Here is a 393,332-nt window from a genome sequence, read left to right as displayed (position 1 = left end):
CATTCCGAACCCGGAAGCTAAGCCTGCCAGCGCCGATGGTACTGCACTCGACAGGGTGTGGGAGAGTAGGACACCGCCGGAACATCCTTTCACGATAGGGGACCCAGAATCTGGGTCCCCTATCGTCGTTTGAGCACCTGGTGGAGCTCCGGCGAATCGCCGTGACCGCGCCCCACCGCAGGTGCGTGATTCAATTTGTGGCGAATACCGACTTTTCGCGGAACAAAGAAAGGGAGCACCGTGCCGGAACAAAACGACGATCGGAAGCCCTTCCGGCGCGGCGCTCCCGATCCCGGGTCCGGCCGGCGAGGCGACAACCAGGGCGCGGACCGCCGCGGTGGGGGATTCAACCGTCGCGGTGAGTCCGGGGAACGCGGCGGCTACAACCGCCGCGGCGAATCGGGCGGTTACGGCGCGCGGGAAGGCTCGTCCGACCGGGGGAATTTCCAGCGCCGCGATAATTCCGGTGGTTTCGATCGTCGCGGAGACAGCGGCGGCGCCGACAAGCGCGGTGGATTCGGACGCCGGGACTCCGGCGACCGGACCAGCGACACCGGTGGCTTCCGCCGGGGAGGCGACGCACCCAAGCGCGGTGGTTTCCAGCGTCGGGACGAGTCGGCAGGCCGTGGTGGGCCGGGCGAGCGCGGCGGCTTCAGACGGTACGACGATTCCGGCGACCGTGGTGGCTTCAACCGCCGCGGCGATTCCGAAGAGCGGCGCGATGAGTCACGCGGTGGTTTCCGTTCGGGCGGTGATTCCGGCGCTCGCGGTGGTTTCCGTTCGGGCGGTGACTCCGGCACACGCGGTGGTTTCCGCTCAGGCGGTGACTCGGGTTCTCGCAGCGGATTCCGCTCGGGCGGTGACTCCGGCACTCGTGGCGGTTCCCGCTCCGGCGATGCCTCCGGCACTCGTGGCGGGTTCCGTCGTGGTGACTCCCCCCGTGGTGAGTCCCCCCGGGGCGGGTTCGACCGTCGCCGTGACGATTCCGGTGACCGGGGTGAAGCACGCCGCGGTGAGGCGGGCGAGCGCGGTGGATTCAAGCGTCGTGGCGACTTCGATGATCGCGGTGACGCCGGGCGGCGCGGTGAGTCCGGCTTCCAGCGCCGCGATGACGATCGCCGTCGCCAGGGATCGGAGCGTGAGGGTCGGCGCGACGCGGACCGTGAGAGTTCGGCACCGCGTGGCGAGACGCCGCAGGATCGACGCAGGGGCGGTGAAGGAGCCCGTGTGGGCGCCGGCCGTTCCCTCGACCGCCGCCCGCCGCGGCCGGAGGAACCCGATCTGCCGGACGAGGTGCAGGCGGCCGATCTCGACTCCGCCGTGCGGCGCGATCTGCTCAGCTTGGACAAAGGCAACGCGGAGACGGTCGCCAGGCACCTGGTGATGGCGGTGCGCCTGCTCGACGACGATCCCGGGCTCGCTCTCGCGCATGCCAGAGCCGCACGGCAGCGTGCCGGGCGGATCGCGGTCGTGCGTGAGACTGCCGGAGTCGTCGCCTACCACGCCGGTGAATGGGCGGAGGCCTTGTCGGAGCTGCGGACCGCGCGCCGGATGTCCGGTGGTTCCGGATTGCTGGCCGTCATGGCCGACTGCGAGCGCGGCCTCGGCCGTCCCGAACGCGCGATCGAGCTCGGCCGCAGTGACGAGGCGCGCGCCTTGCGCGGCGATGAAGCCGCCGAACTGCGCATCGTCGTGGCGGGCGCGCGCATGGACCTCGGTCAGTACGACCAAGCCGTCGTCACTCTGCAGACCTCGGATCTCGACCCGTCCCGCACCGGATCGGCCGCGGCTCGCCTCTTCTACGCCTACGCCGATGCCCTCGTGGCGGCGGGACGCACCGACGAAGGCCTCACCTGGTTCCTCAACGCCGCCTCCGCCGACCTGGACGGAGAGACGGACGCCGAGGAACGCGCCGCCGAACTCACCGGCGACAGCGACATCTGATTCTTCTGTGACCGGGCGCAGTCGCCGATGCCCTATGGCGTCGGCGGCCTAGACCGGAAAGTCTTCGGTGACGGGTAGTTCCGGGACCATACGTCGATGCCCTTGTGGCGGCGGGGCGCACTCACGAAGACCCCACCCTGGTTTCAAGGCCGCTTCTGCCGACTTGGACGGGGAGACGGACGCCCGGGAGCGTGCCGCCGAACTCACCGGGGACAGCGGCATCTGATACGTCCGTCGACGCGGCCGCGGTCCACCTGCCGCCGCGACGGCGGTTATAGAAGTCAGGTGACGCACGTGGTGTTCGCGGCGGTTGAAGGTGACGGCCGACCCGCGAGGCGGTGCAACAGCGAATATCGGGCTGACGATGTGGCCCTTGTTCAGGTGCTTCTGTCCGGAACACGACAACGGGACGTGGGTTCGTCGGCTTGCCATACCTTGATGACATCCTGGATGGCGAGCGTGTGGAGAGTGGCTGACGCCATGTCTTTTCGGTCCGCTCGCTGGCGTAGTGTCGATGTCCCGGACTCGGCGGGTCCGGTGGTGATGAGTCGGCACGGCGCCGATCGGTGACACGGAGTGAGAGTGGTGTGACGCGACTACGAGATCGCTACCGAGCCCTGCTGCTGGATCTGGACGGAACGCTGTATCGCGGTCACGAGGTGATCGAGGGGGCGCCGGAAGCGCTGGTCGCGGACGGGCAGGCGGGCCAGCGGCTGGTGTATGTCACCAACAACGCCAGCCGCGGGCCGCAGGTGGTGTCCGCCCATCTGTCCGAGCTCGGCTTTCCCGCGTCCGGCGACGACGTGGTGACCAGTGCGCAGGCGGCGGCGCGGCTGCTGGCCGAGCGGCTCGACCCGGGCGCGCCGGTGCTGGTGGTCGGCACCGACGACCTGGCCGCCGAGGTGGAAGGTGTCGGGCTGCGGCCGATCCGGCGCTTCGACGGTGCCGCGCCCGCCGCTGTGGTGCAAGGACATTCGCCGCACACCGCTTGGCCGGACCTCGCCGAAGCCGCCTACGCTCTGCGTGCGGACGCGCTGTGGGTCGCGGCGAACACCGACCGGACACTGCCGAACGAACGCGGCCTCGCGCCGGGCAACGGTGCGATGGTCGCCGCGCTGCGCGCCGCCTCCGATCGGGAGCCGATCGTGGCGGGCAAACCCTATGCCCCGCTGCTGGAGGACGCGCTCGTGCGGGCCGGTTCCCGCGCCGCGTTGGTGGTGGGCGACCGTCTCGACACCGATATCGAGGGCGCCAACCGCATCGGTCTCGACTCGTTGCTCGTGCTCACCGGTGTCAGCACGCTGGACGAATTGCGCAAGGCCCCGGACGGGCAACTCCCGACGTTCGTCGCCGACTCCCTCGACGCTCTCAATCACGCCGCCGTAGCCGCCGAGCCGGAAGCCGATCTCGGCGAATCGCTGCAGCGCCATCCGGGACGAGCTGTGACGGTGCGCGCGTCCGATTCGGAAATCCGATAGCGTTGACGCCACGATGACTACTGCTACGCCTCGTCCGAACGGCCCCGGTACGGCCGCCGGTGCGCCGGGCCCCCGTCCTGGGGTCCCACTGCCCGGCCGGCACCTGCCGGGTGCGCAAGGACACCAGGAGCCTGCCGACCCGGATCGCGTCCGCGGTGAGGTCGACAGCCTGCTCGCCGAACTCGACTTTCCCGGCCGAACCGGGGTGGCGACCGACAGCGCCGAGGCCGGAGTCGACATCACCCGTCGCGCTCGCATCCTGGAGCAGGCACATGACGTGCTGGTACAGGCCTTGGCCACGGTGGACAAGATCTGAGGTGGCCAGACGCGCGCGGGTGGACGCGGAACTGGTTCGCCGCGGGTTGGCGAGATCGCGGGAACACGCGGTCGAGCTGATCGGCGCGGGCCGCGTCCTGATAGCTGGAACGGTAGCGGTGAAGCCGGCGACCGCGGTCGAGGCGGGCACGCCGCTGGTGGTCCGGGAGGAGCCGGACGAGGTGTCGTGGGCCTCGCGCGGTGCGCACAAACTGCTCGGAGCGCTGGAGCGGTTCGAGCCGGAAGGGCTGTCCGTAGCGGGTCAGCGCTGCCTGGACGCGGGGGCATCGACCGGAGGTTTCACCGACGTGCTGCTGGCACGCGAAGCGCGGGAGGTCGTCGCGGTCGACGTCGGCTACGGCCAGCTCGTCTGGCGTCTGCGCAACGACGAGCGGGTCCGGGTGTTCGACCGGACCAACGTGCGCAACCTGACGCCCGAGATCATCGGCGGCACGGTCGAGGTGGTGGTTGGTGATCTGTCGTTCATTTCGCTGAGCCTGGTGCTGCCCGCGCTGGCCGCGTGCGCCGCGCCGGGCGCCGACCTGCTGCCCATGGTGAAACCGCAGTTCGAGGTCGGTAAGGAGCGGGTCGGCTCGGGCGGTGTCGTGCGGGATCCGGCGTTGCGCGCCGAAGCGGTGCGCGCGGTGGCGGCGGCGGCCGCACAGCTGGGCCTGCGCACCGCCGGTGTCGTGGCGAGCCCGCTGCCGGGCCCGTCGGGCAACGTCGAATACTTCTTGTGGCTGCGCAATGATGGGCCGTTCGAGTACGACGGCGAGCAGGTCGCCGCGTTGGTGGAGCGGGCGGTCGAGGAGGGTCCACAGTGAACGCGCTGGCCCAGCCCTGCGGCCGGGAGATCCTGCTGGTGTCGCATCCGGGTCGCGCGGAGATCATCGAGACCGCGCACCGGGTGGCGAAGATCTTCGCGGAGGCGGGGATCTGCTTGCGCGTGCTCGCCGATGAAGCGGACAGCACGCGGTTCGAGGAGCAGCCGGGCGGTTTTCCGGTGCGCGTGGTCGAGCACAGCCCGCAGGCCGCCGTCGGCTGCGAGATGGTGCTGGTGCTCGGTGGCGACGGGACGTTCCTGCGTGCCGCCGAGCTGGCGCGCCCGGCCGGAGTGCCGGTGCTCGGCATCAACCTCGGTCGCATCGGATTCCTCACCGAGGCCGAGGCGGAGCACTTGGACGAGGCGCTCGCCCAGGTGGTGCGGCGCGACTACACGATCGAGCACCGGATGACCATCGACGTCACGGTGCGGGTCGAGGACGAGGTCGTCGAGAGCGGATGGGCGCTGAACGAGGCGAGCATCGAGAACGCTTCCCGCATGGGCGTTCTGGAAGTGGTGCTCGAGGTCGACGGCCGCCCGGTGTCCTCGTTCGGCTGCGACGGCATCCTCATCTCCACACCGACCGGGTCGACCGCCTACGCCTTCTCCGCGGGCGGGCCGGTGGTGTGGCCGGAACTCGAAGCGTTGCTGGTGATTCCGAGCAATGCCCATGCCCTGTTCGCGCGACCGCTGGTGACCAGCCCGGATTCGCGGATCGCGGTCGAGTCGGTGGCGACCGGACACGATGCGATAGTTTTCCTGGACGGCAGGCGCACGCTCGCACTGCCCAGCGGTGGACGGGTCGAGGCGGTTCGCGGCGCTCGACCGGTGCGCTGGGTGCGGCTGGACTCCGCACCGTTCGCCGACCGGATGGTGCGCAAGTTCCAGTTGCCCGTGACAGGCTGGCGTGGCCGACGGCGAACGGAGAGCACAAGTGCTGACAGAGATCAGGATTGACGGGCTTGGCGTCATTTCCACGGCGACCGCGCAGTTCCACGCGGGCCTGACCTGCCTGACCGGCGAGACCGGCGCGGGCAAGACCATGGTGGTGACCAGCCTGCATCTGCTCAGCGGTGCGCGCGCGGACGCGGGCCGGGTCCGTCTCGGCGCCTCCCGTGCCGTGGTCGAGGGCCGGTTCACCATCGACGATGTCAACGATGCCGCGCGCGCCGAGGTCGCGCAGGTGCTGGAGGCGGCCGCGGCCGAGCAGGACGACGACGGCAGCGTCATCGCGATCCGCACGGTCGGCAGCGACGGACGCTCGCGTGCGCATCTGGGCGGGCGCGGCGTGCCCGCCTCGGTGCTGGCCGATTTCACCGCACCCTTGCTGACCGTGCACGGTCAGAACGATCAGCTGCGTTTGCAGCGCCCCGACCAGCAGCTGTCGGCACTGGACCGGTTCGCCGGCGACACGGTGGGCGCGCTGCTGCGGAAATACCAGGTGCTGCGCCGATCGTGGCTCGACGCCCGTACCGAATTACTCGAACGGACCGCGCGCAGCCGGGAATTGGCGCTCGAGGCCGAACGGCTCGAGCACTCGTTGCGCGAAATCGACGCCATCGCGCCGGAACCCGGCGAGGACGTGCGCATCGTCGACGAGGTGCGCAGGCTCAGCGATCTGGACTCGCTGCGGGAAGCGGCGGCCACCGCGCACGACGCGCTGGCCGGGCCCGCCGACGCGCCGGAAGACGGTTCCGGCGCGCTGGAAGCGCTCGGCGCCGCGCGCGCCCGCATCGAAGCCGCCGACGATCCGGCGCTGGTCGCGCTCGCGCCGCGCCTGGCCGACGCCATCGCCGTTGTGGTCGACGTGACCACCGAGCTGAGCGGGTATCTGTCGGATCTGCCTTCGGATCCGGGTGCGCTGGACTCGCTGCTCACCCGCCAGGCCGAACTGAAGACGCTGACCCGCAAATACGCACCCGACATCGACGGCGTACTGGTCTGGGCGCAGGAGGCCCGCGCTCGGCTCGGCTCGCTGGACGTCTCGGAGGAGGCGCTGGCGAAGCTGGCCGCCGAGGTGGACACCGCCGCCGAGCGGGTGCGGGAGGCGGCGAAGAAGCTGAGCGCCGCGCGGGCCAAGGCGGCGGGCAAGCTGGCGGCCGCGGTGAGCGCCGAACTCGGTGGTCTGGCGATGGGCAAGGCGCGTCTGGAGGTGGAGGTGCGGCCGGTGCCCGCGGGCGCGCAGGACTCGGCGCCGCTCACCGTCGACGGCACGGAACTGCACGCCGGGCCCACGGGTATCGATGAGGTCGAGTTCCGGCTGGCGGCGCATTCGGGCGCGCAGTCGTTGCCGTTGAGCAAAAGCGCCTCCGGCGGTGAGCTGTCCCGAGTGATGCTGGCGCTGGAGGTGGTGCTCGCCGGGTCCGAGCACGGCGCGACCATGGTGTTCGACGAGGTCGACGCGGGCGTCGGCGGGCGAGCCGCGGTGGAGATCGGTCGCAGGCTGGCGCGGCTGGCGCGCACGCATCAGGTGATCGTGGTGACCCATCTGCCGCAGGTGGCGGCGTTCGCCGACACTCACCTGGTGGTCGACAAATCCGACGACGGCAAGGGCACTGTCAACAGCGGCGTCCGCGCGCTCACCAACGACGAGCGGGTGGTCGAGCTGGCGCGGATGCTGGCCGGTCTCGACGACACCGAGACCGGCCGGGCGCACGCGGAGGAACTGCTGGCGACGGCACGCGCGGAGAAAGCGGGCGCCGAGGTGGCCGCGCGCTGAGCGCGCCGGTCAGCGCACCGCCTTCTGCGCGCCCTTGATGAACACGCCGATCAGGTTCTTCAAACCGAACTCGAGCACCTTGGCGGGCACCGGAAGCGACGGGTCGGACTCCATCGTGTAGGAGACCCGGGTGCCGTTGTCGGCGTCGGCGAAGGTGACGATGCCGACGTGCCGCTTCACCGGCGCTCCCTTGACGATCTTGTACTCCATCCGCTCACCGGGCACCAGCTTGGTGATCTCTTCCGTCACACCGACCGGGCCGAGGCCGATCAGGTGCTGCGCGCCGACGCCCTCCCGCTCGGTCAGGCCGGGCTTGACCAGCTTGACCTGGGCGGGAATGTACGGGCTGATGCTCTCGCGGTCGGCGAAGAGCCGGTAGACGACCTCGCGCGGGGCGGCGATGACGGCGTCGACGGTGGTGCTGGCCATGAATTCTCCTCTTCCAGTTACGTGTGACCGGCAGCATATAGGTACACCGGTCGCGGCTCGGTGATCGTGTCGTTCGCATCACACTCGGGGGCGAGCCGTCCGGGTTGCCCGGCTACCGCGCGGGCACGCAGTGTCGTAGTTCCGCCGGGTGTGAGGCGCACGATCGGACAATCTACTGAGGATACTCGTGGAAAAGTCCGTTTCGGGCACTGCTGGCCGTCGCAGGCCGGGGCTCTCATGGGCAGTTCGCTGTGACAAAGCTCAGAGCGATCAACGGCTTTCGTACTCGATGCTCAACTCTTGGCCAACTTGTGCCCGTAATGTCCGATTCATCATCTACTATTGAACTCAGTAGATGAACGGCGGGTGAATTCCGCCGGACAGCGGGAAGCGCCGAGGCGAAGGGGCCATCATGCGCAGTGTTCTTCCGATGACGATCGAGGCGGGCGGAGCGCGCTTTCGCGGCTCGGCGACGGGAGGGAGCGGGGGACGGTCGAAGAAGGGCGCGTTCGCGCTGTTCATCGCCGGTCTCGCCGCGGGAACGGTTGCCGCGGCGGGTGGTGCCGCGGCGGAGTCGCTGTCTCGTGGCGACCACTCGGGACGCTCGGGTTCGCACGGCGACTCGACGGGGTGGCACAAGATCGATCCGTTCGGATATCAGCACTCCGATCCGAATCCGCTGCGGCAGAACGAGCATCAGCATGCGCTGCGGGAATACCACCGGCAGAGCAAGCCGCGGCCGGATGAGAGTGGTGCGGGCAACGAGGCGGGGGAGTCGGCATGGACGCGCACCGAACGTCCGGACGGCAGTGGCTGGACCGTGTGCCGTCCGCAGGCGAAGTGGTGCTGAGGATCCGATTCGATCGAACCGTACGGCGAGTGCTCGAGCCGCTTCACCTGGCGGATCGGTTCTCGTACATGTAGCTGGCAATTCGCCGTCGGCTTGGGGGTGGGTGCGGACCTGGCATTGCTGGAACTCGAAGCGGGATTCGCGACTTGATTGCTGGTGGCGAAGCATGTGCTCGTTGCGTCGAGCTGGCCCTCGGTCGAAGCGGTCGGAATCGCCGCACGAGGACGCAAGAGCTGGAGCTGGAGCGTGGATCGAGGGCGGTGATCGTAGCTGAGGTGAGATTGCCGCCTTATAGCGAGAGGTCGGATCGAGCCAGGAGATAACGGCGCGCCTCCACCAATGGTTGAGAGTTAGCGGTCATCATCGCTTCATGAGGATGCCGGCGCTGTTGTCGCGAAACACCGAAACGCTTCCTGGTCTGATCGGGACGGCCCGGGTGGATCGCAACACCCGGCGGCTGCTCGGACGGATCGGGCCGGGGGACATCGTCGTCCTCGACGAGATGGACCTCGACCGGATGACCGCCGACCGGCTGGTCGAGGCGCGCGTCGGCGCGGTGATCAACACCTCGCCGTCCATCTCCGGCCGCTACCCGAACCTGGGGCCCGAGGCGCTGGTGTCCCACGGCATCCTGCTGCTGGACACGGTGAGTTCGGATGCGTTCAAGAAGATCAAGGACGGCGTCAAGGTCCGTGTCGACGGCGGCGTGGTCTACGCCGACCGGCTGATCAAGAAGGACCCCGAGGTGCTCGTCGAAGGCATCGAACTCACCGAGGCCGCCATCGCGGAGCGGATGATCGAAGCGCGCAACGGCCTCGCCGATCACCTCGAGGCCTTCGCGGGCAACACCATCGAGTTCATCCGGACCGAGAGCGCGCTGCTCATCGACGGGTTCGGCGTCCCGGAACTGGATCTGGTGATGAGGCAACGGCATGTGGTGGTCGTCGCCGACGGCCCGGAGCACGCCGAGGACCTGCAGCGGCTCAAGCCGTTCATCAAGGAGTACGCCCCCATCCTGATCGGCGTCGGCCGAGGCGCGGACACCCTGCGCAGGCGTGGGTACCGGCCCGACGTCATCGTGGGCGACCCGGAGGAGATCACCACCGCGACGATGAAGTGCGGCGCCGAGGTGATCCTGCCCGCCGACACCGACGGCCACGCCAAGGGGCTCGAACGCATCCAGGACCTCGGCATCGGCGCGACGACCTTCCCTTCTTCCGGCTCGCCCGCCGATCTGGCGCTGCTGCTGGCCGACCATCACGGCGCCGCGCTGATCGTCACCGCCGGAGCGCCCGCCTCGCTCGACGACTTCTTCGACCGGGGACGCCGCGACAGCAACCCGGCCACCTTCCTGACCCGGCTCAAGGTGGGCACGAAGCTGATGGACGCCAAGGCGGTGGCCACCCTGTACCGCACCCGCGTGTCCGGGGTCGCCGTCGCGCTGGTGGTGCTCGCCGCGCTGGTGGCGGTGATCGTCGTGCTGCTGGCCTCCAACAGCGGCGGTGACGCCCTGGACTGGGGTGTGGACACCTGGAACCGCCTCGCGCGGTGGGCGCAGGGGCAAGTCGCCGCTCGTCAACTCTGAAGGAGAACGATGATTTCGATGCGCCAGCACGCCATCTCGATCGTCGCGATCTTTCTCGCGCTCGCGATCGGTGTGGTGCTCGGATCCCAGACACTCGCGGCCGATCTGCTGTCGGGATTGCGCGCGGACAAGGCCGATCTGCGCCAACAGGCGGACGCTCTGACCGAGCGGAACCGGCTGCTCGACGACCAGACCGCGGCCGCCGACCGTTTCATCGCCGGTTCGTCGGGCCGCATTCTCGGCGGTACGCTCGCCGACCGCGGTGTCGTCGTGTTCACGACCCCCGACGCCGACCCGGGAGACGTCGACGCGGTGAGCGCAGCGCTCGCGGCGGCGGGCGCGACAGTCACCGGCCGGATCGCGCTCACCGAGGCGTTCGCCGACGGCAGCGAGGGCGATCGGATGCGCACGGCCCTGACGAACGTCATCCCGGCCGGTGCGCAGCTGCGGACCGGCGCGGTGGATCAGGGCAGTATGGCCGGCGATCTGCTCGGCCTGGTGCTGCTGCTCGATCCGGCCAGCGGGCAAACTCGGAGCACCCCGGAGGAACTCGGGCTGGTCCTGGAGACCATGCGCGGCGGCGGTTTCCTCGCCTACGGTGACACGCCGGTGCGGCCCGCGCAGCTCGCGGTCGTGATCACCGGCGACGGCGCCGCCGCGGCCGAGGACGGCGCAGGCCCGAACATCGCGCGCTTCGCGGGCGCCCTGCGCGGCCGCGGCGCGGGCGTGGTGCTCGCCGGTCGCGCTGGCGCCGCCGACGGGCAGGGGCCGATCGCCGTGGTCCGTGCCGACGCCGCGCTCGCGGCCCAGGTGAGCACCGTCGACAACGTCGAGCGCGAACTCGGCCGGGTCACGACCGCGCTGGCGCTGGGCGAACAGCTCAACGGGGGCGCCGGGCGCTACGGCACCGGCGCGAAAGCGGCCTCGCTCACCCTGGCCGTCGTGCCGGGCTGACCGGTCGCCGACAGCATCGCGGCCGCCGGTCGACCAAGGGGTTGTCAGCTCCGGGCCTCGATCGAACGCTGTCACGGCACCGACTCCCGCCGGACACCGGCGGCCCGGGAGAGACCCGCCCCACACTCCGGACGCGCGGGCTCTCATCGACCTCCCGCGATCGGCGGGCAAACGCGCGTGGCAGTCGAACGGACGGGCGGATCCGTGTTACCGTGAAGACCCGTGGGTCAAACACGGATTCAGGCGCGAACAGACACGAAGCACATCTTCGTCAGCGGTGGTGTCGCCTCCTCATTGGGTAAAGGTCTTACCGCCTCCAGCCTCGGTCAGCTGCTGACGGCGCGTGGGCTGCGCGTCACGATGCAGAAACTCGACCCGTACTTGAACGTCGATCCCGGCACGATGAACCCCTTCCAGCACGGCGAGGTGTTCGTGACGGAGGACGGCGCGGAGACCGACCTCGACGTCGGCCACTACGAGCGTTTTCTCGACCGGGACCTGTCCCGCGACGCGAACGTGACCACCGGACAGATCTATTCGTCGGTCATCGCCAAGGAGCGCCGCGGCGAGTATCTCGGCGACACGGTGCAGGTGATCCCGCACATCACCGACGAGATCAAGCACCGGATCCTCGCGATGCGCGGCCCCGATCTGCAGGGCCAGACCCCGGACGTGGTGATCACCGAGATCGGCGGCACCGTCGGCGACATCGAGTCGCAGCCGTTCCTGGAGGCCGCCCGCCAGATCCGCCACGACGTCGGCCGCGACAACGTCTTCTTCCTGCACGTCTCGCTGGTGCCCTACCTGGCGCCCTCCGGTGAGTTGAAGACCAAGCCGACCCAGCACTCGGTGGCGGCGCTGCGCAATATCGGCATCCAGCCCGACGCGCTGATCCTGCGCTGCGACCGCGAGGTCCCGCAGTCGCTGAAGAGCAAGATCGCGCTGATGTGCGACGTCGAGGTCGACGCCTGCATCTCCACCCCCGACGCGCGGTCGATCTACGACATCCCGCGCGTGCTGCACCGGGAGGGCCTGGACGCCTACGTGGTGCGCAGGCTGGGCCTGCCGTTCCGCGACGTGGACTGGACGGTGTGGGGCGACCTGCTCGACCGGGTGCACTCGCCGCGCGAGACCGTCGAGGTCGCGCTGGTCGGCAAGTACGTCGATCTGCCCGACGCCTACCTCTCGGTCACCGAAGCGCTGCGCGCGGGCGGGTTCGCCTCGCGGGCCAAGGTGAACATCCGGTGGGTGCCCTCCGACGAGTGCGAGACGCCCGCGGGCGCGCAGCACGCGCTGCGCGACGTGGACGCGGTGCTGATCCCCGGCGGCTTCGGCATCCGCGGCATCGAGGGCAAGGTCGGCGCGATCGGCTACGCGCGCACCCGCGGCATTCCGCTGCTCGGCCTGTGCCTCGGTTTGCAGTGCGTGGTGATCGAGGCGGCGCGCAGGGTGGGGCTGGTGGAGGCCAACTCGGCCGAATTCGAACCGGACACCCCGCACCCGGTCATCTCCACCATGGCCGACCAGGAGCAGGCCGTGGCCGGGGAGGCCGATCTCGGCGGCACCATGCGGCTCGGCGCCTACCCGGCGACCCTGGAGAAGGGCTCGGTCGTCGCCCAGGCCTACGGCAGCGAGCACGTCTCCGAGCGTCATCGCCACCGGTACGAGGTGAACAACGCCTACCGCGACAAGATCGCCGAGAGCGGCCTGAGGTTCAGCGGCACCTCGCCGGACGGCCACCTGGTCGAGTTCGTCGAGCTGCCCGCCGACGTGCACCCGTTCTTCGTCGCCACCCAGGCGCACCCGGAGTTGAAGAGCAGGCCGACCCGCCCGCATCCGCTGTTCGCGGCGCTCATCTCGGCGGCGCTGAAATACAAAGCGGCCGAACGGCTTCCGGTGGACATTCCCGGCGAAGAACTGGCGGGTGCGGCGGAGCAGGCGTAGCGGCATGAGCAACGGGGGCGCTGCCGAGCCGGGCAGCCACGATTTCGAGATCGCATCCAGCAAGACGGTCTACACCGGCGCGATTCTCGCGTTGCGGCTCGACCAGGTGCGCATGCCGGGCGGCAAGGTCGTGGAACGCGAGGTGATCGAGCACCACGGCGCGGTCGCCGTCGCCGCGATCGACGACGACGGCAATGTGGTGCTGATCAACCAGTACCGCCACCCGATCGGCAGACGGCTGCTCGAACTGCCCGCCGGGTTGCTCGACGTGCCCGGCGAGGACCCGCTGGTCGCCGCGCGCCGTGAGCTGGCCGAGGAGACCGGGCTGGCCGCCAGGGACTGGGCGGTGCTGGTGGACGTGGCGCTCTCGCCGGGGTTCACCGACGAAGCGCTGCGGGTCTACCTGGCCCGCGGGCTGTACGAAACCGAGCGCCCCGACCCGGAATTCGAGGAGGCGGACCTGGAAGTGGTCCGCATGCCGGTCGACGCGGCGGTCCGCGCGGCGCTGAGCGGGGAGATCGTCAACGCGACCGCGGTCGCCGGCGTGCTCGCCTTGGCGGCGGCGCGGGCGGCGGGCATCGAACCGCGGCCGCCGGACGCGCCGTGGGACGGGCAGCCGACGACCTTCCTCCGCCGCAAGGCGGCCGAGAAGTCCGAAGACTGACCGCAGGTGCTCGGTCGCGAGCTCGACACCTATCTCGACCACCTCGCCGTCGAGCGCGGCGTCGCGCCCAACACCCTGGGCGCCTACCGACGTGACCTCGGCCGGTATCTGGACTTCCTGACCGGCCGCGGCATCGAATCGCTCGACCGGGTCGACGAGTCCGACGTCGCGGAGTTCACCATGGCGCTGCGCTCGGGCGGTCCGGGACGCCCGCCGCTGGCGGCGAGTTCGGTGGCCCGCGCGCTGATCGCGGTGCGCGGGTGGCATCGCTTCGCCGCCGCGGAGGGACTCACCGACACCGATGTGGCGCACGCGGTGAAACCGCCGGCGTCGGGGCGCAGGTTGCCCAAGGCGCTGCCCTATGACCAGGTGCTGAAACTGCTGGAGGCGGCCGGAGGTGGTCAGGGCGACCCCGCCGCGGGCGTGGACGGCGGGCCGCGCGGCCTGCGCGACCGAGCGCTGCTGGAATTGCTGTACTCCACCGGCGCGCGGATCTCGGAAACGGTCGGGCTGGACGTCGACGATCTCGACATCGACCAGCGGGCGGTCGTCCTGCGCGGCAAGGGCGGCAAACAGCGTCTGGTACCGATCGGGCGGCCCGCGCTCGCCGCCGTGGACGCCTACCTGGTGCGCGGGCGGCCCGTGCTCGCCGCGCGCGGAAAAGGCAACGCCGGAGCCCTGTTCCTGAATGTCCGCGGCGCGCGGCTGTCCCGGCAGAGCGCCTGGCAGGTCCTGCACACCGCCGCCGAACGCGCGGGCATCGCGGCGGCGGTGTCGCCGCACACGCTGCGCCATTCCTTCGCCACCCATCTGCTCGACGGGGGCGCCGACGTCCGGGTGGTACAGGAACTACTCGGCCACGCCTCGGTGACCACGACGCAGATCTACACCCTGGTCACGGTCAACACCCTGCGCGAGGTGTGGGCCACCGCGCATCCCCGCGCGCGGTAACCGTTGCCCCGCCGCGAGCTTCACGCATGGGTAAGGCGCGGAACAAAGTGGACTGCAGTCCGGTTGTGCTGGTCTGCCGGGTGCGCGGCGTGCCGCCGACGGTCCGGTTCCCGACCACAACGCGAGGTGAAGTGCATGGCAAAGTCTTTCATCGTCCACGAGGCCGATGTCGAAACGATTCCGCTGCCCGGCGGCGGTTCCTTCCGGCTACTGGAGGACAGCGAGAACTCCGAAGGGCTCTTCGGCGCCAACCGGCTGACCCTGGCCGCGGGTGCGGACGGCACCCGGCCACACCACCACACGAAGTCGACCGAGATCTTCCATGTGCTCGGCGGCACAATGGATTTCCTCGTGGACGGCACCCGCAGCGCCGTCCGCGCAGGTGGCCTGGTGGTGGTCGCGCCGGGCACGGTGCACGCCTTCGGAGCCGCCGCCGACGGCCCCGCCGAGTTTCTGGCTGTGCTCACACCCGGTATCGTCCGCTTCGAATACTTCCGGCAACTCGGCCGGATCGCGCGCGGGGAGGCGGACTGGGACAGTATGAACGAGTTGCACGACCGGTTCGACGTTCATTTCGATGGCGGACCGCAATGGCGCTGACCAGCGCGGCACGAACACGCCGCGCCGAGGCGCGGCACTCGAGTGCCGTCAAGCGGTAGCGTCTATCGAGAGCTGGACCGCACGAAAGCGAGGTCGGCCCATGATCGGCCTCGCTACGCTCGGCGAGGCAACGGGCAGGAACGTATAAGGAGCAGCGGATCGTGACGACAGCCGGCGCGGCAGAGCCGCCGATGGGTGCTGGGGCGGAGCCGCTTACGGGCTCGCGACCGGGTCCGTACTCGGACGCCGCGGCGGAAACGCTGTGGGGCCACGGAGTGGAGCCGGTCCCGGAGGACGCGACGCTCGGCCCGACCGGACGGCCGTTGCGGCTGGTGCCGGACCCGCCGCCGGTCGGCCAGCACGGGGACGCGCTCATCGTGGCCATGTGCAACCAGAAGGGCGGCGTCGGCAAGACCACCTCCACCATCAATCTCGGTGCGGCACTGGCCGAATACGGCCGTCGCGTCCTGCTCGTCGATCTGGACCCGCAGGGCGCGCTGTCGGCCGGGCTCGGTGTCGCCCACCACGATCTCGACTCGACCGTGCACGACCTGCTCATCGGTTCCAAGGTGTCGATCGACGACGTGCTGATGCAGACCCGGGTACCGAACATGGATCTGCTGCCCAGCAACATCGACCTCTCCGCCGCCGAGATCCAGCTGGTCAACGAGGTGGGCCGGGAACAGTCGCTCGGCCGCGCGCTGGAGCCGATCCGCAACCGCTACGACTACATCCTCATCGACTGCCAGCCGTCGCTCGGCCTGCTCACGGTCAACGCCTTGGCCTGCTCGGACGGCGTGATCATCCCGATGGAATGCGAGTACTTCTCGCTGCGCGGGCTGGCGCTGCTCAACGACACCGTGGAGAAGGTGCGGGACCGGCTGAACCCGCGGCTGAGCCTGTACGGAATAGTGGTCACCATGTTCGACTCGCGACTGCTGCATTCCCGCCAGGTGATGGCGCGCGTGGTCGAGGTGTTCGGTGATCTGGTCTACGACACCGCCATCGCGCGCACCGTCCGTTTCCCGGACGCCAGCGTCGCGGGCGAGCCGATCACCACGTGGGCGCCGAAATCCAGTGGCGCCGAGGCGTATCGGTCGATGGCTCGGGAAGTCATCCACCGATCCGGCCGGTGACCGGCCGCTCCGACCCCTCGTCTGCGTCCCACCACGACCCGTCCGGCCAGGGGTCTTCCGCGGCCGGACCGACTCCAACGCGGGACGATCAGGCACCCGAGGCCGGTGAGCGGCCCGAATCCAGGCAGGCCGCGCCCGCGCTCGGAAACGCGGCGGCGGCGTTCATCGCCGCGGGCCGCGACGCCGCCCCCCGTCGCCCGAGCCCGGCCATCGCCGGAGGTTCCACCGGACGAACCGCGCCGGAGACGGCGGCGGACGCCCCGCTCGCGTGGGACCGTAGGGACGAAACCGTCCCGAAACCACCCCCGCGGCCTGGCGAGACGATCGTCCCGGAGAGACCGGACGATCAGTCCGTCGACGCACCTGATGTCCCTGTCGTGGGTCACGATGCGCCGGAGGAGCCCGGCTCCTCGCCCGACCCGCTAAAAGCACCGGCCCTCTCGCAGGACGCGCCCGGCGCACCGGAGGCCGGAGCGGCAACGTCGCCCGAGCCGCAGGCGACCGGGTTCCGTCTGCGCCTGAGCAACTTCGAGGGACCGTTCGATCTGCTGCTCACCCTGATCAGCTCGCGCAAGCTGGACGTCACCGAGGTGGCGCTGCACAAGGTCACCGACGAGTTCATCGCCTACACCAAGGCGCTGACGGCGAACATGGCGCGGCAGAACACCTTGCGCGCGGACAAGATCCTGGACCAGACCACGGAATTCCTGGTCGTCGCCGCCACGTTGCTGGATCTGAAGGCGGCGCGGCTGCTGCCCTCCGGCGAGATGACCGACGCCGAGGACCTGGAGTTGCTCGAGGCCCGCGACCTGCTGTTCGCGCGGCTGCTGCAGTACCGCGCGTTCAAGCAGGTCGCCGAACTGCTCGGCGAGCTGGAGGCGGCCGCGCTGCGCCGCTATCCGCGTGCGGTCGGCCTGGAGGAGCGTTACGCCGGACTGCTGCCCGAGGTTAGGCTGGGTGTCGGGGCGGCCGAGTTCGCCGCGATCGCCGCGGCGGCCTTCCGGCCCCGTCCGGTGCCCAAGGTCGGGCTCGACCACTTGCACACGCACGCGATCTCGGTGGCCGAGCAGGCGGCGCTGGTGCTGGAGCGGCTCAAACAGCGTGGTGCGGGCGCGTGGACCTCCTTCGGCGAGCTGGTCGCCGATTGCGAGGTTCCGGTCCAGATCGTCGCCCGCTTCCTCGCGCTGCTCGAGCTGTATCGCGGCAAGACGATCGAGTTCGACCAGCCCGATCCGCTCGGTCCCTTGTCGGTGAGCTGGATCGGCGACGACGCCGCGCAACAGGTGGAGACCGTGACGATCGAGGAGGACTACGGGTGAGCGAGCACAGCGCGAGGGCGCGGAGGCGCGATCGTGAGTGAGGCAGTGGTGGAACTCACCCCCGAACCGCTCGCCGACGCCGATCTCCGTTCGGCGCTCGAGGCCATGCTGCTGGTCGTCGACTCGCCCGCACCGGTTGACCAGCTCGCGGCCGCTCTCGGCGAGAGCGCCGAGCGGGTCGAGCGGACCCTGCGCGAGATGTCGGCCGAACTGTCGGCGCGGTCCAGCGGGATAGATCTGCGTTTCGTCGGTGACGGTTGGCGCTTCTATACTCGCAGCGAGTACGCGCCGTATGTGGAGCGGATGCTGCTCGACGGCTCCCGATCGAAATTGACCCGGGCGGCCTTGGAGACGCTGGCGGTGGTGGCATACCGTCAGCCGGTGACCAGGACCAGGGTCAGCGCCGTGCGCGGCGTGAACGTCGACGGGGTGATGCGCACGCTGCTGGCCAGGGGCCTGATCGCCGAGGCAGGCGTCGACCCGGAGACCAACGGAACGCTGTACTGCACGACCGAGCTGTTCCTGGAACGGATCGGACTGGCTTCGCTGAGCGATCTGCCGCCGCTGGCGCCCCTGCTTCCGGGCGTCGACCTGATCGATGAGATCAACGAGAGCCTGGAGACGGACCCCCGCTACACCAGGTCGAGGAAACCCGCCGAGGCCGATTTGGACCTCGGCACCGAAGAGTGACAGGACAACATGAATACGCCCGCTCGCCGAGATGGCACACCGGATCGTAGGAAACGCGGCGCACAGCCCGAACGCGGCGGCGCGAGCCGCGGCTCGAGTTCACGCGACGCCCGTTCGGCCCAACGGGGGATCACCGCCCGTGGCGCCCAGCAAGGCGGCGCAGGCCGGACGGCACAGCGCGGATCCGCCGCCGCTCCCAGCCCGCAGCGGCACACCGCCGCGGCGAGCAAGAAGAAGCCCAAACCGCAGCGGCAGGTCGCACCGCCGCCGCTGCTGAGCAACGCCAAGCCCGCGCGCCACCAGAACGTGGAGCCCGCCCCGTCCGGCGGCCACACCAAGCTCCCGTGGGGCGAGGGCGAGCGGTTGCAGAAGGTGCTCGCCAAGGCGGGCGTGGCCTCGCGCAGGGCCGCCGAGGAGATGATCGCGCAGGGCCGCGTCGAGGTCGACGGCATGATCGTGCGCGAGCAAGGCCTGCGCATCGACCCGCAGCACGCGGTGGTGCGCGTCGACGGCACCCGCGTGGTGGTGCGCGAGGAACTGGTGCACGTCGCGCTGAACAAGCCCAAGGGCTGGCAGTCGACCATGTCCGACGATCTGGGACGCCCGTGCGTCGGCGACATCGTGGCCGAGCGGATCGCCGCGGGCCAGCGGCTGTTCCATGTCGGAAGGCTCGATGCCGACACCGAGGGCCTGCTGCTGCTCACCAACGACGGCGATCTGGCCCACCGGCTGATGCACCCGTCCTACGAGGTCTCCAAGACCTATCTGGCGACGGTGCAAGGCGAGGTCAACAATCGCGCGGTCGGCAAGCGGCTCAGAGAAGGCGTCGAGCTGGAGGACGGTCCCGCCAAGGTCGACCGTTTCCAGGTGCTGGAACTGGGGGAGGGACGTTCCTTGGTGAAGGTGGTGTTGCACGAAGGGCGCAAGCACATCGTGCGCCGTCTGCTGGACGCGGTGGGCCATCCGGTCGTCCGGCTGGTCCGCACCCATATCGGTCCGGTCGCGCTGGGCGACCAACGGCCCGGCACGCTGCGTGTGCTCGGCCGCGATGAAATCGGCAAACTCTACGAGGCGGTGTCGTTGTGAACGGTGTGGAGATCCCGGTGCAGGCGCCGGCGCGGATGGCCGGTACGAGCCCACTGGTGGTCGCCATGGACGGGCCTTCTGGTACCGGGAAGTCGAGCGTGTCACGGCGCCTGGCCACCAGGCTCGGCGCCCGCTACCTCGACACCGGCGCGATGTACCGGGTGGCGACGCTGCGCGTGCTGCGCGCAGGCATCGAACTGACCGACACCGCGGCCATCGCCGCCGCGGTCAAGGAGCTGCCGCTGTCCATCGGCACCGATCCCAGCCGCGAGGTGATCGAGCTGGACGGCGAGGACGTGCGATCGGAGATTCGCGGCGACGCCGTCACCAAGGCGGTCTCCGCAGTCTCCGCGGTGCCGGAGGTGCGTGAACTGCTGGTCGCCATGCAACGCGAGATCACGGCGGCGGCGGGCCGCATCGTGGTCGAGGGCCGCGACATCGGCACCGTCGTGCTGCCGGCCGCGGACGCCAAGATCTACCTGACCGCTTCCGCCGAGGCGCGGGCGCACCGGCGCAATCAGCAGAACATCGCCGAGGGCCGGGGCGACGACTACGCGGGCGTGCTCGCCGACGTGCAGCGCCGCGACACGCTCGACTCGACCCGCAAGGTGTCCCCGCTGCGTCCCGCCGAGGACGCGGTACCGGTCGACACCAGCGAACTGTCCATGGACGAGGTGATCGACGAGCTGTACGGCGTGGTCGCGCAGCAGGTCGCCGCATACGGAGCCGGAGGGGACCGATGAACGGGGACGTGCTGGCCGGCGACGGCGTCTGGAGCGACGAAGCCGACTGGGAACTGACCGATCTCGAGGGTGAGTTCGAGGACTCCGCGCATGTCGCGATGCCGACGCTGGCCGTGGTCGGACGCCCGAACGTGGGCAAGTCGACCCTGGTCAACCGCATCCTCGGCCGCAGGGAAGCGGTCGTGGAGGACATCCCGGGAGTAACCCGCGACCGCGTGTCCTACGAGGCGAACTGGGCCGGTCGCCGGTTCCTGGTGCAGGACACCGGCGGCTGGGAGCCCGACGCGAAGGGATTGCAGCAATCGGTGGCCCGCCAGGCCGAGCTGGCCATGCAGACCGCCGACGCGATCCTGCTCGTGGTCGACGCCGTGGTCGGCGCCACCGCCACCGACGAGGCGGCGGTGAAGAAGCTGCGCCGCTCCTCGGTGCCGGTGATCCTGGTCGCCAACAAGGTCGACGACCAGCGGGTGGAAGCGGAAGCGGCGGCGCTGTGGTCGCTGGGACTCGGCGAGCCACGCATGGTCAGCGCCGCGCACGGCCGCGGCACCGGTGACCTGCTCGACGACGTGCTCGCGGTGCTCCCGGAGACCCCGCGCGAGGGGACCGGGGGTGCCGGTCCGCGTCGGGTGGCGCTGGTCGGCAAGCCGAACGTCGGCAAGTCCAGCCTGCTCAACAAGCTGGCCAACGACGAGCGTTCCGTGGTGCACGATGTCGCGGGCACCACGGTCGACCCGGTCGACTCCCTCGTCGAACTGGGCGGCAAGGTGTGGAAGTTCATCGACACCGCCGGGCTGCGCCGCAAGGTGGCCAATGCCAGCGGCACCGAGTTCTACGCCTCGCTGCGCACCAAGTCCGCGCTGGAGGCATCGGAGGTGGCGATCATGCTGATCGACGCCTCCCAGCCGATCACCGAACAGGACCTGCGGGTGATCAGCATGGTCGCCGATTCCGGGCGGGCGCTGGTGCTGGCGTTCAACAAGTGGGACCTGGTCGACGAGGACCGCCGCCTGCAACTGGAACGCGAGGTCGACCGCGAACTGGTTCGGGTGCCGTGGGCGCAGCGGGTGAACATCTCCGCCCACACCGGCCGCGCGGTGCAGAAGCTGGTGCCCGCGATGGAGACCGCGCTGGAATCGTGGGACAAGCGCATCCCGACGGGCAGGCTCAACACGTGGCTGAAGGACGTGATCGCCGCGACGCCGCCGCCGATGCGCGGCGGCAGGCTGCCCCGCGTGCTGTTCGCCACCCAGGCGACCACGCGGCCGCCCACGTTCGTGCTGTTCACCACCGGCTTCCTCGAGGCGGGCTACCGGCGTTTCCTGGAGCGCAGGTTGCGCGAGGAATTCGGTTTCGACGGCTCGCCGGTCCGTATCTCGGTGCGGGTGCGCGAGAAGCGGGATCGCTCGAAGAAGTAGGCGACGACGGCGAGGCCTCTGGCATGTCCCGGCCTCGCCGCCCGCACTCTGGCTACCTATTGGCGAGTCGCTTTTCTCCGCTGCTGATTCGGGCAAAATGCCTAATGGGAGCCGATATTCTCTCGTATGCGTGACGATATGGCCAGTACGCTTCGCGATGGCGGCAAACACCTGGCATCATCCGGGCATGGTCATTCCCAGCGTCCTGCCGGAACCACCGGCCGTCCTGACTCCGTTCGAGACGGGATGGCCCGTGCGCCTCGCCGACACCGATCGCGAGCAGCGCCTGCGCTTGGACGGTGTCGCGCGCTACCTGCAGGATGTCGGCTACGACCACCTCGACGTCCTGGAGGACGGCGATATCCATCGCCTGTGGGTGATCCGCAGGACGGTGATCGACGCGCTCAAGCCGCTCGGCTTCGGCGAGCGGGCGACGTTGCGGCGGTGGCCTTCGGCGACGTCCACCCGGTGGTGCGCGATGCGGGTCCAGATCGGCGGCAGCGCGGGCGGGCTGGTGGAGACCGAGAGTTTCCTGATCCATTTCGGCACCGAATCCGGCGTGCCGACTCGGATGAGCGACCGGTTCCTCGCGCCCATGCTGGCCTGCACGACCGAGCACCGGCTGCGCTGGAAGGCCGAACTCACCGATCCCATGCCCGCGGCGGACGAGCCCGGCGTGCAGATCCGGCCCTTCCCTCTCCGGGTCACCGACATCGACCTGCTCGACCATATGAACAACGCGGTCTACCTCACCGCGCTGGAAGAAGTGCTCGCTGATCACGCCGAACTGAAATCGGGCCCGCACCGCGTGGTGGTCGAGTACGGGAAACCGGTGCGGTCCGGCGAGGACGTCGAACTGGTCGCCCGCCGCACCGACTCGAGCTTGGACGTGTGGTTCGCCGTCGGCACGGACTGCCGGGCGGTCGCCCGGGTCACCTCGCGCTAACCGGCCAACTGTTCGACGGTGGCGCGCGCTCCTCGGGTGCGCAGGCTCTCCAGAGCCGCCAGATACGCGGCCACGAACCGGGGATGATCGCCCAGGTCGCCGAACAGCGAGCGCTCGCCCAGGAAAGCGGTCGGCTGCTGCCGTTGCCGCCGGGCCAGGGGAACCAGCCGATCGCGGAGCTGGTCGACGACCTCGATCGGCTGACCCTGCTCGTCCACGCCCTCGGCATAGCGGGCCCAGCTCGCGACGACCGCCGCCGCACAGTCGATCGGGCCGCCGGCGGCCAGCTGTGCCCGCACCACCGGCAGCAGCCACTTCGGGATCCGGTCGGAGGATTCCGCGCACAACCGGGCGATGGTGTCGCCGATCGCGGGGTTCGCGAACCGGTCGAGCAGCGTCCGCTTGTAGTCGCCCAGGTCTACGCCGGGTACCGCGCGCAGCGTCGGCGTCGCCTCGGCGTCCATGTAGCGCGTCAGGAACCGCCGGAAGGCCGGATCCTGGGCGGCTTCGTGCACCAGCCGGTATCCGCTGAGGTACCCGAAGTAGCACAGCGCCTGGTGGCTCGCGTTCAGCAACCGCAGTTTCATCAGTTCGTACGGGGTGACGTCGGCGACGACCTGCACGCCGACCTCCTCGAGGGCCGGGAGGCCGAGAGCGAAGGAATCCTCCAGCACCCACTGGGCGAACGGCTCGGTCACCACCGGCCAGCGGTCGGTGAGCCCGTAGCGCCGCTCGATCTCGCCGGTCGCCCCCGGCGGGGTCACCGGGGTTATCCGGTCCACCATCGAATTGGGGAAGCGCACCTGCTCGGCCACGAAGGCTCCGAGCCCGGGATCGCGCAGCCCGGCGAACGCGCCGAACATCCGGCGCGCGACGTTCCCGTTACCCTCGATGTTGTCGCAGGACAGCACGGTGAACGGCGCGACACCGCGGGATCGGCGGCGGGCCAGCGCTTCGGTGACGAGGCCGAAGACGGTACACGGCGGCGCGTTCCCGGCCAGGTCGGCGCGGATTCCGGGGTCGTCCGGGTCGAATTCCCCGGTAGCGGCGTCGATGTGGTAGCCGCCTTCGGTGATGGTCAGCGAGACGATGCGGGTGGCCGGATCGGTGAGCTTCGTCACCACGGCCTCGGGATCGTCCGGCGCGTAGCGGTATTCGACCAGCGAGCCGATCGTGCGCGTGGTCCACGTGCCGTCCGGCGCGACCGTCGACAGCGTGTACAAGCCGTCCTGCGCCCGCAGCACGTCGCGCATGCGCCGATCGCCGGGGAGCACGCCGACTCCGCAGATGCCCCACTCGTCGCCGAGGCCGCGTTCGAGCAAGCGGTCGACGTACATCGCCTGGTGAGCCCGATGAAATCCGCCGACACCGAAATGCACTATGCCCGTGCTGATCCGAGATCGGTCGTAGCCCGGTGTCGAGACACGATCGGCGAAGCCGGTCATCGTCGCCGCCCGCAAGGGCGTGGCCGTGGGTTCCGGCATCCCGCACCTCCCGTGTCGTGTGGATCACACCATAGTGCAGCGGCGGCCCGTAAACCCTCGTCACGCGGCCCGCATGGGCGGTTGATCGGGCCGGGGCGATTACCCCGTTTCGCCCGGTGGGGTCGGCCACCGGGAGGTTTATCGCCGTGGAGCTGGGTAGACCGTCCGTGACCCGATCGACGGCAGAAAGGCTGAATGCGATGTCTCAACCCATCACCAGCACGCTGGACCCGGAGCAGCAGCGCATCGCGGGCGAAACGCTCCAGGCAACCGTGGTCGACCTGATCGACCTGTCGCTGATCGCGAAGCAGGCGCACTGGAACGTGGTCGGCTCCAACTTCCGCTCGGTGCACTTGGCGCTGGACGAATTGGTGACCGTGGCACGGGAGTTCACCGACTCCGCCGCGGAACGCGCCACCGCCGTCGGCGTGAGCCCGGACGGGCGCGCGGCGAGCGTGGCCAAGAGTTCCGGCGCGATCGGCATCGGCGAGGGTTGGCAACAGGACACCGACGTCATCGACGCGATAGTCGGCAACCTCGCCGCCGTCATCAAGCGGCTGCGTGAGCGCATCGCGGCGACCGAGAAGGCCGATCCGGTGACCCAGGATCTGTTCCTGGCGATCGCGGCGCGGCTGGAACAGTTGCACTGGATGTGGCAAGCGCAGCTCGCCACGGCCTGATGCGGGTGATCACGTGCGCGTTCGGCGCGCCTGCCACCGAGACCGCGGTCGCGGTGCGGATCCCCGCCGAAGCGCGACAGCTCGCCCTGATCCGCGCGATGACCGACACCGTGTGCCTGGTGGCCGAACTGCCCCTCGACGCGGCGTCGGACATCCGCTTGGCGATCAACGAGGCGGCCACGATGCTGCTGGGGGACGCCATGCCCGGCTCGATGCTCGGCTGCGCGTTCACCTACGGCGCGGGCCGGATGAGCGTGCGCGTCGACGCCGTGGCCGCGTTCGATGACGACGTGCACGGCGATCCGCTGAGCTGGGAATTGGTCCGCATGCTCACCCGTTCCCTCTCGATTTCTCGTGACCCTTTTGATTCCGAACTCGGCGGGTACCCGACCGTTATCGAATTCAGTTGGGAACGAGGACCATTTGATGACACGTGAGTTCACGACCGACGGAAATGACGCGGCAGGCCGCGCCCGTGGCGGCGACAGCTACGACAACATCGAGCCGTGGTTCGAGAAGCTGGCCGCGATGGACGAGGGTGATCCGCATCGCGCGGCGCTGCGCGAGGAGGTGACCCGGCGGTGTCTTCCGCTGGCCGAGCACATCGCCAGGAAGTTCTCCGGCCGCGGTGAGTCCTATGAGGATCTGCTGCAGATCGCCCGGGTCGGGCTGGTGCTCGCGGTGGACCGGTTCGACGTCTCGCGCGGCAGTTCCTTCCTGGGATTCGCGGTCCCCACCATCATGGGCGAGGTACGCAGGCACTTCCGCGACCACACGTGGTCGCTGCGAGTGCCGCGCCGCCTCAAGGAGATTCAGCTGCGCATCGGCCCGGCCACGGAGACGTTGTCGCACCGCCTCGGGCGGATGCCGACGGCGAGGGAGATCGCCGAGGAACTGGACGTCGACCTCGGTGAGGTCACTCAAGCGCTCATCGCGGGCAACGCCTACCAGGCCAACTCGCTGGACGCGGCCGGGCGGGAGGACGGCGACGGCGCGCCGCAGTCGCTGGCCGACACGCTGGGCGCCGAGGAACCCTGCTACGACCTGCTGGAGCAGGCGATGGCCGTGCGTCCGCTGATCGCGGAGTTGCCGCCGCGCGATCGGCAGGTGCTGATCATGCGTTTCTACGAGTCGCGGACCCAGAGTCAGATCGCCGAAGAACTGGGCGTTTCGCAGATGCAGGTCTCGCGCATCCTCGCCAGGATTCTCAAGGACCTGCGCGAACGAGCGCTCGGCCCGGAAGAACAACTCGTGTCGAGCGCGGCGTGATCCATCACGTGCTCGGACGGACGACCGAGCCGGTCATCGGCGTCGCGGACACCTCACCGGTCCAGCCGCAGGGTAAGGCGCAGCTGGCGATGACTTTGGTCTCCAGGTCGCCGTTGTCGTAGCGCACCGTGGTGGTCTCCGCGTAAGCGGGATATCCGCACGCTCGGCATTTGCCGAAGAAGTCGAGGATCTCCTCGGCGCGGGAGTGCGCGATTCGTCGTGCGGGCTTGTCGTCCATAACCTCTCCAGCCAGCGTGCGGTCCTGCCGAGCAGGCGTCTGCGACGTTAGGATCGGCGCCCGGCGCCCGGCGGGAGTTTCGGTGATCATTGGGCTGATTCACAGGTGCCGCGCGGGTGATTTGGGCCGGTTCCCAGGCGCAGGTGAATGCTGGGCAATCGCAGCGTATTCCCTGCGTATCGCTGGTAGTGGGGACGGCGCCCCGGCTACTTGACCTCGCCTGTGACTGACGTTACAAAGGAGCTACCCGCCGACCCGAAGTTCTTCGAACCGGCCGACGAGAAGTGCACAAGTTGGTTACCGATGTCATCGACGTAGTCGCCGAATTCGCGATCGCCCGCAAGACCATCTGGGATCTGCTGCTCGAACCGCAGACGTATCCGCGTATGTTCACCGGTATCGGCGCGTGCGAGCAGATCCAGTCCGCCGACGGCAATGTGGTCTGGCAGATGCGCGTCGGCACCTACGCGTCGGGCATTCGCACCCACCAGATCCGGGTGAGCGTGGGCCGGTGGTACGAGAGCTTCGAGATGCAGTACGCCGCTTTAGGCAGTTTCGCGTCGGTGCGGCTGCACGGCGACGAGGAGCGCACCAAGATCACGGTCACCTATTTCGCGCCGAGCCGGGTGCACCCGCGGGTGGCCGAGCTGTCCAACGTGGCGATCGCGGAGTGGACCAAGAGCGGACTGAAGCGGGTGGCCGACGTCGCCAAGGGCGCGCGGACCTCCCTGGTCGTCAACGGCGAGGATTCGCCGATCCGGCGCAACGCGGGCGTGGCGCGGCAGATGGTGGCCACCGGCGTCGTGCTGCCGGTTCGCCTGGATCGGAGTCTCAAACAGCTTCGCTCCCTGGCGAAGTGGGGTTTCAACCTGGCGGGCGGGTACGCGGCGGGCGCGGCGTACGCCCCGGATCGGACCGCGATCATCGACGACCGCGGCACCCGGTCCTTCGCCGACATGCACGAGCGCACCAACGCGCTGGCCGGCGCGATGGCCGCGCACGGCCTCGGTCCTGGCGACGCCGTCGGACTGCTGGCGCGCAACCACGCGGCCATGGTCGAATGCATGGTCGCCGCAGGTAAATTGGGCGTGGACGTGGCCCTGCTGAACGCCGGGCTGGCCGGGCGAACCATCGAGGAGATCGTCCAGCGCGATCGCCTCTCGGCGCTGTTCGTCGATGGCGACCTGGAGGAATTGGTGCGCTATCTGCACGCCGACATCCCGCGGTACAACACCGACGAGCGTCCTCCCGCGCCGGACCGGACGACCGTGAACCAGCTCGTGGCCGAGGGGCACACGACGTTCCGCACGCCTGCCCAGCCGGGACGGCTGATCGTGCTCACCTCCGGGACCAGCGGGACGCCGAAGGGCGCGCGCAGGCCGCATCCGAAGGGCTTCGGGTCCATCGCGGCACTGCTGTCGCGCATCCCGATGCAGATGAACGAGACCATGCTGATCCCCGCGCCGCTGTTCCACACCTGGGGGCTGGCCGGCCTGCAACTGAGCACCGCGCTGCGCGCGACCGTGGTGCTGGCCGAGCGGTTCGACGCGGAGGACTGCCTGCGCCGCATCGCCGAGCACCGGGTCAACACGGTGATCGTGGTGCCGACCATGGTGCAGCGCATCCTCGACCTGCCCGCGCACGTGCGCGCTCGCTACGACACCTCCAGCCTGCGGCACATGATCAGCTGCGGTGCGCCGCTGGCCGGTGCGACCGTCGAGCGATTCATGGAGACCTACGGCGACGTCCTCTACAACGTCTACGGCTCCACCGAGGTCTCCTGGGCGACGATCGCCACGCCCGAGGACCTGCACACCTCGCCGACCACGGCGGGGCGGCCGCCGCTCGGCACGAAGGTCGCCGTGCTCGGACCCGACCACCGCAGGCTGCCGATCGGCGCGACCGGGCACATCTTCGTCGGCAACCACATGCTGTTCGACGGCTACGTCAACTCGGCGCCGCCGGACGAGGCGCACGGCATGCTCGACACCGGCGACCTCGGCTACCTCGACGCCGCGGGCCGGCTGTTCATCGCCGGAAGGGACGACGAGATGATCATCTCCGGCGGCGAGAACGTCTTCCCCCGCCCGGTCGAGGAGGCGCTCGCGCACCTGCCGCAGGTCAGCGACGTCGCCGTAGTGGGTGTGCCGGACCGCGAATTCGGTCAGCGACTGGCGGCGTTCGTGGTGAAACGCGAAGGCTCCGGCCTCGATTCGGATATGGTGCGCACCTACATCCGCAACCGCTTGAGCCGCTTCTCGGTGCCGCGCGATGTCACCTTCCTCTCGGCGCTGCCGCGTGGCGACACCGGCAAGATCCTCAAGCGCTTGCTCGCCGGTCCCGGCGCGACCGAGCCGGAGCTGCCGCCGTCGATCAACGGTCTCGGCACCGCCGGATCGCCCTGACCTGTCCGGCGGCGCTCCCGCCTGCCGGGCCCGGCAGGTCTCAGTAGACGGTGTCCTCCAAGTCGGTCAGCGCGGTCTCCAGGTGATCGAGCAGCCTGGCCACGTCCGGCACGCCGCGACGGCAGGCGACGATGCCGATGTCCAGGCTGTCGGCATTGCTGGTGAGGGTGATGTTCACCGCCTGCCCGTCGAGCGGGATCGACAGCGGATAGCTGGCCGCGACGCGCGCGCCGTTCCAGTACTGCGGTTCGCGCGGCCCGGGGATGTTGGAGATGACGATGTTGAACGGCGGGCTGGTCAGCGCGGCCGTGGCGGGAAGCAGCAGCGACAGGGCGAGCGGACTGAGCGTCAGCGCCGACAGCGAGACGGCCTGGACGGGGGACAGCGCGCGGTAGATCTCTTTGCTGCGATGCATCGAGGAGCTGATCGCCGCCAGCCGCGCGGCCGGATCGGGCAGGTCGGTGGCCAGATTGCACAGCAGCGCGGCCACCGCGTTGCCCCCGCCGTCACCGTCGTCGGATTCGGGACGCAGCGAGACCGGCACCATGGCGATCAGCGGCTTGTCCGGCAGGGCGAGGTGTTCGAGCAGATAGGCGCGCAGCGCGCCGGCCGACATGGCCAGTACCACGTCGTTGAGCGTGGTGCCGGTCATCTTCTTGACCTGCCGGATCCGGTCCAGCGGCCAGGAGCGGGCTGCGCAGCGGCGGGCCCCGCCGATCGGGACGTTGAACATGGTGCGCGGTGCGGCGAAGGGCAGCGTCAACTGCTGCTCCAGCAGCGCGGTACGGGCCAGGCGCAAAGCCGATGGCGCCGAGCCCGCGGCGGCGAGCAGTGCGCGCGCCCGGCCGGTGAGGGTCTGCCGCTCCCGCGGTGCGTGCGCGCTGCGGCCGGTCGAGGGCGGAAGATGCCAGGGCACCAGCGCTTCGCCGGATTCCGGGTCGGTGGTGAGCGTTCGCTGCAACAGCCGTTGGGCGCCGACGCCGTCGATGAGTGCGTGGTGCATCTTCGCGTACAAGCCGACCCGGTCGCCGGCGAGCCCTTCGATCAGATGCGCCTCCCACAGCGGCCGGTGCCGGTCGAGCAGCCTGCTGTGCAGTCCCGCGGCCACCTCGGTCACGGCGTCCAGGCCACCCGGTTCCGGCAGCGCCCATCGCTGCACGTGGTAGTCGAGTTCGACGGCGCTGTCCACGGTCCAGGCCAGCTGCGGGGTCCCGAACAGGCGAGCCGGGCGCTTGCGGAACGTGGGGTGGAAGTTCTGGTCGGCCGCCAGCGTGGCGTACGCGCGCCTGGCGAATTCGGGTCCGGTGCCATCGACCGGGTCGAAGATCGACAGCGAACCGACGTGCATCGGATGCTCGCGTGATTCCGCGATGAGGAACAGGGCGTCCACCGGCGAGATGAATTCCATGGGCAGTTCCCTCCTGGCGACGCCGCGGCTGCGCCACGGTTCGGTTGCGCCACGGTTCGGTTGCGGACGTGGAAGGTCGCCGGACTGCCCACGGCGCGGGAGAGCTGTGCCGGTCGGCCGACGATCCATCACCGATTGATTCGGTGCCGAATCCGGACCGGCTGGGCGGTTCGTCGCGGAATTGTGCGGGCCTGCCTCAGGACAGGCGGCTGACCGGCCAGTCCTGCGGCAGTTCGAGACGTTCGCTGATCATGCTGATCGCGGTGTGCAGCGCCTGGATCTCGTCGACGCCGCTGGCCAGCGACGCGCCCTGCCTGCTGATGTGGAATCGGCACAGGTGCTCGCGCCGGTCGGCCGCCAGATACGGCCTGCCGATGATGATCGACAACGAGCTGTCGGCATCGTGCAGGGTGCGCGCGGCGATGAGCGCCTGCGGCTCGCTGGTCACCGTCGTGGCGGCGCGCGAGGGCCGGGTGGGGGCGGCGGGGAAGCCGGGATCGGAGGGATCGGTCACCGGGAAATGCGCGCCGTGGCTGTTCGCTTGCCGCAGCTCGTGCGCGATCTCCTGGAACGCGCGGTAGAGCGCGGCGATGGAATCGACGCCGTGCGCCCATCGTTCGCCGATGCCCTGGATGCGGAAACCGCACACCACACCGGTGTCACCCGGCGCCATCTGCGGTTTGCCCACCTCGATGGAGACTTCTCGCGTGGCATCGGAGACGGTGCGGGTGGCGATCACCTCTCTGATCCGCCGCCACTTCATGCTCGCGATCGCACCGCTGTGCTCGGATTCGCGCACTGCGGACGTGGTCGTGTCACCAGTGACCCGCGCCGATATCGCTCTCATGCAATGTGGAGTACCCAAGTTCGCCCCGGGTTTATCCTGCGGTTGCAGGTGACCTTGACCGCAGCGCGGAGACACGCCGTATCGGCAAAAGGGCTACCGAACGGTTAACACGCCCCGCGTTTGGCAGGCTGTCGCCGAGGGTGTGTTGGTGGGGCCGCGACGATGAGGAGGGGCGGACGAAGTGGTAACGATTGCGCAGTTGCGAGCGGTTCTGTCGATCTTGCGCGTCGACCCGGACGAGGTCGGCGCACGCGTGGGCGACACGGGTCTGCACGGTCCTGACGCCGAACGTGTCCTACTGATCGGTTTGCTACACCGGATCGCGAGCAGCGAACTGCGCCACGTGGTCACCACGACGATGGACGAGGAGGAGGCGGCACGGGCCGCCGCGGTCAGCACCCTGCCGGTGAACGGCGAGAACCCCACGGAGCAGGTGCGTTTCGACGCGCACTGGCTGCACGACCGCATCGGCGCGCTGGCGGCGGGCACCACCGTGGATCCGGTGCCGGTCCTGCTGGACGCCGCCGCGCGGTCGACGGACGCGGCCGAGGCGCTGCTGCTGCTGAGCCGCAATCCGCGCGGCCGGGACGCGGACACCAGATGGGAGCGTGCGCTCGACGATCTGGGGCGCGCCTATCACCTGATCAACGACGAGCGGGTGGGCCGCTCGAACACGACGACCGCGCCGCTGTAGCGGCGCGGTCGGTCGGAGGTCTCGCCCGGCGGCATGCGGCGCGCCGCCGGGATCGAGCTACTTGGCGGGTTGGGCCGGAGCGGACTGGACCGGCTTGTCGGCGAAGCGAGTGGTGCCGTCGGCCGCCTGCAGCGTGGTGAGCAGATCGACGCCGGCCACGACGAGCGTGGGTCCGCCGACCGCGATGGTTCCCAGGATGCCGCCGAGGCTCGCGCCGGTCAGCAGACCGGCCACGCAACCGACGGCGATGGTCACCAGGCAGCCGATCGTGGCGCCGATGGCGGTGCCGACGAAACCGCCGATGGCGGTGGCGAGTCCGAACTGGCTGGCGAATTCGTCCCTCGCGCGCTGGTTCTCGGTCATGGAGGCGACCGGCTTGGCCACCAGCGGCTCGGTGATCGCGATGCCGTCGGGCCTGGTCGGCTTCAGCTCGAGCACCGTGCTGTCCTTCTTCAGCTCCGGGCGGACCGGGATGACGGTGCCCGCGATCCGGAAGTCGAGCGGCAGCGTCATCGCGACGTGGCCGTCGCGGTCGCGGACGTCGACCACGTCGATCACTTGCGCGATGTCGGCCGGGGCGCCGGTGTGATCGACGAGCACCCCGTCGCGCTCGGTTAGTCGAGCGTTCTCGTCGCCCGCGGGCTGATCGCGCAGCGCCTTGGACAATTCGAAGGTTCCGCCCCTGAGCGCGGCGACCACCGTCTGATCGATGAGCTTGGCCGAGTAGGTGATGTCGGGGGCGGGCTCGGCGTGCGCGACGCCCGCGCCGACGGTCAGCGAGCCGATGGCGAGTATCGCTGCCGCAGTGATGCCGCGGAGTTGCATGTTTCGTCCATTCCTTCATCGGGTTCACACCTGCGTCCAGCACGGCCGGACCCGCGCACTCCGGCGGCGCAAGAGCAGTCGTCTAGGGTCGCTGAGCAGCCTAGCAGCGCCCACAGCAACCTATGAGCGTTCCGGCTCGACCGGTCGGAGATAGCGAAAAATTCTCCGACCGGCCGTGATTCGGATCCTCCGGCTCAGCGGGCAGCGGCGAGTTCGCTTGCCCGCTCGGCGCGCAGGATCGTCGCGCTGGTGCCGGGCGGCCATTCGAGTCCCGTGTCGAGCCGGTCGAGGACATCGGCATCCGGCCGTGGATTGCGGGACCGCTCGATCTCGCTGATCACCTTGGCCGGCGGGCCGCCGTTGCCCGCCACGTCCGCCTGGGTCCATTTCATCTCTCGCCGCCGCGCACGCACGCGCGTGGCCAGCGCGTCGAGATCGAACGCGACGGCCGTCTCGGCTGCCTCATCCCGCGCCGGCCGCGCCGGTGCGACCGTCTCCTCCTCGCGGTGCTTCTCCCGCAGCATTCCGCTGGTGATCAGCCTGGACCGCTTCCGCCTACCCATTTTCGCCACACGCTCTCCCATCCTCGGTCGAGTCGATCGATTGCGTCGCACTGCTCCGGCGGGCGGGCGGCGCCCACCGCGCCGGGAACGCTGAACATCATGGGGGAGCGCGGGTGCGGACCTCGCTCGACGCGCCGGGTCAGTCCGAGCTGTCCTCCGGTTGCAGAATCAGCACCGGTATCTCGCGCTCGGTCCAGGATTGGTAGGTGTCGAAGTCCGCGTAGAGGTCTACGAGCAAGGGCCACAAGCGATTCTTTTCCTCCGGGCTCGCCACCCTGGCGCGGACGCGACGGTGCTCGGCACCGATCTGCACCCGGGTCGTGGGGTGTGCCAGGAGGTTGAAGTACCACTGCGGATGATCGGGCAACCCGCCTTGGGAGGCGACCACCACCAGGTCGGGGCCGTCGACGAGGTACAGCAGCGGGGCGGTGAACAGCTTGCCCGATTTGCGGCCCCGATGCTCGAGCAACAAGGTCGGTACCGGCTTACGGAAACCGGCGCCGATCCGCCATCGACCGCCGACGCGCCCTCCGGTCCGGCGGTATGCCCAGGTCTGCGCCCTGGACATGTATTTGATGACGGTCGTGACCAGCGGCGAATCGAGGTTGCGCGGTCGGTTCGGCATCAGCGCTCACCCCCTTCGGGCCGGAGTGCGGCGGTGGCATCGGGGGCGGTGTCGAATGATTGATCCATACCTTTGTCCGTAGTATCGTCCAGACAGTTGTCCGGTTACTATTCCATAGACGTGCCGGGCGCGTCGCAGGGGTCACGGCAACCGGCGGAGAGCACGGTGGAGGAAACATGGATCGGGTCAGTGGCAAAGTCGTCCTGGTGACCGGTGCCGGACGCGGGCAGGGCCGCAGCCACGCGCTGGCCCTGGCCGAAGAGGGCGCCGACATCATCGCCTTCGACATCTGCGCCGATATCGCCAGCAACGAATACCCGCTGGCGACCGAAGCGGATCTCGCCGAGACCGAGGATCTGGTCGCCGAGACCGGTCGTAGGGTGGTGGCCAGGAAGGTGGACGTGCGGGATCGGACCGCGGTGCAGGAGGCGATCGCGCAGGCGGTGGCCGAACTCGGGCGCTTGGACGTGGTCGTGGCGAACGCCGGGATCTGCCCGCTGGGGCACCACGTGCCGTTGCAAGGCTTCGTCGACGTCTTCGACGTCAACTTCGTCGGCGCGGTGAACACCGTGCACGCCGCGCTGCCACATCTGGGCGCGGGCGCGTCGATCATCGTGACCGGCTCGGTCGCGGGCCTGGTGCCGCAGACCGGATTCAACGGCCAGCAGGCGCTGCAAGGTCCCGGCGGCGACGGCTACGGCTTGTCGAAGAAGATGATCCGTTCCTACACGCAGACTTTGGCATTGACGCTCGGGCCGAGTTCGATCCGCATCAACGCGGTGCACCCGACGAACGTCGACACCGACATGCTGCACAACCCCGGGATGTACCAGATCTTCCGTCCGGACGTGCGGAATCCGACGCGGGAGGACGCCGAGGTGACCTTTCCGTTCATGCAGGCCATGCCGATTCCCTTCGTCGAATCCTCGGACATCTCGCATGCGGTCACGTTCCTGGCTTCCGACGAATCGCGCTATGTGACGGGCTTGCAGATGTTCGTCGACGGCGGGGCGTCGCTGAAACTGGGTCTCGCCGGGCAGTGACGCGAAAAGCGCTGTCACTTCAGAATGAGCATCGCGGACCGCTCGAGGCGGTCCGCGATGTCGGCATAGGATTCATAACCCATACCGGCGTGTACCAGCGCCCCCGCATAGAGTAATTCGAGCGATTTCACGATGTCCGGGTCCGGATTTCCGGACAACGCATGCGCGATCCGCTCGCGAATTTCCAGGCCGATGCGGGCCCGCAAATGTTCCACGTCGGGATCGCGGCCGAGCAGCGCGCTGGTGACCGCGCCGGACAATGCGGGTTCGTCGGCGACGAGCAGCGCGATGCCGCGGAGTTCGGCGATCACGCGCACGGTGGCGTCCCGGTCCTCGCTCACCGGCGACGGCGCCGCGCGCAGCCTGCGCCAGAAGATCTCCGCGACCAAATGCTCCTTGGAGGAGAAATAGGTGTAGGCGGTGGCGGTGCCGACTTTGGCGTTGGCGGCCACCATTCGGATGGTCATGCCCGCGAAGCCCTCGCGGGAAAGCACTTCCATCGCCGATCTGGTGAGCTTCTCGACGGTGTCGGCCTGCTTTCCGGACAGGCGCCGCCGCGTTGCCTCCACGGTTCTGGAATACTTTTCGGACATGTGTCTAGATGGTAGTGTCGCGATGTCGTTCCAGCAACTTCCACGCTGCGGAAATCGATCGCCGTCTGGGACCGTCGGCGCTACGCCTGATGTGCCGCGCCGAGCGGCAGGCCGAGGCCGGTGAGTTTGCCGGACAACCGCTCGAGGTAGGCGAGCGCCGCGGGCTCGTCCTTGTCCGGCAGTCCGTACACGACGTCGGTGACGCCGGCGCGGTCCCACTCGGCCAGGCGTCGCGCGTCCGGCTTGTAATCGAGGGCCACCACGCGCGGACGTCCCGGCCGCCCGGCCTGCCGCCAGATCTCGTGCAATGACGCGAGACGATCGGAGATCTGTGTTTCCCCCGGCGTGGTGATCCAGCCGTCGGCGGACTCGGCTATCCAGCGGAACGTGCGTTCGGTGCCGGCCGCGCCGATCAGCACCGGAACCGAACGCCGCACCGGTTTCGGCCATGCCCAGCTCGGGCCGAAGCTGACGTACTCGCCGTCGAAACCGGCCTCGTCCCGGCTCCACAGCGCCCGCATCGCCGCCAGATATTCGCGCAGCACCGTGCGCCGCTTGTGCGCGGGCACGCCGTGGTCGGCGAGTTCGTCGGTGTTCCAGCCGAATCCGGCCCCGAGCACGACCCGGCCGCCGGAGAGGTGGTCCAGGGAGGCGATCGTCTTGGCCAGGGTGATCGGGTCGTGCTCCACCGGGAGCGCGACGGCGGTGGCCAGCTCGATGCGCTCGGTGACGGCCGCCGCCATGGACAGCGCGACCCATGGGTCGAGCGTGCGCAGGTAGCGGTCGTCCGGGAGCGAAGCGTCACCGGTCTGCGGGTGCGCCGCGTTGCGCGCCACCGGGATGTGGGTGTGTTCGGGGACGTAGAAGGAGGCGAAGCCCGCTTCCTCGGCGGCTCCGGCCGCCGCGGCGGGGGTGATGCCGCGATCGCTGGTGAACAGGACGATGCCGAAGCGCATGGGGATCCTCGCCTTGTCTGGTCGTTCGACGAACTGTCGTGGCGGTGAGGCGCACGGCGACACGCCGTGTCTGGACACCTGTGTGGAATATAGTCCGAATGGCGATACGCCTACAAGAACGTGTTCTTGATTTTCCTGCGAGTCGGCCTGGTGGCGCCGCGGCGACTTTCTTCTCGCGAGTTCTCGCTTTCGGGATTGTCCTGAAAAACTGTCAGTGGTACCGTCCAGACACATGTCCAGCTATGTGTCTCTTCGGCGGGTCGTGCGGACGATCATCGTTGAGAACTTGTTATCGAATTCGGAGGGTGGGCGATGACGGCTGAGGTGGACCCGCTGGTGTTCGGCCCGTACGACGACTCGCATCCGGCGTATCGGCGGCCGCCGGAAGAAGCTGCGCGGTATGCCGACCCTGACCTCGGACTCCGGGCGTTGTCGCGGCACGGACACCCGACGCGCCGCCCACCCGGGCGGCTCCGCGAATCACTGTGCGAACCCGTGCGGAGCCGGTCGTGAGAATCCGCGCCGACCTGGATCTGTGCCAAGGGCACGCGGTCTGCCAAGCCGAGGCTCCCGAGGTGTTCACGGTGCCCAGACGCGGCCAGGTCGAAATCCTGCGCGACGTGCCGGACGCCGGACTGCGGGCCGCCGTGGCGGACGCGATCCGCTACTGCCCGACCCAAGCCCTGTCGATCGCCGACGAAGACGCGACCGACTCCTCTCCGAAAGGTACCGACTGATGCCAGGTTTCGACCGCGCCGAGCTCGACGAGATGATCCAGCGCTGGATCACGGAGAACCAGCGCTGCGAGGAAAAGGGCGACTGGAAGCCCCTCGCGCAGATGTACACCGAGGACGCCACCTACGGCTGGAACTACGGCCCGACGCAGGAGTTCATGGCCGTCGGACGCGACGAGATCCGCGACCTCGCCCTCGGCCAGGAGATGGCCGGGCTGGAGGGCTGGACCTACCCGTACCAGGAATTCGTCGTCGACGACCGCACCGGCACCGTCATCGGGTTCTGGAAGCAGATCAGCGAGGCCAAGCGGCCCGATGGGCGCAACTATTCGCCCGAGGGCATCGGCGGCAGCTGGTTCCGCTACGGCGGCGACTTCCAATGGTCCTGGCAGCGCGACTTCTTCGACTTCGGCAACGTCTCGGCGCTGTTTCTGGAGATGATCACGAACAAGGCCATCACCCCTGGCATGCAGAAGCGCATCGAGCGCTCGGTGTCGGGGCAGCCGCTGCCGGGCTGGTATCGCATCGGCGAATCGCCCGTCGCGCTGTGGTGACCGACATGACCGGATCACCGAGCCGATTCGCCTGCCTCGACCGCGCGACGCTGGCCGCGCTGCTGCCCGAACTGCTCCTGTGCGGGCACCTCATCGATCGCTCCGGCATGGCGCACTCGATCGCCGCGTTCGGCCGCGAAGGCATGACCGCGATCGCCATCGAGGAGTGGCAGGTGGCCAGCCCGGTCTACACCCGGCGCATGCAGCGCGCGCTCGGCTTCACCGGCGACGGCGTGGAGACCATCTTCAAGGGACTGCAATTGGACATCGGCGCGCCACCGCAGTTCATGGACTTCCGTTTCCGGGTCGACGACCACCACCACGGCGAGTTCTGGCTCGACCACTGCGGTGCGCTCGCCGACGTGGAACCGATGGGCGAGGACTTCGTCGTGTCGATGTGTCACGACATCGAGGATCCGACCTTCGACGCGACCGCGCTGGCCACCAATCCGCACGCCCAGGTCCGGCCGATCCACCGCCCGCCCCGCCGTCCCGCCGATCGGAAACCGGTGTGCGCGTGGACGGTCGTCATCGACCCGGCCCACGTGCCGCCGCCGGTGCCGCCCAACGCCGAGTTGGTCGCCGGGTCGGTGGCGGCCGGACTGGAGCTGGCCGCCATCGACCCCGCCGACGAAGGGCGGCCGGACTACTCGGGACCGTTGCTCAGCGATGTGCGCTTCGCGGACTTCTCCCGCTCCGCGCTGGTCCGCCTCGCCGACGAGGTCTGCCTGCAACATCACCTGCTCACCCTCGGTTTCCTGATCGCGGTGCGCGCCCGGGCCGACGCCGATGCCGCGCTGGAGATCGGGCGCAAGCAGTTCGCTGGTATCGCCGGCCTCACCAGTGAACGCCTGCGCGATTGCCTCGGCCTCGGCGACGACGCCGCCGCGCTGGCGACGGTGCTGCGGTTGCATCCGGCGCTGAATCCATTGCCCTACACCGGAATCGAGATCGCGCACACCGGCGACACGGTCACGGTGACGTTCCCGGCCGCCAGCGGCGCGCACACCGACGGCACGTGGGCGTCGATGCTCGACCCCGAGCACGTGCAGCCGCTGAATGCCCTGGTCCGCGGCGTGAATCCGCGTTTCTCCGCCGAGGTCGTCGCCGCGGGCGAGGACGGCTGGCGCGCCGCCGTCACGCTCGGTGACACACCGTTCCGGGAGGCGACGGAGGTCGCGCTGACCCGGTTCAGCACCGGCGCCGCCTTCACCTTCACCGACCGGGGGATACCCCTTCCGCTCACCGTCGTCTGACCGCACCCAGAGATGGAACGACATGGCCAACAACTTCGCCGACCTCTTCGAGCACTCCGTGGACGCCATGCCCGAGCGGGTGGCTCTCGTCCGGTCCGGCCGCCGCGTGACCTACCGTGAGCTCGACGTCCGCGCCAATCGGCTCGCGCACCATCTGGCGAGTATCGGCGTCGGCGCCGGGACGCACGTGGGTTTCCAGATGCACAACAGCGTCGAGACGATGGAGACGCTGATCGCGTGCTTCAAACTCGCCGCCGTGCCGATCAACATCAATTACCGGTACGGCGTCGCGGAACTGGCCTACGTCTACGACAACGCCGACCTCGAGGTGCTCGTGCACCACTGCTGTTACAGCGAAGCCGTCCAGGAGGCCCGGCAGCGCACGCCGGGGTTGCGGCACACGATCCGCGTCGCCGACGAGTTCACGCCGGAAGCGGACGATGCCGCGGCGACGCAGTACGAGTCGGCCCTCGCCGCCGCGGCGACAGACCGTCCGATCGTCGAACGCAGCGCCGACGACCTGTTCATGATGTACACCGGCGGGACGACCGGCATGCCGAAAGGCGTCATGTGGCGGCAAGAGGACATGTGGCGCGTGCTCGGCGGCGGCATCGACTTCTACACCGGCGAGCCGGTCGCCGACGAGTTCCAGCAGTCCCGCACCGGCGCTCAGGCGGATCCGAGCGCCTGGCTGGTGCTGCCGCCGCTGATCCACGCCGCCGCCATGATGCCGACCTTCACCGCGCTGTGGTCGGGCAACACGGTGATCTTCGAATCCCGCTTCGACGCCGCCCGCGTCTGGCGGACCGTCGCCGAGCAACGCCCGCAGGTCATGGTGATCACCGGCGACGCCATGGCCAGACCCTTGATCGAGGCGTACCGCAGCGAGCCGGTGGACGCCTCCTCGCTGCTGGCGATCGCCTCCGGCGCCGCGCTGCTGTCGCAGCCGGTGAAGAACACGCTGCTGGAGATGTTCTCGTGGGCGGTCGTCTCGGACTCCATCGGATCGTCGGAAACCGGGTTCGGCGGCATCGGTTTCGCCCAGAAGGACGATGATCCGGCACGCGGCCCCCGCGTGCAGACCGGTCGCGGCGCGGTCGTGGTGGACGACGACGGCCGCCCCGTCGCGCCCGGCTCGGAAGGCTGGCTGGCCAAGACCGGCAACGTGCCGATCGGCTACTACAAGGACCCCGGCAAGACCGAGCGGCTGTTCAAGACCGTCGACGGCGTGCGCATGGTCGTCACCGACGACCGGGCCCGCGCCGAGGCCGACGGGTCGATCACGCTGATCGGCCGCGGCAACATGGTGATCAACACCGGCGGCGAGAAGGTGTTCGTCGAAGAGGTCGAAAGCGTGGTGAAGGCCCACGACGCGATCTTCGACGCGGTGGTGATCGGCGTGCCGCACGAACGCTGGGGGCATCAGGTCGCGGCGGTGGTGTCGTTGTCCGGCCCCGGGCCGGTGGAGTTCACGGAACTGCAGGCGCACGTGCGCCGCTTCCTGGCCGGATACAAAGTGCCCAAACAGATCTGGGTCGCCGACGCCATCGTGCGGGCGCCCAGCGGCAAACCCGACTACCGGTGGGCCAAGCAGTACGTCGCCGCGCGCGGGCCCGACCACAAGGCGGACTGACATGATCCGGGTGATCCAATGGGCCACCGGCGGAGTCGGGCGGGCCGCCATCGAGGGCATTCTCGACCATCCGGAGCTGGAACTGGCCGGAGCCTGGGTGCACAGCGCGGACAAGGACGGCATGGACCTGGGCGAACTCGTCGGCCGCGCGCCGATCGGGGTGCGCGCGAGCACCGACGCCGACCGCTTGCTCGCCACGCAGGCCGACTGCGTGCTCTACAGCCCCTTCACGGCCGCCCCGGAGACGATGCGCGCGATTCTGCGGTCCGGCAAGAACGTCGTCACACCGCTGGGCTGGTTCCATCCGCGCCGCGCGGAGCGGCAACGCTACGACGAGCTGTGCCGTGCGGCCGGAGTCACCTTGCACGGTACCGGGATACATCCGGGCGGCATCACCGAGAAGATCCCGCTGGTGGTATCGGCGCTGTCGGGCTCGATCACCGCGGTGCGCGCCGAAGAGTTCTCCGATATCCGCGCCTACGGCGCGCCAGAGGTGGTCCGGGACTGGATGCTGTTCGGCGCCACGCCGGAACAGGCCGCGACCAGCGTCATGGCGAACGTGCTCGCAGGCGGCTACAGCCAGTCGGTGTGGATGATCGCCGAAGCGCTCGGCATCGCGCTCGACGAGCGGTTGCGGGTGACGCACGACATGGCGGTGGCCACCGCGCCGATCGATTCCCCCATCGGACCGATCGCGCCGGGGCGTGTCGCCGCGCAGCGCTTCCGCTGGGAAGGGACCGTTCGCGGCGCTCCGGTGATCACGGCCGCGGTGAATTGGTTCATGGGCACCGAGCACCTCGATCCACCGTGGACCTTCGGGCCGGCGGGGGAGCGATACGAGGTCGAGGTCGTGGGTGATCCCGGCGCGACGGTGACGTTCACCGGCATGCACGCGCACAGCGCCGCCGCCGGTCTGGTGCGCAACCTCGGCATCGTGGCCACGGCCATGCACTGCGTGAACTCGATCCCCTACGTGGTCGCCGCCGAGCCCGGCGTGCGGACCTATCTCGACCTGCCGCTCGTCGCCGGTCGCGCCGCCGCATGGCTGCGCGGAACCGGCGGCGACGCGGCCTGCGCTTCGCCCGCCGCGGCGGATACCGGCGTCGCGCGTCGTCCTTCGCGCTGACCGGCTCGCACGTTTTCATCCAGGAGGTAGCAATGGCAGCACCGGCATTACCCGTCGGATTCGATTTCACCGACCCGGCGCTGTGGGAGAACCGAAGTCCGGTACAGGAATTCGCGCAGCTGCGCCGCACCGCCCCGGTGTGGTGGAACGCGCAATCCGACGAGACCTCCGGTGGTTTCCGCGACGGCGGCTACTGGGTGGTCAGCAAGCTCGCCGACATCAAGGAGATCTCCAGACATCCCGAGCTGTTCTCCTCCGAGCGGAAAGGGGCCATCATCCGCCTGCCCGGCGACATCACCCCGGAGCAGATGGCGCTCACCGGCGCTCTGCTGGTGAACATGGACCCGCCCAAGCACTCCAAGATCCGGCGGATCATCGCCAAGGGGTTCACCCCGCGTGCGGTGGAGAGCCTGCGGGCGGCGCTGACCGAACGCGCCGCGCGGATCGTGCACGAGGCCAAGAAGTCCGGCGGCGGCGACTTCGTCGAGCAGGTCGCGTGCGAGCTGCCGTTGCAGGCCATCGCCGAGCTGATCGGGGTGCCGCAGGAGGATCGGCGCAAGTTGTTCGACTGGTCCAACCAGATGCTCAACTACGACGATCCCGAGTACGGCGATCCCGCGATGGCATCGGCCGAGATCCTCGGTTACGCCTGGAACATGGCCGAGCAGCGCCGCGCGTGCCCGGTGGGCGACATCGTCAGCGAGCTGGTGCACGCCGACGTCGACGGTGAGGCGCTCGGCTCCGACGAATTCGGCTTCTTCGTCATCCTGCTCGCCGTGGCGGGCAACGAGACCACTCGCAATGCCATCACCCACGGCATGAAGGCGTTCGTCGACCGGCCCGAGCAGTGGGAGCTCTACCGGCAGCAGCGTCCGCGCACCGCGCCCGACGAGATCGTGCGGTGGGCGACCCCGGTGACCGCCTTTCAGCGCACCGCGACGGAAGACCTGGAACTGGGCGGGCAGCGGATCCGGCAGGGACAGCGGCTCGGATTGTTCTACAGCTCGGCCAATTTCGACGAGGACGGGTTCGCGGATCCGTTCACCTTCGACGTGCTGCGCGACCCGAACCCGCACGTGGGTTTCGGCGGCACCGGCACGCATTATTGCGTCGGCGCGAACCTCGCCCGGCTGGAGATCGATCTGATGTTCAACGCCATCGCCGACGCGATGCCCGGCCTGCGCCAGGAATCCGAGCCGGTGCGGCTGCGGTCGGGGTGGATCAACGGCATCAAGAGCTGGCGGGTGCGCTACGAATAGCGCCGGGCGCGGGCTCCCCGTCACCCGACGGGGAGCCCGCCGCGTGTCCGGCCGGTCAGCTGTCGCCGTCCTTGCGGCGCCTGCGGTAACGGACGGTGCATGGCTGCGCGAGCTGCACGACCATCTTGGAGTGGTCGTTGCGGTAGCTGTCCGGCGGCTGGGTCATCTCGAATTCCCAGTCCCGCAGCAGCAGCGAGAAGATCGCCTTCAGCTGCATCAGCGCGAACGCCGCGCCGACGCAGCGGTGGCGGCCCGCGCCGAACGGAATCCAGGTCCAGCGGTTGACGAGGTCGGCCTGGTTGGGATCGATGTAGCGGCCGGGATCGAACGTGTCCGGATCGGGGAAGTCCTCCGGGATGCGGTTGGAGATGGCGGGAGTGGCAGCGACGTGATCGCCGGGTTCGATGCGATGACCGCAGACGTCGAATTCGCCGCGCGCCACCCGCATCAGGATGATCAGCGGCGGGTGCAGGCGCAGCGTCTCCTTGAGCACGGATTCCAGTACCGGGATCTGGCGCAGCGCGCCGAAGCTGATGTCCGAGCCGTCGGCGTAGAGTTCGTCGAGTTCGGCGACGACCCGGTCGAGCACCTCGGGGTGGCGCAGCAGTTCGATGATCGTCCAGGCCGCCGTGCCGGAGGTGGTGTGATGGCCGGCGAACATCATGGAGATGAAGATGCCGGTGATCTCGCTGGCGCTGAAGCGCGGTGCGCCGTCCTCGCCGGGGATCGAGATGAGCACGTCAAGCATGTCCCGGTCGTCCTTGCCGGTCGGCGGGTCGGCGGCCCGCCGATCCATGATCGCCTGCACCAGTTCGACGAGCTCGGCCCGCGCCTGGTCGCGGCGGCGGAAACTCTCGATGGGCGCGTAGGGGTCGACGTAGGCCAGCGCGTCGGTGCCGCGTTCCAGGTCGTGGTAGAGGTGGGCGAAGCGGTCGTCGAGGTCGTTGCGGAACTTCACGCCGATCAGGCACGCCGAGGAGGTGTAGATGGTCAGTTCGGCGAAGAAGTCGAGCAGGTCGATCTCGCCCTCCTCGCCCCAGCGCGCCAGCATCCGTTCCACCTCGCGGGCGATGGTGGCGGCGTGCCCGCGCATGTGCTCGGCGCGCAGCGCCTGGTTGTGCAGCATCTCCTTGCGGCGTTCCGGACTGGCGTCGAAGACGACGCCCTCGCCGAAGATCGGCTTCATGAAGGGGTAGGCGGCGGCCTGGTCCAGATCGTCGTCGCCTGCGCGGAAGAAGAATTCGTTGGCCTCCGCGCCCGACAGCAGGATGACCTGGCGCCCGGCCAGATCGAACGAGCCGACGTCACCGCATTCCGCGCGGACCCGGCGCATCAGCCCGATCGGATCGACGCGGAACTCCTCCAGATGACCGTGCTCGTGTTCGCCTCCGGATACCCGGCGTGGTTTCACCAGAGTCATTGGAAATCCTTCCCCAGATAAGTGTCCGAGTTTTATGATGGACACGTGTCTGGACAGTACTACGGTTAGCGAGCCTCCGGCAAGACGCCGACCGTGACCGTCGCCTGTGCGGCCACAGGTGTGCCGCCGTCTGCGCACAGCCCGCGACGAGAAGTGATCGGTGGTTTCGAGATGAGGTTCGGCAGCCGAGCCATGCTGGTGACATGGCGGTTACTGCGGTTGAAAATCGCCGGAGCGGCGTTGATCCTGCTCGTCGTCGCGGTGGTCGCGGTCGCCGCGGCGATGTACGCCGGGCGCTTCCGCTCGACGGTGGCCGTCACCGTGGAGACGCCCCGCTCCGGCCTGGTGCTCGACACCGATGCCAAGGTGCGGATGCGCGGCGTGGAACTCGGCACGGTGAGCGCCGTCGAGTTCCGCGGCGACCGGGCGCGTCTGCGCCTCGCGCTCGATCCCGAGCTGCTGCGGCTGGTGCCCGCCAACGCCACGGTGGATATCCGTTCGACCACCGTATTCGGCGCCAAATACGTGAATTTCGTGGTGCCGAGCGCTCCGTCGCCGACGCCGCTGCGCCCGGGCGCGACGATCCGGGCCGAATCCGTCACCGTCGAATACAACACGCTGTTCCAGCGTCTGAGCGAGGTGCTGGCGAAGGTCGAACCGGGTGAACTCAACGCCACGCTGGCCGCGTTGGACACCGCGCTGCGGGGACGTGGCGAGCGGTTGGGCGATCTGCTCGCTCGCGCCGACGACTACCTGCGGCAGATCAACCCGAGCCTGCCCGCGCTGCGGCGCGATCTGTCGTCCGCAGGGCGGGTCACCGGACTCTACGCCGACACCGCCCCCGACCTGCTGCGCACGGCCGCCGACGCCACCGCGACCAGTGGGACGCTCGCCCGCGGCGCGGACGATCTGGATGCCGTGCTGCTCAATCTCATCGGTTTGGCCGACACCACCCGGTCGGCGCTGACGGACAACGAGCAAGGACTCACCGCCGCGCTGGAGACCCTGCGACCAACGGGCTCGCTGCTCGATACCTATTCGCCCGTGCTGTTTTGCGTGGTCACCGGCATCGCGAAGGCTCTTCCCGCGGCGGAAGCCATTATCGGCGGGAACAAACCCGGGGCCATCTTCAACGCGAGTTTCATGTATGGCGCGCAGCCCTATGAATATCCCGGCGACCTGCCGAAGGTGAACGCGACCGGCGGGCCGCGCTGCGACGGGATTCTCGACCGGGTTCCCGATAGTCACGCCGATTATGTGGTCACCGACACCAACGAAGGCGCGCCGTTCACTCCGTCCATGACGGTCGTGCCCAACGCCCCCAAGGTGTTTCAAATCCTTTTCGCCGGCATGCCGGGAGTGCCGCGCTAGTCGACGGCCGCTGCTTCCGGTTCGGAAGTGTGCTCACGTAGGACGGTGTGCGGAGTGCCGTGATCGGCGACCCGGCCGTCTCGCAGCAGCAGGCAGTGGTCGGCGCGCAGGGCGTCTTCGCGCCGGTGTGTCGCGTGCACGACCGTCACCCCGTGGGCTCCGACCAGGCGGATGGCGTCGGAGATCTCCCGCTGCGCGGCCGCGTCCAAGCCGGTGGTGGGTTCGTCGAGCAGGAGCAGGTCGGACTCCTGGGCCAGTGCCTGGGCGAGCAGCGCGCGTTGGCGCTGGCCGCCGGAGAGGCTGTCGAGCCGGCGCTCCGCTAGGTCGGCGATGGCCATGCGGTCCAGGCACGCGCGCACGATGGCGCGATCCTGGCGGGTGAGACGCCGCCATGCGCCGCGCCGCGCCCAGCGCCCCATGGCGACCGTTTCGCCGACGGTGATCGGCAGGGTGGCGGGAACGGCGCTGTGCTGCACCACGAATGCCGGTCGCCGCAGATGTTCCCTGCGCACGGTTCCCGCGGTGGGTGCGATGACACCCGCCAAGACGCCGAGCAGGGTGGATTTGCCGGAGCCGTTGGGCCCGACGAGGGCGGTCACCTGGCCGCCCGGGATCGTGGCGGTGACCTCGCGCAGCACCGGATGTCCCCGGTAACCGGCCGTCACCGCGGCGACATGGACAGCTGACGGCATGAGACTCCGATCACTCATTGAAATGAAAACCGTTATCATTGTAGAGTGCTGCGTCATGGAGTGGTTGGCCCCGTTCGAGGTGTCGTTCGTGCAGCGGGCGCTGTGGGGCGGATTGCTCGTGTCGTGCCTGTGCGCGCTGGCGGGGACCTGGGTGGTGGTGCGCGGCATGGCGTTTCTCAGCGAGGCGATGGCGCACGGCATGCTGCCCGGCATCGCGATCGCCGCGCTGCTGGGCGGGAATCCGCTGCTCGGCGCGGCATTCAGCGCGGCGGCGATGGCCGTCGGCGTATCGGTGCTCGGCCGCAGCACGCGCTTCGCCGCGGACATCGGCATCGGGTTGCTGTTCGTCGGAATGCTGTCGGCGGGCGTGATCATCGTGTCGCGCTCGCCCTCGTTCGCGGTCGACCTCACCGGCTTCCTCTTCGGTGACGTGCTCGCCGTCGGCGAGCGTGACCTGTGGTATCTGGTCGCGGCCACGGTGCTCGCGGCGGTGCTCGCCGTGCTGGGCCACCGGGCGTTCGTGGCACTCACCTTCGATCCGCGCAAGGCGCACACCCTGGGTTTGCGGCCACGTCTGGCGAACGTGGCGCTGGTGGCTCTGGTGACTCTGGCGATCGTCGCGTCCTTCCATATCGTCGGAACCCTGCTGGTTTTCGGTCTGCTGATCGCGCCGCCCGCGGCGGCCGTCTACTGGACGCATCGCATTCCGTCGATCATGCTCACCGCCGCGGCGCTCGGCGCGGTGGCCACCTTCGCCGGGCTGCTGATCTCCTGGCACGCGCGCACCGCCGCTGGGGCGACCATCGCGGCGACGGCCGTCGCGCTGTTCTTCGTCTCGGCGTTGTCGTCCCGGTTGCGTGATCGGATTCGAGGCCGGCGCGTGCCGCCGCAACCGCTGGCCGTCCTGCTGGCCCTGTCCGCGATCACACCCCTGATCGGTTGCACGACAGAGGATTCCATCGATCCTGTGGAGACGACGCCGCACGGATACGTGGCCGGCGCGCAAGAGGCCGATGAGGCCCAGCCACGGCTGGTCGTGGCAGACGCGGCGACCGGCGCCGTGCGGGTGGTCGACCTCATCACCGAGGAGGTCGTCGACCTCGGGCGGGCGGAAGGCGCGGGCCGCCTGACCGCCGACGGGCGCTTCGCCTTCTTGCCCGCCCGCGACGGCGTGCGGATCGTGGACGCGGGCACGTGGACGGTCGACCACGGCGACCACGTGCACTACTACCGCGCACCGGTGCGCGATCTGGGCGCCGTCGCCGGCGGTCCGCTGTCGGCCGCGCACGCCGAGGGCGCGGTGACGGCACTGATCGCCGAAGCCGGTGGCACCACGCTGCTCAACCGGTCCGCGCTGGGCAGCGGCTCGCGGCAGGTGCACGGCGTGATCGCGGACGCGGCCGCGGTGCCGTACGCCGAGCGCCTGCTGGTGGCCGCGCCCACCGGTGACCGGATCGAAGTGCGCACCCGAGACAACGCGCCCGCAGGGGTTCTCGCGCAGCCGTGTCCACGCCCGCGCGGCTCCGCGGTGACCAGGCGCGGTGTCGTCTTCGGTTGCGCCGACGGCGCTTTGGTGGTGAGGGCCCGCGACGCGGTCTTCACCGGCGAGAAGATCCCCTATCCGCCCGGCAGCTCCGAAGACGATCGCGCGATCGAGTTCTTCCATCGTCCGGGCAGCGCGACGCTGGTGGCCGAGGCGGGCCGGCGCGGCGTGTGGGTGCTCGACGTGCGGCGCAAGACCTGGACCGCCGTGGACACCGGTCCGGTGGTGGCGGCGAACACGGCGGGGGAGGACGCGGCACTGCTGGTCCTCACCGCGGACGGTCTTCTGCACAGTTACGACGTCGGGTCCGGCCGGGAGTCCGCCGCGGCGCGACAGCTCACCGCGCCGGTGCGCGACGGCGCACCCGCGCCGGTGATCCTCGTCGACGAGCATCGCGCCTACGTCAACGATCCCGCGGCGCGGGTCATCCACGAGATCGACTACACCGACAACCTGCGCACCGCGCGCACCTTCCGCCTCGACATCGCGCCCACGACGATGGTGGAGACCGGCCGATGAGACGAGTCGCCCGGTGGTGCGCGCTGGTCGCCGTCGCCCTGCTCAGCCTGACCGCATGCTCGAATGCCGACGCCGATCGCGGCGGAATCGTGGTCACCACCAACATCCTCGGCGATCTCACCCGCGCCGTCGCGGGCGACGCGGTCGAGGTCACCGTGCTCATGCAGCCCAACGCGGACCCGCACTTGTTCGCCCTCTCCGCCCAGCAGGCGGCCCGGCTCGAACGCGCGAACCTGATCGTCTACAACGGTCTCGGCCTCGAGGAAAGCGTGCTGCGCAACGTCGAGGCGGCCGAGAAATCCGGGGTGGCGGCGGTGGCCGTCGGCGCGGCGATCGATCCGATCGACTACTCCGCGGACGAAGCGGACGGCGGGCCGGATCCACACTTCTGGACCGACCCGCGCCGGGTGCGCAAGGCGGTGGAAGTCATCCGGGACCGGATCGTCGAGCGGGTCGACGGCGTCGACGCCGCGGCCGTACGCGCCGGAGCCGACCGCTACCTGACCGAACTCGACGGGCTCGACCGTTGGATGACCGAGCGGTTCGCGACGATTCCCGTCGAGCGGAGGAAGCTGGTCACCAACCATCACGTCTTCGGTTATCTCGCAGAGCGATTCGGCTTCGAGGTGGTCGGCGCCGTGATCCCCGGCGGGACCACGCTCGCCTCACCGAGCCCGTCGGATCTGTCCGCCCTCGCCGGAGCCATCCGGGTCGCAGGAGTGAGCGCGATCTTCGCCGACTCCTCGCAACCCGACCGATTGGCCCGTGTGCTCGCCGAACAGGCGGGCGTGCACGTGCGGGTGATCTCCCTGTTTTCGGAATCGCTCACCGAACCCGGCGGCGGCGCGGGCACCTACCTGGAAATGATGCGGGCCAACACCGAGTCGATCGTGCGCGGCCTCGCCCCTTAGTACCCCGAACACCAGAACGAAAGACGGAGTAGCTCATGCCCGTTCGGTCAACCACGAAATCGACCGCCCTGATCGGTCTGCTGACCTTGGTGCTCGCCGGTTGCTGGGCCGGCACTACCGCCGAACGCGACGCCCCGCGAATCGCCGATCCCGTGGCGATCACCTACGACGGCGGCATCCACGTACTGGACGGCGCCACCCTCGAACTCGCGGGCACGGTCGAACTGGACGGCTTCAACCGGCTCAATCCCGCCGGCGACGACCGCCACCTGATCGTCTCGACGAACGCGGGTTTCCGCGTCTTCGACGCTCGCGCGGCGAAATTCACCGATGTGCAGTTCCCCGGCCCGCATCCAGGGCACGTGGTCCGGCACGCCGGACGGACCGTGCTGTTCAGCGACGGCACCGGCGAAGTCGTCGCGTTCGACTCGGCCGATCTCGCCGATGGCGCGCCCGAGACCGCGACCTATCGCGCGGCCGCCCCGCACCACGGCGTCGCGATCGAACTCGCCAACGGCGAACTCGTCGTCACGCTCGGCACCGAGGAGAAGCGGACCGGCATCGTGGTGCTCGACCGCGACCGCGCCGAGAAGGCGCGCAACGAGGACTGCCCCGGTGTGCACGGCGAGGCGACCGCCGCGGGCGAGGCCGTGGTGATCGGCTGCGAGAACGGTGTGCTCGTCTACCGCGACGGCGTGATCAGAAAAGTCACCAGCCCGACCGAGTACGGCCGCATCGGCAACCAGGCGGGCAGCGCAGAGTCGCCGGTCGTCCTCGGTGACTACAAGCAGGACAGGGACGCCGAACTGGAACGCCCGCAGCGGGTTTCGCTGATCGACACGGTCACCGGCACGTTGCGCCTGGTCGATCTGGGTACCAGCTACACCTTCCGCTCGCTGGCTCGCGGCCCGCGCGGCGAAGCCCTGGTGCTGGGCACCGACGGCCGCATTCACGTCATCGATCCCGTCGCGGGGGCCGTCGTGCGGACCATCCCCGTCACTGGTTCCTGGCAAGAGCCGCTGGAATGGCAGAAGCCGCGACCCGCGCTGTTCGTCCGCGGCGACATCGCCTACATCTCCGACCCCGGCGCGAAGCAGCTGCACCGCGTGGACCTGAACACCGGAGCGAAGACGGCGAGCGTCACGCTGCCGGACACGCCGAACGAAGTGAGCGGCGTGGCCGGGCACTGAGTGCGCGCCCAGCCGGACCTCGGCCGGCGTTCGCAGGCGCTGCCACGCGAACGCCGACGATATTCGTGCGAGGAATCGCGTCGCGACGGGTTAGGTTGACACGATGCCGCTGCGACACGAGCCGGACGTTTCGAAGGCCGAGTGGTTCACCAAGGGCGACGATCCGTGGACGCAACTGTGTTCGATCGGACCGAGTGGATTCGCCAGGTATGCCCGGCTGTTCCATCCGATCGCGCCCGAGGAGGATTCGTCCGATCCCGGCATCCTGCTCAACTACGAGGGCGACCTCGACGTCGAGACGCTGCGGCGACTGTGCGGCATCCTCGCCGGGCACACCGCGACGCCGGATGAGTGCTATTTCGGGCTCTGGGAGGGCTTCGGCGATATCTACGGCGGCTCGTCGGTCGCGGTGGCGTTCCGCGTGGACGGGGAAGCGGATCTCGCCTCCGCGCCCACCGTCGGACCGGCCTTCCCGCCAGAAGTGATCGATGGGCCGCGGGTGCGCATTCCCGCCCGGGACTATCTGCTGTTCCGTGGGCCGCTCGACGAGGCAGGACAGTGGGGGGCCGCGGACCTGGTTCCGGGCTGGTCGCGGACGATCAACAGCCCGAATCTCATCTGGCCCGCCGACCGGGCCTGGTTCGTGGCGACCGAGATCGATGTGCCCTGGACCGGCGTAGCGGGCAGCGCCGCGCTGATCGAGGCATTGCGCGACGATGCGGAACTGGACGTGGAGGAGGTCGTGCCGTCGGGCGAGCTGTCCTATTGGCGGAACGGCACGTGAACGCCTCGTAGTCGCCGAGGCGTGAATCCGCGGCCCGACCGCCGCTACGGTGGGATGGCATGGACACCGCTGTGCTCGTGCCGCCAGGGTCCGCGCGCGTCTCCCCGGCGTCGGCGTGGGGCCGGTTCTCCAGGATCGCGCAGCTGCGGCCGGTGGTCCTCGCGGCCGGGTGCCTGGTCGTGGTGCAGCTGGCGATCCGCTGCTGGGTGGCAGGCAGCGGGTTCTTCTACTGGGACGATTTCATACTGGTCGGCCGGGCGGCCCGCTACGGACCGTGGTCCACCGATCTGCTGCTGTACGACCACGACGGGCATTTCATGCCGCTGGCCTTCGTCACGGCGTGGGCGGTGAACGCGGTGGCGCCGCTGGTCTGGGCCGGTCCGGTGGTGGCGCTGCTGATCATGCAGCTCGCGGCGTCGGCCGCCGTGGTCCGTATGCTGCTGCTGTTGGCGGGCCCGCGCCTGCCCATCCTGATTCCGCTGGTGTTCTACCTGTTGTGCCCGTTGACCATCCCGGCGTTCGCCTGGTGGGCCGCCGCCTTGAACGCGCTGCCGCTGCAATTCGCCCTCGCGTGGGTGATCGGGGACGCGGTGCTGCTCGTGCGCACCGGTCGTCGCCGGTACGCGGTGTCGGGGATCGCGGTGCTGGTGGTGGCGCTGCTGTTCTTCGAGAAATCGGCGGTCGTGCCGTTCGTCGCCTTCGCCGCCGCCGCGCTGGCCCGCCACGTCGACGGCGACGCGGCCCCGATCGGTGCGGTGGCGCGGCGGGGTGCGGCGCTGTGGATCGGATCGGCCGCCGTGCTCGGCTTCTGGTCCATCGCGTATCTCGCGGTGGTCGACGGCCCGGGTCTGCCCGACGATTGGAACGAGTTGCGCGACCTGCTGCCCACCGCCGCTTCGCTGGGGATCGTGCCCGCGCTGTCCGGCGGGCCGTGGGTGTGGGAGCGGTGGCTGCCGTCGACGCCGTGGGCCGATCCCCCGGGCTGGGCGGTGGTCGCGGCTTGGCTGGCGCTCGCCGCGGCGGTGGCGCTGACCATGCGCGCCCGGCAGCGGATCGCAGCGGTGTGGCTGACGGCGGCGGCCTACGTCGTGATCGCACAGCTGGCCGTGGCGCTGGCTCGTGGCGGGCCGAACACCGCGGCGGAGGTGATGCAGTCGCTGCGCTACTTCGCCGACCTGGCGGTGGTCGCGGCGGCCGCGGGCGCGCTCATGCTGCGGGCTCGTCCCCGGCCGTCCCGCGGGCGGCCGCGCATGGCGCTTCCGGTCCGGCCGCTCGCGGTGGTGGTGACGGCGGTGTTCGTCGTGAGCAGCCTCTGGTCCACCTGGACGTTCGTGCGATCTTGGCGGGCAGGCCCGTCCGAGACGTACATCACGAACGTGAGGTCGGCGCTGCGCGCGTGGGACGGCGCGCCCCTGCTCGAGCAGGAAGTGCCGTGGAACGTCTTGAATCCGATGGCCTATCCCCAGAATCTGACCAGCAGCGTGCTGGCCTCCGTAGCCGCCCCCGGCACGTTCGCGGCTTCGACACCGCACCTGCGCATGATCACCGACGACGGTGCGATCGTCGACGCGGCCGTCTGGTGGAACCGGTCCATCCTGCCCGGACCGGAGCCCGGCTGCGGCTACCGCGTCGACGGAACCCGGTCGACGCTCCTGCGCCTCGACGGCCCCATGCTCGCGAACAAGTGGACCGCGCAACTCAACTACGTGGCCGGTCGTGACGGGGTGGTGAGCGTCGCCATGGAACACGGCGAACCAGTGTCGGCGCCGGTGCGGAAGGGGCTGAACACGGTGTTCGTGCGACTCATAGGTAGTGGGTCGGCACTGCGGATCTCCGCCGGTACCCCGGGGCTCGACCTGTGCGTCGGCGTCGGACCGGTCGGCGTCGCGTCGTACGACAACTGAGCCGCCGCCCCCCGGCAAGCCCGTGGGTCGATTCATTCGGGCTGACCGATCGGCTTGCGGACCGATCCGCCTGATTCCGAAGCGGTCCCGTGCGGAGCCGAGTCGAAGCCGCCTCGGCGCGGTTCGCCGCGTCGCCTCGACACGCAGCGTCAGATCGCGAACTTCTACTACGACACCGCGCTGAGCGGATCGGCCGCCGCGATGGCGAGCGTGCTCGCCGTCACCGCGCGCGAGCACATCGTCTTCGGCTCCGGCTGGCCCTTCAGCGCGCTCACCCTGCCGCAGACCGGCACCCACGGTCCTGCGCCGGGGCTCACGACATCTTCGACGCCGATCAGCGGATGGAGATCGAGCGGATCAGTCCGCTGCGGCAGCTGCTCCGGCTGGCCGCCGCGGTCGGCGCGTGAGCGCTCGCTCAGTTCAACGCGACGACGGTCTCGGCCGCGGCGCGGGCGCGCGACAGCGCCTCCGGCACCGGAATCCGGCCCAGATACATCTCGGCGAGGATCGGGTCGACGGCGCGCAGCGCGGCCGAAAAGCCGGGGCCGCCACCGGATGAGATCCGCGGGCCGCGCAGGACGTCGAAGAACGGGGAGACGTCCACTCCCTTCCCGGCCCAGTAATCGCGGTAGCGCTGCTGTTCGGAGACAACCGCCGGGATGGTGGCGCCGCCCTCGGCCAGGTGGCGATTGCCCGCGCCGCTGCCGAGCCAGGCCAGCACCCGGCGCACCGCCTCCGGATGCCGGGTGGCCGCGTTACCGGCGACGCCGATCGCGTTGTTCGTGCTCACCCGCCCCGCCGGGCCCGCGGGCAGCAGAGCGACGCCCCATTCGAAGCGGGCCTGTGCTGCGATCTGCGCGAGAGTGAACGTCCCGGACTGCAACAGCGCCAGTTTTCCTTGTAGGAAAGCATTTTTCGCGAAATCGGGATTGGCGTTGGTGTCCGCGGGCGATGGCGCGAGCCCATCGGCGATCAACCGCACCACATAGTCGAACGCGGTGACGCCCTGCGGGCTGTCGAAGACGAAGTGACCGTCGTCGTTCTGGAAGCGGGCTCCGTTCGAGCCCAGATACGGCAGCTCGATGGACTGGAAGTCGTGACCGGCGTTGTACGCGTACGGCGCGACCGCCGCCAGCCCGCGCAGCAACGGGCGCAAGGTGTCCTCGCCACTCGGACTCCACCGCGCCGTGTTCAGCTCGGTGGGATCGATGTGCGCGGCAGCGAGCAGGGCGCGGTTGTAGTACACCGCGGTGCCTGCATCGACGAATTGCGGGACGGCCCACAGCTTCCCGGCGCGGGTGTACTGCGCGACCGCCGAGGGGTCCCACGCTGTCGCGGCATCGGGACCCAGCGTCGCCCCGATGTCGAGCAACCGGCCCGCGTCGGCGTAGTCCTCGTACAGATTGGTCAAGAACAGATCGTCGGCGGTGCCACCGGCCACGTCCAAGCGCAATTTCTGCTGGTAGGACGACCACGGCACCACCGTGATCCGCACCGCGACGTCCGGATTCGCCCGTTCGAACTCCGCGAGCGAGGCGCGGTAGGCGGGCACGAGACTCTCGTCCCAGATCCGCAAACCCACCACGGTGCGGCCGGACCCGTCGACGTCGCGGCCGAGCCACAGGGCCGCCGCGACCAGCAGTGCCGAAGCGAGCGCGAGGGCGAGCGCCACGCGGGTCGAGGTCCTCATTTGACTCCCGTCCACGCGATCGAGCGCAGCACCTGCCGCTGGCAGATCACGAACAGCACCACCAGCGGCGCGATGGCCAGCGTCGTGGCCGCCATCACCAGGGTCCACTGCGCGTTGTAGCGGGTCTGCAGATTCGCCGTCGCCACCGTCAGCACCTGCCACGAGCGCCCGCTGCCGGCGACCAGCGGCCACATGAAGTTGTTCCACTGCGAGACGATCGTGATGAGCGTCAAGGTCGCCAGCACCGGCCTGCTCATCGGCACCATGACGTGCACGATGATGTCGAGGGTGTTCGCGCCGTCCAGGCGCGCCGCGCCGATCAGCTCCTGCGGAATCGCGCGAAAGTACTGGCGCAGCAGGAAGATCGCGTACGGCGATCCGAACACGAACGGCAGCACCAGCGCCCAGAACGTGTTCAGCAACTCCAGCCGCGCGAACATCAGATACAGCGGGATCAGGGTCACCATCGGCGGCACCATCATGGTGCCCAGATACACCCAGAACAGCGCGTCGCGGCCCGGGAATTCGGTGCGCGCGAAGGCGTACGCCGCCAGCACCGACGTGACCAATTGCCCCCCGGTGACGAACACCGTCATCAGCGCGGTCACCAGCACCGCACGCCCGAACCCGTAGTCGAGCACGGTCCGGAAATTGTCCGCGGTGACCGGATGGGGGAGGGCCAGCGGTGACCCGGTGGCGAACTGCCCGGGTGTCTTCACGGCGGTGAGCGCGCTGAGCAGCAGGGGCGCCACGGTCAGCAGCGCTCCGGCCGAGAGCACCGCGTAGGCCGCCGCCGAACGCAGCCGATCAGATCTCATACGTGGTCCGATCCCGGAAGTAGCGGTGCTGCGCCACGGTGATCGCGAACATCACCGCGAACACCACGAGCGCCATGACGGCGGCGCGACCGGGACGCGCGGCGTCGAACGCTTCGGTGAAGATCCGCATCGCGAGCACATCGGTGCGGTCGCCCGGTCCGCCTCTGGTCAGCGCGTACACGGTGTCGAAGGTCTGGAACGCGGTCAGCACACCGGTGACCAGTACGAAGAACATCGTCGGGCGCAGCAGCGGCAGGATCAGCCAGCGGATCCGTCGCCAGCCCGTGGCGCCGTCCAGCGCTCCGGCGTCGAGGATCTCGCTCGGAATCGCGCGGATCCCGGCCACGAAGAACAGCGCCACGTATCCGAAGTTCGCCCACACGCTCACCGCGGCCACCGACGGCAGCGCCAGCGCCGGGTCCGACAGCCATTCGACGCGCCTGCCGAGCGCGGCGTTCACGGCGCCGCCGGTGGGAGCGAACATCCACTGCCAGACCACGCCGACCGCCACCGGCGCGCACATCCACGGCAACGCGTACATGACCCGCAGGCTCGTCGCGCCGCGCCGCCGGGCCAGCAACGCCGCGACCGCGAAACCCAGCACCGTCTGCGCGGGCACCACGATCGCGGTCAACGCCAGCGTCACCAGCATGGCGTGGCCGAAGGCGGCATCGCCGAGCACCGACCGCCAGTTGCGCAGCCCGACGAACTCCATCGGTCCCAACAGGTTCCAGCTGTGCAGACTGAGCCAGGCCACCACCAGAATCGGCAGCACGAGGAACGCGCCGACGCCGATCAGGCTCGGCAGCAAGAGAACATAGCTCGTCACGCCGCGACGAGCCCCACGCCGGTTCATGTGCTGCGACGTTACCGCCCTCGCCCGCCCCGGCACGGCGGGCGGGGGCCGGTCGTCAGTTGGTCGGACCGCCCGCCACGTAGATCACCTGGCCGGAAACGAAACCGGCGCCCTCGCTCACCAGGAACGAGGCGGTGTGCGCGATGTCCTCCGGCGTGCCGACGCGCTGCACCGGGATCTGCGCGGCGGCGGCCTTCTGGAAATCCTCGAAGGAGACGCCGACGCGCTCGGCGGTGGCGGCGGTCATGTCGGTGACGATGAAGCCGGGCGCGATGGCGTTGGCCGTGACGCCGAACTTGCCCAGCTCGAACGCCAGCGTCTTGGTGAAGCCCTGCAAACCGGCCTTCGCCGCCGAATAGTTCACCTGGCCGCGATTGCCCAGCGCCGAGGTGCTGGACATGTTGACGATCCGTCCCCACTTCTGTTCGACCATGTGCTTCTGCACCGCGCGGGTGAGCAGGAAGGCGCCGCGCAGATGCACGTTCAGCACCGCGTCCCAGTCGTCGACGCTCATCTTGAACAGCAAGTTGTCGCGCAGGATGCCGGCGTTGTTGACCACGACGGTCGGGGCGCCCAGTTCGCTCTCCAACTGCGCGACGGCGGCGGCGACCGACTCCTCGTCCGACACGTCGGCGCCGAGCGCGACGGCCCGCCCGCCCGCCTCGGTGATCGCGCCGACCGTGTCGGCGCAGGCGGCCGCGTCGAGGTCGAGAACCCCGACCCGAAGCCCGTCCGCCGCCAAACGCTTGGCGATGGCCGCGCCGATCCCTCGCGCGGCGCCGGACACTACTGCAACTCGCTCGCCCATGAGCGCGTCCCTTCGTCGATCGGATGTCGGATCGGATCAGTCATACCGCACCGCCCCGCATGGCCGGGGGCGGACAGGTCGCCGAATCGCCGCCGGGGAATCAGCGCAGACCTCGAGCGGAAGGCTTGCCCTGCTCTCGACCCGGATGCTTCGATCGGCACGTGACCGATCAGAACGAGGTTCCCCGTATCGTCAGCGCCAGCCGTGAGATCAACGCGGGTCAGGCGGAGATCTTCGAACTCATCGCCGACCCCGCCGAGCAGCCGCGCTGGGACGGCAACGACAACTTGGCCGAGGCAGCGGCGGGGCAGCGGGTGCGGGAAGCCGGAGCGGTGTTCAGCACCACCTTGACCAACGGGGCCGTGCGCGACAATCACGTGGTGGAGTTCACCGAGGGCAGCCGTATCGCGTGGCGTCCGTCGGAACCGGGAAAACAGCCGCCCGGTCACCTCTGGCGCTGGGAGCTGGAGCCGGCGGCCGAAGGCCGCACCCGGGTCACCCACACCTACGACTGGACGTCGCTCACCGACGAGAAGCGTCAGGTCCGCGCACGCGCGACCACCGCGGACAAACTGTCGGCCTCCCTCGACCGGCTCGCCGAACTGGCCGAGCGGCAAGCGGTTTCGCCGCGGCAGTAGTCCCGCCAGCGGTGGGCAGGAACCGGGACGGTCGCCGAATATCGTGGTCTCGGAACACGCACGCCGGACCGCCGCGCGGTCCTGCCCATTCCGCAGGGAGGACGCTATGAAGGCTTCGAGGATTCTGCTCTGTGCCGCTTCGTTCGTGGCGGCATCGGTCATCTCGGCGGCCACCGCTGGCATCGCCGCCGCGCAGCCGGTGGTGGACGTCGTGGCGGGCAAGAAGTGGATCGTGGTCAGCGTGACGCCCCAAGGCGGGGATCGCCCGGAGTGGTGCCGAGTGGATCCCTATTTCGGCACGCCCGAGACCGTCAGCCTCGAAGTCGCGCCTTCCGGCAATCTCTTCGTCGACAACGTCGCCCCCGGCCCGCACCGGGTGTCGGTGTGGTGCCCGAACGGGGGCGCGAGCACGCACGACGTGGTGGTTCAGGGCTGAGAGGCACGGCCGCGCGGGTGACCCGGCGACAGGACACATCGCCGCCCGGTACACCTCAGCGCGGTGCGGCCCCTCGGGACAGCAGCAAGCCGATGAGACCGGCTTCCTGCCCCTGAGCGGTCATCATGTCGCGGACCAGCTGCTCGAACCATGCCGCCGTTCAGCAGGCTGTCCGCCGCCTGCGGGCCGGTCGGCGACAGTCCGGTAACCTTGCCCCAATGACCTCGCCACGCCGTGGGAACAGGGGGCCGAAGGCGGCGGCCGGCAATCGAGCGGCCTTGATCCAAGCGGCGCGAGAGGTCTTCGCCGACAGCGGGTTCGACGCGCCGTTCAGCTCCATCGCGCGGGCCGCCGGGGTGGGGCAGGGCGTGCTCTACCGGCACTTCCCGACGCGCGAGAGCATCGCGCTCGCGGTGTTCGAGGAGAACATCGATGGCATCGAGGCGCTGGCGGCCGATCCCGCGGTGACCGTCGACGATCTGCTGGCGATCATGGTCGATCAGATCACCACCTCGGCGGCGTTCATCGCGATGATCCATCCCACCAACACCGACGACATGCGCCTGTTCGAGGTGGCGCGCAGGCTGATCACCCTCATCGGGGAGAAGCTGGAGGATCCGCGCCAGCGCGGCACGGTGAGTGCCGACATCACCACCACGGACGTGGTGCTGGCGTTGGCGATGCTGGCGGCCGTGCTGTCGAAGACCGACGCGCAGTCGAAGAAGGAGACCGCCCGGCAGGCATGGGCGTTGCTCGACCGCGCGCTGCACGACTGACGGCGCGGACGGGCCTGTCGCGTTTCACGCCGCGCGATCGATCGACGCCAGTGCGTCGGCGACGCGCTCGAGCGAACGGATCACGTGCAGAAGTCCATTGCCGAATTCGCGCTGCGCGAAATCTATTCCGGTTTCCGCCGACCAGCGAGCGAGCAACCGGTGTACCGTGGCGTCGGCGCCGCTGGTATGCGATTTCACCGCGGCGGCGTGTGCGTGTCGTTGTGCCGGATCGTGCACGGCGGCAATGCCTTCGGCGGTATGTGCGGCGGAGTCACCGATGATGTCCACCAGTTCGACGAGTTCGTCGGCCAGCCCGATCAAGTCGTGGATCTGGGCGATCTCGGCGGCGATCGCCATGTGGTCGATGCAGCAGCGCAGCAGGACGGCGAGCCGGCGCAGGTGCCGGGGCAGCGGGCCGACCGGCGCGCCAGGGGGGATGAGGCCGGCCAGGCGATGCCGGATGCTGAACGGATCGACCGGGGGAGTGCGGAACTCGGCGAGGACGATGGCGCCCGCGCGCAGATCGAAGGCGGTCGCGGTGAGCGGGTCGTCCGGATCGGCCCGGCTCGTAGACGTTCGCATACCTCTCCTGGGATCGTCGCCGAGACGCCGACTTGCCCATGCCGCCCCCTCGGTCGCCGGTGGAATCGTCGCGTCGCACACTGCCGACAGGCTATTGCTGACAGATAGCTCATGACTGTATGCCGGACCTGTCGATGATCCGGATAGTGTTGTCCGGTAGGTGATCAGTCTGAACCATTCGCGCGATGTCGTCAAGCCGTCGGCGCGTCGTGTCTCATGGCCGATCTGGCTGCCCGCAGAGCGGTGGATCAGGATGCAAGGTTCGAAATTGGCTGGTGTATCGGGCCATTGGGCAATTCTTCCGACGTAACGCGGTCGGGCTTCACGCGGTGCCGACGGTGCGCGGCCGTTTGTGTCCCCCTTGTCTCGCGGCGAGGAAGGTGATGTCGGACGGTGGGGTGTCCGGATCGGTAGGTGAATCGACCAGTTTGGCCAGTTGGTTGCCAGATGGTGATGCAGGTCACAATTCGACTCGTTCGAAGCGGCGTCATCGAATCCGCGTCCGCCTTAGTGTGTGTGCGGCAGAACCTTCCGGCGAGGGCGCGGCGACCCACTTCCACCCGCCGTCTCCGCTCACCGGATCCTTCGCTGGTTCGGCACGCGGCCGCCCGACGGCGGCGCGACTCGCTGATCGCTCTGGCCGGCGCGATGGCTGGTACCCCATCGCAGTCGGTGTCCGCGGCCGGACCTGTCGGTACTTTCGTTGGTGCTACCGGGATGGGAACCATGGCTGTACGATCCGTCGATTACGTTGACCGAGGCGCCCCAGCATCGCGCTCCTTCACGCAATGGCGAGCCCAGGCTCGCCGGTGCCCACATCGGTACCGCCTGGCGGTGGTCGCCCCCGATATCGCGGACGTCGTGCGCTGGACCGGCGGGTGGCTGTTCGATCGAACCGTCGCGGGCTGGGAGGTCACCGTGCTCATGGCCGAGCGCGCGGATACCCGCCCGCTGCGCATCCTGGGGGCCGCGGTGCTCGACCTCGAGCAGTTCTCGGCCGCGCCGGTGCGGGAGACCTGGCCGCAGGCGGTCGCCGTCGCCGCCGAAGCGTATCGGTCCGACGGCAGGGTCCGGGACGGCGTGCTCGACTGTCTCGACCGCGGGCTCACCGAGGTGACGATGTGGGGAGAGGATCTTCCCGCCGAACTCGACCGTCGGGTCGGCACGGTGCAACACCGCGTCAGCTCGGCCGGCCGGGCGTTCAAGACGTGCGCGCTACGAGCCGCGGGGCTCGCCACCGACACGGCCGGCCCCATCGAGGTGTTCCGGACCGCGATGACAGCGCGGACACACCCCGGCTACGGCGTCGACCTCGTGCCCGCCGGGTGATCTGCTCGCGTGCCCGCTCGGCTGATCGTCACGTCGCCGTGCCGGACGTGTACCCACGTCAGGGGGCGCGGTAGGCCGCCGGGCAGTAGCGGCCGGTTGTCGAACCGTGGCCGTCCGACTTCTCGGGACCGGCGCGCGGAGGCCGGTCCCGCGTATGGCGACCTCAGACGCAGAAGCTGACGCTTACCGGACCCAGCGGAATGTTGAGGCAGACCGCGACCGACCCGAGGGCGTTCGTCGTCGGCGCGGGTGACGCCGGTGCGGCCGAGGCCGCCGGGGCGAAGAGGGCGCCGATGGTCAGCGTGAGAGCGGTGGCGGCGATCGCTTGCGTGGCTTTGGTGATCATCGTGATGTTCCTTGGCTGAGCGATTGGGCGATCCGAAACCCGACCCGGCGACGACGATCCGAGTCCGGGGTGACTCTGCTCAGATCATCCGCTTATGAGGTGGTGGGGACAAGTGCTCGCGCGACGACCGAACGGCGGGCGAGGTCACGACGGGAAGTGGATCACCTGGTTGGAGAACAGCGCGTCGGGGTTGGTGATGTGATTCGCCGCTGCGACGACTCCCACTCTGGTGTCCAGGTCCCCGGGGCCGTACACGTCCTCGCACAGCGTGCGCAGTGTGTCGCCCGCGATGGCGTGACGGCGGTTCAGGCCGGGCACGATGAGCACGTGCCCTGGATCCGGTTCGGCGCCCTCGGGCAGGTGGTTGGCCCGTTCGATCATCAGGGCGAGGTGCGCGTCGCCGTACCAGCGCTCGGCGAGGATCGCGAGGCTTTCGCCTTCGACCACCGTGTGGTGACCGACATCGGCCAGCTCCGGCATGTGCAACCACGCGCCGCGCTGGATCGCCCGTTGCGCCACACCGTTGACGACTTCCCAGATGAGCTGGGTGCCGGTGTCCTCGGTTCCGTAGTAGCGCTGGGTGATCTGCTTGCGCGCCGCGGTCGAGTCGGTGGTGGTGACGAGATGCCGCCGCGTGATGTAGGGGATCAGGAGTTGCTGTCCCACGTCGATCGCATTGGGATCGGCGAGATGGTTCTGGCGTGCGATCGCCGGGAACAGGCTGCTGTCTCCGTATTCCCGGTGCGCGATCGCGGAAAGGGTGTCGCCGGGTTGTACTTCGTACTTCTTCATCTCTTCGGCCTTTCTGGAAGTGCCGACGGCCGGCGGCGTGTACCTCGATTCCGATTGTCTCCACCGCGCGCCTGCCGTCCACGAACGGTTGTCGCGCTACCGAATGCTCGTCGCGTTCGGCGGCGGGATCGTGCGTAGACGACTACTCGTTTTCGGCGGCTCTCCCTTCCGCTGCGCCGGGCGGCGTGCCGGGTACCCGGATGCTCGCGCGGATACGCGGGCCGGGTCGCTCAGCCGGTGCGGGGCTCGGACGGCGGATCACGGCGTGTCCGTGCCGGGGAGCCAGCTGTGACCTGGGCGGGTCCATTGCCGGTCCTTGATCATGCGGCGGGCGGCTCGCTTGTTGCGTCCGATGAGGCGTTCGAGATAGAGCAGGCCGCCGAGATGATCGGTTTCGTGCTGAAGGCAGCGGGCGAGGTAGCCGGTGGCCTCTACGGTGACGGAGCGACCGGTCACGTCGACGCCGGTGACCTCGGCCCGGTGCGCTCGCCCGGTGGGGTACCACTCGCCCGGTACCGACAGGCATCCCTCCACGTCGTCGTCGGGGTCCGGCATCGTCTCCGGGATCGGGGATGTCCGCAGGACCGGATTGATCACGTGCCCGCGGTGCCGCCGGCCCCCGTCGACGAGGTCGTAGACGAACACCGCTCGTGGGTCTCCTACTTGGTTCGCGGCCAAGCCCGCGCCGTTGGCCGCGGTGTTGGTGTCGAACAGGTCGCCGATGAAGGCGGCGAGGTCGTCGTCGAAAACGGTGACGGGGACCGCGGGCGTGGTCAGTCGCGGATCGCCCGCGATGAGGATCGGTCGAACAGCCATAACCGGCAGGGTACTCAAATGCGAGTAGTCGTGTCAGACTAGATCGGTGAACGAGACCCGGTTGTTCGTCCTCGCCGCCCTCGCCAAACGCGGTCCGATGCACGGACATCAGCTGCGCCGCGATGCTCGCCTCGACCGTGCCGACCTGTGGTCACGGGTCAAGCCGGGGTCTCTCTACGGCGCCCTGCACCGGATGGCGGGCGAGGGATTGATCCGGCCGCTGCGCACCGAGCAGGACGGCGCGCTTCCCGCTCGCACCGTCTACGAGATCACCGCCGAAGGGCGCAGGGAACTGCGCGCCCTGCGTGACGAAGCCTTCACCGAAGTCGACATCCGGCCCGACCCGGTGGATCTCGCGTTGGCGGTCAGCGACGACCTCGACCGCGAACTGCTGCGCGGATACCTCGAAGACCGCCTCGCCGCACTGCGGGCGCGACGCTCCAGGATCGAGCATCAGCTCGACCGCCGCTGGCCCGACCAGACCATGGCCGACGACCTCATCGTGGAACATGCCACCATGCGGATGGAAGCCGAAATAGCCTGGCACGAACGGGTTCTCGGCGATATAGACAAGCTCGACGCACGTCGCTCCTGACGGTGGCGCACGTGGTCGCGCGTGGCGATGTTCGTGCGGCGAGAAGCGGTCGGCGACAGGTGTTCGCGTAAGCGGTGACCGGACAGTTCTTTTCGATCGTGTGAAGAAGCTCCGCGGCTGATTCGACGGCTGCGGGCCGGGTAGCACCAAGACGTGGCGCGAAGAGCCACAGTCGGTTTCATCCGCTACCGAAAGGAGCAAGTGATGGCAGACCAGAACAACCCGGGCCAGTTCGGCAACCGTTCCGACACCGAGGAACAGGCGCGTCGCGGCGGCCAGGCCAGCACCGGCAGCTTCGGCGATCGTCACTCCGCCGATCCGAGCGAGGCCGGCCGCAAGGGCGCCGAAGCGCAGCCCAACGAAGCGAAGGTGCGTGGCGGACAGCACAGCCACAGCGGTCGCTGACCGCGACCGAACACGGGCCGGGCGGTACAACCGCCCGGCCCGTTTCGTTGTGCCGGGAACTCTTCGGTCGCGCTGGGGGACAGCGCGGGCGCTGCTGCTGCTATGTGACTAGTAATTAGCAGAGAAAAGGTCGACCGATGGGCCCTGTTTTCCTGCCGTCTCGTCGGAGATCAGCCCGGAGCCGGCTTGCTGGACCTGCGTCCGACTGCATCGAACATGCTGATCATGCACGCGAACTGGGTGATCCGGCTGGTTGTGCGCCGTGGTGTGATCGGTACCGCGAAGTTGCGGAAAAGTAAGGACAACTGGCCGTGTTGCTTGCTAAGTTAATGACTGTTCTTATCGCTGCGACGGCGATGAACGAGTGTCGCCGGCCTTTCGTCGCATCATCACGGCGGCGCTCGGCTCAATGAGGAGTGGCGCAGACATGGATGGATTCAGCAGGCGCGACGCGTTGAAGGCCGGTGGGGTGCTCGGCGCGTTCGGCGCCCTGGCCATGGTGACCCCGGCACGCGCGGAGCCGTGGACGTGGTCGCCGCAGGGTTCGGTGGCGGGCTACGGCGAAGGAGCCGACCCGCTCACCGTCTGGGATCCGGAGGCGGATCAGTTGGTCGCCTCCGTGATCGACCGGGGGGAAGTGCCGAGGGTCAACGAGTTGTTGCGCACCTGGACCACGAACGGTCAGCCTCTGCCGGACGGGTTGCCGGCGGATCTGCGCGACTTCATGGAGTACGCGCGTCAGCTGCCGCAGTGGGCCGATCGCGGCAAGCTGGCCACCGCCGTCGATTTCAACAAGAAGCGCGGGCTGTACCTCGGCGTGCTCTACGGGCTGGCCAGCGGCATGATGAGCACGGTCATTCCCAAGGAGGCGCGGGCGGTCTACTACTCCAAGGGCGGTCACGACCTGAAGGACCGCATCTTGAAGACCGCCAAACTCGGTTACGACATCGGGACCGCGAATGCCTATGGTCCCGACGGCGAGATGGTCGTGACCTGTGTGAAGACCCGGCTGGTCCATGCCGCCGTGCGTCACCTGCTGCCGCAGTCGCCGCACTGGGTGTCCTCCGCCGAGGAGGACATTCCGATCAGTCAGAACGACATGATGGTCACCTGGCACAGCCTGCCGACCACCGTGATGAAGCATCTGACCGCGTGGCAGGTGCCGATCCCGCCCGCCGAGTCGGAGGCGTTCCTGCATTCCTGGCAGGTGGGCGCGCACATGCTCGGCATCAAGGATGAGTACATACCCAACTCGTGGGCGGAGGCGAACTCGCAGGCCGCGCAGGTGCTGGATCCGATCTTGGCGCCGACCCCGGAGGGCGCCAAACTGGCCGACCGGCTGCTGCGGCTCGGGGCCAACCTCGACTTCACCGTCCTCACCAAGCCGGTGCTCGGCGCCTTCACTCGCTTCCTGCTCGGCGACCGGATCGCCGACGGGCTTGCCATCGCCAGGGAGCCGGTCTGGGACCCGCTGCTGCGGGTGAGCTGGGGGCCGTTCATCGCCGTGCGCGAAGGCCTGCTGCCCGTGGTGCCGCTCGCGCCGGACGCCTACTGGCTGTTCGACGAATTCCTCCGCAGGGCGGCGCTGCTGTATCTGGCGGAACTGCGGATGCCGATCAGCATCGAGATCCCGACCATGAATCGAGACATGAGCCAGCCGCCGCGCTGAGTCGCCGGACGCCGATGCGCTCCCTCTGGAGTGCATCGGCAGTAGCTGGTAAGTTACTCGTTATTCTTTGTAGTACATTGCCGAGGTGGGTGACACCTCTCCGCAGGGGCCGGTCCCACGGCCGCCGATCGGGAAGTGAACAGCGCCTCCCACTCTAAGTTATGAGGAGTTCCGCAACGTGAGCCATAGGATGTCCGGTCCGGCGCATGGCTCGACCGCCTTGCGATCGATGTCCAAGGGTGGCGCGGAGCAGGCCGGACGGACAGTGCGGTCAGCATGACGAACCCGCAGCATATCCGACACATTCATATCGAATCCGGCGCGTTGGTCCTGGACTACCGGGCATGCGCGGAACAGGCCAGGAGCGTGGCCGCCGACTTGGCGCACAGCCACCCGGAGCTGATCGTCACGATCGATGACGACGTCCACGTCGAGTTGCCGGAGCTGCCCTGCGGCGGTCTGTGGCGGTGATCGGGTTCCCGGGAAGGTCGATCTCGCCGGCCGCGGTCGGCCGGAGTCGCTGCCTACGCGCATTCGCGTAGACGACGGCGATCGGCTGCGTCGGTTGTCGTAGCCGCTCGCGCATCCGGGGCGCGGCGCGGGAGCGCGCGAATGCCGTACGCTCACGGCATGGGTCAGCAGGCGGCGTCACGACGGCTGTCCGCCTGGTTGTCACGTCGGCCCGCCTGGTTCCCCGATGTCCTGCTGGCGCTGTTCGTCACCGTGATCCAGGTGCAGAGCGCCGCGATACCGGTGCCGCTGGAACCGGCCTACACGCCGGTGACGGGTTTCGGCTATGTGCTGCTGATCGCCAGCGGTCTGGCCGTCGCGGCGCGACGCCGGCAGCCGGTCGCGGTCTTCGCGGTCACGGCGGTGGCCAGCCTGATCTATTTCGGTCTCGGCTTCCCCGACCGGCTTTCATATCTCGGGCTCTTCGTCGCCTTGTACACCCTGGCCGCCTACGGCGACGGGCGGCGGTCGCTGATGGTCGCGGGCGCGGGCATCACGGTGCTGTCCGTCGGCTGGTTGATCGCCGCGGCGGATGTCGAGCCGCTCGTGGCCATCGGGTGGGTGTTCTTCCGGATCGGCGCCTCCGTGATCAGCACGATCCTCGGCGAATCCGTCCGATCCCGCCGGGTCATCGCCGCCGACGCGCAGGAACGCGCCGAACTCGCCGAGCGCTCCCGCGACGAGGAGGCCAGGGCGCGGGTCGACGCCGAACGGCTGCGGATCGCCCGCGAAGTGCACGACACCGTCGCCCACGCGATCGCCATCATCAACGTGCAATCCGGTGTCACCGCACACGTGCTCGACAAGCGACCGGAACAGGCCAGGGAAGCCTTGCGCACCATCGAGCAGACCAGCTCGCGGGCGCTGCGGGAGATGCGCGCGATCCTCGGTGTACTCCGCGACGGCGACGAGCGCGAACCGTACCCCGGGCTCGGCCAGATCGATGAACTCGTCGGCAAGGCCCGCGAAGCCGGGCTCGACATCGCTTTCCAGCAGACCGCCCCGGTGACGCCGCTGCCGAGCGCGGTGGGCAGCGCCGCGTACCGCATCGTGCAGGAATCGATCACCAACGTGATCCGGCATGTCGGCCCGACCAGGGTGACGGTGGCGCTCGAACCCGGCATCGACGCCGTGCGGATCCGTGTGGTCGACGAGGGCCGTCGCGACGCCGCCGGGGCACGGACCGACAGCGCGGGCACACCCGGACGCGGCATCGCCGGGATGCGCGAACGCTGCCGGTTGCTCGGCGGTGAACTCGACGCGACACCGCGTCCGGAGGGCGGGTTCGAGGTCACCGCCCGCCTGCCCCTGACACCGGTCGGAACGCGCTTGTGAACTCGACACCGCCGATCAAAGTCCTGCTCGCCGACGACGAACGCCTGGTCCGTTCCGGCTTCAAGGTGCTGCTCGACCTGGAAGACGACATCACGGTGGTCGGTGAGGCCACCACCGGTGCCGAGGCCGTCGAACTCGCCCGCGCCACCCGCCCCGACGTCGTCCTGATGGACATCCGCATGCCACGGCTGGACGGCATCCGCGCCACCGCGCAGATCGCCGAGGCCGGCGGGATGGAGCGTGTGAAGGTGCTCATCCTCACCACCTACGACACCGACGAGAACGTCTTCGACGCGTTGCAGGCGGGGGCGAGCGGGTTCTTGCTCAAGGACGCGGGCCCGGCCGAACTCTTGCACGCCATCCGGGTGATCGCCGCGGGTGACGCACTGCTCGCGCCCCGGATCACCCGGCGGCTCATCGGCCAGTTCACCGCGCGGCGGCGGGCGGCCAAGTCCGCCGAGGACCGGCTCGCCGTGCTGACCGACCGCGAGCGCGAAGTACTGGCGCTGGTGGGGGAGGGCATGAGCAACGACGAGATCGGCGCCGCGTTGTTCCTCAGTCCCGCCACCGCGCGCACCCATGTGAGCCGCGCGATGGTGAAACTGGGTGCGCGCGACCGCGCGCAGCTGGTCGTGATCGCCTACCAGACCGGTCTGGTGGGGTTCTCCTCGTAGTGATCGGGTCCGCGACGCCACGGGATCGCGGCATCCTGCGAATCCCGGTGCCGCACAATGCCGTAGACCTCCGTGATCGACTACGACGACCGGCGCAGCCGAGCGGCGTTCTCGTACGCGCGTTCACGTAGACGGTGACTCCTGTCGCCGGAAGCCGAGTGAGCCAGGACGGCGCGACCATCGACGCATGATTCTGGATCCCGAACTCGAGGCCGCTGTCTCGTTCTTCCCCCCTGCCGATCTGAGCGACCCCGCCATCGCCCGGAAGCATCTCGCCGAGTTGGCCGCCGCGATCCCGGTGCCGGACATCGCGGGCATGTCGGTCGAAAACCGCACGGTGCCGGGCGATGCCGAGGTGCCGATACGGATATACCGGCCGGCCAGGGCCGAGGGCGGCGCCCTCATCTGGCTGCACGGCGGCGGATTCGTCATGGGCGACCTGGACACCGAACATCCGTGGGCCACGCTGCTGGCGGACGACTCCGGCGTGACGGTGATCTCGGTCGGCTACCGCCTGGCTCCCGAGCATCCGTTCCCCGCCGCGCCCGACGACGTCTACGCCGTGCTGACCTGGACCGCCGAGCACGCGACCGAACTCGACATCGACCCGGCGCGGATCGCGATCGGCGGGCACAGCGCGGGCGCTGGGCTCGCGACCGCGGTCGCGCTGCGGGCCCGGGACGAGCAAGGGCCGCCGATCCGCTTCCAACTGCTCAACCAACCCGTCCTCGACGATCGTCAGCTGGCGTGGTCGGCGCGCAATTTCACCGATACCCCCTTCGTGACCCGGGCGAAAGTGGCCCAGATGTGGCAGCACTACCTGGCCGGCGCGCCCGCGACGCCGTATGCCGCACCGGCGCGCGCCACGGATCTGTCCGGCCTGCCGCCCGCCTACATCGCCACCGCCGAGTACTGCCCGAACCGCGACGAGGACATCGAGTACGCGCTGCGCCTGCTGCGAGCGGGCGTGCCGGTGGAGCTGCACCAGTGGCCCGGCACGTTCCACGGATCGCAGGCGATCCGGTCCGCCGACGTGTCCCGGCGCCAGAGCGCCGAATTCGCCGCCGTGCTCCGCCGCGCGCTGGTTCCGGCGCCCGGCTCGAAAACGGCGTAGGCGCAGAGCGATCGGTCGAGAGGAGAGCACGATGACCACCATCGAGATCGCCGAGGCGAGCAAGCAATCCACACCACCCTCGCCGGACGGCGATTCCCCGGCGGGCGGAGGTATGACCGCGCTGCTGCGCCCGTACCTGGGCGGATTCGCCGCGGTCGTCGTCCTGCAGATCGTCGGTGCCGTCGCCGGTCTGGCGCCGTTGCTCGCGGTCGTCGAATTGGGACGGACGCTGTTGTCGCCCGGCCCGGTCGATCACGGCCATGTCCGGATGATCGTCGTCGCGGGTGCGGCCGGGTTGTTCGTCCGGCTGCTGTTCACGGCCGCGTCGTCCGGAATCGGGCACCTGCTCGACAGCCGGGTGCAACTGGCCTTCCGCCGGGAACTCGCCGCGCGACTGGGGCGGGTGCCGATCGGCTGGTTCGCCCGGCGCGGCGCCGGCGAGCTGGCGAAGATCGTGGGCAAGGACGTCGGTACCGTGCACCCGCTCATCGCCCACACGCCCGGCGAACTCGTCGCCGCATTCGTCGTGCCGCTGGTGTCGCTGATCTATCTGTTCACCGTGGACTGGCGGCTCACGGTGATCACGCTGCTGCCGGTGGCGCTGGCAGTGGCGCTGGTGCCCTTGATGATGACCCCCGCCCGCCTGCGTGAGCAGAAGGAGTTCGACGCGGGAATGGCGCGCATCGCGAGCGCGACCGTCGAATTCGTGCAGGGTATCCGGGTGGTCAAGGCGTTCGGCTCCGGTGAGCGCGCGCACCGGAAATTCCGCACCGCGGCAGACGATTTCACGGACTCCTTTCTGCGTATGGTGCGCGGTCTGGCCGGACTCGGCGCGGCGATGCAGGTGGTGCTGTCGCCGCCGTTCGTGCTGCTGGTCGTGCTGACCGGTGGCGCGGTCCTGATCACGGGCGGCGCCATGGCCCCGCCGGACCTGCTGCCCTTCCTGCTGCTCGGCCTGGGGTTGACCGCTCCGGTGGCGGCGCTCGGCCACGGCTTCGACGATCTGCAAGCGGCCCGGCGCGCCGTCGGCCGGATCCGGGAAGTGCTCGCGGTGCCGTCGCTGCCGGAGCCTTCGCGTCCGATCGCGCCGCGGGGACATCGGGTGGAACTGCGGGACGTGCGGTTCGGCTACCACACCGAGCACGAGGTGCTGCGCGGCATCGACCTGGTGCTCGAGCCGGGGACGGTCACCGCGGTCGTCGGGCCGTCGGGCAGCGGGAAGTCCACGCTGGTTCAGCTGCTTCCCCGATTCTTCGACCCCACCCACGGCGCGGTCCTGCTGGGCGGTGTCGATCTGCGCGAACTCGGCAGCCGGGCGCTCTACCGGATGGTCTCCTTCGTCTTCCAGGACGTGCGGCTGCTGCGCGCGTCGGTCGCGGACAACATCGCGCTGGCGGTGCCGCACGCCGACTTCGGCGACGTGGTGCGCGCGGCCCGGCTGGCGAACATCCACGATCGGATCCTCGAACTGCCGCGCGGCTACGACACCGTGCTCGGTGCGGAAGCCGAGCTGTCGGGCGGTGAAGCGCAACGGCTTTCGATCGCACGCGCGCTGCTGGCCGACACTCCCGTGCTGGTGCTCGACGAGGCCACCGCCTTCGCCGATCCGCACACCGAGCAGGCGGTGCGCCGAGCCCTGGCGACGCTGGACGGCGATCGGACCATCCTGGTCATCGCCCACCGGCTGGAAACCATCGCCGACGCGGACACCGTCGTCGTGCTGGAGAACGGGTCGATCGTCGAGCGCGGCAAGCCGGGCGAACTGCTGGCCGGCAACGGTAGGTTCGCCGAATTCTGGCGTTCCCACCGGCCCCCGCTCACCGAGAAGACCGAAACCCTCGGCGCCATGCTGCGGCGTGAATTCGGGCCATGGAGCAAGCATGGTGTGCGCGCGCCGTCGTTCGCCGACCAGACACCGCGAGGAGATGAGCTGCGATGATCCGGATGTTGCTGCGCGTGCTCGGACACGAGTACGCCCCGGCCGTACGTCGCACCGTGGCCCTGATGACGGCGACCTCGGTGGCCGAAGGGCTGTCCTACGCTCTCCTGGTTCCGGTGCTGCGAGCCCTGCTCGGGAGCACGCCCGCCGACGCCTGGCCGTGGCTGATCGCCTTCGGGGCGGCGATCGCCTGCTACGCGGCCTTGCGCTATCGCAGCGATCTGTCCGGGTTCCTGGTGGGAACCACGTTGTTGCGCGGCGTCTATCACCGTTTCGGCGATCACCTGGCCCGGCTGCCGCTCGGCTGGTTCACCGCCGGTCGCGTCGGCGAGGTGTCGGTCCTCGCCAGCGAGGGTGTGCTGCAGGCGATGAGCGTGATCGCGCATCTGCTGGCGCCGATGATCTCCGCCTGCGTGACGCCGCTGACGATCGTCGCCGTGCTGCTCGCCTTCGACTGGCACATGGGGCTGGCCGCGCTGGTCGCCGTGCCGGTGGTGGCGGCCATCCAGATCTGGACCGGACGCGCGATGGCCGCCACCGACGCCGACCGCGTCGAGCGCGCCGAGGAGGCCACCGCGAGGGTCGTCGAATATCTCCAGGCACAGCCGGTGCTGCGCGCCGGTGGCCGCACGACCGAACGGTTCCGGCTGCTCGACGACGCGCTGTCGGGACTCGAGCGCGCCTCCCGCCGCGCCGTGCTGTCCGCGCTGCCCGGCATGGTCGGCCTGACGCTCACCGTCCAAGCGCTGTTCACCGTGCTGCTGGCCCTCGGCGCCTACCTCGCGCTCGGCGGTGACGCAGGCGCGGCGGAGATGCTGGCGCTGCTGGTGCTGGTCGCCCGCTGCGCGGATCCGCTGCTGTCGCTGTCGGAGATCGGTGGCAAGCTGCGCAGCGCGCGGACCGTGCTGAGCGGGCTCGACACCGTGCTGCGCGCCGAGCCGCTGCCCGAACCTCGCGAACCGGTTCGGCCGGCCGGCCACGACCTGGCGTTCGAGTCCGTCGTGTTCCGGCACGGCGACCGTACCGTGCTCGACGGCGTGTCGCTGTCGGTCCCGGAGGGGCAGCGGGTGGCCATCGTCGGGCCGTCCGGCGCGGGCAAGAGCACACTGCTGCAATTGCTCGCGCGGTTCTACGACGTGGACGGCGGCGCGGTGCGCGTCGGCGGTGTGGACGTGCGGGCGATCAGCACCGAAGCGCTGCGGGAACGGATCGCCGTGGTATTCCAGAACGTCTACCTGTTCGACGGCACGATCGAGGAGAACGTGCGTCTGGGCCGTCCCGGCGCCGCCGAAGCCGAAGTGCGGGCGGCGGCGACCGCGGCCGGGCTGGACGAAGTGATCGAGCGCCTGCCCGGCGGCTGGGCGACGAACGTCGGCGAGGGCGGCGCGCTGCTGTCGGGAGGTGAGCGCCAACGCGTCTCGATCGCGCGGGCGTTGCTGAAGAACGCGCCGATCGTGTTGTTGGACGAGGTGACCTCCGCGCTGGACCCGGTGAACGAGGCCGCCGTCCACGACGGCATCGAACGGCTCATGGCGGGCCGGACGGTGGTGCTGGTCGCGCACCGGCTGCGGACCGTCCGACGGGCCGACCGCATCGTCTTCCTGGACGACGGCCGAGTCGTGGAAGAGGGCACCCACGACGAGCTGTTGCGCCTCGGTGGCCGCTACGCCGGCTTCTGGGAGTCGTCCACGGTGGGCGCGGCTGCCGAATGAGCGCGGATGTCCGCACCCCGGCGCCACGGCCGCGGTGCGGACATCCCGGCTCGAACCGGACCGATCACGGGGTGCGCTCGTCGTCCTGCGCTGCCCCGCCGCGGGCCGCCCAGCGGCGCAATCCCGCCGGGCTGCGCAGCATCAGCACACCGATGGCGGCGACGGCGATGCCGCGGGGCGCCTCGTAGATGAAACCGGACAGCCCTTGGGTGGCGGGTATCGGCAGGAAGAAGCCGACCATGCCGAGCAGCGTGAGCACGGCGATCCAGCGGGGAATCGCGTTGTGGCGCAGCAGGCTCGCGCCCAGCAGGCCCATACCGGCCAGCATCACCACGCCGCCGATCGAGTTGAACAGCGCGAACGCGGTCGTGTCGATCATGTTGTCGTTGCCCGCGATCAGGTGCGCGGTCCGCGGATCGGACGCGAACGGGTAGGCGACGAACAGTTCGACGGTGAGATGACCGGTCGCGGTGACGATATTGCCGAGCAGATAGGCGACCGTGCCGGCGAATCCGGCCGGGCCGAGTCGCGGTCGCAGCCAGGCGTACATGCCCGGCAGGCCGAGCACGAGCAGGACGGTGCCGATACCGAGCAGCGTCTGCGCGATCGGCGTGCCGGGACTGGTGAGCGCCTCGACCGAATGGCCCTTGCCCGCGACGATCGGGTGCAGTGTGCCGCCCGCCATGCACAGGGCCCCGCCGATGGTCAGCGCGGCGCCGCACATCCGCAGTACAGTCTCGCGAGAGGGGCGGCCGGCCACGGTCCGCTCGTCGCCGGTGGTCGGGGTTGGCAGGAGTGCTTGCGTGTGTGTCATGAGCCAAGGGTCGGCGAGGGCGCTGGTGTGACGCTGGTGCGCGGCGGGTCCGGCGCCGACGCACCCGCCATCGCGGTGCTCGGCCCCTTGGAGGTGCGCGGGCCGGACGGCGCCCGCCGCACCATCCCGGCGCGCAAGCACGCCGACCTGCTGGTGATCCTCGCCGCCGAGCGCACCTCCCGCAGCGCGGATCATCTGTGCGAACTTCTGTGGCGGGGCAACCCGCCCGACAGCGCCCTGGTCACCCTGCAGGGCTACGTGTCGCGGTTGCGGCGGGCGCTGCGGCCGCTGCCCGAAGTCCGGATCGAGACCAGCTCGAACGGCTACGTGCTGCGCTGCGGCGGATCGGGCACCGACCTCGATCTGCTCGACGTGCTGTCCAGGGACGCCAGAGCCGCGTACGCCGACGGTGACGTGGCCGGCGCGGTCGACCTCCTCGAACGGGCGTTACGGCTGTGGCGCGGCGAGGCGCTGGCCGATGTCGGCGACGTCGCCGAACTCGCTCCCGAACGGGCGCGTCTGGACGAGTTGCGCTGTGAACTGGTGGAAATGTGCGCCGAGGGCTTGCTGGTGCTCGGCCGGGCGCGGCACGCGGTCACGCTGCTCACCGACGAACGCGCCCGGCATCCGCATCGCGAGGGCACGGCCCGTCTGCTGGCGTTGGCGCTGCGCGACTGCGGGCGGATCGCGGAGGCGCTGGATGTCCTCGCGCGGTTGCGGCGCACGCTGCGGGACGATCTCGGGCTCGATCCCGCGCCCGACACCGCGCGGGTGGAGAACGAGATCCGTAATCCGGCCGCACCGTCGACGACTCCGGCGGCGGGACGATCCGCCCTCGTCGGACGGGAGGACGTCGCCGCGGTGCTCGACCGCGCCAGGCAACGGTCGCGGCGCGGGCTGACCGTCGTGACGGTGCGCGGCGCGCCCGGCATCGGCAAGACGGCCGTCGTCGAGGACGCCGTGCGACGCCACGGCGACTCGGCCTTCTTCACCGCGGGCAGCAGCGGCGTCGGCGCTGCGGCGCAGGCGACGCTCACGCCGTGGCTGGATCAGGCCGCCCTGGCCGGGCGCGCGGTCCCGGACGTCCCGACACCGCGTGCGCTCGCGGCCTTGTTCGCGGACGTCGCCCGGGAGACCGGCCGCGTGGTCGCGGTCATCGACGACGTGCAATGGGCGGACCCCGACTCGGTGCGGACGATCGCGGCGGCGATGCGGGTGCTGCGCGCCCATCCCGTCCTTCTGTTGCTCACCGTCCGGCCCGAGCCGCTTCCGGCCGAGGTGGAGGCGGCCGTGCGCTTGCTGTGCCGCGCGGGCGCCCATGTCGCGATCGATCTTTCGCCGCTGCCCGACGCGGCGATGGACGAGCTGGTGCGCGCAGGCGCGGGTGCGGCCGGCCTGCGGGTGCGCGCCCAGATCGTCGAGTTGAGCGGCGGCAGCCCTTTCGTGGCGGCGCAACTGTGCGATCTGGTGCGGGCGGGGCGTTCGCTGGACGCCGGGGGCGCCGCCACCGAGATCACGGCGGCGAAACTCGGCGCGGTGTCACTGTCGGCGCGAGCGCTCGCCGAGGTGCTGGCCGTCATCGGCCCGCGGGCCCCGATCGGACTGGCCGCCGCCGCCGACGGCGCGCCCCGCTTCGACGACCGGATCGCCGAACTCGTCGCCGCGCGAGTCGTCACAGTGCGCGACGACGCCGTCGTCTTCGGACACGAACTCGTGCGCGCCGCCGTGCTCGCCACGCTCGGCCGCATGCGAAAGGCGCTGCTGCACAAGCGCATCGCGGAAGCACTTGCCGACCTGCGACCCGGCGCGCTCACCGCGCAGGCGTTGCATCGCAGCGCCGCCGCGCTCGATGCGCCGGACGCCACGGCGGCGCGCGCCTGCGCCGCCGCCGCGCGGGAGGCGTTGTCGCGGGACGCGGCCACCGAGTGCGCCGAGCTCGCCGCCCGTGGCATGCGCCACGCCGATCCCGGCGACGCGGGGTCGGTGATCGAGTTGAATCGGCTGGCGGGACAAGCGCACAACCGCCTCGGCCACTACGACGAGGCCGCCGCGTGCTTCGACCGGGCCGGGCGGCGATGTGGTGAGCGCCGCGACTGGTCTGGGCTGGCGCGCACCGCCCTGCTGGCCGCGCCGCGCGGGGTGGCCGGGTACTTCTCCGGATACGGTGTGGTGCAGGCGGGTTCGTCGGGACTGCGGGCGCAGGCGCTGGCTCATCGCCTCGACCTCGACGCCGATCTGGTCGCGGAGGTGGAGGCGATCGAGGCCGCCGATCGCGCGATTCACGGACTCCCTGGCGATCTCGACGCCCTGGCCGAGGCGCGGGCGCGCAGCGCACCGGGCAGCCGGTCGTGGCCGCAGGTGCTGCTGGCGGAGTTCGTGTGCAATTGGGATCCGGTCACCGTGGCCGACCGGCGCAAGATCGCCGAGGAACTCGAGGAACTCGCGGGTCACGACCGTGCGGTCCGGGCGACAGCGGTTCATCTGCGGCGGATCTGCGCGTTGGAGGCGGGTGACATGCGGCTGGTCCGCCGGTTGTCGGCGGAGTTCGCGCGCTTGGCCGCCGACGGCGGCACCGACCTCGCGGCCACCCAGTTGTGGTGGCAGGTGATGCTCGCGGTGCTGCGCGGCGACTACGGCCGGTCCCAGGAGTTGATGGCGCGCTTCGCCGCCGACCTCGGGACGGTCGACGATCGGGCCCGCCTGCTCGCCGAGGCCTCGGTGCTGACGAGCAGTTCGATCGAGTTGTGGCACCGCGGACGCCTCGGCGAAGCACTGGCCGAGGCCGATCGCATGGCCGAGGATTTCGACGAGGACTTCGCGCTCGTGGTCGCGATGGCCGCGGCGGAACTGGGTGACCACGAGCGGGCGATGGCGTCGATCGAATCGATCGTCGCCCTGCCGGGAAGGTGGCACGGTCCGCGTGTCGTCGTGCGGGTGCCGCTGCTGATCGAAGCGTTGCTCACGGTGGGTCAGCGCGCGCCAGGGCAGCGCGACCGGGTGGTCGAGCTCACCGCCGGACTGGAACCGCTCACCCAGGGGTGGGGCGAGACGCTGCTGGTGCAGTGGCCGGGACTGGTGTGTCTCGGTCCGTCCGGGCTCTACCGCGGAACCGCGCGCGGAATCCTCGGTCTCCCCGGCGCGCGCGACGAAGTACTCGCGGCACGCGACCGCGCGCGGGCACTCGGCGCGCGACCGTACGAGTCACGCGCCGACGACCGCCTGACCCGATGGCCGTTCGCCTGAGAACTTCGTTCAGTGCTGCTTCTCCAGCCAATCCCGGTAGTGCGTCGGGGCCAGACGCGCGCCGGGGCCGGCGGTGAGAACGTCGCCGGAGACGGCGGCGAACATGCCCGCGGTGTCGTCGGTGACGACGGTCCTGCTGTCGCGCCGGGCGGCCAGGGTGAGCCTGCCCAGGTCGTCGAGACGGAAGACCTCCGGACCGGCGACATCGCGGACTCCGCCCAGCGGCGCGCCGGTGGCGACCTCCACGACCGCGTCGACCACGTCCGCGGCGGCCATCGGCTGGATCGGGGTGGCGGGCAGCCGGACGGTGTCGTCGTCGGAGGTCCAGGACAGCACCGCGTCCATGAACTCGAAGAACTGGGTGGCGCGCACGATGGAGTACGGCGTCGGGCCCAGCCGCACCAGGTCCTCCTGCAAGGTCTTGGCCCGGTAGTAGTCCAGCTCGGGCACCCGGTCGACGCCCACGATCGACAGCACGACCTGATGTCCGACACCGGCCTTCTCGCCGGCATCGAGCAGGTTGCGCATGGAGATGCGGAAGAAATCCACCGACGCCTCGTCGAAGGTCGGGGAGTTCGCCAGGTCGATGACGACGTCGGCTCCCTCCAGCGCCCGGTCCAGGCCCTCTCCCGTGATCAGGTCGACACCGGTGGACGGCGCCGCAGGCACGGCCTCGTGCCCGGCCGCGGCCAGCTTCCCGACCACCTGCGAGCCGATCCGTCCGGTGCCGCCGATGACTGTCAGTTTCATGGTTGTCGCCTTTCCCGGCGCGGCAGGCACGCGAGCCGCGATTCACGCAACCGTTACCGGTTCGTTCGGTCGCCGTTGTGCTCACTCCTCGGTTTCCATGTGCGAATCCATCCGCGAGAGGATCTCCTCGATCCGGTCGCGCACCCACAGGATCAGCCGGTCGCTGCCCATGGCGGTGGCGATCGGCGCCGGGTGATCCAAGGGCATCACATAACGTCCGTCGTCGGGCAGGTCCCGCCACAACAGGCCCGCTTCGATCCGTCCCCGCGGCCCGTACTTCGAGCGGCCCTGCAGCACTTTGACGATTCCCGTGCTGACGGCGGGGGTGTCGAAGAACGCGGCGCTGCGGAACACGTCGTCGGCATCGTCGTCGTTGTCCGAGATCGTGGCGGCGGGGCGGTCCGGCTCGGGTTCGGGCCGGGCGGCGGGGAGCGCGAGACGGATGGCGTCGAGCCCACCGGCCCCGCAACGGGGAAGGAGCCCGACCACCGTGTCGGCCAAGGCGTGTGGATCGCATTCGAAGGCGTCGAATCCGCCGCTGTGCGCGAGCGTCTCACCCGGCCGCTGGGTGATCACGTACCCGCGCGCCCGGTGCCGGACCGCGTGCACCCTGACGCGCGTTTCGGGATTGCCGAAGTCCTGGTCGTTCCACGCGTGCGCGACGAGGAAGACGTCGGGTTTGGCGATCGCGCCCGCCAAGGCGTCCAGATCGTGGTCGAGCCGCCGCAGCAGCCGCTGCCGGACCTCGGCCTTCTCCTGCTCGTAGTCCGCCGCCAGCCGAGTGCGGCTGGTGAAGACGAACGGCGCGGGCAACTCGCCCTGCCTGACCTCCTCGCAGAGCAGATTGAACTCCAGATCGGTGAATTCCCAGAGCCGGTTCACGAGTCGACCACCGGCTTCACGCGGTCGGGCACGGCGCCGATGGCGTCGTCGAGATGGACCTTGGACTGCAGGAATTTGGCGGGCTTGTGGGCGGTGTTGCCCTGCCCGGCGCCACCACCCGCGGCGCCGGGCGCTCCCATCATCGGCGCGCCCGCGGGCACGCCGTCGTGCCGCGCGGCCGCCGCGGCGGGATAGACCGGAGCCTCGGCGCCCGGCAGCGACGCACGCGGAAACAGCTGTGCCGCACGGGATTGCTGCGTCGGATGCTCCGACAGTCCGGCCCCGACTCCGGTTCCAGGACCGCCGGGGGCCGAGCCCGCACCGCCCGCGCCCGCGGCGTCGACGGGCGGGTGCCCGGCCGCGAGCGCGTCGGGATCGAACTGCCGCAACAGTTCCTGCAATTTCTCCGCGCCCGGCAGCGTGCTCCCGAATCGGGTCAGCGTGTCCAGACCCTCGGTCAGCGCCTTTCCGAGCTGCCCGAGAAATTCCCGGCCCGCGGAGGCGAGCGAACCGGCGCCTTGCGCCGCCCCCGACGCCGTGTCCTGCGCGGCGAGGCCGGCCCCTGCGGAGGACGGGCCGTCCGTGCGGGTCGCCGCCGCGAGCGCCTGCTCGTCCAATGCCCGGGGCAGGTTCTCCAGGACCGACCGCACGCCCGCCGGGTCCACTCCGCTGAGTTCCGACAGCGCGTTCTCGTCGACGACATCGGGAATGCTGTCCAGGATCGAGCGCACCTGCTCCGGCGGCAGCCCGGTGAGTTGCGCCAGGGTGTCCTCGTTCAGCAGGCCCGGGAGGTTGTCGAGCACCGACCGCACCTGTGCCGGGTCCGCGCCCGTCGCCCGCGCCAGCGCGTCTTCGAGGGACGCCGGATCCGCGCCGGAAGCCGTGCCACGGGATCTCGCCGGTGACCCGCCGGACGAGCCGTCCGTTCCGGCGGACATGCGCGGCAGCGGGACCGAACCCAGCGAGGGCACCTCCGGCATGCCGCTGCTCGCGGCGGATTCGGGCTGTCCGCCGGAGGACACACCGCCACGAGGCAGCGCCGAACTTCCCGTCCCGCCGGACCCGCGCGGGGGCGGTGTGTTGCCCTGGGACCCGGCGGCGCCGCCGAACAGGCCTGCGGGACCGGAACCGGACGCGCCGCCCGGCGATCCGTCTTCCGACTGCGAGCCGAGGCCGGCGGCGTCGTAGCCCGCGGGCAGGGAGCCACCGGTTGCGGGCGAAGCGCCCGCGGTCTGCGTGTCGGCGCCGGGGACGCCGGCTCCGGAACCAGGACCGGAACCGGCGCCTTCGGAGCCGCCCTGGCCCTGTCCGGCTGCCAGCCCCTCGCGGTAGCCCTCTTGGTAACCCGCCTGATAGTCCTGGCTCGGGTTCTGGTCGCCGGCGCCTTCGTCTCCGTAGCCGGTGCGCTGCCTGCGGCCCGCGGTCGTCTGATCCTGCACTTGTCCGTTGGGGTTGTCACCGGGCGCGTTCTGGTTGCCGCCCGGCTGGTTCTGGTTGCCGCCCGGTCGGTTCTGCCCCTGCCCGCCGGGCTGCGGTGTGGCGATGGGCCCGTTCACCACCGGCATCACCGACACCGTGTTCTTCATGCCCTCGCCGTAGTGCTTCTGCCACTCGTTGCGGTACCGCCGGGTCACCCTCCCCGGGCAGCAGTCCCCGGGATCCGGTGTCGCCGGCATGCTCAGTTTGGTCAGGTGCAGCCACTGCGCCGTGTAGTCGAGATTCTGGCTCATCGCGATCATCGACGTGATCAGCGGCTGCACGCCGTCGGAGTAGGACCTGACCGCGTCCGCGGCCGCGGCGGCGCCCTGCCCCTCCCACGCCTCGGTACCGGCGGAGATCACGGTCACGAAATCGTTCAGCCTGCTCAGCAGGTCGTTGGCCAGACTGTGCCAGGCGCCGGCCGCGGCGAGCACCGGTTGCGGATCGAGATCGCGCCCCAGCTCGTACAGTTCGGCGAAGCTGAGACTGTCCTTGTTCTCGATGTTGGCCGTGACGCCGGAATCCTTCGCGCCCTGATAGTCCTTCAACGAGGAAGGAAAACTCTCGGCGTTCGCCTTCTCGACGTGGGTGTTGCCGTCCCCGTCCGTCCAGGAGAAACCACCGTTGGGTTTGTCGAATTCGGCGTCGGGCGCACCGGGGGCCTTCTTGCCCGGCGTGTAGGGCGTCGCCTCGGTCGGCATCTTCAGCGCGCTGAGCGCCTTGAAGGTGTCCCCGGAATCCCCGTCGGTCTTCGTGTACGCCTTGCCCGCGGCGATGTAGGTCTCACCCATGTCGGTGACGATCTTCGCGTGGTCGCCGAGGATCGTGTGCAGGCGAGAACCTTTGGTGGTGAACGCCATCGCCAGCTGCGCGCCGGAGGTCAGCGTGCCGATCGGCGCGAAGTTGTTCAGCCGCAGGTCGGTCACCGCGGCGGCCATCCCGAGCAGATCGTCGACCAGCTCGGCGCAGGCCCGGGCCGCGGCGAGGGCATCGGCCGGGTCGAACGTCAGATACCCCGCCTTCGCCTGGTTCTCCAGGCCGGACCACGTGTTGGATTCGAGGGCCATCGTCATCTTCCTCCGCCGGGGATCGGGTCCCCGCTCCTTCGGATGTGCACCGCGTCGTCAGTCGTCGTTGTCGGCGACCACCGACCGCGGTCCCGCGACGCCGGAATCGTCGACAGGCCAGCGCGCCGGATCGGGCGGCGTCGTCGGCGGGGCGGGTGCGGTCGGCATGAGCGCGCCGAGATCGGGAGCGCCTTCGATGATCTCGGACAGCTTGGGCAGCGCGTTCTTCCGTTCCAGCAGCGGCGCCATCAGGTCCCTGCTCCGCTGGGCGACCTCGGCCGCCGCCTGCTGCACGGCCGCCGTCACGGTGTCGGCGATCTCCTCGATGCTCAGATCGAGGACGTCGTCGGCGAACCTGGTGGCGATCAGGATGCCGTCGGCGTTCACCGTCACCTCGATGCGTTTGTCGCAGGCGGTCACCGTCGCGGTGAGCTGCGAACGCTGCTTCTGGAGTTCGGCGATTCCGCGCAACTGCTCGCCGAGCCCCTCCAGCATCGTGGCCATGTCCGCGTGCAGGCGTTCGTTCACCATGTGCCGCTCACCCGCCCAGCTGTCCGCCCGACGCCTGGTCGGTGCCGGTCAACGAGTCCGCGGCCGCGCGCTGGCCCTCCGACATGTCGTGGAGGGTTTGCGCGGCGCCCGTCGCGCCGTCGAGCAGGTTCTTTCGAGCCGCCTGATAACCCTTGTCGCCTTGCGCGAACTTCCTGCCCCGTTTGTCGTCGCCCCACGGCATCGTGGTGGCATCGGATTCGATGCCGCCCAGCGTGTTCCGCAGTCTCTCGGCGATGGCGGTGACCTTGGTCGACAACTCCCCGGTCAGCTCCGATGCCCGGCGCAATTTCTCCGGGTCGACCTCTACTCGATCGGCTGCCATGGCACTCCCTTCGATGTCGGCGGTCTAGAGGGTGAACGAAACATCGACGTCCTCGGGGCCTGCGGGGGCGGCTCGTGTGTCGGCCTGCGGGGGAGGGTGCCCCGGCAGCCAGTCGCTCGGCTGCGAGGCACCGCCGGGAGGCGGCTGGAAGGGGCCGGGCAACGGCTCCACCGAGGGCCACTGTTTCGGACGGGCCTTGCCGCGCAGATCTTTACCCTCACCGAGGAACGGCTCGTCGGCGCTGGTGGCGATCGGGTTCCCTTGCGTGCCCGAGGAACCGGTGACCTGCGAACCCGCGGGGCTGGGGCCGCCACCGGACGAGGCGTGTCCGCTGGGTGCGGGCGTCGCGGGCGGTGGCGTAACGGGGGGCGGGGACACCGGAATACGCGCTGCCCCGGAAGATCCCGATCCCGTGGTGCCGGGTGGCGGGCCTCCGGTGGAACTCCAGCCGTCCACCGACGACTCCCACGAGGTAGGGGGCCGACCGGTGAAGTGACCGGACCCGCCCGCGCCGGAACCGGTGGAGTAGCTGGAGTTCGATCCCGAGGAACTCGTGCCGACGTCGTGGTAGACGCTGTGGCCTGATCCGGTGCTGATGGTGTCGGGGGTGCCGGGCCGGATGGACGGTCCGCCTCCGCTGTATTGACTGGTTGCGTCGTGGTAGACGCTGGGGCCCGATCCGGTGCTGACGGTGTCGGGTGTGCCGGGTCGGGCGGACGGTCCGCCTCCGCTATATGTACTCGGGGGGTCGTAAAACACGCTGTGCCCGGACCCGCTGCTGATGGTGTCGGGGGTGCCGGGCCGGAAGGATGGTCCGCTTCCGCTGTATTGACTGGTGGCGTCGTGATACACGCTGTGTCCAGAGCGGCCCGAGTGGGTGGACGCGGCACCGCCGCTGCCGACAGCGGAGACCGGGCGCGAGCCGCCGGATGCCGAGCCGTCGGGATGCGGTGCCGGGGTGCCGGTGGAACCGGCGACCGTGGACGCCGCGGGCGACGACCGCCCGGCCGACGCGCCGGTGGCCGTCGACGCGGGCCTGCTCCCGCCCGCGCCGGTGTGCGACGCCGACCTGCTCCCGCCGGTTCCAGTGGACGACCCGTCGTGGACCGGTGGGCGTCCGGTGTTGCCGGTCGACGGTTTCGGCATCCAGACGTAGGAGCGGATGTCCCCGCGCCCCGGCGGAATCGGTGTGCCGAGCGCGAATCCGCCGCGTGCTCCGCCGACCAAGCCGCCGCGCGCGATGCCGCCGACCCAGCCCGGACCCGATGAGAACGACGACCAGTCACCGGTGACCGCCCCCGCGGCCACGTTCCCGAACACGGTGCCGACCGCGCCGGAGGCGCCGCCGATCACGGCGCCGCGGCCGACCCGACCGAATACGTTGTCGAGGTTCTTGCCCGCGACTTTGTCGATGCCTTTGCCGAGATACCGCCCGAACTCGCGGCCGGGGATCACGCCCGCGACACCGGCGAGGATGGACAGTCCGAACTCGCCGCCGTTGAAGTGGCGGCGCTTGCCCGCCGCCAGCTGGCCGACCTGCACCGCTCCGTTGATCGTCCCGGTGATGGCGGCGGCCTCGATCGCCCGCACGCCGTAGACGCCGTAGCCCTTCGCCGTCGGCAGCACCGGCCGCAACTGCACCGCGCGCGTCCAGAAGTGCCGCTTGACCGTCGGGGCGCCGAGCCGGGCGGCGATATTCGTGATGATCTTCTGGACGAAGTCCTCGAACACTTTGAGAAAGGACCGGGTGGTGGTGATCGCGGCCGCTTCGACGGCGGGCGCGGTCGGCGGGAACAGCCAGGCCCAGAGGATCTCGAGCGCGAGCCAGGCCAGGGTGACGATCACGGTGATCTTGGTCGCCTGGATCTCGGTGCCCATGTCGAACGCGCTGTCGCCGACCGTGCTCATCAGCTTCGCCAGCTCCTCCAGGGATTGATCCCCGGCGCGCAGGACGTCGTAGCGTGCGCCCATCGCGGCCCCGCCTTCACCCTGCGAGTAGGCCGACACCGTGGTCTGCTCGGCCTCATCGATGGCCGTGAGCAGCGCCTGGAGTTCCTTGCTCGCCGTCTTCCATGCCTCCGAGACCGCCCATGCGGCGTCCTCGTCACCCTTCGGCCAGGTCGTGCCCGCCACCCAGGCCAGCCACTGCAACCCGTCGGGCAGGTAGATGGTCACCGTTGCTCCACGGCGGTGCCGAAGCGCCCTCTCGGGTTGCTTCCCACAGTTCGCCTCCTCGGCGGTCGACGTCATCGGATTACACCGCGGTGAGTTGAACCTTCATCAAAGACCGGGCGAATTCTCGTCGCGCACAGCATGAATCGATGGGCCGACTCGAAAAGTCGCTTTCGACAGCACCATTCGTTTCCCGCGCGGTGGTAGCCTCGCGCCGCGAACGAGGAGGTGCCACGTCGTGACCGCAGCCGAGCCGCCGTCCGCGGACGGACCCACCCCACCGGATCCGGCGAGCCGCCGGATCGCCGAGTTGCTGACCGGGCTCGCGCCGCGGGGCGGCCACGAGATCCACGCGGTCTTCGTGCTGACGGTCGCCGCCGAGCTGGCGTCGGTCGTCGCCACCGACGCGGAGGGACGCACGGTCCAGATCCTGCCTCCGGAGGAGGTGCTGGCGTTGGTTCGCAGGCACCGGGAAGCGTCGGCCGCCCAGCCCGGTGGCCCCTGGTGGCGGTATCTGCTTCTGGTGTCGGCATCCGGTGTAGTGCGGACGGATTACGACTACGGCGACGAACCGTTCCCCGACGACCACCTTTTCCCGGCCGAGGTCTATCGAGCGGATCTCGAAGTATTTCCGCGGGACCGGCTACCGGTGTGGCTCGCCGCCCATATCGGGCATGCCGATCGGCAGTCGCGGCCGGCGGAGACGGCGGCCGGGGCGGAGCCGGGCGCGGCGGTGGTGGAGGAGGGACTGCCCGCGCTGCCGTTGCTCGTGGCGCGCTGGGCGGTGCTGTCGGCGGCCTTCGTGGCGGTGGGCTCCCCGTGGGGTCCGCGGGTCCTGCCCGCGCTCGGCTTGTTCGAAGGGGCCGAGCACAGCGGTTCCTCGCTGTGGATCGTGCCCGGCGACCGGGCGGTGCTGTCCGGCGGCGTGTGGAACGATCCTGTTCTCGACGCCGTCTACAACGCCGGGGCGCCGATGCCGGACCTCTACGCGGGCGCGCCGATCTGGGTGGCGAATCCGCTGCTGAACCCGCGCGCGGGCATCGGGCTGCTGTCCTTCTGTTACTGGTGGGATGGCGGCCGGTGGTTCCGCGGTGCCTCGCCGCCCGCCGCGGAGGTCGCCGCGGCCGTACCCGCTGTGTGGAGCGGGGAGAACACCGCCGCCATAGTGGCCGCGCTGGTCGAGGACCAACCGGGCGCCCGGGCCCGCGAGGCGGCGTTCGGTCTGGTGCTCGCCGCCGAGCGCGGGGAGATCGATCGCGCCGCGCTGGCCGAGGTCTTCGGCGCGGGCGATATCGAAGACGCCCACCTCCAGCTGATCATGGCCGGAGTCGCCAGCGGGTGATGGGGTCCGCGCAGACCAGGTCGCCCGGCTTCGCCCCCCGAGGGGCCGAGGACGACGCGGCCCTACCGTCGGCGCGCAGGAGTCCGGAGGATTCAGGAGTTGCGCGGTGGGTGCCAGATCCCTCGTCAGCGGCACACACCGCGCGGTCGCCGGGCCGCGACGTGCGCCCTGGCCCGGTACGCGAGCTGGCGGACCGCCGCCGGGCTCCTGCCGACGGCTTCGGCGATCGCGTCGTAGCTCAGATCGAACACCTCGCGCAGCACGAACACCGCACGCTCGATCGGCGTCAACGTCTCCAGCACCAGCAGCATCGCCATCGACACGCTGTCGGCCGGTTCGACGTCCTCGGCCACGTCGGGCGCGGTGAGCAGCGGTTCGGGCAGCCAGGGGCCGCCGGAGGACTCTTTGCGCCGCCCCAGCGTTCGTAGCCGGTCGAGCGATTGGCGGGTGACGAATCCGGACCAGGTAGGCCCGCTGATCCCGGACGGTGCCGAGGTCGACGCCCGCCCACCGCAGCCAGGTCTCCTGCAGGACGTCTTCGGCGTCGGCGGCCGAGCCGAGCATCTCGTAGGCGAAGATCGTTCGGGGTCAGCCGGAGTTGTGCAGGGCGCTGGCCAAAGCGCGTAGGGCGGGAACCGCGGCCAGCAAGGCGTCGACCTCGTCTTCATCGACGGTGGACAGCGCGTCGACAACCAGCTGGGTGCGTGCCGCGTCGATGCGGGCGGCATTCTCGATCGCCTTGGACGTGGGCAGGATCCGGCTGCTGCGCCGATCGGCCGGGTCCGTCTCGCGTTCGATCAGTCCCAGCTCGGTCAGGTGGCGCAGCACGGTGCTGACGTTGCTGGGTTGCATGCCGGTCACGGCGGCCAGGCGCCCGGGGACCGTGCCCGGCTCGTGCACGATCACGCGGAGCACCTCGGCTTGGGCCTGGGTGAGCGGCTCCACCCTGGTCAAGCGCTCGGCCGCGCGATGAACGGCGCGTGACAGCTCCCGCAGTGCGGCGTCGAGTTCGCGGAGGTCGGATTCACGACTCATGCCCCCCATGGTAAGTTACTTATGCATAAATAAGTATCTGGAGGTGTCGACGTGCTGAAATCGACCGCACCGGGGGTCAACGGACCGCTGCTGGTGGTGCTCGGCCTGCTGTCCGCGGTGGCGCCGTTCGCGACCGACATGTATCTGCCCTCGTTCACCGGGCTGGCCGCCGATCTGCACACCAGCGCGTCGAGCGTGCAATTGACGCTGACGACCTTCCTGATCGGGTTGGCGCTGGGGCAGCTCGTCATCGGGCCGCTGTCCGACCGGTTCGGACGGCGGCGGCCGCTGTTGCTGGCCACGGCGACCGCGACCGTGCTGACGGTGCTGTGCGCGCTCGCGCCGAACATCTGGCTGCTGGTGGTGCTGCGCTTCGCGCAAGGCTTCTCGGGCGCGGCCGGGATCGTGATCGGTCGCGCGGTGGCGGCCGACCGTGTCAGCGGCGCGGCCGCGGCGCGGATCTTCACCCTGTTCGCCAGCATCGGAGGCATCGCGCCGGTGGTCGCGCCGCTGCTCGGCGGCGCGCTGGTCCCGGTCGGCTGGCGCAGCGAGTTCTGGGTCCTCAGCGCGATCTTCCTGGTGATGTTCTGCGGTGCGCTGCTGGTCGTGCCGGAATCACTGCCGGTCGAACACCGCCACGTCGGCGGGCTCGCCGCCACCGCCCGTGTCGTGCGAACCCTGGTGGCCGACCGCGGCTACCTCGGCTACACCCTCGTGTTCGCGCTCGGCTTCGCCGGGTTGATGGGTTACATCTCGGCGTCCCCGTTCGTGATCGAGAACGTGCTCGGGCTGTCGACCACCGAGTACACCGTGGTCTTCGCCGTCAACGCGCTGGGCATGATGGCCGTCGGGGTGCTGAGTTCGCGGCTGACCAAGCGTGTGCGCCCGCAGGTCATCCTCTCCGCCGGGCAGGGCGTGATCCTGGCCCTGAGTGTCGTGCTGCTGGTCCTGTTCGCCGCGGGCGCATCGGCGGCGCTGATTCTGCCGGTGCTGTTCTTCCTGGTCAGTTCGTTCACGGCGATTCTCGGCACGGCCAGCGCGCTGGCCGTCGGCCGGGCGCCACACGCCGCGGGTAGCGCGTCGGCATTGCTGGGCGCGCTGCAATTCCTGCTCGGCGCGCTGGTGTCCCCGCTGGTCGGGCTGGGCGGCACCGCGACCGGCATCCCGATGGCGGTCACCATCGTGATCAGCGCCGCGCTGGCGCTCGCCGCCCGGCTGCTCGTCCGTGGCACGGCTGCGGTCGTGGCGGTGCGGCGCGAAAACGAGACCGTCGCCGCATGATCCGCGGGGGTCGGCGCTGCGCTCCCCGATGCCGCCCGAGGACGACGTGACTCCGTCCAGCGCGCCGGGAGGCTCGGCACCGGTGCTTGTCACTCGGCCCGCAGCCACGGGTCCCGCATCACCCGCTACGTGTCGTCCTCGGGAGCGGCGATCGTCAGAACCGCGTCGGCGATATGCGGATTGCGTTCGAGCTCCCGCTCGAGCGAGCGCAGCGTGAGCGCGATGCTCGACTCGGCCGGATCGCCGACCAGGTCGACGCTGGCGACGAGGAAGACCTGCCGGGGCCCGACGTACTCCAAGCGCACGAAGCGCACCGCGGCCACTTCGGGCATTTCCTCGATGCGGGCCGCGGCGGCGGCGCGGAGTTCGGGCGAGGCGGGCTCGCCGGTCAGGAAGCGCCGGTTGCGGTCGATGAGTACGACGGCGATCACCCCGAGCAGCACGCCGACGAGCACCGATCCGAGCGCGTCCCAGACCGCGGCGCCGGTGAGCTGGTGCAGTCCCATTCCCGCGAACGCGATGACGATGCCGATCAGCGCCGCGCTGTCCTCGGCGAAGACCGCCCGCAATGTGGGATCGGAGGTCTCCAGCACGTACTCGAGGATGTCCTGATCGAAGCTCTCGGCCTCGCCGCCGAGTTGCCGGGTGGCCTGCAGCCACGAGGCGCCCTCCAAGACGAACGCGAGCCCGAGCACGAGGTAGGCGATCGCGTAATCCTGTCCGCTGTCACCTTCGTGCAGCAGTTCGGTGATGCCGTGCCACACCGATACCGCGGCGCCTGCGACGAAGAGACCCACCGCCGCAAGCAACGACCAGACATACGCCTCGCGCCCGTACCCGAGTGGCCGTTTCGCGTCGGCGGTGCGAGTGCTGCGACGGTTGGCGACCAGGAGGAAGATCTGGTTGCCGGTGTCGGCCCACGAATGCGCGGCCTCGGCGACCATCGACGCCGAGCCGGACAGCGTCGCGGCGACCGTCTTCGCCACCGCCACCGCGACGTTGGCGCCGAAAGCGACGATCACCGTGCGCGTGCTCTCCCCACCGGCCGTCGGCGCGGATTTCTCGTCGTGGAAGGCGTTCGCTCGCTCCATCTACGCCAGTCTGGCACGAACCGCCCCGGACTCTGTTTGCCCCACCACATGCCGGGTACGCGCGGGTGGTGATCAGGCATGACCGCATAGCCGAACCCTGGGGTCACCGGACACCGTACCAACCAGGGGAGCCGTGGCCCGTCCGCGTGGACATGCATCTGGCCGACGGAGTCGACGAGCGGGACGTCGAGAAGTGGGTGCCCTCGGCGTCGATCCTGCACAGCAATGGCGACGCGATGGACATCGCCGTGCGGGACGGCGGCATCGTCGGGGTGCGCGGACGTGCGGGAGACCGGGTCAACCACGGTCGGCTCGGACCGAAAGACCTGTTCGGATGGCAGGCGAACGCCTCGCCCGACCGGCTGACGAAGCCGTTGATCCGCGTCGGCGGGCGCTTGGTGGAGACCGACTGGGACACGGCGATGAACCGCATCGTCCAGCGCAGCAAGGAATTGCTCGCCGAGCGGGGGCCGAGTGCGCTGGGTTTCTACACCAGCGGACAGCTGTTCCTGGAGGAGTACTACACCCTCGGTGTGATCGCGCACGGGGCGATCGGCACCAACCATGTCGACGGCAACACGCGGTTGTGCACCGCCACCGCGGCCCAGGCCCTCAAGGAATCGTTCGCCAGCGACGGTCAGCCCGGCAGCTACACCGATGTCGATCACGCCGACGTCATCGCCCTGTTCGGACACAACGTCGCCGAAACCCAGACCGTTCTGTGGACGCGCATGCTCGACCGCCTGGCCGGAGCGAAACCGCCCGCGTTGCTGTGTGTCGATCCGCGCCCGACACCCGTGGCCAAGGCCGCCACCGTGCATCTGGCTCCGCTGCCGGGAACCAACGTCGCGCTGATGAACGGCCTGCTGCACGAGATCATCGAGCACGACTGGATCGACCGCGACTACATCGACGCCAACGCCGTCGGATTCGACGAATTGGCCGCGGCGGTAGCCGAATACACCCCCGAGCGCGTGGCCGAGATCTGCGGTGTCGCCGCCGCGGACGTGCGCAGGGCGGCGGAATTGCTCGGCACCGCGCGGCGGCTGCTGTCGACCGTGTTGCAGGGCTTCTACCAATCCCACCAGGCGACGGCAGCGGCAGTGCAGGTCAACAACATTCACATCGTGCGCGGGATGCTGGGCAAGCCCGGCTGCGGGATATTGCAGATGAACGGCCAGCCCACCGCCGAGAACACCAGGGAATGCGGAGCCGACGGCGACTTGGCCGGCTTCCGCAACTGGGCCAACGACGAGCACGTCGCCGAATTGGCGAAGCTGTGGAACATCGAGACCCACCGCATTCCGCACTACGCGCCGCCGACGCACGCGATGCAGATCTTCCGCTACGCGGAGCAGGGCACGATCCGAATGCTGTGGATCAGCGCCACCAACCCCGCGGTGTCGCTGCCGCAGCTGTCGCGCATCCGGTCCATCCTCGCCCAGGAGAGGCTGTTCGTGGTGGTGCAGGATCTGTTCCGCACGGAAACGGCCGAACTGGCCGATGTCGTCCTGCCCGCCGCGACCTGGGGCGAGAAGACCGGCACCTTCACCAACGCCGACCGGACCGTGCACATCTCCGAGAAAGCGGTCGATCCGCCGGGCGAGGCGCGAGCGGATCTGGAGATCTTCCTCGACTACGCCCGGCGCATGGACTTCCGCGACAAGGACGGCGACCCGCTGCCGCCGTGGCGCGACCCCGAATCGGCGTTCGAGGCATGGAAGAGGTGCAGCGCGGGCCGGCCCTGCGACTACACCGGGATCACCTACGAACGCCTGCGCGGCGGCGGCATCCAATGGCCGTGCAACGACCGGTATCCCGATGGCGCCGAGCGATTGTACGAGAACGGCGAGTTCTTCGCTGCCCCGCAATACTGCGAAAGCTACGGCAAGGACCTGATCACGGGAACGCCGGTGGAACCGACCGAGTACCGCGCGCTCAATCCCGACGGCAAGGCGATCATCAAGGCGGCCCGCTTCGTGCCGCCGCATGAGCAGCCCAGCGAGGAGTATCCCTTCGCCCTGATCACCGGCCGCACCCTGTATCACTTCCACACCCGCACCAAGACGGCTCGCGCGCCGCAGTTGCAGGCCGCAGCGCCGCAGGTGTGGGTGGAACTGTCCAGCCGCGATGCGGCGGAACTCGGTGTGGCGGAGGGCGATATGGTGCGGATCTCCTCGCCGCGCGGCGCGATCCGGGCACGGGCGCGGATCACGGGCATTCGTGCCGGCGTGCTGTTCGTGCCGTTCCACTACGGCTACTGGGACCAGCCGGACGGCGAGCGCGAGCACCAGCGGGCAGCCAACGAAATGACCGTCACCGATTGGGATCCCGCCTCGAAACAGCCGATCTTCAAGACCGCAGCCGCCCGGCTCGAACGGCTCGCGGGCGCGCACGGGCACCCGGCGCCCGCGCCCACCGCCACCGCGTCCGCGCCGACCACACCAGGCATCGCCGCCACCGTGGGCGGCAGCGCAGCGCTCGACGACGAACTGCTCGAGGTCCCGAACCGATGAAACTCCGCATCGCGCTGCGCGAACTGCACCGATCCGAACGCAAACTCGCCCGGGAGTTGTCCGGCATCGCCGCACGCCACGTCACCGAGCACGAGGTCCGCCACGTGGCCCTGGATATCCGGCGCTGGTCGGTAGACCACATCGCGGCTCTCGCCGAGGTAGGCCGTCGATACGAACTGAACCTCCGGGCCGAGCCCCGCGCCGAGACCTTCGGCGCGGGACTGCAAGAGCGCGTGAGCACGCTGCTGGGCCGCCGGCCGGAACCGGCTCTGCTGCTGCTGGCGGATCTGCGTCGTCTGCACCGCGTCGCGGCCGGTGTGTCCTTGGATTGGGAACTGCTGGCCCAAGGGGCCCAAGCGGCACAGGACATCGAGTTGGTCGAACTCTGTCAGCGTTGCCACCCGCAGACGCTGCGGCAACTGCGCTGGGCGAACGGCATGCTCAAGACGCTGTCGCCGCAGGCGTTGGTCAGCTGACGGCGCTCGCCTGCCTTCTGTCGTCGACAGCTGCGGCGCCGACGAGCCGTTGTGGCCTGGGAATCGCCGAAGGGGGGCCATCGCCACCGAGGTTCCCCGCTGAAGATCGGGTGTGTCGATAGCCGTCATATATCGGGCCGTTGTCCAGCGGTAAATGAACCTGGTTTGCTGCCGGTCGCTCGTCTGCTTGCGTGACGAAAACCTAAGGTTCTGCGAGAAGCCTTGCTGGCCATCACAACTCGCCGAACCGCAACTCGCTTGGTTGCGCCGTCAACTTTGGTTCCCAAACGACCGTCTCCTTCCTAGAATGAGCCGACAAACAACGGCACACTGATTGAGTGCACGGTGGTCAGGCTGGGCCGGCGGTTCCTCCCACCGTCGACGATGGGATTCGACATGGTTGTGAGTTCAGCGGAACCGTCGGACTGGTCCTTCGAGCGCAAAGGCGCCGAGTGGGTCGCGGACGAGGAGCGCCGAGGCAAGCCACGCGCCCTGTTCTGGCCGTGGGCGGGTACCAGCTGCAATGTGGTGCTGGTGTCGTTCGGTCCGTATGTCACCGCGCTGGGCCTGGACTGGCATCTGGCGGCGCTGGCCGCGGCGGTGGGTGGGGTGCTCTCCTTCCTGCTGCTCGGTTTGGTGTCGCTGGCCGGGCAGCAAGGGGGCGCGGCGACCATGGTGGCGGGCCGGGCCGCGTTCGGATTCCACGGCAACAAGATCCCGGCGCTGCTGAGCTACCTGGCGCTGGTCGGATGGGAGACGTTCTCGGCGGTGCTGGCGACCCTCGCGGCCCGCACGGTGGCGCATCGGCTCGACCCGGATATGGACACCGCGCCGCTCATGGTCGCCACGCTGGTGACCGTCATCGTGGTGACCACGGTGATCGGCATCTACGGCTGTCATGTGATCCTGCGGATCCAGAAGTGGTTCGCTCTGGCATTCACCGCGCTGTCGGTGGTCTATATCGTGCTGACGCTGCCCAGGATCTCGTTCGCCACACACGGGCAGGTGAGCGTCGGCGCGTTCGTGGGCGGGGTGATGCTCGTCGCGAACACGCTGGGCTTGAGCTGGGTCAACTGCGCGGCCGACTACACCCGCTATCTGCCGCGCACCGCGCGGAAGGGCGCGCTGGTCGGCTGGATCACGTTCGGTGGCACCGCTCCCGCCCTGGTTCTGATGGGATTCGGCACGGTGCTCGCGGCGGGTGATCCCGAGGTGGCGGCGACGGCCGCCACCGATCCGATCAGCGCCCTGTCGGCCCACTTGCCCACGTGGTTCCTGGTGCCCTATCTGATCCTGGCGCTGGTGGGCTTCGTCTCGGGCTCCATCATCGGTCTCTACTCCTCGGGGCTGGCGCTGCAGACGTTGGGCGTCCGGATCTCCCGGCACTACACCGTCCTGATCGATGCCGCCCTGATCGCCGCCGCCGGTGGCTATGTGGCCTTCGCGGCGCCGGGTTTCTTCGCGCCGTTCCAAGCGTTCCTGACCACCACCGGCGTGGTGATGGCCGCGTGGGCCGGAATCTTCGTGGTGGACCTGTGGCAGCGCCGCCGTATCGGTTACGACCGGACGTCCCTCTACAGCCCGCTCGGCGGCTACGGAAAGGTCAACCGCGTCGGGGTCGGCTGTCTGATCGTCGCGACCATCGCCGGGCTCGGCCTGGTCACCTCGCCCGATCCGCATGTCGGTCCGCTGCTGGGTTACCTGTTCACGCCTGCCGCCCGCGCGGGCGGCCTCGGCAGCAGCAATCTCGGGGTCTTCGTCGCGCTGGTCGTCGCGAGCGTGGGCTACGCGGCGCTGCACCGGGTGCGTCCGCTCGCGCGGGCGAGCGCGGCCGAGCGGATCGGGCACCGCGACGCGGAGCCGGTCCGAGTCACCGTGTAGAGCGCCGTCCCCGTCCTCACGTGTGTGCGGCGATCCGCCGGTCGATCACCGACAGCGCGAACTCCGCCCAGCGAATGTTCTCCTGCTCGAAGGAGATTCCGCGCAGCAGCGTGAGGTAAGGGCCGACTCGCTCGGCCTCGGCCAGGTACGCCTGCTCGCTGCGGCCGTCCAGCAGCCGGGAGCGCAGGCGTTCGTACCGGGCCAGTTTCGACTTCGACCACTCCAGCTTGCCTGCCACCGCGGCGCGCACGGCGGGGGCGTCCTCGGCGACCATGCCCTGCACCTTCACCATCAACTCGTCGCGGATGGCGGTGGGCTTGGCCGGCTTCTCGACGAATTCCCGCAGGGCCGCCCGCCCGGCCGGGGTGATGGCGTGCAGGCGCTTGTTGGGCCTGCGCTCCTGCTGCACGACCCGGGTCTCGATGAGGCCGTCGGCGGCCATGCGTTCCAGTTCCTTGTACAGCTGCTGGGGCGTGGCCATCCAGAAGTTGGCCACCGAGGCGTCGAAGCTCTTGGCCAGGTCGTAGCCGGACGCCTCGCCCTCCAGCAGGGCGGCCAGCACCGCGTTGCGTAGCGCCATCCGCCCAGGCTAACACTTCGGATGATTATTCAAATATCTGTCCGGATGGATCTGGACATAGCTGCTGCACCTCGATAATGTGCGCATCACCTATTAAATTCTTTGAGTAGGAGAATGCCATGGACCCGTTCCGGGCAGCCGTGGAAGCTCGCGACGAGGCCGCCATCGAGGCGCTGCTGGCCGACACCGTGGTGTTCACCAGTCCGGTGGCGTTCCGGCCGTACCCGGGCAAGGCGATCACCGCGGCCATCCTGCGCGCGGTGATCCGCGTGTTCGAGGATTTCCGCTATGTGCGCGAGATCGCCGACGCGAACGGTCGCGACCACGCGTTCGTGTTCGAGGCAACCGTCGACGGGAAGCGGCTGACCGGCTGCGACTTCCTGCACTTCGACGAGGAGGGCAAGATCGACGACTTCATGGTCATGGTGCGTCCGCTGTCGGCGGCCCAAGCCCTCTCGGCGCGCATGGGTGAGCAGTTCGAGCGCATCAAGGCCGAGGCCGCCGCGCAGCTCGAACGGGAGGCGCGGGGAGCGTGAGCGACCTGTCCGAGCGCCCCTCGTACTCGCGCTATGTCGCGCTCGGCGACAGCCAGACCGAAGGAGTCGGCGACGGCGACGATCGGACCGGATTGCGCGGCTTGGCCGACCGGCTGGCCGAACGTCTCGCCCGGTCCGATCCCGGCCTGCTCTACGCCAATCTCGCGGTTCGAGGCAAACTCGCCGGTCAGGTTCGCGCCGAGCAACTCGACGCCGCAGTGGCGCTGCGACCGGATCTGGCGACCGTGGTCGCGGGCGTCAACGACCTGCTACGGCCGGGTTTCGACGCCGACGAGGTCGCCGGGCACCTGGACGCGATGTTCGCCGCCCTCACCGCAGGAGGCGCGGTCGTGGCGACACTGACCTTTCCCGACCTCGCGCGCATCACCCCGCTCGCGCGCCCGCTCGGCGGTCGTGTCACCGCGCTCAACCAGCGCATCCGCGCCGCGGCGGCGCGACACGGCGTCGTCGTCGCCGAAACCGAGCAGCGCGCGGCCGTCACCGATCCCCGTCTGTGGAGCTATGACCGGCTCCATGCCAACCCGCTCGGACACCAGCGCATCGCCGACGCCCTCGCCCACGCCCTGGGCCTGCCCGGCGCCGACGAAACATGGGCCGAACCGTTGTCGCCGCCGCTGCCCGCCGCCACGCGGTTGGCCACGGTGGTGGGCGAAACACGCTGGGCCGCGACGTTTCTCGGCCCTTGGCTGGGCAGGCGGATCACCGGACGCTCCTCCGGCGACGGACGCGCCGCCAAACGCCCGCACCTACTTCCGGTCGACGGTACGGCGACCGCCGCGCCAACGGCCCGGACCCAATCGTGAGCGCGGAATTCACCGGTCTCGCAACGCATTGCCGGTCATCGCGCTCGCCCAGCACACCGCCGCCGCACGTGCGCCGCTTACCTCGCGGGTAATCGACCCTGGTCGATCGCCATGTCACGATCACACCATGACCGCCTACGTCATAGCCCACCTGCAAGACGCCGCACCGCACCCGGAGATCGCGGACTACATCGAGCGCCTCCCCGCCACTTTCGAGCCCTACGGTGGCCGCTACCTCGTGCACGCGACACCGCACGAGGTGAAGGAAGGCAGCTGGCCCGGCGGCGTGGTGATGATCGGCTTCCCCGGCATCGCCGAGGCGCGGGCATGGTGGGATTCGCCCGCGTACCGGGAGCTCGCGCCGCTGCGCTCGCGGCACATCGAGGGCGACATCATCCTGGTCGAAGGCGTCCCGGCCGATTACGCCCCGACCGCCGCCGTAGCGGCGATCCGGAAGGCGGTGTCCGGCTAGCCCGTGTCGGCTGCAAGGCCTCCGGAATGCCGGGGCCGTCGTCGGTCACGCGCAGCACGGCTCCGCCGTCGCCGTGGGATTTCGACCTGCGCGCCGGGCCCCCGCCCACGCAGAAGCATCCGAGGCACGCACGCACGTTCCTGTCCGGCACTCGAGCACCGAATCCCGGCCTCCCCATAGGGTTGTGACCGACGGGCCCGGTCCGCCGAGAGGAGTTGCCGATGGACGCCGAACACTACCTGCCGTTCCGCAAAAGCGCGGTGATCTCGCTGTGCGCGGACGAACTCCCCGAGTCGGAACGCGAGTCGTTCGTGGAATTCGCGCGTCTGCTGTCGGCACTGGCGCACCACGAGTTCCATGTGCGTGGTGAGACCGTGCTCGATGCCTATCAGCTGGTCGATCCCGCGCAGGACGAACGGGCGCTGTGTGCCGCTACCCCCGAGGACCGGGCCGCGGCGCGGGCACGCGTGGAGCGTGAGCTGGTCGCGCTGGCCGAGTCGGCGGATTTCACGCGCATCGATGCCGCCGAGATCGAGCGAGCGTTCGCCGAGCACTCCCTGGTGAAGGTGCGGTTGGAGGTCGACGCGGAGGACATCGATACGGTGATGTTCTTCCGGCGCGGGGTGGCGCAACGCACCGAGCAGGTGCGGTGGCTGTTCGGTCTGCGGCGGCGCGGCATCGAGTTCACCAGCTACGCGAAGGTCCTTGTCTACGTCGCGTTCACCGAGCGCGCGGAGGCGGTCGCGGACCGGCCCGACGGCGGTGTGCTGCTGAAGCTGTTCCAGAACGTCCCGCGCAACGACCTGGAGATGCTGTATCCGAGCGTTCGCGTGCGGATGCGGCCACTGGACAAACTGCTGATCGGGGTGCCCGCGGTGGTCTCCGGGATCGTCGTTGTCGTCACCAAACTGGTCGCCTCGCTGGGCCCGCTGCTGTTGCTGCTGGCGTTCTGGGCGGGGTTGCGCGAGGAGTCCGTGCGGCTCGATCAAGCCACGCTGGTCACTCTCGGCGCCGGGCTTGCGGCCTTCGGCGGTTATCTGGTGCGGCAGTTCGCCAAGTTCTCCAACCGCAAGATCAAGCTGATGAAGACGCTGTCCGAACACCTCTATTTCCGCAATCTCGACAACGACGCGGGAGTGTTTCACCACTTGCTCGGCGCCGCCGAGGATTCGGAGGTGAAGGAAGCCGTCCTGGCCTATCACTTCCTGCGCACCGCCGACCGGCCGCTGACCGCCACCGAACTCGATCAGCGGGTGGAGCAGTGGTTTCGCCGACGGTGGGGGACGACCTTCGACTTCCAGATCCGTGACGGCCTTGGCAGGCTCCGCCGGTGGCGGCTGCTCGTCGAGGACGAGCACGGCACCGTGGGCGCGGTGCCGCTGACCGAGGCGATACAGCGCTTGAATCACCACTGGGACAACTTGTTCCGTGTTCGCCCGCCGTCGGGCGACGCCATCGGCCGGGCCGCGGTCACATCCGGCTGAAGAAGCAGGTGCAGGCTGCGCGGTGCGATGTCAGCCAACGGCTTGACCTTTCCCCAGGGGCAGGGTTCGAGCATGGTGACATGAACGAGCTGACAGAGAAATTGGCGGAATTCGTCGCGGCGTCGGCCGAGCAATCGGGTGTACCGGGTGCGGCGGTCGGGGTCTCGATCGGCGGTGAATCGTCCTTCGCGTGCCATGGGGTGACGAGCATGGACAACCCGCTTCCGGTCGACCCGGACACGATGTTCGTGGTGGGCTCGGTGAGCAAGACGTTCACCGCGACCGCCTTGCTGCGGCTGGTCGCCGCGGGACGGGTGGAGTTGGACGCGCCGGTGCGGCGGTATGTCCCGGAATTCGCCCCCGCCGACGCGGCTGCCGACGAGATCACCGTGGTGCGGTTGCTCAACCACACAGCGGGGCTGGAATGGCGGGTCGGTGACGACACCGGCGAAGGAGATGACGCGTTGGCGCGGCACGCGGTCGAACTGGCCGAGTCGCGGCTGATCGCGGAACCGGGAGCGCGGGCGTCCTACAGTCAGGCGGGGTTCAACCTGGCCGGCCGGATCGTCGAGAACGTCACCGGCTCGACCTTCGAACGGGCGGTCGCGTCGCTGTTGCTCGAACCGCTCGGCCTGGCACATACCTGTTACGCGGTCGGTGACGTCATGACCCGGCGGTTCGCGGTGGGTCACAACGTCGATGCGGGCGGCACGCTCGTCGTCGCCCGCCAGTGGAAGGACAATCGCGCCGATAATCCCGGCGGGGGTGTGGCGACGTCGGTCGGTGATCTGCTGCGGTGGGCGCGGTTCCATCTCGGCGACGGCCGGACCGAGGGCGGCGAGCGCGTTCTGCCCACCGAACTGCTGCACCGGATGCGGGAGCGAACCGTCGAACTGCGGGGGAGCACCTTGGGTGACGCGTTCGGCCTCTGCTGGTTCCTGCGCGAGGTGGACGGTGTCGCGACCATCGGGCACGGCGGCTCCGGCAATGGTCAGTTCGCCGACCTGCTCATCGTGCCGGAGCGGGATTTCGCCGTCGCCGTGATGTCGAACGCGGGCCCGGACGCGGGGCTGGCGTTCAACCGGACCGTGGTGCGGTGGGTGCTCGAGCACTACCTCGGCGTGGTCGAACGCGATCCGGAACCGCTGCCCCACGATGCGGCACGGGCAGGGGAGATCGTCGGGCGCTACGAGAACGAGATGATGCGGCTGACGCTCGACACCGATGGGGCGGGCCTGACGATCGAATGCGCCATCAAACCGGAGATCCGTGCCGCCGCGACGACCGAGCTGCCGCCCGACCTGCCACCCGCTACCCTCGGCCTGCTGCCCGGTGCGGGGGACGAGTACATCGTCACCGAAGGCGGTTTGCGAGGACAACGCGGGTTCTTCACACGGGACGAATCCGCCGCCGTGAGCGGAATCGATCTCGCCGGTCGATTGTTCGCTCGGGTGCGATGACGGTCACGGAAGGAAAACGCGCATGATCACCATCGGGCAGCTCGCGCGGTACGCGGGCGTGACGATCAAGGCCGTGCGGGTCTATCACGAGCGCGGGCTGCTGCCCGAGCCGCCGCGCGACTCCTCCGGCTATCGCCGCTACCGCGCCGAGGACGCCATCGATCTGGTCAAGATCAGGACGCTCGCGCGATCGGGCGTGCCCCTGGCGCGGATCAAGGAGCTGCTGACCGCGAACTCCGGCGAGTTCGCGGCGGCCATCGCCGAGGTCGACCGCATGCTCGCCGAACGCGCCGAGGAGATCCGCCGCACCCGCGAGCAGATCGCCCAATTGGGGTCCGGCGATCGGCTGTTCGTGTCTCCCGAGGTCGCCGAGTACCTCGAGCGCCTGCGCGAGCTGGGAGTGAGCGACCGGGCGGTCCGGATGGAACGCGACATCTGGATTCTGCTGCAATCGGTCGCCCCGCAACAGGCGTCGGACTGGGCCGCCGACAAGCTCGACGCCATCGGCGATCCGCGCTTCCGGTCCATCTACCTCGACTACGACGCGGCGTTCGACTGGTCCCCCGACGACCCGCGCCTGGCCGACCTCGCCGACCTCACCCGGCGGTGGATCACCGGCAGGCGCACCGGAGCGGGCCGGACCACACCGCGGCTGGATCCGGAACTCGTCCGCTTGGTGAACGATTCGGTGGGGATCACCTCCCCCGCCTGGGAAAGGTTGACGCGGATCGCCCAGAACGCGACGACCGAGTGACAGCCCCGGACCTGTGCGGGTAAGGCAAGCGGGACTGAATATTTCGTGGCGGCTGTGGGGCTCGGTCGATCACGCGTCGATTGCCCCCGGCCGCGGCGGGAAGGCAAACACACTGCGGTACAGAGCCTTCCAGAGTGCGTTACTGTCCTGCGGACCCGTGCGCCGGTGACCCGGCCGCGCGGGCGCTCATGTCGTACTCCGGAATCGAGGCAAACGAATGAACCACAAGCTCTGGTTGCTCGGACGGTCCGTCACAGTCGGTGCGCACATCATCGGCGAGAAAGTGTTCCGGCCGAAGGCCAGGGATGCCGGGGACGTCCCGGTGTCGGGCGAGACGCTGACCCCACAGTGGCTGACGGCCGTCCTGTGCCGCGATGTCCCCGAGGCCGAGGTGGTCGGGTTCGAGACCTCCAACGGCAGCCGCGGAACATCCACCCGCGTCGCGATTCGCGTCGACTACAACGACGCGGGGCAGCGGGCCGGATTGCCGACCCACCTCTTCGCGAAGACCACGACAGCTTTCTCGCAGCGCATCCTGCTCGGTGGCGGGAAGATGATCGACGGGGAGACTCGTTTCTTCCGGGACTTCCGCCCCCAGCTCGACATCGAAGCGCCGTTCGGCTATTGGGGCGCCGCCGATCCGGCGTCGTGGCGATCGATCGCCCTGATGGAAGACATCGCCTCCACCCGCGGCGCGCGGTTCGTCGAGCCGAACGCCCCGGTCGCGCGGGACCAGATCGAAGATCTGGTGCGCAATCTCGCGCGACTGCACCGCACCTTCTGGGAGCACCCGTCGATCAAGGACCTCAAGACCACGACCGAGGCACTGCAGGCATACCTCGCCGCCATCGACATGAAGAAGCGCTGCGAGGTGGGGCTGCGCCGCGCCGCGGAAGTGGTTCCGGAGTCCCTGCACGGCGAAGCGGACCGGCTGTGGGCCGGTGTCGAGCGGGCGATCGACAACGCGACCAACGAACTCCCGCAGACGCTGCTGCACGGTGACCCGCACATCGGGCAGACCTATCGAACCGCCGCAGGGCGCATGGGTTTCGTCGACTGGCAGGTGGTGATGCGGGGCGGATGGGCCCACGACTTCGCCTATACCGTCAATTCGGGATGCGAGCCCGAGGACCGCCGTGCCTGGGACCGTGAACTGCTGGCGGCGTATCTGGACGAACTCGGCAGCCTCGACGGCCGGGCTCCGTCGTTCGACGAGGCGTGGCTGGCGTACCGGCAGCAGTCCATGTTCGCTTACGCCGCTTGGGCTTTCACGATCGGCAGGGCGGCGTATCAACCGGAGATGCAGCCCGTGGAGACTTGCTTGACGTTGTTGAAGCGCATCACCACGGCCATCGACGATCACGATTCCCTGCAGGCCCTCGGAGTCTGACACCGAGCCCCGCACCACCGCTGTGGCGTCGCGGCCGGATTCTCGTGTGTGGTGATGATCGCGCGTCAACGCGCTATACCATCGACCGGCCCCGGCGTAGTCCCGGTGAGTTCGCTCCGATGCAGTGTCGCGGTACGGAGCGGTAGTTCAGCAGTCACGTAGTGCAACACCAACAGTTTGGAGTTCGCTCTTTGAGTACGCCGCAATCTCAGGCCCCGGTTCGGACGTGCCCCGTCGTCCACGGCTCGCCGACCGATTCCGACGACCAGCGAGTGCCCATCTACTCGCCCGAATTCGCGGCCGATCCGCACCGTGTGTACCGCGAGATGCGCGGCCGCTACGGATCTTTGGCGCCGGTGGAGTTGGCGCCGGGTGTCCCGGCCACCTTGGTGATCGGCTACAGCACCGCGGTGCGGATCCTCAATGATCCCGAGCACTTCCCCGCCGACCCGCGCGCCTGGCAGAAGGACATCCCCGCCGACTGCCCGATTCTTCCGCTGCTGGAGTGGCGGCCGATGGCCAGTCGTAGCACCGGAACCGACTTCACCCGGTATCGAGGGGCGATCACCGCCAGCATCGATGAGGTCGATCTGTATGCCCTGCACGACATCGTGGAGGGACTCGCCATCCCGCTGATCAACTCCTTCTGCCGAGAAGGGAGCGCCGAACTGATCCGTCAGTACGTGTTCCCGCTGGTCTTCGAGGTGGTGAACTATCTGCTCGGCTGCCCGCCCGAGATCGGGGCGCAGGTCGCCGCCGGTACGGCCGCCCTGCTCGAGGGCGTCGACGCCGAGAAGGGCAATCAGATGCTCGGGGAGGCGCTGATGAGCCTGGTGGCGCTCAAACGAGCCGAACCCCAGCGCGACATCACCTCGGTGCTGCTGCAGCATCCCGCCCAGCTCGATGACGTGGAGGCGTCGCACCACGTGTCGCAGGTCTACGGCACCGGGATCGAATTCCAGCTGAATCTGATCGCCAACACCCTGCTGCTGATCCTCACCGACGAGCGCTTCGGCGACAGCATCCTCGGCGGGAACCTGTCGTCCCGCGACGCCATCGACGAGGTCTTGTTCAACGACCCGCCACTGGCGAACCTGCTGATCACCTACCCGCGCCACCCGATCCTCATCGACGGCGTCTGGCTGCCCGCGCACCAGCCCGTCGTCATCAGCATGGCCGCGTGCAACAACGATCCCGCGATCCGCACCGGCGACTTGACCGGCAATCGCTCGCATTTGGCCTGGGGGCTCGGCCCGCACGCCTGCCCGGCGCGTCCGCTGGCCTACCTGATCGCGCAGGAGGCCATCGACCAACTCCTGGACGCGCTGCCGGAGATCGAACTGAACCTGCCGAACCGGACGCCCGACTGGCGGCCCGGTCCGTTCCACCGGGCCCTGACCGAATTGCCGGTCACCTTCCCGCCGACCGCTCCGCTGAACATCTGACCCAGCCGCGGGCACAGGTCGCGTGGCACCGGTTGTCTCGGCTCGAAGCGCGGCCTGCTCGACGGGCCGGTCGTGGTGTAGTTGCCGGACCGGGCTGCGATCGTGCGGCGCGAGCGGACGGCGGCCGGAAGGATCGCCGCCGGCGGCGCGGTGTCCGGATCTCCGCTGCGGCCCCGCTACTCGGTGGCGGGGCCGCATCCCCGCGCCGTGCACATCAGCCGGGAACTATCAGACCTGCGGCCGGAAATGCGGCCGGTTGGGCGCGCCGGGAGTGAGGTTGGTCGCGCCGCCAGGGGTGAGGGCGGTCTGGCCGCCGGGTGTCAGATTGGTCTGCGGGCCGCACACCAGGTTGGGCCAGCGACAGGTCGGTAGGTTGGGGTCCTGATCGGCATGGGCAACGCCGGCCGTCACCAGGCCCACCCCGAGCAGGACGGGCGCCGCGGCGATCGTCATGGCGCGGGCGAAGCGGCGGGTGCGACGGGTCGAGCGCTGGTCGGTGGCCATAGGGGTGCTCCTTCGTGTCGGTGCTGCGGGGCGGTCCCGCTGTCGTTGTGACGTTGTCCAGCCTCATCGACACAGGACGTCGCCGAAAGGACACTCAGGGTGCGCGACGACCACCCCTGCACATGGTTCGGTCCCACCAAGGTGGGTCACCGGCTGCCGCAGGCCAGTCGCTCGCGCAGCACCGTGCGCAGGCCGATGGGTTCGCGGCCGAGCAAGGTGGCCAGCGCCGGGTCGACGGTGGCGAACTCGCCCGCGCGGCTGGCCGCGAAGATGCCCACCAGCTCGGCCGCCCGCTGCGCGGGAACGCCCTGGCCGGTCAGCTGCTGCTGGAACTGCTCGTCGGGGGTGGTGGTCCTCGTCATGGTCCGGCCCGTGACCTCGCTCGCGATAGCCGCGATGTCGTCGAAGGTCAGCGCGCGCCCTCCGGTGAGCGGCGGCGTCGGTCCGTCGAAGCGGCCTTCGTCGGCCAGGATGATGGCGGCTGCCTCGGCGAGGTCGGCATGCGCCGTCCAGCTGACCGGCCCGTCGGCGGGGAGCGCGATCCGGCCGGAGTCCACCGCGTGGTCGAGGAAGTGCACCGCGCTGGCGGCGTAGAAGCCGTTGCGCAGTGAGGTGAACGGCACGCCACAGGCGCGCAGCACCTCCTCGGTAGCGGCGTGGTCGCGGCAGGCCTGGAAGTGCGACGAGGCGCCGGCCCCCATCTGGCTGGTGTACAGGATGCGGCGGGCGCCCGCCGCGACGGCCCCTTCGATCGCGGTGCGATGTTCTGCGACGCACTCTTCGCCCATTTTGTCCACGGAGATGATGAGCACCTGAGAGGCGCCCTCGAAGGCGTGGGCGAGGCTGCGCGGGTCGGTGAAACTTCCCTGCCGTACCCGCACCCCGCGTTCGGCGAACGTCCGTGCCTTCCGTGGGTCGCGGACGCTGACCCCGACGTGCTCCGCGGGTACGCGCGTGAGCAGTTTCTCGACGATCTGACTCCCCAGCTGCCCGGTCGCTCCGGTCACGACGATCATGTGGCACTCCGTAATTCGACTGATGTTTCCAATGGAATCGTAATCACGATATCATTGATACTAACGATGGAATCAACACCGCGATATCGTTGATCCATGACCTCGCATCCAGGCGGCGGCGACGATGCCGCGACCGTCAGATCCGACGCCCCGGCCACGGCACGTGAGCAGACCCGCCGGCGGGTCATCGAGGCCGCCATCGATCTGCTCACGCGCGGGGGTCGCGACGCGGTCACCACACGCGCGGTCGCGGATGCGGCGGGCTTGCAGCCACCGGCCATCTACCGGCTGTTCGGCGACAAGAACGGGCTGCTCGACGCGGTGGCCGAGTACGGCTTCGTCGCGTTCCTCGCCACCAAGCACGTCGATCCCGACCCGCAGGACCCCATCGAGGACCTCAGAGCAGGCTGGGACGTCGCGGTCGAGTTCGGTTCGGCCAATCCCGCGCTGTTCACCTTGATGTACACCGAACCCGCCGGGACCTCGTCGGCCGCCTTCCAAACGGGCATGGAGATCCTGATGGGACGCATCCGGCGTCTCGCCGCCCGTGGCCTGCTGCGCGTCGATGAGGAACTCGCGGCGCAGATCATCAATGCCACGGCGCGCGGTGCGGTGCTGACCTGGCTTTCGCTGCCCGAGCAGCGGCGCGATCCGGCCTTGTTCACCACGCTGCGGGAGTCCATGGTCGCCGCCGTCACCTACGAAAAGCCGGCCGTGCGTGACCCGGGCCCGGCAGGCGCCGCCCGTGCCTTGCGCGCCGCACTGCCCGAGCAGACGACCCTCAGCAGCGCGGAGCGGCATCTCCTGCGGGAGTGGCTCGACCGCCTTGCCGCCGATGGTTAGGTTAGATCGCGGGCGTAGTCACCACGCGACCGTCGTGGCCCGGTTGCCACCCGAGATCACGAGATCGCCGTTTCCCGCTCCGTCGGCCACCCCGGCACGCGGATGCCGAGCCGCGGCCATCCGCTGGAGCGCGGCCTCGGTGAAGACCGACAACCCGAGGTCGGGGTTGTAGCCGTGGATTTCCTTGACATCGAGTTCGGCCAGGAAATACAGGATCTCCCTGGAGACCACCTGTCCTGGAACCAGTATCGGGAAGCCGGGCGGGTACGGGACGACGAAGGTGGCCGACACCAGGGACTTCCCCTTGGCGAGCCGTCGCCCGGCCTCGCCGAGCAGCACGTGTTCGCGGTCGGACTCCTCATATCCGGCGTAGAAGGCCGATCGCATGTCGCCGAACGAGCTGGCGCCGTCGGGGCGGAAGGCGCTGTCGAACTCGCTGAAGTCGGGCAGCGCGGGCAGATCCTTGGTGATCTCGTCGATCCGCCGTTGCTGCAGGGCCCGGTCGGCCTTGCCCGCCGCGCTCACGCTGCTGTCGAAGTCGGTGGCCACCCGGCGCAGCACGTCCAGCAGGTGGTGCACGCTGGACCAGGTGACGCCGATCGTGAAGATCAGCAACACGCTGTTGATCGAGGTCTTGTTGATCTGGATGCCGAACCGGTCCATCAGGATCTTCTCGCGGAAGTCGAACCCGTTCATGCCGGTCTTGCCGATGAACAGGGTGACCCTGGTGGGATCGAGCACGAACTGATCTGACCGCCACGCCTCGTTCCACTCCGCCAGGCCACCCTGTCTGACCTGCCGGTAGGAGCTGACGGCGGAGGGACGGAACTGCTCTGGCACCAAGTCGTCCTCGTCGAGGATGCGGAACCACTTGCCGATCAGCCGGTCTTTGCGGACGCGGTGCCGGAACACCAGCGCCATGTCGTAGACGCTGCGGACCAGCTGGAAACCCTCGATGTCGACCTGCCTGCGCGCCAGATCCAACGACGCCAGCAGTTGCTGGTTCGGCGAGGTCGAGGTGTGGGTCAGGAACGCTTCGGCGAACGTCTCGCGGACCAGCGCTTTGAAATCCTGGTCGCGAACATGGATCATCGACGCCTGCCGCAGCGCGGACAGCGACTTGTGGGTGGAATGCGTCGCGTACACCCGGACCCGGGCGCGCGCCGGGTCGGGAAGCAGCCTGCGGTCCCTCCACTCGGCACGGTCGACCTCCCGCATCGAGGCGCGCCACTGGCGGTACTCCTCGGCGTACCCGGGCGAGGCCAACATCGCTTCGAGTTGCTCGGCGGCGACCATCGCGGTCCGCTGTCGAGCCCACGGCACGGCGGTCGCGAACGCGTACCACGCCTCGTCCCACAGGAAGCAGATGTCCGGCTTGATCGCGAGGACCTCTTCCATCACCCGCCGGGGGTTGTAGACGATGCCGTCGAACGTGCAATTGGTCAGCAACAGCATCCGCACTCGGTCCAGCTGTCCGGCGGCCTCGAGGTCCAGGAGCGCCTTCTTGATGGTGTGCAGCGACACGGCCCCGTAGATCGCGAACTGTTCCAACGGGTAGGCGTCCAGATACATCGGGTACGCCCCGGCCAGCACCAGGCCGTAGTGGTGCGATTTATGACAGTTGCGGTCGATCAGGACGATGTCGCCTGGCCGGGTCAGTGCCTGCACGACGATCTTGTTCGCCGTGGATGTCCCGTTGGTGACGAAGTAGGTCTGGTCGGAGCACCACGTCGCGGCGGCTTTGTCCATCGCCGCCCTGATCGTGCCGTGCGGATCCAGCAACGAGTCGAGTCCGCCCGAGGTGGACGACGTCTCGGCCATGAAGATGTTGCGGCCGTAGAACTCGCCCATGTCCTGCAGCGACTTGGAGTTGAAGATGCTGGCGCCACGCGCGACGGGAAGCGCGTGGAACTGGCCGACCGGTGCGGCGGCGTAGGCGCGCAGGGCGTCGAAGAACGGCGTGGCGTAGCGGCCGCGGATGCCGGCGAGCACCGTGCTGTACAGGTCGGTGACGTCGTTGAGCCGATAGAACGTGCGATCGTAGACGTCCGGCTGGTCCTCGGTCTCCGCGGCGATCGACTCGTCGGTGAGCAGATACAGGTCGATATGCGGCCGCAGCTTCTTGATCCACTCGCCGCATTCGATCCAGTCGTGGGTGCGGTCGGTCACGTCCACCGCGTCGTTGGCGCCGAGCAGCGTGGTCATCAGCGGGACCCGGTCGCCCGAGCGGAGCGGGAGGTCGTGGCGGATGATCGCGGCCTGGATCTCGCCGTTCAACGCGGCCGCGGTGATGGCGTCCTCGATGCTGGGCACGACGAGCAGTTCGAACCGCACATCGTCCGACGGGGCGCGCAGCGCCCGCAGGCTCGCCGCGAGGCCATCGGGGACCTCGGGTGGGGAATCGTCGCCGAGCAGGACGGTGTAGAACTGCTGCTGTTCGGCCCTGGCCACGAGTTCCTGATCGGCCAGCGGGGCGGAGGTGTCGAACACCGCCGCGCGGTCGCCGTACTCCGAGAGCAGGCGCACGGCCAGCGACACCTCCTCGGTGAGCCGCACCGTCGCGAGGTCGTCGAGATAGTCACGAAAGGTCGTCAGTCTCGCCGGGCCCGGGTACAGCCAGTACCGCTCGTAGGTGCCGAGGCGATCGAGCAGACGCCGCACCCTGGCGGCCACATGGGTGGTGTCCAGCCCGGCCCGATCGATATCGGCGAGCCTGCGGCACGCGTCATCGAGCAGATTCCACGTGTCGATGCGGGAGTACGACGGGTTCGCCACCGCCGCAAGCGCGGAAACAGAAAGCCCTTTCGGGCGCTCGCCGTCTCGATGCATGTCGTCAGCTCCGCCCCTCGGTGGGCTCTCCGAACAGCCATCTCTGCCAACATTCTGCTCCGCCGACGAGCGAATTCCTAGCCGTCGGTCACCGAGCACGGACCGGGCAGTGCGGAAAAACAGGTATACCCCCGGGCCATTCGGCCGTCGCCGGACGCGGCTTTCCGGGGGAGTCTGGAGCGGAACTTGCAGCATCGTTCCTGGGAGCTTCTGTGCACATGAACCAGCTGAAGAGCAGTCCGGATGCCGTCGGGAGCGGCAGCGCACCGTGCCTGGACATGTTGATGATCAACCGCTGTCTGCGGTGTGAGAAGCTGCTCGCGCCGATCACGTCCGGATGTTCGTCCTGCGGATCCGGCGAACTCGAGCGTGTGCCGTCGTCGGGTGCGGGGTCGGTCGTGTCGTGGCGGATTGTGGACCGGGCCCCGACCGATCGGCCCGGCGGGTTGGTGCCGCTGACGATCGCCATCGTGGCGCTCGACGAGGGCCCGTGGGTCTACACCTCCCTCGAAGGGGAGATCCCCTCGGTGCCCGGCCGGTCCGTGCGCGTTCGATTCCAGCCGCATCCCCCGGAAGGGGGGTTCCCGGTCTTCGCGGTCAGCACCGATTCGCCCTGATCGCGCCGCGCCGCTGCCGGGCACAGCGTTTGCCAGCGCCGCTGTGGTGCGGGAAGGGTATACGACCCCACCGCATCCGACCTGGCGATATCCTGGGGATACGTCCTCGAGAGGTGGGCAATGGTGGGTTGCCGTGGATGGGGTGAATCGGTGTAGTCGATGACCGATGCCGATCCCTTCGCGACACAACGCGATGTGTCCGGTTCGGTCGCGGCGGAGTTGGCGGCGGCCGGGTTCTGCGACGCCGTGGAGATCGGCCGGGGTGGTTTCGGCACTGTCTATCGCTGCACGCAGGTCTCGCTCGACCGGGTCGTGGCCGTCAAGGTGCTCACCGCGGATCTGGACGAGGACAACCGGGCCCGGTTCTTCCGCGAGCAGCGGGCCGCAGGCAGGCTGACCGGACACCCCAATATCGTGAACATCCTGCACGCCGACGTCGCCGATGACGGTCGCCCCTACATCGTCATGCCGTACTACCCACACGGCTCTCTGGACGCACGGCTGCGCGGCAACGGGCCGCTGGGACTCGAGGAAACGCTGCGGCTGGGGGTGAAGATGGCCGGGGCGCTGGAGGCGGCGCATCACTCCGGCGTGCTGCATCGTGACGTCAAGCCGGGCAACATCCTCTACACCGACTACGACGAGCCCACGCTGGTGGATTTCGGCATCGCACATATCGGAGGCGGGTTCGTCACCGGTTCCGGCATCGTGACCGGCACGCCCGCCTTCACCGCTCCGGAAGTGATCGCGGGCGAGGCGGCGAGCCCGGCCGCCGACGTCTACGGTCTCGGCGCCACCTTGTTCGCCGCGATCACCGGCCATGCCGCGTTCGAACGCCGCGACGGTGAGCAGGTGGTGGCCCAGTTCCTCCGGATCACCTCCGAGCCGGTACCCGACCTGCGCGAGCACGGCATACCGGAGGACGTGTGCGCCGTCGTCGAAGGCGCCATGGCCGCCGATCCTGGCAGCCGCCCTTCCGCCGCGGAACTGGGCGAGCAGCTTCGAGCGGCGCTGACCGGGCACGGTTTCCCCGTCGACGACATGGCTCGGTACGCCCCGCCCGCGGGCGGGTCCTCCGACCGGAAGTTTCCTTCGACGGGCTCGCGGCCGTTGCGAGCTGCGGAGGCTTCTCCGGCTTCGGGGAGCATCCCGCTGGAGCTGACCAGCTTCATCGATCGGCGGACAGAGTCGACGCGAGCGATGAACGCGTTGTCGAGTTCGCGGTTGGTGACCCTGACCGGGATCGGGGGAGTGGGCAAGACGCGGCTCGCGGTGCAGGTCGCCACCGCCGCGAAACGCGATTTCGCCGACGGTGTGGTGTTCGTGGAGATCGATGAGCTGCGGGACGAATCGCTGCTGCCGAGCGTCATCGCGGGCGCGCTGGGCCTGCAGGACCGGTCGGCGCGGCCGTTACGCGACGTACTCGCCGATTTCCTCGCCGATCGTGAACTGTTGCTCGTGCTGGACAATTGCGAGCAGTTGGTGGCAGCGGTGGCCGACCTCGCCGAGTCGTTGCTTCGCGCGTGTGGTCGATTGCGGATTCTCGCGACGAGCCGTGAGCCGATCGGCATCGCGGGGGAGGTGATCGTGCCGATCCACCCGCTGGCCGTCCCCGACCCCGATCGGCTGCCGAGGAACCCGGCCCGTAACGACGCGATGAGATTGTTCGGCGACCGGGCTGCCACGGCAGTGCCCGGCTTCGAGCTGACCGAGGACAACCAGGTCACCATCGCCAGGATCTGTCAGCGGCTGGACGGGTTGCCGTTGCCGATCGAGCTGGCGACGGCTTGGTTGCGGGTGATGTCGCCGGAGCAACTGCTGGGGCGCTTGAACGATCGGTTCGCTTTGCTCACTCGCGGCAGCAGGAGCGCCCCGCCGCGGCAACAGACATTGCGCATGTGCATCGACTGGAGCTACGACCTGTGCACCCCCTCGCAGCAACGCGTCTGGGCTCAGTTGTCGGTGTTCGCGGGCAGTTTCGATGTCGAGGCCGCCCACTATGTCTGCGGCGACGACCTGTCAGCGGGCGACCTCCTGGACATCGTGGCGTTCCTCGTCGACAAGTCGATCCTCACCCGCGAGGAGCCGGGTGACATGGTGCGGTTTCGAATGCTGGACACCGTGCGTGACTACGGCCGCGAAAAAGTAGAGGGGACCGGCGAATACGACGAACTGTGCCGCCGTCACCGCGACTGGTATCGACAGCTGGCGCTCGACGCGTATGCCGACTTCATCAGCCCCCGCGACTTCGAATGGATCGGCCGGTTGCGCCGGGAACAGGCCAACCTTCGGCAAGCGCTGGAATTCTGCGTTTCCGACGATCCCGAAGCCGGACTTCGGATCGCCATTGCGCTGTTGCCCTTCCGGTTCTCCCACGGCTCACTCGTCGAAGAGCGTGGCTGGCTGGAGCGCCTGCTGGCCCACCGCACCGGCCGCGTCACCGTCGACCAGGCCGAAGCGGTGTACGCCGCCTGCCTCATCGCCGCGGTACAGGGCGACCTGCCGGGGGTGGCCGATCTGGTACGCGACGGACACGCGCTGGCCAGGCAGGCGAGCGACCCGCTGATCGACGCGCACATCGACTTCACCGAGGGACTCCGCGCGCTGTTCGGCGGGAGTCCGTCCGAAGCACGCCCATATCTCGAGAGAGCCCTTCGGGTCTACACCGAGCGTGGCGGCCTGCTCCTGTTCCGGATCGACGCGCTGACCTTCCTGGGGCTCACCCACGGATTCGACGACGACAGCGCGCGGGCTATCGCATGTTACGAGCGCGCGCTCGCGATCATCGAAGAGCACGGAGGGACGATGTACCAGGCCTACGCGCTGTGGGCGCTCGGCATTTGCTGGTGGCGCTGCGGCGAACCGGCGCGCGCGTCTCGCCTTCTCACGCGAGCACTTCGGGTGAGCAGCAGAGCGGACGACCGTACGAACATCGGCATGTGCCTGCAAGCACTGGCCTGGATCGCCGCCGACCAGCAGGATGCCGAGCGCGTGGTCGTATTGACCGCGGCCGCTGAACAGATCGGCCGGTCCGCGGGCACCACGCCGACGCAGTTTCCGGACCTGCTGCGCTACCAGGAGGAGTGCGAGCGCCGAACACGAATTTCGCTCAGCGAGCAGACCTACGCCGCGGCCTATCGGGAGGGCGCCGCGCTGGATATCGATGCCGCGATCGCCTACGCCCTGGGTGAACAGGCCTCGCCCGTTGCGGGCGATCCCACCGGCCGCAAACTGACCAAACGCGAGCGGGAAGTCGCCGAACTCGTCGCCGAAGGCCTGACCAACAGGGAGATCGCCGCTCGCTTGGTGATCTCGCCACGCACCGCCCAGGGGCATGTCGAGCACGTGCTGACCAAACTGGGGTTCACTTCCCGGACCCAGGTCGCGGCGTGGATAGCGGCATCGCACGACAACCGCTCCGGAACATGAGCGACCCCCGCACCTCTGTGCCCGCGGCGTCGCCGAGGCCGGAGCCGCCTGCGAGCACGAGCCGGACCACGCCGCGGCACCGCCGTGCGGAACATTTTTCCTATGACCGGCGCGGCCGGCCGGTCGATAGTGGTGGCCCCGAACAGCGAGAAAGGGCCACACATGAGCGACGACGATCTGCTCGACTTCGAGCGCGATACGTTCACCTACGACGGCAAGACCCGCGCACTCTTTCGCCGGGGCAGCGGTCCCGCCGTGATCGTCATGGCGGAATTTCCCGGCATCTCACCCGAGGTGTTCGACTTCGCCCGCCGAGTGGCGGGCCTTGGATGCACGGCGGTGGTGCCGCATCTGTACGGCAAGCCCGGTCGCGACCCGAGCCCGGCGGCGCACGGCTTGGTCTCCGCGCTGGCGAACGTCGCAGGCCAGTTCGGGCCGATCTGCGTCAGCCGTGAGTTCGTCGTGCTGGCCACCGGCCGCACTTCACCGGTCGTGCACTGGCTGCGGGCGCTGGCCGAATACGAGCACGGCCGGTGCGGCGGACCGGGAGTTGGCGCGGTCGGAATGTGCTTCACCGGTGGTTTCGCCCTCGCCATGGCGGTCGACGACCGTCTGATCGCGCCCGTGCTGTCCCAGCCGGGACTGCCGCTGGGGCTGACCTCCCGGCAGAAGTACTCCATAGATCTGTCCGCTTCCGACCTCGCTCGCGTGAAACAACGCTGCGGCGAAGGACTTTCGGTGATGGGGCTGCGATTCCGCGGCGATCGGCGCTCCCCGGCCGAACGATTCGACTTCCTGCGCGACCAACTGGGTGACGCCTTCATCGCGATCGAACTCGACGACGCCGCCGCCAACCCCGACGCGGTGCTCAGTCCCCACTCGGTCCTGACCGAACACCTCATCGACGAACCCGGCCAACCCACCCGAGCCGCCCTCCATCGGGTACTCGACTTCCTCGGCGGGCGGCTGCTGCCGGATCACCGGCCGATCGGCGAGCGCTCGTAGCCTCCTCGCGCTTCGAGCCCTCCACGCGAACCGGGAGCAGAAATTGTCTCCGCCAACCTCTTGCACTCGCCTGTGGAGAGTGCTAAAAATTATCTGTGTCTAGCGACATAGGTTATCTGAGTTCTCTTCAATAGAGAGTGGAGTGAGCTGGAGGTGACGACCATGTTGATGCGCACCGATCCGTTCCGGGACTTGGATCGTCTGACCGAACAAGTGTTCGGGACCCCGGCCCGGCCGGCGGTGATGCCGATGGATGCCTGGCGGGACGGGGACGAGTTCTTCGTGGAACTCGACCTGCCCGGCGTCGACCCTGATTCGCTGGATCTGGACGTCGAACGCAACGTGGTCACCGTGCGGGCCTCGCGCCCACAGCTGGATCCGGGGCGGGCGATGATCGCCTCGGAACGCACTCGCGGCGTGTTCAGCCGTCAGCTGTTCCTGGGCGAGAACCTCGACACCGATCGCATTCGCGCGGACTACCGCGACGGGGTGCTGCGGTTGATCGTCCCGGTGGCGGAGGAGGCCAAGCCCCGCAAGATCGAGGTCACCTGCGCCGGGCACGAGCGTCAGGCGATCAACGCCTGAGCGCGGGTGCTGCCGCACCGGAGGTCTGCGTCATGACCGCCGTGGCCGACGTCGGCGCACCCGAGCTGTCGTGGCTGGATGACCGGCTGCTCGCGCTGGATCCGGACCTCGAAGAGTTGTTCGGCGAGGTGGACGACATCCTGCGCGGGGCACAGGCGCGATGGCGGCCACGACCGGGCCGGGCGCGTCCGAGCAATAGCCGGCGACCGCGGCAGCCGCCCCGGTTGCGGGGGCGGCGCCCGGAGCCGGCGCCCGCGACCCAGCGCAGCCCGCCCGCGCGCCCGCTGCGACTGGATGGCCGACCAGGAGTGAGAGCGAGGTGATGCGCGTATCGCACAAGAGCACAACATGATTCCGCGGCCAGCGGAACACGACCTGCCGCACCCGCATCGAGCAGACCGGCTCCCGGCTGTGTCCGGGCATTGACGGTCGCCGTGCCCGCCACCGGAAGTGGCACCGGGCAGGCGCTGTTCCGCCCGTCAGCGGAAGTTCATCGACACATGTCCTTCGATCCCTTCTGTCGACGGGTGGGCCCGGTCGGCGCAGAGCGCCGGGCCCACCCGGCCCTTCGCCGGACTCCCGCACGATCACGGTTCGAGGAAGGAGACCGCCATGTCCACGTTCCCGTACGGCAGCGACACCGATCGCGCCGGCCAAGACACCCTCGTCTACGACCATGACCGCGACATCGGCCTGGACACCGCGGCGGTGCACCCGCTGGCCGAACGCATTCGTGCCGCGTTCGACACCGCCGCTCTCACCGACCGCATCGACCAAGCCTGGATCACCCCGGACCCGTATGACGACTACGACCTCGCCTACTGACCGCATCCCGCACCTCGACCCGCACACCGAAACGGAGCTACCGCGCTGGCAGCACGGGCACGTCGCCTGGTTCAACACCGAGAAAGGCTTCGGCTACCTCACTCCCGACCGCGGCGAGCCGGTATTCGCCGAGTATCGCGTCATCGCCACTCCCGGCTACAAAACCCTCACCGCCGGGCAACCGGTGATCTTCACCTACACCGACACGCCTCGCGGTCCCGAAGCCACCCAGATCATTCCGTACACCCGCACCGGCACCACTCCACGTCCCGCACCGCATCGCCAGCGCGGCGACCACGGGAGATCGACTCGCCCGCGCCGACCTCACCGCCGGTACCGCCCATGAACGTCGGCGGTGCGGGGGCCGAGCGGAATTCGGCTCCGCTCGGTCTCTCGGCCGCCGGCTGCTTGCGCTGGGCGAAGCCGCTCCCCGGTGCCGTGTTCGCCGCACGCGTGCTCTCGAGCCGGTGCCACCGATCGCCCTTGCCGGGTTCCGATTCCACTGCTACACCGGATCTATGTCGATGAATACAGATTTATTAGTTCGCAATCCACAAAATCTGCCACAGAACGCACCGGCGCGCCCGAGTGACTGGCATCCGGGGTCGCTGTGGTGGGATGCCCGAACCGTGCTGGTGACCCACGAGATCGAACCGGGCCGCTGGGAGCGGCTGCGGCGGCTGGTGGTACCGGTCGGGCTCGGACGACTGGCGTTCCGGCTCTCGTCGTGGTCGCCGGAGGCGGCGCGGATGATGCGCGACCGCCGGGTCATCGTCCAGGCCGGGGACTGGCGCGGCGAGCCCGCCATCGGATCCCGCGAGCATCAGGGCAGCGTGCAGCTCTACGGCCCCGGTCCGCTGGCCGACACCGTCGCCGAGGGCCTGCGGATCAAATACGGCCGGCGCTTGACCATGGCCCGGCTCGGGCATCAGCTGCGGCTCGGCTCGGCCCCGTACGCGGACCTCGTTGCCGTGGTGACCGTCCGCGAGAACAAGGGCCTGCTCGCCCTGCCCTGACCGCGCGGCCCTGTGCTCGCGCCGGCCGCCCACGCGGGAAGGCGGGACCCCGCCGCGTCCTCGAACTATGCCGTGTCCATCGACGGCCCACTAAAACTCGTGCCGGAACAATGCCCTGACGGCGGGGGATTCGACTCGCCGTCGGCCTGCGCGTTTTCCATCTTCTCCGCTGGGTACAGCCCCGTGGTCCCCGAGAGAAGGAGTGATGCAAAATGCGCAAGTTCATCGCGATCCCCTTGACGGCGCTCACCCTCACCCTCAGCGGAGTCGGTGTAGCCGAAGCGGTCCCCGCCCCGGCGCCCGTGACGCTGGCCCAGGACATGCATAACGAGGACAAAGACAGTGACAAGACCGGTCTGTGGGGCCTGCTAGGGCTGCTTGGCCTGGCGGGCTTGGCCGGCTTGGCTCGCCGCAAGGAAAACCGCGATGTTCCGTCCACCGGAGCACGCCCCCGCCAGCCCTGAACCGCTTTCGACTCGGGCCCTGTCATGGGCAGGGCCCTTTCTGTCGAATGTTCGGCCGCCAGCTGCGCACGCCGGACGATCCGGCCGGACCTCGGCCACCGTGCCGCCTTCTCGGTGTGCAGCGGTCTTTCACCCGGACGAATCTCGGATCTGGTCGCTCCTGCGCGAGGCCTGGCGTCGCACGCGCACAACCGGCGGCCCGGCGTGGTCGGCCGAATGCCTTCACCGGCGCAGCGGCGGCCTTGCCATCGCGAGTTCCCCTCGCCGGGCCGCCCGCCACCAGCGCTGTCCGGAGTCGATGCCACGCCGGATCCTGCGCACGGCGGGTACCTGTGTGAGCAGGTGTAGCTGATATCGCCACGGCATTTGCAGCCCGTGCCGAACCGCCATCGCATAGGCGAAGCGCACGGCGTGGCGGTCGAGATACCGGTCGGCGTGTTCGAACCAGACCATGCTCGTACGGGCGGCGGCCTGGATCGGGCGCAGCGCGGCGCGCCGCTGCGCGTCGTAGTTCTCCAGCGCGTCGGCGACCTCGGCATGCTCGTACAGGTTCTGTGCGAGCACGACGGCGTCCAGGATCGCCAACCGGGTGCCCGAACCGATGGTGAAGTGCGTCGTGTGCGCCGCGTCGCCGAGCAGCACCACGTTGTCGTGATACCAGGTCTTGTTGGTCACCTCGGGAAAGCGGCTCCACCTTGCGAACTCGCCTCGTGTCTTGCTCATCAACGAGTGACCGTCGAGGGGGCGCCGGAAAATGTTCTCCAGAACACGCAGGGTCTCGAGGTTGTCCAGGGCATCGAAGCCGAGTCCGTGCCAAGTCTGCGGTTGACACTCGACGATGCAGGTGCTGATTTTCCCGGCAACCGACGGGTAGGCATGGAACCAGATCCACCCGGCCGAGGTGCGTTCGAAGGCGAAAGTGAATCGGCTGAACACCATGTCGGTACCGAGCCAGATATATCGATTGTCGCCGAAAGCGACGGAGGTACCGAAACGTTGACCACCCAGCTGCCGTATCCGGCTGTTCGCGCCGTCGGAGGCGACAACGAGATCGGCGTCTTCACAGCCGGACAGATCGTCGATCTCTCGCCCGTGCTGGACATCGACGCCCAGCTCGCACGCCCGTCGGGAAAGGACGTCGAGCAATGCCGCGCGCCCCATGCTGAATCCGTAGCCACCGAAATATGCGGTTTGGTCGTCGCGTATCCGGATCGCCTGTTCACGCCAGAGGACCGACCCGGCACGCACCGCCTGAGCGCTGTCGGGGTCGTTCCGATACAAAATGTCGAGCAGGTCGTCCCAATACACGACGCCCCAGCCGTAAGTGGACCCGGGGGGATCGCGATCTATCACCGTGATGTCATGGGCCGGGTCGCGCCGCTTCATCGAAATAGCGAAGTACAACCCGGCCGGCCCCCCACCGATACACACGATCTTCATCTCGTCACCGGCTTCAGCCCGGTCGGTCGATCCTGGCGTCACATGTACTCGATGTGGCCGAGCCCGGCACGCTGTGCGTGTCCGGGCTCGATCACCGGCGCTGGAACGCTAGAAGCTGCCCCAGCCTCCCCATCCGAAGGGGTTCCACCAGCCTCCGCCGTTACCCCAGCCGCCCCCACCCCAGCCGCCGCCGCGCCAGCCCCCTCCACCCCAGCCGCCGCCACCCCAGCCCCAGCCCCCGCGGCCCCAACCGCCGCCACCCCAGCCCCCGCCGCCCCAGCCGGGGTTGTCGACGAGTTGGGTTGCGGACGTGGGCGTGGTGGCCTGCGCGGTGGGCGCTTGCGCCGCGGCTGTGACGACCGGAATCGCGGCAACAGCGGCTATACCGGCGGCAGCCGCCAACCGGGCGAACTTCGTGTGTGAATTCTTTCTCTCGAACATGATGGGCTCCAGGTACAGTCCCGACCTGCTCGAATCCTACGCGCCTTCGCGGAACTCCATAAGCCACCGCGGGAACTAATTCAGAATTACACCGCATTTCCGACCGTTGCCCTCTCCGAGGACTCCGGAACGGGCCCAGTGGTCGAGGCGCGTCGCATAGGGATCATCACTGCGGCGTGGCTGCTGGCAATTGATCTGACATATGTACCTAAAGGCGACATTCCGAAGACCTACCTGTTGGACGCCGCGATGGAAGTAGGCTGGTTGACGGCGTGGTCGCGTCCGGCTCTGCGGGCGCGAGCCCAGGCTTTATTCCAACGTGTTCCGGGTTGCCGGCGCTGTCGGACAACCCGTCATTCATCCGGTTTCGGCTCTCGCTTCACGGGTACTTCGCGGGCGCCCGAACGACGAAGAAGGTGCAAGATGGCGGCGATTGCGCGTGAGATCCCACCTGTCGAGGCGATACGGCCTTACCCCGCGCGAGTCGGGCCGAAAGGCTCGTTCCTGTGGAAGATGGTCACCACCACCGATCCCAAAGTGCTCGGGATCCTCTATCTGACCTCGGCGACCGGATTCTTCCTCATCGGCGGTCTCATGGCACTGCTGATGCGCGGCGAACTCGCCAGGCCGGGCCTGCAATTCCTTTCGCCGGAGCAGTACAACCAGTTGTTCACCATGCACGGCACCATCATGTTGCTGTTCTACGCGACACCTGTGGTGTTCGGCTTCGCCAACGCGATCCTGCCGTTGCAGATAGGGGCGCCGGATGTCGCCTTTCCGAGGCTCAACGCCCTCAGCTACTGGCTGTATCTGTTCGGCGCGACGATCGCCACCGCCGGATTCCTCACCCCGGGCGGCGCCGCCGACTTCGGCTGGACCGCCTACACCCCGCTCAGTCTGGCCGAGCACTCGCCCGGCCCCGGCCCCGACCTATGGATCATGGGCTTGGCCGTCTCCGGTCTGGGCACCATCCTCGGCGCGGTGAACATGACCACCACGGTGATCTGCCTGCGCGCACCGGGGATGACGATGTTCCGGATGCCCATCTTCACCTGGAACATCCTGGTCACCAGCATCCTCGTGCTGCTGGCCTTCCCGATCCTCACCGCCGCGCTGATGGCCGTGGCCTATGACCGGCATCTGGGCGGGCACATCTACGACCCGGCGACCGGCGGCTCGATCCTGTGGCAGCACCTGTTCTGGTTCTTCGGCCATCCCGAGGTCTACATCATCGCGCTGCCGTTCTTCGGCATCGTCACCGAGGTGATCCCGGTGTTCAGCCGCAAGCCCATCTTCGGCTACACCGCCCTGGTCTACGCCACGCTCGCCATCGGAGCTCTTTCGGTCGCGGTATGGGCCCACCACATGTACGCCACCGGCGCGGTGCTGCTGCCGTTCTTCTCGTTGATGACGTTCTTGATCGCGGTGCCCACCGGTGTGAAGTTCTTCAACTGGATCGGCACGATGTGGCGAGGTCAATTGACCTTCGAGACGCCGATGCTGTTCTCCGTCGGATTCATCGTCACCTTCCTGCTCGGCGGACTGTCCGGCGTCATCCTCGCCAGCCCGCCACTGGACTGGCATGTCACCGACACCTATTTCGTCGTCGCCCATTTCCACTACGTGCTGTTCGGCACCATCGTGTTCGCCACCTTCGCCGGCATCTACTTCTGGTTCCCGAAGCTCATCGGACGCTTCCTGGACGAAAGACTCGGGAAAATCCACTTCTGGACAACCCTGATCGGCTTCCACGCCACCTTTTTGATCCAGCACTGGCTCGGCAACGAGGGCATGCCCCGCCGGTATGCCGACTACCTCCCGACCGACGGGTTCACACTGCTGAACACGATCTCCACCCTCGGATCGTTCCTGCTCGGCGTCTCCATGATCACGTTCGTCTGGAACGTCTTCAAAAGTGCCCGTTACGGCGAGGTGGTGACCGTCGACGATCCCTGGGGCCAAGGCAACTCCCTGGAATGGGCGACCACCTCACCGCCCCCGCGGCACAACTTCTACGAACTACCCCGCATCCGCTCCGAACGCCCGGCCTTCGAACTGCACTACCCGCACATGTCCGCGCGCATGCGCGCCGAAGCCCACGCGGGGCGCACGACACATGGAACACCCGTAGCGATCGCGAAAGCAGACCAGCAAGCCGACACCGAGCCGACACCCCCCTCCGGAGGATGATGCTCGGAATGCGTGCCCACGCGTCGCCGATGGAGGTAGCCGCGGGAAGCGCGCTCGTCTGAGCGCCGGAAGCGATCGAACCGGCGACGAGGATTCCGGCGCGCCCGCCACGTGTGAGCCGGGGACGGCTCTCGGTCAGCAGCGGCCGAAGACGACGGCTGCGTTGTGGCCGCCGAATCCGTAGGAGTTGTTCAGCGCGTACTCGATGTTCTGGGTGCGTGCGCTGCCGTGGACGATGTCGAGGTCGATCTCGGGATCCTGGTTGTCGAGGTTGAGGGTGGGCGGCACCACCCCGTCGCGCACGCTGAGCACGGTCAAAGCTGCTTCCACCGCGCCGACCGCGCCGACGGAGTGTCCCAGCGCGGATTTGGGTGCGTAGACCGAGGGATGGTCGCCCACCGCCGCGCGGATCCCTCTTGCTTCGGCCAGGTCGCCGAACGAGGTGGATGTCGCGTGGGCGTTGACGTGGTCGATGTCGGTGGGGCTCACGCCCGCGGTTTCGATCGCGCGGCGCATCGCCCGGATGTTGCCCGCACCATCCGGGTGGGGGAGGACCATGTGGTAGCCGTCGGCGGTCAGGCCCGCGCCCATCAGCCGTGCCAGTGGTGTCGCGCCGCGGGCGCGGGCGTGGTCTTCGGATTCGAGTACGAACAGCGCGGCGGCTTCGCCGAAGACGAACCCGTCGCGATCCCGGTCGAACGGACGGGAGGCGCGCTCCGGCTCATCGATGCGTGTGCTCAATGCCCGCATCATCGCGAATCCGGCCACCGCCAGCGGGTTGATGCGGCCTTCCACCCCGCCCGCCACCACCATGTCGGCCTCGCCCAAGATGATCGAGCGCCACGCGTGCACCAGCGCCTCGCATCCCGACGCGCACGCCGAGACGGGCGTGACCACGCTGGCGCGCGCGCCGAGTTCCAACCCGACCACCGCGGCGGCGCCGTTGGGCATGGCCATGGGCACCGCGAAAGGAGACACCTTGCGGTAGCCGGCGTTCTGCATCTGATCATTGGACTCGATGATCGTGTCGGCGCCGCCGAGGCCGGTGCCGATGCAGACGCCGAGCCGGTCGGGATCGACCTCAGGACGGCCTGCGGTGTCCCAGATCCGGTTACCCATGACGTAGGCGACCTGTTGGACGTAGGACATGCGCCGCTTCTGGACTCGGCTGAGTTCGTCGGTCGGATCGAGCTTGAACTGGCCGCCGATGTCCACGGGGATTTGAAAGCGCTCGAACTCGGGGTCCTTGACCTTGGCGATCCCGGTCTCCCCGGCGAGCAGTCCTTTCCATGTCGCGTCGGTGTCGGCGCCGACCGCGGTCGACATCTCGACAGCGGTCACGACCACACCCCGGAACCCTCCGTTGCTGGTGGAGAAGTCCGTCAAATCGGACATCGAACTCCTTCTTTCGGCTTGTCGGCTCGGCTGCTCCAGCGAGGCTATGTGCACGCCGGAAGCCTGGGGTAGTAGCCCGAGTGCCGATCACCGCTACGATCGGGCCATGGAATCGGATGGGGGCGCGCGCCGGGTGACCGTGGTCATCCCCGACGAAGTAGTCGTTCTGGATGCCGCGATCCCGATCGACGTGTTCGGTTCCGACCCCAATTACCGGCTCGAGGTGTGCGCGGTCTCGCCGACGGCGCCGACGTCGGTGCCGGGGTTGTCCTGTGTGGCGGTGGCCGGGCTGGAGGCTCTGCGGCACGCGGAAACGGTGGTGGTGCCCGGTTACGCCTCCTACGCGACACCGCCGCAGGAGCCGGTGCTGCGCGCGCTTCGCGATGCCCACGGCCGAGGCGCGCGGATGCTGTCGATCTGTACCGGCGCGTTCGCTCTGGCCGCCGCCGGGCTGCTGGCCCACCGGCCCGCGACGACGCATTGGCGGGCCGCCCCGCTGCTGCAGAGCCGGTATCCCGACATCGAGGTCCATGCCGATCGCCTGTTCGTCGACGACGGCGACGTGCTGACCTCCGCGGGCGTGACCAGCGGGATCGACCTCTGCCTGCACGTGGTGCGCAAGGACATCGGCGCGGCCGCCGCCAACGAACGTGCCCGTGACCTGGTGGCGCCACCGGTCCGTGAGGGCGGTCAAGCGCAGTACACCCGGCAGTTCCCCAAGCAGACCTCCGCGGGCGTGCTCTCCGAGACGCGCGCGTGGATCCTGGCGAACCTCGACCGGAGGCATTCGCTCGAGGACCTGGCCAGGCGGTCGAATCTCTCGCGCCGCAGCTTCATCCGCCGATTCCGGGAAGAGACCGGAACCTCGACGCACGTCTGGATCACCAGCGCGCGCCTGAACCAGGCGCGGGAGCTGCTGGAGACGACGGAACTGCCCATCGACCAGATCGGCTACCGCGTCGGACTGGGCAACCCGGCCAATACCCGGGCGGTGTTCAAGCGCTATCTGGGAGTCAGTCCGGGGCAGTACCGACGCACGTTCGCGATCCGCGACTGACGGGCGCCGCCGGTCTAGCCGGGCAGCCGCTGCGCCGGGTAGCCGTGCAGGCGCGGATCGGCGTCGCCGACGACGACAGGATGACCGACCAGTTCGAACATCGCGGTGTCGGAGTGGTGGTCGCCGAACGCCGCGCAAGACGACAGACCGATGGCCGCTTCCTCGGCGTACCGCAGCAAGGCCGCGGACTTGTCGGCGCCGACCATCGTCGCGACGACCTCGCCGGTGTACCTCCCCGCGGCCGTCGCCAAGGTCGTACACAGCACCGACGACGCGCCGACGACCTCGGCGATCGGGCGCAACGCCGGGGTGAACGAACCCGACACCAGGACGATCCGGGTTCCGGTGTCAGACAACTCGGCCAGCCGCCGTCGCACCGCGATGTTGAAGAACGCCGGGTCCGCGCAGCGGGAGGCGAACCATGCACGGCCGACCTGCCGCACGTCGGCGACGTCGCGGCCGGCCCAGTGCCGATAGAACCACCGATGGGATTCGCCGCGGCTCATTCCCGCCGCCCGAAGCGCCAGGAACTCCTCGAGCACGGCGTCGGCCTCGGCGCCGCGCCCGCGTCGCCGCGCGTCGAAGGAGAACAACGACAAGAAGGTGACATCACGCACCAACGTTTCGTCGACATCGACGAAAGCCGCCGGTACCGAGCAGTTTTCGGTTCCCACAGGACTCGCCCCCGCGGATTCCCGAGTCCCCTTGTGGGTCATGGCGCGGCCTCTGCCTGAACGGCTGAACCGGTGCGCTGTCCGTCCCCGGTTCTCCGCTCACCGTCGGGCAGGGCGCGCGGGACACCGAAGAGTTTCAGAAGCGGTGCCGTCATCGCGGTGGTGATCAACGCCATCATGACCAGCAGCGAATACAGCCGCTGGTCGATGACGCCGATCGTGAGCCCGATGTTGAGGATGACCAGTTCGGTCAAGCCCCGGGTGTTCATCAGCGCGGCGAGGGCAGCGGCCTCGGTCCGGCCGGTGCGGCTCAGGCGAGCCGCCAGGTAGGTGCCGCCGAGTTTGCCGGCGAGTGCGGCGAACATGATCGCGGCGAACTCGGTGATGCTGGCGCGGTCGAGTCCGCCCAGGTTCACTTGGAGGCCGGCGACGACGAAGAACGCGGGCAGGAAGATGCTGCTGAGCAGTTGCGCGCCGTTGTCCACGGCCGCGCGCAACCGTCGGGGGAAGACGACGCCGAACAGGAACGCGCCGAAGATCAGATGCAACCCGATCCATTCGGTGGCCGCTCCGAGCAGTAGAGCGCCGGAGACCCCGATGAAGACCATGTTCGCGGGGTTCTTCTCGGATCCCGCGCCCGCGAGGCGATCCAGGGCGGGACGTACCGCCCACCACATGACCACGACCAGCGGAACGAACAGCAGCAGTCGCCAGTGGTGGCCGAGGCCGGGTCGGGCGACGCCGATGACCACCGCCAGGACGCACCAGGCGAGGACGTCGTCGAGTGCGGCGCACGTCATGGCGGACTGGCCCAGCCGGGTGCCGAGCAGTTTGCGGTCGTGCAGGATGCGCGCCAGCACCGGGAATGCCGTGACGGCGAGCGCGCAACCGATGAAGAGCGCGAAATTGAGGCGGTTGCCGCCGTCGTGGCGGGCCAGCGCCCAGACCGCGATGGCGGAGCCGAGCGCGAACGGTGTGAGGTAGGCCGACAGCGCGATCGCGGTGACCGATCGCCGCCGTCCGGCGACGGACCGGAGATCCATCTCGAGGCCGGCCGAGAACATGAAGATCATCACGCCCACGTTCGCGAACGCGGTGAGATACGAACGCGTGTCGTGCGGGAAGACGGTTTCCGACAGGTGCGCGCCCAGCACCGTGGGGCCCGCGAGTATGCCCGCCACGATCTCGCCGATCACCGGCGGTTGACCCAACCTCGCGGCCAGCCAGCCGAGCAGACGCGCGGCGGCCACGATCAGGACGAGATCCAGCAGCAGAAAGATCATTTGGTCGCTCGGCAACGCCTCGACTCCGTTCGACACCGAGGACATCGCGGAAGCGGATTCGACACTGGCACGGGGTATCTCCGTATCGCACCGATCGCAGCGCGGAACCCCCGAAACATGGACTGCCTGCCCCGCGACGATATCGCACCCGACCGGCCGGCGAGAGTGGACAGTGAGCTACGCCACCCTCGCCGTGACCGTGCGCGCCTGCTGGCGCAAAGGAGTGCATCTCTGTCGCGAATCGGACTGGCTGGTCGTTCTTTTCGGCGGGAATACTTCTCTTCATGGCTTGCGCCGGTCGGAGGGCGCAGCCGAGGGGAGTCGACGTTGTTCGAAGGTAAGACAGTACTCGTAACCGGTGCGGCGACCATCATCGGCGCCGAAGTAGCCCGGGTCTTCGCCGAATATTCCGCGAATGTCGTGCTGGGAGATATCGATACGGACGGGGGACAAAAGGCGGCCGCGGCGATCGGCGACCGCGCCTTCTTCCTCCCCCTCGACCTGCGCAGCGACCCGTCGGTCAGGTCGTTCGTCGCCGCCGCGATCGACCGGCACGGACGCATCGACACGCTGGTCAACATCGCGTGCGTCTACGGTGACGACGGGCCGGGTCCGGACGCGCGGGCCGAATGGCTGGAGGTGCTGAACACCAATGTCGCGGGCACGGCGATGTTGTGCGCGCAGGCGCGCGGCGCATTGCGGGACACGTCGGGGTCCATCGTCACCTTCACCTCGCCCAGCGGACGCATCGCGCAGGCAGGCCGGATTCGATACCCGGTCAGCAAAGCCGCGTTGCTGCAGCTGACCCGCAGTCTCGCCTTGGAATACGCGGCCGACGGGATCCGGGTGAACAGCGTCTCACCGGGCTGGACCTGGTCTCGCGTGATGAACGAGCTCACCGAGGGCGACCGGGCCCGGACCGACGCGGTGGCGTCGCGGTTCCACATGCTGGGCCGGGCGGGCGACGCGCGCGAGATCGGCGAAGTGGCCGCCTTCCTCGCTTCGGACAAGGCGAGCTTCGTGACCGGCGCCGAGTGGACCGTGGACGGCGGCTACTCCGCCCTCGGCCCCGAGCAGACCACTTCGGCGATCGAGCTTCTGCTGCGCGAGCGGCCGCCATCGCACGCACCCTCTCTGACCTAGGAATCGGACCATGACTGCAGCAACAATTTCGGCGACCTCCCTGCTGAGCGCGGTGCGTTCGCTGACCCCCGACCTGGCGGCGCGTCGCAGCGAGATCGATGCCGAGCGCAAGCTCCCGATGGACATCGTCGAGCGGCTTCGCGACATCGGCGTCTACCGCATGTGTTTCAGCGCGGAGATCGGCGGCCCCGGCTTGACTTCGCTCGAGCAATTGGAAGTCGTCGAGGCGCTGTCCTACGGGGACACCGCGACCGGCTGGTGCGCCATGATCGGCGCCGCCACCGGAATCTACGCCGGATATCTCGACGAGCAGGCCGTCGCCGAGCTGATGCCGACGCAGGATCTGATCACCGCGGGACTGATCTTCCCGGCCGGCCGCGCCGAACGGGTCGCGGGCGGATACCGGTTGACCGGACGGTGGAAGTTCGGCAGCGCGATCACGCACGCCGATCTGGTCATCGGCGGTGCGTTCGTGACCTCGGGTGGCCGCATGGAGGAGACCGCGGAAGGTGGGCCGCTCGTCCGGCTGTTCTTCATGCGCCGCGACCAGGTCGCCGTGTTCGACACCTGGGACACCACGGGCCTGCGCGGCAGCGGCAGCAACGATTACGCGGTCGAGAACCTGTTCGTTCCCGACCGCCATTCCTTCGCGTTCAGCGAACGCAAGAGCTGTCGCGGGAGGCTGTCCGAGCCGGAGGCCCTGGCCCGGATCATGCCGGGTGTGCCACTGGGAACCGCCCGTGCGGCACTGGATTACGTGCGCGGCCTCGCGGACGGGAAGATCGTGACCGCGACCGGACAGAAGTGGGCCGACAACTACCGGGCCCAGTACCTGCTCGGCGAGTGCGAGATGGAGTACATCGTCGCGCGCGGCGCCGTCGTCAACACCGTGGCGCAACTGTGGGACGCGCTGGAGGGCAAGCGGTTCGCCGACCTGCCCACCGATCTGCGGATCGCGACCGCGCTGGCCAGAACGAACGCCTTCCGTGCCGCGCAACGGATCGTCACTCGGTTGTGCGAACTCGTCGGCACCGATTCGATCTACCGGCCGAATCCGCTCGACATCTGGTTGCGGGACACGAACACCATGGCCCGGCACATCATCGCGCACGACCAGGTGATCCAGTCCACCGGCGCCTTCGTCCTCGGCGGCAGGCCGGAATTCCCCTTCGTCGTCGGCCTGGGTTGATCGCGATGGAAATCGACACTCGTAAACGGCTGCCGTCGCTGACCGGGCTGCGGTTCTTCGCGGCGTTCTCGGTCTTCGTCTTCCATGTGATGCTGCCCAACTCGCCGATTCCGCCCTACAAGCCGGTGAATCTCTTCGCCGACCCGGATATCGCCTACGATGCGGCGTGGGTGGTCGGCAAAGCCGGATTTCTCGGGGTCTCGTTCTTCTTCATCCTGAGCGGCTTCGTGCTGACCTGGTCGTGGAAGCCGGGATCGAGCAGACTGCAGTTCATCCGGCGACGCGTGGTGAAGATATTCCCCAACCACCTGACGCTGTGGCTGGCGTCGATGGTGCTGTTCGCGGCGGCGATCACGCCGTGGAAGGCATGGCTGCCGAATTTCTTCCTGCTGCACGCCTGGTTCCCGCAGAACTATATCAATGCAGGGGTCAACACGCCGTCGTGGACATTGTCTTGTGAGCTGCTCTTCTATGTTCTGTTTCCGTTCCTGATTCCGCTGGTGCTGCGCATCGACGGAAAGTATCTGTGGTACGGAGCCGCGGCGATGGTGGCCGGCATGGGCGTGATCGTGCTGCTGACCGTATTCGTCGTCCCCGGTTCCGAGAAATCGGAACTCACGCCGATACCCGTGCTGCAGCTATGGTTCGGATATCTCTTCCCGCCGACGCGTCTTTTCGAATTCTTTCTCGGGGTGTTCATGGCGCGAATAGTGGCGGAGGGCCGGTGGATACGGATTCCGTTGTGGGCGGCCGTGGCCGCGGTCGGCGTGGGGTACGCGGTGGCGACGTACACGCCGTTCTACATCGGCTTCATCCTGGCAACCGCTGTTCCGCTCGCGCTGCTGATCGCGTCGGCGGCGCAGTCGGACCTCGACGGCACCTCGAAATTCCTGTCCAGCCGGCTCGCCGTGCGGCTCGGCGAGATCTCGTTCGCCTTCTATATCTGTCAAGGCGTGACGCTGTTCTATGTCCGCCGGCTGATGAACGCCGCCACGTTCAGTGCTCCGGTCGCGGTGTTGTTGATCATCGCCCTGTTCTGCCTGAATATTTTCGCCGCGTGGTTGTTGTTCACTTTCGTGGAATCTCCGGCGATGCGCCGCTTTGCCCGGCCGAAACGGCCTGCGGTCGCCGCAGAAAGGATGGCCGGCCAGCCGCTCCGGAGCACATGATCGACGGAGATCGAAATTCCTGTTCGGAGGTCCGTGGCGTTGCCGCGGGCCTCCGAATTCATTTGTATCCCCATGCCTGGCAATGTGGTTGCCCTGCCGTCGTGGCGGCGGTATCCTGATGGTGTTATAAACCACAGTTTAGATTGTGAATACGGGGGGTGTTTCATCGAATGGGCCACGTGATTCGGATTCGGCTGTGAGCATCGGGGCTCGCCGATCCCGGATATTGATCCGGCGTCTGAATCACTTTCCCACTACGACGTTCTGATCGCAGGCAACTACCGACGGCTCGATTCGCGCTGATGGCGGAATTGTCGCCGTGTGGTCCGTTGCGTGCGCTCGTTGGTGTGTCCGGAAGGTAGTAATGAGCACGACTGTCGACAACGGCTCCGAGCGCGTCCAGGAGCTCGGGCGACCACGACTACACAGACCCGGCGACGACGTCGGATCCGTTGCCACGCAGATACTTCGCATCGTCTTCGCCCGCCGGCGCAGTGCCGAATCGAAGTCCCTGTGCGACCTGGCCCCGTGTGCGGACTGTTTCGCACCGCACCTGGCCAAGGTGATCCGATACCTCGAGGCCCGCGTGCCGGTCCACTTCATCATCCCCGCGTTCCCGGCGAAGTCACGCAGCCGCCGCAAGACGCTGGGACGCTTGCCCGATATGGCGGAAACGCTGGCGATCGAGTCCCTGCAAGGGTTCTGCGATCAGATCTCTGCCGTCTACCGGCCCGGCGCCATCGTCACGATCTGTTCCGACGGTCACGTCTTCAGTGATGCGTTGGGAATCCCGGACGCTCACGTCGACGACTACGGCGACGAGCTGCGCCGGATCATCCGGTCGACCGGCGGGGGTTCCATCGGCCTGTACGGCCTGCGCGACGCGATGCCCGAGATGACCTGGGACGAACGCAGGCAGCGGTTGCTGAAGGAGTACTCCGACGGCATCGACGTGCTGCGCGAGGCGGTCAGGACCGATCCCGCGGCCCGGCGGATGTTCAACGGGATCCATCGCTTCATGGTCGAGGACAACTCGGCGCTGCTGCCCGAGCTGTCCGCGACGCAGCGGCGGAACCGGTCGAAGGAGACGGCTTACGAAGTGGTGCAACGCAGTCAAGCGTGGAGCAGTCTGATGGCGGAGATCTTCCCGGACGCGGTGCGGCTGTCGATCCATCCGCAGGCGAACCACTCGGAGAAGATCGGATTCCATCTGCTGCGCACCCAGGACAGCTGGCTGACGCCGTGGCACGGCGTGGTGCTCGACGACGGAACGAATTACACGCTGGTCAAGCGAATGCATGCCGAGGAACTGGGGGCGCGCGTGGTGTGGCGCAACAGCCGCCCCAGCCATTTCGTCCTCGGAACCACGCCCGTGACCGAAACACAGCGAGGGTGAGGAGACCCATGACGAAAAGCGTGAACAAGGTCCTGCTGGACAGTGAGCCGCTGCGGCCCTTCGGCCGGCTGGTGGCGTCCGATACGGCGGGACGCACCCTCGCCGACGTGCCGATCGAGGAGCTGCTCGCACTCACGCTCCAGGCGAAAGTGGTCGTATTGCGCGGATTCGGGCTGCTCGGCAAGACGGAACTGGAAACCTACTGCCGCGCGGCGGGAGAGATCCTGCAGTGGAACTTCGGTTCCATCCTCGATCTGGTGGTCCGGGACACTGCCGAGAACTACCTGTTCGACAAAGGCGACGTCCCGTTCCACTGGGACGGTGCGTTCGCCGAGCGTGTGCCGCGGTTCTTCCTGTTCCAATGCGTACGAGGAGAGGGCGCCGGCGGCGAGACCGTGTTCTGCGACAGCGTCCAGGCCTATCGGGACGCGCCGGAAGACCTGAGGCAGCTGTGGGCGCGAACCACGATCACCTACCGCACCGACAAGCTGGCCCACTACGGCGGACTGGCCGAATGGCCGCTGCTCGGCACCCATCCGGCGACCGGCGAGACGACGATCAGATATGCCGAACCACTCGACCCCGCCCGCTACGCCAATCCGCTGTTCTTGACCGTGGACGGCATCTCGGCCGAGGACGGCGTCCGGGTCATGGAGGACTTGCGCGAGCGGCTGCACGACCCTCGCTACTGCTACGCCCACGAGTGGCGGACCGGCGACATCGTGGTGGCCGAGAACCACGCTCTGCTGCACGGCAGGAATGCGTTCACCGGCTCGGTCTCCCGGCATCTGCAGCGCATCCAGATCATCTGAGCAATCGGCCATCAGAGAGGAATGTCAATGGCTAACCCAATCTCCAGACCGGCGGACGAGTACGACGTGGTGATCATGGGCGGTGGTCCCGCCGGGTCCACGCTCGCCGCGATGCTCTGCCGCGACACCGATCTGCGTGTGGCGATCTTCGATCGCGAGGTGTTCCCGCGGGAGCACATCGGCGAATCGGGTGCCCACCCCCTGGTGCCCGTTCTGCAAGCCAGCGGCGCGCTGGAGAAGGTGCTCGCGAGCGAGTGCTGGATCCAGAAATTCGGCGGAATCTACCAGTGGGACACCGACCGGCCGTTCGTCGGCTTCTTCGAGCACGCCGACTACCTGGTCGACGGCGTCCACCGATGGTCGGTGCACGTCAATCGCGCCGAATTCGACACGGTGCTGCTCGAGCACGCCGAAGCCTGCGGCGCCCACGTCTTCCAGGGCGTGCGGGTCATGCGGTTCCTCCCCGGCGACGGCAAGGCCACGGTGGTGCTGGAAGACGGAACCGAAATCGCGGCAGGCTATTTCGTCGACGCGTCCGGCCGGGCGAATCAAGTGGCCGCCCGTGGTTCCCAGCGCGACAAGCAATGGCTGTCGGAATACCGCAACGTGGCCGTCTGGTCGCACTACCGCAACTGCGTGCCAGCACAGCGGGCGGAGGGCGACTGGAACGTCTTCCGCGCCGACGATCTGTCCCCCATCTACGCGGTGGCCTTCGAGCACGGATGGGTGTGGTACATCCCGACGCCTCGGTTGGTCGACGGCGTCCGGGAAACCGTGTGGTCCATCGGCATCGTCACCAACCCGGAGTCGATCGCCCGCGTGGATCTGCGTGATCCGGACATCTTCCTGAAGACGATCAAATCGATCCCGGTGCTGCAGGATCTGGTGGCGAACGCGGAGCCGATTCGTGCCGAGATGCTGACGGCCACCAACTATTCCCGGGTGAGCGAATGCTTCGGCTCGTACCAGGACCGGTGGATGGCGGTCGGTGACGCGTCGTACTTCGTCGATCCGCTGTTCTCCTCCGGGATGTCCTTCGCCGTCACGCAAGCCTGGGCGGCCGCGTTGGTCCTGCGCAAGACGTTCGACGAGGACCTGGACGAGCGATCGAAGGAAGACCTCTGGCGCGACTACGACGTCGAGTGGCGCGGCATGGCGCAGACCTGGGCACTGAGCATCGACCAGTGGTATCACGAGATCTCGCGCTCGCATCCGGACAGCCCCTACTGGAGCGCGGAAGGCAGGCGGGTGGAGGTCGACAACGCCACCGAGGGAACGTTCCAGGCGCTGCTGAACACCGCGCTGGTGCCCGACCTGCTGAACATCATGACCAAGGGCTCCCGCGACCCGCGTGACCTCGCCACCGAGGGGCCCTACCTGCGGGCCTTCACCGCCGCCGACGCGGTCGAGCTCGCGGCCGACGACATCGTGACGTTGTCGGCGGACGCGCGCATCCGCGCAGGTGTGGCAGCGGACATCCCGGGCTTCAAGGGGATGTCGCCGCCGTTCGAGATCCCGCAGGAGGCGCGCGACGGGCTGGCCAGCTACTGGCGCGACCCCATCGCGAACAGCGACGCGGCGCCGTCGCCGCTCGCCGACACCGTCGCCTGCCACCGGATCTACTCCGCGGCCGACCCGGACGTCGAGGTGCGATGCCTGGAGCGGGACGGGGGTGAACAGCTGTGGGAAACGCTGAACCGTGGTCCCGCCAGGTGGTCGGAGCTGGCGCCCCGATTGACGGTGCTGCAGGGACGAGCCTTGAAGCGTTTGATTCGCGCCGGATTGGTGGTGGCCGGCCCGGAAGCGGACCAGCGGGTCGGCTAGGTCCGACGCATGAGGTCAGTGGCTGTTCTGGCCGTCGACGACGTGATTCCGTTCGATCTCGCGGTTCCGCTGGAAATCTTCGGCCGGACCCGGCAGGAGGACGGAACCGCGGCGTACGAGGTCCAAGTCTGCGGCGTGAACTCCGACGTCCCGTCGAAGTTCTTCGAAATCTCCTGTCTCGGCGACATCGAGTATCTCGAGGAGAAGGCCGAGACCATCGTCGTGCCGGGAGCGATGAGCTACCGGTCGCGGCCGTCGGATCGGCTGTGCAAGGCGTTGGTGCGGGCCCACGCACGTGGGGCGAGGGTGGCGTCGATCTGCTTGGGGGCGTTCACCCTGGCCGCCGTCGGATTGCTCGACGGACGGCGGGCGACCACGCATTGGATGGCCGCCACCGAACTGTCGCGGAGCTATCCGCGGGTCCGCGTGGATCCCACGGTGCTGTATGTGGACAACGGGGGCATCCTCACCTCGGCCGGTGCCGCGGCCGGGCTCGATCTGTGCCTCCATATGGTGCGCAAGGACTACGGGACCGCCGTGGCGGCGGCTACCGCTCGGCTCTCGGTCATGCCACTGACCCGCGATGGGGGTCAGGCGCAGTTCATCGCGGAGCGTCCACGGTCGGAGGCGGACAGCAAGTCCATCAATCCGACTTTGGAGTGGGCGGAAACGATGCTCGGTGAGAAGATCACCGTGCTGGATCTCGCGGACCGCGCCGGAGTCAGCAAACGCACGCTGATCCGGCGCTTCCACGAGCAGGTCCGGATGACACCGAACGAGTGGCTCCAGACCGCCCGGGTGCGCAAGGCCCAAGTGCTGCTCGAGACGACCATCCTCACAATGGAATGCATCACCGACCGAACAGGATTCGCCTCGGTGGCAGCATTCCGGAAAGTCTTCCGCAAGACCGTGGGGGTGACGCCTCAGGCGTACCGGCGAGCCTTCCGCTGACCGGTCGCGCCGCCTGGTATCCGGTTCTCGCCGGGGATTCGCGCAAAACCGAATCCGCGGCGAGAACACCTGGGCACCACGAGAAAGCCCTTCCGACGTTGGTCGGAATGGGTCTGATACACACTTCGCGGGAATATCAAGATCAGCCCGACAACGATGCCCGTCTCAGCGCTGCACCGCATCTGATGGTGAACGCCAAGGTTTGAACGCACTTGGCAGGCTCGTGACTGAGAGCGACCTCGCCGAGGTGGCTGAACCGATCTCGTGGTGGAAGAAGGAGTGGCGCAAGCACTACTCCATCATTTCCGCCACCACGAACGTAGGCGTGCTCCGCTCATCTGATCTCGATCTGTCCAGTCGGTCGGCCCAACTGCTGCGGCAGGTGCGGTCCGGCGTAGAGGGCCGCCGCTATGTCCTTCGGCTCGATGCCGGTTGTGCAGGGGCTGTATCGGTGCGCAGGGCGGGTGCGATCCAGGTCGTGAGGTAGGCGCGCAGGGCGGCGCCGGTGCGGGGCGGGCGGCCGGGGTCGATGACGAAGGACTGCACGATCCGCAGCATGTGCTCGACGAGTTCGCCGAGGCGGGCGTCATCGATGCCGGCCGCTGCCCAGTCGACGGCGAAGCGTTCCAGGATGGCGCGGCCGAAGCTGAGCGCGGTGTCCGAGGTGACGCCGGGGGAGAACGCGCCGGCTCGGCCCGGGGTGAGCAGCAGGCCGAGGTAGCGGTCGGTGGCCAGGCTTTCCAGCGTGTAGGCGATGCCTTCGACCACTGCCTCAGCGGGATCGGTGAGATGGTCGAGGTGTGCGGCGAGGACGTCGAGGAACCGGCCGGTCTCGGCCAGCGCGGTCGCGGTCAGTAGTGCGTCGGCGTTGGCGAAGTAGCGGTAGACGGTCTGGCGGGTGACACCGAGGTCCCGGGCGATTTCGGTCATGGTGAAGTCGCCGCTGCGCTCGATGGCAGCGCGTGCCGCGGCCACGATGCGGTCCACGGCTTCGGTGTCGTCGGCCGGAGCGGTGCCCGACCAGCCGTGTGTGCGCATCCGGACCCTTCCCAGTAGGCGATCGTGTCGAACCGACCCTAGCGAGTTCCGCGCCCCGGTGAATGAGGTCCCGCACCGAATCTAGACCATACAATATGAGTTGAGTGTATGGTCTGGTCTCATGACGACACATACCGGCCCCGCCTGCCCGACCGGGCTGACCGGGCTCACCGAGAAGCTGACCCGCCGCGCGCTGCGCCTGGTACTCGACGGGACCACCGACATGGCCGCACATCCGCTGCGCGTGCCGCTGCACTACTACCGCGATCCGAAGATCACCGAGGTCGAGGAGTCGCAGATCCTGCGCCGCACCCCGCTGATGATCGTCCCCTCGGCGCGTATCCCCGAGCCGAACGATTACGTGGTGCGCAGCGTGCTCGGTGACTCGCTGCTGGTGACACGTGACCGGTCGGGCACCGTGCACGTGCTGCTGAACTACTGCCGCCACCGCGGCGCGCAACCGGCCTGCGGCTCCGGCAAGGCGACCCGCTTCACCTGCCCGTACCACGCCTGGACTTATCGCAATACCGGCGAGCTGGCTGGAGTGCCCGGCAAGGAGGGCTTCACCGGGATGAACCGCGCCGACTACGGCCTGGTCGAGCTGCCGAGTCAGGAACGCCACGGGTTCGTCTGGGCGGTCCTCACCGCCGGCGGCGACATCGACGTCGACGATCACCTCGGAACCATGGGTCCCGAATTGGCACAGCTGGACTATGCGAGCTACGGCTATCACGACGACCGCGAGTTCACCTCCGAAGTCAGCTGGAAAGGTGCGCTGGAAGCCTTCGCCGAGAGCTACCACTTCCCGTTCGTCCACGGCCAGAGCGTCATCGGGCAGAACACCGTCGCCAACACCTCCACCCACGACGCCTTCGGCCGCCACCACCGCATGGGCTTCCCCTTCACCTGGATTCGCGCGCTGGACACCGACCCCGCCGGCTCCTGGGACCCGCTGATGAACATGGGCGTCATCTACTGGATCTATCCGAACCTGGTACTGGCCAACAGCCCTGTCGGCGTCGAGATCCTGGACATGCTGCCCGCCGGCGCGCCCACTCGCTGTACCGTGCGACACAGCTGGATGGCCAAGATCCCCGCTACCAGCGACGAGCAACGCGAGGTCTACGACGGCATCTACGCCCAGGTCCACGCCGCCGTGCGCGACGAGGACTTCGCCATGCTGCCGCAGTGCGGCGAAGGCGTGCGCCAGGGCCAGCACGACCACATGATCATCGGCCGCAACGAGATCGGCGTCCAGCACATGATTCGCACCTTCGCCACCGAACTAGGTGTCGCCCTGGACTACGAGGAGACCACGTGACTACCCCACCCCGGCCCGCCGCACTCGACTCGCCGTTACTGCCGAAGATCTTCAAATACGCGGGCCGAGCTCAGGTGTGGATCTACCGCCGCACCGGCGGGCGGCTCGGCTCCCGCTGGCGTATCGGCGCCGGCTTCCGCAAGCCGGTGCCCACCCTGCTGCTCGAACACCGCGGCAGGCGCAGCGGCGCCGGCTACGTCACCCCGCTGCTCTACCGTGCCGACGGCGACGACATCGTGGTCGTCGCCTCGCAGGGAGGGCTGCCGAAACACCCGCAGTGGTACCACAACCTGCGCGCACACCCCGACACCCACATCCAGATCGGCCGCGAGCGCCGCCCCGTGTACGCCACAGTCGCCGACCCGACCCAACGCGCCCGGCTCTGGCCGCTGCTGGTCGAGACCTACGCCGACTTCGCCACCTACCAGTCCTGGACCGACCGCGAGATCCCCGTCGTCGTCCTGCGCCGCCGCAACCCCCAACCGGATTGCACCGTTTCCCGGTAGTCGGCCGGCGCGTGGTGCAGGAGACGGCCATCGAAAGGGGGAATCAGCAGGGCGCTCCGGTCCCCAGTCTTGGATGCGAAGCGCGACCGAGCCATCGTTTCGGCTGCCTCTCGGTCGAGAGAGCTTCGGCGGGCGGGCGGGATGCTTCACGCCCGGCTCCCGCTCCGGTGTACGTCCCGCAAAGGCGCGGCCACCACAGCCGACCACGCCTACGGCGATCCCGAACGCGCCGCCCGCCAGCTCGGCAACACTCACGCGGTGGCCGAGACCCCTACATCGACGTGCCGGAGACCGTTCCCGACAATCGGGACGTCCTGGAACGCTAGGCCCGCGGCGACGAGGGCGAAAGTATGAGATTTCGACTGGCTCGGGTCGAATCCGGCCCTATGCCGAGGAACGAGAAAACCCCTTCCGACGCTGGTCGGAAAGGGTTTTGTCTGTCGGGCTGACAGGATTTGAACCTGCGACCACTTGACCCCCAGGTCGGTCCGGGGCTCAAAGATGCTGGCAGACAGTGATTTAAGGCGGTTCAGTTGCTGGCATTGACCAGCGTGTTGTTTGCGATCGTTCACAGCGGGTGGTCCCGTTCTGGTCCCGCTTCGTCACCTCGAAGAACGGCCTCGGCTCCGGACACCGTTCGGGCTCATGTCGGCAGCGTCGGGCATACTCGCGTTCGTCTCGGCGCAGTGGGTACCGAGTGTTCTAACCCCAAGGGGGCGCAAGTTGACTAGCGGCACGCTGCCGTCTTCGGATGGGCAGTCCGGTCGGGCGTGGCTGGTGCTGACAAAGGCGACATATCGCCGGCTGGGCGGCGCAGCGAAGTACGACGACAACCCGGCGAGCCATTACAGCTGGGACAGCACCGTGCCGAACCACGCGAAAGTCGCGGTCGGTGACATCGTCCTGATGTGGAACCAGACAGAATCGCTCGGTATTTCGGTCATCGACCACATCACTGTCGGTACCGCGGACAAGCGCCGCGCTCGCTGCCGCAAGTGCAACAGTGTCAACTTCGAGGAGCGGGCGACGATGCGGCCGATCTACCGGTGCCAGAAGTGCAAGCACACGTTCGATGACCCGGTCTACGAAGAGCTCTACGGGCTGACGACGTACCGATCCAGCCATGAGCAGGGCTGGATCGACTTGCTCGGCGAATTCACCGCTGCGGAACTGCGAAGCCTGTGCGTGAAACCGAAGTCGCAGAATAGCTTTCGGCCGCTGCGTTGGCCTGACACGCGCCGGGCGATCAACGCCCGCCTCGGTAACGAGGTCCTGCGGCCGATGGACTCGACCACCGCGCAGTTGCAGCACGGACACGCAACCAAACCCACCCGAGTTCGGATCGGTCAGCGGCAATTCCGGGCGATGCTGCTTGGACAGTTCGGGCCGAAGTGCGCGTTCACCGGCGAGCTCCCGGAGGCTGCGTTGGATGCTTGCCACCTCTACAGCTACGCCAAGGTCGGCAAGCACCATGAGCATGGCGGGGTATTGCTGCGCCGTGACCTGCATACGCTGTTCGACCGCGGGATCATCGCCGTCGACGGAAACGATGTCATCGACGTCGCCGCTGACCATCGCCGGTACCCGGCCTACGGCAGCCTGCACGGGCAGCCGCTCACGGTGAAGGTCAACAACCAACAACGGGATTGGTTCGCCCTGCACTGGACCGAACATCGTGGATGATGCCCAGGAAGGCCGGACCTGCACCTAGTGTTACCGGTGTTCGCACAGCGGACTTTGAGTTCGTCGTTCTCGATGTTTGTGGCTGTGGGCGACTGATGAGCATGGTGGAAAATCTGGCCTTGATCAGCGGAAATGCGCGGTTTAATCGTTGGCACGTGTCTGGTGTTTTGGGGGTTACTGCGGACTGATTCCGGATCGATTGCGGCGGCGGACGGTTGTCTGTCCGCCGCTCTAGGAGGGACCGAGGTGGGCACTGCTGTCGAAGCTGGGCGGCCGAACCTGGGAGAAAGCCGCGACGCCATTCATGGTCCCCTGACGGCATGGGCAAACCCTGTAACGGTCCCGTGAGCAGGTCGATATGGTGAGGCAGCGTTCAGGGTGGGAGGAGAGTCTCGTGGTCGAGCCAAGATCAGTCGCCGGTATAACAGGCGCGAACATATGAAGCTGACACCGGGAGCCAACGCCTCTGTACCCACATCGGAAATGGTCGTCACACTCACCTGGTCCGCGGAACGTGTGGTGGATCCACAGGCGCTCCTGGTCACCGAGACGGGCAAAATCCGCGACGACAAAGACTTCGTGTTCTACAACGCACCCCGCCATGCCTCCGGAGCGGTGTCGCTCACTGAGGGGGCGGCGGCTCGCGCGGATGTGACCGTCGCACTCGCCGACGTCGAGCCGGAGATCTCTCGGATCGTGATCACCGGATCGGTTGAAGAAGGATCGTTCCGCGATATCTCTGGACTCGCCGTATCCGTACGAGAGCAGGGCAGCGGAAATGTGTCTCTGTCGTTCGACGTCAACCAGACCGAAGCCGTGACCGCGATCGTCCTGGGCGAGTTCTACCGACGGAACGGAGCGTGGAAGTACCGCTGCGTGGTGCAGGGATGGAGCAGCGGTCTGCGTGGGCTCGCTGAGGAGTTCGGTGTGCAGGTCGACGACGAGCCCGAACCGCCGCCGGCTCCCGCACCCGTTCCGGGGCTGGCGGCGTCTGTCGCGCCCGCGCAGTACGACCGTCCGTCAGGTATGGCCTCCGCAAGCGCGCCTTCCGCTCAGCCGAGTATGCAACCCGGCTGGTATGCCGACCCGGACCGCCCTGGCTGGTACCGATGGTGGCAAGACGGCTGGAGCGAGGACCGTCGCCAGATATTTCCCGCTGGACAAGGGGTATGCGAACGATGCGGACGTCCTGTCCAGCAGTCTCGGTTTCGTGGGACTCGGCCGTGCCGCTGGTGTGAGAATGATGTTCGGCAGATCATGCAGGGCTGGCGCGCCCAAGCGTCGCAGGTACTCGCCACAACCGGACCTCACGGGCCGGAGTGGGACACGCTTTGGGTTTCGCTGATGTTCCACCAGGTGCATGCGGATACCGGCAGGGAAGCGTTGACCCCGTTGGCAATTGCATACCTTGAGCGCGTGGTGACTTTCGCGTTCGCCGACAGCCAGATCGAGGAACGCGAACTCGACGAGTTCGAACGTGCGGTGGCCACGCTGAGCGCAGTGACCAACCTAGGTGCCGCACAGCGCCATATCGACGAGCTCCGTCGGCGGATGCTGCGCGGCCGATCCCTTACGCAGGTGCGGGCCGGGGAACTGCCTCGGGTGCAGTCGCCGCGCGTACACCTGGAAGCCGACGAGTTCACCTACCTCGAAGTCGACGCCTTGCACGTCAAGTATCTAGCCAACGGCCCCAAGCGCACACCGGGGCGAATCATCGCGAGCAACAAGAAGGTTCGGTTCGTCGGTGCCGGCGCGGGCAGCGAACTCCCGTGGGCCAAGATCGTGTCGGTCACCAGCGAGTACGGCAACGTCATCGTGTCCGCGACCACCGCCTGCGGTGGCGGTACCTATCAAGTACACGACCCCGAATGGGTAGCCGCGGTTCTCGAGGGCGCGCTGCGTGTCGCCAAACGCTTGGTCCTCGCACCCGGGCAACGCGACAGCCGCTCGATCCCGCCGCACGTCAGGGCCGAGGTGTATCAACGCGACGGCGGCAAATGCTGCCAATGTGGAGCCATCCACTACCTGGAGTTCGACCATGTGATTCCACTCAGCCGCGGCGGGGCCACCAGCGTGAATAATCTGCAGATTCTCTGCCGCCAGTGCAATCTGGAAAAGGGAGCGCGGTTGTAGAAGTTGGCGACGATCGGGGCGGGACGAGGTTCCCGACTGTTCCGCTGGCCTACTGCTCCGGAGGCAGCCTCGAGCCAGTTTCCGTGGTATCTAGGTGGATGCTGTAGTCGCGATACCTGGCGGTTCGGTACGCGTTCGTCCGGCTCGGTATGGGGTGACTGTGTCACCCCAGTGTCATCGGTGTGCGCCCGCCCCAAAGGCAGAGTTGCGACCAATGGGCTACACTGTGCCGTAGCTGGATTGAGCCGGGTTAGCCCGGTTCTGGCACTGCCCATGTTCGCGTTGGCTGTGATGCTCTACCTTGTCCCGCGTTTGGCGGCCCGATTTCGGGTCGGTCGCACAGGAGGGAAGGTGATGGGGATGATCAGTTCTCGCAACTTCAAGGCCGTGTTGTCCGCAACTGCGCTTGTCGGTTCAGGTGTCGCTATGGATGTCACCGCGGACGCAGTGCCAGGCTGAGTCCAGCAACAGGTCCCTACTTCCCTGCCTCACACGCGGAAGGTCGCTGGTTCGATCCCAGCTGGGACCACTCGATCCCTCGGCATAACAGCAGGTCGAGGGAATTTTTCATCTCTGTCTACAAGGAGACGCGTCGCCGTGATTGACCGTTGTTGGCCGATGATTCCCATCGGCTGGGTCACGCAGGGGGCATGGGCTCAGAGGGGGGCTGCAATGCCGGATGAGATAAAGGACGCCGCCGCTCAGGCTACGGCGGCCTTCGCGTCGCTGCGGTCTTTACTGGTGTTGTCGAGTCGCGGCACAACCTGGCTACTCACCACTTGTGGACGGCGCGTAATGCTGCCAAGCGCTGCGCGGAACGTGAGCGCGAGCTAGTGGCGAACGGTCATGTGAACGGTGACATAGAGCACCGGACGCTCGCCATTACGGGCTGTAGTGTTCTCGGTGTTCTTCCTGGAGGCGCTGGTCAATCAGCTGTTTGCGGACGCCGCAGACTCCAAACCGGGGCAGCCGACATACTTCGTTCGCGGGTTCTCGGATTCTGACATCGCGACTCTGGCGTCCTGGTGGCGCAAGACCAAGGATGGCAAACCTGTCAATGAGTTCAAGTCAGCGCTCCAGAAGTATCAGCAGGCCCTCAACCTGCTAGGAAAGCCACGGATGGATGAGGCAAACGATCCGTACTGGAGTGCAAGCGACCTGATCGACCTCCGCAACTCTCTGGTGCACTTCAAGCCCGAGTGGCAAGGTCAAAACGTCCATCGCATTGAGCAGATGCTGAAAAAGCATCCGAAGTTCGTCGAGAACCAGCAGCAGATCGGGTCGCCGTGGTATCCGAACAAGTGCTTCGGCGCTGGGTGTGCTGCCTGGGCCTGCGAGACCAGCATGGAGCTGGCTGATCATTGGTCTGTGCGCATGGATCTCGGCCTGGACTACCAGACCGATTTCCAGGGCTGGCCAGCAGTCTGACGCTGCTTGGAGGGCCCAGTGGTGGCCCTGATGTGTGGTGGGTTGCACCCAGAGGCGGGCTGGCTGCGCCTGCCCCTTATCGGCCTGCCTTTCGCGCGTAGAGGCTCCGGGGTCAAGAGTGGCGATAGCCATCCCGTAGGGACGCCGGAGGCGCTCTTGACGCTGGAGGGGTTGACCTGACCCCGTGAGGTCGGTCCATCGACTGTGTGGGTCTTGCGGCCCACGTTGTGGGCGGGAAGGCTCGATGGCGATGACCACGAGGAAGAGGCACACCCCTGAGCAGGTCGTGCGCAAGTTGACCGAGGCCGATCGGCTGCTCGGCGAGGGCAAGGACGTCGCGGATGTGTGCCGGGCGTTGCAGATCACCGAAGCCACCTACTACCGGTGGCGTAACCAGTTCGGCGGACTGAAAGCCGACGACGCCAAACGGTTGAAAGACCTCGAACGCGAGAACACCACACTCAAGCGGCTTTTGGCCGAAGCGGAGTTGGAGAAGGCGGCGTTGAAGGAGATCGCCAAGGGAAACTTCTAGACCCGGAACGCCGGCGCGCGGCCGTGGCGCATCTGATGCGCCTCATGGGCGTCAGCGAACGGTTCGCCTGCCGGGTGACCGGGCAGCATCGCAGTACCCAGCGCCGTCCTGCGGGCGCGGCAGCCCGCGGATCGGGATGCACCGTTGCGGGCATGGTTGCGTGACTGGGCACGCAACCATCCACGGCAAGGGTTCCGTCGCGCCTACCACGACGCCCGCGGCGAGGGCTGGACGGTGAATCACAAGAAGATCCAACGCCTGTGGCGGCAGGAAGGGCTACGGGTGCCGCAGCGACGGCGCCGTAAACGAATCGGTGACTCGACGGTCACGGCGGTGACCGCGGACGCGCCGAATCGAGTGTGGGCAGTCGATTTCCAGTTCGACGCCACCGACGACGGCCGTCCGGTCAAGATCGTGTCCATCGTCGATGAGCACACCCGCGAATGCCTGGGCGGGCTGGTCGAACGCTCCATCACCGCCGACCGGCTCATTGACGAACTCGACCGTATCGCCACCGGCCGCGGATACCCGGCCGCGCTGCGCAGCGACAACGGCCCGGAACTGGCATGCCAGGCGATGCGGGACTGGGCCGGTGAACGCGTCGGCCTGGCGTTCATCCCACCCGGACAGCCTTGGCGCAACGGCTACATCGAATCGTTCAACGGCCGACTGCGCGACGAATGCCTCAACATCAACAACTTTTGGTCGCTGACCCAAGCCCGCGTCGTGATCAGCGACTGGAAGGACGACTACAACCACCACCGCAGGCACTCAGCCCTGGGCTATCAAACCCCCGCGGGCTACGCTGCTGCCTGCATCCACCGATAACCGACTCACACTCACGGTGGACCGATCAACGGGGTCCCGTCAGGGCGCGTGAGCACAATGCAGGCCACCGCACAGCAGGGCCACGCGGCCGGAGGACGCGGGAAAAAGAAGCCGAGTCAATCGAGTCTGGTTAGTGATGCTCGGAACGAGTTGATCAGCCGCTTCCGAAGCTCGAACGCACTGTCGAACTCGATCTCCTCTATTTTGCCCTTGTCCGCGGCATCTAGGAGCTTCACGAACTTCTTGCGCAACTGTCTGTATAACTGGTCCTCGTCGAGGCTCAGTAGCTCAAGTTTGAGTTCCGCCGTGTTCATTCGGCTCACGGCCGCGATGCACTCCACGTGTGTGGGAACCACGTTGTCAGGAGGGGTTTTTCCCATCTTGTCGATCGCAAATCGACCTACCACCTCCCACGTCTCGGCCGAGATTGTCAGCGCTTCGACGAGGGCGTCGACCGCTTGTTTATAGTTTCGGTCACGCACGGCGGCCCGGTCCTTCTCGCGGTGCTGCCGCTGACTGATCCAGGCGGTTAGGGCTACACCCGAGAACGCAATGAGGGCTGCAGTGACCGCGATGAGCGATGCGTAGACAGTTGCTTGAGGCTGAGTTAGCGCCTCGTATCGAATCGGCTGGCTAGAAGTTAGAGACAGCGTTCCTACGGGAGTCGTCGTAAGTGCCACGTAGGAATCGTGGCACGTCGCAGGCGAATTCGTTTCGATATGCCGTGAGGTCGCCATCAAGCGAAGGGGGCCGAAGCCCCCTCCGGTATCGGTACGGGTAGCGGGCCATGGTCTCGATGTTGCGGCGGTGCTGGGCGTCGCACTGGTGGTAGCGCCACCGGATTCCCCGCTGTTCGCCGTGGGTGGGGTACTTGTAGAGGAACGGGACCGCGCGGCGGGGTTGTCGCATCCGCGAAGCTGGCAGGTGGTGGGCTCGGTGACGTTCATTTCTCGGTTCCTCTCCGGTTGGGGTGGTCTGGCTGAGGGCGTCTCGATCACGGCTCCGGTGGGTGTCACGAGTGGCGCCAGCCATCACGGAGTGACGCCGTAGGCGCTCTTGATGCCCGCTGGGGGCGTGATAGCCCTCGGATCAGTCAGACCGCCACAGCCGGAGAGGAACAGGGCGACCAGCGGCGCCCCGCTCGGCTGACTGCGGTGACCTGCTCGTGAACGTGTCCGGAACTCCACGGGACCACAGCCGGTCGACCGGGCAGAGTGCCGGCCGATTCGTGCTCGGCTGGGGGAGGTAAGTCGGGTACGGTGGCCTGTCCCCGGTGAATGAGTCCGCCCGGATTTAGAGTCCTGTTGGCCCCGGTGAGGGCCAGAAGGGACACTGAGAACCATGGCTGGACGTAAGCGGCATTCCGCGGAGGAGATCGTGCGGAAGCTGCGCCGGGCCGACGAGTTGGCCGCCGCGGGTGCTTCGGGTGAGGAAATCGCCGCTGACCTGCAAGTATCGTCAGCCACGTTGTATAACTGGCGGCGCCAGTACGGCGGGATGGACACCGACGCCGCCAAAGAGCTCAAGGAACTGCGCGAGCAGAACGCCAGGCTCAAGCGGCTTCTGGCCGATGCCGAGCTGGAGAAGGACGCGTTGCGGGAGATCGCTCGGGGAAACTTCTAGACCCGGCGGCCAAGGGGCGGGCGGTGGGCATGCTCTTGCAGGTCAAGGGCATGTCCGAGCGGTTCGCCTGCAAGGTCGTCGGGATCCATCGGTCCACCTTCCGGCGACTGCCACTCGACCAGACCCCGGACGATCCCGACGCCGGCGCCAGGGCCTGGCTGCGCGAATACGCTCGAAAGAACCCTTGTCACGGGTTCCGTCGGGCGTGGGCGGCGTTGCGGTTCGACGAAGGCCACCGGGTCAACCGCAAACGGGTGCATCGGTTGTGGAAGCAGGAGGGCCTGCAGGTGAGAGTGCATCATCGACGTAAACGTCTCGGTTCCTCGTCGGTGCCGGCGGTCGCCGCGGACGCACCGATGACGGTGTGGGCGTGGGATTTCCAGTTCGACTCCACCGTCGATGGTCGGGCGGTGAAGATCGCCTCGATGGTCGATGAACACACCCGCGAGTCGCTGCTGCACCTGGTGGAACGCTCCATCACCGGCGAGAAACTCGTCACCGAACTCGCCCGGGTGTTCGCCCTGCGGGGGTACGCCGCGGGTGCTGCGGTGTGACAACGGTCCGGAGATGATTCCAGCAGCGGCAACGGTTCTGCGCCGACCGGGTCGGGATCACCTATATTCCGCCCGGCACGCCCTGGAACAACGGCTACATCGAATCGTTCAACCGCAGACTGCGCACCGAATGCCTCAACCGCAACCACTGGACGAGTCTGCTCGAGGCCCGCGTGGTGATCGGTGACTTCAAAACCGACCACAACCTACGGCACCGGCACTCAGCGCTGGGCTACCCGACACCGGCCGAGTACGCTGCGGCCTGCACCCACACCCACCATCCGGTGGGCTGTGGGATCGATTGAAACCGACGAAACAACCCGGGCTCTACTACCGGGTGGTCGCGTTATCGGGGACTGGCCAACGGCTCTCGTCGTGCCCAGCACTGTGAGGGTGTTCGGAAAGTGGTCAGAGAGGCTCACTGCGCCCCGGCGGCCGAGTGTCGCCGACGCGCCGACGCGCCGGCGGTGACCGCCCATCAGGGAACCGCGCTGCGCGTCGCAGCGCGGCGGCGGCGCGAAGCGCCGCCAGGGCGCTCTTGATCCTGTATGGCGAAATTCGGCAACAAGTCGCACAAGCACGGGGCAAAGCCAGTTAGAGGTGAACCACGGCGACCGTCTTGTCGTCGTGGCGCTTCGCGCGTGGTCGCTGTTGGCCGTGCGGGTCGTCGTCTGCTTCCCAGCGGTGGGCGCGGGCAAGAACTGCGGCCAGCCCGAGTGAATCAAGGCATGCAACGTCAAGCCACGTAACACCAAGTGGCGCAAGCATGTCAGCCGCTCCATCGGTGGCGAGGGCGATCCAACTGACCTGCGATCGTGGGTAGCTTGCAATAAGTGCGTGAGTCGCCGCGCGGGGATCGGCCTCGGCGATCCAGTAGCCGCCATCGCGGTTGCGGTTGAGCCGTTCCTTTCGCTGTAGTTCCGCGAGGATGGCGCGGTGCTCGGCGTCGTATCCTGCACCTGCCTCCAGGCGACTCCGGTAGAGCCTGGATTCGGGTAAGTCGAGCTGCGCGAGACGGTCATCGACTACGACGTCATACGTGCCTTCTGGCGTTCCTACGACGGCGGTCGAATCTCCGAGAACCAGGGTCTCAACTGTTTCCTGGTTGATTCGAAGCATTGCGACAGTGCTTGAGGGAGCGGAGCCAGGGCGCAAGTCGAGTCGATCTGTTGTGGCCGCGATCGCGCGTGACAGGACAGACGGCAAGTCGCGGTTCTCGCTCCGAAGGTAGTGAGCTAACTCCTCGCTGAGTGTGTCTACGTACGTCGCGGCGGGCATGCCACCGGCCGCGAAGCATGAGGCCCCGTCAAGGACGGCGACTGAATCGTCGGTGGTGACGATTCGATCATCGCCGGATTGGGCGGGGTGTTGGGCGGCGGCGACCTGCATGACTGTCAGCCTTCGGGGCGGTAGGGACCGACGATGAGGCGGCTGCCGGTGATAGCGAAGTTTGCGTCGAAGTCCGCTTCGACAACCCCGCAGACGAATTGAAGGGACGGGGTGAACAGGGTCGCGAGGTTGTGATCGAGCCAGTGCGCGACACCGAGCGATCCGACGCTGGTGATGCCAGCGATGTGGATGATTACCCGGTCTTCGTCGGCTCGGCGCGAGAAGTAACCGATGTCGGTGCGGGTGGTTCCGTCTCGGCGGAAGGGTGATTGGTGGCGCGTACCAGTGTGCGCGTCGGTGATCCACCAACCGTCTTCTGTGCGCTCAAAGTCGAGCAGAGGATCGCCCTCCAGGAGTCGGCGCGCAACAGGTGCGGACTTGGGGCCACAGATGACCACCGTGTCACCTTCCGGCACGTCATCGGTGTCTGGATCGATGGCGAATCGACTCGATGCCAACGACAGCCGCGTCAGAGTCGCTTCGACTGCCTCCTGTGTCGCCTGGTCGGAGGCGTCGAAGAAGGGGCGTTCGCGTCCTTCTTCGAAGCCGAAGCGACGAGGGATTCCCACTGCTACAGGACCGACACCGAAGAACGCGCGCTCGGGCTTCGGCGCGGTGGTCCGAATCTGGCTGATGCGGCCTTTGGTGAGCCCGAGTAGCTCCGCGATCTCGGTGTAGCTCATCCCCCGCTCGCGATGTGCTTCCTCAATAGCCGCCTTGCGCAACCGAGCAAGTTCCGTGGCGCGCTGTTGGTAGACGGTCATGAGATCGGTCGCCCTCTGTCCACGCCGGATGGGATCCGGATCGTTCCGCACCTGGTCGAAGTCATCAGGGGTAGCCACGAGTGCGAGTTTAGAGGGTGTAAACGAGTCGAGCTACTACCAACAGAGGAGATTGAGCAATGGCTTTGAAAGACATGTGGATTCCGACCGACTTCCGTTCCGTGTTCCCGAAGGGCGTGCTGCTGCTCGGGGACATCGAGGCGCAGACCGAGTTCAGCGAGGACCGCAACGCGCCGAAGCGTCAGGCGGTCGACTACGACCGGGAGGGCAACGGCTCGGGTAAGCGCCTGTGGAAGGCGACGATCATGGACCGGGCGGGAGGCAAGGCGAGCAGGCCCGGACACGCCGACAGCCGGACCACCGAACGGTATCTCCACCCTGACCGGCGGGAGATCACCGGGGCCGGTGACAAGCTCTCCGAGCACCTGCGGTCCCGTTCTGGTCCCGCTCTGCGGGTGGTCGGCGAATGAGGAAAGCCCCTCCGACGCTGGTCAGAGGGGCTTTCTCGTCTGTCGGGCTGACAGGATTTGAACCTGCGACCACTTGACCCCCAGTCAAGTGCGCTACCAAACTGCGCCACAGCCCGTTGCGTCCGCTGTGCGGGCGCTCGAAGAGATTACCGCACGAGGCTGGAGGGGTGCTAATCGCCTGGTCACACGGGGTTGGAGGGGTGGGTCAGCGGTAGTCGTCCACGTGGTCTACCGCCCATTGGGCGAAGGTGCGGGCGGGGGTGCCGGTGATCGGTTCGGAAGTGGGGCCGACCGGGCTCGGTTCCGAGCCTGCCTTCGCCCACATGTCGAGGACCGGGCGGTAGTAGACCTCGGCGGCTTCCTCGTAACTCAGTTCGATCAGCTCGACCGGCTCGCCGAGGGCGGCGGCGATGGCAGCGACCTGTTGGTGGTGGGACAGGGATTCGGGGCCGGTGAGGGGGTAGGTCTTGCCCGCGTGGGATGGGTCGTCGAGTGCGGCGATGGCCGCGTCGGCGATGTCGGCTTCGTGGATGGGGGTCAGCTGCAGGTCGGGGAAGGGGACGCGGACGACGCGCTCGGCTTTGATGGAGGGAAACCAGGTGCGGGCGTTGGCGGCGAACGCGCCCGGCCGCAGGACGGTCAGCGGCAGGCCGGATGCGCGCAGCGGATTCTCCACCGCGAGATGCCTTGCGCCGATGGGGTTCTTGTCGTTGTCCGCCGCGATGGAGGACAGCAGCACGACGTGGGCGACCCCTGCGGCCTCGGCGGCGTCGATGAAGTTGCCGATGCCATCGGCGGCGGCGTAGCAGAAGACCTTGTCCACACCCGTGAGGGCGGCGGTGACCGACTCCCGGTCGGTCAGGTCGAGTCCGACGAGTTCGACATCGTCGGGCACTGTGGTCTCGGCGGGGCGGGAGCTGGCCGCCCGCACCGGTTTTCCGGCCGCGCGCAATTGATCGAGGACGGTGCGGCCGACGATGCCGCGCACGCCGGTGACGAGGTAGGTCATGAGGTTTCTCCTTCGGAACGGGAATCGGTGAGATGGGCGAGAATGCGGCGCAATTGCTCGCCGTAGCGCTGCTCGAACTCGGCGGACCGAGCCTCCACCCCGAACAGGTCGCGCACCTGGACCGGTAGCAGCAGCGGGGCGATGACCATCCCCATCACCGCGAGCTGGAACGCGGCCGGGTCGAGGTCGGCGGCGACCTCGCCGCGTTCTTGACGGCGCCTGGTCACGGCGATGTCGGTCCCCGAGATCGGGTGCGTGCCGGTGGGGGCGGCGTCGGACAATCCCCGCCACATGAGCAGGCGGATGCCGCGCGGGTCGCGCAACCCGTCGCGCAGATAGTTCGTGACCACCTCCGCCAACGGCAGCTCCGGATCGCTCAGACCGGCCTCGCGCTCCAGCCAATTCGCCTGAAGCGCCCGGTAAAGGCCTTCCTTGCCGCCGAAGTAGTAGGTGATCAGCTGCTTGTTGACACCGGCTCGCTGGGCGATGTCGCTCACCCGAGCACCGGCGTAGCCCTTGGCGGCGAACTCCTCCATGGCGGCCTCGAGCAGGCAGCGTTTGGTGCGTTCGGCGTCGCGGACACGGTGCGCGGGATCGGGGGTGCGGTGGGTCGCCACGCGCCCAGACTATGCAGTTATTTTACATATGGCTAATTGTTTTAGATGTACGGATGATACGTCGGCGGCGGGGGTGCATGTGCGGTGCGGTAACACACCCGCCGTCGGCGTGAAACGAAAGCCGGGCGCAGACGCCGCCGGTGCACGGAAGGCAGTTCGGTTCGTCGGCGGTACCACCAGCCGGATCTCCGGTAGGGCGTCCAGCAGCAGTTGGTCGAGCGCCGCTCTGGCCATGGCGAGCGACTGGGCAGGGCGAGTGTGCGGACCGGCGCCGCGAACGATTGCCTTGGCGTCGCGTCCGCACCGCGAACAACCTGCGACAGCTGCGATCTGCGTACGACTCGCTGCCGAGCGTTTCGCCCGGATGACGAAGCGCCTGCTAGTGAAATGTCCGTCAGTCGACGTCTCGCGTCAAAGGATGCCGCCCCGGGGCGACGGCGCAGGCGCCTGCACGACCGTCGACTTCGAACGTTTGCGCAACGTGAAGCCCAGCGTCTCGTACAAACGGATCGCCGACGTGTTCGCCGCGGCAGCGTGCAGGAAGGGTGTCTCACCGCGAGCGCGGATGCGCGCGCCGACCGCGCGGACCAGCCGCGTGGCGAAGCCGCGGCCACGGAATCCGGCGTCGGTGCACACGGCGCTGATCTCGGTCCAGCCCGGCGGGTGCAGCCGCTCTCCGGCCATCGCCACCAGTTTGCCGTCGATTCGAAGCCCCAGATAGGTGCCCATTTCGATGGTCCGCGGCGCGTATGGGCCTGGTTGGGTGCGAGCGATCAGCTCGAGGATCTCCGGTACGTCGGCCGCGGTGAGCACGTCCAGTTCCGGGTCGTGGGCGACGCGCAGCGCGGTGCCGTCCATCTGCACCGAGTCCATTTCGCGCAGGACCGTCCAGCCGTCGGGCGGCACGTGGCCGTGGCCGCGCAACGAGGTGCTGCCGCCCGGACCGAGGAGGGTGGCCAGATCGGCCCAGTCTCGTTCGTCCAGCACCGGCGGGTGGCCGACGAACCTGGCGACCTGCGGGTCGTAGCGGCCGATCCGGCCTACCCAGCCGGCGAACCTGCGGTGCTCGCCACGCAGCGACGCCCGCACCGGGTCGTCGAGCGGGTGCAGCTCGACGTCGACGATCGACTCAGTGGTCACCGCGCACTCCTCCACAACAGCGTCCGACGAGAGAACGTTAGCGAGGCACACGATCGCGGGACATGGTTGCGCTCAACGCGATTCGGATGCGTCGACCGTCGTGATGGGGCGGCCGGGCCGAGCGGCGGGGTCATCGAACCTTCGACGCGCCGGTCCGCCGCGGCTCGGCGCCGGTGCGGAAGGAGCGCGCGAACGCCGCCGCGGTCGCCGAAGCCGAGGCCGCGAAGCACAACAGCACCGCCGGGCCGAGTGCGCCGACCGTGGATCGCTCGATTTCTTGACCTCCAGGTCTAGAACGATTACGGTTCGGGTCATGGGCAGGCCGCGCAACTTCGACCCGGACACGGTGGTGGAGCGCGCCATGGAGGCGTTTTGGACGCACGGGTACGCCAACACCTCGCCCGCGCAGTTGGCCGAGGCCACCGGCATCGGAAAAGGCAGTCTGTACCACACGTTCGGCAGCAAACGCGCTTTGTTCGACTTGGCTCTGCGTCGCTACGACCAGCTGGGCGCCGAGCTGGCCGCCGACCTCCTGTCCCGCCCTGGCTCCACCCGCGAGTGTGTCGCCGCCTTCCTGGGCGGCCTGGTCGATTCCGATCTCGCCCAGCCGGTTCGGCGCGGCTGCCTGGCGGTGAACACCGCTATGGAACTGGGCGGACACGACGCGGAGATCACCGGCGCGGTCCGCGCCATGCAGGACCGTGTGATCGCGGCGTTGGAGACCCGGATCGATCAGGGACGGCGCGACGGTGACGTGCGCGCAGGCACCGATGCCAGGGCGGCGGCCGAATTCTTGATGAACACCATCGTCGGCTTGCGGGTGATGGCCAAGACCTACGACGCGCCGACGCTGCATCGCATCATCGAAACCGCGCTGACCGGCCTCTGAGTTCCGATGTCCGCCGTCGCCCCGCTTGCTGCGTCAATTATTGACCTGTAGTTCAAGAAAGAAAGGTTCCAGTATGGATCTCGAACTGTCCGGCAAGACCGCCGTCGTCACCGGTGCCGGTCGCGGCATCGGGCTCGCGGTGGCCGAGGCTCTGACCGCTGAAGGCGTCCGTGTGGTCGGCGCCGCGCGCACCATCACTCCCGAACTCGAAAAGGCCAGCGTCGCGGCCGTCTCGGCCGACCTCGCCACCGCCGAGGGGGCGACCCGGTTGATCGACGCCGCGCTCGACGAGCTGGGCGGCATCGATATCTTGATCAACAATGTCGGCGCGGTGAACGCCGCGCGCCTGGAGCTCGGCGGCTTCCTCGACGTCGAGGACGAGCAGTGGCGCGAGCTGTTCGATCTGAATCTGTTCAGCGCGATCTGGGTCACCCGTGCGGCCCTGCCCAGTCTGCTGCAGCGGCGCGGCTCGATCGTCACCATCTCTTCGATCAACAAGCATCTTCCCGCCGCGGGCCCGGTCGGCTACAGCGAGGCCAAGGCCGCGTTGACCGCGCTCACCAAGCGGCTCAGCGAGGAGTTCGGGCCGCGCGGAGTGCGGGTCAACACCGTCTCTCCCGGCGTGGTCGGCACGCCGCTGTGGCGCGGGCCGGACGGCGTCGGCGCCAAGTTCGCTTCGGCACAAGGGGTTTCGCAGCAGGAACTGCTCGCGTCCGTGCCCGAGCAATTCGGTATCGCCTCCGGCCGGATCAGCGAACCCGAGGAGGTCGCCGCTCTCGTCGCCTTCCTCGCCTCGCCGAAAGCCGCCAATATCGTCGGTGCGGATTACGTCATCGACGGTGGCACCTTGAAGATCGCCTGACGACGCCAGCGGCGGGAGTGCTTCCCGCTCCCGCCGCGCCGCGAATCGAGTCGAATGCGTTCGCGCACTTCGCATCACAAGCGCACTCGGCGTCTGTCGCGTCCGCAGGCCTCAGCGTGTAGCCTGGCTGGCCGGAACGCGCGGATAGGAGCGGACTGGTGCGTGTCCATCATCTGGATGCCGGGGGAACACGTCCTTTCGGAGGCCGTTTGTTCGACGGCAGGCCGGGGTTCCGGCGTAAGGCCGCCGGGGCATCTCATTGTTTGTTGATCGAGCACTCCGGCGGACTGGCCCTGATCGATACGGGGTACGGCGAGCAGGCACTGGTCCGGCCGGATGACTGGGTGGGGCGCCAACTCATCCGGCAATCCGATCCGGTGCTCGACCGGCCGATCGCGCGGCAGATCGAGGCGCTCGGCTTCGCTCGCGAGGATGTCCGGGACATCGTCGTCACGCACCTCGACCTCGATCACGCCGGCGGCCTCGCCGATTTCCCGTGGGCCACCGTGCATGTGCACCGAGCGGAGTTGGACGCCGTCGCGGGGCCGTTCGGCCGGCGCGAGAAGTTGCGGTACCGGCCGGTGCAATTCGAGCACGGCCCAGAGTGGGCGGTGTACGACGAGACCGACAGCGACGCGGAACGCTGGTTCGGTTTCCGGGCGGTGCGCGAATTGCGGGGGCTGCCCCCGGAAATACTCATGGTTCCGCTGGCGGGACACACCCGCGGTCATGTCGGTGTCGCGGTCGACACCGGAGACGGCTGGCTGTTGCACGCCGGTGACGCATACACCTATCACGGGCAGATGCTTGCCAAGCCGTCGATGCCGGTGGGCACGCTGATCTTCCAGTGGTACGTGGACACTCGGCGGCGGGCTCGGATCGACAACCAGCAACGGCTGCGTGAACTCGTCCGCGACAACGGCGACGCGGTCACGGTCTTCTCCGCGCATTGCGCCACGGAGTTCGAGCGACTCCGCGGTTGACCCGGAGCGCCGTGCGCGCTGCTACCCCAGGCAGCGGTGCGAGCCCGACCTGCAGGGCTGCGGCCGGTGTCGTCGAAGATGGCCGGCTCCATCCGGTGCGCGGCGTAGGGGACGAACCCGCCCGCGTGGGCGAGAACGAAGCGGATGTCGGGATACCGCCGCCGGATGCCGTCGCGCACGAGCAGGTACGCCGCCCGGGTGGTGTCGAGCAGGAAATCCGCGGCGAACGGCGCGACACCTGGGACGGCGGGCGCGGGCAGGCCCGCCGGGTGGACGAACGCGACGGCTGATCGCTGGTTCAGCACGTCGAAGAGTTCGTCCTGCCCTAGCTCGCCCAGATAGCTCCCCGGTGCGTTGGCGAGCAGCACGACGCCGTCGGCGTGCTGGTCGTCGAGGGATCGCCGGGCCTCGGCGGCGACCGCAGCTGTGTCGGGCATGGGGAGGGTGGCGAAGAACCCGAAGCGTCCGGGTTCGGCGTGCGCGAGCGCGGCGCTGTAGTCGTTGACCGCCCGCGCGAGTTCGGCCGCTTGTGCCGGATCGGATAGGAAAGTGGTGCCGGGCGTGGAGACCGACAGCACCGCCGAAGCGATCCCGGCTCGCGTCATCGACGCACGCGCCGCTTCGGGGCTCCACTCGGGAAGTGCGCGGCCGCGGCCTGGCGACCGGGGGAGCGGCGGCCGTCTTCGGACTCGCTGAGATGCCTGGTTCCCGGGTGCGGCCGGAGGGGGCGAGGTAGCGTGAAGGTGTCGGCCTGGGTCGACCATGTCATCGACGGTGTGGTCGTCTTCGCCGGCAGCGCGTGGTCGGGGCGTCCGCATCGTGGTCGCGTCCGGCCGGGAGCCGCCCGGCGGCTTCCGCTGAACAGCACTGCTGGTTCGTGCGAAAGATCCGCCATCATGAGTGTTCACGCCCCCCTCTATCGCGAGGTGCTCTCCCGGGAAGAGTTGCCGGACGAGTTCTTCGGGCTCTTCCTCGACCCGACTCGTACCTACAGTTGCGCCTTCTGGACCCATCCCGACGACACCCTGGAGAAAGCCCAGACGGCGAAGATCGATCTGGCCTTGGCCAAATGCGATCTGCAACCGGGGATGGCCCTGCTGGACGTGGGTTGCGGCTGGGGCTCCACCATGCTGCGCGCCATGGACACCTACGGAGTGCACACGATCGGGTTGACCCGCAGTCGCAACCAGTACCGGTACGTGCGCGACATGCTCGTCGACCGATTGATCCGCGGCCGCCCCTACGGCGGGGTGCGGGTGCAGGGGTGGGAGGATTTCGACCGGCGAGCCGACCGGATCGTGTGCATCGGAGCGCTGGAGCACCTGCCGGTGGACCGCTACGGGGAGTTCTTCGAGTTCGCCTATCGGATCATGCCCTCCGACGGGGTGCTGCTGTTGCAGACCGTGGTCAGCCACAGCCGCGAACATCTGCGGGCGCACGGTACCCCGATCACCAGCGAGGATTTCGCGTTCCTGCGCTTTCTGCGGGAGACCATCTTCCCCGGCGGGGAGCTTCCGCTGCCGACCGGTCACCACCCCAAAGGGGTCACCGAATACGCCGAGGACGCCGGATTCACCGTCGCCGACGTCCAGGCGCTGGGGCCGCACTACACCACGACGCTGGACTGCTGGGCCGACGCGCTCCACGAGAACCGGGATCGGGCGATCGAAATCGCCGGGCGCGACACCTACAACGCCTACATCCGGTATCTGACCGGTTCCGCCGACTACTTCCGCCGCGGGCATACCGACGTCATGCAGTTCACCTGTCTCAAGCCCGACGCCCGGTACCCGTCCCCGCCGCGCTGAACGGGTACTCGGGCGGCCGGGTCAACGATTGGCCTCGGTGGGGAACAGGTCGTCGTCGCCGGCCGGCGGGCTCATGCCGGAGTCGGCTGTCCATCGCACGTCCGCACGCGGATGCCGGATGGGCAGCGCCAGCTTGCGCCTGCGCGGCTTGAGGTTGATCAGCGTCATGTCGCCGTTGTAGTGGGCCAGGACGCGGGGGTCCATGACCGCGCGCCACAGCGGGGGGATCGCCGCGAGCACGACCATGGTCGCGTAGCCCGCGGGCAGCTGGGGCGCCACTTCGCAGCTGCGCAGGGTCTGGTAGCGACGGCCCGGGTTGGCGTGGTGATCGCTGTGGCGCTGGAGGTGGAACAGGAAGATATTGGTGACCAGGCGGTCGCTGTTCCAGCTGTCGCGGGGTGAGCAGCGGGCGTAACGGCCGTCGGGGCGGCGGTCGCGCAGCAGTCCGTAGTGCTCGACGTAGTTGACGGTTTCCAGCAGGCCCGCGCCGATGAGTGCTTGCAGGGCGAGGTACGGCGTGATGACGGGTCCGAAGACCACGATCAACCCGCCGAACAGCGCCGCGCTCATCGCCCATGCCTGCAGCAGATGGTTGCCCGGGCTGAACCAGCGTTTGCCGTTGCGGGCCAGCCGCGTGCGTTCCAGTGCCAGCGCCGACCGGAATCCGCCCAGCATGGTGCGCGGCAGGAATTGCCACAACGATTCGCCGAACCGGGCGCTGGCCGGGTCGTCGGGCGTGGCCACGCGAACGTGGTGGCCGCGATTGTGCTCGACGAAGAAGTGCCCGTATCCGGACTGCGCGAGCGCGATCTTGGCCAGCCACCGTTCCAGATGTTCGGCGCGGTGGCCGAGCTCGTGCGCGGCGTTGATGCCGATGCCGGAGACGAACCCGAGGGTGACCGCGAGGCCGAGCTTGTCGGCCAGGCTCAGCTCGTGGCTGGCCCACAGGTAGCCGGCGATGAGCAGGCCGATGAATTGCATCGGCAGGAACAGAAAGGTGCACCACCGGTAGTAACGATCGTTGGACAGCGCCTCGTAATCTTCCTCGCGAGGATTGCTGCCGTCGTCGCCGATGACCCAATCCAGCAGGGGGATGACCACCAGCACGATGATGGGGCCGATCCACCAGAACACTTCCAGTCCGGTGTGCGCCACCAGCGTCGAGGGCAGTAGTGCGCAACCGGGGGCGATCAGGCCCAGAATCCAGAGGTAGCGCTTGGGGTCGCGGGCTCGCGTGTGCTCGAAGATCGTCATAGTCATTTCGCCGATCCGTGAGGACGACACTCAACTGACAGTTCCGACTGCGGACAACACCTGAACCATGCGCGCCAATCCAGGATAACTGGAAGTTCGCTGGGTGTTGTAGAACCGCGGAAACCGTTGCCTGAGCGGGCAATCTGCCGCGAGTGAAGGCGGGCCGGGGACGGGGTGGTTCGTGCCGGGTGTCGGAGTATCACCGCTGTGCGCACCTGAATGGCTCAGGTCGGCGGGGGTGAGCCAACTCCGACATTCGAACCTTTCTGTACCGAATTCGACCGAGACCAGGAACGGTGGAGCAGCGCATCTCCCGCGAACACGAATCGGCGTCAGGAGCCGAGGCGGCGGGAGATCGTGGGGGCGGAACTCGCCTGCCGCGTGGCCGCCGGGCCTTCCCTGGCAGGCAGGTCGGCCGCGGCTCGGTCGTGAAACCCAGCCGCGGCCGACCATCGTGCATGGAGTTCACGGCACTGCGAGCGGAACCGCCGCGTGAGGCGCTGTGCCGGGCCTCCGAGTCGGATACCGACGGTATCCGAACGATCGTGCTCGCGCAAATCAGGGCAGCGCCCCGCAGTTGGACGGTGCGGGCTGGTCGGCGAGCCGGTCGGTCATCCACTGCTGCGAGGCGCCCAGTGACGGGAAGAACGTCAGTACGTGGGTGACCCGCAACCCGGTGATGACGCTGGGCAGCTCGGCATTCGCGTTCAGCATCACCGGCGCGCCCCCGCCGCACCATCCGGCGGCCAGTTCGTGGACGGGCACGTACGGCGCGCCCTCGTCGAACTGGTTCGAGGCGATGAGGACGGGCACCGCGGGGGTGAGCGTGCCGACCCGCTGGTCGTTGAACGCCGCCTTCAACACCGGGGATCGATCGATCACCACGTTGAGCGGTTCCCCGCTGGTGGTCCACTGCGAGGTGTTCGGGAATTGCTGGGCAAGTCCGAGCGGCACGGCGCACTTGTCCAGCGATTCGCGCAGGATCGCCTTGCCGGTGTCGTTGAGTTCGGCGTCGAGCACCGGCTGGGTCTCGGGATAATTGGCGGCGATGCCGTTGAGAATCCACGCGAAGGCCGGTCCGAGTGCGGCCCGCCCGTCGTTGAAGGCGATGAAGTATTCGTCGTCCACGACCGGCCCGCCGACGTAGGCGCCCCGCACGTTGAGATCGGGGGCGTAGCTCGGCTGCAGTTCGGCCGCGCCCGCGGAGGCCATACCGCCCTGGGAGTATCCGTACAGGATGACGGGCGAGCCGGGATTGAGGCTGGTGCCCGGCAATTGCAGCGCCGCGCGCGCGGAGTCGAGCAGCGCGTAGGCCTGGGATTTACGGTTGAGATAGTCGTGCACATCCGGTGTGCCCAGACCGTGGTAATCGGTCACCATCACGGCCATGCCGCGGGCCAGCAGTGTGTACAGCGCCAGCACGTCGTATTCGACGATCACGTCGAATGGCGGCTGGTATTGAATGAATTGCGCCAGCAGTTTCGACGGCGCGCACTGATCGCCTTGCCCCTTCGTGCCGACCGCGTAGGCGACCAGCGGCCGGGGGCCGGGGCCGGTCCACGGCTGGGACGGTTCCAGATATGTCCCGGTCACCGCCGTGCGCGCACCGTGGGTATCGCTGCTGGTGTACATGATGCGCGTCGACGTCGCGGGAATCTGCCCGGGCTGCCCGGGGACCGAGATCGCCAGCCGCGACCCTTCGGTGCGGATGATGGAGCCCGGCGCCCCCGCCGGTGCCGGGGGCGGAATGTAGAAAGCGTCGTCGGCCACGGTTTCCGCAGCCGGTTCCGTCCATGCGTGTGGGGCTGCGACCGCCCCACCCCCGGCCACGAGGAGGGTTCCCGTCAAAGCTGTGGCCAGTCTGAGTATTCGGCTCCTCACGATGCGATCCTTCCTGCGATTGGGATACCCCTGGCATCTAGAATCGGATACTGAGAGTATCTGTAAGGGGTGGAGATTGTCCGGGAATAGCGGTGAGTGTCGGCCGCAGGCGGGGGCAGGGCGTTCGCGGCCGACGCGAGCGCAGAGCCAGGCGCGGACCAGAGCCGTTTTGATCGCGACCGCCAAGCGGCTTTTTCTCGAGGACGGTTATCAGGCCACGACCTTGGACAAGGTCGCGAAAGTCGCCGGTTTCACCAAAGGCGCGGTGTATTCGAACTTCCGCACCAAAGACGACTTGTGTCTGGCGGTGCTCGACGAAATTCACGGTGAGCGAGCCGCGGAGGTCGCCGCGATCGTCGCCGCGCCGACGGCCGCGCAGCGGCTGAAACGGATGACGGAATGGGCCGAGCGGGTGATCGGCGAGCCCAACTGGACGCAGTTGGAATTGGAGTTCGGCGTGCACGCGCGGCGCGACGAGCACCTGCGTGCCGAGTTGGCGAAGCGGCTCGACGGCATCGTGGGCATGGTCGCAGCCGCCCTGCGTGCCACGGACGATGTGGACACCCCGATGCCACAGGCCGAAGCCGCTGTCGCCGTGCTGGCCCTCGGTGTGGGGCTGGGCCTGTTCCGGTCGATCGATCCCGGCATCCCGGTCACGGGAATGATCTCCGCGCTGCGCGCTATCGCGGGGTTGTCCCCGGACGCCTGACCGGGCGGCGGCGCGTCGGTCTTGCGGTCCCGCCGCGGCGCGCTAATATAACCTGAAACTTATAAAGGAGGATGTCATGGTGCTGCTCACCGATCCCGCCGCCATCGCCGGTCTCGTGACTCGCGAAGTCCGCACCGGATCGCGCGACGGGGTCCCCACCCGGATCGCCGTCGCGCGCCGGGGCTACCCGACCGATCGCGCGGACCTGTGGCACGCGCTCACCGATGCCGAGCGGATTCCGCGCTGGTTCCTGCCGATCAGCGGCGATCTGCGGGTCGGCGGCCGCTATCAGCTGGAAGGCAACGCCAACGGTGTCGTCGAACAGTGCGACGCGCCGGAGCGGTTCGCGGTGACCTGGGAGATGGGACCGCAGATCTCCTGGGTGACAGTGCTGCTCACACCCACCGCGGACGGCACCGAGCTGGAGTTGCGGCACGAGGCGCCGGTCGATCCCGAGTTCTGGACGCAGTACGGTCCGGGGGCGGTGGGCGTCGGTTGGGATCTGGCCCTGATGGGTCTCGGGCTGCACGTGTCCAGCGGAGACGCGGTGGACACGGCCGAGGGGCTCGCCTTCCCGACCACGCCGGAGGGGCTGACGTTCGTCCGGACGGCGGCTCTGGGCTGGGCGGAGGCAGCCGCCGGTGACGGCGACGACCCCGCCGAGGCGAACGCGGCGGCGCAGCGGACCATCGACTTCTATACGGTCACCCCCGAGGACGGCTCTCCGGCCTGATGGATCCGTCCCCGGCGAAGATCTTCGAGGCGCTCGGCGACCCGGTCCGCCGGTTCATCCTCGAACTGGTGGCCGCCGACGAGCAGCAGGCCGGCGCGCTGGTCGCCGCCGTACAACAGCGCACGCCGATCTCGCAGCCCGGCGTCTCCCAGCACCTCAAGGTGCTGCGAGACGCCGGGCTGGTGCGGGTTCGCGCCGAGGGCACGCGACGGATCTATGCCCTCGATCCGGCAGGCGTCGATGCCGCGAGGGCCTGGCTGACCGCGTTGGCGGACCCGCTGCGCCAGTTCGCGCAACCGCTCGACGCCCTCGCGACGGAGGTCGCCCGAGGCCAACGAGCGCGCCGCGGGTCCGGCCGAACCGGCGACGCGGATTCCGGCAGGCGAGCACGCCACGCGTGAGTGGCGGGCGCACCCGAAATGCTCAGCAGCGGCCGAAGACGACGGCTGCGTTGTGGCCGCCGAATCCGTAGGAGTTGTTCAGCGCGTACTCGATGTTCTGGGTGCGTGCGCTGCCGTGGACGATGTCGAGGTCGATCTCGGGATCCTGGTTGTCGAGGTTGAGGGTGGGCGGCACCACCCCGTCGCGCACGCTGAGCACGGTGAGGGCGGCTTCGACCGCGCCGACCGCGCCGACGGAATGCCCCAGCGCGGATTTGGGCGCGTAGACCGAGGGATGGTCGCCTACCGCCGCGCGGATCCCTCTTGCTTCGGCCAGGTCGCCGAACGAGGTGGATGTCGCGTGGGCGTTGACGTGGTCGATGTCCTTACCGCTCACGCCCGCCGTTTCCAGCGCACGGCGCATCGCCCGGATGTTGCCCGCACCATCCGGATGCGGCAGAACCATGTGATGACCGTCAGCGGTCAGGCCCGCGCCCATCAGCCGTGCCAGTGGTGTCGCGCCGCGGGCGCGGGCGTGGTCTTCGGATTCGAGTACGAACAGCGCGGCGGCTTCGCCGAAGACGAACCCGTCGCGATCCCGGTCGAACGGACGCGACGCGCGCTCCGGCTCATCGATGCGTGTGCTCAATGCCCGCATCATCGCGAATCCGGCCACCGCCAGCGGGTTGATGCGGCCTTCCACCCCGCCCGCCACCACCATGTCGGCCTCGCCCAAGATGATCGAGCGCCACGCGTGCACCAGCGCCTCGCATCCCGACGCGCACGCCGAGACCGGCGTGACCACGCTGGCACGCGCGCCGAGTTCCAACCCGACCACCGCGGCGGGACCGTTCGGCATGACCATCGGCACCGCGAAGGGCGACACCTTGCGGTAACCCGCTTCGCGTAGTTGATCGTTCGACTCGATCAGCGTGTCGGCGCCGCCGAGGCCGGTGCCGATGCAGACGCCGAGCCGGTCGGGATCGACCTCAGGACGGCCTGCGGTGTCCCAGATCCGGTTACCCATGACGTAGGCGACCTGCTGGATGTAGGACATGCGCCGCTTCTGGAGGCGATCGAGTTCCTCGGTGGGATCGAGTTCGAACTGACCGGCGATGTCGACCGGAACCCGGAAACGCTCGAACTCGGGGTCCTTGACCTTGGCGATCCCGGTCTCCCCGGCGAGCAGTCCTTTCCATGTCGCGTCGGTGTCGGCGCCGACCGCGGTCGACATCTCGACAGCGGTCACGACCACGCTGCGCAACCCTCCGTTGCTGGTGGAGAAGTTCGTGAAATCGGACATCGAACTCCTTCTTTCGGTTTGTCGGCTCGGCTGCTTCGGGATCACCGTGGCCATTCCCGATGAAGTTGTCCTGGACGCGGTGATACCGATCGATGTGTTCGGATCCGACCCCAACTACCGGCTCGAGGTGTGCGCGGTCTCGCCGACGGCGCCGACGTCGGTTCCAGAGTTGTCGTTGTGACGGTGGCCGGCCAAGGCTCTATGTCATGCGCAGACTGTGGTGATGCCCGGCTATGTGTCCTACGAAACACTGCCGCCGTGGACCGGTGCTCCGATCGCGTCGCAAGGCCGACCACCGCGGGGCGAGAGAGCGGGGCGGGGTGGGTGGTCTCGGCCCGAACGGCGGAATCGCTGCGCGGCTCTCTTGTCCGGTTCGGGTGTTCATCAGCGCAGCCAGGGCCGCGGAGCCGGTCCGGTCGGTGATCGCCCGAGCGAGCCGCCACAAAACTGCCGCTGAGCCTTCCGCGAGTGCGGCGAGCATGAACGCGGCGAACTCGGCGATGCAGGCGCGGTCGAGTCCGCCGAGTTCCACGTGACGAAGAACGCGGGCAGAAGATGCCGCTGAGCAGTTGCGCGCCGTTGCCGACGGCCGCGCAGCCGCCAGGGGAAGACGACGCCGAACAGGAACGCGCCGAAGATCATGGCCGATGTCGATCGGCCGACACGGGCGCGCTGCTCCGTAAATCCGTGTTTCACAGAAGTTTTGGTTCATAGTTGGTGCTCCGGCCCCCATGGCGAAGGAGATCTCGATGCCTACCGCGAATTTCGGTACGAAGGACGATCCCGGTTTCGAGCTGGCACAGAGCCCCGATCTGATCGTGGTGCGCACGCGCAGCGGACGCGGGATCCGGCGGCAATCGGGGTCGGTGCGCACGCCGCTGGGCGCCGAACTCGACGACGCGACACTGGTGCAGGCCTACCCGGAGGCGGGGGTGGAGGTCTACCGGCTGCCCGCGGGTTCGAGGTCGGTGCAGCAGCGCAAGCCGGTGCTCGACGCCGCGCCGGAGGTGCGGTTCGCCGGACACGTCCTGGTGGATCCCGGTACCGGGGAGCCGGTGCTCTATACGGAGAACATCTTCGTGAAGTTCGTCGACCGCGTCGATCACGAACATTGCCTCGCCGTGCTGGGCGCGGCGAATCTGACTGTGAACCAGAAGCTTTCGTACGCCACCAACGCCTATTTCACGGCGGCGCCCGAGGGCACCGGGCAGCAGGTGTTCGACATCGCCAACTCGCTGCTGAATCGCGACGACATCGAGTACTGCCATCCCGAACTGATCCGCAGCAGCGCCAAGAAGACCATCTTTCCCCAGCAGTGGCATCTGAAGAAGACCACCATCGGCGGTGTCACGATCGACGCGCATGCCGCAGTGGAAGCCGCCCACGCCATCACCCGCGGAGCCGGGGTGACGATCGCGATCATCGATGACGGCGTCGACATCGACCATCCCGAATTCGCCGGCGCGGCGAAGATCGTCGCCCCGCGCGATGTCACGGCGAAGACCGGTGATCCGCGCCCGAAGGACACCTTCGGCACCGGACCCGACAACGGTGACAATCACGGCACCGCGTGCGCGGGCGTGGCGTGCGCCAACGGCACCGCCGGGGCGTCCGGAGTGGCGCCGGAAGCCGCTCTGATGCCGATCCGGCTCGCCTCAGGGCTCGGTTCGCAGGCCGAGGCGGACGCTTTCGTGTGGGCAGCCGATCACGGCGCGGACGTCATCTCGTGCAGTTGGGGTCCGGCAGACGGCGCCTGGTTCCAGCCTGGCGATCCGGTGCACAACCGGGTCGTGGCGCTGCCCGCGAGCACCAGATTGGCGATCGAGCACGCCGTCGCCAGCGGCCGCGGCGGCAAGGGCTGCGTGGTGGTGTTCGCGGCGGGCAACGGCAACGAGTCCGTCGACAACGACGGCTACGCGAGTTTCGCCGAGGTCATCGCCGTCGCGGCCTGCAACGACACCGGTAAGCGCAGTGTGTACAGCGATTTCGGGAAAGCGGTCTGGTGCGCGTTCCCCAGCAGCGACATCGGGCACCGCCCCTTCGGGCATCCCGACCCGCTGACGCCTGGGATCTGGACGGTGGATCGGCACGGCGCGGCCGGCTACAACCGCGGCACGACGGCGTCGGGCGATGCGGCGGGCGACTACACCAACGACTTCGGCGGCACGTCCAGCGCCTGCCCGGGCGTGGCCGGGACAGTAGCACTGATGCTGTCGGTGAATCCGGACCTGACCTGCAGCGAGGTGAAGGACCTGCTGAAAGACGCCTGCGACCGGATCGATCCGCAGGACGGCGGCTACGGGGCCGACGGGCACAGCGACAAGTACGGGTACGGCAGGATCAACGCTCTCGCCGCCGTGCGGGCGGCGCGGCCTGCGGCGGCAGAGTCCGCTGCCGGCGCGGTGCTCGCCGGGGGAGGGGACTGAGGCGATGACGGACGGTGCCCAGCTGATCGTGGTGGACGCCGCGAACGTCATCGGGTCACGACCCGACGGATGGTGGCGCGACCGCTCCGGCGCCGCTCGGCGTTTGCTCGAACGGCTGACCGGGCTGGCGGAGCGGCTGGCCGAACGCACCGAGGTGATCGTGGTGCTCGAGGGAGCGGCGAAGGCCGCGGTCGATGCGGAGAATCCGGATGCGGGCTGCCTGCGGGTGGTGCGGGCGGACGGTTCGGGGGACGACGCCATCGTCGATGTGGTGGCTGCGGCTCGCGCACAGGACGGCGGCCGTCCGATCACGGTGGTGACGGCCGACCGAGGACTGCGGGAACGTGTCGCGGCTTTCGGTGCGCAGGTGGTCGGTCCGCGCCGGCTGCTCGACCGCCTCGACTCGTGAGTCGATATCGCCTTGGTGACGCCCGGCGTTTCACCCATCCGTCCAGTCCGTTTTGCTGCAGTCTGAGCGGTATGACCGCCTCCGACGTCGTGGGGATGCCGTTGCTCTACCTGGTCGAGATCTCCGAGCCAGGTTACTTCAACCGGCCGTGGTGGAAGATCGCCAGCACCGGCGAGCCGAGTCAGGTTCGCGCGGCGCTCGCCGAACTGGCCGTCCGGGTCGAGCGGGACGTTCAGCGCGCCGGCGGCGCCGGTCGGTGCTGGTACCGCTACGACGTGCGGTGGTCCGACGGCGCGGTGCTCGAATGTTTCCAGGGCGCGATCAGATCGCTCCTGATTCCCGGCGAGTTGCGCTGCCTGGCCGTCGCGCTGACCTCGGCGACGACCGTCGGTTTGCGCTCTGCCGAGCGTCCGCCGTACTGAACGGCACCCGTGACGCGCGGAAAGCCCCGAGAAGGCTTCGGGGCTCTCCGCGTATCGGCGGCTCAGTCGAGCAGAGCCGGCTGTTTGGCGGCGTTCGCCTCCTTGCCCTCCGCGCGAGCCTCGGCCTGCATCGGGTCGAGTGTGGGGTCGATGTCGATGGTGCGGCGTAGCGGGCGGTTGGGCAGCAGTGCGGTCGCGATGAGCGCGACGATCGTCGCGCCGGCGGCGATGAGGAAGATGCGGCCGGTGGCGTCGCCGTAGGAGGCGCGCACGATGGTGGCGATGGGTGTGGGTAGGGCGTCCAGGTTGAGGTTGCTGCCTCCGGAGGATTTGGGGTGGATGCCGAGTTGGGCGAAGCCTTGGGCGGATAGTTCGCTGACTCGGGTGGCCAGTACGGAGCCGAGGACCGACACGCCGATGGCGCCGCCGAAGGTGCGGAAGAACGCGACGCTGCTGGAGGCGGCGCCGATGTTGTGCACGCTGACGGTGTTCTGTACGGCGAGGACGAGGTTTTGCATCATCATGCCGACGCCGAGGCCGACGATGGTGATGTAGGCGGCGACCAGCCATAGGTTGGTGGCGTGGTCGATGGTGGACAGCAGCGCGAATCCGGCTACCAGCAGCGCGGCGCCGGAGACGACGAAGCTTTTCCATTTGCCGCGGCGGGTGATCAGTTGGCCGGAGCCGACCGAGGCGATCAGCATGCCCGCGACCAGGGGGATGGTGAGCACACCCGCGATGGTCGGGGAGTAGCCGCGTGCGGTTTGGAAGTATTGGCCGAGGAAGGTGGTAGCGCCGAACATGCCGATGCCGACGGCGATGGAGGCGAGGATCGCCAGGCCGGTGGTGCGTTCGGTGACGATCGGCAGGGGGATGATGGGCGACTTGGCGCGGGATTCGACCCACACGGTCGCTGCCAGCAGCAGTACGCCGGCGCCGACGTAGAGCGCTGATTCCCGCGACATCCACGCGTAGTATCCGGCTTTTCCGGCGAAGGACACCCAGATGAGCAGTACGGAGACGCCGGCGGTCAGCAGCGCGGCGCCGAGCCAGTCGATGGACACGCCTTGTTTGCGGTCGGTGGGCAGCCGCAGGGTCCGCTGCAACAGCGCCAGGGCGATCACGGCCAGTGGTACGCAGACGAAGAAGCACCAGCGCCAGCCGAGTGGGCTGTCGACGATGACGCCGCCGAGGATGGGTCCGCCGGACATCGAGACTGCCATGACCGCGCCCATGTAGCCGGAGTAGCGGCCGCGTTCGCGGGGGGCGACGATGGAGCCGATGATCGCCACGACCAGGGCGGTCAATCCGCCCATGCCGATGCCTTGGATGACGCGGGCGGCCAGGAGTACGGGCACGGTGTGGGCGATTCCGGCGATCACCGAGCCGATGACGAAGATGACGATGGCGGATTGGACCAGCAGTTTTTTGTTGAACAGGTCGGCGAATTTGCCCCAGATGGGGGTGGAGGCGGCGTTGGCCAGCAGTGCGGTGGTGATGACCCAGGCGTAGGCGGTTTGCGATCCCTCGAGGTCGCCGATGATGGTCGGCAGTGCGGTGGCGACGATCGTGGTGCTGAGCAGCGCGGTGAACAGGGCCGCGAGCAACCCGGTCATGGCTTCCAGGACCTCACGGTGGGTCATCGCGTACGGGTCGCGTCGTGTCACCGACTCCGACTCGACTGAACTAGACATCTACTTCCTGACTCTCTTTCGAAACCGGCTGGTGCGCGTGCACCGCGCTGCTCTGCGCGTGTGCGGTCAATGCGTTCCGGAGCATCTGCACGGCGGCACAGGCTTGCTCGGCGTCGTCCTCACTCCAGTCCGTGAGGACGTCCTGCAAGCCGCGCGCCCGCGAGGCGCGGACGCGGTAGAGCAGATCGCGGCCCTCGTCGGTCACCCGGATGAGGGTGGCCCGCCCGTCGGTGGGATCGGCGTGCCTGCTGATGTAGCCCGCGCCGACGAGCTCGGTGACGTGCCTGCTCAGCGCGCTCGGGCTGATGCACAGATCCACGGCGAGGTCGACCTGCCTGCACGAACCTTTGGACTCGAGGGTGCCGAGCACCCCGATGCCGCCCGGGAGCAAGTGCCCTTCCTCCGGGTGTGCCAGCGCGACGCGGATCGCCCGGCCCATCAGATAGAGCTCCTTGATCAGGCTGTGAGCCGTATCGGATGAGACTGCCATGGCCGCTCCAGACGAGATAAGTTGCTTGCGCTATGCAACTATATGGTAATTGCTTGCGCTAAGCAACTAGTGATGGCCGGTGATGCGGCTCACAGGGGTCGGCCATGCATGGAGACGCCCCAGCAGATCGACAGCTATCTACATGGCGGCGCGGCCACCACCACCCCATGGGTGCGCCGATCCCACCCCCTGGGTTTGCTGAGTGGTCCCTGAGGTCCCTGGTCCTGCGGTTGGGTCCAGCGGACAGTAGTAGCCGAACGCCGATGCCGATCGCTACGAAGGAACCACGAGATGCAGCCGACTTTCGTTCACCACATGAGGCGACAGGTTGCCGAATACGGGGACACCAGGTCCTACACCTACCTTCGGGAAACCGGGCTCGGACTCGGCGAGGAGATCCGCACTTACCGTGAGCTGGACCGCGACGCCAGAGCGTTCGCCGCCTGGCTGGCGAGCCGCCCGGAATCGGCGGAGCCGGTCGTGCTTGTCTACCTCGACGGCATGGCGTTCCTGCGGGCCTTCCTCGGCTGTCTGTACGCCGGCGTCGTGGCCGTCCCCGCGCCCGTGCCGCATGACGCGGGCAGTAGCCGGCGAGTAGCGAGTGTGATCGCGGATTCCGGCGCCCGCTTGGTGCTCACTACCGCGCAGTTCCAGCCGATGATCGAAGCCGCTACGCCCGCGCTCGTGGTCGCGACCGACGGGCCGGCCGGTGAGCCCGACGCATGGCGCATGCCCGACATCGACACGGCGACGATCGCATTCCTGCAATACACGTCGGGATCGACCGGCACTCCGAAAGGCGTCGTCGTGACGCACGGCAATCTCATGCACAACGAGGCCGCCATCGCCGCGGGCGGAATGAACGATGCCGGGACCGGCGTCGGTTGGCTTCCGCACTTTCACGACATGGGCTTGATCGGCTTCTTGCTCGGAGCGGTGTACGCAGGCGCGAACCTGGTGTTCATGGCGCCGACCACGTTCCTCAAGCGCCCGGTGCGCTGGCTGCAAGCCATCGACGAATACCGAGCGACCTTCACCGGCGCACCGAATTTCGCCTACGACCTGATCGCGCGGCGAGTGAGCGACGAGCAGGTGGCCGAGCTGGACCTCAGCACTTTGGAGATCGCTCTCAGCGGCGCCGAACCGGTCCGCGAGCGAACCATGGCGGCGGTGCTCGAGCGGTTCGCGCCCGCAGGATGGCGGCCGACGACTTTCCGCCCCGCGTACGGTCTCGCCGAGGTGACGCTGCTCGCCAGCGCGCGGACGGTTCCGTCGGCGCCGGCCTACCTGGACGTCGGGAGCGATACGCGGCTCGTCGGCTGCGGACACGCGGCACGCGGTCTCGATATCCGCATCGTCGACCCGCACCGGCTGCGACAGCTGCCGGAGAACACTGTCGGCGAGATCTGGATACGCGGCGAGAGCGTCGCCGCCGGCTATTGGAATCGCCCGGACGAGACGCGCGAGACCTTCGACGCTCACCTGGGCGCCGAAGGACCTTTCCTGCGCACCGGTGATCTCGGTCTGCTGCGCGCGAACGAACTCTTCGTCGCAGGCCGCCTGAAGGATCTACTGATCATCAACGGCCGCAATGTCTACCCCCAGGACATCGAGGGGCTGGTGCGCGAACTGCATCCGGCATTCGCCGACAGCGCCGGCATCGCCGTGTCCGTCGACGCGGGCGGCCGGGAACGGCTTGTCGTGGTGCAGGGCGTCAAGAAGGCGCGGCGCGGCGACACGACATTCGCCGAGCTGACCGCGGCGATCAAGAACGCCGTCGCCCGCGGATTCGACGTGCCCGCGCCGAACGTGGTTCTCGTCGAGCCGCATGCCGTTCCGCGCACCACCAGCGGGAAGGTGCGGCGCGGTGCGATGCGGGATTTGTTCCTGGCAGATCGCGTCGAGCGCGTCCTGTACCGGGATCTCGAGCCGGCGCTGAGCCGATCCATGACCGCCTGACCGACCGAACGCGCATCGAGGAGCCGAAACATGTTCAGCAGCACCATTACTCGTTCCACCACGATCCAGGATTGGCTCGTGGAGCGCGTGGCGGACTACACCGAACGCGCACCCCACGAGGTGGATCCCGTCGTTCCGCTCGCCGAGCTGGGCCTCGACTCCGTCTCGGCGGTCGGCCTGTGCGGCGAGATCGAGGAGCGCTGGTCGCTCGAGGCCGACCCGACGCTGGTGTTCGAGTACCCCACCATCGCCGACATCGCCGCCTATATCGCGGCCGAATTCGCCCTCGCCGCATGACCGATATCGCCATCGTCGGCCTCGACTGCCGATTCCCCCAAGCACCAGATCCGGCCGCGCTGTGGCGGCTGCTGATCGACGGACGCGACGCGATCTCCGAGGTCCCGGCCAGTCGCTGGAACGCCGCCGACTTCCACGACCCGGCCGGCGCGCCCGGCACGATCAACACCAGCGGCGGCGGCTTCCTCGACGACGCCGACGCGTTCGACGCCGAGTTCTTCGGCATCACGCCGCGCGAAGCCGAGGCGATGGATCCGCAACAGCGATTGCTGCTGCAAGCGACCTGGCGGGCTTTCGAAGACGCCACGCTCGACCCGCGCGGCGAAGCCGGTTCGCGCACCGGGGTGTTCGTCGGCGTGATGGCCAACGAATGGGCCAACCTGCAAATGCGCGACTACGCCGCGATCACGCCGCAACACGGCTCCGGCAACGGCTACTTCATGACCGCCAACCGGCTGTCCTACCAGTTCGACCTGAAAGGACCGAGTGTCGCGGTCGACACGGCCTGCTCCTCGTCGCTGGTCGCGATCCATCTCGCTTGCGGCGCACTGGCTTCCGGCGAGTGCGACCAAGCGGTCGCCGGTGGCGTCAATCTCGTGCTCACCCCCGCCGTCGGCGTCTTCTACACCCAGGCCGGTCTCTCCGCGCCGGACGCCAGGTGCAAGCCCTTCAGCGGCAGCGCCGACGGGATCGTGCGCGGCGAGGGCGTCGCGGTGCTCGTGCTGCGGCGGCTGGCCGACGCGCAGGCGGCGGGCCTGCCGATCTACGCGGTGATCAAGGGCAGCGCGGTCAATTCCGACGGTCGCAGCAACGGCATCACGGCGCCGAACCGGTGGGCGCAGCAGCAGGTGATCGGGGAGGCGTGCGAACGCGCCGGAGTGCGGCCCGAGCAGGTGGACTTCCTCGAAGCGCACGGCACCGGGACGGTGCTCGGCGACATGATCGAGGTCAAGGCGCTCGGGCACCTGCACGGGCGCAATCGGTCGCGGCCGTGCGGCATCGGTTCCATCAAGGGCAATCTCGGCCACACCGAGGGCGCGGCGGGCGTCGCAGGCCTGATCAAGGCCGCCCTCAGCCTGTGGCACGGCGTCGTTCCGCCGTCGCGGTTCGCCGAGCAGGAGAATCCGCGACTGGGGATGAGCCAGCAGGGTCTGCGCCTGCTCACCGACCCGATGCCGCTGGCGGGTCCCGGCTACGGCGGAGTCAGCAGTTTCGGCCTCGGTGGCACGAACGCCCATGTCGTGCTGGGCAGTGCCCCTGCCGCCGAAGCCTCCGGTGCGCCCGGTGGGGGAGTGCTCACCGTGTCGGCGAACGACGAAAAAGGCCTGCGGCGCAACGCGGATCGCTTGGCCGATGCTTTGGCTGCCCTCCCGCCGGACCGGTTCGCGCAGGTCTGCTGGACGAGCAATCGGGTCAAGTCGTCCGGTCGAGCCCGGCTCGCCATCGCCGCGGCCGATCGCGACGCCGCGATCGCGCTGCTGCGCGAGGGTGCGGAAACCGGGACGGTGCGACCGATCGGCGTCGGCTGGATGTGCACCGGCCAGGGCTCGCAATTCGCGGGCATGGCCCGTGCGCTGGACGCGGCGAGCCCGCTGTTCCGGCGTGCGCTCGAACTCGTCGATCGGGCCATGGCGGCGCATCTCGGCCGCTCGGTGCGCGAGCTGCTGCTCGACGAGCACGCCGACATCGACCGCACCGACCTGGCGCAACCGGCGATCTTCGCGATGGAGTACGCCTTGGCCGATTCCCTCGCCCGCGCCGGTGTCCGTCCGGCCTGGGTGATCGGGCACAGCATCGGCGAGTTCGCGGCCGCGGCGGTGGCAGGCGTGTTCGATCTGGACGACGCCTGCCGTCTGGTCGTCGCCCGGGGCGAGCTGATGCGGCAGTTGCCGGACGGCGGTGCGATGCTCGCCGTGCGGGCGGACGCGGCCGACATCGCCGGAATGCTCGCCGGACGGACGGACATCGCGATCGCCGCCGTCAACGGCCCGAAGGAACTCGTGCTGTCCGGTGCCGCCCGGACGATCACCCGGGTGCGGGAGGCGCTCGCGGCGCGCGGAGTGGCGATCAAGCCGCTCACCGTGTCGCACGCCTTCCACAGCCCGCTGATGGAACCCATGATCGAGCGATTCGCGGCGGTCGCGCGCGAATGCACGTACCGGAAGCCGGTACTGCCGCTCTACTCGACCGTGCGCGGACGCCTGCTCGACGCGAACGAGACGATGGACGCCGCCTACTGGACCGAACACATCCGCGCCACGGTGCGCTTCGGCGAGGCGGTCGAGGCCGCGCTCGGCGCCGAGCCGAGCCATGTGATCGAGATCGGACCGCGCCGCGTTCTGGCCGCTCTGGTGAGCCGGATCCGTCCGGATCTGGCGCCGCGCTGCCTGGCGCCGAGCCCGGGCCCCGGCGCGACCGGCGGCGAACTCGCGGGCGTCGTCGCCGCGCTGTACCGCGATGGACTCGACCCCGACTGGGACGAGCTCTACGAACCCGAGCAGCGCGTCCGCCGCAGACTGCCCGGCTACGAATTTCGCACCGACCAGCGGTTCTGGGTCGAACCGTGCACCGCCCCACCGCAATCCACGCGAACCGAGGAAACCTCCATGGAGCAGTTGATCGCACACTTCCGCGAACAGAACGCCGTATTGGCGAGTCTCGTCGGCGCTCCGGCCGCCGAGCGCGCCGCGCAGCGAGCGGATGCCGGGTGGGCGGCGGAGCGGACGGTCACGCCGCAACGGACCCCGACCGGGGTGAGCGAAGCCAATCCGCCGGTCGCACCGGACGCGGTCGCGGCTGTCGTTCGCGCGGAATTCGCCAGGGTCAGCGGGTTCCCGCTGGAGCGGCTGCGCGACGGCCAATCCCTCGGCGACGACCTCGGTTTCGATTCGCTCATGCTGACCGACCTGATCGCCGCGCTGGTGCGCGAACTGCCCGCGGCGACCATCGACCCGACCCGGTTCACGCCGACGACCACCCTCGGCGACGTCATCGCTCACGTCACGGCATCCGCGGGTGCGCCCGGTCGGCCCCAGCCTCCCGTGGCCGCCGAGTCGGCATGCCCCCGGCCCACGGTGGTCGAGCCGGAGTACCGGATCTCGGATTTCGCCGAGGTCAAGTCGGTCACCGACCGGGTCGCCCGCGTCGCGGCGCTCGGCCTGTCCAACCCCTACTTCTTGATCAACGACGGCGTCACGCGGGACACCTCGGTCATCGACGGCGCACCGGTGATCAACTTCTCCAGCTACAACTACCTCGGGTTGTCCGGCCATCCCGCGGTCGTCGCCGCCGTGCAGGACGCGGTGGCGCGCTACGGCAGCTCGTGCTCGGCCAGCCGGATCCTCTCCGGCGAGAAGCCGGTGCACCGTGAACTCGAGGCCGAGCTCGCGGGGCTGCTCGGCACCGAGGACGCCATCGCGCTGGTCGGCGGCCACTCCACGAATGTCACGATCATCGGTCACCTGGCCGGACCGCAGGACCTGGTGATCCACGACAGCCTCGCGCACGACAGCATCGTGCAGGGCTGCAAGCTCTCCGGCGCGACCCGTCGTCCGTTCCCGCACAACGACCACGCCGCCCTCGACGCACTGCTCACCGAGATCCGCCACCGGTACCGGCGGGTGCTGATCCTGATCGAAGGCGTCTACAGCCAGGACGGCGACATCCCCGACCTGCCCGCGATCATCGCGGTCAAGAAGAAGCACAAGGCGCTGCTGATGATCGACGAGGCGCACAGCGTCGGCGTGCTCGGCGCGGGCGGCGGCGGGATCGGCGAACACTTCGGCGTCGATCGCGCCGATGTCGAATTGTGGTCCGGGACGATGTCGAAGGCGCTCGCCGGATGCGGCGGGTACGTCGCGGGCAGCGCCGAGCTGATCCGATTCCTGAAATACACCACGCCCGGGTTCGTCTACAGCGTCGGTATGACGCCGATGAACGCCGCCGCATCGGCCGCGGCGATCCGGCAGCTGCGATCCGACGGCGAGCCGCTGGAGCGCCTACGCCACAATTCCCGGCTGTTCCTGCGACTGGCCCGGGAAGCGGGGATCGACACCGGCGCCAGCCACGACACGCCCATCGTCCCCTGCATCGTGGGCGATTCGCTGAGGACGCTGAAGCTGTCGAACGCACTGCTGCGCCGCGGGATCAACGTCAATCCGATCCTGTACCCGGCTGTCCCGGAGGACCTGGCGCGTTTGCGGTTCTTCGTCACCGCGTGCCATACCGAAGACCAGATCCGCGACACGATCAAGATCCTCGCCGAGGAACTCGCCTTGCTCGCCGAAAGCTGACGCGCGCCCGTCGCCGGGCCGGACTCGCACGGACGGTGGCAACCGGTCCCGGTGAGCGGAACGTCTGCGTCGTGTACCGCTCCGCGCACCGGACCGCTGTAGCATCAGCCGCGGTGCCATTGCCCCGGCTCGAGTGGGTACGGGCGAGTTTCGGTGCGCCGGGCGGACGATGAGGGCGGGCACGATGTCCGCTGCCGCGGGTGCGGATTCGACCGTCGAGTGGGTCGGCGGACGACGTAGGCGTGTGACCACCAGGTGAAGGTTCCAGCGGCGATTCGGCTCCTGCCGCGCGCGACCGGTCGACTCCGATCCGCGAGCGCACCGGGACGGCCGAGCCGATCGATGCCGGCTACCGCGGTGGACGAGGCCGCCTGCCTCGCCGCCGACCGTAGCGCTCGCATCGGAGGTAGTGGACAGCCATGATTCGCTCGATCGCGCGAACCGCGACCGCTCTGACGGTCGCCGCCGGTCTGTGGTTCGCCTGCGCTCCGGCGCCCGTGGTCGCGGGGGCACCGCCGCAGGTGTTCGTGACCGGCGGCGCGATCTCCGGCCGCGCCGTCGATGGCATCGCCGAATACTTCGGTATCCCGTTCGCGGCGCCCACCGAGGGCGAAGCGCGGTTCGCGCCGCCGCGCCCCGTATCACCGTGGCCGGGTGTGCGCCCTGCGCGCGACCACGGGCCGCAGTGTCCGCAGACGGGATACCTGCCCGGCATTCCATCGCTCGCACCCACCGGCGAGGACTGCCTGAGCATCGACATATACGCGCCGGACGGCGCCCGCGACCGGCCGCTGCCCGTCATGGTGTTCTTCCACGGTGGCGGCTATCTCGACGGCTCCAACAGCGAATACGACGGACCGACGCGGATGGTCGCCGACGGCGACGTCATCGTGGCCATCCCGAACTACCGCCTCGGACCGTTCGGCTTCCTGGCCCTGCCCGAACTGGCGGCCGAATCCGGCGGCGCCGTCGGAACGGTCGCCATCCAGGACCAGCAAGCCGCTCTGCGCTGGCTGCGCGCCAACGCGCACGTCTTCGGCGGCGATCCGGACAACGTCACGATCTTCGGCGAGTCGGCCGGCGCCGTGAGCGTCTGCACCCACTTCGCCGCACCCGGCTCCGACGACCTGTTCGCCAAGGCGATCATCCAGAGCGGCCCCTGCGCGCAAGCGCCACTGGCGCCCGGCGATCGCGCCGACGCGTTCGCGCGTTCGCAGCGGTACGCGGAGAGTGTCGGCTGCGGCGACGCGGCGACCCGGCTGGCCTGCCTGCGCGCACTGCCCGTGGCGAAGCTCCTGGACTCGCCGATGGCCCGAGCCGAAGGTAAGGATCCCATCTGGTTTCCCGCCGTCGACGGCGTCGTCATCACGCGGACGCTCGACGCGGGCTTGATGGGGGATGTCAGGAAAGCGCCGATTCTCACGGGGACCACGAGCGCGGAAGGCGGGCTGATGGTCGCCGAAACCGACTATGCCCGCGGCCGCATTCCGGACGCGGCGAGCTATGAACGCTTCGTGCGCCAATCCTTCGGCGCCGACGCCGACCGAGTCCTGGCCCGGTACCCGGTCGACCGATTCCCCTCACCGGCAGCCGCCCAGATCACGGTGATCACCGACAGCGGGCTCGCCTGTCCCACGCTGTCCACCAGCCGGACGGCGCGCGACGCCGGGCATCCGCTGTGGCAGTACGAGTTCGATCAGGCGCCGCTCGGTGCCGCCAATCCGGTGCTGCCCGGAGCCTTTCACTCCGCCGAGCTGTACTACCTGTTCACCAGATTCATGGGCATCCCGGTTCCCTGGACCGGCGCCTCCGCCGCTTTCGCCGCGCAGATGCAGCGCTGGTGGACCACCTTCGCCCACACCGGTGACCCGAACGCGCCGGGCTCACCCGAATGGCAGGCCTGGCCGACGTCGACCGGGTACGACCCCGATGGCTCTGCGCTGCTCATGCGGGCGACCGGCAGCGCCATGACCGACGATTTCGCCGCCAGGCACGACTGCGCGTTCTGGGCGGAGATCGACCGCTGATCCAGCGCGAGACGGGCGACGACCTGCCGGTTCCCCGGCGCCGAATCCCGCCGCCCACCTGCCCATATCGCGGTCGCGGCAGGTAGTGGGTTCATGCCAATCGCGTCGACCGTCGCGAAAATCGCCTGTCTGCAAAGCTTTTCACTGTTCCCCCGCTCTCGATCTTGCCGCATCGCGTCGCGCTGGGTTATGGTCGTCGCCATGACTGCCGGGTCGGCGACACGCCGCGCACAGAACGGTTACCCGGCCGCGCTGTGATCATCCGGCGGGCCAGGGGCCCGCCCGCCTTCTCCGCGAATCCCATGTCACTACAGGGACGCTGGAAGGAGGTGAGAACACATGTCCCATTCCGAATCGTCGCAGCGCGGATGGCCGGAGTTCGTCGCGGCACACGCTCGGGGCGGAGTGCTGGAGGCCACCGTCGTGCAGATCGTGCCGTTCGGCGCGTTCCTGGAGGTCGCTCCGGGAATCCACGGATTGCTGCACCGCACCGAGTGGTCTGCCGAACCGCAGGTCGGCTCCACTCTGACGGTGCGCATCCTCGATATCGATACCGAGAAGCAGCGGGTCGCCTTGGCGCACGCTGAGTAGATGCTCGGCACGGGCGTGCCGGGGCAGACTCCACCTGCCCCGGCACGATCCCAAGACTATCCCGCCGCGGCGGAGCGCTCGCGGCGGATCGGACCGGCCGCCTGCGGGAATTGCTCGCCATGCCGATCCGGCGGGCCGCTCGCGCGGCGGGACCCGCGATTCGCGGCCTGGAATCGCTTTCCACGGCGCCGGGTAGCCGCGGCACACGGGCCGGACCGGGTGCGAGCCGGAATAAGATGGGGATGTCACCGCGTGCGGGGCCTCCCGCTTCGATCGCCGCGATCCACGGTGCGACGCCGCAGGTAGGGAGCATACTGACGCCATGAACGAATCGGGCGACCGAATCGTGGACACGGCCGAAGGCGCGGTAGCCCGAGTGGTCGGTGCCGGGACGCCACAGGCCACCGGAAGTTTCCGGTTCTGGTTCGCCGATCAGCGGTGGGAATGGTCGGACGAGGTCGCCGCGATGCACGGCTACGAGCCCGACGCGGTGACGCCGACCACCGAGTTGCTGCTCGCGCACAAGCACCCGGAGGACCGGGATCATGTCGCGGAGGCCATCGAGAAATCGGTGCGCAACGCCGAGCCGTTCTGCAGCCGTCATCGCATCATCGACACCGCGGGCACCACGCACCACGTGCTCGTGCTCGGCGACACCATGACCGACAAGAACGGCACGGTGGTCGGCACCGCGGGATACTACGTCGACCTGACCGCCACCATCGCCGAGGAACGTCAGGATCTGCTCGACGACACGCTGCCGCGCCTGGTCGAAGCGCGCGCGCGGATCGAGCAGGCCAAAGGCGTGCTGATGCGGGTCTACCGGATCAACGCCGACCAGGCCTTCCACGTTCTGCAGTGGCGTTCGCAGGAGACCAATGTCAAGCTGCGCGACCTGGCCGCCCAGCTGATCGCCGAAATCGACCGTTTGCCTGCGGCTCCGCCGGGGGTGCAGACCGCTTTCGACCACATGCTGCTCACCTTGCACGAGCGCGTTCCGAAGTCGTGACGGCTGGTCGGCGCGCCTCGTCCTATCGGCCGCTCAGCACCGCCCCGACCCCGTCGCGCAGGGCTGCCACGGCCTCGACCAGGACGATGTCGGCCCCGGTTGCCACAGCGGCCACCGGAAGGGCCTCGTCGGCGCGGCGCATCTCACCGGCCGAGCCGTTGGTGGCCGGGCCGATCAGAGGATTCGGCGCGGACCCGGCCAGCACCAAGCGATCGCCCAGCGCCGCGCGATCGAGCAGTAGCCACTCCACGGCCGCGGCGCGCAACGCGTTCGTGGTGGCCGCGAGCCCGGCCACCGCCGAGCCGTCCGGGCGCTCGATCTCCGCGGCGAAGCGGTCGAGGACCCGGCGACGGCGTCGCGCCGCTACCCGGTGCAGGATCTCGCGGACTTCCGCGTCGAGCGCCGTGGGGTCCGAACCCGGTGCGAGCGTTCCGGATTCGGCGTCGACGACGTCCCGGCCCTTCGCGTCGAACACCGCCCGCAGTTCGGCTCGGGCCAGCGCTTCCCCGGCGAGCACGACGACTTCCGCGTGCACGATGTCGGCCAGCCGGTCCACTTCGCCCGCGAACTCGCGGACGTTGCGTCGGGTCGTGTCCTCGATCCGTCGCCGGATCGTGCGGTGCGACCAGTCGTCGTGGCGGGGCTCGGCCACCGGATGGCCCGCGCTGCGCAGGGCCTGCCGCTCTTCGCTGCCGTGGCCGTCGAGCGTGTACAGCTCCGAGCCCACCCGGCCGACGAGGGCGACGACATGCGGCACTTTCTCCGCCTGGGCTTCGATCAGCGGCAGCAGGTAGGGCAGGGGAGACACCCGGACGGTTTCGGTGGCGGGCGGGCTCGGCAGACGTTCGTCGGCGAGCACCTCGGTCTCGTCCGCGATGAGCAGCCTGCCGCACCGCCCGCGCGCCGGTGGATGCCGTTCGATCGCCTGGGCGAGCAGCCGCCGGATGCGCGGCCGGGCTCCACTGCGGTCCAGTTCGGCGTCGATCGAGCGCCAGCGCAGCTCGGTGCCGCGCGCCGCGTCCTCGGTGTCGTGGGAACTGTCGAAGCAGACCGAGGCGAAGGGCCCGTGCTTTCGGATTATGCGGCGGAGGTCGGCCATCGGCATCACCTGGCTTCCCCGGCCGCGCGTGCCCGCGCCGATGGTTGCGGGCACGCGTCGGCGCAGTCCCGGTCCGTCGGCGTCCGCGCCCGGACGACGTCGTCGTGTGTGCCGACGGCTTCGGTTCGGTGAACCACAGTCGGCGGGTACCCGGGCGGGTCGAGCCGAATCAGCGGACGCGGGCGCTTCGGCGCTGTGTTCCGCGTGGGGTTGGGGCTGTCACACGGATTGGCTGCAAAGGATTTACGAAGCCTCCGCGTGGTCGGCGGCGCGGGCGCCATCCGCGACACCGGCCGGGCCACCGCTCGCTGTGGTGCCGCATGCGGGGCCGAGCGCACGGGGCGGAAGCCGCTGGGGCGAGCGCGTCCACAGCCGCCGCGAGCGAGGAGCAGGGCGGGTGTGTTTCACCACCCGGCGCTTTTTCGGTTTCGTGTAAGAAACCCGGCCGAAACCGCCATTTCCACTGTTCAGCGCCGGAAATGTAAACAAGCGACCGCTTGGTGTCCGGATCGTAAACCGAAAAGAGCGGTTTGTTACACCTCGGCTGTGGTAAATGTTGGATGTATCGGGCCGACAGCGCGGTCGGCCGATAAAAAGGGGCGAGGAACCCGCGCTGCTCGACGTTCAGCCGATTCGACGCGCTCTGTCGCGAAGCCACCGGCACGCACGAACACGAGGGCTCTCCGCAAGCATGTGTACGGCATCGTGCACCAGCGCAGAGGAACGTCATCGTGATCGAGAAACCCGAAGCGCCCGTCGCGGACGACGAAGAACGAGATCGGATCGTCTGGCCCGACCCGAGCCCGCTGAGCGGCTGGTGGGCCGAAGTCATGGCGCATCGCCGGATCACCCGGCCGCACGCCTCGACCGCCGACCCGCGGCACAACTGACGAGCCGCAGGTTCGCCGCATTCCGCCGCCGCGCGGCAGGCCGGCCATCGCAGGCAGGCCGTCGGCGTCTCGGCGCCTGCCCGTAATCACCGGCGGTGAGCTGTTATAAGACTCGCGCCCGGAATACTTTTTTGGTAAGCGTTTCCGCTACCGGGCCGAACACGTCGCGCGGACGCGGTGGCGACGAAAGTCGTCCAAGGCGTAAACACGCGGCGAGCGAGTTCACCGAGAATTCGGTGCGTTCACGCGACATTCACATTTCGCGGCGTGCGCGATCGAGGACCGGCTTCGAGTTCCCGGGATGTGACGACTCGCCCTATCCATGACCGCTCCGCGAATTCAGGGCAGGCCGGGCTTGCCATCCGCATGATCGCCGCGCCGCTGCGCCGGTGCCTGTTCGCAGGCCAAGAGCTCTGAGCGGCATGTCTTTTGGCGTCTGCTTCAATGGGTGTTCACCTTTCGCGGAGGACACGGGGGCGTCATGTCCGGCACCAGAGCTGTCTCCTTTCGGGGAGTCGATGTGCTCGAAGATCTGCTTCGCTGGTTGGTGCGACGGCCGCCGCGCGGCGAGCGGATGCTGCCGATGGTGGGTCTGTGCGGCGATGTCACCAACGTCGAGGCATGCCTGGAGATGTTCGGCGCCGCGCTCGCAGGCGCGGTGCACGTGGCTGTCGACGTCGACGCCCTCGACCCGTTGCCCGAGGGCAGTTCGCTGGTCGAGGACACCACGCCGGGGCTCACCGCGTTGCGCAGGCTGCTCTACAACCTCTGCAAGGGTCTGTCGGCCGACCGCTTCGGGCGATTGCGCCCGTTGCCCTTCCGGCGCTACCGGTTGGCCGAATGGTTGATGGCCCGCAAGCTCAGCTCCGACAACGAACTCGACGAGCTGGCGTCGCTGCTGCGCAGGGATTTCGGCCGATGGGGTGAGGAGTTGCTCGGCGAAGCCGAGGCCACGGTGGGCGTGGTGCAGCGCTTCGCGCTCGGACTGCTGCGCATCGTGCTGCCCACGGCGGTGTTCCGGGCGCGCACCGGCGGTCGCATTCCAGGCGTGGGGCGGGAGTTCCGCTGGTTCATGCGCCAGCAGTATCTGGCGCCGGAACAGTCCAGTCAGTTCGTCGGATTCGCGCACCGTCTCACCGAGGGCGCCCGCCGCCACGAACACGCCGAGCACTTGGCCAAGCTGCTGGTGCACGCTTTCCTCGAAGACCTGCGCGTCGCGTATCACCGGCGCTGGTGGGGCATCGGCGCGGCCCGGCGCACCACCTATCCGGTCGTGATCCTGCGCGCGCTCGACGGCGAAGCCGGGCAACGGCTGCTGGATCTGATCAACGACGTCCGCAACGAGACCGGCAAGGACGATCCGCTGCTGGTGGTGGCGGGCACGCGGACGCCGCCGCCCGGCGTCACCGCGCGACCGGCCTACCGGGTGCGGCGGTTGTACGAGATCTGGGTGGACGAGTTGCCCGTGGCGCGGCAGCGGCAACGCCCGCGCGCTTGGCAGCTGTGGTTCGCAGTACCGGCGACCGGCCCGAACGACGACGAGCCGGATCCGTTCCGCCGCATCCGGCCGCCCGCGCCGCCGTGGTGGGCGCGCCGGGCGTTGTCGGCGACCGCGGTGTTCCTGGTGGTCGTGCTGGCCGTGGCGGCGGCCGGATTCGCGACCTGGCGACCGTGGCGCGCGGGCACAACCGCGTGCGGCACGAGCGTGGCGGACCGATGGGTGCGCGTGGTTTCCGTCGCGGACGGCAATTGCGTCGGATTCAGCGCCTACGACCCCGACGACCCCGCTGCCGGGGGCCGCGGCTTCCTGTTCGCGAGCGACGAACCGGGCAGCCGTCGTCTGGTGGAAGTCCAGCGGCGGGTGTACAAGCAGAATCTGCTCGCCGAACAATTGGCCGCGCGGCAGCCGACCCGGCCGCTGTTCACGCTGGTCTATTTCGGCCAGCTCACCGGCGTTCCCGGCGACTACCCGGCGCAGAGCGAGGACATCGAGGGCTTGGCGCTGGCGCAGTACAGTGCGCTGGAATCGGTCGCCCCCGACGACGCCGTCACGCCCGACACGGTCCCGCTGATCCGGCTGCTGCTGGCGAACACCGGTCCGGCCAACCTGCAGGGGCCGCAGGTCGTCGAGCTGCTGACGCCGCTGATCCGCGCCGAACCCGGCGTCGTCGGTGCCATCGGCCTCGATCAGAGCCGCACCGCGACGCTGAGCATGATCAACGCGCTGACCGGCCTCGGCCTTCCGATGGTGGCGCCGAGCCTGTCGGCCGACGAGATGGTGCGATCCTCGCCGCTGTACTTCCAGATCGCCCCGCCGAACCACGCGATCGCCGACATGATCGAGCAGTACCTGAACTCCGTGCCCGGGTTGGCCGGGCGCGGCGTGCGGATCTACCACCGCCCCGACCCGACCGACCTCTACACCGAGAACATGGCCGAGGACCTGCACATCCTGGGTCGCAGCGGGCGCGACATCTGGGAGGGTTCCTGGGATCTGCGCGAGGCCTTCGCCGCGCAGGGCCACGGCGACGCGTGCGACGAGGTCCTGTTCTTCGCCGGACGCGACTCGGAATTCCCCGACTTCCTGCAGAGCCTGAACAAGGCGTGCGGCGACAAGCGGGTGCTGTTGATCGCCGACGACTCGGTCAACCGGTTCATGGCCAGCGCGGATCGCCGCAGGGCGGCCAACAGCGCTCGCCCGCTGGTCTACGTGGCCAAGGCGAGCCTGGTGACCTGCCGGAACAAGGGCCAGGGATTGCGCAGCCGCGTCGAGTTCTACAACCTCGCCACGACCGTCGATCCGGACATCCCCAGCTGGAATGCCTGCGCCGAGACGGACAAACCGCTAGGCGAGCGCGTGCAGTTGCACCCACTGGGGGAGCGGGTGGCGCTGACCTACGACGCGGTCGGATTGTTCGTGCGCGCCGTGCAAGCGCTCGCCCCGACCGCCTCCGGCGTGTGGACCGAGCCGATCCCGATCAGCGCGGCGGCGGTGTGGGCGGCGCTGCGCGACCTGCCGCGGCAGCCGGTGATCGAATCCAGCAGCGGCGTATTGGACTTCTCGGTCAGCGAGGGCGCCCATGTGGGCCGGGTGGCGCACGAGAAGTGGGTCGGCCTGCTGAGTGTGGACCAGATCTGGGATCCGTCGGCCGACACCGAGCCCGTGATGATCTACGGCTGCGGCCGGGCCACCGCGAACGACGATCCGCGGTGTCGTCCCTATCCGCTCGGCGGCGGCTGAGCGGCTTCGGCGCGCGCCCGCTCCGGCGTCGCGCTCAGCGGCTCGGCCAAGTCCTCCAGTGACCGCCCTTCTGCGCGCACTCCGTAGGCCAGTTCCACCAGACCGGCCGCGAACATGGCGAGCGCGCCGATGGTGAACGCCAGGGCGGTCTTTCCCGGCTCGCCGTCCGCGGTCAGCCCGGCGAACACCAACGGTCCCGCGACGCCGCCCGCGACGGTCCCGATCGCGTAGAAGAAGGCGATCGCCATGGCGCGGGTCTCCATCGGGAAGATCTCGCTGACGGTCAGATACGCCGCGCTGGCGCCGCACGACGCCACGAACAGCACCGCGGTCCAGCAGGCGGTGAGCGTGGTCGCGGTCAGGTGGCCCGCCGCGAAAAGCCATGCCGTGCCGAGCAACAGCACGGCCGAACCGAGATAGCTGCCCGCGATCATCGGCTTGCGCCCGATCGTGTCGAACAGCTTGCCCAGCAGGAGCGGACCGAGGAAGTTGCCGAAACACAGGACCGCGAAGTAGTAGCCGACCCGGTCGTCCGGAACGCCGAACGATCTGGACAGGATGAGCGCGTAGTTGAACGTGATGGCGTTGTAGAGGAACGCTTGCCCGATGAACAGCGACAACCCGAGCACCGCACGCCGTGGATAGCGCCGCACCAGCACCGCCGCGATCTCCCGGAACGAGATGCTGCGCCGCTGCCGGATCCGGATTCGCTGATCGGAGACGTCGGCGAGCGCCGCGCCCGTGTCGTCCCGCACGCGCGTTTCGATGGCGGTGACCGTGCGTTCCGCGTCGTCCTCGTGACCGTGGATGAACTGCCATCGCGGGCTCTCCGGCACATGCCTGCGCACCAGCAGGATGATCAGGCCGAACACGGCGCCGAGCGCGAAGGTCAAGCGCCAGCCCACATTCGGCGGGAACAGCGCCGTGTTCAGCGCGACGATGGAAAGCAGCGCGCCGCCGACCGCGCCGAGCCAATAGGTGCCGTTGATGACGATATCGATGCGTCCGCGGTACTGCTTGGGGATCAGCTCGTCGATCGCGGAGTTGATCGCCGCGTATTCGCCGCCGATGCCGAAGCCGGTGAGGAAGCGGAACAGCACGAACCACCACATCGAGAACGACAGCGCCGTCATGGCCGTCGCGAAGAGGTAGACCGCGAGCGTGATCAAGAAGAGTTTCTTGCGGCCGAATCTGTCGGTCAGCCAACCGAAGAAGAGGGCGCCCGCGCCTGCGCCCGCCACGTACATCGCCGCCGCGACACCGGAAACCTGTGCGGCGGTGATGGTCAGGCCGCTGTCCGGTTCCGACAGCCTGGCGGCCACGCTGCCGACGACGGTCACTTCCAGCCCGTCGAGGATCCACACGGACCCGAGTCCGATCACGATCATCCAATGCCACCGCGACCAGGGCAGACGATCCAGCCTGGCTGGGATGTCGGTCGATATGGTCCGCACGGATCACCCACCTTCGCCGAGTCTGACGGTCGGATACCCCGAGCCCCGGCGGCCAACCGTGCCGGTGGGCTAGGCTCGGACCTGAGTGAAACGTGTTCTAGAAAGTGACCTGCCGATGAAAAGCGTCTTCGCGCTGTGGGGTGTTGGCGACCTGCTCGCGGCGGACTTCGCGCCGCTGTCGGCCGTGGCCGCCGCGGTGCAGGCGAACATCTCCGACGCGGCGGTCGAGACGGCCATGCTGCGCATCACCACGTTCGACGCGCCCGTGCAGGCCGTCGTCAGCGTCTGGTGGGCGGATGCGCCGCGGGAAGAGGTCGCCGTGCGGGTGCTGGGCAGCGTCGCCGAAAAGGTGGAAGGGTGGCACGTCGAAGAGGCGACGCCGATTCCGCCGCCGGTCACCGCCGCGCTCGAGCGTGCCCCCGGCCTGTCGAACATCGCCTTCCTGCGCAAGCCGGACGAGTTGTCGCGGGCCGAGTGGCTGGACCGCTGGCGCAACCACCACACCGCCGTCGCCATCGAGACCCAGGCGACCTTCGGCTACGTGCAGAACGTCGTGACCGGACCCGCGACGGCCGCCGCGCCGGACATCGCCGGCATCGTGGAGGAGCTGTTCCCTCTCGAGGCGCTCACCGATCCGCACGCCTTCTACGGCAGCGGCGGTGACGGGGCGGAACTCACCCGCCGCATCCAGCGGCTGATGAGCAGCGTCGCGACCTTCGGCGGTGATCGCAACCTGGACGTGGTGCCCACCAGCCGGTACCGGTTGCGCTGAGGGGTCAGTGGCCGCAGCGTCCCGCCGATTCGCGCAGCGCGTGGCGTGCGGCGCGCACGGCCGGATGCTCGCCCGCGCCGCGCCGGTAGGCGAGGTGCGTGCGCCGTCGCATCGGCAGCGCACCGAGCGTGACGCCCGGCGGACAATCCCGCGTCCCGAATTCCGGGACCAGCGCGACGCCCTGACCCGCGGCCACCAGCGCGAGGACCGTGCCGAAATCGTCGGCGTGATGCCGGATCCGGGGCGTGAATCCCGCCGCCTCGCAGGCGCGCACGGTCATCGTGTGGCACAGCGTGCCTGGAGTGCTTGCGATCCAGGGGCTTTCGCGGTGTGCCGCGAGCGGCTGCGCGGTACGCGCGGCCAGATGGACGATCTCCTCGAACAGCGGCTCGCTGTCCAAGGCGGGATCGGCGGGGACCGGCGCGTAGTCGTATTCCTGGATCAGCGCGACGTCCAGGGTCTCGGCACGCAGCGCGTCGGGCGCCAGCGCCGGATCCAGCTCCGTCACGCGCAATTCCAGCCGGGGATGCGCACTGCTCAGCGCGACGAGCGCGGGGGAGAGGATGGTCCGCACCGCGGTGGGAAACGCGCCGATGCGCAGGATTCCGGTGAGTTCGGCGCGGATCGCGGCGAGTTCGGCGGTCGCCTGCTCGAGCTGAGCGAGTATCCGTTCGGTGTGCTCGACGAGGGCGACGGCCGCCGGGGTCAGCGTCACCCGCCTGCCGGTTCGCGTCAACAGGGGCACGCCCGCTTCGCGTTCCAGCGCGGCGAGTTGCTGGGAGACCGCCGAGGGGGTGTATGCCAGGGCATCGGCGACCGCGGCGATGGTTTCGCGGTGCGCCAGTTCCCGCAGCAGGCGGAGCCGTCGGACGTCGAGCATAAGTCGAGCTTATGGTCTGCGTCAGAAATGTGAACTCGATCTGATGGTTTCCAGCGCCCAGGCTGATCGTCATGACGCTCGCAGGTCTCTTCGTTCCCCTGGTCAGCCCGTTCACGGCCGACGGCGCACTCGCCGCCGACGCGCTCGAGCGGCTCGCGCACGAGGTGCTCGACGACGGCGCGACCGGCATCGTCGCGCTCGGTACCACCGGGGAACCGGCCACCCTGACCGCCGCCGAGCGTGCGGAGGTGATCGCCGTCTGCGCGCGTGTGTGCCGCGAACGCGACGCGCCGCTGATCGTCGGCGCCGGATCGAACGCGACGGCCGCTTCCGTGGCGGCCCTCGCCGGTCTCGATCCGGGCAGCACCGCGGCGCTGACCGTGGTCCCGTATTACACGCGCCCCTCCGAGGCGGGCGTGCTCGCGCATTTCCGCGCCCTCGCGGCCGCCTCTCCGGTGCCGCTGATCGTCTACCACATCCCCTACCGGACCGGGCTTCCCCTGAGCGCCGACGCCCTCTTGGCGCTGGCCGATCTGCCCGGCGTCATCGGCCTGAAGCATGCCGTCGGCGCCGTCGACGACGCCACGGTCGCGCTGATGGCCGCCCGGCCCGCCGACTTCGCCGTGCTGGCCGGTGACGACCTGTTCGCCGCGCCGCTGCTGGCCCTCGGCGCGTCCGGCGCGATCGCGGCATCGGCCGCGGTGGGCACCTCCTCGTTCGCGGCGATGGTCGAGGCGTGGCGCTGCGGTCCGGTCGACGCGGCGCGGTCGCTCGGGCACCGGCTGGCGGTATTGTCGGCCGCGCTGTTCGCCGAACCCAATCCCGTGGTGATCAAAGCGGTGCTCGCGGCGCAGGGCCGTATTCCGAGCCCTGCGGTACGGTTGCCCTTGCTGCCCGCGAGCGAGGCCGCGACGCGGGCCGCGTTGTCCGCGCTGGCGGAATTTCCGGCATCGGGAACCCGTAATCACTGGTATTGCGGCCGCGAAGGTGCCACGCTTAAGCGGTGACACAACCTCCGGATACCCAGGCGGCTGGGCCCGACCCGGCGACCGACAAACTCGACGCGGCCGTTTTCAAGGTCGCGGGCGTCGTGGTGCTCGGCGCGATCATGTCGATTCTCGACATCACCGTCGTCAGCGTCGCGATACCGACCTTCCAGCGCGAGTTCGACACGAGCTATGCCATCGCGGCGTGGACGATGACCGGGTACACGCTGGCGCTGGCCACCGTGATCCCGCTGACCGGATGGGCGGCCGACCGCTTCGGCACCAAGCGGCTGTACATCATGGCGCTGACCTTCTTCGTACTCGGCTCCCTGCTGTGCAGCACGGCGTGGAACATCGAGTCGCTGATCGCCTTCCGCGTGATCCAGGGCCTCGGCGGCGGCATGCTGATGCCGCTGGGCATGACGATCATGACCCACGCGGCCGGTCCGCAGCGGGTCGGCCGGGTGATGGCGGTGCTCGGCGTGCCGATGCTGCTCGGCCCGATCGGCGGACCGATCCTGGGTGGCTGGCTGATCGAGAACTTCAGCTGGCACTGGATCTTCCTGATCAACCTGCCGATCGGCGTGATCGCCCTGACGCTGGCGTTCATCGTGCTGCCCGGCGACAAACCGGAGCCGTCGGAGTCGTTCGACTTCATCGGCATGCTGCTGGCCTCGCCCGGCCTGGCGCTGTTCCTGTTCGGCGTCTCCTCCATCCCGGAGCAGGGCACGGTACTCGCGGCGCGGGTGCTGATCCCGGCCGCCATCGGCGCACTGCTGATGGCCGCGTTCGTGTTCCACGCGCTGCGCACCGAGCACCCGCTGATCGATCTGCACCTGTTCCGCAACCGCGCGCTCACCTTCGCGGTGCTCACGATGGTGTTGTTCGCCGTGGCGTTCTTCGGAGCGGGTCTGCTGCTGCCGACCTATCTGCAACAGGTGCGCGGTGAGTCGGCGCTGCAAGCCGGTCTGCTGATCGCGCCGCAGGGCATCGGCGCGATGCTCAGCATGCCGATCGCGGGCCGCTTCGTGGACAAGATCGGCCCTGGCAAGATCGTCATGATCGGCATCACGCTGATCTCGATCGGGACGGCCTACTTCGTCCAACTCGACGCGGACAGCTCGTATCTCCCCATGATCGGCGCCCTGTTCGTGATGGGCCTCGGCATGGGCTGCACCATGATGCCGATCATGACCGCGGCGATCCAGACCCTGACCCACCAGCAGGTGGCGCGCGGGTCGACGCTGATGAACATCGTCAACCAGACCGCTGGCTCCATCGGCACGGCGACGATGTCGGTGGTGCTGACCAACCTGCTGAACAACCAGCCGCTGGCCCGCCCGGCGATCGCGGCGAACTTCGATCCGAATCTGGCGGGCCAGCTTCCGCCCGGAGCCGTCGAAACCGGTTTGCAGCAGGCCGCGGAAGCCTTCAGCCACACCTACGTGGTCGCGCTGGTGCTGATCGTGCTCACCTTGATCCCGGCGTCGTTCCTGCCGCGCACGAAGCCGAAGAACCCGCAGGCGGCCGACCCGGCGACGGTGGTGCACGCCTAGGGGTACCGGCCCCGGGGTCGCCTGCCGATCCCGGGGCCGGTACCGCGACAGGGGCCGGGCGTATCGCCGCGGCCCCTATTTTCTTGCGGCGGGACCGAAGCGGTCCTCGGTGCCGTGCGTCGTGCTTGTTGCTCGCGTGCGGATGCCTTCGCTTCGCGTAGGCGGGCATGGCCGAGTCGCCGAGCGGAATGTAGTTCAGCGATCGCTGCGAAGCCCGTCGAAGACAATCTCCAGGCCGCGCCGCCACGACGGCGAGCCGGTGGTCTCGCCGAGCAGCGACAGCGCCCACACCAAGTTGACGACATCCTCGTCGGTCGCGTCGGCACGCAATGCGCCGGCCTCCCGGACGCGCGCGAGCACCGCCGACAGGTGCGACATCCCGCGCTGACAGGCCTGCGCCAGCTGAGCCGCCGCTGGATGATCCCCGGTGAACGCCTCGAGCAGCCCGCGATCGGCGGTGAGCCTGCCGAGCAGGTCTTCCACGAATCCGGTGAACGCCGTCCACGCGTCGGGTTCGGCCGCCGCGCGGGCGGCGATCTCGTCCACCGCGGCCAGCCGGGGCGGCAGAAGGGCATCGATCAGGGTGTCGCGGGTGGGGAAATGGTTGTACAGCGTCCCGATGCTGACGCCTGCGCGCCGCGCGATCTCCTCCAGCGAGCCGTCGAGGCCCTGTTCGGTGAACACCTCGGCCGCTGCCCGCAGCAGATTGTCGCGATTGCGAGCGGCGTCCCGGCGCAGCGGTTTGGTCACGCGATCATCCTACCGAACCTGAGGGCTGCCTCGATTTTCGTGCTACGGTGATAAATCGAGGGGGGCCTCAAGTAAGGAGAATCCATGGTGGATCAGGGAACAGCGGTGATCGTCGGTGTCGGGCCCGGCCTCGGGATGTCGATGGCCCGGCGCTTCGGACGGGAAGGTTTCCGCGTCGCGCTGATCTCGCGCAGCGACGCACGGCACGCCGCGTACGTCGCGGACTTGGCCGAGCGCGGGATCGACGCCACCGCCCACGTCGCGGACGTCACCGACCGGTCGCGGCTCGGCGCGGTACTCGGCGACATCCACGGGGCGGGGCCGATCGGAATGGTCTATTACGGACCGGGACCGACGCAGCAGCCCGTGCCGATCACCGACATCGACGCGGTAACGGCGCGATCGGCGTTCGAGTGGGTGTGGCCCGCGGTCGACGTGGTGAGCGACGTGCTGCCGGGCATGCTCGATCGTGGGAAGGGAGCGTTGTTCTTCGCGGGCGGGCTTTCCAGCGTTCGTGCCATGCCCATGCTCGGCCACCTCGCCCTCGCGGCCGCCGCGCTGCGGAATTACGCGCTCACTCTCAACGCGGCGCTGGCCGAACGCGGGCTCTACGCGGGCACGCTCACCATCGGCGGCCTCGTCGAGCGCGGGGACATCCACGCGATGGTCTCCGCCGACCCGGCGCGCTTCGGCAGCACGGAAGGCCACACTCTCGATCCGGACGACTTGGCCGAGACCGCGTGGGGCATGTACCGCGCCCGCGACCGTGCCGAAGCGATCTTCGACGTCTTCGGTGGGTGACGAGGTCAGCCGTACAGGGCGATGAAGCGGTCCAGGGAACGTTCGATATCGCCCTTGACGGCGCGGGCCACACCGGATCCGATCGGCCCGAACAGCGGTGCGCCGCCGAGCTCGATGTCAACGGTGACCTCCGAACCGGAGCCCTTCGGGGCGACGAGCAGCTGCAATCCCAGTTTGGTTCCGCCCTTGCCCGCGCCGGTCAGTTGCAGGCGGCGCGGCGGCTCGGCGGCGCGCACGGTCCAGGTGACCCGGTTGCGCAGGCCCTTCACCGAGGCGATGCCGACCAGTTGAGTGCCGACGGTCAGTTCGGCGGGAACCTCGCCGCGCCACGCTTCGTGCATGGTCAGCCATTTGTCGAGTTCGGCGAGGTTGGAGGTGTGCGTCCAGGCCTGCTCGGGCGAGATCGGAACGTCGACCGAGACCTTCAGCTTTGCCATGGGCGCATGGTATCCGGCCCCGGTGGCCCGGTTCGTCGCGAGGGCGGCCGAGCCCGGCGGTCGCCCGGGCGCCGAGGTGGACGCAACTTTGCGAACCCGAATTCGAACAGCCGCCAATGCATTTGTTGATGCGTCAGCGAACGCGCATTCACGCTGTTCGGCCGCGGATGCGGTCGGTGTCCCTGTCTTCGCGCAGCCACGGCCTCCCCGGTGCCCGTCCGGCGCGCGGGCCCGTACGCAGGACGAATGGTGCGCGGGTTGCACGACAGCCCAACATTATTGCCCGGCTATGTCGCGATCCGCGGCACCTATCGTCCCAGTTCCGGGAATCCGGAAAGTGTCGATGGGATCGGCAGAGACTTCGTTGGAATGCTGCTAATGTGCGAATGGTCGGGTTCTGGTTACCGTTCGGATACGATCCGGGCGGTCGGCGATTGACGTGTAATCGCCTGTCCTGCGGGCACTGTGCGGTAGGCGCTCTCGGTGAGCGCCGGTGCCGTCGCGGGTTCCGGTACTCCGACGCGGACTCCACCGACCGGTCCGTTCATGGTCGGCAGGCGAGGGAAGGCGAGCGAAGCAGGATGGCAGTGGGCCGATTCCTCGAGACCAGTCAACGACGAAAGAACTGATGAATCAAGATATCGCCGTGGTGCTTTCATGGATCCTCGCCGCCGCTTTGGTGATCGCCGTAGCGGGGGCGTTGTACGCAGTGCAGTATGCCAGGGCTCAACGGGCCAAGGTCGAGGCTCTGGCCAGGGAACAGCGCGCGACCGAGGACACGCTCGAGCGGTTCGCCGCCACCACGTTACCCGCGGTGGCCGATTCGATCCGCCGGTTCGAGTCGCAGGTGCCTCCGGTCGAAGTGCAGGCAGGCATGGAGAATTCGCGGCTCGCGCAGATCCTACGGTGGATCTCCGAGCGGTACGCCGACGACCTGAGCCTGATGCGCTCGGAGACCAGGGACCTGACCAACAACGAGGCGCAGCAGGCGATCAAGGCGGCGGAGGAGGCCGCGCGCAACGAGGTCGCCGCCGCGTCGCGCCAGGCGACCAGCGCCGCGGTCCGCTCCTTCGGCACCTCCGTGGTCAGTCTCGGCGCCGACGTCAGCCAGGTGGTGAGCGCCGCGCTGCGCGAGCACCGCGACGACGCGGTGTACGAAACCCTCACCCGCATCGACCACACCGTGCAGCAGATGATCCGTCAGGCGCAGTCCTACGTGATCGTCTGTGGTGGTCTGCCCGGCCGCCGCTGGCCCGCGCAGACGCTGACCGACGTGGTCGGCGGAGCCATCGGCCGCGTCAGGGAGTACCTGCGGGTGCGGCCCAACCAGCTCGACCGTGTCGTGATCAGCCGCGCGGTGGAACCGCTCGTGCACACGCTGGCGACCTTGCTGGACAACGCGTTGCGGTATTCGCCGCCGACTTCCTATGTGGACGTCAACTTCCAGGAGGGCCACCACGGCGTCACCGTCATCATCGATGACGCGGGCGTGCGGATGAACGCCGAGCAGATGGAGGAGGCCCGCCAGGTGCTCGCGCACGAGCGGCCCGTCGACATCCACCAGCTCGGCCCGTCGCCGAAGGTCGGCTTCCCGGGCATCGCCGCGCTGGCTCGCCGCTACGGTTTCACCGTCTACATCGACGGCCCGAACGTCTACGGCGGCATGCGCGCGATGGTCTACATCCCGGAGTCGCTGCTGGTCGCCCCGCAGAACGTCCAGGAGGTCGCGCCCGTGACCGAGGCAAAACCGGAGCCGGTCACGGTTCCCGCGCAGGACGCGCCGAGCGAACAGCCCGGCGAGAACGAGCCGTCGCTGTCGGTGAGCGAGATCACCAGCGGCGGGCTACCCAAGCGGCGACGCAGAACGGTCGCGCTCGCCCCGGTCGGGCCGCGCACCGAACCCGGCCTCGCGCGCCCAGAGGTCGCCGCAGCTTGGCATACCGGCTCCAAGAGCGGCCGTGCCGCCGCATCTGATGACACGGAAGGGATGACATCCTGATGGCCACACCCGTGACCGACAGCAGCAACAAACTGGGCTGGCTACTCGAAGATCTCAGCATCACGGGTGTGCGGTTCTCGGTGTTGCTGTCCGACGACGGCCTGCGGATCGCGCACTCCACGGGGATCGCCCGCGACGAGGCGGAACGCTTCGCCGCCGCGGCCTCCGGCCTGCGTTCGCTCGGTAAGGCGCTCGGCGAATTCTGCGGTGACGCCACCAACGGCGTGCGACAGAACATGACCGAGTACGACCAGGGGATGATCCTCATCACCGCCGCGGGCGAGGGCGCGCTGCTCGGCGTCGCCACCACCAACGACATCGACGTGGGCCTCGTCGCCCACCGGATGAACGAGCTGGCGGGCCGGGTCGGACGCGAGCTCGGCAGTCAGCCGCGCAGGCGCGTAGACGGCAGCGAAATGCCATGATCGAGCGCAGCGAGCGAGTCAGAGGTACTGCGCCGCTGGGCAGCACGGAGCCGAGCGAGAGCGAGGTGCCGTCATGAGCAAGCCGCGGCGCGATCCGGACCTGGTCCGGGCTTATGTGCGCACCGGAGGGCGTACGCGCCCCACTCGCGAGCTGGACCTGGTCACTTTGGTCCTGACCGCCAAAGATCCACTCCCCGGCGCGTCGCCCGATGCGCGCCGGGTCATGGCCCTGTGCAGCCGTCGGGGTGCGCTGTCGATCGCGGAGATCGCGGCGTACCTCGACCTTCCGCCGTCCGTCGTGAAGATCGTCGCGTCCGATCTCATGGACGGCGGACACCTGGTCACACCCACCCCGGCCGAGTCCCTGCCGGAGATCGCTCTGCTGGAGGAGGTACTCAATGGGCTCCGTGCTCTCGCCGTCTGATCGCGCCGTCGATTACGTGCCGGAGACCGTGACCCGCTCGGTGAAACTGCTGGTGGCCGGCAACTTCGGTGTCGGCAAAACCACGTTCGTGAGCAGCGTCTCGGAGATCAAACCGCTGCGCACCGAGGAGACCATCACCGAAGCCAGCGTCGGCGTCGACGACATGGCGGGGCTGCCCGGCAAGTCGCAGACCACGGTCGCGATGGACTTCGGCCGCATCACCCTCAGTCCCAAACTGGCGCTCTACCTGTTCGGCACTCCGGGCCAGCAGCGGTTCGTCCCCCTGTGGGAGGAACTTGCCCGCGGTGCGCTCGGCGCGCTGGTGCTGGTGGACACCCGCCGCATCGAGAAGTCCGACGAGGTGCTCTCGGTGCTGGAGGAACGCGGCGTGCCGTATTCGGTGGCCGTCAACCAATTCGAAGGCGCGAGGCACTATCCGCTCGACGAAGTGCGCGATGCCCTCGACCTGGAACCCGGCACCCCCCTGACGTCGCTGGACGCCAGGGACCGCGGCACCTGCCTGCGTTCGCTGATCACGCTTGTCGAATTCTTGTTCCACCGTTTGGAGTCGCGCATTTGACCACGCCACAGTCCTCGAACAACCTCGCGCACCTATCCAGCGGCGCCTGCCCGGTCGCACACGGATCGCCGATCGACACCGACGGTCCCAGAATCCCGCTCTACACCGACGGATTCGCGGCCGACCCCCACGGGATCTACCGGGAAATGCGCAGGCGCCATGGTTCGTTGGTCCCGATCGAACTCTCGCCGGGGGTGCCCGCCACTCTGGTGATCGGCTATCAGGAAGCCGTGCGGATCCTCAACGATCCCGAGCACTTCCCCGCCGATCCGCGCGTCTGGCAGAAGAACATCCCCGAGGACTCGCCCATCCGTCCGATGATGGAGTGGTACCCGAACGCGCTGCGCAACAGCGGCGCGGCGCACGCCCGCTACCGGAGTGCGTACGTCGCGAGCATCGACGCCATCGACCTGCACGAGGTGCACTCGATGGTGGAGCGCATCGCCATTCCGCTGATCAACAGCTTCTGCACCACCGGATCCGCCGATCTGGTCACGCAATACGCGTTCCCGCTCGTGTTCGAGGTGCTCAACCGGATCGTCGGCTGTTCAGCGGAACTGGGACAGCGGGTGGCCACCGGCATGGCGATGCTGTTCGACACCGTCGAGGCGGCCAAGGGCATGCAGATGCTCTCCGAGGCGTTGATGGAGCTGATCCAGCAGCGCCGCGCGGAGCCGGGCGACGATGTGACCTCCCGGTTGGTCCATCACTCGTCCGGTCTCAACGACGAAGAACTGCTGTACAACCTGATCAGCCTCTACGGCGCCGGCATCGAGCCGCAGCAGAACCTGATCACCAACACCCTGCTGCTGATGCTCACCGACGACCGTTTCGGCGGCGACATGCTCGGCGGCGCCCTCTCGACGCGGGACGCGCTGGACGAGGTGTTGTTCAACGACCCGCCGATGGCGAACTTCTGCATCACCTACCCGCGCCAGCCCATCCTGATCGACAACGTCTGGTTGCCCGCGCACCAGCCGGTGCTGGTCAGCCTGGCCGCGTGCAACAACGATCCGGCGATCCGCGGCGGTGACCGCACCGGCAACCGCTCGCATCTGGCGTGGGCGGTCGGACCGCACGCCTGCCCCGCGAAGTCCGTCGCGTCCGTGGTCGTCCAAGAAGCCATCGACCAACTCCTCGATGCGCTACCGGAAATGCAGCTGGCCGTGCCCGCGGACGACGTGGTCTGGCGGCCCGGCCCCTTCCACCGGGCGTTGGCGGCCCTGCCGGTCGTCTTCCCCGAGTCCCCTCCGTTGAACATGGTGTAAGGAGAAGCGTCCGATGTCGCAAGAGCCGATAGTCTTGGATCTGACCGGTTCCGATATCCAAGGCGAGGCGGCGCGGCTGCGCGAGCGTGGGCCGGTGGCCCTGGTGGAACTGCCCGGCGGGGTGCCGGCGTGGTCGATCACCGATGCCGTCGTGCTCAAGAGCCTTCTGGCCGACCCGCGCGTGTCGAAAGATCCCAGGCAGCACTGGGCCGCGTTCATGAACGGCGAGATCACCGAGGAATGGCCGCTGCTCCCGTGGGTGGCGGTCGACAATATGTTCACCGCCTACGGCGCCGAGCATCGGCGGCTGCGCAAGCTGGTCGCCCCCGCGTTCACGCACCGTCGCACGGTGGCGCTTCGACCGCGCATCGAAGCGATCACCGCCGAGTTGCTCGACGGGCTGGCGGCGACCCCGCGCGGTACCGCCGTCGATCTGCGTGAGGGCTATGCCTATCCGGTGCCGATCCAGGTCATCACCGAGTTGATGGGCGTGCCCGAGCATCTCGGCCCCGGCGTGCGGAAATGCGTCGACGGGTTCTTCGACACGTCGTTCGGGCCGGAGCAGGCCCAGGCCAACTACCTGGAGATGTACCGGCTCATCAGCGAGCTCGTGGCCTACCGGCGGGAGACCCCCGGCGACGACATCACCAGCGTGCTGATCGCCAGCCGCGACGAGGAGGACGGCTCGCAGCTGACCGAGAAGGAACTCGTCGACACCCTGATGCTGGTCATCAACGCCGGGCACGAGACCACGGTGAACCTGCTCGATCAGGCCATCTTCGCGCTGCTCACCCGCCAGGATCAGCGTGCCGACGTGGTCTCCGGCCGGATCCCCTGGTCGGACGTGGTGGAGGAATCGCTGCGTTTCGAGGCGCCGGTCGCGCACCTGCCGCTGCGCTACGCGGTGGAGGACATCGACATCGCCGACGTCCGCATCCCCAAGGGCGAAGCCATCCTGGCCTCCTATGTGGCGGCCAACCGGGATCCGAAGGTGCACGGTACGAACGCCGACGAGTTCGATCCGCGCCGGACGGTCAAGGATCACCTGGCCTTCGGTTACGGGGCGCATCACTGCCTGGGCGCGCCACTGGCCCGGCTGGAAGCCGAGATCGCTCTGCCCGCCATCTTCCGGCGCTTCCCGGACATGCGCCTCGCGGTCGATCCGTCGGAGCTGGGCACCGTGCTCAGCTTCATCTCCAACGGCCATTCCGAGCTGCCGGTGTTCCTGGAGGCCACGGAGTAGCAGGCCGCGAGGACATCTCGAGCACATCCCGGCATGGGTGCTCGCCGCTGCCGTGCCGGGTTGGACCGCCCGCGTATCCCTCGCGGATACGCGGGTACAGGTGTTTCCACCGCGCGGGGGCGCACGCGGAACCTGCCCCATCGCGTCGCTGCGAAGTACGAGATATGCTCTGCCGCAGTGGAATTCGATCAATCACTGGAATTCGCTACGCTCGCACGGCGGATTCGGTTCCCGAGACCCGGGGCCGCGTGTCGTCCGGCAACCCTGCTCGTCGAACGTTCCGACTTTGGAGTCACGTTTTGACCCACCCACAGTCCTCGACATCGTCCTCCCTCGGCGGCTGCCCGATCCCGCACGGGTCCCCGGTCGGCGCCGATGGCCCGCGGATAGCGCTCTACACGGACGATTTCGCGGCGGACCCACACCATGTCTATCGAGAAGCACGCGCGCGGTACGGTTCGCTGGTGCCGGTGGAACTGTCACCGGGCGTGCCCGCGACGCTGGTGATCGGTTATCACACCGCGTTGCGCATCCTGAACGATCCCGATCATTTCCCCTCCGATTCGCGGACCTGGCAGCAGACCGTGCCCAGCGACTGCCCGGTCCTGCCGCTGCTCGAGTGGCGTCCGGCCGCGATCCGCAACTCCGGCCAAGAGCATGCCAGGTACCGGCAGGCCACGGTCGCGGGCATCGAGGAGATCGACCAGTTCGCGCTGCACAACACCGTGGAGCAGATCGCCGTTCCGCTGATCAACTCCTTCTGCGGGGACGGCTCGGCGGACCTGATCGCGCAGTACGCCTTCCCGCTGGCGTTCGCCGTGATCAACGCGATGCTCGGCTGCCCGCCGGACATCGGGCAGCGGGCCGCGATGGGACTGGCGGCGATGTTCGAAGGCGTTGACGCCGAGCAGGGCAACGCGATGTTCAACGACGCGATGTCCGACCTGGTGGCACTCAAGCGATCTCATCCCGGCGACGACATCGTCTCCCGGATCGTGCGCCACCCCGTCGACTTCGACGACGAGGAGATGGTCCAGCAGGTGCTGATGCTCTACGGCGCGGGCATCGAGCCGCAGCAGAACCTGATCGTCAACACGCTGCGGCTGATGCTCACCGACCAGCGGTTCGCCGGCGGCATCCTCGGCGGCAGCCTGTCGACGCGGGACGCGCTGGACGAGGTGCTGTTCACCGACCCGCCGCTGTCGAACTACTGCGTCACCTTCCCGCGGCAGCCGATGCTCGTCGACGGCGTCTGGCTGCCCGCCCACCAGCCGGTGGTGATCAGCATGGCCGGATGCAACAACGATCCGGCCATCAACACCGGCGCCTACACCGACAACCGCGCTCATCTGGCCTGGAGCGTCGGGCCGCACACCTGTCCGGCTCGGTCGGTGGCCTATCTGATCGCCCAGGACGCCATCGATCAGCTGCTCGACGCGTTGCCCGAGCTGCGGCTGGCCGTCCCCGCCGAGGAGCTGAGCTGGCGGCCCGGTCCGTTCCATCGGTCGCTGACCGCACTGCCGGTGCTCTTCCCGGCATCCCCGCCCCTGCCGGGCTATGCGTCGCAGCCGGAGGGCAGCGCGGCGAGGTAGCCGCGCTCTGCTCCGGCGAGCCGACATCGCCGCGTTCCGATCCGGAAGGAGGTTGCCGCTCAGAGGTCGTCGTGCACACAGCTGATGAGGGTGTGCGCCGGCCTGTCACCGATCCCACGCATCACGCCGGCCTACGCCGTCGCGGCGCGCCAGCGCCCGGTCGATCGCGTTCGTCGCATGTTCGTTCCTCTGGAGTTTCGTCTTTTGACCACGCCACACTTCCCGCCGTCCACTTCCGCGAACGGGTGCCCCGTCGCGCACGGCTCGCCGATCGACACCAGCGGCCCCCGCTACCCGCTGTATTCGCAGGAATACGCCCAAGATCCGCACGGGGCATACCGTGAAATGCGCCGCAGGTACGGTTCCCTCGTCCCGGTCGAGCTGTCGCCCGGCGTGCCCGCCACCTTGGTGATCGGCTACCACACCGCGCTGCGCATCCTGAACGATCCCGATCATTTCCCGGCCGATCCGCGGATCTGGCAGAAGGACATCCCGGGCGAGTGCCCGGTCCTGCCGATGCTGGAGTGGCGGAAGAACGCGCTGCGCAGTTCGGGCCTCGAGCATCTGCGCTACCGGCAGGCGAATGTCGCCAGCATCGCCGGGGTCGATCTGCACGCGCTGCACGGAACGGTCGAGCAGATCGCCGTCCCGCTGATCAACGCCTTCTGCGAGGACGGCGCGGCGGATCTGATCAGCCAGTACGCGTTTCCGCTCAGCTTCGCTGTGCTCAACGCCATGATCGGCTGCCCGCCCGACATCGGCCAGCAGGTCGCGACCGGTATGGCCGCCATCTTCGAAGGCGTCAACGCGGACAAGGGCAACGCGATGCTCAGCGACGCGCTGTTCGAACTGGTGCAGCTCAAGCGCAAGGAATCCGGCGACGACATCACCTCCCGGCTGCTGCGGCACGAAGCCGGGCTGGACGACGTCGAGATGATCCATCAGCTCATCACCCTCTACGGCGCGGGCATCGAACCGATGCAGAACCTGATCGTCAACACGGTGCTGCTGATGCTCACCGACGAACGTTTCGCGGGGGATTTCCTCGGCGGGAGCCTTTCCACCCGCGACGCCCTCGACGAGGTGCTGTTCAACGATCCGCCGATGGCCAACTACTGCGTCAGCTTTCCGCGCCAGCCCATCCTCATCGATGACGTCTGGCTACCCGCGCACCAGCCGGTATTGATCAGCATGGCCGGATGCAACAACGATCCGGCGATCGGCGTCGGGCAGCGCACCGACAGCCGTGCCCATCTGGCCTGGAGCGTCGGCCCGCACGCCTGCCCCGCCCGGTCGGCCGCGTACCTGGTGGTGCAGGACGCGATCGATCAGATTCTCGACGCGCTGCCCGAGATGCGGTTGGCCGTGCAACCCGATCAATTGAGCTGGCGGCCAGGGCCGTTCCACCGTGCGCTGGTGTCGCTGCCGGTCGTCTTCCCCGAATCCCCTCCGCTGACCGTCTTCTAAGGAGTCCCCGATGACCACACAGCCCCTGGTCCTAGACCCGACGGGCGCCGACATCCAGGGCGAGTCCGCCCGCATTCGCGCGCGCGGGCCGGTGACGCTCGTCGAATTGCCTGGCGGCGTGCGTGCGTGGTCGGTCACCGACGCCGACGTGCTCAAGCGGTTGCTGGCCGATCCCAGGGTGTCGAAGGACGCCAAGCAGCACTGGCCCGCGTTGATCAACGGCGACATACCGCAGGACTGGCCGCTGCTGCCGTGGGTCGCCGTGAACAACATGTTCACCGCCTACGGCGCCGATCACCGCAGGCTGCGCAAACTCGTCGCGCCCGCCTTCACGCACCGCCGCACCCAGGCGATGCGACCGCTGGTCGAACAGATCACCGCGGACCTGCTCGACGCGCTCGCGGCGACACCGGCGGGCGAGGCGGTAGATCTCAGGGAAGGTTTCGCCTACCCGCTGCCGATCCAGGTCATCAGCGCGCTGATGGGCGTTCCCGAAGCCCTCAACGCGGGTCTGCGCACCTGCGTCGACGGCATCTTCGACACGTCGCTCGGACCCGAGGAGTCCCAGGCGAACTATATGGAGATGTACCGGATCCTGGGCGAGCTCGTCGCGTACCGGCGGGAGACGCCCGGCGACGACATGACCAGCCTGCTGATCTCGCACCGGGACGAAGAGGACGGCTCGCAGCTGACCGAGCAGGAGCTGATCGATACGCTGCTGCTCGTGATCAGCGCCGGGCACGAGACCACGGTGAACCTGATCGATCAGGCCGTCTTCGCGCTGCTGACCCACCCCGACCAGCGTGCCGAGATTTCCGAGGGCCGTGCGGCCTGGACCGATCTGATCGAGGAGGCGCTGCGGTACGAGTCGCCGGTGGCGCACCTGCCGCTGCGCTTCGCCGCCGACGACATCGAGATCGCCGGTCTGCGCATCACCAAGGGTGAACCGATTCTCGCCTCCTACGCCGGGGCCAACCGCGATCCGAATCTGCACGGTCCCACCGCGAGCGAGTTCGACGTGCGGCGAGCGAGCAAGGAACATCTGGCCTTCGGCTACGGAGCGCACCACTGCCTGGGTGCGCCGCTGGCCCGGCTGGAGGCCGAAGTCGCACTGCCCGCCCTCTTCCAGCGGTTCCCGAACCTGCGCTTGGCGGCCGATCCCGCCGAACTGGGCACCGTGTCCAGCTTCATCTCCAACGGGCACGCCAGGCTGCCGGTGTACCTGGCGGACTAGCGGCCCGATCCGCGCCTCCGGTCGCGGCCGGAGGCGCGGATCCGCGCGATGCCTCGATCGTGCCGGATGCGCTCGCAATGTGGCGACCGCCACCATGCGTTTTCGGTGTCGGCGCGGAAGTCGTTGTGGTGGACTATCATCCACGGCAACGTAGATCGGAAAGAGCCGATCTACCGGCCGTCGCTCGGGCGCCCCACCCTTGCCGGCATCAGCGTCTCAGACGCCTTGCCGCCACGGTTGTAGGGTGAGCGCTGCTCGTCCCGGCATGTTTGCGCGACGATCGCGCGGGCATCCGGGGAAGACGTCGTATCACGCTGGGAGGACCGATGGCTACCGAAGACCGGACCGCAGTGTTCGACGCGGTGGTCGCGGCGGCGGACTATCCCGTGCTGCTGGTCACCGTGCAGGCGGCCGGCCGGCGCGCCGGTTGTCTCGTCGGCTTCGCCACACAGGTCAGCATCGAGCCGCGCCGGTTCCTGGTCGGCCTGTCCAAGAAGAACTACACCTACCGGGTCGCGCAGCACGCCGACCGGCTCGCGGTGCATTTGCTGGGCAGCGAACAACTGTCCCTCGCGCGGCTTTTCGGCGGTGAGACCGGCGACGACATCGACAAGTTCGTGCATTGCGACTGGCACGCGGGCCCCGGCGGCATCCCGGTGCTCAGCACGGTGCCCAGCTGGTTCGTCGCTCGCATCCGCGACCGGTACGACCTCGGCGATCACGTCGGAATGCTGCTGGAGCCCGAGGACGCGGCGGTGTTGCGGCCCGCCGCGGAAACAATGCACTATCACTCGGTCGCGGATCTGGTTGCGGGACATACCGTCTGAGTAGGTTAGGGGCCGCCCCCTCGGCGTGAACGCTACTTCAGTGCGTTCGCAAGATCGAATCGCGCGGCGAAGGCGGACAACTCGTCGCGGGCGCGCTGCGGGTCACCCGTGCTCGCGCTCACCACGATGCGCGTGACACCCTGATCGGCCAGTCCCTGGACCCGCTCCACCGGCATGTCGATCGATCCCCACCGCGTGTATTCGAACGCGCCGGAATCGCGGCCCGCCGCGCTCGTCGCGGCGCGGGCTGTCTCCAGCTGGGCAGCGCGTTCGGCCGGCGCGAGCATCCCGCCCGGGAAGTAACCGTCGCCGCGGGATCCCGCGCGCCGCGCCGCGGCGCGGCTCGATCCGCCGACATGGATCGGCAACGGCTCGCCGCCCACGGGTTTCGGGTAGCTGCACAGGTTCTCGAACCGGAAGAACTCGCCGTCGAAGCTCACCCCCTCCGCGTCACCGGACCACAGCAGCCGCAGCACGTCGATGGCCTCGTCGGCGCGACGGCCGCGGGAGGCGAAATCGACGCCGACGGCTCGCGCCTCACCGGGGAGGGTGCCGAGCCCGACCGTGAGCAGGCGCATGCGGCCCTCGGACAGCACGTCGATCGTCGCCAGGCGCTTGGCCAGCACCACCGGATGGTGATAGGGCAGCAGCAGCACCGCCGTGCCGAGCAGGATCCGCTCGGTGGCGGCGGCCACGAAACCGAGCGCGTCGAGCGGATCGGCGAACGGCACCGTCGGCGTGATCTCCATCGGCCCGACCGTCGCCCCCGGGTACAACGCGATGTGCTCGGGCAGGTAGATCGCTTCGAATCCGCAGCGCTCGGCATGCTGGGCGTAGCCGATCAACCGGTCCGGGTCGACGCCGAAGAAGGGGGTGCTGTAGCTGACCGCGAACTTCACCTCGGCTCCTCGATCCGGTCGAACTCGCAGGCCGCCGCGAGCCGCGCGCGCAGATGGGTCCGTACGTGCTCCAGCCGCGTCAGGTAGGAATCGACCTCGGCCAGCTTGCGCCGCAACGTGGACACCGAATCGGGGCAGACGTCCCCGGAGCCGTTGCCCGCCCGCAGGCAGGCGACGAACGGGCGGATGTCGTCGAGATCGAAGCCCGCACCGAGCAGTTCGCGAATCTGCGCCACGATCAGCACCTCCCCGTCGTCGTAGGAGCGGTACCCGTTGGCGGCGCGGCGCGGCCGCACCAACCCGTGCTCCTCGTAATAACGCAGGGCGCGCGTGCTGGTGCCCGCCCGCTGCGCCAGTTCGCCGATGCGCATCCGTCCTCCTTCGCCTCCGCTACCGCCACGCTAAACCTTCTCGTCGGCGTCAAGGCAAGCCGCCGCGCTGCCTGCCCGGGGGAGACCTCATGCGCTGGTGGCACGTCGGCATTCGTGCGGCGCTAGCGCGGCGCAGGCCTGTCGCGCCCAGACGCGGTGGTGTCGAGCAGGAACGCCGACATCGCCTCGGCCACCGCGGCGGGCTGATCGAGCATGGACAGCACGTACGCGTCGTCGATCTCGACCAGCCGCGCCGCGGGAATGAGGTCCGCGAGCCGACGGCCGTGCTCGCGCGGCATCACCTTGCCCGCCGACGACCACAGGATCAGCGCGTCTCCCCGGAAGTTGCGCAGTGCTTCGGTGTTGGCGATCAATTCCTCCCGGGGGAACCCGGACCTGGTGTAGGCGAGCAGGTCCCGGCGGATTCTGGCGTCGCGCAGCCCCGGCTCGGTCCAGCCGCGCACCAGCGCGTCGGGCAACGGTCGCCGCGCCATCCAGCCGAACAGCAATGGCGATCGGCGCAGCCACCGAATGCGCAACTGCCGCAGGGCGAGTGAGATGCCGCCCGGCAGATAGGCGGCGACGGTGGCCATCTTGCCGGGCAGGCCGGGCGGGAAGTTGTCGAACGCCTCGCACGGCAGCACGATGAGCCTGCCGACGCGTTCGTCCAACCCGTAGGCGGTGAGGAACAGCGCACCGCCCCAATCGCTGTGCACGAGCGTGACCTCGTGCAGATCCAGCGCGGCGAGGAAGTCGGCGATCAGGTGATTCAAACCGCGCAAGCTCAGGTCGACGCCGGGACGCAGTGGCAGGGGATGGGCGCCGAGCGGCAGGTCCGGCAGCACGTACCGGAATCCGTCGGGCAAGGCGTCGAGCACCTCGTCCCAGACCGTGTGGTTCATCAGCAGGCCGTGCAGCAGGACCACCGGGGGCCCCTCGCCGCGCTCGACATAGTGCACCCGGCCCGCGGGCAGTTCGATCTCAGGCATGTCCGCCTCCGTTCGAGCGATCGCTCTAGAGTATTTGCTCTAGTCTGGGAGGGTGACCGAGAAGATGTCAACCAGCACCCGGGAACGCCTCGTCACCGCGATGGCCGAGCTGATGCGGACGCAGGGCTACGCGGGCACCAGCGTCAAGCAGCTCACCGTCGCCGCTCGGGCCCCGATGGGCTCGCTCTATCACCACTTTCCCGAGGGCAAACCGCAGGTCGCCGCCGCGGCGCTGCGCACGTCCGGCGCCGCGTACATCCAGTTGCTCCCGCTGCTGCTCGACGCCGACGACGACCTGCGCGAAGCGATACCAGCGGCCTTCGCCGCGGCCGCCGAACAGATCGAGCAGACCGGCTGGATCAACATGTGCCCGGTCGGCACCGTCGCTGGTGAGGTCGCCGACAGCGAACCCGCGCTGCGCGAGGTCGCCGCCGAAGTCATCGCCTCCTGGATCGGCGACGGCACCGACTACTTCGTCCGTCGCGGCCTGTCCGCCACGGACGCCCGCGAACTCATCCTCGCCGTTCTCACCAGCCTCGAGGGTGCGTTCGTCCTCAGCCGCACACTGCGTTCGACGGAACCGCTGCGCGCGGCGGGCCGGTCGGTGCGCGCCCGCATCGAACAGATGCTGGCCGGGGTGCGCCACTAGTGCTTCCCGGATTCATTCGCCGGTCGAGCCGTACGGAAACGGACGAAATCGGACCAGAACAGACCAAAACGGATCGCGATATATATTGCCGGGCAACGTTTCCGGAGCGTTAATGGTTACAGCCGGGCTTCCTGAAGGTCGAGCACCCCCCGGTACAGGAATCAACGCTGAAAAGGGGGCAGAGTCATGCCTACTGTAACTTCTGTATCTCCGACCACCGGCCCGGCTTCGGGAGGAAATAGCGTGGTCATCACCGGAACCGGATTCACGGCGCAGCCGACCACCGTGCGATTCGGCGGCACGGCAACGACTTTCACACTGGATTCCACTACGCAGATCACCGCGATCGCTCCGCCCGGAACCGGGACGGTACAGGTCACCGTCGCCAACGCGGACGGAACCAGTAATGGCGTTCCCTACACCTATGTCGTTCCTGTTCCCGCGGTGGCATCGGTCATTCCGAATTTCGGGCCCGCGAGCGGTGGAACACTGGTTTCGATCGTCGGTACCGGATTCACCGGAGTTACTTCCGTCAACTTCGGCGCCACACCGGCCACGTTCTTCGTCGCGATTTCCAGCACGCTGATAATCGCCATCGCCCCGCCGGGAACGGGCACCGTTCCGGTCACCGTCACCAATTCGGCCGGGACGAGTCCGGGCGTGCCGTTCACGTATGTGTCCGTTCCCACGCTGGTATCGATCACACCGAATACGGGTCCGGTGACGGGCGGCACCGCGGTCACGATTTCCGGCAGCGGGTTCACCGGCGCCACCGGTGTGTTCTTCGGTTTCCTTCCGGCGGTGTCGTTCACGGTGAATTCCGATACGCAGATCACCGCGATCACCCCGGTGGGGCTGGGTCCGGTACCGGTCACCGTCACCGGACCGGGTGGTATCGCCACCGGCGTCTTCTTCACCTACGTCTGACACAGCCGCAGTCCGGGCTCGGGATACGAGTCATCCGAATCCGAAGGGGCCGTTCATGACGGTGGACGGTCCCTTCGGTCGGCCCGTGCGCGGATCGTCGGATTCGTGGCGATCGGTCGCGCCGCGCCCGGCCGAGAGGTCAGCCGACGCCGACTTCTCGGCCACCGACTCCGGAGGCGAACTCCTTCCAGCGCCAGGGTCCGCCCGCGTCCGCGGCCAGCGGCGGGGTGTCATCGCCCGCGCCCGCGCGCAACCCGGAGAGCAGGTGGCGCAGAGCGTCGACGGCGGTGAACCGCGGCGTCCAGCCCAGCTCGGCCCGTGCGCGGCCGGTGTCCATGATCGGCAGATGCAGCACCCCGTCCAGCAGGTCCGGCGTCGCGGGCAGCGTGCGAGCGTGCCAGCCCATCGCGAGCGCGGCGCGCGCCAGCGAGGGCGGCACGGACACCACCCTGGCGTCGAAGACCTCGGCCAGCCGGGAGCGATCGATCACCGGTTCGGCGGCCAGGTTGAACGGTCCGCGGGCGTCGGTCGCGATGGCGAGGGCATAGGCGCGGCCGACGTCGGCGCTGTGCACCGCCTGGAAGCGCAGACCACGGGGAATCGGCAGAATCGGCGGGAGGCCGGGCCGGATCAGGCGATTCGGCAGCAGCGGTCCGGCGAACAGACGACGCTGCTGGCTGGCGGTGTGCCTGCGGAAGATGAACGCCGGGCGCATGCGAACCACGCGGCGATCCGGATTCTCGGCCTCGAACCGGTCCAGCAGCCGTTCGACGTAGGCCTTCTCCCGCATGTACGCGGCAGGCGGCCAGCCATCGGTCGGCCAGCTCTCCGGCACCGGCTCGTCGCTCTGGCACGGGGAGTAGGCCCCGACCGAGGAGGCGTAGACCAACGCGGGTACCTGGGCCGCGGCGACCGCGCGCAGCACGCGTTCGGTGCCGCCGACGTTCGCGCGCCAGGTGACCATGGGCTGATGGGTGGGCTGGAACAACCAGGCCAGGTGCACGACCACGTCGGCTCCGTGGAAGTGGGCTTCCAGGTCGTCGGTGCGCACATCCGCGCGCACCCACTCCACGCCCGCGCGAGGTTTGCCCGGCACGCGTCGGGCGATCCCCACGATCGAACCGACTCCCGCTTCTGCCGACAGTGTCTCCAGCACGCTCGTTCCGACGTTTCCGGTGGCACCGACCACGACGACGCGCATATCCGCTCCTTGGCTCGGCGACGAGGTTCGTGAGCGACTTACCCAGGATCGCCGCGACGACACCGGCCACCGGATTTCTCCCGGCTCGGCCGCGCGGAACCTGCGCACAGCGCGGCGGGCCGGAGCCCATTCGGCTCCGGCCCGCAGGCTCATCGGAAAACGTCACATATTCGATTGCGCGAGACGGTTGGCCAGGAGTTCCTTACCCATCCGGCCGCCCTTGCGGCTGTCGGCCTGCGCCTTGCGGAAGAACTCCACCAGCTCGGTGTCCCCGGCACGTTCCGCGTCCTGGATGAACGTGTCCAGACGCAGCGCGTTCTCGAGGGACGCCTCGACGAACCAGATCAGGTTGTAGTCCTTGTCCCTGGTGCCGGTGATGGTGCCCGTTTCTTCCTGCTGCTTGGTCATCTCCACTCCTTTCGCTTCTTCGTCGCCGAGCTGCGCGCCGGGCTCAGTCCCGTCCGAGCGCGTGCGCCAGCTCCTTCTTCGTCATCTTCGAGCGGCCTTCGACATTGCGCTTCTTGGCCTCGTTGTACAGCTGGTCCCGCGTCGGGCCCTGGGCGCCGCTGTGCGAACGCTGCCCGCCGCGCTGCTGCGGAGACTTGTCGTCGGTCGACGTCTTGCTCGCGGTCTTGGACTGCCCGGACTGCGCACGGTTCTTGTTGACCGTGCGTGCGGCCATCTCCTTCGCGCGTCCGGTGCTCGCGCCCCGGGATTTCGCCGAATCCTTGATGTGCTCGTACTGGCGTTCCTGCTTGTCGGTCCAAGCCTTCGGCATGTCATCACCTCCTGTGTCTGCGGTCTACCCCGGGAATCTGCGCGCAATCCGGATCGGGCCCGGCTCGCGCGCCGGGCCCGTCACCCGCGACCACCGCCCCGGAGGCGGCGAACCGACGGCAGGCTCGCGTCAGCAGGTGCTGGGCGCGGGCTCGCCGCGCACCCGGCTCTGCAGCCACGGCAGCACCGAGGGCGCGCCGAGGACCGCCGCGGTCAGATGCTCCGCGTCGGGCACGCGCAGTGTCTGCACGGGCACCCCGGCCGAGCACCAATGGCGGTTGGTGTTGTCGATGGCATCGATCGGAATCAGCGGGTCGCTCGGCGAATGCCATTCGAAGATCGGTGTTTGCGGGGCGTTCGGGTAGAGCTCCACGCTGTTCTCCTCGACCACCGACCACGCGCCGGGCGTGGTGTCGAAGACCGACGCGGAGGTCACGTAGTCGCGCGCGTTGCCGTTCATGCCCGCGGCGAGAATTTCGTTGGTGCAGCTGTTGGCCATCTCGTCACGCAGCGCGAGGCCGCGCTCGTTCAGCGACTGGCTGGTCGGCACGCGGTCCGGGTATTCCCGTTCCAGCCCGATCGCCGTCGCCATGGCCAGGCCGAACGCCGGATGCGGTTCGAATCCCAGCGCCTTGGCCATCGTCACCAGGTTCATCGGGGCGCCGCCGATGGCCGCGCCCGCGAGCCGCAGTTCCGGCGCGTAGGTCGGCTGCAGCGCGGCCGCCCATGCCGTGGCGAGGCCACCGCCGGAGTAACCGGTCAGCGCGATCGGGCTGTTCTGCAGGCCGAGTTCGGGGAGCCGCTTCGCCGCGCGGATTCCGTCCAGCGTGATCTGGCCGCCCAGACGTCCGGCGCCGAGCGCGAACTGCGGACCGAGATGATCCGGCAGCGCGATACTCCAGCCCTGCGCCAGCAGGACGTTCAACATCCCTGTCGAAGCCGACAGGTTCAGATCGTTGGAGTAGAGCAGGTGCGATACCGCGCAGTGCGTGCCGAGCGAGTTGATGAAGTGCTGATACGACAGCAGCGGCATGTCGGGACGATGGCCCAGCGGGGTGAGGATCGTCGTCGTCGCCGAGATCGGCGCGCCATGCGAGTTCGTGGAGCGGAACTCGACGAGCCGGACGGTGGTGCCGGGGAAGAGCGCGAGCGGGGGCAGCATCCGCGTGTCGAGCACATCGCCGGGCTGGTGTGCGCCCACGTCCGCCGGGGGGGCGTAGAACGGGTCCGGGTCGGGATACGGATACAGCGGTTCCGCGGCCGCCGCCGTCCCGATCAGGAGAGTGAGTGCCATTCCGCCGCACGCGCCGATGGCGCGGACGGAACCGATGGTTTTTCTGCCGAGGAATCGAAGAAACGGACGAGTCACGACCTTGACCTCCAGGGGTAGTTCGCCGTATTCGCCGAACAGTGGTCTGCCTCAAAGTGCCTTCGTCGGCAAACTATCAGCAACACGCCGGGCTGAGTCATGAATGCGCGAAAAACCTTTTGGCATCAGTTAAAACTGAGGGTTTTCATCGCGCTCGCGCAATGTATCGTGATGGCTGGCAACCAACCCGCACAGCTCTTCCTCCGCGGCGGAGTCCGCACACCCGCGCCGGACCCGTTCGTTTGTCACTTCGCGATGAAAAGCATGCCTACCAGGGGTTGCGGTGCGGGGCGAGCACGGCTTGGCTGGATCACATACACAGCGACGAGGCGCAGGGCGAGGAAGGAGCGGTCATGTCCAAGACAGCCACCGAGAAGGTCCGCCAGTCCGGTTCCGAAGCACCGGAGACGGCACGTTCCGCGCCGTCCACCGAGACCGGATCGCCGGCCGGCTCCGACGCCGCGACCACCGAGCGCGGCGGGTTGCGCGTCCCGATCCCGACGCTCGGGATGCGGATGGCGCGAGTGCCGCTGCTACCAGGGCCGCGCACCGTGGCCACCGGAGTCTCCTCGGCCACCACGGCGGTGCGCGACCGGGTGCCGGACCGTGAGTCGTTGCTCTATTTCGGCGGGCTCGGCGCGGCGGCGGTCACCGGATTGGTGTCGTGGCCGGTCGCCGGAGCGATCGGCGTGGGCGTCTGGGTGGCCGAGCACGCCCGCCGCTCGCCCGCGGCGGCGGGAGACGGGGCCGAAGGATGACCTGATCACGGCGACTCGGGAACGGCAACGATATTGCAACGTCTTCCGTCGCGCCAGCTGTCGAGGACGCGGTCGACGGTGGGCCGGATACGGGTTCTGGCCTCCGGGCGAGGGACGCCGGTCATGAGCAGGTTGTCGTAATCGGTGTCGCGGTGGCGGATGGAGGCTATGACGGCCAGGGTGAGGGCTTCGGGGGACAGGAGTTTGGCGGCGGCGGTGCGGCCTACGCGGCCGCTGCCCCGGGCGGCGGCGTGTTCGGCGATCTCGGCGGCACGGTCGGCGGGGCAGCCGGGGAACAGCCGCCGGATCTCGGCGGACATGCGGGCGCGGTATTCGTCGTCCTCCACGGCGCGGCGGACGCGGTCGCGATCGCGGCGGCGCGCGCGGGCCTCTTCGTCGGCGAGGCATTGCTGTTCCGCGCGGGCGAGGGCGGCCTCTTCCACGAGGATGCCCAGCCGCTCGTAGCGCTTGCGCCGCCGGTTGAAGCGGACCACCACGGCGGCGAGGGTGCTCTTCTTCTTGGCTCGCCGGCTCAGCGCCGCGTTCCCGGCGGGCAGGAACTCCAGATGGTCGAGGTCCGAGCAGGTAAGACATAGAGGACCGGCCGCGGAGGTGATCAGATACGGGCCGGTCTCGGCGCATTCGGCGCACGTCCACGACTCCGCGGCCTCGATCACGGTGAGATCAGGGGCGCGGTTCTGGCGTTGGACGACCTGTTCGCGCCGCGCCGGGCTGAGGTCCGCCGAGAGCCAGTGCACTCGGAACACCTCGTCTTCGCCGTGGTCGACGAAACGCAGCGCCTCGCGATCGCGCCCACCCGACAGATACGCCGCGGTGCTCGCGCTGAGCCCGTGTTCGCGGGCCCACTCGCCCAGTAGGTCCGCCGCCTCCCGTAACCGCCGCCCATCGACTGCCGTGAGCTGCTCCAGCGACCGCACCTGCCCTTGCCGCCAGCGATCGACCTGACCGGACCGCACCCAGCCCAGCACGGTGAACACATCGACCGCCGACACGTACTTGCGTTGCACGAGCGACGCTTCCGCAGCTTCGACTACTCGCCGCTTCAGCTTGGACACGGGTTCGCACCTTAGCGCACGCCGGGGAATCCACTCGAAAGCCGAAGAGCCGGAACAAGCGGCAACCGCGCTCGGTCCGGAAATCACCGAGCAGGTGGGCCGGCGCGCAACGGCGGGCTCGCACGCCGCCTACCAGTCGACCGCGCCGAGTTCGTGCAGTCGGCGGAAGACCATCATCGAGCCGGGGGCCACGTGATCCATGGCGGCGTACTCGCTCACCGTGAAGTAGCGCAACTCGGCGATCTCGCTGGTGGGACGCGGCTCGCCGTCGAGTTCCGCGGTGAAGCAGGTCATGTGCAACCGGGTGCCGGGGGAGTGCCCGTACGCCTCCGCCTGGAACACCCCGAGTTCGTCGTAGGCGACGACGCCGACGCCGAGTTCTTCGCGCACCTCGCGGTGCAGCGCCGCTTCGGGTGTCTCGCCGGGGTCGATCTTGCCGCCTGCCATGTAGAAGACGTCCTTGCCCACCGAGCGCGCCTGCAGCAGGCGGCGATCCCGGACGTGGGCCAGCGCGGCGGTGCGAATCACCGGCCCACTGTACTGAGCGGCGCGAACCCGACGCCAACCGGAATCGGGCGGCTCAGCGCTCCGGCACGGCGCGGTGCAGCAGTTCGCCGATGCGCCGGTGGATCTGCGCGGTGTCGTCGCCGTCGGCGACGAATTCCAGGAACAGCGCCGCACCGGCCGCCAGCGCGATGACGGCCCTGGCGTCCAGCTCGGACCGCGCACGCGATTCGGTGTCGCCCGCGGCGAACAGCGCGGCGGCCGGGGTGCTGAATCCCGCCCACAGCCGGTCGCGCAATTGCCGATCGCGGTCGAGTGCGGTCAACAGCCCCGGGACGGCGGCGCGAACGTCGTCGCGGGCGAACAGTTCCCGGCTGCCGCGCAGCACCCACTCGATCCACCCCTGCTGGTCGGCGCCCTCGAACGGGCCCAGATCCGGTGTCTCACCCAGCACGGCGTGCAGCACCAATTCGGCCTTCGATTGCCAGCGGCGAGCGATCGACGCCCGGCCGACGCCGGCGCGCGCGGCCACCGCCCGCACGCTCAACTCGTCCCACCCCACTTCGACCAGCATCTCCCGGACGGTCGCCAGCACCCGCTGTTCGACCGACTCGTCCCTGGGCCTGCCCGCGCTCCTGCTCGCCGCAGGCGGGTCCTGCGCCGTTTCGCCCATGCCGCTCCCTGACTTCCATTACGATGCCACTGGCATCGAATTTGTGCCGATGCTTCCGATGTGCGGCCATTCTCGCGTGTGCGGCGGGCATGGGCGGTGGATCGGACGGCGGAACCATGCTGACGAAGGATCGAAATGGGTGGACACATACCGGCTGAGACCGGCACGGCGGCGAGCGCCTGGACGCCGACGACCGGACGCGACGAGGGATAGCCGGTATGCGAATCGCGGTCACCGGCGGCACCGGCTATCTCGGCGCGCACACCGTCTCCGCGCTGTTGCGGGACGGGCATCAGGTCGTCCTGCTCGTTCATCCGAGCGAGTCCGTCGCGGAGGTCGTCGGCATGTTCGACGCCACGCCCGAGGCGCTGTCGGTGCTGCCGGGCGACATCAGGGACCCGCGGACGGTGGAGAAGTTGCTCGTCGGATGCGACGCCGTCCTGCACGCGGCGGGCGTCGTCGGCACCGACAACCGCCGCGAGCAGTTGATGTGGGAGGTCAACGCGGACGCCACGGCGACCGTGCTCGCCCGCGCGACGGCGCTCGGACTCGACCCGATCGTGCACGTCGCCAGCTACAGCGCGCTGTTTCCCAGCCCCGATCCGGTCATCACGCCGGACAGCCCGACCGCGCCGGGGCGCAGCGCCTACGGCCGCACCAAGTCCGCCGCCGACCGGATCGCGCGTGCGTTGCAGGCCACCGGCGCCCCGGTCGTGATCACCTATCCGTCCAGTGTCGTCGGGCCCGGTCTCGGGACGCAGGCAGGCATCACCTCCGACGGCTGGGGCGCCATACTGCGGGCCCGCGTCGCTCCGCGAATCCGGGGCGGGATGCAGATGATCGACGTCCGGGACGTGGCCGCCGTGCACGCCGCCGTCATGCGCCCCGGTCTCGGCCCGAGGCGCTATTTGTGCGGCGGTCACCTGGTGGCGTTCGACGAAATTGTGGACATCTTGGAAAGCGCTGCCGGACAACGCATCCGCCGGATCCCGGTGCCGAAGGCCGCGCTGCTCGGACTCGGACGGCTCACCGACGCCGCCGCCCGCTTCCTCCCGATCAGCGCGGGCCTCAGCTACGAGGCCGCCTGGTTGCTGACCACCGCCACACCGACCGACGACTCCCGCACACTGGCCGAACTCGGTGTGCGTTGGCGGCCCATCGGCGAAGCGATCATCGAATCCGTGCGCCGGGAAACGGGTTCCCGCGCATGACGCGGTACGCGCCGGTCAGATCATCTCCCGGGAAATGGCCGCGACCAAACCGCCGTCGATGATCAGGTCCTGCCCGTTGACGTAGGACGCCTCGGCGGACGCGAGGAACGCCACGGCGTCGGCCACGTCCTCGGCGGTGCCGAGCCGGCGGCTGGCCACTTCGGCGAGCACGGCGGTGTGCGCGTCGGGGCTGACGTTGTCGTGGAACATCGGAGTCTCGATATAACCGGGGCTCACCGAGTTCACCCGGATCCCCTTGGGCCCCAATTCCGCGGCGAGGCTGCGCGCCAGGTTGTGCACGGCCGCCTTGGTGGCCGCGTACAGCGACGCGCCGGGCAGGCCGCGGTGCAGGGTCCACGACGCGTTGATGACGATCGCCGCGTGCTCGGACAGCAGCGGCAGCGCCTTCTGGACGGTGAAGAACACACCCTTGAAGTTGATGTCCACGACGCGCGCGAACTCGTCCTCGGTGATCTCGGCGTTCGGCTGGAAGGACGCGACGCCCGCGTTGGCGAACACGACGTCCAATCGGCCGTGCCGGTCGCGGACGGCGGCGGTGAGCGCGTCGAGATCGGCGAGGCGCGCCGCGTCGGCCTGGATCGCGAGCACCCGTTCCCCTCCGTGCAGCGCGTCGACCGCGGCGTCCAGCCGGGCCCTGTCCCGGCCGGTGATGACCACCTGTGCGCCTTCGGCGAGCAGCCGTCGCGCGGTGGCCAGCCCCATGCCGCTGGAGCCGCCGGTGACGAGTGCGACCTTGCCGTCGAATCGGGAGTTGTTGTGCGTCATGAGAGTCAGCGTGCCGAAGGTCGGCGCGGGCGAACAGTGTCCAGTCGACCTAGGTCTGGCGCCACCAGGCTGCGGTCACGCCGGGGCGGTGAGCGCGACGCGCATCAGGTCCTCCACCCGCTCCGCGCTTTCCGGCTGCGGGTTGTAGAGCACCAGGAACCAGCCGGGGTGGCCGGCCACCGCGAGGGTGGTCGTGTCGAACACCAGGTCGCCGGCGTCGGGATGGCGTACCGCCTTCACGGCTTGGACGGCGGCGTCCACGTCGTGGCGGGCCCACAAGCCGGCGAATTCGGGACTGGCGGCACTGAGTTCGCCGACCACCCGGCCGAATTCGGGATCGTCGGGAGCGTAGGCGGCGTCGGCGCGGAAGGCGGCCACGACGGCGGGCGCGATCGCGGCCCACGCCACGTGCATACCGCGATACCGGGGGTTGCGGAAGAAGGAGACCAGGCAGTTGTGGTCGGCGGCGGTGAATCCGAAGACGGTGCGCGCCGTGTCGTTGACCGCGAGCAGATTCCAGTAACGGTCACGCAGCACGGCGGGCCGCGCTCCCCACGCGTCGAGCAGTCGGCGCAACTGCGGGGTGACCTCGGCGTCACGGCCGGGGCCCAGGGGCGGCGGGTTGAGACCGGCGAGCAGATACAGATGCCGTCGTTCCGGGCCGGACAGGCGCAGCGCCGCGCCGACCGCGTCCAGCACCTCCGCCGACACCGTGATGTCGCGTCCCTGCTCCAGCCAGGTGTACCAGGAGACGCCGACTCCGGCGAGCAGCGCGACCTCCTCCCGCCGCAGGCCGGGTGTCCGCCGTTTGCCCACGGTCGGCAGGCCGACGTCTCGCGGTGTGAGCCGGGCTCTGCGGGTGCGGAGGAAGTCGCGCAGCTGCGCGCGCCGGTGCGGCGCCGGGGAATCACTGGCCATGGGCACGGTAACAACCGATGCGCCGGATCAGTTCCCCAGATACACCGGGAACGCCTCGAGATCGTTCTGGGTGAGCACCGGCAGGTTGCGGATCTGTTCGACCGGCACGGCGAAGCGCAGGCCGGGGAAGCGGGCGAACAAGGCGGGCAGCGCGATGCCCGCTTCCAGCCGGGCCAGCGCCGCGCCGGGGCAGATGTGCGGGCCGTAGCCGAAAGCCAAGTGCCGGTTGGCCGTCGGGCGGGAGACGTCGAAGTCGTCGGCGTCCTCACCGTGCACGGCGAGATCCCGGCCGATCGCGCGGTAGGACATGACCACGCCTTCGCCTTTCTCGATGACGGTGTCGCCGACGGCGATGTCCTCGGTGGCGAAACGCATCAGCAGATGGGTCACCGGGCTGTCCCAGCGCAGGGTCTCCTCCACCGCGTCCGCCCAGGTGCGGTCCCCGGCGCGGACGGCGTGCAACTGCTGCGGCCGCTGGAGCAGGGCGCGCACGGCGTTGAGGATGAGACCGATCGTGGTTTCGTGCCCGGCGGCCACCAGCGCCTTCAGGTTGCCGACCACTTCCTCTTCGGTCAGCGGCTCGATGTCGTCGCCGCCGACGATGAAGGCGCTGGTCAAGTCGTCGGTCGGGTCAGCGGTCTTCTTGCGCACCAGGTCGGTGAAGTACACGTCCAGCTCGTCGATCACCCGCAATCGCTCGTCCTGCGGTGTCAGCAGTGAGAAGAACGCCTTGTACCAGTCGAGCAGCATCGGGTGGTCGGCACGGTCCACGCCCATGAGCTCACTGATGACCCGCATCGGCAGCGGATAGGCGAACACCGACTTGAGGTCGACCGCCGCCCCGTCGCGCCCGGCCGCGGCGAGGTCGTCGAGCAGTTCGGCGGTCATGCGCTCGATCGCCGGACGCAGCGCGTCGAGCCTGCGCTTGGTCAGCGCCTGGGTGGTCTTGATCCGCAGCCTGCGGTGCTCGGGACCGTCGACGGTGAACATGGAGCGGCCCGCGTCGATCATGCCGATCAGCGGCCACTGCCTGGTCACCGCGCCGGACCGCCACAGCGCCCACGCGTCGATGTCCTTGACCAGCCTGGTGTCCACGAGCAGCTGCCTGGCCAGCGCGTGGTGGGTGACGGTCCAGGCGGGCACGCCGAGCAGCTCGATCCGGGTGAGCGGGCCTGCGGCGCGCAGCCTGCTGGTCTCTCCGGCGAGGTCACCGACCATCGGATCGATGACAAGGGCTGCTGCGTGCGGGCATTCTCTGGTCACGGGGTACCTCCGACGGCGCGAACGGGTGTGAAGCGGACGGGCAGGGACGTCATGCCGCGCAGGAAGGCCGACGGCCGCCGGACCAGGTTCTGGGCCGGCACCGCCAGATCGAGGTCGGGCAGCCGGTCGAGCAGGACCTCGATGCCGGTGCGCGCGATGACCTCGGCGATCTCCTGCGCGGGAAACGGGCAGCGGTATTCGCCGTAGCTGAACGCGAAGTGCGCGCTGTTGCCGGTGTGCGCGGGGTCCGCGCCGTCGGAGACATGCTGTCGCACATGGGGATCGGCGTTGGCCGCGGCCAGGCCGAGTAGCAGCATGTCTCCGGCCCGGATGACCTTGTCACCGAGCCGGGTGTCCCGCGCGGCCCATCGCCCGGCGAGGATCTGGGTCGGCGTGTCCTCCCACAGCACTTCGTTCATCGCCTGGCCCACGCTGTGGCGCCCGCCGCCGAGCGCGGCGGCGAACCGGTCGTCGGTGAGCATCAGCCGCACCGAGTTCCCGATCCAGTCGGCCGTGGGCAGATATCCGGCTGCGGTGATCGCCATCAGATCCAGGACGTATTCCTCGTCGGTGAACGGACCGGGATGCGCCAGCATCCAGGACACCAGGTCCGCGCCCCGCGCGACCTTCTTGGTCGCGAGCAGGCGCCCCATGTGCTCGCCGAACTGCTGATGCGCGGCCTGGGCGTCGGCGCCGCCGTCGGCGAGGGTCTTCATCGTCCACGCCAGCCGCGGGCCGTCCTCGTCGGGGAAGCCGAGGACGCGCGCCAGGGCCAGCACCGGCAGCGGCTCGGCGAAATCGGCGACCAGCTCGGCTTCCCCCCGCCCACAGAACGCGTCGATCAGGCGGTCGGCCAGCTCCTCGCACGCACGGCGCAATGCGAAGGTGTCGATCCTCTCCAGCGCGGGTTCCACCATCGCCAGGTGCCTGCGGTGCTCCGCGCCCGCGGTGAAATAGATCGACGGCGTCGGCTGCCCGACCATCGGCAGCAAGGGCCAGTCCGGAGGGATGTTCGGCCACTGGTTCCACCGCCCCACATCGCGGGGGAACAACTCGGGATCGCTGGTCACCTGATGCAGTTCGCGGTAGCCGATGACCAGCCACGCGGGAACGCCGCCCGGCAACTCCACGGCGACCACCGCGCCGTGCTCCCGGCGCATCTCGTGATAGAGCTGATGCGGGTCGGTGTGAAAACGCGGACCGCTCAACGTGACCGGCGCGGTGTGGACAGGGCAGCTGTCGGTGGAGCTCGGCGCGGGCGTGGTCATGACGCGGCCTCCGGAGTGGGGAGCAGGGCGGCCGGGGACGGCGCGCGGGAATAGAGGTGTTCGACCAGGGCGATCAGCACGCCCTTGCCGGACTCGCGCGAGCGGGCGTCGCAGTCGATCACCGGCACGTGCGGATCCAGGTCGAGCGCGTCGCGGACCGGGTCGGGGCGGTGGCCGTCGCCGAAGTCGTTGCAGGCGACGACGAACGGCGTCCGCTGGTGTTCCAGCCGGTCCACCGCGTACCAGGAGTCCGCGATCCGGTCCGGGTCGACCAGCACGATCGCGCCGAGCGCGCCGGTGAACAGCCGATCCCAGAGAAACCGGAACCGCTCCTGCCCCGGCGCGCCGAACAGGTAGAGCACGTGCTCGTCATCGATGGTGATGCGCCCGAAGTCGAAGGCGACGGTCGTGGTCGATTTGCCGGGCGCGCCACTGGGATCGTCGATCCCGAGCCCCTCGTCGGTCATGATCGCCTCGGTGTCCAGCGGCCGGATCTCGCTGACCGCGCGGACCATCGTCGTCTTGCCGACGCCGAAACCCCCGACGATCACGATCTTCAGCCCCCGCGTCGCCGCAGGGTGCAGGGGCGCGTCCGCGCGGGCGGGACGCGGATCAGAGTTTGCGAAGTCCAACGAGCACCTTCTCGAGCGTCGTGGTGTCGGGCAGGCAGTGCCACGGCGAACCGGGCGGACCGGCTTGGGGCGGGCGAACGGTGATCTTGCCCGCGAGCAGCAGGTCCGACAGCAGGATGGTCGTGATGCCGACCGGAATCCGCAGCTCGGCGGCGATTTCGACGACGGAGGTAGGGGCCTGGCACAGCTCGAGGATCGCGACGTGCTCGGACTGCATGCCGGACGCCGGCGCGCATTCGCTGACCACCAGAGTGACCAGATCGAAGGTGTCGGAGTCCGGTTTGCTCCGCCCGCCGGTCAGCGTGTACAGCCGATCGGGGTCGTCGTCGCGGCCTGGTCTGCTCACGACACGCCCGCTCCAGGGAAGCGCGGCGTGGCCGCCAGATGTTCGCCGAGCTGTTCCACCAGCTCCCGCATGTTGTGGCCGACCAGCCCGGCGTCCGCGTCCTCGGCGGCGACGACCGCGATGTGCGCGCCCAGCCCGGCTTCGACGATGAACAGGATGCCGCCGTAGAACTCGGTCATCGATTGGCGCACCCCGGCCCGGCCGTCGCCGAATTCCACCGACGCGCCGTGCGAGAGGCTCTGGATGCCGGCCGCGATGGCGGCGAGCTGGTCGGCGCCGTCCACGGTGAGTTCGGGTGTGTGACAGATCTTCAGCCCGTCGCTGGACAGCAGCAGGGCATGCCTGCTGCGCGGCGTGCGGGTGAGCAGCTGTTCCAACAGCCAGCTCAGCTGGGCGGTCTCGGAGGTCGTCATCGTTCGTGCTCCACGGAGACGGAAGGGACGGGGGGAGTGGCGGCGGCGCTGCCGCTGGCGGAGCCGGTCACCGCGCGCTGGAACGCGCCGAGCGAGTCCGGTCGTGCGGCGGGAGGGGTCGGTGCGGCGGGCTCCGGCGCGGCGAGGCCATCGGGGTGCACGGCGGCCAGCGTGCTGCCTCGACGCCGCTTGGGAAGTGTCCGGGTGGCGGCGGGAGCGTCTTCCGCAGTGGACGGACGCACGGGCCGCGGCTCGGCGGACGCGTGCTCCGGCGCGGCGGTGCGGGCGGGCTCTCGCGCGACCGGCAGCGTGCCGGTGGTGGTGGACGGGTGAGGGCGCTCGGCGCGGGTGGTGAGGTCGCGCGGGATCACCACGACCACGGCGGTGCCGCCGATGGCGGAAGGCCGGAACGAGACGGTGAGCCCGTGCTTGCGCGCCAGGTTGCCCACGACGGCCAGGCCGAGTCTGGTTCCGGTCAGCGAGGACAGGTCGGCTCCGGCCCCGCGGGCGTCCGGCCCGGTGGCCGAGACCGCCGCCTCGGCCCGGCGCAGCGCCGACTCGCTCATCACCAATCCGCTGTCCTCGATGGTGATGATCACGCCCGCGGGCACCTCGGCGGCGTACACGTGCACCTCGGTGGTGGGCGGGGAGAAGTTGCAGGCGTTGTCGAGCAGCTCCGCGAGCGCGTGCATGACGCCTTCCGCGGCGTGACCGGAGACCGCGATGTCGGCGATCGCGCGCAACCGGACCCGTTGGTAGCCCGCGACGCGGCCCATCGCGCCACGCAGAATCGATTCCATCGCAATGGGTTTGGCCCAGCGGCGGCCCGATCGCGCGCCGCTGAGCACAGCGATGCTGTCGGCGAGCCTGCCCGCCTGGGCGGTGCGGTGATCCAGGTGCAGCAGGTCGGCGAGCACGGTGGGATCACCGTGGCGATGCTCCATCTCGCGCAGCTCGGCGAGCATGCTGGTGGTCATCGCCTGCATGCGGCCCGCCGCGCCCGCGAAAGCCGCCATGGCCGCGGCGCGACCGCTCTCGCTGTCCTTGGCGCGCGCCTCGTATTCGGCGACCGCCGCGGCCGCGGCGGCGATCTCGGCTTCCGCGCCGCCGGCGACGCGCGCTCGGTCCTGGACGGCCTGCCCCGCGTCCCGCTGGGCGTGCCGCGCTTGCCGTCGGAAGTGGACCGCCGCCGTCGTGGCGGCGCACAGGGCGATGGCCGCGGCGGTGGCGCCCGCCGCGAGTGGGATCCGGAATTCGGCGGGCGCGTAGTACACCGCCGCCGTCACGATGGCGGCGCTCGCGATCAGGCAGGCCGACAATATCGCGTACGGCGGTTTCGGGTGTCCGACGACGTCCTCGCCGCGCCCGCTCGCCGACGCATTCAACAACTCTGACAAATTCCGTACTTCCGCACTCGCGCTTGCCGCAGGAAACGGCACAACTGCCCTCGTCCGCGTGCCTCGGCACCCCAAATACGCAGACCGACAAGCAGTTTCGAAATATCGCGGCCCGAGCATAGCGGCGTGCGCGATGCGGCGCCACTCGGGCGGATTTCACGAGAAGGCGGCGCGGGGGATTTTTTCGCTGCCGTGCCGATGCTCGGATTACGCTGACTACGGCCGAAAAATGTGGCGCGACCGCGCGCTCAGCGCGAAATGAGTGAATTCTCGTTTGCCTGTAATTCACTATCGGTGTGCTGGGGGCGCTCACGTGCGGCCGTATCACCGAAGCGGTATGTGAATCTCGAATTATCGACGCGTCATGTGTTCGCGTCCGTGAGCGGCGGTGGCGCCGCGTGGGCGGAGTGGCCGGCCCGCCGGGCTTCCCGGGGGCCGAAGCCGAGCCGCTGTCGTTCGATCAGAGTTGCGCGGTTTGCTCGCACGGGGGCAGGCCGTCGGCCTGGCGGAGTACTTCGGCGACGGACTCCAGATACAGCAGGGTGCGCAGCGACACGCCGTTCACGGCTTGCCCGAGGCGGCGCAGGGCCGAATTGTCCAGGTGCGCGATGACTTCCGCGTCGTCGGCCCGGTCGGGGCCGGGATCGAAGCCGAAATAGCTGGGGTCGAGCCCGAACACGTGGGCCAGCCCGGCGCGGGCCTGTTCGGGAAGCGTGGCGAGATGTCCGCGCCGAACTTTGGTCAGGTGACCTGGTTCCAGGTCGTACCCGGCTGCGGTCACCCATGTCTCGACCGTATCGTCGGCGAGCGGGCGCCCGTGCGCGCGCTCCCACATCTCGAACGCTAGGTTCAGCCGGGTAGTGATATCGATTTCCACGACCGCCTCCACCTTCTGGCGACTTAGCCTGTTGACGGGTCACACATTGCCTCGACCGTAGCGTGGGAGTAGTCGATCGCCGCGATTTCACGGCAAATGTCCGGTTGCATAGGGGGCGGAACATACTCGATCCCCGATTCGCGGGGACAACGATCTCGAGGAGGCGGATTTGCTGCTGCGTTCCGAGGAAGCGCGCAAACGATTCGCGACCAGTCCGGTCGGGCGGTTGGCAACCGTTTCGCCGCAACTGCGCCCGCATGTGGTGCCCATCGTCTTCGCCGTGGCGGGGGAGGTGGTCTACACCAGCGTGGACGCGAAACCGAAGATCACCACGGCGTTGCGCAGGCTGGCCAACATCGCGGCCAACCCCGCCGTCGCGGTGCTCGTGGACCGCTACGACGACGACTGGACGCAGCTGTGGTGGGTCCGTGCCGACGGAACGGCTCGCATCGCGGAAGGCGCCGAGGCGCAAGCGGCGATCCGCCACTTGACCGTGCGCTACTCCCAGTACGAGCGGCAGCCGCCGCCGGGCCCGGTGATCGCCATCGATGTCGCGCGCTGGTCGGGATGGTCCGCCCGCTGAGCGAGCCGCGCCGCTTCGGGTACAGTCCGATTCACGGTCTCCCACTGCGGGAGTCGTCGAGCCGAACCACCCGTCGAGCCGATCGTGAGGATCGTATGCCCTCGAATTTCGCGCTGAAGGCCATGAATACGGCGCATCGCGCGCTGTTGAAGATCAGCTTCGGGAAGCTGGGCAACGATTTCTCCGGCATGCCGTCGCTCGAGCTCACCACCACCGGCCGCAAATCGGGTCGGCGGCACGCGGTGATGCTCACGGCGCCGATCGTCGACGGCGACACCTACGTCGTGGTCGCCTCCCGTGGCGGCGACCCTGTCCATCCGGCGTGGTTCCTGAATCTGCGCGACAACCCCGATGTGCTCGTCTCGGTGCGCAACGGCCCGAAGCTGCCGATGACGGCGCGGGTGGCCACCGCCGAGGAGCGGGCGGCGCTGTGGCCACGGGTCACCGCCGCGCAGCCGGTCTACGCCGGTTATCAGACGAAGACCACGCGCGAGATCCCGCTCGTACTGCTGACCCCGAAGGGCTGACCGCTGCCGTTCAGGCGCGATAGTTGCGCAGCACCGCAGCGAGGCACCCGGCCGCGGCGAGTGCGCCAGCGGTGAACATCGCCGGATAACCGAGACCGAACGTGTCGTGCAGGAACGAAAGCAGGGCCGGGGCGCCGAATCCCAAGTAGCTCGCCGAATAGAACACGGCGGTCAGCCCGGCCAGATCGTCCGGGCGGGCGATGCGTTCGATCTCCTGCAGCCCGGCCACCAAGCCGATGCCGTATCCGGCGCCCAGCACCACGGCGGCGGCCACCGTCGCCCACAGGGTCAGCAGCCCGGAGGCCGTCGCGGCCAGCGCCATCCCGAGCGTGACCGCGATCAGCGCGGCGGCGACCGCCCGCGCGGTGCCCGGCCGGTCGATCCGGCGCGCGACGGACTGGACGGCGAATCCGCAGCCGAGGGTGATCACGCAGATCATGGCGGAGAAGGCGATCGGCGCCGCGCCGACCCGGGGCGCCATCAGCGCGGGCAGCACCGCGTACGCCGCCGCGGCGGAGGTGAACAGCCACAACGCCGCAGGCAGCGCCACCGCGCGGAAGCGGCGGTGGCCTGCGGCGGGAATGCGCAGGTCGTCGCGGAGACTGCCCGGATTCCGTCGCCGGGGCACGGTTTCGGGCGCACGCCGCACCCACACGGCGGCGACCAGGCACAGCGCGACGTTGATCAGGTACGCCAAGGTGTTCGGCCACGGCGCCCACTGCGCGAGCACACCGGCGCAGCAAGCGCCGATGGCGAAGCCCGCGGTGAGGCTCATCGCGGAGCGACGCGCGCCCGTGCCCGCGGCAAGCCGCGGGCCGTGGGGAGGTTGCGCCAGCTCTTTGAGCCAGCTGCCGCCGACCGCCATCGCCAGCCCGAGCGCGACGCCGCACAGCACCCGTGCCATCGACATCAGCGGCACCGACGCGGACCCGAACGCGAGCAGCAGTGATCCGGTCGCGGCGATGAGCGGTGCAGGCCGCAGCAGGGCGCGGCGGCCGTAGCGATCCGACAGCGGGCCGCCGATCAGCAGCGCGGGCACGATGCCGAGCACGTAATAGAACAGCAGCAGGTCGACCGTCGTGGCCGCCAGTCCGTTGTGCTTGTACATCACCAGCAACGGCGTGAATTCGTTGCCGCCCCAGGCGATCGCGAACATCGCGGCGGCGACGCCGCGCCATCGGCTCGGGACGGCCAGGTCTCGGGGCGCGGTGACGGTGAGTGTCGCCATCACCGGCCTCGTAGTTCCAGTTGGTGCACGCCGGAAAGATGCTCGACCAGCGCGGCGGCGAACCCGTCCACGTCGGAAGCCGCGACCAGGTCGGCCAGTCGCGCGTGCTGCTCGATGATCCGGGTGATGTCGACCGGGCCGCGGCGCAGGGCGACGCTGTTCATCCGGCGCTGGCGTTCCCGCAGCGAGTCGTAGAAGCCCGACAGCAGCGGATTGCCGCCGGCCAGGACGTAGGTGCGGTGGAAGTCGGTGTCGGCGAGCGCGAAGCCGTCCAGATCGCCCGCGGCGGCCAGTTCGCGCTGCCGCAGGATCGAGGAACGCAACGCTTCGACCAGCATGCCGGTGTCTTTCGCGGTGGCGCCGCGGACCGCGGCCGTCTCCACCACGTACCTCGCGTGCGCGACGTGCTCGGCCTCGTCGGGCGGGATCGGAACCACCAGAGCGCCGCGCTTCGGGTACAGCTTCATCCACCCTTCGGTCTCCAACCGCAGGAACGCCTCGCGCACCGGCGTGCGGGAGGTGCCCAGGTCGGCGGCGATCTCGCCCTCGCTGATCAGCTCTCCGCCCGCGAGCGCGCCGGACAGGATGCGCTCCTTCACGGCGCGATAGGCCTGTTCAGCGGATGAATACGTCTTAGACACAAGTTGTATCTTACGCCCGGGTGCGCGGTGGATATATCGAGGGCCGGCTCCTCAGGCTGGCAGGTCTTCGACGGAAACGGCCATGTCGTCCTCGGCGGCGACCGCCGAGCCCTGACCACCGGAGGCCTGTTCGTAGTGTCCTGGTGGTCCAGTGGTCCGACTGCGGGCATGCGCCCGTGGCGAACACACCGCAACCGCCGATCCAGAGCAACATCAGGCAGTAGCAGGCCTTGTGGGTGTCGGTTCTCGCAGGTGCGCACTACGGGCCCCGTGGGCTCTGGTCGGTCCCACCAAACGTTTCTCACTGCCGCGGCCGGGCCGAGACAAAGCAACTGCGGCACGGCTGTGGGGCCGAAGCCGAAAACCTGACCGGCGTCTCCGCCGAAACCATCGAATAAGCACCCGGCCCGGCAAATTCAGGTGCTGTCGGCCTGCACCCGCCGAGGACCCCACATCAGCCCCGGCCGCGCCGTAATCGAATCATCGGGCCGCCCAGTACAGAGAACGATCAATACGCGGCGCGGAGGACCGATCATGATGCGGCGGGGACGGCCGACCAAGACGCGGGTACGGACCGCCGATCGGGACGCGGCATGCGGCTGCGCGTACCAGTCGGGACGGTGCGACGCGACGCCGAGCGCGAACCGGGCCGCGTATTCGGGCACGCTCGCGAGGCTTTTCGCCGGAGCCGGTGCTTCCGATTCCGGCGCGATGTCGTGCAGGTCGGACTAGCGGTTCGAAAGGGCCGCCGGTCGCGGATGCGGGCGCGCCTGCTCGAGCTGCGCGGCGACCGGAAGAATCGCCGTCTCGCCGTTGGTGGGGCCGACCAGCTGCACCGACAACGGGAGGCCGTCGTCGCCGACGCCCGCGGGCAGCGAAGCTGCGGGGTGGCCGGTGACGTTCCACAGCTCGGTGTAGGCGACCATCGGGATCGATGCGAGCTGAGCGCGTACCGTGTTCGCGCCGTCGAGCACGCCGAGCAGCGGCGGGCGGATCGCGATGGTGGGCGTCAGCAGCAGATCGCATTCGGCGAAGACGCGGTCCATCTTCCGCGTCAACGCCGCTCCGCGCCGGATCGCCCACTCGACGACCGGCCTGCGCGCCCACGCGCCGACCGCGACCGTCTGCTTGGTGCGGCGTTCGAGTAGTTCCGGATGATCTATTTCGGCCAGTTCGGCGCGCACCCCGCCGAAGAACTGTGGGAAGAACGCGTGCATGGAATCCGGGTAGCGCACATCGATCTCGGCCACCGTATGCCCCAGTTCGGTGAGCAGTTTCGCGGTGTCGCGGATGGCGCGCACGTGCTGCGGATCGAGTTTCACCATCAGGGCGTGCGGTTTGGTGCTGTAGCCGATGCGCAACGGCCGGGCCGGCTCGCGTGCCGCCGCCTCGAAGGAGGTCGCCGGTTCCGGCGCGCGGAAGCGGTCGGTGGGAGTGCTGCCGCGGATGACGTCGTAGACGACGGCGGAGTCCAGCACGCCGCGAGTCAGCGGCCCGGCGGCACCCAGCGCCCACCACAGGTGCTCGTTCGGGGCGATCGGCACGCGCCCGCGCTGCGGTTTGAGACCGAACAATCCGCAGCACGCCGCCGGGATCCGGATCGACCCGCCGCCGTCGCCGCCGAGCGCGACCGGCACCAGCCCGGCCGCCACCGCGGCGGCGGACCCGCCACTCGATCCACCCGCGGAGCGGCTCGGGTCCCACGGGTTGCGGGTCACGCCGAAGGTGCTGGATTCGGTGTACGGCCACTGCCCGAATTCCGGCATGGCGGTCTTGCCGACGATGATCGCCCCTGCCGCGCGCAGTCTGCGCACCACCTCCGCGTCCGCCACGGCGGGCGTGGCGTTCGCCCTGGTGCCGAAGGTGGTCACCACGCCGGCGACATCGAACTCGTCCTTCACCGCGACCGGAATTCCGTGCAGCGGGCCGATCGCCTCGCCCGCCGCCCGCTCGCGGTCCCGCTCGACGGCCGCTGCCCTGGCCTCTTCGCGCAGGACATGGGTGAAGGCGCCGAGATCCGCCGCCGCGTCGATTTCGTCGAGTGTCGCCTCGACCAGTTGCTCCGCCGAGAGGGCGCCCTGAGCCAGCAACTCGCGCTGTTCGAGCACACCCGCCGACACGACCTCCCGCAGATCCATCCGCCACCGCTCCTTCCGAGCCGCGCGACGACGCGGCTGTCGCCGATGCCGACGTTCTCGACCGTATGCACTCGAGCGGCCGTTCCGCAATGGGGTACCCGGCCGACGACGGATCAGGAAGCCGCTGAGCCTTCCGCAGCGGCGGGCCGGGCGCGCTCGAGCCTGGAATGGGTGCGCGAGTAGGTGAAGTAGACGATCAGACCGACGACCAGCCAGATCACGAAACGCGCCCAGGTCTCCCACGGCAGCGACCAGATCAGGTACACCGAGAACCCGATGCCGATCAGCGGCACCACCGGCATGAACGGCAGACGGAACTCGCGCGGCTCGTCGGGGCGGGTGCGCCGCAGCACGATCACAGCCACCGACACCACGATGAACGCCATCAGGATGCCGATATTGGTCAGCTCGGCCACCACGGTGATGTCCAGCAGCCCCGCCATCAGGGCCGATCCGATGCCGACGATCCAGGTCACCCGGGTCGGCACCTTCCGGACCGGATGGGTCTTGGCGAACCACTCCGGCAGCAGCCCGTCGCGGCTCATGGCGAACCACACGCGGGTGACGCCGAGCATGAAGGTGAGCACCACGGTGACGATGCCGATGATGGCCCCGATCGCGATGACGTTCGCGACGCCAGGCTGCCCGACCGACTCGAACGCGGTGGAGAACCCGCTGGTCGGGCTGATCTCGGTGTATTTCTGCATGCCGGTGAGCACCAGGGTGGCCAGCACGTACAGGACCATCGCGATGGCCAGCGAGTAGAGGATCGCCTTCGGCAGATGCTTCTTGCCCTCGGTGGACTCCTCCGCGGCGGTGCTCATCGCGTCGTAGCCGAACACGGCGAAGAAGACGGTGGCCGCGCCGGTCCACACCGCGCCCGTGCCGAACGGGAAATACGGGGTGTAGTTGGCGCTGTCGATGTGGAACACGCCGAGCACGATGATCAGCACGACGAGGGCGACCTTGATGCCGACGGCGACGGTCTCGAACCGTCCGACGCTGCGGATGCCGCGCGAGAGCAGCCAGGCCGTGCCGAGGCAGAACAGCACGGCGAACACGTCGACGACGTGTCCTTCGCCGGTGCCCGCCGCGCCGAGCATCCAATCCGGCAGTGCGATATCGACCTGTTCCAGCAGGAATTTGAAGTAGCCGGAGACGCCGATGGCCACCACCGCCGCGACCGCGACGTACTCCAGCAGCAGATCCCAGCCGATGAACCAGCCCGCGATCTCGCCGAGCGACACGTATCCGTAGGTGTAGGCGGACCCGGCCTTGGGCACCATCCCGGCGAACTCGGCGTAACACAGCGCGGCGGCGGCGCTGGCCACGCCCGCGATGAGGAACGAGATCAGCACCGAAGGCCCGGTGACCGAGTGCGCCACCGCGCCGGCCAACGTGAAGATGCCCGCGCCGATGATGCCGCCGACACCGATCGCGGTGAGCTGCCACAGGCCCAGCGATCGCGACAGCTGCTCGTCGGCCGCGGCGGCTTCGTCCTCGACCTCGCCGAGCGGCTTGCGGCGCGTCATCTGGGCTCGTAACTGCGCGAGCGACATACGACTCCTGTGTTGAATTCGCCGCGAACGGCGGATGCTCGGTCTCGCTTCGCTCGAAACCGTAGGTTCCGCCAGTATGGTCGCGTGGCGTCGCACGTGGCGGCGAAAAGCACGCCAATCCTGGTTACTCGGTTCGGGTGGGCGGCCGACCGATCACAAGTCTTCCTCCGGCCGCTGATCGCTCCAAGCGCTGCCTCGTTACCCGCGTTGCGCCCGCGTCACCCGCGTCGCGCCGCGCCATCGGTGCTGCTGCCGGTGTCGCGCGCGTCATCCCCGTTGCGGCTGCGCCACCCTGCCCGCGTCACCCGCGTTGCGCCGCGCCACCGCACCGTCCCCGCTCAGCGGTCGCGGCCGAGGGAGCGCAGGAAGAACGCGATGTTGGCCGGGCGCTCGGCCAGCCTGCGCATGAAGTAGCCGTACCACTGGTCTCCGTAGGGCACGTAGACGCGCAGCGTGTGGCCCGCTCCGGCGAGGCGGCGCTGTTCGGTGTCGCGGATGCCGTGCAGCATCTGGAATTCGAAGTCGCCGGATTTGCGGCCGCTTTCCCGCACGTGGCGCAGCGTCGCGTCGATCAGCGCGGGGTCGTGCGTGGCGATCATGGGGTACCCGTTGCCCTCCATCAGCACCCGCAGGCATCGCAGGTAGGACTCGTCCACCGCGGAGCGGCTCTGATAGGCCACCGAGGCGGGTTCGCGATAGGCGCCCTTGCACAAGCGGATCCGCGAACCCGGGCCGGCGAAGGTGCGGCAGTCCTCCTCGGTGCGTTTGAGATAGGCCTGCAGGACCGTGCCGAGCCACGGGAAGTCCACCCGCAGTTCGCGCACGATCGCCAGCGTCGCGTCGGTGGTGGTGTGGTCTTCGGCGTCCACGGTCACCCAGACCCCGGCGGCCTTGGCCGCCGTGCAGATCTCGTAGGCGTGCTCCCTGGCGATGGCGTACCCGTTCTGGGGGAGCGACTGCCCGAGCGCGGAGAGTTTCAGCGACACTTCCAGTCGCGGCACCGGCGGGTTGTCCACGGCGCGCAGTTCGGCCAGCGCCGACAGCAGTCGCAGGTAGTGCGCGACGGTTCCGCGGGCGCGGTCGAGGTCGGTGGTGTCCTCGCCGAGATAGTCGATGGTCACCGAGCGGCCGGAGCCCAGCAGCGCGGAGGCCGCGGCGACCGCGTCGCTCTCGGTCTCGCCCGCGATGAAACGGTCGACCAGCTTCTTGGTGGCCGGCATGCGGGTGATCGCGCGCTCCATGCGCGGGGAACGGGAGGCCGCCAGCACGGCGGGCCGCAGCAGTCCGGAGAAGGCCATCACAACTCCTGGTGCGGGTAGCGGTGGTCGGTCGCGGGAACGAAGGTTTCCTTGATCGTGCGAGCGGAGGTCCATCGCAGCAGGTTCTGTGCCGAGCCTGCCTTGTCGTTGGTGCCGGAGGCGCGCGACCCGCCGAACGGTTGCTGGCCGACGACCGCGCCGGTGGGTTTGTCGTTGATGTAGAAGTTGCCCGCCGCGAAGCGCAAGCGCTCGGTGGCCGTAGCGATCGCCGCGCGGTCCCGGGCGATGACCGAGCCGGTCAAGCCGTAGGGCGAACCACGGTCGATCAGGTCGAGCACGGACTCGAACGCGCCGCGCACCGAATCGTCGTAGACGTGCACGGCCAGGATCGGGCCGAAGTACTCGGTGCCGAACGCCTCGTCGGCCGGGTCGTCGCCGAGCAGGACGGTCGGCTCGACGAAATAGCCGACGCTGTCGTCGGCGTGGCCGCCCGTGGCGATGGTCAGGCCCGGCGTCGCTTTGGCGCGCGCGATGGCGTCGGCGTTTTTGTCGAAAGCCCGCCGATCGATGAGGGCTCCACCGAAGTTGGCGAAGTCGGTCACGTCGCCGTAGCTGAGCGCGGACACCCGGTCGATGAACTCGCGGCCCATCCGGTCCCACAGCGATCGCGGCAGGAAAGCGCGCGAGGCGGCCGAGCACTTCTGGCCCTGGTAGTCGAACGCGCCGCGGATCAGGGCCGTGCTCAGCACGTCCGGATCGGCGGAACTGTGCGCGACGACGAAGTCCTTGCCGCCGGTCTCGCCGACCAGGCGCGGGTAGGAGTCGTACCGGTCGAGATTGGCCGCGACGGTGCGCCACAGGTGGCGGAAGGTGGCGGTCGATCCGGTGAAATGGATGCCCGCGAGCCGGTGGTCGGCCAGCGCGACCTCCGACACCTCCTGGCCCGCGCCGTGCACCATGTTGATCACCCCTGGCGGCAGGCCCGCCGCCTCGAGCAACGCCATCGTCCAGTACGCCGCCACCGATTGGGTGACGGCCGGCTTCCACACCACGGTGTTGCCCATCAGCGCGGGCGCGGTGGGCAGGTTGCCCGCGATGGCGGAGAAGTTGAACGGCGTGATCGCGTAGACGAATCCCTCCAGCGGCCGGTAGTCCATCCGATTCCACATCCCGGGCGCCGAGATCGGCTGATCCGCGAGGATCCGGCGAGCGAAGTGCACATTGAACCGCCAGAAGTCGACCAGTTCGCACGGGGTGTCGATCTCGGCCTGGTAGGCGGTCTTGGACTGGCCGAGCATCGTTGCGGCGGCGATGGTTTCGCGCCACGGCCCGGCCAGCAGGTCGGCGGCCCGCAGGAAGATCGCGGCGCGATCGGCGAAGGACAGCGCGCGCCACTCCGGGGCCGCCGCGGCCGCCGCCGCGATGGCGTCGTCGACATCGCCCGGTCCGGCCGTGGTGAGCGTGCCCAGTACGGCGGCGTGCCGGTGCGGCTGCACCACCGTGACGCGCTCGCCCGAGCCGTGCCGGTGCGCACCGCCGATGACGTGGGTGACCTCCGTCGGGGTCGCGGCGAGTTCGGTCAGCTTCGCGCGCAGGCGCTCGCGTTCCGGCGTGCCCGGCGCGAAGCTGCCCACGGGTTCGTTGACCGGCGGGGGCGGGGACACGACGGCATCCATGGGACCTCCTAGATGGCAGATGAATTTTCGGTAGTGAGAAGTCAACGCCGGAAAACTGCCCGGATAATGAGCCGATTGGACAAAGATGAGGCAAGTGCGTTGTCGAGTTGGCCGAAGGACGGAAACGTGGGCCGGGATGGGGACGAGGTCGCCGCGGACATCGACCTGTTCGCGCTGGCGCAGATGATCGCGGACAACGCGGGCGCGATGGTATCCATTGAGGATTCGGGGTCGCACGTGCTCGCGTACTCGGCGTCCGACGAGACCGCCGACGAGTTGCGGGTGCGATCGATCCTGGGCCGGGAGGGGCCGCGGGAGTACCTGACCCTGCTGCGGCAGTGGGGCGTGTTCGATCGGCTGCGCGACACCGACGAGGTCGTCGACGTGCCAGCGCACGACGAACTGAACATCAAGCGCAGGCTGGTGATCGGCATCCGCGAGCCGGCGGACGCGCACGCGCGCGCCCCGCGCATGCTCGGCACGATCTGGCTGCAGCAGGGCGATCGGCCGTTCCACCCGGACGCGGCGGAGATCCTGCGCGGCGCAGCGGCCATCGCCGGACGACTGATCTCCCGCAACCTGGACGCGCCGACCACCGAAGCGCTGCTGGCCCGTCGGCTGTTCGGCGCGGGCGGGGCTGCGGTCGACGCCGCGGCGGTGGCGAACGCGCTGCACCTGCCGCCGACCGGTCCTGCCGCGGTGATCGGCTTCGCGCTCACGACGGGCGAGCAGGCCCCCGGCCTCGAGCGGTCGGCGCTGGGCGGCGTTCTTCGATTGCGCGCCAGTGCTTTTCGCGCCGACTCGGTGACCGCCGCGATCGGTGACCGTGTCTACGTGCTGCTGCCCGGCTATCGATCGGCGCAGGCCGTGACCGCCTGGACGCGGCAGCTGATCGAGCAACTCGAAGCGAAGCGGTCGCTGTCGCTGCGGGCCGCGATCGCCTGTCCTGTACCCGATCCGGGGCGGGTGGCCGACGCGCGCGCCGAGGTCGATCGGGTTCTGGACCGCACGGCCGGATCGCCCGCGAGCCGGGTGACCACCCTCGCCGAGGCGCGTACCGCGGTGCTTCTCGGCGAAGTGCTCGATCTGGTCGGAGCACGGGCGCAGCTGCGCGATCCGCGGCTGACCGCACTCTTCGACTACGACCGCAAGCACGCCGCGAGCCTGCGCGAGAGCGTCGAGACCTACCTGCGCGAACACGGCGACGTGCGCGCCGCCGCCGCGGCCCTGTGCGTGCATCCGAACACGCTGCGCTACCGGCTGCGCCGGGTCGAGGACATCCTCGGTATGGACCTCGACGACCCCGCCGACCGACTGCTGCTGGAGATCCAGCTCGCCCTGCACCGCCGCCCGGGCTGACGACGGCTTCTGCGCGGTCGCGACCCACCGAGTCGTCTCGGCCTCGACCGTCGCGAGCAGCGGGGCGGTTTCGAACCGGCACCGGCGAGTCGGCCGGAGCGAATCGGCGGCCGACCGGGATACGTCTGCCGGGCGGGGTCGCCGCGCTCTACAGTTGAGCGCAGGAACCCGGGTCACGGCCCCGGGAAGGCGTTCGGCTCGGTCCGCGCCGGACACCCTCCGGGTCCCCGTCACGGAGGACGAGATGACGACGCGACGTCAGATGCTCGAGGTGGGGTCGCGATTCGGGCCGTATCGCCTGGATCGCCTGATCGGTCGTGGCGGCATGGGGGAAGTGTTCGAGGCCTACGACACCGTCAAGGACCGCGTCATCGCGCTGAAGGTGCTGCCCGAGCGGTTGCACGACGACCCGGTGTTCCGGGAACGGTTCCGGCGCGAATCGCAAGTCGCGGCGCGGCTGCAGGAGCCGCACATCATCCCGATCCACGACTACGGCGAGATCGACGGCAGGCTCTACATCGATATGCGTTTGGTCCGCGGCGACAGCTTGCGCGCGTTGCTGAAGGCGCAGGGGCCGCTGGAGCCGGAACGGGCGGTCGCGGTCGTGCGGCAGGTCGCCGCTGCGCTGGACGCCGCGCACGCCGACGGCCTGGTGCACCGCGACATCAAGCCGGACAACATCCTGCTCACCCCCGACGGCTTCGCCTATCTGGTGGACTTCGGTATCGCGCAATCGGCCACCGGGGACAGTCTCACCGGAACCGGCTCGGCGATCGGGTCGTTCCACTACATGGCGCCGGAGCGGTTCCATTCCCGCACGGTCACCCCCGCCGCCGACATCTACGCCCTGACCTGTGTGCTGTACGAATGCCTGACCGGTTCGCGGCCCTACCCCCGGGACACCGAAGCGCAGATCATCTCCGCGCACCTGTTCGAGCCGCCGCCGCAGCCGCACGCGCACCGCCCCGGACTGCCCGCCCGGCTGGACGACGTCGTCGCGCGCGGCATGGCCAAAGATCCGCAGACGCGCTACGGCACCGCGGGCGAACTCGGCGCGGCCGCGCAGGCGGCGGTGGTGGCGGGCCGGGCCACGGGGCCGTCGGAGCCGCCCCCGGCCGTAGAGGCTTCGGCCGGTGCGGATAGCCGCGAAGACGGGCCGACGGCGCCGGGACTGCACCGCTCGGGGCGGCCACACCGCCGTCGGCTGCTGCGCATGCTCGCCCTGCTGTGCGTCGTCCTGCTCGCCGCCGCGATCGGCTTCCTGGGCTGGGAGCTGATCCGGCCGACCACCGGCACCGCCGTGCCGGACGCGAGCGCGCCCAACGGCCAGGACATCGAGTTGCTGTCGCTGGTCGGCCCCTCTGGTTACAAACGCGCGAACTGCGTGCACGAGAACCCCGACGCACCCAGCGTCGCCGTCGTCTTCTGCGCGGCGAATCCGGCGGCGAGCGATCCGGTGGCTCGGTTCCTGCGCTTCCGCACCCCCGACCAGATGCGCGGCTACACGCAGTCGTTGCTGGCCGGCCTGCAAGGACACAGCTGTCCGGGAGACCCGCCGGGGTCGGACGGGCCGATGCTGCGCGACGGCGTGGAAGTCGGCCGCAAGGCGTGCTTCGAGAGCAAGATGGACGATCCCGCCGCGCCGCGGCCCGCATTGCTGCTCACCGACGAGCGGATACCGGCCGCCGCGGTGTACATCTGGAATTCCGACGAGCAGCCTTACCGCGACTATGCCGCCGTGCGCAACCGCCTCGGGTTCCGCACCGCCGACCTCGCCCGGGATCCGGACTATTTCACGCCGGCCGATCGCGCCGTGCTGAACCATCTGGCCGGTGATTTCGGTGCTGCCAATTGCCGCCACGCCGACCCGCCGCCCGGTCCGGTGGCCGCGGCGCTGGCCTGCGGCACGAAGGCCGGGTTTCCGTCCGCGGAGTTCTACGGCTTCGCGAGCCAGGAGTCCGCGACGTACCTGTACGAGGCGGATCGAGGGCAGTTCTCCGGCCATGTCTGTGGTCGCGGCGACCAAGGCGACGATGTCTGGCGACAGAACGGCAACGTGCTCGGCCGCTACTTCTGCTATCCGAACACCGACCCGGCGCTCGGGCCGAGCTGCCTGATGCTGATCCACCAGAAGTTCGCGATCATCGGTCATTTCTGCACATTGCGCGCCGATCATCCGGAACCGGGTCCGAAGACCGAAGCCGACCTGACGGCATGGTTCCACCGGTATTTCGGCTAGTGCCTCGCCCCTCGGTCTGTGCGGTGCTCGGGCCGATGCCTAGGCGAGGAACCCGATGTATCTTCGGACGGGGAATGCGCGACCCCGTCCGGCCGCATCGCCGGGCGGGGTCTTGCCATGCGCTCTCTCGCGGACCAGCAGCCGAGCGCGGCCGCCCGCCACGCGGGGTCGGTGGTCGCGCGTGAACTGCGCGACCACCGGGGCCGCGGCTATGCGGCACCCGCCGTCGGTGGCCATGCGCACGCTATCGGCGGACGAATTCCGACTGTGCGGGCCTATCCCGGTGCGCCGGAGCGGATGCGTCTCTGGGTATTCACCTCGGTGTGGCGCACGGACTGGGAAGTGCCGACCCGGTGGCCAGATCGCAGACGGCGCCGGTGAATATCTGCAAGGGCGCGGTGACCAGGAGTACGAGAATCCCGATGACGTCACCGCGCTGGAGGAAGTACACGGCCGATTGCGCCGCCGCCGCGCCGGAATCCACCGCGGACGAGCCGGTTCCGGCTGCGACCGCGGTCGCCGGGGTGGAGCTGGTCGGTTCGGCGGTCGCACCGGCTGCGGTGGCGACGAGAGCCGCCGCCGCGACCGAGGCGGCGGCGAGGCGAAGGGGCGTACGCATCATTGCGCTCCTCTGTTGAAGAATTGTCGTTCACATAGTAGCGAGAGTTTCGTCCGGGTGTGCGCGAGATCGCGGAGCAAGTCTCGCCGCTTGCGGTCAGGATCTTCCGGTGGATTGCTGGCCTCTGCTGCGCAATCAGGACTAATCCGCACTCTGAAGCCCTACATGCGGCGGAAGGGAAGTCGCCCGACGGCATATCGCATGTCAAGTGAAGGCGCACTTCTGATAGAGGAATGGGTCATCACTTGATGGACCTGCTCGCCCAGCGCGTGAGCCTGCGCGCGCAGAACGAGAAGCCGCCGAGCTACCGAGCGCCTGAGTCGCGTCGCGGGTGTTCGATGACGTTCGTCGAGCTCGGTAAGGGAGTCGTCGGTGATCCTCGCACTCAGGCCTGGCCTGCCGGCTGCTTCGGAAGCAGGAAGACGACCATGCCCGCGATGACAGCGATGACGAACGTCGCGAAAGATGCGACGGCGAAGGCGTGGCCTGCGGCGGCAACCCTGCCGACTTCCGTGGGATGGAACGAGCTGAAGTAGACCGCTCCGATAACGGCGACGCCCAGCGCCCCGCCGCACTGCTGGGCCGTGGACAAAGCTCCCGACGCCACACCGGCGGACTCCGGCTTCACGCGACTCAGCACCGTGTTCAGCGCCGGTGTGATGACGAGTCCGCCGCCGACGCTTTGCAGTACGAGGGTGGGGATCACGAGCAGCGGGGTGATCCGCGGGCCGGACACCAGCAGCAGGCCGGTCGCCAGATAACCGCTCGCCAATATGAGCGCCCCGATCTCGAGGACACGTCGGCCGTATCTCGGGATGATCCGGCTCGCCGCCATGCTGAACACGAAGAATGCGATGGCTGCCGGCGTGTAGACCAGGCCCGCGCCGAGCGCCGACATATCCAGGCCTTCTTGCATCGTCACCGACAAGGCCAGGTAATAGGAGTAGATCAACGCGTACAGCGCGAGGACGAGAACGATACCGAGCGAGAACGAGCGCTGTCCGAACAGCGTCAGCGGTACCAGCGGATCCCCGCCCCGCTGTTCCAGGCGTCGCTCGAGCGCGACGAACGAGCCGAACGCGACCGCGCTGCCCGCGAAACACGCCCAGACCCACCCCGGCCAGCCTGCCTCCTGCCCTTGGATCAGCGGGAGTGCCAGGAGGAAGAGTGCCGCGCTGAGCGCCAGCACCCCGGGCATGTCCAGCTTGCGGGTGACGGCCGAGCCTGTCTCCGGCACGTATCGCACGGCGAGCAGGAGCATGGCGATTCCGATCGGCGCGTTCACCCAGAACACCAGGCGCCAGCCGGAGTCGAACAGGTCGGCGCCGATCAGCAACCCGCCGATGACCTGCCCGCCGATGGTGGCCATCCCCATGACGATGCCGAGCACGCCATATACGCTGTGCCGCTTCGCCGCCGGTACCAGCACCGTGACGTACGCGAACACCTGGGGAACCATCAGTGCGGCTCCCAGGCCCTGGACGACACGCGCCGCGATGAGGCTGCCCGCGTTGGGCGACAGCGCGCAAGCGACTGACGACAGCGTGAACAGAGCCACCCCGAGAAGGAAGATCCGCTTGCGGCCGTACATGTCGGCCAGGCGAGTTGCCGTGATGATGAAGACCGCGTAACTCAGTTGATAGCCCGCCAGCACCCACTGGACATCGCCGTCGGACGCGTGCAGGTCCACCGCGATCGATGGGCCCGCGACCACGACGATGAACGAGTCGAGGACCGCCATGAACAGGGCGGTCAAAAGGATGGATACCGTCATCCACGCAATCGCGTCCGCTTCCGCGGCCACTACCGGCCGACTGGCCGTTTGCCGACTACTCGCCACGATGAGAGACCTCTTCATTTGCCGGTGCCCAGGGAATCAGCCAGCTTCTTGACCACCTCGGCCGCCATGACGGCCTGACCCGAGGTCGAGAAGTGGATGCGATCCGCACTGAGCAGGTTGTCGCGGTCGTTGACCGGGTGGTCCCACATGTCCACCACGATGGCGTCGTATTCCGAAGCCAGCCCGCGCACGATCTCGTTCACCGCGGCCACCCGCTCCGCCCAGTCGGAGAAGACCGGGACGACATACGCCCTGCCGAGCGTGAAAGTTGTCAGCAGCGCGCCGGTCCCCTTCGCCAGGTCGTACATCTGCCGAAGCGTTCGCTCTATCTCGCCGAAATCCGGCCTGCGCCGCACGATGTCGTTGGCCCCGCAGGGCAGGTGGAGCAGGTCGGGGGAGAACTCGACCATGCGGGCCGCCTGCTTCTCGAGCGTCTGGGCGGTGGTCGCTGCGTTCTCGGAGACGTTGAGGTAATCCAGATCCGGCCGGACGGATCGCAGGACACCGGCAACCCGATCCGACCAGCCCTGATCCTGGTAGCCCGGGGTGGGATCGCCGATTCCCGCCGAAAGACTGTCGCCGACAACGGCGTACCTGCCCCACGGGGCCTCGGCCAGCATTGCCACGGCATCCGCCTGATCCAGGCAGAACGGGTCGGTCTCCTCGGTGAAGACGCTGTGCTCCATGGGGAAAAATATACGGTCGGCCGTATGTATTTAGCAAGATGTCGTGTCGGCGCTCGGTCACGGTTGGAGATACAGGCGCTCGTGGGGCATGCGCGGATAGGTAGATGTAGCGCGCAGATCGACGGTCGCATCATCGGCGTAGCGATGGCTTCGGTTCAGACACCGCCGACGCGCTGGCCGATGAGCGCGGGGGTATCAGCAGATCCAACGGGGTGATCTCGTCAGCGGCGGAGGTATTTCGATGATCGGGTCGAGCACCGCGGCGGCATAGAGCCGCCCGGCGTGGGGCGCTGCGGCGGTGCGGGCGCTGGTGATCAGGACATAGATCACCTTCGCCATCACATTGGCGCGGGCGGCCTCGGTCATCCCGTCGCGTACCGCATCCCCGGTAATGGTCACCAGCGTGCCGATAACCTCGGTGAGAACATCGAGTTCGGCGGCGGAACGCTCGGCCTCTCGATCGCCGCTCACCGGGAGAGCCGCAGTGGTCGATCCGGCACGGGAACCCTCGACTACATGTCGCTCGGTGCGGCGGATATCCAGCGGCGCTTGGCCGTTGACCTGGCGGTCCTGCAACAGCAGTTGGACAGTCCGCAGATGTGGGGAGCTGCTGCCCGGCTCATGCTTCCGGCCGAGTTGCCGCGCTTCGCAACGCATCTGGAGATGCATCGCGGTCTGATGCTGGTCAGAGCGGGTGATCGAGCCGAAGGAATTCGGACCGCACGCAGCGCGATGGACGCCCTTCCGCTCGAGAAACATTCCGTGACCCTGCGGATGCTGATGGACGAGATCGCCGGTTCCGGCGATGGCGCAACCCGAGCGCTTCGCAGGTCAGTGTACTCGAGACTTTCGGGCTATACCGAGGTGTCGCGCCCCGATTCGCTCGTCCAGCGAGCGCGCAGTCTTGCCCCCGCATTCCGACCTGGTCGCCGCACCGCGGTTCGCGGGACTATTCGGTCGAATGTCCGGCGTCACCGCCGCCGTCGAGGTGTCGACGTGCTCGCGCCGTATTGCCCCACCAGCGCGATACCTACGCCGATCATGAAAATCACGAATCCGTTGGTGGCATCGTTCATGTGGCCCGGAGTGTGCTGGGCGATCGCGATCGCGCCGATTCCCCAGCCGATCACGCCGATTGTCGTGCCGATCCAGAGCAGGACCTTGCTCCACAGCGGCGCACCCGACAGATCGCCCGGCGCCGGGGAATCATAGGTGGTGTTGTAGACATCGTCGCCTGCGGTCAGGCCGTCGCCGCCGGTGACGATCCGGCTGCCGTGGGTGGCGGTGTTGATGACGGTCGGGCCGTTCATCCGATCGAGTCGGTCGCGAAGTTCGGTGAGTTCGCGAGCGAATTCGGCGTCGGCGGCCGCCGCGCGTTCGATCTCGTCGGCGAGTTGGCGGCGTGCTGCCATGCTGCGCGGGTTCCGGTCGAGGTCGTCGAGTGCGCGTCGGCCCAGTCTTCGTGTGACCGCGCCGGTGAGAGCGGTCAGTCCTTGATCCAGCGACCGGTCGACGAACCGTCCGCCCGCTGCGCCCAGTGCCGCGGCCACGTATGCGGCAACGACCATTCCGTCGATCATGTCAGCCTCCTGCAAAACCGCCCCGGCAGCATAATCATCTCATCGAACGAACCGCCGGTGTCGTTTCAGGTATTTCGACCCGAAAACCAGTTCACCGGGTTCCGGTAGGTCTACGCGGTAGCGGGCCGCGTGCCAGAAGTCGAATTCGATCGCAAACCGCAGATATCGACGATCCATACCCGCAGCTATGCGTCCATCTGATTCGTGAGAATGTTTGGCTCAGCGGTCCTCCAGCTGAACTGCCGCATTTATTACCGCATCGAACTTCTCTACTGCCGATCGCACTCCTCGCACGGGCGTTCCGCCGGCCGCAGGGAGCGTCCGAGTCGCGAACTACCGGCGGCGTCTCGGTGCCGATGTCCTCGCGCCGAGCTCGGCGAAGGTCATGAGCACACCGCCGATGAGAAAGCATGGCGCCAAGCTGAATTGCTCGGACACCGAAGCGCCCTGGGACATACCGATCAGCCCGCCCACGAAGCCGATGCCGATGAACGCCAAGCCGATCCACAACAGCACTTTGGTCCACATCGGAGCACGGGACAGATCTTCGTCCGAGGCGATGTCGTAAACCGTGTTGTGAATGCTTCCTCCCGCCGTGATGCCTCTGCTGCCGGTGACGATCCGGCTGCTGTGGGTCGCGGTGTTGATCACGGTCGCCCCGTTCATCCGGTCGAGCGTCGCTTGCAGGGCCGCGAGGTCGCGGGCGAATTCCGTGTCGCCGACGGCCGCCCGTTCGATCTGATCGGCGAGATGGCGGCGTGCCGCCATGCTGCGCGGGTTCCGGTCGAGGTCGTCGAGTGCGCGTCGTCCGAGCCTGCGTGTGACCGTGCCGGTGAGCGCGGTCAGTTCTCGATCGAGCGGCCGGTCGATGACCTGTCCGCCGGTTGCCCTGAGCGCCGCGGATACATAAGTGGCAATGGCCATTCCGTCGATCATGTCAGCTTCCTCCGCAGCCGCCCCGGCAACTTGATCGTCTCATCGGACGAACCCCGTGCGGCGTTTCAAGAATTCTCGTCGTCGGGCGCGTCGCTGTCGCCAGGCGCCGCTTCGTGCTATCGAGAACAGATGACACCGACGCGGTCCTTCTATGATGTCGTGATCGTCGGTGGCGGGCACAACGGTTTGGTGGCCGCCGCGTATCTGGCGCGGGCCGGGCGGTCGGTGCTGGTGCTCGAGCGCCAGCCGCACACCGGCGGGGCCGCGGTGTCCGAGCGGGTGTTCGCGGGCGTCGACGCCAGGCTGTCGCGGTACTCGTATCTGGTGAGCCTGTTACCGCGGTCGATCGTGACGGATCTGGGCCTGCGGTTCCAGACGCGGCGGCGGGCGGTCTCGTCCTACACGCCGGTGCGGGAAGGGGGTTTGCTGGTCTCGTCGGCGCACGCGCGCACAGCGGCGAGTTTCGCGCGGCTGACCGGCTCGGACCGGGAATTCCGGGCATGGCAGCGCTTCTACGCGACCACGGGGCAATTGGCCCGGCGGATCTTTCCGACGCTGACCCTGCCGCTCCCGTCGAAGGAGGCATTGCGGCACATCGTGGACGATGCCGCCACCTGGGAAGCGCTGTTCGAGCGCCCCTTGGGCGAGACGATCGAGTCGGCCTTCGCCGACGACACGGTGCGCGGCGTGGTGCTCACCGACGCGTTGATCGGCACGTTCACCCACGCGCACGATCCGTCGCTGCGGCAGAATCGCTGCTTCCTGTATCACGTGATCGGCGGCGGGACCGGAGACTGGGATGTGCCGATCGGCGGCATGGGCGCGCTCACCGGCGCGCTGGACGCCGCCGCCCGCGCGGCGGGTGCGGAGATCGTCACCGGCCGCGAGGTGGCGAGCATCGAAACCGACGGCGCCACAGCGGAAGTGGGATACCAGGACGGGAAGATCGCGGCGCGACACGTCTTGGCGAACGTCGCGCCGTATACGCTCGCCGGGTTGCTCGGCGAATCTCTGCCGCCGAAGCCGGAAGGCGCGCAGTTGAAGATCAATATGCTGCTGAGCCGCCTCCCGCGATTGCGCGACGCCGAAGCCGATCCTCGCGAAGCGTTCGCCGGGACGTTCCACATCGGTGAGTCGTACGCCCAACTCGACCGGGCCTACGGCGAGGCCGCGATCGGCCGAATTCCGTCCGCGCCGCCCGCCGAAATCTACTGCCACACCTTGTCCGATCCGACGATTCTGTCGCCGGAGCTCGCCGCCCGAGGCGCGCACACCCTCACCCTGTTCGGACTGCACGCTCGCGCGAAGCTGTTCGCCGCCGACCACGCTTCAGCGAAAGCCGAGTTCGTGAAAGCCACCCTGGTACAGCTGGATTCGGTACTGGCCGAGCCAATCGCCGACTGCTTGGCGAGAGACGAGAACGGAGTGCCGTGCCTGGAGGCGAAGACGCCCGTCGAACTCGAGCGCGAAGTCGGCCTGCCCGGTGGGCACATCTTCCACCGGGATCTGGCCTTCCCTTACCTCCCGGACGACGCCGACCCGGCCGACCCAGCCGCCCGGTGGGGCGTGGCGACCGGTCACCGCAATGTGTTCCTGTGCGGTGCGGGCGCCATCCGGGGCGGCGGCGTGAGCGGGATTCCCGGGCACAACGCCGCGATGGCCGTGCTCGACGCCGGTCAGGCGGGCTGACCGCGCAGCGCGATCTTGGCGGCGCGCCCCGGCGTCTCGGTGGCGACGGCGGCGTCCGCCGCGGCGTCCAGCGGGTAGGCGGCTTCGACATCGAGCCGCAGCTCACCGCGGGCGGCGAGATCAATCAGTTCGCTGATCAGCCGTCCGCGCTGGTCGGCGCCGATCTCCTCGATCCGCTTGGCGCCCCAGAAGCCCTTGACCACGGCTTGGCCGAAGATCAGGTTGCCCGTATCCAGCGTCAGCGGCTTGCCCGAGAGCGCGCCGAAGGAGATCAGTTGACCGCCCGGCGCGAGCAGCGCCAGCTCGTCGGCCGCGGCGCGACCGCCCACCTGATCGACGGCCCGGAGGATGGGCGCACCGGAGGTGGCCGCTTCGACCTGGTCGCGCCAGCCCTCGCTCTCGGTGTCGAGCACCGGTTCGTAGCCGAGTTCGCGCAGCGCCGCGACAGAACTCGGACCGCGCACGAGGTTCAGCACGCGCAGACCGCGTTGCCGGGCGAAGACATTGACCAGCCTGCCGACCGCGCCGTTGGCGGCATTGATCGCCAGCCATTCGCCGGCGCGCAGCTCGAGGTCCTCGATGAGCATCAGCGCGCTCAACGGCATGGCCAGCAGCTGGGCCGCGGTCTCGTCGGAGACCGTGTCGGGCAACGGGACCACCTGGCGGGCCGGGACCACGAAGTACTCGGCCCACACGTTGATCGCGCCGGACACCGTCACCCGCCGTCCGACCGACATATCGGTGACGCCGGGGCCCACCGCGTCGACGCGCGCGACCGCCTCGCTGCCCGGGATGGCGGGCAGCTCGGGCCGGTAGCCGTACACGCCGCGCACGATGGCCAGATCGTGATTGTGGATCGGCGACAGGATCAGCGCCAGTCGCACCTCGCCAGGACCTGGCTCGGGTACCGGGCGTTCGGCGACGGTCAGTACATCCTTCGGTTCGCCGAACCGTTCGATGACTACGGCACGCATATCCGCTCCTTCTCGATCAGTCGTCGGCGATGAGAACCTGGACGTCGATGTTGCCGCGGGTCGCGTTGGAATACGGGCAGACCTGGTGTGCTTTGTCGGCGAGCGCTTGCGCGTCCTCCCTGGACAGGTGGGGGAGTGACACCTCAAGGGTAACCGCCAAGCCGAAGCCGCCCGCGTCGTTCGGCCCGATCCCCACCTTGGCGCCGACCGCGGAGTCGTCGATGTTCGCCTTGGCCTGCTTACCGACCAGCCGCAGCGCCGAATGGAAGCACGCGGCGTAGCCGGCCGCGAACAGCTGCTCGGGATTGGTGCCCTCGCCGTCCCCGCCCATCTCCTTGGGCGCCGACAGGTTCAGGTCGAGCTTGCCGTCGGTGGTGCGTGCGCGGCCGTTGCGGCCGTCGCCACTGGCCAGGGCCTCGGCGGTGTAGAGGATCGGCATGTCATTCTCCTTCGTTCAGCTGGGACTTCAGCGAATCGGTCAGTCGGTGCAGGATGTCGCGCAGTGTGGCGATGTCGTCCATGGACAGGCCGCTGGCCTCGGCCATCCTGGCCGGGATGTCGCCCGCCTCGGCACGCAGCGCGCGCCCGCGGTCGGTGAGCCGGATATCGACGCGGCGTTCGTCGGCCGCCGAGCGCCGCCGCTCGACCAGGCCCGTCGCCTCCAGCCGCTTGAGCAGCGGCGAGAGCGTGCCGGAGTCCAGGTCGAGCGCGTGGCAGACGTCGCCGACGCTGCGTTCGTCGCGTTCCCAGAGCGCGAGCATCACCAGGTACTGCGGGTAGGTGAGCCCGAGCCGTTCCAGCTTCGGGCGGTAGACCGCGGTCATCGCCCGGGACGCCGCGTAGAGCGGGAAGCAGAGCTGCTCGTCGAGGCTCAGGTGATCGGGCATGAGCAATAATGTAGTGAGCAATTTAGTTGTGCACAACCAAAATGATGGTCGTGCTCGTCACATCAGGACTGCCGACGGCGAAGCTCAGCGGGCCGGGAAGCGAAGGACGCGGTCGTCACCGCGGGCGGGGTCGCCACGGCCGTCGGTGTTGGAGGTCGTGAGCCACAGCGCTCCGTCCGGCGCCACCGTCACGGTGCGCAACCGGCCGTAGCGGTCGCGCAGTGCGGCACTTGGCGCACCCACCCGGCCGTTCACCAGCGGCACTGTCCACAGTCGGCGGCCGCGCAGCGCGGCGACGTACAAGGTGTCTCCGGCGATGGCGATGCCAGAGGGTGAGGCTTCCGCGGTGGTCCAGGTCAGCGACGGATCGGTGAAGCCGCGCTCGGCCCCGCCCGAACCCTCGACAGCGGGCCAGCCGTAGTTGCGACCCGGCTCGATCAGATTGATCTCGTCGAACCGGTCCTGCCCGAATTCCGCCGCGAACAATCGGCCGCCGGAGTCCCACGCCAGGCCCTGCACGTTGCGGTGGCCGAGGCTGTAGACCGGTGAGCCGGGATACGGATTGCCCGGAGCGGGGCGGCCCTCGGGAGTCAGCCGGAGGATCTTCCCGTTCGGGCTCGCCGGATCCTGCGAACGTCCGGATTGCCCCGCGTCGCCGGTCCCGACGTAGAGCATGCCGTCCGGGCCGAACGCGATCCGTCCTCCGTTGTGGTTACCGGCCTTCGCGATCCCGTCGACCAGCACCTCCGGTGGGCCGTCGAGCCGGAACCGGACGATCCGGTTGTCCGTATCGGCGGTGAGATAGGCGTAGACATAACGACTTTCGGCGTAGTCCGGCGCGACCGCGAGCCCGAGCAGTCCGCCCTCGCCGCGGGCGGAGACGCCCGGCACCTGGTACACCTGTTGCGGCGCACCGCCCGGCGCGACGCGCAGGATCCGTCCGGAGTCCCGCTCTGCGACCAGTGCCGCGCCGTCGGGCAGGAAGGCCAGCCCCCAGGGCACGTCGAGGTTGCCGGCGACTTCCTCGGCGGCATCGAGGTCGGGTCGACCGGCGGGATCGCTCGGCGCGGCGGTGGTTTCCGCCGCCGCGGGTGTGCTGGTGCGCGCGGTCGACGCGTCTTCGCCGCACGCCGTCAGCGCCGTCGCGAGCAGGAGTGCGGCGATCGCCGTGCACGAGCGGCGCGCATGAAGCCGTTCCGGTGCCGGCAGCCTGCCCTCGCGAGCGTGCGCGCGCCGAACTGCCCGGTTGGGGTCGGAGCTCATGGAAGGGCTCCGGACACCGGGGAAACGTCCCGACCCGGTGCGCATCAGCCGAGATACGTTCCGTACCAGTCCAATACCCGACGCCAGGCCTCGGTGGCGGCCGTGGCGTTGTACCGCTGACCGGTGTCGTTGAAGAAGGCGTGATCCGCGTCGGGTGCGGTGAAGATCTGGTGCGGGTTGCCCGAGCGGGCCAGTGCCGCTTCCGCGGCGGGCCGGGAGGCGTTCACGCGGGCGTCGGCCGCCGCGTAGACGCCGAGCACCGCCGCTTTCGACGCCGACAGATCGCCGTTGTCCGGGAACGGTCCGTAGAACGGTGTGGCCGCGGCCAGCGGCGACGGGCCGGAGGCCAGCAGCAACCAGGTCAGGCCGCCGCCGAAGCAGAAACCCGTGGTCCCGAGCTTCTTTCCCTCGACCCGCCGTCCGAGTTCGTCCAGCCCGGCACGCAGGTCGGCGACGAGTTGGTCCTGCGGGATCCGGCTCAGCTCGGCGGTCGCCTCGGCGGGATCGGTGAACGTCGCGGTGCCGCCTCGCGCCGACAGCAGATCGACCGCGAGCGCGGAGTACCCCGCCCCCGCGAAACGACCTGCCACCGAACGGATGTGGTCGGTGAGGCCTTTGTTCTCGTGGATCACCAGCACCCCGCCCCGCGGTTGCGGCGCCGCTGCCCAGGCGGCTTGCAGCGTGCCACGGGGACCGGCGAAAGTGACGGCGCTCGTCGGAAGAGCGGCGGCGGACCCCGGTGGTGTCGATGGCGACGTCGGCGTGGAGTCGGTGATCGGGGTATCGGAGTTCGCGCAGGCGGCGAGCAGGGCGGCGGCGGCCGTTGCGCCGAGCCCGAGCAGTCCCAGCCTGCGCAGTGCCTCCCGGCGGGGGAGCAGGCCGTCCGCGTGATCGGCCGCGATCTCCTCCGCGATGTAGCGTTGCAGCGGCGTCATGTGCTCCACCCTAAGCCGCGTCGTGCGTGGCGGCGGCGCGTTCACTCTCTGTCGGCCCGCGACAATCCGGCCCGACCGCACGTCCCGCGTTATTCGCCAGCAGATTGCTACGTTGTCGCCCAATCGGGTGATCGATGGTCGGTCCGCATACCGGTCGAGGGAGCGAGATGGCAGCGGGGCGTGACGTGAGACGAACGATGAGCAGGGTGATCCGGACGGTGGCCGCGGTCGCGGTGGCCGCGGCCGTGGGATGCGCGGCGGTCCCGGCGGCCGCGGAACCGGCGGCCGACGCCCACAGCGTGGCGTGGACCGCGCTGCACGACGGCCCCCAGCCGTATGCCGACATCCACATCGACTGGGATGTGCCGATCCGGATGAGCGACGGTGTCGTGCTGAAGGCGAACGTCTACCGGCCGGTGAAGCAGGGCGGCGAGGTGGAGCGGCAGCCGCTGCCGACCATCGTGAACCTCACGCCCTACACCAAGCTCATGACCACCCTGATCGACACGGCGCTCGCGGTGCCCGGCTTGCAGCCGTTGACCGTGCGGCTGGTCAATCGCGTGAATCTGTCCCGCACGCCGGTCAGTGGTTTCGGCGATCTGCTGCACGCGGTGGACGGCGGCACCGTGCAGACGGTGCTCGGGCTGGATCGCGATCTGATCCGCGCCGGATACACCCAGGTCATCGCCGACGTGCGCGGCACCGGCTTCTCCCAGGGATCGTGGGACACCCTCGGCGAGCGGGAACAGCTCGACACCCGCGAGGTGATCGAGTGGGCGGCGGCGCAGCCCTGGTCCAACGGTCGGGTCGGGATGAGCGGCGGCTCCTACTCGGGCATCAACCAGCTGCGCGCCGCCGAGAACGCGCCCGCGCCGTTGCGGGCGATCTTCCCGGTGGAACCGGGCAGCGACCTCATGCGCGATGTCGTCGCACCCGGCGGCGGCGTGGGGACGACGTTCCTTCCGATGTGGCTCAGCACGGTCAACCAGCTGAAGCTGATTCCCGACGTGCAGTCGATGTTGAAGGGCACCTTCGACTGGGAGTGGTTGCGGGAACGGATGTCCGATCCGGCCAGCAATGTGGATCTGCTGGCCCAGGCGTTGCTGACGCCCTCGCTCGACCACGTGCCGCCCGCGCTGGCCGACGCGCTGGACGAGAACAGCTACTTCCGGCGCGGCATCGAGGGGCATCCGGAGCGCATCACGGTGCCCACCTTCGTCTACGGCGGCTGGCACGACATCTTCGCCAACAGCGCGACCAAGCTGTACAACGCGATTCCGCTGCCCGCGGGACAGAAGCAACTGGTCGTCGGCGATACCTATCACGCGAATCCCGGTGCGGGCACCGGCGTTCCGGGTGCGCCGCCGCGGTTGGACGTGCTGCAGCGCGTGTGGTTCGACAAGTGGCTGAAGGACATCGACCACGGCTTGGGCGATTTCGGGCCGATCACCGTGTGGGAACAAGGCGGCGGCTGGATCTCCCTCGGCCAGTTCCCGCAGAAGGACCTCAACCATCGCCGTGTGTATCTGTCGGCCGACCCGAGCGGCACCGCGGGGAAGGCCGTCCACGACGGATCGTTGACGATGAGCGCTCCCGCCGAACGGCGGACCCTGACGGTGGGGCCCGGCCTCGCCTCGGCATGTTCCCGCGACACCGCGCAGGGCTCGGCCGGGATGGCCGCGGTGCTGGACGTGTGCGCGAAGGACTCGCGCATCGCCGAGCGCAACGCGCTGGCCTTCACCAGCGCCCCGATGACCGAGCCGACCGTGATCTCGGGGCCGGTGAACGTGCACCTGAACACGGTGCACGACGCCACCGACGGCTACTGGAGCGTCACCATGAACGACGTCGCGCCGGATGGGAGTTCGAAGGTGCTGTCCACCGGGCAGCTGACCGCCTCACTGCGCGCCGTCGACGAGCAGAAGAGCAGCCGCACACCGACCGGCGACCTGACCGAACCGTTCAATCCGATCACCCTCGACAGTGTGCAGCCGGTCGTTCCCGGTGAGCCGGTGGCGCTGGACATCGCGGTGATTCCCACCCAGGCGGCGCTGCAACCGGGCCACCGGCTGCGGATCGACGTGTTCGCGGGCAACTCGCCGAAGGCGCTGGCCTTCCGGCCGATGCTGAACAACACCGAGCTGAAACCGCAGCACCTGGAACTCGACCCGTCGGCGCCGAGCTTCGTCGTGGTGCCGACCAACCGTCCGCTGGGCTGAGCGCTACCTCACAACTGCGACTGCACCTGCGCGGAGATCAGCTCGAGATGGTCGAGATCGGTCAGGTCCAGCACCTGCAGGTAGATGCGGGTGGTGCCGATCTCGGCGTACCGGCCGATCTTGTCCACCACCTCGGCGGGCGAGCCGGCCAGGCCGTTGGCCTTCAACTCGTCCACCTCGCGGCCGATCGCCTCGGCTCGGCGCGCCACCTCGGCGTCGTTCGCTCCCACGCAGGCCACCAGCGCGTTGGAGTACACCAGGTCGCCGGCGGCGCGGCCGTAGGCCTCCGCGGCCGCGCGCACCCGGTCGAACTGCCGGGTGCTGTCCTCGATGGAGGAGAACGGCATGTTGAACTCGCTGGCGTACTGGGCGGCCAGCCGCGGGGTGCGGGTGGCGCCATGCCCGCCGATCACCACCGGGATCGGGTCCTGCACCGGTTTGGGCAGGGCGGGGGAGTCGGTGAGCTGGTAATGCTTGCCGTCGTAGCTGAAGGTGTCGCCGGGTTTGGTCGCCCAGAGCCCGGTGATGACGGCCAGCTGCTCTTCCAGCCGGGAGAATTTGTCGGCGGGGAACGGGATGCCGTACGCGGCGTGCTCCTCGGCGAACCAGCCGCTGCCGAGGCCGAATTCGACTCGGCCGCCGGACATCTGGTCCACCTGCGCCACCTGGATCGCCAGCGGGCCCGGCAGCCGGAAGGTGGCGGCGGTGACCAGGGTGCCCAGCCGGATGCGCTCGGTCTCCCTCGCCAGACCGGCGAGGGTGATCCAGGCGTCGGTGGGGCCGGGCAGCCCGTCGGCGCCACCCATGCTCAGGTAGTGGTCGGAGCGGAAGAACGCGTCGAAGCCCAAGTCCTCGGTGGCCTTGGCGACGGTGAGCAAGGTGTCGTAGCTCGCACCCTGCTGCGGCTCGGTGAAGATGCGTAGTTCCATGTCGATGACCCTAGCGGTCGCGTCAGTGGCGCGCCTCGGCTGCTCGGCCGGGGGCCGGAGCAGCCGGAACGGGGCCGACCCGGTGCGGCGGCGCGCCTGAAACGTGTTCACCGCGCGGGGCGGTCCGGCGCGGGTGCGGACTGCGTGTAAGTCCGTGCGATGAGCGCGGCGCGCAGTCGGTAGAGCGCGTGCGCAACGGCGGTGTCCGAGCCGGTGAGGCGGCCGATGCGCTCGAGCCGATGGTCGACGGTGTTCGGGTGCGGATACATCGTCCGTGAGGTGCGCAGGCGGTTGAAGTCGTTGCGGATGTGCTCGCGCAAGGTGTCGAACAGTTCGGGGTGGCCCTCCAACGGGTCGAGCAGGGCGGCGAGCCGGTCGCGCCCCGGCCCCGGCCGGGTGAGCTGGCATTCCAGGGCGAGGTCCTCCCGCTGTTCTCGAAATGTATCGGCGGTGGCGCGCAGGGTCACTGCACGGGCCGACGAAGTGCTCGGCGGCTAGGTTGTTGCCGATGACAAGCCCGTGTGCGCGGGAGAGTCCGCCATCGGAGGGAGAAGGGTCCGAGTGCGTGATCTACCGGTGATCGTCGTGATGGGGGTGTCGGGATCGGGGAAGACGACGGTCGGCGCCCGCCTGGCCGAAGTGCTGGGGGTCGAGTACGCCGAAGGCGACGCTTTCCACCCGCCCGCGAACATCGCGAAGATGGCGGCGGGCACGCCGCTGGACGATGCCGACCGCGCACCGTGGCTCGACGCCTTGGCCGCCTGGATGGCCGAGCGATCCGGTCGCGGAGGCGTCGTGACCTGTTCCGCCCTGAAACGGGCGTATCGCGACCGGTTGCGCGGCCGCGCAACCGGCGTCTTCTTCCTGCATCTGGACGCGCCCCGCCAGGAACTCGAACGCCGCCTGGCCGCACGCCGCGGGCACTTCATGCCACCGAACCTGCTGGATTCCCAGCTGGCCACCCTGGAGCGGCTCGATGCCGACGAGCGCGGGAGCGCCGTCGACGCGACCCGACCGCCCGAGGACGTCGTGCGTGCCGCCGTCGCGGCGCTGGCGTGACGGTGCGCCGGTCAGAGCCCGCCGAGGCCGGACAGGACTTCGAAACCGAGATCCAGGCCGCGCCACAGGGCGTCGATCTCGGCGGTGACGGCGGGCGCCGCGGCCGGGTCCTGCAGGGCCAGTCCGTTGCCGAAGATGACGACATTGGCGCCCGCGTCGGCCAGCCGGAGCAGAGGGCCGGTCGCCACGCCTTGCCCGAGCACCGCGTCCAAGCCCTCGCCGACGAAATAGAAGCGCCACAGCGGCCCGAGGTCACCGCCGTAGACGGATCTGGTCGCGGCTACGATCAGCGCTCCTTGCTGGGCGATCGAGTCGACGATACGGAAGTAGTCCCGCGCGTTCGCGGCCGAGCTTCCGATGGCCGCGACGGAGTAGGCCAGATCGACGGTCAAATGCGCGTCGTAACCGGCCATCGCCACGCGCGCGGGGGACAGCTCGCAGCGGCGGGTCAGGTCGAAGTAGTGCGCCCACTGCGGTTCGGCGGGTGCGCCGGTGAATTCGGCGTGCAGCGCGCGCAGGAACCGCGACAGCAGCTCGAGACTGATCCGGTGCGCCCATTCCGGGTCGTCGAACGACGCGGGGTCGCGCTGCAGCGGCAGGACGGCCGCTTGTTCCACCGCGTCGAGCCCGAGGGCGAACACACCGCGTGAATCGTGGTGGCGGACGAGGATATCGGTGATCCGGCGGTGCCGGTCGATGGCTTGCTCCAACTGCCACAACGAGGTACCGGCCTGCGGCCCGGCCGCGGACAGCTGCGCGATCTCGGCTGTCTCCGCCCGCGTCAAGGGTGTGCCGCAGGCCGTGCCGAAAGGTGCGGCGTAGGCGGTCGGACCGAGCGTGATCGTGCCGAGCAGCACCGTGACGGCCGAGACCAGTGCCGGAAGAAGCCGCCGCGCAGCGGTGCTCGGTGCGCGCGCGGGAATGTTCACCATGCTGGCTCCCTGGGGGTCGTGAATCGCGATCCGGCGTCGGACGGCCGAAGGGGTGAGCTCGGCGAATGCGCCGCCGCCGCAGGTGAGGCGTCGGCACTGGGCGGAATCGAAGCCTAGTCGAGCCGACCGGGTGGCGCAGCGCGGCGGTCAGCGCGCCGCGAAGCAGGACCCCGAAGGCGCGCCAGGCAGGCAGACTTCGGCGATGGCGGAGACGAGCAGCCACGCCCCGACCGCGAGCGAACCGACGGCGATCGCGCCGAACACGAAGACCCACAGCAGGCCGGGCAGGCGGGTGAGCCGGGCGAGCTGATCGGCGTCGGAGTCGACCTCGTGGTAGCGGGCGCGTTGCTGCCGGGAACGGCTTCGTTGCAGCTCGATGACCGGACGCGCCCCGGCGAACAGCAGGAACCAGGCGCCCAGATACGCGAAACCCGCTTGCAGCGTGTCGGTGCCGAACCAGGAGACCACGAAGACCACCGCTCCGAGACCGAGCACGGTGATGGCGCCGTAGACATTCCTGATCTTGATCAGCAGCGCGGCGAGCAGCACGATGGCGGTCCAGAGCAGCAGCGTGATCCGGCTCGCGCCCAGCAGCGCGGCGAATCCGAGACCGAGCAGCGGCGGCGCCGGGTAACCGGCCATGGTGGTGAGAATCATTCCGAGGCCGTAGGGTTTGCCGCTCGACACGGTGAGCCCCGAAGTGTCCGAATGCAACCGGATGCTGTTGAGCTTGCGGCCGGTCAGCAGGGCGACCAAGGCGTGCCCGCCTTCGTGCGCGATGGTGACGATATTGCGGGTCAACCGCCAGACGGGGGTGTAACCCACCAGCACGAGCGCCGCCACCGCGGCCGCCGCCACCAGCCACCACGGCGGCTGCGCTTGCGTCGTCGTCAGACGATCGGCGATGGAAGCGCCGCGCTCGAAGAATTCCGCTCTGTCCACCGCCGCACCTTAACCGCCCGCGGACCGCGGCGCTCGGGCGTACGTTCCCGCGCACGGCGCCCGGTCCTCACGCCGTCAGCTCTTGCGCAGGACGCCTTCGATGTTGCCGATGACGCCGGAGGTCCGGTACGACAGGGAACCGTCCGGCTGCAGGGTGACCGTCGAGGTGGAACCATTGTCGAAGCAGGCCGGGGAGCCGCCGGAGAGCCGCGCGACGAACGACAACTGGCTCTCGCCCGCGGCGGTGAGCGTCTCCGTGCGTTCGCAGCGCTCACCGCTCAATTTGCCGGTGTTCGACGACTGCGCGACTTCTTGGCCCACCGCGCCGTCACGAATGGTCAGCACGATGTCGAAGGACAACAAGGGGTCGCGGGCCACGCCTTTCCATTCTCCGACGAAAGCCTCCGGAACACTGCTGCCGGAAGGACCGCTGCCGGTCGGTTCCGCGTCGACGGCCTCGGTGGCGGTGGCCGCGGAGGAGCTGCTGGTGGTTCGCGTGATCTGGTCGGCCGATTCGTTCGCGTTCTGGTTCCGTAGCTGAGCGCCGACCACGAACGCGGCGATCGCGACGGCGAGGCAGACGACGAACGCTCCGGCTATGAGCAGAACGCGGCCGGGGCGGCGTGCGGGTGGCGCGGCGGGGACCGGACCGAACGCGGGCGAAACCTGGTGCGCGGGTGCAGGCGTCGGAGGTCTCGCGAACGCGGGAGGCGTTCGCGGCGGGAGGGAGTGCGGCGTGGACGCCGATCGTCCTGGATCGCCTCGCGGGTACCGCGCGTCGGTAGGTGGTGCGGGGCCGACCATGGTGTCGGCCGTGCGCGCTGGATCAGCGGGCACGAAGAACCGCTGGTGGTCGAGTGGCCCGGAGTCCAGATTCAGCAACTCGACCGCACGGCGGCCGACCTCCTCGAGCACCGGGCCGGGCAGCCAGCCGCCGCGGTCGGGGATGCCCAGCGCGGTGAGCTGGGACAGCAGTTGTTCCGGAGTCGGGCGCGCCGCGGCGTCTTTGGCCAGGCAGGCGGCCACCAGCGGGCGCAGCCGTTCCGGCACGTCGTCGAGCCGCGGCTGCTCGTACACCACCCGCCACAGCATGTGCACCGCCTCGCCGACGCCGAACGGGCCGTGGCCGGTCGCCGCGAACACCAGGACGCCGCCGAGTGCGAAGACATCGGCGGGCGGGCCGATCGGGTCGCCGGTCACCTGCTCCGGACACATGAACCCCGGTGAGCCGATGACCTTTCCGGTGGTGGTGAGCCTGCTGTCGTCGACGGCGCGGGCGATGCCGAAATCGATCACCTTGGGGCCGTCGAGGGCCAGCAGGACATTGGACGGTTTGAGGTCGCGGTGCACCACACCGGCTCCATGGACGGCGGTCAACGCCTCGACCAGCCCGTGCGCCAGCACGAGCAGGGCATTCTCCGTGAACGGCCCGTACCGCTCGACCGCGTCGGCCAGCGGGAATCCGGCCACGTAACCGGTGGCCAGCCAGGGTGGATCGGCGTCGACGTCCGCGTCGAGCACCGGTGCGGTGAAGTGCCCGTCGACCCGGCGGGCCGCGGCCACCTCGCGCCGGAAGCGCTGACGGAATTCGGCGTCGATCATGTCCGGGCGGATGACCTTCACCGCGACGGTGCGCCCGCCCGAGTTGCGGCCGAGGTAGACCCGGCCCATGCCGCCCGCGCCGAGCACGCCGAGCAGGCGGTAATCCCCGATCCGGGCCGGATCGTTCGTGCCGAGCGGTTGCATCGCGCAGCTGACTCCCTTCGCGTGGCATCGACCCTCCGAGAGGCTACTCACCGGGCCCGTCCGTGTCCGCTCGGACCGTCTCCGTCAACCCGCCATGCTCGGCGCGGGCGCGGACTGCTCGCGGCGCGCCCGCCTGGCCAGCAGATACGCGGCGATCGCCGCCGGGATGTTCATCAGAACCCCGTACACCGCGCCGGGAACGGCCATGGTCTCGTTGTCCAAGACCGAAGCGGCGACGGCGATCGCGAGCGCCGCGTTGTGCACGCCGATCTCCATCGCCGAAGCGATCGCCTGATCGGCTTCCACACGCAACAGCCGGGGCAGGAAGTAGCCGACGGCCAGACTGATCACGGCGAAGCACAGGCAGATCGCCGACAGCTCGCCGATGTGCTCGGTCAGGATGTCCGGATCGGAGCCCACCCCGGCCGCGATCACCAGCGCGAGAACCACGACGGACAGGATCTTGACCGCACCGCGCATCCGCCGCGACCACTGCTGGAACCGCCGGTGCACCACCATGCCGATCGCGACGGGCACCAGCACGATGGCGAAGACCTGCGCGAATTTGTCCGGTCGAAGTCCCACCGAACCCGTGCCGTCCAGGAACAAGGCGTAGGACAGCGCCACCACCACCGGCAGGGTGAACACCGCGAGCACCGAATTGATCGCGGTGAGCGTGATGTTCAACGCCACATTGCCTCCGGCGACGTGACTGAACAGGTTGGCCGACGCTCCGCCCGGTGAGGCCGCCAGCAGCAGCATGCCCGCCGCGAGCGCGCCGTCCAGCCCGAACAGGCGGATCAGGCCCAGGCATACCGCGGGAAGCAGGATCATCTGGCACACCAGCGCGATCACCGCCGCTTTCGGGTACCGCAGCACGCGCGCGAAATCCTCGGTCGTCAAGGTCAATCCGAGCCCGAACATCACCAAGGCCAGCGCCAGCGGCAGCAGCACCGCGAAAACCGTTGCACCCACTCGGTTCTCCTCTCCGGCGGGCGGCCGGGAGCGGCCGGCCCAGGGACCGACGTTATCGAGTCGCGGCGCAGGTAGCCAGTGGCGGTCAGGCGGTGACGGTCACACCCCTGGCCGCCGACTCGCGGGCTTTCGTCAGCAGGCGCAGAGTGGTGACGGCGTCGCGCGGGTCGACGGGCACGGGCCCGCCGTCGAGCAGCGCGGCGGCCATCGCGGAGTAGAACTCGGGATATGCGCCGGGTGCGGTCGGCAGAGGGGCGAAGTCCGGTTCCGCGCCCAGCACACCCCAGCGCTCGGGATCGACTGTGCCCCAATCGGAATCGCTCTCCGGACGACGCCCCGACCGGAGCGCGTCCTCCTGCGGGTCCAGCCCATGGGTGACATACGCGGCTTCCGACCCGAGCACCCGGAAACGCGGCCCGAGTTGCGGGGCCACGGCGCTCATCCAGAGATGGGAGCGCACACCGCCGGTGTGGGTGAGCGCGACGAACGCGTCGTCGTCGGTGGTGATCCCTTCTCGCCGCCGGTCCAGCTCGCAGTACACCGAAGCCACCGGACCGAAGAGGGTCACCGCTTGGTCCACCAGGTGGCTGCCGAGGTCGAGCAGAATGCCCGCGCCCTCCTCGTCGGTGCCGACCTCCCGCCAGCCGCCCTTCGGCACCGGACGCCACCGTTCGAACCGGGACTCGAAACGCCGCACGTGGCCGAGTCTTCCGGTCTCGACGAGTTCGCGCACCGTCCGGAAGTCACCGTCCCAGCGACGGTTCTGGAAGACCGACAGCGCCAGGCCGGACCGCTCCGCGCGCCGGACGAGGTCTTCGGCGTCGTCCACCGTGACCGCGAACGGCTTGTCGACAACCACCGGCAGCCCGGCCTCCAGCGCCTGCCCGGCCAGCGGTGCGTGCGTATGGTTCGGTGTCGCGATCACGACCAGATCGATGCCGTCCGGTGCGGCGAACAACTCCTCGGCGCGCGGCGCCACCCGCACACCGGGGTGTTCGGCGCGCGCCCGTTCGGCACGCTCCGCCGAAGAGGTCACCACGGCCGCGACCCGCATCCGCGGCTGCGCGGCGATCAGCGGGGCGTGGAAGACCGACCCGGCCAATCCGTAGCCGACAACGGCGACCTCGACGATGCTCATGTCCCGACGCTACCGCGCCGACGACAGCGTGGCGGGCACCCGCATCCGAGCCGGGGCGGCGCCCGAGCAGAAGACGATGCTCGTGCCCGGACGCCGGCGCGCCGATGAGGATGTGGTGGGCATGGGGCGGTGGCTGAGCAGGGCAGGAAGCGGTGCGCGGCTCGAAGTGAGCGCCGCCGCGCCGGACGATCGGACCCTGCCGGACGGTGCGGCTCGGGACGGCATGGCCGCGCGCCCTCACCCGGCCGAGCCCTGTGCCGGAGCGCGCGGATGGGCGCAGAACCGGCGGATTCAGCGACCGGTGACCGCCGGGCCACGGCGTCGCGACCCAGCCCACGCGTCGCTGCAACCCGGAAAGCCCGATTCCGGCTCGGCAGCCGTTGAGACACCGCGTCGGCTCAGTGCGGCGGTGCGGCGGAGTACTCCTGTTCGGGCCGCCCGGTGCTGCCGTAGCGCAGGCTCATGCGCACCGCGCCGCCGGACACGAGCGCGGCGAGATAGCGCTGCGCGGTGGCCCGGGAGATACCGATGGCGCTCGCGACCTCGCCCGCCGACAGGGGCGCGTCTGCATCGAGAATCGCTTGCAGGACTGCGTCTTTGGTCGGGGAGGCGACGGTTGCCGCCGGGGTCGCGGTGACCGAGGGACGCAGCGCGTGCAGCGCAGCGGCGACCCGGGCGTTGTCGGCCTGCGGCACGGCGAGGATGCGCCGATAGCGGGCGTAGGCGGCGAGCCGGGCGGCGAGTTCGGTCTGCGGGAAGGGCTTGACCAGGTAGGACACCGCACCCGCCGCCACCGCGGCGCGCACGGACTCGCTCTCCGTCGACGCGGTGAGCACCATGGCGTCGCAGCGCAGCGCCCGGACGAAATCGATCCCTGATCCGTCCGGCAGGTAGACGTCCACCAGCGCCAGGTCGATGGGCTGCGTAGCGATGATGTCCCGGGCGGCGGCAAGGGTGTTCGCGGTGCCGGCCACCGTGAAACCCGGGATGGCCTGCACGATTCCGGCGTGCAGGTTCGCCACCCGGAAGTCGTCGTCGACGACCAGGACGGTCAGGGTCGTCGAGGCCATGACACCTCGCTCTCCACGAGCACCCCGGGGATGCGGGCGATGAACTCCGCGCCGACGAGTGGCGGTTCCCCGCCGCCCGCACTCGAAAGGCGGACGTCGCCGCCGTGGGCGCGGACGATCTGGCGGATCAAGGCGAGTCCCACCCCGCGCCCACCGGGGACGCCGCGATCGTCGCGGGTCGAGATCCCTTCGATGAACAGCCGGTCCACCAGATCGGGGCCGACACCGTCGCCGCTGTCGGCGACCGTGATGTGCAGTGTCGAATCCTCCTGCACCAATTCGACTTCCACCTGCCGCACCGGCCGGTCCCCGGCGCGGACGGCTTCCATGGCGTTGTCCAGCAGATTGCCGAGCACGGTGGTCACGTCCACCGGATCGGCGAGATCGCCCTCGACCCAGGTGTTGGGCCCGAGCACGAGTTCCACCCCGCTCTCCCTGGCGTGCGCGGCCTTGGCGGCCAGGAAGGCCTGCAGGTAGGTGTCGTGGATGGCGTCGATACCCGGCGTCGCCGGACCGAGCGGACCCGCGCCGATCAGCTCGTCCACCGACCGCGCCGCTTCCTCGACGTGCCCACTGTGCAGCAGTCCGCTGATCAGGTGCATCTTGTTGGAGAATTCGTGGCGCTGCGCGCGCAGCACCGTGCTCATCGATTGCACCGCGTCCAGCTGCCTGGTCAGCGATTCCACGTCGGTGCGGTCGCGCACCGTGAGCACCGCGCCCAGATCACGCCCGTCGCGGCTGACCGAGCCAGCGGAGACGATGACGACGTTCGCGCCGATCGTCGCCGAGGTGGGTTGCTGGTCGAGGTCGCGGAAGACCTCCAGCACCCGCGGGGTGAGTCCGATCCGGTCCACCGGGCATCCGATGTCCGGCGCGACGCCGAGCAACCTGCGCGCCTCGTCGCTGACGAAGGTCGTGCGCCACGCCGCGTCGACGGCCAGCACGCCGCCGCCGATGCCGTGCAGCACCGCGGCCTGGCCGCGGACCAGCTCGGCCAGCTCGTCCGGCTCCAGCCCGAGGGTGAGCCCGCGCCACCGGCGGGCGAGCAGCACCGATCCGGCGATGCCGACCGCGAGCGCCACCGCGACCAGCCCGCCCGCGGTGCGCAGATCGCCGAGCAGTTGCTCGTGCACCGCGTCGGTGGCGATGCCGACGCTGACCGCCCCGACCACACGGTCGGAACCGGGTGCCGTGACGGGAACCTTCGCGCGCACGGAGTCACCGAGCGTGCCGCGTTCCTCGGTGATCGACTCGCGGCCCGCGAGCGCCTCCGACGGATCGGTGCTGACGTGCTCGGCGAGCCGCCCGGCGTCCGGATGCGCCAGGCGAATTCCCGCGTCATCGGTGATGACCACGAACAAGGCATCGTTGCGCTGGGTCGCGTCCACCGCGACCCGCTCCAGCGGGCCGGTGGCCAGTTGCCGACGCACGCCGGGATCGACCGCGCCCGGCGCGTACCCGGCCACTTCGGCGCGCACCACCGGGTCGGCGGCGACAGTGCGGGCGACGGCCAGCGCGCGCTGGCCGTAGGCGTCGCGCAGCCGCCGGTCACTGAGATAGCCGAACACCGCGAACGCGACGCCGAGCGTCAGCGCGACCACCAGGATCTGCGACAGCAGTACCTGGGTCCGCAATCGCACGGCCCGCGCGCCCTCAGTGGCCATGGCCGCAGCATAAGCGCAGACCCCCGCGCGCGGCGCATGAGCAGAATGCGCAAAACCCGCAGATCCCGCGTTTGTGGCGGTTGTGCGCACAAGCTCCGGCGTGTGACCGGGGCCACGTACGTTTCCCCCGACCCGATCTCGCAGGAGTAGGAAGCAATGACGCAATCACTCATCGAGCTGCGGAACGCGACCAAGCGCTTCCCCGGCACCGGCGGCGGCATCCACACCGCCGTGCGCAATCTGAACCTCGCCGTGCGCCCCGCCGAATTCGTCGCCGTCGTCGGCCCGACCGGATGCGGCAAGTCCACCACACTGTCGCTGGTGTCCGGCCTGGAGCCGGCCTCGGCCGGCCGGACGCTGGTGCGCGGCAAGGACGTCGACGGCATCCCCGATGGCATCGGCTACATGTTCCAGCAGGATGCGGTGCTGCCGTGGAAGAGCGTGCTGGACAACGTGGCGCTGGGCCCGCGCCTGCGTGGCGCGTCGAAGGCCGAGGCGCGCGCGAAAGCCGCGGGGTGGGTGCGCACGGTCGGGCTGGCCGGGTTCGAGAGCTACTACCCGCATCAGCTGTCCGGCGGGATGCGCAAGCGCGTCGCGCTGGCGCAGACGCTGGTCAACGAGCCGGAGATCCTGCTGATGGACGAGCCGTTCAGCGCGCTGGACGTGCAGACCCGTCAGCTCATGCAGGACGAATTGCTGCGGGTCTGGGCGGGCACCAACGCGGCGGTCGTCTTCGTCACCCACGATCTGGAGGAGGCGATCGTGCTCGCCGACCGGGTGGTGGTGATGACGGCGAGCCCGGCCACCGTCTGCGGTGACTTCCCCGTGGGCCTGGCCCGGCCGCGCAGCGTCGAGGACGTGCGGCTGACGGCCGAATTCCGCGACATCTACCAGGAGATCTGGCAGACGCTGCGCGATCAGGTCGAGGCGGCTCGGGCGAAGGGAGCCTCCCGTGTCGCATGACGTGCTGGTCCAGGATGCCGTCGACGAGCCGGCGGTGGAGAACGAGACCGAGGAGCAGATCCTGGCCAGGGTGCGCGCCTCCGCCCGCCGCGCCAGGATCCGCACCTGGGGCCTGCGCGCCGCGCTGGTCGCGCTGTGGCTGGGCGCGTGGGAACTCACCGCCACGGTGTGGATCGACCCGTTCTTCTACTCCAAGCCGTCGCTGATCTGGGCGCGTTTGGTCGAATGGTTCACCGAGGGAACGCAATTCGGCTCGGTCTGGTTGCAGGTCTACACCACCGTGCAGGAGGCCGTGCTCGGCTTCGTGATCGGCACGGTGGCCGGCGTCGTGCTGGGTGTGCTGCTCGGCCGCAGCCGGTACTGGGCCGAGGTGCTCGCGCCGTTCATCAAGGCGCTCAACGCCGTTCCGCGCATCGTGCTGGCGTCGCTGTTCATCATCTGGTTCGGGCTCGGGCTGAGTTCGAAGGTGGCGACTGTGGTGGTGCTGGTGTTCTTCGCGGTGTTCTTCAACGCGTTCACCGGTGCGCGCGAAGTGGACGGCAACGTGATCGACAACGCCCGCATCCTCGGCGCGAGCCGCAGGCAGGTGCTGGTGTCGATCGTGCTGCCGAGCGCGACCACCTGGATCCTGTCCAGCCTGCACACCGCGTTCGGCTTCGCGCTGATCGGCGCGGTGGTGGGCGAATACGCCGGGGCGAGCAAGGGCTTGGGACTGTTGATCAGCAACGCGCAGGGCACCTTCGACTCGGCGGGCATCTACGCGGGCATGATCATCATCACCGTGATCGCGCTGATCGCCGAGTGGGGCATCGGCGCGGCGGAGAACCGGTTGCTGAAATGGCGGCCCTCGCAGACGACCTCCGACCACGGGATCTGATGATGAGGTATCGCAAGCAATTGGCGCTGGTCGCCGTGGTGGTCGCGGCACTGCTGACGGCCACAGGATGCCGGGACTCCCGCACCATCCCCATGGCAGGCGGCCGACCGCAGATCACCATCATGGTGGGCGGACTGGAGAAGGTGATCTACCTGCCCGCCGTGCTCACCCGCCAGCTCGGCTTCTTCGAGCGCAACGACATCGATGTGACCTTGCTCGGCGAGCAGTCCGGAGCCACCGCAGAGACTGCGCTGCTCACCGGCGACGTGCAGGGCGTGGTCGGCTTCTACGACCACACCATCGATCTGCAGGCCAAGGACCAGTGCATCCGCTCGGTGGTGCAGATGTCCGACGTGCCGGGTGAGGTCGAACTGGTGTCGAAAGCGGACGCGGACATCACCTCGGTCGCCGACCTGCGCGGCAAGAAACTGGGCGTGACCTCGCTCGGTTCATCGACCGACTTCCTCACCCAGGCGCTCACCGGCCAGGCCGGCATGGGCACCGCCGACTACACCCGGGTGAAAGTCGGTGCGGGGCAGACGTTCATCGCGGGCATGAACCACGACGGCATCGACGCGGGCATGACCACCGATCCCACGGTGGCGCAGATGGTGAACTCCGGGGATGCGCGCATCCTGGTGGATCTGCGCACCGAGGCGGGCACCAGGGCCGCGCTCGGCGGACTGTATCCGGCGACGTCGCTGTACATGAGCTGCGCGACGATCGAGGCTCACCCCGACATCGTGCGCAAGCTCGCCGCCGCGTTCGTGCAGACGCTGCAGTGGATCGATACGCACACGCCGGAGGAGATCGCCGAGAAGATGCCGCCGCAGTACGCGAGCGCGGGCAAGGACCTCTACGTCCAGTCGATCCGCGACTCCATCGGCATGTTCAACGGCGACGGGTTGATGAAACCCGAAGGCGCGCAGAACGTATTGGAGATCCTCGGCAAGTACTCGAAGAACGTGCGGCCCGTGCGTGATCGCATCGACCTGTCCGCGACCTACACCACGCAGTTCGTGGAGGAGGCGTTGCGCGCGCCGCGACAGTGAAGCGGCGTCTACGACCATGTCCGGCCGCCCGGGATCGTCCCGGGCGGCCGGGACGCTGCCGGTGTGCCCGCGGGTGGCCGCGGCTTCTCAACTGTGGAGACACCGCAGCATAAACCGACATGAGAGGTGCTCCCACAAGCTGTTGTAGGCCACGGCCGCCGAGGTCCGCGTGCATCATTTGATCGGAAGCGCCGGGCTGGTGTGTTTCCTGCTGCTGGCCTGGCTGCCCAGTACCGACCGCCGCGCCGCTGCCGCTCGGCTGCCCCGGATCGCCCTGCTGCTGCTCGTGCAGATCGCGTTCGGGTTCCTGCTGCTGAAGACGGGGGTGGGGGCCACCGTGATCCGCGCGGTCAGCGACGCCTTCGCCCACATCCTCCGCTACGCGGCCCATGGCACCGCGTTCGTGTTCGGCGAGCTGCCCGCCGTGGGCAGCGGCGGGCCCGCGTTCCTGTTCGCGGTCCTGATGCCGATCGTGCTGGTCTCCGCCCTGATCGGCATCCTGCAACACCTGCGGGTGCTGCCGGTGATCATCAAGTACCTCGGCCTGCTGCTGGCGTGGGTGAGCGGCTTCGGCCGGATCGAATCGTTCAACGCGGTCGCCTCCGCCATCCTCGGCCAGTCCGAGGTGTTCATCTCGCTGCGCGCCATGCTCGACGACATCCCGCCGCAGCGGATGTACACCCTGGCGGCCTCGGCGATGTCCACGGTGTCGGCGGGCATCCTCGGCGCCTACATGCTGCTCATCGACCCGAAGTACGTGATCGCGGCCATCGTGCTGAACATGCTCGGCGCTTTCGTGGTGTGCTCGCTGATCAATCCCTACGCGGTCGCCGCCGCCGACGACGCCCGGCTGCTCGGCGAGGAGATCGCCGACAGCCGCAAGCGGCAGTCGTTCTTCGAGATGCTCACCGAGTACATCCTGGTCGGCTGGAAGGTGGCGTTCACCGTCGCGGCCATGCTGATCGGATTCATCGCCTTGCTCGCCATGGTCAACGGGATCTTCGCCGCGCTGTTCCACGGCACCACGTTCCAGGACGTGATGGGCCACGTCTTCGCCCCGCTGGCCTGGATGACCGGCATCCCGTGGGAGGAGGCCGCGGCAGCGGGCCGGTTCATGGGCACCAAGCTGGTGTCCAACGAGGTGGTCGCCATGCAGGAACTCAACCGGCAACACGCCGGGCTGTCGGACCGCACCGTCGCGATCGTGTCCACATATCTGGTGTCGTTCGCGAACTTCTCCACCATCGCCATCGTCACCGGCGCGGTCCGCAGCCTCAGCGAGAAACAAGGCACCGTCATCGCCCGCAACGGGCTTCGCCTGCTCTACGGCGCCACCTTGGTCAGCTTCCTGTCCGCCACCATCGTCGGACTGCTGAGCTGAGGGCTCAGCCGTCGGCCCCCTCGGCCGCTCGCAGCTCGGCCTTCCATTCCCGGAAGCCTTCCTCGGTGCGGCCGCGGCGCCAATATCCGGAGATCGACGCCGCCCACTCCGCGGTGACGCCGCGATCCTTGCGGATGTAGCGGCGCAGATTCTTCATCACCGACTCCGCTTCGCCGTGGATGAACACCTGGACCTGCCCCGGCGTCCACGACGCGGAGCGGACGGTCTCGGCGAGCACCTCGCCGGGGGCGCGTGTCCCGCGGTGCAGCCAGGTCAGCTCGATGCCGTCCGGCTTCTTCAACGGCAGTTCGTCGTCCGGACCGGCGACTTCGACGAACGCCAGCCCGGTGGCCTCGCCGGGCATCGCCTCGAGCGCGGCGGCGATGGCAGGCAGCGCCGCCTCGTCACCGGCCAGCAGATGCCAGTCGGCATCCGGGCGCGGGGCGTAGGCGCCGCCGGGTCCGTAGCAGTCGATGGTCTCTCCGGGCTGGACCGCGGCGGCCCACGGTCCGGCGATGCCCTCCGCGCCGTGGAAGACGAAATCGACCGCGATCTCCCCGGCCACGGGGTCGACGGACCGGACGGTGTAGGTGCGCAGCACCTCGTTGCCGTCCTGCGGGAAGATGAACTTCACATACGAGTCGGTGAACTCGCTGGGCCGGAACGCGGCGAAGCCGGGGCCGCCGAGATGCACCCGAATCAGGTGCGGGGTGAGCCATTCGGTGCGCTGCACCGTGAAGGTGGTGCGGGGACGTGCCAAGAGAACCTCCGATAATACTAATTAGGATTGCCTTACTTACCCTACCTGTGTTCCGCTCGAGCTGCGGGGAACCGTCGACGGCGCGCCGCCCCGGCGAAAGGATGACGCCCATGACGCAGTCCGTGCCGACCCCCACCCACGCCGTGCAACAGCGCTACCGCGATCCGCGACCGGTCGAACCCGCGCAGTGGAACCAGGTTCTGCAAGTGCTGCACGAGCATCGCTCGGTGCGCCGCTACCTGTCCGACCCGGTGCCCGACGCCACCCTGCGGCTGCTGATCTCCGCGGCGCAGTCCGCGCCGACCTCGTCGAACCTGCAGGTCTGGAGCGTCATCGCGGTGCGCGACCCGCGGCGCAAGGCGCGCTTGGCCGCGCTCGCGGGCGACCAGGCCCACATCGTGCAGGCGCCGGTGCTGCTGGTCTGGACGGCCGATTTCGCGCGCCTGCGCCAGCTCGCCGACGACCGGAGCGCGCCGCTGGATGGCGCGGACTACCTCGAATCGAGCTACGTCGGATTCATCGACGCCGCGCTCGCGGCGCAGAACGCGGTGGTGGCGGCGGAATCGCTCGGACTGGGCACCGTCTATGTGGGCGCGCTGCGCAACAAGCCGGAAGAAGTCGCCGCCGAGCTGGGGCTGCCGCCGCAGGTCTTCGCCGTCTTCGGCTTGGTGGTCGGCCACCCGGACCCCGCCGAGGACGCGCGGGTGAAGCCGCGCCTGCCGCAGGAGGCCGTGCTGCACCGGGAGACCTACGATCTGGACGCGCAGCGCGCGCACGTGGCCGAGTACGAGACCAGGATCGCGGAATTCTATGCCGAGCAACAGCTGTCGCATTCCTGGACCGAACGCGTGCTGGCCCGGCTCGGCTCGGCGGCGGCGCTGAACGGCAGGCACCGGCTGCGTGAATCGCTGGCCGACCACGGCTTCCGTTTGCACTGACCCGGCTCAGGCCGCGACCTTCTCGGTGAGCAGCTCGAACGATCGGGCGCGGTCGTCGATGTCGTAGACCAGCGTGTTGATCATCAGCTCGTCGGCCTGCGTGCGGCGCAGCAGATCCTCCAGCTGTCCGCGCACCGTCTCCGGGGAGCCGAGCAACTGCCCGGCCCTGCGCTGCCGGATGAACGCGCGCTCCTGCTCCGACGGACGGAAGGCGGCCGCTTCCTCCGGCGTGGCCAGCGCCCGCGGCGTGCCGCGCACCAGATTGAGGAAGGCCAGGTCGCGCGGACCGGCCAGGACTTCGGCGCGCTCGTCGGTGTCCGCGCAGATCGCCGCGACCGCGACCATCGCGTGCGGGCGCTCCAGGGCCTCCGAAGGCCGGAAGTGCTCGCGGTAGAGCGCCAGCGCGGGCTCGGTGTTGTCGGGGGCGATGTGGTGAGCGAAGGCGAACGGAAGCCCCAGCAGCGCCGCGACCTGGGCGCTGTAGCCGCTGGAGCCGAGCAGCCAGATCTCCGGCTCCTCGCCGCGACCCGGCGTCGCGGCGATGCCGCCGGGATCGGAGCCGCGGAAATAGCCCAGCAAGGCGGCCAGTTCCTGGGGGAACGACTCCGCCGACAGTCCGTCCGCGGTCCGCCGCAGCGCGCGTGCGGTCGCCTGGTCGGTGCCAGGGGCGCGCCCGATGCCCAGATCGATCCGTCCCGGGTGCAGCGCGTGCAGGGTGCCGAACTGTTCGGCGACCACGAGCGGCGCGTGGTTGGGTAGCATCACCCCGCCGGAGCCGACCCGGATGGTCGAGGTCGCCGCGGCCAGGTGGGCCAGCAGCACGCTCGGCGCCGAGCTGGCGATGCCGGGCATGTTGTGGTGTTCGGCGACCCAGAACCGGTGGTAGCCCAAAGCCTCGGTGCGCCTGGCCAATTCGGTGGTCGCGTCGAGCCCCTCGCCGACGGTGCGGCCGGACTGCACCGGCGCGAGATCCAGTACGGACAGCGGGACGTCGATCATGGGTCTCCTCCACAGTGGCGATCTCCACTGGCAACGTCCCGGGTCCCCGCGGTATTTCGCGGGCCGGCTCAGCCGCGCGCGATCGCACGGAAGACCTCGATGGTCTCCTGCTCGTCCTGGGTGGTGCCGTGGTCGCTGAGTTTGACGATGACGGTGCCGCTGGGCGGATCGACGTAGACGTATTGGCCGTAGACGCCGACGGCGGTGAGATCGGCGCCGTCCCCGCCGGTCGGGTGCCACCACTGCGCGCCGTAGGGCCACTCGCCCACTCGGCGGACGGGGGTGCGGATGCGTTCGATCCAGGCCGGCGGAACGATCTGCGCGTCACCGGCGCGGCCGCCGTCCAGGACGACCTGGCCGATCTTGGCGAAGTCGCGCGCCGTCGCGTTCAGGCAGCAGAACGCCTTTTCCTGGCCGCCCGCGCGATCGAGGTTCCACCGCGCGTCGTCCTCGGCGCCGATCGGCGCCCACAGCTCGCGTTCCAGCAGTTCGCTCAGCGGCAGGCCGGCGACCCGCGCCAGCGCCATGCCCAGCAGCTGGGTGTCCACGCTGCGGTACTCGCCCGCGCTGCCCGGCGGGAAGCGCAGGCCCTGGTGGTCGCGGACGAACCCGGCGAGATCCTCGGTGAGGTACATCCGGGCGGTGCCGGTCAGCGGCCAATACTTGTTGTAGTTCTCCGCGACGTCGACGCCGGAGGCCATGTCCAGCAGATCGCGGATGGTGACGCTGTCGTACGGGCCGCCGGTGGTCAGCTCGGGCAGGATCTGCACCAGACGGTCGTCCTCGTGCAGCCGTCCCGCCGCGATGGCCCGGCCGGTCAGCAGCGACACGACGGACTTCGCCACCGACCACGACGACTGCCGAGTGGTGGCAGAGAAGCCGTCGCGATACCACTCGTGGTTGCGGGCGCCGCCGCGCAGGACGAGGAACGAATTGGTGTGCGTGGCGGCGAGGAACTCGGCGATCGGGACGCGCGAGCCCTTCCACGGCACCCGGTCGGGCAGCGGCCGCGGGGCGATCGGCAGCGGCCGCGGGGTGGGGGAGGCGGCCACCGTGCGGCTCTCGAACAACTCCCCCTGGGCCGAGGGCGGGTCGGTCATCAATCGCAGCAGCGTCGGCGGAGACGGGATGTGCAGGACCGCGGTCGCGGCGAACGCCGCGCCGAGCAGGACGGCGACGACAGTGAGCAGGACGGCGGCGGTGCGCACCGCGTAGCGGCCCGGCCGGATGCGCCGGGATCGCGGTTCGGTCATGACGGAACCCATCGTCGGGGAATCCGATGATGACATGCCGGACGCGCGTCCGGTAAGTGTCCACCGCCCGCGGCCCGGAGACGACGCGCACCGACGCAGCGGTAGCGTGGCGAAGTGATCCAGGCTGGACGTGCGATGATCCCTCGTCGTAAGTCCGGCGCACCGATCGTCGCATCGCTGCCCAGCGAAAGGACCGCAGTATGACAGCCTCCGACCGTCACCTTCAGGACGCCCGACCATCGGATCCGGCGGACAGCGGCGACTCGGAGGGCTACGCCAGGGGGCTGAGCCCGCGCACCATTCAGATGATCGCCATCGGCGGCGCGATCGGCACGGGCCTGTTCTACGGCGCGGGCGGCGCGATCGAGCAGGCCGGGCCAGCCCTGATCCTGGCCTACCTCGCGGCGGGCCTTGCCATCTTCGTGATCATGCGTGCGCTCGGCGAACTGCTGACCTACCGGCCGATCTCGGGCAGTTTCGCCGAGTACGCGCACGAGTTCCTCGGCCGCTTCGCCGGTTTCGTCACCGGGTGGTCGTACTGGGCGGTGTGGGTGGCCACCTGCATGGCCGAGATCACCGTGGCGGGCAAGTACGTGGAGTACTGGTTCGACATCGCGCCGTGGGTCACCGCGCTGGTCGTGCTCGCGGTGATGTTCGGCGCCAACCTGATCTCGGTGCGTCTGTTCGGCGAGGGCGAGTTCTGGTTCTCCACCATCAAGGTGACCGCGATCGTCGGCATGATCCTGCTCGGCATCGGCGTGCTGCTGTTCGGCTTCGGACACGCGCCGAACCCCACGGTCACCAATCTGTGGGCCGACGGCGGTGTCTTCCCCAACGGCATCGGTCAGTCGCTGCTCGTGTTGCAGATCGTGCTGTTCGCCTATGTCGGCGTGGAGCTGGTCGGCGTCACCGCAGGGGAGGCGCGCGAGCCCCGCAAGACCCTGCGCAAGGCGATCAACACGCTCCCGTTCCGGATCGGCCTGTTCTACGTCGGTGCGCTGGTGGTGATCATGTCGGTGTCCAGCTGGCGCGACTTCCACGCGGGCAAGAGCCCGTTCGTGGAGGTCTTCGAGCTGATCGGCATTCCGGGGGCGGCGGGCATCGTCAATTTCGTGCTGCTCACCGCGGCGCTGTCGTCGTGCAACTCGGGGATCTATTCGACCGGCCGGATGCTGCGCACCTTGTCGCTGCGCGGTGAGGCGCCCGCGCGGTTGAACAAGCTGAGCGCGAACGCGGTGCCCTATATCGGCATCACCGCGTCGGCGGCGGCGATGGTGATCGGCGTGATCGTCAACCTGGTCTCCCCGGACAAGGCATTCGCCTACATCACCTCGGTGTCGACCATCGGCATAATCTTCGTCTGGGGCGTCATCCTGGTCTGCCACCTGCTCTACCGGGCCAAGGTCGCCCGCGGCGAGCTGCCGGCGAGCGATTACCGGCTGCCCGGCGCGCCCTACACCACCGTGCTCGCGCTGGCGTTCCTCGGATTGGTGGTCGTGCTGCTGCTGTTCACCGACAGCGGCCGCACGGCGCTCGTCGTCGGCGCGGTGTGGGCGGTGCTGGTGTCGGCCGGATACGTCGCGCTCCGGAAACTCGCCGGCTCCGGCACGGCGGCGGACGCCGCGCGGACCAGCTGACCGTTTGCGCTAGGCGGCGAGGAAGAGCGCGGCGGCCCCGATCGTCTCCACCGCGGCGTAGAACCAGGTGGGATAGAAGGCCGTTCGCTCGTCGAGCACGGCCGACACCACCCGGCCCATGGCCATGCCGGCCAGTGCCGCGCCGACCGCGACCATGATCCCGCCGCGCAGCGCGGCGAGGTCGACGGCGGCCACCGCGAGCACGGCCGCCATCGCCAGTCCGAAGCCGCCGTAGACGGCGCGCACCTCATAGCGCGCGCTCGGTTCGGTGAGCCGGATACCGAAGGGCCGGATCAGAGCGGCGGGCGCGGCGAGCGCGTAGACACCCATACCCAGGAAGAACACCCCGATTATCACGCATACGGCCTGCGCCACTGCGACCTCCACATTCTCGCTCGGTTGGAAAGCCCAGCTCGCGTCACGGCCGGTGCCGAAGGCTTCCGGAAAACCCGCTGCCTCGCGGGCTGTGCCGCATGCTCCCGCAGGCTGTCCAGCGCGCACTGGAGTTCACCGACCGACAGTATCGCCGGGGACGGACGCTACCCAGCCCTGGGCCGCCGCGACCGGTCAGGCGCTGGCCGAACGCCGGGGCATCATGGCCGAGGCGACGAGCATGACGACGGCCATCGCCGTGATCGTGACGAAGACCAGATGCACCGCCGAGGCCAGTGCGGCAGGCTCCGGGTGATCGGTGTGCCCGACACGCGAATTGACGATCGCGCCGAACACCGCGACGCCCACCGCACTGCCGATCGAGCGCGCGAACATGTTGGCCGAGGTGACCACACCACGCTCGGTCCATTCGGCGCTGGTCTGCGCGGCGATCAAGGTCGGGGTCGCGACCAGTCCCATCCCGGTGCCGATCACGAAGCAGGACGCGGCGACCTGCCACAGTGCCGAGTGCTGCGTGATGAACAGCGTGCTGGTGGCGCCGAGCGCGGCCAATCCGCTGCCGATCAGGGCGGTGGCGCGAAAGCCGAAGCGCAAGTACACCTTTCCGGCTTGCGATGCGGCCAGCGGCCATCCGAGCGTCAGCGCGCCGACGGTAAGGCCCGCGACCAGCGCCCCGGTGCCGAGCACGCCCTGGGTGAAGGTGGGGACATAGGACGTCGCGCCCAGCACGACGGCCCCCACCAGCACCGACGCCAAACTGCTCGCGATCACCACGCGCCGGGTGAACACCCACAGCGGCAGGATCGGATTGCGCGCAGTGCGTTCCACCAGTCCGAACAGGATGAGCACGACCGCGCCGCCCACGAAGATCCCGATGCTCGCCGGAGACGACCAGACCCAGGCCTGACCGCCTTCGAGCAGGCCGAGGATCAACGCTCCCGCGCCGAGGGTCAGCAGCGCCGCGCCCAGGTAGTCCACGCTCTGCCGCTGCCGGGGAGCGCTCTCGGCGAAGTTGCGCACCAGCATCCATCCGGCGAGCGCGGAGAGCGGAAGATTGATCAGGAAGATCCAGCGCCAGCTGACGTACTCGGCGAACAGACCGCCCAGCAGCGGGCCCGCCACACTGGACATGGCCCACACGCTGGCCAGATAGCCCTGGACCTTGGCGCGCTCTGACAGCGTGTACAAGTCGCCCGCGATCGTCATCGTCATCGGCTGGATCGCACCCGCGCCGATGCCCTGCACGGCGCGGAAGACGATCAACCCCAGCATGCTGGTCGCGACGCCGCACAGCAGCGAACCCAAGGCGAACATCGCAATGCCGAACAGGATCACCGGTTTGCGGCCAACGGTGTCGGCGAGCTTGCCGTAGATCGGCACCGTCACCGCCTGGGCCAGGAGATAGATGGAGAACAACCAGGGGAACTGCGCGAAGCCGCCGAGACTGCCGGTGATGGTGAGCACCGCTGTGGCGATGACCGTCGAGTCGAGCGCGACCAACGCGGTCGCCAGCATCAGCGACCCGAGAATCGCGCCGCGCTCGGATCGAAATCCCACGGACACCGTCGCCGTCTCGGTCGCCACCCGCGGCCCCTCTCGTTCGCCTCTCTAACCACCTCCAACGACCGTATCCGCTTCCCGACTATTCCCGCATGGGCTTTATTTCGTCCTCAGGACAGGAAAGGGCTGCTCACCGGTGGTCCGGTGAGCAGCCCACGCTTCGGATCAGTGCGGCAGATCCGCCCCGGTCAGCGGCGGCTCGGCTTCGAGGACCGCGAGCTCCTCGTCGGTGAGCAAGCGCGAGCGGATCAGGAAACGCACGCCTTCGGGAGCCTCCAGGGAGAACCCGCTGCCGCGTCCCGGCACCACGTCGACGGTGAGATGGGTGTGCCGCCAGTACTCGTACTGATCGGCGCTCATCCAGAACGGGGTGTCCGCCGCCGGATACCCGAGCAGCACGTCCGACCCGCCGACCCGGAACTCGCCGCGCGGATAGCACATCGGCGAGCTGCCGTCGCAACAGCCGCCGGACTGATGGAACATCACCGGACCGTGCTGTTCGATCAGTCGCCGCAGCAGCGCCTCCGCGGGCGCGGTGAACTCGACGCGGTGGACCGGACCGGGCATCAGAAGAATCCGAGCTTGTCCGGCGAGTAGCTGACCAGCAGGTTCTTGGTCTGCTGGTAGTGATCGAGCATCATCCGGTGGTTCTCGCGCCCGATGCCCGACTTCTTGTAGCCGCCGAAGGCCGCGTGCGCGGGGTAGGCGTGGTAGCAGTTGGTCCACACCCGGCCTGCCTTGATCTGGCGGCCCAGGCGGTAGGCGGCGTTGATGTCGCGGGTCCACACGCCAGCGCCCAAGCCGTAGAGGGTGTCGTTGGCGATCTTCAGCGCCTCGTCGACGGAGTCGAACGTGGTCACCGACACCACCGGCCCGAAGATCTCCTCCTGGAAGATCCGCATGTCGTTGCGGCCGGAGAAGATCGTCGGCTCGACATAGAAGCCGCCGGGGAACTCGTCCACCTTGCGCGGGCCGCCGCCGGTGAGCACCTCGGCGCCTTCCTGGCGGCCGATATCGATGTAGGACAGGATCTTCTCGAACTGGTCGTTGCTGGCCTGCGCGCCGATCATGGTGGCCTCGTCCAGCGGGTTGCCGCTGACGATGGCCTTGGTGCGTTCGACGCACCGGGCGATGAACTCGTCATAGATCGAGGAGTGGATCAGCGCGCGGGACGGACAGGTGCACACCTCGCCCTGATTGAGCGCGAACATCACGAAGCCCTCCACGGCCTTGTCCAGGAAGGCGTCATCGGCGGCCATGACGTCGGGCAAGAAGATGTTGGGACTCTTGCCGCCCAGCTCGAGGGTGACCGGGATGATGTTCTCGCTGGCGTACTGCATGATCAGCCTGCCCGTGGTGGTCTCACCGGTGAAGGCCACCTTGGCCACCCGCGGGCTGGACGCCAGTGGCTTGCCCGCTTCGACGCCGAAGCCGTTGACCACGTTCAGGACTCCCGGCGGCAGCAGATCGGCGATGAGTTCGACGACCTTCAGGATGGAGGCCGGGGTCTGCTCGGCGGGCTTGAGCACCACCGCGTTGCCCGCCGCCAGCGCGGGCGCGAGCTTCCATGCGGCCATGAGGATCGGGAAGTTCCACGGGATGATCTGCCCGACGACGCCGAGCGGCTCGTGGAAGTGGTAGGCGATGGTATCGGCGTCGATCTCGCTGATCCCGCCTTCCTGGGCGCGGACCGCTCCGGCGAAGTAGCGGAAGTGATCGACCGCAAGCGGCAGGTCGGCGGCCAGCGTCTCGCGCACCGGCTTGCCGTTCTCCCACGTTTCGGCCACCGCCAGCGCCTCGAGGTTGTCCTCGATCCGGTCGGCGATCTTGTTGAGGATGTTGGCCCGTTCGGTGGTCGACGTCGCGCCCCACGCGTCGGCCGCCCGGTGCGCGGCGTCCAAGGCCAGTTCGATGTCGGCGGCCGAGGACCGCGCGACCTCGCAGAACGTCTGGCCGTCCACCGGGGAGGGATTCTCGAAGTAGCGGCCGTCCACCGGGGCGGTCCACTCACCGCCGATAAAGTTGTCGTAGCGTGTGGCGAATTCGACCACGCTGCCTTCGGTTCCCGGCTTCGCGTAGCTCATGGCGGGTGACTCCTCGCTGGTTGCGGACGTGATGCGGGTCACTATGCCGCGCGAGGGTTGACGAAACGTTGAGGCGCGCGAGCTCAGTCGCGCAGCGCGCCGTGCAGCCGGGCGGCCGCGAGGGCGCGACGGCCGTCGCCCAAGGGAAGCAGGCGCAGCGCGTGTTCGTGGATCTCGACGTCGTGCGGCGCGCGCTCGCCGTAGCGCAGCGCGTGCTCGACGTTTCCACTGGACAGCACGGCGGTGCGCACGCCGACTTCCAGATACTCGCGCCACTGCACGATGCCCGGCGTGTCCGAGTCCGGCAGCAGGGGACCGCGATACAACTCGACCGCGGTAGCGGTGTCGCCCGCCTCGAGCGCGGCCAGCACGTCCACGGCATCGCAGGACAGTGGGCTCACCAACTGATAGACGCGGCTGGTGATGTCGCCGCCGGTGGCGCGCCGCAGGTAGGACATCTCCGATTTGAGCGTGCTCGCGCCGACCGGCCGGTCGCCGTACACCGCGAAGTGCAGGCGTTCGTGGGTGAAACCCTCGGGCTCGAGCGCCAGCAGCGTCAGGATCTCCAGGTGGCGGGGGCGCAGCCGCACGGGCGCGCCGTCCCGGATCAGGCGGGCGGCGCCGAGGCAGGTCAGCCGGACCCCTGGCGCGGCCATCCGATGGTGCAACTTGGTCTCGATGGCGGTGACCAGGGTGCGAGCGGTGGACATGGCCAGCGGGTGGGCGCGGTCCCAGGTGGTGGACAGGTCGAGCACGCCGAGCTGGCGACCGTCCGCCGCGCGGATGGGTGCGCAGTAGCAGACCCAGCCGTGCAGGGCGGCGACCAGGTGTTCGGCGGAGAACACGGTGTGCGGCTGTTCGGTGCGCAGCGCCAGCGACAGCGCGTTCGTGCCCATGTGCGCCTCGTCCCATCGACCACCCGGCGCGAAGTTCACCTGTTCGGCGCGGCGGCGCATCACCGGGCCGCCGTGCGACCACAGGATGGTGCCGGTCTCGTCGGTGATCGCGGCGACGTAGCCCGCGCCCTCGGTGATGTCGCGCAGCTGATCGGTGAGCTCGGACACCGGTGTGCGCAGCGGAGATTCGGCCCACCGGGCGGTGACGTCCGCTTCGGCGAGCGGCGCGTGCTCGCACGCCGGATCGACGGTGCGCAGCGACCGCAGCCACGATTGCGCCACCTCGCTGCGCAGTGCGGAATCACCCTGCGGCGTCCCGGCGGGTATCCATCGGGACCACTCTTGTTCCAGTGCAGCGCGCCGCTGCGAGAGGGAACTGCGCTGTGCCATCTCGGCCGATCCTGTGTCTTCGCTCCGATCGTCTTCGTGCCATCCCATCATGCCCCAGCGCGCCGCCGGGGCATTTCGTTTCGGCTCGCCGTCCACGGGGCTGGACGACGGTCGGATCGCCGCGACTCCCTCGGCGAGCGTTGCGAGAGCGCACGCCCGGGGAAGCCCCGGCGGCCCGACCGGCGATCGGTGTGCGGTCGTCCTGCGACGCCCGCACACCGGACCGGCCGATTACGGCGTGGAGAAACCGATCAGCGCACCGATGCCCGCGCCGATCGGGATGGTGACCAGCGCGCCGACCCCGCCGAGGAAGAAGCCGATCACCGCGCCGATCCCCGCGCCGATGAGAGCGCCGATCCCCGCGTTGTACTGCTTGCGGGCGAGCGTCTCGTCCTCACCGACGAACTGGTTGAGGCGCTCGGTGGTGGCGGGTGAGCCCACCGGCGTCACCGTGAGGGTGCGGCCCGCGTCGCTGATCGCGGGCGCCAGCCCGTGGGTGGCGCCGGAGGCCTGGAATGCCAGGGGCAGGGTCGCGACGACCTGTCCCGTTTCGCTGCGCAGCTCGACCGCCCTGGCGTCGGCCGTCAACGCGAAGCTGCCCGCGTCGAGGGTGGTGACCACCCCCGTTCCGTCGGCGGCGGGAGCGGAGGTGAAACCGATGCCCTGCTCGACACCGTGCACGCCGACCTGCGCTGGCGCCGCCGGCTGGGCGTGCGCGACGCCCGTCGCTATTCCGGTGGCACCGACCGCGAGCAGGGCGGTTGCGGCGAATCTGTTGACTCTCATCGTATTTCCCCACTTAGTCGTGTCGGCCACGAGTGCCGACGGATCCCCAAGATGCCGGTTCTCGGCCCCACCCATTCTGGCCGCAGCGGTTTCCCGAAGCAATCGTTCTGCGAATTCCACGGAAAAATCCGTGCGGTGCCCGCCACGGATATGGACATGAAATATGCGGAGTCAGTGCTTGTTTCGCCGATGGAGTCGGCTGATTGCCATATGTGTGCTAATGCATTGCCGCGACGCATAATTCGATCGAACGACTCGAAAATTATTCGAAACGCGCTGGTCTCGCGACTGTTTAAGTCGCCACGAACGGCGGTGCGCTGCCAGGATGCTGGACCGGGTGCGTCCGGGTCCGAAACGCGGCTTGCGGTCGGTCGGATCGCCGGATGCATCGGCGCGGCTCGCGAGTCGACGGTCACCGCGAGGTCGCGGTGCTCGTGCCGGATGGTGGAGTGTGCGTCGGTGCCGAGAGCGTCGCCGGAAATGGGCGATCGTTTCGCAGCGGCGGCAGCGATCGGCCGCGCGCTCGCGGTGCCCTACGGGAGCGCGCGGCCGGATCATCTGGCCGACTGTGCGGGGTTGTTCCTACTCAGAAAGCGCTTCCGGTGCCGGGCAGCAGCCACGCGATGCCGGGCCAGGGGGCGAAGGGGCTACCCCAGTAGCCGAACGGGCTACCCCAGTAACCGTAGCCGCCCCAGCCGCCGTAGCCACCCCACCCGCCGTAGCCGCCGCGGCCCCACCCGCCATGGCGATGCCAGCCGCCGTGGATCTCTTCGGCCTGACTCGTCTGCGCGACGGTCGGCTGCGCCACGGCGGGTGCGGCGATCGCGGGTGCGGCGACCGCCGCGACGGGGGTCAGCGCGAGCGCGGCGACCATCGCCACGCGGACGAACGCTCGCCGGACGTGTCCGATCTCGACGTCGTTGATCATCGGTACTTCCTCACTTCGGTATGTGTTCCTCCGGTCGGTGACCGACTCGAAAGGTCATCGACCCAACCTCACCACCATGCATCGTACCGTTGAATAACGGCACACTCAATGTGGTTCGATCGTGCGAGAATTCGTGGCCCGCCTGTCGGTCGTGCCGGGCGGTTCCGCTCGGTACGGTCGGGGACAGCGGACACTTCGAGAGGAGTCGACTGATGGCGACCAGCGCCGACGTACTGACCGACGGCTTCGAACGGATCAGGGAGGTGGTGCACGAAGCGGTGGACGGACTCGACGAGGACATCCTCGCTCAGCGCATCGATGCGGGCGCCAACTCGATCGCATGGCTGATCTGGCATCTGACCCGCGTGCAGGACGACCACATCGCCGATGTGGCCGGTGTCGAGCAGGTTTGGACGGCTCGAGGCTGGTACGACCGCTTCGGTCTGCCGATCGACAAGGGCGCGACCGGTTACGGTGACCGGCCCGCCGACGTGGCCGTGGTGCGAGCGCCCGCGGAGTTGCTCACGGGGTACTACGACGCGGTGCACGAGCAGACGCTGCGCTACGTCCGCGATCTCGCCGACGGCGATCTGGACCGTATCGTCGACACCCGGTGGGATCCGCCGGTGACGCTGGGGGTGCGGCTGGTCAGCGTGATCTCGGACGATCTGCAGCACGCGGGCCAAGCGGCGTTTCTGCGCGGCGTGCTGGAACGGACGGGATAACCGGCGCCGGGAAGTCGGCGGCCCCGCGTGGTTCGCGCCGTGCCGTAAGTTGATGCCGCGCAAGCCGAATGTTCACAGAGAGTGCCGCCGTGGTCGTGAAAACTGTTCTGGTCGGTGTCGCCGTGCTCGCTCTCGTCGGTGTCGTCGTGCTCACGGTGGTCGGCGCCCACTGGTACATATGGCGGCGGCTCGTGCGGGACACGACCACAGCGACATCGCGCGCACGACGCGTCGGCACCGCCATCGTGCTGACCGGGCCGTTGCTGCTGCTGGGCACGACCGTGGCGGAGCTGGCGTCCGCTCCGTTCACGCTGATCCGGATCATCGCCTGGCCCGGCTACCTGTGGGGGGCCCTGTTCCTGTACCTGCTGCTGGCGCTGGCGGTCGGCGAGCCGATCCGAGCCTTGGCGCTGCGCCGGCTCGACCGGAGCCGGGCGGCAGAGGGATCCGAGTCTCCTACGGAAGTCGGGCCGACATCGGGGTCGCCGGTAGGGGTCGATCCTGCACTGGACTCCGTGGTGAGAGCTCGTCCCGGGCGGGAGTTCTCGGCGGAACCCGGGTCTGAGCCGGAGTCTTCGGTGGCAACTGTCTCTGCGCCGGAATCATCGGTGCGAACCGAGTCCGGGCCGGAATCCCCAACTGAAACCGCGCCCGTGCCGGGGCCCTTGGCTGGAACCGTGTCCGCGCCGGAGTCTTCGGCTGCAACTGTGTCTGCGCCGGAATCGTCGGTGCGAACCGAGTCTGGGCGGGGATCTCCAACTGAAACTGTGTCCGTGCCGGGGTCCTGGGCTGGGACGGTGTCTGCGGCGGAGTCGTCGGTGCCAGCTGGGTCCGCGTCGGAATCCGTGGCTGGGACGGTGTCCGCACTGGAATCGTCGGTGCGAGCCGGGTCCGCGTCGGAATCTGTGGCTGGGACGGTGTCCGCGCCGGAATCCTCGGCCGGAATCGAGTCCGCGCCGGAATCCTTATCGGACCCGGCCACTGCTGCCGATTCCACGCCGCCTCGGGTACCGCGCCGTGTCTTCGTCGCGCGGGTGATGGGTGCCGCCGCTGTCGCCGCCGCCGCGACCACCGTCGGCATCGGCGCCCATGGCGTGCTGAACGGACCGAGTGTCAAGCGGGTGGCCGTGCCGTTGGCGAAGTTGCCGCGCCGAGCGGACGGGTTTCGCATCGCGGTGGTCAGCGATGTGCATCTCGGCCCGATCCTGGGCCGTGGCTTCGCCGAACGCGTGGTGCGCACCGTCAACGACACCCGGCCCGACCTCATCGCGGTCGTCGGTGACCTGGTGGACGGCAGCGTCGAGCATCTCCGTTCGGCCGTGGAGCCACTGGCCGGGCTGCGGGCCCGGCACGGCGCGTTCTTCGTGACCGGCAACCACGAGTACTTCTCCGGCGCCGAGCAGTGGGTGGAGCATGTCCAGGAACTCGGCATGCACCTGCTCGCGAACGCACGCACCGAGCTGCCCGGCTTCGACCTGGCGGGCGTGAACGACGTGCAAGGCGAACGAACCGGGCACGGCCCCGATTTCGGCAAGGCGCTCGGCGACCGCGACCGCACGCGCGCCGCCGTGCTGCTGGCGCATCAGCCCGTGCTGATCGAGGACGCGGTGGCGCACGGCGTCGATCTGCAGCTGTCCGGCCACACCCACGGCGGCCAGCTCTGGCCCGGCAATTACCTCGCCGGCCTGGCGAATCCCACCGTCGCCGGGCTGGAGCGGTACGGCGACACCCAGCTGTACGTGTCCAGGGGCGCCGGAGCCTGGGGTCCGCCGGTGCGGGTCGGCGCACCGTCGGACATCACCGTCGTGGAACTGGTGTCGCTGCGGGCTTGAGCGCCCGCGTCAGCCGAACAGGCCGCCCAGCACGCCGCCGCTCTGGCCGGCTTCCTGCCCGCCACCGGTACCGCCGACGAAACCGCCCGGCGGCAGCTCCGACGGCTGCACGATGACGAAGCCGCGTCCGGAGAACGACAGCGTCATCCCCTCGCCGGTGCTGCGGCCCATCAGCCTGCCCAGCCCGAACGAGTCGTTGCGTTTGATGCCCGTCTGCAGGCTCGACGACCACGCCACCGCCGCTTGCGGATCGGCGTAGGTCGGCTGGTCGACGTTGAGCACGACGGGCGTGCCGTGCGTGGTGATGGCGATGCGGCCACGGCCGGTGAAGACACAGTTGAACAACCCGGCGTTGCTGGCGAACCCGGCGGCGCCCTGCACCATCCGGATGTCGTAGCGCAGGCCGGAATCGAAGGCGAGCACGTTGGCGCCGTTGATGGTGAGGCCGTCGGTGCCGTCCAGGTCGATGGTGTGCACGTCGGCGGCGCCGTTGGCCACGAACAGGTCGCCGCGCCCGGACACCTTCATCAGCGGGACGCCCTCACCGGTCAGCCGCTGCTGGATCGCCCGGCCGATCCCGCCCGCGCCGAGCGCCTGGAAATGCAGATCGCCCTGATAGGCGACCATCGATCCGGCCCGAGCCATCACCTCGCCGTTGACGGCCACCTTGATCATCTTGCCGCCCTGCTTCTGGATACCCGCGCCGGTGACTTCGGCGTGGCTGGGGGCGAACAGTTCGCTCTGCATCGGCAGCGCTCCTTGCTGAGGTGATGGCATCGGTGGTGGCGGCACCGCGGCGGCCGGCGCGGAATAGGCCGGTTGCGGTGGATAGGCGGGCGGGGGCGGAGGCTGGTACGCCGGAGGTGGGGCAGGTTGATACGCCGGGGGCGGCGCGGGTTGATGCGCCGGTGGGGGAGCGGGCGCCGAAGGCGGCGGGGCCGGTTCGTCATCGATGTTCACACCGAACGCCGTCGCGATTCCGGCCAGGCCGTTGTCGTATCCCTGGCCGACCGCACGCACCTTCCATCCGCCTGCCCGGCGGTAGATCTCCACGCACACCACGGCGGTCTCGGTGCTCAACCCGGTCATCGGGAAGGCGAGCGTGCCCGACGAGGACGCGATGGTCGCGCGCAGCGAACCCGCGGCGGCGAAGGTGGGCGGACCGCTGCCGTCCAGGCTCGCGGTGACCACGACGCGGTCCACGTCGGCGGGTAGCGCGCCGGTCTGGATGTCCACCACGTCGCCCGCGCCCTGACCGTGCCGGTAGGTGACGCCAGGGGCGACCGGTTGATTGAAGAAGACGAAATCGGCGTCGGAGCGCACGCGCCCCGCCGAGTTCAGCAGCAGCGCCGATACGTCGACGGGAGCCGAGCAGGTGACGGTCACCGTCAGCCGGTCGCCGGGCGCGGGGCGGTTCTCACCGCGGGCGAGATCGGTCACGGCAGGCCGTCCGATCCGCGGCGGCGTCGTCGGGTTGACATGCGATTCACGGGCTCCAGTGTGTCGTGCGCCCGCGACGTGCGCCACACGCCTACCCGCACCCGGCGTCCACGAGGTCTTTTCGTCAGGCGGTCCGTGGCAGGGCCGCCGTGTCGCCCCGAGGTCTCGGCGATCCGGTCGCACCGGCGATCGGAATGAGCCCGGCCGGGTCCGCCGGGCTCTCGCGGGTCAGAGGACTTCGGCGTACATGGTGCCGTCGAGGATGCCGAATTCGACCTGTCCGGGGAACAGGGGCAGCGCGCCGGTGGCGTGCTTGCTGTGGTTGAGGGCGATGGTTTCGGTGGCCCACCGGTGCAACGGCTCGGGTAGCCGCAGAACCCGGTGATCGGTGCAGCGAACGTAGGGATAGGTGGTCTCGCCGGGCCGGGCGAGCGGGTTGTGGATGTCGAGCGCGGCGATGTCCAGGACCAGGCCGGTCTGCTTGGCGGAGGCGACGGTCGGTGGCTGCAGTTCGATGTCGTCCATGACCGCTCACGGTAGCTCGAAGGATGCCCAGAGTGGGTGATTCCCGCTGAATGTCCCTCGGATTTCATCGGAAATGGAGGACGGCGAGGTTCATCGATTCGGGTGAACCCCACCGCTACCACCAGCGATCGCGGCAGGCTTGGGCGTGCCGGTGCCGCGCCGGACGTCCCGGAGCCACCGGGACGATGACGAGCCTAAGCGACGCTGAAGATTCGCGGGGGCGTTTCCGTGAATCGGTGAGAGCGGCCGTCCGGTGGCGACCGGCCGGTAACCACCGTCGGAATGTCCGGTTCCCGGCGGCGCGGCTTACTATGCCAGCGGCGTGAAACAAGCTGTGCGCGTTGAGTATCCGGCACGGCTGCGTGCTGTTCTGTTTACCTCAGGAGGATGGAAGACGTGCTCTATGTTGTCATCGCGGCCATTGTCGTGGCACTGCTGGCCGTGTCGGCCGTCGCGATGGTGTGGGACCCGCGCCGTCGCACGGAGTCGGACGAGTACGACTACGAGTACGACATGAACGGGGAAGACGCGACGGCGGACGAGTACGCCCGCCCGCGCGGTGTCGAATGGCCCCGCAAGGAAAGCGTCTGATCGGTGGAAGCCGCCGCCGGACCGGCGGTGGAGACGATGGCGCCCAGTCGAGTGCGGCTGGGCGCCATTCTTTTCCGTGGCGCTGGGCCGGTTCGGTCACGCCACGGTGAAGTCGCGCCACGACGCGTGCAGACCCTGCCCGCGCAGCGACGTGCTGCGCCCGTCTTCGATCGGATGCAGGGTGATGATGCCGAAACCGATCTGGACGGACTCCGGCAGCTGCGGCGCGCGCGTGGTGTACACCGGGACGTCGTCGACGTGCCAGCCCGCGGTGCCCGCGGCGCGGTCGATGGTGACGGCGTAGCGGTGGAACTCGCCGGGCTTGATGTCGATCCCGGCCAGCGGCGCGTGCACCACGTGGGTGAACGCCTCCGCCGCGGGGACGACCCCCGGCACGAACAGCCGTTCGTGGATGGCGTACGCGTGCCTGCTGGTCGCGATGAGGTCGAAGACCTGCGCGGTGCTCATGTCGAGGACGTTGAACGCGGCGAAGCCGTCGCGGTAGTCCTCGCCGGTGGCGCCGATGTTCTCCGAAGCCATCTCCACCGCGAAGGTCCGCGGTCCGCCGGTGAGGTCGAACGTTTCGGTCGACACCAGCAGATGTTTCGGGTTGTCCAGGATCTGGACCTCGGCGTGGGATCGGGTGAAGGCGTCGATCCGGACCGATACGGCGCCCGCGCCGACCTCGGTGCGAGCGGCCGGGTCCGCGTAGCGCCACGTCTGCTCCGGGCCCAGCGGCACTTCCAGGAAACGCCACCGGTCAGCGCTGAGATCCGGTCCGTTCAGGTCGTCGTAGGTCATTGCGGGAGTTACCTTTCAACCGAGTGATTCGGGGTCCGATAGGTCGTCCTTGGTCGCCCGGCGGCGCAGCGGGGTCACCACACCGTTCGACGATCCGGACTTGTAGCCGACACCGCCGAGCAGCAGACGTTCCTCGGTCAGCCGCGGCCGCAGCGCCGGGCCCATCGGCCACCAGTCGTCGAGCTCGACCAGACCGGGCTCGATCAGTTCCAGATCGCCGAAATACGAGGCGATCTGCTCCCGGGTGCGGTACCAGCCCGAGCCGAGGCCCATTTCGGTGAAACGCCGTTGCAGCTCGATGGCCATCTCGTGCGCCTCGCCGCCGTCGGCGGGATCGTAGAAATGCGTGATCGCGACGTAGGAGCCCCGTGGCAGCGCGTCGATGTAGCGGCGCATGATCCCCGCCGGATCGAGCTCGTCGTCGACGTGATGCAGGATGCCGCACAGGATCAGCGCCAGCGGGCGGGTGAGGTCGAGGTGCTGGGTGACCTCGGAATGCTCCAGCAGGGTTTCCGGCGCGGTCAGATCGGCGGGTACGAAATGCGTGAACTCGTTGCGCTCGAGCAGCACCCGGCCGTGGATGTTGCACACCGGATCGTTGTCGACGTACACCACACGTGCCGTGGGATTCTGCTGTTGGGCGATCTCGTGTGTGTTGCCGACGGTCGGCAGGCCTGCGCCGATGTCGAGGAATTGGTCGATGCCGACGGCGCCGGCCAGATAGCGCACCACGCGGTGCAGCCAGCGGCGGTTCATCCGGGCCACATCGCTCTGCCGCGGCGCGACTTCGGCGACCTTGTCGCGCACGAACCGGTCGACTTCGTAGTTGTCCTTGCCACCGAGGGTGGCGTCGTAGACGCGGGCGATGCTCGCGCGGGTCGTGTCCACGCCTACCGGCGCGCGGACACCGGTCTGGGGAGTGGGATCGGACATGGAGACCTCTCTCTGGATTCCGTCGCCTGGCTCACCAGCCTAGGGACCGCCGAATCGGCGAGCAATCCGTGCGGATGCGTTCGGCCGGTGGTGATTTCGGGAACCGATGGCCATCCTGCCGACCGGCATCGAGCATGGGAACCGGTCGGTACTCATCGGTCGTCTGCGGTGACTCGGGACGCGCCGTGGCCGGTGCGGCGCCCGTCCGGGCGACCACCCGCCTCGACGGGCGTGGACGAGGACGATTCGATTCCCGGCTCCTTCCGGCACAGATGTCAGGACTTCGCGGTGGTGACGGGCCTCGGGCGCCGATACGCCTGCCGTTCCGTCCCGCCGAGGGGCCGCGCACCCGTGCGATGCGGGTGCCGTCGGGGCCGCACCCGCTGAGCGGGTCGATCCCTCGGCCGACGACATGGCGCTCCTCCTTCGCGTGGCCACCGTCGGGGGCGACTCTACGCACGGCCGCCCGGGCGCGCGCGGGAATCCGGCTTCGATATCGCCTTGGCGCTCTTGTGAATACTCGCGTGCGCGCGCGATCCGCGCCACGCGTTCGCGCCGGGGACGGTCGCTGGACCCGGCCGAGTAGGATCTTCAGCCGACGTTCCGACAGCAGTGATGGTGGAGGCACTACGCCCCGCGGTCTAACCCCCGATCGACCGGAGGCAAGCATGACCAACGACGAGGACAGTGGTGACAACGCCGAATTCCCTGCGGCAGAACGTGGTCCGACTGTTCTGCGGATCGCGCTCGGCAGCCGGTTGCGTCAGCTGCGCGAGGGATGCGGGATCAGCAGGGAGGCCGCGGGCGACGCGATCCGCGGCTCGCACGCCAAGATCAGCCGCCTGGAACTGGGCCGCACCGGGTTCAAGGAACGCGATCTGCAGGACCTGCTGAGCCTCTACGGCGTTGTCGACCCCGCTGAACGCGAAACGTACTTCGAACTGGCTCGGCGGGCCAACGACCCGGGGTGGTGGCAGCACTACAGCGATCTGCTCCCGGCGTGGTTCGAGACCTACATCGGCCTCGAACAGGCCGCGACCACGATCCGGACCTATGAAGCGCAGTTCGTCCCCGGCCTGTTGCAGACCGCCGACTACGCGCGCGCGGTGATCCAGCTGGGCAACATCGACGAGACCGAACGCCGCGTCGCCATCCGCATGCGCCGCCAGCAGATCCTCTACCGGGCCGCCGCGCCCACACTCTGGGCGGTCATCGACGAGAACGCGCTACGCAGGCCGGTCGGCGGCGCGGAGGTGCTGCGCGAGCAGATCGAGCATCTGGTCGAGATGGCCGACCGTCCCACCATCCGGATCCAGGTGCTGCCGTACGCGGCGGGCGGGCACTCCGCGGCGGGCGGCCCGTTCAGCATTCTGCGTTTCCCGGAGCCCGAGCTGCCCGACATCGTCTACACCGAGCAGCTCACCAGCTCCTTGTATTTCGACAAGCAGCGCGATGTGGAGCTGTATATGTCGGTCATGAACCGGATCAGCGTGGAGGCGCTGTCTCCCGCCGACAGCGTGCGTTTCCTACGCGAGCTGCTCACCGAGACGCGCTCGGGCGAGTAGGACTTCAAGCGTCCCCGCCGAGCGGGGCAGCCCTGCTCGGGGGCGGGGCGCGGTCGCGCCTGCGGGGAGTTTGCCGAGCGAGTCCTTCGCGACGGGAGGACCGTCGTGGCGCCCTGTCGATGGGGGTTCGGCGTGGGAGCGCTCGGGAGCCGGCCGGTCGGCCTGATTCGGCTGCTGCGCGGTGAGGGGTGAAGGCCTCGAACCGAATCCACGTTTCGGGCGGTGAAAAGCATTGTCGTCGAACCGAACTCGGCGAAACGCGCGGCGAAGATATAACAGTTTCATATCGCGACCGGCTGCATGATGCTCATTCGTTATCCGTCTCTCCGCGTTCACCTCGATTTTCGAGGATTTCGATGCCGGTGGCGCTCATGCACATGCACGCGCGCATGTACGTACCGATGGACGATCACCGATGCGACGCGGCCGTCGTGATGTGGCAGTATCCCTGTCGAGGTCGGGGTCTGAGGATCGACTCGGGCACTGGCTGGTTCGGCCGCGGCGGCCCCAACGCGAGTTGGGGCCGCCGGCGGAGCCGTCGCGGATCGCTCCGATGTCCGGATTGCCGAGAGTTCACGGCATCGGCACAATCCGGATCGAATGGCCTTCCTTTTCTCCGATGCAGATGCTCCGGTCCGGAGCCGCGATGCCCGCGCAGCGGTCGAGGCGATCGACTAGGGCGTCCAGGTGATGCGGCCGCCCTCGAAGTCCTGGGCTTTCCCGTTCTCGAAGTCGTACTCGTCGCTGGTGGGGTAGCCGTACCGGCCCGCCTCACCCGCCGCGGCCTCCCAGGTCTCCCGGATGGACCCCCAGACGACATGGGCGCCGGTGCGCGGTGCCCAATAGATCGCCCCGCCGCCGAACAAGTTGTAGCGGCCGTTGCCCGCGCGGGCGGCGGATTCGTCCGTGATGGGGAACCCGAGCGGACTGCTCTCCCAGCCGTAGGCGCCCCACTTGTCGCGGATCACGCCGCCGATCTGATGCGCGGCGGTGCCGATCGACCAGTAGATCGAACCGTTCTGGAACACGCTGTAGCTCCCCGGCTTCGACGGTGTCGCCGCTTCGCGCGCCACGGGATAGCCGAGCGCTCCGCCCTCGTAACCCAGGTTCCCCCACTTGTCGCGGATGGCGCCACCGACTTGATGGGCGCCGGTGTCGGGGTGCCAATAGATGGACGAGCCGCGCTCGAACGCCTGATAGCGGCCACCGCGGGCGGTGGAGTCCTCCGGCGTGACCGGGTCGCCGAAGAACGCGGGCCCACCCGCCTGGTCGTACTCGACTTCGATCGCCCCGCCGACGTCGTAGGGGCCGATCGGACGCGCCGCCGTATCGGGTGCGATGCCGGCGAGCAGGATGCCGAACGCGGCGACTATGGCGAGCGCCCCGCGGGCGCGCGAGCGGTTCGGGCGACGGTGCCGTGCCAAAGGGAACTCCTGTGCATCTCGGGTGGGTGCGGGATGGAGCTGAAGCTGCTTTCGGTCGGCGTGCGGAGATCAAAGTACCTCGCCGGAACGCGATGCGGAGCGATACGGGGTACTCGAATGGCCTGGTGTCGTGCGGTGGGGTGGTGCGGCCATCCAACTCGTCCCTCGCTCCGAACAAACTGGCGGTGCTGCCGTGCCCACGGGAGCGCCTTCTCGGATACGGCGCCGCCGGGGCGTGGTGCTCGCACTCTCGGCCCGGCGGTGTCACGAACGGAAGATGGTGCCGGGCAGGGCAAGTCGTGCGCAGTCAGCGCAGGACGTGCGCCGCCTCCGCGGCGATGGTGGCGGCGACCGCACCGAGAGCGGGGGAGTCCAGACGCCACTGCTGCCAGTACAGTGGGACATCGATGACCGCGCCGGGAGCGATCGAGACCAAGCGGCCGTCGGCTCGGTCCTCGCGGGTCTGCAGGTCGGGAAGCATGCCCCAGCCGAGCCCGAGCCGGACCGCCGCGGCGAACGCCGTGGAGGACGGCACATAGTGGCGCGGCGGATCAAGGGGTTTGCGACTTCGCCTGCGCAGGAGGCGATCCTGCAGGTCGTCCTTGCGGTCGAACAGCACGACCGGAGCCGCGGCGTAGGACTTCGCGGTCGCGCCGTCGGCGAACCAGGTGGCGGCGAAATCCGGGCTCGCCATCGGCCGGTAGCGGATCGCCCCGAGCCGTTCGGCCTTGCAGCCCTGCACCGGCTGTGCGGTCGAGGTGATCGCCGCCATCACGGTGCCGTCGCGCAGCAGGCGCGTGGTGTGTTCCTCGTCCTCCCGGTGGATCTCGAAGCACACGCCGTGCGGTGCGCGGGCGAGGGCGGGCAGCACCCAGGTCTCCAGTGAGTCGGCGTTGATCGCGATCGGCACCCGGATGGGGCCGTCGGAGGGTTCGCCGCCGAGTTCGCGCGCGGTGTCGCCGGTGAGCAATTGGATCTGCCTGGCCAATCGGAGTACGGCCAGCCCGGATTCGGTGGCGCGCACCGGTTTCGTTCGCTGCACGAGAATCCGGCCCGCGGCGTCCTCCAGCGCCTTGATCCGCTGGCTGATCGCCGACGGTGTGACGCTCAGCCGCCGCGCGGCGGCGTCGAAGGTCCCCTCGGTGATCACGGCGTCGAGTGCGCGAAGCTGATCGAGCTGGAGATCCATATTAAGGCATCCTAATGATAGGTTAGAATCTTTAGCTTGCCTGGGGATGAGCCGCGGCCTTAGCGTCGCTGGACGTGAGCGTTTCCTCGGCGGTGGTGGCGACCGCGTCCGGTTTGGGCTTCGGCCTGTCGCTGATCGTGGCGATCGGCGCGCAGAACGCGTTCGTCCTGCGGCAAGGGATCAGCGGCAGGCACGTGCTCGCGGTGGTCACGGTGTGCGCGGTGTCGGACATCGTGCTGATCGCGGCGGGGATCGGCGGATTCGGCGTGGTCGTCCAGGCGGCTCCCGGGGTGCTCGTTGCGGCGCGCTACGCCGGGGCGGCGTTCCTCATCGGCTACGCGGCGCTGGCGGCACGGCGGGCGTTCGGCTCCGCCGCGCTGAGCGCCGGATCCGGGCGGACCACCGCGGCGCTCGGCGCGACGGTGGTCACCGCCCTGGCGCTGACCTGGCTCAACCCGCACGTCTACCTGGACACCGTGGTGTTGCTCGGCTCCTTCGCCGGCACCTACGCGAGCCCGGATCGCTGGTTCCTCGGCGCGGGAGCGATGCTGGCCAGCGTGCTGTGGTTCACCGCGCTCGGTTTCGGCGCGCGTCTGCTCGGCCCGCTGTTCGCCCGCCCGCGCGCGTGGCGCGTGCTGGATTCGGTGATCGCGGCCGTGCTGCTCGGTCTCGGGCTGGGGTTGTTGTGCTCCGGATGAGACCGCGACGTCACAGCTGCGCCTTGATCTTCGCGGCGAACTCGTAGCCGGCCTGCCACTGCGGGCCGGAGACGGCGAGTACGACGCCTGCCGCGCCCGCCTCCGCGTAGGCGTTCAGCTGCTCGGCCGCACGGCCGGGATCGGTCGCCAGCGTCGGCGCGACGACCGTCACGGTGAGCGGCGGGCGGTCGTATTCCTCGGCCAGCGCGGCCAATTCGGTCACGTGCGCGCCGACCCGGCGCGGCTCGAGTCCGATGGCGACCCAGCCCTCGGCATAGGCGGCGGCGCGGCGGCGCGCCGCTTCGGCGTCGCCCGCGACGAGCACCGGTGGCATGGTCGCACCGGGTGCCAAGGTGATCTCGGTGCCGTCCGGGAGCACGGTCGGCCGCCCCGCGACCAGGTCGGGCAGCACGCGCAGCGCCTCGTCGGTGCGACGGCCGCGCTCGGCGAAGGACACGCCCGCGGCACGCCACGCGGCATCCCCGTGCACCGGGTTGCCGGTGCCGACCCCGAGGATCAGCCGGTCACCGGAGACGTACTGTAGCGTCGCGATCTGCTTGGCGGCCCATGCGGCCGGCCGCAACGCCAGCAACATCACCCCGTAGCCGATGCGGATGCGATCGGTCACGGCGGCCGCGGTGGCCAGCACGACGGTGCTGTCCAGCATCGGCCCGCTGGCCGCGAGATGGTCGGTGGACCACACCGAGTCCAGGCCGCCCTGCTCGGCGAGGCGGGCGGCGGCGCGCACGTCGCCCAGGATGGGTCGCGCGGGATCGGGGGTCGAGGTGGGCAGGATGATGCCGACTTCCAAGGTCATGCTCTCGACGCTACGAACGCCTCGCGCCCACGCCAATGTTCCGCTCGCTCGAGTCGATGTCTCGGACGCTCACACCGAACCCACCGGCGCAGAGCGCGTGCCGCGCCACGGTGGGACGCTCTCCGCTGCGGTGTGCTGCGACGGTCACGGGGCGGCACCGGTGCGTCGGCCGCGAGCCTGGAGATCGGCTGAGGAGAGTTGGCCGGCGGCATGCGGCTCGGTGGTCGCGGGGCGATCCGTGGTCGGGGGACTGCGGGCGAAGCAGCATCTGAGTTGCGCCCGCACCCCGGTTCTTCGGGGACCGCCGTCGGGCAGGCGACGCCCGAGCCTCCGACCCGGCTGTTCGCGCGACGCGTGCTCGGCCGCTCGTCGGCCGACCCCGATGAACGACAGCGATCCCCGGATTGTCCGGAATCACCGCCTGGATGGCTCTTCGGTACTGATCACAGTCGAGTCGGGTCGCCGGACACGGTCGGGCACGGGCCGGTGGGGGCGGTAGCCTGCGGCTAGGGTGGGCGCATGGTCGAGTCGACACGAATCGTGCTTGCTTCCCGGCCGGTGGGCGCGCCCACGGCGGAGAATTTCCGGACCGAGACCGCGGAACTCCCCGCTCCTGCCGAGGGCGAGGTCCTGCTGCGCACGCTCTATCTGTCGCTCGACCCGTACATGCGCGGCCGGATGAGTGCGGCCGAGTCCTACGCCGAACCGGTCGAGGTCGGCGCGGTGATGGTCGGCGCGACCGTGGCCGAAGTGCTCGAATCCCGCGACCCTTCGTTGGCGAAAGGCGATGTGGTGCTCGCTTATTCGGGGTGGCAGTCCCATGACGTCGCCCCGGCGCGCGGGCTGCGCAAGCTCGATCCGGCGAAGGCTCCGGTCTCCACCGCCCTCGGCGTGCTCGGCATGCCCGGCTTCACCGCCTACGCGGGACTGCGCGAGATCGGCAAACCCCGCCCCGGCGAGACGCTGGTGGTCGCCGCGGCCACCGGGCCGGTCGGCTCGGCCGTCGGTCAGATCGCCAAGATCGGCGGCACCCGCACAGTGGGCATCGCCGGCGGCCCGCGCAAGGTGGCCTACCTGAACGAACTCGGCTTCGACGTCGCACTCGACCACCGCGCCCCCGATTTCGCCGAGCAACTCGCGGCTGCGGTCCCCGACGGCATCGACGTCTATTTCGAGAATGTCGGCGGCGCGGTGGCCGACGCGGTGTACCCGCTGCTGAACACTTACGCGCGCGTGCCCGTCTGTGGACTGATCGCCAACTACAACGCCACCGGCGCCTCGGAAGGCCCGGACCGGCTGCCGGGCTTCTACGGCCGGATCCTCACAAAGAGCCTCACTGTGCGCGGGTTCATCCAGTCCGAATTCGTCCGTGCGCTGTACCCGGACTTCTTGCGTGAGATGGGTGAGTGGGTCGCCAACGGCCGCGTGCGGTATCTCGAGGACGTCGTGTCCGGCTTGGCCGCGGCCCCCGAGGCGTTCATCGGCATGCTGGAGGGCCGCAACTTCGGCAAGCTGGTCGTGCGGGTCGCCGACTGATCAGCCCGCCAGCGCGCCGCTGCCGATGCTGAGATAGGCCAGCATCAGCACGAACAGGAACCAGCCCGCGCCCTGCCAGATGGGCCAGGTCCGTCCGCGGCGCCACTGCACGTAGGTTTCGACGAAGGCGCCGATGCCGCCGATCAGCAGCACCACCGAGGGGCCGAGCACCACGGCGAGCTGCGCGGCGGTGTCGCACAGCAGCTTGTCCTGGTCCACGCATTCGCGCTGCGCGGCCCACAGCACGGTCAGCAGGAAGACCAGCGCGGCGGTGGCGAGCACCGAGACGACGTAGGTCGCGGCGCGCCGGAACCCGCGCGGATCGCGCCAGCGTTTCTCCACGTCGTCGACCATGTGCACCACCTCGCCGTCCGGTTCCTCCGACGTGATTGCCGAACGGCGGTGGCTCAAACGCCGCTCAGGGTTTGCGTCCGACCCCGGCCCAATACCAGGCCGACCGCGCCGCGGCAGGGGCGGCATCGGTGTCCGGACGCCAGGCGTCGGCAGGAACGATCCCCGGCTCGACGAGTTCCGTTCCGGCGAAGAAGGATTCGGTCTCCGCGCGGCTGCGCGGCTGGAACGCGATGCCGGCCTGCTCGGCGGCGGCCCTCGCGCGCGCCATCGGGCGCGGGTCGAAATCGCCGGTGAAGTGGGTGAGCACCAGGTAGCTGCCGGACGGGGCCGCCGCCAGCAGGCGCCTCACCACGCCGTACGGATCGTCGCTGTCGCGGAAGAACATCATGACCGCGACCAGCAAGATCGCGAGGGGCCGGTCCGGGTCGAAGGTGTCGGCCAGCTCGGGCGCGTCCAGGATGGCGCCCGGATCGCGCAGATCGGCGTCGAGGTAGGCGATCCTGCCCTGCGGTGTGCTCGCCGTCAACGCTCTGGCATGGGCGAGCACGAGCGGATCATTGTCGACATAGACCACGCGCGCGGCCGGAGCGATGCGCTGGGCCACCTCGTGCGTGTTGCCCGCGGTGGGGAGGCCGGTGCCGATGTCGAGGAACTGATCGATGCCCGCCTCGCCGGCCAGGTGCCGCACGGCTCGGCCGAGGAACGCGCGATTGGCGCGGGCCATGTCGCGGATGCCGGGGATGTGCATGGCGACCGTGTCGCCGAGGGCGCGGTCGGCGGGGTAATTGTCCTTGCCGCCGAGCCAGTAGTCGTAGACCCGTGCCTCGTGCGGGAGGCTCGTGTCGAGCTTGGTCGACGATCCGGCGCGCACTCGCGCGTGACCGTCCGGCATGTGCGACTCCCTTCCCGGGCGGCGCCGGTGCGGGAGGCGCCGCACCGCTGTCGCCTCCGAAGGCGACCCTCGCGCTGCGAATTACGCGTCAAGAATAGGGTGACGCGTCCACAATGAGCGGCGATTCGGCCGAATGGTCCGTTTTCGGCGGCGGCCGACCCGGCGGTGACCCTCTGTGCGTGCACCGGGTTCGGCGGGAGACAACCGACGGGCCGGGGTTCGCGCGCGGGCGAGAGTCAGCGTGGCGAAATGTCCGGATGGCCGCCGTGCCTTTCGGCGGCGCGCAGCTCACACCAATAGGCTGCGACAACGGTGGCATAACCGGCTACGACGGCCGTCGCGGTGACGATCACCAGTGTGATGAGTAGTGGAATCAAGAAAGCGGTGTGCATTGTGCCCTCCCCGCGGTCACGCTGATATCAGCGGAAAGTTCGGCGCCGCACTGCACCGACATCATGTCAGTCCCTGCACCTAGTGAAATCGTAGTTGGCGCGGCGTGGTCGGGCACGGCGCGCGGCTGTGAGTTGAATCATGCAGATCACGGTGTGTCGTGCGGAATACACCTGTGGCGTGCGGTCTAATCGATCTTGTCACGTGTTCACCGGCAACCATCCGGAAAGCGGGACACGACCACGACACGGGACCGCCGGACCGGCGGCCGTCGCAGTGCCCGTGGCGCGCCGAACTCCTCGGTAGCGCAGCTCTTTCTCTCGGATTGTCTCCAGCATCACCTCGGCATGCGAAAAAGGAGCACGAACGTGAGCATGATTCTCGCCGCCCTGCACGACACCGTGATGGCGCAGCAATTCGAAAATCCGACCGCCGAAGAGCCGCCGCTGGCGGACAAGTTGATGCAGATGGGCCGCTACTTCACCTGGTTGGTGCAGCTGTCGGGCATCACGGCGATCACCTACGGCGGGGGCAGGTTCGCATGGGAGAAATGGAACGGCGGCAGTCTCCAGTCGCCGAAGATGGTCGCAAGCGCGATGGCAGGCGGTGCGGTGGCGACGAGCGCGGGCACGATCATGAACGCGATCATCGGCTGACGCGCACCGCGCGGGCCGCCAGGTCGCGCGCCGCGACCGGAGCCGACCGCGTTCCCGCGGCATAACGCTCGGCGAACACGCGTTCGCCGAGCGCCGCGGCGGCGCGGGTCGCCGGACGGTCTATATCGGGGCGCTCGGCCGGAAGCAGCGCGATGCCGTTGGCCTCGCGCACCGCCGCCGCGGCGCCGAGCAACTGGGCCGCGATCTCCGGCTGGCACAGCTCGGTCAGCGCCGATGCCAGCGCGGCCAGCGCGAAGGCGGTGTCGCGGGGTGCGCCGATGCGCCGCGCGCCGTCGAACGCGGTCAGATACAGCTCGAAAGCGGCGCCGGGCTCGCCGCGCTGTTCGACGATGTAGCCCAGCTCGACTTGCAGCATCGGCAGGAACAGCGGAGTCTCCTCGCCCGCGGCCAAGGGGAGGGCGAGCAGCTCGCGCAGGATCCGCTCGGCGGTCTCGGACCGCCCGTCGCGCCGCGCGGTGAACGCGAGCACGAGCGCGGCGAACAACCGGCCCGCTTCGTACCCGTGCTCGGCCGCGACGCGCTGGGCCTGTTCGCCCAGCTCCTGCGCCCGGCCGAAGTCGGTGCGCTGCATGGCGATCCAGCCCAGCCAGCACAGGTGGGTGCACGCCTGCCCCCACAGCTCCAGCTCCTGCGCCAAGCCGAGCGCTTCGGCGTGGATGGCGGCGGCTGAGGTCAGGTCGCCGGTGAGTTCGGCCAGGCCGCCGAGCCATTCGGCGGCCTGGAGCCTGCCCCAGCGGTCGTCGAGCTCGGCGAACAGCCGTGCGGCGGTGCGGGCGTGCCGCTCCAGCGCCGGGAGATCGACCCGATTGTGGGCGGCCTTGGCCAGCGCCACATGCCCGCAGGCCACGCCCCAGCGGTCGCCGAGTTCCGTGCAGACCGGAAGCGCCTTGCGCAGGAGCGCTTCCAGCTCGTGCACGTCACCGGAATCCAGCGCGGAGAATCCGAGGAAGAGTTCCGCGCGCGCCCGCCCGGCCGGATCGTCGACCATGTCGTACACCGCGAACACCGCCGCACGCTTGGCGGAACCATCCTCGAAATCGCCTTGCTGGAAAGCGAATCCGACGCTCCACGCCAGCGCCCGCGCCCGGTGCCGCGGGGAGCCGCCGAGCGCGAGCGCCGCCTCCAGCCAGCGCCGAGCCTCGGTCGGCCTGCCGCGCAACTGCCAGTACCAGGCGAGCGCGTTCACCAGCCGCAGGGCCTGATCCGCGTCGCCCGCGCGCACGAAACCGTCCAGCGCCGCCCGCAGCTCGGCCGAGTCGTCGTCCAGCCGGCGCAACCAGCGGCGCTGGTCGGCGCCGTACAGCTCCGGCTCGGCGCGCTCGGCCAGCGCCAGGTGATACCGATGGTGGGCCAGATGCACCGCGTCGAACTCGCCCGCCTCGGCCAGCCGGTCGAGACTGAACGCGGCCACCGATTCCAGCAGGCGGTAACGCCGTCCCGCCCGGTGCACCAGCGAGCGGTCGACCAGCCTGGCGATGACGTCGGCGACGAGTGAGGCGTCCACCGCGGGTTCGCCGCCCGCCGAGCACACCGCCTCCGCGGCCGCCAGGGTGCAGCCGCCCGTGTGCACCGCCAGTCTGCGCAGCACGGTTTGCTCGGTCGCGTCCAGCAGTCCCCAGCTCCAGTCGATCATCGCCGCCAGCGTCTGCTGGCGCGGCGGCACGCCGCGATGCCCGGTGGCCAGCAGTTTGAACCGGTCGTCGAGCCGGGCGACGATCTCGTGCACGCCCAATGCGCGCACGCGGGTGGCGGCGAGTTCCAGCGCGAGCGGGATGCCGTCGAGCCTGCGGCACAGCGTCGCGACCGGCGCCGCGGTGTCGGCGTCGAGCGCGAAATCGCGGGCTGCCGCTCGCGCTCTGGACACGAACAGCCGCACCGCCCCCGCTCGGGCGATCTCGTCGAAAGACGCCTCCCGGGCGGGCACATCCAGCGGTTGCAGCGCGACGATGTCCTCGCCGGGCAGACGCAGCGGTTCCCGGCTGGTGGCCAGGATGCGCAGCCGGGGGGCCGCGCCGAGCAGCATCTCGGCCAGTTCGGCGGCGCGATCCACCACGTGCTCGCAGTTGTCCAGGACGAGCAGCAGTTCCTGGTCGGCCAGCGCTTCGCACAACGAGGCGGTGCTGTCGGCGCCGTCGGCGGCGTGGATGCCGAGCACGCCGGCCACGGCGTCGGCGAGGAACGTCGCGCCGTCGGCCGCGGTCGGTTGCAGCGCGGCCAGTTCCACCAGCCAGGTGCCGTGGCCGAATCGCCGGGTCAGCGCCGCCGCGGCCGCGAGCGACAAGCGCGTCTTGCCAACGCCGCCGGGCCCGGTGAGCGTGACCAGCCTGGCGTCCTGCACGGCGTCGCACAGCTGCGCGAGGTCGGTGTCGCGGCCGATCAACTCGGTGCGCTGCGCTGGGATGTTGGAGCTGCGCCGCCGCGCGACCACGATCTGCGCGGGCGCGGCGAGCGGCAGGTCCTGCGCCAGGATCGCGCGCTGCAGCGCCACCAGCTCCGGGCTCGGGTCGATGCCGAGTTCGTCGGCGAGGCGCCTGCGCAGGTCCTCGTAACCGTCCAGTGCCTCGGCCTGCCTGCCCGCGCCGTACAACGCGCGCAGGTGGGCCGCGCGCAGCCGCTCGCGCAGTGGATGCGCCGTCACGAAGCCGGTGAGTTCGCCTGCCACCTCGCGGTATTCGCCCAGTGCCAGCCGCGCCTCCGCCAGTTCCTCCACCGCCACCGAACGCTGCTCTTCGAGCTGCGCGATGGCGGCCCGGGCGAAGGACGCGTCCCGGAAATCGGCGAACGCGGGCCCGCGCCAGAGCGCGAGCGCCGCGCAGAGCGCCCGGACCCGCTCGGCGGTGTCGGTCGTCGCCCGCGCCGACGCCACCAAGGCGCGGAAATCCTGCGCGTCGATGGCGGAGGCGGCCAGCCGATACCCGGGCGGCGGGGACACCACCAGGTCCCGGCCGCCGGGTTCGGCGTCCTCCAGCGCCCTGCGCAGTTGCGAGGCCTTCGCCGCCAGCGTGCCCGCCGGATTGCCGGGCGGGTCATCGGTCCAGATGTCGTCGATCAGCCGATCGCCGGAGACCGGTTGGCCGGGTGTGACCAGCAGGTCGGCCAGCAGCGCGCGCACCTTGGCCCCCGGAATCGGCACTGCGGCGCCCCCGTCCGTCCAGACCGCCAACGGACCCAGCACCCCGAAACGCATGGGGGCCAGCCTAGGCGAGCGGTGCGGGAAGGCGACCGCAAACAAACCGGAAGGCGGCCGGCCCACAGTGAGGAAGCCGTACACCGTACTCGGGGAAAGGGAGCCCGACATGCCACTCGTCACGACCACCGCACTTCGGAACGTCCGCGGTGCGGCCTCCACCGCGCGGACGCCTGCCCGCGCGGACGGACTGCCCCGGGACCGTGGGCCGCATGACGGAGCGCACGGCCTGCCACGACCGCCGGATGACGCGCTCGCCCCCGACCCCACGAAGCCGAACGCCGGTGTGACAGCGGAGGACGCGCGATGACCGGTCACCACCGGATACGGGTGGCGCTGATCGTCGGCAGCACACGCGCGGGCCGTTTCGGCCCCACGGTGGCGGACTGGTTCGCCGGGCGGCTCGGCCGCCGCGACACGGACGTGGACCGTATCGATCTCGCCGAGACCGCGTTGCCCGGCCGATTGACCGATCCCGACGAGCCGCTACCGCCCGAGGTGCGCGCTCTCGGTGAACGGCTGGCAGCGGCGGACGCGTTCGTCCTGGTCACACCCGAATACAACCGGAGCTTTCCGGCCGCGGTGAAGCATGCCGTCGACTGGTTCGACGAGGAGTGGGCCGCCAAGCCGGTCACGGTGGTGGGATACGGCCGCGACGCCGACGGCGGTCACGCCGCGGCCCAGTTGCGTCCGGTCTTCGGCGAACTGAACGCGGTGCTCATCCGACGCACCGTCACCGTCACCAAGGCCTGGCAGCGTTTCGCCGGCGACGGCAGCTGGCCGCGCCGCGACGCCGAACTCGACGAGGACGCCGACGCCGCGCTCGACCAGCTCATCTGGTGGGCGTGCGCCTTGCGCGCGGCACGGGCCGAAACGCCGTTCGTGCGGTAGAAAGCAACCTCGACACCGGGTCCGCCCGAAGGCGGCGGACCGACCGTAAACAAACCGTAAGGCGGCACCGGCAGAGTCGTCGCCGACAGCGGCACCGGCCGCAGCGCCCGAGAAAAGGAAACACCCATGGCAACCATCGCAGTTCACGAATTCATCGCTCTCGACGGCGTGTACGAGGATCCGTCCTGGACCTTCGAGTTCGGGTTCGATCCGAAGATGGGGGAGACGCTCGGCGCGATCACCTCCGCGTCGAAGGCGATCCTGTTGGGCCGCAACACGTTCGAGATGTTCGCTCCGGCCTGGTCCACCCGCACCGTCGAGGACGACCCGGGCGCGCCGTTCTTCAACGACACGCCGAAGTACGTCGTCGGCGCGCGGGAGCCGCAGGTGGAGTGGGCCAACAGCACCCGCATCGGTGGCTACGACCCGGACGTCATCCGCAAGCTGAAGGACGAGATCGACGGCGTCATCTACATCAGCGGCAGCGGCACACTGGTGCGGGCGCTGCTCGCGGACGGCTTGGTCGACGACCTGCACCTGTTCGTCTACCCGATCGCGCTGGGCAAGGGCAAGCGCCTGTGGAGCGACGGCGTCGACGCGACCAAGCTCGCGCTGAAAGAGCACGAGGTCTACGCCAACGGCGTCGTCCACCTCGCCTACGGTCCGGCGCAGGACTGATGGCACGCGGAAGGGCGGCCCTTTCGGGCCGCCCTTGCGATGCGCCGGACGCTGCGTGGAGCTAGCGTCCTCCGGTGCAGTAACCCTCGGGGGTGTACTGGCACGGGCGCTCGTTGCGTCCCTGGTAGCCACCGTGGTTGCTGCTGCGGGCGCGCTCGCCCACGCCGGAACCGCGCTTGTCCGCCGGGTTGTGCGAGTACCGGTCCGCGGTGGTGGTCACCGTGGGTTCGGGCGAAGCGACCGCCGCCGCAACGACGACCGCCCCACCGATCAGCGCCGAGGCCACCACTCGACGCACTGTCACGCGCTTCCTCGTGTTGTGCATAAGATTCATCCCGTCGATTAACGTGCCGTCATATAACGATACATTGATTGGTGATCCGTCCGACAGGGGCTTCCCATCTGTGGGAGATTTAGGGTTGGCGCGAAGCTCTGCCCAGCTCGTTCGGGATCGATTCGGGAATCGGCGATCATCGGACGCGCATTACCTGACCAACGTACCGTTGAACAGGTCACTCACCTGCTCTTCCGGTGATGTCCGGAGGGACGAGGGCGGGTCGGTGCCCGGTCTCGCGCCCGCTGGGTCGTCGAGCGACGCAACGAAGCCGGATCACTAGCCGGGCGGCCGCGACATGTCCGTCTCGCGCGCTCGGCGTTTGTGCTTCCACCGGTTCGGGTCGGCCTCCAGGGCGGCGCGGTCCCAGTGGCCGAGGTCGGCGGCGGCCGCGTAGGTGGTCTCGAGGAATTCCAGAAGCGCGCGCTCCGGCGCCGCGGCGGTGCGAACCGCCTCGTACGGCAGCAGGAATTGGCGGTTGTCCCGGCTGTAGAAGGCGTCTGCCGGGCCGACCGGATACTCGGCGAATCCGTCCGGTTCCGGGTAGGCGTAGGCGTAGAAGGCGCCCTCCGCCCCGCCGCCGGGCCAGAAACCGCAACTGCTCAGTTCATGCGAGTAACCCTCGACCATGACCCAGTCGCCGCAGTTGGGCGCGCCGCCCGGATGTCGCGGAGCCGGCCGTCCGGAGAATCGGGTGCACGCCAAATCCGTTGCTCCCCAGAAGAAGTGCACCGGGCTCACTTTCCCGATGAAGCGCGCGCGGAACTCGTGCACGACCCGGTCTGCCGCCAGCAGCTGGCGCCAGAACAAGGTCGCGGCCGCGGCGTCGTAGGAGCGGTGCTCGTAGTCGTCGGCGAAGGGGATGGCGGGCTCGACCTCGTTGGGCCTGGCTTGGATTCGCACGGGAATACCGAGTTCGCCGAACGCGGCGACGGTTTCGCCGTAGAAGTCGGCCACCGGCTTGGGTTCCAGCGCGATCTGCCTGGTCCGGCCGTCGCTGGAGCGGATACGCAGCCGGTGATCGAGGAAGTCGAACTCGACGTCGAAGCATCCGGCCGGGTGCGCGATGGCGGAGGTGGTCAGGCCCCTCGGGCTGACGTAGAAGGTGACCTGCCACCAGTGGTTGACCAGCGGAGCGTGCGAGAGCCTGATCTTGCCGATGATCTGCGTCCACATGTGCAGCGTCTCCCGGGTGGGAGTCCAGTCGTCGACGCGCAACGCCGGCCACTGCGTTGCCTCTGTGCCTGTCACCGCCGCACCTCCGTCGTCTCGGGATCATCGGTGCCAGTGCCGCACGCGGACGCCTGCCAAGGCTCGGCGCAGCGCTCTTCCTCCGCACCGTACCCCGTGGGCGTGCACCGGGAAGCCCGAAATGCTCACCGGTGGGCAACCGTTTGGCAACACTGCGGGTCGGCGGGTCGGCTCGACGGCCGGACGGAGCGGACCGTGGCCGGATGAGGCGTCAGGATCGCCGCGGCCAACTGTCGTACGCCGAGGGAACGGCCGTCAGCGGCGGCGGGGCGACCCGCTCGGCCGCTCTGGCTTTCCGGCGGGAATTCGGATCCCACACCATCGCCGCGGCCGCACCGCCGAGCAGAACCACGACGATGGCAACGATCACCACCCACAGCAGTACCACCGCTATTTCTCCAGTCGTCGCGTCCGCTCCGTATGGCGCGTTATCCCCAGGCGGACAGTTGATCTCGTGATTGCGAGCATTCTTCACAGCTCGTGCGGCCCGCGCGAATCGACGCGCGGATTTCGTGGTCTGCCAGTACCGCGGCTCACCGAGTTTGGGATACGTCCGGTAACGCATAAGGGCGGCCGATCGCCGTACGGCACGAGCTCGGTCGTGCCGCGGCGGCCGCGGGCCGGCTGCCGAGCGCCGCGGAAGTTGCTGTGACCTGCGGTTGTGGGCCATGCCACAACCGGTCGCAACCGGGCAGCTCCCGGCCTTAATGGTCGATCGTTCAGTGTGCGGGACGCGGGGTTCGAGTTGACGCTCTGAGAGACTGAAACTTAGTGTCTCTCATGTCCTCAGGGGGTGTGCGGGGCGCCCTCATTATGACCCGGAAAGTCTTGTATGACAACGGAATTCGTGGTTCTGGAACAAACTCGGCAGCATCTCGGCAGGGCGCGTGCGCAGCTGGGCAGCCTGCTCGGCGGACTGGTGGAGCATCGCTCCGAGGGGACGCGGCTGTGGACCACCGACGGTCGCGAATTCCTCAATTGCGGCGGCTACGGCGTCTTCCTGCTCGGCGCCAGGCATCCGCGGGTGGTTGACGCGGTGACCGAGCAACTGGGTCGCCATCCGGTCGGCACCCGCGGCATGCTCGAAGCCGCCGCTGCGGGCGCGGCGGCGGCTCTGGCCGAGGTCGCCCCGGCCGGGCTGACCAAGGTGTACTTCGCCGGCGCGGGCACCGAGGCCACCGAGGCGGCGCTGAAGATGGCCGCCATCCAGGGACGCACGCGGCTGATCGGCGCGGCGGGCGGCTATCACGGCAAGACCATCGGCGCGCTGTCGCTGACCGCCAACGACACCTACCAGGCGCCGTTCCGCGCGCTGCTGCACGGCGCGGCCCGGGTGCCCTACGGCGACGCGGCCGCGCTGGAGGAGGCGCTCGGCCCCGACGGCTCGGACGCCTGCGTGGTGCTCGAGCCGATCCAGGGCGAGGGCGGAGTGATCGTGCCGCCCGCCGGATACCTGGCACAGGTGCAGCGGCTGTGCCGCGAACGCGGCGCAATGCTGGTGCTCGACGAGATCATGACCGGACTCGGCCGGACCGGCACCTGGTGGCGCGGCGAGATCGAGCAGATCACCCCTGACGTGCTGCTGGTCGGCAAAAGCCTCGGCGGCGGCGTGCTCCCGGTCTCCGCCGCGATCGCCACCGAGGAGGCCTACGCGGCCTTCGACGCCGACCTGTGCCTGCACACCTCCACCTTCTCCGCGGCCCCGCTCGGCATGGCCGCCGCGGCCGCGACGCTGGCGGTGCTGCGGGACGAGGACCTGGTCGCGGCCTCGGCGCGGATCGGAGACCGGCTGCGTACCGGCCTCTCCGAGATCCGCGACCGCACCTGCCCGCGGCAGTTGATCGATATCCGCGGCGCCGGAACCCTTTTCGGCCTGGAATTCGCCGACGCCGGGCTGGCGGGCGAGTTCCTGCTGGAAATGATCGACGCGCGGGTGGTCGTCAACCACTCGCTCAACGCGGGACCGGTGCTGCGTCTGACCCCACCGGCCACGCTGCAGCCACTCGACGAGGCATGGCTGCTCGAGGCCTTCGAGAAAGCATGCGTGCGCCTCGCGGCCCACGCGATCTGACCTTCTGCGAGGAGAAGTAGTGAAGATCTTCGTCACCGGCGGCGCCGGTGTCGTCGGAGTGCCGCTGCTGCGGATGCTCGGTGCCCGGCACGAAGTCGTGGCGCTCACCCACAGCCGTCCCGTCGCGGGCGCCGACGCCGTGGTGCGCGGCGACCTCACCGCGCCCGGTCTCGGGCTCGACGCCCGAGACACCGACATGGTGCTGGACGGACTCGATCTCGTCGTGCACTGCGCGGCGAACGTCGACTTCGCCGCCGGACCCGAGAAACTGCACGCGGTGAACGTCGTCGGCACCCAGCGTGTGCTGGACCTGGCGGCGCGCGCCTCGGCGCGGGTGGTGCACGTGAGCACCGCGTTCGTCGATCTGGATCTGCCGGAGGACATCACCGGCGGTCACGCCACGTTGCGTCCCGGCGAGTATCTCGTGGCCAAGCGCGCAGGGGAGGCGGCGGTGCGCGGCAGCGGCCTGCCGTACACCATCGTGCGCCCCTCCGCGATCGGCGGACATTCGAAGACCGGTGCGATCACCGAATACCAAGGCGTGCACAGCATCTCGCGCGCGATGCTGCGTGGCTCGGTGCCGCTGTTCCTGTGCGCGGCGCAAGCGCGCTACGACCTGGTGCCGTGCGACGTGGTGGCCGGTGTGATCGCGGCCGTGGTCGAGGCGCAGACCCCACCGGAACTCGCGTGGGCGACCATCGGCCCCGCCGCGATCACCGCGCAGCGCCTGCTGGAGATCTTCGACGAGACCGCCGCGGAATACGGCCTGCCGCATCGCAGTCCACGCCGCGTCGATCCCGAAATCTTCTCGCGTCTGCTCAAACCGGCCTTCTTCGACGATCTGCGCCCCTCCGAGAAAACGAAAATGGCGAATTTGATGACCACCCTGGCCGCGCTGTTCCAGCCCGATCCGATGCCGACCTCGCTGGGCACGCTGCCCGGCGCGCCGCAGGCCTATTCGGCGGCCGAAGCCGAAGAGGTCATGCGCACCACCTACCGCACCGTGATCGCCCGCGAGAACATGGCCGCGACCGCGCACGAGCGCAGCGAGGTGATGGTCTGATGGCCGAGCGTTCCGTGGCGGTGCGGGCGACCGTGCGCGACATCGATCCCGACGTGGTGTTCGCGCGCCTGCGTGATTTCCCGTCCTATGCCGAGCACGCCGATGTCGTCCGCGACATCACCCTCGACGTCGATCCGCACGGCACCCAGGTCAGCAGCTGGTCGGTGTGGTTCCGCAACGGGCTGCTGCAGTGGACCGAGCGCGACGTGGTCGACGACGTCGCGCGCACCCTGTCGTTCGAGCAGATCACCGGTGATCTCGCGCGTTTCGACGGCGCGTGGCGGGTGACGCCGCACGAGGACGCGGTGACGGTGCGGTTCGACGCCGTCGTCGACCTCGGCATCCCGTCACTGGCCGACATGCTCGACCCGCTGGCCGAACGGGCGTTGCGCACCAACACCACCGAGATCCTGCGGGGCTTGTTCGGGCCGGACATCGAATTCGGCGGACCGGCATGAGCGCCGCCGCGCGCCCGACCCGGATCTACGAGGCGCTGGTCGCCGCGATGGACGACGCGCCCGACGCCAGGGTGCTCACCCTGCGGGAGACGCGCACGTTCGCCGAACTGCGCGCGGACGCCGAGCGCCGAGCCGGTCTCCTGGACGCGGTCGCGCCGCGCGGCGGCAGCCGGATCCTGCTCGCCCTGGCCAATCATCCCGACTACATCGCCACCCTGCTGGCCGTGTGGTCGCGCGCGGATCTGCCGATCCTGGCCGACCCGAGCCTGGGGCGGGCCGAGATCGACACGCTGGTGCGCGGCTGCGGCATCGATGCCGTCGTCCACGCGCCGACCGGTGACGTTCCCGCCGGGGCGGTCGCGCTCGACGAACGCTCGGTGGCGGAGGCGACCGGTCTCACCGGTGCGCGTCCCGCCCTGGCCGCCGACACCGAGCTGGGGCGGCTGACCTCCGGTTCCACCCGCGCTCCCGCCTGCATCGAGTTCTCCGCCCGCGCCGTGCTCAACGCGGCCGGGACCTGGGCGGGTGCGGCGGGGCTGACCCGCGACGATCTGAGCCTGTGCTTCGCGGGCTGCTACAACGGCCTGGCGTTCAACACCACGCTGATGCCGAGCCTGCTCACCGGCGCGAGCCTGGCCCTGCCGGGCGGGATGCCGAGCGGCGGCGCGATCATGCGTCACGTCACGGCGCTGCGCCCGAGCATCCTGGTGGCGTTTCCCGCGGCCTACGAACGGTTCACCGACTACACCGCCGCGGCGCTCCCGGAAGAAACCCGGGAAGCCCTGCGCCGCATCCGGTTACGGCTGTCGTCGGCGGCGCCGCTGTCGGCGTCGGTCGCGTCGCACGTGGCGGCGCTGTCGGGGCCGATCTCGGATTACTACGGCATCGCCGAGACCGGGCCCGTCACCTTCGCCGACGGCACCCGGCCGGAGGGCAACGGCATGCTCCTGCCGGGAGTGACCGTCGAATCCAGGCCCGGCGCCGACGGTGTCGAGGTGCTGCACGTCCGCACGGCCTCGATGGGCACCCGGTACCTGAACTATCCGGGGGAATTCGAGCGCGCGATCGCCGCCGACGGCAGCTACGTCACCTCCGACACCGGCTCCGTGACCGGCGGTGAGCTGTTCCTCGGCGGCCGGGCCCAGCCGGTGCTGAACATCGGCGGGCGCAAATTCACCGTCGAATCGGTCAGCGACGCCATCACCGCGCACCCCGACGTCACCGACTGCCGGGTGCTGGCCTTGACGACGCCGAGCGGCCGCGACTGCGTCGGCGCCGCCGTGCAGACCCGCGTCCCGCTCGACGCGGCGAACCTGCGCGGGTTCCTGCGCGAACGCCTGGCCGACTACAAGGTGCCCGAGGTGCTCGTCACCGTGGGGGAACTGCCCCGCGGTGCCACCGGCAAGGTCAAGGCCGCGGCGGTGCGCGAGCTGCTCATGCACACATTCCAGCAACCGGTCACGGGAGGCCGCTGATGTCCGACGTAGTGCAGGATTCGCTCACGAATGCGGTCGCCGATCTGGTGGCGACCGCGACCGACGGCACGCTCGACGCCGACAGCGCGCAGCGCTCCGAGCAGACCTTCGCCGAAGCGGGGATGACCTCGCTGTCGTTCCTGCGATTGGTGGACGCGCTGGAGATCCGCTACGGCGTGGAGATCGACTTGGAGAACGACCTCGACCACCTGCGCACGGTCGCCGCGATCGTGGCCTATCTGAGGAACCAGGGTGTCGAGGACGCCTGATCGTCCGGTGGCGGTGATCGGCGCGACCGGACGCCTCGGCCGGGCCGTGCTCGCCGCGTGCGAGCGAGCCGGTGTGCCGGTGGTGACCACCGCCGACTCCGCCGGGTGGACGGTCGGCGAAACAGCGCCGGGTGTGGTGATCGACGCCAGCAGGCCCGCTGCGCTCGACGCGGTGGCCGGGTACTGCGTGCGGACCGGGGCGGCGTTGCTGTCGTGCGTGTCGGGTCGGCCCGGCAGCGCGCAGGACACGCTTTCCGCTCTGGCGCAACGGGTTCCGGTCATGGTCGCCGCCAATCTCAGCCCGCTGCACTGGGTGCAGGCGCGGGCGGTGGAACTCGCGGCTCGCTTGGCCGTCGCGCTGGTCCCGGACGCCGAGTTCACCGTTCTCGACCGCCATCCCACCACCAAGATCGACGCGCCGTCGGCGACCGCGACCAACCTGGCCGCTCTGCTGCCGGACGGCGCGGCGGTGCTCGCGCAGCGCTACGGCATGCCGGTCAGCGACCACCACGTGGTGATCGCGTCGGCCGGGGAGAGCTGGGAACTGAGCCACCGCGTCCGCGACCTGGGCGGGCCCGCCGCAGCGGCGCTCGGTTTGGCGGCGTGGCTGGAACAGGCGGAGCCCGGCCGGTACACGGCGGCCGAGGCGTTCGCCGAACTCGCGGGAGTGCCGGTATGAGCGGGGCGGCCGCGAAGGCGGCCGAACACGCGCACGACACCAGGCGGGAACCGCAGGGGGCTGCCTCCGAGCCGTCGGCGCAGGCCACAGAGTTGCTGCGCGATCTGCTCGGCGGCTGCGCCGGAATGGTGGATGAATACGAGGACGAGGGCCGGTTCCCGGCGGAACTGTTCCGCCGGATCATGACGACCGGCCTGGCCGAGCCGGTGATCGCGGGCCGCCGGGGCGCGGTGCGCTCGTTCTGCGCGAACGTGGAGGTCATCGCCGAGAACTGGCTCGCCCTCGCCGAATCGGTGCATCTGCAAACGCTCGTCGCCCTCACCGTGGCCAGGCACGCGCGACCACGAGTGCGGGACGAGCTGGTGCCGGCGCTGGCGGAGGGCCGCATGCTGGGCGCCAACTGCGTGAGCGAACCCGCGGCCGGATCCGACATGTCCGCCATCGAGTTGCGCGCCGAACGCAGCGGCGACGGATTCCGCTTGCACGGCAGGAAGACCTGGGCCGGGCACGCGCCGGTGGCGGGCGTGTTCGTCGTGTACGCGCGCACCAGCGACGCCGGACTCGGCGGCCTGACCTGCTTCGCCGTCGACTCCGCCGCCGAGGGCGTCACCGTCGCGCCCGCGGCGCGCAAGCACAGCGCCGCCGCGCTGCCCAGCGCCGACGTCGTCTTCGACGGGGTGGCGGTGCCCCCGGACCGCGTGCTGGGCCGGGTGAACCGTGGCGCGCGGGTGGCCGACGACATGTTCACCCAAGGCCGGGTCGGCTTGGCGGCGTGCGCGGTGGGGCTCGCCGCCGCGGCGCTGCGGCGCGCGACCGCCTATGCCAAGTCGCGTGTCCAGTTCGGCGTGCCGATCATCCGGCATCAGGCCGTCGGTCATCTGCTCGCCGACATGTCCACCCAGCTCGCCGCCGCCCGTCAGCTGCTGCACCGCGCCTGCGCGGAGATCGACGCGGGCGGACCAGAGGCCGGGCTGCTCGCCGCCCAGGCGAAACTCTTCGCCACCGACACCGCCATGCGGGTGACCACCGACGCCGTGCAGGTCCTCGGCGCCTCCGCCTACCTGCCGGGCGAGGCGGCGGAGCGGTGGATGCGGGAAGCGAAACTCTTGCAGATCATCCAGGGCACCAATCAGATCCAGCGCAACGCCATCGCGGCACGACTGTGAGGACGCTATGACTTCCCCGTTGGTGATCCAAGCGGCGATCGGTGCGCGAGCACTGTCGTCCGGCGGCCACGACGACTTCAACCAAGGACAGATCTCGGTCCGCAGGCCGGGGCGGGACCGCTTCGCCATCAAGGGCGCGCTGGTCGGTTTCGACGAGGCCACGCCCGCCGATTTCGTCGACGCCGCGGTGGATGCGGCCGAGCCGCCGGACGCGCAGGCGCCCCCGGAACTACCGCTGCACCAAGCCATCTACGCCGCTCGCCCGGACGTCGCGGGCATCGTGCACAGCCACGCCCCGGCGAGCCTGGTCTTCGGCGCGCTCGACGCCGAGCTGGCGCCGCTCAGCCACGAGGGCGCGCTGCTCGGCGGCGAGGTGCACCGGTTCCACGACACCAGCAACACCGTGCTCACCTTCGACGTCGGCGCGGCGATCGCCAAGACCCTGGACGACGGGGTCGGGGTGTTCCTGGTCAATCACGGCAGCGTGGTGGTCGGCCGCAGCGTGCGCCACGCGGTGGTGTTCGCGCTGATGCTCGAGCGCGCCTGCCGGCTCCAGCTCGACGCGCTGGCCAGCGGGCGTCCGTTCTCGATCTCGAATCCCCTCGACGTCGCCGCCAAGCGCGACTACATCTTCGCCGACCTCTCGGTGCGCTCGTACTGGGAGCACACCCGCAGGCGGGTGCGCCGCGCGCACCCGGAGACCGCGGAATGGAGCTGACGTGCAGATGACCGGATCCGCCCTGGCCTGGGGCGATGTGATCCATCCTCCGCTGCCGCAGACCGTCGGCATCGAACCGCTCACCGGTCCGGTGGCGGGCGCGGTCGGCCACGTGGACCGGTTGATCGGCCGCCGCCGCGGCGGTCGGTCACGGTTCGTGCCTTCCGCCGGAGCGACGTATCCGTACGAGATCCTCCTGGTGGAACCGGAATCCGGCGCGATCGCGCTGCTCGACCCCGCTCGCAAGCAGCTGGTGGTGCGCGCCGACACCGAGTTCGGTACCGGCGCCGAGGACTATCTGTGCCTGCTGGTCGGGCGGCCCTGGCTGTCCATGCGCAAATACGGCGCCCGCGGTTACCTCTACCATCTCATCGACGCCGGTCACGCCCTGTTCTCCTTGGCGCTGCTCGACCGGGACGACAGTGCGGCCGATCGCTTCGCCGACGGGCTGCCTGGCACCGGGGCCGGCGGCGTCGCGGGCGACGTGCTCGCCGCCGGACTGGTCCGTGCCTTCGTGCCGCACGACGGGGAAGCCGACGGCTGGCGGCTGGTCACCACGTCCATGCCCCGAGTGCAGATGGGCCGCAACGAATTCGAGCAGTGGGCGGATCGCCTGCGACCGCCGGGACCACCGCAGCCGGTGTTCTTCGACCGTGCGGGCGAGTTGCCCGGCAATCTGGCCCGGTTCATCCCGATCCGCCGCTCCGCCGCGGCCTTCGGCACCGGCACGCCGCCCGGCTACGACCTCGGCGCCGTGGTCGCGAGCGCCCGTGAGATCGCCGCGATCGCGCTGAGCCGCCTGGGATTACCGACGCCGACGATGCACGTGGTCGGGCAAGCGCCCGGCGGAACGGCACTGCCGCCCGGTGACCTGCTGACCGGCTTGGCCGGACAGGAGCACCTGCTCGGAGCCGAGGCGTTCGTCGTCTTCAGCGCCCCTGCCAGCGAGGACGACTCGACCATCGACGCCGACCGGCAGGCGCTGCTGCTCGGCACCGGAGTCGCCGGACAGGTGCTCTACCTCCTCGCCGCCCGGCACGGCGCCGGCGTCACGGGGGTCGGGGGACTGGCGCCCGAGTACTGGAACCGCGCGCTGCCCCCGGGCAGGCAGACCTTGTATTTGACCGCCCTCGGCCGACCCGCGGGCGGGGAGAAGTTCGACGCCCTCTACCAGGGCGCCCACGGGTGAACCGTGACCAGAAAGGCTGAGATGACCACCGTGACGATGCCGTCGAACGTCGCCAGGCACCAGCGGGCCGCCGCCGCCCGGGTGCTGGCCGACGCCTTCACCGACGACGCGATCTGGCAGGACGTGCGCCCGAAGCGGCCCGCCCGCGCGGCGAAGGCGCTGTACTGGTTCTTCCGCGGCGAGGTGGAGATCTGCGCGCGCCTCGGCGGCTACCTGCAGGCCACGTTCGACGCCGACCGGTCACCCTCCGCTGTGCTCATCGCCTACGAGCGCACCGGACCCCGCTTCCCGCTGTGGGTCTGGCTGTTGCGGCTTCCCGCCATCGTGCTGCTCGGCTCGCCGCGCACGGTGCTGATGGCGAGAATGCTGTCCAAGGTGGAGGCGGCGCACCCCACCGAACCGCACTTCTACTTCTGGTATGTCGGCGCAAGAACGCTCGGCGGCGGCGCGGCGCTGCTCAAACGCGTCATGCGGGTGGCGCGGGCCAAGGGCCTGCCCGGCTACGGCGAAGCCAAGTCCTCCGACGTGGTCCAGATGTGCGAGATATTGGGCTGGCAATCGCATCCGCCGATCGAGATCGGCGCCGGGCACAAGGTCACTCCCGTCTGGTGGCTGCCCGCCGTGGAGGGGAAATGACGACTTCCGCCGACACCGCCGACACCGCGGGCGCGACCGGAGTGATCGCCCGCGTCGCCGAGATCTGCGCGCGGGCGCCGAAACTGGTCCTTGTCGTGGCGGGCGTCGCCTTCCTCGTCTTCGGCTCCCTGGGCGGGCTGGTGACCGACCGGCTGACCTCCGGCGGGTTCGTCGACCCGGACGCCGAGTCCGCGCACGCCGCCGATGTGCTGGCCGCCGAGCACGGCGTCTCGCACATGCAACTGATCTTCGCCGTCGACGCGCCCGGCGGCGCGGACTCGCCCGCGGCGCGCGCCGCCGCCGACCGGATCGTCACCGACCTGCGCCGGGACGACCGGGTGAGCACCGTGACGTCATGGCTCGAGCCCACCGGCGCCGCGCTGGTCAGCCGCGACCACCGCACGGGTCTGGTGATCGCGGGCCTGGACGGCGACGACGACACCGCCCAGCGCACCGCGCACGCCCTCGCCGAACGCCACACCGGCGACCGGGACGGCGTCGCCGTGCTCGCGGGTGGCCAGGCGATGGCGTTCGAGGAGATCAACGCCGCCGCTTCCCGCGACCTCGTGCTCGCCGAGGCGATCGCCGTGCCGCTGACCTTCCTGCTGCTGGTGCTGTTCCTGCGCAGCGTGATCGCCGCCGCCGTTCCGGTGGTGGTCGGCGTGCTCGCGATCGTCGGCACCACCGCGGTGCTGTTCGCGCTCACCTTCCTCACCGAGTTGTCGATCTTCGCGCTCAACATCACCACCGCGCTCGGCCTGGCGCTGGCGATCGATTACTCGCTGCTGCTGATCGGCCGCTACCGGGAAGAGATCAGCCGCGGACTGCCGCACCAACAGGCGTTGTCCTCGGCCATGCGCCACGGCGGGCGGGCGGTGGTGTTCTCCGGCGTCATCGTCGGCACCGCGCTGGTCGGCCTGTGGGTCTTCCCGATGGCCTTCTTGCGCTCCATCGGCTATGCGGGCGTCGCCGTCGTCGTCCTGTCCATCCTGCTGGCGCTCACCTGCGTGCCCGCGCTGCTGGTCCTGTTGGGCCCACGCATGAATCGCAAGCCCCCGCGCGAGGCCGCTCCCGCCGAGAGCACCCGGCTCTACCGGGTGGCGCGCGCGGTGCAGCGACGTCCGCTGCTGGCCGCGCTGCCGGTGCTCGCGCTGTTGCTGCTGGCCGGATCGCCGGTGCTCGACCTGCGGGTCGGCCTGCCCGACGATCGGGTGCTCGCCGCCGACGCGCAGTCCAGGCAGGTCGGCGACCGCATCCGGGACGGGTTCGACCAGAACATCACCGGCACCGTGCACATCGTGGTCACCGGGGCGCCTGCCGAGCGGCTCGGCGAGTACACCGCGGGCTTGTCCCGGGTCCACGGCGTCACCGCGGTGAGCGGTCCGGCCGGTGTCTACGTGGCGGGTTCGGCGGCGGGCCCGGCCGATGGACGAACCGGGTCCGGCGGCTCCGCGCACCTGACCGTCGCGACGGCGCTGAACCCGTACTCCGACGAGGGGCGCGACCAGCTCGACGCGATCCGCGCCGTCGACGCACCGGGGAACATCCTCGTCGGCGGGCTGGCGCAGCAGACCGCCGACACCTCGGCGGGCATCTCCCGCGGCTTCGTCGTCGCGCTGCTGTGGATCGTGGCGACCACCGCGCTGCTGTTGTTCCTGCTCACCGGCAGCATCGTCTTGCCGCTGAAAGCCCTTGTGCTGAACACCCTTTCGCTGAGCGCCACGTTCGGCGCACTGGTGTGGATCTTCCAGGAGGGCCATCTGGGCTGCCTCGGCACGACGGCCACCGGCTACACCGTCGCCACCGTCCCGGTGCTGCTGTTCTGCGTGGCCTTCGGCCTGTCGATGGACTACGAGGTCTTCCTGCTCTCCCGCTTCACCGAGGAATGGGAACGTTCCCCGCGCACCCGCGCCGACGCCGACACCGCCGTGGCCGTCGGCCTGGCCCGCTCCGGGCGGGTCGTCACCGCCGCCGCGCTGCTCATGGCCGTGGTGTTCGTCGGCATCGCGACGAGCGAAGTGTCGATCATGCGCGCCCTGGGAGTCGGCTTGGCCCTGGCCGTCGTCCTCGACGCCGCGCTCGTGCGCACCATCCTGGTCCCCGCCGCCATGCGGATAGCGGGCACCGCCAACTGGTGGACTCCCCGCCTGCTCGCCCCGGTCGTCGCGCGGATGAGGCTGCGGGAATGAAATCCGCTCCGCTCGACCGGGATTCGCTTCTCGGGCGGTATCTCGGCGACCGCCGCTTCGTCTTGAGCCTGCCGCGTGCGGTCGGGTTGCAGATCCTGCACCCGTCCGTCGCGGCGGCCATCGTCGCCCACGCGCCGAGCAGCCTGTGGGCGCACAAGAAGCGGACCGTGTCGCGAATGATCCATCTGGCCTACACGCTGTGCGATCCGCATCCGGCGATTCTGTACGGGCACGGACTGGTGCACGGCGTGGACAGCCGGGGAAAACGCTACAGCGGCCTGACCCCCGAGCTGTTCTTCTTCCAGCACGCCACCTACGTCGACGCGCTCTACACCGCGATCGAAACCTTCGACCGCCCACTGACTCTCGACGAGAAGCAGACGCTCTACGCCGAATGCTGTGAGTGGTACCTGCGCTACGGCATCTCGGCGCGGCACATGCCGCGAACCTGGGCGGATTTCGACGACTATTTGAAATCGGTGTGCGCCACCGAACTCGCCGTCACCCCGCACAGCGACAAGCTCGCGCCGGAACTGCTGCGCCCCGACACCTGGATTCCGCGCGCGCTCCCGGATTTCGCGGTCCGCACGGTGCTGCACCAGCGAACCCGCGAACTGCTGAACATCCCGCTACGGCCCACCGATCGAGCCGCCACCACCGCCTACGCCACCGTCGTGAAGAGGAGCATGCGCACCTTGACACCGCGGGCCCGGCTGATCCCCGCAGCCCGCGCCTGAGGAGTGCCCGCCCGCAGGTATATGCCCACGTGCGGTCAGCGGTCGCCGCTCACTCGACACCGCGGCCTGCGCCTGAGGTGCGTCGGCCTGCGGGCACACGCGCGGTCAGCGGTTGCCGCACAGGGGATGCGTCGCGCGCCGGGTTCAGCTCGCTTCGAAAGCGGTGGCGACGATCGAGCGCACGTGTTCCATGGTGGCCGCGCCGGATTCGCGGGCCACGGAGGTCATGTCTACGTCGGGGAGCCCGCAGGCGACGGCCCAGCGCCAGGGCTCGAGGTCGCCGTTCACGTTGAGGGCGAAACCGTGACTGGTGATCCCTCGGCTCTGGCGCATGCCGATGGAGACGATCTTGCGGCCGGTGTCGCGGGTCCACACGCCGGTGAGCAGCTCGGAGCCGGGGGGAGTGTCGCGGCGTTCGGCGGGAACGCCCAACCGGCCGAGCGCCTCGATCAGGCGGAACTCGACCTCACGGATGTAGTCCACCACACCTTCGCCGGCATCGAGCCGGACGACGAGGTAGCCGACCAGCTGGCCGGGCCCGTGATAGGTGAGCTGGCCACCGCGCGTGGTCTGCACGACCGGGATGTCGTGAGCCGGGTCCGGCAGGTGCTCCCGCGGTGTCTTCCGCCCGATGGTGTAGACCGGCGGATGGCTCAGCAGCCACAGGGTGTCCGGCCGCGCGCCGCTGTGGCGCTGGTCGACCAGTTCCCCCATCCGTTCCATGGCCTTGTCGTAGTCGACGAGGTCGTCCTGGATCAAAGTCAAGGGCCGGGATCGCATGCTCCGACCATATCGCTGCCCGCGCCGCGCCGGAGGGCGCCTAGGACGTGGCGACCCGGCCGGCGCGCCGACGCTCGAGGGCGAGCGGCCGCACCAGCATGTAGAGGCCGGAGAACAGCAGCAGGGCGAGCGGCAACAGCGGCAGATAGGACACCCAGACGACCGGCTCCTGCTGCGCCAAGGCGACGAAAGTGGCGAGAACGGTCACGACGAAGCCGATGCCCGACCAGCGGTGCAACTGCCGGACCCGCGGCGCCGACACGACTGGCCGCGGTGCGGTGTTCCCGGCAGCCCGGCCGCGTCGCCTGGCCGCCCACGACAACCCGAAGACGCCGAGCCCGGAGAAGAGCAGCAAGGCGAGCGGTGGCAGCGGCACGTAGGAAAACCACACCGGGCCGCTCAGTGCCAAGGCGACCACGGTGACGACGACGCTCGCCGTGAAGATGACGGCCAGCCACCGGTGCGTCTGCCGAACCCGTCTGTCCCAGTTCATTCGTCCTCCTCTGTGTCCGAACGGCTCGCGTCCAACGTAGCGGTAGCCCGCTGACCAGCGCTTCTCGATTCCTGATCGCTTGATCCCTCCGCACGGAGCCGGGCCGCGCCGCCGAGGGCGCGGCAGCAGGGTCACGCCGAATCGGGTCGCCGTACCGCCGGTCCGTACCAGTGGCAGATGAGCAGTGCGAGTTCGACGTCGAGCCGGTCGTCGCCGATGGGCCTGCCGCGTCGCGAAACCGCCCGTCCCACCCGGTATTTCACCGAGTTCGAGTGGAGGTCGAGTTCCGCGGAGGCGGCCTTGTAGCTCGATCCGGTGCGCAGGAAGACCTGCAGCGTGTCACGCAGCCGCGCGTCGTTGTCGGTGTCGGAGGCCAGGTCGCCCAGCACGTCGACGACCCACTCCCTGACTTCGGCGGTGCTGCCGTCGAGCAGCGCCGCCACCGACAGTCCCGGGTCGTCGGCCGCGACCACGCGGTGTCCGGCGTCTTCCCGCGCGAGCGCGACCGACCGCGCGTCCTGGGCCAGGCGATGAGACCGGCGGAACCCGGACAGTCCTGGCGCCATCGTTCCGATCGCCACGCTCGGGCCGTCGCGTCGCGCGGCCGCGAAACCACGGACCTCGGCGACGGCTTCGGGCCGCGCCGAACGGTAGGGCAGCCAGGCCCAGCCGCAGAGCTGATCGTCGGGGACGAACAGCGGGGTCGCTGAGGTCGCCGCCGTGTCGGCCGACCGGCGAACGAACCGCTGCAGCTCGCCGAGTTCGTCACCGCGGGATTCCACGCCGGGATACCAGACGACGAGCGCCAAGTGATGCCAACGCAGCGGATAGCGGATCTGCTCGGTGGCGCTGTCGACGTCGACCGGCTTCTTGCCCGTCAGCAGCTCGCGCACACACAGCGCGCGCACACTGTTGCGGGTGTCCAGCCACTGCTCGCGCTCTCCTTCATAGACGGCGACCACTTGCTGGATCACCTGGTCGAGGTACCGGAACAGCCTGGTGGCGATGGCCTGGGCCACCACGAAGCGATCGACCGGCGCGACGTCGGCGCTTTGCAGTTCGGCGAAGACCAGTTCGGTCGCCCGCCGCTGTCCCACGTGGTACGCGCGCACCAGGGTGTTGAGCGGGACGCCGCGCTGGGCCAGACGCCTGGTGTACTCGGTCGCGGCCGAGGGCAGGTGGGTGCGCGCGACGGGGATGTCGTGGCGCAGCGCGTGCAGCATGGTGTCGACATTGCCCTGCACACTGGCGCCCAGCAGTTCCACGGTGCGGACATCGGCGCGCAGCTCGGGTATCTCTTCCTCGAGCGCGCTATGGATGCTCGCGCTGATTTCCCGCACCCGCTCGTTCATGCGGGCGGTGATCATCGCGACACAACGGTCGATGTCGGCTTCGCCGTTGCGACGAGAACTCGTCACGAGCCGATCGTATTACCTGGCCGCGACCGCGGCGGCGGATGTTGTCTTCCGGCGACAAGGTGGGCGGCGAAATTGATCGTTGTACGACGGTGGCGAGCCGAGCGGTGCTTTCTAGCGTTGTCATCGAACGACTACGCCGCTGCTGAGGACATCGCATGACGCTTTCCACCCTTCCGGACCGTCGCGCTGTTGCCGCCCCGCACGAGCCGGCCCTTGCCGCCGACGGAGCCGAGCTGACCAACAGTGAGTTCCTGTCCGCCGTCCAGCGCGCCGCGGCCCGCCTGCGCGGCGCGGGCGTGACGACCGGCGATGTCGTCGGCGCCGTGCTGCCCGGCGCCGTCGACCTGATGGTGTCGCTGTTCGCGATCTGGCGGCTGGGCGCCACGGCGGCCGTGATCGATCCGGTGGCCTCCGACGAGGAAGTAGGTCAGCGGGTAGGCGACGCGGAGTGCGAGGTACTCATCGTGCACGAACGCCCGGCGGCGATCCCTTCGTCCGTCCGGGTACTCCCGGTCGCCGTGGCACTCGGCGCGGGGGAACGCGACCGCACCCCCGCCGTGCGGCCCGGCGCGGAGACGCTGGCCTTGATCACCTACCGCGACGGCGACCGGGCGCTGCTCGATCACCGGAATCTCGAGGCCATGTGCCGATTGGTGATCAAGGTCTTCGCCCTCACCGGTGCCGACCACAGCCTGTCGACCCTGCCGATGCGGCACATCTGCGGCCTCGTCGTCGGCGCGCTCGCGCCGTTGGTGGCCGGAGGCCGCGCCACCATGGCGGGCCAGCTCGACCCGGAGTCGTTCCTGGAACGGGTCGAGCGAACCCGGCCCACCTACTCGTCCGCGGTGCCGAACCTGTACGCGGCGCTGTCCGACCTGCCCGGCCGGACGCGGCCGGACACCTCGTCGGTGCGTTTCGCCCTGTGCTGCGCGGCGCCGGCCGGAGTCGACCTGCGCACCAGGTTCAAGAACCGCTATGGGATCCCCATCGTCAACGCATACGGACTGACGGAGGTCATCGCGCGAGCACACGCGATCCGTTCACCCGCGGCAGCGCAGTAGAACGGCGCGTCCGTCGCGCCATGACCGTCACCAACCGTCGGCTATTCCGCACGCCGCAGGCGTCTCACAATGTGACCGTCTCGCCTCGGGGAACCTGCACGATGCGATCGCCCCACCCGCGTCGCTGCATCTGCGCCTGGAAATCGCTCAGGGGAGAGGCGAAGACGGTGTAGTCGTCGTAGTGCACCGGCACGACCCGGGGAAGACGCAGCAGGTCGACGAGGCCGGCGCCCTGGCGACCGTCCATGGTGACGGTCAGCCCGAACGGCAGGCGCGCTCCGGCGGGCAGTCGCGTGCCGCCCAGATGCAGCACGCCGGCATCGATGTCGTCGAATCGAACCGGTATCTGCGCGAGTTCCGCGACCAGGAGGGTGTCGCCGGAGATGTAGATCCGGCGCTCGGGCGGGCCGGCGATCGGCCCGAACTCGAGCATGGTCCCCATCACCGGCGGCAACAGGCGCCAGCTCCAGGTCGGCGCGTGACGGCCGGGCAGCGACGTGACGCGCACCTTGTGCCCACTTCGGGCGATTCGGTCGCTGTGCCAGGTACGCAGCCCCTTCGCCGAGGTGAAACCGCGGCGGCGCAGCCGCTCGGCAGCATGCGGCGTGGTGAGAATTCGCAGGGCGTGATCCAGGTCGCGCTGCGCGGTGCGGTCCCAGTGATCGCCGTGCATGTGCGACAACACGACGGCGTCGATGGGCGGCAGTTCATCGATCGTCAGCGCGGGTTCGCGCAGCCGCTTGGACAGCAAGCCGTATCCCAGGTAGGCGTGCTGCCCCCGGTGCAGGAAGTTCGGGTCGGTCAGCAGCGTGATCTCGCCGTAGGAGAGCAAGGTCGTGGCGTTGCCGACGAATGTGATGGACAGGTCCATTGCAGAGCCCTCCGTTCGGCGCCGTGGCGACTCGTATCGGGACTGCCCTGCGCGGCGCGGACTATGCAGTCCGCGTCCGCGGACCTCGCCCGATGCCGACTACCAGGGCAGGACGCCGTCGGCCGCGACGTAAGCCCCGGTGGGGCCGTCCTTGCCGATCCGCGCCATCCGCACGATGATCTCCGCGCCTTGCTCCACGCTCTGCAGGCCGGTGTTCCCGTTGAGGTCGGTCTTGGTGAAGCCGGGCTCCACCGCGTTGATCCGCATATTCGGGAACGCCTTCGCATACTGCACCGTGAGCGCGTTGACCGCGGTTTTCGATGCCGGGTAGGCGACGCCCGGGTAGGCGTAAGCCGGGCTGCCGGGGGTGCTGATGCGGGTCAGTGAGGCCAGCCCACTGCTGACGTTCACCACCACGGGCGCGGCGGAACGTTGCAGCAAGGGCAGGAACGCGTGCAGCACGCGCACCGTGCCGAAGACGTTCGTCTCGAAGGTCTGCCGCATCAGGTCGGCGGTCAGTTCCGCGGCGCCGGTCACGGCGCCTGCCGCGGTCCATTCCGGCGCGATGCCCGCGTTGTTGACCAGCACGTCCAAGCCGCCGTCGGCTTCGACGACCGCGACCGCGGCGGCCACGGACGCGTCGTCGGTGACGTCGAGCTGGACCGTCCGCGCGCCCAACCGCTCGGCGGCGCGGCGCCCGCGCTCGGCGTCCCGGCTGCCCAGGTAGACGCGGTGGCCCGCGGCGAGGAGCCTGCGGGCGGCCTCGAAACCGAGACCTTTGTTCGCTCCGGTGATCAGTGTTGTCGTCATGAGCACGGACGCTAAGTTTTAGAGCGTGCTCGAAGTCAAGCCGCAGCCGGATTCCGACCCGTCTGGCGAAGGCATGAACATCGCCGAGGCCGCCCGGCGGACGGGGGTCAGCGTGCACACCTTGCGCTACTACGAACGCGCCGGCCTGGTCGTCACCCCCGTCGACCGGGCGGCCGGGGGCCGGCGGCGCTACCGGCAACTGGATCTGGACTGGATCAGGGTCTGCACCAGGCTGCGAGCCACCGGCATGGCCATCAGAACCATCCGCCGCTACGCCGAACTCGTCGCCGCGGGCCGCGGCAACGAACACGAACGGCTCGCCCTCATGGAGGCGCACCGCGCCGAGGTCGCCGCGAAAATCGCCGAGCTGCACGAGAACCTGGAACTCATCGACCACAAGATCGACGTCTACCGCGGCCGGATCACCGCGGGCGACGCCGACCGTCTGTGGGCCGACCACCGAGCCGACGCACCCTGAGCGCGCCCGGACGCAGAACTCCGCGCCGACCGTGCCGGCGGGTCAGGGCGTGGCGGAGCGGGTCGCGGTGATCGCGACCGTCGTGTAAGGCAGGGTGAAACTGCCGCCCATCGCGTCGATCGCCGCGCCGACGCCGTCGAGCACTTGCGTCAGCTTGTCCTGCGGCAGCCGGGTCATCGAGCCGTGCGTGGGAAGTTGATCGAGCCACTCGTCCCTGGTGTAGGTCCGCTCCCACGGGAAATTCGATTCCAGAGGTTCGTCGAAGCGGCCGGTCTTCCGGATTCCTTCGGCGGTCTTGTCCAGGATCGGCCGGTACATCGCCGCGGCTCGGGTGCCCGCCTGGAGGGGGAACGGCGAGTCCGGCACCACCCGCCGGTATACCGCGCCGTACGCTTCGGCTACCTCGTCCGGGAGCTGGAACACATGCCAGAACGCGGACAGCACGCCTCCGGGGCGCAGGACCTCCGCCGCCTTCGCCGCTCCCGCGACCGGATCGACCCAGTGCCAGGCCGTTGCCGCGATCACGGCATCGAAAACGCGGCCTCCGCTGTCCCAGGCTTCGAAGGTCGTCACATCGACCTCGAGCCCCTGACACCGCGCGAATTCCGCCATCCGGGAATCCGGTTCGACGCCGAGCACCGTGCAACCGGCTGCCTGGAACTGCCTGGCTTCGACGCCGGTGCCGCAGCCGACGTCCAGGACCGCACGCCCGGGGCTGGCGGAAACAATGTGCTCGACGAGGGCGTCGGGATAGCTGGGACGGGTCCGGTCGTAGCGTTCGGCATCCACCCCGAACGACTCCGCGATCTGCCGTTGCCGGTGCGGCGTTTCCTCCGGCGAAGGTATAGTGGGCATGTGCCCACTGTAAATGGGCATGTGCCCACTCGACAATGGGGTGGGCCGATCCGAACCGAAAGGGACATCGGCATGCCCACCGGAGTCGCCCTCCGCGACGTGCGCGAGCAACTGTTCGACGCCGCCGACCGGATCCTGCTTCGAGACGGGCCGAGCGCGTTGACCAGCCGGGCGGTCACCACGGAGGCGGGCTGCGCGAAAGGTGTTCTGCACCGGCACTTCGCCGACTTCGACGACTTCCTCGCCGAATTGGTGACCGCCCGGATCGCCGAGAACGAGCGCCGGGCCGCCGCTCTGCGGGAATCCGCCGGAGAAGGCGCGGTGGTCGAGCACCTCACCGACGCGCTGACCGACCTGTTCGGCCCGGTCACCACGGCCATCGTCAGCCTGATCGCGTTCCGGGACGAGTTGCGCGCGCGCCTGCGCCGTGACCGGCCGACCGGCGTCCCCGTGCTGGCGGAGGCGACCGCCATGATCGCCGATTACCTCACCGCCGAACGCGATCTCGGCCGGATCGCCGCGACCGCCGATATCGGCACGCTCGCCCCCATGCTGATCGGAACCGCGCATCTGCTGTTCGCCGACCGGGACGCCGGTCCACCTTCGCGCGCGGCGGTCGGCGGCGCGGTGAGCGCGGTCGTCGCGGGCGTGCTGTCCGGCTAGTGCGGGTGCAACGCGGTCAGTGCGCGCCGAGCGCGTCGAGGATCATCGGACGCGCGGTGGCGAGCGCTTGCGACCAGTACGGCCAGGTGTGCGTCCCGTCGACGGTGTCGACGCGGGCGGTCATCCCCAGCTCCGCGAGGCGATCACGGAACATCTGGGCGGCGATCGTCGTCATCGACTCCAGGCCCATCGCGTTGACCGTGTTCCCGACTCCGAACGGCACGTCGAGCGGGCCGGGCAGGCCGTTGCCGGTCGAGACGTAGATCGGCAGTCCGCGCAGCAAATCGGCCTGCACGGTGGCGTCGTTGCGACTCCAGGCCGGGTCGTCGACCGGCCCCCACATGTCGTCGACGTTGAAATTGCCCTCGTCCCGCATGGCGGCGCGCATCGCTTCGTTCCAGAGCGGGAACGTCGGGTGCAGGAACCCGGAGAACGATCCGGCGAACTTGAACTGGTTGCGATGGTATCCGGCCAGGATCAGGGCGGCGTTGCCGCCCATGGAGGCTCCGACGACGGCGTTGTTGGTTCGCGATACGCCGTAGCGCTGCAGATAGGCGGGCAACTCCTGGGTCAGGAAGGTTTCCCATTTGTACGTCGTCTCTTGGCCGTTGGTGCTGCTGGGCCGGTACCAGTCGGTGTAGAAGCTCGAGTGGCCACCGACCGGCAACACCAGCGTGACGTTGTCGTCCGCGAATTGGCTCAGCGCGTCGGTGTCGCTCGACCACTGACTGTGGTCGGCGGGCGCGCGCAGCCCGTCGAGCAGGTAGAGCGCCGCGCTGCCGCCGCGCGCCGCCCACTGCACCTGGACTTTGATCGGCCCCATGCTCGACGGCACGGACAGCTCGCTGAAACCGCGCGCGGGCGCGCGCAGCACCGGGGTGTGGATCGGCGCGGCGGTGGCGACGGTCGCGCCGATGGGCGACATCAGCACCGCCGTCACCATGACGGCGCTGGTTCTTCTCAGCCGACCGCGAACACCTCGCTGCTTTCCGGACCGTGCTGGCGCGCCCACTCGCATACCTCCTGCCCGCTTCCTGCTCGGTGACAAGCAACCGAATTCATTTGTCGCTCAGTGCAATTGCTTCGTCGGCGATCACTGCCACCCCAATGATCCAGAATTCATCCTATGTTGCGACATGTTGGCTACGGGCTCCATCCCAGTCAGGGCTGGGAAGTCCCACCGCCGGGGCGGGCGAGGTGGGCGGCTCACCGGCGCTGGTCCGTCGCCGCGTCCGCGCGGGCTCTGTGGATCACAGGTCGAGGGAAACGCCGGTGAGTAACTTGACGAAATGGTAGCTCGATAGTTGCTACAGGGAGAGTCTTCGGTGTGTTCGAGACACGGCGTGTCGCGGGCGGTCGTCCACTCGATGAATCGCACGGACGCTCGTGCGGGTGGCCTTCGAGCGTGGCCGATCCCGGGCAAGAATGGTCGTATGTCGATTTCGCTCGACCAGGCCGACTCGGTGATCGCCGCCGCACGCAAGGCGGCGGCCGAACTCGGCGAGGCCGTGTCGCTGGCAATCGTGGAAACAGGCGGAACGGTGGTGGCCGTCGCGCGGATGGACGGTGCGCCCCCACCGGCGAGCGATATCGCGAAACACAAGGCGCGGGCGGCTGTCGCGCTGGGGTTCGACACCGTGCACATGACCGCCGCACCGCAAGGGCGGTCGCTGTTCGGCGAAGCGCGGCGCGCGGATGCGCACGCGCTGGTGCCCAACGGCGGCGGCGTGCTCATCCGAATCCGCGGCACGGTCCTCGGTGCGCTCGGCGTGTCCGGTGCGGCATCCTCGATCACCGATCACAAGATCGGCGCAACCGCTGTCGCGCAACTGAATTGATCACGCACTGCCCGTCGTCCGGCCGTACCGTCGTCGAAATCCATGGGCGGTATCGCGTCCGCGACCGATCGGTCAGAGGTTCCCGCTGAACCAGGCCGGCGGACGCGGCGCGGCACACCGCCTCCGGCTGATCGGTGTGCGAAACGTTCGTGTGTTTCCGTGCCGGTTCGGCGGGTAACGCCGGGTGAAGGACCAGCAGGCCGCCATGCTGGTTCGCGATTCCCAGCGTGGCGCGGAAAGAGGTTGTCCATGAATACCATCAGTGCGATTCTCTGCTCGGCCGCCGCGGTGGGAACCGCTTTCGTGGTCCCCGCGGCGGCCTCGGCAACCTCCCTGTCCTGTGCGGCCGAGCGCGGTGTCGACGCCACCGTCATCGACGGCAACACGGGGTGCCGGGCGGCCAGCGATCACAGGGGGCAGGCGCGCTCGGATGGCGTCGACGGGGTCGGTTACGCCCGAGCCACCCTCGGCGCGACCGCCCTCGGCGTCGGCGTGGCGGGTGGCGTCGGGGCGAGCGAGGGAGCGGGCGGCATGCCTATCGCGCTGGGGATCGGTCCGGACGCCGTAGCGTTGAGCACGGTGGTCGACGACCACCTGCGCGACGGCCCGGCGGTGGGGGTGGCGATCGCGTTCGAGGGCTCCAGATCCGAGGTGGGTGGCACGCCCGATGGCGCGGTGGTGTGCCTGGGCTCCGGCGCCTTCGCCTGGAATTTGCAGAGCGGAGCGAGTTGCCTGGCCACGCCGTTCGGCCTGTGGCGATCGCCCGTGAGCCTGCCGCAGCCGCCGGATCAGCCTCCCGCCGCGTGGTGAGCAGGCAGAGCGAATCGTCCGGCATGCCGTGATGAGAGGTGGCGCTCTGCTCAGAGCTGGTGGCGCAGTTCCCGCCGAGATGTGACTCCGAGCTTGCGGCAGCAGCACTCGGTGCAGGCCGGCGAAACCCGATCGCCTGAGACACCGCTCCGATCTCATCCGCTCGAGCGGATGAGATCGGCCGCACCGCGCCTGCCCGTGGCGCGGTGGTCGAAACCCGAGCTCTGGCGAATCCGCGCAAGGCTCCGCCCGGCAGCCTGGCCGGTTCGATCCTGCGGCAGCGCCATCCGGAACTGCCGTCGCTGACCTGGGACGAGATCCTCGCGTCGAGCGGCTGGCACGACTGATCGCCCCCGTATCCGGCTGCCACGACGTCGGCCTGGGGCAGCACGCCGGTTCCGGTCGTGGTCGCCGTAGGTCGCTGAAGATCGGAATGCGCGGGGTGGTGCGATATGGCCGGAAATCTCGATATCGCGTCCGTATCTCTCGTCCGGGCGGTGTGTTCGCCGCCATACGCTCGAGCGCATGGACAGCCACTACGACGTGCTCGTCATCGGTTCCGGCTTCGGCGGCAGCGTTGCCGCGCTGCGAGCGACCGAGAAGGGATACCGGGTCGGCGTACTCGAGGCGGGCCGGCGGTTCGCCGACACGGAGTACGCGAAGAACTCCTGGCATCTGCGCGAGTACCTGTGGGCGCCGAAGTTCGGCTGCTACGGCATCCAGCGGATGACCCTGCTCAACGACACGTTCATCATGAGCGGGTCGGGAGTCGGCGGTGGGTCGTTGGTGTACGCCAACACGCTGTACGAGCCGCCGGAGAAGTTCTACCGCGACAGGCAGTGGGCGCACATCACCGATTGGCGCGACGAGCTGGCGCCGTACTACGACCAAGCCAAGCGCATGCTCGGCGTCACCCAGAACCCGGCGACCACGCCCACCGACCGGATCCTGCGCGAAGTCGCCCAGGACATGGGCATCGCCGACACCTATCGCCGCACTCCGGTGGGAGTGCTCTTCGCGGACAACGATTCCCGGCCGGGTCAGCAGGTCGCCGACCCGTTCTTCGGCGGCGTCGGGCCCGCGCGCTCCACCTGTACCCACTGCGGCGAGTGCATGACCGGCTGCAGGCACGGCGCGAAGAACACCTTGGTGAAGAATTACCTCTACCTGGCCGAGAAAGCCGGGGCGACGGTGCATCCGCTGACCACGGTGACCGACGTGCGACCGCGGCCGGCGGGCGGCTACGAAGTGCGGACCGAGCGCACCGGGCGGTGGCTGCGCAAGGGCGAGCAGACGTTCACCGCGGACCAGGTGATCTTCGCGGCCGCCGCGCTCGGCACCCAGAAACTGCTGCATCGGTTGCGCGAGAACGGTTCGCTGCCGCGCGTCTCGCCGCGGCTGGGGCATCTGGCCCGCACCAACTCCGAAGCGGTGCTCGCCGCGCGCTCGCTGCGCAAGGACACCGACTTCACCAAGGGCGTCGCGATCACCTCGTCCGTCCACCCCAACGAGTACACCCACATCGAGCCGGTCCGCTACGGCAAGGGCAGCAACGCGATGAGCTTGCTGGCCACCGTGCTCGTGGACGGGCAGGAGGGCAAGGCCCGCTGGTGGCTCGGTGTACGGGAGCTGATCGCGCACCGCCGCCACCTCATCCGGCTGCACAGCCCGCGCCGCTGGTCCGAGCGCATCATCGGCGTGCTCGTCATGCAGAACGTCGACAACTCGATCGTCACCTACACCAAGCGCGGCCTGTTCGGCAGGCGCATGACGACCAAGCCGGGCGACGGCGCCGCGCCGCCGACCTGGATTCCGGAGGGACACGAGGTGACCAGGCGGATCGCGGAGAAGATCGACGGTCTGCCGCAGGGTGGCTGGACCGAACTGCTGAACATCCCGATCACCGGCCATTTCATCGGCGGCTGCGCCATCGGCGACTCGGCCGAGACCGGCGTGGTCGACGCCTATCACCGGGTCTACGGATACCCCGGCCTGCACATCACCGACGGCTCGACCATTTCGGCCAACCTGGGCGTGAACCCGTCCCTGACCATCACCGCCCAAGCCGAACGCGCGATGGCGTTGTGGCCGAACAAAGGCGAGGACGACCCGCGCCCGCCGCTCGGAACGGCCTACCGCAGGCTCGCGCCGATCGAACCGAAGAACCCGGTGGTTCCGGTCGCCGCGCCCGGCGCGTTGCGGCTGCCGATCACGCCGGTCTGAGCGTGCGGAAAACCGGTCGCGCGCGGCGGGTCCGGGTGCCAGGATCGGTGCTGTGCCCGGCCATGTCGTCCTCGAACCGCTCGATGAAGCGTTGCTCACCGATCTGCTGCACACCGCGGTGGCCGACGCGCATCCCGGCGAGGTCATGCCGGTCGAAGCGCCGGATGCGAGCTGGAATGCTGACCGAGAAGCGGATTTCCGCGCCTTCCACCGCGGCCGCGCGCTGGCGGACCCGCCCGTCGAGTCGACCTACGGCATCCGGGTGGACGGCGAGGTGGCCGGCGCGGCACGACTGTGCCGGATGCCCGCCTCGGACGACGCCGCCGAGGCAGGAGTCTGGCTCGGCCGCTCCCGCCGCGGCACGGGCATCGGCACCGCCGTGTTCGCCGCATTGATCGAGCGGGCGGCCGCCGAAGGCTACTCGAGGCTGTTCGTGAGCACGACGCCGGACAACATCCCCGTACTCCGCCTACTGACCGCCCGCGGAATCGACTACGCCCTGCACGACAACGAGGCCACCGCGTGGATTCGCTGCGGCTGAAGCCGATCTTCCGCGAGTACGGAATCGAGTGCACCCGCGACCGGCCGAGAACGATCGCACAGGTGATCTTCGCCGGCAGATCGGCAGCATGCCCCTCGTGTCCTATCGAGAAGGTGATCGTCACACGTGACCACCGCCCCCCATTCCGATAGAGCGAAGTGAGACCGAGCATGGCCGCGAGCCCTGCAAACGTTTGAACGCAGCACAATTCGAAGCGAGACCACGTGCGCCGTCGCGGCCCCGGCTCGCGCCCAAGGTGCTCCGCCTGTGCGGCGAACAACGCGCCGCCCGGCCACTTCCACCGCGCGCGAGGTCGCAGCATTGATACCGACGCGCCCAGCGCACCTCCACCACGTCTTTCGAGCGAAGCAAGACCGAGCATCCGCCGTTCGCGGCCCGGCTCGCGTCCGAGCGGCCGCCGCGTCCGCGACGAAGTCGCCAGCGGCGGTCGCTCGGACGCGAGCCATGAGGGGGCCGCGAACACGCCGCGACGAAGTCGCGGCAAAATGATCCAGTGCGCATCTTCTTGGCCGGTGCGACCGGCGTTATCGGAGTCCGCTTGATCCCGCTGCTGATCGAGGCGGGGCACGAGGTCGCGGGGATGACCCGGTCGCCGGGCAAGGCCGATCCGTTGCGGGCGCTGGGGGCCGAGCCGGTGGTGTGCGATGTGTACGACGCCGACGCGCTGAGCGCCGCCGTGGTCGGGTTCGGGCCCGATCTGGTGATGCACCAGCTCACCGACCTGCCCGACGATGCGGCGCTGCTGCCGGAGCGGGCCGAGGCGAACGCGCGCATTCGTACCGAGGGCACCCGCAACTTGATCGCCGCCGCGCGGACGGCCGGCGCGAAACGGTTTCTCGCGCAGAGCATCGCGTGGGAGCCGCCGGCGGGCCGGGGAGCGGTGATCCAGGAGCACGAGGCGGCCGTCCTGGACTACGACGGCGTGGTGGTGAAGTACGGCCAGTTCTACGGGCCGGGCACCTACTACGAGACCGAACTGCCCGCGCACCCGCGCGTGCACGTCGACGACGCAGCGGAGCGGACCATTCCGTTGCTGGACGCCTCGAGCGGCGTGGTGATCGTCGCCGACGCGTCCTGACGCCGGTCAGGAGGCGCAGGGCCCGGTGTCGACCGGGCGGTCGGAGCGCCAGCCGTGGTCGAGCCGGTCGATGATCTCCGGCAGGCTCGTGGCGAACCCGACGTTGCTGTTGTTCTCGTCGACGCCGAACACGATGCCGAGCACGCGGCCGTCGCGGTCGACCAGCGGCCCGCCGGAATTGCCGTGCTGGATCGAGCCGTCCAAGGTGTAGATCTCGCGTTCGGACACACCGGTGCGGTAGATGTCGCGCACCTGGCGGTCGGCCCGGCCGCGCACGCGCGTGGCGGACGCGCTGTAGGACCCGCCCCTGGGGTAGCCGAGCGCGATCGCGTCGTCGCCGGGATCGGCGGGTTCGGGCGCCACGGTGAGGGCGGGCGCGGTGAGACCGGGGACGGCGAGCACCGCGATGTCCATGGTCGGATCGAACTGCACGACGGTCGCGGTGAGCGATCCCGTGGCGGCGTCGACGGAGACTTTGCTGGAACCGGCGACGACGTGCGCGTTGGTCAGCACCCGTTCCGGCGCGATGACGAAGCCCGAGCCGGACTGGCGTACGCCGCAGGTCGGCGCGAGGTCCTGCACCCGAAGCACGCTCTGCCGCAGTGCCGCGGGTACCGGGCCCTCGGTGATGCCCGGATCGGGTGGCGCGAGCGGGCGGCCGAGTCCGGCGTCCACGATCGGTCCGGTGAGCACCTCCGACAGGCCGGACAGCCAGAACGGCGCGACGTCGTCGACGGTCCGCACGGTCGTCGAATCACGCACCAGCGCGGCGGCTTCCAGCGGTGCGGCGAACAGCCACACCACGAGCGGAACCGCGAGCGCGTGGGTGAGGCATCCGAACGCGGCGTCGATGCGCTGGGTGAGAGGATCGGACACCGACGCACGCGCGGCTCGCCCGGCCCGGTGCCCGGCGACCGCGCCGAAGGCGACCAGCCCGAGGACCACCGTCAGCGCGAGCAGGAGCCGCACCGCGCCGGGGGCGAGCCGACCCAGCGCCGTGGCCGAAAGCGCCGCGCCGAGAATCGCCCCCGCGAGCGCGCCCGCGAAACCGGGCAGTCCCACGATCGCGCCGCGGCGCCAACCGAGCACCGCGGCCACCGCGGCGGTGCCGAGCACGGCGAGATCCAGCCAGTTCGGCAAGGTCAACGCCACACTCCCGTCGCTGCTGATGGACAACGGCGACGGATTCGTCGTCGGCCGCCCCGTCGCCGTCCGGCTGTGTCACGGCCGACGAGTCGGCAACGGTCGAGCCGCTAATCTAATCAGCGATTCGAGCTGCGGCAACCATGTCACGCTAGGCCGTGGGCTGGGTGGCCAGCGCCCGCCGGGCATACGCGCGCACGTCGGCGTCGGTGTCGTCGATCGCGGCGCGCAGCGCGTCGTGCGCCGCGGGCAGGTCCGGCCACGCCGACAACGACAGCACCGCCGCCTTGCGGACGTCGAGATGCGGATCGCCCAGTGCCGCGGCCAGGATCGGCACCGCGAGGTCGGGGTCGGCGCCCGCGAGCCCGCGCGCCGCGCCGACCCGGATCTGCCAGGCCGAGTGGCGCAGGGCGGTTGCCAGCGCGGTGATGTCGGTGGGCTCGGCGCCCAGTTGTGCGAACGCGGTCAGCGCCGCGGCGCGGACCAGCGGGTCCTGGTCATCGGCGAGGCGACGGATCACCTCGGCTCCGCCGTCGCCGATGGCGGCCAGGCCTTGGGCGACCGCGATCCGCACTTCCCGGTTGCCGTCGGCGGCCAGCGTGGCGACGCCGTCGCGATCGTTCAGCGAGACCAGCGCGCGGACCGCCTCGATGCGCACGCGATGGTCCTCGTCCGCCAGCGCGGCGCGGTAGTGCGCGGGCTCGCCCGCACGCAGGGCGCGCAACAGGTCGATCACCGTGGACCGCACCACGGGATCGGAGGAACCGAGCCGGTCGGAAAGCCGCGCCGCCGAGGGCAGGACCTCGACGAGCTCGCGCAGGCTGGCGGCGGCGGCGCGCCGCACCGATGCCGCCGCGTCGTCGAGCGCGTCACCCAAGGCGGTCGCGAAGCCTTCCGGCGTGTGCTCGGTCAGCACCGAGATCGCCGCGGCCCGCACGCCCGCGTCGGGATCCGTCAGATAGGTGGACAGTTGCGCCACGGTGGGTTCGTCGAGCGCGAGCAGCGCGACGATGCGGGGTGACGGGGGAGAGGCAGGCTGCGACGGCGTACCGGAAGCGGTGCGATCGCGATCAGCGTCGCCGCCGGTGTGCGGCGCACGGCCGACGACTTGGTGCGGCTGGTGCACCGGCACGGCCTCGACATCGGCCGAGGGCAGGTCGTCGAGTCCTGGCACCGGAACCAGGTACGGCGCCACCGGCCGCTTCAGGAACGCCATGGTTCCGTCGGGGTTCTTGCGCAGGTTGAGGTGGTATCGCCATCCGACATCGTCGCGTTCGGGTAGGTCGGCGCGCTCGTGGTAGAGGCCCCAACGGGATTCGGTCCTGGTCAGTGAGCTGCGGGCGGCCATCTCGGCGCAGTCGCGGATGAACGACACCTCCACCGCGCGCATCAGCTCGTGCGGGGTGCGCGCGCCGATGCCGTCGACCTCCGCGCGCATCCGGTCGAAGGTCTCCACCGCGATGGCCAGCTTGGTCGCCGTCTTGGGCGGCGCGACATAGTCGTTGACGAAGCGCCGCAGCTTGTATTCGACCTGCGGTTGCGGCGGCCCGTCCGGCTGGCGCAGCGGCCGGTAGATCAGCTCGTGGGCGGCGGCCAGCTGGTCCTCGGGCAGTTCGGCGGGCGCGGCGACCTCGCCCAGGGTGGACGCGGCGTGCGCGCCGGCCAGATCGCCGAAGACGAATGCGCCGATCATGTAGTTGTGCGGCACGCACGCCAGATCGCCTGCCGCGTACAAGCCGGGCACCGTGGTGCGCGCGTGCTCGTCGACCCACACGCCGGAGGCGGAATGCCCACTGCACAACCCGATTTCGGAGATGTGCATCTCGATGTCGTGGGTGCGGTAGTCGTGGCCGCGGTTGGCGTGGAAGGTGCCGCGGGTGGGGCGCTCGGTGGTGTGCAGGATGCCTTCGAGCGTGCTCAGCGTCTCGTCGGGCAGGTGCGACACCTTGAGGTAGATGGGGCCGCGCGCGGACTCGACCTCCCGCTTGACCTCCGCCATCATCTGGCCCGACCAGTAGTCGGAGTCGACGAAGCGTTCGCCTTCGGCGTTGACCTGGTAGCCGCCGAACGGATTGGCGACGTAGGCGCAGGCCGGACCGTTGTAATCCTTGATCAGCGGGTTGATCTGGAAGCATTCGATGCCGCTGAGTTCGGCTCCGGCGTGGTAGGCCATCGAGTAGCCGTCGCCCGCGTTCGTCGGGTTCTCGTAGGTGCCGTACAGGTATCCGCTGGCGGGCAACCCGAGCCTGCCGCACGGCCCGGTGGCCAGGATGACGGCCTTAGCGGCGACGGCCACGAATTCGCCGGTGCGGGTGTGCAGGGCGGCGGCGCCGACGGCGCGTCCGTTGTCGGTGAGCACGCGCACCGGCATGAGCCGGTTCTCGATGCGGATCTTCTCGCGCATCTTGCGCTGGCGCAGCACCCGGTACAGCGCCTTCTTGACGTCCTTGCCCTCCGGCATCGGCAGCACGTACGAGCCCGACCGGTGCACCCGGCGCACCGCGTACTCGCCGTACTCGTCCTTCTCGAACTTCACGCCGTAGCGTTCCAGCCGCTGCACCATGGCGAAGCCGCGCGTGGCGGTCTGGTAGACGGTGCGCTGATTCACGATCCCGTCGTTGGCGCGGGTGATCTCGGCGACGTAGTCCTCCGGTTCGGCCTTGCCCGGGATGACGGCGTTGTTCACGCCGTCCATACCCATGGCAAGCGCACCGGAGTGGCGCACGTGCGCCTTCTCCAGCAGCAGCACGTTCGCGCCCTGCTCGGCGGCGGTGAGCGCGGCCATCGTGCCCGCCGTGCCGCCGCCGATGACGAGCACGTCGCAGTCCAGCCGAATCCGTTCCGACAGCGGCGGTATGTTCACAGTTTCTCCAGGATCTCGGCCTTCGTCGCGGCCCGGTCGATCGCTTCGCGCGGACTCGGCACCGGCACCAGCGCCCGCAACGTGCCGCCGCCGAGCACGGTGATGCGGTCGCCGAGCAGCAGGGCCTCGTCGAGGTCGTGGGTGACGAAGACGATGGTGGTCGGATGGGCGCGCCAGGTCTGGATCAGCAGGCGCTGCATGGTTTCTCTGGTCTGGGTGTCCAGGGCGCCGAACGGCTCGTCCATCAGCACGGCGCGCGGCGCGGCGGCCAGGCTGCGCGCGAGCTGGACGCGCTGGCGCATGCCGCCCGACAGGTCGCGCGGCAGATAGTCGGCGTAGCCGGTGAGCCCGACCTCGTCCACCCAGTGCAGTGCGGTGGAGCGCCGCTGGGCCCGGGGTGTGCCGCGCAGGCGCAGCGCGAGTTCGATGTTCTGCCGCACGGTGCGCCACGGCAGCAGCGCGTCGTCCTGGAACACCAGGGCGCGGTCGGCCGCCGGTCCGGTGACGTGGTCGCCGTCGGCCAGGATCACTCCGCCCTCGGGGGCGCGCAGTCCGGCGATCGCTCGCAGCAACGTGGACTTGCCGCATCCTGATTTACCCACTACGACGAGGATTTCGCCCGGCGCGATCGCCAGGTCCAATCCGTCGAGCACGGGTTCGCCGCTATAGGCGATGCGAACACCGCTGAGGCTCAACGCCATTCCGGTCGACGCCGGCGCGTCGATCACTGTGGTCATGCTTCGACCTCCCTGGGCAGCCAGCGGGTGATGCGGCGGCCGGCCAGTTCGACCAGCCCCGATGTCGCGAAACCGAGGACGCCGATGGTGATCATGCCGACGAACACCGCCGGGTAGTCCACGATGGTGTAGGCCTGCCAGGTGCGGTAGCCGACACCGAGACGTCCGGAGATCATCTCCGCGGAGATGAGGCAGATCCACGCCACGCCGACGCCGACGGACAGGCCGCTGAAGACGCCCGGCAGGATGCCGGGGAACACCACGCGGGTGAGCACGTCCAGCCGGGACGCGCCCAGCGTGCGGATCGCGTCCTCCCAGATCGTCGGCAGCGCCCGCACCGCGTGCCTGGTGCTGACCAGCACCGGGAACAGCGACGCGGTGAAGGTGATGAACACGATGCCCGATTCGTCGCTGGGGAACAGCAGGATCGCGACCGGCACCAAGGCGATGGCCGGGATCGGGCGAACCAGTTCGGCCAGCGGGCCGAAGGTGTCGGCGAGCAGCCGCGACCGGCCCAGTCCGATACCCGCGATCACGCCGATGACCGCGGCCAGCCCGAAGCCGGTGACGATCCGGATCAGCGACTGCGCGATGTCCAGGTAGTACTGGTCGGAGCGCAACTGCGTGCCGAATTCGGCGACGATCTCGGTGACCGTCGGCAGGGTGTCGAACCGCAGGCCCGCCGCCCGCACGTTGTTGACCGTGAGCAGCTGCCACAGTCCGACCGCGGCGGCGACCGAGCCCACCCGCAGCAGGCGCGAGCGCCAAGCCGACCGCGACGCGGGGGCGGCGTCCGATCCGGCCGCGGCGGGTTCGGCCGCGGCCCGCACCGCCGGTGCGGCGAGTTCGCTGGTCATCCGCGTACTTCCGTGACGGCCTGGTCGTAGCCGACCGGCGTGGCGGACGGGTGCGCCTGCCGGTAGCGCTGCGCGGCGGCGGCGGTGGTGAAGGGCAGGTAGGCAGCGCCGTCGCGCAGCCAGATCGACTTGTCGGCGAACCAGCGGGTGCCGAGTTCGGTATCGGGGACGTACGCGGCGCGGATCGTCCGGCCCTGCGCTTTCGCGGCCTGGACCGCGCGCAGCAGGCAGGTCGGGTCGGCGGCAGGTTGCGGCGTCGCCGCGCCGTCCACCCACAGTTCGCCGGCCGACGCGGGGTTTTCCGCCGCTTTGCCGCAGACCGGATCGGTGCCGGTCACCCGGGTCGGGTTGGCGGTGGCGGCCAGGTCGCGGTCGTAGTCGCCGCGTCCGGTCTGCGCGTACGCCTTGCGCAGCGGCCCGTCGTCGACGAACCGATCGATGTCGAGGTCGGCGAAGTCGCCGATCGACTTCAGGTAGGCCACATCGCCTTTGAGCGCGTCGATCAGGCTCGGCTTCAGCGTGGTGTCGAAACTCGTTCCGCCGGGACCGTTGTAGAGATACACCACTTCCTGCGGCAGCCCGGACCCGTCGGCGACGATCTTCGCGGCCTCGAACGGCTTCTGCTGCAAAAACTGTGTGGCATCCAGTTGCGCGGCCAGGAACGCCTGCAGGACCTCGGGGTGATCGGCGGCGTACGCGCGCCGCGCCACCACGCCGTGGAAGGTCGGCACGCCGAGTTCGGCGCCGTCGTAGAGCAGCTTGGCCTTGTTCTGGAAGACCACCAGACCGGGCCACGCGACGAACTGCGACAGCGCGCCCACCTGGCGGGATTCCAGCGCGGTCGCCCCGACCTGCGGTTGCTGGTTGAGCACCTCCACGCCCCTGGCCGGGTCGATTCCCGCCCGCGACAGCGCCTGCACCAGGGTGCCGTGCCCGGCCGAGCCGACGCTGGCCGAGATCTTCTGCCCCGCCAGATCGGCGATGCCGGTGGCCGCGGAGTCGTTCGGCACCACGACCATGTTCAGCGCGCCCTTGGGGTTGTACCCGGTGACCGACACCAGTTCGGTGCGCGCGCGCTCGTTGACCTGGGTGCGGGAGCCGTTGATCAGCAGCGGGTAGTCACCCATGGAGCCGATGTCGATCTTCTCGGCCACCATCTGCGCGGTGATCGGCGCGCCGGTGTCGTAGTCCTGCCATTCGATCTGGTACTTCGCTCCGCCGTTGTCGGTGATCTTCTGCAGCCGCTGTTCCAGGTAGCCCTGCGCGCGCAGCAAGGTGCCCGCGGTGACGGTGTTGATGGTCTTGGACTGGTAGCCGACGACCACCTTGACGGTGCCCGCTGGCGCGTCGTCGGACTGCTCCAGCGAGCACCCGGTCAACGCGAGCGCGGCGGCGAGCAGGACAGGGGCGAGTTTCACTTTCATCGGTCTTCCAGATCAGCGGAGCAGGTAGGGCATGTTGACGGTGACGGCGCCGGTGGGGCAGCGGGCCGCGCAGGGACCGCAGTACCAGCACTCGTCCACGTGCATGAAGGCCTTGCCGTTCTCGGGGTTGATGGCCAGCGAGTCGAGGGGGCAGATCTCGACGCACAGCGTGCAGCCCTGGATGCACAGCGACTCGTCGATGGTGACGGGGATGTCGGCGCGCTGGTTGACGAGTGCCATCTAGAGGACCTTCCATTCGGGGGTGCTGCGGGTGAGGCTGCCGCGCATGGTGATGCGGTCGCCGCGCATGCGGATGTACTCCAGGTCGACCGGGCGGCCGTCGTCGAGCCGGGTCAGTCGTTCCAGCATCAGCAGCGGCGCGCCGCCGGGGATGTCGAGGGTGGATGCGGTGTGCGGGTCGGCGGGCACCGCCTCCAGGGCCAGGTCGGCCGAGCCGAGCGAGTGGCCGCTGATGCGTTCCAGCAGCACGAAGACGTCGGTGTGCTCGAGGTCGTGGCCGAGGATTTCGGTGCCGATGTCGGGCACGAGGTAGGTGAGGTCGAGACTCAGCGGCAGGTCCGCCAGGTAGCGCAGCCGTTCCAGGTAGACCACCGGCTCGCCCGGCGCGAGACCGAGCCTGCGGGCTACGGCGGGCGGTGCGGCGACGTGCATCGCCGCGCGCACCTCGTTGCGCACGGTGCCGTGGCCCTTGAAGGTCTCCTGCAACCCCAGCAGCGCGTCGAGCCCGTGGTCGTACTTGCGGGTGGCCACCCGGGTGCCCACCTTGGGGGCCCGGTCGATCAAGCCTTCGTCCTTCAACAGCGCCAGCGCGTCGCGGACGGTGTTGCGCGAGGCGCCGTACTCGGCGGCGAGTTCCTGCTCGCTCGGCAGCGTGTTCTCGAACGCGCCCGCGTGCAGCTGGTGACGCAAGATGTCGGCCACCCGCCGCGCCTGATCGGCGCGCAACTGCCGCACCGGCGTGGGTTCCGCTGCCACCGCCTCCGCCTTTCTGTCGCTGACCTGCACGAATAGCGACGATAGTGCGGTTGTGGCCGCGCGGTTCCCCGCGTCGCCGCCGGAAGAAATCAGGGGATGTTATTGCGCCGGGTGCCCCGCGTCCCGACCTGGCGATATGCCCTGCGCTCCGGCCATTACGCCATGTCGGGTGCCGTCGGCCGAATTCCGATCACAGCGATTCGAAAGCAGGGTCGCGCGGGCCGGGGCGTGCGGATCTACGGTCGCGGGCCGTACGTATTGAGGAACAGCACCGGTCCGGCCCCGAACAGGCCCGCGTGGTCGAGAGCTCGCAACGCGGCGAGCGCTTTGGCCGTGTAGACGGCCTCCAGGCGCAGTCCGGCCTGTTCGGCGCGCTGGGCGGCATCCAGCGCGGCGGGCGTGGGGTGGCCGTAGCCGGGGCCGAGCCATTCGGCGGTCATCGTGACGTCCTCCGGTCGGAGCCCGGTCGGCGCGAAGCGTGCTCCTCGGGCGCGGAGCAGGCGCTCGGTCCGCCCGGCGAGCCGGACGATGCGCTTCGCGTCGAGAGGTAGCGTGTCGTTGACGACGACTCCGACGACGCGCGTGCGCAGTCCGGCCAACCGAAGACCGAGGGCGAGGCCCGCGGCGGTGCCGCCTGATCCGACGGCGGTGACGACGTGGCCCGGCTCGGGCAGCTCACCCGCGGCGATCTGGGCCGCGAGTTCGCATGCCGTCTCGACGTAGCCCAAGGCGCCGATCGGCGACGACCCGCCCGCGGGCAGGAAGTACGGACGCCCGCCGCTCCGCATCCGGCGCAGATACAACCACGGCGCCGCGAGGATTGTGCGGGCTTTGCTGTGGGTGAAATGCAGAGTGGCGCCGGATTTCTCCAGCCGCCGCAGTTGCGCGCGCACATGGTCGTCGACCGGCTGGTCCACCAAGGCGAGTTCGGTGTCGATGCCCTGGGCGCGGCCGTACAGGGCGGTGGCGAGCCCCCAATTGGTTCCGGTGCCGCCTACCGTCAGGATGGTGCGCGCCCCGCGCCGCCGTGCCTCCGGCAGCAGCCATTCCAGCTTGCGGACCTTGTTGCCACCTCAGCCGCCGTCGCCGTAGCCGCTTTCGTCCTTGCACCACAGCTGGGCCGCGGTGCCGAGGTCGCAGCGGCGGACGGGCGTCGGAGCGGTGCCGAGGCGCACGAACGGCAAGGTGTCGGCCAGCTGCGGGAAACGCTCGTGCAGCAGCGGCCCGCTCATGGCGTGATCGCGTCGGGGATGCCCAACAGCGCCGCCTGCACCTCGTGCAGCCGGTCGACGTCGCCGCGAATGCCCGCGACGTTGTCGTTGTACAGGAACGCCTCGCCGAGCCGGACCAGCGCGTAGGCCAGCAGCGCCGGTTCCAGCGGCGGATCGTATCCGTCCTCTTCGGCGGCGCGCGCGATCAGCTCCCGGACGGTGCCGACGACCAGCGGCTGGACCGGCCCGTCGCTCGCGGTGAGGATGCGCAGGCCCGACAGCGGCTCGTTCTCGAAGTAGCGCCGGAACGGTTCGTTGTCGGTCATCCAGCGGTTGACCCGGTACAGCACGTCCAGGATGCGCCGGGCTCCGGTGGAGCGTCGGCGGGCGTCGGCGCGGGTGAGCAGTGCTTCGAACTCCCCGGCCAGCACGGCACCGAGCACTCCGTCGCGGGAGCCGAACCAGCGGTAGACCGAGGCGCGGCTGAGTCCGAGCTGTCCGGCGATCGCCTGGATGTCCACGCGTTCTCCGGCCAGAAACGCCCGGCGGGCGTGCTCGATGACCTGTTCCCTGGTCGCGGAGGCCGGGCGGCCGGGAGGTCGGGTGGTCCGCTGACTGGAATCGATCACCGCGGAATGGTACATCTTCTAGAACATGTATCGAAACGCGGCGTCGTCAGAACCAGGCGTCGCGCATCTGCAAGGTGGTGGTGTCCAGGCTGGCGAGCAGATCCAACGCCGGTGCGGTCTTGGGCAATTCGAAACGATAGAAGAACCGGGCCGCGTGCCGCTTGCCATCATAGAAATCACCGGGCCGATCCGCGGCGGCGAGGAACTGTTCCAGCCAGATCCAGGCCAGCACGGTGTGCCCGAACGCTTCCAGATACACCGAGCTGTTGGCCAGCGCTGCTTCGATGTCGCCGGAGGCGAACAGCCCCGCGGTCACCTCGATCAGCCGCCGCCACACCGGGTCCAGCCGAGTGGCGAGTTCGGCCGCCTCGCCGCCCGCGGCGCGCGCGGCCGCGATGGTCGCGTCCACCCGGGACCCGAGGGCGAGCAGGCTGGCGCCGCCCTGCTGGGTCACCTTGCGTCCCAGCAGGTCCAGGCCCTGGATGCCGTGCGTGCCCTCGTGGATCGGGTTGAGCCGGTTGTCCCGGTAGTGCTGCTCGACGTTGTACTCGCGGGTGTATCCGTAGCCGCCGAGCACCTGGATGGCGAGGCTGTTGGCCTCCAGGCACCACTGCGAGGGCCAGCTCTTGGCGATCGGGGTCAGGATGTCCAGCAGCAGGGTGATCGCGCGGCGGTCTTCGTCGGATTCCGCGGTGCGCTGCTCGTCGACCAGCCGCGCGCAGTAGAGCACCAGCGCCAGCGCGCCTTCGGCGTAGGACTTCTGGGCCAGCAGCATCCGTTTGACGTCGGCGTGCTCGATGATCGGGCGCTGCGGCGCGGACGGGTCGGCGGGGAGCTTGGCCCGGCCCTGGGTGCGCGTGCGGGCGTAGTCGAGCGACTCCAGATATCCGGTGTAGCCGAGGGCGGTGGCGACCAAGCCGACGCCGATGCGCGCCTCGTTCATCATGTGGAACATATAGGTCAGTCCGCGATGCGCCTCGCCGACCAGGTAGCCGACCGCGCCGGGCGCGCCACCCGGCGTCCAGCGGCCCTCGCCGAAATTCAGCACGGTGTTGACCGTGCCGCGGAAACCCATCTTGTGGTTGAGCCCGGCCAGCGCGACGTCGTTGCGCTCCCCGATCGCGCCGTCGTCGCCGACCAGGAACCGGGGCACCACGAACAGCGAGATGCCCTTGGTGCCCGCGGGGCCGCCCGGAATCTTGGCCAGCACCAGATGCACGATGTTCTCGCCGAGTTCGTGATCGCCGCCGGAGATCCACATTTTGGTGCCGAACAGGCGATACGTGCCGTCGTCGTGCGGCTCGGCCCGGGTGACGATGTCGGCGAGCGAGGAACCGGCCTGCGGCTCCGACAGGCACATGGTGCCGAAGAAGCGGCCCGCGAGCATGGGCTTGACGAACTTCTCGACGTGTTCGGGGCCGTGGGCGATGAGGAGATTGGCGTTGGCCACGGTGAGGAACGGGTAGCCCGCGGTGCCCGGGTTGGCCGCCTGGAACCAGGCGTAGCTCGCCTGCGCCACGGTCGCGGGCAGCTGGGCGCCGCCGAGTTCGTAATCCATCGCGGCCGAGGGCAATCCGGCCTTGGCGAAGGCGGCGAGCGCCTGGCCGACTTCCGGGATGATGGTCACGCGCTCGCCGTCGAAGGTGGGTTCGTTGGCGTCGTTGAGCTTGTTGTGCGGCGCGAAGTACTTGGTGGCCAGCTGCTCGCTCAGCTCGAGCACGGCGTCGAAGGTCTCCCGCGAGTGCTCGGCGTACCGCTCGCGTTTGGTGAGCGCCTCCACGTCCAGCCACTCGTAGAGCAGGAACTCGAGATCGCGCCGGGACAGCAAGGTCGACCGCATCAGCCAGTCCTTTCGAGACATGTTCGACGTACTGTATCTTACGGGCCGGTCGCCGGGCACGGGACCGGTAGTCCGCGCCGAATGCGTATCCGTGCCCAACGCTGTACCGGCTGGCGGCGACGTGCTCCCGGGCACGCCCGCCGGGTCGTTCGGCCCCACTTCGCCCGTCGCCCGTCGCCCGTCGCCCGTCGCCCGTCGCCCGTCGCCCGTCGCCCGTCGCTGCCGGTCGCCGTCGCCGTCGCCGTCGCCGCGAGCTGCCGGTCGCCGACGGTCGCGGGTCGCCCGCCGCTCGCTGTCCGCCGCCCAGCCCGCTCCGCCGCTCGCCATGCGCGGCTTGCCGCCCACCGCTCGCCGTGCGCACCCGGCCGCCCGTCCCCCGGCTGGCTTACCGCCCAACTCCCGCCGCCCGGCTGCTTACCGCCCAAGGTCCGTCGTCCGCTGTCCGACGCTCGGCCGTCCGCCATGCGCAGCCCGCCATGCGCCGCTTGCCGCCTGACGTCCGCTGTCCGAAGCCCGGCCGCTCGCCCTCCCCGCTCGCCGTCCGCTCATCGCCAACCGCCGCTCGCCGTCCGCTCATCGCCAACCGCCGCTCGCCGTCCGGCCGCGCTCGCCGCTCAGTGGCGTCGGCTCATGCGCGGAGGCAGGCAGTTGCCGCAGAGGAGGTGCCTCCGCGATCGCTTCAGGCGGGCCCACACAGTTCGCCGGGGATCGCGGTGGTCGTCATTCGGCGACGAGCAATCCGCGTTCTCGCGCGATCGCGGCCGCCTCGGTTCTGCTGGACGCCCCGAGCTTGGTGAGGATCCGCGAGACGTGCACACCCGCGGTGTTGGCGCTGATGAACAACTCGGCCGCGATCTGCCGGTTGCTCGCGCCCGTGGCCACCAGGCGTAGGACGTCGAGTTCACGCGGGGTCAGGCCCGAGGTACTCGCCGACCGGGCCGGGGCGGACGGGTTCCCGGCTTCGGCGAGGTCGATGCCGGCGCGGTCGGCCAGCTGTCTGGCTTGCTCGGCGAGGGGCGCCGCCGCCAACTCGTCCGCCAGCCCGAGGGCCGACCGCAGTGCGCCGCGGGCCGCCGCGCGATCACCCGCGGCCAATTCCGCGCGGCCGGTTTCGAGCAGGCTGCGCGCCAGCTCGTACGGCCGCCCCAGGGCTCGCCAGGAGGAAGCCGCCGCGGCCCAGTCGGCGGGACGGCCGCTGCGCACCGCGTGGCAGGAAGCCCGGTACGCGGCGTCGACCGCGGTGGTCACCGGCAGCTTCGCGACAGCGGAGCCGAGAACCATGGGCGCGCAACGTGTCCGCGCGATGGCATCGGCCAGTGCCCACGCCTCGTGCGGGTGCGCGACCAGATCGTCCGCGGTCAGCGTCGCGGCACCGATCTCGGCGGCGCGCTGCGGATTGCCCGCCGCGTGCGCTATCTCGGTCTGCACGGTGTGCAGCTGGATCTGATATTGCCTGGCCCAGCGCCGATTCCCGAGCAAGGGTTGCGCGGTCGCAGCGCTCGCCGCCGCGGCCTGGTCGTCCCCACGCGCGAGCATGATCCGCGCGTGGCACAGCAGCAGCGCGGCGGTGCTCAACGGGGGCAACTGCTCGGTGAGCGATTCGTCGATCAGATCCAGCGCCTCGTTCCAGCGCCCCAGCGCTGTGAGCGCCTGCGCCCACTTGACCAGCAGGATCGGCGCGGCCTCGGCGAATCGGTAACTCTCGTGCGCGGCGCGCAACCCCTGCTGGATCGCCGTGATGGCCGCCTCGTCGGCGCCTGCCGAGACCAGCAGCGCCGTCTGCCACAGCACGACGGTCAGTAAGGTGCCCGGATCTCCCGCGGCCTCAGCGGCGGCATGCGCCCGCTCGAAATGGGTCATGGCGACGTCGGGACGGTTCGCGGTGGCCAGCCCGAGATAGGCGTGGGCACGCGCGGCCAGCGCGGCGGCGCTCCGGTCCTCGCGAAGGTCGTTCGTATGCCGCCGGTGCCTCGTCGCGGACGCGGCGTCGGCACCGGCCGTGTCTTCTGCTGCGACGCCCCCGGCCGGGTGCGTTGCGACCGCGCCCGGCGTGCGGAGCGCGATTGCCGACACCGACGAGGTGCCGCCGGCGGTCGGGCCACCACGTAACCGTTCGGCCACTTCGACAGCGGCCCGCGCAGCGTTCTCGGCCACGGCGGCGCCGCTGAACACCCGCGCCGCGGCGAGTTCGGCGAGGATTTCACCGCGCAGCAGGGTCGGCTGGTCCGAAGGAAGATATGCCAGCGCCGCGAGCAGATCGTCTTCGCCGCCGCCGCTGCTCTGATTGCGCAGTCCGGCGCGGTAGTAGTGCAGGCACGCGGCACGCTCCGGGTCGGCCCCCGCATCGATGGTGGCCAGCGCCTCGTCGGCCGCTGCGATGCCGCGCTCGATGACGCCGCCGCGATGACACGCGGCCACGACCGCTGCCAAGACGTCGAGCCGATCGGCGTCCACCCGTCGCGCCGCTTCCGGTACGCGATCCCACAAATCGAGCACCCGGTCCAGGTGGCGCACCTGATCGCGGTGCGCGCTCACCCTTTCCGCCTCCGCCGCGGCGTCCCACGCGGCTTCGAATGCCAGCAGCAGGTCTCCGGCGGCATACGCGTGGTAGGCCAGTTCGGCGGCCGGGCATCGGTCCGCGCCCGGCTTCCTTCGCCGGGTAGCCAGGGCTTGGGAAAGTCTGCTGTGCAGTGCTTTTCGCTCCGCCGGTAGGAGGTCTCCGTAGACGGCGTCGCGGATGAGAACGTGCCGGAACTGGTAGCCCGTGTCGGTGGAAACCAGGAGCCGCTGGTCGACCAGCTGACGCAGTGCTGTGGCGAGCGCGCCCTCAGGGAGGTCGGAGGCGGCCGTCAGCAGGGTGTGCCGGACCGGCGACCCGGCCACCGCCGCGAGCCGCAGCACCGACGCGGTCTGATCGGGCAGGTCGGACAGGTGATCGAGCAACAGCTCCGACAGCTCGGCGGGCGTGTCCTCCGGTGCGGGATCGAGTGCCTCGACGTACAGCGGGATTCCCCTGCTGCGCTCGAAGATCCGCCCGATGGTCCCTGGCTCGGGCTCCCTGCCGCGCAGCGCGGCCAATTGCCTGCCGACCTCGTGCCTGGTCAGCGGTGCTGGATGCAGCAAGCGGACACTCGGGTCTCGGCGCAGGCTCGCGATCAGCTTGCGCAACGGCTCGGAATCGGCAGGCCGGTGGGTGCCGACCAAGAACAGATCGCCTTCGGCGACGTTGGCCACCAGGAAGGCGAGCAATTCCAGGCTGGCGTCGTCGGCCCAGTGCAAGTCTTCCAGCACCACCACCAGCGGTTTGGTCATCGAGAACTGTTCCAGCACGGTCAGGATCTCACCGAACAACCGGATCCTGTCGGTGTCGGCCTCCGCCGCGCCCGACCGCGCCGCCAGTTCCGGAAGCCAGCGCGCCAGCGCCGGTCGCACCGGGAGCAGCGTCGCGAGCGCCTCCACACCCTGGCCACGCAGCAGTGTGCGCATGACCGCGACGAACGGCGTGAACGGCACCCCTTTCGCGCCGAATTCCGGGCACCTTCCGTATGCCACTACCGTACGAGCCCCGAGCCGCGTCCGGAACTCCGCGACCAACCGCGACTTGCCGATACCCGCCTCACCCCCGACCAGCACGGTATGCACCGCCGGGTCCCGATAGGCATCCTGCAACGCCGCGAGCTCAGCGGCCCGCCCCACAAACGCGCCGCACACCGGAAGGCTGACCACGGCGCGATCATGCCCGCACCGCGCGCTCGACGCCAGTTCGCGAGTGGCACACCATCGAGAGGTCTTCTCGGCCGATGCCGCAGTGGTGTGCCACTCGCGAACTCGGGACCGGGGGCGGCCTCGGCCCCGACCAGCGCGCCGCCGGGTTCGTGGCCGATAGTGGTATGGCCTGGATTCGGCGTTACTCGTCGGTGGGCTGGGCGAGTGCGGAAATAGTGATTTCTCGTGATTCGGCGGCGACCTCGTTACGCGAAGTATCAATGGCATGACGAACACCGAGATCCGCCCCTTCCGCATCGACATTCCGCAGGCCGACCTGGACGAGCTTCGGCTGCGGCTGGCGCGTACCCGCTGGATCGACGAACTGCCCGACGCCGGCTGGGAGCGCGGTGTGCCGACGGCGTACCTGAAGGAGCTGGCCGGGTACTGGGCCGAGAAATTCGACTGGCGTGCGGCCGAGGCGGAGCTGAACGCCTACCCGCAGTTCACCACCACTATCGACGGCCAGAACGTGCACTTCCTGCACGTGCGTTCACCCCGGGAGGACGCCACCCCGTTGTTGTTGCTGCACGGCTGGCCCAGTTCGGTGGCCGACTTCCGCGACGTGATCGGTCCGCTCACCGACCCGGACTCGGACGCGCCCGCATTCCACTTGGTCATCCCGTCGCTGCCCGGTCACGGCTTCTCCGGCCCGCTCACCGAGCGAGGCTGGAACGACGGCCGGATCGCGGCGGCGCTCGCCGAACTCATGGCTCGCCTCGGCTACGACCGCTACGGCGTGCAGGGCGGCGACCACGGCGCGTTCATCGCTCCGACCCTGGCGCGGATCGACACCGACCACGTCCTCGGCGTACACGTCAACGCGCTGGTCACCTTCCCGACCGGCGACCCCGCCGACATGGCCGCCCTAACCGACGCGGAAAAGGCGCGACTCGCCGCGATGAAGAAATTCCAGGACGACGGCTCGGCCTACATGAACCTGCAAGGTTCTCGCCCAGACACCATCGCCCAGTTGCTCGCCGACTCCCCGGCCGGGCTGCTCGGCTGGATCGTCGAGAAATACCGCGAGTGGACCGACAGCGCCCACGACCTGCCCGAACAAGCCGTCGACATCGACCGCCTACTCACCACCGTGAGCATCTACTGGTTCACCGACACCGCCCGCAGTGTCGCGAACCTGTACTACGAACGCTTCCACGACGCCGCCATGTTCGCCCCGAAACCGAAGGGCACCGTACCCACCGGCGTCGCGGTCTTCAAGGACGGCGACTACGCCATTCGCCGCTTCGCCGAAGGCACCCACAACATCACCCACTGGTCGGAGTTCTACTCCGGCGGGCATTTCCCGGCGCTCGAGGTACCAGAGCTGCTGATCGGCGATATCCGCGAGTTCTTCCGGTCACTCGGCTGATCGACCGGGGGCGGTCACGGACCGCCCCCTTCACGCCTCCGGAGCGGCTCGGTCTCGCTGCTCCCACCAGGGCGTCCGCGTCTCGGTCGCGATCCGTTGGTAGGTGTCCGCACCGACGGTGCGGCGCACGATGCCCAGGAACTGCTCGTCCGGTAGCAGGCCACGGACGCTGCTCATCATGGTCATGTCGCCGCCGTACTCATCGATATCCGTGGCCAGGACCTCGACCAGCTCCGGATATCTTTCCTGTCCCAGCAGCAACCGCACCAATGTGGTGCGGGCGAAATGTCGTTCCAGCTCGTGGGCGGGGGAGGAACCGTCGTTCAGCGAAAGCGATGCGAGCAGCCAACTCTCCGCCGATTCCTTCGCCTCGCGCTCCAGTGCGTGGCCACCGAGTGTGCGATAGCACACCGCCTGCTCGAACGGCGAAGAGCATTCCTGCGCCGCCCGCGCCAATCCCTCGCTCCACGCCCACGATTCGTCCACTTCGGCATACCAGTCGGACGCTTCCGCAAGCGCGTCCACCAATCTGAGCGTCGTGGGATAGTCGCCCCCCTGTGCGTTGACCAGGAAGGCCCGGGTCCCCGCCTCCACCGCGAGGCCGGGTTGCTCCGCCTCGGCGGCGAGATTCGCGAGGGCGGTGGCGGTTTCCACGGCCGCGCCCCAGTGCTCGCGTGCCGATGCGTCTTCGTGTGCCCGCAGCACATGGTCCCAGGCGTTCGGCAGATCGCCTTCCGCCTGCAGGACGCGGCCGACCAGGATATCGACTCGGTAAGGCGCGTCCAGCCTGCGCAGACGACGATTGCGCAGATCCTCGAGGAGCGCACGGGCGTCGGGCACCCGATCGTCCGCCAGCGCGCGAGTGATCTCATGCTCCACCGCGTCGACCACGAGATCGCCCTCGCCGACGACACGAGCGAGATTCTGCATGCGTTGCGCGCGTTCGGTCCGGTCCGAGCTGGTCAGCTCGAGTTCTTCGGAGAAGGTGAGGGTGAACTGCAGCACCAGGCTCGCGAGCGCGTGCGCTTGGATGCTCTCGAAGATCGCGCGGGCCTCATCGATCCGGTCCCGCACCCGCGCGAGACCCTCGGTCGTTTCGGCCTCGTCGGCCATCTCGAGGGCGGTGAAGAACAGCAACATCCCGCGTGCGGGCAGGTTCCCGGTCCGGTCCACGATGTCGGACAACGCGTGCAGCGTGGAGAGGAAAGCATCACGGTCGTCACCTTCGATCGCGTTGATCGCCATGAACCGCAGGATCTCGGCTTCGAACAGCGGGCTCCCGCCCGTCGAGGCGAGCAGGTCGAGCGCGGTCTGCAGGACCCGGGCCGCCTCGTAGGTGTCGCCCCGGAGGTTGAGTTCCACCGCCGCGACGAAACGCTTGACCGCCTCCACCGTCGGGTGGGCCGCGCTGTTGCCGTACAGCTCGGCGCGGGCAACCCATTCCGCGGCGGGAACCTCGTCCGCTTCGGCGAGCGACTGCATCGCCAAGGACAGGCAGACGAACGCGCACAAGGTGTCGTTGCCGATCGACTCAGCCATCTCCAGCGCGCGGCGGTACCATCCGGTGGCTCCGCGGAGGTCGCCTCGCTGCTTCGTCAGGTCTCCGAGCAGTAGTAGGCTTCGAGTCTCGGTCAGACCGTCACCCGTTCTCGCTGCCTGCAACCGCGCCCGGCGCAACGTCTCTTCGGCGGAATCGATCTTCCCGCCGACCAGCTCGATACTCCCGGTGAGATAGGTTGCGGCCGCGACATAGAACGGCATCTGGAAATCGCCTGCCAGCTGCGTCGCACGCCGGGCGGCCCGTTCGGCCTCGGCCATCTCGCCTCGCGTCAGATGCACGGCGCCCAGCTGGAGCACCGCCATGAGTTCGGCTTCGGTCCCGATGAGCTCGAGCAATGCCGTCGGATCCGGTGCCGGACTCGAGCTGGAACGAGTGCCGTAGGCGACCATCTGGGCTAGCGCCTGCACATGCCGCAACTCCGATGCCGACCTGCGTGAGGTATCCGCGCGCCCGGCCAGCTCCAGCGCCTGACCCGCCAACCGCAGGACACCGTCGAGATCACCCGCCTCCCCGGCCAGCGTGCTGGCCAGCGCGAATCCGTAGGCATGCAGGACGAGATCCTGTTCGTGCCCGGTCTCGGCGAGGCATTGCTCGATCAGCGCGATCGCCGCCGCGTGGTCGCCTGCGCGCTGGAGGTAGGCGGCGACGACCAGGGAGCAGATCGCCACCAGAAACGGATCGCCGGTGTCCCGCGCCGCCTCGATCGCGCGGCGCCCTTCGGCGACGGCTTCTCGCGGCCTTCGCAAGAGGGCGTACGCGCTGCTGGAAGACAGCAGCGCGCCGGATCGTTCCGACGCGGAAGTGCTCGGACGACGAATCACGTCCCTCGTCAGCAGAATCACCTTCTCGGCGGCCTCCGGGGTTCCCGCATTGAACAACGCGAGGACGAGTTCGTCCGTCACCTTGACCGCCGCATCCGGTCCCGCGCCGCACAGGAGGTGGTAGTGGATCTCATCGACGCAGGTCGCGTCGGACCACTCGACGTCGTCCTCGCCCAGGCGCTGCTCTTCCCGCCACCGCCAATAGTTCGCCGCACGAAGGTGCGCGTGCTGGATTCCCCGTGTACTCGTCTCCGTCAGAAAGGCCTTCACCGCTTGCGGCACCGAATACATCCGGTTGTCACCGTCAGGATCGAAACCGCAGTAGACCAAGCTCCAGCTCAACGCCGTTCGTAGCGCGTGTTCGCGCTGCCGATCCGATTGCGCTGCCCGAGACCTCCTACCGGAGTCCGGCTGCGGCATCGTGACCGGATGCGTGTAGGTCCGGTCGAGTGCGAGAAGAGCGTCGTCAACCGTCTCGGGGGCATCTTGCGCGGCCTGCCACTTCAGCCCGACCCGGTCCACCGGTCTCCGGTACACCGTGAGACCGTGCACCAATCGGCCGACCGGGTCGTCCGCGGTCCAGCGGGCCGCGACCCGGTCGAGTTCACTGTCCACAGCGACCTGCCGGAGCGCCTGATCCACCGCGTCGTCGACGGACACGTCGGAACCGGTGAGGAGTTCTTCGATTCGCTGGAGGGCTCCCGGGTGCCCACCCACCCAGTCGATGGACGCGCGGTTGCGCGGGTTGCGCGCCATCACCTCGGTGACGGCGGGCAGTCCGACGATCAGTTTGGCCGTCTCGGCGTTCGACAGCGGGCCGAGGAACCGCTGGTGTAACCACGCGAGGGAGCCTGCGGCCGTGGACAACGCCTTGCGGCTCGTGATGATCAGTCCGGCATTGCCGCCACAGCTCGTCCAATGCTCGACGAATTCCGACGTTTCGGTGTCCAAGCGGAACTGCGCGTTCTCGTCCTCGGTCGAGTTCGCGTCGAAAGCGTCGAGCACCAACATGATCCGCCTGCGGGACAGGACTTTGGATTGCATCTGCCGGAGCCGTTTGCGCCAACCGTCGGTCGGGTCGTCGTCGCGGGCGCATGAGACGAAGGCTTCCCGGTGCGGTCCGCTGCACAACTGCCCCCAGATAGAGTCGAGGATCCGGTCGGGGGAGTGATGATCGGTCACCCAGGCGACGTCGCCTGCGTCGGCGCCGAGCAGGCGAACGGTCTCTCGGGTGAGTGCTGTCTTGCCGATCCCGCTCAAGCCGGACAAGACGACCCAGGGGTGCCGCGAGGTCGCTATGTCCACCAGGCCACGGAGTTCCGCACGGCGGCCGACGAAGTCATGGCGACCGACCACGGCGCCGCGTCGGGTGTGCGCCGCTTCGGCAGGCAGACTTCGGCGTGGCCCGCTCCTGCCAGGTGGCGCGAAGACCGTCGGGATGACCCACTCGGCGGCCAGCGATGCCTGCGCGGGGTCTTCGGCGCATCGCCGCGCGAGTTCGGATCGCGTTCGGCAGAACGTGTGCACTGGGTCGCCGGTGGGGTCCGCCGCCACCGCGCGGTAGAACTGGTGCGCCAGCGCGGTGGAGAAGCGATCGGACACCTCGTCGGTCATTGCTACGGCGCCCGGCGCGCCGTGTGCCACCAAAGAGGCCGCCAGCGCGCCCGCCGACTCCGCGGTGTCCGCGCCACCGGCGCGCGCGGCACGTCCGGTATGGCATGCCGACAGCATCAGGAAGGGCATCGCGCGGTCCTCCGGCAGAATGCGGGCGATCACGCCCTCGGCATCGATCAGGTCGTCGTCGCCGGTGGCGGTCTCCAGACACAGATACCCGGGAATACCGTGCGAAGAGATGTGCAAAATGTCGGTGGGGCGCTCGGCCAATGCCGCGCGGATCGCGTCGGCGGTCCCCCAGTTGAGGATCTCGACGTCGACCGCTCCGGAGTCGATCGCAGGCGACAGTGCGGCGAGTACATGCTCCAGCTCGACTTCGTAGTTCAGCAGGGACCCCCGCCCGTTCTCCGGTGAGGCGATGGCCACCACGATGCGAAAGCGGCTCGGCGCGTGGGCATTCGACGCCTGCGTGTCCGTCGTCGCGGGAAGGGTGCGCGGCACACCGCGATACACGAAGACGTCCGGGCACAACCCCAGGGGCTCACGCGGCGTCTGCCGCTCGGCGGTGTCCGGCACGACGATGGCTTCCCACGGAAGATGGCCGAGCCGGGCCGATTCCGTCTCGATCGACAGATGGAATTCGTGACCGCGCATCGCCGCCGCGGTGAGCGCCACTCCGGCCTGCCCGTCCAGGAACGACTCACCCAGCGCGTTGCCGACCTCACGGATCAGGCCGGGCCGGACCGAGTGCAGGGCGCGTTGCTCGGTCAATTCCGCCACCAGTGCGGCGGCCTCGAGCGTCAGGCCGCCGACGCTGTGCCGGAAAGTCTCGTCACCGGTCTCGAATTCAACGTACGATTCGGCGATCCGCAGGACTGCCGCTGTCCGCGCATCGGAATTCGCCCGGCTGGTCGATTCGACCGACATCGTGTCGTACCCTCCATGGATCGCTTGCGACGAACCGCTCACCGACGACTGGTGCGGGACCGCCATGTTCTCCATCGCGATGCGTCGGCGCAATGTTTCGTCGAGCTCATTGTGTACCGCCGAGCGCGCCGCCGTGTCACAATCTCGGAGTGACCATTGATTCGCCCGACGGTCCTTCCCAGTCGGTCAGAGTTATTCGCGGACAGGTTTATTACCTGCCCGACGGTGCCGACGCGACAGTGGAATCCAACTGGATTCCCTACGGTCAGGTTCCCGATCTCGGCCCGATAGAGGTGACCAAGTCACTGGACGATGGCACCGAGCCCGCCAGATGAGCGGCGCCGACGGCGGTGCGGCCGGCGACCGGTTGCCCTCGCCACTCGAAGCGATCGCCGACATGCGTGCCGTCGCTCGATGGACCGTGGGCGCGGCCGCCGCGATCGGAGCGCTGCTCGTCGGCACGGCGCCGCTCACGGCATTGGGCAGACTGCACGGCACCTGGCACATCGTCGCGGCGATCACGGGGCTCGCCATCGCGTTACTGGCCGTCTGCTGGGCGATCTGGGTCACCAGTGACGCATTGACACCACCGGTCAGCACGCTGATGGACCTGGATGACGGCTCGATGACCCACTTGGCCGGGTTGAGCAGGCTCATCGCTCGGTCACCCGAGAACTTCTTCGGTCCGAACGGTACCCGTGTCGCGGACCTCCAGCGGCAGTCCGAACTACACCAGCGCATCGCAGGGGAGATAGCTCGTGCGATGGCCGTCGAGGACCGACCGCACGAGCGCGCCCTACTGGAGCTCGCATCGCGCGACGCCGAGGCGAACATCGCCTACTACCGGGGGCTGCGGTCCAGGCTGCTGGCGCTGATCCACGCGTGGCATGTCCGGCATCTGTTGCGCAGGGCGCGAATGCGCACCCTCATCGCTGTTCTGATCGCGGGGATCGGGGCCTGCGTGTACCTGATCGCCACCGTCGACAGCAAGCCGGCCGAACCGCCGAAACCGCGATCACTCGAGCATGTGGCCGATCGGAATCCCGCCACGGCCGTGCTGGTGTTCGGCGCGTAGACCTTTCGTTCACCGGGACAGACGAAGTCGTTCCAGGCCGTGTCGTACGAAGCCGGCCAAGAGACGGACAGTCGGACGTCTACTCGCCTGCCCGTTGTCACCCGCGCCGCTCGTTCGCGGCACCAGTACGAACAGGCGACGTCTGCGCGGTACCGCTCCGGCAGCGAACTCTTTCGTAGAAAATTGCTCGCTGCGGAAAATTCAGGCAACATCTTGCTCAGCTTTCGAGGGCGCGAGCTAAAAGTGCTCCGAGGCGCCGCTGTGCGGTAGCTAATTTGCCTGCGCGCCGCGTTGTGAAGAAACTATTCCCCTAAGGTGATAAGCCGACCAGTCGAATGTTTCGCACCGCGATATGAATTGGGCATTGCTCGGCCTATCGGGTTCTCGCGAAATTGCGGATGGTGTGCTCGAGTGGGGTACGATGAGCTCGTGCTCCTGTCGTGAAGGAGGACGCGGTCGTTCGGGGAGATCGGATCCAAAACCTACTGCCCGGGACGTTTCCCGGTTTCTTTTTCGTGCTTCGTGCCGTCGCTCGCTCGGCGCCGAGCCATTCATAGTGACGAGAATCATCGATGCAACGAATTGAACGATCACGCGCCGCGCGGGGTCCGAAAGCGCGATTGGCCCATCTGATCTGGCCGGCCGTCGCTCTCCTGCTGTCGGCACCTCTCCTGGTCGGCTGGAAAACCACTAGCGAGCACAGAGTGACAGCTCTGGTCGTGGGTCTGCGGGAGGAAGGAACCCAGCAGGGTCTCGCGGATCAGGTCCGCCAGGAGACGAACTTCTCGGGGCCGATCCTCGTGGTGGTCGAGGCACCATGTACCCCACCTCAGATCTGTTCTCCCGCTTACTATCAGTCGATCGGTTCGTGGGAGGCCGGTGACGGCGCTGTCGCGATCGACCCCAAAGGTGATCGGCTCTACTACGTGAAGGTCACCCGGCGGGACTTCGGGTGGTTGCCTGCCGTGGCCACCGCGCTTCTGCTACCGGCCGTCCTGGCACTGGTGTATTCCGTCACCGAGTGGCTGCGGGTGCGTGCTCGGCGGCAGGCCGCCGAGCGCGAAGCAGCGCTGCGAGCGGGTTGCGGGCGTGGCCCGGCTCCCCATGATCGGCCTTCGACCGCGACAGGCCCCGGCCCGCGATCGACACCATGGCCGAACGGTCGATCCCCCGTGCATCCGCCGCTCGGGCGAGCCGTGCGCACGGCGGACGTGCCTGCCGTACACGGGGTGCACTCGCCTGCCATGCGGGCGACGACAACCGCGGACCCACCCGCTCCATCGGAAGCGCCGCGCGACATCGCGGTCCACGTGGACGCGTCCGGCCTTCCAGAGCTGGCGCAACTCTTCGCCTCGGGCGACAGCCACGGCATCGCCCGCACCCATGTCGATGCCGCGGGCGGCTACGCCGAGTTCGGTGAGCTGGTCGTGTGGGTCGACAATGCCGACCCGGATTCCCGCACCGCATGTCCGGGAGACCGAGTTCGAGCAATCGCATTGCGGCACAACGGACTCGAACACTGACACAAGATTCCCTCTCTCGACGAACGAGGTTACGTCATGACCCAACCACCTGCCGGAATCGATGCTCTGCCGGTGCAGCCTGCGAAGAGCAGGATCCTGATCACCTTGGTCGTGGATACGTCGCATTCGATGAACGAGGCGAACCGCATCGGTGAACTGAATCAGGCCCTGGCGACCTGGCGCACCGAGCTGCTGAAGGACGATCACGTGCGCAGGCAGGGTGAGATCGCGTTGATCGCCTTCGGTGACGGCGGAGTCCGTGCGGTCGATCCGAGCGGCCGGACCCCTGGTGCGGCGGCCCAGCCCTATGTGCCGGTGGCCCAGTTCAACCCCGCGCCGCTGAAGGCCGGTGGCGTCACGCCGATGGTGGAGGCGTTGCAGTACGCGTTCGAACTCATGGCCGCGCGCAGACAGGAGTTGCGCCTGAGCGGGCATCCGCTCAGCAGCAGGCCGATGGTGTACATGATCACCGACGGCGTCCCCACCGACAGCGCCGGGCATCGCACCGACCGGTGGCGAGATCTCGCGCCTGCCATCCGGCAGCAGGAGAACGGCAGGCACCTTCTCTTCTTCGCCCTCGGTGTAGCCGGTGCCGATCAGGAAGTGCTGTCCGAGCTGGCGCCCGATTCCTGGCGCTATCTCGCGGATGTCAGCTTCACCGACATCCTGCGGTTCGTCTCCGCCAGCATCGAGTCCGTCGCGGGAGCGTCCCGTTCGGAGGCGGCCGAGACGGTGTACGCCCGCGCCAACGAGCAGGCGTCCAAGACGATCCGGATCGATAACTGGATCCGGAATCAAGGCTGACCATGCGGGACGAGTGCATGCGGGGGCCAGGGGCGGTGTGGACCGCGGACACGGCGACGGTGACCGGGCCGGGACACGTGCGACGCGGACTGCCCAACCAGGACAGGAAGCTGGTCCGCTCGATCAATCCCGGCTGTTGCCTGTTCGCGGTCGCGGACGGAGCGGGCTCGTACCGTCGTTCGGACCTCGGCGCGACGTTCGCCGTGGGCGCGGCGGGGGACGCGGCCGAGCATGTCTTCGGCGCCGGGACGCCGAGCGGATTCGGCGGCTGGTCGGCGATGCTCCCCGAGTTCCAGGCCGAGTGCCTGAGGCGTTTCGACAACAGTGTGGACAAGGCGACGCAGCAGATTCTTGCCGAGCATCCGGACGAGCCGGAGCCGGACATCCGGGCGTCTTTCGCGACCACCTTGCTCGCGGTCGTCGCGCAGCCGCCGTACTTCCTGTATGTGAGCGTCGGGGACTGCTTTCTGGTCGTCGATCGGGAGCCGGGCGGACCGCGGCTGGTCGTGACCGCGAGTCCACGCGAGAACACCGGAGCCACCACCTTCCTGACCTCGGTGAGCCGGAAATCGCAGCTCCGCAGCCACGTGATCGTGGACGACCGCATCACCGCGATGGCGGTGTGTTCCGACGGGCTGGCGGAGGGGATGCTCGCAGTGGCCGCCGCACCGGACGGCGAACTGCATTTCCAGGCGCCACCGGAGTTCCGCCGATATTTCGAGTATTTCTTTCGTCCTGCGGCAGCCGCCGGTGAACTGCAGGCATACCTGAACTCGGCGCAGATGGCGGCGACCTCCAGCGACGACAAGACGATCGTGCTGGCCGCACGCAGGTCCGAGTCGGTGCAGCCGACAGATGTGAACGACGACGCGCAGGTGGGGCAGTGAGTTTCCTTCTTCCCGGCGGAGGCCGTGTCCTGCTGCAGCCGAACAACCTCGGCGGCGGCGCCGAGGGCCTTGTCTACGGGCTCGACGGCACCGCGGACCTGTGCGCCAAGATCTATCTCGACCAGGGCGACCCCACCCGGGGGCCTCGGCTCGCTGCCCTGCGCAGGACGGCTCCGGCGACCTGGGAGGGCGACAATGCCGAGCACCTGCACGTGGCGTGGCCGCGGGAAGTGCTGCACGACGATGCGGGCGGCACAGCGGGATTCCTGATGCCGCTGGTCGAAGGCAAGTCGCTCACCGCGTTGTTCGACCCCGGCCAGCGGATCGAGGCCGTCGACGATCCCACCTGGCGGGTGCAGGTCGCGGTGGCGGCCAGGGCCGCGCGGTTGCTGGCGATGTTGCACGCGGCCGATATCGTCGTCGGCGACGTGAGCCCGACGAACATGTTGGTTTCCAGGTCCGGCCATGTCACCCTGATCGATTGCGATGCAGTGCAATTCACTGATCCGCGCAGCGGTGAACTGTTCCGGTGCACGAAGGTGACGCCGGAATACGCGCCGCCCATGTCGGCGAACGGGCAGGCGCTCACACCGAGCCATGACAACTTCGGCCTCGCGATTCTGGTGTGTCAATTGCTGATGGAAGGCGACCACCCCTTCGAAGGTGTGCCGGTCGATCCGAACGCCCCCGATTTCGCCGCCGCCGAGAACATCCAGCAACAGAACAACCGCATCATCTTCCCGGAGCGTTTCGTCACCGTTCCCGGCGCCGCGCCGGTGGGTCTGCTGCCGCCGGAGGTTCGGCAGCTGGTCGTGGACTGCTTCGGAGCCGGCCACCGTGATCCCGCGGCACGTCCGACCGCGCAGGCGTGGGCGGACGCGCTCGACCGGGCGGGTTTCCAGCTGATGGGGTGCCGCGAGAACGAGCGGCACGTGTATCACAGCTCGCTGCCGGAGTGCGTCTGGTGCGGGATGAGCAGGGCGGGTTTCGGCGAACACTACCCTGCGGCCGGGATTCCGAAGCTGGTCATCCCACCACCCGCCCCGCCGGTCACCGGTCCGGCTACGCGGCGCAGGCCGGTCGGCGTCGTCCCGTCCGCGACCTCGCCCCGGCCCGGCCCTCGTCCGGCTTCACCGCGGCCGGCCACGCCGCGGTCAGCCACCACGCCTGCTGCCGAGCGCAAGGCGCCGCCGACGCCGAGGCGCGCTCCTACGCCGGCGCGCGCACCGACGTCGGTGCGTCTGCTCGCGAAGCTGTTCGTGATCGCCTTGGTGGTCATCCTGTTGCTTCTCGCGTTCGCGACGCTGCGATGAGCGCCGCCGAGTTCGTCGTGGTGGCGGAGACCCACCCCGCATGCCGAACACTCGGGCCGGGAACACGTTTCGTGGTCTGGGTGCAGGGTTGCCCACTGTCTTGTCCCGGGTGCGTCAGCCCGCAGTGGATACCGTTCGAGGGCGGTCGCCGCGTGGCCGTGGCCGATCTCGCCGCCGAGATCGCCGGTTCCGGGGTGGACGGGTTGACGCTCTCGGGCGGCGAGCCGTTCGCCCAAGCGGCGGCACTGGCCGCGCTGATCCGGGCGGTGCGCGAGGAACGCGACCTGTCGGTGCTGTGCTTCACCGGTTTCACCTTGCGCCACTTGCGCTACCGCGGCGACGCCGCCGTCCAGGAGTTGCTGAGCCAGGTCGATCTGCTCGTCGACGGTCCATATATCGCGGCCCGGCAGGCAGATCTGCGCTGGCGCGGGTCGGCGAATCAGCGGATCCACCAGCTGACCGCACGCCACGCGGCCGACCTGACCGGGCCCGACCGCAGTGCGGGCCTGCAGATCGAGGTGCTCGGTGACGGGAGCGTCCAGTGGCTCGGCGTGCCCGCCGTGGCGAACTTCCGTAGCCGATTCGAACGAGCGCTGCAGGTGGCGCCGTTGCGAGCAGAAGAGAGCGAGTGAGAGCCCGGTGAGCAGGTCGCCGAAATACAGTACGGTCACCGCCGATGCCGAACGCCGGCGGCGGTTGGAACGCGAGCGGGAGGAGCGCGAACGCGTACGACAAGCCGAGCAGGCCCGGCGAGCGCAGGAGGCGTTGGAAGCGGCACGGGCGGAGACGGCGCGGCGGCTGGCGACGCTGACCGACGCCTGTGCGGCACTGCCGCGGGAACCCGGCGCGCGGGCATCGGATGTCGAGCCGGTGCAGACCGCCGTGCACCGTGCTCGGTCACTGCTGGACGCCGCGACCACGATGAAGCAGCTCGGCAAGGCCGATCGGGCCGTCACCGCCGCCGAGGTGGTGCGTGCGTCCGCGTCCACGGAGATCCTTCGGCGCAGCAAGGCGAGCGGTGCCGAGCAAGTGACCATGCTGCGTGACCTGCTCGGCCGGCACGAGATTCGGCAGCGCCTGCGGTTCGACCCGGACGGCGCGACGCGCAGCGACGCGGCCATCGCCGAACTGGACGGATTCCTCGGGCGTGATGACGTCGCGTCGTTCCTCGCGGCAGCCGATACGGCGGTCGCCACGGTGCGGGCCCACCATGCGGCGGTCACCGAGCACGCGGCCGAGCACGCGGAAGCGGTTCGCGCCGCGGACGCCGCCGAGCAGCAATTGGCCGCGCGCATCCGCGCTCTCGCAGGCGAGGCCGCCGCAGCTCATGTCTCGTTGCCGGACATCACCATGGCGGGGGAAGCGCTCGCACAGGTCCGCGCCTATCTGGATCAGGATCGGCCCGATGCGGCGGCGGAGCTCACCGACCGGGTGGCAGGCCGTCTGGTGGCGGTCGAGCGCGACCTCGATGCGGCCATCGAACGCTTCACCGAGCGCCGCGAGATGCTCGGCGCGATCCTCGAAGCGCTGCCCGGCCTCGGCTTCGCGGTCGATTCCTCCTCACTGGAAACGGGTGCGGACGGCAGTGTGGCGCTACGCGCCCAGCCGCGCCGTGGCGATCCGCTGCTGGTGGTCGTGCAAGACGACGAGGAGCGGGACCATCGCGTCAACTACATCCGGGAGGGAGCCGACGAAGAGTTCGCCCTGGACGGCCGCGCCTGCGGGAGCTTGCGCGACCTCGCGGAGACGCTCAATTCGTCGTTGCGGCACAACGGCTTCGACACCGGGGCGGTGTCCTGGGATGACGGTGGATCGCCGAGACCGCCTGGCGCCGCGCGGCAGAAGGCGGCAGCGGAGAACGTGCGGCAGGGGGGTAGGCCGGCGTGAGCGAGCAGACGCAACCGGTGGCGACCTGGTTTGCCAGGATCTTCCACGAGGTTCGTCGTGGGCGCCATCTGGTCCTGCACGGCAACGTGGACGATCTCGTGCTGTGGGACGACGATTTCCACCCCGTCGATGTCGCGTTTCCGAGATTCCTGGGTTGGACGGGTTACACCGCGACCACGCGCTACGACCTGGTAGACGGCTTGTCCTACGCCGACGAGACCAGTAGGAGTTTCGTCCACTCCCGCCTGGACATGCCAGCCGCGGCACCGCTGCCTGCTGCCGATACGTCCGAGCAATCCGCGCGTGGCCGCCGGATCAGCGCCGCCGAGCAGCGACTGCGCGCCCGCGCGGATTCGACCGCGACGCCCGCGGTGCGGACCCCCGCCGATCTGCTGGCCGCGACCAGATCGCTGCTCGCGCAACAGCACCGAGCTTGCGCGGTGATCATCGACCAGGCCGACCTGATCTTCGGTCGGGACGCCGCCGCCGAGGAGGGATACCAACTGAACCTGGCCTGGTTGCGCAAGATGCTCACCGAGGAGCACTACGCTCCCGGGGCCAGGGACGATCAGCTGCGCAACATCCTGGTCCTGCTGACCAAACGTCTTGGCACGCTGCCGGAATGGGTGCACTTGGGCAATCCCCATGTCGCCACCTTCGAGATCCCGCCGCCGACGGCGGCGGAACGCCTGATCTTCCTGCGCCGCACCATCGGAACCTACTACGGCGACACGGCCATGGCACCCGACCGAGCCGACGCCGCCGCGAAGTCGCTGACCAGCCTCACCGATGGGATGACGCTGCGCGACGTCGCGGCGCTGGCGCCGACCTCACACCTCGCGAGGATCTCCCCGGCCTCCCCGCGGCGGCTCGTGATGCGCCACCGCTTCGGCATCCGTGAAGACCCGTGGGAGCAGCTCGACAGCGAGAAGATCCTGAACGCGGAAACGGTTCTCGCCGACCGGGTGATGGGGCAGGAAGCCGCCGTACGGGCGGTGGCGGACATGCTGGTCGACGCCCGCGTCGGTATCGATTTCGTCGCCGATCCGGACGGTCCGGCCAGCCGCCCGAAGGGAGTGTTCTTCTTCGTCGGCCCGACCGGAGTCGGCAAGACCGAGCTGGCCAAGGCGATCGCGCAACTGGTCTTCGAGGACGAGACCGCGCTGCGACGATTCGACATGAGCGAATTCAGTCAGGACCACGCCAGCGAGCGCCTCATCGGCGCCCCACCCGGGTATATCGGCCACGAGAACGGTGGCGCACTGACCAACTGGATCATGGAAAGACCGTTCAGCGTGGTGCTCTTCGACGAGATCGAGAAGGCCAATCCCCGGATCTTCGACAAGTTCCTGCAGATCATCGACGACGGCAGGCTCACAGACGGCCAGGGAAGAACGGCCTACTTCTCACAATCGGTGGTGATCTTCACCTCCAACCTGGGCGCCGACACCTTGAACGGAACCGCCGCGTCCGCCGAGAACTCGACCGGCAGAAGCCTGCTCGGGCAGAGTTCCCTCCGCAAGGGCGCCTTGGCGCAGACCTCGGTCGGGCACGGGCCCATCGGGCGGGGTTCCGGGTGGCAGAATCCCCTCACACCGCAACCCATCGGTGAGAACTCCGTGCTGTCCAACGGTCAACCGGCCTCGCAGCGTTCGTACGACGACGTTCGCAGGCATTTCGAGAACGCCGTGGCCGAGTACATGTCCACCGAACTCGGCCGCCCTGAGCTGCTCGGAAGACTGGGCGGTGGGATAGTCGTCTTCGACATCCTGCGACCCGAGGTGATCGGTTCGATCGTCGCGAAGTTCCTCGGCCAGCTGGCCGCCTCCGCCGCGAATCGCGGCTATCAGGTGGTCTTCGATCAGGAGTCGATCACGCGGGCGGTGTCGGAGGAGCTCGGCCGCGCGGGGACGGCGCTGGGCGCACGTCGGATTCGCAGCCCACTGTTGGAACAATGGATTCGGCATCCGCTTAATCGGTGGATCATCCAGCACAATCCCGCGCCCGGGACCCGCATCCGGGTAGGTGATGGGGCCGGGGGGCCACCGTTCGTCGTGGAAGCACTCGGAGAGGAAAACTGATCGTGGATCTGGCCACCCTCGTCGCGACGGCCGTCGCGGCCGGTGCCTCTCCCGGTCTGACAGACACGGCGAAGCACACCTTAGCGGACGCTTACACGGCGTTCGAAGCGCTTCTCACAAGCCGCTGCCGGGCCATCGATTAGCGGCCCGGTTATCGGCATCGCCTCATCACCCGAACCGATCAGCCGCGATCGATCCCGCACCAAGCGGCGAAACCTCGCACACTCTCGTTGCTGCGTGCGTCGTCGCGTGCGAGGACGCGGATGGTCTCGTGCACCATGGGGTGGTAGCGGGTCTGCGTCGGCGCGATCTCCTTGGCTTTGCGCAAGGACGTAAGGGCTTTCGTCCGATCGCCGTGGAGCAGGAATCCGCGGGCCAGGTCGATGTAATGGTGGCCCGCGCGCTCCCGGGGCGTCGTGGCCGGGAGACGCACGTGCTCGGCGCGTTTCACCGCCTCGGTGCCATCCATCATCTCGACGGCCAGCCCGACCGACCAGATGCCGACATTCGTGACGCCGAAGCAGAGCCGGTAGTCGTCTCGGTCGCCACCGAGGCGGCGGGCAGTCTCCCGCGCTGCGGCGAGGTGTTCGTCGGCTACATCGCGCCGCCCCGCGCGAGCTGCGGCGAGACCGGATTTCAGGTGCAGATTGCCCCACATGCTGAGGACAGCCGGATCGTTGCCGCTGATCTCGGATTCGAGGGTTGCGCGGCTGGATTCGAGAAAGCGCAGCGCGGTAGACCATTCGGCCGTGCAGATCAGCTCGCCCGCGCGCTGATAATCGCCCGCGAGGACGGCCAGTTGATCACCGGATTGCGCGGCTGCCCATTCGTACCGCTCGACGCACAGCGAGGAAAGGTCGATGTAGCCGAGTTTGTACACGAGTTGCCCGGTCGCGGCGAACACTTCGGCGAGGAGCCCGAAGAGGCGCTCGCGCTTCGCTCCGCTCGCGCTGTGCCATGCGACGCGGAGGTCCGCGAGCAGGCCGGGTAGGAGCGTGCCGAGATCGCCGAGGTTGACGGAGTGACGCATCGCGGACGCCCTCGCGACGTCAGCGGCGAGTTCTCGTTCGGGCCGCGCGTTCATCGTGCCGTCCGGCTCTATCTTGTAGGCAGCCAGTTCACGGCGGATCTCGGGTACCCCGGCATGCACTTGCTGTTCGTCGCGAGTCTGGCGCGGGTAGGGCTGTTCGAGGAGGTCGGCGAGGTTCACCCGCAGCGCGCGGGCGCAGGCCGCGACGAAAGCCGGAGACGCGGGCGCGCGGCCGCGTTCGACCTTGCGGACCAAGCTCGCCGAGAAGTTCGCTTCCCGCGCGAGTCTTTCCTGGCTCCATCCCGCTAGCTTCCTTGCGACACGTACTTTGTCGCCGACACCGGACTCCTGGGTCATCGTCATCATGGATTCCATTCCACAGACTTCCTTATCCCCAGGGTGACAAATCTTTTGCCGATTCGCTGTCTTGTTCGTCGGTCACAGTTTGTTCCGGCCTCGGCGCCGGGTGAGCACATCCCTTGTCTCAGTAGTGATTGCGTTCCCAGGGGTCACGGGATCCCCGGCACCGGGTGCCACACCACATCGACGGATAAGGGGCGGACATGGTGGAAATCGCGCTGGGCTACATCCGGCTGGATCAGTCCGGCAAGGACCACGTCGAGGAGGAGCGCGCGATTCGGGCGCTAGCCGAACGAAAGGGCTATCCCGAGCCGGAAGTGCTGGTCGTGGATCGCGATGCGCTGATGCCGACGCTGCTGCTTGTACAGGCGATCCGCCGGGTGGGCGCTTCGGCCGTCATCGCTCCGACTCGGGAGCACATCTGGACTGCCAGGCGTGCGCTCACGGAGGAGGTGGCGCTGATTGTCGTTGCGCCCGAACAGATGTGGGAGCGTGGGCACCGGTGGCCGACGTTCGGATCGTCGGAGAGCGGGGTGGGCGTTTGATGTCCGGCTGGTCCGAGTTCGGCACAGCGCTGATGGTGGGGGCGGTCGCGGTCGCAGTACTGCTGACGGTCTTGTTCGCGGCGAGCCGATGGTGGCGGAAGCCATTGCGTGGTCCGAGCGTCTATCACATCGCCGAACGCGTGGGCCATGAGCAACTGTGCCTGCTGGGCTGGCCGCCATTGGGTTGGCCTGCGGTAAAGCCGACCGACGGCCCGGAATTCGCTCCCGGCGATGCGCACGCGCTCATGCAGGTGCATTTGGAATGCGATGCGAACGAATGCTCGTGGAAATGCGCGGCGGTCGAGGCTCTGCGGCTCACGGGCCGGATGCGCCCTTCCAAGTATCCGCGCCGTCCGGACCGCCGTTGACCCACCGGTCGGCAACCGTCGCGTGCTCCGCGAACCACCGGCTCGTCGTCACGACGGGCCGTAAATTGCCTCGGCATCGCGGAGCAACAGCATCACCGGCCCCGTACTCGGAGGGTCAGACGCTCGCGACAGCTGTGATATCGCGTGGAAGCACCGTAATCAGGACTCGCTCGCGGACCGGAGGCCGTCGAGCGGCGTCTGGAGCGATGGTGTGATCGACGTATTTCCTTCGGAGGCGTTGAGTCCACAGACCGTTCTTGTGAGCCCACTGATCAGTCGACGTGGTGCGTCGAAGCTGCCCGCGCTGCTGGTTTCGGGTTCGGTCGTCCGGTCCGAAAACTAGCTGCCGGAGACGATGGCGGCAAGGTTGGCGAGCTCGTTCTCCCGTCCCTGGGTGAGGCGCTGAGTCCAGACGTCGTCGTGCATGGCGTCGACGGTCATGACCACGCGGACGCCCGCGTCGGTCGGCTCGAGCTCGACGGTGGTGAGGAATTCGTACGGCTCGACGCCGGGGATGAAGTCGGCCAGGGAGGTGTAGGCGAGCCGGTCGGGGCCGTCGATGTCGGTGAACGTCTTGCGGGACTCGGTCGACAGTGGCATGCCCGCGGATCGCATGAATTCGATCTGCTCGGGGGCGGTCGCGGTCATCGTGTAGACCAGTTCGCCGCCAGGGCGCAGGTCGAGCTGGTCGACGCGGACGGTGAAACCGTCGGGCGCCCACCACTTCTCGATGCCCGCCGGGGTGGTCCACAGTTCCCAGATCGCCTGGGCGGTGGCGGGGTAGTCGCGTTCGATGCGGATCTGCTCGGACATGTCGTGCTCCTGGTTCAGAAGTATTCCTTGAAAGGAATATATCTGAGGAGGCATGCTTGGTCAATGGAGCCCGCACTATTCGCCGCTCTGGCCGAACCGAACCGCATGCGGATCGTGGAGTTGCTGAACGCCGCGCCGCGTCCGGTCGGCGAGATCGCTACCGCACTCGGCCTGAGACAACCGCAGACGACCAAACATCTGCAGGCGCTCCAGCGCGCGGGCCTGGTGGTAATGGAACCGCTCGGGCAGCGCCGCATCTACGCCCTGCGCCGGGGTCCGCTGCGCGAGCTGCGACAGTGGCTGGCGGGATTCGAGGCCGACCATCCCTCGGAGTCGGTGCTCGCGGAATACCGGGTGGCAATCGCCGCCGAGCCGTTGTCTGCCCACGAATTCCATCGGACGCTGTCGGCGCCGCCGGCGACCGTGTGGGAGTGGTGGACCTCGCCCGACCTGGCGCGCCGGTGGTGGCACCCAGCGCATTTCGAGATCGCCGACTGCGTCTTGCGGCCGGTCGTCGGGGGCGCCCTGTCGATCGTGCTCCGCGAGGGCGACGGTGCGCTGTATTCCAGCGCCGGGCGCTACCTCGAAGTCGTTCCGCCCGAACGGCTCCGGTTCGAGTTGTCACCGCTCGACGGCAACGGGACCCCGTTGTTCCGGGCCGACCATCTCCTCGAGTTGACCAGCGTCACCGGCGGCACCCGCGTCGACCTACAGATCGACGTGTCCGACCCGGCCCCGGGCTCGGAACCGGCCATGGCCGGCATCCGCTTCGGCTGGAATCAGCTGCTGGACAACCTCGCTCACGTCATCAACTCGGCCACAAGCTGATTCGGCTACCGAGTGATGCTGTCGAGCTCATCGAGGTCGCCGCGTCTCGCCCGGGCTCCTTTCCGCTCGAGCGCGGCGGCCGATGCATCCGAACGGGCGAGCCCGGTGACCTCGTGACCAGCGTCCAGCAACTGGTCGACGACGGCCGAACCGATCCATCCGGTCGCTGCGGTGACAAAGATTTCCATGCTGATACTCCTTCGTGTAGGTCCGCGACTACTTCGCTGATTCGATCCGGCGGCGAGCGGAGCGGCAACCAGCGGTCTGTGATGTAGGCGGACGCCCGTAACCCGTGCAGAGGTATCCGCTGGTCGGCTGCCGGTGCTGACACGGCGCAGCGCACTGGGCAAAGCGCTGAATCGGCCGGCATATTGAGCTGATGGCGGCTATTGGGGGAAAGCTGTTCGATGGTTGTCGGACTACCGCACCCGATATGTCGATATCGTCCGCTGATCAACCGGCGGCGGGCCCCCTCCGCCGGGACAGCGCAGACTGCAGCACCACCAGACCGCCGAGGACGAGTACGATCACGCCGATCGCGCGGAGTCCGGCGTCCGCGCCCGAGACGAACGCCGTTATCACTTCGGTGGCGCGATCGGGGGCGGTCGAGGCGAGGGCTTCGGCCACGGTGTGCGGGGAATGGCCGGCGCGGATGTCCGGCGGCAGGGCGGCGGCGAACCGTGCGGTGAGCACCGTGCCGATGACGGCGACGCCCAAGGCGCTGCCGAATTCCCTGGTGGTGGCTTGCAGTCCCGCTCCGACTCCGGCCTGCTCCCGCGGCAGCGCACCGGCGATGGCGCCGGAGAGCGTCGGAAGCGCCAGTGCCACACCGATTCCGGTGACCACGAGCCACGCCGCGTAGGCGACATAGGACGTCTGCGTGCCGCTGGTGGACAGTCCGAGCAGTCCGCAGCCGACGAACGCGAAGGCCAGCGCGATGGTCGCGTCGAGGCCGATGCGTCCCGAGACGCGTCCGGCGTGTCGTGCGCCGAGGATGATCGGGAGGGTCAGCGGCACGATGCCCAGCCCGGTGCGCAGCACGCCGAACCCCTTGCCGTACTGCAAGAACGACGCGTTGACATAGAACAGCGCGAACATGCCGAAGAAGACCGCCGTCATACCGAGGCAGGCACTGCGCAGGCCGGGTACTCGGAACAACCGGGGATCCAGCAGCGGGTGCTCGACTTTCAGTTCCACAACCGTCCACACGGCGAACAGCACAGCGGCGCAGACGAATCCGGACACGACCACCACACTGTCCCACCCCGCCTCCGGCCCTTGGACGATGCCGAGCAGCAGCGCGACCGACGCACCGACGAGCAGCACCGTGCCGATCGGGTCGAGGCGGCGATCATGGCGCGGCGACACCGGCGCGACGCGTCCCACCAGCGCGGCGAGAACCAGGCAGATCGGCACGACGGCGGCGAACAACCACCGCCACGATCCACCCGACAGGATCGAGCCGCCGCCGACGTTGCCGACGACTCCGCCGATGCCCGTCATCGAGGCCCAGGTGGCGATGGTCGCGCCCTTGCGTTCGGCGGGGACGGCGTGCAGCAGGACCGAAAGGGTGTTGGGCAGCACGGCGGCGGCGCCGACTCCGGTGATCGCACGGCCCGCCAGCAGCAGCGCCACGTTCGGTGCGAGCGCGCAGAGCAGTGCGCCCGCCGCGAACAGCACCAGCCCGATGAGCAGCACTCCCTTGCGCCCGAAACGATCTCCGGCGGCACCGCCTGGGATCACCAGGCACGCGAAGACGATCACGTAGGTGTCGATGATCCAGATCAGCGCCGAGGCGGACGGGTGAAGCGCGCTCGCGGCGAGCATCGGGACGGCGAGATTGATGGCGGCGACCATCCCGACGACGAGCACCACGCAGGCGCACATCACCGCGAGCAGGCCACGCCGGGTGACGGGAGGGGACATCGGGTCCGGTGACGGCCCACGATCCCGGATCAAGACATTGAACGGCATGTCGACGACGGTATGGACCTCGCGTGTCTGCATGCCACGCAACTTTGGCAATTATCTCTTGCGTACCATGCAACTATGCCGGAGCAGCTCGATCTGAACCTGCTGCGCGTGTTCGACGCGCTGATCCAAGAAGGCAGCGTCACGGCGGCTTCCGAGCGCCTGCATCTGTCCATCCCGGCGACCAGCCGGGCACTGGGCCGCTTGCGCCGGGCGATGAACGACCCGATCTTGGTACGGGCCGGTCGCGGAATGGCTCCCACACCGTTCGCGCTGCGCACCGCTCCGCGAGTGCGGTCGCTGCTCGACGAGGCATCCGCACTGATCAGCGCCGACCGCGAGGTCTCGATCGGCGAGCTGAAGCGCACCTTCACGATCCGCATCAACGACGGCGTCGCGGCGACACTGGCGACGGCTGCGGTCGAAGCCACGGCCGCCGCCGCTCCCGGCGTGGTGCTGCGCTTCGTCACCGAAGGCAGCGAAAGCGCCGAGGCCCTCCGCGACGGCTCGGTCGATCTCGATATCGGCGTCGGCGACGTCGCGGCTCCCGACATCCGGACAGCCGTGCTGTATCGGGAACGAATGGTCGGCATCGTCCGAGCCGACAGCCCGCTGGGCATGCGCCGCCGCCCGACCTTGCGCCAACTGTGCCGCCATCCGCACGTCTCGGCCTCCCGCCGCGGCCGGGCGCGCGGACCGCTCGACGACGCACTCGACGCCGTCGGGCTGCAACGCCACGTCGCGGCCGTCGTCCCGTCCTTCGCGGTCGCGGCGCTACTGGTCGCCACGAGCCGCTACGTCGGCCTCGTCCCGCAGCGCCTCGCCGAACAGTACGGCCCGGCTCTCGGCATCCGCTGGTTCCCCCTGCCCGACACCTTGCCGGAGGTCGATGTGCGCCTGCTCTGGCACGCCCGCCTCGACGCCGACCCGGCCCAGCGCTGGCTGCGCGACACGCTCCGCGCCGCGCTGTGCGGCGAGAACACCGGAGTCGATTCACTCGGCTGAATGACACCATGTCGCGCCGGATCGGGTCGGGCCGCGCAATGACAACCGCGAATGCTACGCCACGGCAGCCCGATTCGGACTGATGCTGTTCGGTCGCGGTGATGGTACTTTGAACGCCGAACCGCCGGGCACGGGGCTTGGAACGGCATCGGTCGATCAGGCGCGGCGCTCGGCATCGTATTCGTACCGTTCGACACACCGGTTGCCGAAGGTCGGGCGGTGGGGTGGGCTGCGGAGTGTGACGTCTGATGATTCCCGTGTGGCGCGGGCGCGTGAGACGCTCGCCCGGCGATCCGGCGGCGATCGCCGGAAGTGGGCCGGACGCGGAATCGCGTTTCGTCCCGAACCCCGCGATGGTGCGTGAGGTCGAACATCGCACCCGGCTGCTGCTTCAGCGCATGCAGGTGCGTGAACTGCTGACCATGCGCCAGCTGATCGAGCGCTACTGCGAGTTCACCGGCGCCACGGTGCTGCTGCAGGAAAAGCTGCTGCCGGTCGATTGCTTCTTCGCGATCACGCTGAAGCTCTCGGCGCCGCCCGACACGTATGTCATCGCGTACCAGAAGGCGACACCCGCCTGGCATCAGGATCACGGCATCGGGCACGAGTTCGGTCACATCATCGCCGGGCACTACGAGACCGGAAGCGTGCACCGCCATTCGGCGATGTCCCCGGAACGGGAATGGGAAGCGGAGTACACCGCGAACCTGCTGGCGCGGTGGGCATATCAGGTGAGCCGGGTGCTCGACCGGCAGCGCGCCCTGCGTCCGATGCAGCGAGAAGAAGACCCGTCCCTGCCGCTGCAGGAGAGAATGGGCTGGCTGTGATCTACATACCGCACGGGTGGCTCATCGCGGCATTCACCGTGGCCATGATCTGGAAGGCGAGTCAGTACCGCCGGAACAAGGACGTCGCTCTGCTCGCGGTGGTCGGGGCGTTCTTCTTCCTGGCGTCGGGATATTCCTTCGGAGAGTATGTCCAGGATCGGTCGGATCCGTGGTTGCTGACCGCGATGGAATACGAATTCATCGGCACCGTGCTGCTGGTGGGCGGCAAGGTCTGCATCGTCGCGTTCTTCGTGCTGGCCGCGCGGCACACCGCGCAGACGAAGAAGATCCTGATCGCCGTCGCCGTCCCGCTGGTCGCCTCCATCGCGGCCTTGGCGGTGTTCGCCGTCGCCGCCGGGCCGGACGCGAAGCCCTATGGGTTCACCGACCCTGCCGTGGTCGGTTTCTCGCTCGGCGAGAAGGTGATCACCGTGCCGATCGGGGTGCTGATCGTCTACTACTGCGTCGCATACCTGCGGTTGCTGTCGGGGACGCCTGCGCACGGCATCATGCTGGCGGTGATCGGTGCGGTGTTGATGCTCGCGGCGACCGTGGCGTTCACCGTTCAGCTCGGTTATCACGCCGCATCGGCGAAGCCGCCGCGAGCGCTCGTCGTGCTCGGTCGATGGGAGGTCTATCTGGGGCAGTTCATCTTCCTGCTGGGCGTGTCCTGGTATGGCTTGGTGATGCGGATCCGAGCCTTGGTCGCCGGCCTCGGGGCACTGCGTGACGTTTTGCTGCTCTGGCGGCTGTGGCGTTTCGCGGTCGGCGTGATCACCCGGTTCCTTCCGGAACGGCCGAATCCCGCTTTCCGACTCCGGCAACCGCTGGCCGCCATCATGGAGCGGCGTCAAGCGATGATGGTCGACATTCGCGATGCCCTGATGTTGCTCAGTCCCCAAGTCGACCCGACGTCGACCGCCACGCTTTCCGGATACGCGCGCGAACTCCAGCGCGTCGCCACGGCCAATCGCGAGCGGCCGGTGCTGTACGGTGAGCCGCACCGCGCGGCCGTGGACAAGGCTGATACGTTCGACGCCGACCGTAAACTGCTCGTGGCCTTGGCGGCCAGCCTGGGGGAGGACATGATTCGGGTGCGTCGTCGATGGTTCCGCCCAGCGGTGAAGGTGTGACCTGATGTTTCGAGCCGAAGTCATCGGTTGCGGTATCGGAGGGGCATGTGCGGCACTCGCGATGGCGAAAGTCGGTGTCCGCGTTCAAGTCTACGAGCACGCGACGCGCGCGGCCGATGTGGGCGGCTGGGTCACGCTCGGTCCGGCGGCATCGACCGCGCTCGACCAGGTCGGATTGGGGGAAAGGGTCAGGGCTGCCGGATTCCCGGTGGTCGGCGTCAGCACCGTCGACACGGTCACCGGACGGGCGAGTTCCTTCCCCCGGACCGAGCCCGGTCATCGCTGGTCGAGTACCCATGTGTGGCGCAGGGATCTGCTGGCCGTGTTGCGCGAAGGACTGGACCGAGCGGATATCTCTTGCGACTACGGAACTCGGGCCGACCCCGGTGGACGCACGGGCGATCTGCTGGTCGGCGCGGACGGCGCTCGTTCGGCTACCCGGCGCATGCTCGGCGATCGCCGTGAGCCCACCTACACCGGCCAGTCGATCCGGTACGGGCACTTCCCGGAACCGGTGCGCGGGCTGCCGACGAACGTGCTGCACTTCTGGTCGCATCCGGACGGAGTGGTGGGGTATGTGGGGGACGATCGCGATGGATCGTTCTGGTTCAGCAGACGGAACGTCGCTTCCGCGGCCACGGTGACCGATCCCGACGTGTTCCTCGACGCCCTGCGGGTCACGCCGGTGGCGGAAGTGCTGGAGCGCTCCGAGGTGAGCGCGCCGATCGCGCTGTACGAACTGGAACCCGAGGGAAGGTGGCACAACGCGGATACGGTGCTGATCGGCGATGCGGCGCATGCCGTTTCACCGGCGGCGGGGCGGGGTGCGACTTCTGCCATCGAGGACGCGATCGTCTTGGCGAAGGCGTTGCGCAGTGCGAACTCCATTGCCGCCGCGTTGGATTCGTACACGGAAGTTCGCCGCCCGATAGCGCAAGCGACCTTCCGGCCCGGTGCCGCGCCGCGAATCCCGGCGGCCGACCTGCAGCTCTGATACGGGGTGACAGCCGTCGCTCAGCCGGTGGTCTCGTCGTCTTCCTCGGTGGCGGCCGGTCGGCGATAGAGTTCGTGCTGCTGGAGGTCGCGGAGGATATTGCCGACTATGGCTCCGAACGTCGACCTGCCCAACTCGTTCAGTGTGCTGAGTTCGGACAGGCGGAAGCCGATCGCCTCGACGCCTGCCTCGGAAAGCTGTGCGGCCAGCCGCGAGTCGACGTCGGCTTGCTGTGCGGCGGCGCCGTCGAGGAATTCGCGCACGTCCACGCCCAGCGCCACGGAAATCCCTTCGATGGTGCGGAAACTCGGGTTGCGGACACGTCCGAGCCGGATGTGCGACACCTGCGCCGGGCTGAGCGGATAGCCGAGCGCGGTCGAGCGCTCGGCGATGTCCTTGTTGGAGTAGCTACGCGCATCCCGCTGCTGGGCGGCGGCGATCACCCGATTGAGGTGCCGCGCGATAGGACCGGCGTCCTCCGCCTGCTCCTCGGTGAAGTCCTCTCCATCCGCAGACACGACCTGTGCCACCAACCTCCCGATTCGGCCCGTCCCCGTGGAACCATGGTATCGGCATGTAAAGGATCAGAGCGCACCGGCTAGAAATCTAGCGCTTTACAATCGGATCCTAGCGCCCTACGCTCGTATCCGAACCGATTACGGGGATGTCGCCGAAGCCGGCTTCGTGTATCGACTGTGGAGGGGATAGCCGATCCACGAAGCCGGCTCCGGCGGTCAGCTACGGACCGTCGATCGGCACGGCGGCCGCCGCACCGAGGCCGGATCAATCCATCCGGCTCAACCGCGCGAGGATCGTCGCCGCCATCGCCGCCGGATCCCCGTGGTCGGGCCGCAGCACGATCTCGGCTTCGGTCGGCGCTTCGTAGGGGTCGTCGATGCCGGTGAATCCGCGGATCTCGCCCGCTCGGGCCTTGGCGTACATGCCTTTCGGGTCGCGGGCCTCGCAGACCGCCAGTGGCGTGTCGACGAAAACCTCGAGGAACGGGATGCCCGCCGCTTCGTGGGCGGCGCGGGCGCGGTCGCGGTCGGCGCGGTAGGGGCTGATCAGCGAAACGACCGCCACCACACCGGCTTCGGCGAACAGTTTCGCCACTTCGCCCACGCGCCGCACGTTCTCTTCCCGGTCGGCCGCGCTGAATCCGAGATCGGAGTTCAAGCCGTGGCGCAGGTTGTCGCCGTCGAGGAGGAACGCCGGGCGGCCCGCCGCCACGAGTCTGCGCTCCAACTCCACCGCGACGGTGGACTTCCCCGAGCCCGACAAGCCGGTGAGCCAGACCGTCAGGCCGCGGGTGGCGCGCTCGTCACGCTCGACGGCGGTGGAGTGCCAGACCACCCGGGACGAAGGCAGGCTCGGGCCGGTGATCATGCCCGCGGCGACGGTGTTGTTCGTGGTGTCGTCGACGAGGATGAAACTGCCGGTGGCGCGGTTGCGCCGGTAGGGGTCGAACAGCAAGGGCTGGCGGGTGCGCAGCTGGACGCGGCCGATCTCGTTGAGCGACAATGCCTCCGCGTGCTCGTCGCGGTGCAGGGTATTGACATCCAGCCGGTAGTCGAGCGAGCGCACCTCGGCGGTGGCCGCCCGGGTGGTGTGCCGGATGGTGTAGGTCGCGCCGGGGGTGAGCTGGGTGTCCTCGGCGAACCAGCACACCATCGCGTCCAGGTCGCGTCCCGTGTTCGGCCGGTTGTTCGGGCGGCAGATCAGGTCGCCGCGGGAGATGTCCAGCTCGTCGGCGAGCTGGATGGTGACCGCCTGCGGCGGGAACGCTTCCGCGACGGGTGCGCCGCCCGGCCCCCAGATCGCCTCCACCGTGGTGGTGAAGCCCGACGGCAGCACCGCCACTTCATCGCCCGGTTTGAATACCCCGCCCGCCACCGTGCCCGCGTAGCCGCGGAAGTCATGGGCGTGACTGCGGGTGACGTACTGCACCGGGAAGCGGGAGTCGATCAGGTTGCGGTCGGAGGCGATGTGCACCTCTTCGAGGTGGTGCAGCAGGGGAGTGCCCTCGTACCACGGCATGCTCGCGCCCCGGTGCACGATGTTGTCGCCGTGCAGCGCCGACACGGGAACGAAGGTCAGATCGGAGACGTCGAGTTTGGAGGCGAAGCGCGCGAACTCCTCGCGGATCTCCTCGAATCGGTCCTGCGACCAGTCCACCAGGTCCATCTTGTTCACGCACAACACCAGGTGCGGGATGCCGAGCAAGCTGGCCAGGAACGCGTGCCTCCGGGTCTGCTCGACCACGCCTTTGCGGGCGTCCACCAGGATCAGCGCCAGGTCGGCGGTGGACGCGCCGGTCACCATGTTGCGGGTGTACTGGACGTGCCCCGGGGTGTCGGCGATGATGAATTTCCTTCTGGGCGTGGCGAAATAGCGATGGGCCACGTCGATGGTGATGCCTTGCTCGCGTTCGGCGCGCAGGCCGTCGGTGAGCAGCGCGAGGTTCGGGTAGTCGTCGCCGCGGTCGCGGCTGGTGCGCTCCACGGCGGCGAGCTGATCGGTGAACAGCGTCTTGGAGTCGAACAGCAGCCTGCCGATCAGCGTCGATTTGCCGTCGTCGACGCTGCCCGCGGTGGCCAGGCGCAACAGTGTGGTCGTCATCAGAAGTAGCCTTCGCGTTTGCGGTCTTCCATCCCCGCCTCGGAGATGCGGTCGTCGGCGCGGGTGGCGCCGCGCTCGGTGACCCGCGCGGCGGCGACCTCGGCGACCACCTCCGCGGGCGTGGCCGCGTTCGACTCGACGCAGCCGGTGCAGGTCGCGTCGCCGACGGTGCGGAACCGTACGGTGGCCTCGTACGGCTCCTCGCCGTCGAGCAGCTGAAGAAAACGGGTGTGCGCCAACAGCATTCCGTCGCGTTGCACCACCGGCCTGCGGTGCGCGTAGTACAGCGCGGGCAGCTCGATGCCTTCGGCGGCGATGTAGCTCCAGATGTCCAGTTCGGTCCAGTTCGACAGCGGGAACACGCGGATGTGCTCGCCGGCCCGGTGCCTGCCGTTGTAGAGGTTCCACAGTTCGGGGCGCTGCCTGCGCGGATCCCACTGGCCGTACTCGTCGCGGAAGCTGAACACCCGCTCCTTGGCGCGCGCCTTCTCCTCGTCGCGGCGCGCGCCGCCGAAGACCGCGTCGAACGAGCCCTCCTGGATCGAGCGCAGCAGCGTCGTCGTCTGCAACCGGTTGCGCGACGCGCGCGGCCCGGTCTCCTCGACCACCCGTCCCGCATCGATGTCGTCCTGCACCCGCCCGACCACCAGGCGCAGCCCCAGGCGCGCCACCGTCTCGTCGCGGTAGGCGATCACCTCGTCGAAATTGTGCCCGGTGTCGATGTGCAGCACCGGGAACGGCAGCGGCGCCGGCCAGAAGGCCTTGGCCGCCAGGTGCAGCATCACCACCGAATCCTTGCCGCCGGAGAACAGCAACACCGGGCGCTCGAATGTCGCTGCCACTTCACGGAATATGTGCGCCGACTCGGCCTCGAGCGCGTCCAGATGGGGCAGCTCGTAGGTGCTCGCCGTCGACTTCGCGTACTGGCTCACACCGCAAAACTAGAACACGTTTCGGTCTTCGGTCAATGGTCTGCGTCCGCCCGAGTTCGCCGTCACCGCGTCGGCGGCGGCCACCAGCGCCGCGCCGCGGCGGGTGATCTCCGCTCCGGTGATCGAGCGGCCGACGTACATCGTGAGCACCATGTTCTGCCTGCCGTCGCCATCGAAGGTCGGTGCGGCGAGCAGGCTCACCGCGTGCTCCTTGCGCGGCCGCAGGTCCGCGCCCAGGTACACCCGTTCACCGAGGCTGGTCACCAGTTCGCCGACCAGTTCCCGCAGCTCGGGAGGCAGATCGCGATCGGCGACTCCGGCCAGCAGCGAGTACAGCCGCCGTCCCGCGGTGGTCATGCTCTCGACCAGGAATCCGCGCTCGCGGCATTCGGCGACGACCTGGCGCAGGCGCGCCTCGTCCTGCCGTAGCGGCACCGCGGGCGGCTTGGCCAGCCAGGCGTCGAACGCCGCGTCGGTGTCCCAGAGCACGTACATCAGGCCGACCGGCGGCGCGAAATGGTAGGCCGCGCCCACCTTCACCAGGCCGGGACCGGTGCTCTCCAGCACCATGATCTGCTCGCCGACGACCGCCGACGCGGTGCAGGTGGTGTGGTAGCGCGCGGAGAGTTTCTCCAGCTCGACGCGGGCCAGCGCGGAGATGGCGAAGCTGTCCTGTGCCACCCGGCCCGCCGCGATCAGCGCCGGTCCGAGCCCGTAGGTGCGGGCGTCGGCGTCGCGTACCAGATAGCCGCCCGCCGTCAGCTCGGTGAGGATGCCCAGGCAGGTCGGTTTCGCCAGGTCGAGTTCGCGGGCCAGTTCGGACAGCCTGAAGCGCTTGCCGCGCTGTTCGACGAAGAAATCCAGCACCTGCACCACCCGTGCGGTGGGCGCGGACCGACGGCCGACCATTGACCACTCCTAGAACACGTTCTAATCTTTCTCCTATCGAAATGTACCAGAGCGGTACATATTTGGAACACCGGAGAGAGCCTCTTGCTGACACAGCCGTTCGCGGACGCCATCGCCGCCGCCGAGCAGATCATCACCGGAGCCGCGCACATCCGCACCGAACAGGACCTCGTCGAGGGTTACGACTATCTGGCGGGCAGCATCCGCGCGTCGTTGCAGATGGCCTGGGCCTACGAGCTGGACTTCCCGTTCTTCGTCATGTCCACCGGCCCGTACACCAAGATGGGGCTGGACAACCCCGACACCCTCTACTACCACTCCTACCTGCGCCCGGACGCCGAATACGTGGTGACCGGCACCCGCGGCACCACCCGCGACCTGAGCTTCCAGGTGCTCAACGGCAACTATTCGCCCGTCGACGTGCCCGACAGCCTCACCGCCTTCGACGATCGGGAACTCGATATCCGTCCGGACGGAAGCTACGAGATCCGCTTCGGTCCGGGCGAGGCGCGCCCCGGCTACGTCCACCTCGGCACCGACGCGGCGATGCTCGTAGTCCGCGAGGTGCACAGCGATTGGGCGACCGAGAAGGCGGGCACCATCCGCATCCAGCGCGCCGACCGGATCGGCGAAGCGCCGCCGCCGCCGACCAAGGACCTGCTGGCCAAGCGGTACGGCGTGGCGGGCAAGATGCTGGTGTCGCGGTTGAAGACCTTCCTGGCCTTCCCGGAGTGGTTCTATCTGAACCTGCCGGTGAACACGCTGACCGAGCCGAGGCCCACCCCCGGCGGGCTGAGCACCCAGTTCTCCTCGGTGGGTCACTACGACCTGGACGACGACCAGGCCATGATCATCACGGTGCCCAAATCGGACGCGCCCTACCAGGGCTTCCAGCTCGGCAGCATGTGGTACCTGTCGCTGGACTACATCAACCACCAGACCAGCCTCACCGCCGACCAGGCGCACGTGGACCCGGACGGGAAGATCCGGCTGGTGGTCAGCGAGCGCGACCCCGGCCTGGCCAACTGGATCGAGCGCACCGGGCACTCGCGGGGCTACCTCCAGTTCCGCTGGCAGCGGCTGTCGCGGGAGATGAAACCCGACGACGGGCCCACCGTGGAGGTCGTCTCCGTCGCGGACCTGCCGAACCGCCTGCCGTTCCACGAGCAGGCGCGGGTCACCCCGCAGCAGTGGCGCGACCGGATCGCGGCGCGTCAGGTCGCCGTCGCGGAGAGGATGCTGGGCTGATGTTGTTGCAGGACAAAGTGGTCGTCGTCTCCGGCGTCGGGCCGGGACTCGGGCGCGCGATCGCCGTGCAGAGCGCGAAGGCCGGCGCGGACGTGGTGCTCGCCTCCCGCACCGAATCGCGGCTGACCGAGGTGGCGAAGGAGATCACCGAACTGGGCAGGCGCGCGGTGGTCGTGCCGACCGACATCAACGACGAGGCGGCGGCGGCCAACCTGGTCGAGGCCGCCCACAGCGCGTTCGGCAAGGTGGACACGCTGGTGAACAACGCCTTCGCGATTCCGCCCATCGTGGACCTCGCCGATGTCGATCTGGACCAGGTGCGCGCGGGCTTCGAGACCAACGTGCTGGCCGCGTTGCGGCTGACCAGGCTGTTCGTGCCCGCCCTCGCCGAGACCAAGGGATCGGTGGTGATGATCAACTCGGCGGTGCTGCACCACTCGCGGCGCACCTTCGGGCCGTACAAGATGGCCAAGGCCAGCCTGCTCGCGCTGGCGCAGAGCCTGGCCACCGAACTCGGGCCGAAGGGCATCCGGGTCAATTCCGTCGCGCCCGGCTATATCTGGGCCGACAACCTGAAGTGGTACTTCAACTATCTGGCGCAGCAGCGGGGGATCACCCCCGATGAGGTCTACGCCGAGACCGCGAAGACCACCGACCTGCGCAAACTGCCCGAGCCCGACGAGATCGCCGACGCGGTCGTGTTCTTCGCGTCCGCCATGGCGCGCGCGATCACCGGCGCGTGCCTGGACGTCAACGCAGGCGAATTCCACCACTAGGAGATGACCGTGATCGGTAGGGACGACGTCGGCACCATCGACGATCTGCACGCCTCGGCGACCAAGGTCGTCGGGCTGGACGACTTCGGCGCCGACGACTACCGCGATGGCCTCGAGGTGCTGCTCGAGTCCTATGCGAAGGACGCCGAACTCACGCCGTTCGGCAACAAGGTCAACCGCGCCTTCCTGCGCGGCGCGCTGATCGCCCGCCTGCTCAGCGAGGCGGCCTGGCGGCAGCATCCCGAACACGCGGAGGTGGCGATCGAGCGCCCGATCTTCGTGACCGGCCTGCCGCGCTCGGGCACGACGGCGGTGCACCGCCTGCTCAACGCCGACCCGGCGCACCAGGGGCTGGAGATGTGGCTGACCGAGATGCCGCAGCCGCGCCCGCCGCGCGAGACCTGGGCGAGCAACCCGGTCTACCAGCGTCTGGCCGCCGCCTACGACAAGCACCACGTCGAGCACCCGGAATTCATGGGTGTGCACCACATCTCGGCCGATCAGGTCGAGGAGTGCTGGCAGTTGCTGCGGCAGTCGGCCATGTCGGTGTCCTACGAGTGCCTGGCCTACCTGCCCACCTATTCCGAGTGGCTGCGCGACCGGGATTGGACGCCCGCCTACCGCAGGCACCGGCGCAACCTCCAGTTGATCGGGCTGCCGGACGCGGGCAAGCGATGGGTGCTCAAGAACCCCAGCCACCTGTTCGCGCTGGACGCGATCTTCGAGGTGTATCCGGACGCGCTGGTCATCCAGATGCACCGCGATCCGCGCACCATCATCGCGTCGGTGTGCAGCTTGAACGAGCAGGCGTCGGCGGGCTGGTCGGAGAAGTTCCGCGGCCCGGTGGTCGGCGCGACCCAATTGGATCTGTGGGCGCGCGGCGCGGAGCGGTTCCTCGCCGACCGCGAACGCCACGACGCGGCGCAGTTCTGCGATGTCGACTACGACGAGTTCGTCGCCGATCCGATCGGCACGGTCACGTCGATCTACCGGCACTTCGGGCTGCCGCTGACCGACGAGGCGGAGGCGGCGATGACCGCGCTGCACGCGGAGAGCACCTCGGGCGCCGCGCGTCCGGCGCACCGCTACACCCTCGGCGATTTCGGATTGAGCGCCGAGCAGGTGGACGCCCGGTTCGGCGCGTACCGGGAAGCGCACTTCCCGGGGCGGTGATCGGTCGGCGCTCGCCGGTGGGACTTCCGACCGGCCAGCGCCGCAGCGTCCGGCCGCGAACGCATCGCGCGCGAGTGTGCATCGAGTGCGGGTACGGGGCTGCCGGGTCGCGCTCGACTCGCCTACCTGGGCTCTTCCGGCAGACACGAATTCCCCTGCTATGCAGCGCGTTTCGTGCAAACTTGCACCGTACGCCATTCGCGACGGCATTCTGCGTCGCAAGCGATCGATGGCCTGCGACCCGATGGCCCGGCGCCTGACGATTCCCGTCGTCGCCGTGCTTGCACGGACTCCGTCGGACCGCCGCGGTCACCAGGACGAGCGACAGCGCGACCCCCGCGGCGGGCCGAAGCGGCAGGGGTGAGCGGCGGAGAGCGTGTACCCAACTAATCGGTAGCCGGAATGCCCCGCGCCGGAAGCCAACGCCGCTCAGCGTGGCGCGGGGCGTCCCCAAGACGCCCCCGCGAACCGGTCAGCCCTCGATGTGCTGGAACGTGTGTCAGGGCTGTCCGGGCTTGAGCACGATGAACAAGCCGTTCGCCTCCGCGCACAGCCGGTCGCCGTCGTGCAGGGTGGCCCGCACGTAGACTTTGCGGCCCTCCTGGCGTTCGGCCCACGCGCGCACCTTCAGCTCGGTGTTCAGCGGCGTGATGGAGCGGTAGTCGACGGTGAGCGACGCCGTCCTGGTCACCGAGCCGGAGCGCACCGCCGCCGCCATGCCGAGCAGGTCGTCGAAGGCGATGGCGATCTGGCCGCCGTGGGCGGCGCTGTTGCCGCCGAGGTGGAAGGTGCGGAAGGTCAGACGCGCGTCGACGCCGTCCTGCGGGTCGACATGGTCGATGAGGAACGGCGGCAGGGTGATGTTGCCGCGGGCGGGCAGATCGAAGCGGGTCCAATTGGGGGTCGACCACTCGTCCACCTTGGCGGCGTCGAGCTTGTCGTTCAGCTCCTTGAGCACGCCGATCGCCTCCACCGCCAGCTCGTCGGAGGGCGAGGCAAGCCGAACCCGGTCCATCAGGCCGCGCACCTGCTCGATGAACTGGCCGTAGTGCGGCCCGCCGCGGGAGATGTCGTCCTTGGCGGCCTCGTGCGCGGCGATCAACTCGGTCATCGGCCGGAACCCGCCCTCGTGGTGCTCCTTGCTCGGCAGCGAGTCGCCGGCCTGCGGTTCGTTCATAAGAACAAGTTATCGGTTGCCCGGCGAATGCTCGCCGCGCGGGTGCTGTGTCCGTCGTCACGGGCCGTGACCGCCTAGGCTGGTGCGCGACCGGATATCACCCTTTCCCGGGTGGTATCGGCCCCGGTTCCCGCGGCCGCAGATGCGTCCCGGCTCGCTGGATCGGTGACCGCTTCGGCTGGCGAAAGGCTCTGTGCGCATGGGTATCACCGCGGTGGTGTTCGACATGGACGGCGTCCTGATCGACTCCGAGCCGGTCTGGGAACTGGTGCGGCGTGGCTACGTCGCGGAGAAAGGCGGGCGGTGGCTGCCCGACACCCAGCAGCGGCTGATGGGGATGAGCACCGGGGAATGGTCGGCCTACCTGAGCGGCGAACTCGGGGTCGGCGAGCCGCCGGAGACCGTCGCGCGGGAGGTGATCGAGCGGATGTCCGAGCGCTACGCCGACGGGGTGCCGCTGCTGCCGGGCGCGGTCGAGGCCGTGCAGCGGATGTGTGAGCACTGGCCGCTCGGGCTGGCCAGTTCGTCGCCGCGCGCGCTCATCGACACGGTGCTGGGCCGGACGGGTCTGATCGAGTATTTCTCCGTCACCTTCTCCACCGAGGAGGTCGATCGCGGCAAACCGGCGCCGGACGTCTACCTGACGGTCGCGACGTTCCTGCGGCAGCGGCCGGGCGACTGTGTCGCCGTCGAGGACTCGAGCAACGGCCTGCGCTCGGCCCACGCGGCCGGGATGCGGGTGATCGCGGCGCCGCGCCCGGAGTACCCGCCTGCTTCCGATGCGCTCGGCTTGGCCGCCAAGGTGATCTCGGGCCTCGACGAACTCGCTCCGGCGTTGATCGCCGGTTGAGGTTCTTGCAGCGGATCAGGGGCGGTAGGAGGTCAGCAGGGTCCGGGCGGCGGCGGTGAGGTCTTCCTCCAGCCACCTGGGCAGTTCCGGGGCGTAGGCGTGGCGGCGCAGCGCCGCATAGGGCAGATCGACGATCGCGCGGCTGACGGCATCGATCTCACGTTCGCCGTCCCGGCCCAGCAAAGCGCGCGCGATGCGGTGCAAGTGCTCGATCAGCGGCGCGTTCATGCCGGACAGGGTCGCGCGGAACTCGGCGTCCGGTTCGCCGTCGAGCAGATCGCGGGGACGCAGCTCGAGCAGGAGCTTGGCGTCCTCGGGCAGCTCGCGGCCGAACCGGAGGGCGGCGCGCACCATCCCGACGCCCGCTTCCACCGGATCCGGCTGGTCGGCGGCGGCGAGGGTGCGGTCCTGGAAACGGCGCAGCGCGCGCAGCCAGGCCGCGGTCAGCACGCCGTTGCGGTTGCCGAAGCGGTGATAGAGGGTGCCGACCGGAGCGCCACTGGCCTCGGCGATGGCCGACACGCTGGCCGCACGCGGCCCTTCGGCGAGGACGAGCGCGCGTGCTGCGTCGAGGATCACGTCGGTGTCGTGCTTGCGGGGCGGCGCCATGTACTAGTACGTTCCTTCTATATGGAGCGATTGTCCTATATAGATGAGCATGCCAGATCGGTCGCCGCGAATCGGGATCGGGCGTGGAAAGCGGTGCTGGACGTCGTCTGTCCCGACCCGCACGAGCCGTCGCCGCCGGCGGGGTTCGTCATCGATTCCGTGACGCGACCGCACCGATTGGCTCTGCGCGGACAGCACTGGTTCTCGAAATACGCGCTGATCTTCGAATTGGACGAGGAGGGCCCGAGCCGGACCCGTGTCCGCGCGCGCAGCTACGGCGACTTTCCCGGTCTGCACGGCCGAATCTATCGCGCGCTGGTCGTGGGGAGCGGCGGTCACCGCTTGGTGGTTCGTCACATGCTGCGCCGGATCGCGGCGGCGGCATGATCCCCGGGACGGTGTGGGGCGCCACCGAGGCCGAACGCGAGGCGCCCCTGCCGTGCGACGACCGGCAGCCCGGCGGCCTGCAGGCCGATCACGCGATCGGCATCGACGCGCCGCCCGCTCTGGTCTACGCCTGGCTGTGCCAGTTGCGCGTCGCGCCCTACAGCTACGACTTGCTGGACCACTTCGGCAGGCGCAGCCCGCGCCGGCGCGATCCGATGCTCACCGAACTCGCGGTGGGGCAACGGTTCATGTCCCGATTCGAGTTGGTCTCCTTCGTCCTGGGCAGGCACATCACCCTGGTCTCGGGCAAGGTGTGCGTCACCTACGCGGTGCGTCCAGAACGCGCGGGAACGCGGCTTGTGGTCCGGATACCGAGCACCGCGCCGGTTCGGCGTCCTCCACGGTCGCACCGGAACAGTGAGCCGGGGTCGGAGCGCCGCCCGAGCAAGCCGCGGCGCGCACCAGGCGATGAGCCGGTTCGTCATCCGCGCTGTCCGACTGCGCCGCTGACCGGCGACGGGCGCGTCATCGGCATGCGTGCCTGGAGTCCGCCACCGCTGTCGATCGCCCACTGGCGCACAGCCCGGTCATCGGGGTGGCCTTCACGAAAGACTTTCCACCAGGTCGAACTTCCGTTGTTCGTATCCCTTGGGCACGGTATCGCGGACCGAGATCAGGGCGTGTGCCCACGAGCCGAGGACGGTGTGGTCGCCCACCGTGCGGCCGGGGGCGGGTACGGGTTCCGCGGTGAGCAAGGGCAGCGGGTGGATGCGGTGACGGGCCTCGTTCTCCAGTACGGTCGCTTTGTCCACGAAGACCCGCAGGTCGTGATTGAGGAGATAGCGGCCGGCCGCGCCGTGTTCCGGCGGTACCAGCGCGGCGACCCAACCCACTGTGCGATAGAGGTTTTCGCCCTGCTCCGGCGTCGGCGCGTCCCGTCCGGCCCAGGTGACCCGAGTGGGCTCGGTGAGCAGTCGTTCGATCCCTTGAACGAGGTGGTGGCCGATTCTGGCGTGTTCCATGAGCCTCGGGCCGACGTCCACATAGCCGAGTACACGATGGTCGTCGGTGCGGAGTACTGCTCGGTAGAGCTGCCACACGTAGCCGTATTCCCTTCGGTGGTAGTCGATTTCGCTGCATACTCACACGCGATTGCGGTGTGGCGATTACAGCGGCGTTACCACCGTGGTGCGCCTGGTGCGGGATTTCGGTGCGCTGGGCGCGCAGGTCGCCGCGCCCGGCGTAGCACGGGGGGCGATGGCCTTCGCGCCGACGAGCGCGTCCACCGGCACCGGTCCCACCGCCGTGCGCCTTGCGACCGCGCGCTTCGGCTCCGCGACGACCTCGGTGAATGCGGTGATCGGAGGCGGCCCGTTCGAGCTGCACTCGGTCCGGCTTCAGGGCGAGCCGGGATTATCGCGGCCAGGCGGAGGGTTTGCGGGCTGCCCGCGCGGTCCAGCGGCCGTCGTCGTGGCGGACTTCGACCGGGTGTGCGAAGGCGGCGGTGACGTTCTCGGTGGTGATCGTCTCCGCTGCGGGACCCGCCGCGACGGCATGGCCGCCTGCGATCAGCAACGCGTGCGTCGTCGTGCTGGGCAGTTCCTCCAGGTGGTGGGTGACCAGGATGGAGGCGACCTCGGGGTGGGTCCGGTCCAGGGTGTCGAGGGTGTCCAGCAACTGTTCGCGGGCAGCGACGTCCAGTCCGGTGGACGGTTCGTCGAACAGCAGCAGCCGGGGCTCGGCGATCAGCGCTCGGGCGATGAGCGCGCGGCCGCGCTCGCCTTGGCTGAGCGTGGGCCAGATCTCGCTCGCCTTCCCGGTCAGGCCGACGGTGTCGATCATCGCGTCGGCTCGGTCGAGTTGGTCGGGGGTCGGGGTCCAGCGCATGGGCGTGTCGATGGTCGCGGTCAGTCCGGTCAGCACGACCTCGCGGATGGTCAGCGGCGAGCGCAGCGGGTGCCGCGGGTTCACCTGGCCGATGCCACGGCGCAGCCGCTGCAATTCGACGCGGCCGAGTTCCGCCCCGAGCACCCGGACCGAGCCGGAGGTGGGGAAGGTGACGGCGCCGCAGAAGCCGAGCAGCGTGCTCTTGCCCGCGCCGTTGGGGCCGAGCAGCGCCCAGCGCTCACCGGCCCGCACGGTCAGGGAGATCCCGTCGATGATCTTCTTGCCCTCCCGGCGGAAGGTCACGTCGGTCAGCTCGAGCACCGGATCGGTCACGTGAAGGCCTCTTTCAAAGTGGTCAGGTGGGCGCGGCTGTATTCCGCCGCGGCGGTGGGATCGCGGTCGGCGATGGCGTCGGCCAGGCGCTGGTGGGCGGCATGATCGGCGGGCTCCGAGGGCACCGGGCGGATCTTCAGCATGTCGATCATCGCCAGGCGCAGTCGCGGCAGGAAGCTGTCGAACAACTGGGTCAGCACGTCGTTGTGCGCGGCCACGATCACCGCCCGGTGGAACGCCATATCGGCGTCGACGTGCTCGGCCACCGGCCCGCCGTGCGGTTCCCGCGCGGCCAGCGTCCGGCGGATCATCCGCAGGTCGGCGGGGGTGCGCCGCTGAGCGGCCAGCGCGGCGGCCTCGGCCTCGATGGCGATGCGCGCTTCGATCACCGAGGCGATCGTGGCGCGGCGCAGCACCGCGTCCCACTCCTCGCTCACGTCGAGCGCGGTCACGAAGACGCCCGCGCCTTGCCTGCTGTCCAGCACGCCTTTTCCGGCCAGCTCGCGGATCGCCTCCCGCAGCGTGGAGCGTCCGACGCCGAGCTGTGCGGCCAGGGTGGTCTCGCCGGGCAGGCGGTGGCCCAGCGGCCATTCGCCCGCCTGGATCCTGGCGAGCAGCACCTCGGCCGCCTGCGCGGCCAGCGGATGGCGCCGTACCTGCGAGATCATCGCTACCTCTCTACTTGTCTGAGGAGTCGTGTACAGTCTAGCCATCATGCGCACCATGCTTCTGCTCAGCCGCCACGGCGGGGCCTGAACGACCGGCCGCCCGCCGTGGGGCTTCGTCGTGGCCGGTCACCTTTGTCGTGACGGCCGCAACGGCCAGAAAGCAGACCCATGACCACCGCTTTCCCCACCATTCACACCCCTGCGGGCGACATGCCGGAACAGGCTCCGGCGTGGAATCGCCAACGACGCTCGCACATGCCGTCGCACCGCTACCGGGACATCTATCAACGCGTGGAAGTGCCGCTCACGCAACGGGACTGGCCTCAGGCCAGGATCACGCAGGCGCCGCTGTGGGTGCCGGTCGACCTGCGCGACGGCAATCAGGCACTCGCCGAACCGATGGACCCGGCGCGCAAACGGCGCTTCTTCGAGCTCCTGGTCGCCATGGGCTACAAGGAAATCGAGGTGGGTTACCCGTCGGCGTCGCAGACCGACTTCGACTTCGTACGGCTCATCGCCGAGGAGGATCTCGCGCCGGAGGACGTGACGATCGCCGTGTTCACCCCGGCGCGGCGCGATCTCATCGAGCGCACGGTCGCCTCGATCCGCGGTATCCGCAACGACGTCGTCATCCACATGTACACCGCGACGGCTCCCGCGTGGCGGGACGTCGTGCTCGGCAAGGACCGCGCGGCGCTGGCCGAACTGATCCTCGACGGCGGACGTGCCGTGCTGGACTGCGCCGGGGACCTGCCGAACGTGCGGTTCGAGTTCTCACCCGAGGTGTTCAACCTGACCGAGCCCGACTACGTGCTCGAGATCTGCGACCGGATGACCACTTTGTGGGACGCCACCGCGCGGCGGCCGGTCGTCCTCAACCTGCCCGCCACCGTCGAGGTCGCCACCCCGAACGTCTACGCCGACCAGATCGAATACATGCATCGCAATCTGGCCCGCCGCGACAGCGTCATCCTGTCGGTGCACCCGCACAATGATCGCGGCACCGGCATCGCGTGTGCCGAGCTCGCGGTGCTCGCGGGCGCGCAGCGCGTCGAGGGCTGCGTCTTCGGCAACGGCGAGCGCACCGGCAACGTCGACATCGCCACGCTGGCGCTGAACCTGCACGCGCAGGGCGTCGATCCGATGATCGACTTCTCCGACATCGACGAGATCCGGCGCACCGTCGAGTACTGCACGCGCATGCCGATCCACGAACGTCACCCGTACGTGGGCGATCTGGTGCACACGGCGTTCTCCGGCACCCATCAGGACGCGATCAAGAAGGGCATGGCCGAGCATCGAGCCCGCGCCGCCGCGACGGGCATCCCGGAGCGTGAACTCGATTGGCGCGTCCCCTATCTGCCCATCGACCCCGCCGACATCGGCCGCAGCTACGACGCGGTGATCCGGGTCAATTCCCAATCCGGCAAGGGCGGCGTCGCCTACCTGCTGCACACCGAATACGGCATGGACCTGCCACGGCGCCTGCAGATCGATTTCGCCCGGCACGCGCAAGCGCTCGCCGACGACACCGGCGCCGAGATCACCGCCGCCGAACTGCGTGACCTGTTCGAGGCGGTCTATTGCGACGAACTCTCGGGGCCGGCCTTGAAAGACTGGCGCACCAGCGACGACGGGGACACCGAGATCACGCTGATCATCGACGGGGTCACCCACCGGACCCGCCGTCGCGGCGGCCCCGTCGCGGCGCTCACCGAGGCACTGGCCGCGGCCGGGTATCGCATCGAGGTGCTCGGCCTGACCCAGCACACGATCGACAGCGACGACAGCGCCATCGCTTATCTGGAGTACCGCGGCGCCGACCACACTGGGTGGACCTGCGGACGAGCCGATTCCGCCCAGGCGGCGGCGCTTGCCGCGGTCGTGCGCGCCGCCGCACGCGCGGCGCGGTGAGGAGCCGACGCGCGGTGCCGCGGCGGTCGGCGCTCGACGCGACGGAACGGGCCGGCCGGGACGGATGACCGCTGACGATCGGATCGATGCGGACGTACCGGTGCCGGTCGGTTCCCGATGAACCGACCGGCACCGGGTCAGAACATGCCGTGCGGGATCTGCCCTGGGTCGGGCACCGGTTGCACCACGTCCCAGTGCTCCACGATCTTTCCGTCGGCCACCCGCCAGATGTCCACCACCGCCAGGTCGGGCTCTTCGCCGCCGGGCGGGACCATGCGGTAATGCATGACCACGTAGTCGTCGTCGGCGATCACCCGTGCCAGCTCCAGCTTCGACCTGGTCACCGCCGCCTGTGCGATGAATTCGAGGAAGGCCTCCTTGCCCGAGGGATTCCCGGGACTGTGCTCGAGGAAATCGTCGTGCAGCAGCGTGCGCAGTACGTCCAGGTTGCCCGCGGCGAATTCCGCGAAGCCGCTGGAGAGCAGTTCCTTGTTGCGCAGTGCCGTGTTGTCTTTCGTCATGCCGCCGACACTGGCAGCGGGCGAACCGGGGTGTCGATTACCTGCCATGTAATGGCGGGCGCGAACGGGGCGCCGTGATACTTGGCCGATGAACGGTGATCGACCGGTGGGCGAACTGCTGCGGGAGTGGCGGCACCGGCGGAAGCTGAGCCAGCTGGACCTGGCCATCCAGGCCGACGTGTCCGCCCGGCACGTCAGTTTCGTCGAGACCGGCCGCACGACGCCCAGCCGCGCCATGGTGCTGCACTTGGCCGAGCAACTCGACATCCCGCTTCGCGAACGCAATCGCGTGCTGGTCGCCGCCGGACACGCTCCCGAGTTCCGGCGCAGCGACTGGAATGATCCCGCGCTGCGGCGCGCCCGCGAGGCGGTGCAGCGGGTCCTGCGGCTGCACGAACCGTATCCGGCGCTGGCGGTGGACCGGCGCTGGAACCTGGTGCAGGCCAATGCCTGTGTCGGCGTGTTCTTCGACGGCGTGGCTCCGGAACTGCTCGAACCACCGATCAACATGATGCGACTCGGACTGCATCCCGCGGGCTTCGCCTCCCGGCTGGACAATCTCGACCAGGTCCGCGCTTTCCTGCTGCCTCGCCTGGCCCGCCAGGTCATGGCGACCGGAGATCCCGCCCTGGCGGCCCTGTACGAGGAATTGCGCTCCTACGGCTCGCCGGGCGGTGCGGACGGTGACTCCGCCGAGATACTGCTGCCGATCCGGCTGCGCCACCGCGACGCGCCGCTCGGGTTCTTCAGCACCATCACGACCTTCGGCGCGGCCTTCGACATCACGCTCGACGAGATCGCGGTCGAAGCGTACTTCCCCGCCGACGATGAAACGGCCGCCTACCTGCGCGAGCTTGCCGAAGCCCGCCGGTGAGCGGGCACCCGGATCATTCGCGTCTGGTGAATCGCTGCGCGGGCTCGCCGCTGAGGTGGCCGGCGGGCAACTTGCGCCCGCAGAGGACGAGCAGCAGGTCTTGGGCGCGACCGGACAGCACCGTGCCGGATCCGTAGCTGAAGTCCAGGTCGTCGGCGCGCAGTTCGATGCCGCCGAGCTCGGCGCCGAACAGTTTGACGGTCCTGGGATCGATCGTGTCCAGAACCAAGCGCATCCGCTCCTCGGGCACCACGCGGTCCAGGCCGAGCGCCACGGTGATGTCCAATCCGTGGATCACATCGTGGCTCAACGCGTTGGACAGTCCGCCGCCCGGCGGCCGCCAGGGATGATCGACGTTGTCCCACAGCGTTTTCAGCAGATCCGAGGTGCTGAGCGTGGCGGCGTCCATCCGGGCGGTGCGGTCGGCCATGCGGTTGAAGTTCCCGAACGCCGCGATCATCCCCAGCGTGAAGCGTCCGCTCGACAGGCGGTACGGCATGGTGATGTGCGCGACCACTTCGCGTACCCGCCAGCCCGCGCACAGCGTCGGAGCGTCCCAGCCCTCGGCGTCCAGTCCGGCCAGGAGTTCGGCGAGTTCGGTCCGTTCCGCCGTCACCGCCCTCCGCACCAGGGTATCGGTCATTCGTCCACCTCTCTTCGACGAGGGTGATCCAACCCCTCTGTCCGTCGAGGCGCCAGCCGGCGACACAAATCGGCCAACCGGAACGCGGGATGGGGTATATCCCGATCCCCGCGCGCACGGCCGGGGATCGCGATGACGAGCGCGGTCAGCCGTAGAGCGCCTGGCGAGCACTGCGATACTCGGCCCGGATCTCCCGTCCGGACGCGGTATCGGCCGGTGGCGCAACCTCCGCGACCGGGCATGCGGACCAGGTCGGCGGCCGGCACGCGCCGCTGAGCGCCCACGCCGCCTGGCGGGCAGCGCCGAGCGCGACGTATTCGGCCGGTTCCGGCACCGTCACCGTGACGCCGAAGACCTGCGCGGCGATCGCCGCCACCAGCCGGGAGCGCGCCGCGCCGCCGATGAGCAGCACGCGCCGCGGCGTCACCCCGGCGATCTCGATGAGGCGGTCGAGCGCGTCGGCGAGATGGCACAGCAGCCCCTCGAAGGCGGCGCGGGCCACCGTGCCGGGGCGCATCGCCTCCGGCCGCAACCCGTGCAGACTGCCCGCGGCATGCGGCAGGTTGGGTGTGCGTTCACCGGCGAGATAGGGCAGCAGGACGACGCCGTCCGCGCCGGGCGGCTCCTGTGCGGCGAGCGATTCCAGCGTGGGCAGATCCACGCCGAGCAGAGCGGCGGTCGAGGTCAGGATGCGGGCGGCGTTGAGCGTGCAGACCAGCGGCAGGAACGCGCCGGTGGCGTCCGCGAACCCGGAGACCGCGCCGGTGGCGTCGGCGGCGGGATGCCCGGTGCGGGCGTATGCCGTCCCGCTGGTGCCGAGGGAGACCACCACGTCGCCGTCCGTGATGCCCAAGCCCAGCGCGGCACCGGCGTTGTCCCCCGTTCCGGCGGCGACCAGTGCGCCCGACGGCGTGTGCCCCGCGGATTCGTTCGGGCCGAGAACCTGCGGCAGCGCCGGGCGGCGTCCGCGAAAAGCCATGGAGAGCAGGTCTTCGCGATAGCCGCCGCCGGCTGGCGACCAATAGCCGGTGCCGGAGGCATCGCCCCGGTCGGTGGTCGGCTCGAGCACGCGTCCCGGTCCGCCGCCCCGTAGTCGCCAGGTCAGGTAGTCGTGCGGCAGCACGACGTGAGCGGTGCGGTCGGCGAGTTCCGGTTCGTGGTCGGCCAGCCAGCGCAATTTGGCGACGGTCGAGCCTGCCACCGGCACACTGCCGACGGCATCGGCCCAGGCCCCCGGCCCGCCGAGGTCGGCGATCAGGTCCTTCGCCGCATCGGCGGAGCGGACGTCGTTCCACAACAGCGCGTCCCGCACCGGGATGCCCGCCGCGTCCAGCGGGACCAAGCCCTGCTGCTGCCCCGCGACGGCGATCGCGTCCACGTCGTCGAGCAATCCCGCGCTCGCCGTCCGCAGCGCCTCCCACCACGCGGCCGGTGCGACTTCGGTTCCCTCCGGGTGCGTGGCCCGCCCCTGGGCGAGGATCTCACCGCTGTCGGCGTCGCAGACGACGACCTTGCACGCCTGGGTGGAGCTGTCGACTCCCGCCACCGTCGTCATCGGGCCTGCCCCAGTCGAAGCTCGCTCGTGACGCGTATACGGCACCCGCCGCGCGGCGGACGGGGGCGGATCGAACGCGGTCGCATTCGCACGACGAGCCCGCCGCGCGATCCGGCGAACCGTCCGATCGTCTCGAGCACACCCATACGATCACCTTGCACCTCGCCGCCACGCACCGGAGCGTTTCGGGTATTCCGCCGCCGTATCGGGCAGACTGGCGCGATGAGCATCGACCCCACCGACGTGCGCATCCGCACGGGAGACGGGACGCGGCTGCCGGAACTGACCGAAGACGCGCTCGGCGAGCTGCTCGGTGAACCGGCCGGGCCGGAACACGCCGTGCTGGAACTCAGCCGTGCCGATCTGCACGAGATACGGGCCGGATTGCTGCCCGACGGCGTCTACGAGCTGGAGCACCGTGCCGGTTCGGCGACCGAGTCCTTCCAGATGTACACCTCCGACCCGGTGCTGGTGCGCGACGTGCTGTGGGCTTGGCTGTCCGGCGATCCGTGGTGGCGCGACGCGGTGGCGTGGTTCCGGGTGGACCCGGCGATCGCCGAACTGCGCGCCGTGCAGGACGAACTCGCCGGGCTGCTGGACGGCCTGACCGGGTTGGACGATCTCACCGCAGGCATGGACGCGGCGCTGGCACGCGCCGACGAACTGCTGGCGCTCCCACCGGATGGCGAAGGCCCCGATCAGCCCTGATACCACCAGGCGGTGGTCGCCACATCGGCGTCCTCCAGCGGAAGATAGGTCTCCGCGTCCTGCCATCCGAGGGCCTGCACGGTGACGCGCAACTCGCGCTCGAAGCAAATCGGATCGCGCACATGCCATCGGTACATGCCGCAGCGCTGATCCGCTCGATAGATCTGCTCGGGCGGCAGTACCTGATGCAGCCCCAGATAAGGCGTGGAGTATGTCCGGTACGTCCCGTCGAGGTCGAAATTCCAGGCGCCGCCGAAATAGTCCTCGGTGCCCGTTCCACAAATGGTGGGATGGTCGGTATCCCCGTCCAGGAAGAACTTGACCTCACCCTCGCCCCACCATCCCGGCGCACCAGGGCGGATGGCGAGATAGGTGCCGACGTAGCGGCCCGGCCCCGGCACCGTGTCGAGAACGGTGTGGACGGCGGGATTTCCCAAGCTCGTCGTCCGCGTCCACCGAGTGTGCAGATACCCGGCGTCGTCCGGCACGTCCTCTTCGGTATAGGTCGCCTGGTAATACACCGGAACCTCACGGCCGCAATGGTTTTCGAGGGTGATACGCGCTCGGTGCCGAAACGGCATGGGCCAGTAGCTGTTCAATCCGCCCGCGGGCGCGACCACCACCATCTCCGAACTCAGCAGGGCCGTCTCGCCCCATCCGTTGCAGAAGAAGTCGCCCAGCGGCGACTCGATCGCGGGTCGCGTCGCGTCGTCCCAGGTCATCCGCAGCGTCAACCCGCGCAGCACGGAACGCTCCGTGGTCAGCCAGAAATGCCGGAACACCCCGGGACCGGACACGTCGGCCAGCGTGGCGGTTCCACCATGCGCGAGGGCGATCGAGGGGGAGATCTTCCATCCCGGTCCGAGCAGCCGCGCCGCGTGCGCTCCGGTGCCGTCGGTCGCCCGCGCGCCCGCGCCGGGCGCCCCCGTCGGATTCTCGGCGCTGACCGACCGCGTTCGCGTGCCGTCCAGCCGCCACAGTTCACCGCCCGGCGCGGTCACAGTCCCGGCCACCCGTATCGGGGAGCGGTCGGCGCGAGCCCGGCCCGGTGCGCCGTGACGGCACCGGTCGCGGCCGGCTGCCGGGCGTCGGCCTGCTGGGCGAGTTCCCGGCGGACCTGATCCATGTCCAGCCAGAGGATCTGCTGCACCAGGTCCTCCAGCGCGTCCGACGCCATGGCGCCCGCCGCGGAATAGACCAGCAGGCCGTCCCGGAACGCCATCACGGTCGGATACTGCGTCACCTGCGCGGCGGCGGTCAGCGCGACCTCGGCTTCGACGTCGACCTTGCCGTGCACGATCTGCGGATGCCGCTGCGCGGAAGCCTCGTACACCGGAGCGAAAGACCGGCACGGCCCGCACCACCCGGCCCACCAATCCACCAGCACGATCGGATGCGACGTGACGACGGAGTCGAAATTGTCCTGGGTCAGGGTGATCGTGGGCATGAAGTCCTCGTATCGTTCCGCGGCGCGACTGTCCACCGTCGCACGGATTTCGCGCTCAGGAAGCCGCCCCGGCACGATGCTGTTCGGCCGCGAGGAAGTGCGCGATATTCGTGGTTCGATCGTACAGATCGCGGTAGTGCCGGTAGTACTGCTCGTATTTCGCGACGTGCTCGGGGTGCGGGCGAACGGTGTCGACGATCGGATTCCACGCCGAGGTCTCGATCCCGGCGGCCTCGGCGGCGAGCAGGGCGTCACCGAGGCTCGCGCCGACGGTCTCGGCGGGCAACTGCTGGGGCAGGCCGGTCACATCCGAGACGATCCGGGTCCACAACCCGCCCCTGGTGCCACCGCCCACCGCGACCAGACGCCTCGCCCGTCCGCCCGCTTCGGTCATGGCCTCGAGGTTGTGCCGCACCCCGTAGCCGATGCCCTCGAGCACCGCCCGATAGAGCTCGGGCCGTCCGTGCCCGAGGGTCAATCCGGCGACGATGCCGCGTGCGTCGGGATCGAACAGGGGAGTGCGCTCCCCGGCGAAATAGGGCAGCACGAGCAGGCCCCTGCTGCCCGCGGGCACCTCCGCGGCCGCGGCGACCAGGTCGGTGAACTCGCCGCCGACGAGTTTGCGCAGCCAGTCGGTGACGGCGCCGGAAGTGGCCATGCCCGCGGCGAGGGTATACGTGTCCGGCCAGGCGCCGCAGGTACCCCAGAGACCGGGATGCGGCCGCGGGTCGGTGAGCACCTGCACCAGGAACATGGTCGTGCCGTACATGATCATCGCGTCGCCCGGGGCGCGGACGCCGACGCTGGCCGCCTCGGCCCAGGCATCGATGGTCCCGGTGGTGACGGGCAGCCCCGTCGGGAGCCCGGTGGCGGCCGCCGCGTCCGCGCTCACCCGGCCCACGATCTCGGTGGGCCAAGCCAGCTCCGGCAGCCTCCAGCCCGGCACTACCCGCTCGGCCCAGTCGGTCGCCCACGCGCGTTCACGCAGGTCGTAGAGGGGCACGCACTGGCTGGCCGATTGATGGTCGAGAACGTAGCGGCCGGTGAGCCGGTGCACCAGGAAGGAACTCGCCATCAGCAGCATCGCGGTGCGCGCGGCGACGTCCGGCTCGTGCCGGGCCAGCCACCGGGCCTTCGGGCCGACGGCCTGGCTGGTCAGCGGCGACCCGGCGCGGTCGAGCACGGCCCGCGCGCCGAATTCGTCGTTCAGCTCCGCGATCTCGGCGCTCGCCCTGGTGTCGACGCCGTAGAGGATGGCAGGGCGCAGCGGCCTTCCCTCCGCGTCGGCGGGCAGCAGGCACGGTCCGATGCCGGACACCCCGAGGCCCGCGAGCGTGGCGCCGTCGGCCGCCGCCACCAGCTCACGGGCGAGTGCGCGGAAATCCGCCCACCACACCGTCTCCGCGTCGTGCTCGACCCAGCCGGGGCGCGGCATGGACACCTCGTGGGCGCGCTCGGCCCTGGCGACGATCGTGCCGCGCGCGTCGGTGAGCACGCCTTTGGAACTCGAGGTCCCGATGTCGATGCCGAGGAACATCGTCACCGCGTGAACTCGTCCACCGTGATGTCGAGCAAGCCGCACGTCGCACGCAGGACTTCCCGGTGGTCGCCGGGCACCGCGTGAATGTGGTTGGCCCCGAACCGGTTCAGGAAATCCTCCGCGCGCGCGTCCAGCCGGGCGAAGGCGTGCGGCCACTCCCGGGTCGACTGCTTCATCAGCGCATCGTTGGTCTGCTCGTCGTAGTGCTCGAAATCGCCGAGCATCAGCTGCATGCGGTAGTCGCCGTCGAGCCGGGTGAGCCGGGCGAGGGTCATCCGGCCCGGCGCGGCCAGATGATGCACCGATGCGCCGCCCGCGGGGAAGAAGAACACCTCCGGATACAAATGCACCTTCGCGAGGTTCTCGGCCGGATCGTCGCTGCGCGCGGCGAACCAGGTGGCGTGCTGACCGGAATTGCACAGATCCCAGATGTCCCGATCGGCGTGATAGTGGCGGACGTCGGCGAACAGCACCGGGGTGTCCGCGACGGCTTTGAGCAGCTGCATGGTCAGCGCGCCGTCCATGTCCGCCTCGGTCGCGCAGACGTGCGGTTCCTTCGGCCCGTTCCAGTCGTAGGGATCGTTGAGGAACGCCTCGGTGATGTCCATGGTGGCGAAATACTGGGTGAGCTCCGGTTGTCCCTTGATCCCCGAGAAGTCCAGGCGCCATTCGGCGATCAGCTCGCGCACCGCGAGATACGAGCGGATCTGGCGTTCCAGCAACTGCGGGGTGAGCTTCGCGCCGTCGTAGTGCACGCCTGCGGCGTGCCGCTCCAGCCATTCGCGCGCGGCCTTCGCCTCGCCCGCGTCGGCCAGTTCGGCGCGCCGCACGATCTCCCACTGATCGATTTCCTCGACGTCGATGCCGAATCGGCGCTGCCACTGATCGGTGTTGGCGACCGCGGTGTTCATGCCCATCGGCCGCCCGCCGAAGCGCCCGAAGGTCGAACCGCGCAAGCTCGCCACGGCGGCCGCGGCCCGCGCGCGAACGCCGATGGCCTCGATCAGTCCGGGATCGGACGGATCACCCCACAGCCTGCTGTGTTTGCGCCCGATCTGGTCCAGCGCGCCTCCGGCGGCCAGCATGCCGACCATGCCGGGCTGGACCGGGTCGATATTCGACAGCAACAGCAGCGGACCGGGAATCGCGCCCGCCGCGAGCATCGTGAAGTGCGGAAACGCCCAGACCGCGTAATGCAGAACGGTGAGATCGACGCCCGCCGCGGCGACCGTGCGCGCTACCGTGCCTGCCAGCGCGTTGTCGCTGATCGGCGCCGCGCCGCGAACCACGTCGTGCCCCGCCGCCGTCAGCGCGGTCACGAGCCGGTCCTCGGTGGAGGCGATGAAATCGGCGATGCCCGCATGCACATAGTCGCGGCCATCGGAGATGCTGATGATGCCGATACGGGCCATGCCGGTCCCTCCCGTAGGTGGGGTGATCGGAGAGTTCGACTCGCTCAACAGATACCAGCCGAGACCGCGCCCATAGACGGGTTTCGCCGAAATGGCGCTCGGCTCGGTGTTTCGGACCGCTTAGCGCGGAACCGTTTTGACGACCCGCCCCCGCGGGAAGCCGAGCGGCGCCAGATGCACCCCGCCTTGGCCCCAGCCCGCGCTGGTGATCCACCAGCGGCCGTCCGCTTCGACCACCTCGGCGGCGTGCGCCGCGATATGGCCGACCTTGTCGCCGATGCGGAAGCGGAACGGGTTGTCGCTGCGGAAGACGTCGGTGCCGACGTAATGCGGGCGCGGACCGATGAACAGGTACCACCATCCGCCGTGCCGGAGGACATAGGGCGACTCGGTGTTGCCCGCCCCGGTGCCTTTTGCCGGGTCCGTGTACGCGATGTGCCGCTCGCCCCAGTGCACGAGGTCGGTGCTGGTGCGGTAGGCGACGACGTGGTGACCACCGTCCGGGGCACTGGTCGCGCAGTAGTACATCACCCATTGGTCGCCCACCCGCGCCACCATCGGGTCGCGCGCGTCGTAGCCGTCGCGGAACAGCGGCCCCGCCGCGGACCTGGTCCAGTGGAACAGGTCGGGCGAGGTCGCCAGGTTCATCGCCGCGGCGGTGCGGTCGGCGCCGCCCGCCGCGTAGAACATGTGGTACCGGCCCAGGGCCGCGAGCACGTAAGGCGCCCACAGATGCGTCTCGCCGTAGTTCCGGTCCACCCGCAACGCGGAGGCATGCTTGGTCCACGGGCCGGCCAACCGGTCGGCGGTGGCGTGGGCGAACTCGATTTCATCGAACGGGTCCGCCGGTTCGGGATGCGTGATGCCGAAAAGGTGCCACCGCCCGTAGTCGTCGCGAACAATCGTGTGGTCGTTGATGTACCAGGCTTCCGGCTCCCCGGCGCTCGGGTCGTAGATCCGCGCGAAACTTCCCGCTCGGACCACCTCCCGCGTCGCCATAGGTTCATGATGCCGCGATCAGGTCCACGGTGGCGGGATCATCGGGCAACCACACTGCGCCGCAAGTACTCCGCGGTCAGCGACCGGCCGTCGGTCAGCAAGTCCGCAGGCGTGCCGGCGAAAACGAGTTCGCCGCCGTGCTTTCCGCCGTCGGGTCCGAGGTCGATCACCCAGTCGGCCCGAGCGACGAGATCGAGGTCGTGCTCGATGACGATCACCGTGTTGCCCGCGTCGACCAGCCGGTCCAGCAGCCCGACCAGGGTGTCCACGTCGGCCATGTGCAGTCCGGTGGTCGGTTCGTCCAGCACGTAGACGGTGGCTTCGGCGCGCCGCTGGAGGTGATCGGCCAGCTTCACGCGCTGGCGTTCGCCGCCGGACAGCGAGGACAGCGACCGGCCGAGGGTGAGATACCCGAGACCGACATCGAGCAGCGACCGCAACGGCGTGCTGATCCGCCGGTCCTGTGCTTCGGCCCAGAAGTTCAGCGCCTGCTCCGCGGGCATCTCCAGCACGTCGGCGATCGACGCCCCGCGAATCTCGTAGGCGAGCGCCTCCGGACGGTACCTGCGTCCGTGGCAGGCATGGCAGACCGTGGTGACCGGATCCATGTACGCCAAGTCGGTGAAGATCACGCCCGCGCCGTCGCATTCGCGGCAGGCTCCGTCGGAATTGAAACTGAACAAGCCCGGTCGCACACCGTGCCGCTTGGCGAAAAGCTGACGTAACGGGTCCATGATGCCGAGATAGGTCGCCGGGCTGGAGCGCCGGGACGCGGCAATCGCGGATTGGTCCACCGCGACGACCTCCGGATACGTCGCGACGAACGCGCCGGACACCAGCGTGCTCTTCCCGGAGCCCGCCACACCCGTCACCGCCGTGAGCACACCCGTGGGAAAGCGCACGGTGAGATTCTTCAGGTTGTAGGCATCGGCATCGGCCACGGTGAGCCATCCCGCAGGCTCACGGACGTCCTCCTTCACCCGGCGGACCCGGCGCAAGCCCGCACCGGTCGGCGTCTCCGCGAGCCGCAGCTGATCGACCGTGCCCTGGAACACCACCTGCCCGCCATGGGAACCCGCGCCCGGCCCCATGTCGACCACGTGGTCGGCGACGGCGATGACGTCCGGGGAGTGCTCCACCACCAACACGGTGTTGCCCTTGTCGCGCAGCCGGCGCAGCAGCGTGTTCAGCCGTCCCACGTCCCGGGGATGCATGCCGACGCTGGGCTCGTCGAAGATATAGGTCATGCCGGTGAGGCTGGAGCCCAGATGCCGGACCACCTTCAGGCGCTGCGCCTCGCCGCCCGACAGGGTCGCGGTCTCCCGATCGAGCGAAAGGTAGCCGAGCCCGACTTCCTCGATCCGCCGCAGCCTGGCGACGGCTGCCTGGGCGATCGGCCGCGCCACCGGATCGTCCAAGCGGTCGAGCACGTCTATGAGATCGGTGATCTCCATCCTGCCGTAGTCGGCGATGCCGAGCCCGTCGATCCGGCTCGCCAGCGCGGCGGCGTTGAGCCGCGCGCCCCCGCATTCCGGGCAGACCTTCTCGGTGACCACCGCGCGGGCGGCCGCGCGATTCTTGTCCGACAGCGCGGCGAGATCACGTTTGATGTAGAGGCGGTCGAACCGCTCCAGCAGTCCTTCGTAGGCGTTGTTCCCCGCCGATCCGTTCCGATTCTTGCGCGGCACCCGAAATCCTTTGCCGTGCAGGAACAGCTGCCATTCCTCGGCGGTGAAGTCCCGCAGCGGCTTGTCCGGATCGAAAAGTCCCGACTCGGCGTAGAGCTGCCACTGGAATGTTCCGACCGCGAACGGGCCGAACGTGATCGCACCCTCGTTGAGCGACTTGTCCGCATCGATCAGCTTGTCCGGATCGGGCCGCACCACGTGGCCCAGACCACCGCACGCCGGACACATGCCCAGCGGGTCGTTGAACGAATAGCGGGTGGCCTCGCCCGCGCTCGGCACGCTGTGCCGGGAGAACAGCACGCGGATGACCGAGTGGATGTCGGTCATGGTCCCGACCGTGGACCGGGAATTGCCGCCGATCGGCTTCTGATCGACGACGACGGCGGGCGCGAGGTCGTCGATGGCCTCCACCTCGGGACGCTCGTACTTGGGCAGCCGATTGCGGATGAACCAGGTGAAGGTCTCGTTGAGCTGCCGCTGCGATTCCACCGCGACCGTCCCGAAGACGATCGACGACTTGCCCGAGCCGGAGACGCCGGTGAAGACCACGATCTTGCCTTTGGGGATGGTCAGCGAGACGTCGCGCAGATTGTTCTCGCGAGCCCCGATGATCTTGATGGTGTCTCGATCTGCATGCACGGACCTCACGCTAGGAACGGATGAGGTCGGATTTCGTCCTCGTTCGCCGCCATACTCGAGGACGTGACCCAGACCGCCGCCCGACTGCTCCAGCTGCTGTCGCTGTTGCAGACCCGCCGCGAATGGAGCGGCCCCGAACTGGCCGCGCGGCTCGGGGTCACGGTGCGGACCGTGCGCCGGGACGTGGAACGCCTGCGCGAGCTGGAATACCCGGTGGTCGCGAGCCTCGGCGCGATCGGCGGCTACCGCCTGGAAGCGGGCGCGGCGCTGCCGCCGCTGCTACTCGACGACGAGGAAGCGGTCGCGATCACCCTCGGACTGCGCGGCGCGGCGCAGGGCGCGATCGCGGGCATCGAAGAATCGGCCGCTCGCGCGCTGGTGAAATTGCAGCAGGTCCTGCCGTCCCGGTTGCGACGCCGGGTCGACGCGATAGACACCACCACCGTGTCGCTCGGCGGCCCCGCTGCCGGGCCCCTGATCGATCCCGAAGTGCTGGTGACGCTCGCCGCCGCCGCGCGTGACGGCGAACGGATCCGGTTCCGCTACCGCGACAAGACCGGCACCGAGAGCGGCCGGCTCGCCGAACCGCACAGCCTGGTCTCCGCGGGCCGCCGCTGGTATCTGGTCGCCTGGGACGTCGACCGCGCCGATTGGCGCACCTTCCGCGTGGACCGCTTGACCGCGCCGCGACCGATCGGAATACGCTGCGCACCCCGCGCGCTGCCCACCGAGGATGCGGCGAGTTTCGTGACCAGCCAGCTGGCGCGCTCCAGGCCGGTCCGTCCTGTGGTCCTGCGGGTGCATGCCTCCGCCGCAACCCTGGCCGAAACGTTCCGCGTGCGCGCGGAGGAGATCGAGCCGCTGGACGAGCGGACCTGTCTACTGCGCACCTGCGCGGATTCGCTGGAGTGGACCGCCCTCCGCATCGCGCACCTGGACTTGGACTTCGAGGTCGTCGAACCCACCGAGATGAGGGACCTGCTTGCCGGGCTCGGGGCGAAATTGCTGCGTGCCGCGCGGGAACCGCGCTGAGTGCGGCTTGTCGGCAGATCGGGCGCGGCGCGATTGTCTTCCGAGGCGTTGGGAGTGATCTTGTGGTGGTCTGAATCACACTTGTGTCATTCGCGCTCGCTTACCGCCGTTCGCGTGTCTCTGACCTGCGAAAAAGCGCGTTGGACAGGCGATTTGACGAAGCGTTATCCGCCGCGTAACTTATTCCAGGTCAGAGCGACACGGACACCGACCCGGAGCCGAGAAGCGAGGCGGAGACGCCGAGCGGATGGACCGGGAAACGAGGTAGGACGAGGAGCGCCTGACGATCACACTGGCTCGATCGGGAGCCCGATTTTGATCGGGTGAACGAATGAGCTAAGCTGGAAAAGTTGCTTCACAGAAAGTCCGGAGAAATTCGGATCGGATGTGTGTGCGTGTGTTCTTTGAGAACTCAATAGTGTGTCGATGAATGTCAGTGCCAATTATTTTTGGTTTCGGCTCTTCATACCCCCGTGT

At 69.1% G+C, this 393,332-nt stretch carries 360 protein-coding genes, 1 tRNA gene and 7 pseudogenes; 198 read left to right on the top strand and 170 right to left on the bottom strand.

The window, feature by feature from the left end:
- Positions 1-981: 981 nt before the first annotated feature.
- The 6 genes and pseudogenes from ACH49X_RS25930 to recN all read left to right on the top strand — a co-directional run.
- Positions 982-1,944: pseudogene (locus ACH49X_RS25930) on the top strand (hypothetical protein); the annotation flags it as partial.
- A gap of 587 nt (positions 1,945-2,531) precedes the next feature.
- A complete protein-coding gene (locus tag ACH49X_RS25925; protein WP_357206462.1) occupies positions 2,532-3,422 on the top strand; it encodes an HAD-IIA family hydrolase in 891 nt (296 codons plus the stop codon).
- 13 nt (positions 3,423-3,435) lie between these two features.
- Positions 3,436-3,738 carry a hypothetical protein gene (locus tag ACH49X_RS25920; RefSeq protein ID WP_195081448.1) on the top strand — a complete coding sequence of 101 codons (303 nt, stop codon included), beginning with the start codon at positions 3,436-3,438 and terminating at the stop codon, positions 3,736-3,738.
- 1 nt (position 3,739) lies between these two features.
- Entirely contained in the window at positions 3,740-4,561 is an 822-nt protein-coding gene (locus ACH49X_RS25915; RefSeq protein WP_195081449.1) for a TlyA family RNA methyltransferase, read from the top strand.
- Complete coding sequence (locus tag ACH49X_RS25910; protein WP_195081450.1) at positions 4,558-5,517, top strand: NAD kinase; 960 nt, start codon at positions 4,558-4,560, stop codon at positions 5,515-5,517. Before ACH49X_RS25915 ends, ACH49X_RS25910 begins: the two co-directional genes overlap by 4 nt.
- The gene (gene recN, locus ACH49X_RS25905) at positions 5,495-7,279 is read left to right on the top strand and encodes a DNA repair protein RecN (RefSeq protein ID WP_195081451.1); all 1,785 of its coding nucleotides are present in this window, start codon (positions 5,495-5,497) and stop codon (positions 7,277-7,279) included. The genes ACH49X_RS25910 and recN overlap by 23 nt, the downstream gene beginning before the upstream one ends.
- 9 nt (positions 7,280-7,288) lie before the next feature.
- Here the strand turns inward: recN and ACH49X_RS25900 are convergent, their stop codons facing one another.
- Positions 7,289-7,708: an SRPBCC family protein gene (locus ACH49X_RS25900; RefSeq protein WP_195081452.1), complete on the bottom strand. Its 420-nt coding sequence runs from the start codon at positions 7,706-7,708 to the stop codon at positions 7,289-7,291.
- Between the two features lie 412 nt (positions 7,709-8,120).
- Here ACH49X_RS25900 and ACH49X_RS25895 point away from each other — a divergent pair, with 412 nt between their 5' ends.
- The 14 genes from ACH49X_RS25895 (at position 8,121) to ACH49X_RS25830 (ending at position 22,591) form a co-directional block, all read left to right on the top strand.
- On the top strand, positions 8,121-8,558 hold the full coding sequence (locus tag ACH49X_RS25895; protein ID WP_195081453.1) for a hypothetical protein: 438 nt from the start codon (positions 8,121-8,123) through the stop codon (positions 8,556-8,558).
- 370 nt (positions 8,559-8,928) lie between these two features.
- Complete coding sequence (steA, locus tag ACH49X_RS25890) at positions 8,929-10,143, top strand: putative cytokinetic ring protein SteA (protein WP_195081454.1); 1,215 nt, start codon at positions 8,929-8,931, stop codon at positions 10,141-10,143.
- A gap of 9 nt (positions 10,144-10,152) precedes the next feature.
- Entirely contained in the window at positions 10,153-11,097 is a 945-nt protein-coding gene (locus ACH49X_RS25885; RefSeq protein ID WP_357206460.1) for a copper transporter, read from the top strand.
- A 222-nt stretch (positions 11,098-11,319) separates the two neighbouring features.
- The gene (locus ACH49X_RS25880; RefSeq protein ID WP_195081456.1) at positions 11,320-13,041 is read left to right on the top strand and encodes a CTP synthase; all 1,722 of its coding nucleotides are present in this window, start codon (positions 11,320-11,322) and stop codon (positions 13,039-13,041) included.
- A 4-nt stretch (positions 13,042-13,045) separates the two neighbouring features.
- Positions 13,046-13,705 carry an NUDIX domain-containing protein gene (locus ACH49X_RS25875; protein WP_195081457.1) on the top strand — a complete coding sequence of 220 codons (660 nt, stop codon included), beginning with the start codon at positions 13,046-13,048 and terminating at the stop codon, positions 13,703-13,705.
- Between the two features lie 6 nt (positions 13,706-13,711).
- The gene (gene xerD, locus ACH49X_RS25870; protein WP_357106024.1) at positions 13,712-14,656 is read left to right on the top strand and encodes a site-specific tyrosine recombinase XerD; all 945 of its coding nucleotides are present in this window, start codon (positions 13,712-13,714) and stop codon (positions 14,654-14,656) included.
- 135 nt (positions 14,657-14,791) lie between these two features.
- Entirely contained in the window at positions 14,792-15,256 is a 465-nt protein-coding gene (locus tag ACH49X_RS25865; protein WP_195081459.1) for a cupin domain-containing protein, read from the top strand.
- A gap of 191 nt (positions 15,257-15,447) precedes the next feature.
- On the top strand, positions 15,448-16,392 hold the full coding sequence (locus ACH49X_RS25860; protein ID WP_195081774.1) for a ParA family protein: 945 nt from the start codon (positions 15,448-15,450) through the stop codon (positions 16,390-16,392).
- Positions 16,393-16,769: 377 nt separating this feature from the next.
- A complete protein-coding gene (locus tag ACH49X_RS25855; RefSeq protein ID WP_397071057.1) occupies positions 16,770-17,711 on the top strand; it encodes a segregation and condensation protein A in 942 nt (313 codons plus the stop codon).
- A 33-nt stretch (positions 17,712-17,744) separates the two neighbouring features.
- Entirely contained in the window at positions 17,745-18,401 is a 657-nt protein-coding gene (scpB, locus tag ACH49X_RS25850; protein ID WP_195081460.1) for an SMC-Scp complex subunit ScpB, read from the top strand.
- 9 nt (positions 18,402-18,410) lie between these two features.
- Positions 18,411-19,487 (top strand): pseudouridine synthase, encoded by a 1,077-nt coding sequence (locus ACH49X_RS25845; protein ID WP_195081461.1) that lies wholly within the window; start codon positions 18,411-18,413, stop codon positions 19,485-19,487.
- A gap of 35 nt (positions 19,488-19,522) precedes the next feature.
- On the top strand, positions 19,523-20,230 hold the full coding sequence (cmk, locus tag ACH49X_RS25840; RefSeq protein ID WP_195081776.1) for a (d)CMP kinase: 708 nt from the start codon (positions 19,523-19,525) through the stop codon (positions 20,228-20,230).
- Positions 20,227-21,645 (top strand): ribosome biogenesis GTPase Der, encoded by a 1,419-nt coding sequence (gene der, locus ACH49X_RS25835; RefSeq protein WP_195081462.1) that lies wholly within the window; start codon positions 20,227-20,229, stop codon positions 21,643-21,645. Before cmk ends, der begins: the two co-directional genes overlap by 4 nt.
- Before the next feature lie 187 nt (positions 21,646-21,832).
- Complete coding sequence (locus tag ACH49X_RS25830) at positions 21,833-22,591, top strand: acyl-[acyl-carrier-protein] thioesterase (protein WP_195081463.1); 759 nt, start codon at positions 21,833-21,835, stop codon at positions 22,589-22,591.
- Here the strand turns inward: ACH49X_RS25830 and ACH49X_RS25825 are convergent.
- Entirely contained in the window at positions 22,588-24,075 is a 1,488-nt protein-coding gene (locus ACH49X_RS25825; RefSeq protein ID WP_397071053.1) for a mannitol dehydrogenase family protein, read from the bottom strand. The two genes, ACH49X_RS25830 and ACH49X_RS25825, sit on opposite strands and share 4 nt — an antisense overlap.
- A gap of 200 nt (positions 24,076-24,275) precedes the next feature.
- Here ACH49X_RS25825 and ACH49X_RS25820 point away from each other — a divergent pair, with 200 nt between their 5' ends.
- From ACH49X_RS25820 to ACH49X_RS25810, 3 genes are read left to right on the top strand one after another with little or no spacing between them, the layout of a single operon-like run.
- Positions 24,276-24,755 (top strand): Dps family protein, encoded by a 480-nt coding sequence (locus tag ACH49X_RS25820; RefSeq protein WP_195081464.1) that lies wholly within the window; start codon positions 24,276-24,278, stop codon positions 24,753-24,755.
- Entirely contained in the window at positions 24,728-25,192 is a 465-nt protein-coding gene (locus ACH49X_RS25815) for an anti-sigma factor (RefSeq protein WP_195081465.1), read from the top strand. The genes ACH49X_RS25820 and ACH49X_RS25815 overlap by 28 nt, the downstream gene beginning before the upstream one ends.
- Positions 25,182-26,024, top strand: coding sequence for an RNA polymerase sigma factor SigF (locus ACH49X_RS25810; RefSeq protein WP_195081466.1), 843 nt, complete (start codon positions 25,182-25,184; stop codon positions 26,022-26,024). The genes ACH49X_RS25815 and ACH49X_RS25810 overlap by 11 nt, the downstream gene beginning before the upstream one ends.
- 4 nt (positions 26,025-26,028) lie before the next feature.
- Here ACH49X_RS25810 and ACH49X_RS25805 read toward each other — a convergent pair whose 3' ends face one another.
- Positions 26,029-26,262 carry a hypothetical protein gene (locus tag ACH49X_RS25805; RefSeq protein ID WP_195081467.1) on the bottom strand — a complete coding sequence of 78 codons (234 nt, stop codon included), beginning with the start codon at positions 26,260-26,262 and terminating at the stop codon, positions 26,029-26,031.
- A gap of 293 nt (positions 26,263-26,555) precedes the next feature.
- Here ACH49X_RS25805 and ACH49X_RS25800 point away from each other — a divergent pair, with 293 nt between their 5' ends.
- Positions 26,556-28,667, top strand: a complete 2,112-nt coding sequence (locus ACH49X_RS25800) for an AMP-binding protein (protein ID WP_397071049.1) — start codon at positions 26,556-26,558, stop codon at positions 28,665-28,667.
- Between the two features lie 40 nt (positions 28,668-28,707).
- Here ACH49X_RS25800 and ACH49X_RS25795 read toward each other — a convergent pair whose 3' ends face one another.
- Positions 28,708-30,075 (bottom strand): wax ester/triacylglycerol synthase family O-acyltransferase, encoded by a 1,368-nt coding sequence (locus tag ACH49X_RS25795; RefSeq protein WP_195081468.1) that lies wholly within the window; start codon positions 30,073-30,075, stop codon positions 28,708-28,710.
- A gap of 196 nt (positions 30,076-30,271) precedes the next feature.
- Entirely contained in the window at positions 30,272-30,838 is a 567-nt protein-coding gene (locus ACH49X_RS25790) for a DUF6968 family protein (protein ID WP_195081469.1), read from the bottom strand.
- Between the two features lie 283 nt (positions 30,839-31,121).
- Here ACH49X_RS25790 and ACH49X_RS25785 point away from each other — a divergent pair, with 283 nt between their 5' ends.
- Positions 31,122-31,616 carry a hypothetical protein gene (locus tag ACH49X_RS25785; RefSeq protein ID WP_195081470.1) on the top strand — a complete coding sequence of 165 codons (495 nt, stop codon included), beginning with the start codon at positions 31,122-31,124 and terminating at the stop codon, positions 31,614-31,616.
- A 57-nt stretch (positions 31,617-31,673) separates the two neighbouring features.
- Here the strand turns inward: ACH49X_RS25785 and ACH49X_RS25780 are convergent, their stop codons facing one another.
- The 3 genes from ACH49X_RS25780 to ACH49X_RS25770 form a co-directional block, all read right to left on the bottom strand.
- Entirely contained in the window at positions 31,674-32,441 is a 768-nt protein-coding gene (locus ACH49X_RS25780) for a hypothetical protein (protein WP_195081471.1), read from the bottom strand.
- Between the two features lie 194 nt (positions 32,442-32,635).
- Complete coding sequence (locus ACH49X_RS25775; protein WP_195081472.1) at positions 32,636-33,004, bottom strand: helix-turn-helix domain-containing protein; 369 nt, start codon at positions 33,002-33,004, stop codon at positions 32,636-32,638.
- A gap of 139 nt (positions 33,005-33,143) precedes the next feature.
- The gene (locus ACH49X_RS25770) at positions 33,144-33,629 is read right to left on the bottom strand and encodes a nitroreductase family deazaflavin-dependent oxidoreductase (RefSeq protein ID WP_195081473.1); all 486 of its coding nucleotides are present in this window, start codon (positions 33,627-33,629) and stop codon (positions 33,144-33,146) included.
- Positions 33,630-33,805: 176 nt separating this feature from the next.
- On the opposite strand from ACH49X_RS25770, the gene ACH49X_RS25765 reads away from it, so the two are divergent.
- Positions 33,806-34,672 carry a mycofactocin-coupled SDR family oxidoreductase gene (locus tag ACH49X_RS25765; protein ID WP_357106045.1) on the top strand — a complete coding sequence of 289 codons (867 nt, stop codon included), beginning with the start codon at positions 33,806-33,808 and terminating at the stop codon, positions 34,670-34,672.
- Between the two features lie 14 nt (positions 34,673-34,686).
- On the opposite strand, the gene ACH49X_RS25760 is transcribed toward ACH49X_RS25765, so the two are convergent.
- Together ACH49X_RS25760 and ACH49X_RS25755 are read right to left on the bottom strand one after the other, a co-directional pair.
- Positions 34,687-35,265: a TetR/AcrR family transcriptional regulator gene (locus ACH49X_RS25760; protein ID WP_195081475.1), complete on the bottom strand. Its 579-nt coding sequence runs from the start codon at positions 35,263-35,265 to the stop codon at positions 34,687-34,689.
- Between the two features lie 80 nt (positions 35,266-35,345).
- Positions 35,346-36,221 carry an LLM class F420-dependent oxidoreductase gene (locus ACH49X_RS25755; RefSeq protein WP_357106049.1) on the bottom strand — a complete coding sequence of 292 codons (876 nt, stop codon included), beginning with the start codon at positions 36,219-36,221 and terminating at the stop codon, positions 35,346-35,348.
- A gap of 509 nt (positions 36,222-36,730) precedes the next feature.
- On the opposite strand from ACH49X_RS25755, the gene ACH49X_RS25750 reads away from it, so the two are divergent.
- The 6 genes from ACH49X_RS25750 to ACH49X_RS25725 are packed head-to-tail and all read left to right on the top strand — an operon-like array spanning position 36,731 to position 42,783.
- The gene (locus ACH49X_RS25750; protein ID WP_195081477.1) at positions 36,731-36,958 is read left to right on the top strand and encodes a ferredoxin; all 228 of its coding nucleotides are present in this window, start codon (positions 36,731-36,733) and stop codon (positions 36,956-36,958) included.
- Entirely contained in the window at positions 36,958-37,509 is a 552-nt protein-coding gene (locus tag ACH49X_RS25745) for a nuclear transport factor 2 family protein (protein WP_195081478.1), read from the top strand. The genes ACH49X_RS25750 and ACH49X_RS25745 overlap by 1 nt, the downstream gene beginning before the upstream one ends.
- 5 nt (positions 37,510-37,514) lie before the next feature.
- Entirely contained in the window at positions 37,515-38,765 is a 1,251-nt protein-coding gene (locus tag ACH49X_RS25740) for a hypothetical protein (RefSeq protein WP_195081479.1), read from the top strand.
- A gap of 22 nt (positions 38,766-38,787) precedes the next feature.
- Complete coding sequence (locus ACH49X_RS25735; protein ID WP_195081480.1) at positions 38,788-40,398, top strand: acyl-CoA synthetase; 1,611 nt, start codon at positions 38,788-38,790, stop codon at positions 40,396-40,398.
- Position 40,399: 1 nt separating this feature from the next.
- Entirely contained in the window at positions 40,400-41,524 is a 1,125-nt protein-coding gene (locus ACH49X_RS25730; RefSeq protein ID WP_357206457.1) for a dihydrodipicolinate reductase, read from the top strand.
- A 32-nt stretch (positions 41,525-41,556) separates the two neighbouring features.
- Positions 41,557-42,783, top strand: coding sequence for a cytochrome P450 (locus ACH49X_RS25725; RefSeq protein ID WP_357106057.1), 1,227 nt, complete (start codon positions 41,557-41,559; stop codon positions 42,781-42,783).
- Between the two features lie 55 nt (positions 42,784-42,838).
- Here ACH49X_RS25725 and ACH49X_RS25720 read toward each other — a convergent pair whose 3' ends face one another.
- The gene (locus ACH49X_RS25720; RefSeq protein ID WP_357206455.1) at positions 42,839-44,203 is read right to left on the bottom strand and encodes a cytochrome P450; all 1,365 of its coding nucleotides are present in this window, start codon (positions 44,201-44,203) and stop codon (positions 42,839-42,841) included.
- Between the two features lie 171 nt (positions 44,204-44,374).
- Between ACH49X_RS25720 and ACH49X_RS25715 the strand changes: the two genes are divergently transcribed.
- Positions 44,375-45,574, top strand: coding sequence for an MCE family protein (locus ACH49X_RS25715; protein ID WP_323124293.1), 1,200 nt, complete (start codon positions 44,375-44,377; stop codon positions 45,572-45,574).
- Here ACH49X_RS25715 and aztA read toward each other — a convergent pair.
- Positions 45,571-46,266 (bottom strand): zinc ABC transporter ATP-binding protein AztA, encoded by a 696-nt coding sequence (gene aztA / locus ACH49X_RS25710; protein ID WP_323124294.1) that lies wholly within the window; start codon positions 46,264-46,266, stop codon positions 45,571-45,573. The genes ACH49X_RS25715 and aztA overlap by 4 nt on opposite strands.
- A gap of 55 nt (positions 46,267-46,321) precedes the next feature.
- Between aztA and aztB the strand changes: the two genes are divergently transcribed.
- From aztB to ACH49X_RS25685, 5 genes are all read left to right on the top strand, one after another.
- A complete protein-coding gene (aztB, locus tag ACH49X_RS25705) occupies positions 46,322-48,328 on the top strand; it encodes a zinc ABC transporter permease AztB (protein WP_195081485.1) in 2,007 nt (668 codons plus the stop codon).
- A complete protein-coding gene (gene aztC, locus ACH49X_RS25700) occupies positions 48,325-49,239 on the top strand; it encodes a zinc ABC transporter substrate-binding protein AztC (protein WP_195081486.1) in 915 nt (304 codons plus the stop codon). The genes aztB and aztC overlap by 4 nt, the downstream gene beginning before the upstream one ends.
- Before the next feature lie 35 nt (positions 49,240-49,274).
- A complete protein-coding gene (gene aztD, locus ACH49X_RS25695; RefSeq protein ID WP_357206453.1) occupies positions 49,275-50,429 on the top strand; it encodes a zinc metallochaperone AztD in 1,155 nt (384 codons plus the stop codon).
- A gap of 103 nt (positions 50,430-50,532) precedes the next feature.
- Positions 50,533-51,213, top strand: a complete 681-nt coding sequence (locus tag ACH49X_RS25690; protein WP_195081488.1) for a hypothetical protein — start codon at positions 50,533-50,535, stop codon at positions 51,211-51,213.
- Between the two features lie 59 nt (positions 51,214-51,272).
- Positions 51,273-53,117, top strand: coding sequence for a hypothetical protein (locus tag ACH49X_RS25685; RefSeq protein WP_357206451.1), 1,845 nt, complete (start codon positions 51,273-51,275; stop codon positions 53,115-53,117).
- A 167-nt stretch (positions 53,118-53,284) separates the two neighbouring features.
- On the opposite strand, the gene ACH49X_RS25680 is transcribed toward ACH49X_RS25685, so the two are convergent.
- From ACH49X_RS25680 to fabG, 5 genes are all read right to left on the bottom strand, one after another.
- A complete protein-coding gene (locus ACH49X_RS25680) occupies positions 53,285-53,434 on the bottom strand; it encodes a hypothetical protein (protein WP_195081489.1) in 150 nt (49 codons plus the stop codon).
- 98 nt (positions 53,435-53,532) lie between these two features.
- The gene (locus tag ACH49X_RS25675; RefSeq protein ID WP_195081490.1) at positions 53,533-54,807 is read right to left on the bottom strand and encodes a sugar ABC transporter substrate-binding protein; all 1,275 of its coding nucleotides are present in this window, start codon (positions 54,805-54,807) and stop codon (positions 53,533-53,535) included.
- Positions 54,804-55,625 carry a carbohydrate ABC transporter permease gene (locus ACH49X_RS25670; RefSeq protein ID WP_195081491.1) on the bottom strand — a complete coding sequence of 274 codons (822 nt, stop codon included), beginning with the start codon at positions 55,623-55,625 and terminating at the stop codon, positions 54,804-54,806. The genes ACH49X_RS25675 and ACH49X_RS25670 overlap by 4 nt, the downstream gene beginning before the upstream one ends.
- Positions 55,615-56,481 carry a carbohydrate ABC transporter permease gene (locus ACH49X_RS25665; protein WP_195081492.1) on the bottom strand — a complete coding sequence of 289 codons (867 nt, stop codon included), beginning with the start codon at positions 56,479-56,481 and terminating at the stop codon, positions 55,615-55,617. The genes ACH49X_RS25670 and ACH49X_RS25665 overlap by 11 nt, the downstream gene beginning before the upstream one ends.
- A 55-nt stretch (positions 56,482-56,536) precedes the next feature.
- Complete coding sequence (fabG, locus tag ACH49X_RS25660) at positions 56,537-57,289, bottom strand: 3-oxoacyl-ACP reductase FabG (protein ID WP_195081493.1); 753 nt, start codon at positions 57,287-57,289, stop codon at positions 56,537-56,539.
- A 161-nt stretch (positions 57,290-57,450) separates the two neighbouring features.
- Between fabG and ACH49X_RS25655 the strand changes: the two genes are divergently transcribed.
- The 3 genes from ACH49X_RS25655 (at position 57,451) to ACH49X_RS25645 (ending at position 59,139) form a co-directional block, all read left to right on the top strand.
- The gene (locus tag ACH49X_RS25655) at positions 57,451-57,927 is read left to right on the top strand and encodes an SRPBCC family protein (protein ID WP_195081494.1); all 477 of its coding nucleotides are present in this window, start codon (positions 57,451-57,453) and stop codon (positions 57,925-57,927) included.
- 106 nt (positions 57,928-58,033) lie between these two features.
- The gene (locus tag ACH49X_RS25650) at positions 58,034-58,363 is read left to right on the top strand and encodes a hypothetical protein (protein WP_357106085.1); all 330 of its coding nucleotides are present in this window, start codon (positions 58,034-58,036) and stop codon (positions 58,361-58,363) included.
- Between the two features lie 218 nt (positions 58,364-58,581).
- Complete coding sequence (locus ACH49X_RS25645) at positions 58,582-59,139, top strand: helix-turn-helix domain-containing protein (protein ID WP_357106088.1); 558 nt, start codon at positions 58,582-58,584, stop codon at positions 59,137-59,139.
- Between the two features lie 24 nt (positions 59,140-59,163).
- On the opposite strand, the gene ACH49X_RS25640 is transcribed toward ACH49X_RS25645, so the two are convergent.
- Positions 59,164-59,721: a hypothetical protein gene (locus ACH49X_RS25640; protein ID WP_195081497.1), complete on the bottom strand. Its 558-nt coding sequence runs from the start codon at positions 59,719-59,721 to the stop codon at positions 59,164-59,166.
- 834 nt (positions 59,722-60,555) lie between these two features.
- On the opposite strand from ACH49X_RS25640, the gene ACH49X_RS25635 reads away from it, so the two are divergent.
- Entirely contained in the window at positions 60,556-61,050 is a 495-nt protein-coding gene (locus ACH49X_RS25635) for a hypothetical protein (protein ID WP_357206450.1), read from the top strand.
- Positions 61,051-61,213: 163 nt separating this feature from the next.
- On the opposite strand, the gene ACH49X_RS25630 is transcribed toward ACH49X_RS25635, so the two are convergent.
- The 3 genes from ACH49X_RS25630 to ACH49X_RS25620 all read right to left on the bottom strand — a co-directional run bounded on the left by ACH49X_RS25630 (position 61,214) and on the right by ACH49X_RS25620 (position 63,004).
- The gene (locus tag ACH49X_RS25630; protein WP_195081499.1) at positions 61,214-61,396 is read right to left on the bottom strand and encodes a hypothetical protein; all 183 of its coding nucleotides are present in this window, start codon (positions 61,394-61,396) and stop codon (positions 61,214-61,216) included.
- A gap of 144 nt (positions 61,397-61,540) precedes the next feature.
- Positions 61,541-62,188, bottom strand: coding sequence for a LysM peptidoglycan-binding domain-containing protein (locus ACH49X_RS25625; RefSeq protein ID WP_195081500.1), 648 nt, complete (start codon positions 62,186-62,188; stop codon positions 61,541-61,543).
- 258 nt (positions 62,189-62,446) lie between these two features.
- Positions 62,447-63,004 carry a peptide deformylase gene (locus tag ACH49X_RS25620; protein ID WP_357206448.1) on the bottom strand — a complete coding sequence of 186 codons (558 nt, stop codon included), beginning with the start codon at positions 63,002-63,004 and terminating at the stop codon, positions 62,447-62,449.
- Between the two features lie 46 nt (positions 63,005-63,050).
- Between ACH49X_RS25620 and ACH49X_RS25615 the strand changes: the two genes are divergently transcribed.
- From ACH49X_RS25615 to ACH49X_RS25575, 9 genes are all read left to right on the top strand, one after another.
- Entirely contained in the window at positions 63,051-63,599 is a 549-nt protein-coding gene (locus tag ACH49X_RS25615) for a PadR family transcriptional regulator (RefSeq protein WP_195081502.1), read from the top strand.
- A gap of 204 nt (positions 63,600-63,803) precedes the next feature.
- Positions 63,804-64,004 (top strand): hypothetical protein, encoded by a 201-nt coding sequence (locus tag ACH49X_RS25610; protein ID WP_195081503.1) that lies wholly within the window; start codon positions 63,804-63,806, stop codon positions 64,002-64,004.
- A gap of 427 nt (positions 64,005-64,431) precedes the next feature.
- Positions 64,432-65,673 carry an oxygenase MpaB family protein gene (locus tag ACH49X_RS25605; protein ID WP_357106100.1) on the top strand — a complete coding sequence of 414 codons (1,242 nt, stop codon included), beginning with the start codon at positions 64,432-64,434 and terminating at the stop codon, positions 65,671-65,673.
- A gap of 276 nt (positions 65,674-65,949) precedes the next feature.
- Entirely contained in the window at positions 65,950-66,144 is a 195-nt protein-coding gene (locus ACH49X_RS25600) for a hypothetical protein (protein ID WP_195081505.1), read from the top strand.
- Between the two features lie 159 nt (positions 66,145-66,303).
- Entirely contained in the window at positions 66,304-67,518 is a 1,215-nt protein-coding gene (locus ACH49X_RS25595; RefSeq protein ID WP_195081506.1) for a sensor histidine kinase, read from the top strand.
- The gene (locus tag ACH49X_RS25590) at positions 67,515-68,192 is read left to right on the top strand and encodes a response regulator (protein ID WP_195081507.1); all 678 of its coding nucleotides are present in this window, start codon (positions 67,515-67,517) and stop codon (positions 68,190-68,192) included. The genes ACH49X_RS25595 and ACH49X_RS25590 overlap by 4 nt, the downstream gene beginning before the upstream one ends.
- A 187-nt stretch (positions 68,193-68,379) precedes the next feature.
- Complete coding sequence (locus tag ACH49X_RS25585; protein ID WP_357206446.1) at positions 68,380-69,306, top strand: alpha/beta hydrolase; 927 nt, start codon at positions 68,380-68,382, stop codon at positions 69,304-69,306.
- 31 nt (positions 69,307-69,337) lie between these two features.
- Positions 69,338-71,245 carry an ABC transporter ATP-binding protein gene (locus ACH49X_RS25580; RefSeq protein ID WP_357206444.1) on the top strand — a complete coding sequence of 636 codons (1,908 nt, stop codon included), beginning with the start codon at positions 69,338-69,340 and terminating at the stop codon, positions 71,243-71,245.
- Positions 71,242-72,957: an ABC transporter ATP-binding protein gene (locus tag ACH49X_RS25575; protein WP_357106113.1), complete on the top strand. Its 1,716-nt coding sequence runs from the start codon at positions 71,242-71,244 to the stop codon at positions 72,955-72,957. The genes ACH49X_RS25580 and ACH49X_RS25575 overlap by 4 nt, the downstream gene beginning before the upstream one ends.
- Positions 72,958-73,021: 64 nt before the next feature.
- Here ACH49X_RS25575 and ACH49X_RS25570 read toward each other — a convergent pair whose 3' ends face one another.
- The gene (locus ACH49X_RS25570) at positions 73,022-73,771 is read right to left on the bottom strand and encodes a hypothetical protein (RefSeq protein ID WP_195081511.1); all 750 of its coding nucleotides are present in this window, start codon (positions 73,769-73,771) and stop codon (positions 73,022-73,024) included.
- A gap of 27 nt (positions 73,772-73,798) precedes the next feature.
- Here ACH49X_RS25570 and ACH49X_RS25565 point away from each other — a divergent pair, with 27 nt between their 5' ends.
- Positions 73,799-77,014 carry a BTAD domain-containing putative transcriptional regulator gene (locus tag ACH49X_RS25565; protein ID WP_357106116.1) on the top strand — a complete coding sequence of 1,072 codons (3,216 nt, stop codon included), beginning with the start codon at positions 73,799-73,801 and terminating at the stop codon, positions 77,012-77,014.
- A 9-nt stretch (positions 77,015-77,023) separates the two neighbouring features.
- On the opposite strand, the gene ACH49X_RS25560 is transcribed toward ACH49X_RS25565, so the two are convergent.
- The 6 genes from ACH49X_RS25560 to ACH49X_RS25535 form a co-directional block, all read right to left on the bottom strand.
- A complete protein-coding gene (locus ACH49X_RS25560; protein WP_357106119.1) occupies positions 77,024-77,764 on the bottom strand; it encodes an NAD(P)H-binding protein in 741 nt (246 codons plus the stop codon).
- 81 nt (positions 77,765-77,845) lie between these two features.
- Complete coding sequence (locus tag ACH49X_RS25555) at positions 77,846-78,646, bottom strand: ESX secretion-associated protein EspG (RefSeq protein ID WP_195081514.1); 801 nt, start codon at positions 78,644-78,646, stop codon at positions 77,846-77,848.
- Positions 78,643-81,192 (bottom strand): PPE domain-containing protein, encoded by a 2,550-nt coding sequence (locus ACH49X_RS25550; protein WP_357206442.1) that lies wholly within the window; start codon positions 81,190-81,192, stop codon positions 78,643-78,645. The genes ACH49X_RS25555 and ACH49X_RS25550 overlap by 4 nt, the downstream gene beginning before the upstream one ends.
- 57 nt (positions 81,193-81,249) lie before the next feature.
- Positions 81,250-81,723, bottom strand: a complete 474-nt coding sequence (locus tag ACH49X_RS25545; protein ID WP_195081516.1) for a YbaB/EbfC family nucleoid-associated protein — start codon at positions 81,721-81,723, stop codon at positions 81,250-81,252.
- Positions 81,724-81,730: 7 nt separating this feature from the next.
- Positions 81,731-82,066, bottom strand: a complete 336-nt coding sequence (locus tag ACH49X_RS25540) for a hypothetical protein (protein WP_195081517.1) — start codon at positions 82,064-82,066, stop codon at positions 81,731-81,733.
- A 24-nt stretch (positions 82,067-82,090) separates the two neighbouring features.
- Entirely contained in the window at positions 82,091-84,241 is a 2,151-nt protein-coding gene (locus ACH49X_RS25535) for a hypothetical protein (protein ID WP_357206441.1), read from the bottom strand.
- 235 nt (positions 84,242-84,476) lie between these two features.
- Here ACH49X_RS25535 and ACH49X_RS25530 point away from each other — a divergent pair, with 235 nt between their 5' ends.
- The gene (locus ACH49X_RS25530) at positions 84,477-85,580 is read left to right on the top strand and encodes a hypothetical protein (protein ID WP_357206439.1); all 1,104 of its coding nucleotides are present in this window, start codon (positions 84,477-84,479) and stop codon (positions 85,578-85,580) included.
- Between the two features lie 134 nt (positions 85,581-85,714).
- On the opposite strand, the pseudogene ACH49X_RS25525 reads toward ACH49X_RS25530, so the two are convergent.
- Together ACH49X_RS25525 and ACH49X_RS25520 are read right to left on the bottom strand one after the other, a co-directional pair.
- Positions 85,715-86,144: pseudogene (locus ACH49X_RS25525) on the bottom strand (sigma-70 family RNA polymerase sigma factor); the annotation flags it as partial.
- A 24-nt stretch (positions 86,145-86,168) separates the two neighbouring features.
- A complete protein-coding gene (locus ACH49X_RS25520; protein ID WP_195081520.1) occupies positions 86,169-86,615 on the bottom strand; it encodes a MarR family winged helix-turn-helix transcriptional regulator in 447 nt (148 codons plus the stop codon).
- 51 nt (positions 86,616-86,666) lie between these two features.
- Between ACH49X_RS25520 and ACH49X_RS25515 the strand changes: the two genes are divergently transcribed.
- On the top strand, positions 86,667-87,896 hold the full coding sequence (locus ACH49X_RS25515) for a multidrug effflux MFS transporter (protein ID WP_323124296.1): 1,230 nt from the start codon (positions 86,667-86,669) through the stop codon (positions 87,894-87,896).
- Positions 87,897-88,021: 125 nt separating this feature from the next.
- On the opposite strand, the gene ACH49X_RS25510 is transcribed toward ACH49X_RS25515, so the two are convergent.
- Positions 88,022-88,987 (bottom strand): cation transporter, encoded by a 966-nt coding sequence (locus ACH49X_RS25510; protein ID WP_357206437.1) that lies wholly within the window; start codon positions 88,985-88,987, stop codon positions 88,022-88,024.
- A 71-nt stretch (positions 88,988-89,058) separates the two neighbouring features.
- Between ACH49X_RS25510 and ACH49X_RS25505 the strand changes: the two genes are divergently transcribed.
- The 3 genes from ACH49X_RS25505 to ACH49X_RS25495 all read left to right on the top strand — a co-directional run bounded on the left by ACH49X_RS25505 (position 89,059) and on the right by ACH49X_RS25495 (position 93,860).
- Entirely contained in the window at positions 89,059-91,503 is a 2,445-nt protein-coding gene (locus ACH49X_RS25505; protein ID WP_195081782.1) for a molybdopterin oxidoreductase family protein, read from the top strand.
- Positions 91,500-91,979, top strand: a complete 480-nt coding sequence (locus ACH49X_RS25500; RefSeq protein ID WP_357206435.1) for a hypothetical protein — start codon at positions 91,500-91,502, stop codon at positions 91,977-91,979. Before ACH49X_RS25505 ends, ACH49X_RS25500 begins: the two co-directional genes overlap by 4 nt.
- Positions 91,980-92,375: 396 nt before the next feature.
- Complete coding sequence (locus ACH49X_RS25495; protein ID WP_195081523.1) at positions 92,376-93,860, top strand: cytosine permease; 1,485 nt, start codon at positions 92,376-92,378, stop codon at positions 93,858-93,860.
- Between the two features lie 16 nt (positions 93,861-93,876).
- On the opposite strand, the gene ACH49X_RS25490 is transcribed toward ACH49X_RS25495, so the two are convergent.
- Positions 93,877-94,440, bottom strand: a complete 564-nt coding sequence (locus ACH49X_RS25490) for a PadR family transcriptional regulator (RefSeq protein ID WP_195081524.1) — start codon at positions 94,438-94,440, stop codon at positions 93,877-93,879.
- Positions 94,441-94,559: 119 nt separating this feature from the next.
- Here ACH49X_RS25490 and ACH49X_RS25485 point away from each other — a divergent pair, with 119 nt between their 5' ends.
- The 8 genes from ACH49X_RS25485 to ACH49X_RS25450 all read left to right on the top strand — a co-directional run bounded on the left by ACH49X_RS25485 (position 94,560) and on the right by ACH49X_RS25450 (position 102,805).
- Entirely contained in the window at positions 94,560-94,976 is a 417-nt protein-coding gene (locus ACH49X_RS25485; RefSeq protein ID WP_357206433.1) for a nuclear transport factor 2 family protein, read from the top strand.
- The gene (locus tag ACH49X_RS25480; RefSeq protein ID WP_323124297.1) at positions 94,973-95,800 is read left to right on the top strand and encodes an SGNH/GDSL hydrolase family protein; all 828 of its coding nucleotides are present in this window, start codon (positions 94,973-94,975) and stop codon (positions 95,798-95,800) included. Before ACH49X_RS25485 ends, ACH49X_RS25480 begins: the two co-directional genes overlap by 4 nt.
- Before the next feature lie 127 nt (positions 95,801-95,927).
- Positions 95,928-96,272 (top strand): DUF1330 domain-containing protein, encoded by a 345-nt coding sequence (locus ACH49X_RS25475; RefSeq protein WP_195081526.1) that lies wholly within the window; start codon positions 95,928-95,930, stop codon positions 96,270-96,272.
- A 221-nt stretch (positions 96,273-96,493) separates the two neighbouring features.
- Complete coding sequence (locus ACH49X_RS25470) at positions 96,494-97,756, top strand: TMEM143 family protein (RefSeq protein ID WP_357106145.1); 1,263 nt, start codon at positions 96,494-96,496, stop codon at positions 97,754-97,756.
- A gap of 80 nt (positions 97,757-97,836) precedes the next feature.
- Complete coding sequence (locus tag ACH49X_RS25465) at positions 97,837-99,216, top strand: serine hydrolase domain-containing protein (protein ID WP_357206431.1); 1,380 nt, start codon at positions 97,837-97,839, stop codon at positions 99,214-99,216.
- Between the two features lie 22 nt (positions 99,217-99,238).
- Positions 99,239-99,970, top strand: coding sequence for a MerR family transcriptional regulator (locus ACH49X_RS25460; RefSeq protein WP_357206429.1), 732 nt, complete (start codon positions 99,239-99,241; stop codon positions 99,968-99,970).
- Between the two features lie 217 nt (positions 99,971-100,187).
- Entirely contained in the window at positions 100,188-101,360 is a 1,173-nt protein-coding gene (locus ACH49X_RS25455) for an aminoglycoside phosphotransferase family protein (RefSeq protein WP_195081530.1), read from the top strand.
- Positions 101,361-101,551: 191 nt separating this feature from the next.
- Positions 101,552-102,805 (top strand): cytochrome P450, encoded by a 1,254-nt coding sequence (locus ACH49X_RS25450; RefSeq protein WP_195081531.1) that lies wholly within the window; start codon positions 101,552-101,554, stop codon positions 102,803-102,805.
- Between the two features lie 228 nt (positions 102,806-103,033).
- Here the strand turns inward: ACH49X_RS25450 and ACH49X_RS25445 are convergent, their stop codons facing one another.
- Positions 103,034-103,309, bottom strand: a complete 276-nt coding sequence (locus tag ACH49X_RS25445; RefSeq protein ID WP_195081532.1) for a hypothetical protein — start codon at positions 103,307-103,309, stop codon at positions 103,034-103,036.
- Positions 103,310-103,455: 146 nt separating this feature from the next.
- Positions 103,456-104,325, bottom strand: a complete 870-nt coding sequence (locus tag ACH49X_RS25440; RefSeq protein WP_195081533.1) for an NAD(P)H-binding protein — start codon at positions 104,323-104,325, stop codon at positions 103,456-103,458.
- 96 nt (positions 104,326-104,421) lie between these two features.
- Here ACH49X_RS25440 and ACH49X_RS25435 point away from each other — a divergent pair, with 96 nt between their 5' ends.
- Positions 104,422-105,168: a TetR/AcrR family transcriptional regulator gene (locus ACH49X_RS25435; protein ID WP_357206427.1), complete on the top strand. Its 747-nt coding sequence runs from the start codon at positions 104,422-104,424 to the stop codon at positions 105,166-105,168.
- An 18-nt stretch (positions 105,169-105,186) separates the two neighbouring features.
- Here the strand turns inward: ACH49X_RS25435 and ACH49X_RS25430 are convergent, their stop codons facing one another.
- Positions 105,187-107,997, bottom strand: coding sequence for an aminotransferase class I/II-fold pyridoxal phosphate-dependent enzyme (locus tag ACH49X_RS25430; RefSeq protein ID WP_357206425.1), 2,811 nt, complete (start codon positions 107,995-107,997; stop codon positions 105,187-105,189).
- 218 nt (positions 107,998-108,215) lie between these two features.
- Here ACH49X_RS25430 and ACH49X_RS25425 point away from each other — a divergent pair, with 218 nt between their 5' ends.
- From ACH49X_RS25425 to ACH49X_RS25385, 9 genes are all read left to right on the top strand, one after another.
- Positions 108,216-108,614, top strand: a complete 399-nt coding sequence (locus tag ACH49X_RS25425; RefSeq protein WP_195081536.1) for a Zn-ribbon domain-containing OB-fold protein — start codon at positions 108,216-108,218, stop codon at positions 108,612-108,614.
- Positions 108,615-108,773: 159 nt separating this feature from the next.
- Complete coding sequence (locus ACH49X_RS25420) at positions 108,774-112,043, top strand: protein kinase (RefSeq protein WP_357206423.1); 3,270 nt, start codon at positions 108,774-108,776, stop codon at positions 112,041-112,043.
- A 162-nt stretch (positions 112,044-112,205) separates the two neighbouring features.
- Complete coding sequence (locus tag ACH49X_RS25415) at positions 112,206-113,048, top strand: dienelactone hydrolase family protein (protein ID WP_195081538.1); 843 nt, start codon at positions 112,206-112,208, stop codon at positions 113,046-113,048.
- Between the two features lie 147 nt (positions 113,049-113,195).
- The gene (locus ACH49X_RS25410; protein WP_357206470.1) at positions 113,196-113,633 is read left to right on the top strand and encodes an HSP20 family small heat-shock protein; all 438 of its coding nucleotides are present in this window, start codon (positions 113,196-113,198) and stop codon (positions 113,631-113,633) included.
- Between the two features lie 32 nt (positions 113,634-113,665).
- Complete coding sequence (locus tag ACH49X_RS25405) at positions 113,666-113,956, top strand: hypothetical protein (protein ID WP_195081539.1); 291 nt, start codon at positions 113,666-113,668, stop codon at positions 113,954-113,956.
- A gap of 289 nt (positions 113,957-114,245) precedes the next feature.
- The gene (locus ACH49X_RS25400) at positions 114,246-114,458 is read left to right on the top strand and encodes a hypothetical protein (protein ID WP_357206421.1); all 213 of its coding nucleotides are present in this window, start codon (positions 114,246-114,248) and stop codon (positions 114,456-114,458) included.
- Complete coding sequence (locus ACH49X_RS25395) at positions 114,433-114,804, top strand: cold-shock protein (protein ID WP_195081541.1); 372 nt, start codon at positions 114,433-114,435, stop codon at positions 114,802-114,804. The genes ACH49X_RS25400 and ACH49X_RS25395 overlap by 26 nt, the downstream gene beginning before the upstream one ends.
- 283 nt (positions 114,805-115,087) lie before the next feature.
- Complete coding sequence (locus ACH49X_RS25390) at positions 115,088-115,474, top strand: hypothetical protein (RefSeq protein WP_195081542.1); 387 nt, start codon at positions 115,088-115,090, stop codon at positions 115,472-115,474.
- Positions 115,475-115,686: 212 nt separating this feature from the next.
- Positions 115,687-115,938 carry a WGxxGxxG family protein gene (locus ACH49X_RS25385; protein WP_195081543.1) on the top strand — a complete coding sequence of 84 codons (252 nt, stop codon included), beginning with the start codon at positions 115,687-115,689 and terminating at the stop codon, positions 115,936-115,938.
- A 222-nt stretch (positions 115,939-116,160) separates the two neighbouring features.
- Here the strand turns inward: ACH49X_RS25385 and ACH49X_RS25380 are convergent, their stop codons facing one another.
- Together ACH49X_RS25380 and ACH49X_RS25375 are read right to left on the bottom strand one after the other, a co-directional pair.
- The gene (locus ACH49X_RS25380; RefSeq protein ID WP_357206419.1) at positions 116,161-117,324 is read right to left on the bottom strand and encodes an FAD-dependent monooxygenase; all 1,164 of its coding nucleotides are present in this window, start codon (positions 117,322-117,324) and stop codon (positions 116,161-116,163) included.
- Positions 117,325-117,486: 162 nt separating this feature from the next.
- Positions 117,487-117,819, bottom strand: a complete 333-nt coding sequence (locus ACH49X_RS25375; protein WP_195081545.1) for a hypothetical protein — start codon at positions 117,817-117,819, stop codon at positions 117,487-117,489.
- A gap of 423 nt (positions 117,820-118,242) precedes the next feature.
- On the opposite strand from ACH49X_RS25375, the gene ctaD reads away from it, so the two are divergent.
- Positions 118,243-120,009, top strand: coding sequence for a cytochrome c oxidase subunit I (ctaD, locus tag ACH49X_RS25370; RefSeq protein ID WP_323124300.1), 1,767 nt, complete (start codon positions 118,243-118,245; stop codon positions 120,007-120,009).
- Positions 120,010-120,144: 135 nt separating this feature from the next.
- Here ctaD and ACH49X_RS25365 read toward each other — a convergent pair whose 3' ends face one another.
- Positions 120,145-121,404 carry a KasA/KasB family beta-ketoacyl-ACP synthase gene (locus ACH49X_RS25365; RefSeq protein WP_357206417.1) on the bottom strand — a complete coding sequence of 420 codons (1,260 nt, stop codon included), beginning with the start codon at positions 121,402-121,404 and terminating at the stop codon, positions 120,145-120,147.
- Positions 121,405-121,510: 106 nt separating this feature from the next.
- Between ACH49X_RS25365 and ACH49X_RS25360 the strand changes: the two genes are divergently transcribed.
- Entirely contained in the window at positions 121,511-122,461 is a 951-nt protein-coding gene (locus ACH49X_RS25360; RefSeq protein WP_195081547.1) for a GlxA family transcriptional regulator, read from the top strand.
- Between the two features lie 14 nt (positions 122,462-122,475).
- Here ACH49X_RS25360 and ACH49X_RS25355 read toward each other — a convergent pair whose 3' ends face one another.
- Positions 122,476-123,135 (bottom strand): HAD-IB family hydrolase, encoded by a 660-nt coding sequence (locus tag ACH49X_RS25355; RefSeq protein WP_357206415.1) that lies wholly within the window; start codon positions 123,133-123,135, stop codon positions 122,476-122,478.
- A 38-nt stretch (positions 123,136-123,173) separates the two neighbouring features.
- Positions 123,174-124,463: a cation:proton antiporter gene (locus tag ACH49X_RS25350; protein WP_323124301.1), complete on the bottom strand. Its 1,290-nt coding sequence runs from the start codon at positions 124,461-124,463 to the stop codon at positions 123,174-123,176.
- A gap of 282 nt (positions 124,464-124,745) precedes the next feature.
- On the opposite strand from ACH49X_RS25350, the gene ACH49X_RS25345 reads away from it, so the two are divergent.
- The 7 genes from ACH49X_RS25345 (at position 124,746) to ACH49X_RS25315 (ending at position 132,902) form a co-directional block, all read left to right on the top strand.
- On the top strand, positions 124,746-125,561 hold the full coding sequence (locus tag ACH49X_RS25345) for an SDR family oxidoreductase (protein ID WP_357206413.1): 816 nt from the start codon (positions 124,746-124,748) through the stop codon (positions 125,559-125,561).
- 10 nt (positions 125,562-125,571) lie between these two features.
- Positions 125,572-126,750, top strand: a complete 1,179-nt coding sequence (locus tag ACH49X_RS25340; protein ID WP_195081550.1) for an acyl-CoA dehydrogenase family protein — start codon at positions 125,572-125,574, stop codon at positions 126,748-126,750.
- A 5-nt stretch (positions 126,751-126,755) separates the two neighbouring features.
- Positions 126,756-127,919 carry an acyltransferase gene (locus tag ACH49X_RS25335; protein WP_357206412.1) on the top strand — a complete coding sequence of 388 codons (1,164 nt, stop codon included), beginning with the start codon at positions 126,756-126,758 and terminating at the stop codon, positions 127,917-127,919.
- A 364-nt stretch (positions 127,920-128,283) separates the two neighbouring features.
- Entirely contained in the window at positions 128,284-129,315 is a 1,032-nt protein-coding gene (locus ACH49X_RS25330) for an isocyanide synthase family protein (RefSeq protein WP_357206410.1), read from the top strand.
- An 8-nt stretch (positions 129,316-129,323) separates the two neighbouring features.
- Complete coding sequence (locus ACH49X_RS25325) at positions 129,324-130,127, top strand: TauD/TfdA family dioxygenase (protein WP_357206408.1); 804 nt, start codon at positions 129,324-129,326, stop codon at positions 130,125-130,127.
- A gap of 27 nt (positions 130,128-130,154) precedes the next feature.
- Positions 130,155-131,951 carry an NAD(P)/FAD-dependent oxidoreductase gene (locus ACH49X_RS25320; protein WP_357106193.1) on the top strand — a complete coding sequence of 599 codons (1,797 nt, stop codon included), beginning with the start codon at positions 130,155-130,157 and terminating at the stop codon, positions 131,949-131,951.
- A gap of 9 nt (positions 131,952-131,960) precedes the next feature.
- Positions 131,961-132,902, top strand: coding sequence for a GlxA family transcriptional regulator (locus ACH49X_RS25315; protein ID WP_195081555.1), 942 nt, complete (start codon positions 131,961-131,963; stop codon positions 132,900-132,902).
- A 408-nt stretch (positions 132,903-133,310) separates the two neighbouring features.
- Here ACH49X_RS25315 and ACH49X_RS25310 read toward each other — a convergent pair whose 3' ends face one another.
- Complete coding sequence (locus ACH49X_RS25310; protein WP_195081556.1) at positions 133,311-133,940, bottom strand: TetR/AcrR family transcriptional regulator; 630 nt, start codon at positions 133,938-133,940, stop codon at positions 133,311-133,313.
- A 121-nt stretch (positions 133,941-134,061) separates the two neighbouring features.
- On the opposite strand from ACH49X_RS25310, the gene ACH49X_RS25305 reads away from it, so the two are divergent.
- The 6 genes and pseudogenes from ACH49X_RS25305 (at position 134,062) to ACH49X_RS25280 (ending at position 142,371) form a co-directional block, all read left to right on the top strand.
- Complete coding sequence (locus ACH49X_RS25305; RefSeq protein WP_357206406.1) at positions 134,062-135,261, top strand: aromatic ring-hydroxylating dioxygenase subunit alpha; 1,200 nt, start codon at positions 134,062-134,064, stop codon at positions 135,259-135,261.
- Positions 135,258-135,767: a nitroreductase family deazaflavin-dependent oxidoreductase gene (locus ACH49X_RS25300; RefSeq protein WP_357206404.1), complete on the top strand. Its 510-nt coding sequence runs from the start codon at positions 135,258-135,260 to the stop codon at positions 135,765-135,767. The genes ACH49X_RS25305 and ACH49X_RS25300 overlap by 4 nt, the downstream gene beginning before the upstream one ends.
- Positions 135,768-136,490: 723 nt before the next feature.
- Positions 136,491-137,450, top strand: a complete 960-nt coding sequence (locus ACH49X_RS25295) for an HNH endonuclease signature motif containing protein (RefSeq protein ID WP_357206402.1) — start codon at positions 136,491-136,493, stop codon at positions 137,448-137,450.
- 438 nt (positions 137,451-137,888) lie between these two features.
- Positions 137,889-139,583 carry a TerD family protein gene (locus tag ACH49X_RS25290; RefSeq protein WP_357206401.1) on the top strand — a complete coding sequence of 565 codons (1,695 nt, stop codon included), beginning with the start codon at positions 137,889-137,891 and terminating at the stop codon, positions 139,581-139,583.
- 903 nt (positions 139,584-140,486) lie between these two features.
- Positions 140,487-141,011 carry a hypothetical protein gene (locus ACH49X_RS25285; protein WP_357206400.1) on the top strand — a complete coding sequence of 175 codons (525 nt, stop codon included), beginning with the start codon at positions 140,487-140,489 and terminating at the stop codon, positions 141,009-141,011.
- A gap of 250 nt (positions 141,012-141,261) precedes the next feature.
- Positions 141,262-142,371 (top strand): annotated as a pseudogene (locus tag ACH49X_RS25280) (IS3 family transposase).
- A gap of 116 nt (positions 142,372-142,487) precedes the next feature.
- On the opposite strand, the gene ACH49X_RS25275 reads toward ACH49X_RS25280, so the two are convergent.
- Complete coding sequence (locus ACH49X_RS25275; RefSeq protein ID WP_357206398.1) at positions 142,488-143,051, bottom strand: hypothetical protein; 564 nt, start codon at positions 143,049-143,051, stop codon at positions 142,488-142,490.
- Positions 143,052-143,712: 661 nt separating this feature from the next.
- On the opposite strand from ACH49X_RS25275, the pseudogene ACH49X_RS25270 reads away from it, so the two are divergent.
- Positions 143,713-144,853 (top strand): annotated as a pseudogene (locus tag ACH49X_RS25270) (IS3 family transposase).
- Positions 144,854-145,142: 289 nt separating this feature from the next.
- On the opposite strand, the gene ACH49X_RS25265 reads toward ACH49X_RS25270, so the two are convergent.
- Together ACH49X_RS25265 and ACH49X_RS25260 are read right to left on the bottom strand one after the other, a co-directional pair.
- On the bottom strand, positions 145,143-145,937 hold the full coding sequence (locus ACH49X_RS25265) for a PP2C family serine/threonine-protein phosphatase (protein ID WP_357206397.1): 795 nt from the start codon (positions 145,935-145,937) through the stop codon (positions 145,143-145,145).
- A gap of 5 nt (positions 145,938-145,942) precedes the next feature.
- Positions 145,943-146,779, bottom strand: a complete 837-nt coding sequence (locus ACH49X_RS25260) for a sigma-70 family RNA polymerase sigma factor (RefSeq protein ID WP_357206395.1) — start codon at positions 146,777-146,779, stop codon at positions 145,943-145,945.
- A gap of 59 nt (positions 146,780-146,838) precedes the next feature.
- On the opposite strand from ACH49X_RS25260, the gene ACH49X_RS25255 reads away from it, so the two are divergent.
- Positions 146,839-147,189 carry a hypothetical protein gene (locus ACH49X_RS25255; RefSeq protein WP_357206393.1) on the top strand — a complete coding sequence of 117 codons (351 nt, stop codon included), beginning with the start codon at positions 146,839-146,841 and terminating at the stop codon, positions 147,187-147,189.
- 42 nt (positions 147,190-147,231) lie between these two features.
- Here the strand turns inward: ACH49X_RS25255 and ACH49X_RS25250 are convergent.
- The 4 genes from ACH49X_RS25250 to ACH49X_RS25235 form a co-directional block, all read right to left on the bottom strand.
- Positions 147,232-147,305 (bottom strand) — tRNA-Pro (locus ACH49X_RS25250).
- A gap of 89 nt (positions 147,306-147,394) precedes the next feature.
- Positions 147,395-148,198: an SDR family oxidoreductase gene (locus ACH49X_RS25245; RefSeq protein ID WP_195081581.1), complete on the bottom strand. Its 804-nt coding sequence runs from the start codon at positions 148,196-148,198 to the stop codon at positions 147,395-147,397.
- Positions 148,195-148,815, bottom strand: a complete 621-nt coding sequence (locus tag ACH49X_RS25240) for a TetR family transcriptional regulator (RefSeq protein WP_323124304.1) — start codon at positions 148,813-148,815, stop codon at positions 148,195-148,197. The genes ACH49X_RS25245 and ACH49X_RS25240 overlap by 4 nt, the downstream gene beginning before the upstream one ends.
- A gap of 411 nt (positions 148,816-149,226) precedes the next feature.
- Positions 149,227-149,955 (bottom strand): GNAT family N-acetyltransferase, encoded by a 729-nt coding sequence (locus ACH49X_RS25235; protein WP_195081582.1) that lies wholly within the window; start codon positions 149,953-149,955, stop codon positions 149,227-149,229.
- A 313-nt stretch (positions 149,956-150,268) separates the two neighbouring features.
- Between ACH49X_RS25235 and ACH49X_RS25230 the strand changes: the two genes are divergently transcribed.
- From ACH49X_RS25230 to ACH49X_RS25220, 3 genes are all read left to right on the top strand, one after another.
- On the top strand, positions 150,269-150,844 hold the full coding sequence (locus ACH49X_RS25230; protein WP_195081583.1) for a TetR/AcrR family transcriptional regulator: 576 nt from the start codon (positions 150,269-150,271) through the stop codon (positions 150,842-150,844).
- Positions 150,845-150,917: 73 nt separating this feature from the next.
- Positions 150,918-151,706: an oxidoreductase gene (locus tag ACH49X_RS25225; protein ID WP_195081584.1), complete on the top strand. Its 789-nt coding sequence runs from the start codon at positions 150,918-150,920 to the stop codon at positions 151,704-151,706.
- A gap of 158 nt (positions 151,707-151,864) precedes the next feature.
- Positions 151,865-152,689 carry an MBL fold metallo-hydrolase gene (locus ACH49X_RS25220; RefSeq protein WP_195081585.1) on the top strand — a complete coding sequence of 275 codons (825 nt, stop codon included), beginning with the start codon at positions 151,865-151,867 and terminating at the stop codon, positions 152,687-152,689.
- A gap of 50 nt (positions 152,690-152,739) precedes the next feature.
- On the opposite strand, the pseudogene ACH49X_RS25215 reads toward ACH49X_RS25220, so the two are convergent.
- A pseudogene (locus ACH49X_RS25215) lies at positions 152,740-153,453 on the bottom strand (amidohydrolase family protein); the annotation flags it as partial.
- Between the two features lie 132 nt (positions 153,454-153,585).
- On the opposite strand from ACH49X_RS25215, the gene ACH49X_RS25210 reads away from it, so the two are divergent.
- On the top strand, positions 153,586-154,497 hold the full coding sequence (locus tag ACH49X_RS25210) for a class I SAM-dependent methyltransferase (RefSeq protein ID WP_195081586.1): 912 nt from the start codon (positions 153,586-153,588) through the stop codon (positions 154,495-154,497).
- Positions 154,498-154,518: 21 nt separating this feature from the next.
- Here the strand turns inward: ACH49X_RS25210 and ACH49X_RS25205 are convergent, their stop codons facing one another.
- Positions 154,519-155,757 carry an alkane 1-monooxygenase gene (locus ACH49X_RS25205; RefSeq protein WP_195081587.1) on the bottom strand — a complete coding sequence of 413 codons (1,239 nt, stop codon included), beginning with the start codon at positions 155,755-155,757 and terminating at the stop codon, positions 154,519-154,521.
- Between the two features lie 552 nt (positions 155,758-156,309).
- On the bottom strand, positions 156,310-157,521 hold the full coding sequence (locus tag ACH49X_RS25200) for a lipase family protein (RefSeq protein ID WP_323124305.1): 1,212 nt from the start codon (positions 157,519-157,521) through the stop codon (positions 156,310-156,312).
- Positions 157,522-157,801: 280 nt separating this feature from the next.
- Here ACH49X_RS25200 and ACH49X_RS25195 point away from each other — a divergent pair, with 280 nt between their 5' ends.
- From ACH49X_RS25195 to ACH49X_RS25185, 3 genes are all read left to right on the top strand, one after another.
- Positions 157,802-158,341 carry a TetR/AcrR family transcriptional regulator gene (locus ACH49X_RS25195; protein WP_357206391.1) on the top strand — a complete coding sequence of 180 codons (540 nt, stop codon included), beginning with the start codon at positions 157,802-157,804 and terminating at the stop codon, positions 158,339-158,341.
- Positions 158,342-158,417: 76 nt separating this feature from the next.
- Positions 158,418-159,074, top strand: coding sequence for an SRPBCC family protein (locus ACH49X_RS25190; protein ID WP_195081590.1), 657 nt, complete (start codon positions 158,418-158,420; stop codon positions 159,072-159,074).
- On the top strand, positions 159,074-159,475 hold the full coding sequence (locus ACH49X_RS25185; protein WP_357206389.1) for a metalloregulator ArsR/SmtB family transcription factor: 402 nt from the start codon (positions 159,074-159,076) through the stop codon (positions 159,473-159,475). Before ACH49X_RS25190 ends, ACH49X_RS25185 begins: the two co-directional genes overlap by 1 nt.
- Before the next feature lie 22 nt (positions 159,476-159,497).
- Here ACH49X_RS25185 and ACH49X_RS25180 read toward each other — a convergent pair whose 3' ends face one another.
- Entirely contained in the window at positions 159,498-160,757 is a 1,260-nt protein-coding gene (locus ACH49X_RS25180; protein WP_357106234.1) for a KasA/KasB family beta-ketoacyl-ACP synthase, read from the bottom strand.
- On the opposite strand from ACH49X_RS25180, the gene ACH49X_RS25175 reads away from it, so the two are divergent.
- The 4 genes from ACH49X_RS25175 (at position 160,744) to ACH49X_RS25160 (ending at position 164,014) form a co-directional block, all read left to right on the top strand.
- Positions 160,744-160,938, top strand: a complete 195-nt coding sequence (locus ACH49X_RS25175) for a hypothetical protein (RefSeq protein ID WP_357206387.1) — start codon at positions 160,744-160,746, stop codon at positions 160,936-160,938. The genes ACH49X_RS25180 and ACH49X_RS25175 overlap by 14 nt on opposite strands.
- A gap of 568 nt (positions 160,939-161,506) precedes the next feature.
- Complete coding sequence (locus tag ACH49X_RS25170; RefSeq protein WP_357206385.1) at positions 161,507-163,183, top strand: S8 family serine peptidase; 1,677 nt, start codon at positions 161,507-161,509, stop codon at positions 163,181-163,183.
- A gap of 4 nt (positions 163,184-163,187) precedes the next feature.
- The gene (locus ACH49X_RS25165) at positions 163,188-163,592 is read left to right on the top strand and encodes an NYN domain-containing protein (RefSeq protein ID WP_357206383.1); all 405 of its coding nucleotides are present in this window, start codon (positions 163,188-163,190) and stop codon (positions 163,590-163,592) included.
- Between the two features lie 71 nt (positions 163,593-163,663).
- On the top strand, positions 163,664-164,014 hold the full coding sequence (locus tag ACH49X_RS25160) for a hypothetical protein (RefSeq protein WP_195081595.1): 351 nt from the start codon (positions 163,664-163,666) through the stop codon (positions 164,012-164,014).
- Positions 164,015-164,076: 62 nt separating this feature from the next.
- On the opposite strand, the gene ACH49X_RS25155 is transcribed toward ACH49X_RS25160, so the two are convergent.
- Positions 164,077-165,708, bottom strand: a complete 1,632-nt coding sequence (locus tag ACH49X_RS25155) for an MDR family MFS transporter (protein ID WP_397070996.1) — start codon at positions 165,706-165,708, stop codon at positions 164,077-164,079.
- The gene (locus ACH49X_RS25150) at positions 165,701-166,198 is read right to left on the bottom strand and encodes a MarR family winged helix-turn-helix transcriptional regulator (protein WP_195081596.1); all 498 of its coding nucleotides are present in this window, start codon (positions 166,196-166,198) and stop codon (positions 165,701-165,703) included. The genes ACH49X_RS25155 and ACH49X_RS25150 overlap by 8 nt, the downstream gene beginning before the upstream one ends.
- Before the next feature lie 315 nt (positions 166,199-166,513).
- On the opposite strand from ACH49X_RS25150, the gene ACH49X_RS25145 reads away from it, so the two are divergent.
- The 6 genes from ACH49X_RS25145 (at position 166,514) to ACH49X_RS25120 (ending at position 176,373) form a co-directional block, all read left to right on the top strand.
- On the top strand, positions 166,514-168,157 hold the full coding sequence (locus tag ACH49X_RS25145; protein WP_323124308.1) for a fatty acyl-AMP ligase: 1,644 nt from the start codon (positions 166,514-166,516) through the stop codon (positions 168,155-168,157).
- 30 nt (positions 168,158-168,187) lie between these two features.
- On the top strand, positions 168,188-168,454 hold the full coding sequence (locus ACH49X_RS25140) for an acyl carrier protein (protein WP_195081598.1): 267 nt from the start codon (positions 168,188-168,190) through the stop codon (positions 168,452-168,454).
- The gene (locus ACH49X_RS25135; RefSeq protein ID WP_357206380.1) at positions 168,451-172,746 is read left to right on the top strand and encodes an aminotransferase class I/II-fold pyridoxal phosphate-dependent enzyme; all 4,296 of its coding nucleotides are present in this window, start codon (positions 168,451-168,453) and stop codon (positions 172,744-172,746) included. Before ACH49X_RS25140 ends, ACH49X_RS25135 begins: the two co-directional genes overlap by 4 nt.
- A 419-nt stretch (positions 172,747-173,165) precedes the next feature.
- Positions 173,166-174,773, top strand: coding sequence for a carboxylesterase/lipase family protein (locus ACH49X_RS25130; protein ID WP_195081600.1), 1,608 nt, complete (start codon positions 173,166-173,168; stop codon positions 174,771-174,773).
- 339 nt (positions 174,774-175,112) lie between these two features.
- Positions 175,113-175,364: a S1 RNA-binding domain-containing protein gene (locus tag ACH49X_RS25125; RefSeq protein WP_195081601.1), complete on the top strand. Its 252-nt coding sequence runs from the start codon at positions 175,113-175,115 to the stop codon at positions 175,362-175,364.
- Between the two features lie 322 nt (positions 175,365-175,686).
- A complete protein-coding gene (locus ACH49X_RS25120; RefSeq protein ID WP_195081602.1) occupies positions 175,687-176,373 on the top strand; it encodes a PAS and ANTAR domain-containing protein in 687 nt (228 codons plus the stop codon).
- 22 nt (positions 176,374-176,395) lie between these two features.
- On the opposite strand, the gene ACH49X_RS25115 is transcribed toward ACH49X_RS25120, so the two are convergent.
- Complete coding sequence (locus ACH49X_RS25115; protein ID WP_357106258.1) at positions 176,396-177,472, bottom strand: hypothetical protein; 1,077 nt, start codon at positions 177,470-177,472, stop codon at positions 176,396-176,398.
- Between the two features lie 731 nt (positions 177,473-178,203).
- On the opposite strand from ACH49X_RS25115, the gene ACH49X_RS25110 reads away from it, so the two are divergent.
- Positions 178,204-178,362: a hypothetical protein gene (locus ACH49X_RS25110; RefSeq protein WP_157114807.1), complete on the top strand. Its 159-nt coding sequence runs from the start codon at positions 178,204-178,206 to the stop codon at positions 178,360-178,362.
- A gap of 520 nt (positions 178,363-178,882) precedes the next feature.
- Positions 178,883-181,603 (top strand): hypothetical protein, encoded by a 2,721-nt coding sequence (locus tag ACH49X_RS25105; RefSeq protein WP_195081604.1) that lies wholly within the window; start codon positions 178,883-178,885, stop codon positions 181,601-181,603.
- Here the strand turns inward: ACH49X_RS25105 and ACH49X_RS25100 are convergent.
- A complete protein-coding gene (locus tag ACH49X_RS25100) occupies positions 181,582-183,057 on the bottom strand; it encodes an MFS transporter (RefSeq protein ID WP_357106264.1) in 1,476 nt (491 codons plus the stop codon). The genes ACH49X_RS25105 and ACH49X_RS25100 overlap by 22 nt on opposite strands.
- Positions 183,058-183,172: 115 nt before the next feature.
- Between ACH49X_RS25100 and ACH49X_RS25095 the strand changes: the two genes are divergently transcribed.
- On the top strand, positions 183,173-183,829 hold the full coding sequence (locus ACH49X_RS25095; RefSeq protein ID WP_195081605.1) for an EthD domain-containing protein: 657 nt from the start codon (positions 183,173-183,175) through the stop codon (positions 183,827-183,829).
- 4 nt (positions 183,830-183,833) lie between these two features.
- Here ACH49X_RS25095 and ACH49X_RS25090 read toward each other — a convergent pair whose 3' ends face one another.
- A complete protein-coding gene (locus ACH49X_RS25090) occupies positions 183,834-184,709 on the bottom strand; it encodes a LysR substrate-binding domain-containing protein (RefSeq protein WP_195081606.1) in 876 nt (291 codons plus the stop codon).
- A gap of 71 nt (positions 184,710-184,780) precedes the next feature.
- Here ACH49X_RS25090 and dapA point away from each other — a divergent pair, with 71 nt between their 5' ends.
- Together dapA and ACH49X_RS25080 are read left to right on the top strand one after the other, a co-directional pair.
- Complete coding sequence (gene dapA, locus ACH49X_RS25085; protein WP_195081607.1) at positions 184,781-185,716, top strand: 4-hydroxy-tetrahydrodipicolinate synthase; 936 nt, start codon at positions 184,781-184,783, stop codon at positions 185,714-185,716.
- Positions 185,713-187,251 (top strand): DHA2 family efflux MFS transporter permease subunit, encoded by a 1,539-nt coding sequence (locus tag ACH49X_RS25080; RefSeq protein ID WP_195081608.1) that lies wholly within the window; start codon positions 185,713-185,715, stop codon positions 187,249-187,251. Before dapA ends, ACH49X_RS25080 begins: the two co-directional genes overlap by 4 nt.
- A 195-nt stretch (positions 187,252-187,446) precedes the next feature.
- Here the strand turns inward: ACH49X_RS25080 and ACH49X_RS25075 are convergent, their stop codons facing one another.
- A complete protein-coding gene (locus ACH49X_RS25075) occupies positions 187,447-188,001 on the bottom strand; it encodes a TetR/AcrR family transcriptional regulator (protein WP_195081609.1) in 555 nt (184 codons plus the stop codon).
- An 84-nt stretch (positions 188,002-188,085) separates the two neighbouring features.
- Here ACH49X_RS25075 and ACH49X_RS25070 point away from each other — a divergent pair, with 84 nt between their 5' ends.
- Positions 188,086-188,802: an SDR family NAD(P)-dependent oxidoreductase gene (locus ACH49X_RS25070; protein ID WP_357206377.1), complete on the top strand. Its 717-nt coding sequence runs from the start codon at positions 188,086-188,088 to the stop codon at positions 188,800-188,802.
- 5 nt (positions 188,803-188,807) lie between these two features.
- Here ACH49X_RS25070 and ACH49X_RS25065 read toward each other — a convergent pair whose 3' ends face one another.
- A complete protein-coding gene (locus ACH49X_RS25065) occupies positions 188,808-189,239 on the bottom strand; it encodes an SRPBCC family protein (RefSeq protein ID WP_195081611.1) in 432 nt (143 codons plus the stop codon).
- A 646-nt stretch (positions 189,240-189,885) separates the two neighbouring features.
- On the opposite strand from ACH49X_RS25065, the gene ACH49X_RS25060 reads away from it, so the two are divergent.
- The 10 genes from ACH49X_RS25060 to ACH49X_RS25015 all read left to right on the top strand — a co-directional run bounded on the left by ACH49X_RS25060 (position 189,886) and on the right by ACH49X_RS25015 (position 200,298).
- A complete protein-coding gene (locus ACH49X_RS25060; RefSeq protein ID WP_323124310.1) occupies positions 189,886-191,238 on the top strand; it encodes a sensor histidine kinase in 1,353 nt (450 codons plus the stop codon).
- Positions 191,238-191,663, top strand: a complete 426-nt coding sequence (locus ACH49X_RS25055) for a roadblock/LC7 domain-containing protein (protein WP_039805396.1) — start codon at positions 191,238-191,240, stop codon at positions 191,661-191,663. The genes ACH49X_RS25060 and ACH49X_RS25055 overlap by 1 nt, the downstream gene beginning before the upstream one ends.
- Positions 191,664-191,736: 73 nt before the next feature.
- Positions 191,737-192,087 (top strand): DUF742 domain-containing protein, encoded by a 351-nt coding sequence (locus ACH49X_RS25050; RefSeq protein WP_039805398.1) that lies wholly within the window; start codon positions 191,737-191,739, stop codon positions 192,085-192,087.
- Positions 192,062-192,667, top strand: a complete 606-nt coding sequence (locus tag ACH49X_RS25045; protein WP_195081613.1) for an ATP/GTP-binding protein — start codon at positions 192,062-192,064, stop codon at positions 192,665-192,667. The genes ACH49X_RS25050 and ACH49X_RS25045 overlap by 26 nt, the downstream gene beginning before the upstream one ends.
- On the top strand, positions 192,664-193,935 hold the full coding sequence (locus ACH49X_RS25040) for a cytochrome P450 (RefSeq protein ID WP_195081614.1): 1,272 nt from the start codon (positions 192,664-192,666) through the stop codon (positions 193,933-193,935). The genes ACH49X_RS25045 and ACH49X_RS25040 overlap by 4 nt, the downstream gene beginning before the upstream one ends.
- A gap of 13 nt (positions 193,936-193,948) precedes the next feature.
- On the top strand, positions 193,949-195,178 hold the full coding sequence (locus tag ACH49X_RS25035; RefSeq protein WP_195081615.1) for a cytochrome P450: 1,230 nt from the start codon (positions 193,949-193,951) through the stop codon (positions 195,176-195,178).
- A 299-nt stretch (positions 195,179-195,477) separates the two neighbouring features.
- Entirely contained in the window at positions 195,478-196,770 is a 1,293-nt protein-coding gene (locus ACH49X_RS25030; RefSeq protein ID WP_397070985.1) for a cytochrome P450, read from the top strand.
- A 177-nt stretch (positions 196,771-196,947) separates the two neighbouring features.
- A complete protein-coding gene (locus ACH49X_RS25025) occupies positions 196,948-198,237 on the top strand; it encodes a cytochrome P450 (RefSeq protein WP_324722438.1) in 1,290 nt (429 codons plus the stop codon).
- Positions 198,238-198,247: 10 nt separating this feature from the next.
- Positions 198,248-199,471, top strand: a complete 1,224-nt coding sequence (locus tag ACH49X_RS25020; protein WP_195081617.1) for a cytochrome P450 — start codon at positions 198,248-198,250, stop codon at positions 199,469-199,471.
- Between the two features lie 326 nt (positions 199,472-199,797).
- Positions 199,798-200,298 carry a flavin reductase family protein gene (locus tag ACH49X_RS25015; RefSeq protein WP_195081618.1) on the top strand — a complete coding sequence of 167 codons (501 nt, stop codon included), beginning with the start codon at positions 199,798-199,800 and terminating at the stop codon, positions 200,296-200,298.
- Between the two features lie 32 nt (positions 200,299-200,330).
- Here ACH49X_RS25015 and ACH49X_RS25010 read toward each other — a convergent pair whose 3' ends face one another.
- From ACH49X_RS25010 to ACH49X_RS25000, 3 genes are all read right to left on the bottom strand, one after another.
- Positions 200,331-201,197, bottom strand: coding sequence for a TIGR03619 family F420-dependent LLM class oxidoreductase (locus tag ACH49X_RS25010; protein WP_357206375.1), 867 nt, complete (start codon positions 201,195-201,197; stop codon positions 200,331-200,333).
- Positions 201,194-201,568, bottom strand: a complete 375-nt coding sequence (locus tag ACH49X_RS25005) for a MerR family transcriptional regulator (RefSeq protein ID WP_357206373.1) — start codon at positions 201,566-201,568, stop codon at positions 201,194-201,196. The genes ACH49X_RS25010 and ACH49X_RS25005 overlap by 4 nt, the downstream gene beginning before the upstream one ends.
- A 122-nt stretch (positions 201,569-201,690) precedes the next feature.
- A complete protein-coding gene (locus ACH49X_RS25000) occupies positions 201,691-202,557 on the bottom strand; it encodes an alpha/beta fold hydrolase (RefSeq protein ID WP_195081621.1) in 867 nt (288 codons plus the stop codon).
- 64 nt (positions 202,558-202,621) lie between these two features.
- On the opposite strand from ACH49X_RS25000, the gene ACH49X_RS24995 reads away from it, so the two are divergent.
- Both ACH49X_RS24995 and ACH49X_RS24990 read left to right on the top strand, forming a co-directional pair.
- Positions 202,622-203,206, top strand: coding sequence for a TetR/AcrR family transcriptional regulator (locus ACH49X_RS24995; RefSeq protein WP_323124311.1), 585 nt, complete (start codon positions 202,622-202,624; stop codon positions 203,204-203,206).
- Positions 203,207-203,392: 186 nt separating this feature from the next.
- Complete coding sequence (locus ACH49X_RS24990) at positions 203,393-204,133, top strand: IPT/TIG domain-containing protein (protein ID WP_195081622.1); 741 nt, start codon at positions 203,393-203,395, stop codon at positions 204,131-204,133.
- Positions 204,134-204,272: 139 nt separating this feature from the next.
- On the opposite strand, the gene ACH49X_RS24985 is transcribed toward ACH49X_RS24990, so the two are convergent.
- The 4 genes from ACH49X_RS24985 to ACH49X_RS24970 all read right to left on the bottom strand — a co-directional run bounded on the left by ACH49X_RS24985 (position 204,273) and on the right by ACH49X_RS24970 (position 207,405).
- On the bottom strand, positions 204,273-205,334 hold the full coding sequence (locus ACH49X_RS24985) for an NAD-dependent epimerase/dehydratase family protein (RefSeq protein ID WP_195081623.1): 1,062 nt from the start codon (positions 205,332-205,334) through the stop codon (positions 204,273-204,275).
- A 162-nt stretch (positions 205,335-205,496) separates the two neighbouring features.
- Positions 205,497-205,742 carry a hypothetical protein gene (locus tag ACH49X_RS24980; RefSeq protein ID WP_067809689.1) on the bottom strand — a complete coding sequence of 82 codons (246 nt, stop codon included), beginning with the start codon at positions 205,740-205,742 and terminating at the stop codon, positions 205,497-205,499.
- A gap of 43 nt (positions 205,743-205,785) precedes the next feature.
- Positions 205,786-206,112: a plasmid stabilization protein gene (locus tag ACH49X_RS24975; RefSeq protein ID WP_067809656.1), complete on the bottom strand. Its 327-nt coding sequence runs from the start codon at positions 206,110-206,112 to the stop codon at positions 205,786-205,788.
- Positions 206,113-206,241: 129 nt separating this feature from the next.
- Positions 206,242-207,405, bottom strand: a complete 1,164-nt coding sequence (locus tag ACH49X_RS24970) for a lipase family protein (protein WP_357106289.1) — start codon at positions 207,403-207,405, stop codon at positions 206,242-206,244.
- A gap of 428 nt (positions 207,406-207,833) precedes the next feature.
- Here ACH49X_RS24970 and ACH49X_RS24965 point away from each other — a divergent pair, with 428 nt between their 5' ends.
- Complete coding sequence (locus tag ACH49X_RS24965) at positions 207,834-208,238, top strand: hypothetical protein (RefSeq protein ID WP_195081625.1); 405 nt, start codon at positions 207,834-207,836, stop codon at positions 208,236-208,238.
- Positions 208,239-208,243: 5 nt separating this feature from the next.
- Here the strand turns inward: ACH49X_RS24965 and ACH49X_RS24960 are convergent, their stop codons facing one another.
- From ACH49X_RS24960 to ACH49X_RS24950, 3 genes are all read right to left on the bottom strand, one after another.
- A complete protein-coding gene (locus ACH49X_RS24960; RefSeq protein ID WP_195081626.1) occupies positions 208,244-209,314 on the bottom strand; it encodes a DUF2293 domain-containing protein in 1,071 nt (356 codons plus the stop codon).
- 129 nt (positions 209,315-209,443) lie between these two features.
- The gene (locus tag ACH49X_RS24955) at positions 209,444-209,842 is read right to left on the bottom strand and encodes an NUDIX domain-containing protein (protein ID WP_195081627.1); all 399 of its coding nucleotides are present in this window, start codon (positions 209,840-209,842) and stop codon (positions 209,444-209,446) included.
- A 52-nt stretch (positions 209,843-209,894) separates the two neighbouring features.
- Positions 209,895-210,491 (bottom strand): TetR/AcrR family transcriptional regulator, encoded by a 597-nt coding sequence (locus ACH49X_RS24950; protein ID WP_195081628.1) that lies wholly within the window; start codon positions 210,489-210,491, stop codon positions 209,895-209,897.
- 218 nt (positions 210,492-210,709) lie between these two features.
- Between ACH49X_RS24950 and ACH49X_RS24945 the strand changes: the two genes are divergently transcribed.
- Positions 210,710-211,702 (top strand): NAD-dependent epimerase/dehydratase family protein, encoded by a 993-nt coding sequence (locus ACH49X_RS24945; protein ID WP_357106296.1) that lies wholly within the window; start codon positions 210,710-210,712, stop codon positions 211,700-211,702.
- Between the two features lie 15 nt (positions 211,703-211,717).
- Here ACH49X_RS24945 and ACH49X_RS24940 read toward each other — a convergent pair whose 3' ends face one another.
- The 9 genes from ACH49X_RS24940 to ACH49X_RS24900 form a co-directional block, all read right to left on the bottom strand.
- The gene (locus ACH49X_RS24940) at positions 211,718-212,488 is read right to left on the bottom strand and encodes an SDR family NAD(P)-dependent oxidoreductase (RefSeq protein WP_195081630.1); all 771 of its coding nucleotides are present in this window, start codon (positions 212,486-212,488) and stop codon (positions 211,718-211,720) included.
- 75 nt (positions 212,489-212,563) lie between these two features.
- Positions 212,564-213,406, bottom strand: coding sequence for a helix-turn-helix transcriptional regulator (locus ACH49X_RS24935; RefSeq protein ID WP_357206371.1), 843 nt, complete (start codon positions 213,404-213,406; stop codon positions 212,564-212,566).
- A gap of 27 nt (positions 213,407-213,433) precedes the next feature.
- On the bottom strand, positions 213,434-214,669 hold the full coding sequence (locus ACH49X_RS24930) for a cytochrome P450 (protein WP_357206369.1): 1,236 nt from the start codon (positions 214,667-214,669) through the stop codon (positions 213,434-213,436).
- Positions 214,666-215,937 (bottom strand): cytochrome P450, encoded by a 1,272-nt coding sequence (locus tag ACH49X_RS24925; RefSeq protein WP_357206367.1) that lies wholly within the window; start codon positions 215,935-215,937, stop codon positions 214,666-214,668. The genes ACH49X_RS24930 and ACH49X_RS24925 overlap by 4 nt, the downstream gene beginning before the upstream one ends.
- The gene (locus tag ACH49X_RS24920) at positions 215,934-216,569 is read right to left on the bottom strand and encodes a GTP-binding protein (RefSeq protein ID WP_397070973.1); all 636 of its coding nucleotides are present in this window, start codon (positions 216,567-216,569) and stop codon (positions 215,934-215,936) included. Before ACH49X_RS24920 ends, ACH49X_RS24925 begins: the two co-directional genes overlap by 4 nt.
- Entirely contained in the window at positions 216,550-216,915 is a 366-nt protein-coding gene (locus ACH49X_RS24915) for a DUF742 domain-containing protein (protein WP_195081634.1), read from the bottom strand. The genes ACH49X_RS24920 and ACH49X_RS24915 overlap by 20 nt, the downstream gene beginning before the upstream one ends.
- Entirely contained in the window at positions 216,912-217,328 is a 417-nt protein-coding gene (locus ACH49X_RS24910) for a roadblock/LC7 domain-containing protein (protein WP_195081635.1), read from the bottom strand. The genes ACH49X_RS24915 and ACH49X_RS24910 overlap by 4 nt, the downstream gene beginning before the upstream one ends.
- Positions 217,325-218,725 (bottom strand): ATP-binding protein, encoded by a 1,401-nt coding sequence (locus ACH49X_RS24905; protein WP_357206365.1) that lies wholly within the window; start codon positions 218,723-218,725, stop codon positions 217,325-217,327. Before ACH49X_RS24905 ends, ACH49X_RS24910 begins: the two co-directional genes overlap by 4 nt.
- 460 nt (positions 218,726-219,185) lie before the next feature.
- Positions 219,186-219,602 (bottom strand): hypothetical protein, encoded by a 417-nt coding sequence (locus ACH49X_RS24900; protein WP_357106310.1) that lies wholly within the window; start codon positions 219,600-219,602, stop codon positions 219,186-219,188.
- Between the two features lie 175 nt (positions 219,603-219,777).
- Between ACH49X_RS24900 and ACH49X_RS24895 the strand changes: the two genes are divergently transcribed.
- Both ACH49X_RS24895 and ACH49X_RS24890 read left to right on the top strand, forming a co-directional pair.
- Positions 219,778-220,185 carry a TIGR03668 family PPOX class F420-dependent oxidoreductase gene (locus ACH49X_RS24895; RefSeq protein ID WP_195081795.1) on the top strand — a complete coding sequence of 136 codons (408 nt, stop codon included), beginning with the start codon at positions 219,778-219,780 and terminating at the stop codon, positions 220,183-220,185.
- A gap of 95 nt (positions 220,186-220,280) precedes the next feature.
- Positions 220,281-220,712, top strand: a complete 432-nt coding sequence (locus ACH49X_RS24890) for a nitroreductase/quinone reductase family protein (RefSeq protein WP_357206363.1) — start codon at positions 220,281-220,283, stop codon at positions 220,710-220,712.
- Between the two features lie 10 nt (positions 220,713-220,722).
- On the opposite strand, the gene ACH49X_RS24885 is transcribed toward ACH49X_RS24890, so the two are convergent.
- From ACH49X_RS24885 to pruA, 6 genes are all read right to left on the bottom strand, one after another.
- On the bottom strand, positions 220,723-221,940 hold the full coding sequence (locus ACH49X_RS24885; RefSeq protein ID WP_357206361.1) for an MFS transporter: 1,218 nt from the start codon (positions 221,938-221,940) through the stop codon (positions 220,723-220,725).
- On the bottom strand, positions 221,940-222,581 hold the full coding sequence (locus ACH49X_RS24880) for a GntR family transcriptional regulator (RefSeq protein ID WP_195081640.1): 642 nt from the start codon (positions 222,579-222,581) through the stop codon (positions 221,940-221,942). Before ACH49X_RS24880 ends, ACH49X_RS24885 begins: the two co-directional genes overlap by 1 nt.
- A gap of 728 nt (positions 222,582-223,309) precedes the next feature.
- Positions 223,310-224,719 (bottom strand): amidase, encoded by a 1,410-nt coding sequence (locus ACH49X_RS24875; RefSeq protein ID WP_357206359.1) that lies wholly within the window; start codon positions 224,717-224,719, stop codon positions 223,310-223,312.
- A gap of 113 nt (positions 224,720-224,832) precedes the next feature.
- Complete coding sequence (locus ACH49X_RS24870) at positions 224,833-226,278, bottom strand: amino acid permease (protein WP_195081642.1); 1,446 nt, start codon at positions 226,276-226,278, stop codon at positions 224,833-224,835.
- 338 nt (positions 226,279-226,616) lie between these two features.
- The gene (locus ACH49X_RS24865) at positions 226,617-227,576 is read right to left on the bottom strand and encodes a proline dehydrogenase family protein (protein WP_357206357.1); all 960 of its coding nucleotides are present in this window, start codon (positions 227,574-227,576) and stop codon (positions 226,617-226,619) included.
- The gene (pruA, locus tag ACH49X_RS24860) at positions 227,576-229,213 is read right to left on the bottom strand and encodes an L-glutamate gamma-semialdehyde dehydrogenase (protein ID WP_195081644.1); all 1,638 of its coding nucleotides are present in this window, start codon (positions 229,211-229,213) and stop codon (positions 227,576-227,578) included. The genes ACH49X_RS24865 and pruA overlap by 1 nt, the downstream gene beginning before the upstream one ends.
- A 126-nt stretch (positions 229,214-229,339) precedes the next feature.
- Between pruA and ACH49X_RS24855 the strand changes: the two genes are divergently transcribed.
- Together ACH49X_RS24855 and ACH49X_RS24850 are read left to right on the top strand one after the other, a co-directional pair.
- A complete protein-coding gene (locus ACH49X_RS24855) occupies positions 229,340-230,572 on the top strand; it encodes a helix-turn-helix domain-containing protein (protein ID WP_357106319.1) in 1,233 nt (410 codons plus the stop codon).
- A 244-nt stretch (positions 230,573-230,816) separates the two neighbouring features.
- On the top strand, positions 230,817-232,811 hold the full coding sequence (locus ACH49X_RS24850; protein WP_357206355.1) for a serine/threonine-protein kinase: 1,995 nt from the start codon (positions 230,817-230,819) through the stop codon (positions 232,809-232,811).
- A 313-nt stretch (positions 232,812-233,124) separates the two neighbouring features.
- On the opposite strand, the gene ACH49X_RS24845 is transcribed toward ACH49X_RS24850, so the two are convergent.
- The 6 genes from ACH49X_RS24845 to ACH49X_RS24820 form a co-directional block, all read right to left on the bottom strand.
- The gene (locus ACH49X_RS24845) at positions 233,125-233,430 is read right to left on the bottom strand and encodes a hypothetical protein (RefSeq protein ID WP_195081647.1); all 306 of its coding nucleotides are present in this window, start codon (positions 233,428-233,430) and stop codon (positions 233,125-233,127) included.
- A gap of 385 nt (positions 233,431-233,815) precedes the next feature.
- Complete coding sequence (locus ACH49X_RS24840; protein WP_357206353.1) at positions 233,816-235,204, bottom strand: MFS transporter; 1,389 nt, start codon at positions 235,202-235,204, stop codon at positions 233,816-233,818.
- A gap of 80 nt (positions 235,205-235,284) precedes the next feature.
- Positions 235,285-235,956 (bottom strand): SGNH/GDSL hydrolase family protein, encoded by a 672-nt coding sequence (locus ACH49X_RS24835; protein ID WP_357206351.1) that lies wholly within the window; start codon positions 235,954-235,956, stop codon positions 235,285-235,287.
- A gap of 195 nt (positions 235,957-236,151) precedes the next feature.
- A complete protein-coding gene (locus ACH49X_RS24830; RefSeq protein ID WP_357206349.1) occupies positions 236,152-236,715 on the bottom strand; it encodes a hypothetical protein in 564 nt (187 codons plus the stop codon).
- A gap of 212 nt (positions 236,716-236,927) precedes the next feature.
- Positions 236,928-237,536, bottom strand: a complete 609-nt coding sequence (locus ACH49X_RS24825) for a hypothetical protein (protein WP_195081652.1) — start codon at positions 237,534-237,536, stop codon at positions 236,928-236,930.
- Between the two features lie 333 nt (positions 237,537-237,869).
- Positions 237,870-238,202, bottom strand: a complete 333-nt coding sequence (locus ACH49X_RS24820) for a hypothetical protein (protein WP_195081653.1) — start codon at positions 238,200-238,202, stop codon at positions 237,870-237,872.
- Between the two features lie 399 nt (positions 238,203-238,601).
- Here ACH49X_RS24820 and ACH49X_RS24815 point away from each other — a divergent pair, with 399 nt between their 5' ends.
- A complete protein-coding gene (locus ACH49X_RS24815; protein ID WP_357206466.1) occupies positions 238,602-240,161 on the top strand; it encodes an NAD(P)/FAD-dependent oxidoreductase in 1,560 nt (519 codons plus the stop codon).
- Here the strand turns inward: ACH49X_RS24815 and ACH49X_RS24810 are convergent.
- From ACH49X_RS24810 to ACH49X_RS24790, 5 genes are all read right to left on the bottom strand, one after another.
- Positions 240,149-241,135 carry a zinc-binding dehydrogenase gene (locus ACH49X_RS24810; protein ID WP_195081654.1) on the bottom strand — a complete coding sequence of 329 codons (987 nt, stop codon included), beginning with the start codon at positions 241,133-241,135 and terminating at the stop codon, positions 240,149-240,151. The genes ACH49X_RS24815 and ACH49X_RS24810 overlap by 13 nt on opposite strands.
- Positions 241,136-241,151: 16 nt before the next feature.
- Entirely contained in the window at positions 241,152-241,574 is a 423-nt protein-coding gene (locus ACH49X_RS24805; protein WP_195081655.1) for an organic hydroperoxide resistance protein, read from the bottom strand.
- A gap of 1 nt (position 241,575) precedes the next feature.
- Positions 241,576-242,022 carry a MarR family winged helix-turn-helix transcriptional regulator gene (locus tag ACH49X_RS24800; RefSeq protein WP_195081656.1) on the bottom strand — a complete coding sequence of 149 codons (447 nt, stop codon included), beginning with the start codon at positions 242,020-242,022 and terminating at the stop codon, positions 241,576-241,578.
- Between the two features lie 84 nt (positions 242,023-242,106).
- Positions 242,107-243,285 (bottom strand): sorbosone dehydrogenase family protein, encoded by a 1,179-nt coding sequence (locus ACH49X_RS24795; RefSeq protein ID WP_195081657.1) that lies wholly within the window; start codon positions 243,283-243,285, stop codon positions 242,107-242,109.
- 44 nt (positions 243,286-243,329) lie between these two features.
- Positions 243,330-244,220 (bottom strand): dienelactone hydrolase family protein, encoded by an 891-nt coding sequence (locus tag ACH49X_RS24790; RefSeq protein WP_357106347.1) that lies wholly within the window; start codon positions 244,218-244,220, stop codon positions 243,330-243,332.
- Positions 244,221-244,417: 197 nt separating this feature from the next.
- On the opposite strand from ACH49X_RS24790, the gene ACH49X_RS24785 reads away from it, so the two are divergent.
- Entirely contained in the window at positions 244,418-246,439 is a 2,022-nt protein-coding gene (locus ACH49X_RS24785) for a CocE/NonD family hydrolase (RefSeq protein ID WP_357206346.1), read from the top strand.
- Between the two features lie 8 nt (positions 246,440-246,447).
- Here ACH49X_RS24785 and ACH49X_RS24780 read toward each other — a convergent pair whose 3' ends face one another.
- Positions 246,448-247,368 (bottom strand): LLM class F420-dependent oxidoreductase, encoded by a 921-nt coding sequence (locus ACH49X_RS24780; RefSeq protein WP_195081660.1) that lies wholly within the window; start codon positions 247,366-247,368, stop codon positions 246,448-246,450.
- A 107-nt stretch (positions 247,369-247,475) separates the two neighbouring features.
- The gene (locus tag ACH49X_RS24775) at positions 247,476-247,835 is read right to left on the bottom strand and encodes a helix-turn-helix domain-containing protein (protein ID WP_195081661.1); all 360 of its coding nucleotides are present in this window, start codon (positions 247,833-247,835) and stop codon (positions 247,476-247,478) included.
- 121 nt (positions 247,836-247,956) lie between these two features.
- Between ACH49X_RS24775 and ACH49X_RS24770 the strand changes: the two genes are divergently transcribed.
- Positions 247,957-248,427, top strand: coding sequence for a gluconokinase (locus tag ACH49X_RS24770; RefSeq protein ID WP_195081797.1), 471 nt, complete (start codon positions 247,957-247,959; stop codon positions 248,425-248,427).
- Positions 248,428-248,438: 11 nt separating this feature from the next.
- On the opposite strand, the gene ACH49X_RS24765 is transcribed toward ACH49X_RS24770, so the two are convergent.
- The 7 genes from ACH49X_RS24765 to ACH49X_RS24735 form a co-directional block, all read right to left on the bottom strand.
- Entirely contained in the window at positions 248,439-249,359 is a 921-nt protein-coding gene (locus tag ACH49X_RS24765) for a DUF5995 family protein (RefSeq protein ID WP_195081662.1), read from the bottom strand.
- Between the two features lie 147 nt (positions 249,360-249,506).
- Positions 249,507-250,301, bottom strand: a complete 795-nt coding sequence (locus tag ACH49X_RS24760) for a M50 family metallopeptidase (protein ID WP_195081663.1) — start codon at positions 250,299-250,301, stop codon at positions 249,507-249,509.
- Between the two features lie 75 nt (positions 250,302-250,376).
- Positions 250,377-252,047: a protein kinase gene (locus ACH49X_RS24755; protein ID WP_357106355.1), complete on the bottom strand. Its 1,671-nt coding sequence runs from the start codon at positions 252,045-252,047 to the stop codon at positions 250,377-250,379.
- 84 nt (positions 252,048-252,131) lie between these two features.
- Positions 252,132-253,022, bottom strand: coding sequence for a bile acid:sodium symporter family protein (locus tag ACH49X_RS24750; RefSeq protein WP_195081665.1), 891 nt, complete (start codon positions 253,020-253,022; stop codon positions 252,132-252,134).
- Between the two features lie 85 nt (positions 253,023-253,107).
- Entirely contained in the window at positions 253,108-254,160 is a 1,053-nt protein-coding gene (locus tag ACH49X_RS24745; protein ID WP_357106359.1) for a Gfo/Idh/MocA family oxidoreductase, read from the bottom strand.
- A 398-nt stretch (positions 254,161-254,558) separates the two neighbouring features.
- Positions 254,559-255,230, bottom strand: coding sequence for a response regulator (locus tag ACH49X_RS24740; protein WP_195081667.1), 672 nt, complete (start codon positions 255,228-255,230; stop codon positions 254,559-254,561).
- Positions 255,212-256,894: a sensor histidine kinase gene (locus ACH49X_RS24735; RefSeq protein ID WP_357206344.1), complete on the bottom strand. Its 1,683-nt coding sequence runs from the start codon at positions 256,892-256,894 to the stop codon at positions 255,212-255,214. The genes ACH49X_RS24740 and ACH49X_RS24735 overlap by 19 nt, the downstream gene beginning before the upstream one ends.
- Before the next feature lie 156 nt (positions 256,895-257,050).
- Between ACH49X_RS24735 and ACH49X_RS24730 the strand changes: the two genes are divergently transcribed.
- The 4 genes from ACH49X_RS24730 to ACH49X_RS24715 all read left to right on the top strand — a co-directional run bounded on the left by ACH49X_RS24730 (position 257,051) and on the right by ACH49X_RS24715 (position 261,167).
- Complete coding sequence (locus ACH49X_RS24730; RefSeq protein ID WP_357206342.1) at positions 257,051-257,857, top strand: ABC transporter ATP-binding protein; 807 nt, start codon at positions 257,051-257,053, stop codon at positions 257,855-257,857.
- The gene (locus tag ACH49X_RS24725; RefSeq protein ID WP_357206340.1) at positions 257,847-258,734 is read left to right on the top strand and encodes an ABC transporter permease; all 888 of its coding nucleotides are present in this window, start codon (positions 257,847-257,849) and stop codon (positions 258,732-258,734) included. Before ACH49X_RS24730 ends, ACH49X_RS24725 begins: the two co-directional genes overlap by 11 nt.
- Positions 258,735-258,736: 2 nt before the next feature.
- Positions 258,737-259,786, top strand: coding sequence for an ABC transporter substrate-binding protein (locus ACH49X_RS24720; protein ID WP_195081671.1), 1,050 nt, complete (start codon positions 258,737-258,739; stop codon positions 259,784-259,786).
- 169 nt (positions 259,787-259,955) lie between these two features.
- On the top strand, positions 259,956-261,167 hold the full coding sequence (locus ACH49X_RS24715; RefSeq protein WP_357106373.1) for a nucleoside transporter C-terminal domain-containing protein: 1,212 nt from the start codon (positions 259,956-259,958) through the stop codon (positions 261,165-261,167).
- A gap of 4 nt (positions 261,168-261,171) precedes the next feature.
- On the opposite strand, the gene ACH49X_RS24710 is transcribed toward ACH49X_RS24715, so the two are convergent.
- The gene (locus tag ACH49X_RS24710) at positions 261,172-261,927 is read right to left on the bottom strand and encodes a siderophore-interacting protein (protein WP_195081673.1); all 756 of its coding nucleotides are present in this window, start codon (positions 261,925-261,927) and stop codon (positions 261,172-261,174) included.
- A 110-nt stretch (positions 261,928-262,037) separates the two neighbouring features.
- On the opposite strand from ACH49X_RS24710, the gene ACH49X_RS24705 reads away from it, so the two are divergent.
- Positions 262,038-262,865, top strand: a complete 828-nt coding sequence (locus tag ACH49X_RS24705) for an NADPH-dependent oxidoreductase (RefSeq protein WP_357206338.1) — start codon at positions 262,038-262,040, stop codon at positions 262,863-262,865.
- A 6-nt stretch (positions 262,866-262,871) separates the two neighbouring features.
- Here ACH49X_RS24705 and ACH49X_RS24700 read toward each other — a convergent pair whose 3' ends face one another.
- The gene (locus ACH49X_RS24700; RefSeq protein WP_195081675.1) at positions 262,872-263,864 is read right to left on the bottom strand and encodes an LLM class flavin-dependent oxidoreductase; all 993 of its coding nucleotides are present in this window, start codon (positions 263,862-263,864) and stop codon (positions 262,872-262,874) included.
- A gap of 68 nt (positions 263,865-263,932) precedes the next feature.
- Positions 263,933-265,117 carry a serine hydrolase gene (locus ACH49X_RS24695; RefSeq protein ID WP_357206336.1) on the bottom strand — a complete coding sequence of 395 codons (1,185 nt, stop codon included), beginning with the start codon at positions 265,115-265,117 and terminating at the stop codon, positions 263,933-263,935.
- Between the two features lie 200 nt (positions 265,118-265,317).
- Between ACH49X_RS24695 and ACH49X_RS24690 the strand changes: the two genes are divergently transcribed.
- Positions 265,318-266,754, top strand: coding sequence for an amino acid permease (locus ACH49X_RS24690; RefSeq protein WP_195081677.1), 1,437 nt, complete (start codon positions 265,318-265,320; stop codon positions 266,752-266,754).
- A gap of 9 nt (positions 266,755-266,763) precedes the next feature.
- On the opposite strand, the gene ACH49X_RS24685 is transcribed toward ACH49X_RS24690, so the two are convergent.
- From ACH49X_RS24685 to ACH49X_RS24655, 7 genes are all read right to left on the bottom strand, one after another.
- Positions 266,764-267,129: a DUF4345 family protein gene (locus ACH49X_RS24685; RefSeq protein ID WP_195081678.1), complete on the bottom strand. Its 366-nt coding sequence runs from the start codon at positions 267,127-267,129 to the stop codon at positions 266,764-266,766.
- A 192-nt stretch (positions 267,130-267,321) separates the two neighbouring features.
- Positions 267,322-268,731, bottom strand: coding sequence for an MFS transporter (locus tag ACH49X_RS24680; protein ID WP_357206334.1), 1,410 nt, complete (start codon positions 268,729-268,731; stop codon positions 267,322-267,324).
- Positions 268,732-268,872: 141 nt separating this feature from the next.
- Positions 268,873-269,274, bottom strand: a complete 402-nt coding sequence (locus ACH49X_RS24675) for a DUF779 domain-containing protein (protein WP_195081680.1) — start codon at positions 269,272-269,274, stop codon at positions 268,873-268,875.
- A complete protein-coding gene (adh, locus tag ACH49X_RS24670) occupies positions 269,274-270,791 on the bottom strand; it encodes an aldehyde dehydrogenase (RefSeq protein WP_195081681.1) in 1,518 nt (505 codons plus the stop codon). Before adh ends, ACH49X_RS24675 begins: the two co-directional genes overlap by 1 nt.
- Positions 270,792-270,874: 83 nt before the next feature.
- Entirely contained in the window at positions 270,875-272,077 is a 1,203-nt protein-coding gene (locus ACH49X_RS24665; protein WP_357106387.1) for a transcriptional regulator, read from the bottom strand.
- Positions 272,078-272,308: 231 nt separating this feature from the next.
- Entirely contained in the window at positions 272,309-272,863 is a 555-nt protein-coding gene (locus tag ACH49X_RS24660) for a hypothetical protein (protein WP_195081683.1), read from the bottom strand.
- Positions 272,864-273,449: 586 nt separating this feature from the next.
- Positions 273,450-273,791 carry a hypothetical protein gene (locus tag ACH49X_RS24655; RefSeq protein ID WP_195081684.1) on the bottom strand — a complete coding sequence of 114 codons (342 nt, stop codon included), beginning with the start codon at positions 273,789-273,791 and terminating at the stop codon, positions 273,450-273,452.
- A 212-nt stretch (positions 273,792-274,003) separates the two neighbouring features.
- Here ACH49X_RS24655 and ACH49X_RS24650 point away from each other — a divergent pair, with 212 nt between their 5' ends.
- Together ACH49X_RS24650 and ACH49X_RS24645 are read left to right on the top strand one after the other, a co-directional pair.
- On the top strand, positions 274,004-274,516 hold the full coding sequence (locus ACH49X_RS24650; RefSeq protein ID WP_195081685.1) for a DUF664 domain-containing protein: 513 nt from the start codon (positions 274,004-274,006) through the stop codon (positions 274,514-274,516).
- Positions 274,517-275,553: 1,037 nt separating this feature from the next.
- On the top strand, positions 275,554-276,348 hold the full coding sequence (locus ACH49X_RS24645) for a metallophosphoesterase (RefSeq protein ID WP_323124315.1): 795 nt from the start codon (positions 275,554-275,556) through the stop codon (positions 276,346-276,348).
- A 9-nt stretch (positions 276,349-276,357) separates the two neighbouring features.
- Here the strand turns inward: ACH49X_RS24645 and ACH49X_RS24640 are convergent, their stop codons facing one another.
- Together ACH49X_RS24640 and ACH49X_RS24635 are read right to left on the bottom strand one after the other, a co-directional pair.
- Positions 276,358-277,788, bottom strand: coding sequence for an AIM24 family protein (locus ACH49X_RS24640; RefSeq protein WP_195081687.1), 1,431 nt, complete (start codon positions 277,786-277,788; stop codon positions 276,358-276,360).
- A gap of 228 nt (positions 277,789-278,016) precedes the next feature.
- On the bottom strand, positions 278,017-278,313 hold the full coding sequence (locus tag ACH49X_RS24635; protein WP_067806823.1) for a hypothetical protein: 297 nt from the start codon (positions 278,311-278,313) through the stop codon (positions 278,017-278,019).
- 396 nt (positions 278,314-278,709) lie between these two features.
- On the opposite strand from ACH49X_RS24635, the gene ACH49X_RS24630 reads away from it, so the two are divergent.
- On the top strand, positions 278,710-278,904 hold the full coding sequence (locus ACH49X_RS24630; RefSeq protein ID WP_195081688.1) for a hypothetical protein: 195 nt from the start codon (positions 278,710-278,712) through the stop codon (positions 278,902-278,904).
- Between the two features lie 96 nt (positions 278,905-279,000).
- Here ACH49X_RS24630 and ACH49X_RS24625 read toward each other — a convergent pair whose 3' ends face one another.
- The gene (locus ACH49X_RS24625; RefSeq protein ID WP_195081689.1) at positions 279,001-279,705 is read right to left on the bottom strand and encodes a DUF6081 family protein; all 705 of its coding nucleotides are present in this window, start codon (positions 279,703-279,705) and stop codon (positions 279,001-279,003) included.
- 15 nt (positions 279,706-279,720) lie between these two features.
- The gene (locus tag ACH49X_RS24620) at positions 279,721-280,638 is read right to left on the bottom strand and encodes an SAM-dependent methyltransferase (protein ID WP_357206331.1); all 918 of its coding nucleotides are present in this window, start codon (positions 280,636-280,638) and stop codon (positions 279,721-279,723) included.
- Positions 280,639-281,306: 668 nt separating this feature from the next.
- Here ACH49X_RS24620 and ACH49X_RS24615 point away from each other — a divergent pair.
- On the top strand, positions 281,307-282,203 hold the full coding sequence (locus tag ACH49X_RS24615; protein ID WP_195081691.1) for a helix-turn-helix transcriptional regulator: 897 nt from the start codon (positions 281,307-281,309) through the stop codon (positions 282,201-282,203).
- A gap of 674 nt (positions 282,204-282,877) precedes the next feature.
- On the opposite strand, the gene ACH49X_RS24610 is transcribed toward ACH49X_RS24615, so the two are convergent.
- A complete protein-coding gene (locus ACH49X_RS24610; protein ID WP_397070947.1) occupies positions 282,878-283,627 on the bottom strand; it encodes an LGFP repeat-containing protein in 750 nt (249 codons plus the stop codon).
- Between the two features lie 307 nt (positions 283,628-283,934).
- Complete coding sequence (locus tag ACH49X_RS24605) at positions 283,935-284,816, bottom strand: LysR family transcriptional regulator ArgP (RefSeq protein WP_195081692.1); 882 nt, start codon at positions 284,814-284,816, stop codon at positions 283,935-283,937.
- Positions 284,817-284,890: 74 nt separating this feature from the next.
- Between ACH49X_RS24605 and ACH49X_RS24600 the strand changes: the two genes are divergently transcribed.
- On the top strand, positions 284,891-285,514 hold the full coding sequence (locus tag ACH49X_RS24600; RefSeq protein WP_357206329.1) for a LysE/ArgO family amino acid transporter: 624 nt from the start codon (positions 284,891-284,893) through the stop codon (positions 285,512-285,514).
- 10 nt (positions 285,515-285,524) lie between these two features.
- Here ACH49X_RS24600 and ACH49X_RS24595 read toward each other — a convergent pair whose 3' ends face one another.
- Positions 285,525-286,331, bottom strand: a complete 807-nt coding sequence (locus tag ACH49X_RS24595; RefSeq protein WP_357206327.1) for an LLM class flavin-dependent oxidoreductase — start codon at positions 286,329-286,331, stop codon at positions 285,525-285,527.
- Between the two features lie 519 nt (positions 286,332-286,850).
- Between ACH49X_RS24595 and ACH49X_RS24590 the strand changes: the two genes are divergently transcribed.
- On the top strand, positions 286,851-287,867 hold the full coding sequence (locus ACH49X_RS24590; RefSeq protein ID WP_357206325.1) for an NADP-dependent oxidoreductase: 1,017 nt from the start codon (positions 286,851-286,853) through the stop codon (positions 287,865-287,867).
- On the opposite strand, the gene ACH49X_RS24585 is transcribed toward ACH49X_RS24590, so the two are convergent.
- The 3 genes from ACH49X_RS24585 to ACH49X_RS24575 all read right to left on the bottom strand — a co-directional run bounded on the left by ACH49X_RS24585 (position 287,868) and on the right by ACH49X_RS24575 (position 289,505).
- Positions 287,868-288,221, bottom strand: coding sequence for a hypothetical protein (locus ACH49X_RS24585; RefSeq protein WP_195046122.1), 354 nt, complete (start codon positions 288,219-288,221; stop codon positions 287,868-287,870).
- A 64-nt stretch (positions 288,222-288,285) separates the two neighbouring features.
- Entirely contained in the window at positions 288,286-289,113 is an 828-nt protein-coding gene (locus ACH49X_RS24580) for an SAM-dependent methyltransferase (RefSeq protein WP_357206323.1), read from the bottom strand.
- 236 nt (positions 289,114-289,349) lie between these two features.
- On the bottom strand, positions 289,350-289,505 hold the full coding sequence (locus ACH49X_RS24575; protein WP_357206321.1) for a hypothetical protein: 156 nt from the start codon (positions 289,503-289,505) through the stop codon (positions 289,350-289,352).
- Between the two features lie 372 nt (positions 289,506-289,877).
- Between ACH49X_RS24575 and ACH49X_RS24570 the strand changes: the two genes are divergently transcribed.
- The gene (locus ACH49X_RS24570) at positions 289,878-290,159 is read left to right on the top strand and encodes a hypothetical protein (protein WP_195081697.1); all 282 of its coding nucleotides are present in this window, start codon (positions 289,878-289,880) and stop codon (positions 290,157-290,159) included.
- Here ACH49X_RS24570 and ACH49X_RS24565 read toward each other — a convergent pair.
- Complete coding sequence (locus ACH49X_RS24565; RefSeq protein WP_357206319.1) at positions 290,149-293,367, bottom strand: BTAD domain-containing putative transcriptional regulator; 3,219 nt, start codon at positions 293,365-293,367, stop codon at positions 290,149-290,151. The two genes, ACH49X_RS24570 and ACH49X_RS24565, sit on opposite strands and share 11 nt — an antisense overlap.
- Positions 293,368-293,673: 306 nt before the next feature.
- Here ACH49X_RS24565 and ACH49X_RS24560 point away from each other — a divergent pair, with 306 nt between their 5' ends.
- Together ACH49X_RS24560 and ACH49X_RS24555 are read left to right on the top strand one after the other, a co-directional pair.
- A complete protein-coding gene (locus ACH49X_RS24560) occupies positions 293,674-294,258 on the top strand; it encodes an NAD(P)H-dependent oxidoreductase (RefSeq protein ID WP_357206318.1) in 585 nt (194 codons plus the stop codon).
- Between the two features lie 126 nt (positions 294,259-294,384).
- The gene (locus tag ACH49X_RS24555) at positions 294,385-294,936 is read left to right on the top strand and encodes a dihydrofolate reductase family protein (RefSeq protein WP_195081699.1); all 552 of its coding nucleotides are present in this window, start codon (positions 294,385-294,387) and stop codon (positions 294,934-294,936) included.
- A 61-nt stretch (positions 294,937-294,997) separates the two neighbouring features.
- Here ACH49X_RS24555 and ACH49X_RS24550 read toward each other — a convergent pair whose 3' ends face one another.
- The 3 genes from ACH49X_RS24550 to ACH49X_RS24540 all read right to left on the bottom strand — a co-directional run bounded on the left by ACH49X_RS24550 (position 294,998) and on the right by ACH49X_RS24540 (position 296,909).
- The gene (locus ACH49X_RS24550; RefSeq protein ID WP_157111944.1) at positions 294,998-295,240 is read right to left on the bottom strand and encodes a hypothetical protein; all 243 of its coding nucleotides are present in this window, start codon (positions 295,238-295,240) and stop codon (positions 294,998-295,000) included.
- A 309-nt stretch (positions 295,241-295,549) separates the two neighbouring features.
- On the bottom strand, positions 295,550-296,521 hold the full coding sequence (locus tag ACH49X_RS24545) for a DUF5996 family protein (protein ID WP_357206316.1): 972 nt from the start codon (positions 296,519-296,521) through the stop codon (positions 295,550-295,552).
- A 211-nt stretch (positions 296,522-296,732) separates the two neighbouring features.
- Positions 296,733-296,909, bottom strand: a complete 177-nt coding sequence (locus ACH49X_RS24540; protein ID WP_357206314.1) for a hypothetical protein — start codon at positions 296,907-296,909, stop codon at positions 296,733-296,735.
- Positions 296,910-297,353: 444 nt separating this feature from the next.
- Between ACH49X_RS24540 and ACH49X_RS24535 the strand changes: the two genes are divergently transcribed.
- From ACH49X_RS24535 to ACH49X_RS24480, 12 genes are read left to right on the top strand one after another with little or no spacing between them, the layout of a single operon-like run.
- Positions 297,354-298,592, top strand: a complete 1,239-nt coding sequence (locus ACH49X_RS24535; RefSeq protein WP_357106414.1) for an aspartate aminotransferase family protein — start codon at positions 297,354-297,356, stop codon at positions 298,590-298,592.
- Between the two features lie 19 nt (positions 298,593-298,611).
- Positions 298,612-299,655, top strand: a complete 1,044-nt coding sequence (locus tag ACH49X_RS24530; RefSeq protein ID WP_357106417.1) for an SDR family oxidoreductase — start codon at positions 298,612-298,614, stop codon at positions 299,653-299,655.
- On the top strand, positions 299,655-300,113 hold the full coding sequence (locus ACH49X_RS24525) for an SRPBCC family protein (RefSeq protein ID WP_195081704.1): 459 nt from the start codon (positions 299,655-299,657) through the stop codon (positions 300,111-300,113). The genes ACH49X_RS24530 and ACH49X_RS24525 overlap by 1 nt, the downstream gene beginning before the upstream one ends.
- Positions 300,110-301,588, top strand: a complete 1,479-nt coding sequence (locus ACH49X_RS24520) for a class I adenylate-forming enzyme family protein (protein ID WP_195081705.1) — start codon at positions 300,110-300,112, stop codon at positions 301,586-301,588. The genes ACH49X_RS24525 and ACH49X_RS24520 overlap by 4 nt, the downstream gene beginning before the upstream one ends.
- Positions 301,588-301,857, top strand: a complete 270-nt coding sequence (locus tag ACH49X_RS24515) for an acyl carrier protein (protein ID WP_357206312.1) — start codon at positions 301,588-301,590, stop codon at positions 301,855-301,857. The genes ACH49X_RS24520 and ACH49X_RS24515 overlap by 1 nt, the downstream gene beginning before the upstream one ends.
- Positions 301,841-302,536, top strand: a complete 696-nt coding sequence (locus ACH49X_RS24510) for a dihydrodipicolinate reductase C-terminal domain-containing protein (protein ID WP_195081707.1) — start codon at positions 301,841-301,843, stop codon at positions 302,534-302,536. The genes ACH49X_RS24515 and ACH49X_RS24510 overlap by 17 nt, the downstream gene beginning before the upstream one ends.
- Positions 302,533-303,702 carry an acyl-CoA dehydrogenase gene (locus ACH49X_RS24505; protein WP_357206310.1) on the top strand — a complete coding sequence of 390 codons (1,170 nt, stop codon included), beginning with the start codon at positions 302,533-302,535 and terminating at the stop codon, positions 303,700-303,702. The genes ACH49X_RS24510 and ACH49X_RS24505 overlap by 4 nt, the downstream gene beginning before the upstream one ends.
- Positions 303,703-303,709: 7 nt before the next feature.
- Positions 303,710-304,420, top strand: a complete 711-nt coding sequence (locus ACH49X_RS24500) for a class II aldolase/adducin family protein (RefSeq protein WP_195081709.1) — start codon at positions 303,710-303,712, stop codon at positions 304,418-304,420.
- Between the two features lie 7 nt (positions 304,421-304,427).
- A complete protein-coding gene (locus tag ACH49X_RS24495) occupies positions 304,428-305,609 on the top strand; it encodes a hypothetical protein (RefSeq protein ID WP_195081710.1) in 1,182 nt (393 codons plus the stop codon).
- 21 nt (positions 305,610-305,630) lie between these two features.
- Positions 305,631-306,245, top strand: coding sequence for a hypothetical protein (locus tag ACH49X_RS24490; RefSeq protein WP_357206308.1), 615 nt, complete (start codon positions 305,631-305,633; stop codon positions 306,243-306,245).
- Positions 306,242-308,434, top strand: coding sequence for an efflux RND transporter permease subunit (locus ACH49X_RS24485; RefSeq protein ID WP_357206306.1), 2,193 nt, complete (start codon positions 306,242-306,244; stop codon positions 308,432-308,434). Before ACH49X_RS24490 ends, ACH49X_RS24485 begins: the two co-directional genes overlap by 4 nt.
- Positions 308,431-309,171 (top strand): oxygenase MpaB family protein, encoded by a 741-nt coding sequence (locus ACH49X_RS24480; protein ID WP_195081713.1) that lies wholly within the window; start codon positions 308,431-308,433, stop codon positions 309,169-309,171. Before ACH49X_RS24485 ends, ACH49X_RS24480 begins: the two co-directional genes overlap by 4 nt.
- 144 nt (positions 309,172-309,315) lie before the next feature.
- Here the strand turns inward: ACH49X_RS24480 and lipB are convergent, their stop codons facing one another.
- The 3 genes from lipB to ACH49X_RS24465 all read right to left on the bottom strand — a co-directional run bounded on the left by lipB (position 309,316) and on the right by ACH49X_RS24465 (position 311,862).
- Positions 309,316-309,951: a lipoyl(octanoyl) transferase LipB gene (gene lipB / locus ACH49X_RS24475; RefSeq protein ID WP_195081714.1), complete on the bottom strand. Its 636-nt coding sequence runs from the start codon at positions 309,949-309,951 to the stop codon at positions 309,316-309,318.
- 40 nt (positions 309,952-309,991) lie between these two features.
- Positions 309,992-310,444 (bottom strand): hypothetical protein, encoded by a 453-nt coding sequence (locus ACH49X_RS24470; protein ID WP_323124318.1) that lies wholly within the window; start codon positions 310,442-310,444, stop codon positions 309,992-309,994.
- A 131-nt stretch (positions 310,445-310,575) separates the two neighbouring features.
- Complete coding sequence (locus ACH49X_RS24465) at positions 310,576-311,862, bottom strand: helix-turn-helix domain-containing protein (protein ID WP_323124319.1); 1,287 nt, start codon at positions 311,860-311,862, stop codon at positions 310,576-310,578.
- Positions 311,863-312,017: 155 nt separating this feature from the next.
- Between ACH49X_RS24465 and ACH49X_RS24460 the strand changes: the two genes are divergently transcribed.
- Positions 312,018-312,923 carry a class I adenylate-forming enzyme family protein gene (locus ACH49X_RS24460; protein ID WP_195081715.1) on the top strand — a complete coding sequence of 302 codons (906 nt, stop codon included), beginning with the start codon at positions 312,018-312,020 and terminating at the stop codon, positions 312,921-312,923.
- Between the two features lie 64 nt (positions 312,924-312,987).
- Here the strand turns inward: ACH49X_RS24460 and ACH49X_RS24455 are convergent, their stop codons facing one another.
- Positions 312,988-313,794 (bottom strand): MBL fold metallo-hydrolase, encoded by an 807-nt coding sequence (locus ACH49X_RS24455; RefSeq protein WP_195081716.1) that lies wholly within the window; start codon positions 313,792-313,794, stop codon positions 312,988-312,990.
- 99 nt (positions 313,795-313,893) lie between these two features.
- Positions 313,894-314,604, bottom strand: coding sequence for an SDR family NAD(P)-dependent oxidoreductase (locus tag ACH49X_RS24450; RefSeq protein ID WP_195081717.1), 711 nt, complete (start codon positions 314,602-314,604; stop codon positions 313,894-313,896).
- Positions 314,605-314,629: 25 nt separating this feature from the next.
- On the opposite strand from ACH49X_RS24450, the gene ACH49X_RS24445 reads away from it, so the two are divergent.
- On the top strand, positions 314,630-315,082 hold the full coding sequence (locus tag ACH49X_RS24445) for a MerR family transcriptional regulator (protein WP_357206303.1): 453 nt from the start codon (positions 314,630-314,632) through the stop codon (positions 315,080-315,082).
- A 42-nt stretch (positions 315,083-315,124) separates the two neighbouring features.
- On the opposite strand, the gene ACH49X_RS24440 is transcribed toward ACH49X_RS24445, so the two are convergent.
- On the bottom strand, positions 315,125-315,958 hold the full coding sequence (locus tag ACH49X_RS24440; RefSeq protein WP_357206301.1) for a class I SAM-dependent methyltransferase: 834 nt from the start codon (positions 315,956-315,958) through the stop codon (positions 315,125-315,127).
- Positions 315,959-316,009: 51 nt separating this feature from the next.
- On the opposite strand from ACH49X_RS24440, the gene ACH49X_RS24435 reads away from it, so the two are divergent.
- Positions 316,010-316,600: a TetR/AcrR family transcriptional regulator gene (locus tag ACH49X_RS24435; protein WP_195081718.1), complete on the top strand. Its 591-nt coding sequence runs from the start codon at positions 316,010-316,012 to the stop codon at positions 316,598-316,600.
- 16 nt (positions 316,601-316,616) lie between these two features.
- On the opposite strand, the gene ACH49X_RS24430 is transcribed toward ACH49X_RS24435, so the two are convergent.
- Entirely contained in the window at positions 316,617-317,618 is a 1,002-nt protein-coding gene (locus ACH49X_RS24430; RefSeq protein WP_397070932.1) for an alpha/beta hydrolase, read from the bottom strand.
- Positions 317,619-318,033: 415 nt separating this feature from the next.
- On the opposite strand from ACH49X_RS24430, the gene ACH49X_RS24425 reads away from it, so the two are divergent.
- From ACH49X_RS24425 to ACH49X_RS24400, 6 genes are all read left to right on the top strand, one after another.
- Positions 318,034-318,438: a heme-binding protein gene (locus ACH49X_RS24425; protein WP_195081720.1), complete on the top strand. Its 405-nt coding sequence runs from the start codon at positions 318,034-318,036 to the stop codon at positions 318,436-318,438.
- A gap of 249 nt (positions 318,439-318,687) precedes the next feature.
- Positions 318,688-319,248, top strand: a complete 561-nt coding sequence (locus ACH49X_RS24420) for a DUF6764 family protein (protein WP_195081721.1) — start codon at positions 318,688-318,690, stop codon at positions 319,246-319,248.
- Between the two features lie 206 nt (positions 319,249-319,454).
- Positions 319,455-319,595: a hypothetical protein gene (locus ACH49X_RS24415; protein ID WP_357206300.1), complete on the top strand. Its 141-nt coding sequence runs from the start codon at positions 319,455-319,457 to the stop codon at positions 319,593-319,595.
- 178 nt (positions 319,596-319,773) lie between these two features.
- Positions 319,774-321,471, top strand: a complete 1,698-nt coding sequence (locus ACH49X_RS24410) for a GMC family oxidoreductase (RefSeq protein WP_357206298.1) — start codon at positions 319,774-319,776, stop codon at positions 321,469-321,471.
- Between the two features lie 52 nt (positions 321,472-321,523).
- Positions 321,524-322,012 (top strand): GNAT family N-acetyltransferase, encoded by a 489-nt coding sequence (locus ACH49X_RS24405; protein WP_357206296.1) that lies wholly within the window; start codon positions 321,524-321,526, stop codon positions 322,010-322,012.
- A gap of 514 nt (positions 322,013-322,526) precedes the next feature.
- On the top strand, positions 322,527-323,111 hold the full coding sequence (locus tag ACH49X_RS24400; protein ID WP_195081724.1) for an NAD(P)-dependent oxidoreductase: 585 nt from the start codon (positions 322,527-322,529) through the stop codon (positions 323,109-323,111).
- Positions 323,112-323,117: 6 nt separating this feature from the next.
- Here ACH49X_RS24400 and ACH49X_RS24395 read toward each other — a convergent pair whose 3' ends face one another.
- The 12 genes and pseudogenes from ACH49X_RS24395 to ACH49X_RS24340 form a co-directional block, all read right to left on the bottom strand.
- A complete protein-coding gene (locus tag ACH49X_RS24395; protein ID WP_195081725.1) occupies positions 323,118-324,257 on the bottom strand; it encodes a MarP family serine protease in 1,140 nt (379 codons plus the stop codon).
- 148 nt (positions 324,258-324,405) lie between these two features.
- Positions 324,406-327,117 (bottom strand): fumarate reductase/succinate dehydrogenase flavoprotein subunit, encoded by a 2,712-nt coding sequence (locus ACH49X_RS24390; RefSeq protein WP_357206292.1) that lies wholly within the window; start codon positions 327,115-327,117, stop codon positions 324,406-324,408.
- Complete coding sequence (locus tag ACH49X_RS24385) at positions 327,114-327,854, bottom strand: ABC transporter ATP-binding protein (RefSeq protein ID WP_357206290.1); 741 nt, start codon at positions 327,852-327,854, stop codon at positions 327,114-327,116. The genes ACH49X_RS24390 and ACH49X_RS24385 overlap by 4 nt, the downstream gene beginning before the upstream one ends.
- Positions 327,851-328,711: an ABC transporter permease gene (locus tag ACH49X_RS24380; RefSeq protein ID WP_195081728.1), complete on the bottom strand. Its 861-nt coding sequence runs from the start codon at positions 328,709-328,711 to the stop codon at positions 327,851-327,853. The genes ACH49X_RS24385 and ACH49X_RS24380 overlap by 4 nt, the downstream gene beginning before the upstream one ends.
- Positions 328,708-330,135 carry an ABC transporter substrate-binding protein gene (locus ACH49X_RS24375; RefSeq protein ID WP_357206288.1) on the bottom strand — a complete coding sequence of 476 codons (1,428 nt, stop codon included), beginning with the start codon at positions 330,133-330,135 and terminating at the stop codon, positions 328,708-328,710. The genes ACH49X_RS24380 and ACH49X_RS24375 overlap by 4 nt, the downstream gene beginning before the upstream one ends.
- A 12-nt stretch (positions 330,136-330,147) precedes the next feature.
- Complete coding sequence (locus tag ACH49X_RS24370; RefSeq protein ID WP_039797742.1) at positions 330,148-330,375, bottom strand: ferredoxin family protein; 228 nt, start codon at positions 330,373-330,375, stop codon at positions 330,148-330,150.
- Entirely contained in the window at positions 330,376-331,131 is a 756-nt protein-coding gene (locus ACH49X_RS24365) for a GntR family transcriptional regulator (RefSeq protein ID WP_357206286.1), read from the bottom strand.
- Between the two features lie 236 nt (positions 331,132-331,367).
- Positions 331,368-332,192 (bottom strand): annotated as a pseudogene (locus tag ACH49X_RS24360) (1-aminocyclopropane-1-carboxylate deaminase/D-cysteine desulfhydrase); the annotation flags it as partial.
- Positions 332,193-332,204: 12 nt separating this feature from the next.
- Positions 332,205-332,363 (bottom strand): hypothetical protein, encoded by a 159-nt coding sequence (locus ACH49X_RS24355; RefSeq protein WP_357206284.1) that lies wholly within the window; start codon positions 332,361-332,363, stop codon positions 332,205-332,207.
- The gene (locus ACH49X_RS24350) at positions 332,360-332,971 is read right to left on the bottom strand and encodes a QsdR family transcriptional regulator (protein ID WP_323124323.1); all 612 of its coding nucleotides are present in this window, start codon (positions 332,969-332,971) and stop codon (positions 332,360-332,362) included. The genes ACH49X_RS24355 and ACH49X_RS24350 overlap by 4 nt, the downstream gene beginning before the upstream one ends.
- Before the next feature lie 46 nt (positions 332,972-333,017).
- Positions 333,018-334,811 carry an acyl-CoA dehydrogenase gene (locus ACH49X_RS24345; RefSeq protein WP_357206282.1) on the bottom strand — a complete coding sequence of 598 codons (1,794 nt, stop codon included), beginning with the start codon at positions 334,809-334,811 and terminating at the stop codon, positions 333,018-333,020.
- A gap of 720 nt (positions 334,812-335,531) precedes the next feature.
- Positions 335,532-338,537 carry an AAA family ATPase gene (locus ACH49X_RS24340; protein ID WP_357206280.1) on the bottom strand — a complete coding sequence of 1,002 codons (3,006 nt, stop codon included), beginning with the start codon at positions 338,535-338,537 and terminating at the stop codon, positions 335,532-335,534.
- 265 nt (positions 338,538-338,802) lie between these two features.
- Between ACH49X_RS24340 and ACH49X_RS24335 the strand changes: the two genes are divergently transcribed.
- Positions 338,803-339,948, top strand: a complete 1,146-nt coding sequence (locus ACH49X_RS24335; RefSeq protein WP_357206279.1) for an epoxide hydrolase family protein — start codon at positions 338,803-338,805, stop codon at positions 339,946-339,948.
- Positions 339,949-339,978: 30 nt separating this feature from the next.
- Here the strand turns inward: ACH49X_RS24335 and ACH49X_RS24330 are convergent, their stop codons facing one another.
- The gene (locus ACH49X_RS24330; RefSeq protein ID WP_357206277.1) at positions 339,979-344,871 is read right to left on the bottom strand and encodes a CHAT domain-containing protein; all 4,893 of its coding nucleotides are present in this window, start codon (positions 344,869-344,871) and stop codon (positions 339,979-339,981) included.
- A 149-nt stretch (positions 344,872-345,020) separates the two neighbouring features.
- On the opposite strand from ACH49X_RS24330, the gene ACH49X_RS24325 reads away from it, so the two are divergent.
- The 9 genes from ACH49X_RS24325 to ACH49X_RS24285 all read left to right on the top strand — a co-directional run bounded on the left by ACH49X_RS24325 (position 345,021) and on the right by ACH49X_RS24285 (position 354,441).
- Complete coding sequence (locus tag ACH49X_RS24325) at positions 345,021-345,206, top strand: hypothetical protein (protein ID WP_357206275.1); 186 nt, start codon at positions 345,021-345,023, stop codon at positions 345,204-345,206.
- Positions 345,203-345,946, top strand: a complete 744-nt coding sequence (locus ACH49X_RS24320) for a hypothetical protein (protein ID WP_357206273.1) — start codon at positions 345,203-345,205, stop codon at positions 345,944-345,946. The genes ACH49X_RS24325 and ACH49X_RS24320 overlap by 4 nt, the downstream gene beginning before the upstream one ends.
- A gap of 704 nt (positions 345,947-346,650) precedes the next feature.
- A complete protein-coding gene (locus ACH49X_RS24315) occupies positions 346,651-347,469 on the top strand; it encodes a hypothetical protein (protein WP_357206272.1) in 819 nt (272 codons plus the stop codon).
- A gap of 36 nt (positions 347,470-347,505) precedes the next feature.
- Positions 347,506-348,273, top strand: a complete 768-nt coding sequence (locus ACH49X_RS24310; protein WP_357206270.1) for a VWA domain-containing protein — start codon at positions 347,506-347,508, stop codon at positions 348,271-348,273.
- 2 nt (positions 348,274-348,275) lie between these two features.
- Complete coding sequence (locus tag ACH49X_RS24305; RefSeq protein ID WP_357206268.1) at positions 348,276-349,160, top strand: PP2C family serine/threonine-protein phosphatase; 885 nt, start codon at positions 348,276-348,278, stop codon at positions 349,158-349,160.
- Positions 349,157-350,473 carry a hypothetical protein gene (locus ACH49X_RS24300; RefSeq protein ID WP_357206267.1) on the top strand — a complete coding sequence of 439 codons (1,317 nt, stop codon included), beginning with the start codon at positions 349,157-349,159 and terminating at the stop codon, positions 350,471-350,473. Before ACH49X_RS24305 ends, ACH49X_RS24300 begins: the two co-directional genes overlap by 4 nt.
- The gene (locus ACH49X_RS24295) at positions 350,470-351,105 is read left to right on the top strand and encodes a 4Fe-4S single cluster domain-containing protein (protein WP_357206265.1); all 636 of its coding nucleotides are present in this window, start codon (positions 350,470-350,472) and stop codon (positions 351,103-351,105) included. The genes ACH49X_RS24300 and ACH49X_RS24295 overlap by 4 nt, the downstream gene beginning before the upstream one ends.
- A gap of 7 nt (positions 351,106-351,112) precedes the next feature.
- Positions 351,113-352,360, top strand: a complete 1,248-nt coding sequence (locus tag ACH49X_RS24290; protein ID WP_357206263.1) for a hypothetical protein — start codon at positions 351,113-351,115, stop codon at positions 352,358-352,360.
- Positions 352,357-354,441, top strand: coding sequence for an AAA family ATPase (locus ACH49X_RS24285; protein WP_357206261.1), 2,085 nt, complete (start codon positions 352,357-352,359; stop codon positions 354,439-354,441). Before ACH49X_RS24290 ends, ACH49X_RS24285 begins: the two co-directional genes overlap by 4 nt.
- Positions 354,442-354,622: 181 nt before the next feature.
- Here the strand turns inward: ACH49X_RS24285 and ACH49X_RS24280 are convergent, their stop codons facing one another.
- A complete protein-coding gene (locus tag ACH49X_RS24280) occupies positions 354,623-355,846 on the bottom strand; it encodes a helix-turn-helix transcriptional regulator (protein ID WP_357206259.1) in 1,224 nt (407 codons plus the stop codon).
- Between the two features lie 188 nt (positions 355,847-356,034).
- On the opposite strand from ACH49X_RS24280, the gene ACH49X_RS24275 reads away from it, so the two are divergent.
- Together ACH49X_RS24275 and ACH49X_RS24270 are read left to right on the top strand one after the other, a co-directional pair.
- Positions 356,035-356,376, top strand: coding sequence for a hypothetical protein (locus ACH49X_RS24275; RefSeq protein ID WP_195081738.1), 342 nt, complete (start codon positions 356,035-356,037; stop codon positions 356,374-356,376).
- Positions 356,376-356,744: a hypothetical protein gene (locus ACH49X_RS24270; protein ID WP_195081739.1), complete on the top strand. Its 369-nt coding sequence runs from the start codon at positions 356,376-356,378 to the stop codon at positions 356,742-356,744. Before ACH49X_RS24275 ends, ACH49X_RS24270 begins: the two co-directional genes overlap by 1 nt.
- A 339-nt stretch (positions 356,745-357,083) precedes the next feature.
- On the opposite strand, the gene ACH49X_RS24265 is transcribed toward ACH49X_RS24270, so the two are convergent.
- Positions 357,084-357,557, bottom strand: coding sequence for an SRPBCC domain-containing protein (locus ACH49X_RS24265; RefSeq protein WP_357206257.1), 474 nt, complete (start codon positions 357,555-357,557; stop codon positions 357,084-357,086).
- A gap of 63 nt (positions 357,558-357,620) precedes the next feature.
- On the opposite strand from ACH49X_RS24265, the gene ACH49X_RS24260 reads away from it, so the two are divergent.
- Positions 357,621-358,385: a metalloregulator ArsR/SmtB family transcription factor gene (locus ACH49X_RS24260; protein WP_357206255.1), complete on the top strand. Its 765-nt coding sequence runs from the start codon at positions 357,621-357,623 to the stop codon at positions 358,383-358,385.
- Positions 358,386-358,399: 14 nt separating this feature from the next.
- Here the strand turns inward: ACH49X_RS24260 and ACH49X_RS24255 are convergent.
- Positions 358,400-358,573, bottom strand: a pseudogene (locus tag ACH49X_RS24255) (NAD(P)H-binding protein); the annotation flags it as partial.
- 265 nt (positions 358,574-358,838) lie between these two features.
- Positions 358,839-360,359 carry an MFS transporter gene (locus ACH49X_RS24250; RefSeq protein ID WP_195081743.1) on the bottom strand — a complete coding sequence of 507 codons (1,521 nt, stop codon included), beginning with the start codon at positions 360,357-360,359 and terminating at the stop codon, positions 358,839-358,841.
- Between the two features lie 75 nt (positions 360,360-360,434).
- On the opposite strand from ACH49X_RS24250, the gene ACH49X_RS24245 reads away from it, so the two are divergent.
- The 4 genes from ACH49X_RS24245 (at position 360,435) to ACH49X_RS24230 (ending at position 364,315) form a co-directional block, all read left to right on the top strand.
- Positions 360,435-361,361, top strand: a complete 927-nt coding sequence (locus tag ACH49X_RS24245; RefSeq protein ID WP_195081744.1) for a LysR family transcriptional regulator — start codon at positions 360,435-360,437, stop codon at positions 361,359-361,361.
- 272 nt (positions 361,362-361,633) lie between these two features.
- On the top strand, positions 361,634-362,188 hold the full coding sequence (locus ACH49X_RS24240; protein WP_195081745.1) for a hypothetical protein: 555 nt from the start codon (positions 361,634-361,636) through the stop codon (positions 362,186-362,188).
- Complete coding sequence (locus ACH49X_RS24235) at positions 362,185-363,321, top strand: hypothetical protein (RefSeq protein ID WP_195081746.1); 1,137 nt, start codon at positions 362,185-362,187, stop codon at positions 363,319-363,321. Before ACH49X_RS24240 ends, ACH49X_RS24235 begins: the two co-directional genes overlap by 4 nt.
- 4 nt (positions 363,322-363,325) lie before the next feature.
- Positions 363,326-364,315, top strand: coding sequence for an NAD(P)/FAD-dependent oxidoreductase (locus ACH49X_RS24230; protein ID WP_357112288.1), 990 nt, complete (start codon positions 363,326-363,328; stop codon positions 364,313-364,315).
- Between the two features lie 20 nt (positions 364,316-364,335).
- On the opposite strand, the gene ACH49X_RS24225 is transcribed toward ACH49X_RS24230, so the two are convergent.
- The 4 genes from ACH49X_RS24225 to ACH49X_RS24210 all read right to left on the bottom strand — a co-directional run bounded on the left by ACH49X_RS24225 (position 364,336) and on the right by ACH49X_RS24210 (position 368,775).
- Positions 364,336-364,833 (bottom strand): helix-turn-helix domain-containing protein, encoded by a 498-nt coding sequence (locus ACH49X_RS24225; protein ID WP_357112285.1) that lies wholly within the window; start codon positions 364,831-364,833, stop codon positions 364,336-364,338.
- A gap of 265 nt (positions 364,834-365,098) precedes the next feature.
- Positions 365,099-366,934 (bottom strand): adenylyl-sulfate kinase, encoded by a 1,836-nt coding sequence (gene cysC, locus ACH49X_RS24220; protein ID WP_357112282.1) that lies wholly within the window; start codon positions 366,932-366,934, stop codon positions 365,099-365,101.
- Complete coding sequence (gene cysD, locus ACH49X_RS24215; protein WP_195081750.1) at positions 366,934-367,866, bottom strand: sulfate adenylyltransferase subunit CysD; 933 nt, start codon at positions 367,864-367,866, stop codon at positions 366,934-366,936. Before cysD ends, cysC begins: the two co-directional genes overlap by 1 nt.
- Positions 367,867-367,875: 9 nt before the next feature.
- Positions 367,876-368,775, bottom strand: coding sequence for a helix-turn-helix domain-containing protein (locus tag ACH49X_RS24210; RefSeq protein WP_357206253.1), 900 nt, complete (start codon positions 368,773-368,775; stop codon positions 367,876-367,878).
- Between the two features lie 84 nt (positions 368,776-368,859).
- Here ACH49X_RS24210 and ACH49X_RS24205 point away from each other — a divergent pair, with 84 nt between their 5' ends.
- Genes ACH49X_RS24205 through ACH49X_RS24195 form a run of 3 tightly spaced genes read left to right on the top strand, consistent with a single transcriptional unit; the run spans position 368,860 to position 371,972 of the window.
- Positions 368,860-370,023: a hypothetical protein gene (locus ACH49X_RS24205; RefSeq protein WP_357206251.1), complete on the top strand. Its 1,164-nt coding sequence runs from the start codon at positions 368,860-368,862 to the stop codon at positions 370,021-370,023.
- Complete coding sequence (locus ACH49X_RS24200; RefSeq protein WP_039797758.1) at positions 370,023-370,799, top strand: SDR family oxidoreductase; 777 nt, start codon at positions 370,023-370,025, stop codon at positions 370,797-370,799. Before ACH49X_RS24205 ends, ACH49X_RS24200 begins: the two co-directional genes overlap by 1 nt.
- 9 nt (positions 370,800-370,808) lie before the next feature.
- Positions 370,809-371,972: a sulfotransferase gene (locus ACH49X_RS24195; protein ID WP_324722431.1), complete on the top strand. Its 1,164-nt coding sequence runs from the start codon at positions 370,809-370,811 to the stop codon at positions 371,970-371,972.
- Positions 371,973-372,471: 499 nt separating this feature from the next.
- Here the strand turns inward: ACH49X_RS24195 and ACH49X_RS24190 are convergent, their stop codons facing one another.
- Positions 372,472-373,149 (bottom strand): PaaI family thioesterase, encoded by a 678-nt coding sequence (locus tag ACH49X_RS24190; RefSeq protein WP_195081754.1) that lies wholly within the window; start codon positions 373,147-373,149, stop codon positions 372,472-372,474.
- Positions 373,150-373,348: 199 nt separating this feature from the next.
- Here ACH49X_RS24190 and ACH49X_RS24185 point away from each other — a divergent pair, with 199 nt between their 5' ends.
- Positions 373,349-373,999: an HAD family phosphatase gene (locus tag ACH49X_RS24185; RefSeq protein WP_357206249.1), complete on the top strand. Its 651-nt coding sequence runs from the start codon at positions 373,349-373,351 to the stop codon at positions 373,997-373,999.
- 15 nt (positions 374,000-374,014) lie between these two features.
- On the opposite strand, the gene ACH49X_RS24180 is transcribed toward ACH49X_RS24185, so the two are convergent.
- A complete protein-coding gene (locus tag ACH49X_RS24180; protein ID WP_195081756.1) occupies positions 374,015-374,608 on the bottom strand; it encodes a TetR/AcrR family transcriptional regulator in 594 nt (197 codons plus the stop codon).
- 21 nt (positions 374,609-374,629) lie between these two features.
- On the opposite strand from ACH49X_RS24180, the gene ACH49X_RS24175 reads away from it, so the two are divergent.
- Complete coding sequence (locus tag ACH49X_RS24175; RefSeq protein WP_195081757.1) at positions 374,630-374,995, top strand: hypothetical protein; 366 nt, start codon at positions 374,630-374,632, stop codon at positions 374,993-374,995.
- A 602-nt stretch (positions 374,996-375,597) separates the two neighbouring features.
- Here the strand turns inward: ACH49X_RS24175 and ACH49X_RS24170 are convergent.
- The 3 genes from ACH49X_RS24170 to ACH49X_RS24160 all read right to left on the bottom strand — a co-directional run bounded on the left by ACH49X_RS24170 (position 375,598) and on the right by ACH49X_RS24160 (position 377,883).
- The gene (locus ACH49X_RS24170; protein ID WP_195081758.1) at positions 375,598-376,095 is read right to left on the bottom strand and encodes a hypothetical protein; all 498 of its coding nucleotides are present in this window, start codon (positions 376,093-376,095) and stop codon (positions 375,598-375,600) included.
- Between the two features lie 313 nt (positions 376,096-376,408).
- Entirely contained in the window at positions 376,409-377,215 is an 807-nt protein-coding gene (locus ACH49X_RS24165; RefSeq protein ID WP_195081760.1) for an ABC transporter ATP-binding protein, read from the bottom strand.
- A complete protein-coding gene (locus ACH49X_RS24160) occupies positions 377,212-377,883 on the bottom strand; it encodes an FCD domain-containing protein (protein WP_357112264.1) in 672 nt (223 codons plus the stop codon). The genes ACH49X_RS24165 and ACH49X_RS24160 overlap by 4 nt, the downstream gene beginning before the upstream one ends.
- 210 nt (positions 377,884-378,093) lie before the next feature.
- Between ACH49X_RS24160 and ACH49X_RS24155 the strand changes: the two genes are divergently transcribed.
- Entirely contained in the window at positions 378,094-379,797 is a 1,704-nt protein-coding gene (locus ACH49X_RS24155) for a 2-isopropylmalate synthase (protein ID WP_357206463.1), read from the top strand.
- A gap of 137 nt (positions 379,798-379,934) precedes the next feature.
- Here ACH49X_RS24155 and ACH49X_RS24150 read toward each other — a convergent pair whose 3' ends face one another.
- Positions 379,935-380,318: a nuclear transport factor 2 family protein gene (locus ACH49X_RS24150; RefSeq protein ID WP_195081763.1), complete on the bottom strand. Its 384-nt coding sequence runs from the start codon at positions 380,316-380,318 to the stop codon at positions 379,935-379,937.
- 88 nt (positions 380,319-380,406) lie between these two features.
- Here ACH49X_RS24150 and ACH49X_RS24145 point away from each other — a divergent pair, with 88 nt between their 5' ends.
- On the top strand, positions 380,407-381,192 hold the full coding sequence (locus tag ACH49X_RS24145; protein ID WP_195081764.1) for a helix-turn-helix domain-containing protein: 786 nt from the start codon (positions 380,407-380,409) through the stop codon (positions 381,190-381,192).
- 13 nt (positions 381,193-381,205) lie between these two features.
- On the opposite strand, the gene ACH49X_RS24140 is transcribed toward ACH49X_RS24145, so the two are convergent.
- Both ACH49X_RS24140 and xylB read right to left on the bottom strand, forming a co-directional pair.
- A complete protein-coding gene (locus ACH49X_RS24140; protein WP_195081765.1) occupies positions 381,206-381,835 on the bottom strand; it encodes a maleylpyruvate isomerase family mycothiol-dependent enzyme in 630 nt (209 codons plus the stop codon).
- Between the two features lie 145 nt (positions 381,836-381,980).
- A complete protein-coding gene (gene xylB / locus ACH49X_RS24135; RefSeq protein ID WP_195081766.1) occupies positions 381,981-383,390 on the bottom strand; it encodes a xylulokinase in 1,410 nt (469 codons plus the stop codon).
- 222 nt (positions 383,391-383,612) lie between these two features.
- Here xylB and ACH49X_RS24130 point away from each other — a divergent pair, with 222 nt between their 5' ends.
- Positions 383,613-384,098 carry a hypothetical protein gene (locus tag ACH49X_RS24130; RefSeq protein ID WP_195081767.1) on the top strand — a complete coding sequence of 162 codons (486 nt, stop codon included), beginning with the start codon at positions 383,613-383,615 and terminating at the stop codon, positions 384,096-384,098.
- Here ACH49X_RS24130 and ACH49X_RS24125 read toward each other — a convergent pair.
- From ACH49X_RS24125 to ACH49X_RS24100, 6 genes are all read right to left on the bottom strand, one after another.
- Entirely contained in the window at positions 384,089-385,099 is a 1,011-nt protein-coding gene (locus ACH49X_RS24125) for a glycoside hydrolase family 172 protein (RefSeq protein ID WP_195081768.1), read from the bottom strand. The two genes, ACH49X_RS24130 and ACH49X_RS24125, sit on opposite strands and share 10 nt — an antisense overlap.
- The gene (locus ACH49X_RS24120) at positions 385,096-385,545 is read right to left on the bottom strand and encodes a thioredoxin domain-containing protein (RefSeq protein ID WP_195081769.1); all 450 of its coding nucleotides are present in this window, start codon (positions 385,543-385,545) and stop codon (positions 385,096-385,098) included. Before ACH49X_RS24120 ends, ACH49X_RS24125 begins: the two co-directional genes overlap by 4 nt.
- Positions 385,546-385,600: 55 nt before the next feature.
- The gene (locus ACH49X_RS24115; protein WP_357112330.1) at positions 385,601-387,082 is read right to left on the bottom strand and encodes an FGGY-family carbohydrate kinase; all 1,482 of its coding nucleotides are present in this window, start codon (positions 387,080-387,082) and stop codon (positions 385,601-385,603) included.
- 2 nt (positions 387,083-387,084) lie between these two features.
- A complete protein-coding gene (locus ACH49X_RS24110; protein ID WP_357206244.1) occupies positions 387,085-388,497 on the bottom strand; it encodes an L-fucose/L-arabinose isomerase family protein in 1,413 nt (470 codons plus the stop codon).
- Between the two features lie 120 nt (positions 388,498-388,617).
- A complete protein-coding gene (locus ACH49X_RS24105) occupies positions 388,618-389,496 on the bottom strand; it encodes a glycosyl hydrolase family 32 (protein WP_357206242.1) in 879 nt (292 codons plus the stop codon).
- A 38-nt stretch (positions 389,497-389,534) separates the two neighbouring features.
- Positions 389,535-391,823, bottom strand: a complete 2,289-nt coding sequence (locus tag ACH49X_RS24100) for an excinuclease ABC subunit UvrA (RefSeq protein ID WP_357112243.1) — start codon at positions 391,821-391,823, stop codon at positions 389,535-389,537.
- A gap of 63 nt (positions 391,824-391,886) precedes the next feature.
- On the opposite strand from ACH49X_RS24100, the gene ACH49X_RS24095 reads away from it, so the two are divergent.
- Positions 391,887-392,855 carry a YafY family protein gene (locus ACH49X_RS24095; RefSeq protein WP_195081773.1) on the top strand — a complete coding sequence of 323 codons (969 nt, stop codon included), beginning with the start codon at positions 391,887-391,889 and terminating at the stop codon, positions 392,853-392,855.
- Positions 392,856-393,332: the final 477 nt, after the last annotated feature.

The sequence above is a fragment of the Nocardia sp. NPDC019323 genome, from assembly GCF_044389845.1.
In the GTDB taxonomy this organism is placed as follows: Bacteria; Actinomycetota; Actinomycetes; order Mycobacteriales; family Mycobacteriaceae; genus Nocardia; species Nocardia implantans.
The sequence above is the reverse complement of the archived record's forward strand: the minus strand, read 5'-3'. Positions and strand labels throughout refer to the sequence as shown.

What these genes read in the sequence shown, in the direction of transcription:
- ACH49X_RS25920 (WP_195081448.1), top strand. Translation starts at nt 3,436, where the DNA reads ATGACTACTGCTACGCCTCGTCCGAACGGCCCCGGTACGGCCGCCGGT.
- ACH49X_RS25900 (WP_195081452.1), bottom strand. Translation starts at nt 7,708, where the DNA reads ATGGCCAGCACCACCGTCGACGCCGTCATCGCCGCCCCGCGCGAGGTC.
- ACH49X_RS25895 (WP_195081453.1), top strand. Translation starts at nt 8,121, where the DNA reads ATGCGCAGTGTTCTTCCGATGACGATCGAGGCGGGCGGAGCGCGCTTT.
- steA (WP_195081454.1), top strand. Translation starts at nt 8,929, where the DNA reads ATGAGGATGCCGGCGCTGTTGTCGCGAAACACCGAAACGCTTCCTGGT.
- ACH49X_RS25885 (WP_357206460.1), top strand. Translation starts at nt 10,153, where the DNA reads ATGATTTCGATGCGCCAGCACGCCATCTCGATCGTCGCGATCTTTCTC.
- ACH49X_RS25875 (WP_195081457.1), top strand. Translation starts at nt 13,046, where the DNA reads ATGAGCAACGGGGGCGCTGCCGAGCCGGGCAGCCACGATTTCGAGATC.
- ACH49X_RS25865 (WP_195081459.1), top strand. Translation starts at nt 14,792, where the DNA reads ATGGCAAAGTCTTTCATCGTCCACGAGGCCGATGTCGAAACGATTCCG.
- ACH49X_RS25860 (WP_195081774.1), top strand. Translation starts at nt 15,448, where the DNA reads ATGGGTGCTGGGGCGGAGCCGCTTACGGGCTCGCGACCGGGTCCGTAC.
- ACH49X_RS25845 (WP_195081461.1), top strand. Translation starts at nt 18,411, where the DNA reads ATGAATACGCCCGCTCGCCGAGATGGCACACCGGATCGTAGGAAACGC.
- cmk (WP_195081776.1), top strand. Translation starts at nt 19,523, where the DNA reads ATGGCCGGTACGAGCCCACTGGTGGTCGCCATGGACGGGCCTTCTGGT.
- der (WP_195081462.1), top strand. Translation starts at nt 20,227, where the DNA reads ATGAACGGGGACGTGCTGGCCGGCGACGGCGTCTGGAGCGACGAAGCC.
- ACH49X_RS25830 (WP_195081463.1), top strand. Translation starts at nt 21,833, where the DNA reads ATGGTCATTCCCAGCGTCCTGCCGGAACCACCGGCCGTCCTGACTCCG.
- ACH49X_RS25825 (WP_397071053.1), bottom strand. Translation starts at nt 24,075, where the DNA reads ATGCCGGAACCCACGGCCACGCCCTTGCGGGCGGCGACGATGACCGGC.
- ACH49X_RS25820 (WP_195081464.1), top strand. Translation starts at nt 24,276, where the DNA reads ATGTCTCAACCCATCACCAGCACGCTGGACCCGGAGCAGCAGCGCATC.
- ACH49X_RS25810 (WP_195081466.1), top strand. Translation starts at nt 25,182, where the DNA reads ATGACACGTGAGTTCACGACCGACGGAAATGACGCGGCAGGCCGCGCC.
- ACH49X_RS25805 (WP_195081467.1), bottom strand. Translation starts at nt 26,262, where the DNA reads ATGGACGACAAGCCCGCACGACGAATCGCGCACTCCCGCGCCGAGGAG.
- ACH49X_RS25795 (WP_195081468.1), bottom strand. Translation starts at nt 30,075, where the DNA reads ATGGAATTCATCTCGCCGGTGGACGCCCTGTTCCTCATCGCGGAATCA.
- ACH49X_RS25790 (WP_195081469.1), bottom strand. Translation starts at nt 30,838, where the DNA reads ATGAAGTGGCGGCGGATCAGAGAGGTGATCGCCACCCGCACCGTCTCC.
- ACH49X_RS25780 (WP_195081471.1), bottom strand. Translation starts at nt 32,441, where the DNA reads ATGCAACTCCGCGGCATCACTGCGGCAGCGATACTCGCCATCGGCTCG.
- ACH49X_RS25775 (WP_195081472.1), bottom strand. Translation starts at nt 33,004, where the DNA reads ATGGGTAGGCGGAAGCGGTCCAGGCTGATCACCAGCGGAATGCTGCGG.
- ACH49X_RS25770 (WP_195081473.1), bottom strand. Translation starts at nt 33,629, where the DNA reads ATGCCGAACCGACCGCGCAACCTCGATTCGCCGCTGGTCACGACCGTC.
- ACH49X_RS25765 (WP_357106045.1), top strand. Translation starts at nt 33,806, where the DNA reads ATGGATCGGGTCAGTGGCAAAGTCGTCCTGGTGACCGGTGCCGGACGC.
- ACH49X_RS25760 (WP_195081475.1), bottom strand. Translation starts at nt 35,265, where the DNA reads ATGTCCGAAAAGTATTCCAGAACCGTGGAGGCAACGCGGCGGCGCCTG.
- ACH49X_RS25755 (WP_357106049.1), bottom strand. Translation starts at nt 36,221, where the DNA reads ATGCGCTTCGGCATCGTCCTGTTCACCAGCGATCGCGGCATCACCCCC.
- ACH49X_RS25745 (WP_195081478.1), top strand. Translation starts at nt 36,958, where the DNA reads ATGCCAGGTTTCGACCGCGCCGAGCTCGACGAGATGATCCAGCGCTGG.
- ACH49X_RS25740 (WP_195081479.1), top strand. Translation starts at nt 37,515, where the DNA reads ATGACCGGATCACCGAGCCGATTCGCCTGCCTCGACCGCGCGACGCTG.
- ACH49X_RS25735 (WP_195081480.1), top strand. Translation starts at nt 38,788, where the DNA reads ATGGCCAACAACTTCGCCGACCTCTTCGAGCACTCCGTGGACGCCATG.
- ACH49X_RS25730 (WP_357206457.1), top strand. Translation starts at nt 40,400, where the DNA reads ATGATCCGGGTGATCCAATGGGCCACCGGCGGAGTCGGGCGGGCCGCC.
- ACH49X_RS25725 (WP_357106057.1), top strand. Translation starts at nt 41,557, where the DNA reads ATGGCAGCACCGGCATTACCCGTCGGATTCGATTTCACCGACCCGGCG.
- ACH49X_RS25720 (WP_357206455.1), bottom strand. Translation starts at nt 44,203, where the DNA reads ATGACTCTGGTGAAACCACGCCGGGTATCCGGAGGCGAACACGAGCAC.
- ACH49X_RS25715 (WP_323124293.1), top strand. Translation starts at nt 44,375, where the DNA reads ATGAGGTTCGGCAGCCGAGCCATGCTGGTGACATGGCGGTTACTGCGG.
- aztA (WP_323124294.1), bottom strand. Translation starts at nt 46,266, where the DNA reads ATGCCGTCAGCTGTCCATGTCGCCGCGGTGACGGCCGGTTACCGGGGA.
- aztB (WP_195081485.1), top strand. Translation starts at nt 46,322, where the DNA reads ATGGAGTGGTTGGCCCCGTTCGAGGTGTCGTTCGTGCAGCGGGCGCTG.
- aztC (WP_195081486.1), top strand. Translation starts at nt 48,325, where the DNA reads ATGAGACGAGTCGCCCGGTGGTGCGCGCTGGTCGCCGTCGCCCTGCTC.
- aztD (WP_357206453.1), top strand. Translation starts at nt 49,275, where the DNA reads ATGCCCGTTCGGTCAACCACGAAATCGACCGCCCTGATCGGTCTGCTG.
- ACH49X_RS25690 (WP_195081488.1), top strand. Translation starts at nt 50,533, where the DNA reads ATGCCGCTGCGACACGAGCCGGACGTTTCGAAGGCCGAGTGGTTCACC.
- ACH49X_RS25685 (WP_357206451.1), top strand. Translation starts at nt 51,273, where the DNA reads ATGGACACCGCTGTGCTCGTGCCGCCAGGGTCCGCGCGCGTCTCCCCG.
- ACH49X_RS25675 (WP_195081490.1), bottom strand. Translation starts at nt 54,807, where the DNA reads ATGAGGACCTCGACCCGCGTGGCGCTCGCCCTCGCGCTCGCTTCGGCA.
- ACH49X_RS25670 (WP_195081491.1), bottom strand. Translation starts at nt 55,625, where the DNA reads ATGAGATCTGATCGGCTGCGTTCGGCGGCGGCCTACGCGGTGCTCTCG.
- ACH49X_RS25665 (WP_195081492.1), bottom strand. Translation starts at nt 56,481, where the DNA reads ATGAACCGGCGTGGGGCTCGTCGCGGCGTGACGAGCTATGTTCTCTTG.
- fabG (WP_195081493.1), bottom strand. Translation starts at nt 57,289, where the DNA reads ATGGGCGAGCGAGTTGCAGTAGTGTCCGGCGCCGCGCGAGGGATCGGC.
- ACH49X_RS25650 (WP_357106085.1), top strand. Translation starts at nt 58,034, where the DNA reads ATGAAGGCTTCGAGGATTCTGCTCTGTGCCGCTTCGTTCGTGGCGGCA.
- ACH49X_RS25645 (WP_357106088.1), top strand. Translation starts at nt 58,582, where the DNA reads ATGACCTCGCCACGCCGTGGGAACAGGGGGCCGAAGGCGGCGGCCGGC.
- ACH49X_RS25640 (WP_195081497.1), bottom strand. Translation starts at nt 59,721, where the DNA reads ATGCGAACGTCTACGAGCCGGGCCGATCCGGACGACCCGCTCACCGCG.
- ACH49X_RS25630 (WP_195081499.1), bottom strand. Translation starts at nt 61,396, where the DNA reads ATGATCACCAAAGCCACGCAAGCGATCGCCGCCACCGCTCTCACGCTG.
- ACH49X_RS25625 (WP_195081500.1), bottom strand. Translation starts at nt 62,188, where the DNA reads ATGAAGAAGTACGAAGTACAACCCGGCGACACCCTTTCCGCGATCGCG.
- ACH49X_RS25620 (WP_357206448.1), bottom strand. Translation starts at nt 63,004, where the DNA reads ATGGCTGTTCGACCGATCCTCATCGCGGGCGATCCGCGACTGACCACG.
- ACH49X_RS25610 (WP_195081503.1), top strand. Translation starts at nt 63,804, where the DNA reads ATGGCAGACCAGAACAACCCGGGCCAGTTCGGCAACCGTTCCGACACC.
- ACH49X_RS25605 (WP_357106100.1), top strand. Translation starts at nt 64,432, where the DNA reads ATGGATGGATTCAGCAGGCGCGACGCGTTGAAGGCCGGTGGGGTGCTC.
- ACH49X_RS25600 (WP_195081505.1), top strand. Translation starts at nt 65,950, where the DNA reads ATGACGAACCCGCAGCATATCCGACACATTCATATCGAATCCGGCGCG.
- ACH49X_RS25595 (WP_195081506.1), top strand. Translation starts at nt 66,304, where the DNA reads ATGGGTCAGCAGGCGGCGTCACGACGGCTGTCCGCCTGGTTGTCACGT.
- ACH49X_RS25585 (WP_357206446.1), top strand. Translation starts at nt 68,380, where the DNA reads ATGATTCTGGATCCCGAACTCGAGGCCGCTGTCTCGTTCTTCCCCCCT.
- ACH49X_RS25580 (WP_357206444.1), top strand. Translation starts at nt 69,338, where the DNA reads ATGACCACCATCGAGATCGCCGAGGCGAGCAAGCAATCCACACCACCC.
- ACH49X_RS25575 (WP_357106113.1), top strand. Translation starts at nt 71,242, where the DNA reads ATGATCCGGATGTTGCTGCGCGTGCTCGGACACGAGTACGCCCCGGCC.
- ACH49X_RS25570 (WP_195081511.1), bottom strand. Translation starts at nt 73,771, where the DNA reads ATGACACACACGCAAGCACTCCTGCCAACCCCGACCACCGGCGACGAG.
- ACH49X_RS25560 (WP_357106119.1), bottom strand. Translation starts at nt 77,764, where the DNA reads ATGAAACTGACAGTCATCGGCGGCACCGGACGGATCGGCTCGCAGGTG.
- ACH49X_RS25550 (WP_357206442.1), bottom strand. Translation starts at nt 81,192, where the DNA reads ATGGCCCTCGAATCCAACACGTGGTCCGGCCTGGAGAACCAGGCGAAG.
- ACH49X_RS25545 (WP_195081516.1), bottom strand. Translation starts at nt 81,723, where the DNA reads ATGGTGAACGAACGCCTGCACGCGGACATGGCCACGATGCTGGAGGGG.
- ACH49X_RS25540 (WP_195081517.1), bottom strand. Translation starts at nt 82,066, where the DNA reads ATGGCAGCCGATCGAGTAGAGGTCGACCCGGAGAAATTGCGCCGGGCA.
- ACH49X_RS25520 (WP_195081520.1), bottom strand. Translation starts at nt 86,615, where the DNA reads ATGAGTCGTGAATCCGACCTCCGCGAACTCGACGCCGCACTGCGGGAG.
- ACH49X_RS25510 (WP_357206437.1), bottom strand. Translation starts at nt 88,987, where the DNA reads ATGGAGCGAGCGAACGCCTTCCACGACGAGAAATCCGCGCCGACGGCC.
- ACH49X_RS25500 (WP_357206435.1), top strand. Translation starts at nt 91,500, where the DNA reads ATGAAACTCCGCATCGCGCTGCGCGAACTGCACCGATCCGAACGCAAA.
- ACH49X_RS25495 (WP_195081523.1), top strand. Translation starts at nt 92,376, where the DNA reads ATGGTTGTGAGTTCAGCGGAACCGTCGGACTGGTCCTTCGAGCGCAAA.
- ACH49X_RS25490 (WP_195081524.1), bottom strand. Translation starts at nt 94,440, where the DNA reads ATGGCGCTACGCAACGCGGTGCTGGCCGCCCTGCTGGAGGGCGAGGCG.
- ACH49X_RS25485 (WP_357206433.1), top strand. Translation starts at nt 94,560, where the DNA reads ATGGACCCGTTCCGGGCAGCCGTGGAAGCTCGCGACGAGGCCGCCATC.
- ACH49X_RS25475 (WP_195081526.1), top strand. Translation starts at nt 95,928, where the DNA reads ATGACCGCCTACGTCATAGCCCACCTGCAAGACGCCGCACCGCACCCG.
- ACH49X_RS25470 (WP_357106145.1), top strand. Translation starts at nt 96,494, where the DNA reads ATGGACGCCGAACACTACCTGCCGTTCCGCAAAAGCGCGGTGATCTCG.
- ACH49X_RS25465 (WP_357206431.1), top strand. Translation starts at nt 97,837, where the DNA reads ATGAACGAGCTGACAGAGAAATTGGCGGAATTCGTCGCGGCGTCGGCC.
- ACH49X_RS25460 (WP_357206429.1), top strand. Translation starts at nt 99,239, where the DNA reads ATGATCACCATCGGGCAGCTCGCGCGGTACGCGGGCGTGACGATCAAG.
- ACH49X_RS25455 (WP_195081530.1), top strand. Translation starts at nt 100,188, where the DNA reads ATGAACCACAAGCTCTGGTTGCTCGGACGGTCCGTCACAGTCGGTGCG.
- ACH49X_RS25445 (WP_195081532.1), bottom strand. Translation starts at nt 103,309, where the DNA reads ATGGCCACCGACCAGCGCTCGACCCGTCGCACCCGCCGCTTCGCCCGC.
- ACH49X_RS25440 (WP_195081533.1), bottom strand. Translation starts at nt 104,325, where the DNA reads ATGATCGTCGTGACCGGAGCGACCGGGCAGCTGGGGAGTCAGATCGTC.
- ACH49X_RS25435 (WP_357206427.1), top strand. Translation starts at nt 104,422, where the DNA reads ATGACCTCGCATCCAGGCGGCGGCGACGATGCCGCGACCGTCAGATCC.
- ACH49X_RS25430 (WP_357206425.1), bottom strand. Translation starts at nt 107,997, where the DNA reads ATGCATCGAGACGGCGAGCGCCCGAAAGGGCTTTCTGTTTCCGCGCTT.
- ACH49X_RS25425 (WP_195081536.1), top strand. Translation starts at nt 108,216, where the DNA reads ATGAACCAGCTGAAGAGCAGTCCGGATGCCGTCGGGAGCGGCAGCGCA.
- ACH49X_RS25420 (WP_357206423.1), top strand. Translation starts at nt 108,774, where the DNA reads ATGACCGATGCCGATCCCTTCGCGACACAACGCGATGTGTCCGGTTCG.
- ACH49X_RS25415 (WP_195081538.1), top strand. Translation starts at nt 112,206, where the DNA reads ATGAGCGACGACGATCTGCTCGACTTCGAGCGCGATACGTTCACCTAC.
- ACH49X_RS25405 (WP_195081539.1), top strand. Translation starts at nt 113,666, where the DNA reads ATGACCGCCGTGGCCGACGTCGGCGCACCCGAGCTGTCGTGGCTGGAT.
- ACH49X_RS25400 (WP_357206421.1), top strand. Translation starts at nt 114,246, where the DNA reads ATGTCCACGTTCCCGTACGGCAGCGACACCGATCGCGCCGGCCAAGAC.
- ACH49X_RS25395 (WP_195081541.1), top strand. Translation starts at nt 114,433, where the DNA reads ATGACGACTACGACCTCGCCTACTGACCGCATCCCGCACCTCGACCCG.
- ACH49X_RS25385 (WP_195081543.1), top strand. Translation starts at nt 115,687, where the DNA reads ATGCGCAAGTTCATCGCGATCCCCTTGACGGCGCTCACCCTCACCCTC.
- ACH49X_RS25380 (WP_357206419.1), bottom strand. Translation starts at nt 117,324, where the DNA reads ATGAAGCGGCGCGACCCGGCCCATGACATCACGGTGATAGATCGCGAT.
- ACH49X_RS25375 (WP_195081545.1), bottom strand. Translation starts at nt 117,819, where the DNA reads ATGTTCGAGAGAAAGAATTCACACACGAAGTTCGCCCGGTTGGCGGCT.
- ctaD (WP_323124300.1), top strand. Translation starts at nt 118,243, where the DNA reads ATGGCGGCGATTGCGCGTGAGATCCCACCTGTCGAGGCGATACGGCCT.
- ACH49X_RS25365 (WP_357206417.1), bottom strand. Translation starts at nt 121,404, where the DNA reads ATGTCCGATTTGACGGACTTCTCCACCAGCAACGGAGGGTTCCGGGGT.
- ACH49X_RS25360 (WP_195081547.1), top strand. Translation starts at nt 121,511, where the DNA reads ATGGAATCGGATGGGGGCGCGCGCCGGGTGACCGTGGTCATCCCCGAC.
- ACH49X_RS25350 (WP_323124301.1), bottom strand. Translation starts at nt 124,463, where the DNA reads ATGTCCTCGGTGTCGAACGGAGTCGAGGCGTTGCCGAGCGACCAAATG.
- ACH49X_RS25340 (WP_195081550.1), top strand. Translation starts at nt 125,572, where the DNA reads ATGACTGCAGCAACAATTTCGGCGACCTCCCTGCTGAGCGCGGTGCGT.
- ACH49X_RS25335 (WP_357206412.1), top strand. Translation starts at nt 126,756, where the DNA reads ATGGAAATCGACACTCGTAAACGGCTGCCGTCGCTGACCGGGCTGCGG.
- ACH49X_RS25330 (WP_357206410.1), top strand. Translation starts at nt 128,284, where the DNA reads ATGAGCACGACTGTCGACAACGGCTCCGAGCGCGTCCAGGAGCTCGGG.
- ACH49X_RS25325 (WP_357206408.1), top strand. Translation starts at nt 129,324, where the DNA reads ATGACGAAAAGCGTGAACAAGGTCCTGCTGGACAGTGAGCCGCTGCGG.
- ACH49X_RS25320 (WP_357106193.1), top strand. Translation starts at nt 130,155, where the DNA reads ATGGCTAACCCAATCTCCAGACCGGCGGACGAGTACGACGTGGTGATC.
- ACH49X_RS25315 (WP_195081555.1), top strand. Translation starts at nt 131,961, where the DNA reads ATGAGGTCAGTGGCTGTTCTGGCCGTCGACGACGTGATTCCGTTCGAT.
- ACH49X_RS25310 (WP_195081556.1), bottom strand. Translation starts at nt 133,940, where the DNA reads ATGCGCACACACGGCTGGTCGGGCACCGCTCCGGCCGACGACACCGAA.
- ACH49X_RS25305 (WP_357206406.1), top strand. Translation starts at nt 134,062, where the DNA reads ATGACGACACATACCGGCCCCGCCTGCCCGACCGGGCTGACCGGGCTC.
- ACH49X_RS25290 (WP_357206401.1), top strand. Translation starts at nt 137,889, where the DNA reads ATGAAGCTGACACCGGGAGCCAACGCCTCTGTACCCACATCGGAAATG.
- ACH49X_RS25265 (WP_357206397.1), bottom strand. Translation starts at nt 145,937, where the DNA reads ATGCAGGTCGCCGCCGCCCAACACCCCGCCCAATCCGGCGATGATCGA.
- ACH49X_RS25255 (WP_357206393.1), top strand. Translation starts at nt 146,839, where the DNA reads ATGGCTTTGAAAGACATGTGGATTCCGACCGACTTCCGTTCCGTGTTC.
- ACH49X_RS25245 (WP_195081581.1), bottom strand. Translation starts at nt 148,198, where the DNA reads ATGACCTACCTCGTCACCGGCGTGCGCGGCATCGTCGGCCGCACCGTC.
- ACH49X_RS25230 (WP_195081583.1), top strand. Translation starts at nt 150,269, where the DNA reads ATGGGCAGGCCGCGCAACTTCGACCCGGACACGGTGGTGGAGCGCGCC.
- ACH49X_RS25225 (WP_195081584.1), top strand. Translation starts at nt 150,918, where the DNA reads ATGGATCTCGAACTGTCCGGCAAGACCGCCGTCGTCACCGGTGCCGGT.
- ACH49X_RS25210 (WP_195081586.1), top strand. Translation starts at nt 153,586, where the DNA reads ATGAGTGTTCACGCCCCCCTCTATCGCGAGGTGCTCTCCCGGGAAGAG.
- ACH49X_RS25205 (WP_195081587.1), bottom strand. Translation starts at nt 155,757, where the DNA reads ATGACTATGACGATCTTCGAGCACACGCGAGCCCGCGACCCCAAGCGC.
- ACH49X_RS25190 (WP_195081590.1), top strand. Translation starts at nt 158,418, where the DNA reads ATGGTGCTGCTCACCGATCCCGCCGCCATCGCCGGTCTCGTGACTCGC.
- ACH49X_RS25185 (WP_357206389.1), top strand. Translation starts at nt 159,074, where the DNA reads ATGGATCCGTCCCCGGCGAAGATCTTCGAGGCGCTCGGCGACCCGGTC.
- ACH49X_RS25180 (WP_357106234.1), bottom strand. Translation starts at nt 160,757, where the DNA reads ATGTCCGATTTCACGAACTTCTCCACCAGCAACGGAGGGTTGCGCAGC.
- ACH49X_RS25170 (WP_357206385.1), top strand. Translation starts at nt 161,507, where the DNA reads ATGCCTACCGCGAATTTCGGTACGAAGGACGATCCCGGTTTCGAGCTG.
- ACH49X_RS25165 (WP_357206383.1), top strand. Translation starts at nt 163,188, where the DNA reads ATGACGGACGGTGCCCAGCTGATCGTGGTGGACGCCGCGAACGTCATC.
- ACH49X_RS25160 (WP_195081595.1), top strand. Translation starts at nt 163,664, where the DNA reads ATGACCGCCTCCGACGTCGTGGGGATGCCGTTGCTCTACCTGGTCGAG.
- ACH49X_RS25155 (WP_397070996.1), bottom strand. Translation starts at nt 165,708, where the DNA reads ATGTCTAGTTCAGTCGAGTCGGAGTCGGTGACACGACGCGACCCGTAC.
- ACH49X_RS25150 (WP_195081596.1), bottom strand. Translation starts at nt 166,198, where the DNA reads ATGGCAGTCTCATCCGATACGGCTCACAGCCTGATCAAGGAGCTCTAT.
- ACH49X_RS25145 (WP_323124308.1), top strand. Translation starts at nt 166,514, where the DNA reads ATGAGGCGACAGGTTGCCGAATACGGGGACACCAGGTCCTACACCTAC.
- ACH49X_RS25140 (WP_195081598.1), top strand. Translation starts at nt 168,188, where the DNA reads ATGTTCAGCAGCACCATTACTCGTTCCACCACGATCCAGGATTGGCTC.
- ACH49X_RS25135 (WP_357206380.1), top strand. Translation starts at nt 168,451, where the DNA reads ATGACCGATATCGCCATCGTCGGCCTCGACTGCCGATTCCCCCAAGCA.
- ACH49X_RS25130 (WP_195081600.1), top strand. Translation starts at nt 173,166, where the DNA reads ATGATTCGCTCGATCGCGCGAACCGCGACCGCTCTGACGGTCGCCGCC.
- ACH49X_RS25125 (WP_195081601.1), top strand. Translation starts at nt 175,113, where the DNA reads ATGTCCCATTCCGAATCGTCGCAGCGCGGATGGCCGGAGTTCGTCGCG.
- ACH49X_RS25120 (WP_195081602.1), top strand. Translation starts at nt 175,687, where the DNA reads ATGAACGAATCGGGCGACCGAATCGTGGACACGGCCGAAGGCGCGGTA.
- ACH49X_RS25115 (WP_357106258.1), bottom strand. Translation starts at nt 177,472, where the DNA reads ATGGCCGACCTCCGCCGCATAATCCGAAAGCACGGGCCCTTCGCCTCG.
- ACH49X_RS25095 (WP_195081605.1), top strand. Translation starts at nt 183,173, where the DNA reads ATGAAAAGCGTCTTCGCGCTGTGGGGTGTTGGCGACCTGCTCGCGGCG.
- ACH49X_RS25090 (WP_195081606.1), bottom strand. Translation starts at nt 184,709, where the DNA reads ATGCTCGACGTCCGACGGCTCCGCCTGCTGCGGGAACTGGCGCACCGC.
- dapA (WP_195081607.1), top strand. Translation starts at nt 184,781, where the DNA reads ATGACGCTCGCAGGTCTCTTCGTTCCCCTGGTCAGCCCGTTCACGGCC.
- ACH49X_RS25070 (WP_357206377.1), top strand. Translation starts at nt 188,086, where the DNA reads ATGGTGGATCAGGGAACAGCGGTGATCGTCGGTGTCGGGCCCGGCCTC.
- ACH49X_RS25065 (WP_195081611.1), bottom strand. Translation starts at nt 189,239, where the DNA reads ATGGCAAAGCTGAAGGTCTCGGTCGACGTTCCGATCTCGCCCGAGCAG.
- ACH49X_RS25055 (WP_039805396.1), top strand. Translation starts at nt 191,238, where the DNA reads ATGGCCACACCCGTGACCGACAGCAGCAACAAACTGGGCTGGCTACTC.
- ACH49X_RS25050 (WP_039805398.1), top strand. Translation starts at nt 191,737, where the DNA reads ATGAGCAAGCCGCGGCGCGATCCGGACCTGGTCCGGGCTTATGTGCGC.
- ACH49X_RS25045 (WP_195081613.1), top strand. Translation starts at nt 192,062, where the DNA reads ATGGGCTCCGTGCTCTCGCCGTCTGATCGCGCCGTCGATTACGTGCCG.
- ACH49X_RS25035 (WP_195081615.1), top strand. Translation starts at nt 193,949, where the DNA reads ATGTCGCAAGAGCCGATAGTCTTGGATCTGACCGGTTCCGATATCCAA.
- ACH49X_RS25025 (WP_324722438.1), top strand. Translation starts at nt 196,948, where the DNA reads ATGTTCGTTCCTCTGGAGTTTCGTCTTTTGACCACGCCACACTTCCCG.
- ACH49X_RS25020 (WP_195081617.1), top strand. Translation starts at nt 198,248, where the DNA reads ATGACCACACAGCCCCTGGTCCTAGACCCGACGGGCGCCGACATCCAG.
- ACH49X_RS25015 (WP_195081618.1), top strand. Translation starts at nt 199,798, where the DNA reads ATGGCTACCGAAGACCGGACCGCAGTGTTCGACGCGGTGGTCGCGGCG.
- ACH49X_RS25005 (WP_357206373.1), bottom strand. Translation starts at nt 201,568, where the DNA reads ATGCGCATCGGCGAACTGGCGCAGCGGGCGGGCACCAGCACGCGCGCC.
- ACH49X_RS25000 (WP_195081621.1), bottom strand. Translation starts at nt 202,557, where the DNA reads ATGCCTGAGATCGAACTGCCCGCGGGCCGGGTGCACTATGTCGAGCGC.
- ACH49X_RS24995 (WP_323124311.1), top strand. Translation starts at nt 202,622, where the DNA reads ATGTCAACCAGCACCCGGGAACGCCTCGTCACCGCGATGGCCGAGCTG.
- ACH49X_RS24990 (WP_195081622.1), top strand. Translation starts at nt 203,393, where the DNA reads ATGCCTACTGTAACTTCTGTATCTCCGACCACCGGCCCGGCTTCGGGA.
- ACH49X_RS24985 (WP_195081623.1), bottom strand. Translation starts at nt 205,334, where the DNA reads ATGCGCGTCGTCGTGGTCGGTGCCACCGGAAACGTCGGAACGAGCGTG.
- ACH49X_RS24980 (WP_067809689.1), bottom strand. Translation starts at nt 205,742, where the DNA reads ATGACCAAGCAGCAGGAAGAAACGGGCACCATCACCGGCACCAGGGAC.
- ACH49X_RS24975 (WP_067809656.1), bottom strand. Translation starts at nt 206,112, where the DNA reads ATGCCGAAGGCTTGGACCGACAAGCAGGAACGCCAGTACGAGCACATC.
- ACH49X_RS24970 (WP_357106289.1), bottom strand. Translation starts at nt 207,405, where the DNA reads ATGGCACTCACTCTCCTGATCGGGACGGCGGCGGCCGCGGAACCGCTG.
- ACH49X_RS24965 (WP_195081625.1), top strand. Translation starts at nt 207,834, where the DNA reads ATGTCCAAGACAGCCACCGAGAAGGTCCGCCAGTCCGGTTCCGAAGCA.
- ACH49X_RS24950 (WP_195081628.1), bottom strand. Translation starts at nt 210,491, where the DNA reads ATGGGCGAAACGGCGCAGGACCCGCCTGCGGCGAGCAGGAGCGCGGGC.
- ACH49X_RS24945 (WP_357106296.1), top strand. Translation starts at nt 210,710, where the DNA reads ATGCGAATCGCGGTCACCGGCGGCACCGGCTATCTCGGCGCGCACACC.
- ACH49X_RS24940 (WP_195081630.1), bottom strand. Translation starts at nt 212,488, where the DNA reads ATGACGCACAACAACTCCCGATTCGACGGCAAGGTCGCACTCGTCACC.
- ACH49X_RS24935 (WP_357206371.1), bottom strand. Translation starts at nt 213,406, where the DNA reads ATGGCCAGTGATTCCCCGGCGCCGCACCGGCGCGCGCAGCTGCGCGAC.
- ACH49X_RS24925 (WP_357206367.1), bottom strand. Translation starts at nt 215,937, where the DNA reads ATGACCACGCCCGCGCCGAGCTCCACCGACAGCTGCCCTGTCCACACC.
- ACH49X_RS24910 (WP_195081635.1), bottom strand. Translation starts at nt 217,328, where the DNA reads ATGACGACCTCCGAGACCGCCCAGCTGAGCTGGCTGTTGGAACAGCTG.
- ACH49X_RS24890 (WP_357206363.1), top strand. Translation starts at nt 220,281, where the DNA reads ATGCCCTCGAATTTCGCGCTGAAGGCCATGAATACGGCGCATCGCGCG.
- ACH49X_RS24885 (WP_357206361.1), bottom strand. Translation starts at nt 221,940, where the DNA reads ATGGCGACACTCACCGTCACCGCGCCCCGAGACCTGGCCGTCCCGAGC.
- ACH49X_RS24875 (WP_357206359.1), bottom strand. Translation starts at nt 224,719, where the DNA reads ATGGATCTGCGGGAGGTCGTGTCGGCGGGTGTGCTCGAACAGCGCGAG.
- ACH49X_RS24870 (WP_195081642.1), bottom strand. Translation starts at nt 226,278, where the DNA reads ATGTCGCTCGCGCAGTTACGAGCCCAGATGACGCGCCGCAAGCCGCTC.
- ACH49X_RS24865 (WP_357206357.1), bottom strand. Translation starts at nt 227,576, where the DNA reads ATGGCCTTCTCCGGACTGCTGCGGCCCGCCGTGCTGGCGGCCTCCCGT.
- pruA (WP_195081644.1), bottom strand. Translation starts at nt 229,213, where the DNA reads ATGGATGCCGTCGTGTCCCCGCCCCCGCCGGTCAACGAACCCGTGGGC.
- ACH49X_RS24850 (WP_357206355.1), top strand. Translation starts at nt 230,817, where the DNA reads ATGACGACGCGACGTCAGATGCTCGAGGTGGGGTCGCGATTCGGGCCG.
- ACH49X_RS24845 (WP_195081647.1), bottom strand. Translation starts at nt 233,430, where the DNA reads ATGCGTACGCCCCTTCGCCTCGCCGCCGCCTCGGTCGCGGCGGCGGCT.
- ACH49X_RS24840 (WP_357206353.1), bottom strand. Translation starts at nt 235,204, where the DNA reads ATGACGGTATCCATCCTTTTGACCGCCCTGTTCATGGCGGTCCTCGAC.
- ACH49X_RS24835 (WP_357206351.1), bottom strand. Translation starts at nt 235,956, where the DNA reads ATGGAGCACAGCGTCTTCACCGAGGAGACCGACCCGTTCTGCCTGGAT.
- ACH49X_RS24830 (WP_357206349.1), bottom strand. Translation starts at nt 236,715, where the DNA reads ATGTTTCTCGAGCGGAAGGGCGTCCATCGCGCTGCGTGCGGTCCGAAT.
- ACH49X_RS24825 (WP_195081652.1), bottom strand. Translation starts at nt 237,536, where the DNA reads ATGATCGACGGAATGGTCGTTGCCGCATACGTGGCCGCGGCACTGGGC.
- ACH49X_RS24820 (WP_195081653.1), bottom strand. Translation starts at nt 238,202, where the DNA reads ATGAACGGGGCGACCGTGATCAACACCGCGACCCACAGCAGCCGGATC.
- ACH49X_RS24815 (WP_357206466.1), top strand. Translation starts at nt 238,602, where the DNA reads ATGACACCGACGCGGTCCTTCTATGATGTCGTGATCGTCGGTGGCGGG.
- ACH49X_RS24810 (WP_195081654.1), bottom strand. Translation starts at nt 241,135, where the DNA reads ATGCGTGCCGTAGTCATCGAACGGTTCGGCGAACCGAAGGATGTACTG.
- ACH49X_RS24805 (WP_195081655.1), bottom strand. Translation starts at nt 241,574, where the DNA reads ATGCCGATCCTCTACACCGCCGAGGCCCTGGCCAGTGGCGACGGCCGC.
- ACH49X_RS24800 (WP_195081656.1), bottom strand. Translation starts at nt 242,022, where the DNA reads ATGCCCGATCACCTGAGCCTCGACGAGCAGCTCTGCTTCCCGCTCTAC.
- ACH49X_RS24795 (WP_195081657.1), bottom strand. Translation starts at nt 243,285, where the DNA reads ATGAGCTCCGACCCCAACCGGGCAGTTCGGCGCGCGCACGCTCGCGAG.
- ACH49X_RS24790 (WP_357106347.1), bottom strand. Translation starts at nt 244,220, where the DNA reads ATGACGCCGCTGCAACGCTACATCGCGGAGGAGATCGCGGCCGATCAC.
- ACH49X_RS24785 (WP_357206346.1), top strand. Translation starts at nt 244,418, where the DNA reads ATGAGCAGGGTGATCCGGACGGTGGCCGCGGTCGCGGTGGCCGCGGCC.
- ACH49X_RS24780 (WP_195081660.1), bottom strand. Translation starts at nt 247,368, where the DNA reads ATGGAACTACGCATCTTCACCGAGCCGCAGCAGGGTGCGAGCTACGAC.
- ACH49X_RS24770 (WP_195081797.1), top strand. Translation starts at nt 247,957, where the DNA reads ATGGGGGTGTCGGGATCGGGGAAGACGACGGTCGGCGCCCGCCTGGCC.
- ACH49X_RS24765 (WP_195081662.1), bottom strand. Translation starts at nt 249,359, where the DNA reads ATGGTGAACATTCCCGCGCGCGCACCGAGCACCGCTGCGCGGCGGCTT.
- ACH49X_RS24755 (WP_357106355.1), bottom strand. Translation starts at nt 252,047, where the DNA reads ATGCAACCGCTCGGCACGAACGATCCGGCCCGGATCGGGGATTACCGC.
- ACH49X_RS24745 (WP_357106359.1), bottom strand. Translation starts at nt 254,160, where the DNA reads ATGAGCATCGTCGAGGTCGCCGTTGTCGGCTACGGATTGGCCGGGTCG.
- ACH49X_RS24740 (WP_195081667.1), bottom strand. Translation starts at nt 255,230, where the DNA reads ATGGCCTCGACGACCCTGACCGTCCTGGTCGTCGACGACGACTTCCGG.
- ACH49X_RS24735 (WP_357206344.1), bottom strand. Translation starts at nt 256,894, where the DNA reads ATGGCCACTGAGGGCGCGCGGGCCGTGCGATTGCGGACCCAGGTACTG.
- ACH49X_RS24730 (WP_357206342.1), top strand. Translation starts at nt 257,051, where the DNA reads ATGACGCAATCACTCATCGAGCTGCGGAACGCGACCAAGCGCTTCCCC.
- ACH49X_RS24720 (WP_195081671.1), top strand. Translation starts at nt 258,737, where the DNA reads ATGAGGTATCGCAAGCAATTGGCGCTGGTCGCCGTGGTGGTCGCGGCA.
- ACH49X_RS24705 (WP_357206338.1), top strand. Translation starts at nt 262,038, where the DNA reads ATGACGCAGTCCGTGCCGACCCCCACCCACGCCGTGCAACAGCGCTAC.
- ACH49X_RS24700 (WP_195081675.1), bottom strand. Translation starts at nt 263,864, where the DNA reads ATGATCGACGTCCCGCTGTCCGTACTGGATCTCGCGCCGGTGCAGTCC.
- ACH49X_RS24695 (WP_357206336.1), bottom strand. Translation starts at nt 265,117, where the DNA reads ATGACCGAACCGCGATCCCGGCGCATCCGGCCGGGCCGCTACGCGGTG.
- ACH49X_RS24690 (WP_195081677.1), top strand. Translation starts at nt 265,318, where the DNA reads ATGACAGCCTCCGACCGTCACCTTCAGGACGCCCGACCATCGGATCCG.
- ACH49X_RS24675 (WP_195081680.1), bottom strand. Translation starts at nt 269,274, where the DNA reads ATGCCCGGTCCGGTCCACCGCGTCGAGTTCACCGCGCCCGCGGAGGCG.
- adh (WP_195081681.1), bottom strand. Translation starts at nt 270,791, where the DNA reads ATGAGCTACGCGAAGCCGGGAACCGAAGGCAGCGTGGTCGAATTCGCC.
- ACH49X_RS24665 (WP_357106387.1), bottom strand. Translation starts at nt 272,077, where the DNA reads ATGGCACAGCGCAGTTCCCTCTCGCAGCGGCGCGCTGCACTGGAACAA.
- ACH49X_RS24660 (WP_195081683.1), bottom strand. Translation starts at nt 272,863, where the DNA reads ATGAGAGTCAACAGATTCGCCGCAACCGCCCTGCTCGCGGTCGGTGCC.
- ACH49X_RS24655 (WP_195081684.1), bottom strand. Translation starts at nt 273,791, where the DNA reads ATGATCAACGACGTCGAGATCGGACACGTCCGGCGAGCGTTCGTCCGC.
- ACH49X_RS24650 (WP_195081685.1), top strand. Translation starts at nt 274,004, where the DNA reads ATGGCGACCAGCGCCGACGTACTGACCGACGGCTTCGAACGGATCAGG.
- ACH49X_RS24645 (WP_323124315.1), top strand. Translation starts at nt 275,554, where the DNA reads ATGGGTGCCGCCGCTGTCGCCGCCGCCGCGACCACCGTCGGCATCGGC.
- ACH49X_RS24635 (WP_067806823.1), bottom strand. Translation starts at nt 278,313, where the DNA reads ATGGACGACATCGAACTGCAGCCACCGACCGTCGCCTCCGCCAAGCAG.
- ACH49X_RS24625 (WP_195081689.1), bottom strand. Translation starts at nt 279,705, where the DNA reads ATGACCTACGACGACCTGAACGGACCGGATCTCAGCGCTGACCGGTGG.
- ACH49X_RS24620 (WP_357206331.1), bottom strand. Translation starts at nt 280,638, where the DNA reads ATGTCCGATCCCACTCCCCAGACCGGTGTCCGCGCGCCGGTAGGCGTG.
- ACH49X_RS24615 (WP_195081691.1), top strand. Translation starts at nt 281,307, where the DNA reads ATGACCAACGACGAGGACAGTGGTGACAACGCCGAATTCCCTGCGGCA.
- ACH49X_RS24605 (WP_195081692.1), bottom strand. Translation starts at nt 284,816, where the DNA reads ATGGATCTCCAGCTCGATCAGCTTCGCGCACTCGACGCCGTGATCACC.
- ACH49X_RS24595 (WP_357206327.1), bottom strand. Translation starts at nt 286,331, where the DNA reads ATGACCTTGGAAGTCGGCATCATCCTGCCCACCTCGACCCCCGATCCC.
- ACH49X_RS24590 (WP_357206325.1), top strand. Translation starts at nt 286,851, where the DNA reads ATGGTCGAGTCGACACGAATCGTGCTTGCTTCCCGGCCGGTGGGCGCG.
- ACH49X_RS24585 (WP_195046122.1), bottom strand. Translation starts at nt 288,221, where the DNA reads ATGGTCGACGACGTGGAGAAACGCTGGCGCGATCCGCGCGGGTTCCGG.
- ACH49X_RS24580 (WP_357206323.1), bottom strand. Translation starts at nt 289,113, where the DNA reads ATGCCGGACGGTCACGCGCGAGTGCGCGCCGGATCGTCGACCAAGCTC.
- ACH49X_RS24575 (WP_357206321.1), bottom strand. Translation starts at nt 289,505, where the DNA reads ATGCACACCGCTTTCTTGATTCCACTACTCATCACACTGGTGATCGTC.
- ACH49X_RS24570 (WP_195081697.1), top strand. Translation starts at nt 289,878, where the DNA reads ATGATTCTCGCCGCCCTGCACGACACCGTGATGGCGCAGCAATTCGAA.
- ACH49X_RS24565 (WP_357206319.1), bottom strand. Translation starts at nt 293,367, where the DNA reads ATGCGTTTCGGGGTGCTGGGTCCGTTGGCGGTCTGGACGGACGGGGGC.
- ACH49X_RS24560 (WP_357206318.1), top strand. Translation starts at nt 293,674, where the DNA reads ATGACCGGTCACCACCGGATACGGGTGGCGCTGATCGTCGGCAGCACA.
- ACH49X_RS24555 (WP_195081699.1), top strand. Translation starts at nt 294,385, where the DNA reads ATGGCAACCATCGCAGTTCACGAATTCATCGCTCTCGACGGCGTGTAC.
- ACH49X_RS24535 (WP_357106414.1), top strand. Translation starts at nt 297,354, where the DNA reads ATGACAACGGAATTCGTGGTTCTGGAACAAACTCGGCAGCATCTCGGC.
- ACH49X_RS24525 (WP_195081704.1), top strand. Translation starts at nt 299,655, where the DNA reads ATGGCCGAGCGTTCCGTGGCGGTGCGGGCGACCGTGCGCGACATCGAT.
- ACH49X_RS24520 (WP_195081705.1), top strand. Translation starts at nt 300,110, where the DNA reads ATGAGCGCCGCCGCGCGCCCGACCCGGATCTACGAGGCGCTGGTCGCC.
- ACH49X_RS24515 (WP_357206312.1), top strand. Translation starts at nt 301,588, where the DNA reads ATGTCCGACGTAGTGCAGGATTCGCTCACGAATGCGGTCGCCGATCTG.
- ACH49X_RS24505 (WP_357206310.1), top strand. Translation starts at nt 302,533, where the DNA reads ATGAGCGGGGCGGCCGCGAAGGCGGCCGAACACGCGCACGACACCAGG.
- ACH49X_RS24500 (WP_195081709.1), top strand. Translation starts at nt 303,710, where the DNA reads ATGACTTCCCCGTTGGTGATCCAAGCGGCGATCGGTGCGCGAGCACTG.
- ACH49X_RS24495 (WP_195081710.1), top strand. Translation starts at nt 304,428, where the DNA reads ATGACCGGATCCGCCCTGGCCTGGGGCGATGTGATCCATCCTCCGCTG.
- ACH49X_RS24490 (WP_357206308.1), top strand. Translation starts at nt 305,631, where the DNA reads ATGACCACCGTGACGATGCCGTCGAACGTCGCCAGGCACCAGCGGGCC.
- ACH49X_RS24485 (WP_357206306.1), top strand. Translation starts at nt 306,242, where the DNA reads ATGACGACTTCCGCCGACACCGCCGACACCGCGGGCGCGACCGGAGTG.
- ACH49X_RS24480 (WP_195081713.1), top strand. Translation starts at nt 308,431, where the DNA reads ATGAAATCCGCTCCGCTCGACCGGGATTCGCTTCTCGGGCGGTATCTC.
- lipB (WP_195081714.1), bottom strand. Translation starts at nt 309,951, where the DNA reads ATGCGATCCCGGCCCTTGACTTTGATCCAGGACGACCTCGTCGACTAC.
- ACH49X_RS24470 (WP_323124318.1), bottom strand. Translation starts at nt 310,444, where the DNA reads ATGAACTGGGACAGACGGGTTCGGCAGACGCACCGGTGGCTGGCCGTC.
- ACH49X_RS24460 (WP_195081715.1), top strand. Translation starts at nt 312,018, where the DNA reads ATGACGCTTTCCACCCTTCCGGACCGTCGCGCTGTTGCCGCCCCGCAC.
- ACH49X_RS24455 (WP_195081716.1), bottom strand. Translation starts at nt 313,794, where the DNA reads ATGGACCTGTCCATCACATTCGTCGGCAACGCCACGACCTTGCTCTCC.
- ACH49X_RS24450 (WP_195081717.1), bottom strand. Translation starts at nt 314,604, where the DNA reads ATGACGACAACACTGATCACCGGAGCGAACAAAGGTCTCGGTTTCGAG.
- ACH49X_RS24440 (WP_357206301.1), bottom strand. Translation starts at nt 315,958, where the DNA reads ATGCCCATTTACAGTGGGCACATGCCCACTATACCTTCGCCGGAGGAA.
- ACH49X_RS24435 (WP_195081718.1), top strand. Translation starts at nt 316,010, where the DNA reads ATGCCCACCGGAGTCGCCCTCCGCGACGTGCGCGAGCAACTGTTCGAC.
- ACH49X_RS24430 (WP_397070932.1), bottom strand. Translation starts at nt 317,618, where the DNA reads ATGCGAGTGGGCGCGCCAGCACGGTCCGGAAAGCAGCGAGGTGTTCGC.
- ACH49X_RS24425 (WP_195081720.1), top strand. Translation starts at nt 318,034, where the DNA reads ATGTCGATTTCGCTCGACCAGGCCGACTCGGTGATCGCCGCCGCACGC.
- ACH49X_RS24420 (WP_195081721.1), top strand. Translation starts at nt 318,688, where the DNA reads ATGAATACCATCAGTGCGATTCTCTGCTCGGCCGCCGCGGTGGGAACC.
- ACH49X_RS24410 (WP_357206298.1), top strand. Translation starts at nt 319,774, where the DNA reads ATGGACAGCCACTACGACGTGCTCGTCATCGGTTCCGGCTTCGGCGGC.
- ACH49X_RS24385 (WP_357206290.1), bottom strand. Translation starts at nt 327,854, where the DNA reads ATGACCACAGTGATCGACGCGCCGGCGTCGACCGGAATGGCGTTGAGC.
- ACH49X_RS24380 (WP_195081728.1), bottom strand. Translation starts at nt 328,711, where the DNA reads ATGACCAGCGAACTCGCCGCACCGGCGGTGCGGGCCGCGGCCGAACCC.
- ACH49X_RS24375 (WP_357206288.1), bottom strand. Translation starts at nt 330,135, where the DNA reads ATGAAAGTGAAACTCGCCCCTGTCCTGCTCGCCGCCGCGCTCGCGTTG.
- ACH49X_RS24370 (WP_039797742.1), bottom strand. Translation starts at nt 330,375, where the DNA reads ATGGCACTCGTCAACCAGCGCGCCGACATCCCCGTCACCATCGACGAG.
- ACH49X_RS24355 (WP_357206284.1), bottom strand. Translation starts at nt 332,363, where the DNA reads ATGAGCGGGCCGCTGCTGCACGAGCGTTTCCCGCAGCTGGCCGACACC.
- ACH49X_RS24345 (WP_357206282.1), bottom strand. Translation starts at nt 334,811, where the DNA reads ATGCGGTCGACCTTGCTGTCCCGGCGCGATCTCGAGTTCCTGCTCTAC.
- ACH49X_RS24335 (WP_357206279.1), top strand. Translation starts at nt 338,803, where the DNA reads ATGACGAACACCGAGATCCGCCCCTTCCGCATCGACATTCCGCAGGCC.
- ACH49X_RS24330 (WP_357206277.1), bottom strand. Translation starts at nt 344,871, where the DNA reads ATGTCGGTCGAATCGACCAGCCGGGCGAATTCCGATGCGCGGACAGCG.
- ACH49X_RS24320 (WP_357206273.1), top strand. Translation starts at nt 345,203, where the DNA reads ATGAGCGGCGCCGACGGCGGTGCGGCCGGCGACCGGTTGCCCTCGCCA.
- ACH49X_RS24310 (WP_357206270.1), top strand. Translation starts at nt 347,506, where the DNA reads ATGACCCAACCACCTGCCGGAATCGATGCTCTGCCGGTGCAGCCTGCG.
- ACH49X_RS24305 (WP_357206268.1), top strand. Translation starts at nt 348,276, where the DNA reads ATGCGGGACGAGTGCATGCGGGGGCCAGGGGCGGTGTGGACCGCGGAC.
- ACH49X_RS24295 (WP_357206265.1), top strand. Translation starts at nt 350,470, where the DNA reads ATGAGCGCCGCCGAGTTCGTCGTGGTGGCGGAGACCCACCCCGCATGC.
- ACH49X_RS24280 (WP_357206259.1), bottom strand. Translation starts at nt 355,846, where the DNA reads ATGGAATCCATGATGACGATGACCCAGGAGTCCGGTGTCGGCGACAAA.
- ACH49X_RS24275 (WP_195081738.1), top strand. Translation starts at nt 356,035, where the DNA reads ATGGTGGAAATCGCGCTGGGCTACATCCGGCTGGATCAGTCCGGCAAG.
- ACH49X_RS24270 (WP_195081739.1), top strand. Translation starts at nt 356,376, where the DNA reads ATGTCCGGCTGGTCCGAGTTCGGCACAGCGCTGATGGTGGGGGCGGTC.
- ACH49X_RS24265 (WP_357206257.1), bottom strand. Translation starts at nt 357,557, where the DNA reads ATGTCCGAGCAGATCCGCATCGAACGCGACTACCCCGCCACCGCCCAG.
- ACH49X_RS24260 (WP_357206255.1), top strand. Translation starts at nt 357,621, where the DNA reads ATGGAGCCCGCACTATTCGCCGCTCTGGCCGAACCGAACCGCATGCGG.
- ACH49X_RS24250 (WP_195081743.1), bottom strand. Translation starts at nt 360,359, where the DNA reads ATGCCGTTCAATGTCTTGATCCGGGATCGTGGGCCGTCACCGGACCCG.
- ACH49X_RS24245 (WP_195081744.1), top strand. Translation starts at nt 360,435, where the DNA reads ATGCCGGAGCAGCTCGATCTGAACCTGCTGCGCGTGTTCGACGCGCTG.
- ACH49X_RS24230 (WP_357112288.1), top strand. Translation starts at nt 363,326, where the DNA reads ATGTTTCGAGCCGAAGTCATCGGTTGCGGTATCGGAGGGGCATGTGCG.
- cysC (WP_357112282.1), bottom strand. Translation starts at nt 366,934, where the DNA reads ATGACGACCACACTGTTGCGCCTGGCCACCGCGGGCAGCGTCGACGAC.
- ACH49X_RS24210 (WP_357206253.1), bottom strand. Translation starts at nt 368,775, where the DNA reads ATGGTCGGCCGTCGGTCCGCGCCCACCGCACGGGTGGTGCAGGTGCTG.
- ACH49X_RS24200 (WP_039797758.1), top strand. Translation starts at nt 370,023, where the DNA reads ATGTTGTTGCAGGACAAAGTGGTCGTCGTCTCCGGCGTCGGGCCGGGA.
- ACH49X_RS24190 (WP_195081754.1), bottom strand. Translation starts at nt 373,149, where the DNA reads ATGAACGAACCGCAGGCCGGCGACTCGCTGCCGAGCAAGGAGCACCAC.
- ACH49X_RS24185 (WP_357206249.1), top strand. Translation starts at nt 373,349, where the DNA reads ATGGGTATCACCGCGGTGGTGTTCGACATGGACGGCGTCCTGATCGAC.
- ACH49X_RS24180 (WP_195081756.1), bottom strand. Translation starts at nt 374,608, where the DNA reads ATGGCGCCGCCCCGCAAGCACGACACCGACGTGATCCTCGACGCAGCA.
- ACH49X_RS24175 (WP_195081757.1), top strand. Translation starts at nt 374,630, where the DNA reads ATGGAGCGATTGTCCTATATAGATGAGCATGCCAGATCGGTCGCCGCG.
- ACH49X_RS24160 (WP_357112264.1), bottom strand. Translation starts at nt 377,883, where the DNA reads ATGATCTCGCAGGTACGGCGCCATCCGCTGGCCGCGCAGGCGGCCGAG.
- ACH49X_RS24155 (WP_357206463.1), top strand. Translation starts at nt 378,094, where the DNA reads ATGCCGGAACAGGCTCCGGCGTGGAATCGCCAACGACGCTCGCACATG.
- ACH49X_RS24150 (WP_195081763.1), bottom strand. Translation starts at nt 380,318, where the DNA reads ATGACGAAAGACAACACGGCACTGCGCAACAAGGAACTGCTCTCCAGC.
- ACH49X_RS24145 (WP_195081764.1), top strand. Translation starts at nt 380,407, where the DNA reads ATGAACGGTGATCGACCGGTGGGCGAACTGCTGCGGGAGTGGCGGCAC.
- ACH49X_RS24140 (WP_195081765.1), bottom strand. Translation starts at nt 381,835, where the DNA reads ATGACCGATACCCTGGTGCGGAGGGCGGTGACGGCGGAACGGACCGAA.
- xylB (WP_195081766.1), bottom strand. Translation starts at nt 383,390, where the DNA reads ATGACGACGGTGGCGGGAGTCGACAGCTCCACCCAGGCGTGCAAGGTC.
- ACH49X_RS24130 (WP_195081767.1), top strand. Translation starts at nt 383,613, where the DNA reads ATGAGCATCGACCCCACCGACGTGCGCATCCGCACGGGAGACGGGACG.
- ACH49X_RS24120 (WP_195081769.1), bottom strand. Translation starts at nt 385,545, where the DNA reads ATGCCCACGATCACCCTGACCCAGGACAATTTCGACTCCGTCGTCACG.
- ACH49X_RS24115 (WP_357112330.1), bottom strand. Translation starts at nt 387,082, where the DNA reads ATGTTCCTCGGCATCGACATCGGGACCTCGAGTTCCAAAGGCGTGCTC.
- ACH49X_RS24110 (WP_357206244.1), bottom strand. Translation starts at nt 388,497, where the DNA reads ATGGCCCGTATCGGCATCATCAGCATCTCCGATGGCCGCGACTATGTG.
- ACH49X_RS24105 (WP_357206242.1), bottom strand. Translation starts at nt 389,496, where the DNA reads ATGGCGACGCGGGAGGTGGTCCGAGCGGGAAGTTTCGCGCGGATCTAC.